At 57.1% G+C, this 461,373-nt stretch carries 314 protein-coding genes, 10 tRNA genes, 3 rRNA genes and 7 pseudogenes (1 of these 334 only partly in view); 203 read left to right on the forward strand and 131 right to left on the reverse strand.

The features are described 5' to 3' along the window. A protein-coding gene (locus tag M5R41_16920; protein MCZ7558086.1) for a VWA domain-containing protein crosses the window boundary here: on the reverse strand, positions 1-509 show its beginning. It extends 2,506 nt beyond the left edge of the window; 509 of the gene's 3,015 nt are visible here — the first part of the coding sequence; the start codon lies at positions 507-509; its stop codon lies off the left edge, out of view. Positions 510-868: 359 nt separating this feature from the next. Between M5R41_16920 and M5R41_16925 the strand changes: the two genes are divergently transcribed. Then, on the forward strand, positions 869-4,123 hold the full coding sequence (locus tag M5R41_16925) for a T9SS type A sorting domain-containing protein (protein MCZ7558087.1): 3,255 nt from the start codon (positions 869-871) through the stop codon (positions 4,121-4,123). A gap of 104 nt (positions 4,124-4,227) precedes the next feature. Here M5R41_16925 and M5R41_16930 read toward each other — a convergent pair whose 3' ends face one another. Both M5R41_16930 and M5R41_16935 read right to left on the reverse strand, forming a co-directional pair. Continuing rightward, positions 4,228-6,051, reverse strand: coding sequence for a DUF4153 domain-containing protein (locus M5R41_16930; protein ID MCZ7558088.1), 1,824 nt, complete (start codon positions 6,049-6,051; stop codon positions 4,228-4,230). 173 nt (positions 6,052-6,224) lie between these two features. After that, positions 6,225-6,929, reverse strand: a complete 705-nt coding sequence (locus M5R41_16935) for a hypothetical protein (protein ID MCZ7558089.1) — start codon at positions 6,927-6,929, stop codon at positions 6,225-6,227. A gap of 666 nt (positions 6,930-7,595) precedes the next feature. Between M5R41_16935 and M5R41_16940 the strand changes: the two genes are divergently transcribed. Further along, on the forward strand, positions 7,596-7,907 hold the full coding sequence (locus M5R41_16940; protein ID MCZ7558090.1) for a class I SAM-dependent methyltransferase: 312 nt from the start codon (positions 7,596-7,598) through the stop codon (positions 7,905-7,907). A 96-nt stretch (positions 7,908-8,003) separates the two neighbouring features. On the opposite strand, the gene M5R41_16945 is transcribed toward M5R41_16940, so the two are convergent. The 6 genes from M5R41_16945 to M5R41_16970 form a co-directional block, all read right to left on the reverse strand. Beyond that, the gene (locus tag M5R41_16945) at positions 8,004-11,120 is read right to left on the reverse strand and encodes an efflux RND transporter permease subunit (GenBank protein MCZ7558091.1); all 3,117 of its coding nucleotides are present in this window, start codon (positions 11,118-11,120) and stop codon (positions 8,004-8,006) included. Positions 11,121-11,147: 27 nt separating this feature from the next. Next, the gene (locus M5R41_16950; GenBank protein MCZ7558092.1) at positions 11,148-12,662 is read right to left on the reverse strand and encodes an efflux RND transporter periplasmic adaptor subunit; all 1,515 of its coding nucleotides are present in this window, start codon (positions 12,660-12,662) and stop codon (positions 11,148-11,150) included. 19 nt (positions 12,663-12,681) lie between these two features. After that, positions 12,682-13,947 (reverse strand): TolC family protein, encoded by a 1,266-nt coding sequence (locus M5R41_16955; GenBank protein ID MCZ7558093.1) that lies wholly within the window; start codon positions 13,945-13,947, stop codon positions 12,682-12,684. An 88-nt stretch (positions 13,948-14,035) separates the two neighbouring features. After that, entirely contained in the window at positions 14,036-14,452 is a 417-nt protein-coding gene (locus tag M5R41_16960) for a hypothetical protein (protein MCZ7558094.1), read from the reverse strand. A gap of 421 nt (positions 14,453-14,873) precedes the next feature. Beyond that, positions 14,874-15,614, reverse strand: coding sequence for a hypothetical protein (locus tag M5R41_16965; GenBank protein ID MCZ7558095.1), 741 nt, complete (start codon positions 15,612-15,614; stop codon positions 14,874-14,876). A 112-nt stretch (positions 15,615-15,726) separates the two neighbouring features. Continuing rightward, a complete protein-coding gene (locus tag M5R41_16970) occupies positions 15,727-16,494 on the reverse strand; it encodes a L,D-transpeptidase family protein (GenBank protein MCZ7558096.1) in 768 nt (255 codons plus the stop codon). Positions 16,495-16,853: 359 nt separating this feature from the next. On the opposite strand from M5R41_16970, the gene M5R41_16975 reads away from it, so the two are divergent. The 6 genes from M5R41_16975 to M5R41_17000 are packed head-to-tail and all read left to right on the forward strand — an operon-like array spanning position 16,854 to position 24,780. Then, positions 16,854-17,528, forward strand: a complete 675-nt coding sequence (locus M5R41_16975; protein MCZ7558097.1) for a hypothetical protein — start codon at positions 16,854-16,856, stop codon at positions 17,526-17,528. Then, on the forward strand, positions 17,525-19,252 hold the full coding sequence (locus M5R41_16980; protein MCZ7558098.1) for an activator of (R)-2-hydroxyglutaryl-CoA dehydratase: 1,728 nt from the start codon (positions 17,525-17,527) through the stop codon (positions 19,250-19,252). The genes M5R41_16975 and M5R41_16980 overlap by 4 nt, the downstream gene beginning before the upstream one ends. Continuing rightward, on the forward strand, positions 19,249-22,560 hold the full coding sequence (locus tag M5R41_16985; protein ID MCZ7558099.1) for an acyl-CoA dehydratase activase-related protein: 3,312 nt from the start codon (positions 19,249-19,251) through the stop codon (positions 22,558-22,560). Before M5R41_16980 ends, M5R41_16985 begins: the two co-directional genes overlap by 4 nt. Beyond that, on the forward strand, positions 22,542-23,387 hold the full coding sequence (locus M5R41_16990) for an SDR family NAD(P)-dependent oxidoreductase (GenBank protein ID MCZ7558100.1): 846 nt from the start codon (positions 22,542-22,544) through the stop codon (positions 23,385-23,387). The genes M5R41_16985 and M5R41_16990 overlap by 19 nt, the downstream gene beginning before the upstream one ends. Continuing rightward, complete coding sequence (locus tag M5R41_16995; GenBank protein MCZ7558101.1) at positions 23,384-24,040, forward strand: ABC transporter ATP-binding protein; 657 nt, start codon at positions 23,384-23,386, stop codon at positions 24,038-24,040. The genes M5R41_16990 and M5R41_16995 overlap by 4 nt, the downstream gene beginning before the upstream one ends. Continuing rightward, entirely contained in the window at positions 24,019-24,780 is a 762-nt protein-coding gene (locus tag M5R41_17000; GenBank protein ID MCZ7558102.1) for an ABC transporter permease, read from the forward strand. Before M5R41_16995 ends, M5R41_17000 begins: the two co-directional genes overlap by 22 nt. 288 nt (positions 24,781-25,068) lie before the next feature. Here the strand turns inward: M5R41_17000 and M5R41_17005 are convergent, their stop codons facing one another. The 4 genes from M5R41_17005 to M5R41_17020 all read right to left on the reverse strand — a co-directional run bounded on the left by M5R41_17005 (position 25,069) and on the right by M5R41_17020 (position 32,414). After that, positions 25,069-26,949 (reverse strand): mechanosensitive ion channel family protein, encoded by a 1,881-nt coding sequence (locus M5R41_17005; protein MCZ7558103.1) that lies wholly within the window; start codon positions 26,947-26,949, stop codon positions 25,069-25,071. Positions 26,950-27,072: 123 nt separating this feature from the next. Then, positions 27,073-28,497 (reverse strand): MFS transporter, encoded by a 1,425-nt coding sequence (locus M5R41_17010; protein ID MCZ7558104.1) that lies wholly within the window; start codon positions 28,495-28,497, stop codon positions 27,073-27,075. Between the two features lie 141 nt (positions 28,498-28,638). After that, positions 28,639-31,281, reverse strand: coding sequence for a TonB-dependent receptor (locus tag M5R41_17015; GenBank protein ID MCZ7558105.1), 2,643 nt, complete (start codon positions 31,279-31,281; stop codon positions 28,639-28,641). Between the two features lie 47 nt (positions 31,282-31,328). Then, positions 31,329-32,414 (reverse strand): hypothetical protein, encoded by a 1,086-nt coding sequence (locus M5R41_17020; protein MCZ7558106.1) that lies wholly within the window; start codon positions 32,412-32,414, stop codon positions 31,329-31,331. 427 nt (positions 32,415-32,841) lie between these two features. Between M5R41_17020 and M5R41_17025 the strand changes: the two genes are divergently transcribed. The 3 genes from M5R41_17025 to M5R41_17035 all read left to right on the forward strand — a co-directional run bounded on the left by M5R41_17025 (position 32,842) and on the right by M5R41_17035 (position 35,826). Beyond that, positions 32,842-33,861, forward strand: coding sequence for a histidine kinase (locus M5R41_17025; protein MCZ7558107.1), 1,020 nt, complete (start codon positions 32,842-32,844; stop codon positions 33,859-33,861). Beyond that, the gene (locus tag M5R41_17030; protein MCZ7558108.1) at positions 33,858-34,559 is read left to right on the forward strand and encodes a response regulator transcription factor; all 702 of its coding nucleotides are present in this window, start codon (positions 33,858-33,860) and stop codon (positions 34,557-34,559) included. Before M5R41_17025 ends, M5R41_17030 begins: the two co-directional genes overlap by 4 nt. 118 nt (positions 34,560-34,677) lie before the next feature. Next, a complete protein-coding gene (locus M5R41_17035) occupies positions 34,678-35,826 on the forward strand; it encodes a T9SS type A sorting domain-containing protein (protein ID MCZ7558109.1) in 1,149 nt (382 codons plus the stop codon). A gap of 1,176 nt (positions 35,827-37,002) precedes the next feature. Here the strand turns inward: M5R41_17035 and M5R41_17040 are convergent. Next, a complete protein-coding gene (locus M5R41_17040) occupies positions 37,003-38,082 on the reverse strand; it encodes a T9SS type A sorting domain-containing protein (protein ID MCZ7558110.1) in 1,080 nt (359 codons plus the stop codon). A 10-nt stretch (positions 38,083-38,092) separates the two neighbouring features. After that, positions 38,093-43,135, reverse strand: coding sequence for a T9SS type A sorting domain-containing protein (locus tag M5R41_17045; GenBank protein MCZ7558111.1), 5,043 nt, complete (start codon positions 43,133-43,135; stop codon positions 38,093-38,095). 402 nt (positions 43,136-43,537) lie between these two features. Here M5R41_17045 and M5R41_17050 point away from each other — a divergent pair, with 402 nt between their 5' ends. From M5R41_17050 to M5R41_17095, 10 genes are all read left to right on the forward strand, one after another. Further along, complete coding sequence (locus tag M5R41_17050; GenBank protein MCZ7558112.1) at positions 43,538-44,239, forward strand: NAD(P)-binding domain-containing protein; 702 nt, start codon at positions 43,538-43,540, stop codon at positions 44,237-44,239. 230 nt (positions 44,240-44,469) lie between these two features. Further along, positions 44,470-45,381 carry a bifunctional molybdenum cofactor biosynthesis protein MoaC/MoaB gene (moaCB, locus tag M5R41_17055; GenBank protein ID MCZ7558113.1) on the forward strand — a complete coding sequence of 304 codons (912 nt, stop codon included), beginning with the start codon at positions 44,470-44,472 and terminating at the stop codon, positions 45,379-45,381. After that, positions 45,381-46,601, forward strand: a complete 1,221-nt coding sequence (locus tag M5R41_17060) for a molybdopterin molybdotransferase MoeA (protein MCZ7558114.1) — start codon at positions 45,381-45,383, stop codon at positions 46,599-46,601. Before moaCB ends, M5R41_17060 begins: the two co-directional genes overlap by 1 nt. Positions 46,602-46,652: 51 nt before the next feature. Then, positions 46,653-47,411 carry a sulfite exporter TauE/SafE family protein gene (locus M5R41_17065; protein MCZ7558115.1) on the forward strand — a complete coding sequence of 253 codons (759 nt, stop codon included), beginning with the start codon at positions 46,653-46,655 and terminating at the stop codon, positions 47,409-47,411. A gap of 3 nt (positions 47,412-47,414) precedes the next feature. Further along, positions 47,415-47,993, forward strand: a complete 579-nt coding sequence (locus M5R41_17070; GenBank protein MCZ7558116.1) for a molybdenum cofactor guanylyltransferase — start codon at positions 47,415-47,417, stop codon at positions 47,991-47,993. Positions 47,994-48,667: 674 nt separating this feature from the next. Further along, the gene (locus M5R41_17075; protein MCZ7558117.1) at positions 48,668-49,141 is read left to right on the forward strand and encodes an Lrp/AsnC family transcriptional regulator; all 474 of its coding nucleotides are present in this window, start codon (positions 48,668-48,670) and stop codon (positions 49,139-49,141) included. A gap of 55 nt (positions 49,142-49,196) precedes the next feature. Next, positions 49,197-50,585 (forward strand): type I glutamate--ammonia ligase, encoded by a 1,389-nt coding sequence (gene glnA / locus M5R41_17080; GenBank protein ID MCZ7558118.1) that lies wholly within the window; start codon positions 49,197-49,199, stop codon positions 50,583-50,585. A 1,160-nt stretch (positions 50,586-51,745) separates the two neighbouring features. Then, the gene (aqpZ, locus tag M5R41_17085; GenBank protein MCZ7558119.1) at positions 51,746-52,438 is read left to right on the forward strand and encodes an aquaporin Z; all 693 of its coding nucleotides are present in this window, start codon (positions 51,746-51,748) and stop codon (positions 52,436-52,438) included. 373 nt (positions 52,439-52,811) lie between these two features. After that, positions 52,812-53,213, forward strand: a complete 402-nt coding sequence (locus M5R41_17090) for a hypothetical protein (GenBank protein ID MCZ7558120.1) — start codon at positions 52,812-52,814, stop codon at positions 53,211-53,213. Between the two features lie 229 nt (positions 53,214-53,442). Continuing rightward, on the forward strand, positions 53,443-54,396 hold the full coding sequence (locus tag M5R41_17095; GenBank protein MCZ7558121.1) for a zinc dependent phospholipase C family protein: 954 nt from the start codon (positions 53,443-53,445) through the stop codon (positions 54,394-54,396). 74 nt (positions 54,397-54,470) lie between these two features. Here M5R41_17095 and M5R41_17100 read toward each other — a convergent pair whose 3' ends face one another. Together M5R41_17100 and M5R41_17105 are read right to left on the reverse strand one after the other, a co-directional pair. Next, the gene (locus M5R41_17100; protein MCZ7558122.1) at positions 54,471-54,935 is read right to left on the reverse strand and encodes a YbaK/EbsC family protein; all 465 of its coding nucleotides are present in this window, start codon (positions 54,933-54,935) and stop codon (positions 54,471-54,473) included. A gap of 379 nt (positions 54,936-55,314) precedes the next feature. Next, entirely contained in the window at positions 55,315-58,137 is a 2,823-nt protein-coding gene (locus M5R41_17105; protein ID MCZ7558123.1) for an outer membrane beta-barrel protein, read from the reverse strand. Positions 58,138-58,600: 463 nt separating this feature from the next. On the opposite strand from M5R41_17105, the gene M5R41_17110 reads away from it, so the two are divergent. The 8 genes from M5R41_17110 (at position 58,601) to M5R41_17145 (ending at position 69,243) form a co-directional block, all read left to right on the forward strand. Beyond that, entirely contained in the window at positions 58,601-60,607 is a 2,007-nt protein-coding gene (locus tag M5R41_17110) for a T9SS type A sorting domain-containing protein (GenBank protein ID MCZ7558124.1), read from the forward strand. A gap of 315 nt (positions 60,608-60,922) precedes the next feature. Continuing rightward, positions 60,923-62,575 (forward strand): sodium-dependent transporter, encoded by a 1,653-nt coding sequence (locus M5R41_17115; GenBank protein MCZ7558125.1) that lies wholly within the window; start codon positions 60,923-60,925, stop codon positions 62,573-62,575. A gap of 529 nt (positions 62,576-63,104) precedes the next feature. After that, positions 63,105-64,346 (forward strand): DUF438 domain-containing protein, encoded by a 1,242-nt coding sequence (locus tag M5R41_17120; GenBank protein MCZ7558126.1) that lies wholly within the window; start codon positions 63,105-63,107, stop codon positions 64,344-64,346. Beyond that, the gene (locus M5R41_17125) at positions 64,343-64,870 is read left to right on the forward strand and encodes a DUF1858 domain-containing protein (protein MCZ7558127.1); all 528 of its coding nucleotides are present in this window, start codon (positions 64,343-64,345) and stop codon (positions 64,868-64,870) included. The genes M5R41_17120 and M5R41_17125 overlap by 4 nt, the downstream gene beginning before the upstream one ends. Before the next feature lie 234 nt (positions 64,871-65,104). Further along, the gene (locus M5R41_17130; protein ID MCZ7558128.1) at positions 65,105-65,692 is read left to right on the forward strand and encodes a hypothetical protein; all 588 of its coding nucleotides are present in this window, start codon (positions 65,105-65,107) and stop codon (positions 65,690-65,692) included. A gap of 210 nt (positions 65,693-65,902) precedes the next feature. Beyond that, a complete protein-coding gene (locus M5R41_17135) occupies positions 65,903-67,300 on the forward strand; it encodes a GWxTD domain-containing protein (GenBank protein MCZ7558129.1) in 1,398 nt (465 codons plus the stop codon). A gap of 15 nt (positions 67,301-67,315) precedes the next feature. Further along, positions 67,316-68,230 (forward strand): lysophospholipid acyltransferase family protein, encoded by a 915-nt coding sequence (locus tag M5R41_17140; GenBank protein ID MCZ7558130.1) that lies wholly within the window; start codon positions 67,316-67,318, stop codon positions 68,228-68,230. Then, positions 68,230-69,243, forward strand: coding sequence for a glycosyltransferase family 9 protein (locus M5R41_17145; GenBank protein ID MCZ7558131.1), 1,014 nt, complete (start codon positions 68,230-68,232; stop codon positions 69,241-69,243). Before M5R41_17140 ends, M5R41_17145 begins: the two co-directional genes overlap by 1 nt. Before the next feature lie 252 nt (positions 69,244-69,495). On the opposite strand, the gene M5R41_17150 is transcribed toward M5R41_17145, so the two are convergent. From M5R41_17150 to M5R41_17200, 11 genes are all read right to left on the reverse strand, one after another. Continuing rightward, entirely contained in the window at positions 69,496-69,798 is a 303-nt protein-coding gene (locus M5R41_17150) for a zinc ribbon domain-containing protein (protein MCZ7558132.1), read from the reverse strand. Between the two features lie 73 nt (positions 69,799-69,871). Continuing rightward, a complete protein-coding gene (gene coaD, locus M5R41_17155; protein MCZ7558133.1) occupies positions 69,872-70,348 on the reverse strand; it encodes a pantetheine-phosphate adenylyltransferase in 477 nt (158 codons plus the stop codon). Beyond that, positions 70,345-70,902, reverse strand: coding sequence for a 16S rRNA (guanine(966)-N(2))-methyltransferase RsmD (gene rsmD, locus M5R41_17160; protein MCZ7558134.1), 558 nt, complete (start codon positions 70,900-70,902; stop codon positions 70,345-70,347). The genes coaD and rsmD overlap by 4 nt, the downstream gene beginning before the upstream one ends. Then, positions 70,899-71,813: a hypothetical protein gene (locus tag M5R41_17165; protein MCZ7558135.1), complete on the reverse strand. Its 915-nt coding sequence runs from the start codon at positions 71,811-71,813 to the stop codon at positions 70,899-70,901. The genes rsmD and M5R41_17165 overlap by 4 nt, the downstream gene beginning before the upstream one ends. Before the next feature lie 24 nt (positions 71,814-71,837). Further along, on the reverse strand, positions 71,838-72,302 hold the full coding sequence (locus tag M5R41_17170; GenBank protein ID MCZ7558136.1) for a hypothetical protein: 465 nt from the start codon (positions 72,300-72,302) through the stop codon (positions 71,838-71,840). A gap of 35 nt (positions 72,303-72,337) precedes the next feature. Continuing rightward, entirely contained in the window at positions 72,338-72,811 is a 474-nt protein-coding gene (locus tag M5R41_17175) for a ComEA family DNA-binding protein (GenBank protein MCZ7558137.1), read from the reverse strand. Positions 72,812-73,163: 352 nt separating this feature from the next. Continuing rightward, a complete protein-coding gene (gene dnaJ / locus M5R41_17180) occupies positions 73,164-74,318 on the reverse strand; it encodes a molecular chaperone DnaJ (protein MCZ7558138.1) in 1,155 nt (384 codons plus the stop codon). Continuing rightward, positions 74,315-74,911: a nucleotide exchange factor GrpE gene (locus tag M5R41_17185; protein ID MCZ7558139.1), complete on the reverse strand. Its 597-nt coding sequence runs from the start codon at positions 74,909-74,911 to the stop codon at positions 74,315-74,317. The genes dnaJ and M5R41_17185 overlap by 4 nt, the downstream gene beginning before the upstream one ends. A gap of 36 nt (positions 74,912-74,947) precedes the next feature. Continuing rightward, on the reverse strand, positions 74,948-75,997 hold the full coding sequence (hrcA, locus tag M5R41_17190; protein MCZ7558140.1) for a heat-inducible transcriptional repressor HrcA: 1,050 nt from the start codon (positions 75,995-75,997) through the stop codon (positions 74,948-74,950). Between the two features lie 257 nt (positions 75,998-76,254). Beyond that, on the reverse strand, positions 76,255-77,016 hold the full coding sequence (locus M5R41_17195; GenBank protein MCZ7558141.1) for a hypothetical protein: 762 nt from the start codon (positions 77,014-77,016) through the stop codon (positions 76,255-76,257). Between the two features lie 11 nt (positions 77,017-77,027). Further along, positions 77,028-77,504, reverse strand: a complete 477-nt coding sequence (locus M5R41_17200; protein MCZ7558142.1) for an NUDIX pyrophosphatase — start codon at positions 77,502-77,504, stop codon at positions 77,028-77,030. A 221-nt stretch (positions 77,505-77,725) separates the two neighbouring features. Between M5R41_17200 and lon the strand changes: the two genes are divergently transcribed. The 11 genes from lon (at position 77,726) to M5R41_17255 (ending at position 96,820) form a co-directional block, all read left to right on the forward strand. Further along, positions 77,726-80,143, forward strand: coding sequence for an endopeptidase La (lon, locus tag M5R41_17205; protein MCZ7558143.1), 2,418 nt, complete (start codon positions 77,726-77,728; stop codon positions 80,141-80,143). A gap of 42 nt (positions 80,144-80,185) precedes the next feature. Continuing rightward, positions 80,186-80,422: a hypothetical protein gene (locus tag M5R41_17210; protein ID MCZ7558144.1), complete on the forward strand. Its 237-nt coding sequence runs from the start codon at positions 80,186-80,188 to the stop codon at positions 80,420-80,422. Between the two features lie 391 nt (positions 80,423-80,813). Continuing rightward, the gene (locus M5R41_17215; protein MCZ7558145.1) at positions 80,814-85,988 is read left to right on the forward strand and encodes a hypothetical protein; all 5,175 of its coding nucleotides are present in this window, start codon (positions 80,814-80,816) and stop codon (positions 85,986-85,988) included. Between the two features lie 153 nt (positions 85,989-86,141). Next, the gene (locus M5R41_17220; protein ID MCZ7558146.1) at positions 86,142-88,739 is read left to right on the forward strand and encodes a YfhO family protein; all 2,598 of its coding nucleotides are present in this window, start codon (positions 86,142-86,144) and stop codon (positions 88,737-88,739) included. A 39-nt stretch (positions 88,740-88,778) separates the two neighbouring features. Beyond that, the gene (locus M5R41_17225; protein ID MCZ7558147.1) at positions 88,779-89,924 is read left to right on the forward strand and encodes a glycosyltransferase family 4 protein; all 1,146 of its coding nucleotides are present in this window, start codon (positions 88,779-88,781) and stop codon (positions 89,922-89,924) included. Next, positions 89,921-91,363 (forward strand): oligosaccharide flippase family protein, encoded by a 1,443-nt coding sequence (locus tag M5R41_17230; GenBank protein ID MCZ7558148.1) that lies wholly within the window; start codon positions 89,921-89,923, stop codon positions 91,361-91,363. The genes M5R41_17225 and M5R41_17230 overlap by 4 nt, the downstream gene beginning before the upstream one ends. Positions 91,364-91,376: 13 nt before the next feature. Then, positions 91,377-92,405: a glycosyltransferase gene (locus M5R41_17235; protein ID MCZ7558149.1), complete on the forward strand. Its 1,029-nt coding sequence runs from the start codon at positions 91,377-91,379 to the stop codon at positions 92,403-92,405. Between the two features lie 6 nt (positions 92,406-92,411). Continuing rightward, positions 92,412-93,581: a glycosyltransferase family 4 protein gene (locus M5R41_17240; protein ID MCZ7558150.1), complete on the forward strand. Its 1,170-nt coding sequence runs from the start codon at positions 92,412-92,414 to the stop codon at positions 93,579-93,581. Beyond that, entirely contained in the window at positions 93,578-94,702 is a 1,125-nt protein-coding gene (locus M5R41_17245) for a glycosyltransferase (GenBank protein MCZ7558151.1), read from the forward strand. The genes M5R41_17240 and M5R41_17245 overlap by 4 nt, the downstream gene beginning before the upstream one ends. Positions 94,703-94,992: 290 nt before the next feature. Next, positions 94,993-95,901 carry a proline dehydrogenase family protein gene (locus tag M5R41_17250; GenBank protein ID MCZ7558152.1) on the forward strand — a complete coding sequence of 303 codons (909 nt, stop codon included), beginning with the start codon at positions 94,993-94,995 and terminating at the stop codon, positions 95,899-95,901. A gap of 4 nt (positions 95,902-95,905) precedes the next feature. After that, positions 95,906-96,820, forward strand: a complete 915-nt coding sequence (locus M5R41_17255) for a cobalamin-binding protein (protein ID MCZ7558153.1) — start codon at positions 95,906-95,908, stop codon at positions 96,818-96,820. A gap of 866 nt (positions 96,821-97,686) precedes the next feature. Here M5R41_17255 and M5R41_17260 read toward each other — a convergent pair. The 3 genes from M5R41_17260 to M5R41_17270 form a co-directional block, all read right to left on the reverse strand. Continuing rightward, entirely contained in the window at positions 97,687-98,322 is a 636-nt protein-coding gene (locus tag M5R41_17260) for a hypothetical protein (protein ID MCZ7558154.1), read from the reverse strand. Between the two features lie 295 nt (positions 98,323-98,617). Continuing rightward, positions 98,618-100,810 carry a PBP1A family penicillin-binding protein gene (locus M5R41_17265; protein MCZ7558155.1) on the reverse strand — a complete coding sequence of 731 codons (2,193 nt, stop codon included), beginning with the start codon at positions 100,808-100,810 and terminating at the stop codon, positions 98,618-98,620. Then, positions 100,807-101,583 carry a UDP-2,3-diacylglucosamine diphosphatase gene (locus tag M5R41_17270; protein MCZ7558156.1) on the reverse strand — a complete coding sequence of 259 codons (777 nt, stop codon included), beginning with the start codon at positions 101,581-101,583 and terminating at the stop codon, positions 100,807-100,809. Before M5R41_17270 ends, M5R41_17265 begins: the two co-directional genes overlap by 4 nt. A 390-nt stretch (positions 101,584-101,973) precedes the next feature. Here M5R41_17270 and M5R41_17275 point away from each other — a divergent pair, with 390 nt between their 5' ends. After that, the gene (locus tag M5R41_17275) at positions 101,974-104,646 is read left to right on the forward strand and encodes a T9SS type A sorting domain-containing protein (protein ID MCZ7558157.1); all 2,673 of its coding nucleotides are present in this window, start codon (positions 101,974-101,976) and stop codon (positions 104,644-104,646) included. Between the two features lie 165 nt (positions 104,647-104,811). On the opposite strand, the gene M5R41_17280 is transcribed toward M5R41_17275, so the two are convergent. Next, positions 104,812-105,210, reverse strand: coding sequence for a hypothetical protein (locus M5R41_17280; protein ID MCZ7558158.1), 399 nt, complete (start codon positions 105,208-105,210; stop codon positions 104,812-104,814). 500 nt (positions 105,211-105,710) lie between these two features. Here M5R41_17280 and M5R41_17285 point away from each other — a divergent pair, with 500 nt between their 5' ends. The 6 genes from M5R41_17285 (at position 105,711) to M5R41_17310 (ending at position 109,244) form a co-directional block, all read left to right on the forward strand. Beyond that, on the forward strand, positions 105,711-106,025 hold the full coding sequence (locus M5R41_17285; GenBank protein ID MCZ7558159.1) for a helix-turn-helix domain-containing protein: 315 nt from the start codon (positions 105,711-105,713) through the stop codon (positions 106,023-106,025). 37 nt (positions 106,026-106,062) lie between these two features. Further along, complete coding sequence (locus M5R41_17290; GenBank protein MCZ7558160.1) at positions 106,063-106,296, forward strand: thioredoxin family protein; 234 nt, start codon at positions 106,063-106,065, stop codon at positions 106,294-106,296. A gap of 12 nt (positions 106,297-106,308) precedes the next feature. Further along, complete coding sequence (locus M5R41_17295; protein ID MCZ7558161.1) at positions 106,309-106,722, forward strand: nitrophenyl compound nitroreductase subunit ArsF family protein; 414 nt, start codon at positions 106,309-106,311, stop codon at positions 106,720-106,722. A gap of 6 nt (positions 106,723-106,728) precedes the next feature. Further along, positions 106,729-107,421: an aromatic aminobenezylarsenical efflux permease ArsG family transporter gene (locus M5R41_17300; GenBank protein MCZ7558162.1), complete on the forward strand. Its 693-nt coding sequence runs from the start codon at positions 106,729-106,731 to the stop codon at positions 107,419-107,421. Between the two features lie 105 nt (positions 107,422-107,526). Next, a complete protein-coding gene (locus M5R41_17305) occupies positions 107,527-108,822 on the forward strand; it encodes a permease (GenBank protein ID MCZ7558163.1) in 1,296 nt (431 codons plus the stop codon). Then, the gene (locus tag M5R41_17310; protein ID MCZ7558164.1) at positions 108,822-109,244 is read left to right on the forward strand and encodes a thioredoxin family protein; all 423 of its coding nucleotides are present in this window, start codon (positions 108,822-108,824) and stop codon (positions 109,242-109,244) included. Before M5R41_17305 ends, M5R41_17310 begins: the two co-directional genes overlap by 1 nt. A gap of 172 nt (positions 109,245-109,416) precedes the next feature. Here M5R41_17310 and rlmB read toward each other — a convergent pair whose 3' ends face one another. Together rlmB and recG are read right to left on the reverse strand one after the other, a co-directional pair. Beyond that, positions 109,417-110,139: a 23S rRNA (guanosine(2251)-2'-O)-methyltransferase RlmB gene (gene rlmB / locus M5R41_17315; GenBank protein ID MCZ7558165.1), complete on the reverse strand. Its 723-nt coding sequence runs from the start codon at positions 110,137-110,139 to the stop codon at positions 109,417-109,419. Between the two features lie 24 nt (positions 110,140-110,163). Beyond that, positions 110,164-112,320, reverse strand: coding sequence for an ATP-dependent DNA helicase RecG (gene recG / locus M5R41_17320; GenBank protein MCZ7558166.1), 2,157 nt, complete (start codon positions 112,318-112,320; stop codon positions 110,164-110,166). A gap of 307 nt (positions 112,321-112,627) precedes the next feature. On the opposite strand from recG, the gene M5R41_17325 reads away from it, so the two are divergent. From M5R41_17325 to truA, 4 genes are read left to right on the forward strand one after another with little or no spacing between them, the layout of a single operon-like run. Beyond that, positions 112,628-114,619, forward strand: coding sequence for a tetratricopeptide repeat protein (locus M5R41_17325; GenBank protein MCZ7558167.1), 1,992 nt, complete (start codon positions 112,628-112,630; stop codon positions 114,617-114,619). A gap of 6 nt (positions 114,620-114,625) precedes the next feature. After that, positions 114,626-116,341 (forward strand): family 10 glycosylhydrolase, encoded by a 1,716-nt coding sequence (locus tag M5R41_17330; GenBank protein ID MCZ7558168.1) that lies wholly within the window; start codon positions 114,626-114,628, stop codon positions 116,339-116,341. Between the two features lie 34 nt (positions 116,342-116,375). Then, a complete protein-coding gene (locus M5R41_17335) occupies positions 116,376-119,243 on the forward strand; it encodes a hypothetical protein (protein MCZ7558169.1) in 2,868 nt (955 codons plus the stop codon). Between the two features lie 7 nt (positions 119,244-119,250). Further along, complete coding sequence (gene truA, locus M5R41_17340; protein MCZ7558170.1) at positions 119,251-120,075, forward strand: tRNA pseudouridine(38-40) synthase TruA; 825 nt, start codon at positions 119,251-119,253, stop codon at positions 120,073-120,075. 15 nt (positions 120,076-120,090) lie between these two features. Here truA and M5R41_17345 read toward each other — a convergent pair whose 3' ends face one another. The 7 genes from M5R41_17345 to M5R41_17375 form a co-directional block, all read right to left on the reverse strand. Continuing rightward, positions 120,091-122,505, reverse strand: a complete 2,415-nt coding sequence (locus M5R41_17345) for a DNA internalization-related competence protein ComEC/Rec2 (protein ID MCZ7558171.1) — start codon at positions 122,503-122,505, stop codon at positions 120,091-120,093. A gap of 255 nt (positions 122,506-122,760) precedes the next feature. Beyond that, positions 122,761-124,125, reverse strand: coding sequence for a T9SS type A sorting domain-containing protein (locus tag M5R41_17350; GenBank protein ID MCZ7558172.1), 1,365 nt, complete (start codon positions 124,123-124,125; stop codon positions 122,761-122,763). Positions 124,126-124,280: 155 nt separating this feature from the next. After that, on the reverse strand, positions 124,281-125,306 hold the full coding sequence (locus M5R41_17355) for a T9SS type A sorting domain-containing protein (GenBank protein ID MCZ7558173.1): 1,026 nt from the start codon (positions 125,304-125,306) through the stop codon (positions 124,281-124,283). A 516-nt stretch (positions 125,307-125,822) separates the two neighbouring features. Next, positions 125,823-126,767: a peptidase gene (locus tag M5R41_17360; GenBank protein MCZ7558174.1), complete on the reverse strand. Its 945-nt coding sequence runs from the start codon at positions 126,765-126,767 to the stop codon at positions 125,823-125,825. Continuing rightward, entirely contained in the window at positions 126,745-127,221 is a 477-nt protein-coding gene (dtd, locus tag M5R41_17365) for a D-aminoacyl-tRNA deacylase (protein ID MCZ7558175.1), read from the reverse strand. Before dtd ends, M5R41_17360 begins: the two co-directional genes overlap by 23 nt. Positions 127,222-127,452: 231 nt before the next feature. Next, positions 127,453-128,070 (reverse strand): HD domain-containing protein, encoded by a 618-nt coding sequence (locus M5R41_17370; GenBank protein ID MCZ7558176.1) that lies wholly within the window; start codon positions 128,068-128,070, stop codon positions 127,453-127,455. A 61-nt stretch (positions 128,071-128,131) separates the two neighbouring features. Beyond that, positions 128,132-130,708, reverse strand: coding sequence for a hypothetical protein (locus M5R41_17375; GenBank protein ID MCZ7558177.1), 2,577 nt, complete (start codon positions 130,706-130,708; stop codon positions 128,132-128,134). A 345-nt stretch (positions 130,709-131,053) separates the two neighbouring features. Between M5R41_17375 and M5R41_17380 the strand changes: the two genes are divergently transcribed. The 12 genes from M5R41_17380 (at position 131,054) to M5R41_17435 (ending at position 144,269) form a co-directional block, all read left to right on the forward strand. Continuing rightward, positions 131,054-131,479: a hypothetical protein gene (locus M5R41_17380; protein MCZ7558178.1), complete on the forward strand. Its 426-nt coding sequence runs from the start codon at positions 131,054-131,056 to the stop codon at positions 131,477-131,479. Continuing rightward, positions 131,476-132,852 carry a tRNA lysidine(34) synthetase TilS gene (gene tilS / locus M5R41_17385; protein ID MCZ7558179.1) on the forward strand — a complete coding sequence of 459 codons (1,377 nt, stop codon included), beginning with the start codon at positions 131,476-131,478 and terminating at the stop codon, positions 132,850-132,852. The genes M5R41_17380 and tilS overlap by 4 nt, the downstream gene beginning before the upstream one ends. Then, positions 132,849-133,427 carry a hypoxanthine phosphoribosyltransferase gene (gene hpt / locus M5R41_17390; protein MCZ7558180.1) on the forward strand — a complete coding sequence of 193 codons (579 nt, stop codon included), beginning with the start codon at positions 132,849-132,851 and terminating at the stop codon, positions 133,425-133,427. Before tilS ends, hpt begins: the two co-directional genes overlap by 4 nt. Positions 133,428-133,453: 26 nt before the next feature. Beyond that, positions 133,454-135,628, forward strand: a complete 2,175-nt coding sequence (gene ftsH, locus M5R41_17395; protein ID MCZ7558181.1) for an ATP-dependent zinc metalloprotease FtsH — start codon at positions 133,454-133,456, stop codon at positions 135,626-135,628. After that, positions 135,625-136,308: a dolichol kinase gene (locus M5R41_17400; GenBank protein ID MCZ7558182.1), complete on the forward strand. Its 684-nt coding sequence runs from the start codon at positions 135,625-135,627 to the stop codon at positions 136,306-136,308. The genes ftsH and M5R41_17400 overlap by 4 nt, the downstream gene beginning before the upstream one ends. 1 nt (position 136,309) lies before the next feature. Continuing rightward, positions 136,310-137,371, forward strand: coding sequence for a DUF4837 family protein (locus M5R41_17405; protein ID MCZ7558183.1), 1,062 nt, complete (start codon positions 136,310-136,312; stop codon positions 137,369-137,371). A gap of 8 nt (positions 137,372-137,379) precedes the next feature. Continuing rightward, on the forward strand, positions 137,380-138,327 hold the full coding sequence (locus M5R41_17410; protein ID MCZ7558184.1) for a flippase-like domain-containing protein: 948 nt from the start codon (positions 137,380-137,382) through the stop codon (positions 138,325-138,327). Beyond that, complete coding sequence (locus M5R41_17415; protein MCZ7558185.1) at positions 138,327-139,457, forward strand: glycosyltransferase; 1,131 nt, start codon at positions 138,327-138,329, stop codon at positions 139,455-139,457. Before M5R41_17410 ends, M5R41_17415 begins: the two co-directional genes overlap by 1 nt. Further along, on the forward strand, positions 139,427-140,347 hold the full coding sequence (locus M5R41_17420) for a CPBP family intramembrane metalloprotease (GenBank protein MCZ7558186.1): 921 nt from the start codon (positions 139,427-139,429) through the stop codon (positions 140,345-140,347). The genes M5R41_17415 and M5R41_17420 overlap by 31 nt, the downstream gene beginning before the upstream one ends. Further along, a complete protein-coding gene (locus M5R41_17425) occupies positions 140,344-141,495 on the forward strand; it encodes a hypothetical protein (GenBank protein ID MCZ7558187.1) in 1,152 nt (383 codons plus the stop codon). Before M5R41_17420 ends, M5R41_17425 begins: the two co-directional genes overlap by 4 nt. Before the next feature lie 473 nt (positions 141,496-141,968). Continuing rightward, entirely contained in the window at positions 141,969-143,207 is a 1,239-nt protein-coding gene (gene kbl / locus M5R41_17430; protein ID MCZ7558188.1) for a glycine C-acetyltransferase, read from the forward strand. Between the two features lie 102 nt (positions 143,208-143,309). Then, a complete protein-coding gene (locus M5R41_17435; GenBank protein ID MCZ7558189.1) occupies positions 143,310-144,269 on the forward strand; it encodes an NAD-dependent epimerase/dehydratase family protein in 960 nt (319 codons plus the stop codon). A 229-nt stretch (positions 144,270-144,498) separates the two neighbouring features. Here the strand turns inward: M5R41_17435 and M5R41_17440 are convergent, their stop codons facing one another. From M5R41_17440 to M5R41_17455, 4 genes are all read right to left on the reverse strand, one after another. Then, entirely contained in the window at positions 144,499-145,530 is a 1,032-nt protein-coding gene (locus tag M5R41_17440) for a hypothetical protein (GenBank protein MCZ7558190.1), read from the reverse strand. 3 nt (positions 145,531-145,533) lie between these two features. After that, positions 145,534-146,208 carry a zf-HC2 domain-containing protein gene (locus M5R41_17445; GenBank protein MCZ7558191.1) on the reverse strand — a complete coding sequence of 225 codons (675 nt, stop codon included), beginning with the start codon at positions 146,206-146,208 and terminating at the stop codon, positions 145,534-145,536. A 1-nt stretch (position 146,209) separates the two neighbouring features. Then, entirely contained in the window at positions 146,210-146,773 is a 564-nt protein-coding gene (locus tag M5R41_17450) for an RNA polymerase sigma factor (GenBank protein ID MCZ7558192.1), read from the reverse strand. A 237-nt stretch (positions 146,774-147,010) separates the two neighbouring features. Next, positions 147,011-147,235 (reverse strand): hypothetical protein, encoded by a 225-nt coding sequence (locus M5R41_17455; protein ID MCZ7558193.1) that lies wholly within the window; start codon positions 147,233-147,235, stop codon positions 147,011-147,013. Positions 147,236-147,441: 206 nt separating this feature from the next. Between M5R41_17455 and M5R41_17460 the strand changes: the two genes are divergently transcribed. From M5R41_17460 to M5R41_17470, 3 genes are all read left to right on the forward strand, one after another. Beyond that, a complete protein-coding gene (locus M5R41_17460; GenBank protein ID MCZ7558194.1) occupies positions 147,442-147,846 on the forward strand; it encodes a hypothetical protein in 405 nt (134 codons plus the stop codon). 85 nt (positions 147,847-147,931) lie between these two features. Next, complete coding sequence (locus M5R41_17465) at positions 147,932-148,579, forward strand: leucine-rich repeat domain-containing protein (GenBank protein MCZ7558195.1); 648 nt, start codon at positions 147,932-147,934, stop codon at positions 148,577-148,579. A gap of 347 nt (positions 148,580-148,926) precedes the next feature. Then, positions 148,927-151,161: an RNA-binding transcriptional accessory protein gene (locus tag M5R41_17470; GenBank protein MCZ7558196.1), complete on the forward strand. Its 2,235-nt coding sequence runs from the start codon at positions 148,927-148,929 to the stop codon at positions 151,159-151,161. A 268-nt stretch (positions 151,162-151,429) separates the two neighbouring features. Here M5R41_17470 and M5R41_17475 read toward each other — a convergent pair whose 3' ends face one another. Beyond that, entirely contained in the window at positions 151,430-152,251 is an 822-nt protein-coding gene (locus tag M5R41_17475; protein ID MCZ7558197.1) for a hypothetical protein, read from the reverse strand. Positions 152,252-152,505: 254 nt separating this feature from the next. Beyond that, complete coding sequence (locus M5R41_17480; protein MCZ7558198.1) at positions 152,506-155,097, reverse strand: T9SS type A sorting domain-containing protein; 2,592 nt, start codon at positions 155,095-155,097, stop codon at positions 152,506-152,508. Between the two features lie 190 nt (positions 155,098-155,287). On the opposite strand from M5R41_17480, the gene M5R41_17485 reads away from it, so the two are divergent. Both M5R41_17485 and M5R41_17490 read left to right on the forward strand, forming a co-directional pair. Then, positions 155,288-156,025 (forward strand): hypothetical protein, encoded by a 738-nt coding sequence (locus M5R41_17485; GenBank protein MCZ7558199.1) that lies wholly within the window; start codon positions 155,288-155,290, stop codon positions 156,023-156,025. 84 nt (positions 156,026-156,109) lie between these two features. After that, positions 156,110-157,285, forward strand: coding sequence for a metallophosphoesterase (locus M5R41_17490; protein MCZ7558200.1), 1,176 nt, complete (start codon positions 156,110-156,112; stop codon positions 157,283-157,285). Positions 157,286-157,377: 92 nt separating this feature from the next. On the opposite strand, the gene M5R41_17495 is transcribed toward M5R41_17490, so the two are convergent. From M5R41_17495 to M5R41_17525, 7 genes are all read right to left on the reverse strand, one after another. Next, on the reverse strand, positions 157,378-161,235 hold the full coding sequence (locus M5R41_17495; protein MCZ7558201.1) for an ATP-binding protein: 3,858 nt from the start codon (positions 161,233-161,235) through the stop codon (positions 157,378-157,380). Positions 161,236-161,268: 33 nt separating this feature from the next. After that, entirely contained in the window at positions 161,269-161,724 is a 456-nt protein-coding gene (locus M5R41_17500; GenBank protein ID MCZ7558202.1) for a DUF4783 domain-containing protein, read from the reverse strand. Between the two features lie 122 nt (positions 161,725-161,846). Next, positions 161,847-164,213 carry a DUF4384 domain-containing protein gene (locus tag M5R41_17505; protein ID MCZ7558203.1) on the reverse strand — a complete coding sequence of 789 codons (2,367 nt, stop codon included), beginning with the start codon at positions 164,211-164,213 and terminating at the stop codon, positions 161,847-161,849. A 49-nt stretch (positions 164,214-164,262) separates the two neighbouring features. After that, a complete protein-coding gene (locus M5R41_17510) occupies positions 164,263-165,090 on the reverse strand; it encodes a hypothetical protein (protein ID MCZ7558204.1) in 828 nt (275 codons plus the stop codon). Positions 165,091-165,504: 414 nt separating this feature from the next. Then, entirely contained in the window at positions 165,505-166,203 is a 699-nt protein-coding gene (locus tag M5R41_17515; protein MCZ7558205.1) for a tetratricopeptide repeat protein, read from the reverse strand. A 37-nt stretch (positions 166,204-166,240) separates the two neighbouring features. Further along, positions 166,241-166,314, reverse strand: a tRNA-Arg gene (locus tag M5R41_17520). Between the two features lie 153 nt (positions 166,315-166,467). Continuing rightward, positions 166,468-167,112, reverse strand: coding sequence for an MBL fold metallo-hydrolase (locus M5R41_17525; protein ID MCZ7558206.1), 645 nt, complete (start codon positions 167,110-167,112; stop codon positions 166,468-166,470). Positions 167,113-167,465: 353 nt separating this feature from the next. On the opposite strand from M5R41_17525, the gene M5R41_17530 reads away from it, so the two are divergent. The 3 genes from M5R41_17530 (at position 167,466) to M5R41_17540 (ending at position 169,921) form a co-directional block, all read left to right on the forward strand. Then, positions 167,466-167,825: a cupin domain-containing protein gene (locus M5R41_17530; GenBank protein MCZ7558207.1), complete on the forward strand. Its 360-nt coding sequence runs from the start codon at positions 167,466-167,468 to the stop codon at positions 167,823-167,825. A gap of 85 nt (positions 167,826-167,910) precedes the next feature. Continuing rightward, complete coding sequence (locus M5R41_17535) at positions 167,911-168,591, forward strand: DJ-1/PfpI family protein (protein MCZ7558208.1); 681 nt, start codon at positions 167,911-167,913, stop codon at positions 168,589-168,591. Positions 168,592-169,054: 463 nt separating this feature from the next. After that, positions 169,055-169,921 (forward strand): FkbM family methyltransferase, encoded by an 867-nt coding sequence (locus M5R41_17540; protein ID MCZ7558209.1) that lies wholly within the window; start codon positions 169,055-169,057, stop codon positions 169,919-169,921. 75 nt (positions 169,922-169,996) lie between these two features. Here the strand turns inward: M5R41_17540 and M5R41_17545 are convergent. Further along, positions 169,997-170,068: transfer RNA gene (locus M5R41_17545), tRNA-Asn, on the reverse strand. A gap of 452 nt (positions 170,069-170,520) precedes the next feature. Between M5R41_17545 and M5R41_17550 the strand changes: the two genes are divergently transcribed. From M5R41_17550 to M5R41_17565, 4 genes are all read left to right on the forward strand, one after another. Further along, a complete protein-coding gene (locus M5R41_17550) occupies positions 170,521-171,246 on the forward strand; it encodes a DUF4397 domain-containing protein (GenBank protein ID MCZ7558210.1) in 726 nt (241 codons plus the stop codon). A gap of 125 nt (positions 171,247-171,371) precedes the next feature. Next, positions 171,372-174,398, forward strand: a complete 3,027-nt coding sequence (locus M5R41_17555) for a TonB-dependent receptor (GenBank protein ID MCZ7558211.1) — start codon at positions 171,372-171,374, stop codon at positions 174,396-174,398. 55 nt (positions 174,399-174,453) lie between these two features. Continuing rightward, positions 174,454-177,630, forward strand: coding sequence for a T9SS type A sorting domain-containing protein (locus M5R41_17560; GenBank protein ID MCZ7558212.1), 3,177 nt, complete (start codon positions 174,454-174,456; stop codon positions 177,628-177,630). Positions 177,631-177,696: 66 nt separating this feature from the next. Beyond that, positions 177,697-178,746, forward strand: coding sequence for a PorV/PorQ family protein (locus M5R41_17565; GenBank protein ID MCZ7558213.1), 1,050 nt, complete (start codon positions 177,697-177,699; stop codon positions 178,744-178,746). Between the two features lie 146 nt (positions 178,747-178,892). Here the strand turns inward: M5R41_17565 and M5R41_17570 are convergent, their stop codons facing one another. The 4 genes from M5R41_17570 to M5R41_17585 all read right to left on the reverse strand — a co-directional run bounded on the left by M5R41_17570 (position 178,893) and on the right by M5R41_17585 (position 180,940). After that, positions 178,893-179,825, reverse strand: a complete 933-nt coding sequence (locus tag M5R41_17570) for a hypothetical protein (GenBank protein MCZ7558214.1) — start codon at positions 179,823-179,825, stop codon at positions 178,893-178,895. A gap of 117 nt (positions 179,826-179,942) precedes the next feature. Then, positions 179,943-180,695, reverse strand: a complete 753-nt coding sequence (locus M5R41_17575) for a tetratricopeptide repeat protein (protein MCZ7558215.1) — start codon at positions 180,693-180,695, stop codon at positions 179,943-179,945. 71 nt (positions 180,696-180,766) lie between these two features. Then, positions 180,767-180,853: transfer RNA gene (locus tag M5R41_17580), tRNA-Leu, on the reverse strand. A 12-nt stretch (positions 180,854-180,865) separates the two neighbouring features. Continuing rightward, positions 180,866-180,940: transfer RNA gene (locus M5R41_17585), tRNA-Lys, on the reverse strand. A 120-nt stretch (positions 180,941-181,060) separates the two neighbouring features. On the opposite strand from M5R41_17585, the gene M5R41_17590 reads away from it, so the two are divergent. After that, positions 181,061-181,765, forward strand: coding sequence for an HAD-IA family hydrolase (locus M5R41_17590; GenBank protein MCZ7558216.1), 705 nt, complete (start codon positions 181,061-181,063; stop codon positions 181,763-181,765). Here M5R41_17590 and M5R41_17595 read toward each other — a convergent pair. Beyond that, positions 181,758-182,255 (reverse strand): porin family protein, encoded by a 498-nt coding sequence (locus M5R41_17595; protein MCZ7558217.1) that lies wholly within the window; start codon positions 182,253-182,255, stop codon positions 181,758-181,760. The two genes, M5R41_17590 and M5R41_17595, sit on opposite strands and share 8 nt — an antisense overlap. 79 nt (positions 182,256-182,334) lie before the next feature. On the opposite strand from M5R41_17595, the gene M5R41_17600 reads away from it, so the two are divergent. The 17 genes from M5R41_17600 (at position 182,335) to M5R41_17680 (ending at position 218,991) form a co-directional block, all read left to right on the forward strand. Then, on the forward strand, positions 182,335-182,835 hold the full coding sequence (locus M5R41_17600; GenBank protein ID MCZ7558218.1) for a GAF domain-containing protein: 501 nt from the start codon (positions 182,335-182,337) through the stop codon (positions 182,833-182,835). 205 nt (positions 182,836-183,040) lie between these two features. After that, on the forward strand, positions 183,041-184,306 hold the full coding sequence (locus M5R41_17605; GenBank protein ID MCZ7558219.1) for an oligosaccharide flippase family protein: 1,266 nt from the start codon (positions 183,041-183,043) through the stop codon (positions 184,304-184,306). Positions 184,307-184,397: 91 nt separating this feature from the next. After that, positions 184,398-188,396: a type IX secretion system sortase PorU gene (gene porU, locus M5R41_17610; GenBank protein ID MCZ7558220.1), complete on the forward strand. Its 3,999-nt coding sequence runs from the start codon at positions 184,398-184,400 to the stop codon at positions 188,394-188,396. Positions 188,397-188,463: 67 nt separating this feature from the next. Continuing rightward, positions 188,464-189,633 carry a type IX secretion system outer membrane channel protein PorV gene (gene porV, locus M5R41_17615; protein ID MCZ7558221.1) on the forward strand — a complete coding sequence of 390 codons (1,170 nt, stop codon included), beginning with the start codon at positions 188,464-188,466 and terminating at the stop codon, positions 189,631-189,633. Positions 189,634-189,847: 214 nt separating this feature from the next. Continuing rightward, a complete protein-coding gene (locus M5R41_17620; GenBank protein ID MCZ7558222.1) occupies positions 189,848-193,081 on the forward strand; it encodes an FG-GAP-like repeat-containing protein in 3,234 nt (1,077 codons plus the stop codon). A 166-nt stretch (positions 193,082-193,247) separates the two neighbouring features. Beyond that, positions 193,248-196,346, forward strand: a complete 3,099-nt coding sequence (locus M5R41_17625; protein ID MCZ7558223.1) for a DPP IV N-terminal domain-containing protein — start codon at positions 193,248-193,250, stop codon at positions 196,344-196,346. Positions 196,347-196,479: 133 nt separating this feature from the next. Next, positions 196,480-198,516 carry a CHASE2 domain-containing protein gene (locus M5R41_17630; protein MCZ7558224.1) on the forward strand — a complete coding sequence of 679 codons (2,037 nt, stop codon included), beginning with the start codon at positions 196,480-196,482 and terminating at the stop codon, positions 198,514-198,516. Further along, a complete protein-coding gene (locus M5R41_17635) occupies positions 198,513-199,457 on the forward strand; it encodes a hypothetical protein (GenBank protein MCZ7558225.1) in 945 nt (314 codons plus the stop codon). The genes M5R41_17630 and M5R41_17635 overlap by 4 nt, the downstream gene beginning before the upstream one ends. A 376-nt stretch (positions 199,458-199,833) precedes the next feature. Beyond that, positions 199,834-206,091, forward strand: coding sequence for a choice-of-anchor D domain-containing protein (locus tag M5R41_17640; GenBank protein ID MCZ7558226.1), 6,258 nt, complete (start codon positions 199,834-199,836; stop codon positions 206,089-206,091). 256 nt (positions 206,092-206,347) lie between these two features. Then, positions 206,348-206,599: a type II toxin-antitoxin system prevent-host-death family antitoxin gene (locus M5R41_17645; protein MCZ7558227.1), complete on the forward strand. Its 252-nt coding sequence runs from the start codon at positions 206,348-206,350 to the stop codon at positions 206,597-206,599. Beyond that, positions 206,596-206,850, forward strand: a complete 255-nt coding sequence (locus M5R41_17650; GenBank protein MCZ7558228.1) for a Txe/YoeB family addiction module toxin — start codon at positions 206,596-206,598, stop codon at positions 206,848-206,850. The genes M5R41_17645 and M5R41_17650 overlap by 4 nt, the downstream gene beginning before the upstream one ends. A gap of 661 nt (positions 206,851-207,511) precedes the next feature. After that, positions 207,512-209,401 carry a T9SS type A sorting domain-containing protein gene (locus M5R41_17655; protein ID MCZ7558229.1) on the forward strand — a complete coding sequence of 630 codons (1,890 nt, stop codon included), beginning with the start codon at positions 207,512-207,514 and terminating at the stop codon, positions 209,399-209,401. Positions 209,402-209,564: 163 nt separating this feature from the next. Beyond that, the gene (locus M5R41_17660) at positions 209,565-211,835 is read left to right on the forward strand and encodes a T9SS type A sorting domain-containing protein (GenBank protein MCZ7558230.1); all 2,271 of its coding nucleotides are present in this window, start codon (positions 209,565-209,567) and stop codon (positions 211,833-211,835) included. An 831-nt stretch (positions 211,836-212,666) separates the two neighbouring features. Beyond that, positions 212,667-215,924, forward strand: coding sequence for a right-handed parallel beta-helix repeat-containing protein (locus M5R41_17665; protein MCZ7558231.1), 3,258 nt, complete (start codon positions 212,667-212,669; stop codon positions 215,922-215,924). 290 nt (positions 215,925-216,214) lie between these two features. Continuing rightward, the gene (rpsT, locus tag M5R41_17670; protein ID MCZ7558232.1) at positions 216,215-216,469 is read left to right on the forward strand and encodes a 30S ribosomal protein S20; all 255 of its coding nucleotides are present in this window, start codon (positions 216,215-216,217) and stop codon (positions 216,467-216,469) included. 146 nt (positions 216,470-216,615) lie between these two features. Then, a complete protein-coding gene (locus M5R41_17675) occupies positions 216,616-217,968 on the forward strand; it encodes a hemolysin family protein (GenBank protein MCZ7558233.1) in 1,353 nt (450 codons plus the stop codon). A 63-nt stretch (positions 217,969-218,031) separates the two neighbouring features. Next, positions 218,032-218,991, forward strand: a complete 960-nt coding sequence (locus M5R41_17680; GenBank protein MCZ7558234.1) for a PrsW family intramembrane metalloprotease — start codon at positions 218,032-218,034, stop codon at positions 218,989-218,991. A 794-nt stretch (positions 218,992-219,785) separates the two neighbouring features. On the opposite strand, the gene M5R41_17685 is transcribed toward M5R41_17680, so the two are convergent. From M5R41_17685 to M5R41_17695, 3 genes are read right to left on the reverse strand one after another with little or no spacing between them, the layout of a single operon-like run. Continuing rightward, positions 219,786-219,980 (reverse strand): IS3 family transposase, encoded by a 195-nt coding sequence (locus M5R41_17685; GenBank protein MCZ7558235.1) that lies wholly within the window; start codon positions 219,978-219,980, stop codon positions 219,786-219,788. Further along, positions 219,977-220,666, reverse strand: coding sequence for an IS3 family transposase (locus M5R41_17690; protein ID MCZ7558236.1), 690 nt, complete (start codon positions 220,664-220,666; stop codon positions 219,977-219,979). Before M5R41_17690 ends, M5R41_17685 begins: the two co-directional genes overlap by 4 nt. Further along, positions 220,663-220,977: a transposase gene (locus M5R41_17695; GenBank protein ID MCZ7558237.1), complete on the reverse strand. Its 315-nt coding sequence runs from the start codon at positions 220,975-220,977 to the stop codon at positions 220,663-220,665. Before M5R41_17695 ends, M5R41_17690 begins: the two co-directional genes overlap by 4 nt. A gap of 448 nt (positions 220,978-221,425) precedes the next feature. Between M5R41_17695 and wecB the strand changes: the two genes are divergently transcribed. The 17 genes and pseudogenes from wecB to M5R41_17780 all read left to right on the forward strand — a co-directional run bounded on the left by wecB (position 221,426) and on the right by M5R41_17780 (position 238,677). Beyond that, positions 221,426-222,586: a UDP-N-acetylglucosamine 2-epimerase (non-hydrolyzing) gene (wecB, locus tag M5R41_17700; GenBank protein MCZ7558238.1), complete on the forward strand. Its 1,161-nt coding sequence runs from the start codon at positions 221,426-221,428 to the stop codon at positions 222,584-222,586. Continuing rightward, positions 222,579-223,727, forward strand: coding sequence for a glycosyltransferase family 4 protein (locus M5R41_17705; protein ID MCZ7558239.1), 1,149 nt, complete (start codon positions 222,579-222,581; stop codon positions 223,725-223,727). The genes wecB and M5R41_17705 overlap by 8 nt, the downstream gene beginning before the upstream one ends. Then, positions 223,724-224,755, forward strand: a complete 1,032-nt coding sequence (gene dusB / locus M5R41_17710; GenBank protein ID MCZ7558240.1) for a tRNA dihydrouridine synthase DusB — start codon at positions 223,724-223,726, stop codon at positions 224,753-224,755. The genes M5R41_17705 and dusB overlap by 4 nt, the downstream gene beginning before the upstream one ends. A gap of 159 nt (positions 224,756-224,914) precedes the next feature. Next, positions 224,915-225,196: a hypothetical protein gene (locus tag M5R41_17715; protein ID MCZ7558241.1), complete on the forward strand. Its 282-nt coding sequence runs from the start codon at positions 224,915-224,917 to the stop codon at positions 225,194-225,196. A 46-nt stretch (positions 225,197-225,242) separates the two neighbouring features. Further along, entirely contained in the window at positions 225,243-226,028 is a 786-nt protein-coding gene (locus M5R41_17720) for a LysM peptidoglycan-binding domain-containing protein (protein ID MCZ7558242.1), read from the forward strand. A gap of 144 nt (positions 226,029-226,172) precedes the next feature. After that, positions 226,173-227,129, forward strand: coding sequence for a PhoH family protein (locus tag M5R41_17725; GenBank protein ID MCZ7558243.1), 957 nt, complete (start codon positions 226,173-226,175; stop codon positions 227,127-227,129). A gap of 13 nt (positions 227,130-227,142) precedes the next feature. Then, positions 227,143-227,373 carry a hypothetical protein gene (locus M5R41_17730; protein MCZ7558244.1) on the forward strand — a complete coding sequence of 77 codons (231 nt, stop codon included), beginning with the start codon at positions 227,143-227,145 and terminating at the stop codon, positions 227,371-227,373. Beyond that, positions 227,366-228,485, forward strand: a protein-coding gene (gene prfB, locus M5R41_17735) for a peptide chain release factor 2 (protein ID MCZ7558245.1) whose coding sequence is annotated in 2 segments (ribosomal slippage) — positions 227,366-227,434 and positions 227,436-228,485 — 1,119 coding nt in all. Because the reading frame shifts where the segments join, the coding sequence is not laid out codon by codon here. Before M5R41_17730 ends, prfB begins: the two co-directional genes overlap by 8 nt. Before the next feature lie 18 nt (positions 228,486-228,503). Then, on the forward strand, positions 228,504-229,718 hold the full coding sequence (locus M5R41_17740; protein ID MCZ7558246.1) for an ABC transporter permease: 1,215 nt from the start codon (positions 228,504-228,506) through the stop codon (positions 229,716-229,718). Positions 229,719-229,720: 2 nt separating this feature from the next. Further along, the gene (locus M5R41_17745) at positions 229,721-230,938 is read left to right on the forward strand and encodes an ABC transporter permease (protein ID MCZ7558247.1); all 1,218 of its coding nucleotides are present in this window, start codon (positions 229,721-229,723) and stop codon (positions 230,936-230,938) included. 93 nt (positions 230,939-231,031) lie between these two features. Further along, positions 231,032-231,706: an ABC transporter ATP-binding protein gene (locus tag M5R41_17750; GenBank protein MCZ7558248.1), complete on the forward strand. Its 675-nt coding sequence runs from the start codon at positions 231,032-231,034 to the stop codon at positions 231,704-231,706. A gap of 156 nt (positions 231,707-231,862) precedes the next feature. Then, positions 231,863-232,705, forward strand: a complete 843-nt coding sequence (locus tag M5R41_17755; GenBank protein MCZ7558249.1) for a leucine-rich repeat domain-containing protein — start codon at positions 231,863-231,865, stop codon at positions 232,703-232,705. A 164-nt stretch (positions 232,706-232,869) separates the two neighbouring features. Beyond that, positions 232,870-234,138 (forward strand): IS701 family transposase, encoded by a 1,269-nt coding sequence (locus M5R41_17760; protein MCZ7558250.1) that lies wholly within the window; start codon positions 232,870-232,872, stop codon positions 234,136-234,138. A gap of 317 nt (positions 234,139-234,455) precedes the next feature. After that, a complete protein-coding gene (locus M5R41_17765) occupies positions 234,456-235,055 on the forward strand; it encodes a hypothetical protein (GenBank protein ID MCZ7558251.1) in 600 nt (199 codons plus the stop codon). Positions 235,056-235,132: 77 nt separating this feature from the next. After that, positions 235,133-236,506 (forward strand): hypothetical protein, encoded by a 1,374-nt coding sequence (locus tag M5R41_17770; protein MCZ7558252.1) that lies wholly within the window; start codon positions 235,133-235,135, stop codon positions 236,504-236,506. A 10-nt stretch (positions 236,507-236,516) separates the two neighbouring features. Continuing rightward, positions 236,517-237,347, forward strand: a complete 831-nt coding sequence (locus M5R41_17775; protein ID MCZ7558253.1) for an FkbM family methyltransferase — start codon at positions 236,517-236,519, stop codon at positions 237,345-237,347. Positions 237,348-237,408: 61 nt separating this feature from the next. After that, positions 237,409-238,677: pseudogene (locus M5R41_17780) on the forward strand (IS701 family transposase). Between the two features lie 512 nt (positions 238,678-239,189). On the opposite strand, the pseudogene M5R41_17785 reads toward M5R41_17780, so the two are convergent. After that, positions 239,190-239,366, reverse strand: a pseudogene (locus tag M5R41_17785) (transposase). A 235-nt stretch (positions 239,367-239,601) separates the two neighbouring features. Between M5R41_17785 and M5R41_17790 the strand changes: the two are divergent. The 3 genes from M5R41_17790 (at position 239,602) to M5R41_17800 (ending at position 243,764) form a co-directional block, all read left to right on the forward strand. Next, complete coding sequence (locus tag M5R41_17790) at positions 239,602-239,871, forward strand: hypothetical protein (GenBank protein MCZ7558254.1); 270 nt, start codon at positions 239,602-239,604, stop codon at positions 239,869-239,871. Between the two features lie 51 nt (positions 239,872-239,922). Then, positions 239,923-242,721 carry a DUF2723 domain-containing protein gene (locus M5R41_17795; protein ID MCZ7558255.1) on the forward strand — a complete coding sequence of 933 codons (2,799 nt, stop codon included), beginning with the start codon at positions 239,923-239,925 and terminating at the stop codon, positions 242,719-242,721. Between the two features lie 107 nt (positions 242,722-242,828). Beyond that, the gene (locus M5R41_17800; GenBank protein MCZ7558256.1) at positions 242,829-243,764 is read left to right on the forward strand and encodes an SDR family oxidoreductase; all 936 of its coding nucleotides are present in this window, start codon (positions 242,829-242,831) and stop codon (positions 243,762-243,764) included. Between the two features lie 240 nt (positions 243,765-244,004). On the opposite strand, the gene M5R41_17805 is transcribed toward M5R41_17800, so the two are convergent. After that, positions 244,005-245,288: a hypothetical protein gene (locus tag M5R41_17805; protein MCZ7558257.1), complete on the reverse strand. Its 1,284-nt coding sequence runs from the start codon at positions 245,286-245,288 to the stop codon at positions 244,005-244,007. Next, a complete protein-coding gene (locus M5R41_17810) occupies positions 245,285-245,986 on the reverse strand; it encodes a glycosyltransferase family 2 protein (protein MCZ7558258.1) in 702 nt (233 codons plus the stop codon). The genes M5R41_17805 and M5R41_17810 overlap by 4 nt, the downstream gene beginning before the upstream one ends. A 1,958-nt stretch (positions 245,987-247,944) precedes the next feature. Between M5R41_17810 and M5R41_17815 the strand changes: the two genes are divergently transcribed. From M5R41_17815 to M5R41_17935, 25 genes are all read left to right on the forward strand, one after another. Continuing rightward, positions 247,945-248,018 (forward strand) — tRNA-Cys (locus tag M5R41_17815). A 364-nt stretch (positions 248,019-248,382) separates the two neighbouring features. After that, complete coding sequence (locus M5R41_17820) at positions 248,383-248,799, forward strand: hypothetical protein (GenBank protein ID MCZ7558259.1); 417 nt, start codon at positions 248,383-248,385, stop codon at positions 248,797-248,799. A gap of 127 nt (positions 248,800-248,926) precedes the next feature. Beyond that, on the forward strand, positions 248,927-250,186 hold the full coding sequence (locus M5R41_17825) for a TolC family protein (GenBank protein ID MCZ7558260.1): 1,260 nt from the start codon (positions 248,927-248,929) through the stop codon (positions 250,184-250,186). A 31-nt stretch (positions 250,187-250,217) separates the two neighbouring features. Further along, positions 250,218-251,783, forward strand: coding sequence for an efflux RND transporter periplasmic adaptor subunit (locus tag M5R41_17830; protein ID MCZ7558261.1), 1,566 nt, complete (start codon positions 250,218-250,220; stop codon positions 251,781-251,783). Between the two features lie 37 nt (positions 251,784-251,820). Further along, the gene (locus M5R41_17835) at positions 251,821-255,159 is read left to right on the forward strand and encodes a CusA/CzcA family heavy metal efflux RND transporter (protein ID MCZ7558262.1); all 3,339 of its coding nucleotides are present in this window, start codon (positions 251,821-251,823) and stop codon (positions 255,157-255,159) included. Positions 255,160-255,383: 224 nt separating this feature from the next. Beyond that, entirely contained in the window at positions 255,384-255,965 is a 582-nt protein-coding gene (locus M5R41_17840) for a class I SAM-dependent methyltransferase (protein MCZ7558263.1), read from the forward strand. A 484-nt stretch (positions 255,966-256,449) separates the two neighbouring features. Beyond that, a tRNA-Leu gene (locus M5R41_17845) sits at positions 256,450-256,536 on the forward strand. A 43-nt stretch (positions 256,537-256,579) separates the two neighbouring features. Continuing rightward, entirely contained in the window at positions 256,580-258,217 is a 1,638-nt protein-coding gene (locus M5R41_17850; protein ID MCZ7558264.1) for an SLBB domain-containing protein, read from the forward strand. Between the two features lie 10 nt (positions 258,218-258,227). Then, positions 258,228-259,445: a Wzz/FepE/Etk N-terminal domain-containing protein gene (locus tag M5R41_17855; GenBank protein ID MCZ7558265.1), complete on the forward strand. Its 1,218-nt coding sequence runs from the start codon at positions 258,228-258,230 to the stop codon at positions 259,443-259,445. A 13-nt stretch (positions 259,446-259,458) separates the two neighbouring features. Continuing rightward, positions 259,459-260,901 (forward strand): flippase, encoded by a 1,443-nt coding sequence (locus M5R41_17860; protein MCZ7558266.1) that lies wholly within the window; start codon positions 259,459-259,461, stop codon positions 260,899-260,901. Then, positions 260,901-262,439 carry a hypothetical protein gene (locus tag M5R41_17865; protein MCZ7558267.1) on the forward strand — a complete coding sequence of 513 codons (1,539 nt, stop codon included), beginning with the start codon at positions 260,901-260,903 and terminating at the stop codon, positions 262,437-262,439. Before M5R41_17860 ends, M5R41_17865 begins: the two co-directional genes overlap by 1 nt. Next, positions 262,387-263,340 (forward strand): glycosyltransferase, encoded by a 954-nt coding sequence (locus M5R41_17870; protein ID MCZ7558268.1) that lies wholly within the window; start codon positions 262,387-262,389, stop codon positions 263,338-263,340. The genes M5R41_17865 and M5R41_17870 overlap by 53 nt, the downstream gene beginning before the upstream one ends. Next, on the forward strand, positions 263,337-264,506 hold the full coding sequence (locus M5R41_17875; protein ID MCZ7558269.1) for a glycosyltransferase: 1,170 nt from the start codon (positions 263,337-263,339) through the stop codon (positions 264,504-264,506). The genes M5R41_17870 and M5R41_17875 overlap by 4 nt, the downstream gene beginning before the upstream one ends. After that, entirely contained in the window at positions 264,496-265,662 is a 1,167-nt protein-coding gene (locus M5R41_17880; protein ID MCZ7558270.1) for a glycosyltransferase, read from the forward strand. The genes M5R41_17875 and M5R41_17880 overlap by 11 nt, the downstream gene beginning before the upstream one ends. After that, positions 265,662-267,641, forward strand: a complete 1,980-nt coding sequence (gene asnB, locus M5R41_17885) for an asparagine synthase (glutamine-hydrolyzing) (protein MCZ7558271.1) — start codon at positions 265,662-265,664, stop codon at positions 267,639-267,641. Before M5R41_17880 ends, asnB begins: the two co-directional genes overlap by 1 nt. Next, entirely contained in the window at positions 267,634-269,151 is a 1,518-nt protein-coding gene (locus M5R41_17890; protein MCZ7558272.1) for a hypothetical protein, read from the forward strand. Before asnB ends, M5R41_17890 begins: the two co-directional genes overlap by 8 nt. A 47-nt stretch (positions 269,152-269,198) precedes the next feature. Further along, positions 269,199-271,031: a heparinase II/III family protein gene (locus tag M5R41_17895; protein MCZ7558273.1), complete on the forward strand. Its 1,833-nt coding sequence runs from the start codon at positions 269,199-269,201 to the stop codon at positions 271,029-271,031. Positions 271,032-271,208: 177 nt separating this feature from the next. Then, on the forward strand, positions 271,209-272,456 hold the full coding sequence (locus tag M5R41_17900; GenBank protein MCZ7558274.1) for a glycosyltransferase family 4 protein: 1,248 nt from the start codon (positions 271,209-271,211) through the stop codon (positions 272,454-272,456). Beyond that, positions 272,453-277,741, forward strand: coding sequence for a C25 family cysteine peptidase (locus M5R41_17905; protein MCZ7558275.1), 5,289 nt, complete (start codon positions 272,453-272,455; stop codon positions 277,739-277,741). The genes M5R41_17900 and M5R41_17905 overlap by 4 nt, the downstream gene beginning before the upstream one ends. 1,271 nt (positions 277,742-279,012) lie before the next feature. After that, positions 279,013-281,100 carry an oligopeptide transporter, OPT family gene (locus M5R41_17910; GenBank protein ID MCZ7558276.1) on the forward strand — a complete coding sequence of 696 codons (2,088 nt, stop codon included), beginning with the start codon at positions 279,013-279,015 and terminating at the stop codon, positions 281,098-281,100. Positions 281,101-281,208: 108 nt separating this feature from the next. Further along, positions 281,209-281,577, forward strand: a complete 369-nt coding sequence (locus tag M5R41_17915) for a PqqD family protein (protein ID MCZ7558277.1) — start codon at positions 281,209-281,211, stop codon at positions 281,575-281,577. 59 nt (positions 281,578-281,636) lie between these two features. After that, positions 281,637-283,022 carry an MFS transporter gene (locus tag M5R41_17920; protein ID MCZ7558278.1) on the forward strand — a complete coding sequence of 462 codons (1,386 nt, stop codon included), beginning with the start codon at positions 281,637-281,639 and terminating at the stop codon, positions 283,020-283,022. 650 nt (positions 283,023-283,672) lie between these two features. Continuing rightward, positions 283,673-284,182, forward strand: a complete 510-nt coding sequence (locus tag M5R41_17925) for a hypothetical protein (protein MCZ7558279.1) — start codon at positions 283,673-283,675, stop codon at positions 284,180-284,182. A 30-nt stretch (positions 284,183-284,212) separates the two neighbouring features. Then, positions 284,213-285,394, forward strand: coding sequence for a hypothetical protein (locus tag M5R41_17930; protein MCZ7558280.1), 1,182 nt, complete (start codon positions 284,213-284,215; stop codon positions 285,392-285,394). 121 nt (positions 285,395-285,515) lie between these two features. Beyond that, complete coding sequence (locus M5R41_17935) at positions 285,516-287,678, forward strand: M43 family zinc metalloprotease (GenBank protein MCZ7558281.1); 2,163 nt, start codon at positions 285,516-285,518, stop codon at positions 287,676-287,678. Here the strand turns inward: M5R41_17935 and M5R41_17940 are convergent. From M5R41_17940 to M5R41_17955, 4 genes are all read right to left on the reverse strand, one after another. Next, entirely contained in the window at positions 287,647-289,377 is a 1,731-nt protein-coding gene (locus M5R41_17940; GenBank protein MCZ7558282.1) for a SpoIIE family protein phosphatase, read from the reverse strand. The two genes, M5R41_17935 and M5R41_17940, sit on opposite strands and share 32 nt — an antisense overlap. A gap of 323 nt (positions 289,378-289,700) precedes the next feature. Continuing rightward, entirely contained in the window at positions 289,701-290,153 is a 453-nt protein-coding gene (locus M5R41_17945) for an ATP-binding protein (GenBank protein MCZ7558283.1), read from the reverse strand. A 45-nt stretch (positions 290,154-290,198) separates the two neighbouring features. Next, positions 290,199-290,564, reverse strand: a complete 366-nt coding sequence (locus tag M5R41_17950) for an STAS domain-containing protein (GenBank protein MCZ7558284.1) — start codon at positions 290,562-290,564, stop codon at positions 290,199-290,201. Positions 290,565-290,627: 63 nt separating this feature from the next. Continuing rightward, the gene (locus M5R41_17955) at positions 290,628-292,754 is read right to left on the reverse strand and encodes a PP2C family protein-serine/threonine phosphatase (protein MCZ7558285.1); all 2,127 of its coding nucleotides are present in this window, start codon (positions 292,752-292,754) and stop codon (positions 290,628-290,630) included. Between the two features lie 523 nt (positions 292,755-293,277). On the opposite strand from M5R41_17955, the gene M5R41_17960 reads away from it, so the two are divergent. The 5 genes from M5R41_17960 to apaG are packed head-to-tail and all read left to right on the forward strand — an operon-like array spanning position 293,278 to position 297,670. Continuing rightward, entirely contained in the window at positions 293,278-294,333 is a 1,056-nt protein-coding gene (locus M5R41_17960; protein ID MCZ7558286.1) for an ATP-binding cassette domain-containing protein, read from the forward strand. Then, complete coding sequence (gene amrB, locus M5R41_17965; GenBank protein ID MCZ7558287.1) at positions 294,333-295,565, forward strand: AmmeMemoRadiSam system protein B; 1,233 nt, start codon at positions 294,333-294,335, stop codon at positions 295,563-295,565. Before M5R41_17960 ends, amrB begins: the two co-directional genes overlap by 1 nt. Before the next feature lie 42 nt (positions 295,566-295,607). Continuing rightward, on the forward strand, positions 295,608-296,399 hold the full coding sequence (locus M5R41_17970; GenBank protein ID MCZ7558288.1) for a TatD family hydrolase: 792 nt from the start codon (positions 295,608-295,610) through the stop codon (positions 296,397-296,399). A 40-nt stretch (positions 296,400-296,439) separates the two neighbouring features. Then, complete coding sequence (gene lptB, locus M5R41_17975; protein MCZ7558289.1) at positions 296,440-297,183, forward strand: LPS export ABC transporter ATP-binding protein; 744 nt, start codon at positions 296,440-296,442, stop codon at positions 297,181-297,183. A gap of 58 nt (positions 297,184-297,241) precedes the next feature. Continuing rightward, positions 297,242-297,670, forward strand: coding sequence for a Co2+/Mg2+ efflux protein ApaG (gene apaG / locus M5R41_17980; protein ID MCZ7558290.1), 429 nt, complete (start codon positions 297,242-297,244; stop codon positions 297,668-297,670). Positions 297,671-297,868: 198 nt separating this feature from the next. Here the strand turns inward: apaG and M5R41_17985 are convergent, their stop codons facing one another. From M5R41_17985 to M5R41_18020, 8 genes are all read right to left on the reverse strand, one after another. Beyond that, the gene (locus tag M5R41_17985) at positions 297,869-300,436 is read right to left on the reverse strand and encodes an ATP-dependent Clp protease ATP-binding subunit (GenBank protein ID MCZ7558291.1); all 2,568 of its coding nucleotides are present in this window, start codon (positions 300,434-300,436) and stop codon (positions 297,869-297,871) included. 183 nt (positions 300,437-300,619) lie between these two features. Then, a complete protein-coding gene (locus tag M5R41_17990; protein MCZ7558292.1) occupies positions 300,620-301,393 on the reverse strand; it encodes an ABC transporter permease in 774 nt (257 codons plus the stop codon). A gap of 74 nt (positions 301,394-301,467) precedes the next feature. Beyond that, positions 301,468-302,481 carry an SPASM domain-containing protein gene (locus M5R41_17995; GenBank protein MCZ7558293.1) on the reverse strand — a complete coding sequence of 338 codons (1,014 nt, stop codon included), beginning with the start codon at positions 302,479-302,481 and terminating at the stop codon, positions 301,468-301,470. Then, positions 302,478-303,311, reverse strand: coding sequence for a class I SAM-dependent methyltransferase (locus M5R41_18000; GenBank protein MCZ7558294.1), 834 nt, complete (start codon positions 303,309-303,311; stop codon positions 302,478-302,480). Before M5R41_18000 ends, M5R41_17995 begins: the two co-directional genes overlap by 4 nt. Before the next feature lie 6 nt (positions 303,312-303,317). Continuing rightward, on the reverse strand, positions 303,318-304,436 hold the full coding sequence (locus M5R41_18005) for a glycosyltransferase (protein MCZ7558295.1): 1,119 nt from the start codon (positions 304,434-304,436) through the stop codon (positions 303,318-303,320). Then, complete coding sequence (gene gatB / locus M5R41_18010; GenBank protein ID MCZ7558296.1) at positions 304,433-305,917, reverse strand: Asp-tRNA(Asn)/Glu-tRNA(Gln) amidotransferase subunit GatB; 1,485 nt, start codon at positions 305,915-305,917, stop codon at positions 304,433-304,435. The genes M5R41_18005 and gatB overlap by 4 nt, the downstream gene beginning before the upstream one ends. Beyond that, on the reverse strand, positions 305,914-307,275 hold the full coding sequence (locus tag M5R41_18015) for a hypothetical protein (protein ID MCZ7558297.1): 1,362 nt from the start codon (positions 307,273-307,275) through the stop codon (positions 305,914-305,916). The genes gatB and M5R41_18015 overlap by 4 nt, the downstream gene beginning before the upstream one ends. Positions 307,276-307,356: 81 nt before the next feature. Further along, a complete protein-coding gene (locus M5R41_18020) occupies positions 307,357-308,289 on the reverse strand; it encodes a serine/threonine-protein phosphatase (GenBank protein MCZ7558298.1) in 933 nt (310 codons plus the stop codon). Positions 308,290-308,697: 408 nt separating this feature from the next. Between M5R41_18020 and M5R41_18025 the strand changes: the two genes are divergently transcribed. Beyond that, positions 308,698-311,277, forward strand: coding sequence for a hypothetical protein (locus M5R41_18025; GenBank protein ID MCZ7558299.1), 2,580 nt, complete (start codon positions 308,698-308,700; stop codon positions 311,275-311,277). A 21-nt stretch (positions 311,278-311,298) separates the two neighbouring features. Beyond that, positions 311,299-311,859 (forward strand): hypothetical protein, encoded by a 561-nt coding sequence (locus M5R41_18030; GenBank protein MCZ7558300.1) that lies wholly within the window; start codon positions 311,299-311,301, stop codon positions 311,857-311,859. On the opposite strand, the gene M5R41_18035 is transcribed toward M5R41_18030, so the two are convergent. Continuing rightward, positions 311,849-312,067, reverse strand: coding sequence for a hypothetical protein (locus tag M5R41_18035; GenBank protein ID MCZ7558301.1), 219 nt, complete (start codon positions 312,065-312,067; stop codon positions 311,849-311,851). The two genes, M5R41_18030 and M5R41_18035, sit on opposite strands and share 11 nt — an antisense overlap. A gap of 460 nt (positions 312,068-312,527) precedes the next feature. Between M5R41_18035 and M5R41_18040 the strand changes: the two are divergent. The 3 genes and pseudogenes from M5R41_18040 (at position 312,528) to M5R41_18050 (ending at position 316,152) form a co-directional block, all read left to right on the forward strand. Beyond that, positions 312,528-312,738 (forward strand): annotated as a pseudogene (locus tag M5R41_18040) (DUF4143 domain-containing protein). Positions 312,739-313,137: 399 nt separating this feature from the next. Continuing rightward, on the forward strand, positions 313,138-313,653 hold the full coding sequence (locus tag M5R41_18045) for a glutathione peroxidase (protein MCZ7558302.1): 516 nt from the start codon (positions 313,138-313,140) through the stop codon (positions 313,651-313,653). Positions 313,654-314,007: 354 nt separating this feature from the next. Next, positions 314,008-316,152: a DUF4397 domain-containing protein gene (locus tag M5R41_18050; protein ID MCZ7558303.1), complete on the forward strand. Its 2,145-nt coding sequence runs from the start codon at positions 314,008-314,010 to the stop codon at positions 316,150-316,152. A gap of 894 nt (positions 316,153-317,046) precedes the next feature. On the opposite strand, the gene M5R41_18055 is transcribed toward M5R41_18050, so the two are convergent. Beyond that, complete coding sequence (locus tag M5R41_18055) at positions 317,047-319,260, reverse strand: T9SS type A sorting domain-containing protein (protein ID MCZ7558304.1); 2,214 nt, start codon at positions 319,258-319,260, stop codon at positions 317,047-317,049. Between the two features lie 730 nt (positions 319,261-319,990). On the opposite strand from M5R41_18055, the gene M5R41_18060 reads away from it, so the two are divergent. From M5R41_18060 to M5R41_18070, 3 genes are all read left to right on the forward strand, one after another. Beyond that, positions 319,991-321,613: a DUF1800 domain-containing protein gene (locus M5R41_18060; protein MCZ7558305.1), complete on the forward strand. Its 1,623-nt coding sequence runs from the start codon at positions 319,991-319,993 to the stop codon at positions 321,611-321,613. Positions 321,614-321,615: 2 nt separating this feature from the next. Next, complete coding sequence (locus M5R41_18065) at positions 321,616-323,205, forward strand: DUF1501 domain-containing protein (protein MCZ7558306.1); 1,590 nt, start codon at positions 321,616-321,618, stop codon at positions 323,203-323,205. Between the two features lie 2,397 nt (positions 323,206-325,602). Beyond that, complete coding sequence (locus M5R41_18070) at positions 325,603-325,917, forward strand: hypothetical protein (protein ID MCZ7558307.1); 315 nt, start codon at positions 325,603-325,605, stop codon at positions 325,915-325,917. Between the two features lie 213 nt (positions 325,918-326,130). Here the strand turns inward: M5R41_18070 and M5R41_18075 are convergent, their stop codons facing one another. The 6 genes from M5R41_18075 to M5R41_18100 all read right to left on the reverse strand — a co-directional run bounded on the left by M5R41_18075 (position 326,131) and on the right by M5R41_18100 (position 336,869). Further along, positions 326,131-326,292, reverse strand: a complete 162-nt coding sequence (locus M5R41_18075) for a hypothetical protein (protein MCZ7558308.1) — start codon at positions 326,290-326,292, stop codon at positions 326,131-326,133. Between the two features lie 448 nt (positions 326,293-326,740). Continuing rightward, entirely contained in the window at positions 326,741-328,855 is a 2,115-nt protein-coding gene (locus tag M5R41_18080) for a cation-translocating P-type ATPase (protein ID MCZ7558309.1), read from the reverse strand. 8 nt (positions 328,856-328,863) lie between these two features. Continuing rightward, positions 328,864-330,129, reverse strand: coding sequence for an efflux RND transporter periplasmic adaptor subunit (locus tag M5R41_18085; GenBank protein ID MCZ7558310.1), 1,266 nt, complete (start codon positions 330,127-330,129; stop codon positions 328,864-328,866). Beyond that, positions 330,129-334,505, reverse strand: a complete 4,377-nt coding sequence (locus M5R41_18090; GenBank protein ID MCZ7558311.1) for a CusA/CzcA family heavy metal efflux RND transporter — start codon at positions 334,503-334,505, stop codon at positions 330,129-330,131. Before M5R41_18090 ends, M5R41_18085 begins: the two co-directional genes overlap by 1 nt. 799 nt (positions 334,506-335,304) lie before the next feature. Beyond that, on the reverse strand, positions 335,305-336,504 hold the full coding sequence (locus M5R41_18095) for a transposase (GenBank protein MCZ7558312.1): 1,200 nt from the start codon (positions 336,502-336,504) through the stop codon (positions 335,305-335,307). Further along, entirely contained in the window at positions 336,501-336,869 is a 369-nt protein-coding gene (locus tag M5R41_18100) for a hypothetical protein (protein ID MCZ7558313.1), read from the reverse strand. Before M5R41_18100 ends, M5R41_18095 begins: the two co-directional genes overlap by 4 nt. A 240-nt stretch (positions 336,870-337,109) precedes the next feature. Here M5R41_18100 and M5R41_18105 point away from each other — a divergent pair. From M5R41_18105 to M5R41_18125, 5 genes are all read left to right on the forward strand, one after another. Then, positions 337,110-337,191, forward strand: a tRNA-Leu gene (locus tag M5R41_18105). Positions 337,192-337,227: 36 nt separating this feature from the next. Next, positions 337,228-338,658, forward strand: coding sequence for a trigger factor (tig, locus tag M5R41_18110; GenBank protein MCZ7558314.1), 1,431 nt, complete (start codon positions 337,228-337,230; stop codon positions 338,656-338,658). A 17-nt stretch (positions 338,659-338,675) separates the two neighbouring features. Beyond that, positions 338,676-339,326, forward strand: coding sequence for an ATP-dependent Clp endopeptidase proteolytic subunit ClpP (gene clpP / locus M5R41_18115; GenBank protein MCZ7558315.1), 651 nt, complete (start codon positions 338,676-338,678; stop codon positions 339,324-339,326). A 76-nt stretch (positions 339,327-339,402) separates the two neighbouring features. Further along, positions 339,403-341,775 carry an OmpA family protein gene (locus tag M5R41_18120; GenBank protein MCZ7558316.1) on the forward strand — a complete coding sequence of 791 codons (2,373 nt, stop codon included), beginning with the start codon at positions 339,403-339,405 and terminating at the stop codon, positions 341,773-341,775. 8 nt (positions 341,776-341,783) lie between these two features. Continuing rightward, positions 341,784-342,437 (forward strand): LPXTG cell wall anchor domain-containing protein, encoded by a 654-nt coding sequence (locus M5R41_18125; protein MCZ7558317.1) that lies wholly within the window; start codon positions 341,784-341,786, stop codon positions 342,435-342,437. A 532-nt stretch (positions 342,438-342,969) separates the two neighbouring features. On the opposite strand, the gene M5R41_18130 is transcribed toward M5R41_18125, so the two are convergent. From M5R41_18130 to plsY, 4 genes are all read right to left on the reverse strand, one after another. Next, a complete protein-coding gene (locus M5R41_18130) occupies positions 342,970-345,207 on the reverse strand; it encodes a T9SS type A sorting domain-containing protein (protein MCZ7558318.1) in 2,238 nt (745 codons plus the stop codon). A gap of 200 nt (positions 345,208-345,407) precedes the next feature. Then, positions 345,408-350,486: a sigma 54-interacting transcriptional regulator gene (locus tag M5R41_18135; protein ID MCZ7558319.1), complete on the reverse strand. Its 5,079-nt coding sequence runs from the start codon at positions 350,484-350,486 to the stop codon at positions 345,408-345,410. Beyond that, on the reverse strand, positions 350,486-351,490 hold the full coding sequence (locus M5R41_18140; GenBank protein ID MCZ7558320.1) for an NAD(P)-dependent glycerol-3-phosphate dehydrogenase: 1,005 nt from the start codon (positions 351,488-351,490) through the stop codon (positions 350,486-350,488). Before M5R41_18140 ends, M5R41_18135 begins: the two co-directional genes overlap by 1 nt. 62 nt (positions 351,491-351,552) lie before the next feature. Further along, complete coding sequence (gene plsY / locus M5R41_18145; GenBank protein ID MCZ7558321.1) at positions 351,553-352,254, reverse strand: glycerol-3-phosphate 1-O-acyltransferase PlsY; 702 nt, start codon at positions 352,252-352,254, stop codon at positions 351,553-351,555. Positions 352,255-352,483: 229 nt separating this feature from the next. On the opposite strand from plsY, the gene M5R41_18150 reads away from it, so the two are divergent. Together M5R41_18150 and M5R41_18155 are read left to right on the forward strand one after the other, a co-directional pair. Beyond that, positions 352,484-354,259: a glycosyltransferase family 39 protein gene (locus M5R41_18150; GenBank protein MCZ7558322.1), complete on the forward strand. Its 1,776-nt coding sequence runs from the start codon at positions 352,484-352,486 to the stop codon at positions 354,257-354,259. Positions 354,260-354,377: 118 nt separating this feature from the next. After that, on the forward strand, positions 354,378-356,630 hold the full coding sequence (locus tag M5R41_18155; protein ID MCZ7558323.1) for a hypothetical protein: 2,253 nt from the start codon (positions 354,378-354,380) through the stop codon (positions 356,628-356,630). Between the two features lie 195 nt (positions 356,631-356,825). Here M5R41_18155 and M5R41_18160 read toward each other — a convergent pair whose 3' ends face one another. From M5R41_18160 to M5R41_18200, 9 genes are all read right to left on the reverse strand, one after another. Continuing rightward, positions 356,826-357,857, reverse strand: coding sequence for a hypothetical protein (locus M5R41_18160; GenBank protein MCZ7558324.1), 1,032 nt, complete (start codon positions 357,855-357,857; stop codon positions 356,826-356,828). Between the two features lie 10 nt (positions 357,858-357,867). Next, positions 357,868-358,302 (reverse strand): DUF423 domain-containing protein, encoded by a 435-nt coding sequence (locus tag M5R41_18165; GenBank protein ID MCZ7558325.1) that lies wholly within the window; start codon positions 358,300-358,302, stop codon positions 357,868-357,870. Positions 358,303-358,332: 30 nt separating this feature from the next. Continuing rightward, a complete protein-coding gene (gene ispE, locus M5R41_18170) occupies positions 358,333-359,196 on the reverse strand; it encodes a 4-(cytidine 5'-diphospho)-2-C-methyl-D-erythritol kinase (GenBank protein MCZ7558326.1) in 864 nt (287 codons plus the stop codon). Positions 359,197-359,202: 6 nt separating this feature from the next. After that, the gene (locus tag M5R41_18175; GenBank protein MCZ7558327.1) at positions 359,203-359,961 is read right to left on the reverse strand and encodes a hypothetical protein; all 759 of its coding nucleotides are present in this window, start codon (positions 359,959-359,961) and stop codon (positions 359,203-359,205) included. A 71-nt stretch (positions 359,962-360,032) separates the two neighbouring features. After that, entirely contained in the window at positions 360,033-360,527 is a 495-nt protein-coding gene (locus M5R41_18180; GenBank protein MCZ7558328.1) for a phosphatidylglycerophosphatase A, read from the reverse strand. Beyond that, the gene (pgsA, locus tag M5R41_18185) at positions 360,524-361,135 is read right to left on the reverse strand and encodes a CDP-diacylglycerol--glycerol-3-phosphate 3-phosphatidyltransferase (protein MCZ7558329.1); all 612 of its coding nucleotides are present in this window, start codon (positions 361,133-361,135) and stop codon (positions 360,524-360,526) included. The genes M5R41_18180 and pgsA overlap by 4 nt, the downstream gene beginning before the upstream one ends. A 125-nt stretch (positions 361,136-361,260) precedes the next feature. Then, positions 361,261-361,479: a cold-shock protein gene (locus tag M5R41_18190; GenBank protein MCZ7558330.1), complete on the reverse strand. Its 219-nt coding sequence runs from the start codon at positions 361,477-361,479 to the stop codon at positions 361,261-361,263. 505 nt (positions 361,480-361,984) lie between these two features. After that, positions 361,985-362,800: an ABC transporter permease gene (locus tag M5R41_18195; GenBank protein ID MCZ7558331.1), complete on the reverse strand. Its 816-nt coding sequence runs from the start codon at positions 362,798-362,800 to the stop codon at positions 361,985-361,987. After that, a complete protein-coding gene (locus M5R41_18200; GenBank protein MCZ7558332.1) occupies positions 362,797-363,726 on the reverse strand; it encodes an ABC transporter ATP-binding protein in 930 nt (309 codons plus the stop codon). Before M5R41_18200 ends, M5R41_18195 begins: the two co-directional genes overlap by 4 nt. Positions 363,727-363,876: 150 nt before the next feature. Between M5R41_18200 and M5R41_18205 the strand changes: the two genes are divergently transcribed. From M5R41_18205 to M5R41_18235, 7 genes are all read left to right on the forward strand, one after another. Next, on the forward strand, positions 363,877-364,560 hold the full coding sequence (locus M5R41_18205; GenBank protein ID MCZ7558333.1) for a hypothetical protein: 684 nt from the start codon (positions 363,877-363,879) through the stop codon (positions 364,558-364,560). Between the two features lie 174 nt (positions 364,561-364,734). Beyond that, a tRNA-Glu gene (locus M5R41_18210) sits at positions 364,735-364,806 on the forward strand. Between the two features lie 173 nt (positions 364,807-364,979). Then, a complete protein-coding gene (locus M5R41_18215; protein ID MCZ7558334.1) occupies positions 364,980-366,503 on the forward strand; it encodes a 5'-nucleotidase C-terminal domain-containing protein in 1,524 nt (507 codons plus the stop codon). After that, positions 366,500-366,901 (forward strand): hypothetical protein, encoded by a 402-nt coding sequence (locus tag M5R41_18220; GenBank protein MCZ7558335.1) that lies wholly within the window; start codon positions 366,500-366,502, stop codon positions 366,899-366,901. The genes M5R41_18215 and M5R41_18220 overlap by 4 nt, the downstream gene beginning before the upstream one ends. 2 nt (positions 366,902-366,903) lie before the next feature. Then, complete coding sequence (locus M5R41_18225) at positions 366,904-367,707, forward strand: RNA methyltransferase (protein MCZ7558336.1); 804 nt, start codon at positions 366,904-366,906, stop codon at positions 367,705-367,707. A 65-nt stretch (positions 367,708-367,772) separates the two neighbouring features. Continuing rightward, on the forward strand, positions 367,773-370,319 hold the full coding sequence (locus M5R41_18230; protein MCZ7558337.1) for an OmpA family protein: 2,547 nt from the start codon (positions 367,773-367,775) through the stop codon (positions 370,317-370,319). Next, positions 370,316-371,815, forward strand: coding sequence for a hypothetical protein (locus M5R41_18235; GenBank protein ID MCZ7558338.1), 1,500 nt, complete (start codon positions 370,316-370,318; stop codon positions 371,813-371,815). The genes M5R41_18230 and M5R41_18235 overlap by 4 nt, the downstream gene beginning before the upstream one ends. 322 nt (positions 371,816-372,137) lie before the next feature. Here the strand turns inward: M5R41_18235 and M5R41_18240 are convergent, their stop codons facing one another. From M5R41_18240 to carA, 5 genes are all read right to left on the reverse strand, one after another. Further along, the gene (locus M5R41_18240; protein MCZ7558339.1) at positions 372,138-374,855 is read right to left on the reverse strand and encodes an HYR domain-containing protein; all 2,718 of its coding nucleotides are present in this window, start codon (positions 374,853-374,855) and stop codon (positions 372,138-372,140) included. Positions 374,856-375,438: 583 nt separating this feature from the next. Beyond that, entirely contained in the window at positions 375,439-376,188 is a 750-nt protein-coding gene (locus tag M5R41_18245; GenBank protein MCZ7558340.1) for a class I SAM-dependent methyltransferase, read from the reverse strand. A gap of 39 nt (positions 376,189-376,227) precedes the next feature. Beyond that, entirely contained in the window at positions 376,228-377,109 is an 882-nt protein-coding gene (locus M5R41_18250) for an ABC transporter permease (GenBank protein MCZ7558341.1), read from the reverse strand. A gap of 251 nt (positions 377,110-377,360) precedes the next feature. Beyond that, a complete protein-coding gene (gene carB / locus M5R41_18255; protein ID MCZ7558342.1) occupies positions 377,361-380,561 on the reverse strand; it encodes a carbamoyl-phosphate synthase large subunit in 3,201 nt (1,066 codons plus the stop codon). Continuing rightward, on the reverse strand, positions 380,548-381,645 hold the full coding sequence (gene carA, locus M5R41_18260) for a glutamine-hydrolyzing carbamoyl-phosphate synthase small subunit (protein MCZ7558343.1): 1,098 nt from the start codon (positions 381,643-381,645) through the stop codon (positions 380,548-380,550). The genes carB and carA overlap by 14 nt, the downstream gene beginning before the upstream one ends. A gap of 459 nt (positions 381,646-382,104) precedes the next feature. Here carA and M5R41_18265 point away from each other — a divergent pair, with 459 nt between their 5' ends. Beyond that, the gene (locus M5R41_18265) at positions 382,105-383,937 is read left to right on the forward strand and encodes a von Willebrand factor type A domain-containing protein (GenBank protein MCZ7558344.1); all 1,833 of its coding nucleotides are present in this window, start codon (positions 382,105-382,107) and stop codon (positions 383,935-383,937) included. A 325-nt stretch (positions 383,938-384,262) separates the two neighbouring features. After that, positions 384,263-385,699, forward strand: a complete 1,437-nt coding sequence (locus M5R41_18270; protein ID MCZ7558345.1) for a glycosyltransferase family 39 protein — start codon at positions 384,263-384,265, stop codon at positions 385,697-385,699. Positions 385,700-385,792: 93 nt separating this feature from the next. Here M5R41_18270 and M5R41_18275 read toward each other — a convergent pair whose 3' ends face one another. The 4 genes from M5R41_18275 to M5R41_18290 all read right to left on the reverse strand — a co-directional run bounded on the left by M5R41_18275 (position 385,793) and on the right by M5R41_18290 (position 390,155). Continuing rightward, positions 385,793-386,206 (reverse strand): acyl-CoA thioesterase, encoded by a 414-nt coding sequence (locus M5R41_18275; GenBank protein ID MCZ7558346.1) that lies wholly within the window; start codon positions 386,204-386,206, stop codon positions 385,793-385,795. A gap of 254 nt (positions 386,207-386,460) precedes the next feature. After that, a complete protein-coding gene (locus M5R41_18280) occupies positions 386,461-387,411 on the reverse strand; it encodes an acetyl-CoA carboxylase carboxyltransferase subunit alpha (protein ID MCZ7558347.1) in 951 nt (316 codons plus the stop codon). A gap of 2 nt (positions 387,412-387,413) precedes the next feature. Continuing rightward, positions 387,414-389,423 carry a glycosyltransferase gene (locus tag M5R41_18285; protein ID MCZ7558348.1) on the reverse strand — a complete coding sequence of 670 codons (2,010 nt, stop codon included), beginning with the start codon at positions 389,421-389,423 and terminating at the stop codon, positions 387,414-387,416. 78 nt (positions 389,424-389,501) lie between these two features. Then, entirely contained in the window at positions 389,502-390,155 is a 654-nt protein-coding gene (locus M5R41_18290; protein ID MCZ7558349.1) for a hypothetical protein, read from the reverse strand. Between the two features lie 455 nt (positions 390,156-390,610). Between M5R41_18290 and M5R41_18295 the strand changes: the two genes are divergently transcribed. Continuing rightward, complete coding sequence (locus tag M5R41_18295; protein ID MCZ7558350.1) at positions 390,611-391,423, forward strand: hypothetical protein; 813 nt, start codon at positions 390,611-390,613, stop codon at positions 391,421-391,423. 231 nt (positions 391,424-391,654) lie between these two features. Further along, positions 391,655-391,828, forward strand: coding sequence for a hypothetical protein (locus M5R41_18300; GenBank protein MCZ7558351.1), 174 nt, complete (start codon positions 391,655-391,657; stop codon positions 391,826-391,828). Positions 391,829-392,149: 321 nt separating this feature from the next. On the opposite strand, the gene M5R41_18305 is transcribed toward M5R41_18300, so the two are convergent. From M5R41_18305 to M5R41_18320, 4 genes are read right to left on the reverse strand one after another with little or no spacing between them, the layout of a single operon-like run. Next, a complete protein-coding gene (locus tag M5R41_18305) occupies positions 392,150-393,424 on the reverse strand; it encodes a dihydroorotase (protein ID MCZ7558352.1) in 1,275 nt (424 codons plus the stop codon). Positions 393,425-393,427: 3 nt separating this feature from the next. After that, a complete protein-coding gene (locus tag M5R41_18310; GenBank protein MCZ7558353.1) occupies positions 393,428-394,354 on the reverse strand; it encodes an aspartate carbamoyltransferase catalytic subunit in 927 nt (308 codons plus the stop codon). Between the two features lie 26 nt (positions 394,355-394,380). Next, positions 394,381-394,923 carry a bifunctional pyr operon transcriptional regulator/uracil phosphoribosyltransferase PyrR gene (gene pyrR, locus M5R41_18315; GenBank protein MCZ7558354.1) on the reverse strand — a complete coding sequence of 181 codons (543 nt, stop codon included), beginning with the start codon at positions 394,921-394,923 and terminating at the stop codon, positions 394,381-394,383. Between the two features lie 11 nt (positions 394,924-394,934). Next, the gene (locus M5R41_18320) at positions 394,935-396,188 is read right to left on the reverse strand and encodes a competence/damage-inducible protein A (protein ID MCZ7558355.1); all 1,254 of its coding nucleotides are present in this window, start codon (positions 396,186-396,188) and stop codon (positions 394,935-394,937) included. Positions 396,189-396,359: 171 nt separating this feature from the next. Here M5R41_18320 and fusA point away from each other — a divergent pair, with 171 nt between their 5' ends. The 8 genes from fusA (at position 396,360) to M5R41_18360 (ending at position 407,915) form a co-directional block, all read left to right on the forward strand. After that, positions 396,360-398,447 (forward strand): elongation factor G, encoded by a 2,088-nt coding sequence (gene fusA / locus M5R41_18325; GenBank protein MCZ7558356.1) that lies wholly within the window; start codon positions 396,360-396,362, stop codon positions 398,445-398,447. Beyond that, the gene (locus M5R41_18330; GenBank protein ID MCZ7558357.1) at positions 398,448-398,993 is read left to right on the forward strand and encodes an SLBB domain-containing protein; all 546 of its coding nucleotides are present in this window, start codon (positions 398,448-398,450) and stop codon (positions 398,991-398,993) included. A 61-nt stretch (positions 398,994-399,054) separates the two neighbouring features. Continuing rightward, on the forward strand, positions 399,055-401,466 hold the full coding sequence (locus M5R41_18335; protein ID MCZ7558358.1) for a polysaccharide biosynthesis tyrosine autokinase: 2,412 nt from the start codon (positions 399,055-399,057) through the stop codon (positions 401,464-401,466). A gap of 239 nt (positions 401,467-401,705) precedes the next feature. Further along, complete coding sequence (locus M5R41_18340; protein MCZ7558359.1) at positions 401,706-403,097, forward strand: tryptophanase; 1,392 nt, start codon at positions 401,706-401,708, stop codon at positions 403,095-403,097. Positions 403,098-403,269: 172 nt separating this feature from the next. Then, entirely contained in the window at positions 403,270-404,472 is a 1,203-nt protein-coding gene (locus tag M5R41_18345; GenBank protein ID MCZ7558360.1) for a glycosyltransferase family 4 protein, read from the forward strand. 72 nt (positions 404,473-404,544) lie between these two features. Continuing rightward, a complete protein-coding gene (locus M5R41_18350; protein MCZ7558361.1) occupies positions 404,545-405,921 on the forward strand; it encodes a hypothetical protein in 1,377 nt (458 codons plus the stop codon). 1 nt (position 405,922) lies between these two features. Continuing rightward, entirely contained in the window at positions 405,923-407,209 is a 1,287-nt protein-coding gene (gene larA / locus M5R41_18355) for a nickel-dependent lactate racemase (GenBank protein MCZ7558362.1), read from the forward strand. 76 nt (positions 407,210-407,285) lie between these two features. Continuing rightward, on the forward strand, positions 407,286-407,915 hold the full coding sequence (locus tag M5R41_18360; GenBank protein MCZ7558363.1) for a hypothetical protein: 630 nt from the start codon (positions 407,286-407,288) through the stop codon (positions 407,913-407,915). Positions 407,916-407,969: 54 nt separating this feature from the next. Here the strand turns inward: M5R41_18360 and M5R41_18365 are convergent, their stop codons facing one another. Next, positions 407,970-409,718, reverse strand: coding sequence for a DUF4397 domain-containing protein (locus tag M5R41_18365; GenBank protein ID MCZ7558364.1), 1,749 nt, complete (start codon positions 409,716-409,718; stop codon positions 407,970-407,972). Between the two features lie 307 nt (positions 409,719-410,025). Between M5R41_18365 and M5R41_18370 the strand changes: the two genes are divergently transcribed. After that, on the forward strand, positions 410,026-411,033 hold the full coding sequence (locus M5R41_18370; protein ID MCZ7558365.1) for a hypothetical protein: 1,008 nt from the start codon (positions 410,026-410,028) through the stop codon (positions 411,031-411,033). A 5-nt stretch (positions 411,034-411,038) separates the two neighbouring features. On the opposite strand, the gene M5R41_18375 is transcribed toward M5R41_18370, so the two are convergent. The 10 genes from M5R41_18375 to M5R41_18420 all read right to left on the reverse strand — a co-directional run bounded on the left by M5R41_18375 (position 411,039) and on the right by M5R41_18420 (position 421,619). After that, on the reverse strand, positions 411,039-412,418 hold the full coding sequence (locus M5R41_18375) for a class I SAM-dependent methyltransferase (protein MCZ7558366.1): 1,380 nt from the start codon (positions 412,416-412,418) through the stop codon (positions 411,039-411,041). Between the two features lie 5 nt (positions 412,419-412,423). After that, positions 412,424-413,515 carry a tryptophan 2,3-dioxygenase gene (locus M5R41_18380; protein ID MCZ7558367.1) on the reverse strand — a complete coding sequence of 364 codons (1,092 nt, stop codon included), beginning with the start codon at positions 413,513-413,515 and terminating at the stop codon, positions 412,424-412,426. Positions 413,516-413,531: 16 nt separating this feature from the next. Continuing rightward, on the reverse strand, positions 413,532-414,905 hold the full coding sequence (locus tag M5R41_18385) for an FAD-dependent monooxygenase (GenBank protein MCZ7558368.1): 1,374 nt from the start codon (positions 414,903-414,905) through the stop codon (positions 413,532-413,534). Then, a complete protein-coding gene (gene kynU / locus M5R41_18390; protein ID MCZ7558369.1) occupies positions 414,902-416,221 on the reverse strand; it encodes a kynureninase in 1,320 nt (439 codons plus the stop codon). Before kynU ends, M5R41_18385 begins: the two co-directional genes overlap by 4 nt. 20 nt (positions 416,222-416,241) lie before the next feature. Next, complete coding sequence (locus tag M5R41_18395; GenBank protein MCZ7558370.1) at positions 416,242-417,063, reverse strand: cyclase family protein; 822 nt, start codon at positions 417,061-417,063, stop codon at positions 416,242-416,244. Then, the gene (locus tag M5R41_18400; protein ID MCZ7558371.1) at positions 417,060-418,073 is read right to left on the reverse strand and encodes an amidohydrolase; all 1,014 of its coding nucleotides are present in this window, start codon (positions 418,071-418,073) and stop codon (positions 417,060-417,062) included. The genes M5R41_18395 and M5R41_18400 overlap by 4 nt, the downstream gene beginning before the upstream one ends. A gap of 15 nt (positions 418,074-418,088) precedes the next feature. After that, positions 418,089-418,613, reverse strand: a complete 525-nt coding sequence (locus M5R41_18405) for a 3-hydroxyanthranilate 3,4-dioxygenase (GenBank protein ID MCZ7558372.1) — start codon at positions 418,611-418,613, stop codon at positions 418,089-418,091. 9 nt (positions 418,614-418,622) lie between these two features. Continuing rightward, positions 418,623-419,045, reverse strand: coding sequence for a Rid family hydrolase (locus tag M5R41_18410; protein ID MCZ7558373.1), 423 nt, complete (start codon positions 419,043-419,045; stop codon positions 418,623-418,625). Further along, a complete protein-coding gene (locus tag M5R41_18415; GenBank protein MCZ7558374.1) occupies positions 419,042-420,496 on the reverse strand; it encodes an aldehyde dehydrogenase in 1,455 nt (484 codons plus the stop codon). The genes M5R41_18410 and M5R41_18415 overlap by 4 nt, the downstream gene beginning before the upstream one ends. 673 nt (positions 420,497-421,169) lie before the next feature. Continuing rightward, the gene (locus M5R41_18420) at positions 421,170-421,619 is read right to left on the reverse strand and encodes a DUF4870 domain-containing protein (protein ID MCZ7558375.1); all 450 of its coding nucleotides are present in this window, start codon (positions 421,617-421,619) and stop codon (positions 421,170-421,172) included. 260 nt (positions 421,620-421,879) lie between these two features. Here M5R41_18420 and M5R41_18425 point away from each other — a divergent pair, with 260 nt between their 5' ends. The 24 genes and pseudogenes from M5R41_18425 (at position 421,880) to M5R41_18540 (ending at position 449,687) form a co-directional block, all read left to right on the forward strand. After that, entirely contained in the window at positions 421,880-423,202 is a 1,323-nt protein-coding gene (locus tag M5R41_18425; protein MCZ7558376.1) for a pyridoxal phosphate-dependent aminotransferase, read from the forward strand. A gap of 60 nt (positions 423,203-423,262) precedes the next feature. Continuing rightward, positions 423,263-423,535 (forward strand): annotated as a pseudogene (locus M5R41_18430) (DNA damage-inducible protein D). 62 nt (positions 423,536-423,597) lie between these two features. Further along, positions 423,598-423,885 (forward strand): annotated as a pseudogene (locus M5R41_18435) (DNA damage-inducible protein D). Between the two features lie 62 nt (positions 423,886-423,947). Next, a pseudogene (dinD, locus tag M5R41_18440) lies at positions 423,948-424,797 on the forward strand (DNA damage-inducible protein D). Next, positions 424,787-425,017: a hypothetical protein gene (locus M5R41_18445; protein ID MCZ7558377.1), complete on the forward strand. Its 231-nt coding sequence runs from the start codon at positions 424,787-424,789 to the stop codon at positions 425,015-425,017. Before dinD ends, M5R41_18445 begins: the two are co-directional and overlap by 11 nt. Positions 425,018-425,253: 236 nt before the next feature. Beyond that, a complete protein-coding gene (locus M5R41_18450) occupies positions 425,254-425,739 on the forward strand; it encodes a VOC family protein (GenBank protein ID MCZ7558378.1) in 486 nt (161 codons plus the stop codon). A gap of 512 nt (positions 425,740-426,251) precedes the next feature. Next, the gene (locus M5R41_18455; GenBank protein MCZ7558379.1) at positions 426,252-426,530 is read left to right on the forward strand and encodes a type II toxin-antitoxin system RelE/ParE family toxin; all 279 of its coding nucleotides are present in this window, start codon (positions 426,252-426,254) and stop codon (positions 426,528-426,530) included. Next, positions 426,530-426,823, forward strand: coding sequence for a HigA family addiction module antitoxin (locus M5R41_18460; GenBank protein MCZ7558380.1), 294 nt, complete (start codon positions 426,530-426,532; stop codon positions 426,821-426,823). Before M5R41_18455 ends, M5R41_18460 begins: the two co-directional genes overlap by 1 nt. 75 nt (positions 426,824-426,898) lie before the next feature. After that, complete coding sequence (locus M5R41_18465) at positions 426,899-427,537, forward strand: dihydrofolate reductase family protein (protein ID MCZ7558381.1); 639 nt, start codon at positions 426,899-426,901, stop codon at positions 427,535-427,537. Between the two features lie 297 nt (positions 427,538-427,834). Next, a complete protein-coding gene (locus tag M5R41_18470) occupies positions 427,835-428,407 on the forward strand; it encodes a hypothetical protein (protein MCZ7558382.1) in 573 nt (190 codons plus the stop codon). Positions 428,408-429,731: 1,324 nt separating this feature from the next. Continuing rightward, positions 429,732-431,864 carry a T9SS type A sorting domain-containing protein gene (locus tag M5R41_18475; GenBank protein ID MCZ7558383.1) on the forward strand — a complete coding sequence of 711 codons (2,133 nt, stop codon included), beginning with the start codon at positions 429,732-429,734 and terminating at the stop codon, positions 431,862-431,864. Between the two features lie 403 nt (positions 431,865-432,267). Further along, entirely contained in the window at positions 432,268-433,023 is a 756-nt protein-coding gene (locus M5R41_18480) for a dienelactone hydrolase family protein (protein ID MCZ7558384.1), read from the forward strand. A gap of 36 nt (positions 433,024-433,059) precedes the next feature. Further along, entirely contained in the window at positions 433,060-434,061 is a 1,002-nt protein-coding gene (rfaE1, locus tag M5R41_18485) for a D-glycero-beta-D-manno-heptose-7-phosphate kinase (GenBank protein ID MCZ7558385.1), read from the forward strand. A gap of 59 nt (positions 434,062-434,120) precedes the next feature. Further along, positions 434,121-434,549 (forward strand): annotated as a pseudogene (gene rfaE2 / locus M5R41_18490) (D-glycero-beta-D-manno-heptose 1-phosphate adenylyltransferase). Next, positions 434,521-439,110: a translocation/assembly module TamB domain-containing protein gene (locus M5R41_18495; protein MCZ7558386.1), complete on the forward strand. Its 4,590-nt coding sequence runs from the start codon at positions 434,521-434,523 to the stop codon at positions 439,108-439,110. Before rfaE2 ends, M5R41_18495 begins: the two are co-directional and overlap by 29 nt. 11 nt (positions 439,111-439,121) lie before the next feature. Beyond that, complete coding sequence (rnr, locus tag M5R41_18500; protein ID MCZ7558387.1) at positions 439,122-441,170, forward strand: ribonuclease R; 2,049 nt, start codon at positions 439,122-439,124, stop codon at positions 441,168-441,170. After that, the gene (locus M5R41_18505) at positions 441,167-441,913 is read left to right on the forward strand and encodes a type III pantothenate kinase (GenBank protein MCZ7558388.1); all 747 of its coding nucleotides are present in this window, start codon (positions 441,167-441,169) and stop codon (positions 441,911-441,913) included. Before rnr ends, M5R41_18505 begins: the two co-directional genes overlap by 4 nt. Positions 441,914-442,135: 222 nt before the next feature. After that, a 16S ribosomal RNA gene (locus M5R41_18510) occupies positions 442,136-443,666 on the forward strand. Positions 443,667-443,752: 86 nt separating this feature from the next. Beyond that, positions 443,753-443,826: transfer RNA gene (locus M5R41_18515), tRNA-Ile, on the forward strand. A 16-nt stretch (positions 443,827-443,842) separates the two neighbouring features. Then, positions 443,843-443,915: transfer RNA gene (locus M5R41_18520), tRNA-Ala, on the forward strand. A gap of 214 nt (positions 443,916-444,129) precedes the next feature. Next, positions 444,130-447,136, forward strand: a 23S ribosomal RNA gene (locus M5R41_18525). Positions 447,137-447,218: 82 nt separating this feature from the next. Continuing rightward, positions 447,219-447,335: ribosomal RNA gene (gene rrf, locus M5R41_18530) — 5S ribosomal RNA — on the forward strand. Together the 16S, 23S and 5S rRNA genes with 2 tRNA genes alongside form the textbook arrangement of a ribosomal RNA operon. 128 nt (positions 447,336-447,463) lie before the next feature. Continuing rightward, positions 447,464-447,787, forward strand: coding sequence for a hypothetical protein (locus tag M5R41_18535; protein ID MCZ7558389.1), 324 nt, complete (start codon positions 447,464-447,466; stop codon positions 447,785-447,787). A gap of 205 nt (positions 447,788-447,992) precedes the next feature. Beyond that, positions 447,993-449,687 (forward strand): T9SS type A sorting domain-containing protein, encoded by a 1,695-nt coding sequence (locus M5R41_18540; protein ID MCZ7558390.1) that lies wholly within the window; start codon positions 447,993-447,995, stop codon positions 449,685-449,687. Positions 449,688-451,273: 1,586 nt separating this feature from the next. Here M5R41_18540 and M5R41_18545 read toward each other — a convergent pair. The 8 genes from M5R41_18545 to M5R41_18580 form a co-directional block, all read right to left on the reverse strand. Next, positions 451,274-451,633 (reverse strand): DUF86 domain-containing protein, encoded by a 360-nt coding sequence (locus M5R41_18545; GenBank protein ID MCZ7558391.1) that lies wholly within the window; start codon positions 451,631-451,633, stop codon positions 451,274-451,276. Continuing rightward, positions 451,626-451,916 (reverse strand): nucleotidyltransferase family protein, encoded by a 291-nt coding sequence (locus M5R41_18550; GenBank protein ID MCZ7558392.1) that lies wholly within the window; start codon positions 451,914-451,916, stop codon positions 451,626-451,628. Before M5R41_18550 ends, M5R41_18545 begins: the two co-directional genes overlap by 8 nt. Positions 451,917-452,791: 875 nt before the next feature. Then, positions 452,792-454,822: a urocanate hydratase gene (locus M5R41_18555; GenBank protein MCZ7558393.1), complete on the reverse strand. Its 2,031-nt coding sequence runs from the start codon at positions 454,820-454,822 to the stop codon at positions 452,792-452,794. A gap of 340 nt (positions 454,823-455,162) precedes the next feature. Beyond that, entirely contained in the window at positions 455,163-456,866 is a 1,704-nt protein-coding gene (locus M5R41_18560) for an NAD-binding protein (protein MCZ7558394.1), read from the reverse strand. Positions 456,867-457,023: 157 nt separating this feature from the next. After that, entirely contained in the window at positions 457,024-457,185 is a 162-nt protein-coding gene (locus M5R41_18565) for a hypothetical protein (GenBank protein ID MCZ7558395.1), read from the reverse strand. A gap of 14 nt (positions 457,186-457,199) precedes the next feature. Continuing rightward, on the reverse strand, positions 457,200-458,453 hold the full coding sequence (locus M5R41_18570) for an ABC transporter permease (GenBank protein MCZ7558396.1): 1,254 nt from the start codon (positions 458,451-458,453) through the stop codon (positions 457,200-457,202). Beyond that, on the reverse strand, positions 458,450-459,610 hold the full coding sequence (locus M5R41_18575) for an ATP-binding cassette domain-containing protein (GenBank protein MCZ7558397.1): 1,161 nt from the start codon (positions 459,608-459,610) through the stop codon (positions 458,450-458,452). Before M5R41_18575 ends, M5R41_18570 begins: the two co-directional genes overlap by 4 nt. A 69-nt stretch (positions 459,611-459,679) precedes the next feature. Beyond that, complete coding sequence (locus tag M5R41_18580; protein ID MCZ7558398.1) at positions 459,680-460,753, reverse strand: tRNA-dihydrouridine synthase; 1,074 nt, start codon at positions 460,751-460,753, stop codon at positions 459,680-459,682. Between the two features lie 123 nt (positions 460,754-460,876). Here M5R41_18580 and M5R41_18585 point away from each other — a divergent pair, with 123 nt between their 5' ends. After that, the gene (locus tag M5R41_18585; GenBank protein ID MCZ7558399.1) at positions 460,877-461,332 is read left to right on the forward strand and encodes a DUF2147 domain-containing protein; all 456 of its coding nucleotides are present in this window, start codon (positions 460,877-460,879) and stop codon (positions 461,330-461,332) included. Positions 461,333-461,373 lie beyond the last annotated feature (41 nt).

Here is a 461,373-nt window from a genome sequence, read left to right on the forward strand (position 1 = left end):
TCCCATGCCGCCGTGCTTCCCGTGGCGGGCAACACGTCAACGGCGGAGTGTAAAAGTGTCCTGTCGCGGGTCATCGATTGCATGAGGGTGACATCGGAATTGAACCAGAGCACGGCGGCTTCGTCGACCTTCCCGTCCAGAAGATCGACGAACGCGTGACCGGCTTGTTTCGAACCGAGGTTTCCGCTTCCCGCCATAGAGCCGGATGCGTCGAAAACCAAGGCCACCGATACGGCGCAGCGTACGTTCGGGTCGGGGCACCACAGGTCGGATGGGACCATCGGTACCCCGTTTTCAGTGATGCGAAATTGTTGCAACGTTGCGTCGTACACCGGCATGCCATCGCAAGTGAGCCGATAGAAGACCTCAACCTTCGGTCCGTTGACAATTAAGTTCCTGACGGTAAACCGTGGTTGTGCCTGAACCGTCGTTCCCGATACCAGAAACAGCAACAGAAATACAGGAAGCGAGAGGGGTTTGAAACGGAAATTGGGTGCTGTGCTTGTCATTCAATCCTCTCTCCGGTATGCACGAGATTGTGCAGCAACGTACGCTCCGCGATAATGGGAGGTGATTGCATCAATGGTGAAAACGGCAGTGTGACCGCACGTGCGCGTTGCATCACATCGTCTGCCAACACCGCGCTACAGAAGGATGGTGCTGAAGGTATCCTGTCCGTGGGGGCCGTGCGTATCATGAATAAACCATGAAGCCCCCGAAAGTTACACACGTTTGAAAAAATCTCTATACGGGTCCGCATTTTCCGTTGCGGGAAATATTTGCACTTGACAATGTCCGCGCAACATCGTAGGTTGATGGACAGAGGATAATACAGTCCATTAAGCCCAACATCGTGAGCGGAGGTTCCATGCGTCTGATCGTGCTTGTTTCCTGTTTCGTCTGTTTTTCAGCATTGTGCATCGGGCAGAACAAGGGAGTGCCGGCTGCGGATAAAACGCTCACGAATGATGCGTATGATTTCATCAGCAGCAATCGTGTGCATATGTGGTTCAGCAACAACGGATCGCTTTCCCGTAATCCGCTGACGGATGCTTCAGGATTCGAATGGCCCGCAGGCAGCGGGAAACACGTGGTTTTTACCGAGGGACTCATCATCGGTGGACTGCTCGACGGCGAACCGCATATCGCGGGTTCGACCTACCGGTATGGTCTGCAGGCAGGGGGTATTCGTCCCGACGGCACTGCGGATAATCCCGCGTCTCCGATGAACAGAATCTACCGGGCGCACCGCTATGACCCGGTATGGCTCAATCAGCTGTCTCCGCAGGACAGGACACGTATTCTTACCGACCTGCGCGACTGGCCGGTGCAGCTCGGAGCCCCGTGGGTGGATGCGAACGGCAATGGCATCTATGATCCGGATCCGGACGCCTGGGCAATGGGACAGCAAAGCGATACGCCGCTGTTGCCGGGCGACGAAGTGTTCTGGTTCGTGAGCAATGACCTGGATCCAAGCCGAAGCAGCAATCTCTATGGCACCATTCCGATGGGACTGGAATTCCAGACAATGATATGGGCGTCCTCGGGACATCCTCTGCTCGAGAATGTGATATTTCGTGAGCACACCATCATTCACAAGGGCAAATCGCGGGTCACGGACCTGCGCATCGGTGCGTGGGAAGATCCCGATCTCGGCGAGGCCTGGGACGATTTCTGCGGAGTCGACACCTCGCTCGGACTTACCATCGCATACAACGGTGATGCCCATGATTCGTACTACGGTACACCGCCATCGAGCGGTATTCTCTGGCTGCAGACGCCGGTGACACCGCAAGCGGGCGCCACTGCACACTACGGACTCGGTTTGCGTCAGGACTATGCCAATATTCCGCTCTCGGGCTATGTGCATTACATCAATGGTGACGCCGTCTACATGGATCCGTATCTGGGGCACCCCGTCGGAGCCATACAGATGATGAATTACATGAGCGGTCTCTTGCATACGGGTGATCCGATGATCGATCCGATTACGAAACTGCCGACGACCTTCACCCTTGCAGGAAACGCCGTGTTGGGAAGCGGCTGGGTGGATGGCATCGGAGCGCCGGCGGGAGACAGGCGGCAGCTGTCGAGTTGCGGGCCGTTTACCATGGCCGCGGGTGATACGCAGAAAGTGCTTCTCGCGCGGATTGTCGCGCAGGATGGCAACAATCTGCTGAGTACACGGGCGCTGCGCAATGCGGCACGGCAATTGCGCGATATCTTCCGCAACCTGCCCATGGGCGCGCAGGCACCGGTGTTCCAGTCGTCTCTCCGACATCCCTCGGCCGACAGCTATGAAGTGCGGGTCAGCGGTGGTCCATTTCCTTCGGGCACAACACAGGTGATCGCCGTGCTGCGGAGTGCCGACGGCGCTGAAGTGCAACGTGCGGCTCTTGCCGATGATGGTTCCACCGGAGACGAGACTGCGGGAGATGGTATCTACGGAGGAATTCTCGCGGGGAACGGCGCGGTGCGTGGCGCGGACCTTTTCCTCATCAGTACCGATGGCGCGGACGCGATGGAGTGGTTCGTGGAGAGCGAAATCGCCTTACCCGGACGTGCGCGTGTGCGCTTTACCGGTGTGCACTCCGACAGTCCGAATTTCGACGGCAAAGTCAATCCGGGTGACAATGTGCGCATCGGGCTGCGGCTGGAGAATCACAGCAGTGTTGACATGGGACCGTGGCATCTTTTTATTCGTGACGAAAACGCCGCACTCGCCGACAGGGGCACCATGCGCTTCCATACCACAGTGCCGGCGTCCGGAGCGGTGGAGCCGGTCTACGATCCGGATGACGCCGAAAGCTACATCGCATTTTCCATTCCGTCGAACGCCGTGCCGGGGAGCATGCTGACCTTTCCGGTAACGATGATATCCGAGCAGTACTGCCTCTTCCAGGATACACTGCGCCTCGAAGTCGAAGAGCAGGAATTGCCGCTGGCACACGGATTGCTCAGACATGTGCAGGGGCGTGCCCTGGGATCGCTCGGTTACAGCATCGTGGATCCGACCGCGCTCACGTTGTACGACTACAGAGTCAGCATCGAGGGTGCGGATCACGAATTCGAGAAAACCATTCATGTCGAAAACGTTACCCTTGGTACCACCATCTACAGAGGCTATGCCCTGCCGGAACGCTATCCGCACAGCGGAACCCTGATCGATGGCTGGCTTCTTACGATGGGGACCGCCAGTCATGATGTTCTCTACTGGTCGGACGGTTTCAAGCTTTGGAGTCCGACTCCTGTTTTCGGAGACTTCTCCGAGCCCACCCGCGAATGGTTCAGCATCTTCGAGGGCAATCTCTTGATTGGCGAGGATTTCACCTTCGGAAGCAATCTCAACGCCTATGATATACTCCCCGTGCAGCTCATTTTCGACAAGCAGAATGGACAGAAGGCCATGGGCTATTTGCGCGGTGGCAGTCCGAATTACGGATATCAGGGATACTTCGATATTCCTGTCCGTGCCTACGACGTCAGTGATCCCGCCAAACCGCGTCAGATCATGCTCGGCTTCAGCGAACAGCGCACCCGTCCATCCAACAACAATACCTGGATGCCGACGGCGGATCCGAACGACCGGGAAATCCTGTATGTGTTCGCGGATGATTACACCACAGAACCAGACGTAAAATTTCAGCGGCCGATAAACACGGAAGCGGTAAATCTGGATCTTCTGTACTGTGTCTGGGCGATGCGCGCGGATTCCCTGCCGGAATTCGAGGATGGTGATACCTACACGCTCAGTTCCTATGTTCCGGTAAGCCAGCGCGACGTGTACATCCTGTCAAAGCCGCGCACGCTCGCCGTCGAGCAACTCTCACCGCAGCCGGGCGCTTTCGCACTGCATGCGAACTATCCCAATCCCTTCGGGCCGGGCAGCGCAAGCGGCAGTACGCACACGACGATCAGCTTCGATCTGCCGGCCGAACAGAGTATTCGACTCTCGGTGTTCGATGTGCTCGGACGCGAAGTATCGGTACTCGCCCAGGGCCTGTATGCGGCAGGCCGATACAGTGTGCGTCTCGATGCCGCTTCGCTTTCGCATGGATTGTATTTCTATCGTCTCGAAAACGGATCCGCTTCGATCAGCAAACGTATGATGCTGCTCCGATAAACGAACCGGCCATCTTGCGGGTGGCGTTGCAGAGCAAGGCCGTTATAAAAAGACACGGGCGGGGAAATCCCCGCCCGTTCCTTTGCGCTGCGCTCCATGCATCATCAGGGTGTGTGACGGATCGCTCCGTACAGCACCGTGACGCGCATGTTCGTGCGTTTCCAGATGCCGTCTTCACGTTCAAGTCGCAGTACGGGGGTGTAGACCTTGACCTTGACCGTGTTTCCGCTCGCTTGCACCGCCGTGTATTCCAGGGGAACATCCACAGCACTCCTGTTTTCGTATCGTTTTTTCAGGCTGTCCAAAGCGGGGTCCAGCGCTATGCGCAAGGTATCGGCGGGCTGATCCGGCGGCGTGTACACAAAGGTCAGGGTGTCGAGCGTGCCGTTGACGCTGTAGCCGGCGTGATCCGACGTCGCGGAATTCTTCGGGGTGCGTGCGAAGTAATACATCCCGGGAAACATGCGGTCGTATCCCTGCACATCAATCGTTTCACCCTCACGGCTTTCATAGCGCAGTTCGTCGTCGGACTGCGCCGGCTGAGCCGCGATGTACTGAATGCCCAGGTCGGCGGCGATGGTGGATGCGTCTTTCCACTCCGAATACGTCACGGATGAATCAGCTCTGAGCGATGTGTCGAACCACGATTCTATTGCGGTATAACCGTGGATTTCATGCAGGTACTGCAGGACCGCGCTGATTTCGCGCGCGTCCTCCCGCGGTACCCCTTTTGTCGCTTTACGGATGCTGCCGTCGTCGAGCATGCTGTTTGCTTCGAGAAGGTGCTTCAACCGCTGTGCCTGGCTGCTCTCGGAGATAGAGAACGCTCCCCAGGGACCGAATGACACGAGGAGGGTGATGGCGCACAAGGTAAGCGGTATGGCTTTGATGCTTTTCGCTTTGCTGAAAACGAAGTAGAGTACCATTATCCCGAGCCACACACCGGTGACAACGGCGATGTAGCGGCTTTCCGTCATGCCATAGTCCGAAAGCCGGCGCAGGACGGCGAGAAAATACACCACGACAAAGGGCGCGAGCACGATGTAGAACCAGCGCGAGGCCAGAGCGATCCAGCGAGAACCCTCCCGTTCACGAATGGGATGCAGCAGCAGCAACGCGAACATGCCCGCGACGGAGAAACCGAGAATCAGCCGGGCAATCCAGCCGTGCGGCCAGGTCCAGCCGACCATGATTTTCCCGGTGTACGCGACAAGGATAACGAGATAGATGACGATCAGCGGGAGCAGCACGTACTGCGAGAAAATTTTCAGACCCTTCGGATAGTCATCCGACTGATCCAGCGCATCCAGATCTTCCGGCACTCCTGCCAGAAAGAACCAGGTGTTCAGCAACCCGAGAAGCATTATCCACAGCTGGAAATAGCGCTTTCCGTGTATCGTCACATCGAACAGATTCTCCACGGCCGCCAGCGCGATGGCGAGGCCGGCCCAGAGAACGACGGTGAACAATCCCGCCGTGAGCAGCCGGAGGAAGAGTGTTTTGTTGAAATGCCAGAACCCATTGACCTGCCCCCGCCGCAGCCAGGGTGCGATGGCAACGAAGAGATGCAGCGCCACCGCCAGCATGAAAAAGCGAATGATATGCAATTGCGGTGCAATCGGCAGATTGTCGGGCAGCGTCAGGGCGTAACCAGCCAACAGGATCAGGGCGCCGATCTGCGTTCCGCTCGATGTGCCCCGGCTCCAACGCTGTTTCTCCGCAAGCAGCGTGAGCCCTGTCAGGAACGGAACAGCGAGGACGGCGACGAGGAGCACGCGAAAGGCCCACAGCGGTTCGGGTTGAGCTTCGCTGTTGGCGAGCAGCAGCGCCATCACGGTGCCGGTCGACGCCGCCAGAAGAACGAAGGGGAAGCGCCGCAGTGTCCGCAGAGCTTCGTGCGTGATCTGTTCGAAAGAAGGAAATTTCATGATGGAATTCCGATGAGTCAGAATTCTGCAAAGTACGAAAACGGACGATGCGGAGTTACATGCAAAAATCGATCCCCTCTCACCGTCTCCCTCCGGACAGAATGAGACACACCGCCCGCGGATAGTGCGGGCGGTGCGCCCTCGTCCCTTTCCCTCTGCACTCTGTGTCGGGATCACTTGCCGGCGAAGTGTGCTTCCTGTACTTCAGCCGCCGGTGTGTCGTGAATAATCCATGTGCCGTCATCATCAAAGCTGTAGTGTTGCGGGATGCGCTTCACGATGGTCAGATAATCCTCCAGCGGCTTGAGCCTTCGGATGCTGTCGTCCAGTGCCTCTTCGGTCGCCCAGGGCTGCACATTTCTGCTGGCCTTGAGACGTTCGCGCATTTCGACTGGGATGTTGCCGGGAAGAATGACGAGTGTTATGCGCGGGACTTCCACCGCGGTCGGATCGCCTATCTGTTGATGAATGCGTTGCAAAAATGCATCATCGAGGGAAATGCTGTTGCGGTCGAGTGTCCGGCCTTTGACAGTGTATCGTTCGAATGTTCCGGGAATGGTCTCGAAGGTGAATCCGAGCTGTGTGCTGCCCTCATTGTCCGTCAAATGGAGAGGGAATATGCCTTCCGGAAGACGGCCGTCGCCAATGATGCTCGTTTTGCTCCCCGCAGGGAAGGTCCGCCAGATTTTGCCGTATTCCACCGCTTCGTAGCGGTCGAACTGATTCCGAATCATCAAAGTCGCTGCGCCGTCATATTTCCATACGACGATCAGTATGTCATTGGAGGAATCGTGTGTCCGGGCGGTTGAGGTAGAGTGAGAGAGGCCTCCTGCAAAGAGAACAAGAATTGCAGTGAGGATGATGCGATGGTTGTTCATGGAATACTCCGCTGGAAAACAATGATGAATTCAGTGAAATATGTCGCGATGAATCAACCGGGCTCCGTTTCTATGGCAGGATGCGATGTCATATGGTTACTTGCATATTTTGTGCCAAACTTGATAAATGTGATTGCCGGCCTGAAAAGCATAGTTACATTGCAGACCGTGAATATCGCTCACTTTGGCGTGAAATATCCGCGCGATACTGCCTATCCCCATTCCTCTTCCGCCGAGGTGGATTCGATACGCAGAAAACATCACACGGAACATTGCACAATCCGGCATCGTTTAATAAGGCTCTGTGCGCGTGGTATACACTTTGAAACACGAGAGTTCCGAGATAGACAGAAAAGTCAGTGATACCAGGTATGCATGGATAGAAAGTGATGCGCGTCGGTACGCGCATGAATCGGAGAGGTCGGAGGCACAGTACGGCGCGTTTCTCGGACATCGGAAACAGACTCCGTCTCCCGCGCGGATACTCGATGTGGGAGCGGGTCCGGGGTCGCTCACCGCGCGCATAGCGATGTGTTTTCCCTCGGCCGCTTTCACGGCGCTGAAAGTATCACCCGTAATGATGCAGTAGGGTAGAGACTATATCGCCCAGCGCGATTTACAGTGTCGCGTAGAGTATGTGCAGGTGGACGCGGGTCCGTGGGCGCGATGAATGATATCGGACGCTATGATCTTATCTGCAGTTGTTTTTCCATGCATGAGTGGAAAGACCCGCGCCGCGTCGTGATGCAGCTTCGCAGCATACTCGCTCCGGGAGGCAGCATGCTCCTGCGCGACCTTCGCCGGATTCCATGGCTGACGTGGCTTCCGCTGCGGCTTCCGATGCTCGAATCAATTCGTGCCTCCGACACCGTGGAGGAAGTGCGGAAGGAGTTGAGCCGATTGCCCGATTCAGATGTAACGGTGCAAGCGGATGCCCCCTTCATGCTGACAGTGAAAATCCGCGCGACGGGACTGTGACGCTTCGTCGCATCGAACAAGAGCACCGCCCGCACATTCGCGGGCGGTGTTGTTTACAGGAGGCGGTCCGCAAGAAATCCTGGCTCTGTGGGGAGGTTATCCGGAGTATGTGTCGCGGACGGTGCGCATCCCGAAACGGTAGAACAGCGCCGGTATGACGATCATGTTCAACGCCGTGGAGGTCAGCAGGCCGCCCAGAATGACGATGGCCATGGGCGCTTCGATTTCCTTGCCGGGTTCATCCATCCCGAAAGCGAGGGGCAGCAGCGCGAGCGCGGTGGTGAGCGCCGTCATGATGACCGGGCTGAGACGTTCGAGCGAACCGCGTTGCACCGCATCGCGAAGCGCACAACCTTCATCGAGCAATCGCTGATAATGCGCTATCATCAAAATTCCGTTCCGTGTCGCGATTCCGAATAAGGTGATGAAGCCCACCAGCGCGGCCACGTTGATCACGCCACCCATGAAGAGCACCGCCCATATCCCGCCGATCAGCGCCAGCGGCAGGTTTGCCATAATGAGAACGGAGAGTTTGAAGGAGCGGAATTCCATGAACAGAATGATGAAAATCGCGAAAATGGAAAGCACGCTCAGTCCTGTGATCACGCGCGTCGCGTTTGCTTCGCTTTCGAACTGTCCTCCGAGTTCATAAAAATATCCGCGCGGAAATTTCACATTCGCTTTCAGACGTTCCTGTATTTCGCTTACTGTCGAGTGCAGGTCGCGTCCATCCACATTAGCCTGGACGACCATTTTTCGCTGAACATTTTCACGACCGATGGAATGCGGACCGAACGCGTAGCGAATATCCGCAAGTTGTCTGAGCTGGACGCGTGCGCCCTGCGGTGTATCCACGAGGGCATTGCGTATCGCCTCGATGTCGCCCCGGGATTGGGCGTCGTAGCGCACGACAAGATCGTAGCTGACGTTGCCTTCCAGAATTTTGGACACCGCTTCGCCGGCAAACGCCGCATCGATCACATCAGCGAGCGTCGCGGAGGACACTCCGTAGCGGGCCATTGCGGACCGATCGAAGCGAATCGCAACCTGCGGCACGTTCATCTGTTGTTCGATGGCGAGATCCACAATCCCGTCGACGGATTCCATCTCAATACGGGCCGCTTCTGCGAGATGAGACAGCTCCGTCAGACCCGGACCGAACAATTTGAGAGCAATGTTCGCACGCGATCCGGAGAGCATGTGGTCGATGCGATGTCCGAGCGGCTGACCGATGGTCGCGTTCGTACCGGGTAGAGAGGCCAGGGCGTTGCGCACCGCTTTCAGAAAATCCTGTCTGGAACGATCACCTAGTGTATAACGGACGTCAAGCTCCGATACGTTGGAGCCCTGGGCATGCTCATCCAGTTCGGCGCGTCCGGTCCGTCGGGCTGTACCCTCCACCTCCGGCAGCGCGAGCAATTCCCGTTCGGCTCTGCGACCAATAGCGTCGGATTGATCGAGCGACGTACCCGGCATGGTGACCAGCGAAATGGTGAGTGATCCCTCGTTGAACTCCGGGAGAAAAGACCGTCCCAGAAAAGGTACGGTGCCCACCGCCGTCACAAGAAGTATGATCGCGGCACTGAATATCAAGCCGTGACGGGGCAGGGTGTACGTCAGCGTACGGTCGTACATGCGTTTCAGTATGCGAACGACTCGACTGTCTCCCGCGTCTGTAGCTTTCACCGATGCAGGCAACAGGTAAGAACTCAGCACCGGAGTAATGGTTACCGCGACGAGCAGGGATGCAAGTATGCTCGTGACGTATGCGATACCCATGGGCAGGAGCAGGCGACCCTCCAAACCGCTTAGGAAGAAGAGCGGCAGGAATACGATGATGATGATAAACGTGGCATGCACCATTGGGGACATGATTTCGAGCGATGCCTGTACGATCACCGATGACGCGGGCTCCCGCTGTTCCGTTTCCAGGGCGGCGTTGAGACGCAGGCGGCGATAGACGTTTTCCACGTACACGATCGCGTCGTCCACCAGAGCACCGATGGCGATTGCCATTCCGCCAAGCGTCATGGTGTTGATCGCAATGTCCAGTGCCTGGAACACGACGAAGGTGGCCAGCAGAGAGAGCGGTATCGCCAGCACGGACAGAATCGTGATGCGCACGTTTCCGAGGAAGAGGAGCAGAATGAGAATGACGAGTATCGCTCCGTCACGCAGCGCTGAAATCACGTTGTCTATCGCGCGCGTGATAAAATCCGCTTGCCGGAATACATGCGTGTCGATGGTAATGTCCGGAGGTAATTGGTCCGTCAGCCCCGCCACCGCAGCATCGATCTTTTCCGTCAGTTCGAGCGTGTTCGCGTTCGGCTGTTTTTGCACGATCAGCAGTACGGCGGGACGGCCGTCGATAGAGGCCGTGCCGAGGCGGGGTGCTTCGCCGATAGCGACGTCGGCGACCGAACGCAGAAGTATGGGAATGCCGTTGCGGGTGGCGACAACCGAGTTGCCGAGTTCCCCGATGTCGTGGATGCGGCCCATCCCGCGTATGAGATATTCTGTTCCGCGATCATTGTATATACCGCCCGACGAGGTTGCATTCGCGCCCTGGACGGCGCGGAGTACATCTTCAAGTGTAAGATCATAGGCGGAGAGTTTTTGCGGTGACACATGGACCTGATATTCCTTCTGTGCGCCGCCCATGGGAATGATCTGCGCAACACCGGGAATTGCAAGCAATCGGTGACGCACCAGACGCTCGGCGGCTTCGCGAATACGCATTTCGGCACCTTTGTCATCAGCCCGGCCTCCGCGATGGCGCATACCGACAAGCATGATTTCGCCCATGATCGATGTGACCGGAGCGAGCACGGGAGGATCGGCGCGGTCGGGAAGTACAGCCGTGACCAACTGCAATTTCTCGTTCACGATTTGCCTCGCAAGGAAGACGTCCATGTCCCAATCAAATTCCACCCACACGATGGATATGCCGGCCGCGCTCGACGAGCGGACGCGGCGGACACCGTTCGCGCCGTTCAGCGCCGTTTCGATAGGGAAGGAAATCAGAAGTTCCACTTCCTCCGCGGCCATGCCGTGCGCTTCGGTCAATACCGTGACCGTCGGTGCAGTGAGGTCCGGGAACACATCCACCGGCAGGCGTATCGCGATGATCGATCCGAAGATTATCGTCGCGACGGTTGTCAGTAGAACGAGCAGTTTATTTCGCAGCGAGAATTGCAACAATGCACTGAACATGATCACACCTGTATTTGAGCGAATGAGCTAGTGAGCATGACCGTGTTCCGGCACACTGCCGGAAAGCGATGCAAGCCGTACCAACTGAGCGCCTCTGTTTACGATACGCTCTCCTGCGTCAAGGCCGTCAAGAACCTCCACATAGACCTCGCCATAGCGTCCGGGCTTGACCCTCCTGCGCTCAAAGGCCTCGCCCTCTTTCTGCACATACACGATATGCACGCCGTCGCCTTCATCGATGATCGCCGAGCGCGGAACCGCAAGTACAGGCTGTGCGGAGCCGAATTCGATGCGGGTGTCGGCGTACAGACCAATGGAAAGCGCCTTTCCGGGATTGTCGAATTCGAATGCCACGTACAAGGTTCGGGTTGCCGGGTCAAGGACCTTGCCCGTGGACAGCAGGCGTCCGTTCAGAGCACTGACTCGATAGGGTGTATCAAATCCCTCGGCTTCGAACCACGCGTCCGAAATGTTGCCCGCAGCGGACGCATGCGGTGCCGGGAGACGGGCGCTGAGCACCAACCGCGAGGGATCGGCGAGAACGAATAATTGTTGTCCCGCAGTGATATGTTGGCCGGGACGCACGTTGATCCGTTCCACGATGCCGCTGATGGGCGCAGTAATACGGAGTGTGGCGTCGGCGCTGCCGGCTTCCCATGATGCGGATTTTTTCAACAAGTCATACCCCGCGCGTGCGGCATCGTAGCGGTGCCGCGCCGTCTCGAGGCGTTTCACGGAAACAGAACCGTCTGCATGCAGACGTTGGGCGCGTTCAAAATCGGCTTCCGCATCCAGGTACTCTGCACGCACCTGCGCCAGACCGCTTATATTGCCCGGATCAGGTGAGAGCGTGGCAAGCACACGGCCTTTATTGACCCAGGTTCCGTGTGTGGGAAGTTCGGAACCCGGCCGTACGAGCAGGATGCCGTTCACAGGAGCGGCGATGTCGACCATTTTTCCCGTCGGGGCGAGCAGCTCTCCGCTCACGGACACAGAGGGATTTACCGGATGCATGGCCGCCACTTCGGTGGAGAAGTCATCGTTCCATTGCTGCTCCTTCAGAAACGTGATCGTCGCACTCGCGTCGGCCTGGTGTTCTTCTCCCTCCCCATGGGCATGTTCCTTCTGAATACGGACAACCGGCAGTGCGCAGGTGTCGATGAATGCAGCATCGCGATACACGAGTTGCACTGTATGCGCTCCCTCGCGGGCAAAGCGATGACGGATGGAGTAGATGCCGGGGCGATGCGCGCGGGAGACCACGGTTTCGACAGTGCCGCCATCGGGTCCGGTGACGAGCAGCGCGACTTCGCCCTGTGAAATCGGAGACCAGTCCGAAATCCTGGTCAGATGCGTGAGAAAGACAATGTCGGCGGGGCCGTGCGGGACGGGATACTCGATGAAAATTTCCAGACTGTCCGTCCATCGGGTAACGACCACCGACTCTTCGTGCGCGTGGTGATCGTCATCATCATGTGTATGTGTTGTGCATGCCGCGAAACACAGCAGCGGCAGAACAAGAAAAAGCGATCTGAAGTACATGGGAATCTCCGTTGTCATATCAATTCGTTTCCTGAAGCTTAAAAATGGAGCCACCCGCCGCATATTCGAGCCTGAAGGCGGCGCGAAGCATGGATGCCCGCACAGCGGAGCGCAGTTCCGCGTTGTCGATATGTGCGCGTATTGCGTCGAGAAATTCGACAAGGGAAAATTCCCCCTCCCTGTACGCGGTGGTTGCGGCGGTTACAAACCGGGCCGCTTCGTCTTCGTCTGGGAAGCGGAGCTCGGCGGCCTGATCCTGTAGTTCCCGAATGGTCGCGACACCGCCCTGTATTTCGAGAGCGATACGCTGTTCGAGTTCCCGGATTTGTGCAAGCAGACGCGCTTCATCCGCCACGATAGCTCGCGAGCTGCCCTGATCGCGGTGAAACACCGCGAGCGGCAGCGAAACCGTAAACACCGGTCCCCGGAAATCATCCGATTGCCTCTTATAGCCTCCTCCAAGTCGTAGCTTATCCATCCACTGTGTCCCGATCCACGCACCTCGCCGGCGCAGTTCTTCCTGTTCGGCGCGCAACGCTTGCAGATCAGCACGTCGCTCCAGCGCTGTCGCTTGCAACGCGGCGAGCTCAGGAGCGCCGTTGAGGACCTGCGGAAGCATGAGCCGACGCGCTTCGAGGGCATTCAGGGGTAATGCCATCAGCAGAGCGAGTTCGGTTTCCGCTTCGCGGACAGAGGCGGACGCTTCGGTATGCCGCCAGCGCAGCCGTGATAGCTCGGTGCGGAGCCGCTGCTCCTCATACGCGGAGATATCACCCTCCCCGGAGCGTCGTGCTGTCGTGCGGTCGAGGGAGCGCAACACCGTCTCCATCTCGCGAAACGAATTCTGCATTTCCCGTGCCTCCCACAGGCGTATGAAACCGTCGCGAACATTGTATGCGAGTGCTTCAAGACTACGAGTACGGCGATGGGCCGCCGCGCGCACGGCGAAGTCGGCCGCGCCGATGCGCTTCCCTCTGGTCAGAAGGGAAAAAAACGGATAATCTACGGCCAGGGTCCACTCGGACAGAGAGGCACCCTTGTGATGTAGTTGCTCTATGGAAAAGCCGGCTTCCGGATTCGCATACAGGCCGGCCTGCTCTCGCTCGGCATGGGCTATGTCGAGAAGGGCATCCTGGCGGCTCGTCTCATAAGACGCACGCATCGCAACGTCAACCGCATCGCGAATTGTCATTGCTGTCGGTATGTCGGCCGATTGAGAAGTCGCGATCCCCGGCAGGATCAGAAAGTGTAGTATGAAAGCGCACAGCCGGATATGCTGATTCATTGCGGAAATCCTCCGTAATAGCATCACTGAAATGATCCGGAAGTGTAATCCCGGACAGTAGATTATGTGGGAAGGTGAGACCGGTTGATCAGGTAAGGGCGGGAGGAGGAAGATTTGCAGCGCGGCGTAGAAGTTCCTCACGCACGGCGCTTTGGGGAGGGGTAGTCGGGAAGGGAAGTATCTGCCGGACGAGGTCCGGGCGCGTATCGGCCAGAAGATTCAGGAGAAAGGTGTCGCAATACGCGGGATGGTCGGGTATTTCGGAAGTGCCGGATGAACGAGTGAGCGCAGTCGCGGTCATCTGCAGGAACAGATCGACGGGCTGATGATCGTGACTGTGGGGTTCGTCGGAGTGCTCGTGCGGATGCTCGTGCGGATGCGATGCGTGCTCGTGATGAACGGTTTCCAGATGCGCGTGATGCCGCTGCGCCATCAAACCCATCACGGGAACGATGACTGCGAGCAAAAGGCGGAGTATCCTGAAACTGAAGCTTGCACTGTGCATGAAAAAAAATACGCAGGATATTTTATTCAGACAAGTGAATTGCATCGTATATGAATCGATCTCCGGATTCGCATCCAACGAACACTTGCAATTCTTCGCAACGGTTTGGCGCGGGAAGACGGCTCACAGAGCAGAAGTACTATCGTTGTGTGGAAACGGAAAGGCGCAAAGTCGCTCTCGGCTCATTCACGGACGAGGTTCCGCCCTGGAAATTGACCGTGGCTCGATGGAGCGGCTCAGGAGACCGTCGTCCGGGATCCATGCTCCTCAGTATGCCGTCCCCAAACTGTTACAAAAGGCAGGAAGTCTCCTCGCGAAGGTCAGCGCGGTCTGTGTGGAGGCAACGCTTCGTCAGCGCCTCCAACGGAAGCGCTGACGCACGAATCGAAGAGAAAGGACGCATGTTCCGCCATAACAGTTTTCACACTTCGTCAAAGATCTCCGTGAACGGCGCATCGGGATACACCCGTCGAAGCAGGAGCATACGCTGCCGCGAAGGAAAGATCGCGAACGTGTACACCGGCGGCCAGTCGAGGTGGTATTCGTCGCGCATGAATTGCAAAGCGCGCTGGAAAAACAGGTGCATCGCGACCTGGCGGTCGAATGCTTGCTGTGAACAGGTCCACACCGGCAGCCAATCGTACCGCTCTACCTGCTCGTAGGGCGTCTGCTCCCACGGCAGAGCGCAGAGAAACTGTTTACCCGGCCCGAGAATAATCGCAGGATCGATGCTGATCGGGTCGCCGAGATCATTCCTTCCGTACCAGACCATCTGCGCGAATGCCTGCGGAAGTAAAGGAGAAAGCCTCATTTCCTCACGAATTGCGACGGCCTCTTCCATGGTGAGCATGCGGACGTCGTCCAGCGCATTGCCTTCCCGCAGCAGGAACGCGCGGCTCAGCAGCTGGCAGGCGAGTTGCGCTTCGGGATCGTTTATTCCGGCAAGAGAATTGTATACTTCCGTAGCACAGTCATACCATCCTTCGCGGAAGTAGGACAAAGCCAGATAGTACCGCACACGAAAATCCAGGGGATCGAGCCGAAGAAGCTCCTCGAACAGCGGAAGACTCGCACGATACGCTCCGACCTGAAACATGGTCGTTGCGTTGTGCATGGTGATATCGGCTTTGTCGGGTTTGGGGCGAAATGTGTGCTCGAACATGATGCACTCCTTTTTAGCTGTTGATGAATAGTGGCCGCAATAGGGAGCAAATCGCCACGGGAAAAAATGTTGCGCAGAGACGTTGCATGTACCGTCGCTACGCGGGGCAGGGTTATTCCTGCAGGGGTCTGATGTTATAGAGTCCGTCCGCTGTTGCCGTGTAGGAAGGGATGCGTTCTGTCGCACGCGAGCGAAGCAATACATTCCGCATGTTCTCGTAATGGGCGCGAAGCAGAAGGCGGGAGGCGGCACCAGTGGATCCGAATTCCTCCTCCGCTTCGAAGATCATCTGCTGATAGCGCGCCTCGTTGTCGAAGGGAAGGATGAGGACAGGGATGCGCTTGCGGGCGGCCGGACGCGTCGCGGCAAGGAGGTAGAGCTTTTCGATGAGGCTGTCGGTCATTGCGACGCAGCCGATGGAAACGCAACGACCGTGTATGAAAATGTCGCCGCCCTGTGACCAGCTCTGCCGCGTCAGGCGCATGTAACGCGCATGGCGTTTGTCGTCCACCGCGTTGGGGTAGTTGATTTTCATGGAGAGATGGTAGCGGCTGGCGGGATTGAGATGCACGATAGAATAGATACCGTCCGGCGTCATACCGTCGCCTTGCTGCGCCTTGAAGCCCGGTTCGAAGCCCATCGTGCAGACGGGGAAAGAGGCGAGGGTGTCTCCGCTGCCATCCTGACGGACAACGTGCAGCATCCTTGTCTGTTTGATGATGACGAAACCGATATCGGCGCGCTTCCAGGTGCTGTCGCCGAAGGCTTCTGTCCAGTATGCGTCGTGCCGCGTTTCGAGACGCCGCATCAGCGTCTGCGCCTGCGGGAGGGCGGCGGGCAGAAGAAGGAGGAAAATGAGAAGGCGGGGCAGGGTGTTCATCGCTGGGACTCCTTTTTAGCTGTTGTTTTCGTGGCCGCAATAGGGATCAAATCGCCACATACTGAAAATGATACAAGAATGTACCGATGAATTCAAGGCAAAATCCATGCCATGCAATAATCGGTCAATATGAACGGATTTCGCCACGGTACTGTGCGCCGGAGTCACAACGCTGTTGCGGTGGTTCACAGGCAGGAGATATGCCGTTGCAGAAACAGTCAGCCGGGATGGTGTCCATTCAATGACGAAACTCTGACAGTCTCGTGACATTATGATGCGCGAGAAAGATGAAGTTTACGGTAGATCAGCGACAGAAAGCGTCGCTGCGATACGAGGCCGAATACATCCCTGGAGGCAGCATGTCACTCTTTGCCGGAATACTCATCGGATTCATTCTCGCCCTTCCTCCGGGAGGGATAGTGCTTGTCGGAATGAATCTCGCGATGCAGGGCGGATTTCGCCGCGCGGTTCCGTACGCATGGGGGACCATGCTTGTGGATACCGCGTATGCATTGCTTGCGGTACTCGGTGCCGGTGTCGTCGTTCATGCCTACAAGAGCGTGGTGGCTTCCCTTCCCGTTCTGGTCATCGGCATGCAGGCGGTTATCATTACGGCTCTGCTCGGATACGGACTCTATCTTTTCCTTCGCAGGACCCCGACGCTCACACGCGATGCGAACGGCGGGTTTGACACAGGGAGGTTGCATACCCGAACCCGCGGCAAGGCACCCTTTCTGCTCGGCGTGGGGCTCAATATCTCGAATATTTTCAGTCCTACCTTCCTTGCGGCACTGGCGATTGTGGCAACGCAGGCGCACGCATTCGGCGTCAGACCGGGAAATACGTTGGACGCGGTTCTCTACGCAATCGGCTTCGGTATCGGCAACACGCTGTATATGCAGATCGGAATGAAGCTCGTCGAAAAATACACAAGCCGTCTGCAACCGCGCCATCTGCTCGGAGTTCAGAAAATCGCCGGCATCGCCTTCGCCGCTATCGGCGGCATGCTGTTCGTGTATGTGGTGCAGCAATGAAAGCACAGGAAATGGAATACCGATCCGACACGGCCTTCCCACGCGTGGATGGCATGAATGGAAGTCATCCGGCGTCCGCGCGTTGCCATCGGGAAGTGAAGAGCGAGCATTATCGTCAACCCCTGCAAACGCCGTTCACAAGGTCCGAGCGGGACCATGTGACGCTGCTCTTCGGAGGATTGACGTTCGCGCATGAGCGCCTGTTCAAGGCATTGCTCGAGAGCAGGGGATTCCGGGTCTGTGTACTTCCCACACCGGTGCTGGCGGATTATCAGACGGGTCGTCAATACGCAAATAACGGATTCTGCAATCCGCTGTACTTCACCGGCGGAAGTTTGATCGCCTACCTCCGGAACAAGGAGCGGGAGGGCCTGTCGCGTGAAGAAATCTGCCGGAGTTTCGTGTACGTGACGTCCCGGTCCTGCGGTCCGTGCCGGCTGGGGCTGTACGAGCAGGAATACCGCAATATTCTCCGCAACGCCGGCTATTCCGGTCTCAGGGTGTTCGCGTTTTCCGATACGGTATCGCTCCGAACGGGGAACAGCGACGAGGGGTTGCCCTTCGATGTGCATTTCTATACCAATCTGTTCAGCGCGGTGATGCTTGGCGACATCCTGAATGATCTCGCGAATCGCACGCGTCCCTTTGAGCGTGAACCGGGCGCTACGGACAGGGCATGGGAGGAGTCCATTCGATTTGCAGAGGAGCGCCTGCGTAACAGGCCGCGCTTGAACGTATGGATGGAACGACGATTGCCGTCGTGGCTGCGGGCACCGTTGGAGATCATCGGACGCGCCGTCTCCTGGGTGATGGACGCCCGATTTTTTGGTGTGATCCTGCATGCACGCAGACAATTCCTCGGTGTGCGCATCGATCCTTTCCGCGTGCGGCCGGCGGTAAAACTGATCGGGGAGTTCTGGGCACAGACGACGCTCGGCGACGGTAACTTCCGCGCGCATAGTTTTCTCGAACGCCACGGCGCCGAAGTCGTTGTCGAGCCGGTCACGACCTGGGTACTGTATTTGTTGTTCGAAGCCGATCAGAAGCTTCGATTGCAAAAGACACAGCTCCGCCATAATCGCGGTGAGGGTATACGGGCGGGTTTACGTTTTGTCGGTCGCATGCTGTTGCTGGGTACCAAGTCGATGCTCCCGCGTATAGCGGAAATGCTGGTGCGCGCGAAATACAATACGATTCGGCTTCTGTTCCGCGGTGTGCCTGATCCGCTGCCGGACATCTACGAACTCGCCCGGCTCGCCGGGGAATACTACAATCCGGCATTGCTGGGCGGCGAAAGCCACATGGAAGTGGGGAAAACCCTGTACTACACGCAGCGCAAACGGGCGCATATGATTGTGTCCCTGAAGCCGTTCGGATGTTTGCCCAGCGGCATGTCGGACGGCGTACAACCGCTGGTGCGGGCGCATCATCCCGACACGCTGTATCTGTCGATTGAAACATCCGGCGAGGGGAGCACGAACGCGCAGAGCCGCATGCTCATGGTTCTCAATACGGCGCGCGAACGCGCAGAGCGGGAGAATGACGCCGCACGAAACTCACTGCGCGAATCCCATGCACGTGCGTCGGAGCGCATCGATAATTACAGCCGCGACGCGCATGCATTGCTCCGCCTTCGGGCTCGGGGAGTGTACGCCTGCCGCGCCGCGAGCGAACTCGCTTCCCTGCGCCACGTAACGCCATCAGGCAGGAGTACCACACGATGAAAGCGCAATCCGTATTTATCGGCATAGACATCGGCAGCATTACCGTAAAGGTTGTCGCGTATGACACGGCCTCGCGTGTGCTGCTGTGGAACGGGTACAGACGGCATCACGCACGGCAGCTCGATACCGCCGTACAGCTTCTCGCCGATGTCCATGCGGCCCTGAGTTTACCGCCGCATACTCCTGTCGCGGTCACCGGTTCCGGGGCACAGCAAGCGGCCGGACAGGAAGATCTCCCGTATGTGCAGGAGGTGAACGCACTGATGCGGGCGGTGCGCACTCTGCATCCGCAAGCACGCAGCGTCATCGAACTGGGCGGGGAGGACGCCAAAATGGTGAGCATCGATCTTCTGGACAACGGCGAAACCGGAATGCTGCCGGTCATGAATGAAAAATGCGCGGCCGGTACGGGAAGCATGATCGATCGCATGATGGCGCGTATGGATCTCACTCCTGAGCAAGCTACGGGCATTGCGTACCGGCCCGGAGCGCGACATCCTATTGCCGCGAAATGCGGGGTGTTCGCCGAAACCGATGTCGTCGGATTGCTGAAAAGCGGTATTGCCCGCGAGGAACTCGTGTGCGCTCTCTTCGAGGCGATCGTGCAGCAGAATCTCGCGACGCTTGCACGAGGGCGCACTCCGCTGCCGCAGGTTCTGCTGCTCGGCGGTCCGCATCTGTACTATCCAGCGCTCGTGCAGTGCTGGAAGCACCGACTAAGCGACCTCTGGAGGGCACGTGGCATTGAGTACTCAGCCGAAAACGAATCTGCTGTGCTCGTGCCGGCTTATGCGCTTTTTCTGCCCGCCATTGGCGCGGTGCTGGAGCTGGAACGGCTCGGCAAGTGTAACGAGCAAACGGAAAGTATTGAAGAGCGGCTTCGGCGTGCAAGTATGCGTGATACCGGAAAGCTGCGATCCCGTATTGCATTTGCATCGGACAAGGAATACCGCGACTTCGCGCAACGCTACACACCCGAAGAGTTCCACGCGCCCGACCTGTCGCGGCAGGCGGTTGTCCGCGTGCATCTCGGAATTGACTGCGGTTCCACATCCATCAAGGGCGTGCTTCTTGACGAGAGCATGCAGGTGCTGCGGAAGGATTTCTCATTTGCGACACACGATCCCATCGAGGATGCCCGGCGCATGTTGTTCCGGTTGCGCGAGAGCGTTGAGGAACAGGGAGCGGGACTGGAAATTCTGTCTGTCGGCACGACCGGATACGCCAAAGACGTTCTTGCCGCTGTGCTGCACTCGGACATTTCCGTCGTAGAGACCATTGCGCACAAGGAAGCAGCGCATGCGTATTTCCCGGATGCGGATGTGATATGCGACGTCGGCGGTCAGGACATCAAGGTAATGTTGCTGCGGGAGGGAAGCGTGGCGGATTTCCGTCTGAACACGCAATGTTCTGCCGGGACGGGATACTTTCTGCAGACCGTCGCGGACCGCTTTGACACCAGCATCTATCGCTTCGCGGAAGAGGCGCTTGCTGTCGAATATGCTCCGGAATTCAGCGCGGGGTGTACGATTTTTCTCCAGTCGGATATCGTCAATTTCATGCGCGCCGGGTACACGGCGGGTGAGATCATGGCCGGAGTCACGCAGGTGCTTCCGGTTAATATCTGGGTGTATTCCGCGCGTATCTACGATCTGCCGTCGGCGGGGCGCGTGTATGTTTTGCAAGGTGGCACGCAGCGCAATCTCGCAGCGGTTCGTGCGCAGGTGCAATACATCAAGGATGCATTCAGCTACAGCGGTCTGGAGCCGGTCGTTCATGTGCACCCGCATCCCGCGGAAGCGGGAGCCATTGGTTGTGCCATGCTTGCAGCGGCGGAGGCAGCGGGAAGCGGCGGCAGCGGTTGGGTCGGCTTCGAGGCGCTCGGGACCTTGCACTGTGAAACCGAGCAGTCCGAGCGTACGCGATGCCGCGGTTGCGCAAACCGCTGTGCCCGCACGATCATACGCGTACACTCCGCGCAGGCCGGATGGGAGTGCGGTGGCGAAACGCTCATCATCGCACCCTGTGAGCGCGGCCGCACCGACGATGCCCTGGTAGCCAGGCGCATTCTGTTGCAGGAAAAAGAGAGAAACATTCAGGCACCGAATTTTGCCCGCGAAATGGAGGAGATGGTGTTTTCGCCAAAGTATATAGCGCAGGAATTGCGCCAGATGTATGGAAACAGCGATGCGGCGCCCGAAGACGGAGTCATTCCTCCCGGACTCTGCATCGGTATTCCCCGCGTCCTGAATTTTTATTCCTATGCGCCGCTGTTCATTGCATGGTTTCTCGCGCTGGGATTCCGGGAGGATCAGATTCGCATTTCCAGAAGCACGACGCGAAGAATGAGCAGCACGGGGACTGCCCGTGCGACAATGGATCCTTGCTTTCCGGCAAAGATCTGCTTTGCCCACATAGAGGAACTGCTCCGGGAAGGCGAGGCATGCGGCGGTGAATCATGGATATTCTTCCCCGCCATTCTACGTTTACCAGGTGCCATCGCCGATTCTGTGGACAGCATGACATGCACGGTTACCGCTGTGATGCCAGAAGCGGTCAACGCCGCGTACATGCTCGAAGGAAATGATTTCGCCAGACGGGGCGCACGGTATCTGCACCCATTTCTTTCCATGGAGTCGCTCAAAGCATTCAGCGCCACCATGGCTTCCAGCTTCGAGACCTTGCTCCCATTTTCGCGCGGCAGCTTCCGGCAGGCGGCGGAGCGCGCATGGGCCTTGCAGGAGCAGGTGATGCGAACGATACGAAGCCGGGCCCGCGCGACGCTGGAGTCGCTGGAGGCGGAACGGAAGGTGGGACTTGTCCTGCTGGGGCGGCCGTATCACGCCGATAACGGTCTTAACCACGGGGTCCTTGAAGCGCTGCATCGGATGGGCTTCCCGCTGTTCACGGCGGAGACCCTCCCGCGTGACGAAGAGATACTCGAGCGCTTGTTTGGCGGCCATGAGCAGTCGGTGCGTGACGTGTGGCCGAACCCGTACAGTGAAAACAGCAGCAGGAAAATGTGGGCGGCAAAATATGCGGCGCGTCATCCGAATCTGCTGGCCGTGGAACTGTCCAATTTCAAATGCGGGCATGACGCGCCGACGTACTCCGTGGTCCGTGACATTTTTCAGGCGGCGGGCAAGCCCTTCTTCTCCTTTCTCGATCTCGACGAAAACACACCGCGGAATACTCTGAACATCCGCATTGAAACGATACAGCATTTTCTCAAACAGTGGTGTGGGAAGCGGAATTTTCTTCCCCCGCAATTGAAGCAAAAGGAGGCGGTATGTGTGCAGCAGCAATGACGCAGCCCATGCCGGCATGGCGCCACGTCCTCATCACAGGCGCGGCGCAAGGTCTCGGCAGAGCGCTGTCCGAGCTCTGTGCCCGGGCCGGAATGACCGTGAGCATGCTCGATGTCAATGCCGAAGTGCTTGCCGCGGCATCGGACGCGCTTCGAAATGCCGGAGGACGTATACAGCCCGTTGTGTGCGATGTGCGGGACGGCGAATCCGTGCGGAGCGCTTTCGAAGCAGTGCAGATCAGCGCTCCGGCTCCCGACGCGCTCATTTGCTGCGCGGCCATCGGCGACAGTGAATGGAAGCGGAGCTTCAGCGCCGAAGTGCTGGAAGCGGTTCTCAACGTCAACGTCCTCGGCATCGCGCGCTGCATGGAGCACTGCCTGCCGTTGATGCATGCGGGCGGGGGTGGCGACGTTGTGCTGATCAGCAGTCTCCTCGATGCGCGGGGCTACCCTGGCACGGCCAGTTACTCGACGGCCAAGGCCGCCTTGCGCGCAATGGCCGACAGCGCCCGCGTGTTGCTGCGCTCGAGCGGAATCAGAGTGGTGCTCGTGCGGCCGGGTTTCATGCGCACGGCGATGACGGAAAAAAATGCGATCAGCATGCCCGGTATGCTTACACCCGAGCAGGCGGCGGAACGCATACTTCGAGGTGTTGCGAAGGCAAAGGCCGTCATTTCCTTCCCGCGTTGGCTGGCTATACTTGCTGAGCTTGCGCGGCTGCTTCCTCGAACTCTGTACGAACACATAGTCCGCATGGGCATGGTGAAGGACGGTGAAGCGGAGGATCTCCACTACTCTCCGGCCCGGACACACGGAGGTGTATCATGACTCCAGGAACCGTTCTACTTGCCGCAAACGGCATAAGTAAATCCTACGGAAAGCGACGCATACTGCACGATGTCAGTCTCGAAGTACGCGCGGGCAGCATCGTCGGGATATGCGGGGAAAACGGTGCCGGAAAATCCACGCTCCTGCGCATTCTCATGGGGCTGCTGCCGCCGGACACGGGTACGGTATCCTGCGGAGTGCGCACGGGATACTGTCCGCAACAGGTGCAGCTCTTCGACCAGCTCACAGTTGATGAGCACTTCCGCTACTATGCCTGTGCCTACGCCACGCGCGTAAATGGCAGGTCGTTGCGTTCCGCTACGGAACTGAAACGGCGCACGGATGAGCTGAAGGACATGCTCCAGCTTTTTCCCGCGAACGGACAGCAGGTACGCGCACTGAGCGGAGGGACACAGCAGAAGCTGAATCTTGCCCTGGCGTTACTGCACGATCCGCAACTGCTGATTCTCGACGAGCCGTATGCGGGTTTCGACTGGGAAACCTACCTGCGTTTCTGGGACATTGCCGGTGAGTTGAGCGCGGCGGGCAAAGGGATTCTTATCGTATCACATCTCGTATTCGATCACAAGCAATTCAACACACTGTGCACGCTTGCACACGGAGCACTGACATGTTCTTCCACAGAATACTGACAGGGGTGCGTATGACGGCGCGGGAAATCCTGCGTTCGCGCTATATTCTCGCATTGGTGGTCGCTATGCCGCTCATTTTCTACCTGATGATTTACGTCACATCAGCCGAACGTGATATACCGGTACTGTTCGGGATGGTGTCCGATGCGCGCGAGTATATGGTAAACGAGCGCGACGAATCGCTGTTGTTTTTCGGCACCGGGGCAATTGCGCTCATTGCGGCCTTCATCGCGCTGAAGCTGACGCAGCGGCATCACGACAGCAGTCGCAGGTTGATACTCTGCGGTTACGGAACGTCGGAAGTGCTGTTGTCCCGCGTCGGGACGCTGCTGCTTTCCCTGCTTCCGCTCGGCTGCTATGTGGGTTTGATGCTATTATTCTTTTTTCAGCCCGACAGACTGCCTGCGGTGATCGCTGGTTTTGTGCTTGCCGGCTTCGTGTATGCGGCGTTGGGTGCGCTGATAGGGGTGCTGTTTCACAATGAGATCGAGGGAGTGCTGGCGGTACTGCTTATCGCCAATATCGATGCGGTCTGGATGCAGAATCCCATCTACTACACAGCGACGGAACACAGGGAAATAATCCGTCTACTGCCTGCGTATTTCCCGACGCAAACGAGCATGATAGGCGCCTTCACGCAGGAATCGGTGCTGGCCGCCATGGCAATGAGTTTCCTGTATGGTTCGATTCTTCTCTTTCTCGCCCTGCTTATCTATCGCAGAAATATGCGGATTGTGTGAATGTGTGCATGGAGGAACAGTCGTCAGAGGACGGCATCCCGAAAAGCGACACAAAGGAATTAAAGATGGGAGAGAACTTGCGACCGGCCTGCCTACGTTGCCGGCAAGAACCAACATCACGGGATTAGGACGGTCCGAAGCAAGGAACAGCCCGCCGAAAGCACAGGGCGCGTTCTATGATTGCGGTGTCAGAGAACGAGGAAGAACCGCCACTGGTGCCGTGAATCCAACGCTGACTTCATTCTCCCGATCACGGGAGGAAACGATGTCAGAATCTCGCGCTCTGCGTCATATTTTCCGGGCACCGCCGCCCGGCCCCATGCTGCCGGGATCGTCAAAGGAAACCGCATGTTGCTGTCCCTCCCCCCAAATATCCCGAATCAGTTTCTCCGCTTGCTCTCTGCCATACAGAACCGCGTCGGCTACCATATCGCCCGTCAGCGATGCGCGATCAGCGGCTGATCGTGACCGCGGGTACGATTCGTCTTCGCTGTAATCATGCCGGGAGAGCGTGCGCGACTGTTCGTTGCCGGCAAGATGAATGGTTTGCGTCGGAAAGGCGAATTGTACGCCGAGCCTCTGTGCCAGGCGAAGGATGTCGGTGAACAACCTGTGCCGCTCGCGCAATTCCGTCGGCCAATCCGGTGTTTCATGAAAAACATAGAGAAGAATATTCAGGGAAAAATCCGCATACTCGTTGAAGTACACCATGTACATATCCTTGCGTGTATACGGATGCTGCCTGATGATCTCACGTATTCCTTCGCAAAATGCGTCAATGGTCTCCGGGGGGGTGTCGTACTGCACTCCCAGCTTTGTCGATACACGGCGATACCGCCTGCGTCCCATATTGTCCACAGGGATGCTGACGAGCCGGGAGTTGGGCATGGTGATCTGAGAATTGTAAAATGTGCGAATGCGCGTCGAGCGAAATCCCACATCCTCCACTGTGCCCTCCAGATCGCCCACCTTGATCCAGTCCCCGATCTCGAACGGTTTGTCGAACATGACGGTGAGAGACCCGAACAGATTCTCCACTGTATCCTTGGCCGCCAGCGCGAATGCAATACCGCCAATACCCAAACCGGCGAGAAGACTCGTGATGTCAATGTCGAAATTATCGGCGATGAACAGGAGGCCGAATGCGATGACAATGATTTTCATTGCTCGCCGCATCATCGGAACAAGCAAATCGTCGAATTTCGAATCCGTGCGCTTGGCCAGCTCGGCAAAATACGCGGATGCGAGATCGACGAGACGATACGCCGCCCAGACACCGCTGCCCGCTATCATCATTTGCGTAGCGAAAAACAGTATCGTCGTTGCCTGCAGCGGCAAGTCCAGTTGTGGCAAGAGCAGCGACCAGACCAGGGCCATGGCGAAAATTCCGATCGGCCGAATCAACTGTCTGTCCAGCTTGAAATCCTTTTGTCCGCCTCCACGCCTTATCAACCGCAACAGCCAGTTATTCAGCACCGTGATGACGATGCGCTCGACAAGCAAGCCGATAATGACGACAAGGATTATGGCAATCCATTGCCAATTTTCGAAATACACAGACCGACGAAGCAGCGGCGCCGATACCCGTTCGCGAATCCATCCGGCGAGACCGTCCGCGTCGATACTGACATCAACGCCCTCGACCACAGCCTGACCGCGGACGAGGTCCAGCAGTCGCGGCAGCGATTCAATGGTGCGCCGCGAAAACAGCCACAGACTGTCCTCGGTGCGAAACAATGAAATTTCAGCTTTGGCCGTTGGCTTGCGCCAGACAAAATAATCGTCGTCGAAGGAATCCGGTATTTCGTCAAGGTCTACCAGTTCGTAGCGATCAAGAAAAAATTTAAGATCGCGCGCGGCCTCTACTCCCTGTCCCTCGCGCAACGATGCGGGAATGCCGGCAAGATTCAGACACATGATGGCTGCTTTGATGGCCTGAAGGCTTCTCTCCTCATCTTCCGAAGTGGAATACTCGATCATTTGCAGCAAATAGCTGCGGAATGTTGCGCGGGGCGAATGCCGGTCAACCTCAGAAGGTGTTTCAGCATGTACGATGGGCGGGTACAGAGGCAACAACAGCCAAATGAGAAGCAGAGCCCGCGACAGCGTCCCTTTGACACGATGATGAATTGACCCGTCAAAGTGTTGTGGTGCCGTATTTTGTACCATCGTTCCATACTCATCGTTGCGAATAAGGGAAAGATAGGGTTTTCCTGCTACGCCGCACAGCGGGTGCCCTGGAATGCGAGGACGATGATCCGGTGACCTTTTATTGACGATAATGCCAAACAGCTAGAGTGCCTTTCCGTCAGGGACGATGGAGAGCTGGTCCAGCTCCGCATCGTTGCTGTGGGCCTCTTCCTCCGCGCGTGCGAACTTCACGCGAAGCAGCAGCACGAAACCGAGGATGAAATAGGCGGAGAGAGACAACACGGCAAGACGGTAGCTGCCGGTGTACTGCAGTGCGAGCCCGAAGAACAAAGGACTCAGCCAGCTCGTGCCGCGCTCACTGATTTCGTAAATGCCGAAGTACTCCGCCTCGTGTCCCGGCGGTATCATGCGCGAAAAAGCGGCGCGACTCAATGCCTGACTGCCGACGAGCACCAGCGCTGTAACGGTAGCCATGATGTAGAAATCCGCTTTACTCTGCAGCGGTCCGTAGGCATACAGCGTGATGAGTATGTACACGATCAATGAACACAGTATGCTGCGCTTCGTTCCCCATCGGCGGGCCAGACGCTCGAACAACCAGGCGCCGAGCACACCCACAAACTGCACCATCAGTATGATTTCCGCCAGATCCTGCATGCCCAATCCCACTTCCTGCTGTCCGAATTGAGTCGAAATGGACGTAACCGTCTGTATGCCGTCGCTGTACAGGAGAAAAGCGACAAGAAAGAGGAGTGTATGAGGGTATTTTCCTAAACTGCGGAGCGTGCCTTTCAGTTCTCTGAAGCCCGCAGTGAGCAATAACCCTCCCTCGGGTCTCCTGCGCTGCGTCCTGCGCGATGGGAGCAGCATCAATGCGCCACCGCCGAAGAGCAGCCACCAGATGCCGCAGCTGGCAAGAGCGATGCGCGTAGCGTCCATTATGCCGCAGCTGGCAAGAGCGATGCGCGTAGCGTCCATTTCGCCGATACCCATATCTCCGGCGCCGGCGAAGAAGACGTACTGAAAGACAAGCAATATCCCGCCACCGAGATAGCCCAGTCCCCAGCCCGCGGAAGATATCCGGTTTCTGTCCTCCGGCCTGCACACGTCCGGAAGGAAGGCGTTGTACAGCACATCCGACGCTCCGAAGCAGATATTGCCGATGAGAAAGAGCGCTCCGCCAAGCAGGTAGTCGGACGCGCCGACGGCAAGCATCGCGATGACGCTTGCACCGCCTCCGAGCATGCTCACTGTAAGCAGCGGTTTTTTCAGACGGGTGAAGTCCGCTATCGCTCCGATCAGCGGCAGCAGGCAAATCTGAAGAAAGACGGAGATGGAAATCAGATACGGATAATATGCGCCGGGATGCACGGCGATACCGAATGGATGCAGCATTCCCTCGGCACCCGCCGCCACCTCGGCGATGTCGGTGATGAAGGGACCGAAAAACACCGTCACAACCGATGTCGGGAAAACAGCGGCGCCGAAATCGTACACACACCATCCGACGGACTCCCGTCCAAGTCGAAAGATGCTTCCTCTTCGAAGAGCATTAACCGCACTCATCGTATCGCTCCTTACCTTTGCCGGATGTCATGCACGAAGTGGGTTTCCAGGTCCCGCCACCGGCAGACCATGCACCGCAGCACAGCGTGGAAGCATGATGTGGCTGCAGCGACATGGCCGCCGGAGGAGGACCTTCATACATCAGAATCGAAGCTGCACGCGTCCGCTGAGCAGTCTGCCCACTTCCGCCCCGCCGATGAACTCGACATGCCTGTGGTCAAGCAGATTTTTCACCGAAACCACGAAATCGGGTCGAAGCGGCAGCGGCAGCGGAATCTGCATTCCGAGGTCAATCAATCCGTACGGGCTGATCCTTCCTTCATACACACCGGACTTGATCCGATGGCCGTCCACAAAGCGATAGCGCGCCGTACCCTGTATGCCGCTGGAGGGTTCGGTATACTGCACGGAGAGCGAGGCCTTGTGCTGCGGGACGTTGAGAGAGAGCGGACCCATACCGTCCACATCGTCGAAATAGATGGTGTTGATAAAACTGTATGTACCGCTGAGCTGGAGATTGCGAAGCAGGCCGGCCCTGAAATGCAGGTCCGTACCCCAGTAGTTGATCTTTCCGTAGTTGATCGGAATCATCAGCAGCTCTGTTCTGTCCGACGCCTGCTCGGGCGTGACTGTACCGATCGGAACCTGGGCCATGCCCTGCGCGACGAGTGCTGCAAACTGCTGAGCGGCTTCTTCGCCGACGATCGGTGCCGCCTGAGCAAAGAGATACGCGGCTGTCTGTTCGCCGTCGAGGAAAACGTTGGGCGTGGCAACCCGGGCCGGGGTGACGAAGTTCTCGTACGCCGAGTGATATACATCCACACCTGCCTGCAGCTTCTCGGTGATCATTCCTTTGTAGCCGATTTCCCAGGAGCTGAGCATAGTGGGCTTGAGCCGTGCGATGTCCCGTACCTGTGAAGGGCTGATCAGATCAAAACCCTCCGTTTCGATGTTCAGCAGGGCAAGTGCGCCCCCGACCTGCGAGGCGTCCGGTGCGGGGAGCATCTGCAACAATTGGCGTGCTTCCTCGGGCATATCCGGTGAGAGCGAGACGGCCTGAACGACAGCGTCCCAGTATGCGGAGGCCTGTCCCACGCCCAGGCCCATCAACGGATCGGGATTGAGCTTCGAGTGAAACACGAGGTCGCCGTCGTTCCGTGCAAACGTATACCCCGTCTCGGGTACGCCCACGTTACGAAGGCCATACATCAGCGGAGGCAAGCCGAGACCGAATACATCGTCGGTAATGGACATATCCAGGAAGAGATCGCTGATAGCGGGTGTGAGAAATGCACGGTTGTAGGTGACGCGGAAACTGTGGTTCTCCGTCGGCGAGAAACGCAGGCCGGCCCTTGGTGAGAATACAGGATCTTCCAGTGCGCTGTGATAATCGAAGCGTCCGGCCAGCAGCAGAGTGAGCATATCCCCTGAAAGGCGTGTGTCGGATTGCACGTAGGCCCCGAACTCGTTGACGTCGTCCTTGTTTTCATTCCTGCCCATGATGGTGCCGTCGGTTTCGGGGCGCGTGAGGAACATCTCGACACCATAGGTGAAACGCTGCCAGTCGGCGATGACGCCCGCGTGCTGCACTTCCGCCACGATTTTTTTCGAGTTGTCTACGATTTTCTGATTACCGCGCAGCAGATACGTGTCGCCGGCGTCGTTCATGTTGAGGTACACCTGCGCGAAGAGGTTGCCGCTTGTAAAACGGCTTTGCACATGCGAATAGCTGAAATTCTGCGCCATGACGGCGCCGTTGTCGGTGAGATCCAATCCTCGCACGGCGTTGCTGTGTCCCGTGTTGAGTGTAAGTGTACTGGCTGTGCCGATGTTGTAATCCAGTCGCGCATCGACGGAGTAACGCTCCGATGTGCGGTCGTCGGGATAGGGCTCGCGAGCGTCGGTAAACTGCCAATCCTCGGCGCGCATATAGCCGGCGGATACCCTGTAGCCAAAATCGCTTCCGAGCGTGCCGGCATGCCTCCCCGAGGCGGACATCAGGGATTGGCTTCCGCCCATGAAGGACAACTCCGTGCCGCGCGATGCAAACGGCGACTTTGTAATGATGTTCATCACACCATTGGTCACATTCGGGCCGTAGAGCGCCGAGCCGGGACCGAGCACGACTTCGATGCGATCGATGTCCGCGTCGCTGAGACTTTGCAGGTAGGAGACATTGGCTCTGAGCGATGGAAGGTTGGTGATCCTGTTGTCGACCAGCGTGCGCATGGAGCCGTTGAAAACGTTGTTCAATCCGCGGGCGATGTACTCACGCTGCATGACACCTTTCTGCGCCACATCTACCCCCTGCACACCCTCCACGTGATCCATAGGCGATGTGCTGTTTCGTGCTGTGATGTCGCGTGACGAGATAACCGCCACCGATGCCGGAGCATCGAGCATTTTCTCCTTGCGTCGTGAGGCGCTGACAATCACCTCGCCCATGTTCAGCACTTCTTCTTCCAGTGCGATGCTGAGGTCAGTCGGCTGGCCGGCGCGAACGCGTATCGTGCGTGTATCGCTACGGCTGCCCAGGAAGGAGGTGATCATGGAATACTCGCCATCGGCGAGCGTAGTGATCCGGAAGCTGCCATCGGTAGCGCTGTAGGCGCCGGCGGCGAAGCTGTTGTCGCCCGGGTCGAACAGACGGATGTGTACTCCGGGCAGCGTGTTACCTGTCACCGCGTCGGTGACAGTACCCTGCACGATGCCATTTTGCGCATGCAGCGGGACCAGCAATCCGGCGAGCAGCAGCGCTGTGAGAAGGATGGATAGTCGTTTCATAGCAAACTCCGATGAAGTGTGGAATGGCTGTTGGTGTCCATATATCGTTACAAGTCTTTCCTGTAGACAGCGAAGCTTTTCCACGGAGACAGGCCGAAACGCAGAGCCATTCTCTCCGATGCGGTATTTCCCTCGGTAATCCATGTCGAGTACATTTCCCTGTAGCGGCCCGCTGTTTGCGCGAGATGCTTCGACAGCAGGAGGGAGGCCGCGGAGTTCTGATACTCCGGATGGATGCCGATGGCGAAGGTAATCAGAGTGCGCGATATGCGGGCGTACAGCGCTGCGGCAACGGTCGCCGGCACACGTCCCCATCGCCCGAAGCGGCGAAGCGCCGGGTTGATATCGGGGAAGCAGAGCAGCGCACCTACCGGACGGAGGCCGTCGCAGACAAGGGAGAAGCTCTCCGGCCTGAACGCCGGGAGCAGAAACTTCGCGTTATAGAAGTATTCGTCCGGCGACATGGGCTCCCGGCCCCAGCCCTGACTGAAGGCCGCCTCGAAAATATCGGCGAGGTCTTCGATTCCTGCTGCCAGGTCGCGCAGGCCGACCTGGCGGATATTGTAGCGTGAGCTGCGGTCGGGCAAGGATGTCGTGAGCGTTTCGGCACTGCGTTGCAGTGAGAGATTTCGCCACGTCCGTCCGCGTCGTTCGATGTGGTAACCCGCCGCTTCCAGCAACCGGGCGTAATACGGCGGCGAGCAGGCCTCATTCAACAGATTTTTCTCACCGAAATGGTCGAGTTGCACACCGGTGATACCGGAACGCGTCGGACTGAATGGACCGTGCAATGCGGATGCGCCATACTCCAGACACAGTTCCTCCGCTCGCCTCAGCAGCGCCGCCGCTGTGTTTGTATCGTTGATGCACTCAAAAAAGCCGAATATTGCGGTGCCGCCCGCTTCGCGTGAAGGAAGCAGCGAGCAGCGGCCAACCGCCTCGCCCTCGCGCAGCGCGAGCAGGAGGTGCAATGCACGGCCCTGGAAGGCCGGATTGCGCTGTACGTCAAGCAGGCGTCGAAGCTCATATCCCGGCAATGGCTGGGCGGGGGAGCGGTGGCTGTACAGCTGGTATTGCAGGTCTGTAAAGCGCCGCAGGTCCTTATCGCTTTCCACCGTGATGATGCTGGTCATGAGGATATCCATTCTGCTGATAACGTGCATTGCGTCGGTACGCATGGAAGTACGCAGAAAAAATACCCAGGGCCGTCCGGCCGCCTGTCACGAGAATATCATGGAGTTGTTAAGAATTCACCGACGGGGGTAATGGATAGCCGAACGACGCCGGGGAATCCGATGTAAACGTCCCGGCCGCTTTGAGCAGGTCGTGACGAGGTATGGTGCGCTCTGGGATGTCAGACACTCTGCGGCAGGGCAACTCTGTCTTGCGGCGATACGGGCGTGAAGTTATTCGGAAGAACGGCTTCCTGATTCCGTTTCGGCAGCAAACCCGGGTTCAAGGGGTATCTTTCGTGTTCTCACATCGCTTATTCACAGCAGATAATCCTGTGTTCCCTGCATTTCCCTTGCAGACTTCTCCCTCACCACGTACTATTGTCACATGAAACGTGCCCAAATCATCTCACTCCATATCTTCGCGTGGGTGTTTTTTGTGATCAACGTGCTGCTGACCTATCCGTCGCAGTACGTCGCACAATTCGGGCTGTTCGCACTGGGAGTGAAGACGGCGACGTTTTACCTGGTGATGTCGATTGGATTCTACACGAACTACCTCCTCCTGACGCCGAAGCTGTTGGCGGCGAAGCGCTATGTTCTCTTCATTCTTGCGGTTCTGCTTCTTCAGATGGCAATGGTGGGGGCTTTTCTGCTGCACGCTCTGTTCCTCGACTGGTATCTCGAGACGGGAAGCATGTTCATGAATGAGCGTCTTTCCGTCATCCCGTATCTGGCGTTTGAAGTCCTGTTTTTTCTTCTCATCAGCACCGGGGCAAGGTTTTCGGCGGACTGGTTTCGCATGCAGAAAATGCGCGAGGAACTCAGAAAGGAAAAGGAGCAGGCCGAACTCGCCCTGCTTCGACAACAGCTTAGCCCGCACTTCCTTTTCAACACACTGAATAACATTTACTCGCTCACCGTTCATCGTCCGGCCGAGGCGCCGGCAGCGATGCTGCGTTTGTCGGAACTGATGCGCTCGGTGCTCAGAAGTATCGAAAAGGATGAAGTAGATCTGGAAAACGAGGTGACACAGCTTTGCAGCTTTATCGATCTCAAGCGCCTGCGGTATCCTGAAGACGAACGCATCAGTTTCGAGGTGTTCGGGGATGTGCGCGGAGTACGTCTGCATCCCATGCTGTTGTTGCCGCTTGCGGAGAATGCGTTCAAACATGGCGATCTGTACTCTCCTGATACGTCGGTGAATATCACCCTCTCCGTGGATGAGCACCGGCTGGTCTTCACTGTCGAGAATACGCCTTCGGAAGGGAGCCGGGAAAGTACGAGCGGCATCGGCCTGCAGAATGTCAGGAGACGCCTGGAATTGCTGTACCCCGGTCGATTCGAATTGCACATTGATTCCACACCGCAGAAGTACGTTGTTGTCCTGCAACTGAGGTTGGCGTGAAATTCACCTGCATCGCCGTCGATGATGAAGTGCTCGCACTCGATGTCGTTCAGACCTACGTCGAACGCCTTCCCTGGCTTCAGCTCAAGGCACGCTGTCTTACCGCAACGGATGCCTTAGCGGTGCTACGGCAGGAAACCGTTGATATTCTGTTTCTGGATATACAGCTTCCGGATATCACAGGAATGGAGATGCTTCGTTCGCTGCACCGCCCTCCGCTGGTAATCTTCACAACAGCGTTCGAGCAATACGCGGTGGAGAGCTACACTGTTGATGCTGTTGATTACCTTGTGAAACCATTTTCCTTCGAACGTTTTCTGAACGCGGTGCATAAAGCGGAAGTACTGCTTGCCCCGTCCAGCAAGGTGATAGACGGAGGCGATACGCTCTTCATTCATACGGAGCAGGGTGATCTGCGCATCGCCGGCAGGGATGTGTTATATATCAAGTCGTTAAGCGAATACGCCATAGTACGTACCGTGACCAAGGAGTATCTCGTTCGTGAAAGTCTGCGCGAAATTGAAATGCGTATTGCCCGACTGGGTTTTCTGCGTGTCCACAAATCATACATCGTGAGTATCCCCAATGTATCAAAAGTGGAGAATAACGTAATCCGTGTGGGCGATGCTGTCATTCCGGTTGGAAAAACCTATCGCGACGCGGTTCGCCATTTCGTGGAACGATTCCGTATTGGGTAAGACGGATGATGTGATATACCTCCGACGGAGGATCCCGGCTCTTCAGAGCGGCCCGACGACGTGAATACCTGCTACCGGTGACCCTGTTGATGCACCTGTTTAAACATCCGGAGTATATATGAAACCTTGTCTCACCGTACTTCTTTTCTGCGCGCTCTTTCTGCCGTTACGAGTCACTGCGCAGTGCGGCTCCTCTTCCACAGTGTATCACTTCATTTACGACAGCAAATCCTACGAAGTGGTGAAGGAAAACGCCAACTGGGCGCAAGCCGCCGCCTGCGCCGTACAGCGGGGAGGCATGTTAGCGGAGATCAACAGCGCGGCTGAGCAGAACGCTCTGTTCACCCAACTGCTCGTAAACGCATCAATTGTGACTTCGAGAACGATCGCACCAGACGGCGGCGGGGCCGCATACGTGTGGCTCGGGGGGAATGACATTCAGACCGAAGGCAGCTGGATCTGGGATGGTGCGAATACCGGGAGTGGAACGCAGTTCTGGCAGGGTCTCTCCGCCGCAAACGGCGGGGGACCCGTGAATTCGCTCTATACCAACTGGGGAAACGAACCAGACAATTTCGGCACCGGCCAGGACGGCCTCGCCCTGGCGCTTACCAACTGGCCGCTCGGAACCGCTGGCCAGTGGAATGACATCAGCACTTCCAACTCGATCTATTACATCGTCGAACATCCGGGTATCATTCCGGTCGAGCTTCTGTTCTTCAGAGCGGAGCCCAGATCTGATGTGCTTCGCCTGCACTGGAGTACTGCGACGGAAACCAACAACTACGGATGGATGGTGGAACGGCGCGACAATGACCGAACGTGGATGGACATCGGATTCGTCCCGGGTTCGGGAACGACTTCGCTTACACGGTTCTACTCGTTTGACGATACAGGTCATCGTGTGTCTGGTCCCATCGAATATCGCATTCGCCAGATCGATTACGACGGAAGCACATCGTATTCCGATGTGCTGCGCATTGAAGCGGAGTCTCCACCTTCGCAGGTCGTTCTCGGGAAAAATTTCCCCAATCCCTTTACACATGGAACCACGATAGTCATTACTCTCGATACACCTCGGGAGGTCACGCTCGTCATAACGGATATGACAGGACGGGAAGTCAGGCGAATCGAGAATGTGTCCAACGGCAGAGCCGGAAAACATGAAATACCATTTACCGGTGGCGACCTGCCTGCGGGCATGTATGTGTACAGACTTGAGTCAGGAATGCTCATCCACAGAGGAGTGATGCTGCTGGTCCGCTAGCGCACATTTCGCTCCATCCACGACGATGGCCGCGCGGGGTTAACCCGGGCGGCCATCGTGTCGTATATGGGGTTTGTGCAGCAAAAGTGCCATGCCGCGTGGGCACCCTCACTATTTTACTTCTGATCCATTGCCAGGAAGACTATTCATTGCCGCCATCGGACGGCCTACGGTATGCAGGGAGCAACTGACGGTAGGCATGTAATGGGAGCGACGCGACAGATTTTGCCGAGCAAGAACATGAGAGATGCCAACAGTCGATGTACCTGGAAAGTCGCAGCGGAGGTTATTGGCGTATCACAACCGTAAAGTTTCCAGTTCTGCTTTTATATACAGTGCGGACGCAATAAGCACAGCGCTTAGGAGAATCGTCCCGCCGATGATCCAGCCCCAGGGCATCTCAATGCTGCGTTCTGGTGCTTTGAAATTCTCATTCATAACATAGGGTATTGTTTGACGGGCTGCAGTCCGCTCGGCGACGGCTTGCGACATCCCGTGTACACGCATACAGCTGTCTACTCGTTGTTGGAATGAGACACACGCACTTTCCAGTGCTTCGACCCTGTGATGTAGATCCTGTCGGCGCAATTCGTTTCCCGATTGCTCCGAAGGCATCGCAGCGAGTAACTCATCACGTTCTTTGCAAGGGTATCGCAGAACCTCGCTCTGTGATTCACGTGGTATCGTGGCACAGCTGGCCAGTATCATTGTACAGCAGAGGAGGAGGCTTATAACGGGAACACATCGACGCTGTATCATTGTATCGCCTCGGAGAATTGAGAGGATAATCACTGCCAGAGTTTCAAATGATTTGAGGAGACGTCACGCAATACGAGGGAAGCAGTTGGAGCGCGATACATCCAAAAAGCGAATCGTTTATGGAGATCCCGATATCTCGAAAATGTCAAATTCACCGGGGAATTCCAAGCGAGTGTTACTGTCAAACACCGTCCGCGAAAACCTGCGCGTCGGTACGCTGACTCAGGTGTACAAGGATGGTGTATCTGCTCTGAATAGAAAATGCAGACCGTAGGTATACAGATATGGCGTTATGCATTCAGGATACATTCGTTACCCCTCGAATATCCACAGCGCCCCGACATGCATCGGGGCGCTGTGCTTTCAATAGGGGGCGGCGGGCATCTTCGCCGCCGCCATTGGGCTGCAGTGATGCCGCTAGCGCAGCAGCAGCATCTGTTTCGTCAAAACGACACCGCCCGCGATAAGACGGTATTCGTAGAACCCGGGAGGCAGTTCCGCCGCATCGACGTGGAGGAGCTGCGATCCCGACGGGTAATCGGCTTCGAAGGTCCGGACCGTACGGCCCAAGGCATCGAGGACAAGTATGGTTGCGTGCATGCTCCTCGGGAGAGTAAAAGCGATACTGGTTGTCGCGGAGAATGGATTCGGGTAGTTCTGTTCCAACCGCAGATCAAGCGGGCGAGGCGTTTCACCGGTACCCACCACCATGACCATATTGACGGGAATATCCAGATAGACGGGATAATTCATGGTCGAAACCCTGATGTTGCCGGAGTACGTTCCCGCAGGCAGAAGCCGGGTGTTGACCGCGACAGGTATGACGAGTTCACCTTCTCCGCTCATCTGTCCGAAGTCCAGCCAGGTCATGTCGGGAGAGAGTATCCATGGAATACTCGGGTCGCCGACGGGACGAATGGTCAGGTTAATGGAAGGCAGGGGATCACGGTTGTTGACGTTGAAGGTCAGTTGGTCGGGAATGGCAACGAAACCCAACGGCGACATGTCCACGGAAAGTTCGACGGTAAACTGCCCCGTGGCGAACTGCGACACGATTTCCGTTTTCCCGGACATATCGGCGTCGTCGATCTTCAGTTTCGTGATGCGTCCCGGGAGCGGCGTAAACCAGGACATGGTGACGCCACTCGCGTTGATGCCGGCCTGATACGCGATGGTGTATTTCACAGAGAACAGATTATTCCCCGGAGTCGGCGGGCGATAATCCGTGAGTGAACCGGCGCCGAGTTGCGATGCACCGGGTGTGCTTATACACCGCGCATCGAATACCTCATTTGGCGGCTGTGGAGGCAGTTCGCCTTCGCCCATGTGCATATCAAGCGCGGACGAAGCGCCTTCGTACACACCGACAGCGAGCACCTGGCTTCTGCCCTGTCCGTTGGCGACAGTCAGTTCGAGCTGCACGCCACGCCATCCTTGCGCACCTGCCTGCATTGCCGCAATCAGCAGCAGTACGGTGATACTGATAAGGGTTCTCATGGCGTCCTCCTTACTTGACTATCGTGAGTATGCGGGAAACGACACCGGCCGATGTTTCGAGCCGATAGAGATAGATGCCGGCCGGAGCGGGAATCCCGCTCTCATCCCGTCCATCCCAGCTTGCGAGTTTGCTGCCCGCGCCCTGCCTGGAAGCGACAAGCGTGCGCAGCCGTCTGCCGAGAAGGTCGTACACCTGGAGACGCACGTCACTCTCGAAGGCCAGCGAATAGGGTATCCAGGTCTGTCCGCTCAGAGTGAACGGATTCGGATAATTACCGCCCAGCGCGAACTCTGTCGCGCGAGCTTGTACCGTAACGGTGAGGAACAGCTTCCTGCTTCCGGCAACCGGTACAACGATCTCTTCGCCCGCTGTGCCGCGCAGTACACCGAGCAACGTGCCGGACTCATCGCGTACCTCGATGCGCACGCGATCTGTCATCGCGAGGGAGAGACGAACAGAACCGTCACCCTGCAGCGACACGGTATTGTCGCCGTTGAAGACGAACAGCGCGTTCTCTGCCGTGCGCATGTCGAAAAGCGATGCCGGGGGCTTGGCGGGTATTGTCAGTATGTCACGAATTTCCGAAGAAGGCGTTGTGCCGCTGACGGAGAGGACGCGTGCGCCCTGACCGTCGTGCGTCGCTATCAACAGCGCGGCGATATCGAGCGCGTCAACGATCTTACTGTACAGAGCCGGATTACCGCCATTGACGGCGGAGGTCTCCATGCGGAGCTTGGTGCCCGGGTCAACGCGTACCCAATAGCCCTTTCCTGTTTCCACTGTCGTCGGGATAATGTAGCCGGCACTCGGATCCCAGCCGAAGATGGACTTCATCCCGGTTGAGGGAGTGACCTGAATACCGGAGACAGCCATGGACTTGCTCAATGCGCCGATCATGTTCCATCCGTAGCCGTAGGGTTCGCCGATACCGTTCAGGCTGTTCCATTCAAACAGATACCGGTTGATCCCGGTCAGAATATTGCTGTATCCTTCGCTCTTGAGCCAGTAGCCGCGGCCGAACGCCATACCGCCGACGCTCTCGTATGCACCGGTCGCCGTATTGAACTGGTAGAGCACCGCGGAAGGATCTGCAAAAACAACGGAGGCCTCCGCGTCCTTCATGTCCACCGGCAGAGATATCATCTGCCAACCGCCGGGGATTTTCCATGCGTAGCGTACGGGATCCTCATTCCCGTCGGGAATCGGAAGCGGGATGCGCAGACGTGTCGTGTCCTTCTCCTTGTCGGGATCATCGTCATCGTTGATCACATGGATCTCGCGATCACGGCCTGGTTTGTCCGGATCGAAGCAGAAGCGCACGATGAGCAGCGTGTCGAGCTGTTCGAAGGCAGAAAGTCTGGTGGGCTCGCCGCCTCCACCGTGAGTCGGTTCTTCAAAGCGCAGGTTGTACGGGTTGGCATAGGGACGGAGCTCACCGGTTTGGCGGTCGCGCAGCTCGAGTGCGAGGCGGACGCACGGCCACTCCTTCGTATCGATATCGACCGGTGTCACCACGATGTCGTTCTGGTTTGTGGGCTCGGGACAGGTCTTTTCTTTCACTTCGATGGTGAAAATATACGTGCCCTCATCAACGAAGGTGTAGTTCGATACCGTGCGCATGTCGATGCTTCCAGCCATGCCCTGGACTTTCAGCGTGAAGCTGGCGCTTGGTGAAACGGGCGGTGCAGGCCAGGTCATCTGTACAGGACTTGCCGAGCCGGTCTGTACGCGACCCTGATAGATATGCGAGGGTTTGATCGCGCGGTGATCGGTAACACTGCCCTGAGATCCGGTGATGTTGATCCACCGAATGTCAAAGGCCGTGGGCGGCGGTACTGGCGGCAAGTCAATCTGTCCGGCTTCGAGGCCGTCGCCGGCGCCTGCCTGCATTGCATATTCAAGAGCGACCTGATTGTTTTTGGAATTCACGAAGGCCAGATTGTGTCGCCATGCCTTCATTGGTTCCGGAACGCACGGCTTGGGACGGTAGTGGGCGATGAGTTTCTTGCTGCGCCACATGACGACATTCAGGGGATTCGTCGTCGTTGCCGTGTCACCACCCCATCCGACGAAAATGAAATCCGACGGCGGCGTTGCCTGTGCGATGAGCGTCGAACCTATCGCCGCGGTCTGACGATGGTCAAACGGTCCGGAGGGGCCTTCGGGATAAATGACCACCAACTCGGCCAGCTTGGGGTCGATCGGCTGAATTCGCGGATAAATCCGGTACACGCCCGGAAGCGTATTGGGCCCGAGCGGGATGTTGCTGGGATTGTTCGGCAAGTCGCCGAGATCCCCGCCGATACCGTGGAAGGTGAATCCGGGGGGAGTCTGATAGTATAGCTGGAAGGGCTGAAGATTCGGCCGTTTCAGACCCACGCGGAACAGGTCGGGATGAGGATGAGGCAGAGGAATGATCTCACCAGGGAAGGGACGGACCAGCAAAACGCGCACAAGGTCCGGACCCGGTAGATGTACAGACGGAGTCGAACTTATGCGCTCCACCTCAAGATCGTATTCGCCGAACGCGTAATGCCCGCCCCAGCGATCCACAAGGTCGTAGCTGATGGACTGCGAAATATCCGCTTCCACTTTTATCGTGTACTCGCCGTCGGTGTTGAGGGTGAGTTTCCACTCGCTTCCGACGCGCACAGCATTGATATAGGTTGATGTACCCGCGCGTTGCGCACGGAGTATGGGTACGAAATCCGACTGCGACTTCACCCGAAGGGTAATGCGTACGGCTTCGCCGAAAAACCCGCTGGAAAGATTGATAGCCGTGAGCCGGTATATATCAGCCTGTGGTATGAACCACGAGAACTCACCCGCAATGCCGGTGATCACCAGCGCGCCGTCGACGCGATACGGCAGCATGCCGGATCCCGACGAGGGCAGCACATGGGGATTCGTGCTGGTACTCGGTTCGCTTGGATCGTGGCAGTACACGGTATCCGCCGGGGTGGAGGGACGTGTCGTCACAGAGGCGATCTGCGAAGGCGTGCCGCGGTTCGTGTTGAAATACCCCACGATGCGGAAGCGGTACTCGCGATTGGCCTGAATCGGGTTCGCACCCGTCCCGCTCGTGCCCGGGACGGCGTATACGATAACGCCTGTCCACTGATTGATGCTCACGACAAACGGACTCAACGGGATATGTCCGCTGCCGAGCTCACGCCAATTGCCTGAGGATGCTTCGTACTCGATCTTCGTTTGCGCGTCGGACATGTTGTACTTGTTCCGCCAACGCAGCGCAATCGCGGGTGCCGGGCTAGCACTTGTTCCTCCGGGTGCGAGATTGGCGCGCAGCGTTGTATTGAGCGCGAAAATATCCGGAGGCGTACTCGTGTAGGTGGCCGTCACGCGGACGACGGGATTGGATTCGGTGGAACTGATACCGTAACTCGGCAGCTCGTTGGCGTAGTAATCGATATTGACTGTCGAGCCGTCAAGACGGCGCACAGCCCAGTAGTCGAAATAGTACGTTGTACTTCCGATGGTGCGCGACGCCGGCGCCACCACTTTGTGCCGATAGTAATAGCCCATCGGGATCGCGGTAGGTGTCGTTCTCGTGACGTTCGCGCGATTATCCTCATTCTTGAATTCCAGGGGAATACCGGACGGAACGCTGAGAAAGAGTCGGGAAGGGATGGCATCCGCGGCAAGCTGCACGGCGGTGAACACCGGTGTCGCGAGACTCGTCCCTCCGGTGTAATTCGACTTCATGATACCGTCCCAGCCATGCATCGTGTATCCCGGCTGTTTGTAGGCCGGGCGATCGGCCTGACAGTTCACGTTCTCGATGCCGCGATACGAGAATCCGCAATTGTCGGTCTTGTACTCGTCGGGACAACCCCAGAGATGCCCGATTTCATGCGCGACAACGCTCCGCATCGGGAGATCAAAGGGGGTGGAGCCGGCATAGCGCGTGTCCATGGTCCAGTACACGCCTTCTTTGTCCGTGCCGCTGTTCCACCAGACACTCGACGCGTGGGGCCAGATTGCCGCATCACCCGAGGGCTTGTAAGCGATGAAGCCCGTCACAGACTCATCCGCCCCGGTCAGCGCGCGGATCTTATTGTTGTACCACCAGCAATACTCGAGACCGTCGCCGGCCCAGGACCAGCTCGGTGGACTATCGGAACCACTCGGAGTATAGAAGCGCCTGACGATTTCGCGGATGAACACGTCCTCGCCGACCACTGTCGGCTCGCCGGTGACAAGCGCGTAGTCACCGTAGGGAGTATACAGTCGCCAAAACATCGTGACGACCTTTCCATAGGCCGATGCGAAAGTGACCCAGAAGTTCACGCCCGCGATGTAGTAGTTCCGGTAGTCGTTGTATACGGTGTTATCCCAGTTGTACGACCCTGTCCCGGTTTTGCTTTCCATGAAGAAACTCGTATGCGCGACGAGCCCCCGAAGGGCAGAGCGCCGAAGGATTTGCGGATCGCCTCCCCCGATCGTGGGCAAGCCCTGAAACACCTCGCGCGGTGACGGTTCCTCGGTAACGTATGCACGGACACAGTCCAATTCGGGCATTGCCTGCATACGCGCCCACTGTTCTTCGCCCGCAAGTCGGATGCGCTCTGCTTCCTGCTCTGAAATGGGGCGCTTGACGAAGTCGAGGTACTCGACGATAGCGCGATCAGCATCATTCTCCGCGGACTGAATAGTATTGCCGCTTTGATTGCTGCGGAACTCGGCGCTGTTGTAGGAAACCGCAAGCACTCCGATGCTGCCTGTCGCCGCGGCCAGGCGGGTATTCAGTACAGCCTCCGTGGCGGTGGGCGGAACCCATGCCAGCATGCGTTGCGGTGAGGTAATGATGGACACGAGTGCGCCTTTGCGTGTGAGCTCGTCACGCAGGAGAAGCGCCTCGTCGATGGATGATGCTGTTGTTTGGATGACGGCCAGGTGCTGATTGTGCGCCTCGAGGCCGAATTCCGCGACGCCGGGCGGGGTATAGACCGGCTGCTGCGCCTGCGCAAAGGCACAGAGCGGCAGCAGGACGGAGAACAGAACCGCACCGAGCATGTGCTTCCAGTGTTTCATGGAGGCTCCTCTCAGTTGGTTGATTGAAGCGGTGTCGAGTCGGATGAACGCGTCTGCCGCCGCCGACAGGCGACGGCGGAAATGGAATCATGCGCTATGCAAATGGGAATGCCGCGCAGACATCGTCTCGCCTTAAAAAAAGGACTGATAAGTATGAATACAACATACGCAATTCCCGCGATGATGTCAAGGGGTGCGGCGCGCGAGCATCCTTCCGCCGTTCCGATGCATGCCATGAGCTGTGCGTCATCAGGCGGCCTCCCGGTTCTCCGGCGGTCTCCCGGGTACGATGGTTGGAACCCCCGCCACGAATTCGTATGTTCGGGATGTGTCACGTCATACTCACATGTCCCGGCCCGCCCTCCGCGGCGGTCCGATCACATACAGCACAGGAGAAATCTCATGAACATCGCCGTTTTTGGTACGGGAATGGTCGCGCAGACCATTGGCCCCGCTTTCGCAGCGCAAGGGCATACCGTGGTGTACGGTACACGCAATCCTGCGGAAACGCTGGCCCGCAGTGAAGCCGGTCCTTTTGGAGCGCCACCGTTCGCGGAGTGGTTTAAGACGCAGCCGGATGCGCGTCTCGTTCCCTTCGCCGGGGCCGCTGAAGGTGCGGAGCTTATCGTGAACGCCACCTCCGGTCAGGGGTCGCTCCCCGCGCTCGAAAGTGCCGGTGCGCAACGACTCGAAGGGAAAATCCTTATAGACATTGCCAACCCGCTGGATTTCTCGAACGGATTTCCCCCGTCCCTCTCCGTGTGCAATACCGACTCTCTCGGTGAGCAGATTCAGCGCGCGTTTCCCGGACTCAAGGTCGTGAAAACGCTGAACACGCTCACCGCCGCGCTGATGGTCAATCCTGCGGCCCTGCCCGCCGATCATGTCATATTCATGAGCGGCGACAATGCGGAAGCAAAGACGCGGGTGGCATCGCTCCTGCAGGAGGCGTTCGGCTGGAAAGCGCAGAACATCATCAACCTTGGCGATATCACGACAGCGCGCGGAACGGAAATGGTGCTTCCCCTGTGGGTGCGGCTGTATGCGTCTCTCCAAACGCCGATGTTCAATTTCGGTATCGTCCGGCAGAGCGAGGCGCCGTAAGGCCGCGTACTCCTTCCGCGGTATGGCTGCCGTGTTCGGAACTGTTCAAACCACATTGCAACGGAACTCGAATTCCTGTATTATCCGGTGAGGACTTTGGCGGCTTTCCGAAATCGTTTCGTGAGCAGGTCCAATATCCGCTGTCTGTCATCCTCTCTCGCCGGATCGTATCCTGGTCAGAAAGGTTGCGGCGGCACAGCATCCTTCTCAATCAGTAACGGGTGGATCTTATGCTCGATGTTTCCGCGAAACCGCGAACCCTTCGCACCGCGACTGCCCGCGCCAGACTGCATCTCCATCCCGCGACCCTTGCGCGTGTGCATGCCGGAACCATTCCGAAGGGCAATCCCCTGGAGGTGGCCAAAGTCGCCGCCGTGCAGGCCGCCAAGCAGACCAGCGCCATCATTCCCTACTGTCATCCCCTCCCCATCGATTACGTCGGCGTGCAGTATGAATTCGGCGATGACTGGATAGATGCCATCGTTTCCGTCAAGGTCATGTACCGTACCGGAGTCGAGATGGAAGCCATGACCGCCGCCGCAGTCGCCGTGCTCACGCTGTACGACATGATGAAGATGCTCGATGCGGACATGTCCATCGGCAGTGTCGTGCTCGAAAAGAAGCGTGGCGGAAAAAACGACTTCCGTACTCCCTACGCCACACCTCTCCGAGCGGCCGTGCTCGTGATGTCGGATTCCATCTCCGCGGGGACCAAGTCCGACAGCTCCGGACGCATGATCGCGGATCGCCTCGGCGCCGAAGGTGTGTCTGTTGAGGACTACCGCATCATCCCGGATGACAAGGATGAGATTGTCCGAATGCTACGTTTGTACGCGGACGACACGAAGCTCGATCTGGTCATGACCACCGGAGGTACGGGTTTTAGCGCTCGCGACTGCACGCCCGAGGCCATGGCGGAGGTGATTGACCGGCACGCTCCCGGCATTTCCGAAGCGGCGCGTAGTTACGGGCAGGAGCGCACACCGTTTTCCATGCTCTCCCGCGCACAGGCGGGATTGCGCGGTCACACGTTGATCGTCAATCTGCCCGGCTCGAAGAAAGGCGTCGCCGATTCACTGGACGCCCTGTTTCCCGGGCTGCTGCATTCCTTCAAAATGATTCGCGGAGGAGGGCACGAATAATGCTCGACTTCTCCGACGCACTTGGATTAATCATTCGCGCTGCCAAGCCCCCGCCTCCCGTGGATGTCCCGCTCAAGTCCGCCGCCGGTCGCGTGCTCGCCGCGGACGTCAAGTCTGCGTCGCCACTGCCGCGCTTCGATGCTTCGGCCGTTGATGGCTACGCCCTTCGGGCGGCGGATACATCCGCAGCCAGTGAAAAGGGAGAGGTGCGACTCACGGTAACGGACACCATTTCCGCGGGGACAGGTTCGCACACAGCGCGCCCGGGTACGGCGCTTCGCATCTTCACAGGAGCGATGATGCCGAAAGGCGCCGACAGCGTGGTGATGCAGGAACATGTGCTGCGCGACGGCGATGCCATTCTGCTCGGGAAATCTGTGTCCCCCGGAGCGAACGTACGACTCAAAGGTGAAGAGTTTCAGAAAAATGCACTTGTCTTTCCCAAAGGTACGCTCGTCACACCGCCGGTAGTGGGCATGCTCGCGTCGCTCGGAAAAACGGAGTTGCGTGTGTATGATCTTCCCCGCGTCGAGGTGATCGTTACGGGAAATGAACTGCTCGAACCGGGCACCCCGCTGTCTCCCGGCAAAATCTACGATTCCAACGGCGTGACGATCTCCACCGCGCTGCGCGCCTTGGGCTTGTCTTCGGTGCGGGTCCATCGCGTGAAAGATAACCTTGCGTCCATCCGGCGTGCCTTGCGTACGGCGCTGCAGCGCGCTGATATCGTGGTCACAGCCGGAGGCGCATCCGTGGGGGATTTCGATTATATCAGGGAAGCGTGTGAAGCGGAGGGTGTGCGGTTGAAGTATCAGACACTTGCCATCAAGCCGGGGAAGCCCAACATGTTCGGCACACGGGATCGGGTGCTGTTTTTCGGACTGCCCGGTAATCCTGTAGCCGCGCTGCTTTCCTTGCATTTGCTGGTGCAACCCGCGGTCTGCGGATTGATGGGACTTCCGAACCGATACACAGGCGGATTTTCGGCCCGACTGACATGCGGCATCAAGAAAAAAGCGGGACGCCTCGAGTTTCTTCGAGGCGTCCTGCACGCCGACGGCAACGGGACCTACGTGGTAACCCCGGTGCTGGCTCAGGATTCCCACATGCTCAGCGGACTTGCGCAGGCGGATTGCCTCATCCATTTTCCGAAAGATGCCGGCAGCTTGGACGAAGGTGAATCCGTCACCGTCACATCCCTGCGATGGAGTCTTGCATGAGGAGCGGTGAAAGAAACGGAATGCTCCGGTATATCACATTCTTTTGGCTTCATGGCTGAGACGCTTTTCACACCCTGGATTCTCGGACTCTTTTTCCTCATCGCCGTACTGTACTCCAGCGTCGGCCACGGGGGTGCCACAGGGTATCTCGGTTTGTTCGCCTTTCTGGGCGCCGCAACCGCCGCCGTCGTACCGGTGGCTCTGGTTTTGAATATGCTCGTTGCCGGGACGGGGTTCTATATCTTCCGGCGAAAGGGATATTTTTCCTGGACGCTGCTGGCACCTTTCGTCGCGGCTTCCATTCCCGCGGCGTTTCTCGGGGGGATGCTTCGCTTGGAAGCGGATACGTTCCGGGCGATTCTCGGCGTGGTCCTGCTCGCAGCCGGATTACGGATGGCATTCATCCCACAAGTAACAATCTCTCGACTGGCTTCCTCCACACGCTACCGCGTCGCGCTCAGCGTGGGCATCGGGTTGACGCTCGGGATAATCAGTGGCATGGTGGGCATCGGCGGGGGAGTATTCCTGAGCCCCATCATCATGTTTCTGGGTTGGGCCGACGCGCGGCAAACAGCGGCCGTGTCCAGCGCTTTTATCGTGCTGAATTCCCTGAGCGGTCTGCTCGGACAGATCACCAAGGGGAATGTGGAAGTCGGCTCGATGTGGCTGCTCGCCGTCATCGTTTTTATCGGCGCACTCGTGGGCTCCTCCCTGGGCGCCAGGCAGACGCGCGTCCGGAGACTTCAGGTCGTGCTGGGAGTCGTGCTGCTCGGCGCGGGCGGGAAAATGATAGCGCAACTCTGGGTATGAACTATGATCCGTACCAGCGACACCACGGCGCTTATCCTCTCCGGCGGGAGAAGCAGCAGAATGGGAAGCGACAAGGCTTTTCTCACGATCCATGGTGTCACCTTCATTCAGCGACTGCTGACGCTCGCCTCCTCGATCTTTCCTTACACAGTGATAAGCGCAAAGGAAGTTGGGAAGTACGCGGATTTCGGTGTTCCGGTGATAGCGGATGACGTCACCGATGCAGGCCCTCTCGCCGGAATCCACGCCTGCATGATCCGTACGAATACACCTTTCCTCTTCGTTCTGACCTGCGACGTCCCCATGATATCCGGGGAAGTGCTTCGTCATGTGTTGCAACATGCGCATGAAGATGAAGTCACCCTCATCGGTACGGGACAGGATCGTCCCCTGCTCTGCGGCGTACTGCCGCGGTTAATGGAGCCCGCCCTCTCCGAGGCATTGCGCAGAGGAAAACACCGTGTGCTCTCCGTCCTCATGCGCGGGAAACACACGGTACTGAATTGTGCGGCGTATTCGGATTGTCTTGTCGGTGTGAACACCAGGGAGGAATACGAGCGCCTGCCCGGCAGTACGTGGTGAGCAGAGAGCAGAGAGAAGAGAGCAGAGAGAAGAGAGCAGAGAGCAGAGAGCAGACAGCAGAGAGAAGAGAGCAGAGAGCAGAGAGCAGAGAGCAGAGAGAAGAGAGCAGAGAGCACGTTTGTACAGTATTCCGCGATGCTGTACTGATTCCCGATTTCGACTGCGGGAGTACGAACAGGATCAGCGTGCTCCGCAATACTCGAAATGGTACAATTCCTTCCCGCTGCGCCTCTGGTACACGGCCCCTGAGCGTAGTCGAAGCCCGATCAGGGACCGCCCTTCGCCCGGTGGCTGAGCGAAGCCGAAGCCCGCTCAGGGACCAGCGCGAGGATGCTGAAACGCAAGGAACAGTGGCGTGACAGATGGAGCCGCTGCCTGCGTAAATGCTCTCGATTGAAACCTATCCATTCCGACACCGGGCCAAATCCCACAGCGAACCGATTAACGATTCTCTCCGCCTCTGGCGGACCGATAAACGATTAACGATTCCCGATTAACGATTCCCGATTAACGATTCCCGCCCAACGCTTCCCGCTTCACGCTTCCCGCTTCACGCTTCCCGCTTCCCGCTTCAGCGTGATGCAAAGACGTAATATCGTGGAGTGACTTGCAAATCCTAAAAAATTTCTGTAAAATGGAGAAATGAATTAAGAAAATAAGGCACAGGGGCGCAAATGCAGTCGTTGGATGAAGCGGATCTCGGAATTCTCGATACCTTGCAGCGTAACGGACGCATCAAGCGCAGTGAAATGGCCGAGCTGGTCGGTCTGTCGCTGCCGGCGGTGAGCGAGCGATTGCGCAAGCTGGAGGAACGAGGCTACATCACGGGCTACGCTGCAATTCTCGATGCCAGGAAATTCGGCAAGGACGTTACCGCTTTCGTGCAGGTTTCAGTCGACACCTCGCTGCATTACGATAACTTCCTCCATCACGCCGAGGCGCATCCGGATATTCTCGAATGTCACGCCATTACGGGCGACGGCTCCCATCTGCTGAAAATCCGAACCGACAATACCGCCACACTGGAGCGCGTGCTTTCCGAGATTCAAGCATGGAAGGAGGTCCAGAGTACACGGACCAGTGTGGTTCTCTCCACCCGAAAAGAGACATTGGCAATTTCCGTTCATCACACCACCACCAAATTATAAAGGTATCACCGTCATGAGCACTACGCGCGAAAACGCCATCGGCAACGTTTTCGACATGATCTCCTCACATAACGTGAAGATGATCGATTTCAAATTCATGGATTTCCCGGGGCAGTGGCAGCACCTCACCGTGCCGATCACACAGCTCAAGCCGGATTCCTTCAACGAGGGATACGGCTTTGACGGATCGAGTCTCCGCGGCTTCAAGAGCATTCACGAGAGCGACATGGTGATCATACCCGATCCCTCGACGGCGATTATCGATCCGTTTATCAAGGAAACCACGCTGAGCATGATTTGCGATATTCACGAACCGCTCACGCGTGAGAAGTACGAACGCTGTCCGCGCAATATCGCCCAGAAAGCCGAGCAGTATCTGCTCTCGACCGGCATCGCCGATACCGCCTATTTCGGTCCCGAGGCGGAATTTTTCATTTTCGACGATGTGCGCTACGCGTCGAAAGAGAACCATGCGTTCTATCAGCTCGACTCCATCGAAGGTACCTGGAATTCGGGGCGGGACGAGGGACCGAATCTCGGGTACAAACCGCGCTTCAAAGAGGGCTACTTCCCGGTACCGCCAACGGACCACTTCAACGATTTGCGCAACGAAATGGTGCGGGTCCTCATGGAATGCGGCCTCGACGTCGAGACGCAGCATCATGAAGTGGCGTCGGGCGGACAGTCGGAAATTGATCTGCGTTTCGCACCGCTCGTCAGCGCTGCCGATCAATTGTTGCTGTTCAAGTACGTGATAAAAAACACCGCCTTCCGCAACGGCAGAAGTGCCACCTTTATGCCCAAACCGATTTTCGGCGACAATGGCTCCGGTATGCATGTGCACATGAGTTTGTGGCGTGAAGGCAAGCCTTTGTTCTACGGCGAGCGCTATGCCGGCCTGAGCGACATGGCGCTGCACTTTATCGGAGGACTGCTCAAGCATGCGCCGGCGTTGTGCGCGATCACCAATCCGACCACCAACAGCTACAAGCGGCTCGTGCCGGGCTTCGAAGCCCCCGTCAATCTCGCATACTCTCAGCGGAACAGAAGCGCTTCCATACGCATCCCCATGTATTCCTCCAGTCCGAAAGCCAAGCGCGTGGAGTTCCGCACCCCCGATCCCTCCGGCAACCCGTATCTGGCTTTCAGCGCCATGCTGATGGCGGGTCTCGACGGTATCATCAATCGCATCGATCCCGGAGATCCGTTGGACAAGGATATTTACGATCTGGCGCCGGAGGAATTGCGCAACGTGCCGAGCACACCGGGCACGCTCGAGGAAGCGCTGCTCGCGCTGGAACGCGATCACGATTTTCTGTTGAAGGGTGGAGTGTTCACGGAAAGCGTGATCCATACCTGGATCGATCTGAAAATGAAGAGCGAAGCCAAACAGATCGCCCTGCGTCCGCATCCCTACGAATTCAGCCTCTATTACGACGTATAAGCGGATACAGCGTATAGTTATTAACGGATTCCGTTCGTACAGAGCGGAATCCGTTTCGTTTCCGGTCAGTTTGCACGAAAGAAAAATAGGTGGGAACACCTATGCAAAATGGGTGCTTCCCCCCATTTACTCCGCGTCCCGGATGTTGTTAATTGCATCCAGCAACACTACACAATCCCATGCTGCTTTCACCGCCGGTTAGTCTCGCAGCAGTAGTGGCCGAAGGTGGAAGACCGATTCGAAGATTGAGCGATAGCTCTGGAACAGTGAGAGAAACAGGATCATCAGTGAACAGGTAATGACGTTCCATTCGAGCATCGGAAGCAGAGGGCTTCTTCACACTTCAGCACAGGAGGTACAGAGATGAACACCTTGCAGCACCACGGAACACACAGTGCCCATATCGGCACGACGCTCCGCTGGTTTTTCTGGAGCGGAGTCCTGATCGGACTGCTCTACATGGCGATTGGATGAAACACCGAAGAGAGAGACAACTACTCGGATGTGGCGACAATACGCTGAGCACCATACTAGTTCACGAATGTTCCAACAACGACGGGAAAGGATGAGGCGATATCAATGATTGTGCACGAACCTGAATGAAACAGCGGAAGACAGATTGCTTCCGCTGTTTTTTTTTCAGCATGGTATTGCAGGCCTCCTGCTGGTGCGCACGAGAAGAGAAAGCGGGAGAGAGAGTACTGGCGGTGTTACATAAACCACCACAACGACAGCATTGCGGACAGTGGGCGTTTCATGAAACACCCCGCCCGAAATCGCAAATTCATGATTCCCGCCTCGGTGTGCATGAAAACAGGCAAACACCTCTTTCCTCCTTCCTGTTCTCTCCTTCCTGTAGAGCAATTTGCATTACTTCAAAAATATCTCTACACTCGTTTCATAGTATTTTCTGACTATTCCAGGAAACGCCAGGAACGGGCTGTCACCGGATCATTACGTTTTGTCCGAAATGCGTGCGTCCGTATGTCTCATAGGAGATTCAATGCCGTGGCTTTCGAAATATCAGTGGTCCCGCACACACGCAACCTGCTCCGGCTCGGTGGGATGAAGCGATGCACGGATATGTGAATGGTCTGCAGAGCCTGCTTCTCCGAACCGCTCTCCCCTGATACGTTGAACAATTGTTCCATGGAGGTCCTATGAAAAAGTATGGCGCGGAGTTTATCGGAACGTTCTGGCTCGTCCTCGGCGGCTGCGGAAGCGCCGTGCTGGCGGCCGCTTTCCCGGAAGTCGGTATAGGTCTGCATGGTGTGGCGTTGGCTTTCGGTCTTACAGTGCTCACCATGGCCTATGCAATCGGCCATATCTCTGGTTGTCACCTGAATCCGGCGGTGTCTTTCGGGCTTTGGGCCGGTGGACGTTTCCCCGCGCGTGACCTGGCACCGTACATCATTGCGCAAGTCCTCGGCGCGATTGCTGCGGGAGGCATTCTCTTTGTCATCGCCGACGGGAAGGCCGGCTTCGATGTCACGGCCGGCTTCGCATCCAATGGTTTTGGTGAACATTCACCCGGCGGCTACGATCTGCCCGCCGCGCTGCTGACGGAAATCGTGATGACTATGATGTTTCTCATCGTCATTCTTGGTGCCACGGATAAGAGAGTTCCGCAGGGCTTCGCTCCCATCGCCATCGGGCTCTGCCTGACACTGATTCATCTCATCAGCATACCCGTTACGAATACTTCCGTGAATCCCGCGCGCAGTACTGGTGTTGCGCTGTTCGCCGGCGGCTGGGCCCTCGCACAGCTGTGGCTGTTCTGGGTTGCTCCTGTCATCGGTGGTTTGCTCGGAGCGGCGGTGTATCGGTTCATTGGCAGCGAAGAGAAATTATAGCTTCCTGCTTCGTCGCGCGCGATCGAGGGGGGCGAACACCCAGCGGTGCCGACTCACATGTGCGTTTTTCTGCATTCTCCCGCGGAGAGTACGGTGCACGACGGAATAATCGCAGGCCCTGTTGCCCTGGCACACTGCTCAGCGAAGCAGAGGAGCAGACGGTTCCGATGCTCATCCGATACAGGTACTGTCTTGTCGGTTGGCCGTGGTGAAAAAAAAGATGAGGACTTGACGCATTTTTTCACCAAAGGGGATCAGTGGTCATATATATATACGGCGAAGGTAGCGCCGAAAGACCGTGCTGTGTCCTGCACACCCGGTCCAGTGTCTGCCTCCACCACGCACCTTACATTGTCACGGCTTACGAGGACCTATGGCTACGCTGCACCTTTCTTTCCAGGAACTCGCTGATCTTGTCCTGGGTCAACCGAATCTCCCACCGGGAATAAAAAATGTGTATCCGGACGGAGACGTACTCATTTTCAACGTACGGCCGCTGAGAATAGCACCAGCGGTACAGGTGTCACTACGCATCGGGGAATACCGCGAGGATAGCATTTTGCACTGTCCCCTTGTGATGCCGAAGCATATGAAGTGGCTCCTCCGCCATATCATCACCACCGAAGTTTCACATTTTCTTACGGTAAATGAGACGGGCCTGGATGTGAATGTCGGCGTCTATCTCAGGCATTGTTTCCCCGGGATCAAGGTGTCGGCGGTAGAGAAGACTGTCAACGGCATCACCCTCGTACTTTCTGTTGAACGCCGGAGTTGACGGCAGTGTGGTGTGGAAAGGGTTCCAGTCCGCATGGATGCACCGGACCCAGCGGATTTCATAATCGCACCGCTGCCATGTCGGATATACAGCATGTCGGCTTTCCGGTGCAACAGGGCAGCGCGATTGAATGCGTGTGGTTGAATGCGTATGGGGAGGATTCTGAAATTTGCCTGAAATTGCGGAAATTATTGGTCTGATACTTACAACAACGCGGATTCCTTTTTCTATGGCTGGACCTTATACACATCTTACCATCGCACATGGCGCCATGCTGGACGCACAACTTTCCCCGGAGCTGGTGGCACTTCTGCAAGTCAAAGCGAGCTACGTGTACGTTGGCGCCTTGTCGCCCGATATGCCGTATGCGTCTCTCGATACACACTACTCGGATATGTATCACCGCCGGGATACAGGGCGAGTCCTTCAGGCTGCTTTGGAGCTGCTTCGGCGCCGAAGGGCGAGCGGGGAGTACACCACCGGCGCACTCGATGCCATGGAAGCTTGGCTGTACGGCTACGCTTCGCATCTCGTGATCGACACCTTCCTGCATCCTATCAATCAAGCGACGGTTTCCGTTGGTGGCAGTGAAATGGATCCCCTCCGTCACAGAGAATGCGAAATGGCGCAGGATATCCTTCTCGTTTCCGACGTGCACGCAGACGATGTGGAAATCTGCACGGGCGCTTACGCATACACCCTGCGTATGGCGCTTGATTCGGATGAAATTAGTGACATCGCGGAGTTCTGGGAAAGCATTCACGATACTGTGTACGGAGATCTCGCTCCCGACACCGGACCACGACTTTGGATTCCCTCCTTCGTCGAAATTATCGAACTCATAGAGAAGGGACAGGCGGTACAGCATGTGACGCGCCACATCAACAACGACCTGGGCCAGAATGTTCAGTACGTCGCCGCGGACGAGTTGCGCAGTGATCGTCCTGACCTTGTGGCGGATTACTACGAACACGTGCATCTGCCCGACGGTACGAGCGCACATTTCCTGAACGATGTCTTTCCCGCCGCAGTCGACGCGGTACTTGGATTGTGGGATCTTATCGAAGGCGTACTCAACGCGCAAGATGACGAGCTCGAGGTACGCTTTGATTCCTGGGACCTCGACAGGGGCGTGGAGGTGAGCAGCGACGAGTTGGTCTTCTGGCGTGGGTCCGAAGCATAGTGCATCGAGTAAATGAGAAAGCGGCGGATACGTTGTGACGTAGCCGCCGCTTGTCGTTGAAAGAGGTCTTCCGCTTACTTCGCCGAGAACTTGAGAATGTTTGGACGCACCAAACGCTCGTAGTCTTTGTACTTCATGCGTACAAGTTCCCTGTGCGTACCGGCGTTGAAGGCAATATCTTCGTCCTCCGTCAGTGCGAGCGCGACATACACCGGCATGTTGTACAGATTGCCGAATGGAGGCATCGCACCCAATTCGCATTGCGGAAAAAGGTCCCGGAATTCGGCTTCCGTGGCCAACTCGATACGTTGCGCTCCGCTTACCTTCTCCATTTCATCAAAATCCACATGTCGCGATGCGGGTAATACGGCCATCGCAATTTTGCCGTCGATCTTCAGCATGACGGTCTTCGCCATCTCCTTCCCCGGGATGTGGGCGTTTGCGGCAATTTCCTGTGCCGTGAATGCGGGGGAGTGCGAGATGACGACATAGCGCACGCTTTCGCGGTCCAGAAATTCCTTGAGTCGTTGAACAGGCATTGCACCCTCCGTCGAATTATCGTTGGTGTGCGGTCGTGAGAAACAATACAGCACTCCGAAGTGATGGCACAGGGAGCGCCGACGGAAGCGTCTATGGTAAGGAATCGCTCGCGCATAGTACACATTCTTGCATAGAAAGGCAATACCTCCCTGGTGATCGCTGTGATGTCTTGCGGCGCAAGGTCCTCCCTTGGAGATGCTTACGGCGCGACCAGACAGTCCTGCTCTTAGTACTGACTGAAAATCTATCGTCCGGTGTGTGAATCCCTGAATGTTCCGGAACGGAGAAGCCCCGTATGGGAAGCTCTTCGACGAACGCTGCGATGGGCGCGGAGCGTGTTGAAGCTGCACGCCTCATGCAATCATGGAATGGCCTCCGTCACCGCCTCGGCCCAAAGCTCCGTATCGTGTAGCTGAACGTGAGCAGGGCGTAGCGTTGAAGCACGTTGGAACGTGTGTCTTCAATATAGGTTTCCGTGACGTTGCGGAGGATGTTCTGATTCTGCTTGAGCACATCGAACACCGTGAGCTTGAGTTCGGCCTGATCGTCCGCAAGGAATTTGTATCCGAAACTCAGGTTCCAGAGCAACACCTCATCATTGTACCCTTCGGCGAGACCGCTGTACTTGTTGTGCGCCAGATCGGATGTAAACACTAACCCACCGAGGAAGATCCAGTTCAAACGGAAACGTGTGGTCTGGTTGATATAGCGCTGATCGGCGTCGGCGCGCAGGCTGTTCTCCACCCAATTCACGTTGGTTTGCGAGGACAAGGTGAAGTCGAAGTCCTCGGAAATGTTGCTGGCAAGGACTACGCCCACACCCAGCATGGGCTGATACGCGTAATTCATCTGCTCGTTGATCATGCTCGGCATGCGCGAGTAGCTGCCCATCAGGTTTAGATTCAGATTCGATTTGAGCCAGCTTACCGGCCGTCCGTACGTGATGAAACTGCGCACCGAATAATTTCCGCTGAGATTCACAGGACGCGTGAGCTGTGCTCCACGAAGCATCGGCACGCCGTAAATCGTCGTGTCGCTTCGGGCGAGAAAGGAACTGCTGCCTACATAGTCATCGGTAGCCGAAGCGGAAAAGAATGTGAACAGGTAGCCGCCACTCTCCGCATGTGTCGTGCTGAATCGCGTTCCGATGAAATGGGTGTAACTCTGATCCAATCCGGGATTTCCGATCGAGAGCTGAAGCGGATTCGAATTGTCCACGACGTCCTGCAGCTGGTCAACACTGGGAGAACTTGTCCGTGTACGGTAAAAAAGATGCCACTCTGAACTGCTCGACAGTTTCCATCGCATCATCGCGCGGGGCATTATCGTGGTGAACGTACGGTCGAGTGTGGACGTGTACGGATATTGCTGTTCGCTGCGCAGCGACGCCGTTTGCCAGGCCGCATCCACGTTGATGCGGAAATCCGCGTCCTCGTACCGCAAGCCCGCACCGGCCTGCTGCGTGAAGTAATTGCTCGCGAATTCGTTGCTGATCAACGGATCCAGAATGTCGTACAATCCGGAAAAGGTGTCGAGATTGTACGTTTTCTTGTCGGAGAAATTGTCGTTCCACGAATTTTCGTAGCGGACGAGTACCTGCATTTTGTCGGCGACGGGTTCGGTGTATTGAGCGTCCGCACCGATGGTAAACCCGCGCTTGTCCAGTTTGCCGCGCTGATCGAGCGAGTCGAGAGAAGCACCCTGGCCGAAGGTTTCGTATCGCGACAGCAGTGCGTTGTTGCCGTCATTGTTGGAAAGGTCATTGCTGACCCGAAGCGAAAACGTACGTCCCCGCGTTTCGAAACGTCTGCGGTACAGGAGTTCATTGCGCACACTCATGCCGGTCAGATCCGAGGAAAAAGAGGAGAAACCATTGTTGAGTCCCATGCCGGCAAACTGCGTGGCGGCCGAGGTCATGCTGTTTCCGTCATTCGCCTGCGCGGACAGGCGCGGCGTGTAGAGCAGCGAATTCAGCGAATCAATACTCCACTCAACGCGCAGGTTCATCCGGTGATTCATGTTTGTGCTTTCGGCCACTTCCAGCTCATCGTAGAGTTGACCGCTTTGTCCCGTCAGCACATACTCCCGGAGCACTGCGTTGCGCGCGTCGCTGTTCGAGTAATTGAAGAAGTAGCTCGCCGTCGCCTCTACATTCTCGCTCCATTTATCCATGTAGTTGATGCCGAACGCATGCGTCGTTGCGATTCCGTTGCTCGCGGTGACCATGAAGTCTCCCAGGCCGCCGCCGAATCCGCCGAAGCCGCCCGGTGGACGCATCCCTCCTGCGAGTCCGCCCAAACGGCTCATCATGGTGCGCATGGCCCCGCCGCGGGACGAACCGCCCATGACGCCGAGCAAGTCGTCGATGGAGAAGTTCTGCTCGTTCACGTTGTTTGTCATTGCCAGCAGGCTGATGCGTTGATCGCCATTGAAGAAATTCATGATGCCGCCCGCGCGGTACAGTTCATTCTCCCCGGCGCCACCGTACAGCTTTCCGAACGTGGCGTTGCGCATAAATTCGCGGGTTATGAGGTTGATGGTTTTCGTCTCATTTCCGTCGCTGAAACCGGTGAATCGGGATTGCTCGCTTTGCCTGTCGTACACCTGAATCTTCTCGATGACTTCCGCGGGAATGTTGCGCAGCACGGCGCGGGCGTCGTCGCCGAAAAATTCACGGTTGTCTACCATGACCTTTCTCACCTCCTCGCCCTGCGACTTGACCGTTCCGCTTTCCACGGTGATGCCCGGCATTTTCTCCACCAGATTTTCAGCGGAAGCGTCGCGGCTGATTTTGTATGCGCGCGCGTCGTACTCCAACGTGTCGTCCTTGATCACGGCAGCCGGCGCTTTGCCCGTCACCTCAACCTCTCCGAGACGAATGTCGTCTTCCTTGAGGGCGATGCGCCCGAGCATTACATCCTCGCGCCGTACGGTGATTTCGCGATTGATGGTTGCGAAACCGATATACGACACACGCACGACATAACTGCCTGGTTTGACACCGCTGAATTCGAAGCGTCCATTCGCATCCGTGACCATCCCACGGCTGCTGGAGTCGGGTAATTGAAACAGAACGACGTTTGCGCTGCGTAGCGGCACATTGTCGCTTTCGGAAACAGCGCGTCCACGGATGGAATAGCTTTGCGAAAAAAGTGAGCCCGAGACGGCGAAGAAGAGCAGAGAAGTGACGATGAAACGCATGGATGAGCTGAAAAATGATACATCTTGTGTTTGACACGCGGCCGGCTGTATGGTTTAGTCGGCTCCCGAACAATGTGTTGGATGCGGGACGGGGCAGGACGATCCGGTCGAGACCCGTGCGAATCCTTCCAGAACCGTAATGTACGACAGATCGGTTCATTTGTATGCAACCAATTTGTGCCGGGTCGCCCGGCGCGAATAGGAACGGCCTGATTTTCCCTGGTTCACACGACACCGTTGAAATCTGTTTGCGGGGCATCGTATCGTTTTGTAGTTTATCGCATTCGATTCTTGGGTTTCCCGATGTGGAAGCATCTGTTGTACGCCAGTCCACGGGCGCGCATTCCGCATGGAGCCGGGCTGCATGTGTCTGGGCATAGCGCTTCTTCCCGGCTGCATCAAGACGCTTCCCATCCCAACGACGCAGAAGAGACGCACCTTTCATTCAATAGGAGGACCTTGTATGAAGAACCTTGTTTCAGTCCCGCGTGGTCGTACGGCGTTCGCAGTTACGGCTCTGCTTTTCGGTTTTTTCGCCGTGCGCACTGCCATGGCACAGAACTACAGAGAAGTGCAGGATTTCGGCTGGGGCATCGGTGTCAACCGACCATCACCGGTCATCATTGATCTCGACGGCAACGGCAGACTGGACATGCTTGTCGGTACGGAATCCGGCGTCATCATGCGCTTCGAACAGACGGCGGTTAACGGACAGGAATTTCGCCTGCTCGACCGGCGTTTCATGAAACTGAGAAACGCCAGTCAAGCGGCGCTCACCGTCGCGGATATCGACAGCGACGGACGGCTCGATCTCCTGGTGGGGGAGAGCGGAGGGCGATTGGTGCACTATGTACAAACCGCACCGGGAGTAGCGGAATTCGAAATGGTGACGAACTATTTCGGTGCTATTACGACCCCGGCCTCTCCCAATCCGTTTTTCACAGACATTGAGGGAGACGGTTTGCTGGATCTCATTTACGGCTCCAGCAGCGGGAAAATTGAACGGTACACGCAGGATGCGCCACAGTCGACAAACTTCGTCAAGGCCTCCAATTTGAAATTCGACACCAATCTCGGCAGTTCCAACCGGCTTGGCGTATCGGATTTTGATGCTGACGGCGCACTGGACGTAGTAATGGGCAGTTGGGATGGCGACGTCATGCATTTCGAAGCGCATGAAACCGTCAAGGATTCGTTTCTACTCGTGGAAAAGCGTTGGAGTGGTATTCCGAAAAACACGCTCGGGGCTCCGTTTTTTATTGACGTGGACAACGACGGGCTGTTGGACTGCTTCATCGGATACGGAGCCGGTACGGTGGAGCACAGGGAACAGAGTGCGGCGAATTCCACACAATTCAGTAACGTGCTGCAACATGATGTGCTGAACGCCTGGGATTTCGGGCGGGAAACCATCTTTGCCGTCACGGATCTGGACCGTGACGGACGACTGGACATTCTGCGTAGCGACATCCCCATGGGCGAATCCTATATGCTTCGCCACCCCCTTATGCACATGACACAGACCGCTCCGGGCGCTCTGACTGTCACTGTGGTTTCCAATAATTTCAACGATATCCGTGTGCAGCAAAGCGGCTCACTCTCTTTTACCGATCTTAACGGCGACGGACGCCTGGATCTCTTTATTGCACGCTTGAACCAGGATACGATTTACCAGTATCAGCAGAAAGCCGATGCGCCGTTCGAATTCGAGATGGTGCCAGGCAGCTTTCTCGCCGGGCAGATCCAGACCAACGGGAACATTCAACCGCTGGTGTTCAGGGATCTTGACAACGACGGGCTGCTGGATCTGCTCGTGGCATGCGGGAGGATGGACCATTTCGAGCAGGACGCTCCCGGTTCCTCCTCGTTTGCTCTGAAACGTGAGAACGTAATATGGAGCAATCTCGTCAATCGGGGGAGAGGGTTTGCCGTGGAAGATCTGGACGGAGACGGTGTCCTGGAAATGCTCGTCGGCAATGGAGGGGTCCTTGCCCTTTTCAGACAAACACAGCTTCATGGGGAGGAATTCGTGAAAGTCGCCGATACACTGGCCGGTATTGACGTCTATTCCGGCGCTATCCCGTACGTGGCGGACGTCAACAACGACGGTCGTCTCGATATCATTGTCGGAGATGATGCCGGGGGACTGTGTCTGTTCCTCGAAACCGGTCCGAACGCCTCTGGTGAAGTAGCACATCTTCCTGCGAGCCCGAAGCTGCTCGACATCTCTCCGCACCCGGTCAATACGTACGCCTCGGTGCGCGTCGCTATGCCGGTGGACGAGCGGGCTACGGTAGCGCTATACGATCTCCTGGGTCGCGAGCGCCAAACCGTTGCGTCGCACCGTTTGTTGACGCAGGGCGTGACACCGTTGGAGATAGACGGACGCGGACTTCCTCCGGGTTGTTATTTGCTCGTTCTTGAGGCCGGCGGTATCAGGGTAAGCAAGCCCGTGATGATTATGCGATAGGTTCTGTCCGGGATGTCTGCTGGTACTGACACGCGCCCGTATCGTATGGATCGATGCGGGCGCGTCCCGTCTAAAGCGGATATTTTTCCATACCGGACGTCACCCCGGCACGGGATGAAAAAACCGTTTCGGGGATTTGTTTCTCATTGCACATACACGCATTTTTTCCCTACCAGTCCCTGAAAGAAATACCCGGAATCGCGCCGCGCCCGCGTGCCATATTCCGCCATCGTGGTATTTCGCCGGCAGGACGGCGAAAGAACGGGACGATCGTGTATCCATCGAAACTACATCACAGCAAGGAGCGGTCTGCTGATGAGTTCTCAACAAGAACACTGGGGTTCGCGCGTCGGACTCGTGCTCGCTGTCGCGGGTAATGCCGTAGGCCTCGGGAACTTCCTCCGTTTCCCGGCGCAGGCCGTGCAGAATGGCGGCGGCGCTTTCATCATTCCGTATCTCGTGTCTTTTGTGCTCATGGGTATTCCGTTGCTCTGGATCGAGTGGGCGATCGGCAGGCACGGGGGGCGATTCGGGCATCACTCCACACCCGGCGCCATGCACGCGATGGGGAAGGCCTGGTACTGGAAGTATATCGGCGTGTTCGGCATTTTTACGAACCTGACGGTGGCGGCGTATTACGCATACATCGAATCCTGGACGCTGGGGTATGTCTGGTACTCACTTATCGGCACTTTCGCGGACAAATCCCCGCAAGGTGTATCCGATTTCTTCAGTTGGTATCTCGGTTCCGATCAGGGCATCGTGAGTTTTTCCGGTCCCGCGGTGATATTCTTCCTCATCACCGTGATGCTGAATTTGTGGATACTTTCGCGTGGTTTGCAGAAGGGCGTCGAAATCGCGAGCAAGATCGGTATGCCCATACTCATCGTGTTCGCGATTTTCCTGACCATACGCTCGCTGACACTGGACGCCGGTGAGCAGGGCGCGGTGTTCGACGCGATGATGGGTCTGAATTTCCTTTGGACGCCGCAGTTCGATTCGCTGACCAATCCCAAAGTCTGGCTCGCGGCGGCGGGACAGATCTTTTTCACACTGTCCGTGGGCATGGGCTCCATACACTGCTATGCGTCGTATTTGCGCGAGAAAGACGACATCGCGCTCAACGCCTCCACCGCCGGGTGGATGAACGAGACCGTGGAGGTTGTGCTCGGCGGCACCATCATTGTTCCGATCGCGGCGGCGTATCTCGGTCTGGACTGGCTCAGCGCGCATGTGGGCTTCGAGATGGGCTTCCGCACCATGCCGACACTGTTTCAGCAATGGGGATCGGTGCTGTCGGTGCTGGCCGGGGTGGCGTGGTTCGGCCTGCTGTTTTTCGCGGGCATAACGAGTTCGCTGGCGATGGGGCAACCGGTCATGGCCTTCATGCAGGACGAATTCAAGATACCCCGAAAACGCGCGGTCATCATTTTCGGCATTATCCTGCTGATGCTCTCGCTGCCTTGCGTGATCCTGTACAACGGGGGCGCTTTCAATGAATTCGACTATTGGGCTGGCACCTTCGCGCTCGTGGTATTCGCGCTGGCGGAGATCATACTCTTCGCCTGGGTCTTCGGCATAGACAAGGGCTGGGCTGAAATCAACAAAGGTGCCGATCTTAAGGTCCCCGTCATTTTCAAGTACATCATGCGCTATGTTACACCGGTGTTCCTGCTCGCCGTGTTTGTGGGCGCGCTGGTCAAACCAGTCGGCGGCGACTGGGCGGCGGCCCTCGGTACGCTGTTCAGCGGAGGCGGCTGGCCATTGGAGACGGACAGCGTGATCGGCATGGTGCTGCATCTTGGCAACAACGACACGCGCTGGTTTATCGAGGGCGAACCGACGAAGGTTTTCATACTCGACATGACGCGCACACTATTGCTCTTTACGTTCACGGCCATCGGCGTGGCGGTATGGGCGGCATTCAGAAAGCGTGAACAGCAACACATGCATACGGAGGTGGTATGACGCGCGCAGGACTCATCACCATGCTCGTCACCTGGAGCATTGTTCTCGTCACCGTAATCACGCTGTTCATCCGCGTCCTGCGCATACCGCAGGATCCGCACGACGATGAGTAGAGACGTTGCATAAGCAGAGACGTTGCAGGAAAATTTTTGGGTGATGCTCGACATCCCAGCGCAACGTCTCTGCCGCGACGTCTCCCGTGTGATTCGAAAATCGGTCCGCCGGCGGAGGGAATCGGGAATTAGGAATTGATCGCTGCGACGTTGCCGGATAGTTTTCGGATAATCCTCGCCATCTGCTTATGACATCTTCCACGATGCACGTAGAGACGTTACATGCAACGTCTCTACGTGATGGGTCTCTACATGATGGGGGTGGTGGCTCGGATTCGCTTCCCATGACAATTTGTTGAAGAAGGACGAAACGGCTTGTCGACGCACGACGCCCGCTTGCAAAAATCGATAAAAGACTCTATGTTTATAATGAACATCGACAAAAAAGTCGATGAAATGAACGATTTGAGGACAATATGAGCGAACTGATCAATAATGCACAAAAACGCAAAGAGCTTCTCAAGCACCTTATTCTCCAGTTGCACAAAGGCGAGGCTCCCGAGCAGGTTCGGACACGGCTGGAGGAAATTCTCGGAAGCATCCCCTACGGCGAGGTCGTGGAAGTGGAGCAGGAACTGATCGCCGAAGGTCTCCCGCAGGAAGAAGTATTGGCATTCTGCGATATTCACACGCGCGTACTCGACGGCAAGATCGATCACAGCAATATTCGTCTCGTACCGCCGGGCCATCCCGCCGATACTTTTTCGAAGGAAAACCGCGAGTTACAGAAATTGACGCACGAAATCCGCGAACTCTGCGCCCCCGCCACGCAGTTACCCGCCGATGCCGTGGCGTCGCAGTTGCTCAAGATACGCGGACTGTTCAATCTCTTGTGGGATGTGGACAAGCATTATCGCCGTAAGGAGAATTTGCTTTTCCCGTTTCTCGAACAGAAGGGTATTACTGGGCCGCCCGCCGTTATGTGGGGTAAGCACGATCAGACACGCGAACTGCTCAAAGCCGCCCGCGAAGCGCTGGCCGTGGAGAGCGGCATGACACAGGAAGAATTCGCCGCAACGGCGGAATTGCTGCTGTTGCCCGCTACGCAGTCTGTGGATGACATGATTATGAAGGAGGAAGACATTCTTCTGCCCATGTGCCTCGATCAGCTCACCGATCTGGAATGGTATGAAATTTATCGGCAAACACCGGAAATCGGCTTCTGCCTCTACGATCCCCAGGTCGAGTGGCGTCCGAAGGACAGTGTTGAAGCCCCTGTTGAGGCGATGGAGGGCGACGCCGTACGCTTGCCCAGCGGACAGCTGACTCCCGCCGAGCTCACCGCCATTCTCAACACCGTGCCCTTCGACCTTACCTTCGTGGACAAGGACGACAAGGTAAAATACTTTACGCAGGGAACTGAACGCATTTTCGACCGCAACCGTGCTATTCTCGGTCGCGACGTGCGTCTCTGCCATCCGCCTTCCAGCGTCAACATTGTCGATACGATTCTCCTGGACTTCAAGAGCGGCAAGGAGAGCAGCGCACCGTTCTGGATTCAGCTTCACGGCAAGTTCATTCATATCGAGTATTTCGCCCTGCGCGACAAAGACGGCAGCTACCTCGGGACACTTGAAGTATCGCAGGATCTCACCGCCAAGCGCGCGCTGGAGGGCGAGCAGCGCCTGCTGTCCTATGCCGTGAAGGAGGACAAATGAAGCGCGACATCATCAACCCGCAAATGAAGGTCGGTGATTTGCTGGATCAGTATCCCGAGCTCGAGGAGACGCTTATTAGTATCGCGCCGGCCTTCAGCAAACTGAAAAATCCCGTCCTGCGCCGCACAATCGCCAGGGTGGCAACCCTGCAACAGGCCGCGCTCACCGGCAACGTCCCGGTCCATGAGGTGGTGAATACTCTGCGAACCGCTGCGGGGCAGACAAAGGATGACGACGCATCTCAAAGCCCAATCGCGGCGCGTGATGCAGAGTCCGTTCCGGCCTGGTTGAGCGGGGCGACGGAGCGCGTTGAGTTCGACGCGCGTCCCGTGCTCGCTTCAGGCGCACATCCGCTTCAGGAGGTGTTCGCGCGTCTGCAGCAGCTCCCGCAAGGCGCCGTACTCGATCTGATTACGCCGTTCTATCCCGCACCGCTGGTGGACGCCGTGCGCGGGAAGGGCTGGGATGCCATCCACACAGAACGAGGGAAGGACCTGTTCGTCACCACCATCGGGCGCCCCTGAACTCCCGAAGTCGTACGATGACCGAGCTTGCGGCACGAAACAGAAGGGCCCGAAACCGAAACCTGCGTCATCTGATGTCCTGCGTCCCAGGATCACAGATGACGCGTTCGTCTCCGTCTGCTCGGTTCCGATGTGCTTCACCGCCTCGGTTTGCATCTCCCTCGCACACGAACTAGATTTCCATGTTCACATCCGACCGTGCATAATTTTTTATCCAAACTGGAGAACTGAGGTATGAAACGGACAATACCATTTCTGCTCGCCGCTGCGGCGATAGTGCTCTGCGTCATGCTCGGCGCGTGCTCGGAAGACGAGAGCACCGTGCAACCTAAAGCGGATCCGGATTATTTCCCGTTTTCACGTTCCATGACGTGGACGTACAAAACCAACGTGCTCGCGGACTTCGGCTATCCGGAAACAACGCTGGACATGAAAATCGATACGCTCACGTCGGCAAAGGGTGTGCATCACTGGATATGGGTGCGCATCCCGGCGTTTCCGGATTGGGCGCCACTGTTCGCGGTACTCGACAGCGGTAACGTGGTGTACTCCATCGGTGACCATCCTCCCGAGGAAGCTATCGCGCTATTCCGGCACAGATACCAGGCGGGTGAAGCCGTGAGCGAAACGATAACCGTGCAGGGCAAATCCTACAACACTCTGCGCTACGAGCTCACGGTGGAACCCGAAGGGAAGGTCACCTGGTGGTTCGCCGACGGTATCGGACTTGTAAAAGAGTACAGTGAGGATGGAATCAGTATCTTCTCCGGCGACATGATCAGTGGTGTTGCGCTCACGGAACTGGTGTCATACAAGAAATGACGGCGCCTCCTTCCGTACCCGCCGCTGTCGCGGGAAAGCGAGAGTAAGACATCCTGGCATCCGCCCCGCATCGCGTTGTGCTACCCGCCACTGTGGACGACGGATAGTCCTGCAACGCCGAGAACGCGTGCAGGGATGCGGAAAGCGAATGGACTTGCTTTCCTCGCTGGGAATCGTACTTTAGCTGTAATGCACTTTATGGATACCGCCATGCCAGTACGATTGAATTTCACGAACAGAACCTTCTGTATCGCGGTAGTATTTGCCGTAGCAGTGCTGCCGGCAACTCTCTTGTCGCAACAGGACCAAAAACTCAGAATGGACGTGGATCTGGCGTCCTTCCGCTTCGGCGCGGATACCTCCTTCGTCGAGCTGTACTATGCCTTCCCGCGATCGGCGCTCACTTTCTCGTATGAGGAAGGTGTCTATCGCGGGGCCGCACTTATGCACGCGATACTGCGTTCGCAGGACAGGGACGAAGATCCCGTACTCAAGGCCTGGCGGGTGCCCGTGCAGTTGCAGGATACTGCCAATCTCGAGCAACGCTCGCTCATCGGACGCGTAAATTTTCTGCTGAAACCCGGGCGCTACAATATCACCGTGATCGGCAGGGATGAGCATCAGGCGGCGCTGTCGGACAGTGTTGCGATGTTGTATGAAGTCCGTGGCTTCGGACCGAAGAATCCGCTGTTCAGCGACATTGAGCTGGCCTCGTCCATCGAACGCGCCGAGGAGGACGCGGCGAATATTTTCTACAAGAACACGCTCGAAGTGATTCCCAACCCGGCTCTGCTCTACGGAAAGCAATTGCCGAACGTACTGTACTATGCGGAATTGTACAACGGCGACCTCGAACATTTCATGGTCAAAAGTGAAATCGTCAGCTCGTACGGCAAGACCATGATCAGCACCGCCAAGAAGCGCAGCGGCAAACATCCGTCCCGTGTCGAGGTCGGATCACTCAACACCAGTACGCTTCCGTCGGGGGTGTACACGTTGATTCTCTCCCTTGGTGATACTACAGGACAGATGAAGCTTTCGCAAAGCAAGATGTTCTATGTGTTCAATCCCGACATTCCGCTCGATACCGCCGCCGCGGTGGCTGTCGCCGATCTCATTGCCGCGGAATTTACCGCTATGAGCGAATCGGAGCTCGACGATCAGTTCGCCATGGCGACGTACATCTGCTCAAAAGATGAGCGGAACATCTGGAAATCCCTCTCCGGAGCGGAGCCGAAGAAGAAATTCCTGACCAAGTTCTGGCGTGATCGCGATCCCGACTACAGCACACCGAGCAACGAGGCCTACGATGTGTACAAGCAACTCATTGCGGCGGCGAACGAACAATTCCGTACCGCGTACCGCAAGGGTTGGAAGTCCGACCGCGGACGCGTCTTCATTCTGTACGGACCGCCCGATTATGTGGAGCGACGGTCGAATGAATCGGACATGAAGCCTCATGAGATCTGGCGGTATGACAACATTGAAGGGGGTGTGGAGTTCGTGTTCGTCGATCGGGGTGGCTTCAACGATTACGAGCTCGTGCATTCCACCAAACGCAATGAGATCAGCAATGAGGATTGGCAGCGCAACGCGTCCACACGCTGATCGGGAATTGTTTCCTTGAAATCTACCGTGGAGTATCTGTTTTTCGCGGGTGTGGCACGCCTCGTGCAAGCGCTTCCGTTGCACGCGGTGCGCGCCATCGCGGGCTGGCTGGGTGCGGGCTTGTTTCGTTTCTTTCCCATGAGGAAGGCTTTGACGCTCATGCAGTTGCGCACGGCTTTTCCGGAAAAAGACGAGGCGGAAATCCGGAGCATCGCGCGGGGAAGCTACGTGAATCTCATCACCACGATTTTCGAGCTGATGTGGACGCCGCGGCTGACCGAAGATATCATCGCCCGGGAAGTGCGTGTACGTGATGCGGAGCTCTTTGACCATGTTCTGCGAAGGGGTCAGGGTGTGGTCCTGATGTCGGGGCATTTCGGAAACTGGGAGTGGCTTTCTACCGGCACCGCGCGTGTGTTCGGACATCCCTATACCGTCGTCGTCCATCCCATCCACAATCCATCGGTGGACGCATTGGTGGAGCATTGGCGTACGATCCACGGCAATCGCGTCGTTCCGATGGGGGTCGCTATTCGTGAGATAGTACGGACGCTCAGGGAGCGGGGCGTCGTCGCGATGGTCGCGGACCAGAGTGGTCCCAGCGGTGCATACTATGTACGCTTGTTCGGCAGGTACGCCGCTACGTACGAAGGACCCGCTGTGTTTGCGTTGAAAACCGGCGCACCGATCATGATGGGATTCGCCTACCGGCAGGCGGACGGACATTATGAAGTGATGATCGAGGAGATCCCGACGCAGGATCTGAAAGGTGCAAGCGAGGAGAATCTGCGTGAACTCACCCGCCGTCATGTCCGGGTGCTTGAGCGCGAGATACGAGAGCACCCCGATCACTGGCTCTGGCAGCACAAGCGGTGGAAGCATACGCCGCATGAAGGAAGTATCCTCATAGAAGATCCGCCGGAGCTGTAATGGATGTGTTAATCATTCAGACCGCGTTCGCCGGCGACCTCGTGTTGACCACCCCATTAATGCAGGCCTGCGCCGACACACTGCCGGATGCCGTGATCGATGTGCTGTGCATCCCGTCTACCGCAGGGCTGTTGAAGAATCACCCTATGCTTCGCGAGGTCATTGCCTACGATAAACGTGGAGGCGAACGCATGGCTTCCGTGATGCGCATGCTGTCGCGGCGTTCCTACGACATCTGTCTCACACCGCACAGATCCATGCGCAGCGCCATACTTGCACGCTCCTCCCGCGCCCGGGTGCGCGTGAGTTTTGACAGGTCGGCGGGCGGCCCCCTGCATACCCATCGCGTGGTGTACGACAGAAAAGCGCATGAAGTCCGAAGGAATCTCTCCCTGCTTACCGCGCTCGGTATCTCCCCGCATCCGGACACCCCGCCAAGACTCTATCCATCCGAAGATGACGCGATGCAGGTGCGCGAGATCATCGGTCGTCTCGGTGGGCGACCTGTTGTCTGTCTCGCTCCTGGCTCGGTGTGGCCCACGAAGCGCTGGACCGAACATGGGTTCGCCGATCTCGCCTCGGCGTTGCTCTCCACACATTCGGTCGTCCTCCTCGGCGGTGCCGATGATCGCGTCCTCTGTAGCCGTATTGTCGCCCGCGTGGAAGACGCACGCTGCATTTCGCTGGCTGGTGAACTGTCGTATCTGGCCTCCGCCGCCTTGCTCCGCGAGGCGGATGCGCTTGTCAGCAACGACAGCGCTCCCGTGCACATCGCTTCAGCGGTATCCACTCCCGTCGTGGAAATATTCGGTGCCACCTCTCCCGCGTTCGGTTTCACGCCGTTTGCGGTACCTCACCGCATCGTCGAGCTGGAGGGACTTCCCTGCAAGCCCTGCGGCATTCATGGAAGCATCCGCTGCCCCGAAGGGCACTTCTCCTGCATGAAAGATCTTTCCGTCGAGAAGGTTTACGGAGCGCTGATGGAGTTGCTCCGGTCCACCCGCGAGCGGTAGGGGAGCAGAGAGCAGAAAGCAGAGAGCAGTGAGCATGCTCATACGGTACGAGCGTCCGTATAGCATGCTATATCCGCTGCCAGGCTCCTGTGTGTATCCCAGACCTCCCGCCTACTGAGCTGAGGCACTTGTACGATTATCGCACTACCGCACGGACATGCTCTCTGCTCTTGGCTCTCCCCGCCTGCGCCAAATCAAATTATTGAGATACCGAAGCGCTGTGGAATGGCTTCGGGGGGCAGGCGCGCTCCGCTACTCCGCAGCCTTGGCGGTGGGTGTCGGAGAGGTCGTGCTTGACGCGGCGGGTGGCGCGGTACTCGCGGAGGCGCTGTCCGAAGCGGTGGAGGTTGAGGACGCTGTGCTCGATCCGGTTTTTTTGTAATCAGTGAGATAGAAACCGCTGCCTTTGAAGACCAGTCCGGCACCCGCACCGATGAGCCGCTGCAGAGCGTCCACACCGCAGGAAGGGCAGGTCACGAGCGCGTCGTCGCGCATGGATTGAAAAGCTTCAAAACGATGATCGCAAGCTTTGCAGGCGTAATCATACGTTGGCATGGATATGAACCTCGGGTAAATGCTGAATGTGATGCATGGTTTGTTTGATGCCGCGAAGTCGGAAGCGTCGCCGTTAACCGAATTTTCTTTTCAGTTCGCGCACGACCACCGCCGGCACAAATTCTGAAACATCGGTATGGTGCCTGGCGAGTTCCCGAACGATCGAGGAATTCAGGTAGGTGAATTTTTCATGCGGCATGAGAAATACTGTCGCCAGATCGCTCGCAAGCTTGCGGTTCATCAACGCCATCTGGAACTCATACTCGAAATCGGAGACGGCACGCAAGCCGCGCACAAGTGCAACGGCACCCTTAGCGCGCGCATAGTCCACGATGAGACCGGTAAAAACGTCCACCTCCACTCCGTCGAGATGTGCGGCGGCTTCGCGAATCATTGCGACGCGCTCATCGGTGGTGAACAAAGGGGCTTTGGACGAATTAACCGCTACGGTGATGATGACGCGGTCGAACAAGCCCAGCGCCCGCTCGATGACGTCGAAATGTCCGAAGGTGATGGGATCGAAAGACCCCGGATAGACAGCGATTTTCATTCCATTTCTCCTGCATCTGCGCGTAGAAACGTGAGGGTGGTGCTTCCGTAATTGCGCGCCGTATCCATGGTGAGTCCGGAAACTCCCGGCAGCACAACATCACTCCGGTGTTCGATGACCGCCAACGCAGCCGGTCCGGAGAGAAGCTGCGAGATGCCCGAAAGGAGGGCAAAATACTTGTTGTAATCATACGGCGGATCGGCGAACACAAGATCAAAGCGCGCAACGGCACGGGAAAGCCAGGACTCTGCCGGAGCACAGACGACCTCGGTACATTTCTCGAGACCCAGCATCTGTAGGTTTTCCCGCAGGAGATCCGTATTGCGTCGGTCGCGTTCAACAAACACGGTATGTAACACCCCGCGGCTCAGCGCTTCGATGCCGAGACTGCCCGAGCCCGCGAACAGATCGCACACACGTAGCATACTCCAGTCCTGTCTGCTTTCCAGCATGGAAAACAACGCTTCGCGCACTCTGTCCGTCGTCGGGCGAAACGTGGCCTTGGCCGGTACGCGAAGCCGGCGCCCGCCCAGCTCGCCGGCGATAATTCTCATGCCAAACCCAGCACTGCGGCCGCCGCCGCGACATCGAATACGCTCGCATCGTCCGAGCGTGAATTTGCTCTGAAGATTTCCTCCGCACCGGGATCGGTGACCGGTACGCAACGCGATACCTGCGTGTGCAGCAAGCCGCCCATGGCGTCGCCGACGTGCGCCGAATAACCCGGTCCGAAGCAGTACACATTGTCCAGCGGTCCGACCGCGATGCTCTCGATAAGATGCAGCGCCTGCGCCGCGTACTGCTGCCTGTAGCTCACCGGTCCGATACGGAAACCATTGTACACCGACCCATGATAGACTCCGGCGCTGCAGTATGACGCGAACATCCCCAGCACCGCAAGACCGTCCGATGTGTACTTCGGATAGCGCAAACGGACGAGATTTTCCATGACGAAATGATCGATATCGATGGCCGCGATATCGAAGGTGAGATGCGAAAATACACTGTTAAGGAAATGCACCAGCGACTGCGGCAGAGCCACGACCAGCGCCGATGGGTGCGCTCCTTCGCGCCGTATGGGGTGCGATAACACACTCATCGCGGTGTCGTCGGCGAAGCCCATCAGGGTCCGGCATTCCCATTCCAGTTGCGCTGTTCGCTCCGCTTCCGGGACAGATACATCCAGAGGCAGTGTTGCGACCAGCGGGAGATCGGATGGGAGCACAAGCGACACCGCCGGCGCGTAGACGTTGCTCGCCGTCAAAGCCCGGACGAGATCCGAGATGAACATCTTCGCCAGCTCCCGGTCGAAAGGCAAATCGAAGATGCGGGTCGATGCGAAATCCGCTTCCGTCTCATACACATCAGCACGCAGGACCACCGTATGGTGGTCCTGCTTCTGGAGTTCGACGAGCCGAAAGCAATTTCCGGCGATCTCAAGACCGATATGGTGTGCGACATTCATGCCACGCTGCCGTACGCCTCGTTCTCACTGCTCCCATGAGGCTTTGTTGTGGTCATCCGGGTTGGTGATGGAACTGATGCTTCCGAAACCGTCGGGATCCACAATCTGATAACGCTTGATGGCGGAAGTGTCGTCAATGGAAATCTCATACGGCAGACGCTTGAGAGGCGAGAGCCGCAGGGAGTCGAAGGAGAAGGCCGAAATGTACAGCTTCGTGAAGAGACTGTCGCGCCGTCCCTCGGAGATATCATTCTGAATAAAGTGCATCAGCGTGTCGATATTGTTGGTATATCGCTGCTTCGCATTGAAAAACTCAATTTCAGCCGAACGAAGCGCTGACATGCGGGCACGGGATTCCCACTTCATGTCGTCCTTGAACCGGAGTTCCTGACCGGGGGACCAGATCACCCACCAGAGGGCGGCGGTCAGACCGACGATTACGACGACGAGGACGATGTCAACGATTCCAAATGGCTGTTTGTGTGCCATGCATGCCTCCAGAGTTGTGCAGTACTGCCTGCGTGTTATTCTACAGTAATCAGATGTCGCATTTTTTCGAACTTCTTTTCACCGATCGAGGGCACGTTCATGATGTCTTCGGGTCGGCTGAATCGTCCATGCGCTGTGCGCCAGGTGACAATTTTCGTCGCGGTGGCTTCTCCGACCCCGGGGAGGGACTGAAGCTCGGCCGCTCCGGCTGTGTTGATGTTCACAGTGCCGCCAGTGCGCTTCGTGCCGCTGTTCGCCACTGTGGTGCTTGTGCGATGCGGCGTTCTTGTGCTGTCCGTGGCGGCCATTTCCGGTAACGAGGCACGCTGCGCAAACAACGAGTCATGCTTCGCGAATTCAGCCCGATAATCAGGACCGGGCTGCGGCGGCTGCCGGAACGCGGACAGGGCAATGCCGAACAGTATCGCGGCGCCGAGAAACAGGGCGACTGCCGCTTCGTTTCGTGTGAAACCGGCGCGGTGTGCGAGAGATATCAGGGATTTCCACATGATGCTCACCCGCGGTCAGTTCACAGACTCTAAAATACGGAGAAGGGAATTCTCATAAAACTGCGTGCGTGTCACCCTGTGATCCAATCGGGTTGAGGGCAGTACGGGGGAGGGTGCGCTTCGCGCGTTCAGCGGGTGAGCGCGCAGGACTACGAAGACCCGCCGCTGTCTGCGCAGAGCATGCGCGGAGCACGCCCGAAAGCGTGGTGCCCCGTCGGGGTGGTCATCGAAATTCGTGTGTTTCATTTCAGGCTCCCAAGTATGAAACGGAATGACGTGAAGGCGGCCATGCGGCCGCATCGTATTGTGTTTACTCTGTCGTGCGGGCGGACCATGCCGCCCCGCGTCGGTGTCAGGAGAATGAATCGAAGAGTTTTCCGAAGAAGCTCTTCTTTTCATCTTTTCCTTCGGGCGAAAACCCGTTGAGTTCACCCATCTGTTGCAGTAATTCCTTTTCCTGCGGCGACAGCTTCTTCGGTACAAATACATGCACGCGCACAAGTTGATCCCCGCGTCCGCTGCTGTTGAGATGCGGAATACCTTTGTCCCTCATGCGCAACAATGTCCCCGAAGCCGTCCCCGCTTCGATTTTCAGCCGGGCTTTGCCGGTCAGCGTCGGGACCTCCGTATCCGTGCCGAGCACCGCCTCCGGATAGCTGATCACGAGGTTGTAGATCACATCGTCTTCATGCCGGTCGAAATGTTCATGGTCCTTCTCGCGAATGTAGACGATCAGATCTCCTGCGGGGCCGCCCTTACGGCCGGCGTCGCCCTGTCCGTGCAGCGGGATGTAGTTGCCCTCGCTGACACCGGCCGGCACCTTCACTTTGATGGTGCGTTCACCCTGCACGCGACCGTCGCCGTGGCAGCCGAGGCAAGGTTCCTTGATGACGCGTCCCTCGCCGCCGCAGTTGGTGCAGGCAACGACGTTGATGAACTGCCCGAAAAGCGAGCGCGACACCTGACGAAGCTCACCGCTGCCTTTGCAGACGGAGCAGGTCTCCAGAGAGGACCCGGATTTCGCACCGCTGCCGTTGCAGCTTTCACATGGCACCTGGCGCTTCACCTTCAGTGTTTTCTCCACCCCGGTGGCGATCTCTTCCAGCGTCAGATGCAACTGCACTTTGAGATCCGAACCCGGCTGCCCCTGCCGCGGACGCGAGCGCGAGCGGCCGCCGCCGAACACTTCCTCGAAAATGCCGCCGCCAAAACCGCCGCCGAATATGTCCCCGAAATGACTGAAGATATCGTTGATATCCGTGAATCCCGGTCCGGCGCTTCCGGCACGCAGCCCGTCATGGCCGAAGCGGTCGTATTTCTGCCGCTTGTCCGTATTGCTGAGCACCTCGTAGGCCTCGGCAGCTTCCTTGAAGTTCTCTTCGGCCTGTTTGTCCCCGGGATTGCGGTCGGGATGGTACTGCATCGCCAGCTTGCGGTACGCTGATTTTATTTCATCCGCGCCCGCGTTTTTCTCCACCCCGAGTACTTCGTAATAATCGCGCTTCATGCCTGCTCCCCTGCGCCAGTGTCCGGCGGCTCAATAGCGACGGTGACTTTGGCGTGGCGTATCACCTTGTCATGCAGCAAATATCCCTTCTCGGCGACGTCGAGCACGGTTCCGGGTTCTGCATCCGAGGTGGGAACCTGCAGCAAGGCGTCGTGAAAATCCACGTCGAACGGCTTGCCCTTCGCATCCATGGCGGTGAGTCCGCGTTGTTCGAGCGTACGAAGGAGTTTGCCGTAAATTATCTCGACGCCGGCGAAAAAGCTCGTGAAGTCCGGATGTGTTTTTCCGGCATCCAGCGAGCGCTCGAAATCGTCCAGTACGGGGAGCAATCCCAGGAGCAATCCTTCGTTGCCGTATTTGATGAGCACATCCTTTTCTTCCCGCGTGCGCCGCTTGAAGTTCTCGAACTCGGCAACCCGGCGGAGAAGCTGATCCCGTAAGGCGTCCCGTTCTGCGCGAAGAGCGGCGGCATCGTCGGCAGCGGGTGTGTTGCTCTGCCCGGCATCCGGCGTTGCGCGTTCCGTGGCATCGGTCTCTGTATTTTCATTCTGTCCGGCTGAGCCGTTCACTTCCGTGATGTCCTCTTCAGACATGGAATCCTCTGCGTCAACATTAGTGAAACATATGGTTCAGGTAGAAATCACCCTGGCAAGATAATCGACAATGGCGGCCATACGTGGGTAGTCCATGCGCTTGGGCCCGACAATGCTTACCGCTCCCATGAGTTGCCCGAGGCGGTACGGGCTGCTGATGATGCTGTAATCCGCCATTTTCTCATGTCGAAGTTCCTTGCCGATACGAATCGTCAGGGATTGACCCGTGCTGATATCCTCCAGCACGTGGACGATGATCTCCTGATTTTCAACGAGTTCGATGATGTTGCGCATACGTTCGGCATCCTCGAATTCCGGCTGCCGCGTAATGCCCTGCATCCCTTCGATGCAGAGAGAAGACGAGTCGATGCGCTCCGAAAACAGCTTATCCGACGAATCGATGAACAGGCGGATGATGTCGCGGTCGTGCTGATCGGAATCCCGCATACGATCGGTAAAGGTCTCGCGAATTTCGCGCAGAGTCAGTCCGCTCAAACGTTCGTTCAACAGCGTTCCGATGCTGTCGAGCTGATCGCGTGGCACTTCGGTGTGCACGTTCATGATGATCGTCTTCACAATGCCGCTGCGTATGGAGAGGATAACCATCACCTTGTCGCTTGCGACAGGAATCAGCTCGAGCCGCTGCAGCACACCGCTGGCCAGCGACGGGGCGGCGACGACAGCCAGCTGTCTCGATATACGGCTGAGGATGTGCGAACTCGCGCGGATCAAATCACCTATCGCGGAAGCGGATGCCTCATTCAACTGGCTGTCGATAAAGCTGCGATCTTCGGAGGAGAGGACCCACTCCCGCATCATCGCGTCCACATAATAGCGATAGCCCTGGTCGGTCGGCACTCGGCCCGCTGAGGTGTGCGGGTGTCCGATAAGACCGATTTCCTCCAGATCCGCCATCACATTGCGAATGGAGGCCGGGCTGAGCTGCAAATCGGTGAGCTTGGAAAGCGATCGCGATCCCACAGGTTGAGCTGTGGACACGTGCTGTTCTATCACATACAGCAGTACCTGACGTTCCCGATCGCTCAGGGTAGGAAAGGCCTCGGTATGTTCGCTTTCGTTGGTCATGTTCACGTGTCGAGAGTCGCTGTTTCCAGCCCGCGTTTCCGCAGGGCACAATGTAAAACATACAATGCGGCGGGGAAGAATGCAAGGTAGCACTCAGTGACCTGGAGTGCTAACCGGTTGATCCTGCATAACTTAGAGACTGTCACGAAAAGGGAAATTCTGCCCGGAACTCGGCTGCGCAGGAGAGTTGTCTCTGAAAAGGCGGCGGGAATGATCGCATACGCTGCCTCATTCCCGCCTGCCAGAAGTCGGAAGTTTTATTGTGCGGTGAATTCGAGGGTGTGCTCGACGGTGCCGTTATGGAGTATGTCTACGGAATATTTCCCCGGGGGGAGTCCGTCGTTCAGTGACAGGGAGAAGCCGATCCAACCGGGGCTGTCGAACGGGAGTCCGTATTCGCTGATGAGCATACGACCACCGCTTTTGTCATGCTGATACCAGATGGCGGTAAATACCGAACCTGCCGGCTGTCCTTCGACGAACACGGGGGCGAACAGACGGGCGATATTCGTCGGGAAGGACTCCACCACCGTCACCGGGTAATAATTATCATTGATTTCGGTCGCAAGTACCGCTTCCTTGATCACTGATTCACTGAACATGGGTTCGACGGTGAAAGGGACACTTTGCTTAATCTCGCCATTGATATAGAGATCGACAGCGTACTTCGCATACGGGAGTCCGCTTTCCGACAATGCGAGGGTGAAATCCACCCAAATGCTGGAGTTCACATCCACCTCGGTTGAATCAATGACGCCGCGTTCCTCGCCCTCGTCGAAACGCCACACCGCTTTCACTTTCGTTCCTTCAGGCGTGTTGGCCATTTCCACACAACAGTGCAGGAGATTTTCGTATTTGTGAAAAGTGGTGGTCTCTTCGATGGGTGCGTTGTCTTTGTCGACACTGCGGGCCATGACGGCGCGGTCGATGTTGGCGGTGCTGAATTGGCAGGCGCCAAGGAGCGCCAGACCGGAGATGAGCACCAACGCCAGGGCTGGGCGAAAGGCGTGAGTCTGCATTGTTGTTCTCCTCATGTTGCTGGTCGGTCTATCGAAGGGAGGAAGTGCGCGCTGTCATTGGCGGTGAGCCCATGATGCAGAATACGCAGACCCTCTTTGTGTCCGGGAAACACGAGCAACTCCATCGCGGTGTCGAAAGAGTACCATCCCATACGCTGATGTTCCCGAGAGAGTGTGATACTCTGCTCCGGCCGCGCTTCGGCGGCAAACACCGGCACCGAGTTGATGGAATCGTCTGACGCAAGGTAAAAGGTGGCGACGTATGGTACAAGAAAAATCTCACATCCCGCTATCCCTGTTTCTTCCTGCAATTCACGACGAGCGGCCTGTACGGCGTGCTCCCCCGGTTCTATTCCTCCTGTTACCATCTGCCATAAACCCGGATAGAGATCTTCGTCCTGCGCACGCTGAAGCAGAAGGTACTCTGGTACATCGTCAACACGGCGGTAGATGTGAATCTGTACGAAGCGACTTTGATGTTGAGGCATGTGATCGTGGTTTAGTGACGTTATGGCTGAGTTCTGAGTCTTTCCGGGACATATTGGCAGGTGTTCCGCAAGGATTGCTGACAAACGGTCAGGTGAGAGTCCTGAATCACTGATATATTGTTTCTGGCACGTTGTTTGTTTAAAATGCTTACCCGTCAGGCCTTCCATCTTTGGAATCGGGCGAAGGGAATGACGGTCAGCCAAACAAATGTGAGGAAGCTATGTCTGATCACGAACACGCGGTAGCACTCGAAAGCACTGACATCGCCGCGGCAAGTAAGGAAACGATGCCGGTTCTGCCATTACGGAATATGGTGTTTTTTCCGGGAATGATCATGCCGCTGTTTGTCGGTCGGCCGGGTTCCGTACGACTCGTGGAGGATGCGCATCGCACGCAGCAGTCCGTGTTGGTGCTCACGCAGAAGGACTCGAACATCGATGCGCCTCACGCCGGAGATTTGTACACCGTCGGAACCGTGGTCAGGATCATGAAGATCTATACTATGCCGGACGGATCGAAAAGTGTTGTCGTGCAGGGTCTCCGCAGGGCCGGCGTGCTTGGCATTTCGGCGGAAGATCCCTATCTCCACGCGGACGTGGAATCCTGGAGCGACACGGCGGTGTCATCGGGCGGCGACATGGAACTCGAAGCATTGCTCGGCAATCTCCGCACTCAGTTACGCCGTATGCAGGAATTGACGCCCGAGGCGAATCCCGAGCAGCTCAATCTCATCATGAATACACAGGAGTTGCCCGCCTTTGCGTTTCTGGTGGCCGCGCTGCTGAATGTGCCTGTTCCGGAAAAGCAGGAATTTCTGGAAACCCGCGATACGAGGGACATGCTGAACAAGCTCGTCGTTTCTCTCACGGGCCTGATTCAGCGGCAGGAGCTGAGTCGCAAAATTCAATCCGACGTGCAGGATTCGATTAACAAAAGTCAGCGGGAATATTTTCTGCGGGAGCAGCTACGGGCCATCAAAAAAGAATTGGGGGAAGAGAACGAACAGCTGGAAATTGATGAAATGCGGAGCAAGCTCTCTGAAATGACGTTGCCCGACGATGTGCGCAAAACCATCGAAAAAGAGCTCAACCGTCTGTCCGTGATGAGTCCAGCTTCGGCCGAGTACAGCGTCACGCGCAATTACATCGACTGGCTGCTGGAGATGCCCTGGGGCGCCTCTACCGAAGACAACCTGGACATCGCCGCGGTTCGGGAAAAACTCGAGGAGGATCACTACGGCCTTGAATCGGTAAAAAAACGCATACTTGAATATCTCGCGGTGCGCAAGCTGAAAAACGACATGCGGGGACCGATACTCTGCTTCGTCGGTCCTCCCGGCGTCGGCAAGACTTCACTCGGCCGCTCGATCGCCGATGCGATGGGGCGCAAGTATGTGCGCTTTTCTCTCGGCGGCGTACGCGACGAAGCGGAAATCCGCGGCCATCGCCGCACGTATGTCGGTGCGCTTCCGGGACGCATCATTCAGAACATCCGACGGGCGGGCACGAACAATCCCGTGCTGGTTCTGGATGAAATTGACAAGGTGGGAATGGATTTCCGGGGCGATCCGACCTCGGCGCTGCTGGAGGTGCTCGATCCCGAACAAAACGTCAATTTCAGCGACCACTACCTCGAGGTGGCGTTCGATCTTTCGCGCGTGCTCTTCATCGCCACCGCAAACACCATGGACACGATTCAGCCCGCTCTTCGGGACAGAATGGAGATCATCGAGATTCCGAGTTACATACTCGAAGAGAAGCTGCACATCGCCCGTCGTCATCTCTTGCCCAAACAATTACGCGAGCACGGACTGACGGAAGAGCAGTTGGAGCTGAACGACGAGCTCATCCGCGACGTCATTGACGTGTACACACGTGAAGCAGGTGTGCGCAACCTCGAACGCAAACTCGCGGATCTCTGCCGCGGTGCCGCGCGTCAAATCGCCGAAAGCGGCGTTGCAAAGGTCGTTATCGGCAAGGAACAGCTGGGTGAGTACATCACTTCCCGGAAATTTCATCCCGAGGCGGCTGAGCGCATCTGCCGGCCCGGCATAGCAACGGGGTTGGCATGGACGCCTGTCGGCGGTGACATTCTGTTCATCGAAGCCCAGCGCATGAAAGGCAAGGGCCAGCTCATCATCACCGGACAGGTGCGCGACGTGATGAAGGAAAGCGTGCAGGCCGCCTTGAGCTTCATCGCCGCGAACGCGGAGGAATTGGGAGTGGATGCCAATTTCCGGCAACACATGGACATACACGTGCACGTACCAGCCGGAGCGATTCCGAAAGACGGCCCCAGCGCGGGTGTGACCATGCTCGCCGCCTTGACCTCCATGCTCACCGACCGTGTCGTGCGCAACGATCTGGCCATGACCGGCGAAATCACGCTTCGCGGCGCGGTGCTCCCCGTCGGTGGCATCAAGGAAAAAGTGTTGGCCGCGCATCGGGCCGGGATAACACAGGTACTGCTGCCATCGAAGAATGAGGACGCGCTGAAGGAAATTCCGGAATCCGTACGTACCGCGATGACCTTCCATCTCGTGGACGAGATGCGTCAGGTCGTGGACATCGCCCTTCAAACCGGAGCGAAACCGCGCAGACGAAAAAAAACGGTTGAAATTCTTGCGAAAAATTCGTAAATTAAAAAGATACTGCCGGAATCCTGAACTTTTTGGTGAATAATGAAAACAACAGAGAAAGCGCCGCCGAAACCCGTCAAGGTCAAACAGACTGGAAAGGTGATCGGGATGGTCATCACAGAATGTCCCATGTGTAAAAACACCATCAGTTTCGACATTCAGACGGCAAAATACTGCCCGTACTGCAATGCCGAGGTGAGTGTGGATCTTGACAAGGTGGAGGTCGTTGTGCGCGCCACGCGTCCGCCGACGCAGAAGGGCCAGAAAAAGGTCGCCTGACGCGCATCCAAGTACCGAGCACTTCCGTTCCGACACGGACCCCCGACCCCGCCGCGAGGCGGGGTTTTTTTGTCGGAGTTGGCAATGCGGTCGAAGTTCCCTTCGTGCGTCGTTAAGATGACGGGAAATAGTTTCGGCCTCGCCTCCTCTAATTATCAGGAGATTGCGGAGACGCGGTTCTGCCGAATCACGTCGGGAATGCGCTTCGACAGTGAAAAAAAAATGAAAAATATCCGTATAGCTGTAACTTTTCTCCCGATGATGGTATATTTAGAAACGTGATGGTTGCCATGTCGCCCACAATGCTATTCTGTGCGAAGCACCCGTAGTCGCACCTGAGCCGCATCCGATTAGCAGTACCATCTGGCCGTTTCTAGTACAGGAGGGCACCATGAGGAGATTGAGCGCAGCGTCAGCCGCAGTGCTACTGTTGCTGGTGTTTTTGTGTCATGCCGGCACTTCGGTACAAGCGCAAGTTGTCAACGAGGGACTGCGGACCAACACAGGCCGCTGGATGGAGATCCCGGATAATCCGACTATCGCACTTCCGGTGTTTACCGCCGAAGCCTGGGTGAAATGTCTGTCGGGCGGGTTGATCGTCACCCGCGACCACCCCACGGGTACGCCGTCCGATTGGCAATTATGGTATCATGCGGCTCGTAACCGTCTGGCTTTCATCACCGCCACCTCTCCACCGGATTCCTATTTTTTTACCTCCGATAACAGTTTCCTTCCGGATCGTTGGTACCATATCGCTCTCGTGGTCAATGGTCCGGCGGGGAGGGCACGGTTGTACCTGAATGGGGTACAGGTCCTTTATCAGACCTTTTCGCCGCGCGATTTCAGCGCCTCGACCGGGCTGGCATGGGGAGGGTATTTCGGGAATTCCACCGGTGCCTATCTGAACGGGTTCTTCGACGAGGCGAAGTACTGGAATATTGAGCGGTCGCAGTCACAGATCGTTGCGACCAAGGACATTGCTCAACCGATGAATGACCGTAACGGGCTCATGGGGTATTGGCGTTTTTGCGGGAATTACGCTGATTCGTCCGGCAATGGCAATCACGGAATACCTCAAGGCAATCCAACGATTTCTCCTATCCCGGATCTTCCCTTCGGGATCAATTGTGTCCTGTGCACCACAGAGGCACCGGTTTCGATCATTCCGAGAAATGCAGGATTGTGTGATGGACAGTCGGTGGTGCTTTCCGCCTCTCCAGGCTTTGTGGAATATCGCTGGAGCAACGGTAGTACAACGCGTACAACGGTCGCTGCCGCGCCAGGGCGGTACCAGGTGACCGTACGCGATTCCAATGGATGCTACGGCGTTGATACCGTGACCGTGTACCTGTTACCGGGACCGGTCGCCGATGCCGGACCCGATACGATACTGTGTTCCTTGATCAATGGTGTCCGCATCGGGAGACCGGCGTATGCCGGTCAGCCACCGTATCGCTATGCGTGGGAGCCGGCAGGGAATCTCGATACGTCGGATATTGCGCAGCCCGTCGCGAGGCCAACCGCCTCAACGATATTCCGCGTACGGGTCACCGACGCCAACGGGTGTATCAGCGAAGATTCGGTGCTAGTGGGCATCGTTCCGGAACTCGTTGTAGCGATACCCGATACCGTTGAAATCTGTGAGGGGGATTCAGTTGTCGTTCCTGCATCACTAACCGGCGGAATGCCGCCGTATCGGTATCGCTGGACGCCATCCGATTATCTGGACAGCGACGGAGTCCTCCAGCCGATTGTCAGCCCTCCAGGCTCTCGTTGGTATTATGTGGAGATCAGGGACACTGTTGGCTGCAGTACTATGGACAGTGTATACATTCGTGTGTATCCTGCCATTCAGGCATTCGCAGATGGCGACACTGTTATCTGTGCGGGGGACTCGGTGCAACTCAACGCCCGAGTCATCGGTTGTAAAGCACCCTATACCTATCACTGGAGTCCGGCGGCGGGTCTGAGTTCCACGAACATCGCGAATCCACTGGCTTCGCCGTCAGTGAGCACCCGCTACTTCCTGAGAGTCTCCGATGCGCTGCACAGTCTTGTGTGCATCGCAGACGCCGAAGTTACTGTGGGCGTGTCGCCACAGACAGTACCGCTGCTGCCGGATAGTTTGAGTTTTTGCGACAGCGACAGTATTCGTCTACCGCTTGAAGTGTCGGGTGGTCTCGGAGATTTGAAGTACGACTGGCAGCCGGGAACGGAACTTGATGATCCGGGTGCCCGCCAACCGAGATTGCGGAACAGGGCTACGGGATGGTTTCGCGTAAGCATCAGCGACAGCGCGGGGTGTACTGTCGAAGACTCGGTCTTCATCCACGCCGGGGCGGCGCCGGAACTGCTCCTCCCGGACACGGTCAGAGTTTGTAATGGGACGAGTGTTCAATTGCCGCTGAATGTGTTGAGCACAGCGGACCCCTTGACGTTCAGGTGGGAACCTCCGACGGATCTGTCCAGCGTCACGGAACGGCAGCCGATTGCCAGTCCGAAACAGAACAGGATGTACCGTGTTCGGGTAACTGATCGCTTCGGGTGTTGGAACGAGGACTCAATATTCGTTGACCTGTTGCCGCTTCCTTCGGTTGTACTTACGGCTGACGGCCCTACCAGATTTTGCGAGGACGACAGTGTGCGGCTTACAGCGACACCCGGATTCAGACAGTATCGCTGGATGCTGCCCTCGGGACAGGTCGTGTCCGGATCGAATCAGCGCGTCGTCTCGGAAGCGGGCACATACCGGGTCACAGTGACGGATTCAAACGGCTGCCAAGGGATATCGAATCAGATCATTGTCACCCGGCCACTGCCGTTTATCATTCAGATTATTGTTCATGGAAGCATTCCCCTTTGTGCCGGCGATTCCGTCACGCTGGAGGCACCGCCCGGGTATCGTCAATACAGCTGGAAAAATGCTGCCGGTGTGCCGCTCGGAAATGCACGGCTGCTTCGTGTAGGAGATGCCGGCAGATTTACGGTGAGCGTCCGCGACAGTCTGGGCTGCGAGGGTGTCGGTGAGATCCTCGTCACACAGGCGGAAAAGCCCAAGCCCACTATCGACGGTCCGCTGCTTGTGTGCATCAACAGTACGCATCGCTACGTTGCCATTCTGAAGGCCGGCAACAGTTATCGATGGCGCGTCGATGCGGGGGATATGCGCGATGCCGGAATGGCAAGCATTACCACGATTAACTGGAACGCCCTGGGCCTGCAGCGTCTCACACTGCGCATGACGCTCGATTCCAGCGGATGCTCGGACAGCATCACTGTACTTGTCCGTGTGGTGGACAAACTTGAGCCGGTGATCACGGCGAGTGGACCCCGCGTAATTTGCGAGGGCGATTCCGTCGTATTGCGGACGGCTGCCACTTACGCATCATGGACCTGGCTGGACAGCTCCGGGAGCGTGATCGCAACCAGTTCTCAAGCTCTCATCCGCCGCAGCGGCAGGTATGTCGTGCAAGTGACCTCCGCCGATGGCTGCAGCGGCAGCGACACGGTGTACGTAACCGTGCTCTCACGCCCAGCGGTCTCGATCATCGGACCGAGGGTGTTTTGCGCCGGGGACACTGCGGAGTATTCCGTTGCCGGCAGCGGGAGCAGACTGCGATGGACGTCAACGGGAGGGGAGATTCTCGGTTCCGACACTGCCTCGACGGTACGCGTATTCTGGCGGTTGCCGGGCAGCGGCACACTGCGCGTGCGCGTCGAGCTGGATGGGCAGCCAATCCCTTGCCCGGGTGAGGACGAAATCAACATCCGTATTGGCAGCGCGACACAGCCATGGGTTGTCGCGCAACCCGATAGCGTGCTCTGCGAGGGCGATTCCACCGACCTTCTCGCTCAACCCGGTTTCGCTGAATACCGGTGGCGGCGCGCGGACGGGACGGTGCTCGGCGACGGCGCGATCCTTCGCGTCGGAGAAAGCGGGCTGTATTACGTGACCGTCAGGGATTCGCTTGGCTGCGAGGCGAGTTCGGCGATGATTTCGATTCATGTCAAGGCTCGCCCGGCCACGGAGTTCACCGGGCCGAGGTCGGTGTGCGTGAACACCGTCGCGGAGTACTGTGTTACACGAACCCCCACCTCACGCTATCGCTGGGTGTGCGAAGGCGGCACGCCTGTCGGCGCTCTCGAAGGTCCGTGTGTGCGGATACAATGGACAGTGGCCGGTACGCACAAGCTGAAACTTATCATCAGTGATGATCCATGTGAGTGGGCCGACTCCGCCGAGGTGGTGGTGGGCGACAGTTTGAAACCCGATCTCAGCTCGCAGGGTCCTTTCGCGCGCTGTGAAGGCGATACCCTGCTTCTGGACGCAGGAGCCGGCTACACGAGTTACGAGTGGAGTACACCATACGGTACGACGAACACGCGCAGTATTCCGGCATTTCGGTCGGGCCGCTATGTCGTTCGCGTCACCGACGCCGCTGGCTGCGGAGGGAGTTCCGATCCCATCGAAGTGCTGTTCCATCCGGGTCCGGCACCGCTCATCGTTGGTCCCGAAGGTATGTGTCCGGGTGACACGGTGACGCTGCGAGTTGCAGGCAGCTACCGTAGTTATCGATGGTCCGATGGATCGAGCGGCCACAGTACGATCACAGGGGCGTCCGGTGTCTATCGGGTTGAGGTCATTGACAGCAATGGATGCACAGGGATTTCACCCCCGCATACCGTGTCGATGTATCCATTGCCGGAGAAACCGCGCATCTCGCGCCAATCCGACTCGCTTCGATCGACAGCAGCGGACCGCTATCAGTGGTATCATGAGGGAGTGGCGATCACAGGCGCGGATGCAATGCTGTGCCTGATACGGGGCGTGGGTGCATATACGGTCCGCACATGGAATGTATTTGGATGCCGGGCCGAGTCCGATCCATTCCTGGTGGAAGGTGTCTCGGTAATCGTGATGCTCCCTGAAGTAACCGTCAAACCGGGAGAGAGAGTAAGCATCCCGATGACGCTCATTCATGGTGGACAACTCGACGGCGTCAAGGCCGGCGCTTTCGATGCCACCATTCGTATGGATCGCATGCTCGTTCGCCTCGAATCAGATGCCCCGGTAACATTCGACGGTCGCGACATGCTGATCGACGTAACGGGAACGCACGAAGCAGGAGGTAACGAGCTGGCATCGCTCGATGTGACCGCCACGCTGGGCGACATTTCCTCGACGCCGCTTACGATAGAGTCCTTCCGCTGGCTGGATTCCGATATCAGTACACAACTCGTTCACGGCTCCCTTCGCATTGATATATGCGAAGAGGGCGGAGAGCGGTTGTTCTCCTCCAGCGGCAGACTGCGGTTGTATCAGAATCACCCAAATCCCTTCAATGCTCAAACGGTGATAAAGTATGAACTCATCGAGCTCGGTCAGTACTCGCTGTACGTCCTCGATGCGCTCGGAAGACGAGTCCTGCTTCTAGCGGAGGGACAAGCCTCACCCGGAGCGTATCAGGTGACCTTTGACGGGTCCGAATTGCCGGGCGGACTGTATTCCTGTGTGCTCAGGACAGCCACGCATGTGCTCCTTACGCGTATGCTGCTCATCAAGTGAAGCCCCACCAAATGAACCTGTACCCCCCGCAGCACTGCGAGGGGTACACGGAACAGCAACAATGGGAGGACAGGGAAATGCGTTGTTTCTTGGGGACATCGTCCATATTTTTCAGTTTCATCGTTTCGTACACCAATTATTACAGACGATTCAATGGCAAAAGGACGCACTCCCGCCCGCGGTTCGACACGAAATGCGGTACCCGATCTCTCGCAGCCCGAATTCCTCCAGAAACACGGCAGTAAAATCTACGCCGGCCTCATAGCGCTGCTGCTCATTGTCTTCTTTCACGAGGCATTTTTCAGCGGCAAGGTGTTTCATGTGCCGGACAATGCCTCTTCCATAGCGATCGAGCAAGGCTATCTGAAGGAAGCGGACGATGCGGGCGAAAATCCGTTCTGGAATCCCTATGTCTTTTCAGGTATGCCGACGTGGGGATCATCTTCTCCCGGGCATGGCATGTACCTGCACACCTTTCTCGATCCCCTGAAGCCGATGATTGTCATGCAGGCGTATGGCTGGGCGCAGGGTATCGTAAATGTGCTGCCCCTTCCAGCAATGTTCTGGGATATTTTCAATTACTTCCTCCTGGGTGTCTTCACCTACTTTTTCGGCATACGACGAAAATTCGAACCCTTTGCGGCCTTTCTGGTGGCGGTTTCCGTGGTGTTCTCCCTGTACTCGCTCAACTGGATCATGGCGGGACACAACACCAAGATCACCGTGTTCGCCTGGCTGCCGGCGGTACTGCTGCTCATAGACCTGCTGTTCGAGAAAAAGAGTGTGCTCCGCGTGGCGCTGCTCATCGCCGCGCTGCATTTCACCTTCAATTCCGGACACGTGCAGATGGTCTTCTACAATCTGATCGCCATCGGGATGTTCGTCCTCTACAAATGGTACAGCGGTGAACGCTTCGCGAATGTGGCCATCGTGTCGGCCATCGCGGTTGGTGCCGCGGCCTTCGCCTTCCTTATGTTGTCCGGGCCGTATTTCGCGACCTGGGAGTACAAAGACTTTTCCATACGCGGCGCCGGATCCGGCGGCAGCGGGCACGGGACGGCCGCAGGCGGACTGGATTACGACTATGCGACCAATTGGTCCTTTTCCATCCCTGAGATCGTGACCTTCTTTGTTCCCTCTTTCGTCGGTTTCGGCTCACCCACGTACTGGGGTACAATGACGTTCACCGAATCCCCGATTTATCTCGGCGTGGTGATCAGCTTTTTCGCACTGCTCGGCATCATCCTCCGGCCGAAGGACAAGTTCGTGCATCTCTGGATCGCTCTGGGTGTCTTGTCGCTGTTGGTGGCGCTGGGAAGGAATTTCAGTCTCGTATTCGATCTGTTTTTCCACCATGTACCGTTCTTCAATAATTTCCGCATCCCGTCCATGATTCTCTTTCTCATGGCCCTGTGTGTCGGCATGCTTGCGGGTGTGGGATTGACCGAAATCGTCCGCCGGATCAAGGAGAAAAATGCGCAGGCCACCGCCGCGCTCACGAAGGCGCTGTGGGTGCCCGTCGCCGTGGCCGCGCTCCTGGTGCTCATTCTTCTTGCCTCCGAGGGCGGCTACACCTCCACTGTCACCTCGATGATGGAAAAATATCAGCCGCAATCACTGCAATACATTCAGCAGGTGGAACAGGCGCTCGCAGCGGGGCAGCAAATCCCGGCGGAGTATCAGGGGTATACCAAGGCGGCGATTTACAAAGGAGCGCTCAATGATGCGCTGCTCGGACTTTTCCTCATGGCTTTGGCGGCGCTGTTGCTCTGGGCATTCATCAGGGCGAAGATAGGTCTTACGCTGCTGCAGGCAGGTTTGCTTGTCATTTTGGTGATGGACTGGTGGATCGTGGATTACAAGCCCATGAATATGGTGAGTCCGACGCAACAGGAACAGGCGATGCAGAGAACGGACGTCGTGGATTTCCTCAAGAACGACAAGTCGGTGTATCGTATTCTCCCGGCTTCCAATCACGGGAGCGACAACTGGTACGTGGCCTATACGATTCAGAGTGTGGCGGGCTACCATCCCGCCAAGCTGAAATTGTACGACGACGTCCGCAACAGCATGTTTTCGGCGTTCACGTTCCAGAATGCGCAACATCTGGAAAGCATCAATTGGGCGATGCTGAGTATGCTCAATACCAAGTACGTCGTCGTGCCCAACGACTGGCAGATCACCCGTCCCTGGCTGAAGCCGGTATTCCGGGGCGCCAGTGAATCGGTGTACGAGAATCAGTACGTGTTGCCGCGCGCGTTTTTCGTGGGCGCCTCGGAGGTCATCACCGACGACGAGGCGATGTTCAACAAAGTGGGAACGCTGCCCGGTTACACCCCCGATCGCGTGGCCTATTTGAGCGCGCCGTTGCCGACGCCGTTGCCGCAGGTCTCCGATTCGGTACTCGCGACAGCCAGGGCTGAGCTGAAGAACTTCGGCATCAACGGCTTCACCTATGAAGTCAGCACGCCGGTGGACGCGATACTGAAGCTGAGCGAAGTGTACTATCCGAGCGGCTGGACGGCGACGCTGGACGGCAAACCGGTAGACATTCTCCGCAGCGATTACGTACTGCGCGCCGTGGTAATCCCCGCTGGTACACATACTCTGGAGATGCGTTTCGAGCCGCAATCCTACACCGCCGGTTTCATTGTTACCACGGCGACGAATTACGCACTGGCGATTGTGCTGTTGATGTATTTCGGACTTTGGCTACGGAAACGGCTGTCCGCGAAAGGCGCGACGGCATAATCGCGCTACGCGCTCGAGACATCGCATGAGTTTCACACAGTGAGGGTCGTCATTTCAGTGGGCGGGCGCTTCCACGCCATTCAGCTTGCGGAGCAGCTGCATGCACGCGGTCGGCTCGAACGCATCATCACCACCAAGAGCTGGTACGTACGGACGTTGTTTCCGTCCAGGAAATGGACGGCGATCCCCGCTCCCGAGTATCTCGGCATGCTCGTGCGCGCCGTGCCGTTTCTCCGCCGGCGCGGATGGTATTCCTATGTCAAGGACAATCTGTTCGACGCTCTCGCGCGAAAGTACATTCCCGCTTGTGATGTGTTTCACGCGTGGGGGAATTATGCGCTGATTTCCATGCCCTATGCGCGAAGGCGCGGTGCGGTGGTGGTGATAGAGCGCGGCTCGACGCATCCGTATTATCAGGACGCCATACTGCGGGAGGAGTATGCGCGCTTCGGAATAGAGGCCGAGCGGGCGCATCCGCAGATTATTGAAAAAGGTCTGCGCGAAATAGAGCTTGCGGATCGCGTGATCATTCCTTCCGAATTCGTGCGTCGAACCTTTGTCGAACACGGTTTTCCCGACGAGAAGCTTGCCGTGATACCCTACGGCTTCAATCCTGCGCATTTTCACCCGGGAGAGAAGCGCGATGAGGTGTTTCGCGTCCTCTTTGTCGGGAATATCAGCGTGCAGAAGGGCGTGCACTATTTGCTTGAGGCCTGGGAACAGCTCGGTTTACGCAATGCGGAACTGGTATTTATAGGCACGGTGGAGCAGGAGTTGAAGCCTCTGCTCGAGCGTCACGCCTCTCGAATCACCCTGCGGGGGCATGTGAAACACGAAGAGCTGTACCGCGAGTATGCGCAGGCGTCGGTGTTCGTCCTGCCATCGTTGCAGGAGGGATCCGCGCTCGTCACGTACGAGGCCATGGCCTGCGGGCTTCCCTTGCTCGTATCGGAGAACACCGGCAGCATCGCGTTGGACGGGGAGCATGGCTTCGTCGTTCCCATACGCGATGCGGACGCGATCGCGGAAAAACTGCAATGGTCCCACGATCACCCCGCGGAGGCCCGCGCCATGGGACAGCAAGGCCGTGCGTATGCCCAGCAGTTCACCTGGGCACGCTATGCCGAACAGGTGATGCAGGTGTACCGCAGCGTGCTGGCGGAAAGAGGGGGTGGGGCGGAATGAGCATAGCAAAAAAGGCTATCCTCAGCACACTGTGGACTGGCGGACTCAATTATATCGCGATGGCGGTGGGGTTCGTATTCGGCATTTTGCGCGACCGCATTCTCATGCCCGAGGAGAACGGGATTTACATGTTCGGCGTTGCGGTGGTCGATCTGCTATTTATCATTGCCGCGGTTTCCTTCAATATCAGCGTTATTCAGGCGGATGAGGAAAAAGAGGACCTTTATTCCACAGCGTTTGTTCTGACGCTCATCCTCGCGATTGTCATGGTAGGGGCATCACTGCTCACCGCCTGGATACTACAGCTACGGGGAACGCTTGAAATCAAAGTAGAGGCGTTTCTCGTACTCGCCGCATTCAGCTCGCTGAACCTGTTCACGATATTGTTTTCTTCGTATCTCGAGAAGCAACTCGAGTACCGCATTTTGGCGCGGATCAACCTGTTGGCCGTTCTCGCGTTTCCACTCGTATCCTGGATCCTGGTTTCACGCGGCATGGGGGCCTGGGGAATGGTATTCGGTTATTGTTCCTCTTTTGTTGTATCATTTGTGGGGATGCTCTTTGTCAGCCGCTATCCCGTCGGTCTCCGCTTCAATGCCGGAACCGCACGCTGGTTTCTGTCCATGGGCTGGCGCTTGGTGTTCTCGCGCGGTATGGAGGTCATTTTCGTTCGCTACGGTACTCTCGTGACCGAGAGCGTGCTCGGGACGAATTTGCAGGGCAGTTATGGTCGTGCATTGAAGTATTGGGAACTTGCGCCGCAAACGGTAGCCCCTGCTGTCGTCACCGTCGCGTTACCGACGTATTCAAAAGTCAAGAATGACAACCAGCGACTATCGAAAGCGTTCTCGATGGTTGTGTATTTCCTTGTCAGAGCGCTCATGCCCTTCGTGCTTGTCTTCGGCGTGCTCTCAGAATCCTTCCTCCGGATCATTGGAGAACAGTGGCTCGATGCCGTGCCCGTGCTGAGAATCCTCGCGGTCGGTGCGCTGCTTTCTCCGCTATTCGAGAACATGAAGCAATTGCTCTATGCCCGCGGCAAACCTGGAGCTATCGTCCGTGTACGCATCGTCCAGCTTGCGGTGTTCGTTCCACTGATGTATTTCCTGGTGGTGTGGATGGGTATCGCGGGTGCCGCGCTCGCCGTGACCCTCAACTTCTGTATCGGTGTTGCCGGCGCGATCATTCTCCTGCGGAAGGAAGTGGATATCGTATGGACGAAAGCAATGGCGTTGCCGCTGGTCTTTGCAGCAATTGCGTGGGTGGCGGTCACGGTCGCACCGCTGCCCAACATGGAGGTTGGCGCAGTACTTCAGTTTGTCTTGGAAGCACTGTATCTCGTTGGTATCTTTACTGCACTTGAGCTGCTGGTGGAACGGCGCTCGATCAAGGACCATCTGGTTTATATCCGCACCGCCATGAAGGGCGAAGAATCCTGAAGCGCACACACCCATGACCATCCTCCTCGTTTGTGAATACTGGTACGGCACCGGTGGCTGGACGTACGTTCCGGCACTGCAGGAACTGGGCTGTACGGTGCACGTCTTCGACTATCGGAAAAAGGCCGAACGCGAACGGTCGGTACCGCTGCCGGGACCGATAGCGCGACGGCTGGACAGGCGTGCGATGAGTGCGGACTTCGTCCGCACCGTGTCGGAACTGCGTCCCGATGTCGTGTTTTTGCTCAAAGGCGAGTGGATAGCGGAACAGGCGCTGCGGGAGGTCAAGGAAAAATACCGGCCCGTGCTTCTGCAGTGGTATCCCGATGGTCCGTTCAACGTCGAGAATCGCAACGCAACGCGCGACAGCATCGCTTCCATTCCACTTTTCGACATATACTACATCTACGCGAAGTCTCTGATCGCTCCGCTGTACGCGGCGGGTGCGAAACGCGTCGAGTACCTGCCCTTTTGCTACGATCCGAACATGCTCCGCAAACCGGACGCGATCACGGAGGAGGACGTCAGGAAATATGCCACCGACGTGGTATTTGCCGGGACTTGGGAACCGATGCGCGAGTGGTGGCTGTCGCAGATCACGGAATTCGATCTCTCCGTCTGGGGAAATATGTGGGAGCGTGTTGCGGAGACGCACCCGCTTCGCGCGCGCTGGAAAGGGAATGCCGTGTACGGTGAAGAAATCTCGCGGCTGTTCGCGGTTTCGCGAATTCATCTCAATTTTCTCCGCGAGCAGAACAAGGATTCCCACAATGTGCGCACACTGGAAATTCCCGGCTTCGGGGGCTTTCTGCTGACGCAGCGCTCGAAAGAACAGGCGGAGGAACTCTTCATCGAGGGCCGCGAGATCGCCTGCTTCGAAACGGTGGAGGAACTGAAGGAGAAAATTCGCTACTACACCGAACACGAAGACGAGCGGCTTGCCATCGCCGCTGCGGGCCACGAACGGGCTGTGCGGGAGCATCAGGCCATACACCGTCTGCGGCGCGTGATGGATGACGTACGAACACTGACAGGGAACTGAACCGCGATGAATATTCTCTTGCTGACGTCCGATTTCCTCCCCAATGTTGGCGGCATGGCCACGCACGCGCTGGAACTCGCGCGTGCCCACGTGCGCAACGGTCATCATGTGCATCTCGTGCATCCGGTGTACGGACCGGGAGAGCGGCGCATCGAGGACATGGAGGGCTTCACCGTACACAAACTCTTCGTCAACAGTGATACACCCCGTGTCAAGCACCTCCTCTACATACGGACGGTGCGACGCTACATTCTCGCGCTGCATGCCAACATCCGCTTCGATGTGTTGCACTGGCATGATCTCACACCCAATTGCTGGACCACCTACACTCTGAAATCGCGGCTTCCGCTGGTCTGGACGAACCATACGTCGAATTATCTCGAGATGTACGAGACCCCGGGTGGACGCAGAAAGATTCGCCTCTTCCTGAGTCATGCCGATGCCATCATCAGTCCGAGCCGCGAGCTGTACGAAAAATCGCGCGCCACCGGCATCGCACCGGAGCGCAATGTGTACATTCCCAATGGAGTGGATGCCGAGAAGTTTCGTCCGGGTGGCGTCTTCGGCGTCATCGACAAGGATTATGGTATTGATCCTGCGCGACCGGTGATCATCTGCCCGCGACGCCTGGAGCCGAAGAACGGTGTTGAGTTTTTCATCCGCGCCATCCCGCTCGTACGAAAGGAAATTCCGGATGTACAATTCCTTATCGTGGGAGGCGGCTTTCCGGAAGAACGCAGCCGTTTCGAGAAAATGCTCGCCGATGCGGGAGAGGCGCATCGCGTGGTGTTTACCGGCAACGTCCCGAACACGTCCATGCCGTTGTTCTACGCACTGGCCACTATTGCCACGCTGCCGTCGCTGATGGAAGCGACCAGCATCTCCGGACTCGAGGCCATGGCCAGCGGACTGCCTCTTGTCGGCACCAACGTGGGCGGCATCCCCGAAATCATCGAAGATCGAATCAGTGGTCTGCTGGTTGAACCCCGTAATCCCGAACAACTCGCGGAAGCGTATCTCCGACTGCTGAAGGATGAACACCTGCGCCGTACACTCGGCGAAGGAGCGCGCCGCCGTGTCGAGGAGACCTTCGCCTGGCCGGAAATCGCGCGTCGCACCGTGGAAGTGTATGAGCGCGCTATCCGTCATCGCGAAGGTAACAAGGCGCACACATGAACGTCCTCGTCATCAGCCACACGTATATCACGCGCGTCGGCAGGGAGAAGTGGCGTGAACTCGTACGGCGGCATGATCTCCGTCTCAGGATCATCGTCCCGACGCAATGGAAGGACTATCTGTTCACCCTCAACTATGCAGACCACGAGGAGACCGAGCTCGACATGCACGCTCTGCCGGTGTGCTTCTCGGGTAAGGAGGCCGCGCACGTATACCGCTCGCTGTCGCCGGCCCTGCGCGGTTTCACACCGGACATCCTGCATGTGGAGGAGGGGACCGACGCATTTTCGTATTTCCAGGCACTGCTCTATCGCAAGCTGTACGCACCACGGGCACGCACGTTGTTTTTCACCTGGATGAACTTCGAGAAACGTTTGCGCTTCCCATTTACCTTTTTCGAGCGTTTCAACCTGCGCCACTCCGATGCGGCGATCTGTGGAAATTCCGACGCGCGGGAGATCTTGCGGAGCAAGGGTTTCGATAAACCCGTGCATGTCATGCCGCTCCTGGGAATTGATCCGCAATTGTTCAGCAAACGGGATGCGTCGGCCTTGCGCGAGGAACTCGGGCTTCGGGGCACCGTGATCGGCTTCATCGGACGATTTGTTCCGGAAAAGGGAGTACGCGAATTACTCACGCAGGCAGCGAAACTGCAGGGCGAGTACACCTTGCTGCTCATCGGCGGTGGTGCACTGGAACAGGAATTGCGCGACACCGCGAATGCCCTCGGACTTGCCGAGCGTGTACGCATCGTGCTTTCCATCCCGCACAGCGAGATACCGCGGCATATCAACTGCATGGATGTACTCGTGCTGCCGTCGTACACCGTCCCGCACTGGAAGGAGCAGTTCGGGCAGGTTCTCGTTCAGGCCATGGCGTCCGAAGTGCCGGTGCTGGGATCCACCCATGCCGAGATTCCCCGTGTCATTGGAGATGCAGGACTCACCTTCCCCGAACGGGATTGGGACGCCATGCTGACGCAACTGCAGCGCTATCTTGACTCGAAAACCCTTCGCGCGGAATACGCAGCGAAAGGACGCGCGCGCGTACTCGACCTGTACACCAACACGCGCATCGCCGACCGTACGTTCGAAGTGTATCGCGAGCTGCTGCATACCTGAACACAGAGCTCTTCTCCCATCGATTTTCCAATTTTTTCTTGCTGAATGCGTTCATTTTTTAGTCGAAAGGACGCAACTGACATACATTGCCCCGCACAATGCTTGTTTTTCGTGAAAAACTGCACTAATTTGGGACGGTGCGCCGATTCGCTCCTGCGTTATCACGATTAAGCGATACGTCGTCGTTTCCCGCGATCCCGGAACAGCAGTTGCGATATTCATCCGAGCGCGTTAGCGCACGAAGACGATCTTCCTGAAAACGGCTTTTTCACCATTCTTCAGAGCCATCCATGTCATTCATAAGCAAACTCATCGCAGCGTCCCTCCCCATGATCCCTAAATCCGTCGTCGGATTTTTTGCCAAGCCGTATATAGCAGGCGAATCACTTGCAGACGGCATCCGTGTGGTGAAGGAACTCAACGCCAAAGGTATCATGGCGACGATGGACGTTCTCGGGGAAAGTGTCAACTCCCGCGGGGAGAGCGTCGAAATGCGGAAACAGTGCGAGCAGGTGCTGCATGCTATCGAGGAACACAGGCTCGACGCCAACCTCAGCATCAAGCCGACGCAGATGGGTTTGAGTTTCGATGAGACGTTCTGTGAGGAGAATCTGCGCGTACTGCTTGATATCGCCAGACAATACGGGAATTTCGTGCGCATAGACATGGAGGATCATCCGTACACGGACTCGACCATCGCCATGTACAAACGCCTGCGCCGAGATTATCCCGCCAATGTCGGTGTTGTGCTGCAGTCGTATCTACGCAGGACGATGAACGATCTCGTAGAGCTCGTGGCCGACGGACCGACGAATATCCGTCTCTGTAAGGGGATTTACGTCGAGCCGGAAGCGATAGCGTTCAAGAAGCGCGAAGAAGTGCAGGACAGTTTTAAAGATCTGAACGAATACGGACTTTCGAACAATGTCTATATCGGTATTGCGACCCATGACGATGTTCTGATCGATCACGGTATCGAGCTGGTGCACAGACTGGGACTTAAGCGTGAGCAGTACGAGTTTCAGATGCTGCTCGGTGTGCGTCCCCAACGCCGCGATCAGATCGTTTCCCTGGGACATCGCTTGCGGGTGTATGTTCCCTTTGGTGACCAGTGGTACGCGTACTCGACGCGCCGTCTGAAGGAAAATCCCTCCATGGCCATGCACATTGTGAAGGCCATACTGGGATTCGGAAAGTAATTCCGTGGCGGGGACACTGCGAGCCGTCTCCGTGCTGCTGATCGTCGTTCTTGCAGCCGCCGGGTGTGGACGGGTCCAGCGTGAATCCCCAAGCGACGCACGGAGTATAACCGACGATCTGGGGAGGTCGCTGCGCCTCGACGGCGTCCCGCAACGTATCGTGAGTCTCGCGCCCAGTTTTACCGAAACGTTGTACGCGCTTGGAGCGGACAGTTTGCTCGTCGGGGTAACGCGATACTGCAATTATCCACCCGCCGCGAAATCCAAAACGAACATCGGAGATCTTCTCGCACCGGACATCGAGGGTATCCTTGCGCTCGACCCGGATGTCGTGCTTATTTCCATTGAAGGCAACTCCCAGCACACGTTTGCACGGCTACAGGAATTCGGGGTGCGTGTGTTCGTCTCCAACCCACGCGATCTCGACGGGGTACTGAAATCCATCACCGACATCGCCGAGATCACCGGAAGGACAAACACGGGCAAGAAGCTGACATCCACGTTGCGGGCCGTACGCGACAGCGTGCTTGCACATCCGCCCGTGAACAAGCCCGCCGTGCTCATGTTGCTGTCTCTTCAACCACTGATCGCAGCCGGATCGGGAACGTTTATCGGTGAACTCATTGAATCCGCGGGGGGACGGAACGCGGCGGGCGACCTCACCGCTTCCTATCCAGTCATGGACAGGGAAGATGTGCTGCTGCGCAATCCGGATATTCTCCTGCTATCCGATGACCTCAGCGCCGACCCAGAGGCCGTGCTGGAACGATTCCCTGAATGGAAACGCCTGACGGCTTTTCGCCGCGAAGCCATGCACCGCATCGAAGCGGACAAACTCATGCGACCGGGGCCCCGGCTCTTTGATATTCTTCGCGAATTTCACGAAATGTTCCTTCACACCGAAAGCGATCATCGGTGACGACTGCCCCCGTGCAGGGAAATGGCATTTTCGTGACCGCCCTGGCTCTCCGGTTCAACGATGAACTCCGGATGTAGGATGACTTTCGTATCGAAGATGGGCGATTCATGAAACAGCCGCTTCCGCGTTGAAGGTGGGCCATTCATGGAACACCCACATCTGCATCGAAAGTGGGCGATTCATGAAACACCCACATTTGCGTTGAAAGTGGGCGGTGCATGAAACACCCACATTTGCGTTGAAAGTGGGCGATTCATGAAACACCCACATTTGCGTTGAAAGTGGGCGATTCATGAAACACCCACATTTGCGTTGAAAGTGGGCGATTCATGAAACACCCACATCCGCGTTGAAAGTGGGCGATTCATGAAACACCCACATTTGCGTTGAAAGTGGGCGATTCATGAAACACCCACATTTGCACCGAAAGTGGGCGATTCATGAAACACCCACATTTGCACCGAAAGTGGGCGATTCATGAAACACCCACATTTGCACCGAAATTGGGTGTTTCACCGAACACGCCTCCGGTGTCGGCGACGGCTACCTTCGCTCCGCACCTTGCGGCTGTCTGTTTCCGGACGAGGATCAAGGCATTGTGGGTGTATTTGGAGCCACTGCCCCGCGAGTGATTCACTACAGCTCATGTCGCAACGATGAGACAAGGCAGGGCTTTTGTTGTCACGAGGCCGTTCCAGCTGCGTGTCGGTGTTGCGATGACGAAGGCAGTACACGAGTACGCAAAGGGCGGCCATCTGGCCGCCCTTTGCGCGAAAGATAAGTGGATGTGAGGGAACTCCGGATACTTCTGCTCCCGTTTTCCGGCATAAGCCCCGTGAAAACAGGTCGAAACAAGAATCCCGTTCTCAGGAGGCCGGCTCGGCCTTCTCCGTTGCGAGTTTTTTAAGATTCATGCCGGACGCTATACGTCGGGGTGAGCCTTCGGGTAAGCCGTCCGTGGTGATTTTTACGATATACCGATCGCCGACGAGCAGATTGGCTTCGGCATGCTGCGACTTGGAATTCCACGATTCGAACGCGGGCGAACCGGCAATTTCCACACTGCGTTCATAGCCCGTGGTGCTCTCCTTATTGAATTTCATTTTCAGAGCGATGGTATAGGGAGTGTACAGGACGCCGATGAAGGCGTAGTCAAAAATTTCTATTCTGACACGCTGAGGTCCGCCTTCGGCCCGGTACTCGGCATTTGCCTGTGAATATTGCCACTCGCCCATACTGGCTGATTCACCTTCCGGTTCACCCCGGGGCAAACCCTCCGCGGTCTCGGGAAGATAATTGAGCAGGACGCGAAAACTCACGGGCGGGACGGGTGTGCGTTCTTCCGATACGCTTTTGGACATCTCCTCCGCCGCGGTTTGCATGTTCTTCGCAGCGTCGGACAGTTTATCGAGAGTGCTCGGTTCATCACTTTTTCCGCAGCCCGTGAAGGCCAGCGGTGCGGCAACGAACAGTACGAGGGTGAGAATGGTTATCGCACGCATGATCGACTCCATGCAATGGTATTGAAAAAAGTAGTGCGTGAATCACCGTTGAAAATAGGCAGTTCTCGGATGAGGGGCAAACCGCGTTTCCATCTGCGCTTTGCGTCCTGTCCGCACGCGTTTCCGTATGAACGCCGGCGTTGTGGAAACGCACCCGTTCTTTCCGGATCACCCGTCATGAATCCCGTCCGGCGCGATTGATGACATCATGCCGAGACGATTACGCATATCATCAAGCGGATTGGGAAAACCTGCCTTCGAATCCTTATCTATTGGCCGATAGCCGAAAGCGCTTTCAGAATTCGGAAGGACCGTCGCTTCGTCCGGATGACGGCGAAGAATGCATGGTGCAGTAACCGGGGAAGTATTTTTTATTCACGAAATCCGTCACCACATGAGGACAGAAAGGAGTGGCGAGATTCTGCGATTCCACACACAGCCGCTCCTGTACGACGCCTTCAGGTTGAACGAAATCCCGGAGAGGGATGTTGACGCGTTTGTCGGAATACGCATATTTCATAAACCGTCCCCAGATTGGTGCCGCGGCCACGCTTCCCTGGCCGTAGGAACCCGTAAAGGTGACGCGTCTGTCGTCGAAGCCCGTCCAGACACCGGCGACCAGCGAGGGTGTGAAGCCGATAAACCATGCGTCGGCATAATCCTGCGTGGTACCCGTCTTCCCGCCGGCCGGACCGGTAAACCAGCGCCGGGTGGCGGCACCGGTACCACCGGTGACGACGCTGCGGAGCATGCTTGCCATGATAAAGGCGGTTTCCTTGCTCAACACTTCGCGGATCTCCGACGTGTTGTTTTCGATGACGCGGCCGTCACGATCCTCAATGCGTGTGATGGCGATGGGCCTGGCATAAATTCCCTCGTTCGCGAATGCCCCGTAGGCTGCGATGAGCTGCAGGGGAACCACCTCGGAAGTTCCGATGGCCAGGGATGGCACAGGACGCAGCGGTGTGTCGATACCCATGCGCTTGGCGTAGCGCACCACCTCATCCGGCGGAGCGAGTTCGAGAATGGCGCGTATGGCGACGAGGTTGACGGAATTCTGCAAACCACGCCGCAACGTGTACATGCCGCCCGTCTCTCCGCCGAAATTCTTCGGGCGCCACATCTTGCCGGAGCCGTCGGGCATGGAGATCGCGTCGTTGGACAACTGTTGCGCGGGAGAGTAACCATTGTCTATGGCGACGGTGTAGATGAATGGCTTGAACGTGGAACCCGGCTGTCGCGTGATCTGTGTTACATGATTGAGCCCGTAGCGGAAATTCAACTCCGCATTACCGACCATGGCGCGGATCTCACCTGATCGCGGATCGATTGCCGCAAATCCCACCTGGATGCGGGTAAGTGATCGACGCACAGAATCCACGAAGCGCGCATTTCGTCGCATGCGGATGGTGACGATATCGCGTTGGTCCTCGGTCCGGGCAGCTTTGAACTCCGGGGTCTGCCGAATCGCCAGCCGCAGCGCGGTTCCGAAAATGGCGCGGTTCCCCGGTGTGTCCCAGCTCCACCGGGCTTCGAACTGCTCCTGGAATGGGATGAGATGCTCGAGTACGGCGCGATTCGCGTGCTCCTGCAAGCGGCTGTCAATTGTGGTGTACACCGACAGACCGTCGCGGTACAGGTTGAAACCGTACTTCTCCGCTCTCTCACGGAGTTGCTGGCGCACGTATTCCACAAAATGCGGAGCAATACCCGCCGATTGCTCACGACTGCGCGTGACAATGGAATCCTGCCTGAACGCGGAGACTTCTCCTTCGGTCAGATAATCTTCCTCGAGCATGTTCTCAAGGACTGTGTTGCGACGGGCAACAGCGGCCTGATACTTGCGTCGCGGGTCGTAATGCGTGGGATTGGCGAGAGCCCCGACGAGAAAGGCGCATTCCGGGACGGTGAGGTCGGCAGGACGTTTCCCGAAGTATACTGCGGCGGCGGATTGCAACCCGTACGCGCCCCGGCCGAACGGCGCGACGTTCAGATACATGATGAGAATCTCGTCCTTGGTGTACCGGCGCTCGATCTGTACGGCGGTGACCATCTCGCGTACTTTACGGAGGACGCTGACTTCGCGCGTGAGATACAGAATACGTGCGAGCTGTTGCGTGAGCGTGCTTCCGCCGGGGCCGCGGATGGTGAGAGAGGTAATGCGTTGAAGGATGACGCGGAACACGGCACGAAGGTCCACACCCCAGTGACTGTAGAAGCGCTTGTCTTCCGTAGCCAGCAAGGCCTGGATAAACGGTCGGGGAATACTGTCGAGCGAGACGAGACGGGAACGGTTCTCCTCGAAAAATCGATCGATAATCAGCCCGTCCGCAGAATAGACACGTGTCGCGAACGGCGGTTTCGGATTCTCAAGTTCCTCGAAACTGGGCAGTCCCTCCGCGATCGCGGAGTAAAACCACCATCCACCACCGACAACGATAATGAGAGGAAGAGCGATGGACCAGAATTGTCGCGGTGTGATGCTCACGATGCCGCCGTCTCTGTTATGGGCATGTCGTTCTCCAAGGTACGCAGAGAAATGTCGCCGTGCTCGAACACTGCATAAGAAAAGTGGCGTAGCCAGTCGCCCAGGTTGATATAGGCGCCGTTTCCGATACGCTCAAACGCGGGAAGATGCCGATGTCCCATGACGACGTAGTCCGCACCAGCTGCGATACGGTTCTGTGCTTCAAGGCGCATGCCGTCGGTCTCGCCGTAGAATTTGCCGGAAGTGTAGTCGCGGCTGCCGTGAGAAAAACGCCGTGCAATCGCAAATCCGAGATCGGGGTGCAGCACGCGGAAAGCGATCTGCGCCCAACGCGCACGCAGCAATTTTTTCAGCAATCGGTAGCCGCCGTCCTTCGGTGCGAGCCCGTCTCCGTGGAACACATAGAAGCGCTTTCCGTCGCTGCTGAAATGCAGGTCGTCGCGCACGACAGTCACACCGAGGTCGTCGGAAAAAACCGAACCGATGGCGAAATCGTGATTACCGGCGAGATAGACCACCGGGCATTTTGCTTCGGTCAGTTGTCCCAACGCCGTGAGCACCTCGTGCGAACCGCGGGGAACCACATACCGGTATTCGTACCAGAAATCAAATAAATCCCCGACAATGACGAGAGAACCGCGCCCCTGCTGTACAGTGTTGGTCAACTCCACGAAGCGGCGGCGCTTGACGCGCTCCGCCTCCGCGCTTCCGACGCCGAGGTGAAGATCCGAAATGAAGTACACGGGGGATATGAGCACGGTGTCGCTGGACATAGCACTACAAGATGCCGAACACACGGAGGATTTGCAATACCGCCTCGAAAACGGTTCGGCGGCGGTTCGGCGAGCGAAAAAATGGTCCACACCCGTCACGTCGCGGTGAAGGACTCAAAATTCTTTTGTCTGAATTTCTATTGACATTCTGGCGGGATAGTGCTATTCTTGAGGAAGCAAAATGTACCCCTGCGTACCGGAGTCACCGGGAACATCACTGCCACCCTTTACTGAGCACGACCCGAACAGCGTCCCAACCGCTTCCCGTTAAGGAAGGAACCGACAGCGGCGCTTGCATTTACGCAGGGCAATTGGTAGTTTGCACACTAATCGTCCATTCAATAAAGACAATCAACCATATCATCATTCATAACCCCATCGGAGGAATCAATGAAAGTTGCTAGGCTATCATTCATGCTGGTGGCTCTCGCGTTCCTGGGATCTTTGACCACGAACGCTCAGGTCCGTGAGTTCGAATACTTCACAGACCCGAACGCCGCCATCGTGGATTTCAGCACCACGACCTCAGCAATCACCGTTCCAGACAATTTCACAATCAGCACGCTTGCCGTGATGGTGGATATTGATCATGCTGCGGCAAGCGATCTCGTGATCACGCTGTCCGGTCCTACCGGCACCTACACACTGTCCACACAGAACGGTATGGCTGGTGCAAACTACGAGAACACCATTTTCGACAGCAATCCCACAGGCGCCATACCTGGCGTGCCCATCAATTCACCGGGCAATGTCACCGCGTACTTCCGTGGTATTTACATCCCGGAAAGCAGTCTCCCGACCACCGGCAGCGCAGCCGGTACCTGGACGCTGAGCGTTGCGGATAACCTTCTCGGCGACAACGGTACGCTCGTGAAATGGGGATTGATTTTCAATCGCTACGACAACTATCGTGATATCCGTTGGGGTATGGATCTCAACAACATGGGCGTCACAACCCTTAACTCCTTCGGCCTCGTTGATGACGTGACGACCATCCCGCCCTACACTGTGCAGGGCTACCGTCCGTTGAACAACATCGTGACCGCCGTTGCAGTATTCCAGCTCAGCCAGGTCCCCGGTGTGCTGAATGCGACGATCGATCACAAATATCCCGGCGGCCCCACGAGCAATGTTGTGGAAGCGGATCTCTCCATCCCCGCCGTCGGCGCCTACGCACCCGCCGTCAATTTCGCGCTGAACAACAGCAAGGGTACGCACGAAGCGATGCTCGATCTGATGATGCGTACGGACCTCTGGATGAGCCGCAGCGACAACAACGTCAAGGTTCCTTTGGATGTGACTCCCGGTTCGCTCGCGTTTGACAATGGTGTCGCCCAGAACACGCTGATCCAGTGGGTCAACGAGTGCGACGCTCTCACCTATTCGATTTACTCGCCGCAAACCATCACCAGTGTTGATGTGTGGCAGGGCAGCGTTGTCGAGCTCGAACCGAATCCCTCGACCTCGCAGATGACCATCAACGTGTGGGATCAGAACACCAACGCGCTCGTCGCTACCACCGGTCCCGTGGCCTTCCCGCCGCAGGGTCAGAAGTGGGTGAGCTATCCCTTCACCCCGCCGGTAGCATTGCCCGCTGGTGCCTACCGTGTCGGCGTGTGCCTCAACGCACTCGATCCGGGCTCCTTCGGCGCTGGTATTGGTATGGACTGGGCCGGCAGCCCCTTCGAACCGCTCGGCAGCTTCGGCCGCTATGCGAGTCTCGGTCTGCAGTGGGTCTCCTTCGATGGTGGCAGCACGTGGAATCCCGAAAACTTCCGCGCGTTCAGCACGACCATGATTCGCCCGAACTTCGTGCAGCAGTCCGACGTCGGCGTTATCGCCATCAACCACAACAACGGTCCCGGCGGCATGAGCGTCAGTGTCACTTTCGGTGCCTACGCCCACTACAGCTGGCTTCCGAATCAGATGACCTTCGGCAAGGTGACCATCCTCAATGGCCTGGGCCAGACCGTCGGTTATGCCGAGAAGCGCGTGTATCTGCAGTCGACCCCGTACGTTGACACGCAGAACTTCAACTTCCCGACGTTGACCAGCGGCAACTACACGATCCGCGCCGAAATCGTCCGTCCGGACGACGAGAACCTGATCAACAACGTGTACGAGCGTACCATCAACATTCCGTTCGCTCCGATGATCGTCAGCACCCCCGGCGCCATTGCCGGCGAGCTGAAGAACCAGATCATCTCCACGTACGCGCAGCAGGGTATCCAGCTCGAATTCGTTGACCGCAATCTGGGCTTCGAATTCCCGGTCGAAGGCAAGATCCTCTGGGTCGGTAATCTTGATAAGTCCGCCGCCGCCCAGGCGCGTGAATTCGTGATGCAGGGTGGCGATTTCGCCGTCCTTCCCGATCTCAACGCCGGCAATCCGTTGACGGAAACCTTCAAGGCCGTCGCCACGCAGAAGGAAGTCGAGTCCATGAATCGCGCCCTCGCGCTGCCCTCCAGCGTCAACATGCGCAACGACGATGCCCGTAACTTCATCAGCATGATGGCCGACAACGATGCCGAACGCATGGTTATCGGTAAGCGCATCGAGGACTCCGACAGCCGCATCGCATCCTACTTCGCGAGTGTGAAGAACGCCAACGAGCTTGAAATCAGCCGTCGCAGCGCCAGCAATATCGTGTACGCCAATTCCGGCGACACGCGCGTCGAAGCTGTCCGCATGGGCGACCTCGCCATTGTGCAACTGCTCGTAAAGGATTCCAAGCCCGCGCGTCAGATCGAAGCGATCGCCAACGCCGCGCAGTTCGAAATCACGCAGAACTACCCGAATCCCTTCAACCCCACCACCAACATTGCGTACAACGTGCCCAGCGATGCCAACGTGACTGTGCGTGTGTATGACATGCTTGGTCGTGAAGTGTCGACGCTCGCCGCCGGTTTCCATACCGCCGGCAAGTACATCACCAGCTGGAACGCCACCAACTCCTACGGTCAGGTCATGGCCAGCGGTATCTACATGTACCGCCTGGAAGCCTCGCCCGTCGATGGTTCCGCTCCGTTCGTGATGGCGAAGAAGATGATTCTCTCCCGCTAAACGAAGAGACTGACGTTGAAAAGCCGCCCCGCGTTTCGCGGGGCGGTTTTTTTATACGGTAGTAGGGAAATCATGACGGACGAAAAAACACCCGTCCCGCGAAAGTTTCATCGGGACGGGTGTCGTTGCACGGAGGAATGTTTGTTACCGGGCCGGCACGCGAAATCACTTATTATCGGGGAGACGGAAGAAATTCAAGGAAAACGCCGGAGACGTTGGCAAGGAAGCGGAACGATCGAACCCGTAGGTGATCTTGTTCCTGTCCACAACCAGCAGCATCGTGCTCCCTCCCTCTTTGACCTCGATGTAGAGGCCTTCATCTGAGCGGGCATCGAGCGTGGCAAGGGCTCCGGTGGATGGATCGGCGAACAGGGCAATGCCGTCCTTGGGAATATCGGTACAACGGAAATCATGATCCGCAACACTGAATCCCTGATCCGTGATCGTGACGAGGCCGTCGGGTGTCGCACATTTCAAGGTAACTCCCTCTGGAAGATTCTGTGCGGTCATGCTCGAACCGGTGGAAATGAGTATCGCGGCTGCGAGAATAATTGTCCGTCTCATCGTTGCATCTCCTGCATATCATGGTGTGTATTCTGCGGCACCTTTCTCCGCACGGTCCTGTACATGTGAAAACCGTGCCAAACGGTTTTCACCCTCTGATTTGGGCAAAACCGTATGTTTATGGATGGGGCGATTTCTGTCCCTGTGAATCGTGGCGACACAACGTGAAGCCGTTTCACGATCGTGGGTAACGGCTGCACAACGCTGTAACCGTAACTCTCCATTGCGTTTCCCGGAAGCACGGGAGAATTTCTCGCACGGAATCACCGGCAGACTGTGGACGGAAGCGCAATTTCCTGACCGGAATGTGATGAACGTCATCCGGGAGCATGCGGAGGTTCTGCGCAAATGCTTCTCGACCATTGTTCGAAAGCACCCATATCACAGGCTGTGCCATCCCATTCACACGCTCTTGACATTCGCACGTGAGCTCCCTATTTTATATTTCGTATTTCTACGAAATACTAAACAATGTGGCCGTATGCAGAGCGAGAGCAACCATGATTGAGGTACTTCCCATCGTACAGCATGAAATCGGGGAAAAGCACGTACGATTCGCACGCTATGCCAAGGCGCTCGGACATCCCATCCGGATTTTCATCGTGGAGTTCTGCCTGCGACGGAACTGTTGCTACAGCGGCGATCTCGCCGAGCTTCTGCCCATCGCCCGCAGCACGCTTTCGCAGCATTTGAGCGAGCTCAAGAGCGCTGGTCTGATTCAGGGTGAAATCAATCCACCGAGAATCAAATACTGTATCAACCGCGAGGCGTGGGATGAGGCAAAGGCACTCTTCGGCGACCTCATTACACTGTAAATCAAACCTTCTGTTCATACATACTCCGGAGAACCTCATGGATGTGAAAATTCTCGGTACCGGCTGTCCGAAATGCCGCACGCTCGAACAGTCCGTACGAAGCGTAGTTGAAAAACATCATCTGGACGCCACCGTCTCCAAGGTCGAAGACATTGTCGACATCATGAATTACGGCGTGATGATGACGCCGGCTCTGGTGATAGACGGTACAGTGGTACTCAAGGGACGCCTGCCGAATGAAGACGAACTGACATCCCTCCTTACACGCTGAGGTACACCAGCCATGAACACTGCAATTCTCTCCCTGCTGCTCTGTTTCATCATGCTTTCACCCGACACCGTTGCGCAAACCGTACAGAAGAGCGCAGAAAAAGCCGAAGTAAAAGCTGTTCAGATTCTCTATTTTCACGGTGCGCGCCGCTGCAGCACATGCAAGGCCATCGAGAAAGTAGCGAAGAACACCGTCAAGGATCGGTATGCCGGCGATGCGCGCGTTGTGTTTCGTACTCTGAATCATGAAGACAAGAAGAACGCCGCACTCGTCGAGAAATACCAGATCGCCGGCTCCTCGTTGATCATCCAGGGAACGGGGAAAGCGTTCAAGGACCTTACTTCGGAATGCTTCCAGTACGCGAGAAATGACCCCGGCAAACTGCAGTCTCTGGTGATTTCAACCGTGGACGGATATCTGAAATAGCCACGCATGGAATACCTCCAGAACCTGCTTGATTCGACCCAGGTCCCGTTCCTCTCCGCGTTGCTGCTCGGGCTGATGACCGCCATCAGTCCTTGTCCTCTCGCCACCAACATCACGGCGATGGGATACATCAGCCGCGATATTGAGGATCGGAAGCGTGTGTTCCTCAACGGACTGGTGTACACGCTGGGCCGCGCGTTTTCCTACACCGCCCTCGGGATTGTCATATTTTTTGGAGCGAGCACATTTGACATTTCCCGCCTCTTTCAGGGTTGGGGCGAGCGTCTGCTCGGACCGATGCTTATACTCGTGGGTGTCGTCATGCTCGATATTCTGCCGTTGCGACTCCCTGGCGGCGGCACACTGACAGAGCGTGTCGGAGAAAAACTGAAGGGATTCGCGGGCGTCTTTCTCCTCGGTGCGCTGTTCGCCCTCGCATTCTGTCCCTACAGTGGTGTGCTGTACTTCGTCATGTTGATTCCGATGACGGTGGCGGGTGCGGATGGATTGTACCTGCCGGCGGTGTACGCTGCGGGAACCGGTCTTCCGGTGATCATCGCCGCATGGCTGCTCGCGTTTACCGTGCGCGGCATCGCCGGTTTCTACCAGAAAGTAAAAATGTTCGAATACTGGTTCCGTCGCGTCGTTGCCGTGCTCTTTATAGCCGCCGGCGTGTATTTCATCGTGCAGTTTCTGTAACCGTATGGTGGGCGCGCGGGCCGCGACGGGCCGGAGACGTTCTCCTGCGCTGCGCGCCGATCCGTAACGGGATCACGTGAGATAGAAAAAGGAAAAGAGACTCTCATGTCAATGAAACAGGAGTGGAAAGCCCTGGCCTGGATGTTGGGTGCCTTTCTCGCCGCGTACTTCCTGCCTGTCGGGCAAACGCGCTTCGATAATGCCGTGTATGAAGCGCTGGAATTGCTTCGCTGGTACGCACAGGAACATGTGCTGCTCTGTCTGGTACCGGCTTTCTTCATCGCGGGCGTGATCTCGGTGTTTGTGAGTCAGGCTTCGGTGATACGGTACTTTGGTGCGAACGCGGTCAAGTGGAAAGCATATTTGATCTCTTCCGTCTCGGGCACCGTGCTGGCGGTGTGCAGTTGCACGATATTGCCGCTGTTCTCGAGCATACACAAGCGCGGTGCGGGTCTCGGTCCGGCCATCGCTTTTCTCTATTCGGGTCCGGCTATCAACATCCTCGCTATCATTCTCACGGCGCGCATACTGGGCTGGGAACTCGGACTCGCCCGCGTTATCGGTGCGGTGCTGTTCAGTATCGTGATCGGCCTCCTGATGGCTGTTATGTACCGGAAAGAAGAGCGTGAAAAAGCCCAGGCACAAATGCATATCGAAACTCCGGCCGGGTTGCGACCGCTGTGGCAGACATCAATCCATTTCTTTGCGCTCGTCGGTGTACTGGTTTTTGCCAACTGGGGCAATCCCGGGGGCGAAGCGGGCTTTTTTACACTGATGTATGCATGGAAGTGGTGGATCACCGGCGCATTTGCGCTCGTTTCCGCATGGTCTCTGTATCGCATTGTCGGGATACGACCCGCGTGGGTACTCGCCGTCATGGCGCCGGTGATCGTGCTCGCTTTCGTCTTTCCGGAGCAACCGCTGATCTCATTCGTCGCGGGCACCATCGGTCTGACGCTGCTCACGGGCTTCACACCCGGCGAACCGCGCGAATGGCTGGAATCGAGTTGGGGCTTTGCGAAGCAGATCATGCCCCTGCTTGGTGCCGGTGTGCTTGTTGCCGGCTTGCTGCTCGGTAATGCCGGAGGCGAGGGGCTTATTCCCAACGACTGGATATCAATGCTCGTCGGCGGTAATTCTCTCGGCGCGAATCTCTTCGCCTCCGTGTTCGGTGCGTTCATGTATTTCGCCACGCTTACCGAAGTTCCCATTCTCCAGGGACTGCTCGCCAGCGGCATGGGCAAGGGTCCGGCTCTTGCGCTCCTCCTTGCCGGTCCGGCACTTTCTCTTCCAAACATGCTGGTCATCCGCAGTGTGATGGGAACGCAAAAAACCGTTGTCTTCGTCTCCCTCGTGATTGTGATGGCCACGCTCAGCGGTTTGATTTTTGGTGCAATGTAATGAGAACGATAGCATCGCTGACCATGACTCTTTTCGCTTCGGCACTTCTCCTCGCAACGGGCTGCGGGGAGAAGCGCGATGCGTCGGTCACACCGGAGGGATTGCCCGTGATCACTGCCTCCGCTATCGACAGTTTCGTCACCGCCGGCGGTATCTCGCTCATAGAGTTCGGCGGAAAGCATTGCGGTCCGTGCAAGAGCATGCGCGGCATTCTCGCATCATACACCGCCGCGCACCCCGAGTTGCGCGTTGCCTGTGTGTACTGGGAAGAGCATCCGGAGGCCTTCAAGCGCTTCAACGTCGGTGCGGTGCCGGCGCAACTCGTCTTCGATACCGACGGTAACGAGCGCCTTCGGAACATCGGCGTATGGGAGAAAGCCGATCTCATCGCCGCGCTCCGCACACTGTCCGGGGATTTCTGACGAAGTTCTGTGCCCTGTTCAGTGCGCTTCGAAACAGATTCTAACTCGACCAATGTGGAATTCGCCACCGGGCGCGAACTTATCTCGTGAGGCCCATAGCCGCCGATTCCCGATTCTCCCCTTGTAACGCGTAACTCTCACGGGTTACTCCGGACCCGCCGACGCTTCGCCCTCAAATCCGCTTTCTCCGGATTTCATACATCGCCAGCGCTGCGGCAACAGAGGCATTGAGCGAGTCAATGTGCCCCCACATGGGGATGCGCACAAGCGTATCACAGGTTCTCTTTGTGAGGTGACGCAATCCGTGGCCCTCGCTGCCTACAACGAGACACAGCGGACGGAAACCGTCGAGGTCGAGCAGATCCGTCTCGCCTTCCGCATCGAGGCCGGCGAGCCAGATACCTTCCTCTTTAAGTTGCTCCAACGCCTGATGCAGATTCCCGACGCGTGCGATAGCCATATGCGCAACGGCCCCGGCGGATGTTTTCACGACGGTATCGGTGATGGGGGAGGAGTCGCGTTGCGGAAGCAGTATTCCGTGAGCGCCGGCGCACTCGGCAGAACGGAGAATCGCACCGAGATTACGTGGATCCGTGACGCCATCCACGGCGACGAAAAAGGGCGGATCCTGTTCCCGGACATCGGCAAGCAAATCCCGGAGAGTAACGAGCCGCGCCTCCTCGATAAGTGCAACGATACCCTGTGAGTCAGTCGTGTTTCCGAGGCGGTCGAATTTCTGTCGCGGCAGTTCGACGACTTGCACGCCGTGCTCACGCGCGTGCCGCTTGACCTCCTCCACGGCGTTGCCATGCGTTCCGAAGCGGATGAATATCTTGGCCACTGTCGTATCGGAACGCAGGGCTTCAATGACAGGGTTCCGTCCGTATATGTACATAAGCGCTCCTTGTGTTTCGTGGTATCAGGATACCGTCAGCATGGTGATGGAAGTACGGAGTTTCGGACCGAGTTGCGTGCGCAAGGTTGTGTGTTCGTCCAGTCGGAGTTGCGGATCGCGCTCGACGATATCGAATGCGGCCGCACGGGCGCGCTGCAAAATGCTTCCGTGTTCAAGCAGGTTCGCGAGGCGGAATACGGGGAAACCGCTCTGCTGTGTGCCCCAGAGATCACCGGGACCGCGAATTTCCATGTCCACCTCCGCAATGCGGAAACCATCCGTCGTCTGTTGCATGGTGTCGAGGCGTCTCCGCACGTCCGAAACCTGCCGTGTATCGCCGTTGAGGGTGGTACCCGCAAAATAGCTGCGCTTGTCCGTCATCAATATGCAATATGCCTGTTTTTCGCTTCTGCCGACGCGACCCCGGAGCTGGTGCAATTGCGCGAGACCGAAGCGCTCCGCATGCTCGATGAGCATGACCGTCGCATCGGGGACGTCCACACCCACCTCGATAACCGTGGTGGAGACGAGTATGTCCAGCTCACGGCGTTTGAAGCACATCATCACGTCGTCCTTTTCATCGGTTTTCATCTGGCCATGGAGCAGACCGAGCCGCAGATCCGCGAACACACCTCCGCGCAGACGTTCGTATTCCTCATTCGCCGCTTTAAGGTCCAACTTCTCGGATTCACTCACGAGCGGGAAGACGATATAGGCCTGATTCCCTCGCCCGACCTCTTCGCGTATGAATTGCTCGACCGTGTCGCGGTCATTTTCGAAGCGTATCGCCGTGCGCACCGGCTTGCGATGGGCCGGCAGTTCATCGATGACTGACACATCCAGATCGCCGTACAAGGTCATGGAAAGTGTGCGGGGAATCGGTGTGGCGGTCATCACCAACGCATCCGGCGTGGCGCCTTTCATGCGCAGCGACGCCCGCTGTGCCACGCCGAAGCGGTGCTGCTCATCAATCACCACGAGACCCAATGCGTTGAATTCCACTCCGTCCTGAATCAGCGCATGTGTGCCCACCACGATGTCCACCCCGCCTCCGGCGATGAGTCCAAAGATTTCACTGCGTTCACGCATGGATTGCTGGCCCGTTAATAAACGGATGCGGATGTTGAGGTCATCCACCATGGAGGTGATAGTCCTGTAGTGCTGTTCCGCGAGAATTTCCGTGGGTACCATTAGTGCACACTGATGACCACTGTCCACCGCTACCAGCATAGCAAGCAGCGCAACGACGGTTTTTCCGGAACCGACGTCGCCTTGAAGCAGGCGGTTCATGGGATGCGGATTGCGCATATCGGACACGATTTCGCGTAACACGCGGCGCTGGGCTCTTGTGAGTTCAAATGGGAGCCGCTGCACCAGACGACGCGCCGAAGGACTTTCACCCGAAAAGGCGATACCCGGTGCGGAGGTGGATTGCATGCGCCTGCGCAGAGCGAGCTGCATCGAAAGCAAGAAGAACTCGTCGTAGATCAGCCGCTCCCTCGCCTTGTTCAGGGTCTGCATATTCTGCGGTCGGTGGATGTTTTCGAGGGCGCTACGCAGAGGTTGGAGTTGTTCGCTCTGCAGCAGAGACACCGGAGCCCAATCCCGTACGTCGTCCAGATGACGCTGCAGGGCTGTATGCAGGAGTTTGCGGAAGCCCCCGTGTCTGTTCAGTCCGACTTTTTCCAGGTCCGCTCCGGACGGGTACACGGGCACGATACCGCCGGTGTTGATGAAGTCCAGGGACTCCTCATCCTGCAGCCGGTCGATGTCCGGATGTACCATGCTGGCGTTGCGCCCGAACAACTGAATGGTACCTGAAACGGCAAGAGTCTCACCCTCGGTGAACGCTGTCTGCCAGTAATTCAGTCCCTGAAAAAAAACCGCTTCCATGTTTTTTCTGCCGTCGGCAATCGTGACGACGAAGCGTTTGCGCTTGCTCGTCAGCGTCGCCGCGCGCGCCACCACACCAACCACAGTTACCACCTCACCCACATATTTGTACAACTCTGAAATGCGGACGATGGTGGAGCGGTCCAGATAGCGGCGCGGAAAATGGTAGAGCAGATCGGCGACCGTGCGGATGCCGATAGTCTCCAGCGCACGCGCACGATGCGAGCCGACGCCGGGCAGAGAGGTTACCGAAAGTGTGTCGAGTATGGATGGTTGCGTGGTAGACAATGGATTTCGTTCCCCGTGACGAAAATCAAAGTTACTCAGCAGCGCATCCATGAGCAAGGCACATTCGCGTACAAATCGGAGGGCGGAATACGTACGCGGATTTTCACGAACACGCCCGGAATTTCATGGAGGAAATGTACCGGGGAGGAAAGCGCGCTATCTCCGACCCAGAACTTCAACAAAAATCTCCACACGATCAGCATACACTTTCCGGAAGTGACGCGGCGAACAAAGACCGTATGCTCGGTTGCTATGGATTTGCTATATTTTTTGATTGGAAAGTTGTAAAGCACACCATGGTCGACGAATGAAGAAGCACAAGAACAAATCCCGGATCGCGGAAACACCTGAGCATCCCCCACAGAAGCGCATTCTGCTGTCTGTGGGTTTGGTGAAACTCTTCGGCGCAGCCATCCCCTTGCTCGCATTGATTTCAGGATCGCTGTACTGGTATCTGATGCGGGATACGCTGGGACAAACCGGCCTGCCCTTTGACGAAAGTTGGATTCCGCTGACATTCGCGAAGAACCTGCTTGCGCACGGCAGTTACGCCTATCACTCCGCTGGCATGGTAACCTCAGGCGCGGCGGCACCGTTGCAGGTGCTGTTGCTCGCGTTGCTGGGAATCCCTTTCGGCACCGGTGTCACGGCCACATTCATTCTTGGTCTCATCTCTTTCGCCCTTTCCGGTTATGTCCTGTTCCGCTTAGCATTGCTTCTCTTCGAGGACGATCAACGCTTCGCGCCCGCAGTGGGATTGCTTTTTGTCGCATCACCGCTTTCCGTGAGTGCCGCGCTGTCGGGACTGCCGAGCATGCTGTTTACCGCGTTCATTCTGTTTTCGGCGTTGTTCTATTTGAAGCGCAAACCGTTATGGTTCTTTGTTTTCGCTGGGCTATCGGTCTGGGTCCGCCCCGAAGGTCTCATTTTCATCATAGCCGCCCTGCTGCATCTGCTGTATAATCACGCCATAGCGAGAGCTTCGCAACGTGCAGGGAATGCCCCCGCACCGGCGTCGAGACGCGAAACGGCCATCGGCGCGGGCGTAGCGGTGCTGCTCATCGCCGGTTATGCGTTGTTCAATCTGACCCTTGGCGAGGGCGTTTTCCCGAACTTTGTGTCCGCGAAGCTCAAGTACTACTCCGCCGCCTCCAGCGATTTCTGGGGTGACGTACTGCGCTTCTACTCGAGCTCGGCGCATATTGCGCTCATCGTCTTCGCGGGGCTCGGTGTTCTCACCATGCTCTGGAATGTTCTGCACAGACGTCAGCAATCGCTGTTGATGTCCGCTGCATTCATTGCCGGAACCATTGTCGCTTCCTGGTTGATTTTTCCCTTCATCCTGTCCATGCACAGCCTCATCGCGACACTCCCATTTTTCCTGCTCCTGAGCGTATGGGGCATGCGATCTCCCTGGACGGGAGACGGCGGAATTGTCCGACTGACATCATCCGCAGTCCCCATCATCATCGGATCCATCGCGATCGTCGTTGCGCTGATTCTTTCCATCGCCGATTGGGAGGATATGCGGCAGGTACATGTGCGCATGGTGCGTGAACAATTGGAGCGGCCCGTCGCCGCCGCGAACTGGATTGCGCATAATACATCTGCGGAGGACGCGATCGCGACGCACTTCCCGGGCGTGATGGGGTATCACACCGAGTGTCGGATTGTGGATATGACCGGTGTCGTGTCACCGGAAATCATTCCGGCCATAGGAAATTTGCCGGCCTTGAAGGAGATACTGGAACGCGAACGCGTGGAAATGATTGCCGCCCAGAGAGATCATTTCGAAGTGGTGAATGTCACGCCGTTCTGGACATCGAACCGTAACGCTCCGCCTGTCATGGAAATTCATCCATACCTCGTCGGTACGACGCGCATCATGTCGCAGCGGGCGAGTTCCTGGAATGCGCAAGCTGCCGCACTCATGCAGGATGCCCGGCACGAGGAAGCGCGGGACCTGTTGAAGAAATCCTATGATGAGGATCCCCACTCATCGCGTACCAATACGTTGCTGGGATTGGTTCTCCTCGAACTGAAGGATACCGTGGAGGCGGAGAAGTACCTGCGTGAGGCGGTGCGTCTCGATCCCGACTATGCACCCGCGATGGTACCGCTTGGTGATATCCTCGTCGCACGAAAAGACTACTGGGCCGGTATCCCCATACTCGAAAAAGCGCACCTGCTCAATCCATCGTCGGTACGCGCGCGCGCGTCCTGGCGCAACGCTCTGCGAGCGCAACGCGAGGATTCGCTGGCAGCCAAAGGTATTTACACCTTTACCATCACGCAGTAATCCGACATGATACGGCTGCTGCTTCCGCTTCTGCTCCTGCTCGCTATTCCTTTTGCCGGGAGAGGCATGGCGCAACAGTATGGGGGAACGGATCAGCGCGAGTTACGAGGCGTGTGGCTTACAACGCTGCTTGGTCTCGACTGGCCGCAAGCGTCGCTACGCGGCAACATCGAGGCGCAGAAAAAAGCACTGCGCACCATACTCGATGATGTGCGTCGCAAAAATTTTAACACCGTGTTTTTTCAGGTGCGTTCTCGCGGCAACGCGCTGTACCGTTCCACGCTGGAACCCTGGTGTTCCGAACTGACCGGTACGCTGGGCAAAGATCCCGGCTGGGATCCACTGGCGTTCGCGATCACGGAAGCGCGGGAGCGCGGTCTTGAGCTGCACGCATGGTTCAACGTCTTCCGTGTCTGGAGCGCAGGTGCGCCGCCACAAAGCAGCCCGCCCCATCTGGCTCTTGCGTATCCCTCGTGGGTACGCCGTTTCGGTGATGATCTCTGGATGGATCCCGGCATCCCGGAAGCGCGTGAGTATACGTTGCGTGTCATGGAAGAGCTTGTCCGCAACTACGATATCGACGGCATTCACCTGGACTATTGCCGTTATGCGGACCGGGGCTTCGACGATGAAGCCACCTGGCGTCGTTACGGAGAAAACGGGATGACGAAAGACGACTGGCGGCGAAACAATGTCAACGCACTGGTGGAAGCCGCCTACAAGCGTCTCAGCGCGATACGGCCCTCCCTGATCGTCGGTTCTGCCCCCATCGGCATATACCAGAATTTACCTACCGCCCGCGGCTGGGAAGGACGCAACGCAATTTCTCAAGACTCACGCGCATGGCTCGCCGGCGGGTATCACGACTATGTGGTTCCGCAAATGTATTGGGGCCTGTCGCGAAACGGAAGCCGCATCGATTTCGAGGCCCTTGTCGCCGATTGGAGCCGGAATGCGTCCGGACGTCATGTCCACGCCGGTGTGGCTGCCTACAAGGAGGATATCCATCCGCATCTGGCTGAACATGTGGATGCGGCACGCGCGCAGGGAGCCAGCGGAGTGGTGTTTTTCCGTTATGAGCATATTCGCGATGCGGGATTTTCCGGACGGTTCGACAGAAAAATGCTGCCTCCGCCACTGACATGGAAGGACGCGATTCCACCCAATCCCGTGCGCAACCTTCGCCGAAGTCCCGATGAACATGGCACGCGATGGAGCTGGGACGCACCTCTCGCCGCCCCGGATGGGGAATCCGCGCGGTGGTATGCGGTCATGGAGCGCAGAGACGGCGGCAGGAGGGTGTTGCGTGAACTTCTACCCGCACATACGACGCATTTCGTTGCAGGCGAGGCAACGGCGGAGATACGCATACTCGCAGTGGACCGCGCCAGGAATCTGAGCAGGGATGACGAAGAAACGCTGGTTGCCACGACGAAGCCGGTTGCGCACGGACGTTCGCCCGAGGCGCGAGCGGCTCGGGCGGTATTCGTCGCCGACGACCTGATGCTGCTTGGCTACGAACTTCCGCGTCCCGCGCATGTGCGATTGCGTCTTTTGGATGAAGACTCTGCGGAGCTTGCGTTGCTGTACGACGGCTACGCGGATGCCGGTGTGCATGTGCTCGGTGTGGAACTGGATAAACTCGATGGCGAAGCCGCGCACACAGTCTTTGAATCTGGTGAGCTGCGTGTTGTATTGCCGGTTGTTTCGTACCAGCCATAGCCCAATCTCAGGTAAAAGCGCGTAACTTGCTCTTGTGATTCCGAGAAGTCATACGGAAAAGCGCGTACTTTCGGCACTTGCACAGGCAGCGCCGCCGGATGCCGTGCTTCGTCGCTGTGCGGATGCCGCGCATGGGACGGCATTGTATCGGTCGTTGCTCGTTCGCGCGACACTGGCGCGTGAGAATGGAGCGACGATTTTCGCGAAACTGCTCGACGAGGGTTTGTATGCCATTCCGGATCCCGAGCGCGCACTCCTGCACCTCGAGCGCGTCGTAGACGCAGCGTTCAATGTTGCCTCTGTCGTTGAGATGCTCACGACGCATCCGCGCATCTTCGGGGCGTTGCTGCGTCTGCTCGCGGCCTCGGAATGGATTGCCGATACTCTGGTGCGCGACGCCGAACTGCTGCGCTGGCTTCTTCTCGAAGCCGGAAACGAGGAACGAAGCATCGCGGCCATGAATACCGAGGCTGTCGTCATCGCCGGTCGATTCAACACCGTTGCAGGTCAACTGCGTGCGCTGCGTCGTTTCCAGCGACGCGAGCTTCTGCGTATCGTCTCCTCCGATGTCCTCGGTATGCGTGAAATGACATCAGTACTGCGGGAGCTTTCCGCGCTCGCCGATACCATCGTCGGAAGAGCATGGATGATGGCCGCGGCAACCGTTGAACAGTGGCACCAGATCCACATCGCTGTTCCCGTCGTGATTCTTGCGCTCGGTAAACTCGGCGGGGGAGAGCTGAATTACAGCTCCGACGTTGACCTTATGATCGTGTACGACGCAGCCGGGCATCCCGATGCGATAGTCATGCATGATGTGATCACCGCAGCTGTGGCGGAGATGGTCCGATTGCTCTCTGAACAAACGGCGGAAGGACAGCTGTATCGTACCGATCTCCGTCTCAGACCGGATGGCGCCGCGGGTCCGCTGGCAATTTCGCGGCAGGCCGCATTGAATTACTATGAACAACGGGGAGCCGACTGGGAACGGCAGATGTTGCTGCGCGCCCGCGTATGCGCCGGTGATGCGGATCTGGGCCGTTCCTTCCTCCGCGAGCTCTATCCGTTCATTTTCCCGCGCACCTTTCGTCGTCTGCCGTCGGAAATTTTTTCAGAGACCATGGCGCGGCTCGCCGAGCGCTGGGCGAATGAGGACAACGTCAAACACATGCGCGGCGGCATTCGCCACATAGAATTCACGCTCCAGGCCTTGCAGCGCGTTCACGGTGCCAACGATGGCACGGTGCTCACACCATCCACCCTTGCTTCGCTCGACGCCTTGTCCGAACGCGGATATCTGACCTTCGAAGAGCATGCACTGCTGCGCCGTGCGTATCTGTTTCTCCGCAGGGTAGAGCACGCCATCATGGTCGATCGCTTCGAGCAGACGCATGAACTTGAGGAGGGCGAAGACCAGCGGAACCGCATCGCCTGGCTGTTGGGATTCGAGCATGGCGAGGAGCTGGACAGGCAACTCCAGGAAGTGCGGAATGATGTTGACCGTATTTGCTCCGATCTCATGATGGTGCGCGAGCAGCAAGGCCACGCCGCTGAGCGGAGTGACGGAGCTTCCTCTTCGTCCTGTGTCCTGCCGGGACCCTTGCTTCGCGATTTGACGGACGGACGCAGCGAAAAGGGAAGGGATTCTATCCATCGTGATCGCCTGCATGCGCTTCTTCCGCAGTTGCGTCAGGAAATTACTTCCGAGCGCCTTCCGCTGACCTGTCTCACGGCGCTGGAGAACCTGATGCACAGAAGCACCTATCCGGGCGAGATTATCACTCTGCTGGAACAACACCACGCTCGGAGTATCCTGCTTCGCCTTGCCTCCCTCGCTCCGGTCCTTTTGCGCATGTTCGAAAATGATCCCTTCCTGCTGGAACTCATGTTCAGCGGCTGGAGCACCGATCTCGGACACGAGCGGCTGAAGCGCGTCAGTGAGACTGCGGCAATCGCTCATTTACTTATGGACGAAACCGACATCGCGCACTGCGGTGAGAAATTGACGCAGGTGGTGGATCACATTCTTGGCGATTGTATCACTAGCACTTCCGCCCGTCAATCAGTGTGTGTGATCGCGTTGGGGAAATATGGCAGCCGCGAGCTCATACCCGGCTCCGACCTGGATGTCGTTTTCGTGCACGACCACGAGTCTGTCGGGACGGAAGAAGCACAATCGTCGGTCCGCTCCATCATTCACCGGATGCAGCAGGCCGGATATACGGTGGACGCGAGGTTGCGCCCTGAAGGCGCCAGTGCGCCGCTCTCTGTTTCCCTCGCTGCCTGGGTGGACTATATGCACAGGCGTGCCTCACTCTGGGAAAAGCAGTCTCTGTTGCGGGCTCGCGTCCTGGGGCCGCCCGTGCTTCGGAAGCAGGTGAACGAACGCATAGACAACGTCCTCGGCTCGTTCCGCTGTACGCGCGGTGATCTGGAGGCGATCGACGCCATGCGCAGGAAAATGGAACCCGAGAATCGCTTTCGGCGGGAGGATTTCATCGACATCAAGCGCTCACCAGGTGGCTTGGTTGATGTGGAGTTCGCCTGGCAGATGTACTGTCTCACGCTTGCCGTTGCGGACCGCCTGAAAGCACGGGCCGCAACGATCAATCCGGAAGGGATGCCACACGACCTTCGTGCGCCTTTCGATCGCATGCTCCCGCGTTACCACGATCTTCGTGTGCTGCAGTTGCGCCTGCGCCTTCTTGTTGAAACGCCGTCGAACCTCTACCCGTCCGATGAGACGCATCGCGCCCTTCTCGCTTCTGCCCAGTCGTTCCCGCATTGGAGGCAGCATCTCGATTGGTTGAAGACAGTAATGCGGGAAATCCGGGAGGATTATCATCGTATCAGAATGGCTCTTCAGTCACGTTTGGAAAAGCAGTCGGAACAATCGGAGTAGCTAGCACATGGGCGACACGGAAGGACAACGCTTCGCTATGCGTATCGAGTACGACGGTACGGACTTCGTCGGCTGGCAGATTCAGAACAACGGGCGCTCGGTGCAGGGCGAACTTGAACGGGCTCTCGAACAAATCTGTGGTGGAAATCCCCGCGTGCATGGTTCGGGAAGAACCGATACCGGCGTCCACGCGGAAGGACAGATGGCACATGTGGATCTCGCCACGCGTCTTTCACCCGTACAACTGCGAAACGCGCTCAATGCCGAACTCGCTGAAGACGTCACCGTTCACGACGTATCCATCGCAGCAGCGGATTTTCATGCCCGACATTCCGCTTCCTCGCGCTCGTACACCTACGCGATTGCACACAGACGTATCTCCATCGACCGTCGCAGGCAATGGATGCTGTATGCGGGTTTCGATCACGATGCCGTGCGTGCTGCGATTCCGCTCCTGCTGGGCGCGCATGACTTCACCACGTTTTCGAAATACGCCCCGGAGCAGAAGCATCACTACTGTTATATATTCGACGCGCGATGGGAAAGCGACGGATTGCGATCTCTTTTCCATATCACCGCAAACCGTTTTCTCCATGGTATGGTGCGCTGTATCGTCGGCGAACTCGCCCGCATCGGAAGAGGGAAATGTTCCCCCGAAGACCTCGCGCATCTCCTCGCCGCTCGCGACCGTACGCTGGCACCCATGCTCGCGCCCGCGCAAGGGCTGGTGCTGCGGGAGGTACGTTATGATGCGGGGGAACGCGCGCTCGTGACCGCCGTGATGAACGAGCTTCGCGGGTCGGACGCACCGGACACCGAATCAGATTCGTGAGTCGGTGCAGGCGTATCACCAGCGTCGTTTCCATATCTTCCGACCGTCGCTTTCGAATATCACCGCTCCCTCGATGTCGGTTCTGTGAATCCGGATACCCGCATCCTGTAAACGCTTCAGCACGTCGTATTTCGGATGCTTGAAGTGATTGAGCCGCCCGGCGCAGATGATTGCATGCCTCGGGCGCACGACGCGCACCAATTCCTGCGATGTGCTCGTGGTGCTGCCGTGATGTCCGACCTTGAGCACGTCCGCCCGAAGCAAGGTGTCGTAGCGCTGAAGCATGCGGCTCTCCGCTTCGACGTCGGCGTCGCCGGTGAACAGCCACCGTGTCCGGCCGTATTGCAGCATGGCGACGATCGAAGTGTGATTCCCCGCCTCGCAGGCAACGCTGTCAGCTGGCGAGAGTACGTACAGCCGCGCTGCGCCGCCGAGCTCGATCACATCGCCCTCGCGCGCGTCCCGCAGTAACGCCCGCTCTTTGCGAATTGCTCGCAGCAAATCCTGCGCCTCGTCGCGCTCCGGCCAGGCGCAGGTGATCAGCACCTGTTTCACCGCCACGGCCTCCAGCACCGCCGCGGCTCCGCCGATATGATCGTTGTCGGGATGCGTGAGCACCATCACATCGATGGTGTCGATACCGAGCCGCCGAAGATACGGGACGATGACGGTTGTGCCGCTGTTCGACGATTGCGATGAGGGACCGGTGTCGATGAGGATGGTGACATCGCCGGGGAGTTGCACAAGAGTAGCGTCTCCCTGTCCGACGTCGAGAAAGGTGATGACGGCGACGTCCTTCTCAGGCGGGCGAAGCGCATTGTTCAGGAAAAGTATGCCGAGCAGACACAGAAGCAGCAGCGCGAGCTTCTGCCGCAGCCTGCCCTCCCGATGCGCAAGCCAGACGACGGACGAGGCGTACACGAGGAGAAACCACCATGGCAGCGTCCCCGCGCGAAGCACCGCCCAGGGTTGCTCCGCGCTCCATTTTGAAACGAGCAGAATCACATCGAGGCAACCGGCCGCCGTGTGCGAAAGCATCGAGGCGATCCACGGCCATAGCGAGGCGAGCATGGCGGCGAGCATGCCGCAGCAGACGACCACAAAGACCAGAGGCACGGCGACGAGATTCACCGCGAAACCCACAATACTGAACTCCCCGAACAGCGGCAGCGTGAGCGGCACCGTACACACCTGTGCCGAGGCCGTGAGTGCGAGCAGCGAAACCGTCGTCTCGACCGCGCCCTTTCTCCAGCGCTTCGGGAGCAGTTTCAACACGGACCGCTTTATGCGCTCCTGAAACAACAGAATCCCGAACACCGCACCGAACGAAAGCTGAAAGCTCAGCCCGAACAAGGCGAACGGATCTATGAGCAGTATCATCGTACCGGCTACCGCCAGGGAGTTGATGGTCGTATTGCCCCGCTGCACGATGCGGCCCACGACGAAGAGACTGCTCATCATCGCGGCCCGCTGCACTGGCGGCGCGAAGCCCGTCATTCCGGCGAATATCCACACCGCCGCTATGGCGAGCACTCCGCGTATGCCGAAGCGCAGCCTCTCGAGCGGGATCAGCACCATGGTCACGATGATGCCGGCGTGCAGTCCCGATACGGCGAGAATGTGCATAATGCCCGACGCCCGGAAATCATCCAGTACATCGCGCTCGATGTCGCCCCTGTCCCCGAGCAGCAGGCCCCGCATCAGAGCCAGATGCTTGTCGGCGAATAGAATTTCGAGCTGCTCGTTGATCCAGTTCCGAAGCCCGTGCAGAGTTTCCTGTACGAACCCCGGAGTTTCGTAGGCCGTCACCGAAAGATCGCTGCCCTTCGATACTCCAAAGGTCGCTGTCATCCCTTCCTGCAGCAGCATATCCCGCGCATTGAAGGCCCACGGATTGCGTGCCGGACGCGGGCTCCGCAGCTTGCCTTCCGCTCGTATGCGGTCTCCGGGACGCAGGGGCAGCAGCGTATCGCCGGCGACTAAGCTGCTCCGCGTGTAATACAGCATGACCGCCTCACCGGGAGACAGAATACCGGTATCCGTTATCAACGTATCGCAGCGGAAACGGAAGGACTGACCGGACGGCGTGCTCCGCGGCGAAGCAAGCACCACGCCGGCGACAGCGACCTTGGGGCGTTTGTCCGCCGCCTCGAGCATGCCGCGCGGCAGTGATTCCAGGCGTGTGGACGCAAGGCACATACCGCTCACAATCAGCAGCATCCCGAGCGCGAGATCGCGCAGCGGCGCAAGGGACAGGTAGCGCAGCGCCGCGGCCCAGAGCAGCACAGCGGCGAAGAGCACACCCGCCGCGGGCGGCAGCAGCAGCACCGAGGGTACCGGCTGTTGATGGATGAATACTATGCCGAGCGCCAGCGCGGCGAAAAATCTTACCGCGGGATATCCCGCAATGATGCGAGGCGAAAGAAGCATGACCGGACTCCCTGCGGTCGGTGGCAAAAACATCTACGGAAAGTACGCATCAAACGATACCGATGCGAGAGCAAAAATCATGACCTGCGAGGTGAGGAACTATCTGAACCGGAATGAAGCTCCCACCAATTTGCCGATCCTCTTTCGAGAGCCTCGGCTGAGGTCCACTCATCCGGAAGATCAGTTTTACCACGGTCCGACGTGGAGCAGAAACAATACGTCAAGAATGAAATATGCCACTGAAATATCCGCAACTCACTTTGTGCCCAGCAACACCACGCGTTCCGTGATCGTACCTGCTGCCGTATGTGCGTTGATGAAATAGACGCCTGGCGGCAGCATTGCCGTGGAGATGGCAATTGGTCCATTCATGGATTGTGCGCCGTGAAATACCACCTTTCCAAGCACATCGGTCATATCGATGTGGGCGTCGCGCACATCGCAATCCACCGTGATATTGCTGGTACCGGAGGGATTGGGCCAGACGCGCAGTCGAGGACTTTCCGGCGGATCGTAGCTCGCCTGCAGCGAGGTCGTGTTGCTATCCGGAATATAGGACGAAAGGCCTTCGTCTCGACCAATAAATATCTTGTCGCCGAGAGTAGCATATGATACGACTGCGACGTTTGAGGAAGTTGGCTTTTGACAGCGCAGCGTCAAATCTGGGTTATAGATCAGAAAATTATCCCAGAGGGCGGAAAAGATCACCGACGAAACACCAAATGCCGGAGGTTGACCGGTCGTTAGCGGATGCGTCTTGTTCAAGGATGGCTCGAATCCACGGGGTGTTCTAAGCAATACATACCAGGTACTATTTTCGAAATATATATTACCAAAGCGGTAATGCACTGAACGAAGGCGCTCAGGACGAAAATCAGCAGCGATGGGAACGGTACTCACGAACCTTATCTTGCCGGATGCCTCGATGTGATAAAACTGCAATTCATTAGCGATTCTTGACCCAACGACAATGGTATCGCCGTAGCAATCAACAGGACCGACACCTCTGTTCCAGGACTCGATCAAGTTGAGAGAGTCAACGAGTACTACATCATCATACACATGCTTGAAACTGTATATCGCTGCACCGTTACTGATGATAAAAACACTGTCATTGACCTGTCCGATCCGGTGTGTCTCGCATGCCCAACGTATGTCGCTGTATTTCAACAGTGGTATGCTGTCCAGAACAGTCTGACGCTCGGAGACCGTCCCGGTAAAATCGAGTTTCAGGAAGCGAATGGTCTCGCCGCAATACCAACTGACGACAATGAGTGAATCGAGCAGGAGGGCGTCGGTAATGTGTGCATTCGCGATGTGCGGGTTGAGAAAGAATGGATCACTACGGAATCCAAACAGGATTTCTCCGGTCCTGAAATTAAAGTGATACATGTAGCTGAACCATTGGGAGAGGCAGGTACTGTCCGAGGTTGGTTTCACGAAGCCGTTTCCAGGGCCGTGATCGCTCGTGCGATAATAACACGTCTGGGCCACAACATCTGTCGCTATTGTCAAATGCGCAAAAATGACGGAGACGAATAGTAGCGCAAGACAGCGGGTAGTACACGAAATGTCGGTGCCCGCTCTAAGACCCGTCTTTTTCCTGACAGCATTCTCCACCATCATCTCGTGCCGACACGCGCGATGCCGAGTTTCCGTCGAAGTTCGTTTGCGGCAATTGTACCTGAGAGAGGGCATTGCTATCTCCGTGCGATGAGTATTTTGAGAAAATGACGCATCCGTATTAAAAAGGGCTCAACTGAAATATCCGCAACTCACTTAGTGCCTAGCAACACCACCCGTTCCGTGATCGTACCTTCTTCCGTATGTGCGTTGATGAAATAGATGCCTGGCGGCAGGAAGGCGGTGGGGATAATAGTTACGCCGGTACCTGCTTGCCATGCTCGAAAGACGATGCGTCCAGTCTCATCATAAAGGTCGAGGGCTGTGGTGGTCTGATCGCTGCGTACTGTGATCATACCGCTGGACGAGGGATTGGGCCATACTTCTATCCAAGAGCGGCGAGTTGAGAGAGAAGGCGAGGCAATGGATGTGGTGGTCGTGTCACGTATCCATGTCGAAATGCCTCCCGAGTTGGCTGTGAACACCTTGTCGCCAAAAATACCGCTCGCCAGAGCACCTGGTGAGACAACCGGGCTTTGGTTGCAGAGCAGGTTCAATTCCTGATCATAAACCCAAAACTCATCATTTACGCAACCGACTATGATTACCAGATTTTTCCCGAACAGCGGTTTCGTCTCCCGTAAGGTCCAATCCTCGGCAATGCCGGGTGCGAGTTTGAACCTTTCGGGAGTTCTCAGTAGAACATACCAAAATGCTCCATCGGTCCAATAAAGGTTACCGTGACGCAAGAATACATCATAAACAGATGATACAGCTCTATCGATTTCGATCGTTGCAGATTGGGAAATCCTCCCTACCCCGTCGACATAATAGAAACGGGCATCATGAGACTCAGATGATACCACGACGATGGTATCTCGATACAAATCCAGAGCCGACCACGATCCTTGAATTGCCATTGAGTCTACGCAAACAACAGAATCAAAACTGTGGAGGAAACTATAGATTCTCCCTCCTCTTCCGCTAATCAGAAAAACGCTGTCATTCACGGCAGATAATTTATAATACGGACCACCGAAAGGATTTCCGGAGTTCTTGAGCATCGGGATCTGATCCAATGCGGAGGGTATCTCGGATACAACATCAAGATAGTCCATTTTGAGTACACGATACATTGCGCCCTCGTCCCAGCTCACGACGAACAGAGAATCAAGCATGAGAACCTCCGAAACTGAGGCGATAACATTATCAGGGTAGGGAAGAAGCGCCTCGGTGTTGAAACTGAAAAGAGTATCACCCGTTCTGTAATTGTAATAGAGTAGCGTGTCGAACCACTGTCCGAAACATGTCGAATCCGTCATTGGTTTGACAAAAAAATTTCCCCAGACGTGTTCGTCGGTTTTTCGGTAACATGGTTGCCCTTCTACAACACAAGCGAGACACATCGTGGAAAGGAGAATTACGATGAGGAGTCTGGATGAACGCATTCGAATGCTTCGTGTATAATTATTGAAATAGCATGACTAAATCCGATAAAAGAAATCACCTCAAAACACAAGCATCACGAGAAGTACCGCGTATTTGGAGAACCTAGTCAGAAAGTTGTTGAAAATCAAGAATCGAGTGCGTTCCCGTCATGGACACCTTAAAGTCCTACATCTGAAATCAGTCCCACCCGCCTGATCCCTTACCAATTTCATTCCCCTGATCAGGTCCGATCCAGATGCGTTCCCTCAACACTGCACGTATCTGCATATCTCCGGCACGAGATCCGTCAGCGATTGCATGGCAGCGAAATCGAAACCCTTCCGATTGCCGAAAGCGAACAGCGGTACAGGATTGCGCGTGTGCGTCTTGATGCTCAGCTCTTCCATATTGCCGTGGTCGCTGGTGACGAGCACAAGCGTGCGACGGAGGTCCACTGTCTCGTACACGCCCCGCAGCAGTCCGTCGAATTGTTCGAGACAGTGCTTCGCGCGTTCGAAGCTCTGCTCATGCCCGGCCTTGTCCGTCATGAAATATTCGAACAGCGTAAACGCGTGCTCGTCGGCCACGCGCGCAAGTACGGCGCCCGCCTCGCGTGGAGTAATTACCGGCGCATCGGGGTGACCAATATGAGGCCAGCGTTCGGCAGTGATGTCCGTGGAGACGGAGGTGCCCGCTTTGAGCGAGCGGATATCGCGGAAGGGAATATCCGAAGTGAGCGCCGCGTACATCCCGGCCACCATGCGCTTGCGGGGCCCCTCGAGATAATCGAAAAAGCGCTGCGGAAAAGCGTTCGCAAGCGCGGCCGGTCGCTGCGGCATCGCGTTGCGCAGTCGCGCAAAGATGCTGTGCTGCGCGACCACCGGTTTCAGGGTCGAGTAGATGTAGGGACCAAAATGCTGCCCGATCATGCGGGCTGTGTTCAGTCCCGTGTACAGGGCCGATTGACCGGTTCCGCTTTGAGGCAATCCCTTTACACCGAGTCGGGCGTTCAGCGGCAGGTAAAGCGCGTCGCTTCCTTCATAATCCCTGCTGCGCAGCGAAGGCAGATTGCCGTCAAGCAGCTCCTGGAGAAATAGGGGAGGAGAAGCGAAGAGCGGATTGCGCGAAGCGTCGCGCACCCCGATGCCGACACCGTCTAAGAATATCAGCAGAACGCGGGGCGATGTGTCAATCGTCGCCGGCCGCGTCATGATACTCGTTCTTGCTTTTCAGCATGACGGTGACGGGACCATCGTTGACCAACTCCACATCCATCATTGCGGCGAATTCCCCGGTCCCTATTCTTTCCACGCCGAGAAGCCGCCGCAGTTCATGGACGTAATGATCGTACAGGCGCTCCGCTAGGATGGGCTCGGCCGCATGCCCGTAGCTCGGCCGGTTGCCCTTGCGCGTGTCCGCGTGCAGCGTGAACTGCGACACGACAAGAATCTCCCCGCCGATGTCCTGCACCGAGAGATTCATCTTTCCTTCGCCGTCATTGAAAATGCGCAGTTGCGCCGTCCGCGACGCCAGGTACGCAGCCTCGGCCTCTCCGTCTCCATGCCTTACCCCCGCCAGCACGAGCAGTCCTCTGCCGATTGACCCTGTGATCCGGCCGTCAACCGTTACTTTCGCTTGCGATACGCGTTGTATGAGGAGGCGCATTTTTTTTTGCTGGTAGAGGGTGAAGGGTAAAGGGGTGAAGAGGAGGATCGTGAAAAGGTAAAAAGGTGAAAAGGAAAAAAGGTAAGATGGTAGGATATTATGACGTTGTATTTTTATCAACTCATCGGTTCGGCACGAATCGAAAGGTAAGGGCGTCTTACCCCGCCACGGCGAGTCTTCGACTTTTCACCGTTTCACCTTTTTTCCTTTTCACGATTCACGATTCCCGATTCACGAAAACAACTTTCGTTTAATCATATCCATCTCCGTGACGATGCGCAGGAGAAGCAGATTTTGCTCCTGTTGTGCCATGGGATAGTAGTACTGTTCGGTTTCCTCGATGTAACGGAAGGGATTGCGCTTGACGCCGAATTCCAGGCAGCGATAGTTGTCCAGGCGTTCGGCGAATTTGATAATTTTACAGTCGAGACTGCTGAAACGCAGTCGTTCTATATACCGTGTGTCCTCCTCTTCCCGTTGCGCACCGGTGAGGCGAAGGTTTTTCGTCAGTACTTCCACGATGTAGGAAATGTACGGGCTGAAATTGAATTTGAGTACTTCTGCAGTGATGATGTCCGAATCTTCGAGTACATCGTGCAGCAGCGCGGCGGAGATGACATCGGCATTGATATACTCGAGCTCACGGATGATGATACGGGCGACGCGTGACAAATGCCAGAAATAGTGCGCACCGTCGTTACGCACCTGAAAAGCATGCACATGCGTGGCCATTTCGAACGCGCCGAGAATGGTAGTCAGCTCCACGGGATCCACGCGGGTACTGACGTCCTCTATCAACTCCTCGCGGGTGTACTGGGTTTGGTTATAGTGTGGTAATGCTTCCTGCATTCGCAATACAGTAAAAAAAACGGGACACCGCGTCGCGGTGCCCCGTTGTACCTTTGGGGAATCAGTATTTTTTCATCCGGGCGAAGACGTCTTCGATCACCATTTTGTCGCCCGTAATGGTAATGCGGCGCCAATCATCGGGGAAGGTTTCGGATCCCTCCCAGGTGCCCTGGCCTCCGCTGTTGGAGAACTTGTACAACAGCTCGCCTTCGTCGATCTCGGTGATCAGCGTCCAGACGTTGTCGCCGAACTGCTTGTCGCCGTTTTCGCCGTTATCCCACATGCGTACCGTATTGGGCTCGAGATTCGCGAGTTCCTTGCGGTTGCCCGCGATGTTCACAGAGGTAATGGCCTCGCGATCCACAAGCTTACACAGGAAGGTCACCTGAACGCGTTTGCGGGGGGTGGACCACTCGGGTGAGAAATCCGCCGGATTGACGAAGGAAGCGACCTGGGGTACACTGGCGCCGGCGATCTGCCCGGCATGTGAGAGATTCGCTGTGAAAGCCTGCTCGAAGGGCTTGGGATTCATCTTCAACAACGACTGCTTATTGAAGGCCTCAAACCATTGCGGGCTGGTCGCGCCGTAGAAGAAGTTGAACGCGGCACCCTTGAAATTCTCCAGGTAATTCGGTGACACATCCGGTGTCGCGCCGGTAAGAGCGGATCGTGTATTGCGCAGAGCATCCCACGCGGCGTTCATTTCGTCGCTGCCGATCCATGTGCTGAGCTTGCCTTCGAAACGTGAACCAGCGGCGAGCGTGTTCAGCTTCTCGAAATCCGCGGCTTTGTGTGCGGGCACACCGCGCAGACGATTGCCGTGGATGTACTCGGACATGGTTACGGATACGAGAGTGCGATTCTCGAACAGTTTGTTCAGCTTGCGATAGATGCCGTTGATAATGCCCTTGCCGTCGATGTCGCGCTCGTAGTGCATCCACGCATCATCCCCGTCAATAACCACGGTGACGAGCGCTTCTTTCTTGTCGTTGTTCGGTGCCATGGAGAGCACGGTGCGGATGAAATCGTCCGCCGAGTTCTCCGCGTAATAGTGACGATACATCCAGTTTACGCGGTTGCTCAAAAGCGTGTTCGTGAACGCCCCGAATACGGTTTTCCCGTCAACGGTCACAGAGTAGGGTATAGTGCTCGGAAGGTTTTTCGGTTCGCTGCGGCGCAGTACCTGTTCGTCGGAAGTGAACCACTCGAAACCATTATCCTTGAGAAGCGGGATCACCGCCGGAGACATGGCGCCATACGGCGGGACGTAGCCGGTGGGCGTGATATTCATGTAACGCTTGTAGGCCTCAATGGCCATTTTGAGCTGTGCGTCAACATCACCGGGATGCTGATAGGCAGCGGGCAGCGTGATATTCGGATCGGCCTCTTTTGCTACGTCGGAGTTGATCAGCAGCGGCAGCACGGCATCGGAGTAGGACGTCGCGGCCATTTCGAGCTGTCCGATCATGGCGGTGGGATTGTAGCGAGCCTTTTCGAACGCAGGCAGGATACTGGCCATGATGTACCACGAAGACGCGACGGCGCGTGCGCAGTCCTCTTCGGTAATCGCACGCTTCAGATAATATTTCCCGTCGCTGCGGAAGGAGACAAGATCACGCAGGTCGAGGGAACGGTAGATGCGCGTACCCGTCTGAATCAGGGGCACGCGGCGCTCGTAAAATTCGGTATCAAAGTTTGCAAAAATGGCGAAAAACTTCAGCAGTCGCAGTTCGTCCACCGTGTAGTTCGGATTGCCGTTGGCGTCCTGCCATTTGTCATACAACTCCATCATTTCGGGGAAGCGACGCAGACGCACCGGGCTCATGGTAAAGGCGTTCCACTCGTTCTTGTAGAGATAGGCTTTGTCCTGCTCGGTCAGGCGTTCGGCCGGCGTCAGGCAGATGTCTATCCATGGATCGGTCTTCCCTTTCATCCGGGCGAGAAAACCCGCTGCATCCATCTCCGCCGGTTTTGTCCTTGCACTGGGACGGAAGGGCTTGACGAAGGGCTCGAGCCGCTTGACGTACACTTCCTGAATCTGCCACAGCAGCGTCGGTGATAACACCGCTGTAGCATGAACGTTCGGGTAACGCTGGATCACATCAGCCAGCTCGAAATAATCGCGGCATGCGTGCTGACGCACAAAGGGTGCTTCAATCTGATCGGATGCGGGATTGTAGAAAAGGGGAACATGATGCTTGAATACCAGATTCAGATACACCGTTCCGCCTGTTTTGCTGTAACTGTCGTCGAGATTGCGGCGCACGGGATAGCCCTGCACGAGCAGCTTTCCGTCGTCTCCGAGCGAGACCAGCGTATTCAGACGCTTGCCGTCGAGTGACTCGAAGGTGAGGGGATTGGCCGGATCATGTTCGATACGGGTACCATCAATGGAAAACGCGTACTGGTAGGTGCCGGGGAGCAGGTCCACCGTTACGGTCCACTCGCCGCCTGCCGATTTGCTCATCGGGTTGGACGTCGTTGACCAGCCATTGAAATCACCGACAAGTGACACGGTCTTTGCGCCATCGTTCTTGTAGGTGAATGTGACCCCATCGGGAGATTTTGTCGGCTGAGCGATGACAAGAAGGGGGAACAGCAGGAAGGCAAATAGCAGAGGGAGGGATCTGCGTCTCATAACACTCCGCGAAACTATGGTGAGTACGGACTTCTTATGTCGGATTGTGCGAGATGGCATACCATCAATAGACTTCAAACTACTTTAAGAACGCCAGAAATGCAACAAAATCGCAGCCGATGTCACCGGGATTTCGTGCCGGCGTTCTGATTATCCGGGAATTCGCTGAAATTCTGTACCGTCACGTGTATCGTCACCGCGAGGGCCGTCTCCAGTATCGAACGCTTTCCGGGACTGCGATGAACTTTGCGTATATTTATTTGTGTTGTTCTTTGTTCCACAGCAGGCGCGGATACGTCCCGGTTCCCGCGTTGCACACCTCTGTACGAATCCTCACGAAGCACCATGATCATAAGTGACGCCGTCCGGAACATCGTTGAAATGCTGCACACGCACAGCGGAAAGCGTCCCGCGGATGTAGCGGTGCTTTCCATGATTCTGCAGCACGCAGGCGACGCCGGCCTGGCCGGGGACCTCGGCGCACTGTGCTTCCGCGCCAAGCATGTGAGCAGGGTGTTCGATACACTGTCGCGCCATACGCCGGAGACGGAATTGCACACGAAGTTGCAGGAAGAGTTTTCCGTGTCGATTCGTGAGTTTCATGTGATGCTCGACTCCTTTATTTCCGAGGCGCCCGAAGAGCTTCGCACGAACATCACTTCGCGGCATCTTGCCGTGACACCCGATGGACTGCGGCAGTTGATGTCGCTGGCGCGCGATCTGGAACTCCTGAAAAATTGGGAACTCGATATGACGCAGCAGATCCCGTGAGCACGAACACGCTCCTCTCGATGTGTGTACGCGCACTGGGTTCCCAGGGCGTACTCAAGCGCGGTGCTTCCTTCGTCGTCGCCGCCAGCGGCGGGATGGACTCGACAGTGCTCTGTCATATCATGCGGCAAGCCGCACGCCGATGGAAGCTCCGCCTCTGCTTCGCCTACATTCATCACGGTCTGCGCACCGAGGCCGATGGGGAGGCGGATTTCGTCCGTCAATTAGCCGAACGCATGGATGCGGAATTCCGCTGCGCGCACATTGATGTGCGGCGTGAAATGGAGCAATCGGGCGCGTCTCTGCAGGATGTCGCTCGCCGGCTTCGCTACGACGCACTCGAGAAAATCCGTTCCGATATCGGTGCAATCGCTGTGCTGACGGCACATCATGCGGATGATCAGGCCGAAACTCTGTTGGCGCATTTTCTGCGGGGCAGCGGCGTCCGCGGACTCGTGGGCATCAGACCGCTCCTCGGCACCGTGGCGCGCCCTCTGCTCGGGGCTGCCCGCGGCGATGTACTGGCCTATGCGCGGGAGCATGAGCTGACATGGATGGATGATGCATCCAACGCCAAGGACACGTACCGGCGTAATGCCATCCGCCACCATGTGATTCCGCAAATCGAGCAGCACGTCAATCCCGGCCTCCGTCATACTCTGGGAGATACAGCCCACGTTTTTTCTGCATTGGATGCTTACCTACATGCACAGGCGGAGGCACTGCACCGACGATCCGTGACGACGGACGCGTACGGAGACGTTTCCCTTGCGGTTCCAGTACTGAAAGGGTATTTTGAATTTGAGCGTATGCTGCTTTTTCGGGTGCTGATTGCAGAAATGCGCGGAAGCGAGCCCTCCTTCGACGAGGTACGCGCCGTGGAGAATGTTCTGAAGGCCACCGCGGGTCGGTTTGTGGACCTCGGGAAGGAATGCAGGATCATTCGTGAAAGCGACAGCGTGGTGTTTTCCCGTAAGACGTCGCTCCCCGCTGCCATTGCAGTCGTCCCGGGCCAACGCGTACGATATGGACCTTTTATCCTGTCGTCACAGACGCACGCTTACCCGCCCGCTCTGTCGGCGGAGACATCACGCGAGGTCATCGATCTCGATCGTACGGGGCGAGAGTGGCAACTAGGCCCCTGGAGGGATGAAGATACATTCACTCCCTTCGGAACAGCAGAAAGCAGACGCGTGAGCGATTTTCTCGCATCCGCGGGATACTCCCTCCGGGAACGCCGCCGCATCCCCGTGTTACGCGGCGCCAATGGCATTATCTGGATTTGCGGGGTGCGACTTGACGCGCATGCAGCGCTGACTCCCCACACATCCACCACAGCAATTGTTGAGTACTTTCCGGAACTTCTGCAATGAACTTTCTCCAGGAACACACCGCCGACAGCGTAATCATTCGGGACGAGACCTTTGTCCCGTTGATCCCCGCGCAGGTGATACAGAACCGGATCAGAGAACTGGCGGAGGAAATTTCCGTTGAGTTGAACGGCGAAGGCGGGGTGTTCATCTGTGTGCTCAATGGCGCATTCATGTTTTTCTCCGATCTGGTCCGGCATCTGGGAATCGACTGCGAGGTGGACTTCATCAAACTGTCGAGTTACGGTGAGAGCAGGATTTCATCCGGAAACGTCCGTCTTATCAAGGACATAAACTGCGAAATCCATGGTCGAAGGGTGTTTATAGTCGAGGATATCGTTGATACCGGTGCTTCCATCGATTTTATGTTGCGTCACCTGGAGAAAAAGAACCCTGCGTCAGTGAAAATTGTTACCTTACTGCATAAGCCGGCCAGCACGCGTTTCAATGTCGCGCTTGATTATGTCGGTTTCGAGATTCAGCCACGCTTTGTCGTGGGCTATGGTCTGGATTATGCGCAGCAGGGGCGCAATCTTCCTGCGATCTACGTTCTCGATGACGAGAAAAAACACATTTAGTTACTCAGTGACAACAAAGCAGATACATGCGTAACCCATTTTCCCCCTCCTGGCACATGGCCGCACCTGACGATCAGGGAAACCGACCTCCCGCACGTCGCGATGGACCGCAATCCGGAAAAAATCCGGACGAGAATCCCTGGGCGCGCTATTCCAAGGTCGTTCTCACCTGGCTTGCGGTGATTCTTATCGCATTCGTCGTGATGACCTTCCTCGACTCCAAACCGGAGGCGCCTTCGATTACCTATTCGCAATACCAGCGTATCCTGAACGGCGAGATCAAGAATCTCGACGACTCCATGGTCAAAATCGTCAAAGCCACGGTGTACAAATCCGGCCTGAACGATTATGTGATGGAAGGTGCGCTCAATCAGACCATACCTTTGAAAACAGAGGACGGACGCACCGTGGACGCCTCCACGTTTTCCGTCAATCTCGGCGCGGTTGATTCCGAGGCGCAGCAGGTCTGGATCAGTCAGGGGATCGATGTGACCTTTAAGGAAAAGGACAATATCTGGACGAACACGCTGATCACCCTGCTCCCGTGGGTGCTCATCATTGGTGTGTGGCTGTTTTTCATGAGGCGCATGCAGGCGGGTGCAGCGGGAGGGCCCAAGGGGCTGTTCTCCTTCGGGAAGAGCCGCGCCAAGATGATCAATGAAAATTCGATCCGCATCAATTTTTCCGATGTCGCCGGAGCTGACGAGGCCAAGGTGGAATTGCAGGAAGTAATCGAGTTTCTCAAGGAACCGGGAAAATTTCAGCGTCTCGGAGGAAAAATCCCCAGGGGTGTTTTGCTCCTCGGCCCTCCGGGAACCGGAAAAACGCTGCTTGCGCGCGCCGTCGCGGGAGAAGCGGGGGTTCCCTTCTTCTCCATTTCGGGCGCGGAATTTGTCGAGATGTTTGTCGGCGTCGGAGCCAGCCGCGTACGCGATTTGTTCGAGAACGCAAAAAAGAACTCCCCCTGCATCGTCTTCATCGACGAAATTGACGCTGTCGGGCGTCAGCGCGGCGCAGGTCTCGGCGGCGGACACGACGAGCGCGAACAGACGCTGAACCAGCTTCTTGTGGAAATGGATGGCTTCGAGCAGGGGAGCACTGTCATCATTATCGCCGCAACGAACCGGCCCGACGTGCTCGATCCCGCCTTGCTGCGTCCCGGACGCTTCGACCGCCAGATCGTGGTGGATCGCCCGGACGTCAAAGGCCGTCTCGGAATCCTGAAAGTGCATGTGCGGAATATTCCGCTCGATCCCGACGTGGATCTCGAAACGCTCGCGAAGGGGACGCCGGGCCTCGCCGGTGCGGAGCTGGCCAACCTGGTCAACGAAGCCGCGCTCTACGCCGCCCGACGGAACAAGAAATCCGTTACCATGCTCGATTTCGAGGAAGCCAAAGATAAGGTTATGATGGGCCTCGAACGCAAGAGCCTCATCATATCCGAGGACGAAAAGCGGATGACCGCCTATCATGAAGCAGGCCATGTACTTGTCGCGAAAATGATACCCGAGGCGGACCCGGTGCACAAAGTCACCATCATTCCTCGCGGGCGTGCACTCGGTGTGACAACGTATCTTCCCATTGACGAAAAACACACCTATTCGAAGCAATATCTCGAAGCCATGATCGCGTACGCCATGGGTGGCCGCGCCGCAGAACTACTGATCTTCAACCAATTTACTACCGGCGCCGGAAACGATATCGAGCGGGCCACGACACTTGCGAGGAAGATGGTGTGCGAGTGGGGCATGAGCAATCTGGGGCCGCTGACGTTCGGGTCGAAGCAGGAAGAAATCTTCCTCGGACGCGAAATATCGCAGCACCGCGATTACAGCGAAAAAACGGCAATGGCTATCGACGAGGAAGTGCGGATGATCGTCACAAAAGGTATGGACCTTGCTTCGTCGCTGCTGAATGAGCACAAGGAAGTGCTTGATCGTCTTGCCATGGCGCTGCTCGAACGCGAAATATTAGACAGCGACGAAATCGATCTGATCCTCCGCAATGAACCTCTGCCACCAAAGAAAATCTCCGACAACGGCATACAGGACCCGGTGAAAAAAACGGGCGAAGATATGCTGAAAATCGATCAGGAACGCGCGGAGAAAATTCGCAAGGCCGTAGAAGAAATTCAGCGACAGGAATCGGTCCAGAATCCACCGCAGCAGAGCGAGGGCCAGACACGGGAAGGTAAGGAATGACGGCGGATTCGTCCGCAAGCGGTGTATCCGGCGGCGAATCCGTGTCTTTTCGGTCGGAGCTGCTCCGCAAGAGTATTCACATGACCTCGCTGTCCATCCCGGTGGCCTATGCGATGATCAGCAAAGACCTCGCGCTGCTGATACTCATTCCGATGACGGCGGCCTTTCTCATCGCGGACGTCCTCCGGACCTTTCATGCACCGAGCTTCCGGCTCTATGAGCGTATTTTCGGGCACATGCTGCGGGCGCATGAAAAAACACAGGAAAAAAAGACGCTCAACGGCGCCACATGGGTACTCATTTCAGCGACCTTCTGTGTGCTCGTCTTCCCCAAGCTGATTACCATTACGGCGTTCGCCATTCTGATCATTTCGGATACCGTCGCCGCACTCATAGGCCGGCGTTTCGGGACGAAAAAATACCGCGGGAAAACATTGGAAGGCTCGTCGGCGTTCGTGCTTTCGGCCATCATCGTCATTCTTTTCACGCCCAAACTGACGCACTCGCCCGGTGAATATGCCATAGCGATCGTCTCCGCTGTCATCGGCGCCATCGCCGAGGTGTTTTCCTTCGACATCATTGATGATAACTTCGCCATTCCCGTCGCCATTGGTTCGGCGCTTTGGCTGTTGTACCTTGTGGTATTCCCTGAACTGAACGTCTATTCTCTGGACGGCTGACATGAAATATTCGCTTCTCGCAACGACACTCGGCGTTGCCATTTTGCTCTCCGCCTGCGGTCTCGAGAGTAAAGACACAGCGCTGGGTGAGTATGACGTGATCACCATCGTCTGCGACAGTGCCGATTACAACGAGCTGGAAGACGTGATAGAAAACGCTTTCGCGTCGCCGATATTCACCCCGCAGCCGGAGCGCTGGTTCCGCTTGCAGCGGCTCGATTTGGGTGATCTGCTGGACCGCAAACGGGAGCGCAACATCGTGATCATTGCGCCGATGGACGCAAAGAATTCCACCGGGGATTACATGCGCAGCGCACTCGACTCCGCGGTGCGCGGTCTGGTCAAAGAGGGGAAGGAAAACGTCTTCGTCCAGAAAGATTTATGGTACCGCGGTCAAACCGTCATGCATCTCACCGCGCGCACGATGACGGAACTGCGGGATTTCATGGCCGCCAATGCCAGCCGTCTCGAGTACTATTTCAAATCCGCCTGGGACGATTTCGAGCGCAAGCGCATGTTGGGGTTGTCGCGCGAGGAGACGATCGAGGAGCAGCTTCTTGAAGAGCATGCGTTCTCCCTTGCCGTTATTCAGGACTGGTTTGTCGCGAAAGACAGCAGCGACATCGGCTGCGTGTTGCTCCGGCGGCAGTCTCCTGTGGATACCGAACGCTGGCTGCTTGTGCACTGGATAGATACCGACAACACCGCGCTTCTGACGAATGATTTCGCCTTCGCAACGAGAAATCGTCTGACGGAAATACTCTACCGTACCTACAACGATTCCGCCTGGGTCGTCATCGACAGTGCGAATTATCTGCAGTTCGACGAAGTGAATTTTCAGGGTCGTTTTGCCATACGGATGAAGGGTCTGTGGCGGATGAACGATTATTCCATGGGCGGACCTTTCACGAGTTACCTCTTTTATGAAGAGACGCAGAAACGCATCTACTTCATCGATGGCGCTGCCTTCGCTCCGAAATACGAGAAGAAGAAGCTTATACAGGACCTGGACGTCATGATCTCCACTTTCAAGCCCGGGTCCGCATCCTCCGGGCCGGCGTAACAACCGCGATGGGAGAGCGCGGGCGTCACTTGCTGCTATGGGCGGGAAAATGTGTTCTCGCCTCACTGTTGTTGTATCTGCTGATACACAATGTTGACGCAGCCGCTATTGCACGTGCCTGGTCGGGCGCAAACCCCTGGTATATCGCTGCCGCGCTACTGCTGCTTCCGCTGAATTTGTGGTTGCAGTATCGGAAGTGGGCAGTGATGCTGCGCCGGGTCTATCCCGATATTCCCGTTGGCGACGTTCGGGGTTCGCTGCTCATCGGCTTCACCTTCGGTCTCGTTACACCGGCGCGCATCGGCGAGTTCGGCGGTCGTGCTGTTGCGGTACGTGGCGCCAAACCGTCGGTTCTTATGGGTTTGACGGCAGCGGACAAGCTGTCGACGATGGCGGTGACGGTGGGTGTCGGGTTGCCGGGTGTACTGTTGTACGGCTTGCTGTACCCCTTCATGGACAGGGTGCTGCTGCTTGCCGTGTTCTCCGGTACAGTCGCGATGGGGCTTCTTGTCATCGGCATCCTGGTACAACTGCGCGGCAGGATCCGGAATGCGGAGCACTGGGTCGGCCGGACCTACCGGCGCATAACAATGGTGGTGCAGGCATTGGATGCATCCACGGTCAGGATCATGCTGTGGCTGTCTGTCCTGTTCTATCTCACTTTTCTCGCGCAGTTTTTTCTGCTGCTCTCAGCGTTTGGTCCGGTGAGCCTGTTCTCCGCCCTTGCCGGAATAAGCACGATCATGCTCATCAAAACCATCGTTCCTCCCATCACTCTGGGCGAACTCGGCATACGCGAGGGCACCGCGGTGCTTGTACTTGCACCCATCGGTGTACTGGCCGCAGCCGCTTTCAACGCGTCGCTGCTGTTGTTCGTGGTCAATCTTCTCATACCCGCACTAATCGGTGTGCCGCTGCTTGTGCGCACCCGGCGGACCGCACAACGCTCCTCTTGATGCTTTTCGCATTCTATTCCTTTCTTTTTCTGCTGACCGGCGTCTACGCCCTGCTTTTGCTACGCCTCCGGTCGGGATTGCGCAATCTTGCAGAGGAGGAGACGCGCGACGTACCATCCACACTCTCCGTCAGCATTGTGGTGCCGCTGCGTAACGAGCTTGCGGCGCTGCCCGAGTTATTGCGCTCTCTCAGTGGTCAGCACTATCCATCGGGGACGCATGAGGTACTGCTCGTCGATGATCATTCGGAGGATGGCAGCGCGGAGGAACTGCGTCGTATCACTCATGGCCAACCCTCGTATCGCGTTCTGAGCGTACCTGATGGAATGATGGGAAAGAAGGACGCGATAGCATTTGGTGTGCAGCATGCGAAGGGCGAGGTCATACTCACGACGGATGCGGATTGCACGCATCCGCCGGGCTGGCTGGCTGCCATGAGCGACACGTTTACGCCTGGCGTGGATGTCGTTGCGGGCCCCGTGGTGTATGCGGATCGCGGAAGTTTGTTCAAGCGTTTGCAGGCGCTTGAATTTCTGGGCTTGGTGGGTGTCGGTGCGGGATTTTTCGGCATCGGCTACCCGCGCATCTGCAACGGGGCAAATTTCGCCTACCGTCGTGAGGCCTTTCTGCGTGCAGGCGGGTATGCGGGCAACCGGGGCATTCACAGCGGGGATGACGAATTTCTCTTGCAGGACATCGTGTATCGTCAGGGCGGCGGTGCGCGATTCACGATTTCTCCCGATTCCGTTGTCACTGCGCAGCCCGCACCGGATTTCCTGAGTTTCATGCGGCAGCGCATTCGCTGGGTGTCGAAAAGCAGACATGGCAGTGATTCCCGCTTTGTCTCCTTTCTGGTGCTGCTGTTTGTCTATTTTGTTCTGCTCTCGTTGATGCCACTGGCTGTGCTGTATGCCCCGTACACGGTGCCGCTTGCGGTGGTGATCGCGGTCGCGAAGCTTGCGCTGGATACGAGCGTGCTGCTGCCTTCCGCCGCGCTGCTGCGCATGCCGGTACGGATACCCGATATTATCATTGCGGAGCTTCTGCATCCATTCTATCTTGTGATTGCGTCGATTATTGGCAGTACAGGAGCATTTACATGGAAAGGCCGGCGGCTGAGGAATCATTGATTCCGGAGCGAAATCTCTGGATATACGATGGAGAGGTCCGCATTGTGTGGAAGCTCTCGGCCTATGTCGGGGTGTTCCTCTTTTTCAGCTTCCTGCTCCTGCTCGTTTCTTTGCTGCTTCATCAATCCACGACCCTCGTATACAGCATAGCACTCACCCTCGCTGCGTTTGCGGCTACGGTATTCTGCATGCTGCTGATAGAAAAACGCTCCGTTGTTGATATCGGTTTGTGGTTCCGGGCCCCGGCGCACCGGGCGTTCTGGATTGGCAACGGTTTGGCTGCCGGAATGATACTGCTGGTTTTCGCGGCGGAACTCTCCACCGGTTTGGCGCGTACCATGCTTCTGTGCCTCGAAATCGACAAAGCATTACACATCGTGGCGTTCGGGTTTGTGCAGTTTGGTTTCGTGGCGGTGGGCGAAGAAGTATTGACACGCGGTTATCCCTTTTACGCCCTGCAACGCAGGTTCAACGATCTCACAGCCATTATTCTCACATCACTCGTGTTCAGCATCATGCACGCGACAAATCCCTCCGTAAGCATCTTCGCACTCGTCAATATTTTCCTGGCGGGCGTATGGCTTGGAGTTGCGCGCGTGCTCTCCGGCGGGCTGTGGCTGCCTATCGGCATGCATCTCTCATGGAACCTCGTCATGGGCAGTATTCTGGGCTTTCCGGTGAGCGGGATCGTGGGTGAAGGCGTTATGAAGACGGAAGCCTTCGGCCCTTCATGGATCACAGGCGCGTATTTCGGGCCGGAAGGCGGCGTGCTAGTCACCGGCATACTCCTTGCCGGCACAGTGGCGCTGCTGCATCCGGCGTTGCGAGGACGCTACGCTTTCGCGCAGAGCATGGAGACAGAGCAAAGATCACCAGAGGAATCATCATGAAAACATACACGCTTGCATACGCCTTTCTGCTTGTGCTCGTATCCGGCACGGTGCACGCTCAGTGGATCGAGGATGCGGAAATAAACGAACTGGTGAATCAGGGCATACGCGACACCTACAATCTTCGCTTCGAGGAGGCCGATGCCGCCTTCACGAAAGTCGTGAAAGCCCATCCGGATCATCCCACCGGACATTTCCTTCTTGCCATGGTCGAGTGGTGGCGTATTCTTATCGACATCGAGAATGAGTCGCGCGACGACAGATTCTATGATATGCTGGACGACGTCATAGACTTGTGTGATACGCGCCTGAAGAAAAATGAAAAGGATCTGGCGGGTCTGTTCTTCAAGGGCGGGTCTATCGGATTCAAGGGGCGCTTGCTCGCAAACCGCAAGAGCTGGGTCAAGGCGGCCACGACTGGTAAGCAGGCCTTGCCGGTTGTTATGGATGCCGCCGAGGTGGCGCCTGACAATGCGGACCTCGCCTTCGGAACCGGCATTTACGATTACTACGCCGCCGTGTTGCCCGAGAAATATTCCGTTCTGAAGCCTCTCATGATGTTTCTTCCCGAGGGAAACCGATCACGCGGTCTGAAGGAACTCAAATTGGCTGCGGACAAGGGACGCTATGCGAATTGGGAGGCAAAGTACTTCCTCATGCAGACCTGGTACAGCATCGAAAACAAACCCTCCACTGCGCTGACCTATGCGCGCGAGCTCCACGAGGAGTTTCCGGCCAATCCCGTGTTCCACCGCTATCTCGGACGCATCAGCGTCAAGATGGGGAATTGGGAAGGTGCGACGAAAATATTCACCGACATCGCAACCTCGGCACGCAGCGGCAAGCGCGGCTACACCAAAGCTATGCATCGCGAAGCGCAGTATTATCTCGGCTATGGCGCCATGTTGCGCAAGGAGTATGGAACAGCGATGAAGCATCTCGTCGAATGCGACAAAATGTCCCGCGGCATCGATGAGGATCCCTCCGGCTTCATGATCATGGCCAACCTGCGCATGGGCATGCTGCATGACGTGATGAACGAGCGCAACTACGCGGTGAAGCAATACGACAAAGTGCTCAAACTGCCCGAGTTCAACGGCTCGCGCGATCTTGCGAAGAAGTACAAAAAGTCGCCGTATTCGTTTTAAAGTGAAATGCTCGCCTGCAGGGTGGATCGGAGAAGCAGAGGTGTTGCGGATGTTCTCATGCCGATCTGTCGCGATCTTCTCCTCCCGCACCGCAATATTCTTCCCGTCACAGGTATTCTGATATCGCGGGATCGGTAACGGTCAGCACCCAGCCCCCGAACATCTGAAACATTACGAACGTGAGTACACACACCGCGGTCCCCGGAGCAATTCGTGGACCGCGATGCTTTTCTCGGCAAGCTTCGGTCCCATCATGCCTGCGAAAATCGATAAAAAACGATTGGAGGCGGTCATGCGTGAATTTTTTATCGAATTGTATCGGAAATTCACCTTGCAGCGCATATATTAGATTCTGGCATTGTCCGTTTTTCCCTCGCTGGCATGCGTTGAGAAAGAAGGAGAGAGAAAAACGCTTGCTGCTCAGTCTCCATACCGCGTCTCCACGTACCAAATTTTCATAAAGGAGCAGACATATGTACGGGAAAATGAAGGAGTTCCTCGCCGGGGAGCTTCAGTCGCTGAGAGATCAGAAACTTTACAAAAACGAACGCATCATCGAAAGCGAGCAGGGAGCCGAAATCCTCGTCCGCGGGCAGAAAGTGCTGAACTTCTGCGCGAACAACTACCTTGGCCTTTCCTCGCATCCCGACCTCATCAAGGCGGCGCATGAGAGCATCGACGCACGCGGTTTCGGCCTGTCGTCCGTGCGTTTCATCTGCGGCACGCAGGACATTCACAAGGAACTCGAAAAGAAAGTCTCCGAATTTCTCGGTACCGAAGACACGATTCTCTTCTCTTCGTGCTTCGACGCCAACGGCGCCGTGTTCGAACCGCTGTTCGGCGAGCAGGATGCCATCATTACCGATTCGCTCAACCATGCCTCCATCATCGACGGTATCCGCCTGAGCAAAGCCCAGCGTTGGATTTATAATCACGGACACCTCGGCGATACCGAAACTGAAGATCCGGGCACGGGCAAAATGGCGAAAGGTCTCGAGCGCTGCCTGATTGAAGCAAAGGACTGCCGCTTCAAAGTTATCGTTACCGACGGCGCGTTCTCGATGGACGGAGAGATCGCCAAGCTGGATCTCATCTGCGATCTGGCCGAAAAATATGACGCCCTCGTCCTTCACGATGAAAGCCATTGCTCGGGCTTCCTCGGCAAAACCGGCCGCGGCACGCATGAATACTGCGGCGTGATGGGTCGAACCGACATCATCACCACCACCTTCGGCAAAGCCCTGGGCGGCGCGTCCGGCGGTTGCGTTTCCGGAAAGAAAGAGATCATCGAATGGCTGCGGAACAAGGGTCGCCCGTATTTGTTCTCCAACACGGTTCCTCCCGGCGTCGTCGGTGCAACGCTGAAAGCGCTCGAACTGCTGACCGCCTCCACCGAACTGCGCGACAAGCTTGAAGCCAACACGAAGAAATTCCGCACGGAAATGACTGCCGCGGGCTTCGACATCATCCCCGGTGACCACCCGATCGTTCCGATCATGTTCGGCAAGTACGAGAACTGCTCCGCTCTCGCGGTGGAATTCGCCGATCGTCTGTTGGCCGAAGGCATTTACGTCATTGCGTTCAGCTTCCCGGTCGTGCCGCGGGGCAAGGACCGCATCCGCGTTCAGCTCAGCGCAGCGCATTCCACCGAGCATGTGGACCGCGCCATCGCCGCCTTCACCAAGGTCGGTAAAGAACTGAACATGATCTGATAACGTGCGAGGCGTTCCGGATCAAAACGGTCCGGAACGTCTTCCATTTCCTCACACACACACAACGCCATCGAGCACATTTCAGGAAGCTACATGAAAGAGATCAAAAAAATCCTGGTCACCGGCGCTGTCGGTCAGATCGGTTCGGAACTTACCCTCGCACTGCGCGACAAGTACGGCGCGGAAAACGTCATCGCTACAGGACGCAAGACACCTCCCAGCAAGGAGCTCGAGGAGTCGGGTCCTTTCCACTACATCGACGTCAACAGCGTCGAGAGCGTGGAAGAGATCATCGAGAAATACTCCATCGACACCGTCGTGCACATGGCCGCGATCCTCTCCGCCGTCGGCGAAAAGAATCCCACGCTGTGCTGGGACGTGAACATGAACGGCACACTCAACATCCTCAACCTCGGCCTCAAGTACGACATGGCGCGGGTCATCATCCCCAGCTCCATCGCTGTGTGGGGACCCGGCACGCCCGCGATCGCTCCGCAGGAAATCGCCCTGCATCCCACGACCATGTACGGCGTCACCAAGGTATGCGGCGAAGTGCTGGCCGATTATTACGTGCGCAAGAAAGGCCTCGACAGCCGCGGCCTCCGTTACCCGGGCATCATCTCCTCGGAGACCCTTCCCGGCGGCGGCACCACCGATTACGCCGTGGCGATCTATTATGAAGCCGTCAAGAACAAGCATTACACCTGCTTCGTGCGCGAGGATACGCGTCTGCCCATGATGTACATGCCCGACTGCATCAAGGCCACCATGGACCTGATGGAAGCCCCCTTCGCAAACCTGAAGCGCTACAACGACTACAACGTCGGTTCGATGAGCTTCACCGTGAAGGAACTTGCCGATTCCATCAAGAAAATCATCCCCGACTTCACCGTGGACTACGCGCCCGATTTCCGTCAGGACATCGCCGACTCGTGGCCCGATGCGGTGGACGACACGGCCGCCCGCGAGGACTGGGGCTGGAACCCCTCGTACGATCTCGACAGCATGACCAAGGACATGCTCGAGAAACTTTCCGCGCGTCATGCGGCAGGGTTGCTCTGAGCGAAGAGCTTAGAGCAAAGAGCTTAGAGCGAAGAGTCGCTTACCGACGCTGACTCCGGCAGATTGAAACTTGAGAGGGATGAGTTGTTAAGCTCATCCCTCTTCTATTCTGACGTATACCCGCCGCGTAGCTTCGATTTACGTTCCTTGCTTCCCGCTTCCCAATTAACGACCGTAATTCCGCTCACTACGCACACCGCTCTCGGCTCTCCGCTATTCGCTCTCCGCTCTACGCTCTCCTCCGCAGCGCGTAACGCAGCAGTACGCCGAGAGCGGCGAGGGCGAGCAAAGCGCACAGAATCACGAAACTCCAGTTCAGGCTGCGTGATTCCGCGCGCATGGAGTAATCGCCGATCATGATGGAGCCGATAAAATCCTTCCATTCGCACATCGAGCCTTTCACGATGCGGGAGTTCGTTGATTGCAGCATCCCGGGCATGCGCAGCCGCGTTGTATACGAATGCTCCATGATACTTTTGAGGTAAAACTTCTTTTCGTCAAACTTGCGGAGTTCATCCTCATTCGCGGCCAGCGCGGCTCTCGCCGCGGGCGTGGCGAGCAGGCCGCCGACGTTGTCCGGCAGAGTGGCTGACTGGCTTTCTTCCAAGGCGTCGATGCATTGCACGAAAAGCGTTTCTTTCATTGCGCGCAATCGCTCGATCGTTAGCTCCGGATATGTCACACGGCGAATACCTTTCTCCAATATGAGATAGAAGCTCTCGAAGAGATTGCGTTGCCGCCATAATTCGAAGTGATTCTCCGCATTTTCCAACATGAGACTGTCACTTCGACCGTGCTTGGCATCATCGTCGGTATCGGTGCGTTGCAACGCGTCGATTTCCTCCGGAGTCAGGAAGTCGCTAAGGGGAACGGCATTGAACGGATCGAAGCGCTTCCACGTCTCTTCATAGCTGTGAATGGTATAGAACCAGTCAAAACGATTTTCGTAACGTGCATGGACTTCCAGCCTGTTTCCACGCCCGCGCAGTTTCTTATTCATGGCATCGGCGTTTGCGAAGCGCTTTTCGGCGCGTACTCGCTCGCGCCCGTCCCCAAGCGCTTTCCTGCTGATTTTCCAACTCTCATCGAAATGGAAAGGGAACGGACCAGTCCTCACTTTCGTAGAGTCTCCGGTCATGCTGATTGCACGGACAAGCGATCCATCTTCATACGCGATGGTTGAAGTGGTGACTTCCAGGCAGCCACTGAACAGTGCGGTACAGCCAAGGCATAATGCAATGGCGAAGAGGCGGTGTAGCATGGTTTATGCTCCTTGGTGTTGAATGCGTAGCGTGAGCATCGGAGTGATATCGACGTCGGAGGATACACGATCAAAAATCACGTCTTCGATCTGTCGGCGGCATCGCGGATGCATTGCGGCGAAGCGGAGCAGCGATTCGGCTTCCACCCGTGAGATCTGCCGGCGTTGATCGAGCATCGTTGCTGTACCGGACGGGAGGCACAGACTGTCCAGCGAGGCGAGTTGGGCTGTCGTCGGATGGAGTTCGTAGCTGATGTCCACAGTGACAGGCGGCATGGCCGCGTCTGCGAGCGAGCGTGCCAACACCTCCACCCTGTTGTGAACAGTGATGAACTGCAACAGAAATCCTCCAGCGATGAGCACGAGGAGCATAGCGGCAGCGTAGGGCAGAAACATGGATTGTGCTGTTGAATAGTGCGTGCGCTCGCGGGCTCTGCGTTGCTCCTGCTGAGTGATGCGCGCCAGAACCGAGCGTACAATAGCATCCTCCGAGTCCGCATTTGGCAGCGCCTGGCGAACGGTATTCAACAGCGAATCATACTCCGACATCCCTCCTGTGGCGCTCTCACGGCAGGAAGGGCAACCGCGCAAATGGCGGGCGAGACGGCGCTCCTGTCGATCGGTGCGTTCGCCATTTCTGTGCAGATGCAGCAATTGTTGAGCGGTGTTGCAGCGCATGTTACTTCCTTTCCTTTTCATGCATCGCCTGCAGGAGCGCACGGATGTTGCGGCGCGCGTTGCAGAGATGTGTCTTGATCGTATTCGCATTCATTCCGCTTATCTCCCGTACCTCCTCGACCGAAAGATCCTGCAGGTCGCGAAGGGTAAATACCAGGCGCTGGGCCTCGGTGAGTCGGCTCGACAGAGATCTGATCAGGTTGAGCAATTGCTCATTATCGTGACGTGCTTCGATATCCAGCGAATCAGGAAGCTCATCTACGGGGTACGGGACAAACAGCGCACGACTGCGTTTGCGGGCTCGCAAGGTATCGAGACAAATGTTCGTGACAATCGTGTACAGCCAGGTGGTGAATTTCACGCCTTCGTCGAAGCGCGGAAGATGCTGCCACACGCGGACGAAGGCCTCCTGTGTTGCCTCGCGCGCTTCCTCCTCGTCAAGCAGCAACCGGAGCGCAAGCGTCTGCGCATATTGCTGATGCATGCGGATCAGCCCGGCAAATGCGGTGCTGTCTCCCAGTTTGCTGCGCTCGATAAGGTGGTGAAGATCCGTCGGTTCTGGCATTGGCTCTGTATTGCGTGCGTGCTTCGGTTGCCAATGATACGACGAAGAATTTGAAAGGTAAACAGGCGGGGAGCGAAGAGCGGAGAGCGGAGAGCGGAGAGCAGAGAGCGAAGAGCCGAGAGCGTAGTGCGTAGCGCTTCCGGTATGCTGACGTAGGAGCATTAAATCAGATTAACGATTCCCGAATAATTTTCGAAATGCACTTGCTCTGCTCTCCGCTCTCTGCTCTCCGCTCTCCTACTCGAACTGCTTCTCGATTTTGTGCAGCGCGTCCTTGCCGACGGGCGGCAGTGTGTCCTCTCCCAGATAGTGCAGCACGATGGCCAGCGCGATGATGACGATGGCGATGCTCACGGCGAACTTCAGCAGCTTTTTCACGATCGCGATGATGAGCGACACTACAAGTGCCACGGCGATCATTGCGAGTATGGGATTTTCGAGTAGGGTGGTCAATATTTGCATGAACGTACCGCAACTGAGTGACATAGCTGCCAGCATTCAATGTAGAACATCCGGGCCGGAATTTCCAAGCGTCACTCACGCGCAGGAGGCAGGCTGCAATGCGCTCTGCGGTTCCCGCTTGCTGGCTCATTTCCGTGCTGCACTCGCCAAGCGCCCAGCCCTACGCGCTACGCGGCTTTTCACCGTGTCATTGCGTATTTTTGAACATGACAGATCCAATAGACGACATCAGCATACCGTTTCACAACGAAATCTATGAAGGGCTGGGAGAGATTCACGGCCGCTTGCGCCTTGGCCATGGCAACCTCGTGATCGAATACATGGCGAAGGATGCGGTGTTCGGTTTGCTGCGCGGGCGCGTGCGCGAGCTGCGGATTCCGTTGATCGATATCGAGGATATTGAGCTCCACAATGGATGGTTCCGAAAACGGATTACTATTCGCTCGAACAGCATCACGAGCTTTGCGGACTTTCCCGGTGCGGAGAGCGGGGTGCTCGTGCTCCGGATCAAACGCCGGGATATCGCCCGCGCACAGGTCGGTGTATCGCGGCTGCGTCTGCTGCAATCCGAGCAGAAGCTGAAGGCGCTGGATGAATGGGGAGAGAGTTAAGGATGGAACAAAGGCTTCGCTCTCATGACAATAGGTTGTCGCCATTCTACACGAGAGTTCTGTTCGCATATATCAGTGAGTATTCATGATGAGAATGTACTTGTTTGTGCTTGCCATGGTATGTACCTGCTGCATATTTGGCTGCAGTGAAGGCCATACCTCCACGCCCATCGTGCCTCTGAAATTATACGAATCACTTGATGAAGCACTAAAGGAACCGTCCCAGGTTAAGAAACTCAGTCTGAAAGACATCGGCGACAGTCTTTCCCCGGAGATAGGAAAACTTGTGAACCTGGAGTCTCTATTGATCGAACATAGCAGTGTCAAATACCTGCCGGACAGCTTCGTGAATCTCGTCCGATTGAATGCCTTGTATATCCGCGATTGCGGGTTCGAAAGTATTCCAAAGCAATTATTCGGACTTAAGAATCTACGTTCACTAAGCATTACCATGTGCAATATTGAAAGTATTCCTCCTGAATTAGCTTCGCTGCAAAATCTTTGGGTGTTCTCTTTGCGGGCGAACAGATTGAAGGAGTTCCCGAGAGGTCGCGTACAGACGCGGGGCCTCAGTACGCTTTCTCTTGAATCGAACCTGCTTACTACGTTCGATTATACAAAAGAAGATTTTCCGGTGCTGACGTATCTTTCGTTGTCGTTCAACCCGCTTCCGGATTCGCTCAAGAAACGGCTCCGGCAGGAGTTTTCGTATGTGACCGTCCTGGGATTGTAGGAAATCGGGTACGGACAATCACTTCCCTCATCACACCAATTCGCATCTGCGAACACCGTCGGTGCGATCAGCTCGAAACCGCTTGCAAAAGCGTCCCGGGCTGGCACAGGGACGGTCTGTTGGGAGAACCCACACCGACGTGTCACATCGCTGCCCCGATTGAACGGCTATTCGAATATCCCGCTGGAAGCTGGTACATCCTTCGTTGACCAAAGCGATGGAAAACGTCGTCGCATACGATTCATTCAACGTCTGTCCTTCAGCGACAATCGTGAAATGCAAATTGCCCCGCAGCGAACGGGCATGTATATTTTAAGGCTGTACGGATATTTCACACGGGAACCCCCATGCTCGACATCACCGCAACTCTTATAGCCGAATTTTCGCTTCAACCCTGGCAGGTGCAGAACACGCTTGCTCTGCAGGCCGAAGGCGCCACCGTGCCGTTTATCGCACGCTACCGCAAGGAAAGAACGGGAGAGCTGAACGAAATCCAGCTTCGCGATCTGTTTGAACGCTTCGCCTACCTCACGGAACTGGAAGAGCGCAAAGTCGCCATACTGCAATCCATCGAGGAGCAGGGCAAGCTCACCGACGAACTCCGCATGCGCATCGAGGCCTGCATGCAGAAGACGGAGCTTGAGGATCTGTATCTGCCGTTCAAACCCCGCAAGCGCACACGCGCCACCATCGCGCGCGAGAAGGGCCTCGAACCCCTCGCCGACCTTATCACCGGCTGGAACTCCCCCGAAACGCACGACGCGGATCTGCTGGAAGCCGCCCGCGCCTTCATCAACGAGGAATTGGGCGTCGCGACAGCCGAGGAAGCCCTCGCGGGCGCATCTGACATCCTCGCTGAGCAGGTAGCAGAGAATGCCGACCTGCGTGCCTGGGTGCGTAAGCATTTCACCGAAACGGGGATGTTTCGATCGAAAATCAAGCCCGAATTTCCGGAAGGCAGCACCAAGTACGAAATGTACCGCGACTACACGGCCAACGTCCGCGACATTGCCCCGCACAACATGCTCGCCATGCGCCGCGGCGAGACCGAGGGCGTGCTGTCCTTCGATCTGCTGTACGAAGAAACACCTGTGCTCACGCATATCGAGCAGAAGACGATGTTCAGCGGCGCCGAGAGCGTGCGCAGCTTCTGGCGCCCGATGTGCAAGGACGCCTTCGACCGCCTGATGAAGCACACCCTCATCGGCGAAGTGCGCTACGAAAAGAAAAATGAAGCCGATCTCGCATCCATCCGCACCTTCGGCGACAATCTCCGTGAGTTGCTCCTCGCCTCTCCCGCGGGTATGACCCCGACGCTGGGCATCGATCCGGGCTTCCGTACGGGCTGCAAGGTGGTGGCCATCGACAGGACGGGCAAGTTTCTGGAATACCGGACACTATTCCCTCATACCGGGGCGGGCGGACGCGCCGAAGCGGCGAAACACCTGCTCGACATGCTGCACCGGCATTCCATCGAACTCATCGCCATCGGAAACGGTACCGCAGGGCGTGAAACCGATGCTTTCGTGACGGAAGCGCTTGCGGGCACGGATATCCGGCCCGCGAAAGTTATGGTCAACGAATCCGGCGCATCGATTTACTCCGCCAGTGAGGTGGCCATCGAGGAATTTCCCGATCTTGACCTAACCGTCCGCGGCGCCATTTCCATCGGCCGCCGATTGCAGGATCCACTCGCCGAACTTGTGAAAATCGATCCCAAATCCATCGGTGTCGGACAGTATCAGCACGATGTGGATCAGCGGCTGCTGAAGAAGAAGCTCGACGAGACGGTAGAAAGCTGCGTGAATTACGTGGGCGTGGATCTGAACCTCGCATCGAAGGAACTCCTCAGCTATGTGTCCGGACTCACACCGTCGCTAGCGCGTAACATCATACAGTACCGCAACGAGAACGGAGCGTTTCGCAGCAGGAAGGAGTTGCTCAAGGTACCGCGCTTCGGACCCAAGGCCTTCGAACAATGCGCCGGCTTTCTCCGCATCCGCGCGGGTGAGAATCCCCTCGACAATACCGGCGTCCATCCCGAAAGCTATCATGTGGTGGAGACCATCGCCGGCGACTTGCAGCTCTCCGCCGATCGCATCGCCGAAATCTCGGCGCGCGTGAAGGAACTCGACATCCGTCGCTACGTCACGGATTCCATCGGCGAACCGACGCTGCGCGACATCCTGCGCGAACTCGAGAAGCCCGGACGCGATCCCCGTGAGAGTTTCAGCTACGCGAAATTCCGCGACGGCATAAACGAAATCACGGATCTCACGCCTGGCATGGAGCTCGAAGGTGTGGTAACCAACGTCGCCAACTTCGGCGCCTTCGTCGACATCGGCGTGCATCAGGACGGTCTCGTGCACATTTCCCAGCTTGCCGATCGCTTCGTGGACGATCCGCGCAAAGTCGTGAAAGTAGGGCAGATCGTTCACGTGCGCGTCGTTGAGGTCAATGTTCAGCTCAAACGGATTGCGTTGAGCATGAAGAAGGAAGCAGGTGCGTCACGACCACAGCAGAAAAAAGCCGAGCCGTCGTATTCGCTGGATGATTTGAAGGCGAAATTCGGGTCGAGGTGATGTGCATCGGCTGTAAGCCGGAGCGCTTGCTTGATCCCGGGAACATGGAAATCGATTCATGAATCGAAATCCAGGCTTCCACATCCCGAAAAACTTCGCTTCTCACCCACCCCAGACCAAAATCTACCTCCCAAACCCCCACTCTCTCCCGACACTCCACATCGAAGTCCCCCTCTCACCACGCTCCGCCTCTCCGCTCAGACCTCGCCGGCCCCGGAGTACACTCCGCTCTTACCAACCATCACGGGAAAAAAAACAAGGCTCCCCGTCAATATGCGTCCGAATCCCGCGGAAATATCCGACCGGGACCCACCGACCATATCAGAGGTACACGCGTGCGACCTCCCGGCGCACTCTCTCCGCTTCCGAATATTCCGGTCAGAGGACGCAGTAACGAATTGTTCAGAAACAGCACTTTGCCCATCAACATCGTGTCGCATGGCAACTCCACAGATGCCGACATCGGCACCACCACCTCGCCGCCGAACAGCGCGCCGAACACCGACCGCAACCCGCCCTTCATGGCCGATGAAAAGCTTTGCACCGGCGCCATCGATTCCGAACCGACCTCGGATCGCAGCGAGAAGCGCACGCGTCTGAACCGTACATCCAGACGCGCGCATACACGCTCGATTTCCCGCTGATCTGTGAGTACGCGATCCTTGTACCCAAGTGTCCAGAAATGTTTTCCACTCGCATTACGCGCGGTGTTGATGCGCCGGCCGCTGTTCATTTTCACATATCCCGCGAACGCGGATATCGTCATCTGTCGACGATAAAGCCACCGGTCAAAAACTTTGGTGAAACACGAAATGAACGGCTTCCTTAATGATGTGATGGTAACGACAAATTCGACGCAGCGCGGACGAATGTCCATCGCATCGATGCGCAGACAGGTGAAAACCTGCAGTGCCACACCGAGCACGCCGAGCAGCATCTCACCCAAAACGTTGAGCGTCATTACTCCGCCGCACATCGTGCCGAGCGTTGCGCCATGTTTGCCAACGTCGAAGCGCAAATGATACGTCCCCGGCTCCGAGTAATCGTGATCCGATAGACGCTTCTGATTGATTTGTCCTGTGCTGTCCATGTAAGGCTCCCAGATTGAACATGGTCAGGTGATGGAAAAAGCTGGTTGCGGGCTGCAACCGGATAATTTCAAGAGCTATGCGTATCGCACTTCCTGTTTTTCCTGTGTATATGTGTACGAGCAGCTTTCAATGAGCGTGCACTGCTGCGCGCTTCGACAATTTCCGTGCGCAGGCGCGAATGTATGCTCGGATCTCTCCGTCTGGGCCCCGATACCCCTCAAATGCTGCTCGTGTATCTCTTTCGTTCCGGGAGCTATTTCAACACCGCGAACTTCTTCGTCATTCGCTCTCCACCGCTCTCGAGCACGGCAAAATAGCTACCCGCGCGAAGTGCGCCAGTGCTGAATCGCATCGAGTGCCGACCTGACGGATAACGATTGTCGGCTGCAGTGGAGACGAGGCGCCCCGCAGCATCGTATATGCTGATGCGTACAGTACCCGGAACGGCCAGATCAAAATTGAACTGCGTAGAACCCTCAAGCACGGGATTTGGTGCGATGTCAAGCGTTGCGAAAGCGCTTATGGCGGAAGCGGGGGGACGCACGGACGTGACAGTGACGTCGGTAGACCAAATGCCACGTCCGAAGGTGCCCACGACAAGGGTGTTGAGTGGCGTAAGCTTCATGTCATAGCACACCACGTTCGGCAGACCGTTGCCAAACTGCTTCCAGTTGGTGCCGCCGTTTGTGGTATACCATACACCAAGATCGGTGGCCAGGAAAATGGTGTTGGCTTCAGTTCTGGACGGGATGATTGCGTTGGCAGGGATGTCGGGCAGATCACCGCTGATATTTTCCCAACTGGCGCCGAGATTCGTCGTTCGCCACGCGTGACCGACTCCATAGCCTGAGAAGCAAACATAGAGCGTCTGGCTGTCGGTCCAGTCCAGGTGGAGGTCTGTGATCCAACGTTTCGGGAGGTTTCCGCTGATATTCACCCACTCCACATCGAGCGCGATCAGATTGTCCGTCGTGTATACATCGCCCGTGCTTGATGCAGTATACAATTTTCTGACCTGTCCGGGCACGATCTCGATGTCCGTGATAATGCCGTTATTGGAGGCGAGTACGCCGTCAATCTTGCGCCAGGTCCTCCCGGTTTCAGGGTCGGTCAGATAATTGATTTGATTCGAGGCGGTGTAGAGGCGCTTGCCGTCGGCTGAGAGCGCCATCGGTCGGATCCAGTTAAAACGCTGATTTTGCAGTCCCTCACCGATGTACTCGTAGGTCGTCCCGCCGTCGAAAGTCCTGAAGGGCGTACTGTTCATGTTGAAGTAGAAATAGTCCGAACGTGACGGATCCACCGCAATGCGACCACCGTCACCGCCGCCGACGAAGAGCCATTCCTTTTGACCGGGAAGAGATTGTCGCAAATTGCTGTTGTCCTGCGTCCCTCCGTAGAGAAGGCGTGGATTGGAGGGCGCATAGGTGATGCTGTAGAATTGCGTCGTAGCCAGATTACCTGTACGCTCTGTCCAGTTATTTCCTCCGTCGCTGCTGATGAATACGCCGCCGTCGTTCCCGACAATGACGACATTTGGTTCATCTGGTTTGAAAGTGATATGATGCTGGTCGGCGTGCACATACGCCGGATTACTTCCGTCGCTTGTTCGTAATTCCCATCGCGATACTTTCGCGAAACCATCACCACCGTTACTGCTGCGGTACATGTCGATGCCGCCAAGCAGTACGTCGTTGGCATTAGCAGGGGATGCGGCAATACAAAGATCGTAATAGGCCTGTCCGCGGGTGAAGTTGTTGGGAACAGCGGAGCCTTTGCGCAGCCAGCTATCACCGCTGTTTGTCGAGACGAAAACGCCTTTGAAATCGGCGTCGCCTGATGCCAACAGCGCACGGTTGAGTGCAACCGCAGCATAGATTCGATTCGGATCCGCTTCGGTCACAGCAAGGACAATACGTCCGCAGGAGTCTCCCGGAGCGAAGTTTACGTCAAGCTTTCTCCAGGAAAAACGGTCCCCTCCGCTGGTTGACACGTAAATTCCGTTAGCGCTTCCGCCGTTATTGCTTCCCACGGCTGCATAGACCGTGGATGGATCACCGGGCTTGTATTGGACATCGGTGATAACACCGGAGAGAACGTTTACCCAGTTCTGACCGCCGTTCGTACTTTTAAACAGACGGTCTATCGTGGCGACAAGAATTGTGTCGGATGAAACGGGATTCAACGCGATGCGATGCACGGCGCTCGACGATGATGGCCAGGGCAGAAGTGTCCAGGATTGACCACCGTCGCCACTGCGGATGACCCCGACACCATCATAGAAGGGCGAGCCGTTGGATCGTCCAAAGCTGACGGAAATCGGTTCACCGGTTCCGGCATACAGGACATCAGGATTGTTCTTGTCAATAGCGATCGCGCCAACGGACAGCCGTGGTTGATTGTCCGAGAGTGGCATCCAGGTTCGGCCCAGGTCGCCACTTCTCCACACACCTCCCGAGGCCCCGCCGGCAATGAGCGTGTTCGTTTCCGTCGGATGTACCGCGACAGCGCGCATCCTCCCTCCGACGTTGATGGGGCCTTCCAGTACCCAGGTGTTCGATGCCGCGAAGGGCTTATACATTGCGCTCTGTGGCGAGGATGCGACAGATGCGTGTGCTTCCCACAGTTTCCTGTCGACGTTTATTCCCGCATTGCCTGAACTGCGTTGGAGGTAGTAGTACTCCAGCATCGCGGCGGCTTTTCGATATGGTTTTGATTCCTGAATGGGCGGTCCTGTCGGCGGCGCCATGAAACCCGGACGGGGATTGACCGTAAACAAAACGATCACCAGAGTGGTGAACAATAGTGTCAGGCTGAATGCGGGAACGCGGTGCAAAAGGTGCATGAGTTCTCTCCGGAACGAAAGCGGTGCGTCAGACAGTACCCGCACATGACGGGATAGTATCACAAGTTCCGAAATCCTGACGCGTGAAACAATGCCATTCGCACTGACCCGTCCCTCGGCGTGCCCTTTTGCACAATGAATGGAACCGTTACAAATTTGTTATAACAGAGTACATCAATCGGAGAATGCAATGACTCGTTTACGTGTCCGTATCACCGCACTTGGTTTCGTGTTTGCGGTCTGTCTTTCCACCGCCGTTGCGCAGGAAGAGTACACCATCGGGCAATTCCAGGGAGGATTGAATTTCATGCTAGGATTTCCGCAGGGTGAGTTCGATGAAAACGTCGATCAGGTCGGCTTCGGAATTAATGCTGATCTCGGCTACGTTTTCCCCAACCTGCCCGTCGTCGCGGGACTGACGGGCGGTGTCGCGACCTATGGCGACCGTACCTACAGAGTACCGTTCAACTCTCAGATTCAGACAGTGTTCGTCGAGATGAACACGTCAAACAACATCGCTTTTGGACATCTCTTCCTGCGCTTTCAACCGCAGGTGGGTGCATTCAGACCGTACTTCGAGGGATTGCTCGGCCTGAATTATCTCTGGACCGAATCCACTGTCAAGGATGAACGCTATACGGACAAGGAAATCGCGGGCTCGACCAATCTCGGCGATGTCGCTTTCAGTTATGGAGCGGGCGGTGGCATCATGTATCGTGTGTACAGAGGTCAAACCGACCAACCGGGGAAAGGTGTCGAGGTGTTTATTGATTTCCGGCTGCGTTACCTCTACGGTGGGGAAGCCAAATACTTCACCAAGGATTCCATTCGTGAGATCAATGGTGCTTTGGTGCTCGATGAGCGCTATGCGGACAAATCCGCCACCGACATGCTGCTCGGTATGCTTGGCGTATCTGTCCGCTTGTAATTGGCGAACTCTGGAGCGGATTTTTCTGTTGTAAAAGCGGGCATGTTCTCATGCCCGCTTTTCATTATTACCTGTCGGAAGCCCATGAGTGAGTCAAGCATATTCCTTCTTGTTCGAGTCTCGTTGCTGGTACTGGTGAGTGCTTTCCAATATGTCGTCTGGTTGCGCATACGCGAGAGGTTTTTACAGCGCGGAACAACGCGTCACCGTCTGGCGGCGGGAGTTGGCCTCCTCATGGTAATCCCTTCGTTGCATATTGCCCTCTTCGGAACACTCCCATTGCCAGGGTGGGTGGTGAATCTTCTTGCGTGGGCTTTCCTGATCTGGAATAGCGGATTGCTTATCCTGCTCCTCTCTACTCTCAGCTTCAAGGCGCGGTCAAATCCGGGGAGTACGCCTGCTGTTACTGATGTTGTACCCGTCGATACAGGGCGCCGGGCGATGCTTAAGGGCGGAGCGGCAGGTTTCACCATCCTGGTGTTCACGAATCCGATCGGTAACGTAACGCGCGACGACGAATTCGAAGTTGTGTACAAATCCGTCTCTATTCGCAATCTGCCCGAAAAACTGAAGGGATTTCGCATCGCGTTGATTTCGGATATTCATTCCGGTCCATTCATGGCGAAAGAAGATATTGAACCATACGTAAAGCGTATCAATGCGCTGAAGCCCGATGTTATTCTGCTCCCGGGTGATTTCATTCAGAACAGGGATGAGGAGATCGAGGTCGTTTGTGATACGTTCAGGCATTTGCGTGCCCCTTTCGGAGTGTACGGAAGCACCGGCAACCATGATTATTTTGCGGATGCGGATCACGTATCGAAGGAATTACAGCTCGCTGGTGTGCAGATGCTGCGCAATGAACACCGTATAATCGATCCAAATGGAGAAAACCTCGCCCTTATCGGACTTGATGATATACGCTCCGGCTTTCCGTTCCATTCGTTGTTCCGACAAGCCTCCCGCGGTCTCGATCCTTCCATACCCAATATCCTGCTCTGTCACAAACCGTATTATCTGGACGAAGCGGCGGAACTGGGACTGGATCTCATGGTAAGCGGCCATACGCATGGAGGACAAATTGTTCTCGCGCGTGTCTTTAATACCGTCGTGACTCCTGCCGCGCTGATTTCAGGGTATATCGAGGGACTGTACCAGCTGGACGCCACGCAGATGTACATCACGCGCGGTATTGGCATGGTCGGGATCCCGGTACGCATCAACTGTCCGCCCGAGATCTCTATCCTGACCCTGACCTAGCTGTGAAATGAACCACGCATCGGTGGTGTCCAGAAGGAGCATTGCCTGTTGCACCGTTGCGTAACACAAGTGCGTATGGCGGTGCAGCAGTGTCATTGCGCTTCCCGAATCCCGCTAGTCGTATCCGGCACTTCGGGTGCAGGCGGAAGATCAACAACGACACGGGTACCATGACCGGGTTCGCTTTGAATGTGTATGGACCCTCCCGTATCATCAAGAATTTTCTTGACGATAGCCAGACCAAGGCCCATCCCTTCTGTTTTCGTGCTGAAGTTCGGCTCGAAAATCCGCGGGAGGAGATCCGGAGGAATGCCACAACCATCGTCCTCAATGACAATACGAACGAGATCGTCCGCGATGCTGACATGAATCCTGATCTCCCCTTCCGAAGCGATGGCCTGGACGGCATTTCGCAGCAGGTTGGTCACCGCGCGTGCGAGTTCTTCGCGGTCTCCAAGCACGATCGGCAGCGCGGGTGCGATGTTCAGATCGAAATGAATGTTTTCATGTGTACGGAATAAGCCAACGGCTTCCTCAAGCAGGCGGGAGATATCCACTTCACCCATCGTCCGACGAGGCATACGGCCGAACCGGGAGAACTCGTCGCTGATACGTGATAGACTGTCAATTTGATCGATGAGTGTTCGTGTTACCTTCTCGATGATACTCCCGATTTGCGGCGCTTTGTCACGCCATGCACGCTGCAGGTGCTGGGCGGAAAGTTTCATCGGGGTCAGTGGATTGCGGATTTCATGTGCCACTTGTCGTGCCATTTCCTTCCATGCGAGTTCGCGCTCCGCAGCCGCAAGCTCCTCCTTGCTTTGACGTAGTCTGTCCGTCATCGTATTGAACGCCGTCATCAAATCCACGAACTCCGCCGAGCCACTCACCCGCACCTTGCGCGCGAGATTGCCGGCCGTGATGTCCCGGGTTGCATGAAGGAACTCGTCCAGTGGGCGGGATATCTGACGGGACATGGCTGTACTGACCAATAGGACAATCACACCCATCAGCGTTATCCATAACAGCACCGCGGCTGAAGCGCGCACGTAGACCTCCTCGGCTCTGTTGCGTTCGAACAATGTGGGTGTCGAAATTATCGCGGACAACGCACCGCGGCTGTCGCGTAAGGCCCGATACCCGACGTTGTACGGAAACTCACCTATCTGTTCGCGTGTGAGATGAAGGTCTCTGTTCCCGATGACAAGGGCTTCCCAGGCTTCCGGATTCAATCTGTTGTTCAGCAGCCCTGTATGGTAGAGTTCGGGTTTGCTTGTGCCGACCAGTGTGGCACCGCGGAAGACATTGATGTCCTTCCCCGTGCGCAGACGGATATCCTGACAAAGCTGATCAGTGAGCAGATCGGGAACGTTGTCCCGCTTGATACTGTCGGGAAGGTGCTGAAGGATGTTCGAGCGCAGGATCTCAAGATTCTCCGTCACCTGCTGCTCCATATCACGCGTGGTTGTGTCGAGGACAAAACCTCTTCCCGCAATCCAGATCAATAACAGGGGGATAGCGGCGACGGCGAGCAACGAGAGCTGCAACTTCCGCGCGAACGTGCCACGCGTGTGAGGCACTGATCTCCGTGCTGTCAGCATCAGCAGTGTCACTGCTCCGAAGCTCAGTATGGCGAAGAAAAAGCCGATACGCAGCCAGCGATACAGAGACAGCAGAATGTCAGGGCTGCCTCGTGAAATGCTGAGTACAGCATCCTCGTCGGGAAGCGGGATGAAAAAGGTATGCAGCAGGGTTGATCCACTCTGGAGAACACCCCATTGGCCTTGCTGATGAAGCGTAAGATTTTCTGCAATTTCGCGTGGAAGAGGCATACCGCGCCGCATCAGCGGATCCGTGGTCTGTACCAGACGATTCGCTGAGAACCGGCTGACTACGAAATGATCCTCGGGCGCGAGACTTCTCGCGGATGTTGTGTTCCGGAGGAGATCTACAGCATTGTGCGAGATTTGCATCGGATCGAGTGCTTCCAGCACCACCACGGCCTGGAAGCGGCCACTATCCGATGGCACATCTGTATAGCCCTTGTAGTAGCGTTTCTCACGGTCGTCAAAACGGCGATATGCGGATTGAACGATGCCCTCGGTTTTCTCTATCGTGGTGGACAGGGTGTGCATGGAAAGGAGGAAGGGATCGTTCCCCACGGCGAAACGCGACACCGGCTGTCCGCTGGAATCTATGAGCAACAATGCTGAATTGTTCTGCAAGCGGCTCAAGGGCGAAGCGGACCATACGCGGAACGCTGTTTCATATGCGGGCCGGACGTCACCGAAGGTGGTGCGTTGCACGTGAATATGACCGATTTCCTGAAGTGTTTGCTCCAATAAAACGTGCGACCAGGCATCTACCGGGCGGGACAAATCGCTTGCTATCGCCTCGATTTCTGCGGAGCGCTTCGCCTCCATCGCATCGCGAAATGCGACCACGGTGAGCATCGATCCGAACATGGCGGCAAGGATAAAGGGTGCGGAAAGGGAGGACAGCAACACCCGACGCTGTGTCAAAGGGATGTACCCGAAGAGGAGAAAGACCACCGCACAGAAGACGAAAACCCACCAGGGAAATATCATATCGCCGCTGACCAGCAGGAAGACGACGATCGAGGTTGCCAGCGGAACGATAAGAAAAATATGCCGGATGGCTCCTGTCAACGGCCGCAATGCCCTTCGCATCCAGAGGGACATGGCGAGGAAGAGAAATGCCCAGGACAGTGTCAGCAACCACGCGTGACATATCATCAGCACATGCAAGGGATCATCGAACAGCGCACCGACGTCGTCGAAATTGAATGAGGAGTCGATGACGAAACTACGCAGGACTGCGGCGGCTGCGCGCAAAACAACCGGAAACGATGCGGCGACAGCGATGAACCAAGCAAACGAAGCGAGAATGCCTATGGGACGTTCGTTGTCCCGTAATGATCGCACGTAGAAAAACGTCGTGTTCGCAAGGAGCGCGAAGGCGGAGAAAAGTACATCGCCCGCCGATGCGGCAATGCCGAATCCGAAAGAGGAGGCGAATGCGGACGGATCCAAGGCGATGCTTGGCAGCAGCAGCGCGGGTGCGTCGGCCACCTGCAGAACGTATCGAAGTCCCCAGCAGTGGATGGTCGCGGCAAGCATGGAGAGTGGAGCCCAGGGGATGCGCAACTCCAATCTGAAGAGAGGAACGGAGATCGTAAGCAGCAAGACAAGCAGCAGGAACACCGCCGTACGGTTAAACCATGCAGCCACTTCGGCGGTATAGACGCTTGAAATCGCACCTTCGAATGACAATACTGCAAGCGTCCTGCCTCCCGGTGAAAATGCCACGTACACCCGCTCCGAAGGACGACGCGTGAGAGGAAGAGGTTCCGGACGCAGATCAAGCTCAAATTCCTGCGCAAGAGTTTCGACAAGTCCCTCCGCATTAAGAAACCGTCGATTCACTGGCACGGTAACCCTGAACGGCAGGCCGAGTCGTAATGATCCGATCAATGAGCCGGATGCATCGTGAAGTGCGCGCTCGTGCACAAGCATGGCGAATGGTGTCGCATCGATCAGAGACAATCCGCCGTCTTGTGGCTGCTCGAAAGGAGGTAATGCATGGCCGGAATATCGCAGCAGGACCCCCTGGCTGTCTCGAAGCTCGAAGGAAATACGCTGCTCGGTGCTCCCATGCAGATGCTCAACGATGCCGATACCGTGATGTTCCATTCCGTTCGCCAGTGTAGCGGCGGCTTTCGCGCCGGCATCGGCGAGTTGCAGCAGCGATCGTGCGGCGTCGTCGAGCCGCTGTCCGATTACTGCAGCTTCCGTGCTGTCCACCGCTGTCTTTCGTTCATCCCAGTGTGTGGTGATGTGATGAAGGAAAAAGCCGCGAACTGCCAACGTTACAAATAGCAGAAGCGCGGTGATCAGTGTCACGTACAGCCAGCGTCGTTCAACGATCATGGTGCTTTTCGTCTCCGGCATTGCTTGCGTATGTCAGCGAGCGGAAACGGTGATCTGACTGATGGACCAGCGATCACCCGCGCGAGTGAGTGAAAGAAAAAGTTCGGCCATGCCCCGGCGCCCGCGTCTTTCGAAATTCAACGGTCCGAAGCCATAGGGATTGGCGATGGAAAAATTCCTGCTGCTGAAAGAAAAACTGATAGGCCTCCATGATTCGAAAAATGAGACAAGAATGATGTACGCTTGCTCCCGACTGTAGTAGCCGTTGGTACCGTTGAGGAGATTCAGGTATACCCTGGTGGCCAGATGCGTACGAAGATACCCGACGTTTCCCGAAGACAATGCGTCTTTTGCCCCCATGAGAATGGCACGGGCTTCTTCCTCTCGTCCTGTACCGCGTTCATGACCGAGCGGAGGCAGCGGCGCCGCGTGAAGAGTTGCGGTTCCGGTGTGAAGAAGCAGAATCAGAAAAAAGATAAGTGTGCGCATGATGCCCAACATACAGGAAGGGCGCCCGGAAATCAACCGGGCGCCGAAATGCGTGTATCAGTCAGAAAGAGCCGCCGTGAGGCGGTTGCCTGGCGTCGCTTGCTGCGGCGCTGTCATGCACGCTACCGCGCGCGACTGCGTCCATCATCGGAACGGCGTGGCGATGAAGGAGCGCGACCGGGGATGGCGGCGTTTCCCTGAGACCTCTCCGACCTCCCGCTACTCCGATCAACCGACGGATTACTGGACCGAGATGCGTCGGTCGATCGGCTCCTCATCCCTGCGTTCCCATCATCCAACAATTGCTCCCTGCCCCGCATAGTCATTGTCGGTGTTGCGGCTCCGTTCGCACGGTCCTGGACGGGAGCCGTGTAACGCATGCGGGCGGCCTCCGCCTCGCGTCGCTGGCTGGCTTCGGTCTCGCGCTGCCGCGCAGCGTCCGCTTCACGTCGCTGGCTGGCTTCGGCTTCGCGTTGCCGCGCAGCTTCCGCTTCACGTCGCTGGCTGGCTTCGGCTTCGCGCTGCCGGGCAGCGTCCGCTTCGCGTCGCTGACTGGCTTCGGCTTCGCGTTGCCGCGCAGCGTCTGCTTCGCGTCGCTGGCTGGCTTCGGCTCTGCGTTGCCGCGCAGCTTCCGCCTCGCGTCGCTGGCTGGCTTCGGCTTCGCGTTGCCGCGCAGCTTCCGCCTCGCGTCGCTGGCTGGCCTCGGCCGCGCGCTGCCGCGCAGTTTCCGCCTCGCGTCGCTGGCTGGCTTCGGCTTCGCGCTGCCGCGCAGCTTCCGCCTCGCGTCGCTGGCTGGCTTCGGCTTCGCGTTGCCGCGCAGCGTCTGCTTCACGTCGCTGGCTGGCTTCAGCTGCGCGCTGCCGCGCAGCTTCCGCCTCGCGTCGCTGGCTGGCTTCGGCTTCGCGTTGCCGCGCAGCGTCTGCTTCACGTCGCTGACTGGCCTCGGCCGCGCGCTGCCGCGCAGTTTCCGCCTCGCGTCGCTGGCTGGCTTCGGCTTCGCGTTGCCGCAGTTCCTCAGCTGCGCGTCTCTGTGCTGTCTCGGCATTCTGCGTCTGCCGTATCTGTGCGTCGCGTTCCTGCACCGGGGGGGATAAGCGACCGTCGTCACGAACCTCATTTGCAGGCCGTGTGCTCTGGACAGCGCGTTCTCGCGTTGACGTGGTGGAACGGTTGTGTTCCGCTTCGCTCTCACGGTTCTGTATCGGCGGGGTGAGGCGATCGGGCGATGTGCGTTCGCGATCCCGACGCGTATCGGTCGTCGGTTTCACATCCGGGAACACGTCGCGGCTGGTCTCTCTGTTGCGTTCACGCGATACGCCGGATGCTGCGGAGGAGTTGACACCGCTCGACGGAGTGTCGGTGGTTCTGCCGCGATCGCGGATGTCGCTCGCTGCGTCTCTCGATCTGGTGTTCCCGCGATCAGTGCCGATTCTATCCCGCTCACTGTCTACTCTGCTGCGTCCTCCCGAAGAGGATATTCCGCGTATGGCGGTTCCGTCGCTCCTTGACACAGTGTAGTCACGGCTGCGATACTCCATGCGCGGATCCCGCGTCCGCCTGTCCCAGGTGTCGTTCGATCGAACGCGCGTGTAACTGCGCTCCCAGGATTTGTAGGTGCTGATGCGCCCGGGCCGATACACCACTCTATGATGCGGACGGTGAATGGGCCGCAGCGGAATGTAGTTCCAGTGACCATACGCGAAGTCCACATAGCGGTAATGCGGTCTTCTGTGTGGCGGATGCGTTCGAATGGTGAATTTCCAGAACGGCCCGCCGAACACGAAATGCGTACGCACTGGGTGATAGTTGTATGCCCACCAGTAATCATAATGTGTCGCGATGCTCACGGTGTACCGGCTGCAGGAAAGATCGTAGGGATCGAAGCGCGGCGACCGGGCGTGGCAGTCGTAGCAGGCATAGCGAGGATACCAAACGCGGCCTCCGACGAAATACGATACCGTGGCGGTAGCCGCAATGTGCTGTACGCTAATGAGACGTCCGTTTATCGCGTTGATGGCGAGGAAGGGGTCGCCCACGACAGGTGAGATTCCCGTACGCCATCTGCCCCGATGTGAGGTGTAGAGAAACGCGCCCGGATCGCGCGTCGCCACCGCGTGCAGATACTCGACACCCCGGGGACCAGCAATGCGCAAACGCATCCCGCTGTAATATTCCGGCAGTTTGTACGTCACCCCGCCGTAGACGAAACCATCATCGGGAAACTCCGGGAAGATGATGCTGACATCACCCTCGGTGCCGATGGAGTAAATCGTGATGAAACAGTCGTCGCTTGCCCGAAAATACACGGCGATGGGATCACCGGGGTAATAGACCTCATTCTGCCCCCGGTCCGTCCACAAATCCACGGCGATGCCGTAGTCTCCCGCGCGGAGAGGACCGATGCTGCTGACGGAACCGATAGCCGCACCCGCGAAAAGTGTTGGGAGCAATGCGAGAGCTGTTGCGAGTGTGATGATGATGCGTTTCATGATGCACCTCCTGGAGTGCTGGTACTCAGTGCTTCGAGAGTCTGATTTCTTATCGTGTTGAGCCGCTGTGCCGCGAACCCGCGCGAACACGTTTCTTCATGGACGAGTCGCGTGCGACGATCAGTTCGGGATTGCCGCGGTCGATCTGGTACGCCCAATCAAACACGACGGCATTCGGGGTGACGTCGATGATTCGTAGTTTGGCGAAGTGATTGTCAAAGGTTTTGATTACATAGGTATGCCCGCGAACCGCCAGCGCATCGCCTGTGGGATTCCATCCTTCGATCGGTGCCCGCGAGATCTCATCGAGATTTTTCGTGAAACCCATGTCCTGAATATCGCTGTCGTCCCAGACCACAAGCCAGGGGACTCCACTATCCGAAATCTCGAAAAAGAAATCCGTCTCGTCTGTGTCATAATGCACGCTGCGGAAACGTGAAAAATCATAGCCGGCTCTGTCGGGCGCAATGAATCGGTCGAGCAACTGCACGTCCCGTCCCTCGGGTCTCGGTGTATCGTACACGACATCCTTGCTGAGTTCGCTCTCGTTTCCCGTGAAATCATACGCGGACACAGCATAGTAGTAGGTCCTGCCGTTCACTGCACCGTAATCGATGAACCGGGAACTTCTGCTGTTCCCGATATACGAGTAGCGGCCATCATAGCGATCACTCACGTAGATGTTGTACCCGTCGAGGTCGCGTTCCTGATTCTCAATCCACACCAGTTCAACGGCATTGTCGAGCGAGATGGAAATTATGCCGACTGGAGGAAGAGGTGCGACAACATCGTCGTACAGAACACGGTCGTGGTTGTCGTCGCAGGCAATGGTGAGGAGCGCGGCCGCGAAGAAGAGGAGAAAGTAACGGTGTGTCATGGCAGTATCCTTGCTGTTTCTCCAGGTGTACATCAAACCCTGTGCCAAATTTGCGGTTGGTCAAAAACGGGGCCATGGAGGGCCTTTTCCCTGAATTGTTGTCACTTTTCAGCAACAGGTGTTGTCTTGATTGGACGTCCCCGTTTGATGATTCTGCGGATGAAGCGGGCAGAGCTGCGGCAGGCTGATCTGAACGAATCAGTAGTGAAACGGTCAGTGGTGATTGCCCGACCGCCGCATTTCACGACGGCCCGGGTGTTGTTCTGATCACTGTGTGATGAATGAATGCGTGTGATATGAACAGGCGGTTCCCAGTCAAGAGGCAAGCATCGCAAGGGGCCGGGCGCGATGGACGATTCTCTATAACGAAAAAGCCCGCCGGAAGGCGGGCTTTCGCAGAGATTCGCAAGCGGCTTACTCGCCGATGAGCTCGAACTGGGCGAGCAGCTTGTCCGCTTCTTGATGATAACGGGTGGATTTCGCTTCCTTAACGAGTTCCAGCATCTTTTTCGCCATCTCCTTATCGCCGGACAGACCGTAGGCACGACCCGCGGAAAGCTGATGCCCGCTGCGGAGCAGGTCATTCTCAACCGCATTGGCGGCCTTTTCGAATAGCGGGGCTGCATCTTTGTAATTCTTCTTCGCTTCGTAGACTGCGGCCTTGCCGGCAAGCGCGGCGGCATTCAGGATATCAGAATCCGGTGAGGCGTCGTCGAACGTTTCGTATGCCTTGTCCAACTCGTCGGTGTACAGGTAGGCGTTGGCGAGATAAATTGTTGCGGCCTGACCGGTCGGGGTGCCGCCGTATTTCTCGACGATGGTTTTGAGCCCGGGGATATTCTGGTTGGGATCGCCGGTGATTGCCAGCTTATACTGCTGTTGTCCGTACAGTGGCATGACTTGGCGGAGCATGCGGTTGGCTTCCACATCATCTGCAGCTTTGCCGCTGGAGTAGAAATACCAGACGACGATGATAGCGACGAGACCGATGACAACGCCTCCGACGATTTTGCCGTTTTGCTTCAGCCACTCCTGCGCATCATAAAAAAAATTCGCGGAGGCGGATTTTGGCACCGCCTCGCGGACGGAAATCTTTTTTTTCGCGGTTAACACAGATATCTCCGGTTTTCGATGTTATGAGTCTTCTTCGCGCGCCTGGAGGGATTCGAACCCGCAACCTTTGGCTCCGGAGGCCAACGCTCTATCCGATTGAGCTACAGGCGCACAATGCACCCATAAAGATGCAAACGATAATATAGTACCTCTCCCGGTCAGGACCAAACCCCAAAAAGCCAGGTACGGGCTCAACCCGAATATCGATGCAAACCGTCTTCGCATCTCCTGTCTCTGTACGAAGGGGACTGCATGCGATGTGCGTCAGAAGTGATCGAGGTAGTCCAGAATGAACGGATTATGTGCACGTTCGAAACCGATGGTGGTGTGGGGACCGTGCCCGGGATACACCACTGTTTCGTCCGGTAAGGTGAGCAGACGCTCCGTGATCGAGCGCATCAGTGCTTCGTAGTCACCACCCGGCAGATCTGTCCGTCCAATACTGCTGTGAAACAAAACGTCTCCCGAGAAGAGAACGCCCTCGGTTTGCTCATACAGCGCGACATGCCCGGGTGTGTGCCCGGGTACATGGAGAACGCGCAGGTTGAGAGACCCGCATGGGACATTCTCCTCATCAGAAAGAAATCGGGTCGCACGCAGCCCGTCAACAACGACATCAAGTGAAGCAAACATCGCCATGGGGCGCTCGAGCAGCGCGGCATCGTGACTGTGTATGAGCACCGGGACGCCGAGAGTTTCCGAGAGCGCCCGAACTTCCCCGACGTGGTCGAAATGACCATGGGTAAGCAGGATCATTTGAACCGACAGCGCATACTCGCGGATCAAGCCGAGCATGCGCTCCCTGGAATCCAATGGCACATCCACGATAAACGCGTTGCCTGCGCTGTCGCTTGCTATGTAGCCCATCGTCTGAAACGGGCCCGCTTCCAATGCTCGTATGTTCATCATGACGGAACCAATACTGTTGTAGACAAGAATAGGTCCGGTGAAGGGAAAATGCAATTTCCACTCCGCATACAATTGCCTGGACATTCGATCCCGCTCCGTACGGAGAGGGATCACCACGCGGAGCGCAGGCGGGGGGCGACGGATAATCCCGGGAAGGCAAACGGACTCCCGAAGTCCAGTCATGCTGATCCGGGTGCGGCCGCAGACACGGCGAACAGGTTCATCGGAAGCAACTGGTGGCACCGGGGAGCATGGCGACCAGTCTGGAGATTCACACCCTTACGGTCGCTTGATGACTACCGCGGGTGTGCGTATTATCATTTCGCAAGTTGCGCTATTTGACAGGTACGATTATGCACGTTGTGAATCTCCTTGAAAAACTCGCTCTCTTCTCCGATCACTGGAATCCGCGTATAGTAGGAGAGCTCAATGGTCAGCAAGTCAAACTCGCCAAGTTCCGGGGCGAGTTTGTCTGGCATCGTCATGAGGCGGAAGATGAACTGTTTCTGGTGATCCGCGGCAGCTTCATTATGGAATTCAGAGACAGCAGCACTGTCGTGCGCGAGGGAGAATTCCTGATCGTACCCCGGGGAGTGGAACATCGTCCCGTGGCAGAGAACGAGGTGGCGGTGCTTCTGTTCGAGCCCGTCGGCACGGTGAATACCGGTGATGCCGACGATGACCGCAAACGAAACACATTGGAGGCGATCTGAATACCAGGCAGGAAGCGACGGTGTGGAAATCTTTACCGTCTCGCCCTCTCCTCACCGACATACAGTTCCTGGAGATTTTTCCACTATGATGAAAAAAATGCAATTGACCGTACTCCTGCTCCTCGCCGCAGTGCTGCCGGGTGTGGCGCAGAACACGGCGCAGCAAAACACGAAGGATGGAGAAATGAGAACGGTGGCCGTGCTGATTTTTGAAGGCGTTGAGCTTCTCGATGTCGCCGGACCTGCAGAAGTCTTCATTATCGCCAAGGAGGGAAAGGCCTTCCGTGTCATAACTGTGGCAGCCTCGACGGCACCGATCAAGACCATGGGTGGGGTGACGATCACACCCGATTACGACTATCAGAGCTGTCCAGAGGCAGACATCCTCGTACTGCCCGGCGGGGACATGCGCAATGTCGGCGACGACGGGATTGCATGGATCAGATCAGCATCGCACGACGCCGAGATTTTGCTCTCCGTCTGCATGGGGGCCTTTCTGCTCGCGCGGGCGGACTTGCTGGATGGGGTGAGGGCGACCACGCACAGCTGGGGACTGGAACGGCTGAAAACCGCGGCTCCCGGTTGCACGGTGGTCGAGGGAGTCCGCTTCGTGGATAACGGAAAGATCATCACCACAGCGGGAGTTACTGCCGGCATTGACGGCGCACTGCACATCGTTGCACGGCTCCTGGGTGCTGAGGCCGCGCGTTGGGCTGCGGATGAGTGGATGGAGTATGACAGACCGAATGTTCAGAAGTCAGAGTGATTCACACTTCGTGACGGTTGCGCTGATCGCTGTCCGGACCTTTCTGGAACACAGTTCGCCTGTCACTCACCGAATGAGGATCTTTCCGTCTTCGGGTCAGGTTCAGTGCAAAATTCAGTCGGTGTTCAGCGTGTCGCCGGATCGCGCTCCGTCAGTTCCGATCTGAATCGCAGCGTGAAGAAAACTGGAAGTAGGAATGAAATTTTCCGTCGAGGTGGGAGCAGGAAAGGACGGAGGCTCAGGAATGCATGAAAAATCCACCCCGAACCGCTAAGTTGTTCTCGGGGGTCGGGACAACAGGCGGGTGAACAGTTGTCAGCGCCGGGGTTCTTCCGACACTTTCCCGGACTACCTCAATTCTGGAAGAAGCGTCCGAAATCTATCCCCCATACGAGAAATACCCGAACCCGGCATTGTGCGGCTTTTCATCATCATGTACTGCGACGTAGTTAATGAGGTCTGAATGAAACACACGGTCAAGCGCTTCATCGAGATGATACTCGGTCGACGGCTCATGTGGCTTATCGGGAAATCGATGTACCTGCACGCGCGCAGGGATGTTATCAACGAAGCGTCGGTCAACGGGGAGGAGGAACTTCAGCGTCAGTTGCTCCACGAGTTTTCACGAAATGGCGAACGACTCGTCGCCTTCGATGTCGGGGCGAATGTCGGCGATTGGACCATGTTTCTGCTTGATCATGCAACAGCGGAGCTGCGACAGCGCATGGACGTACACAGCTTCGAACCGGTGCCGCCAACCTTCGAAGTGCTTTCAAGGCGAGTAGGCGGACATGATCACTGCCAATGTGCGCATCTGGTTCCGCAGGCGATCTCGGACACACCCGGGCAGATTGAAATGTTCATTTCCGAAGGGGCTGCGGGGACGAACTCGATTCATCGAGATGCGTTCATGAGTGACCAGCAGCGCATCCAGATTACGGCGACGACTCTTGAACGCTACGTCTCGGAAGCTGGTCTTTCTGTTGTACATTTTATCAAATGCGATACGGAAGGTCACGATTTGACTGTAATCCGCGGTGCCGCCGGGCTGTTTGCCCGCGAGTGCATCATGGCGCTTCAATTTGAGTACAACATCAGGTGGGTGTATTCGAGAACGTACCTGAAAGACGTGTTCGATCTGCTGGAGCCCACGCTATACCAGATCGGGAAGGTAACCCCGAAGCATATCGAGCTTTACCCACGCTGGCATCCGGAGCTCGAGCGTTACTGGGAAGGGAATTTCATCATCATCCATCCCCGCGCTCTGCATTGTTTCCGGTCGGTTCGAGGTGATTTTGACGGGCAATTCATTTATCGGGAGGGTTTTTGAGGGAGGCAACATCTGAAATGAGGCAGCAGAGACGAGGCGCAAAAAAAAAGGCCGCTCTCGCGGCCTTGTTTTTCGCTCCCCGGGCAAGACTCGAACTTGCAACCCTGCGGTTAACAGCCGCATGCTCTACCATTGAGCTACCGAGGAATATTTAGATAACCAATATACGATCAGTCTCCTGTAATTGTCAAGGATTTTTCACCTTCTGTCGGAGAAAAAACGTTGATGGAGCCCGGACCAGGGAGAGAAAAAAAGTCACGGTTGGGGGCTCTCAGGGCGGGGATTGAGATTGAATTATCGTATATTTGACGGAGTGCTTCCTACTTGCACGATCAACCGGGGCACCCCCCCCCGTGGAAGCGCTTACTTTTATTTTGTCAATGGTTGCATTTTATACATTGCAGTGTTATGTTCAGCGGTACTGATTGACCGCGTGATTCACATGATCGTGGGCTCGAGATTTACTGAGACCGGTTGCTCTTCTCCCCTCCGCCCCCGGCGGTGGATGGATTTTTTTTCCAATCGCAGAGATCATTTCCAGAAAGACACTCTTTAACTATTCCATCATTCCTATACCATCAACCTTCACAGGAGGACCTATGCACCAAAAGCTGCTAAGACAAGCCGGGTTGCTTGCCGTCGTTCTGCTGACCACGGGCTTCGTGCTCACGGGATGCATCGACGAACCGAACCCGCCTGTGCTGGATCGTATCACCTCGGAAATCCGCTTTATCCACGCATCCCCCGACGCTCCGAGCGTTGACGTGTATGTCGATGAGATTAAAGTCGTTTCGAGCGTCGGGTACAAAGGATTCTCGAATTATCTCGAGGTCAAATCCGGCAACAGGTTTCTGCGGCTCGTCCCCGCGGGAGGCGATACGTCTCAGGCCGTATTCCGCCGTCAGGTGAGTGTCCGCTCGTTCACCAAAATCACCATGGCGTTCCACGGTTCTGCGACCGATGTGCAGTTGCTCGCAACGCAGGAGCGTTTTACGTATGCAGATGAGACCAGCAAGCTGGTTGACAGCTGCGACGTCAAGCTCATCAACATCAACAGCGGCGGTGACGCCGTAAAACTGGCGGTGAAAGAAGGCGAAACCGGCGCGCGGGATATCATCCCGTCGGTGAATATGGCATCGCTCTCCTCATACCGCCGTGTTCTGTCCGAAAGCAACGAGTACTACCTCATCAACGCCAATAACCAGCGTGTCGTGACCATCCCCTTCGAATTCAAGAAGCCGGGATACCGTTACAGTGTGCTCTTTATCGGTACATCACTTTCCCGTGAGGCATTGGTACTGCAGGACGAGCCGTATCAAAAATAACCGACGGTGAGCGGGGCAGGATTGGTGGAAGAATTCGCCCCCGCATTCCCGTGTGAACCTACGCTCATCCTACAGTTCCGGTCCTGAGTTAATTCACGGCCTTTCACGTTCTGACGGAGGATATTATGCATAAACGGATCCTGATTACAGTGCTCTGTATGCTGTTTCCGGTGCTGGCGCATGCCCAGACGGGCAAGCTGGCCGGAAAGGTAACAGATCGCGAGACAGGAGAGCCTTTGATCGGAGCCAATGTTGTTATTGACGGCACCGACCGCGGTGCGGCCACCAATATCAACGGCGAATACGTCATCCTTAACGTACCGATCGGCAAAATCACTGTCGTATCGAGCTACATCGGCTATCAGGCGATCACCATTCGCGACGTGCTCGTGCGAAGCAACGAGACCGCAACGGTGGATTTCCAGCTCCCCAGCGATGCATTCAAAGTCGGCGAGGTTGAGATTGTGGCGGAGAAACCCCTCGTTGACAAAAACGTGACCAACGCGAAATCCACGGTCACACAGGAAGAAATAGAAAACCTGCCGGTGCGCGGCGTGGAGAGCATCGTCGCTCTGCAGGCCGGTATCGTTCAGCAGGGCGGTACGATATACGTACGCGGCAGCCGTGGCGACGCCACTGGCTATGTGGTTGATGGTGTAGCGGCAAACGACCCCGTCTATGGCGGCCGCAACATTTCCGTCATCAACAATGCCATTGCCGAGGTGAGCTTCCAGGCCGGCGGCTACTCGGCGGAGTTCGGTGGCGCGAGCGGCGGACTTATCGCGACGACCACCCGTACCGGTGGCCGGAAAATCCAGGTGGGCTTTGAAGCGTATACCGACAGCTGGTCGGGAGTCGGGGAAGAAAACTTCCTTGGATCCTATAATTATGGAAACAGCTTGTACGCTCTGACCGCCGGCGGACCACTTTTCGGTCCCGTCAAGTTCTTCGTCGCAGGCCAGAATACCTTCCTGCGCACACCGATCCGCTATCGTGAAGGATACGACCTTGCGAATGCGTATGACAGGCTGCTGCGGCAGACCGAGGCGCATGCGCTCCTCTCTCCCGCGGAACAGGCCAAGGTCGGTATTTTCGATCCGCGTCTCGGCCCCGATGCCAAGAAGGTGGACTTCACCTATCCGGCGGGCTTTATTCACAACAATGCGACGGAAGGATACGTCCTTCAGGGAAATCTGACCTTCGATCTCAACCCGATCAATGTCCGCGTAGGCGGTAGCTACGGGTATAATTCCGGTCGCAATGGCGCAGGCATTCTTTCCGCCTATCAGACAGGTCGCACGGCATCGCTTGAGAACGACGTCTATACCCTCAACGAGGGGAACGTCAGTTTCGCCAATCAGAATCGTGCATTGCTGAATCAAAACGAGAACTATGGCCTGAATCTGAAAATGACCCATCTCCTCAATCAGAACACTTTCTATGAAGTGTTCCTGGGTTACACGGGCTACTACAATCTGCAGATGGATAATGACCATCAGCATGACTTGTTCGCGTACGGAGATTCCGCAGCCAATGCGGCGTTCGGGTACATGTTCGATGGCGACGGAAACGGTCCTGATCCTTTAGTGGTGTTTGGACAGCGCTTCCAGCCCTTTGGCTTCCCGGAAGAGGGTTACGCGTATCAGAAGGACCGCTACAGCTCCGTCAACGGAAAGATCAATTTCGTGCACCAGATCGGCCGCACGCATGAGGTGAAGGTCGGTGCCGAGGCAGCGATGTACAGCATCCGTCAGTACGACGTGATTCCGTACGCGCTGAAGAGCTTCCTGCGGAACAACCCCGACGCGAACCCGACACAGCAGGCGGTGAATTCACGCACGAATTATATCGGATACGATATGTGGGGTGTGGAATCGGATGATGCTCTCACTGGTCCGAAATCTCCCGTCTTCGCTTCGGCCTACGCTCTTGATAAAATCGAGCTCGAAGACCTCGTGATCAACGTCGGTCTGCGCTGGGATTACATTGACACCGATTCGAAAAAATTCGTCGATCCTTCGAATGTGAAATTCGACGACAACGGCATGATTCTGGACGATCCGAGCAATCTCGAAGAAGTGGATCCCACTTCCGCATTCAGCCCGCGACTCGGTTTTTCCTTCCCGGTAACGGATCAGACCGTGTTCTATGCTCAGTACGGCAAATTCGTGCAGCAGTCTCGTCTGCGCGATGTCTACCTGGGCTATGCGATGTCCGCGAGCAATATTCGCGGCGGCTACGCCATCGAGAATCCCGTCGGTTTCGGTCTCAAGCCGGAAACGACGATTCAGTATGACTTCGGTTTCCGCCAGCAGATCGGTGACTTCCTGGCCTTCGATATCGGTGCCTTTTACAAGGATATCCGCGATCAGATCCAGGTGCGTCAGATCGTCGCCACGCCGGGTGCGCAGCATCAGGCCTACGATGCGTGGGTGAACGGCGATTTCGCGACAACCACCGGTGTGTCGATGAAAATCGATCTCCGCCGTGTCGAACGCATCCAGGCATCAATCGACTACACGTATTCCGATGCACGCGGAACCGGCTCGTCTCCCTCGACCGCTTTCCGTACCATCTGGCTGTCGCCGACGGAAACGCCGTATCTTCCGAAATACACCACCCCGCTCGCGTTTGACCAGACGCATCGCGGCGCAGTGAACATCGATTACCGTTTCAGCGCGGACGACGGTCCCGAATTCGGCGGAGTGCATCCGCTGGAGAATCTCGGGCTGAACATGCTGTTCACCTTCAACAGCGGCCATCCGTTCACCCTTGTTGACGACAATTCCTACGACAATCGCCGCCAGCCGGTGGAAGTGCTGAACGAATCGCGTACACCATGGATTTTCCAGGTAGACGCGCGTCTCGACAAGACGGTGAACATCGCCGGTCTCAACGTCAACTTCTACATCTGGGTCATCAACCTGCTCGACACGAGAAATGTCGAGGACGTCTTCATTCAGACAGGCAGCGCCTCCGATAACGGCTACCTCTCGACCGATCAGGGCCGGCAGGAGCTCCTCACCTATTCCGCATACGGGAAGGTGTATGAGGATCTGTACCGCGATTTCTACTACCAGTACAACATTCAGAACGCCAACTTCTTCGGGCCGCCCCGTCAGGTGCGTCTCGGTTTGCGTCTGGATTTCTGAGCTGGTGGAGGCAGGATTCATGAACGAAGATAGAAGCAATACAAGGAGACTGAGCATGAAGCTGATCGGAACATTGCTCCTGTTATTCGCTCTGCTGTGCCCCACCACCGCCGTTCAGGCAGGCGGGCATGTCAAGGGTGATAAGGACAAGAGCAGCATACAAAAGACGTCGAGTAACGACCTCTACGATTTCATCTCTATCAACCAGATCCTGATGTGGATTTCCAATAACGGGTCCACATCATACAATCCGTTTACCAAGGCCTCGGGGCTCGAATGGCCGCAAGGCAGCGGCAAGTACGCCATTTTCCAGGACGGTCTCGTCTGGGGTGGTAAAGTCGGCGGTGAAATCCGCATCGGCGGTTCCACCTACAGGCAGGGTCTGCAAGCGGGAAACATCAATCCCGACGGCTCTGCGGCAAACGCTGCCGATCCTATCCATCGCATTTTCAAGGTGCGTAAGGTAACGCGTACGCAATACAACCTGATGGCCGCAACGGATCAGGCGCGTCTGAAAAAGGACTTTGAGGAATGGCCCGATGAATTCGGTGCCCCGTACACCGATGCCGATAACAACGGTCAGTATAACGTGGATTTTGAAGCGTGGCTCGACGGCGGAGCGGTCGACACGCCCTGGTTCATCGGCGACGAGGTGCTTTGGTTCGTATCCAACGATCTCGATCCCTCACGCACGAGCAACCTCTACGGTTCACCTCCCATCGGTGTGGAAGTGCACACACTGGTTTGGGGATACAATCAGACCGGACCTCTGGGCAACATGGTGTTCGCGAAATACACCGTAATCAACAAGGGCACGGACGATCTCGAGGACGCGTACTTCGCCCAGTGGTCCGATCCGGATCTTGGCGACGCGGCTGACGATTTTGTCGGCATTGACACGAACCTCGTGCTCGGATTTTGCTACAACGGTCTGGCGGTGGACGGCGTGTACGGCGTCCCCCCCGCCGCGGGCTACGACTTCTTCCAGGGCCCGGTTGTACCCGGCGCACCGGAAGATGTAGCGCACTACAATTTCGGTTTGTTGCAGGGTTGGAAAAACCTCGGTGTTTCTGGCTTTGCCTACTACATCAACAGCGATGCCGTGTATCAGGACCCCGATCTCGGTACTCCGGCAGGCGGCGAGCAGATGTACAACTATCTGCAATCCCGCTTGTATGACGGCGGACCGTTCATCGATCCCACCACCAACCTCGAGGTGAAAGTCGCCCTTGCCGGTGATCCCATCACCAAAACCGGCTGGATAGACGGTATCGTGAATGCGCCGGATGACCGCCGCATGATGATGGTCACAGGTCCTTTCACGCTCAACAAGGACAATGACATTCCCAACGGCAAGATCAACCGTCAGGAAGTCGTGGTCGCGCGCATCGTGGGACGCGGTTCCGACCGCATCTCCAGTTTGCAGGTGCTCAAGTACTACGACCGCTACGCACAGCTTGCATTTGACAATAACTTCGATCTGCCCGACGCTCCTCCCGCACCGAAGGTGACGGTCTCCATCAAGCCGAACACGGTGATGCTGAGCTGGGGCGAGCAGGCCGGCGTGAAAGCCACGGAAATGCACGAGGACGCTGGTTACGTGTTTGAAGGATATAACGTGTACCAGTTCCCGACGCGGAGTTCTTCCCTGCAGGATGCCAAGAGACTCGCGACGTATGATGTCATCAACAATGTTGCGACGATTTTCGACGAAGTTGTCGATGAGAAAACCGGTGCCGTCGTCGTGCTGCCTGTGCAGTTCGGCGGTGACACGGGAATTCAGCGACTGATCACCATCACCAATGACGCCATCACGGATCGTCCGCTGGTGAATAATCAACCCTATTACTTCGCCGTTACCGCGTATGCCTACAACGACGATCCGGAAGCGGCACCGCGTCAGCTTGAATCCGCTCCGCAAGTCCTTGAAGTGTATCCTCAGACGGTGAATCCGGGATATCGCTTCGGCGCGGACTACGACGAGCTGATGCAGGTCATGCATACCCGTGGCAGCTCGACAGGGTACCCTGTCGTGAAGACCATTGACCCGGTGCTTCTCACAGGTGATTCCTACGAGGTGACCTTCCGCTCCGTCGGCAAGGTTGAAGTCGATTTCCACGGAGAGGAATTACTCGAACTCGACAGTTACGCATGGACGCTGAAGAACGTCACGAAGAACACCACACTCGTTGCTGACGCGCTCGAGTATGGTGGTGTCGCGGACGGATCTTCTACCGGCTATCTTGCCGACGGTTTCCAGATCGGTATGGTCGGACAGGGCCATTACGAAGTCGGACACGAATTGCTGGAAGTGCGCTGGGAAGGCGGACCGCAGCAGTACGGTTCCTACGCGGATGTGTATTTCATCCCCGGTTACGATTTCTTTGGAAGCACGATCAAATCCTACGATGTGAAAAAGACTGTCGAAGTGCGCTTCGACAAGACGAAACCATCAAAGGGTTACGTCTTTTTCCGCGGTTCCACACCCAATTACCAGTGTCAGGGATATCACGAATCCCCGATCAGCATCTGGGATGTGACGGACAAGGCCAATCCGCGGCAGCTTTCCTGGACGCTTGTCGAGCAGGTGAACGGTCCGGCCCAGGACTTCCAGTTCACACCGACAGCGGCGCAGTCGGATCGCGAGTATCTGTTCATTCTCGATCATCCGTACAGCGACACGCCCAATCCGACATGGACGGATCCGACCTTCTCCCTCCTTAATCAGGCGGGTGAGATGCCCATTCTCTATGCCTGGTGGCCGATAAAGACTGCCACAGCAGGACCGGGCAAGTTCCCCTGGCAGGATGGAGACAAACTGGTTTGGGTTCCGAACATACCGTTCGACCAGAACGATGTGTACACGTTCACGACAGCAGCACCGAAGTTTACGGTGGAGGCGGCACGCGAGGATATCAACGATATCCAGGTGTTCCCCAATCCGTACCTTGGCGCCAGCGCACTGGAGTTAAACAAGTACCAGCGCTTCGTCACAATCAACCATCTCCCCGAGCGTGCAAAATTCCGGATCTACACTGTGTCCGGAACTCTCGTGCGTTCGTTCGAGAAGAACGATGCGACGCAGCTCGCTACCTGGGATCTCCAGAATGACAACGGCTTGCCCGTTGCCAGCGGCATGTACCTCATCCACATCGACATGCCCGACCTCGGTGTCGAGAAAGTGCTGAAACTCGGTGTCGTCACCGAAGCGCAGTATCTCGACCGCATCTAGCATGTGCGACGGATCGATGCAAAACCGTTTTGTTGTGAATCAGATACATCATCAAGGAGATACACCATGCGTACTACGCTTTCATCGTTCCTGGCGATTCTGACGGCGCTCGCGCTGATCAGTGCCACGGCGACAGCGGGAGGCGGCGGCCGGACCGGCACCAATGCCGGAGACCAGCTCCTCATCCCCGTGGGCGCACGCGGCATAGCGCTGGGAAGCTCATACAGCGCCGGTATCACCGGGCTCAATGCCATCTACTACAATCCCGCCGGTCTGTCGGCCAGCCGGGCCAGTGCCGAGGCAATGTTCTCGCACATGTCCAGCTTCGGCGACGTCGGTGTGGATTACGCCGCGGTCGGCGCGCAATTCGGCGGCTTCGGCCATCTGGCCTTTACGCTGAAATCGCTGTCCTTCGGCGATATTGAAAAAACCACCGAACGCAATCCCGACGGTACGGGTGCGACGTACTCACCAAATTTCGTCGCGCTGGGTCTGACCTACTCGCGTGCGCTCACGGACCGCATCCGCGCCGGCGTCACGGTGCAGTTGCTCAGTGAGACGATCGACAGGACCTCCGCTTCCAATGTCGCTTTTGACATCGGCGTGCAGTACCAGGGTCTTGCGGGGCTTCGCGGTCTCGCGTTGGGTGTAACGCTGCGCCATCTCGGCGGTAACATGCAGTACACCGGAGCGGGTCTCACGCGTCTGGTGGACGAAGTTGACGGCAAGCGCGATCCGCAGCTGCTGCGTATCGAAGCTGCCGGTTTCGGTCTTCCTACCTCCCTGGAACTCTCGATGGCCTACACCCACACGTTGACAGACCTGCATAACGTCACTGTCGCGGGCGCTTTCGAGAACAACAACTTCCAGCTCGATCAGTACCGCATTGGATTGGAATATTCCTTCCGGAATTTCTTCTTCCTTCGCGGATCCTTCAACCTGGCAGGCGACGAGCCGAACAACAACTTCGACGAAGGGGTGTTCGAGTACGGCCCGGCCTTCGGTGCCGGTGTGAACTTCGATACCGGTGATCTTGCCATCGGCGTGGACTATGCCTACCGAACCATGCAGCAGTTCGACGGCAATCATGTATTCACCGTCAATCTCGGATTCTGAGACTGACCGACGGCATTGTCGAAAGGGCCCCGCAACAGCGGGGCCTTTTCAGTTACCGTCGGAATCCGTTGGTATCTCCAGGTTCGGATCCAGCGGTGCTGCCGGAGTGCAGAAGCGCCAATACCTGAGAAAGGGACATCGGACGGCTATTCTCTGAAACGACCGTGAACGGATGCGTACGCATTTCTGTCCGCATCGGTAACGATGATGACGATCAGGGTTTCACCGGGAGCGATACTGTGAACGGTACCTTCATGCATGTCCCAATGGAGTTTGCGTGCGAAATTCGCCTCCCACGCGAGCTTCGTACTCCTCCTTCTGTCGTTGCGAAGCTTTACCGTATACGTGCATCCGGCTTCCATGCTGTTGAGCAGTATCGTGGTACTGTCGGCGGTGACCGTGGTCGAGTCGAACAGTCGCGCCGAGAACATGGCGCCACGTTCCAATGGAAGCCTGAGGAGCGCGTCGTGTGATGAATGGGAGTGTACGGTGTGCTGTACGAGTTTACGGAACTCGGTGCGAAGATTCGCCCGAAATCGGTCGGCTCCCGGTGCGATGTACAGCCAGGCGCCATCAAGAGCGTCGCCCGCATTCGACGAACCGTCAACAAAGGTGACGGTATTGAACGAAAAATCCGCCGAGAGCCCCGTTCCGGTATTGCGATTGAGCTTGTAACTGACCGCACGCCGGGGAGACAGCGAAATGCTGTCGAGGAGATCGAGGTTCAGCTCGAACAGCGGCAGACCGTCCTGTCCATACGACCACTCATACTGCCACCAGAAACCCGGCTGCGAAGGCAGGAGGCGCCCGAGGGGATTCCAGCCCAAGGCCACGGCTTCGTTTGCTCTGTCGCGGGTTGGGCCCGCGCCGCTCACCGCATAGGCGTGCAGACCGAACAGCCCTCGTCCGGAAAACGACGCGCCAGGCCAGGATTCCCGTTCAGGAAGCACCGAGAGTCGCAGTGGTGTGAAGCCGCGAAGACTCGCCGATGAATCCGCTGCGGAGGCATTCAGAAAGCGTTGCTGAGCGCGGAGGGAAGTCGCGGAAAACAGTATGCAGACGAAAATGAGAGTGCGCATGGCGTTACGATTGAATGAGAGGGGTGATGCGGCGCGCGTGCTTGGAGCTTCAATGCACGTCTGCATGATAAAAAAAATCCCGCGCGAAGCGGGATTCAGTTCCGGGAGCGAGAGGAATTACTTGAGCATCTTGAGTTCATAGTCCGCATTGCGGGCGTAGGTCGGATCCTTCTTGGCGTTGGTGAAAGCGTCCTTCGCTTTCGCCGTGTTGCCGAGGTTCCTGTACGCAAGGCCCATTTCGAAATACGCGGCTCCTTTCGGACCCTTGATATGCTTCAGGGCTTCGGTGGCTGCGGAGATGGCCTCATTGTACTTGCCGTCCTTGTTATAGGCCTGCGCCATGATGATATGCGCTTTGTCGAAATTGGGATCGTTCTCCAGAGCTCTTTTCGTCAACCCGAGCGCACCTTCGGTTTCACCGTTATTGACGAGTTCCGCTGCACGAGCAACCAGCGCGGCGGCGAGTCCCTTCTTCGCGGGGCCAAGCGTAGGCGTTTCCTTGATTGCTTTCTCGTAATTGTCTATCGCTTTCTGATACTCATTCTTGCTGAACCAGGAGCCTGCGAGCGCGACATACCCCGCGGCGAATTTCGGATTGATCTTCAACGCTTCGTCGAACGAGGTTATGGATTCATCCACCTTGCGGGCCCGACGTTCGGCCAGACCCCGCTGGTAAAAATAGAATTCATGCTTTTCCAGCTTCAGTGCAGCATTATATTTGCCGATCGCGCCGTCATAATCGCCCGATTTCAGCAAGGCGTTGCCTTCGTTGTAGAGCTTCTTGGCTTCGTTGTTGCTTTGCGCGTTGAGGACAGATGTGCTGACAACGAAGGAGAGCAGCAGGAGGAGGGACAGGTTCTTGAACATCATAGTTCTCCTTGCACCGTGGGTGTCGGTGGAACAGTGAAGAATTGTGATCGGCGTGAAAACGCGGGGCTTTCTGGTGCGGAAGGCGGGACTTGAACCCGCATGCCCTTTCGAGCGCCACCCCCTCAAGATGGTGTGTCTGCCAATTTCACCACTTCCGCAGGGACTTTTTTTGGTGAGGCTGGATGGGTTCGAACCATCGACCCTCTGCTTAAAAGGCAGATGCTCTACCACTGAGCTACAGCCCCCCACAAAAAGTGGTCTTTAAAGCTAGGTATTTTTTTGTCCCGGTGCAAGTGCGGCCGATCACACTTCGTTATTTTTTTTCGCGCACCTTCACCGAGAGCACATCATACAGTAACTTGCAAGTGGAAAAACTTGTTCCCCTGACGTCCGACTGTATGCGCTATGATTTGCTTGTGTTCGATCTCGACGGGACGCTCGTCGATTCGTTTGCGGATATTCATTCCTCGATAAACGAACTGCTTCGGGAGTGCGGCGGGAGAGAACTTCCGGAATGCACCGTTCGCGACGGTATCGGACGAGGTGTGAGACATCTTGTGCGCAGCTGCCTCGCGGCCGCCGGTCTCACCGCATGTGATCTCGAGGACTGTTTGTCGACTTACGGGGAGATATATCAGCGAAATTGCCTTGGGCGCACCGAGTTATATGCCGGCGTGTCCGCCACGCTCCCGGCTTTCGCGCCCGTGCCGCTGGCGGTAGTAAGCAACAAGCCGGAGCACGCCTGCCGCGCCATCCTTCGCGGCTTGGGTGTGGAAGACTATTTTGTCCGTATTGCGGGAGGAGACAGTTACCCGGAGCTCAAACCCTCGCCGCTTCCGTTATTGCGTATCGCGATGGAGCTTGGTGTCGCTGTCGACCGTGTGCTCATGGTGGGCGATTCCGTGTATGATCTGGCGGCCGCCCACGCCGCGGGCTGTCATGCCTGCGCCGTGACGTGGGGTTTTCAGGACGCGGAAACATTGAAGGCGCTCAACCCTGAATATATGGTGAGCGCCTTCGAAGACATTCTCGGAATCGCCGGCAGAGCCGCCACGTCCCCCGTTAGTTGAACAGGTAACTGATTCCGACCTGCGGAAGAGGAAGGATGATGCCGTCCGTAAACCAGGTTACACCCAGCTCGGCGGAAAAGATAACCGTTTTCGAGATATCCCAATCATAGCCCGCGCCGAAGCCCGCACGGAATGGTCCTTTCAGCTCGTCCGGGTCATCCTTGCCGTTCTGATAAAAGCCAAGACCGACAAAGCCATAGAAGCGGTTTCGCCCCGACCAGTCAAAATCGTACTGCGCTTCGGCACCGAAGGATGCGAGCAGATTGTCGCCGCCCTTCCAGGCACCGGCGTTCAGTTCGAAGCCGTAGCGGGTGTGCGGATGAAAGCGCACGCTCACGCCCATTCCGCTTAACAGGCCAGCCTGAAGACCGACGCCCCAATGGGATTTCGTGAGATAATAATCGTCATGTTCCGTCAACTGCGCCTGCGCCGGAGAAACAACGCAAAGCGTCAGCATCAGTGTCAATGCCAAGATTCCGAATGCTCGCATAATTGTGCCCTCAATGTTGTTCGTATGCGTCAAGCTAGGTATTTTTCTCTGAATCGGCAACTCCCAGGAAGGACAGATCATGAGTGATGTGACCATACGACCCGATGCGACGCCCGAGGATATTATTCCTCAACTGCACGCCCTGTTGGACGAAAGCGATCCGCCGCTCACGGTCATGGCGAACGTCGCTTCGCTCTTGTACTGGTCGCTGGACGGAATCAATTGGATTGGATTTTATCTGCTCGACGGCGATACGCTGCGTCTTGGTCCCTTCCACGGCAAACCCGCGTGTTCCGAAATCGCGCGCGGACGCGGCGTGTGCGGCACCGCGGTCGAGAAAAGCAGCATGCTCAATGTTCCGGATGTAGAGAGCTTCCCGGGGCACATTGCCTGCGATGCCGCGTCGCGCTCCGAATTGGTCATACCGTTGCTCGTGCATGGCGTGGTCCGGGGGGTACTCGATGTGGACAGTCCGGTTCATAACCGCTTCGGTTTAGCGGAGGAGAAGTTGTTTCAGCGTGCTGCGGAGCTCATCGCGGAGCACATCGTGAAGTGGGATGGGCGGCTTTTTCCGTCTTGACAGGCGACCATGGAATCATTACATTGAATTTTCATATCCCACACAACCCGGAGCGGTGTATAGATATCTCGATACTGACTGAATTTCCAAATTCCCGGAATCCCCGTATCAGATGTCATCCCCGCGCAGAATTTCCTCGCTGTTTCCGCGACAAGGTAACCGCTGCTTCCCGGCATTCCAGCCTGTTTCAGGTATGTCTCCGGAAATGACGGCATCTCCCCCTCTGTCCGCTTTGCGTGCGGCCTGGTCGTCTCCACTTGCACGCAAGACGGTGTTGTATTCCACCGCGATGGCAACGAATGCGCTGCTGGGCGTCTTCGTGTACAGTGTGCTCACGCGGAGGCTTCCGGTCGAGGATTTCGGTACGTACTCCTTCGTGATCGCTTTTTTTCTGTTTACCGGCATGTTCTTTGATTTCGGTATCGCTCCCGCCGGGATGCGCCTGATGGCGACTACGAAAGACGACACGGAGCGAGCGTCCACACGCGGTGCATTATTTGTTCTCTCTTCCGGTTTGGGACTGTTGTATATGCTGGCCGTCGTTGTTGGATCATTTGTCGTGGAGCGCTTCGTTCATCCCGGTGCAGGACAGGTCTTGCTGATCATGGCGCCGCTGGCCGCGGTGTATCCATTACAGGAAATGGTATTCTCTGTCGCGCAGGGGGAGAGCCGCATGGCGCTGCTCTCTGCGGCCACCGTGATGCCCCGCATACTGCTCGCCGTGGTGCTGCTTCTGTTTACCGGAGCTGCAATGACGCTTACGGGAGCGGTGTTTCTCACGTTGCTCGGTATGATGCTGTCCACCGCGTTCGCCATCATGTTGCTGCGGCCGGGTTTTTCGGACCTTCGCGCTTCCATCGCCGCGGTGCTGCAGGAGGTCAGAGAGTACGGACGTGATATCTATGCCGGGCGGCTCGTGGACGGACTAACAGTGGGATTGGATAAAATGTTGCTGAGCCTGTTCCACGGCATGAGCATCACCGCATACTATTCCATCGCGATGACGATGAGCACGCCGATTGCCATGGGCAGCAAGGCAGTGTCGCACAGCGCATACAAGGATTTCGCAAGCGAACAACGCATTCCGTCCCGTATTCTGATGGTGAGTTTTGGCTGGAGCGCCTTCATCGGTTTGTGTATCGGTCTTGGCGGTTTTGTGCTTGTCCCGCTATTCTTCACCGATTCTTATGCGGAGGCGCTGTCGGTACTTCCGCTGCTCGCTCTGGGCGGTATACTGCTCGGTGCCAACCATCCCTTTCACGCGTTCCTTGCGGCGCGGCGGCAGGGGAGAGCAATCCGCATCATGTCCATCACAACATCATGCCTCAACGTGGTTCTGAATATCACGCTGATCCCGCTGATTGGGATGACCGGAGCCGCTTTGGCGTTCATTACGACGTATGCGGTCAATATCGGAATGAATCTGTGGTTTTATCGAAAGGTGGTCAACCCGGAGGCAACCGGTCTGTGAAACCCATGGTGCACCAGAAATTGAATTGTTTTCGACACGGCGTCTCACAAGTTTACACGTTGTATTTGTCGTTTTCCCGGAGATCCGAAACATGCGTCCATTAATTCCGGCGATTTTGCTGCTGATTCTCATGTGCGCGCCCTTCGCGGCTGCGCAGGAACTTCGCGTGCTGTCATCGGATGCGGGCGGTTGTGTGGTCGAGTACACACCGGCCGTTCAGAAAGTCTACGTCGGGAACGGCGAGTCACGCTTCGAAATCGAGCGAGGTGTCAGCTTCTATTCCATCGGAGCGCCTCATCTGTTTGTCCGGACAGAATTGCTCGGACTTCCCTCGACGACGGGGAATGCCGTGACGGTGCTCGAAATGGATTATCGCGACGAGAGCGGTATCCGATTAGCCATGGTGCGGGAAGGACGTGAAAGCGACGATCAATGGCAGCCCGAGCGCAGCGTGCTCTATTCCGAGAACGGTTTTCTGCCGGCGGAAAGCGCCATGCTGCGCAATATCGGCGTCGCACGGGACCGCATTCTCGGAGATCTGCTGCTCGTACCCGTGCAGTGGAATCCGGCCACACACGTTGCACGCATCGTTACACGGATGCGCGTGCGCATTGATTACGGCGGCGCAACGCAACGATTCGATCCGGGTGCCGGCGATGCGACGGCGAATGCGCTTCTCAACGCGGAACAGGCACAGAAGTGGGTGCTCGCACGTCCGACGCGCTTGAATAAAGCCACCGGCGCGACAATGGAGAGCGGGAATTGGTATCGTCTCGCCGTACCGCAAACTGGTATGTATCGCTTGACACGGTCCTGGTTCGCCTCCGCGGGTATAGACGTCACGACGCTGGATCCTCGCACGATCAAAATGTATGGTGGTGGTGGCCGCGAGTTGCCCCGTGATGTGGATGTCGCACGGGCGCAGCCGTTGATGGAAATCGCCATCGAGGTTGTGGGCGGAGAAGACGGCCGTTTTGACGAAGGGGATTATGTGCAGTTTCACGGGATGGGTACCTCCGGCTTTACCTACAATCCCGCTTCGAAGACGTACTCACATTACATCAATCGCTATACTTCCGAGAACGCCTATCTCCTGACCTTCGGAGGAAGTGCGGGGAAGCGCATGGCGCGCGAGGCCTCCCTTTCGGAACCGGACGCCTTCCGTCCGGCGTGGTTTCGCGGACGTGAGTTTGAGGAGGAGGAAGTCAACAGTATGCTCAACTCGGGCCTGATGTGGTTCGGGAAACGGCTGGTCGCGAACGCCGGAAGCGCGGCTGCCATCACCTTTACGCGGAAACTGCACGGTCTGGTGAAGACGGAGCCGGTGTTGTACCGCATACAGGTTGCCGGAAGCTCGGAGGTTGATCATGGCTTTAAAGTGCGGGACAGCGAACGCGAAATAGGTACCATCTCTCTCGGTATCGTCAATTTCAATTCCGATACGGACGATGTGGGAAAAATATCCGGAGCCCGGGAATTCACCGGAACCGCACAGCTCGCCGATGATCGTTCCACGATAACCCTCACCTACTCGTCGGCAAATGCGGACCGCACACGCGGCGGCTATGTGGACTGGGTGGAGTGGCAGTACGCACGGCGTTTCGAGCCGTTGAACGACGAATTATTGTTCTCCGCGCCGGACACCAACGCGGTGGTGGAGTTCGTTCTGAATGGCTTCACCATGAGTGATATTCACGTCTATGATGTGACGGACCATACCAATGTCCTCAAGATGGACGGAGTGACCGTGAGCGGCGGTACCGTGCGATTTCAGGCGCGAAACGACGCAGGTCGGCCGCGACAGTTCCTCGCCGTGGCAAGTCCGGCGATGAAAGCTCCGGGTCAGGTTCGCACACTGCCGAATTCCGGTCTCATCGCGTCGACCGGAGCGGAATATCTCATCATAACGCACGACGATCTGGCTTCTGCGGCGCAACGGCTTAAGGCGCACAGGGAGCGAGCGGGCGAGGACCAGATCAGCAGCATGGTGGTGCGCACGAGCGAAATCTTCAATGAATTCGCGAGTACCCTGCCCGACCATACAGCCATACGGGACTTTCTTGCCTGGTCGCTCGCGAATTGGCAAACACCGCCCCGATACGTGCTCTTTCTCGGAGATGGTCATTTCGACTATCGAAACATCACCACGAACGAAACCATACTCGTACCGGTGGCCCAGTCCGAGAACTCCATCAACAAAATAGATTCCTATGTTTCCGACGACTACTACGTCAAGCTTCGTGGTATAGGCAGGAACGACGAGCGCGTGGATGTCGCAAGCGGACGCATCCCGGTACAGACGCTTGAGGAAGCAAACGCTGTTGTGGATAAAATAATCGGTTATGAGACAGCTGCGACCTTCGATCCCTGGAAAAACCGTATTACGCTCGTCGCCGATGACGGGTGGACGTCGTTCAAGGACACCGATTTCATCGAACATACCTGGCAGTCCGAACGCATGGCGGGGGTGCTTCCGCCGGAGATGGAACAGAAGAAAATCTACATCGTCTCGTACCGGACAGAGAATACCGCTTCGGGGCGACGCAAACCGGAAGCGGCCAGCGACATCATCGATCAGATAAACAGAGGGACGTTGCTGGTGAATTATACCGGTCACGGTTCTCACGACGTATGGGCGCACGAGCGCATCTTCATCAATGATGTGACCATACCCCTGCTTCGGAATGCACATCGCCTTCCGTTCATCAGTGCGGCGACGTGTACCTTCGGACTATACGATGCCCCCGGGGTACGCAGCGGAACCGAGCAGCTTCTGCTCAAACCCGACGGCGGCAGTATCGGCGGACTGTCCGCCCCGCGCGTGGTCTTTTCCCATGAGAACAGTGCTTTCAATCGGGAATTTCTGGATCAGTTGCTGTTGAAAGGCCGCGAAAGCGACGGACGCGCAAAACGCATAGGCGAAGCCCTGTACACCGCCAAGCAGCGGTATAACAATTCTCCCGGCTATGAGAAATTCCATCTCTTCGGCGATCCCGCGCTGCGCATCGCCCTGCCGCGCTACACAGCCGCCCTGGAACGGGTACAAATCAATGGACAGCAGGCCTCCGCCGACACCGTGCAACTCCGCGCGTTGAGCAAAGTCACTCTCGAGGGAAGTGTGCGGAAATCCGACGGCAGCGTGTGGGAGGATTTCAACGGTGTGACACAGGTCAGTCTTTTCGACGCGCAGCGCGCAGTAGTTGTCGACGAGGCGGGATGGAACAACTTTACCTATCCACTCGACGGGGGATTGCTGTATCGCGGGAAGGCGACGATCAGCGGCGGGCGTTTCGCGGTCAACTTTATCATCCCCAAGGATATTTCCTACGAAAACGCCACCGGCCGCATCTCGCTGTACTTCGACAACAACGCGGTGGACGGTGCGGGATATTTCACCAGTCTGCGTATCGGCGGATCGGACAGCGCCGCTGTACCTGACGACAAGGGGCCCGTCATCGCGTTGTACATGGATACGCGCAACTTCCAGCCGGGAGATCTCGTCAACAGCGACGCTTTGCTCATCGCGGATTTATTCGATGAAAGCGGAATCAACACCACGGGCCTCGGCATCGGACATGACATAGAGGCGTGGCTGGACGGTTCCGGCACAAGCATCATTCTGAACGAATTCTACACCGGAGATGTTGATTCCTATCAAAAGGGCACAGTCGAATACCGATTCCGCGGTTTACAGCCCGGCACACATACGCTGCGATTGCGCGCGTATGACATATTCAACAACTCCAGCACTGCCGAGACGTATTTCACCGTCGCCGGCAGTTCGCAACTCACGTTACAGGACGTGTACAATTACCCCAATCCCATGAAGGAGCAGACAGCTTTTACCTTCCGACACAATCTGGGCGATCCGGTGAATGTGGACATCAAGGTGTACACCTTGAGCGGACGACAGGTACGTACCATTTCGGCGATGCATGTCGCCGAGCGTTTTGTGATGGTACCTTGGGACGGGACGGACGAGGATGGCGATAAACTCGCAAACGGGGTGTATTTGTACAAAGTCATCTGTCGAACGGTGGACGGCGGCATGGGCAGCGAAGTGCTCGGGCGTCTGTCTCTCCTTCGCTGAAATGGTTGCGAAAACAAAACGATTACAATAACTTACTGTTCTGTCACTGTTCATACGAGGAAATTCAATGAATTGGAAAAGCACTCACGTCGTCAGCGCGATCGCAATCGCGGTGCTTCTGATCGGCCAGGCGCAGGATGTCGCGGCGCAGACCAGCACGGCGGTTCCGTTTTTGCTGATATCGCCGAGTTCGCGCAACAGCGCGATGGGCGAATCCGGCGTTGCCATCGCCGATGACGTGTCCGCGATTTTCTGGAATCCTGCCGGTCTCGGGTTTCAGAAGGGCATGGAGCTGAGCCTGAATCACTCCAACTGGCTGCCGCAGTTTCAGCAGAGTGATCTGTTTTTCGAATATGCCGGATATCGTATGGATATCCCCTCCATCGGAGGAACCATCGGTACCGCGCTCACTTTTCTGAATCTTGGTGAATTCGAGCGTCGCGACGAAGGAAACAATTCGCTCGGCACTTTCAAGAGCTTCGAAATCGCCTTCACCGGAAGTTACGGTACGCAACTCGACGAAGACCTCGGTGTGGGTCTGGGATTGCGCATCATTCACAGCAGCTTGTCTCAGGTCGGCACGGCGCGTGAGCAGGGTTCGGGCACGGCGACGGCGGTTGCGGGTGACGTCGGTATTCTCTATCGCCCGTCGAAATTCGTCATTCCGTTTACCAATACGGACATTGGCAATCGCTTCGCCATCGGCGCGTCCATCACCAACATCGGTCCATCCATCAGCTACATCGATGAGGATCAGGCGGATCCGTTGCCGACGGCCTTGCGCCTTGGCTACCGCTACGACCTGGTGCGCGAGAAGTACAACACCCTGACCTGGACCACCGACGTCACGAAGCTGCTCGTCAGTCGTACCGACAAGAAAGCCGACCCCTTCTACGAGGCGGTATTCAAGAGTTGGGATACACCCGGCAACGTATTCAATACCTTCACGCTCGGCACTGGCATCGAATACTGGTATTCGCAGCTCGTGGCGCTGCGTTTCGGTTTCTTCCACGAGGATCCGAGCCAGGGCAACCGCCGCTTCCTGACCTTCGGTGCGGGCGTGCGTTACGACATTTACGGCTTCGATTTCAGCTACATCAGCACAGCCATTTCCGACGACGACACGGTCAGCCCGCTGTCCGAGACCTTGCGCTTTACCTTGACGGTCAACTGGGACCGCGGCTCCGGTCCGGCCGACGACGGCACACGCATCCCCGCGGACGACGCCGCGAATTGATGCGTATCGGTGGATCTGCGGACAGCGCAGTTTCTCCGCTACCACGGCGCGATACGGAAAACGATTACGGAAATCATGTCCCGCAGGGCGATCCCCTGCGGGACCCGTTTCGGTGCAGCCCGGTGGCCTGCAGCTACGGGACTACGCGCCGAACGAAGCACGGTGGTGAACACCTGACCATGTCCTTCTTAATTTTCAGCACGGAGCGGCCCACATGCAGCGCGCAGGGATTCTCGCGATACTGGTACTACTGACCACAACCTGTCTTCAGGCACAGACGCCGTCACGTTCCGGGGCATTACTCCCCAAACTCTCACATGCGTTTGCTCCGCATGCCGGAGATGATGCCGTGCGTGCTCTGCCGGATACCGTGCGGCTGCTCGCGGTGATGGTGGATTTCCCCGAGGACACGGATAACCGTACCAGCGGCACGGGGAAGTTCGGATCCATCTATGAGTATGATTACGGCACCGAGATACTCGATCCCATGCCCCATAACCGCGCGCATTTTCAGCAACATCTGCAATTTCTCGAGAACTATGTCCGGAAGGTGTCGGGACGAAGGACCATCCTCAAGGGCGAGGTGCTCGACGGAATCGTAACGGTGGACGGGCCGATCAGTGATTATTCTTTCAGGAAAAACGAGTCCGAAGCGCCGGTGGCGAAGCTGGCCGTGGAAGCGTGGGAGAAAGCGGTCCAACAGTTCAGTACAGTGGATTTTTCGCGTTACCACATGTTTGTTGTCTTTCATGCGGGACGCGGGCGCGACATTGATTTGGTGAGCATACAGGGCTTCGATCCCACTCCATTTGACCTTCCGTCGTTATCATTCACCCATACAGCGTTTCGCCGACTGCTCGGAAACGATTTTCAGGGCGTCGATGCGGGCGGCGGATTTCGGATCACCAATTGCGCCGTATTGCCCACCACCAACAATCGCGAGATTTCCAACATCGACGGATCACGGAGTCTCCTGGAGTTGACCATCAATGGTTTGCTCGCCGCCAGCTTCGGTACCTGGGCGGGTCTGCCAGATCTGTTCGATACCAGGACCGGAAAAACCGGAATCGGGCGCTTCGGCCTGATGGATGGTGAAGGCATTTTCGCCTACGGCGGAATATGTCCGCCCGCGCCATCCGCATGGGAGAAACAGCGGCTTGGCTGGACGAGCCCGCGCATTGCCGCTTCCGGTACGCGGAATTATCTCATCACCGCTGGCGACTCACTCTCCACCGCGGATGTGATACGTGTGCCGATCACCGACATCGAATATTGGCTGGTGGAGAATCGTCAGCGCGATCTCGGCGGCAACGGTCAGCTCGTCACCTTCGTCTCCGGCGGACAAGTACAGCAGTTGCGCTTCCCGAAGGACACCCTGGGTTTCGACAACGGCAATGTATCGCAGCTCAAGGGCGTGGTGATCGACGTGGAGGATATCGACTGGAGCCTGCCGGGCGGACGCGTGCTCGTAGACGACAAGGAAACCCGCATCAATGGCGGTATTCTCATCTGGCATATTGATGAAACAGCACTGACGGAGCGCATCGCGCTCAACACCGTCAACGTAACCATGCCGGGGGTGTCCCGTGCAGTGGATCTGGAGCAGGCTGGTGGGCCGCAGGACATTGGCGTGGATATTCAGACAGTTTTCGGCACGCAGACAGGGAGCGGATCCGCCATCGATTACTGGACAAAGGACAACATCTCGCCTGTGTACACCAATATGTTCGATCTGCGCAGTTCTCCGAACAGCAGAGCCAATTCGGGCGCCGACGCGCGTGTGGCGATGAAGAATTTTTCCGTCAGCGGACCGATCATGACATTGGATATTGCCGTGGGCGATGATGGCTATGCACCGCTTGCGGGTTTCCCGGTGGACTTCGGCGAACAGCTGCAAAGCGGACAGACGTTGCGCTACATCCGCTCCGCGGATTTGGATGGCGACGGTGTGGACGAGTTGCTGGCGGCCGCAAGCGGAGTGCAGCACGGTTTTCGCCTGCTCGTCAGCCGTCTCGATGGAACACCGTATCTTCCGACAGGCTACGTCGCAGGAGCGGAGAATTGGGAACTGTCGGACGCACCGGCTGTCGGCGACGTGGATGGCGATGGCAAGGCTGAGACGGCGGTTATCCTTGAGCAAGGGACTGCACGTGAGGTATACGTCCTCCGTGCAGCCGACAGCGATGCCGATGGAATGCTGGACGTACTGTACCGGCAGCGCTTCGAGGGATCGGGCGGCTATCCTGCCCTCGCAAGCACGCTGCCGCAGATTATTCATGGTGCGTTGCTGCTGTACGTACGCGGCTCCGCCGCCGACAGCATCATTGCAGTCGGCAGCACCGTGCGGAGTTTTTCTGTAGGAACGCCGGGCTTTGAGCCATACGCCGATGTGCGCTTCCTGCCTCTGGACGAAGCGGGGATGGTCTACGCGCATACCCCGCAGAGCGGCCTCGCTTTTTCGCTCTCCGGCATGGTACAGCCGCTCCATTTTACATCAATCGTCACAGCTCCCATTTCTGACGGTACGGCTGCTTTGTCCGCCTCCGCCGACGTTGACGGCGATGGAAAGCGGGAGCTGATAGTCTCCCGCGTCGACGCGACTTCTTCCGGGACCTCGCAGATCCTGGTCGCTTCTTACGCGCTGGGAGAGGGGACCGATGCGGACGTACGGCCTATCGCGGAGCGGCTGCCGGGGGATCCGGTGATCACTTCCGGTGCGGTGGCGTGTGCGGACGTGGACGGAGACGGACGTGCGGAAATTCTGTTGCGGAGCGGCGACGGTCTGCTCATGGCATATAACCACACGCTTGCCCCCGTGGATAACTATCCCGTGTATGCCCGTGCGAAAAAACTGCGCTCGTATCGCGGCGATGCAACGGGAGACGTGGTCGTCTCTTCGGGGTTCGAAACGCTGCGCTTTCTTCAGGACAAGGCAGGTACGCGGGAAGGATTTCCGGTCGCTTTCCCGACCGTCAACGACCAGGCGTTGTTGCGCACCGACCGCGGCCGGCTTGGCATTGCCGCTGTATCGGATCGTGCGCTGTTCGTCTTCGAGCATGCTGTGAATATCGCTATCGGAGATCTGCTGTGGTCAACCGCGAACGCGGACAGTCGCAACAGCGGACAGACACCCTTGCCGACGCAGAATGTGAGCCCGGGTACCGAGTTTTTCCCGCAGCAGCTCTGTTATAACTGGCCGAATCCCGCTTATGACGGAGTCACCCGCATTCGCTTTTTCGTGTCCGACGATGCGGATGTGACGGTGAAGATTTACGACCTGGCCGGCGACAAGGTGGATGAGCTCAGTACGCGTGCACGCGGCGGTGTGGACAACGAGATCGTCTGGGATGTCAGCGGCATTCAGAGTGATGTGTACCTCGCGAAGGTCGAGGCAATCGCTCCGGGTAAAAAAGGCGAGAAAATCATAAAAATCGCCGTGGTGCGCTAGGGGCGGCGTGTTGCGGAAAGCAGGCGCGGTCGAAGCCGTTTGTTCACTGATGGATCAGGGAACACAAAAGATGCACCCGGGCACCGTTCTGCGATCCCCGAGGCATCAGGAATTCTGTCATAAGCGACGAGCATTCTTTCATCTCACTCTATCGGAAAATCGTATCATGATGATGACGATGCGTGCCATACCGGCGCTCCTTCTGCTTTTCGTGTTTGGATCTGTTCTTCATGCGCAGCCGGACAGCTATTCCGCTCCGGAGAAGGATTGGTTTACCATTACCACGAAGCATTTTCACGTGCATTATCATGAAGGCGCGGAGCGTACAGCGCGTGTGGTGGCAAAGATCGCCGAAGATGTGTACGGTCCGATCACCTCGCTGTACGATCACGAGCCCGATCAGCGCATCAGTTTTGTGATCAAGGACATCTCGGACTACGCGAACGGCGCGGCGTATTTTTTCAACAACAAGATCGAGATTTGGGCCTCGCCTCTGGATTTCGAACTGCGCGGAACGCACAACTGGCTGCGTAATGTGATCACGCATGAGTTCACGCACGTGATTCAGATCCAGGCCGCGATGAAATTCGGACGTGGCATTCCCGCGCTGACATTTCAGTGGTTCGGGTATGAAAAGGAACGCCGCCGCGACGTGTTGTACGGATATCCCAACACACTGGTGTCGTATCCCTTTCCCGGCGTGGTGGTACCGCCCTGGTTCGCCGAAGGCACGGCGCAGTTCCAACGCGACAGACTCGGGTATGAGAACTGGGATGCGCATCGGGACATGATATTGCGTAGTTACGTGCTTGCCGATTCCATGCTCAGTTGGGGTGAGATGAGCGCGTTCGGAAAAACCAGCCTCGGCAACGAGAGCGTGTACAATTCCGGCTACAATCTCACGCGCTATATCGCGCGGAAGTACGGCGAGGACAAGCTGGCGGATATCACCCGCGCTTTGAGCAAGCCGTTCACATTCACGATTGACGCCGCCGTCAAAGATGTACTCGGCATCAGCGGCCGTGCCCTGTACGCAGAATGGGCCTCAGCCCTCAAGGACGAGTATGCGGCACGCACCGCGCCCATACGAAAAAATCGCATCGAGGGTGATATTATCGCGGGTGTCGGTTTCGCCAATTTCTATCCGCGCTATTCACCGGACGGAAAATGGATCGCCTATGTCTCGAACAAGACCTCCGATTACATGGGGCAATCCGCGCTGTACATTCGGCGGGCGGACAGCACCGCAGAGCGCATGGCCGTTCCCGGTGTGCGTTCCGCCATTTCCTGGTCACCGGACGGCAAGAAAATCGTGTACTCGAAGTACAACACACCGACCGTGCAGGGCCATATCTACTACGATCTGTACGTGTATGATGTGGAAAAAGAAGAGGAGAAGCGTCTGACCCGCGGATTACGCGCGTTCAATCCCGCCTGGTCTCCCGACGGATCACGCATCGCGTTCGTGCACGGCGCGGACGGAACGATCAATCTTTCCACTGTGGACGCACAGGGAGGGAACCGGGTACAGCTCACCAAGTATGCGCATGGTGAGCAGGTGTTCACCCCAACCTGGTCTCCCGATGGTGCCTGGATTGCGTTCGCCTTTGCTCCGCGCACGCATCGTGGGCTGGCGCGCATCCGGCCCGACGGCAGCGGGTTCGAGACCATTCTCCATGAGCCCGCGAATGATTGTCGCGATCCGCGCTACACTTCCGACGGAAAACATCTCCTCTATTCCAGCGATCGGACGGGCATTTTCAATATCTATCGTCTCGATCCCGGATCCGGTACACGGACGCAGCTCACCAACGTTTTGGGTGGTGCTTTCATGCCTGATCAGGATGCAGCCGGGAATCTCGTCTATGCCGCATACACTGCGGGCGGATATAAAATTGCGCGGCTCGCCACCGGCGGGACGGTTGAGCCCGGGATGTACGATTACCTGCCTCCCGTGCAATATTCCTCGCCCATCGCTTCGGCGGATGCGGAATGGGATTGGGACGCGTTGAACAATTTCGATGACACACGTATCGAGGAGAGCACACCGTCCGTGTACGAACGCCTGTTCATGAGCATGATGTATTTCCCGACGATACGCGTTGACGGCTTCAATCCCGACAACAGCGGTCTCGAGCTGCTCAAACCCGGTTTGATGATGTACTCGTCCGATATGCTGTCGCGCCTGGAGTTCCTGGCCAGCGCGTCGATCAACATCAAGGCCGAGCGCGATCTGTATCTGAATGTGACGTATCGCGACAAGCTGCCTATTTTCAGTAGTCTCGGCCTGTTTCCCGACCTGTCCCTCGAGGTGTTCAATGTGACCCGCGGCACTTCGACCAGCATACCGCTGCCGCTCGATACGGTGGGAGTGGATGTGGATTTCAATCTGCTGGAATTCGCCGTGCGTCTGGGGCATAACATCGCCAACGATCACATGCGTCTGGAGGTGGGGTATTCCCACAGCCGGTACACGTCGACGCTCGGGAGTTTCCGAAATCCGGACAATGATATGCTGATACCCGCGCGGGACAACCTGTATCTCGTCGGCAATGACCTCAGTGTGGTATTCCGGTACAGGAACATCGTCCCGACCCGCGATCATGAAATCAGTCCGATCGGTACGCGCTTCACCCTCCGGTATGATCATGAATTCAACAATTACAATCCCGACGGCGATTTTGAAATTGACCGCAACAGCGGTCTGCTCATTCCCCTGTACCGGGATTTCAATTTCCACCGATTTGATGCGCATCTCAGCATCGGTGCGCGGTTGCCGTGGCTCGAGCATGCTCTGAGCGTGCGCTTGCGCGGCGCGACAATCCTTGGCGAGCCCGTGGACGATTTTTTCAATTTCTATGCGGGCGGCATCACCGGCATGCAGGGGTACACGTATTACTCGCTCGGAGGCAATGAACTCGCCGCGGCACAGATCACGTATCGTTTCCCGATCATTTCCAGCATGGATTTCCGCCTCGGACATGTACTGTTCGACAAGCTCTACGGGGGCGTGTTCATGGACATCGGCGACGCTGTGATGGATCCGGAGCAGTTCACGGTAGGGAATTTGAAGAAGAACGTGGGTTTCGAATTACGGCTGGAGACATTCTCCTTTTCCATGTATCCGACCCGGATATTCTTCAGCGGCGCGTACGGATTGGATGAGTTCACCCGGACGTTTCAGTTCACCGATGTGACCTACGGCAAAGAGTGGCGCTGGTATTTCGGTATGCTTTTCGGCTTCGATCTGAGCGACGGATTTTAGCGCAACGCGCAGACAAGAGCATTTTCCCCAAAGCTGCATGGCGCTGTCGGTTCCGACGCGCCATTTGTTTTTCCAGCGGTGAAATTCTATACTTCGTCGCTGTTTCGACACAACCATAGCTTGATGCTGACGCATGCGCACCAGTCTGCTCAGGTATCTTTTCCGTCTTGAATACGTCCTTGCCTCGGCACTCGTGCTGGTGCTGGTGTGGTGTATGATCGTCATTTCGGACAATCTTCCCGAGACGGACGATACGTCCTTCCTCAATCCCATCTTTGACCGTATCGATTTTCTGAACATCGCCGACGTCAGTCTGGACGCCGTATTCGCCGTCCGCGACGCCGAGTTTCCCGATCCGAGGATAAAGGTGGTGAACCTGGGGGAAGTAGCTCCTACGCCCGATGGCAAAATCGCCATGCTGTTGTATAAACTGCACGCCAGCGGGGCCAGAGTTATCGGTCTCGATGTGTTTCTCGATGCGCTGCACGTGGAGCGCTTTCCGGAGGAGCGCCTGTCGGAGTTCGATGCGCTGGTCCAGGCCCTGCGGGATGTTCCCAACGTCGTTGTGGTATCCGGTTTCGACAAGGAGAGCATGGAGCCTGAGATTGAATTGCATCCTCTCGTGCTGGAGGCCGATCCCGCGCAGGGATTCGCAAATCTGTGGCCCGATGCCGACGGTGTGGTGCGCCGCTTCCTCCCCCGCGCGACGGTGGCTGGAGAGGAATGGTATGGACTGCCGGTACGCATGCTGCAGTTGTATGACAGCGGACTCGTCAGCAAGCTGCTGCGTTTACCCGCGGAACCACAGATCATTTACTACACAGGGACGTATCACCAGTTCGAGTCCGTCCCCATTGATGATGTCGTGTTTGGCACGATGTACGATGACGAGTATTTCCGGGACGCGATCGTTCTTATCGGTTTTGTGAACGAAGGAGGATTGTTCTATCTCGGCGACACACACAAGACGCCGATGGGGAAAAAGATTGAGGTGGAGGGGCCGGACATGCCCGGTGTGCTCATCCATGCGAATGTAATCAACATGCTGTTGCGCGACCGCTTCATCGTCCCCGTTCCGGAATGGGTGGATTGGTTGTTGGTATTCGTCCTGTCATACCTCAGTCTCGCTCTCTACAGAGTGTTGCGCACAAAGGCGCGGAACAGATTTCATGTCGGGCTGCTCATCAGCACGATGCTGCTGACAGAGGCAGTCATGGTGTTTTTCCTGCCGTTGATCGCATTTTTCTATTTCGATTTGAAGATCAGTTACAACCTGATGGCGACGGGCGCACTGTTGTTCATCCCCGCCGGCGCCGCGGTGACGAAGATGCAGTACCATCTGGAGCGGCGCAGGTTTGCGCGCAGTATTGGTATCGGGAAGGAGGGAATGCCCGCCGTGCTTCGCGAGGCCTTCGCCGACGACGAGCCGTTTGTGTCCAACATCCGCCTGCTGCATGCCTGTCTGTGTGGTGTACAGTTTGCCTGGGCATGCGAAAACTTGCGGCGTATTCAGGCGGATGGAACAGCACCGGCGACCATGCTCCCCGGGCTCGAAGCGTGGCGCGAGGCGATTCCCGCAGTCCGTAGCGTGTTTACCGGGAGAGATTCGCGGTCGCTGTCGCGACAGTATTTCTTCCGATATCTGGCCGGAAAGAAGGAAGAGTATCTTCGGGAGAGCTATGTCAAGCAGCTGTTTTTCACCACGGAGCTTTCCACATTCAATCCCTTTCTCGCGTTCGAGGAATGGGAATTGCTCCTCCCCCACGCGCGGCGGTTGATGCTCGTCCAATTACACGAGGTGCTGCAACAGCCGCTGTACGCTGTAACAGCACAGGGCGTGCTTCACGTGCAGGGCCGGAAGATTCCGGAAAGTGAACAGGGCAAAATTCGGGAACTTCCGGAAGGACTGTATTGTACGATGCAGTCGGACGCAGCATCCTTCATTTCATTGTCGCCGTTGTGCGAATGGACCGAGTGCAAAGTGCATCGGAAGGCGGAACTCTTTATCTTCGCCGCTCTGGTACCGCGGCAGCGGATGCTCGCGACCTTGCCGGTGTATTACGGCTTCGGCCCTGCATGCGAACCTGTCCTTGCGGAACCGACGATGGTGAAACTGAGAGAACTGGAACAGCGATTACATTTACACACAACTGACAGAGATCGATCATGACACACATACGAGCTATTGTTCTGGCAACCTGCCTCTTGCTGTTGCCTGCTGTGTTGACGGCGCAGAGTTTTACGGTGATGAGTCTCAAGGGCAAGGTGGAGGTCAAGATGGGAGGGAAGAAGAAAGCCGCGTGGAAAGCGGTGAGCATCGGTGACCAGCTCACCGGAGAGGATGTGCTTCGTACCTCTTTCGCCAGTTACGCCAAACTGATGATGGATCAGAAACGCCTCGTGAGTATTGACGAAAACAGCAGCATGAAGCTGAAGGAGTTCGTGCAGAAGGGCGCTACCCCAGCCGCAGGTGCGTCCGGCAAGTTGCTGCAGTATGCCGCGGCGCAGATGCGGAAGTCGCGCGACAATAAACAGGAAAATGTGTTCGGCGCCGTGCGTGGCGACATGGACGTGGTGAGTGCCGCATTTCCGAAGCAGCACCTGATGACCACCAAACCACTGTTTCGCTGGGTTGATCCCGCACAGCACGGGAAATACGAGCTTGTCCTGCTCGACGATTCCTTTACTGTTATCGCCCGCATGCAAACCGAACATCAGTCGCTGCAGTATCTGGCGGAAACGGCCATCCTGCTCGAGAATGACCGCGAGTACCATTGGCGGGTTCGCAGAATGACGGACGGACTGGAGAGCGGTGTGGAATCGTTTCGCATCCTCCCCCGCGACACCATCGATGCCATTCGCAAGGAACTCGAACGTCTCGATACCGAACTCCGCGGCATGAATGCCGACGACGTGACGCTGCATCTCATCCGTGGCATCTATTTCGAACAGAAAGGTCTGTATACCGATGCCTTCAACGAATACAGCGAAACGGTGCGTCTCGCGCCGGACGTGGCCGAATACCGCGACATGCTTCGTTCGCTGCTCTTCCAGATGAAGCTGTACAATGAGGAGGAGCAATTGGTCCCTCCCGGGCCCGAGAATAAATAGGCTCGCAATCGTACCCGCAGCGCTTCCTGATGGCTCGTTGAGGTCAGGCGATGCGCTGCTCTGCCGCCGTCGTACAGGCCACGGCATGACGTCCCCGGGTGCAGAAAAAGATTGCAGCAAGCGGCTCGCACTGGGATAGCGCCGGTGTTCGCTCGCTTTCTCTTTCCGCTGCACGTTCCACATGCCCTCGCTCCATCATTTCTCGGCGTGGGTCAGTGATCTCTCCGATGATCCGGACCCGCTGTCGGTCGATTTTTCACATTTGCCTTTGAGCTCGAAATCCGCTATCATTTTAGTTGAATCTGAAGCAAAACCGGATGTAGCGTATCGCAATTTGATAAGGACGTTGCTCATACCCTTCGTCGCTGTAATGTCGATGGTGTACATTGCGAGCGCACAGAACACCGGGACCACAGGTTCCGGTACGACGTCCGGCGGCCCGGGCACGACGCCGCGGATACAGAATGTCGGCAAATGGGTGGAGCAGGAGACGGAGGTCCCGGTACGCGGGCTCATGGGTATTGCGATGGCGGATACCGGAAACGGGTACGCCGTGGGCGACGTGGACGTGATTTTCGGACGCACCGGTGTACTTCGCAAGCGCGCGGGCGATCCACTGTGGCGCCCTATCCCCCCCTCCGCGTTTTCTCCCCCTCTCAATATTGCGCTCACTTCCTGGGCGCAGGACGTGTACGCGATTCCGAACTCCGGTGTGGCCTTCATTTCCTGGCGTGACGACTACCGCAGTCTGATTTACAAGACAGTCAATTACGGTCAGTCCTGGTTCAACGTCTCCCCGCTCAATCCGATACTGTACGGTACACGATTCGCCATCTCCTTCCGGGATAACCGCGAAGGTATGATCGTCGGCGAGGGACCCGGCAGGGCGCATCGCACGCTCGATGGCGGCATTGTCTGGACCAATCACTCCATCGCCTCGAACGAGCCATTCACGGACGTAAAATTTTCCGGCACATATTGGAACGTGATCGGCGGCGAGAACACATATTTCCGCTACAACGTCATCAGCGACAAGTGGTTCGATTTTTCATTCAAGAATGCGCAGGAATTTTTTCCGACGCATCTCAAATTCACCTTTATCGACGACGACCACGCGTACGCGTCGGGATATAACAACAAATCCTCGAATCACATTCTCGGCACGACCGACGGAGGACGAAGCTGGCACCCCATTCCCCAGCAGCCGCCGTTCGGAACGAATGCGGAAGGACACAAAGGAATATATTTCTTCGACAGGGCCAAGGGTTGGGCTGCGAGTAACCACAATGAGTTCGCGTACACTGCGGACGGCGGCTATTCGTGGACGATGTATCCTCCCCAATTGCTCGGCGGGAAGACCTACCGCCCGGTCAACAAGATGATTTTTCTGAATGAAGCGGTGGGATGGGCTGTCGGCGGAGTGCAGCGTACCTCCGGCTATCTCAGTGTGTCCGACGGCTGGATCTTCAAATGGGAAGGCACGATGTATCCCGACATCTCCACCACAGCGGCGGATGTGTTTTTTGATACACTGTCCTGCGGGGATTTTGTCGATCTGGAAATACCGATTATCAACTCCGGTTCCGGTACGCTTACCATACCACCGGCCGGGGCGACGTTGAGTCACCCGGAGTTCAGCGTCGTGCAGCCGACATTGCCGTTGATCATCCCTCCCGGGATGTCGAAAAGCATCACCATCCGTTGGCAGCCGGTGCCGGGATATTTCGGTCCGACGCCCGCCGGCGCGGAATTACAGCTTCGCTCGAACGACGATCCGCACTCCCCGTGGCGCATCAAACTCAATGGCCTTCGCCGCGTTTCGCATCTTGTGCATCCTTTCGCACTGACCTTCCCGCGATCCTGCACGGGCGATCTGAGTGTTGCCGTACTCAAGACCAGCACGAACGGCAATTTCCCGTCCGTGATACGCGACTTACAGGTCTATTCGGATAGAGGAGAACTCGTGCTCGTCAATCACGCGATAGGCGATACGCTGCGCAGCCCCGATTCTCTGGTGTTTCACTACAGGAGCACGAAAAGCGGGGCGTTCAGCGGAGGGATCACCATTGAAAGCGGCTTCGCGACCTGTCCGGAAAAAACGAATCTCTCCTTCAGCGGTCAGGCCGTTTCCAGCGAATTGAAACCGCAACCTTCCGTCCTCGTCATCGGGGATGTCTGCGTGGGTGCGAGCGTCACGCAGCATGTGGGATTGGAAAACGTCGGAACGGAGAAGGCGCATATCGTTTCCGTCGAGAGGGTCTCCGGAAGTACAGACATCACGCTGTCGGCCGACAGCGGGCTTACGGCAATCGTCGGCGGTCAAATCGTCGCGCCGGTGCGCTTCACCCCGTCGCAGCCGGATACCGCAATCATCAGCACCGTATTTCGCGTGATTTCGGGTCCTTGCCTCGATACCGCAGAGGTGATAGTGCGCGCGCGCGGCGTATCCACCGTGGTGCGCATGCAACCAGACTCGCTGCTGCGTATCGGCGTCGTGCCGCTGGGCAAACCGGCGTCGACATCGTTCCTCCTGGAGAATCTCGCCGCAATGGATGCCGAGGTGACCTCGATTACGGTCGTCCCGCCTGTCCCGGGCCTGTCGCTGTCGCTGCCCTCTTTCCCGCTCGAAATCGCGTCACTCGGGAAGTTGTCCGTACCGGTCACCTGGACGCCGACCTCCTCCGATTCACTGCTCGCCCGCATTCGCATCATCACCGCGCAACCGTGTCCGGACACACTCACACTGCTCCTGGAACTCGTGAGCGATGAAATGCCGCTGATTGTCGTGCAGGACGCGCTGATCTTCCCGACACAAACCTGCGACGACGCGGTGCTCGATTCCCTGCGGGTGGGGAACGAAGGGCATCAGCCGTTGCGTATCGATCGGCTGGATCTGGCCGGCAGCAACCCTGCGGATTTCCGTGTTGTTGGTCCGCCATTGCCATTGATTATCCCGCCAGGCGGACATGCGTACATCTATCTTTCCTACAAGGCGGACAGGAATACGGTGGCGAGCGCGCTGCTGCGTATCGGACACAACGACATCAGTAAGGGCAGGGAGAGCGTCGTCCAACTCAACGCTCGTCGGAAAGTCCAGACCCTGACGGTGGAAGGGGACACGCTGTCTCCCGTTACCGGTTGCGTCGGTACCGTACCGGTGCGGCGATTGGTGTTGAAGAACCTGAACTCGGACGCACTGCAGCTCCTGCGCATCGAGCAGCTTGCCGGATCGCCGGCCGCTACGCTGTCGCATCCTCCGGTACCGCGTTCCATCGAACCCTATGACTCCGTAATTGTGGAAATCCGCGCCGCGGCAGCAAACAAGGATTTGTACGACGTTGTGTTGCGCATTACCACCGACCCCTGTTTTGAACAGCGGACACTGACGCTGAAAGCGGGCGTGTGGACACCGCGTCTGCGCATCGATCCCGACCCGGTAGCGTTTGGTATACGGTCGCAGCTCGATGCGAGTGCCTTGCCGGTAACCTTCCACAACGACGATACCGTCGCGATGCTCATCTCAGCCGTGCAGCTGAACGTCCCGAACGCGAGCATGTCACTCCGTCACAGCGTGAGTTACCCCTTCCTCCTCGCAGCGGACTCATCGTTCCAGGTATCCGTGGAACTCAACAGCGTGAAAGACACCGGCCGCGTGCTCGCGTCGCTTTGCGCGATACTGAGCGCGCCTTGCGCCGATACTGTGTGCGCGGCCGTCACCGCGGAGTTCCGGCCCGGATCCCTGCTGCTTTCACCTTCGCCGCTGCAGTGCGTTCTCGCACATTGCGATACGGTTCGTTGTGATACCATCATCGTACACAATCCCCTGACGGTACCGCAACGGGTCAAGGCTTCGGTTTCGCCGGTGGATGTATTTTCGATTCCGGTCGGCATGGAGGAATTCACATTGCTCCCGGGAGCATCCGTCGCGTTGAGCGTCTGCGCGCGTCTCGAAGGGGTGGATCTGGCGAGCGGTTTACTTGCGCTGGATGCCAGTGAGGGCTATGCTACGGTGCCGCTCAACGCGGTGCGCGACGCCGGCACACTTGCGCTCAGCGACACGCTGGATGGAGGAAATATCCCGTACTGTGAGACGACGCGCGTTGTTGAACTCAGTGTTGCCAATCCCGGGCTGCTCTCGATTAGCATCAGCGCGGCAGCCGTTTCCGCTGGGACCTGGACCTTGCTCACGCCGCTGCCGGTGACGGTGCTTCCCGGCGCGAGCCGCGAGCTTCGCCTGCGCTTTACACCTGTACGCAGAGGGGAAGCCGATGCCGCCACGCTGCGTCTGACGGTGCGGAGCAGAACCTGCGTGCGCGAACAGGTGGTACAGCTGCGTGGCCGGCATGGCAGCGCCTACCTCGAGACGGTGCCGACATCCCTGGTTTTCGCCAACGTCAACCTCGGTACGCAGCAGACACGACAGCTGCAATTGCTGAATCTGAATATGGGCGGCTTGCGTCTGCGGGATATACGCAGCAACAACGACAGGTTCACCGTAAGCATGTCGCTGCCGCGCAACGTGGACAGCGCCGGCAGTGTGTCGCTGCCTGTGACTTTCGCGCCGATCGCTCTGGGCAACGCATTCGCCACGCTCTGTCTCATCTTCGACCGACCCTGTCCCGACACGCTTTGCGTGCATCTGGAGGGGACCTCCGTTGAAGGCGTGCTGCGCTTCGATCCCCTGAGCATGGGTTTCGACACATTGCTGCAATGTCAGAGCGACACCACCATCGCCAGAATGAGCAATACCGGCACGGTACCCATCACCCTGCGCAGCAGCAATATCGCCGGACCGGGCGCGGGCGCATACAGTGTGCTCAATCCCATTTCATCCGATGAAATTCTCCAGCCGGGATTGGCGCGCGAATTCCGCATCCGCTTTGCGCCGGCTTCCGAAGCCGACGGCACTGTGGAAGCGACCTTGTTCATCGCCAGCGACGCGCCGCTGCAGCCGGTTACCGAATTGCGCCTGAGCGGTGAGCGCCGGACGCAGATGACGTCCGGGTCCGTTTCTCTCGACCTCGGCCAGGTGATACAAGGCGCGGCGATCACACGCACGGTGACCGTTGGCAACACGGGGTCTGCGACGGTGCGTATCGGTGGTGCGGCCGGCCCGGCGGGGTGGAGTCTGAGCACCGCTGTACCGTACCTGATCCCGGCGGGGCAGAACGGCGCTGTGGACCTTCGCATCGTTCCCCAGCAGGGCGGGAGCATGCGCGACACCATTCGGCTGTTGCTCGGGCCCTGCGGCGGCGTGTACGAAGTGATTGTCACCGGCAACGCCGTGCAGCGTTTTATCGTCACCGACCTGCATCTGGGTACGTTGCCTTTCTGCCGCAGTGCCGAGGGCCTGGTGACGCTGCGCAACAACAGCGGTGCGCCGGCACGCATCGATTCACTGCGTATCACCGGGTCGCATGCCTCCCGTTTCAGCATTCTTTCCGCTCCCGCGCTGCCGCTGTGGCTGGCGCCTGCGTCGGAGCAGCAGCTCACCCTGCGCTGTACCCCGCTTGCGGACGACCGCGGCGGCATTTTCGCGACCCTGGAAGTGCACGCGGAGGTGGAAGGCGCGGGCGTGCAATTCGCTTCCACAGTGCAAGCCGAGATTCTGTCCTCGACACTCGATGCACCAAACGTCGTGGATGCCGGCGCTGCGCCGCTTGGTGACGCCACCCTGCCACAGGCCCTCGTTCTGCGCAACAACACCGCCTGGCCGCATCGCTTCGACGGTATCGCCCATGCGACTGCGCGTTTGCGCATAGACGGCGCGCTTGCCGTTACCGCGCAGCCCGGCGACAGTATCGTGCTTCAGCTCCGCGCATACCCCGATATGCCGGGCGTGCTGTACGACACTTTGATTTTGCGCTACATCGAGCCATGCGCTGCGCTGGATACCATCATCGTCCGCAGTGAGGGAACGGGCGACGTACTGCCGCTGCGCTTCAGCATCGGTACGTACAGCGGCGCGCCGGGCGACACCGTTGCTATTGCCCTGGTCATGGATCGCGACATCAGCGGTTTCCCGGTGGGAGATTGGACGGCGGGCATCGGCTTCAATCCCAGCATGCTCTATCCTCTGGATCTTGTGACCACTGGCACGATATCCTCCACGATGACGACGAGCTTCGACTGGCAGCGCGGCGAGGGCGTGGTGTCCATGCATGCAACCGGCGCACCGTCCGCGTCCGCAGGTAACATCCTGATTATCGTGCGCTGCCTTGTGCTCATCGGCAATGATATACAGACGCCGCTGGAGCCACGTTCGGTGGATTTCGCGCATCCCGTGTTGCAGGCGAGGGATATCGGCATAGGCGGTTTCACACTCGACGGCTACTGTCTCGACGAAGGACGCAGACTCGTTCGCGAGCGGGCGGGTTTCTGGCTGGGGCAGAGCGCACCGAATCCCGCTTCGAGTTCGGTGCTGCTGCCGTTTAATCTCGACACCGAAGCACAGACCACACTGAAGCTCTACGACGCCAACGGCAGGGAAGCGGGCGTCGTTGTTGAAGGAATACTCCCGGCCGGTCGCCACGAATACCGCTTCGATGTGCGCGCGTTGCCCGCGGGTTACTACCGCTGCGTCCTCACCTCCGGTGCGCATATGCTCAGCCGCGGCCTCTCCATTGTGAAATAGGTCTTTTACCGCAGAGAACGCACAAAGAGCAGAGAAGCAGGGCAGGGGATGGATATACCGTAATTTCCGCAATCCGCTAGCCGTAATTCACATCGAACGTTCACGTTATCAGATTTGACCGTAGAGAACGCAGAGAAGAATGAAAGAGGATGGATCTATCGGAATTCACGCGATCGTAAATCGTACGTCGTAAATCGTCAGTTGATTACCGTCGGTCGATGCCGTACATTATGCTGTACATGTACAGGATATCGTCATGAAAGCCATATCATATACCGCCGCAAGGCAAAACCTCGCGAAAGTGATGGAGGGCGTGTGCGGCGACAAGCAGCCGGTCATCGTTACGCGGACGAACAATCCGAGTGTGGTTGTTCTTTCGCTTGAGGAATACGAAGCGCTCGAGGAAACCGCGCATCTGCTTCGTTCGCCGAAAAACGCGCGGCGATTGCTAGAAGCAATGCTCGAACTCGAAGAGGGCCGTGGTGTGTCGCGGGAGCTGTCGGAGTGAAGCGTATCTTTGCCGAGCAGGCCTGGGAGGATTACCTGCATTGGCAGAAACATGACGACGCCATCCTCCGCCGTATCAATGATCTCATTCGCGATATACAGCGGACGCCGTTCACAGGCCTGGGCAAACCCGAGCGACTCCGGCATGCCCTGAGCGGATACTGGTCCCGCCGCATCACCGAAGAACACCGCATCGTGTATACCGTGCGCGAGGATACCGTGCTGATCGCACAGTTGCGGTATCATTATTGAGGGCGCGGTCACGGGGAAGCGTGGGACACAAAATGGGTAAGCCGGACACCGCTCGGGCCGGAAACAAGTTCCTGACTGTGCGTGTCAAAGCGTGTAGCGACGTTGCATGTTAGCGACGTTGCAATCATCGTCTGTTGCGTCTGATAAGCTGATTCCGTACCTTCCCTTTAAGATATTTATACCGCTTTGGAGGTATTTACGCATGTGGCATCCGATACAGCGCTGCTCCGCGGTTCATTCCCCTGAACTTCCCCACCGAGCAAAGCCAGATTCTGAGCGCAGCATGAGATATTTCATCCTGGTGTTGCTGTGCCTGTTGTGCCAACCGCTTGACGCCCAGCAATGGGAGCGCTTGCTGCTGAATGGCGGGCAACTCGATGGCTTTGCTCAAAATCCATATAACGAAAAGGAGATACTGGCGTATGCAAGATGGTATCATATGTATCTCTCACACGATGGCGGCTTGACTTGGAAAGCCATAAAACATGAGAATCTGCCTTTCGACATTGATTTTAATGATATCACTTTCGATCGGCTGTCTAGGATCTACGTAATCACGAAGAATGGAGTCTGGCGATCGGCCGATCAGGGGAGGAGTTGGAGCCTCCTCGATGCTCCAAATGGAAACAGATATTTTCCCAGTAGTCGGGTGAGAATCAGTATGGATGGCACGATCGTGATCTCGAATACGATCAATTACTCACTCCTCGTTTCCAGAGACGACGGCACCTCATGGCAGGATATTCGTCCTCCAGGTAAATCGTATGTATACACATTGTATCTCCATAGCACCAATCCTGAGATTATTTTACTTCAAAAGCTGAATTCCACGGTTCGGTCACTTGACGGGGGTAAAACCTGGTCCGAATTTGACGTTCCGGCGGCAAGTCGGTCATCATATATATCCTCCATTAGAGACGACAAACTGTTGTTTCGCATCTTCACTGGAAGAGAGAACGTGCTTCTCTACGAGAGTACGGACACAGCGCGGACATGGCACGCTGTTACCATCGATACGGTCAAGGTTCACGGCTACGATTGCGAGAGATTCGGCATCGAAGGGAAAATTTTCTGCTTCCGGGATTCAATTATCTTCATGCAGCCGTGTTACGTCCCTCTGCGATCCACGGATACCGGGAAGACGTTTATTCAGCTTTCGGAAATACAGTTTATCGATATCGTGCAAGTGGGAGAGGAACTCGTCGCTCTGCATCCGATGCACGGTGTTCAGCGGTCGTTGGATTATGGCGACACGTGGATGCCTGTGCCCGGTCAACCGGATCTGTTGCGTTTCGGCGATATCGAATATGCTCATGCCAGAGGCGATACGATGTTCGCGCTGGTGTCGGACAGGTTGGGTGAAAGCGACAGAACGAGCTATGTTTTGGAAAGCGACGACGGCGGATATACATGGTACACATTGTTCGAAACGGAATCCGCGTACGATTTGCAGGTCGATGCCGGCAGTCCCGCGCGATACTACCTGCATGCGCAGACGACGGACGGTACGTACGCCCTGATTTCGGGCGTGGCTGGCCAGACAGCGCCGGATACACTGCTCCTGACGAGATCGGTACCTCGACCAACGGACCTTTTTCCTCCCAGAACCTTCCGTTGCATCCCCTCTGAGCGCTTTCCAGGTTGGATCTATGCATCGAAGCATACGTCGTCCTTCGGGTGGTCGTCCGATCGCGGCGTCACCTGGCAGTGGCGGTCGTTGCCGATCAGCATCTCCGGCGTCGCTCCCTGGCCGTCGCAAATCGATCCGCAGCGCATCCTGATTGCGGCCAAGGAAGCGGACCCGCTCACCGTCGGGTACGCGGGACTCTATCTCACGGAGGATGGCGGCGCAACATTCCAATACGTGAACGCCGATGAAGCGTTGGGTGCGTATTGCCACCGGCAGTTGTTCGTCACAGAGACGGACCGCATCTTTCATCGCTATCCTCCCGATACCAGCTCAACGGATTACGGACGCAGTTGGTCGGCGTTCAGGGATGGATTTCTTGATCCGCCAACGACGATGCAGAAATTCCAGACGCATGGCAACGTCCTGGCGGAAACCGATGTGGGTATGTATATCGTCGACGGCGAGCGCTGGCGCCTTCTTCGCGATCCGAGTGGCGCATCCGTTTGGAACAGGGAGATGCATGAGATGACAACATCAAAAAAGATATATGTGGATCTCGATGGACGGCATCTGTACGTGCTCATCCCCGTCCATGGCCTCTACCGCTGCGAGATTGATCAAACGACGGGAATAGGAAGTGATGAGCATCCCGTCACACGCGACTTCGTTCTCGGCGTATATCCCAATCCGGCGAGGGACAATGTTAGCTTCCGATGGCGGGATGCTTCATCAGTCCCGGGCGTATTGCACGTGTACGATCTTCTTGGCAGGATGGTATGGCAATACCAACCGATGACGGGACTCAACATGGCAACGTGGAATCTGAAGGACCTCGGGCATACGCGTGTACCACCGGGTGTGTATCTCGTACGAACGAAATCGAACAAGTCCACGTCGTCGCGAATGTTTATTGTGCGCTAAGCACGCAACGTCTCTTGGCCTTGTCAAGACAATTCCGTATCTTTTCTTTAAGATATTTATACCGGCTTGGAGGTATTTACGCATGTGGCATCCGATACAGCGCTGCTCCGCGGTTCATTCGCCCGAACTCCCTCTCCGAGCAAAGCCAGACTGTGAACGTACCATGAGATATTTCATCCTGGTGTTGCTTTGCCTGTTGTGCCAACCCCTTGCCGCGCAGCAATGGGAGCGCTTGCCGTTGAATGGGGGGCAATTCGATAAATTGGTCCAGAATCCTTACAACGAAAAGGACATCATCGGGTATAACCGACAAGGGAATTTCTTCCGATCAAAGGACGGAGGAAATAGCTGGACTCGCATGCGGAACGAGACCTTCCGCTTCGATCAAAGCTTTGTGAATTTTACGTTTGATCCGCAAGGGCGCATATACGCGACCTCGTTGAATGGATTATGGCGATCAGATGCTGACGGTGTCGTATGGGACTCTCTGCCCGTGCCGGGGAGCGACCACTATTTCGGAGTGAGCCAAACGAAGGTGACGGAGGATGGATCGATCTTCACCTGGGACAGCGACACCGAGTCCTTGTACACGTCAACGGATGATGGCAACACATGGCGGGAAGTAGGACCCAAGGATGACGATTTCCACTATGATTTCTACGTTGATGCTAACGACAGTAAACTTATTTTGGTTTTGAAAGAGGATTCCATCGTCGTGACAAACAATGGTGGAACAGAGTGGATCCCCTATCCCATCCCGGGATCGGTGCGTTCTTCTATTCATTCGATCAGACAGGGCGGCGTACTGGTATTTCGTTTGTCGACTGGTATCGATAGTCTGGAGGTATTCGAATCATGCGATACCGGTAAAACTTGGCAACAGTGGACTCGACAAACGGTACGTATTGTGGGTGGCAGTTGTAGCACGCCGTTCGGTAATGGAAAGCACTTTCATGTCAGTAATTCAGTGGATATTATCCAGCCCTGCAAATCGTTGTTGCGGTCTACGGATTCGGGAAAAACCTTTCAGCAACTCACAAGCTTTCTTGTTCTGGATGCCGTTCTTGTGGATACGGTTCTTATCGTAACGATCCCGATCCGTGGGGTTCTTCGATCCACGGATTATGGGGATACCTGGTCCGAGGTGGCTGCCCCCCCTGTGTTCTTTAATTTCGGAAGCATTGAATTCGCGCATGCCCAAGACGATACAATGTTCGTACTTATTTCGGACGGAGGAAGACTGCAAAGCAACTACGCCTTACTGGAGAGCAACGATGGCGGAATGACATGGGATAGCCTTTTTACCTCCCGAGCGGTCTATGAACTCTTTGTGGACGCCGGCAGGCCATCGCGATATTATCTTCATGCTCAACTACCTGATGGACGCTATACATTGATATCGGGGGTAGCGGGTCAACATGTACCGGATACGCTTCTGATCACAACATCCATTCCTCGACCTCACCCCGCCGATGTCGGTACGCGCACATTCAGATGTATCCCTTCCGAGCGCTTCCCGGGATGGATCTATGTATCCAAACACACCTCGACAATCGGATGGTCTTCGAATTTTGGAGCTACATGGCAATGGTTTGGCATTCCGGCCAGTGTCTCCGCGGTAACGCCATGGCCGTCGCAACTCGATCCCCTGAGAATTTTAATCGTTGCGATGGAATACGACCCAATGCAAGACGACTACGGAGGTTTTTTCTATACACCCGATGGAGGATTTTCGTTTTCTTGTATCAGCAGTAACGAGAGCAATAATAATCAAACGTACAATCTGTACACAACGCGGACGGATCGTTATTTCCTCAGCTACACGGGGGATTCCTGCTCCACCGACTATGGTTGTTCATGGAAGAGGATGCCATCTGGGTTCAGTGATCACGTTCAGCACATACAAAACTTCCAGTCTCACGGAGAAGTCATACTTGAAACAGATACGGGGATGTACATTTTTCATAATGACCGTTGGCGATTATTGCGCGATCAGGAGGGGAATTCGATATGGACGACGGAGATGCACAATTTGAGTAGAGGATGGACCATTCATGTCGATAAAACCGACATGTACATCTATGTTCTGAGACCGATTTTTGGCTTGTATCGCATCAAATATGCTTCGATGACGGATCGGATAGAACCAGGTAATATTCATCAACGGAATCCTCGACTGCGAATCTACCCTAATCCTTCGAGCAACGAAATTCGCATACATTATTACGATGTGGGCGAACAAAATCCGAGTTCGTTGATCGTATTTGATGTTCTTGGTCGAATAGTCTGGAGATCCACTATCGCGCAACGAACCGGTGTTGCATACTGGTCTTTAGCCACGCCCGACGGCGCCAGAATTCCTCCCGGATTGTATTTCGTGAAATTGCAGAGCGGCGTAGACGCAATAATCGAGAAGGCCCTGGTATTATACTGAAATATAGAACTTGTTATCCAGAGGTACACGATGAAATTTTCCATGAGAACAGTGCATGTGTATACCGGGATGTTACTGCTTTGTGCCGTCTTCTGTTTCGGCAATGCGGTAGCTCAAACTCCGCCACCCTCGGAGCTACTACCATCCCTGAATTTTCAAAGTCAAGTACCACCGGTGTACCAGGACTCGAAAAATTTGGCCATTCTCGATCGCGTTTCCGTAAATACATTTACGGATCGATTCGAATACTTCTCATTTGACAACATGAACATTCTTGTGGTCAAGGAGATAATAAATAGCGATACTTCAGGTTTTGTGTTCTATAATGCCACCGATCCATCGCATCCGATCAGAATGGGTAGAATCAATCTTCTTCCTAATTACGCTCCTAATGACATGGAAGTCGTGAACTATAATGACACAATAAGGTTGTTTTTATACGCGCCACGAAAGAACACAACCGTTGCAATGAATCTCTTCCTGGACGTGCGAATATCTCCCACATTGATCGCCGCATTAAAGAATGACCCGGATGGTATAGACTCGCTCGATTATTATACATCTTGGATCACTGTTCGCCACGACATCCCTACCGGAAATATTCACGAGATGATTTATTACCACGATGGCAGGTTGTTTTTCGCTACAAACTTGGATTTTCTGCGTTACTTTGATGTTTCTACGCCAAGCACCTGGATCGCTGAATCTGACATCAGTTTATTTCCGGACACAACGGGTACATTGCACAATCGGGTCAAAAACCACGAAGTTAAAGCGTTTACGAGGGCAAACGGAGACAGAGTCGTAGGGGTTGGCGCCGTACGAAGCGGTATGAGATTGCTCACGTTCGATCAGAGCTGGACTCTCGATAGCACTGTTGCGCAGTACTATGACCATGACCGTACGCTTTTACCAAGTACGATTATCAATCCCAACAAAATACTCTTCGACTCTACCGTGCATCAGCCGGTAACAGATGTACGCAACAACAAATGGGACCATCGCGTGTGCCACAGCGTGCTGCCGTATGATCACAATGGGAGGAATTACGTACTCACTGTCGATGAATTTACCAAGAGCGATGCCGCACAGAACGAAAATGGAGCCTGGATCCCAGAGATTTGGGAAGGCATAGATTTTTTCGAACCAAACGCTGTCGACACAACTACGGAGCAGCTTTACTATGCCTATTACAACGGAATGCCGCTGTATTGGGAGGATGGTTCGCCGCAGTACAGGATGGGATGGAGCGGTTTCCTTGAAGTCGATACGCTTCGTTTGAACTTCAACCACCGAAACCACCCCAAGCATCGCGGTGTCGATCCAATGCGAATTCAGGGAGCATTCCTGAGAATCTGGGACAGAGACAGCCTCGGAAATAATACCCTCCAGGTAAATCAACGTAGTCTCCTGCTCAACGCATACGACGTGCAGGAGAGTGATACGCACCCTGAAGGCTATATCGGTCTCGCGAATATCCCGGAAGTGGCAGATGTCCCTACCGGTCTCCACGAACCGTATCTTGTTGGGAACACACTTTACCTTGCGGGTTACAACACCGGCCCCAGAATCTTGCACTTGAACGGAGATAGCATTGCCGTCCGCGCCTATTGCCGCACCGAATCCTTTCTGAGCAATGATCCGGGCAGCGCCAATTTTTACAATCGCCCGGACATCATCATGTACGCAAAGGGCATATACCGCCTTGTGCCCGACACGAACAGGCCCGGCATCGTCTACGGCAGCGATTTGTACAATGGGATGTGGATTTTCCGCTACTATGACAGCACCCTGACCGACACGCTTCGGCATATTCCATTTCAGGAGAGTATTCGCATCGGCACAGTGGAGGCGGGGAAGCCGCTGCACTTTACCATAGGCCCCGGTGGCGCGGTGATAGACGACTCGGCGAAGGTCGAGTTTGTCGACAACACCAGCTTTTCCTGGGCTACGGCGGATTCGTTGGTTGTACGCGGTGAACTGAGCGTCGGCGCGGTTTTCTTCGACACATCGCAGTACGCGGTGCCGCGAAACACCTTGTACTGCGCTCCGGGCGGCGTCATTTACCTCGGCGGCATGGAAAAGGTGATTTCCGGCAGACTCAATGTTCACGTCGCCGATGGAGGCCGTCTCATCGTCAGGGACGGCACTATCCTGCAGCTCCTGGACTCCTCCCATTTTCTTGTCGAGGGCGATCTCACTCTGGAATCGTGTACCGTCACCGACGGCTGCCGCTTCATCGCGAGGGATTCGGGACGCATTACCTTCGATACAGCGGCCGAGGTTAGCGGCCTGAAACACATGCTGATAGCGGATGGCGCTTCCCGACTGAAATTCAGCGACTCCAGTGTTGTTCGCATGCAGCGCGAGGGGAGCATCGTCTGTCATGGGATAGTCGAGACGCCGGTGAGCGGTGAGGGCGGTTCATCCTGGGCGCGCATACAGTCCATGTACTACGCGACAAACCAGCGCTGTCAACCTGCTGATGCGTGGTACGGTCTGCTGCTCCACGGAAATTGGCGCGGCTCGCAACTCAGAAATATGTTCATCCATCACGGCGATCCCGGTATATGGATATACAGAGGCAATCCGACGGTTGAAGATTGCGAAATCTCGTATAATGATGTGGGATGCAGAATCACCGAGGGGCGACCCGTCTTTCGCCGCAATCACATTAACAACAATCAATACATCGGGTTGGATGTACAGAACCATACATCGACCGCAATCGAGAGCAACAGGATTTCGCACAATGATTATATCGGGCTTCGCACGTATGCGTGCAACGAAACCTGGTATGACAACAGAATCGACAGCAACCGGATCGGTGCCGAAGCTACCGAGTACTCCAAGATCTATTTCAACAAATGGAACGGGATATTTGCCCCGTCAATGTGCGACACCTCGCGCGGGAACGGATTCCGTTTCAACTGGAGCAATGGTGTGATTGTGCGTGAATACAACACTGCGGAATTTCACTGTGACAACAGCGTGTATAAAACTTCCTTGCTTGGCCCGGGCCTTGTTGACCTCGGTGTGGGACCGTACGCCCGAGTGATCGGCTGGGGAAATTATCCCGACAGCATACCCGGCGTCTCAGCCGATACGCTCTCCTTTTCGGTTTCGAATCACGGCATTTTCCAATGGGATGATCCTACAGATTCCATTCCGACTCCCGGCAGCGATCCTGTGCTGCTGAAAACCCAGGGGCCGAATCTCTTCAGGGCCGCTCTCGACAGAGCGGAACGCTTCACCAGGTCGGGACTGTATTCGGCGGCGCAAAGCGATTATGCGCTTGCGGTAACCGAAGCTGTCAGTATCCCGGAGTTTCTGCAAGGCATTCTCGCATGGCAGGAAATGGTTGCGATGACCGTAACAGACACGATTGGAGCGCAACCCGGGAACAGAGGCCCCTTCTGGACCGTGTTCCACAACACTCTCGAAAGCATGGCCATGTATAGCGACAGCGCATGGAAGCGATGGATAGCGACCGATGTGCTGTCGATTGAGCAAATCCGGAACCGCGACACTGTGGCGGCCGAGCAGACGATGAACAACGCGATGCTGCGATCCGCATCGGCTGCGCACACGCGAGGAATGCTGCTCCGACTCGTGTACATGCATGCCTGTGTCAGGCTGGATCATTCACGGGCGTACGATTTCTACAATACTCTGAACGGTGCCTATCCGGGCAGTCGCGAGAACACCTACGCGAAAATCCTGCTTCGCATCCCACCCGACAGTACCGATTGGGCTGCGTTCGCCAAGAACAGCAGAGATACGGACGAACAATTCGATGTTGGCGGCGGCGCTTCACCCCAATGGCTTTCCGTTGAAGGTCCATGGCCGGAACCTGTATCGGGAACAGCCCATCTGAGCGTGCGCGTCGAGCATGATTGCGTGGTGGATATTTCTCTCTACGACATCTCCGGAAAGAGGCGCCGGGTGCAGAGCGGAAGATCTCTCCAAAGCGGATGGAACACCCTGCTGCTCGACTGCACGCAGCTCGCGTCCGGCTCCTACATCGTGGTATTCCAACAACAGGAGCGTCGACATTGGATCCTGCTGCGCGTGCTGCACGACAAATAGGCACAGCGGCCACAGAAGTGTACAGGGCTCGCAGCGATACGGTGCGTCTGGCGGCGCGGGGGACCTCCGACTACGCCTGGGTCTTCGCTTCCCGCCTGCACGCCGGGTGGACGGTGCGCCATCCCTGAGCATCGAACGCCGTGCACATGGGAGCGGGATCAACCGCGGGTAGACTGATGATCACCGTGACGATGCCGGCTGCTGCTACGATTCCATGATTCCAATCCCCACTTGCCATTTATGCTGGACGTGCATATATTTGAGTTCGTGCATTTTGAACAAGGAGTGTCATGCCTCAACATAAGTCCGCAGCCAAGAGAGTCCGTACGTCGGCGCGCCGCCGTTTGTACAACCGGATGAACAAGTCCATGATGAAAACCGCGATCAAGGATTTGCGCGCGTCCACGGACAAAGTAGTTGCCGAGACGAAGTACAAGAAGGTTTCCGCCTTGCTGGATCGTCTTTCCACCAGAGGAATTGTCCACAAGAACTTCGCGGCGAACAAGAAATCCAAGCTCGCCCGTTTCATTCAGAAGCTGGGATAATTCGCTCTTCTGCGGCGCTTCCGCGTGGTTGCGCATGAATCCAGGCATGCTCGGCATGCCTGTTTCGCAGGCAGTGAGCACATTATGGAGCCTCCGAGTACCACCCCGCCTTCACGCCCGTACCGGTCAGCAGGAGCGCGACTCCGATGACCGAAATACCCGCGCTTGATATCGCATTATTCTTTTTCGCCCTCCTCGCCGCGATGGTGCTCGCCATTGCGGATACCGCCATCACCTCCGCGTCTCGCAGCCGACTCGATGATTTAGCCGACAAGGGCCTTTCATCCGCCCACGCTGCGTTGCGGCTCAAGGACAGCGACGAGGAACGCAAGGGCACCGTTCTTTTAGCGACATTTTTCCTGTTGACCGCCGCAAGTATGTTTGTTTCGCCGTACATCGGGCAGTGGGCACACGGCCTTGCCCGTTACTCGCAGCAGGCATGGCTGGACAAACTGCTTATTCCGACCGGCGTCGCGTTGTTTGCCATTCTCATCTCCAGCGTCTTTCTCGTGCTGGCCACACTCTCCGGCAGGGCCATCGGTGTACGCTTCGCCGAAAGTCTCGTGCTGGCCCTGGCGGGCTGGATGTACGGACTCTCGCGACTGCTATCGCTGCCGCGGCGTATGCTCACGGCGATTTCCGCCGGACTGTTCCGTCCGCTGCGCATCACGCCCTCCTTTCACATCGCCGTCACCTCTGAAGAGAATCTCAAAGATATTCTCGAGGACGGAGCGAAAACCGGCCTGCTCGACCGCACGGAGCACGAGCTGATTGAAAGCATCCTTCAGTTCACCGATACCACCGCACGGGAGGTGATGATTCCCCGCACGGACATCGTCGCCGTGGAAATGGGAATGAGCGCCGATACGATTCTGGAGAAATTTCTCGAGGAGGGTTTCACGCGCATGCCGGTGTACGTTGAATCCCTCGACAATATCGTGGGTGTGGTGTACGCCAAGGATGTGATCAGCCTCGTGCAGCACAAGGATTTGATTATCCTGCAGGACATCATACGGCCCGCGTTCATCGTTCCGGAAACGAAGTCCATTTCCCAACTGCTCCGGGAATTTCAGCTCAGAAGTCTGCACATGGCCATCGTGGTGGATGAATTCGGCGGCACCGAAGGCATTATCACGATGGAGGATATTCTCGAGGAAATCGTCGGAGATATCCGCGATGAATACGACGAGGAGGAAAGTCCCTACACGAAATTGCCGGACGGCTCCATCGAGGTCGAGGCGGTGATCAACATCACCGACTTCAACGGCTATGACGTGTTGCACATTCCCGAGAGCGAGGATTACGACACCATCGGCGGATTCGTGACCATGCTGTTCGGACGCATTCCCGAGTCGGGAGAGAGCATTACCCACGAAAGCATCACCATCGACGTGATCGAAGCGGAGGAGCGGCGCGTCAAACGCGTGCGGATCTCGCGCACCGACGAAACGCGCACCGACGAAACGCGCGGTGACGAGAGCAACGCTTCCGATATTTGACCCGCTCTGCGTATCTTGCATCGGTTGAAGCAGGTCTCTTCCGATCAGGATAAGGATAGCGCTATGCTGGCATTGGCGTCACTGATATTCGCCATAGTACCCATGGGCATGTACCTGTGGGCGATATGGGTCATGGATCGTTATGATCGCGAGCCCATCGGACTTCTCTTTCTCAATTTCGCCTGGGGAGCATTGGGTGCGATCATTTTCGGCATTCTGTTCAGCGTTATCGCATCGGCGGCTCTCGCGTCATCGGCCTTTCACGACGCGATATTCGTCGCACCCATCACCGAGGAGATCACGAAGGGCGTCTTTCTCTTCTGGACGGTGCGCGACCGGCGTTTCGACAACATTACCGACGGCGTGGTCTACGGCATGGCCATCGGGCTGGGATTCGGAATGACGGAGAATTTTCTCTATTTCCTCGGAGCGTCGACCGCGGGAGAGTGGGTGGGTATGGTTGTGATACGCACGCTGTTCACCACCGTGATGCACGCCATGGCGACGGGGATATTCGGGGCCTTCATCGGTTACACGAAGTTCGGGCGTCCCGGCGTAAAGGTGCCGCTCCGATTGCTTGGCTTGTTTCTCGCTATCTTCATGCATTTTTTCTGGAATTTCTCCGTCTCGATCAACAATCCCGCGGCGGCCGGACTGGGCCTCATTTTCATCGTACTGAGTCTCGTGGTTATCATCGTCGTGATGCAGCTCTCCCTGCTTGCCGAAAACCGCCTCATCATCCGCGAGCTGTCCGAGGAAGCCGAGCAGGGGCTCATCCCAGCGCTGCATTTGCAATACCTCCCGTACACGAGCAAGCGCAAACTGCTCGGTTGGCTGTCGCCGGTGGTGAACCGCAAGGAATACGTACAGCTCGCCACGCGCCTCGCCTTCCGCAAACATCAGAGCCGGAACTGCCATGAAAACGAGCGCGAACATTACGCCGGCGAGGCGGAGACCCTGCGAAGCTCCATCACCTCGGTGTTGTCGGTAGATTCCGCTTCGGAGGCGGGGAAGCTGTATTAGGGGAGCGGGGAGCGGAGAGCGGGGGAGCGAGAGCGGGGAGCGGAGGGCGGGGAGCGGAGAGTGGAGGGCGGAGAGCGGAGAGCGGAGAGCTTAGCGCGTGCATGTCGCCGGCTATGCGCGGTATTCATGCAGGATGCCTGCGCTAAGCGCTACGTTCTCTGCGCTGCACCTTCCTTTCACATTTCATTTTTCGCATCTCAAGGCGAAGTGTCGCCCTTCGGGCTTATTCCGCCTGTGCTGTGGTCGTGTGTGCCCCCACACTCACGTGTGGGATTAGAGGAAGTGTCGCCCTTCGGGCTTGTCTTCTTTGTTGCGATCATGCGTGCCCCCACACTCACGTGTGGGTCGGAGACTCGCCGCGGCGAGGTTAGAGGAAGTGTCGTCAGCCTCAGGCTGAGCTCAGGACGTCGTGGCTGGGCGCGTGCGACTCCCAACTGACGTTGGGGGTCAGAGGAAGTGTCGTCAGCCTCAGGCTGAGCTTGGTCCAGCCTGTGCTGTGTGCGCGAGCGACCCCGGGCTGAAGCCCGGGGTTAGAGGAACTATCGCCCTTCAGGCTTGGGACGCGTTCAGTTTTCATTTGGCGGTAGAAACGCAGGCACGGTGGAGTGTACCGCAAAAAATGGACAGTGAGTTCCCCCCGGATTGAAATGACAGTGTGCTTGTAGTGGTCGCGTTCGCAGTCGCGCAGAGGAACCGCGGGGTGGCGCCGGGGCGGCCCTGAGCTCTCTTGGGGGCTCCAGTCGCCCCGACTGCCAGCGCGGTTCGCTGCGCGCCTTGCTCTCGCTCATATCGTTTCATGCCGCCTGCTCCATGTCATTGCCGAGACGTTTCTTCGACCAATACAGATTCTCGTGTTCCTGCGGCGTATGATAGCCCAGCGTGCTGTGCAGACGCTGATTATTGTATTCAAGTTCAATGTACTCGAAGAGGTATCGCCGGGCATCCGTCACCGACGCGAAGAGAAGTCCTTCCGGCATTTCCTTCTTCAACGTGGCAAAAAATGACTCGGCGACGGCGTTATCCCAGCAATCACCTTCCTGCTCATGCTCTGAATGCTGCCGTAAGGGCGCAGGGCACTGCGGAATCCCTCGCAGCAGTATTGCACACCGCGATCAGAATGCACGATAAGCCCCGCACGTATGCTTCGCGTCCAAGCCGCGCGTTTGAACGCGGTCACAACCATTGTATGGCGCAACGATGTGCTGACCTCCCAGCCGACGATCTTCCGGGAAAACAGGTCGATAAACACGCACAAGTACAACCATCCGGAGGTGCTGCGCAAATACGTGATATCACTCACCCACACCGTATCAGGTGCATCGACCGAAAACTGGCGTTCGAGCATATTTGGCGAGACAGTATACGAATGCTTCGAATCTGTCGTGGTAATGAAACGGCGACGATGCTTGACCTTCAATCCCTGCCGACGCATGCTGGCCGCCACGCGGCTCCGCCCGCACGCGAAACCGCGCTTGCGTAATGCTTTGACGAGACGACGTACGCCGTAGCTGGATTTCCTGCGCAGGAATTCCTCCCGGACCGCCATATCGAAGGCTGCGGTGCGCTCGGCGCGTGCATGCTCGCCACGACGACGCCATGCATAATAGCCTGAGCACGATACGTTGAGCACGCTGGCCATCCTTTCGATGCTAAACTCGTTCCGATATGCGTTCATAAACCGGAACCGGGCTTCGTGGGTAGCGAGAAGATGGCCACTGCTTTTTTTAATATTTCGCGCTCCTGACGGAGAATCTCGTTCTCTCGACGAAGACGATGCAGTTCAGAATCACTGGCGGGAAGATTTCCGTTGCCGGGAAAGGCCTCTGACTTCTGTGTCAGAAGCTGACGGCGCCAGGTGCGTATCGCACCATCATAGAGGTCGAACTCCTCCTCAAGCGCGGAGTCGGGTCGATCGGTGCTGTCAGCCAACTCGATCACGGATCGTTTGAATGCAGCATCATATTTCTTGTGGGTTCGTTTTACCATGACAGAGTCTCCGGTGATTTTTGAAAAGGTAACCGGGGGGAACTCTCTGTGCAATTTCTTCGGGACACTCCACGGCCCGCCGCGCCTCCCGATTCCCGATTCCCGATTCCCGATTCCCGATTCCCGATTATCGATTTCGAATATCGATGTACGTTCGCAACGCGGGCACGGCCCGCCGTGCCCCTACCGCGATTTCCGATTCCCGATAATCGATTCCCGATAATCGATTCCCGATTCATTCCCGGGACGCACACGCTAGGCTCTCTGCTCTCTGCTCTCTGCTCTCCGCTCTCTGCTCTCTGCTCTCTGCTCTCCGCAATCCGCAATCCGCAATCCGCAATCCGCAATCCGCAATCCTTTCACTGTTCACGAAACATGACGATATTAAAGGTTACGCGCGGTGAGGATTCTGCGCGGCAGGACGACACGAACAACACGAGTACTGCACATGCTTCATGTACTGTTCACCTTCGGCACACGGCCGGAAGCCATCAAACTGGCGCCCGTTATCACGCATATGCTGGGGAGGCCGGAGGAATTCCGCGTGTCCGTTTGCCTGACCTCGCAGCACAAGGAAATGCTGCGGCAGGTGACGGACTTCTTCAGTATTCGCGAGGATGTGGACCTGGATATCATGCTGCCGAATCAGACGCTGGAGCATATCACCTCGGCGGTGCTGCTGAACATGCGCGGCGTGCTCGAAGAGCTGCGCCCAGACGTTCTGCTTGTGCAGGGCGATACGACGACGGTGTTCGCCTCGTCGCTTGCGGCGTTTTATGCGAAAATTCCCGTGGGACATGTGGAAGCCGGTCTGCGCACCTTCAACAAATACAGTCCCTTCCCCGAAGAAATCAACCGCACCCTCACGGCCTCCATCGCCGAGTATCACTTCGCGCCGACTACGACGGCTGCGGACAACCTGCGCAGGGAAGGTCGCGCGGAGGCGGGCATTCACATCACGGGCAACACGGTGGTGGATGCGCTGCTGCTGGGCAAGTCGCTGCTCGAGCGCTGGGAGCCCGCGCAGCGCAGGGGACTGCTGCTCGAGGCGGGTTTGCGCGAAGATGCCACGGACAGACTGCTGAGCGGCGTGTCCCGCTTCATTACCGTCACCGCGCATCGGCGCGAAAGCTTCGGTGAGCCTTTCGAGCAGATGCTGCAGGCCATGCTCGAAATCGTTGCCGGGCACGGCGATGTGGAAATCGTCTACCCCGTGCACCGCAATCCGAATGTGCGCGAGCCGGTGGAGCGCCTGCTCAGCGGCAACGCGCGCATTCACCTGCTTGATCCGCTGCGCTACGAACAACTGCTCTTCCTCATGGATCACAGTACACTGCTGCTGACGGACTCAGGAGGAATTCAGGAAGAGGGTCCCTCGCTGCGCAAACCCGTGCTCGTCATGCGCGAGGTGACCGAACGCCCCGAAGGCATTGATGCCGGCGTGTCGCGTCTCGTGGGTACCGATCGCGCCCGCATCGTCGATACCGTGCGCAGTCTGCTGACCGACAAGGCGCAGTACGAGGCCATGGCTACGGGCATCAATCCCTACGGCGACGGCGAAGCGAGCAGAAGAATAGCGGACATACTTCTCGGCGGTGGACGTGGCTGACACTCCCTTGCGCGTCGTGTTCGATGCGCATGCGATCACTCCGCGGCGCTCGGGCATCGGCGAATACAGCGCGAAGCTGCTCGCCGCGATGTGCGAAACGCCCGATTCAGGCATAGAATTGTCGCTGTACGCGAACGGCCGCATCACACCCTTGCGCAGCGCAGATGAAATTCCCGCGATTACCGAAGGCATTCCCGACGGCTCGCTGTACGCCCTGAGGCATCAGTGGGAATTGCCGCTGCTGCTGCGTCGTGAGCGCTGCGACCTCTTCCACATGCCCGATTTTCTGGCTCCACTGCTTCTTCCCGTACCCTTCGTCTGCACCATCTACGATCTGATTCCTCTGGCAAAGCCGGAGTACATCGCGCGCTCGCTGAAGGTGCGTCTGCTGCCGCTGTACCGCACCATCGTGCGTCGCTCGACCCGCCGCGCCGCGCGTGTGCTGACCATCTCCGAGCACAGCCGCCGCGATATCGTGCGCATGCTCGGCATCGACGCAGCGCGCATCGACGTCACCCCGCTCGCGCCGACAGTGGAAGTGAGCAACGCCGCCTGGCCGCAGTCTCTCGCGGGACGGCTGCAGCGGGGACGCTATCTGCTCTACGTCGGGCGCCACGATCCGTACAAGGGACTCGGTTTTTTGCTCGACGCCTTCGCTGCCGTGTCGGGAGATCCCGCACTCGATGGAGTGACGCTCGCCATTGCCGGTGCGCTGGACAATCGCTACGGCTACGCGGACAAGGTGGCTGCGCTGGGACTCGGCGACCGTGTCGTATTTCTCGACTATGTGAGCGAAGAGCAGCTTTCGCCGCTGTATGCGAATGCGCTGGCCTTCGTGTTTCCATCGCTGTACGAGGGCTTCGGGCTGCCGCCGCTGGACGCCATGCGTCACGGCGTGCCCGTGCTTTGCAGCAACCGTACATCGCTCCCGGAGGTGACGGGCGACGCCGCCTTGCTCTTCGATCCGGAGGAAAGTGGTGCATTTGCTTCGGCATTGCGCGAAATATGCGGAAACGCTAGCTTGAGAGATAAGCTCATCCGGAGCGGCATTCAGCGGCAGGAAGGATTTTCGTGGACTATCACCGCCGCATTGACTATCGAGGCATACAAACGCGCCGCGAAGGTGCACACACAAGAATGAACGCGCATCTGCTGGAACAACTCGGAGTATCAAACGGCCTTCTCCTCGCCCCGATGGAGGACGTCACCGACATGTCCTTCCGCCAGATCTGCAAGGAATTCGGCGCGGATATCGTCTACACCGAGTTCGTCAACGCCGATGGCCTGGTCCGCAGCAAGAAGCCCACGAAATCGCGCAGAAAAATGCTTATCCGCGAGGAAGAGCGTCCCGTCGGCATACAGATCTACGGCGGCAATCTCGACACCATGCTCGAAGCGGCCTCGATAGTCGAGCAGGAGGAGCCGGACATCGTGGACATCAACGCCGGATGCTGGGTGAAAAAAGTCGCCGGACGCGGCGCGGGCGCCGGCCTGCTCAAAGATCTTCCATACATGGTCGAGATGGCGAAAGCCATCGTCAACAGAGTGAAGCGGCCAGTCACGCTCAAGACACGTCTCGGTTGGGATCACGACTCGATACAGATCGTGGAACTTGCCCGCATGCTGGAGGATGTGGGGATTCAGGCACTGACGGTACACTGTCGTACACGGCAGCAGGGGCACAGCGGCGACCCGGACTGGAGCTGGATACCGCGAATTAAGGCGGCCGTGAACATTCCTGTCATTCTGAACGGTGGAGTCAACACACCGGAGGACGTGCGACGCGCATTTTCGGAAACCGGCTGCGACGGCGTCATGATAGCGCGCGGCGCCATTGCGAATCCGTGGATTTTTCGCGAAGCAAAGCATTTTTTAGCCACAGGAGAAATCCCCGCGCCCCCGAGCTTCGCCGAGCGCATAGACACCGCGCTCAGGCATCTTCGCATGGCCGTGCAGGTCAAAGGCGAACGCACTGCGGTGCTCGAAATGCGCAAGCATTACATCGCGTATCTCAAATACGTGCCCAACAGCAGACAGATGCGCAACATTCTCATGAAACCGGTCACACTTGCCGAAGTGGAAGACGTGCTGCACAGTCTGTTATTTTTTGAAGAAATCGGAGAATTTGTCGCCGAACCGGGAACTTTTTACGCGGACCTGCGGTGTTAATTGATTGTGGCTCACAACAATCGCAAGAAAATCATGAATTTCGGAGATCAGTTTTCCATTACCTTGACATCTTGCGTCATTTTCTTTATTATTGAAATAGTTGAATTTAGGTTTTGAGTCTAACCTGTTACTTTAACTAACCACACCAAGGAGAAGCATATGAGAAAACTCCGTAAGTCTGTGGTGCTTATTTGCGCTGCTGCGATTCTCGGTGGCGGAGCTATGATTTCCGGATGCACATCGTACGCAACACCGGAGCAGTTGGCCCGCATTTCCGAACTTGAGCGTGAAATCAGCGCCCTGGAATCAGCGATTCAGAGCAAGCAGTCCCAGATCGGTACGCTGGACCGCCAGATCTCGGCTCAGGAAGCCAAACTCGAACAGTGCGCCAAGGACAAGGAGCTGGTCAAGCAGCGTCTGGCGAACTGGAAGGGTCAGTAATTCACCGGTGCACAAGAATTCAATTCGAAAAGCGAGGAAAAGAATCATGAAATGGAATAGCATAGCCATTCTGACCGTCGCGCTGGGATTGTTCTTCGTTACCGGGAACAACGCCTTCGCACAGGACAAGATGACAGAGGAAGAAGCTGCGCAAAAAATCCAGAACCTGGAAAAGCGCGTCTCCGACCTCAAACGCCAGCAGTCGTCGCTGGATCAACAATTGACCGAGAAGAACCGCGTGCTCAAGAGCAAGCAGGACGATTACGAGAAATGTATCGATGAACTCTACGCCCTCGTGGGTGCCACCCGTCAGGACGTGGATGCCTACGAAGCGCGCCTGAAGCGCCTCGAGAACAAAATCAGCGATTTGCTGCGTCTTTCGCCGATGGATCTGCTTGCCCGCAAGGCGGAAGTAGACGAAGCGGAAGCCGAGTACAACAATCTCGCCGGCAACAAGATCAGTCTCCTCCCCGCGTTCTATGATCGCGTGCAGCGAGTCGCCGAAAACATCCGCACTCTGCGTGAGACTCTCTCCCGTGCTGAGAAATCCTACACCGTCGGCACCTGGGCGAAAGACCGCGACTGTCTCTGGAACATCGCCAAGAAGCCCGATATTTACGGCGACGCCTTCAAATGGCCGAAAATCTGGCAGAAGAACCGCGATCAGATCAAGAATCCCGATCTGATTTACCCGGGCCAGGTCCTGAAGATTCCGGCTCCCGCTCCTCTCACTCCTGAAGAGGAAAGCGCCGCGCGGAAATACTACCGCCAGAAGCGCGAAGCCGAACTGGCGGCTCCCACAGGTACTTCTCCGGAAAACGTTAACAAGTAACGGAGACCGCGCCGCGCAACCCGCGCGGCATGAAACAGTGACCTGAAGATCTCCCGAAAAACCCTTACATTTGTTGATGTAAGGGTTTTTCCTTTTTTCACAAATGAAGGATAGTCCCCCTGCCGGCAGGCGGACACGCAATGCATGCAAATAGAACGACGCATACGTATCAACGGCACCAATCCCGTCATCCTCTTCGGCTTCAATGACGCGAATATTCGCATCATCGAAGAGCGTTTCGACGCGGCCATTATCGCCCGCGGCGACAGCGTACTCATTCGCGGCGAGGATACCGTCGTGGACATGGTCGAAAAGGTGCTCAAAGAGCTGATGTTCATCGTCAACAAAACGGATTCGCTCACCGAGCGCGACGTGAACACCGTGCTCGACGTGCTCGCCAGCGGGCAGGCGCCGGAGATCGCACCCGAGGAAGTGGATAACATCATCCTCTACGCGAAAAAGGATTACATCAAGGCGCGGACGCCCGGCCAGATCAATTACCTGCGCGCTATTCGGCAGAATGATATCGTTTTCGCCATCGGACCGGCCGGTACAGGAAAAACCTACATGGCCGTTGCCGCAGCCGTCGCCGCGCTGAACCGCCACGACGTGCTGCGCATCGTGCTTGCGCGTCCCGCGGTGGAAGCGGGAGAAAGTCTGGGTTTTCTCCCCGGTGATTTGCGGGAAAAGGTGGATCCCTATCTGCGGCCGTTGTACGACGCCCTGGATGACATGCTGCCCGCTGAAAAGCTCAAGGCGTATCTCGAGCGCAGGACCATAGAAATCGTTCCGCTGGCCTACATGCGCGGCCGCACGCTGAACAACGCCTTCATCATTCTCGACGAGGCGCAGAACGCCACGACGATGCAGATGAAAATGTTTCTCACGCGCCTCGGCGCCAACGCGCGCGCCATCGTCACCGGCGATATAACGCAAATCGATCTCGCCACGCGCGGGCAAAGCGGTCTGGTGGAAATTCAGGATGTGCTGTCCGGTGTGGACGGGGTGTCCTTCGTGTATTTCGACAAGCGCGACGTGGTGCGGCACCGGCTGGTGAAGGACATTATCGACGCATACGAGCGCTATCACGGTGATCAGTGATGCCGGAGTGCCCGTGGCGACGATGCTGAGAAAAACCCTGTTCGTCTTTTTTCTCGTGATCATGCTCTCCTTCGATCCGGTGCATATCACGCCCGCGGCGCGGCAGACCCGCGCGGTGGTGGAGTACGTGATGCCCGTGCGCAGAGGGACGAGATACGGACGCTTCCGCGGCAGGCGGTACAAATCGCCGGCGCTTCCGATTGAGAATACAACATTCAGTTACCAAGGATATCAGTATGTTTGAAGACCATCTTTCCAAGGCACAGGACATCCGCCGACGCGTCGACGATCTTCGGGGGTTTCTTTGACGTAGACAGGAAGAAACAGGAAATAGCCGAACTCGAAGCGCGCACGCATCAGCCGGAGTTCTGGAACGACAACATCCAGGCGCAAAAGGTGATGCAGGAAATCGCCATGCGCAAGGAGTGGGTCGAACTCTGGGAACAGGTGCACGCGAAGACCGGAGATTTCATTGTTCTCATCGAACTCGCGGAAGAGAGCGCCGACGCTGAAATGGAAGGCGAGCTGGACGCGGAACTCGCGACGCTCGAAAAGCTGCTCGGCGAACTGGAATTCAAGAACATGCTTTCCGGTGAAGACGACAAGCGCAACGCCATTCTCACCATTCACTCCGGCGCGGGCGGTACCGAGTCGCAGGACTGGGCGGAAATGCTGTACCGCATGTACCTGCGCTACTGCGATCGCATGGGCTTCTCCGTCGCGCTGGTGGACGAACTCGAGGGCGAAGGCGCGGGCATCAAAAGCGTGACGCTGGAAATCACCGGACCCTTTGCCTTCGGCTACCTGAAAAGTGAAATCGGTGTCCATCGTCTCGTGCGTATTTCGCCGTTCGACGCGGCAAAGCGCCGTCACACCAGCTTCGCCTCGGTGTTCGTGTATCCCGAAATCGACGACGACATCGAGATTGAGATCAATCCCTCCGACCTGAAAGTCGATACCTTCCGCAGCGGCGGCAAGGGCGGCCAGAACGTGAACAAGGTGGAGACGGCCGTGCGCATCACGCATATACCCAGCGGTGTGGTCGTGGCCTGCCAGCAGGAGCGTTCGCAGTTACAGAACAGGCAGACCGCTCTCAAGCTGCTGCAGTCGCGTCTGTACCAGATCGAGCGCGAGAAGGAAGCGGCGCGGCTTTCATCCATCGAGGACAGCAAGAAAAAAATCGAATGGGGCAGCCAGATCCGTTCCTACACGTTCCAGCCGTATACGCTGGTGAAGGATCACCGGACCGGACACGAGAACTACGATGTGCAATCCGTGATGGACGGCAATCTCGAAGGATTCGCGCAGGCCTATCTTCTCCAATTCGGCAACGCCGTCGCGGCGATGCCCACGTAACGGCAATTCCGGGCGCGCATGTCTTTCGAGCGCTTTATCGCTTTCCGCTATTTGCGCACGCGCAACCTGTCGCGCTTTCTGTCGTTCATGACGGCGGTGGCGGCGGGCAGCGTGGCCGTTGGCACCGCCGCGCTCATCATCACCTACACCATACTCGACGGTTTCGAGAGGGAACTGCGCAGCAATCTGATCGGCTTCTCGGCGCATATACAGGTGTCCGTGTTTCGCGACGATGTTGTCCGTTTCGACGAGCAGGCGCTTGCCACGCTGTCCGGCATGGCGAATGTGGACGCGGCCGGACCCTTTCTGTCGCGAGAGGCCATAGCGCTTACGCGCGACGATATCGAAGGGATACGCGTGAAGGGGATAGACTCGCTGCGGGATCTGTCGCGCATACGCGAAAAAATCGTCGCCGGGAGTTTCAACCTGTTGCCGGTGGACGGGCGGCATTCCATTCTCATAGGCAAGCGGCTTGCGGACAAACTGAACCTGAATGTGGGCGACCGCATGCTGTTGCTGGGTGTCACCGATTTCAGCGATGTGTACAACGCACCCAAGCTGCAATGCACGATACGCGGTTTGTATGAAACGGGCATGGCCGAGTATCTGGACGACGTGTACGTGTTCACTGGTCTCGAAACGGCGCAGCGTGTATTCAACCTCGACGACAGAATCAGCGGCTTCGATGTGTTGTGCGAAGATGTGGACGCGGTAGATGCGACAGTGGACAACATTCAGGCCCGCCTGGGGTATCCCTACGATCCGCGGTCCGTTTTCTCGCTGTACCGGCATCTGTTCGTGTGGATTGATTTGCAGCAGCAACTTATCCCCGTTGTGGTCGGTTCACTGATCGTGATATCCGTGTTCAACGTCATCGCCACACTGCTGCTGTTCGTGATCGAGAAAACGCAGTACATCGGCATATTGCAGGCATTGGGGGCATCGCGCAAGCGCATACGGAGGATTTTCATGCTGCAAGGTCTGCTCATAGGTGTGGTCGGATCGGCGGCGGGCGCGGTGCTGGCCTTCGCTTTCTGTTTCGCGCAGCAGGAGTTTCGCTTTTTCAGCTTGCCGCAGGACGTGTACTTCATGACGACGGTGCCGATACACATGCGCCCCGAGATCTTCGGCGCGGTGATGCTTACAGGCATATGCCTCGCTTTCTTTTCTTCGTTCATCCCGGCCTGGCTTGCGTCGCGGCTCGATCCTGTGCGGTCCATCAGATTCCATTGAGCATGAGCATCGAACGCTACATAGCGCGGCGGTACCTGTTCGGCAGGAAGCGATTCAGCTTCATCAACATTATTTCCCTGCTGGCCACCATGGGCATTATGTTCGGCGTGGCCAGTCTGATCGTGGTGATGTCCGTGTTCAACGGTTTCAATGGTCTCGTGACCTCGATACTGCAGGATTTCGATCCGCATTTGAAAGTGGAACGCATCCCGCGGAGCGAGGGCAAGGGCGACGGCGATGTTCGCACGATACTTGCGTCGCGCGATGATGTCACGGGATTGTCTCCTTTCATACAGCGCAAGGCCATGGTCATGAGCAGGGGCGCCGCAAACTTCGTGTGGGTGAAAGGAGTGGCGCCGGACAGCGTGCGGAGTACTTCACGCGTGGATCAAAAAATCGTGCTCGGCGATTTTACCCTGCGCGAGCGCAACGGCATCGTACTCGGCATTGCTCTGGCGGATAAAATGCGCGCGATGGTTGGAGACACGGTTGTGCTGTACAGTCCTGCAGGCATGGAGAGCATGCTCACGCAGTACGTGACGCCCACGGTGCTGCGTTGCCGCGTGACCGGCATTTACGAATCGCAGAACAAATTGTACGATGGCGCATACGCCTTTCTGGCGTTGGACGATGCGCGGCGTTTGTTCCGCATGTCCGGCGGCATCAGCGGCTATGAGCTGCGACTAGACGACATCGGCGACAGCGAGGATGTGCGAGACGAGCTGCGCGCCTCCATCGGCGAGGGCTGGAATGTGCTCACGTGGTACGATCTGCACCGCGACCTGTACTCGGTCATGACCATCGAGCGATGGAGCGCGTTCATTCTGCTCGCCATCATCATCGCGGTGGCGGTGTTCAACATTCTCGCATCGCTGACCATGCTGGTGCTGGAAAAAAAGCGCGACATCGGCATCATGCGCACGATGGGTTTGTCCTCGCGTCGCATTCAGCGGATATTCCTGCTGCAGGGCGTGTGGACGGGCCTCATCGGCGTGCTGGCGGGCATGTTCATCGGATTGCTGCTGACCTGGCTGCAGGCGGAGTTCGGTCTCGTTGCGCTGGATGCCGCGTTCATTATTCCGGCCATTCCCGTCGAACTGAAGCTGTCGGACATCGTACTGATTGCCGTGGCGACTTTCGGACTGACCTTGCTTGCGGCGTGGTTTCCCGCCCGACGCGCGGGCAGGGTGGAGATCATCGACGCGGTGCGGTGGGAATAAAGTAGGAACATTCATGCAAACATTTCGTCAAAACACAATTCTTGGCGTCGGTTCTCCGGAACCGCGCCGCGCCGCAACAGAAGGGGACGGACTATGAGCAGCGATATCGTCATCGTTCAGGACGTGCACAAATCCTACGCTTCCGGCAGCACGACGCATCATGTACTGCGCGGTGCATCGCTCAACGTCCCCGAAGGAAGCGTCGCGGCCATTGTCGGCGCTTCGGGTGCCGGCAAGAGCACGCTGCTGCACATCATCGGAGCTCTGGACAGGCCTTCAAGCGGCGGAGTGCTGCTCGACGGAGAGAACATGTTCGCGCTTGACGATGCGTCGCTCGCCGCGTTCCGCAACAGGAGCATGGGCTTCGTGTTTCAGTTTCATCATCTGCTGCCCGAGTTCAGCGCACGCGAAAATATCGCCATTCCCTGCATGATCGCCGGTATGGCTCAATCCGCCGCTCTCAAACGCGCGGACGAACTGCTGGAAACCGTGCATGTTGCGCATCGCAAGGAGGCGCGGCCCTCGGAGCTTTCCGGAGGCGAGCAGCAGCGCGTGGCGGTGGCCCGGGCGCTTGCCAACAAGCCGCGCGTGATTCTCGCGGACGAACCATCCGGCAATCTCGACGAGGAAAACGCCGACATGCTGCATGAATTGCTGTGGACGCTGGCCCGCGAGCAGGGTCAGACCTTTGTTATCGTGACGCACGACAGCGGACTGGCCGCCAGGGCCGACGCGACGTGGCGGTTGCATGAGGGGCGGTTGTTGTGAGGGCGGCTGTAGCAGCTTGACATTTGACAATCGAGAAAGAACGAACTACTTTTGCTGCATCGAGTGTTCCTTGCCGTCCATTTTGCCAGCGTTTTCACCAAGAGCGCAGTATTTCCAGAACTGGCCGGAAAGGTGGCAACATTCTGGAGGTGATTCATGATGTATGCACGTTTGTTGAGTATTCTCCTGACTTTGATTTTTGCTTCTGGTTGCGAACATCACCCTTCGGCATTTGAACCTTACTACGGGGGGTATACAACTTTGGAGTCTGCACTGGAGAACGCCTCATCAGCACAAGAGCTTAAGCTAAGTGCAATCGGCGACTCTCTTTCACCCGAGATCGGGCGATTGCAAAAGCTCTGGTATCTTGAAATTCGAGATAGTCCGATTCGGTTTTTGCCGGAAGCGATCAGCATGATGAACTCGTTAACCCATTTTGAGATGCATAACACCCAACTGGAAAGTTTTCCACCTCAAATTTGGAGGAATAAAAATATACTCAATTTGTACATAGATTCGTGCGGGATTTCCTTTATTCCGGATAGCCTGGAAAGTTCCAGTATTACCTGGTTAGCTCTTCATGATTGCAATATTGATTCGATTCCCGCTTGGATGATGCATTGGGAGCAACTCCATAAATTGGGGTTAAGCTCGAACAATATTAAAAACTTCAATGTGGATGAATTTTCTTATAACGACCTTTCTCAATTGAGTCTACAGTACAATCAACTTAGGGCATTCGAAACTGCATCGAACAGCTTCAAGTCATTGTATTCCTTGGATCTTGGAAATAATGAGTTGGAGGAGTTTAATGTCGCATCCGGATCGCTGTCAGAACTGAAATACTTATCCCTTCACTACAACAACCTTACAGACTTCCGTGTAACCGCAAGCGCCCTTCCAAAATTAGTACATCTTGGACTTGTCGGAAATCCAATCCCGCCCTCGTCGAGAGACAGAATCCGGCTATCCTTCCCAAATGCGGTGGTTTCTTTTTAGATTTACTGTGATGTACGACTCACAACCATAATTATGAGGCATGATTGAGAAAACATCTTCTTTTCGATTGCGTGGATCTGGGCACAACACGAGCATAGCATAATTCTACTGTGTTATAAAAATATTTCGTATATTGCGGCATCGAGAATACTCACGGTGCTCCGATGCCTTCACCTTCGACACCCGAACAACGCTTTGATGCGTACATGAACCTGCTCACCGGAGTCATCGGACATGCGGATCGAGCGATTCCGTTGCGAAATTATTGCAGCGGGTTGCTCTTGCCCGGCGAACGCAAGAGCGTCGAGCCGATGGCAGCGCGCATTGATCCGGAACATGTACCCCACCAACACCAGTCGATGCACCATTTTATCGCCGAAGCCCCATGGAGCGATGACGCCGTCATGGAGGCGGTCCGAGACTATACTCTTCCAGCCATCGAGACGATGGAGCCGATTCAGGCATGGATCGTCGACGACACCGGACTGTCGAAAAAAGGCAAGTACTCGGTGGGTGTCGCCAGACAGTACTGCGGGCGGCTTGGCAAGCAGGACAACTGTCAGGTCTTGGTAACCGTGTCCGTCGCGCACTCGCAAGCGAGCCTTCCGGTCGCGTTTCGTCTGTATTTGCCGGATTCCTGGGCGAGTGATCCTGAGCGACGACTCAAGTGCGGCGTCCCGGAAGAGCTTTGGTTTCAGACGAAACCGACGATCGCGATGAGTTTGCTTGAAAAACTTGTCGATACCGACATTCCGCGCGGCGTGCTGCTCGCCGACGCCGGCTACGGAAACGATAGTCTGTTTCGTTATCAGCTCAGTGCGTTGGGTCTGCGCTACGCGGTGGGCGTTCAGTCGTCGACGACGGTATCGGTGCGCGGTACGGCCAACGACCTCGGGCAAGGCATGCGAGACGTGGTTGTATCGGTTCTGGATCTGGCGGTTTCCGTCGGGGAAAGCGCTTTTGAGGAAGTACGTTGGCGTGAAGGCAGTTCGGCCGTGCTCGCATCGCGGTTCTGGGCGGTACGCGTCGTCAGCGCGCACCACGTTCTAGAGCGCGGAGGGCCGGCAGCGGAGGAATGGCTCCTTGTCGAATGGCCGGACGGCGCCGTCGAGCCGACGAAATTCTGGTTGGCGACGCTTCCCGAGGGCAGCACCTTGCGGCAATTGGTCCATATTGTGATGATGCGATGGCGTATCGAACGGGATTATGAGGAATTGAAAAGCGAGATCGGACTCAACCATTTCGAAGGGAGGGGGTGGCGGGGGTTCCACCATCACGCGACCATGTGTATCGCGGCATACGCGTTTCTGGTCGCTGAACGCGGCCTTTTCCCCCCAGAAGAAGAATCCCGATGGAATCCGTTCCGGGCGCCTGTCCTACCCGCAAATTACCGACCACGGGGAGCCGCCCGTACAGTGGTAGCGACACGTTGAATCTTCCATCGCGACAATGCGGGCAAGGATTATCGCGGTGCTTGTGCAGCGGCTCCCATGCTGTCCGGTGTGCAAGCGAAGAAAAGATCGCCACGCCGATGGCTCTCATGTACATGGACCATGATGTATGTAACATAGTAGGAATAAGAGATTGAAATAAAATGTTTCAGTCTGCGGTTATCCTATTGAAAGAGAGCCGGAAAATTGCTATTATGGGCTTTTATGAACGTCAGTACCAGCGTGTTGAGTCGCTGAAGTTATCCTTCAAACTAAATGAAATTGATCAATTTTCGTGATACAACTCTGAAGGTGATGGTATGAACGATTTAGAAAATCCCAACTGCTGTGGTCCAAGCATAATCACAAGTTGGTACGATTTGCAAAAAATGAGTCCCGTTGATCCATTGGGGATTCTTGAAAATGCCATTTTGGATTCGACTGTGGGGCAGTTCGAATTCAGTACAACTTATATCGAACCAGGTACATGGACGCCAACCCCACTCACCATCTCGAATGAGCCTTTAGTTACAGCACTGGAATCGGACAATCAACTTAAGGTCGCCGATGCGAATATGTGGATGTTTAATCATAAACGATGGAATTCAAGCTCCGCGCTTGCAATTCCTTTGCGAAAAATACTCTTCCTGAGAGGAGTGCATGAGTGGCGGAATCGTTTGTATATCGATTTCGGAGGTACGCCTATCACAGCTGTCCAATTGTCGCTAATCACGAATGCCGCGACAAGGGGAGATCGACAAGGGACTACACCAGTGATTAGCTGGGCGGGCCTAAGTCTAACGGATGAACATACAATTGATCTTGTCTTCAGAACCTTTGGACAATTTGATATAGGAATATGGACATACGATGGAACGAATCATTCTATCTTCGAGTTGAAAATTATTGTTATGCCTTGATGCATCAATATGCATAATGACATGGAGGATGAGAATTCTTGCATAGTATGATTAAATAAATACTCAGAGCGAGCAAAATGGCAGCTATAAAGTGCTATAAGATAGGTACAGAACGTGAATGTACAAAGTGGATATATGAAACTGAATTCGCTACAGTGTTGACGGATCCTAAGCGGAAATTTGGTGTTTATCCGCCCATATACTGTTTAAAAGGAATCGATGGTGATGCCTCTGAGGAGGAAGTTATTCTAAACATTAAACGTTTGAAAAGCTTAGGATTCTCATACGTAGGCTTGGGATTAGAAGAATATTATGATTATAATCGAAACACCGTAACGAGTCTGGGTAAAGCATTAGAAAAGGCTGGGTATGAGACCGAGAATCTACAGCTTCACACTCATTGTGGTTCGCACGATATACGCGAAATTTGGAAAGTAAAAGGTGCCGTAAATATTCTACCACCTGGTCGACATTTTGATAGTATCTATATTGATGAACCATTGCGAAATAAAAACCAATGTAACCTAGATATTGTAGCAGTGCGAGCATTCGCAAATGAAGTATATAAGCTCGGTGAGAAATTTATTACGAGCGATTTTTATCTAGGTATCGGATCTGATCCCACTAATTTTGATGATCTTTCCAGCTTTTCAGATGGCCTTGCATATTCTAGATATACCAGAAATTGGGGATCCGAGGAACTGACGTCGGACTTTGCTAGATTATTGATTAATCCATTGAGCCTTCCTGGTACATTATTGTATCGCTTTTGCTATTCGAATCCAAAGGCATGTCTCCAGATTCATGATTGGTATCAATGGAGGGCGGATTTCAAAGATAAGAATCTAACAGGATGGATTAATGTCGCTTGTCACCCAGATCACTATACATGGCATACGCCTTGTAACAAGGATTATTTTGATACCTTGCTCTGTGAGGCACGTAAAATAGGTTTGGACAACGTTATGTTGTTTGGGGCTTATGATATTGACGTAGAGATTGCGCACCAGATTAGAAGCATGTTTCTACCTAGGCCAATTGGATCGTTCCCCGATCCTGAGATAAGTAAGTATTTACCTGAAATTCTAGTTTGCCTCCAAAAATTGAAAATGACACCTTGGGGATTGCTTGATGAATTCGCAGATGGAGTTTATAATGCCAACGTATTGCACGACAATTGCAGTGCATATAGGAAGCTGATTTGTGACGTATTTTGGAGAAGAGCCCAACAATATTCCGCAGCAGCTACTAGATGTGGATGGATTAAATCTACTTCTATCTCAACGGGAAAGGTAATAAAAACGTTGTATTGCATAAGCAGTGGCGGAGAAATTACTAACGGTAAAGAGATTATTGACTGTGCAAACTGCACTGAATGGTCCGAAATGAAGCCGAATATCACTGTTTGCGGCGTTTCTAAAAGGAAACCTGAAATAAACGACAAAGAATAGGTAATAAATTATGTTTAAATTATCGACAAGAAAAAAAATTTATATTGCATATTGCGTATATAAGATTCTGAGATTGTTTGGGGTCAAAAGACATAGAATTAAAGCAGTCAATGGTGTAAGATACAGTCTGGATTTGGCTGAAGGGATTGATTTATCGATATTCCTTTTTGGTGCTTTCCAGAAACATGTGTTGATAAATTCACTTGAGAGAGATGAAGAGCCGACATCGATAATTGACATTGGGGCTAATTCCGGAACAGTTAGTTTGTACTACGCCAACGAATATAATAATGCACGTATATATTCTTTTGAACCATCGACGTACGCACTGCAAAAATTTTCGAGGAACTTGGAATTAAATCCATCGCTGTCGAACCGCATCGTAGTTATCAAGGCTTTCGTTGGGGAAAATCAACAAAATGACTCCGGTTTTATCAGTTATGCTAGCTGGCCAGTTGATAGATTGGGTGGGAATCGACATCCCATACATATGGGGCAATCGTCTGAGGCTACAGATGATTATACCTCGATAGACAAATATTGTTCAGATAACTTAGTAACTAATACTCGCCTAATCAAAATCGATACCGACGGTTATGAGTATGAGGTTATCAGAGGAGCGTTAAATACAATAAAGGAAAATCGTCCAGTCATTATTTTCGAACTGTCGCTCTACGAACTTGAACGTCGAAATATAGATTTCAATGCACTTGTTGAGCCGCTGAAATCGCTGAATTACACTCTTGTAGATGCAAAAACAAGAAAGGAAATAAACAACGAGAATGTCAAGGGGTATGTCTCCAAGGGCGGTACAATTGATGTTTTAGCAACACCCATCTAATTCTACTGTGTTATAAAAATATTTCGTATATTGCGGCATCGAGAATACTCACGGAGCTCCGATGCCTTCACCTTCGACGCCCGAACAACGCTTTGATGCGTACATGAACCTGCTCACAGGAGTTATCGGACATGCGGATCGAGCGATTCCGTTGCGAAATTATTGCAGCGGATTGGTCTTGCCCGGCGAACGCAAGAGCGTCGAGCCGATGGCAGCCCGTATCGATCCGGAACATGTACCCCACCAACACCAGTCGATGCACCATTTTATCGCCGACGCCCCATGGAGCGATGACGCCGTCATGGAGGCGGTCCGAGACTATACTCTTCCAGCCATCGAGACGATGGAGCCGATTCAGGCATGGATCGTCGACGACACCGGGCTGCCGAAAAAAGGGAAGTACTCGGTAGATGTCGCCCGCCAGTACTGCGGGCGGCTTGGCAAGCAGGACAACTGTCAGGTCCTGGTAGCCGTGTCCGTCGCGCACTCGCAAGCGAGCCTTCCTGTCGCGTTTCGTCTGTATTTGCCGGAGTCCTGAGCGAGTGATCCTGAGCGACGACTCAAGTGCGGCGTCCCGGAACAGCTTTGGTTTCAGACGAAACCGACGATCGCGATGAGTTTGCTTGAAAAACTTGTCGATACCGACATCCCGCGCGGCGTGCTGCTCGCCGACGCCGGCTACGGAAACGATAGTCTGTTTCGCTATCAACTCAGTGCATTGGGTCTGCGCTACGCGGTGGGCGTTCAGTCGACGACGACGGTATCGGTGCGCGGTACAGCGAACGACCTCTGGCAAGGCATGCGAGACGTGGTTGTATCGGTTCTGGATCTGGCGGTTTCCGTCGGGGAACGTGCTTTTGAGGAAGTACGCTGGCGTGAAGGCAGTTCGGCCGTGCTGACATCGCGGTTCTGGGCGGTACGCGTCGTCAGTGCGCACCACGTTCCAGAGCGCGGAGGGCCGGCAGCGGAGGAATGGCTCCTTGTCGAATGGCCGGACGGCGCCGTCGAGCCGACGAAATTCTGGTTGGCGACGCTTCCCGAGGGCAGCACCTTGCGGCAATTGGTCCATATTGTGATGATGCGATGGCGTATCGAACGGGATTATGAGGAGTTGAAAAGCGAGATCGGACTCAACCATTTCGAAGGGAGGGGGTGGCGGGGGTTCCACCATCACGCGACCATGTGCATCGCGGCATACGCGTTTCTGGTCGCTGAACGCGGCCTTTTCCCCCCAGAAGAAGAATCCCGATGGAATCCGTTCCGGGCACCTGTCCTACCCGCAAATTACCGACCACGGGGAGCCGCCCGTACAGTGGTAGCGACACGTTGAATCTTCCATCGCGACAATGCGGGCAAGGATTATCGCGGTGCTTGTGCAGCGGCTCCCATGCTGTCCGGTGTGCAAGCGAAGAAAAGATCGCCACGCCGTTGACTCTCATGTGCATGGACCATGATGTTTATAACGCAGTAGAATTAACCGGCACAGCTATGAGTCTGCCCCTCAGGGCTGCTGTTAACGAATCAACGTGTGGCTCACACAGTACGGGAGGATCTCCGTTGCCCGTAGCTTTCGGGTTGGAAAGGTGCCTGGAATAAACTCCGTCGGGTTTCTTCGAGCGGGAGGATTATCCACAATCGGCGTCCATGGAGCATTATTCCGGTTCTCTCACGCGTGTCGCGGGATCCCGCTGTGCGCCGACGAATCATATCGACCACAAGCGCGACCACAATATCGCGCAACTACCTTCTTGCCAGCGTACTCCCTCGAATGAGTTTTCTCCCACGCCCTCGCCCGTCCCAGAACGGAGAAGACGTCTCACGCATCACTCCCATCGTTTCTCCTTACTCGCCGCGCAGACGAACCACTGTCGAAGATTCAGTGCCGACTACGTTTGGCATGCCCAAGGCGCTGAGTTGATGTTGGAGCATGCTATCGTCACCACAACCCGCATCGGCAAGCACAACGCCATGCGGGACGTTGGTATCGACGAGCGTGTCCAACAAGCTCATCGATTGCTTTGGAAGGGTCTGAAACCAGAGTTACTCGTATTCACCACAATTGCGCCGCCCTTCCGGACAACCCCAAGAATCGGTACGTGCAGACGAAACGCGACAGGATGACTCGCAAGGGTCATTTCCTGCGAGAAATTTCTTGTTGTACCATTGTTCCGGGACGTGTAGCGCGATATGTCCTGATTTTCGTAATATTCATGTTTGATTCTTTGTACCAACAACAATAAGTCGAGTGCATCGCATGGCCAAAGTACAGCAGAGGAAGCGCAAGGCGGCACAGCGGAAGAGCGTGTCCGAGGCAGAGCTTCCGCAGCGCATCAATTACATCATCCTGATCGCCGGCATCGGGATCAACATTCTCGGCATACTGATCATGATGTCGGGAGACGCCCTCAGCGCGAGCGCCGTCACCGTGGCGCCGGTCATTCTCTTCATCGGCTATTGCATTATCATTCCGCTTGGCATCATTTACAAGCAGAAGAGCCGACCGACCGACGAAACGGCGGCCTGACCGGGCGCCCAGGAATCCCACGAAGCATTCTTCATCAGCAATCGAAACAATATGAATTTCAATTTGTGGAATCGCGTCTTCGCCGGCATCGTGTTTCTGGCGTCGACCATCGTGTTTTTAATGACGGTCGCCCCGACGATTTCCTTCTGGGATTGCGGCGAGTTCATCACGGCGGCCGTCACCATGGGCGTGCCGCACCCTCCCGGCGCTCCGTTTTTCCAGCTTGTCGGCCGCATGTTCTCCCTGCTTCCGTTTTCGGATGATATGGGGTTCCGCGTAAATCTGCTGTCGGTGTTTTCGAGCTCGCTCTCGGTGCTCTTCACCTATCTGGTGTCGATCCGCCTGCTGCGTCAGTGGAAAGGCGAGCCCGCGACGGCGATTTCGGCGGTCACAATGATGTTGTCGGCGGCCATCGGCGCCCTCATCCTTTCCTGGAGCGATACGTTCTGGTTCAATGCTTCGGAAGCGGAAGTGTACGGCATCGGCATGTTCTTCATCACCGCGGTGGTGTGGATCGCGACCGAGTGGTATTTCAAGGCCGGCGTGTTCGACTCCGAGCGGTCACTGCTGCTCATCGCCTATCTGCTGGGTTTGAGCATCGGTGTGCACCTTTTGTCCCTGCTGGCGGTATTCTACGTTTTCGTCCTGATTTTCTTCCGCGACAGGCACAGCGACGATATAACCGCCCGCAGCATCGGTTTGGCGATGCTGGCCGCGGTCGGCGGCTTCGCCGTCATGTATCCCGGCATCGTAAAGTACATTCCGGCCATGCTGGGTGACGATTTCGCCCGCTATCTCTTCCTTCTCCTCGTCGCCGCATTGATTTTCATCGTCGCGGCGAAGAAACTGCATCCGCAGCTGCGCATGGTTGCGCTGGGTGCGCTGCTGGTCACGCTGGGATATTCCACGTACACCATCGTTCCGATACGCGCAGGCCAGCAACCCGCACTGAACGAGAACGCGCCTGAAACGCTGCAAGGTCTGTACAGCTATCTCAATCGCGAGCAGTACGGATCGTATCCGTTGATGAGCGGCTTCAACTATGACGACCGTTTGCGCAGCATCAATACCGATCAGAAAAAGTTTCTTCCGCGCCGCTGGAACCCCGAGTCTGTTTCACGCTACGCCAACTACAGTTCGGATTTTGAGTACTTCCTGAAATTCCAGCTCGGGCACATTTACATTCGGTACTTCCTCTGGAATTTCGTTGGCCGCGCGGGAGATATTCAGGAGGCGCCGGTCATCTGGTTCAGCGACCAGGGGGATTGGTCGGAAAGTCCCGGGTATCCCAACAAGTACTACGCCATCCCCTTCATCCTTGGCCTGCTCGGATTGTATTATCATTTCCGCAAGGACCTGCGCACCGGCATCGCGATGGGGACGCTGTTCTTCGTCATGGGTATCGGTCTCGTGCTCTACTTCAACATGTCCGAACCACAGGTGCGCGAGCGCGATTACTTCTTCGTGGGGTCCTTCCAGGTGTTCGCGCTCTGGGCGGGGCTGGGGGTGTACAGTATCGTGGAGTTCATACGGGAAAAAGCGACACGCAGCGAAGCCGTCGGGCTCGCGGTCGCGGTGCTGCTGCTGGTGGCCGCGCCGGTGAACATGCTGGCGAACAATTATCAGACGCATGACCGCAGTCTGAACTATGTGGCGTTCGACTACGCGTACAATCTGCTGCAGAGTTGCGATCAGGACGCCATCCTCTTCACCGGCGGCGACAACGATACCTTCCCGGTGTGGTATCTGCAGTACACTGCCGGTATCCGCCGCGATGTCCGTGTGGTGAATCTCAGCCTGCTCAACACCGCCTGGTACAGCAAACAGCTCAAGAACGAACGACCATACGGCGCGAAGACGGTGAACATCAGCTACTCCGACCAGGAGCTGGAAGCGATGATGCCGGTGCAATGGGACGGCCGCCAGATGACGGTGCCTATCGATCCGCAGCGCATCAACATCGAGTCGCTCAAAGAGATCCCCTTCGTCGCGCAAGGAGTGGAAATCCCGACGAGCATGAGCTTCTTCGTGCAACCCACGTATACCGACCCGCGCGGCGCAAAGGGGTTGCGTAATCAGGACATGCTTATCCTCGACATCCTGAACAACAACATCAACGAGCGCCCGATTTATTTCGCCACCAGTGTTGGCGGCAGTGATCAGATCGGTTTGGAAGAGCATCTCGTCGTGGAGGGCCTGGCCCGTCGCGTCGTGCCCTTCAAGTTCCCGTACCGGCAGGACCGCTATTACAGCGCGATGAATGCACCGCTGGTGAAGCGCCATCTCACCGAGATCCGCACAGAGCCCGTCGCCACGCGCGCCATCGGCTTCATGTTCCGCGAACTCAACAATCCGCATATCAACCTCGACGAGGCCAGCACGAAGATGACCTACTCGTTCCGCGTACTGTTCATGGCGTTGGGACAGGTGCTCATTCAGGATCATCGCGACAATGCCGGCGCGAAAGAAGTGCTCGCGAAGATGGACGAGGTGATTCCCGAGAAATATCATGAGTTCGAAGCCAGTCTGCGTACCGACCTTTCGAACATGTACCTGCTCATGCAGGACACCGCGGGCTACCTCCGCAACGCCGCGCCGCTCGAGGAATACTATCTGAATCTGCTCAAGGACAATCCGACCGGTCAGGGATTGCCGCGTTCGCCGCATCGCTTCCTGCTCGATCTGTATGAGTACGGCGGGCAGTATCAGAAGGGCATAGACTTCCTGCGCGAGACGCAGAAGCACATGAACGACCCCAGCCTCGAGCAGTACATCCGGATGTTCGAGGAGTTGAAAGCCAACGGTGGCCGCAGGCGACAAGCGGATACCACCGTCGCGATACAGCCGTAGGATCACAGAGATCACAGAGGGGTACAGAGAACACAGAGAAGATCTTTGTGTTCTCTGTGTTCCCTCTCCGCGTAATTGAGTGAGTTGATTATCACAAGGGGCTGAACATGCCACGCACACTGATTACCGGCGGAGCCGGCTTTTTGGGGAGTCACCTTTGCGAGCGCATGCTGGCGGAGGGACATGAAGTACTTTGCATGGACAATCTCATCACCGGGGATCTGGCGAATATTGATCATCTCTTCGGCAACCCCGGATTCCGCTTCGTCAAGTACGATGTGACGGAATTCGTGTACGTGGAGGGTGGCCTGGATTACATTCTCCACTTCGCATCGCCCGCCAGTCCGATCGACTATCTAAAGCTTCCGATACAGACGCTGAAGGTCGGCTCGTTGGGGACGCACAAGGCGCTCGGACTTGCGAAGGCCAAGAACGCGCGTTTCCTGCTGGCCTCCACCTCCGAGGTTTACGGCGATCCCGAAATTCATCCGCAGGTGGAGTCCTACTGGGGCAACGTCAACCCTGTGGGACCACGCGGCGTGTACGACGAGGCCAAGCGCTTTGCCGAGGCGATGACCATGGCTTATCACCGCTATCATGGAGTGGAGACGCGTATCGTCCGCATTTTCAATACCTACGGCGAGCGCATGCGCGTCAACGACGGCCGGGCGATTCCCGCCTTCATGTCACAGGCCATCCGCGGCGAGGATGTCACCGTGTTCGGCGACGGTATGCAGACACGCAGCGTATGCTACGTGTCGGATCTTGTGGAGGGGATATACCGCCTCCTCATGTCCGATTATTCCGATCCAGTCAACATCGGCAATCCCGACGAACTGACCATGCTGGATCTCGCGAAAGAGGTCATCGAAATCCTCGGCAGCCCCGTCAATATTGTGCATCGCGAACTTCCCGAGGACGACCCCAAAGTTCGTCAGCCGGACATCACGCTTGCGCGCACCTTGCTCGGCTGGGAGCCGGTGGTTGCGCGTCGCGAGGGATTGACGCGAACTGCGGAGTATTTCAGGAGGAAGCTGGGGTAGGGGATAGGGGTGAAAGGGTAGGATCGTAAAAAGGTGAAAAGGAAAAAAGGTAAAAAGGTAGAACCGAAGAGTAAAGAGGTTCCGGGCTTCTTGTTTGGCGGAGAAAATTAATAAAGAGGGTGGAGCCTGAAAACTCCGCCCTCGTTTCGCCTATACTGGATTTCTGCATCACATCGTAGGGGCCCGCAGCGGGAATTGAACCGGAAACGGTCGCGAAAATATCCTTACTGCGTATTCTGTTTATTCTGTGTGTTCTGCGTTCCGCTCCCACAGCGACACCGCGAGCGTCAGCGCTACGGGAAGAATCATGGTGAAGTACGATCCCCAGGCGACGAAGAAGGCGAAGGCCGCGACGATGTAGGCGAGCAGGACGATGAGCGCCATGTGCTCACGGGTGATGCTGCGGCGCTTGATAGCCTGAAAAGAGAACAGCGTTAGAACGAGGAGCAATGGAAGGTTCAGAATTCCGGACACAACGGCTTTGGAATATGAGCTGTCCCAGGGCGCAAAGAAGGCCAATGAACCGATGGCAAGGCGCTGAGGGATGCGCCAGGGACGCGCGAGCATGTCCTTCTTCGCCTCTTCCCACAGCACCGCATCGGCACGGGGATCCACCGCGCCGTAATACATCTCCTCGAATTCCTTGCCGGTCGCGCGGCGGTAGACGTCCGCCATCGGATAGTCGCCTCCGAAATATACGGCCTCGCCCTTCCAGTAATGATAGCCGTTGCCGGTGACGACGGGTATGGCCATGTCGAAGGTCCGCATGTTGCGCAGCGTCCACGGAGCGACGACAGTGGCGGTTATGACTACGAGCAGCAGGATGGCGAGCAGCCGTGTACGGAGCCGCAACGTGCGGAAGGACGCGGTAAGCGGCGCGATGAGCAGCGGCAGCAGCAAAAAAATGCCGTGCGTCAGCGCTCCGACGCCGCAGAGCAGTCCCGTCAGTGATGCCTGCGCGATAGGCCGGCGACGTATGCGCAACGCGGCAAGCGCGACGGCCACGAGCAGCAGCGCGGCCAGATTGATGAAGGTCGTCGTTTTACTGATGAAGATCAGATAGGGATGGAAGCCCGCCAGCAGCAGGGCGATGCGCTCCGCGCGCCGCGAGAGCCCCAGCTCACGGCCCAAGGTGCGCACGCCCAACAGCATGAGCAATGAGAGCAGCGCCGAGCCGAACATCCATACCATGTACCAATGCGAAGGCAGCCAGGCACCGAACAGCAGCAGCAGCAGCGCCTGTGCGGGGGGACGGTTATGCACGGGCGGAGCACCGGGATGAAACGCGTATTCGCCGGAAATCAGCAGCGTGCGGGCGATTTGAATGTAGCCGTCCGCGCCCGCCTCATACCAGGTTTCGCCTGCGACGGGCACATTCTCGGGCGGCGCGTTGACGAACAGTGCCCAGCCGATGCCGAAGAGGAGGCGCAATACCACGGCCACGGTTATGATGCGGACAGCCGGGAAGCGGTCTATCACATCGAAGAGTTTTTCGCGCAAAATCGCAGCAGTTGGATGTTTCATACGCGTGAGGAAAAACGATATCTGATCAGCGTCCAGATGGCTTCTACGCCATCGCGCCAGCGGATTTTCTTTCCTTCATGCTTTTTCCTCGGGAAGTAATCGATAGGCACTTCGATTATTGGGATGCCGCGGCGCAGCACCTTGGCGGTGACTTCGGGACAGAATTCGAAACGTGTGCAGACGAGCGGAATGCTCTTCAGCAGCGAAGCATCGAACACCTTGTAGCAGGTGGGTTCATCGGTGATGGCCGAGCCGTAGAGCAGATTGGTCAGCGAAGAGAGGAACTTGCCACCGGCGTAATATGCGACACCGGAGTGCGTGCGATTATTGCTGTTGCGTTCGCGTGAGCCGTACACGACCCGTGCCCTGCCGTCGAGAATCGGGGCGATCAGATCGGCGTAATTGTCCGGATTGTATTCCAGATCGGCGTCCTGAATGATGATGATGTCGCCGGTAGCCGCTGCGAGTCCCTTGCGGATGGCCGCGCCCTTGCCCTCGTTGCGTTCCGAGAGGATGACAGTGTGCTCCGCGGCATGCACGCGCAGGAGCTCGCGCGTGCCGTCGGTGGAGCCATCATCCACGATGACGATCTGTTTTTCCACTGCGCCGATATCAGCCGTTTCCACGCGCCGCAGCAGTTCGACGAGGGTGCCTTCTTCGTTGAAGCAGGGAATGATGATGGAGAGGCGGTGTGGCATGAACTGTTGTCGTGAACTGGAAAAACAATAAGATACGAACGTAACGGTAAAGGTGAAGCAACTCGAGAATCGTTAATCGGGAATCGAGAATCGGGAATCGGTCCGAGGCGGCGGGCATCGTTCATCGCTCGATATCTACACCCTTCAACCTTCACATTCAGTTTCACCATCACGTCGCTGTCACTCCCGAACCTCTTTACCCTTTACTCTTCACCCTTTACCTCCTCAGGTGTCGCCCTTCGGGCTCTTTTGCTATGACGAGTCACGCGTGCGACCCCCAACTTACGTTGGGGGTTAGAGGAAGTGTCGCCCTTCGGGCTCTTTTGCTATGACGAGTCACGCGTGTCGTCCCCCAACTTACGTTGGGGGTTAGAGGAAGTGTCGCCCTTCGGGCTCTTTTGCTATGACGAGTCACGCGTGTCGTCCCCCAACTTACGTTGGAGGTTAGAGGAAGTGTCGCCCTTCGGGCTCTTTTGCTATGACGAGTCACGCGTGCGACCCCCAACTTACGTTGGGGGTTAGAGGAAGTGTCGCCCTTCGGGCTCTTCTGCTATGACGAGTCACGCGTGCGACCCCCAACTGACGTTGGGGGTTAGAGGAAGTGTCGCCCTGCGGGCTCTTTTGCTATGACGAGTCACGCGTGTCGTCCCCCAACTTACGTTGGGGGTTAGAGGAAGTGTCGTCAGCCTCCGGCTGAGCTGGAGGTCGTGGCTAGGCGCGTGTCGTCCCCCAACTGACGTTGGGGGTTAGAGGAAGTGTCGTCAGCCTCCGGCTGAGCTGGAGGTCGTGGCTGGGCGCGTGTCGTCCCCCAACTTACGTTGGGGGTTAGAGGAAATGTCGCCCTTCGGGCTCTTTTGCTATGACGAGTCACGCGTGTCGTCCCCCAACTTACGTTGGGGGTTAGAGGAAGTGTCGCCCTTCGGGCTCTTTTGCTATGACGAGTCACGCGTGCGACCCCCAACTTACGTTGGGGGTTAGAGGAAGTGTCGCCCTTCGGGCTCTTCTGCTATGACGAGTCACGCGTGCGACCCCCAACTGACGTTGGGGGTTAGAGGAAGTGTCGCCCTTCGGGCTCTTTTGCTATGACGAGTCACGCGTGTCGTCCCCCAACTTACGTTGGGGGTTAGAGGAAGTGTCGTCAGCCTCAGGCTGAGCTGGGGGAGGTCGTGGCTAGGCGCGTGTCGTCCCCCAACTTACGTGTGGGAGTTAGAGGAAGTGTCGCCCTTCGGGCTCTTCTGCTATGACGAGTCACGCGTGCGACCCCCAACTGACGTTGGGGGTTAGAGGAAGTGTCGCCCTTCGAGCTCTTTTGCTATGACGAGTCACGCGTGCGACCCCCAGCTTACGTTGGGGTCGGAGGAAGTGTCGTCAGCCCCCGGCTGAGCTGGGGGAGGTCGTGGCTAGGCGCGTGTCGTCCCCCAACTGACGTTGGGGGTTAGAGGAAGTGTCGTCAGCCTCCGGCTGAGCTGGAGGTCGTGGCTGGGCGCGTGTCGTCCCCCAACTTACGTTGGGGGTTAGAGGAAGTGTCGCCCTTCGGGCTCTTTTGCTATGACGAGTCACGCGTGCGACCCCCAACTTACGTTGGGGGTTAGAGGAAGTGTCGCCCTTCGGGCTCTTTTGCTATGACGAGTCACGCGTGCGACCCCCAACTTACGTTGGGGTCGGAGGAAGTGTCGTCAGCCCCCGGCTGAGCTGGGGGAGGTCGTGGCTAGGCGCGTGTCGTCCCCCAACTGACGTTGGGGGTTAGAGGAAGTGTCGCCCTTCGGGCTCTTCACTCTTCACTCTTCACTTTTTACTCTTTACGATTCACGATTCACGATTCACGATTTACGATTCACGATTCACGATTCACGATTCACGATTCGCGATTCACGATTCGCGATTCACGATTCGCGATTCGCGATTCGCGATTCACGATTGCATTTTCTCCACGCCGGTGCTATCTTAAACATTCCATTGGCGACGTACCCAAGTGGATTAAGGGGACGCTCTGCAAAAGCGTTATTCATCGGTTCGAATCCGATCGTCGCCTCGAAGCGGCCGCATACTGTGCGGCCTTTTTTTTGAGGAGTTAAACGTTAAACGTGAAACGTTAAACGAGATGTGCTCTGCAGTGTCGATGTATCATGCGGAGATGTTGTGCCGGACAAATGGAGGTGTCGTCAGCCCTAGGCTGAGCTGTGCTCCGGATTTCCTGTCTCTTTTCGCTTTACTTTTCACCCTTTACCTTTCCAGTGTCGCCTTTCGGACTGAAAACGTCAATAGTGCCTCGTCCCGCCTTCGCTCTCATGCACCGACGGTTGTGCCATAGACCTGTGATACTTCGGCCGGCGGGCGATTCGGCGGGCAGCCAATCGTGCCTTGACTGGTCTTGACTTCAGACATATCTTATCCAGATGAAGCGCATCAGACATATCGCAGTCCGCTTGCTGGTATTGCCGCTGCTGGTTGTGGCGACGACGGGCGTACCGATGAGTTGGCATCTCTGCTCGATGAGCGGTACGGTGACGGTATCGTCGGACTGCGATATGCATGCCGCGAAAGCTACAGCGTGCTGCAACGGCACTGCGGCCGACGAAAGGCCATCGGTAGCGCGCACGGCCTGCTGCGTCGAATTCGACAAGACGGTACAGCTTTCCGACGAGTACACCGTCCCGATATTTGTCCCCACTGCCGATCTTGCGATACTCCCCGTTGATGTTGCTGACGACGGCGCGGCGGATCTTTTCCGTAGCTTTACTTCCTTCGCCCGCGAGATACCACCGGGCGATCCGCCTCCCTCCTGGCTGCTTACCGGCTCCTTCCTGTCCTGAGATAATCTTTCGCGGGTGATTGCCCGCGTGTATTGAGAACCCCCGGCGCTTACCGCCGCGGGTTATCGCGTTGTACCTCATCGCGATGTTTTTCAAATCGATACCGGATCATTTCAGGAAAAGCAATATGAGTACCCACGTCATACGCCTTTCGCTGTTCGCAATGCTGTTGCTGTGTGCTGAACACAGCTCCGCACAGACCACGCGCAGCAGACAGGACTTCATCGATGCCGCATTGAACAACAGCGCCGCGCTCCGTGCCGCATCCGCCCGGGTGCGATCCGCTGAAGCATCACGCAGGCGGGCTTCCGCCTGGGAGGCGCCGACAGTTGCCTTTGAATTTTACGCTACACCCGTCACCTCGCTCAATCCTCTCCGCGACGGGCTCGAAAACGATTACTCCATTCAGCAGATGATCATGTTTCCCGGCAAAATCGGACGCATGGAAGACATGGCCGATGCCGGTATTCGCATGCGCCGCGAGAATGTGGAGACGGCGAAGCGTGCGATTATCGCCGAGGTGAAGTCCGCCTACGCCATGCTGACGGCTGCGCGAAACAGACGGAACGTCAATCGCGACAACATTACGCTGCTGGAGCAGATCGCCACGAGCAGCGAAGCCGCCTACGCCGTTGGCCGTGGCGGCAATGCCGATATTCAGCGCCTCCGCTCGGAACTGGGACTACTCCGCAATGAAGGCGACGCCATCCTGGCTGAAGAGCAGCGCGCACTGGCAATGCTCGCCGCGCTGACGGGAGAAGCCGTGCATCGCGTGATCGGGGAGACCGAAGTGATCGCCCTCTCGCCGCTGCGTTGGAACGCCGATTCGCTGGCGGACGCCGCTGTCACGGCGCGTCCCGATCTTCGCGCAATGCGCCAGGACATCGAAATGCAGGATGCGCGGGCGCGCCTGGCCCGGAGGCAGTGGCTGCCGGACCTCATGGTGCGCGCCATGTACAAGGAAATGACCATGGGTATGCCGGATCACTGGTCGCTGATGTTCGGCGTCAGCGTGCCGATTGCACCGTGGTCCAGCGGCGGTTACGCGGGAGCGGTGGAGGAAGCCGAAGCCGACGCGCGTGCGGCTCAGGAACAGCTCGAAGACATGCGTCGCATGGCGGAATACGAAGTGCGCGACGCCTGGGCTGTCGCGAATGGTCTGTGGGAGCGCCTGACGCGTTTCCGCGAGAGCATCATTCCGCACGCCGAACAAGCACTGCAGGCAGCCATGACTTCCTACGCCACAGGCGGAGGCGATTTCGCGACACTGCTGGACGCGGCGCGCATGTTGGCGATGTTCCGCATGGATGCGGAAATGCTGGAGGGCGACTATCACGTTGCCCTCGCGCGGCTCGAACGCGCAGTCGGAACGGACCTTGGAATCTAGAACGATGAAAATCAGAATAACGGAGACTGTCATGCGATTCAAGAATAGATTACTCCCGCTGCTCACCGCCGTGCTCGTTATCAGCATGCTCCCCGCCTGCGGCGGTGGCGATACCGACCATGCCCACGAGGCCGCGGCCGAAACCTGGACCTGCCCGATGCATCCTTCCGTGATTTCCGACCGGCCCGGGGCCTGTCCGGTGTGCCACATGGATCTCGTAAAAAAAGCCGAGTCCGCCGATATGTCCGCCGAAGACGAGGCGATGCTGCAATCGGTGAGTCTCTCGCCGGCGCAGCGCATTCTCGCAAATGTGACCACGGTTCCCGTATTGAAGCAGCGTATCGAGCGCAGCATCACGGCGGTGGGTGTGGTGGATTTTGCCGAGCCGCTGCAGTCCGTGGTCAGCGCGCGCTTTCGCGGACGCGTCGAGAAACTGCATATCAACTTCACAGGAGCTTCGGTGCGGAAAGGACAGGCGTTGTTCGATCTCTACAGCCCCGAACTGATCACGGCGCAGCAGGACTACCTGATCGCCTTCAACGCGCGCCGCAAGGCGGTGGAAGCCGGCAACGCGGCGGCCGCGGAAATACAGTCCGGCATGATCGAAGCGATACGCGGCAGACTGCTTATGCACTACGGATTGCCCGAAGAGAAAATCGAACAGCTCGAACGGGCAGGGAAAGCCGTGCACACCGTCACGTATCCATCGCCGCGTTCGGGCACGGTGACGGTGAAAAATGTGCGGGAGGGCGGCTACGTGGACGACGGCACCGCCGTATACGAAATCGCGGATTTCTCCCGTGTGTGGGTGTACATCGAAGTCCCGGAGCAGGATATCCGTTACATCCGCAACGGACAGACGGTGCGATTGACGAGCGCCGCCTGGCCGGGTGAGGAATTCAGCGGACGGGTTACCTTCATTGATCCGGTGATGAACGCGCAGACGCGTACGGTCCGCGTGCGCGTCGAGACCGCCAATCCGGGAGGGAAACTCAAGCCCGGCATGTACGTCAGTGGCGGCATCGCGCTAAAGGGTGCGGAGATTCTGGCTGTTCCCGTATCGTCGGTGATTCGCACGGGCCGCAGGGACGTGGTGTGGGTGGAAGCGGAAGAAAACCGCTTCGAACCCCGCACGGTACGGCTTGGCGCGAAAGCCGGTGCTTTTTACGAAGTGCTGAGTGGCATTGATGAAGGCAGCATGGTCGCCGAGAGCGGCGGTTATCTTCTGGACTCCGAGAGCACGCTGCTCCATCCCGACCGCGTGAAGGAATCCTCCGCCGAAGTGACGGAAAGCGCCGGTGTCGGGGAGATGACGGGTGCGGAAAGCAAAGCCGGACCACGGGAGATCAAGATCACGGTGGACTTCGGCTACTCCCCCGAAGTTGTCCGCGTCAAAGCGGGCGAGAAGGTGCGGCTGCTGTTCCATCGCGTGGAGGATTCCCGCTGCACGGACGAGGTCGTTTTCCCCGACTTCGACATACGAAAGAAGCTGCCGGCGTTCAAAACGACGGTGGTGGAATTCACCCCGAAGAAGAAAGGCACCTTCACTTACAGCTGCGGCATGGACATGCTGCACGGCAAACTCATCGTCGAATAACTCGGCTCCGCATCATCGCGAAGAAGGAAATGACATCATGATAGAACGCATCATCACATTCAGCGCGCGGAACCGTTTTCTCGTTCTCCTGACCTACGCTCTCGTCATCGGCGCGGGTGTGTGGGCGGTGTGGACGACGCCGGTGGACGCGATACCCGACCTGTCGGAAAATCAGGTCATCGTTTTTGTCGAATGGATGGGCCGCTCGCCGCAGCTCGTCGAGGATCAGGTCACTTTTCCACTGGTGACCGCCTTGCAGGGCGTACCCGATGTCGAGGCGGTACGCGCACAGTCCATGTTCGGCATGTCATTCATCTATATCATATTCGACGAACGCACCGACCTGTACTGGGCACGCAGCCGTGTGCTGGAGAAGCTCTCCACCGTGCAGTCTTCCCTGCCTGGCGGTGCGAAGGTGCAACTCGGTCCCGACGGGACGGGCGTAGGCCATGTGTATTGGTACACGCTCGAAGGACCGCAGGATCTGGGCGAGCTTCGCGCGATTCAGGATTGGTATGTGAAGCTGAACCTGCAGGGCGTCGAGGGAGTGGCCGAGGTCGCCTCTATCGGCGGCTATGTCCGGCAGTATCAGATCGACATCGATCCCGCGAAGATGCGGGCCTTCAATGTGACCATCCCGCAGCTGCGGAATGCAGTGATCCGTTCCAACAGTGATGTGGGAGGCAAGCTGCTTGAAGTGGCCGGAGCCGAATCCATCATCCGTGGCCAGGGCTATATTCGTTCCGCGGAGGATATCGAGTCCATCGCCGTGTCGACAGGCGCCGGCGGTACTCCTGTGCGCATCAGCGATGTGGCGGTCGTGCAGATGGGTGGAGACATACGCCGCGGCTCGCTGGAGAAGGATGGGAAAGGTCAGGTGGTTGGCGGCGTTGTCGTCATGCGGCAGAACGAGAATGCCATGGATGTGATCGAGCGCGTCAAGGAGCGGCTCGAGGAGCTTCGTCCCGGTCTGCCGGCCGGTGTGGAAATCCACACCGCTTACGACCGTACCGATCTCATCGGTTCAGCAATTGATTCGCTCAGAGATACGCTGATCAAGGAATCCATTGTGGTCAGTCTCATCGTACTGCTGTTTCTGCTGCATGTGCGCAGCGTACTGCGCGTCATCATCGAGCTGCCCGTGGCGGTACTGATCGCATTCATACTGATGAAGCTGTTCGGCATCACGTCCAACATCATGTCGTTGGGCGGCATCGCCATCGCCATCGGGGTTATTGTGGACGCCAGCATCGTGATGGTAGAGAACGCCTATCGCAACGTTGCATTGGCGACGGAGCAAAAGGGGCGGTTGGAGAAACGGGATTACGTCGAGATTTCCATCGCTTCGGCGCGGCAGGTGGGGCCGGCGATATTTTACTCTGTGGCCATCATGGTGATATCCTTTCTCCCTGTGTTTTTCCTTGAAGGACAGGAGGGGAAGCTGTTCCGTCCTCTGGCATTCACCAAGACCTTTGTCATGATCGGTTCGGCCTTCATCGCCATCACGCTGGTACCGGTGCTCATGACGATGCTGACACGCGGGAAATTCAGGAACGAGAGCGCGAATCCCGTCACCCGTTTCCTCAATTTTCTGTACGAGCCGGTAATACGCTACGCGTTGCGCTTCAGGAAAACCGCCATGGTCCTGAACATCGTGGCGCTGCTGCTGGCGGTGCCGATGGTGATGGACAGCGGCTCCGAGTTCATGCCGTCGCTGGACGAAGGTAGTCTGCTGTTCATGCCCGTCACGCTGCCGTCGGCATCCATGACAGAGGTGAACCGTATCATGCAGGTGCAGGACGCCATCATCCGCTCGGTCCCCGAGGTGGAAACGGTACTCGGTAAAGCCGGACGGGCCGAAACGGCCACCGATCCCGCGCCGGTGAGCATGATCGAGAGCATCATTCTGCTCATACCGCGGGAGCAATGGCGACCGGGCGTCACCCAGAACGACATTATCTCCGAACTGGACGCAAAGCTCCAGATACCCGGTGTGCGCAACGGGTGGACACAGCCCATCATCAACCGCATCAACATGCTCGCGACCGGTGTGCGCACCGATCTCGGCGTGAAAATTTTCGGACCAGATCTCGACACGCTGGAGCGGCTCGCCATCGAAGCGGAGCAATTGCTGCGCGGTGTGGATGGTGCCGCGGATCTGTACGCCGAGCGTACGCAGGGTGGTCTGTTCCTGGACATCACCATCGACCGGGCCGCTGTGGCCCGCTACGGGGTGAGTCTCGGCGACGTTCAGGACGTCATCGAAATTGCGATCGGCGGTGAGAATCTCGGGACGATAATAGAGGGACGGCAGCGTTTCCCGATTCGCGTGCGCTTCGACCGCGAGAGCCGCGACGACATCGAGAAGCTGCGCCGTCTTCCGGTTCCGGTCAACGTCACACCTACGTCGGGGGGAGAGAGCATGGCAAGCACTGTTTCGGCGTCGTCTGCTGACAACTCGATGCCAGGCATGAGCGGCATGAGCGGCACCGGCGGAAGCGAGCAGGCGACGACGGCCCCGGTGGTGTCATCCGGAGGTGATCGTCGCATGAGTCTTTCTTCGGGGGCGTATGTACCGCTTGGAGAATTGGCCCGCATCGAACTCGTACCCGGTCCTCCTATGATCGCCAGCGAAGACGCGCAGCTTCGTTCCATTGTATTTCTCAATGTGCGGGGTCGCGACATGGGCGGCTTCGTGGAGGAGGCCAAGTCTGTGCTGGAAAAGGGGTTGACCCTGCCGCAGGGGTATTCTCTGAAATGGAGCGGACAATACGAGAACCAGCTCAGGGCCCGGGCACGGCTGCAGATACTTCTGCCTGTGGTGGTGATGATCATATTCGTCATGCTGTACCTTGCGACCAAGGACGCGAAGGAGTCGCTGGTGGTGATGTTCTCCGTGCCGTTCGCACTTGTCGGGGGCGTGTATTTGATATGGTTCCTGGGTTACAACTTCTCCGTCGCCGTCTGGGTAGGTTTCATCGCGTTGTTCGGGCTCGCCGTGGAGACCGGAGTCGTCATGGTGGTGTATCTCCATGAGGCGCTCGATCGAAGACTGCTCGCGCATCGACGCGGGGAGCGCGGACCAATCACCGTTGAGGATATCCGCGAAGCGACGCACGAAGGTTCCGTGCTGCGTCTCAGACCGAAAATCATGACCGTGGGCACAACGCTCATCGCTCTTCTGCCCATCATGTGGAGCAGCGGCGTCGGCACCGACGTCATGCGACCTCTCGCCGCACCCATGATCGGCGGCCTGATCACCTCCGCCATACACGTGCTCGTCATCACTCCCGTACTTTTCTCCTGGATGAAAGAGCGTGCGTTGCGCAAAGGTACCCTGGAGGTGTCGCGCATGGCGGGGTGGATGAAGGAATGACGTCGGATTTTCGGATTTCACATTGCGGATTGCAGAGTCCGGATTTCGGATTTATCTTGATGGAATACCATGGTGAAAAGGTGAAAAGGAAAAAAGGTAAAATGGTGAAAAGGTAAGATGCTACGCGAGAAGCTCTCCTGCCTTTTCACCTTTTCACCTTTTCACCTTTTCACCCTTTCACCTTTTCACCCTTTCACGATTCTCCACCTTTTGAAGTTTACCCTATGAAAGGCAGGGAAAGCGGGATGCCGGAGGAGGAGTACTGGAATACCTTCTTCGATGCGGATTGTCTCACGGGCAGATTGTTCGCGGCATTGCCGGATGACGGTGCTGTCGTTGAGTTCGGCTCCGGGTACGGGACCTTTTTCCTGAGCGCTGCAAGGCGTACGTCGGGAGCCGTTTTCGGTTTCGAGATCGAGCCGGAACTGGTCGCCCTGGTGAACGGGCGCTGTGCGGCTGCCGGTCTCACGAATGCGAAGGTCGTGCGGCGGGATTTCATGACGGAGGGCACGGGACTTCAGGTGAGGAGTGTCGATCATGCGATGGTGTATAATATTCTCCACATCGAGGATCCCGTCCGACTGCTGGCCGAGGCCTTACGCGTGCTCAAGCCCGGCGCCGCTGTATCCATCATACACTGGCGGAGCGATATACCGACGCCGCGCGGTCCGTCCCTGCATATCAGACCCTCGGTGACGCAGTGCATCGCGTGGGCAGAAGCGGCCGGGTTCAGCGATCCGGAAATCTTCGACGTCGCAGATTGCTGCCCGTATCATTACGCTGTGGTGATGAAACGGCCGGGGTGAGGCTGCTCACCGTCAGTGTCATCGCTTATAGATTCCCAGGCGATTTCCCAGGTTCACGGGACAGGCATGCGAGGGGAGACACTTGCCGTAATCACTCAGGCATCCGAAAAAAATCCCATCGAGTCGTAACCCGATGGGGGCCAGTGGGCATTAGCCCATCCGGGGTAGAATTACATTTGATTGATACGAATCGTTGATAACTTGTCAATATGGGTACGGATTATCCCGGTGAAGATATTGCTTTCCGCAGTGTGATAGTGTTTTGCGGCTGATGCTGTGCGGAGGGTGCTGCTTCAGCTTCCTTGATTCTCAAATGGGGTGTCGGTACATTAATAATCAGGTTTTTTCGATATTTCCGATGTAAACCTGGCGCACAGAGCGGCGGTCTCCGGGCCACGGGTCACTCGCGGGCATGGATAATTCCGCACTCTGCATCCCGAACATGCTATGCGCACATCGAAGTTGAAAAGCTGAATGTTCCCCTGCCGGGGTGGCGGAATTGGTAGACGCGAAGGACTTAAAATCCTTTGGATCCGAAAGGTCCGTGCGGGTTCGAGTCCCGCCCTCGGTACAGTATCTCTGAAGCAGGTTTCCATAAACCAAGGCGACAGCCCATGGCTCACACCGCACGCGCGTGCCCGGCGCTCCTGTTCTCCATCCTCGCGGTTCTTCTTCTCACGTCTCCCGTCATTCCGCTTGCCGCACAGCAACTCGGGACTGTTCCCGACAGGAAAAAGGAGGATGAGAAGATCTCCGCACGGGAAATGCAGCAGCAACAGGCCCTTCCGACCGTCGAAGTACCGGTCAATGACACGACGTACATCGTCGGTCCGGGCGACGAGCTGAGCATCAACATTTTCGGAACGCAGTTCTATTCGCTCAAGTCAGTCGTCAACAGTGACGGATCGCTGATCATACCCGAACTCGGACGCGTGTTTGTGCGCAACGCGTCGCTGCTCGACGTCCGCGAGAAGGTCCGCATGCTGCTGCGCGACGAGATCCGGCGCGCGGAGATCGTCGTGAGTCTCGGAAGGGCGCGACAGGTGAAAGTGACCGTGGCAGGTGCTGTCCAGCGGCCGGGTATCGTTGTCCTGCCCGCCACCGCGCGGGTTTCAGAAGCCCTCGAGATGTCCGGCGGCGGCATCAAGGACACGACAGCATTGCGCAACATTATCGTGCGCCGTGGTGACGGAGCTATCGTGAGAGCCGATCTCCTTCGCTATTTCCGTATCGGGGACCTCGACGCCAATCCCTTTGTCAGCGGCGGAGACAGGATATACTTCCCGCCGAAGGACAGAATCGTCAGCGTCTACGGCGCGGTGGGGATCGAAGGACGCGTGGATTATGTGGAGGGCGAACGGCTGTTCGATCTTGTCGAGGCCTGTCAAAGTTTTCGTGCGCCGGCGTTTCTTGACAGTATAGAGGTCGTGCGTTTCGAAGCCGATCACCGGAGCACGAAGCGTTTTTTCCTCGATCTGCGAGGATATCCGCACGATGAGAGTAAAAATATCGCACTGGAGGCGGGTGATCTGATACTCGTGCGCGCCATGCCGCGCTATCGCATGCATCAGCTCGTGCTGGTTACCGGCGAGGTGCGCTACGAGGGCAGTTACAGCATCATTCAGGGAGAGAGTACACTGCGCGACATTATCACGCAGGCGGGCGGATTCACCCCCAACGCGTCACTCGAAGAGGCCGTGTTGATCCGCAAACCGCCGGAGTCGGAGAAAGACATCGAATTCGAGCGTTTGCAGAAAATTCCCGCCGCGGATATGCGTGAAGACGAGTACGAATATTTCAAGGCTCGTTCGCGCGAAAAAATCGGTATGATGGTCGTGGATTTCAAGAAGCTGTTTCTGCAGGGAGATTTGTCCCAGGACATCCTCCTCCGCGAGGGCGACGTCATCGAAGTGCCGAAACTGAAGAATTACATCCGCATCATCGGCCGCGTGAACAATCCCGGCAACGTCATTTTCAATCCCGATTGGACGTACATGAACTATCTGAACGCGGTCGGAGGCTTCGGCTGGCGGGCGGATGACGGCGACGTCCGCGTCGTGAAGGCGCGCACTGGCGAGCTGGTGGATGCGGAGAATTATAGCGATTACGAACTCGAGCCCGGCGACACAATCTGGGTGCCGGAAGTACCGGAGGTGAAATTCTGGGAAATCGCCTTCGAAGCGCTCGGCGTCATTTCGCAGATTGCCGGTATTGTCGGTATCGTCATCGCAATTTCACAGATCAACAAGTGAGTTGACGCCCATGCGCGAAGCAGCATCGAACAGCGATTTAGACGGCTGGCTCTCCCTGTACCGGAGCGTCCGCGCGAAGTGGAAGGCTGTACTGGGCATGATGGGAGCGATCACGGCCGTGATGCTCGTCTATGTGCTCATCATGCCGCAGAAGTTCACATCCACGGTGACGCTGTTACCTCCACAGAAGGAAAGCAATGCGATGGGGCTCGGCTCGTTACTGCAGGGTGCCTCGTCCTTGCCCATGTTCGATATCGGCTCCTCCCTCGGCTTCGGTGGCAGGCCGAGCGACATTTTCGGCGAGATACTCAAAAGTCAATCCGTGGCGGAGAGTCTCATCGTCGGACACAGGCTCGACGCGTATTTCGGTGTGCCCGCCGGGAAATCGCACCGGCACGCCATAGAGCCGCTGCGTGAAGCCAGCGAGATCGAAATCAACAAGAACGGGCTGATCCGCGTATCCGTTACGCTCGGTACCGGATTCTTTCCTTCGTCTTCCGAGATTGACTCGATCAAGGCGCTCGCCGCCAACGTCGCGAACGATTATGTGCTGTGGCTGGACCGCATCAACCGCGACAAGCTGATCTCGAGCGCGCGGAATTCCCGGCAGTTCATCGAGCAGGAACTGCAACGGACGCAGGATGAACTTGACAGCGCCTACGCCAAGCTGGTCAGTTTTCAGCGTGCCAATAAGTCCGTGTTTCTGGACAAGCAAATGGAAGCCGCGTTGAGCGGCGCAACGGACATCAGGGAGAAATTGATGCAGGCGCGGGTGGAACTGGGCGTGCGGAAGCGTGATTTCGCGGAGCACAGCCGTGTGATCGCGCAATTGCAGTCGCAGATCGATGAATTGTCACGCCAGTATCAGTCCATGAGTTCGGGCGCCGGCGGGGAGGACTATGCGGTGCCCTTCCAGCGTGTTCCCGAAGTCGCCCGCGACATGGCGGGTCTGATGCGCGATGTAAAGATTCTCGAGCAGGTGATCCTGTATTTGAGTCAGCAGTATTATGAGGATCGCGTGCAGGAAGCGCGCGACACGCCCACGGTGCAGGTGCTGGATGCGGCGGTGCCGGCGATACAGCGCACGTCGCCGAAGCGTGCCGCATGGATGTTGATGACGGTATTTCTCGCTTTTGTGGGATCGGTCGGTTTCATCATGGTACGCGCATTCCTCGACGCACGTCGCGGAGCTGTGCCGGCGCATCCATCGGATTCGAGACGCTCCTGAGCGGGCGCAGAGCATGGCGGCGCCAACCGTTCAGCGTTTTGCCCTGAATTTCTGGACGCTCACCGTCTCGAGAATTCTGTATCGTGCCGTGAGTGTCGGCGTGGCGATGTACCTCGCGCGTTCATTGGGCGCGGCGGTGCTGGGGGAATACGCAACGGTACTGAATGTGCTCACGTTATATCTCGCCTTCGCCGATCTTGGGGTGACCAATCTCGTGATACGGGACGTGAGCAGGGATACCTCGCTTTCCGCCGATTACCTCGACAATTTTTTCGGTCTGCAGCTGCTCGTGGGTGTGGCGCTGGTTTTCCTTATTCTCGGAACGGGCTGGATTTCGGGCTACAGCGAACTTCTCATCATTGCGCTGTTCATCGGAAGTTTCGGACCGCTGTTCAGCGGACTCTCGAACGCGTATCAGGGCCTGATGAACGCGCAGCAGTTGTTCTATCCCTTCGCCGTCATCGAAATCGTGTGCATGCTTGTCTTCCTTGCCGGGAATGTGCTTGTGGTGCTCCTGGGAGGAGCGCTGCTGGAGCTGGTAGCAGTGACTTCGGTGGTGTCGCTTGTGAAATACGCGTTGGGCGCGATGTGGGCGCGGCGTTTCGGCATGCGTGTACGCAGGAGATGGGATGCGGAGCTCATCCGCGGCATGATGACTGCGGGACTCCCGTTTCTGCTGATCAACGGAGCGCATTTCGCCATACAGCGGATGGACGTACTCTTCTTGTCGTGGACGGTGAGCGAAGACCGCGTCGGCATGTATGCCGCGGCGTCCCGTTTGATCTTCGCCTCGTTGTTTCTGGTCTCCAGTGTCGGCGCGATGCTGTATCCCCAGTTCAGCAAGGCGTTGCAGGAGCATCGTGAACGGGCGGCGGAATTGTATGCCCGGAGCACGGTGTATCTCACCATCGCCGGCGGCGTGACGGGCCTGCTGTTCTGGCAGCTTGCTCCGCACATCACGGCGATACTGTACGGAGAGGCTTTCGCGGAATCCGCCCGCATATTGCAGATACTGGGGTTGTTTATTCCGTTGTTCTCTCTCGGGCTTGCCGCCAGCAATGTGCTGATGGTCAGTGACGCCGTAAGGCACGCCGTATACGCGAGCGTGATAGGGCTGCTGGCCGGAGCCGCCGCATCTCCATACCTGATCGCCCTCTACGAGATACAGGGTGCGGCCTATGCCGTTCTCATCGCGGAAGCAGTCGCCGCAGTCCTGTACATCGGTTACACGCGCAGGCAGCTCGGATTCGCCCTGCCGTGGAGGAAGCTCGCAGCCGCGGCACTGTCCTGTGCGCTTCCGCCGATGTTGCTCTCGCTCGCGGGCGGGGAGACGGGGTGGCTGCAGGCAGGGGCGGGTATCGCGGCGTGCATGCTGCTGTTGTTCGCAACGCGCGTGCTGACTCGTACCGATGTGAAGCATGTGGCTGCCCTGGCGGGCTTCCGGAGGGTCTCGTGATGCAACGGTTGCTGCAGTTGCCGCTGTTTCGCAAAGAGGGGACGCAGTACGCTTTTGTCGTCGTGCTGACTGTCATCATCCTCACCGGTATGGGTGAGACCTTGCTGTCCTCGCCTGCGCACTTCGCGGGATTACTGGTGGCGGCGGCCGCGGCAGTGCTCGCGATAGCGAACTATCGGCTCGCTTTGCTGTTGTTCACGGCGTTTCTGTTCGCCTATGAGGAATTCAATCTCGTCAGTCAGGAGGCGTTCGTCGAGGAGAACATCAGCAACACCGTGCTGGCCGTGAAGGTACTCGGCTTCGCGTTGATGGACGTGCTGTCGCTGCTGCTGCTTATCCCTGTTCTCCTTCGTGAATGGCGATGGTCCGTTGCCCACGGACGGGTGCGTATTCTCCGCGCGGACACGTGGCTGCTGCCATTGATACTGGTGTGGGTGTTCGGCATGATGACGGGATGGTTTTCCATGATGTCGTTCAGCGCCTATACCTGGGACCTCCGCATGCTCGGGCATGTGCTGGTGTTTTACTACATCTACTCTCGCACCTTCACCGAGCGAAGGGACTACACAGCGGCTATAGTGCTCGGGGCGGTGGTGTTCGTGCTGAAGCAAAGCGTGTTTCTCTGGCGCTACGTCGCAGGCACGGGTTTGGACATGGGGGGCATTCGGCGCGTCCTGCTTGGCAGCGACCTGCCCCTCACGGCGGTGTTCCTCTGTCTGAGCGTCGCCGCGTACTTCATTTACAGACACGAAACCGGTTGGAAGCGTCCTGCGGCGCTCGCCTTTTCCATCTATTTCACTGTGATGCTGATAGCGGGACTGGGTAAGCTCACGTATCTGCAGGCGACATATTCGCTGCTGATGATTTTCCTGCTTCACCGGGGGGAAATCAGCATGAAGAGCGTCGGCAAAGTCGTTCTCACTGCGGGAGCGGCGTCGCTGTTGGTGTACATGGTACTTCTGCCGCCCGGTGTACGCGAAACCGTTTCCTACGCATTGAGCAGCGCATTCAACTGGGTGGACGCGCTGAAGCTCTACGGTGATCTGTCCTTCGGTACGCGTCTTCTGGAAATCATCAATGTATGGGCGGTGCTGCAGCGGGAAAGCGCCGTACTGTGGGGACTCGGCTGGGGTGCGCCGTGGAGCGAAATCGCCGTACATATGCCATTCGACGGCGGCGCGTTTGCGGTGGAGGAGCAATACAGCGGTGTGCATGTGCAGACGCATATTGACGCAATCACCATCATGCTCAAGGTGGGCATATTCGGTGCACTGATCATCTACGCCACCATGCTTCGCTTCTGGACAGCATCGCTGCGCCAATACCGGCGTATCGAGTCACCGGCAGAGCGCTGGACGCTGATGGCGTTGCTGCTGCTGCTGGTGATTGTCATTCCGAATTTTCTCTATTTTATTCGTCTGAAGTATCTGCTGGGCTTCGCCCTCGCGGGTGCGGCGGCATTTTCCATCAACCACGGCGCGACGCATGCGGGCCAGACGCACAATACCGGTAACGCTCATACTGACGACGCTGAATGAAGAAGCGGGTATCCCGCTCTTTTTTCAGGGCGTGCGCGCATCCACCGTGTTGCCCGCGGACATTGTCATCTGTGATGGCGGATCCACAGACGCTACTGTCGAGGCCATCCGTCATGAAGCGGGTATGCTGCCGGTGACCTTGGTGATCGAAGCGGGAGCGAACATTGCACGCGGACGTAACGCCGCCGTGGCGCGGGCGACACAGGACATCCTTGCCATCACCGATGCCGGGTGCCGCATCGAGCCCTTGTGGCTGGAGCTTCTCACAGAGCCGTTGTTGAACGATGTATCAATTGATGCCGTCGGCGGCGGGTATGCGCTCGAGGGCGAGACCTGGGTGCAGCGCTGCACAGAAGCGGCGACACTGCCGTTGGAAGCGCAGGACCCGGAGAATTTCCTGCCGTCGTCGCGGTCTTTCGCGGTGCGGAGGGACGCGTTCCTGCGGGCGGGCGGTTATCCCGAAGAGCTGACGTTCGCCGGCGAAGACACCGCGCTGTGCCTGCGCATGCGCGCGCTGGGAATGCGTTTCGTCACCCGTTGGGATGCCGTGGTACACTGGGAAACACGCCGCACGCTGAAGTCTTTCTTGTGGCAGTACTATCTGTACGGACTGGGTGACGGCGAGGCGCGGTCTCTGGGTTGGCGTTACCGGCGCATCGCCCTGAAATGGGGTGCGATGCTCCTCCTCTTGCTGTGTTCACCGCTGCTGCCCTGGCTGCTCGTGCCCGCCGCACTCGGTGTTGCCGCGTATGCGGCGCATTTATACCGCGTGTTCCGATGGAAGAGACTTTCGCCGCTACGTGCCGCCGGGGGGTTCCTGTTCGTGCTGCTGAAAGAGGCGGCGATGTTTGCGGGCTATATCGCGGGCCGCGTCTTTTCACCGAAGCGTCTCCGAACATGACCACACGGCCACGCATAGCGCATGTCGCCTTCAATCAGGCGCTCAAGCTCCCGGTGCTGATTGCCGAGCTGCGTTCGTTACGCAACGAGATGGACATCGAACTCGTCGTCCCGTCCTACGATCAACGTCCGGCGGAACTCGAAGCATTGCTTGACGGTGTGCGTGTGCGCTTCGTGCGACTGCTCTCCCGCGAATGGTCCGCGAGGCAAACGGCACCACTCAAACTTCTGCGCTTCCTCGAATTCACCGTGAAGGCATGGTGGACGCTCGTCACCGGACGTAGCGATCTGTACGTCGGGCACGATATGCCGGGCATGCTGCCGCTGCTGCCGTATGTGCTGTTTTCACCACGCAGCGTCGTTTTCGCCGCACATGAACTGTGGACGGAAGCGGCAGAAGACAACGCGCCCGCGCGTCCGTTGTGGCGCATGCTCGAACGCTGGATCGTTCGCCGCGCGGGTCTGGTGATCGTGCCGGAAGAAAACCGCGCGCGTATCATTTTTGAAGAGTACGGATCGAAAGCCGCGCCTGCCGTCGTGCGCAACATCCCCGAGGAGGTCGTTGACGTACCCCGGGGATCCCTGTTGCGCGATCTGCTCGGTATCTCCGCTGACGCCGTCATCGTGCTGTATCAGGGTCTCGTGTCCGACACGCGCTGCCTGCGTGAGCTTGCCCAATCCCTTGCCTCGCTGCCGCCGCACGTTCACATCGTCATCGTCGGCGAAGGCGACACGCGGCTTCGGTCCGACCTCGAAGACATCGCCGCGGACACACGCGGCAGGCTGCGGCTTCTTCCCTGGATGCCGCCGGACGAGCTGCGCGCCTTCACCGCATCGGCGGACGTCGGCGTGCTGCTGTACCGCAACAACGGACGGAACAACTATTTCGCGGCGCCCAACAAACTCTACGAATATCTCTTCGCCGGGCTGCCTCTCGTATCGAGCGCATTTCCCGGGCTGCAGGCCATCATTGAAGGCAGCGGCTTCGGTGTGTGCGCCAATCCGGACGATCCGGGTGACATCGCGCGCGCGATTCTTGAGGCATCCACCATCCCGGCTGGCGAGAGCATCGCTTCGGCGGCGCGCCAGCGCTTTCGCTGGACGGATGAGGCCGCAGTGCTCAGAAGTATCTACGCTGAACTGCTGGAGGCGCGCCATGCAGGCTGACGGAATCGTCTGTTTTGCCGGCAACGACTGGTGGGTGCACAACCCGATGACGGAAAAACATTGGATGCGCGCGCTCGCCAGGCGTGGATGGACGGTGCTCTTCATCAACAGCATCGGCGTGGGTATGCCCTCGGCAGAATCGCCACGGGTGATGCGGCGCCTGCTGCGGAAGCTGCGGAGCATGCTGCGCTTTTTGAAAAAAGATGAAGGGGTCTGGGTTCTCACTCCCGTGCTGTTGCCGTTGTGGTCCTTCGCACCGGCGCGCTCCTTTAATGTGTTCTTGCTCACCATGCAGGTCCGCTGGGCCATGAAGCGGAGCGGAATGAGCGCGGCATTGTTCTGGGCAGGCATACCCACGGCGGCGTTGTTGCTTCGCCACATCACACACACGGCGTCGGTGTACTATGTGCAGGACAACTATCCCGCGTACTACGACGCGATGCATTTTACCCGCATTGAGGAAGACCACGACACTTTGCTGCGCGAAGCCGACGCGGTGATCTGCGCCTCAATCGGACTCTATGAGCGCATTGCCGCGGAACGAAGCACTGTGCATTACATTCCGCACGGCGTACATCCCGCGTTTCTCGGGGCACCGCTTGCGCCCTCCACCGAAGCTCCGGCGTTGATCAGGGATATACCGCATCCGATCATCGGGTACTGGGGATCGCTCGAGGCGTTGCAGGACCTCGATCTTGTGTACGAGCTTGCGTCCGCGCATCCGGAGTGGTCCTTTGTGTTTATCGGCCGTGTGATGGCCGATGTCGCTGCCGTCGCGGCACTGCCGAATGTCCACTATCCGGGGCCCGTGCCCCTTGAGGAAGTACCATGCTACGGTGTGCATTTCGATGTCGGCTTCATGAGTTTCGTACAGACGGAATGGATCCGTTTTTCCTGTCCCATCAAGTTCCGTGAGTATCTTGCGATGGGCCTCCCGGTGGTCGCGCCGCCTATTATCGAGGTGGAGCGCGCCTATGGAGGAGAAGGGCGCATCGCCTCTACGGCGGAGGCGTTTGCAGAACAGATTCGCCTGGCACTGCAGAGCGACACCCCCGCGGAGCGAATGCGCCGCCGCGCGCTGGTGGCCGGCGAGACCTGGGAAGCTTCGGCCGGGCGTGTCGCGTCGATTCTGAGTACCATGGGAGGGAGGCGCTGATGTGCGGCATTGCGGGCATGTTCGGACGTAGCGACGAACGGCAGTTGCGTGTGATGACGCAAATGCTGCGGCATCGCGGACCCGACGGTGGAGCGGTGTGGTTTGGCGACGACGTGGGATTCGGGCACCGGCGTCTGAAAATAATAGACCTCAGCGAAGCGGCGGCACAACCGATGCTGTCGGCGGATGGCCGCTGCGCGCTCACGTTCAATGGCGAGATTTTCAATTACCGGGAACTGCGTACACAGTTGCGTGGGCTCGGGTATGCCTTCCGTACGGAAAGCGACAGCGAGGTACTGCTCGCGGCATGCATGCACTGGGGACAACGCGTCGTGGAACACCTCGTCGGGCAGTTCGCCTTCGCCTATGCGGATGCCGGGTCCGGACTGCGCATGCTGGTGCGCGACCACCTCGGTGTCAAGCCATTGTACTACGCCGAGAACGGTGATACGCTGTATTTTGCTTCCGAGGCGAAGGCGATACTGGCGGTGCTGCCCGGGACGCGCGAACCCGATTGGAGACATTTTCCGAAGTACCTGACTTTTCTCTGGGTACCCGGGGAGGATACGCTGTTCCGCGATGTGCGAAAATTGTCACCCGGCAGCATGCTCATCGAGCGCGCGGGGCGGTGGACCGTCCGTAGTTACTGGAATCCCGTAGAGACGTGGCTGGGTGCGGAGCAGAGCACGGCAACGGAAGCGGAGCGCGACGAACAGCTCCGCGTACTGCTGGGCGAGGCCGTACAGTCGCAGCTCGTCAGCGATGTGCCGCTCGGACTGCTGTTGAGCGGCGGATTGGATTCCACCATACTGCTGTCCGCCATGGCCGGGCGTGGGCGTACTCCCGAGGCGATCACGGCAACGTACTCGTCCGAAAGTCGGGCACGCGACGTGTTCGATGACGATCTGCCGTATGCGCGTTCGGCCGCAGGGGCGTTCGGCGCGGATCTGCGCGAAGCCCTGATTGACGCCGATGTCGTTTCGCTGTTACCGGAGGTGTTGTGGCAGCTCGACGAACCCCTCGCCGATCCGACCGTGATCACGAACTTCATCCTTACCCGGCAGGCGAAAGCCACACATACGGTTCTGCTGACGGGGATGGGCGCGGACGAAATCTTTGCGGGCTATCCCCGTTATGCCGCCACCATGCTCGGCGAGATGCTCCGCACCGTGCCACCGGGAATGACGCGTTTTGCCGCGCGCGCGGTCCGCTGGCTCGTGGACAAAGGTGTCGTGCCTTTGGAACAGGCGCGGCGTCCCATGCAGCTGCTCGATCAGTTGGACAAGCCATTTGAGGAGCGATATATCGGCTATTCGTCCTACGCGACTTCCGACACGTTGCGGTCGCTGCTTTCCGCGCAAGCGCGACATCCGGGAGAATGCGGTATCGTGTTCGATCAGCACAGGGAACTGCTCCGCAAGAGCGCGAAACTCAGTCCGCTCTCCCGTATGCTGGCGACGGATCTGATGACCTTCCTTCCGAAGCTGAATCTCGAGAATATGGATAAAACCAGCATGGCGCATGCTGTGGAAATGCGCGTGCCCTTCCTCGACCACCGCCTGGTGGAATTTGCCATGACGCTGCCGGACAGTGATAAGCTCGGCGCGAAGGGCGAGAGAAAGGCCATTTTACGCCGGGCATTCGCGAATGCGATCCCCGATGCCATTCTGCGTCGTCCTAAAACCGGCTATAGTCCGCCCGTGCGCGGTTGGATGCGCGACAGTCTTCGGGAATTCACCGAAGACATGCTGTGCTCAGAGGATGCGTGCAGCAAGGACCTTTTCCAGCCCGCGGAACTCCGCCGGATAATGGAGGAGAACCGTACCGGCAAACGCGATCATTCCCTGCAACTCTGGGCCATACTCACGTTTGAGGTCTGGCTCCGGTCGGTCGCGCAGCGGCAAGACTGGACGCCGCCCGTAGATCCGAAGCTACTCCCCGTGATACAGCAACCTACGAGGAACGAAACCCATGAATGACAATGCCACCTCCGGGTCCGCCACAGAACTGCTGCAGCGCTTCCTGACCATTCTGCTCCTTTCGCTCCTGCTCATCGGAAGCGTGGCGCAGCTGCATGTGGGACTGGCGGACAACGGTGATTTCTCGCGGCTCTCGCCATGGCTGACCTCCATGCCGGAAGGATACACCGAGAACTGGCCCGCGGAAGCAAGTACGCAATACCACGAGCGTTTCTACAACAACGTGATCGCCTTTTGGAAACTCGATATGCCGCTGACGTCACGCTGGGTGAGCTCCATACTGCTGGTCTGGCTGCCGGGCGCCCTGCTCAATACGTTGTTGTTTTCCACGGACACGTTGTATCTGCCGCTGCTTTCCTTTGCGCCGCGCGTCATTCTGTTACTGTTCGTATGGCTTGTTCTGCGCTGGCTGCGGCGCGAAACGGCATCTGCTGCCGCGCTGTACTCGGTGCTTCTGGGCGTGCCCCTGGTGTTCTTCGGTTTCAATACCGATTATGTGGCATATTTCACGAGCATGTATCAGGAACCCGCATCGCTGATCGGTGTCATTCTCGTGGTCCTGACACTTGCGCGATTTGCGGGACGCGGTGATTCACCCTGGCGTCCATGGATAGCCGGTGCCGCGTTGCTTTTCCTGACGGGAGCCAAGATCAGCAATGTGCATTGGGCTTTCGTCGGCGCCCTGGTGCTCATACCCTGGAGCGCATTGCTGCGCAAACCCCGCCGCCTGGCGCTGTATCTGATGCTGGTTCTGATCCTCCCCGCGGCGCTTCCCATTGCACAGGCGAGTCTGTACGGTACGCGGAAGGTGAACGCATATCAGAGCATTTTTTGCGGAACGCTGCTGTTCAGCGATGCTCCCTGGCAGCACTTGTCGCGGCATGATATGCGGCCCGCCACAAAGTACATCGGGCATCACGCCTACGGAGTTGAAGGCCGTGAATGTCTGGACCTGTACAGTGATAAACTCAGCCACGCGGCAGTCGCGGAGATGATCGCGCACGAGCCGGTGATCGCCTGGCGTATGCTGCTTTTTGCGGCGGACAGCATGCAGCAAGCGGAACTGACACATCTGAGCAAGCATGTGCTGTACAACACGCCCGGAGCCGCAAAGCACTGGTCGCGTTGGCTGCCGGCGACCGCAGCCATTGATACGCCACTGAATGCGTGGACACGGCTGAAGCTCGCAGTCTTTCCCACAGGAGCTACACTACTTGCCGTATTCGCTCTCGCACTGCTGCTCTTCGCCGCGGGACTGCGGAGCCGCGACCGAGTGCTGCTCACTATCGCCCTTGTCGGAGTCCTGCTCGCTCTCGCCGCACCGCTGGACATGTGGATGCAGATTTTCGGCGATGGGCAGCGCGACCTGATCAAGCATCTGTATCTCGCGAACATCTGTTTCGACGGCATCGCCATACTCTTGCCGGCTTATGTTCTGCGCGTGTTGCAATTGCTCTTTTCCGGAGGCCGAAGCGGCTACTGGATGGAGGATTGGAAACGATTGAGCTGACTTTACCCGAACCTTGAGGCTACTGTTTTTCACCGTAACTTTTGAATATGCTTCATCAAGTCTTCATAACAGCCTGGTCGCTCTGGTATCTCAAACCGTCCATGATTTTCTGGCGCGTGTACAGAACGATCAAGGGCGCAATCATCCGCATTGTCGAACGAGCAGGTTTGGCGGAACGATTCTTCCGTAGAGCGGAAGGCCGTATCGATTGCTCCTCGTTTCCTGTACTCAGTGGCCGCTATCATTGCGAAAAAATCGATCTCGCAGCCCGCAACGTCAGTTTCCTGAACGACGAGCTCACGCTTCCGGCAGACCCTACCACGTGGCGAGCGGCTGCGGAAACCAAGCCCCTGCTCTGGCAATTCCATTTCGGCTATCACGATTATCTGCTCGCGCTGCTCTCGCGCGACGATGCCGACGACGCAATACTTGACACGGCGATACGCTTCGCACTGGACTGGGATGAAGCGTTCGCTCTGCATCTCCCCGGAGCGCGGCGCAGCGCCTGGCATCCTTACGTGCTGTCCATACGCACCGAGAGCTGGGTGCGTCTGCATGGTATTGTGATTGCACACGGCTGGTCCGGGGACGACGCGCGCTTGTCGGCCCTCCCCGGCGGGGTGGAGCAGATGACCGCTGTGCTCCTTCGCAACCTCGAGAAGGGAACCATGGCGAATCATCTGCTGCGCAACATCAAGGCGTTGGTCTTCGCAGGTCTCTTTCTCGACACCGACACGGGTGCTTCCGCGCGGCGCATCGGCATGAGACTGCTCGAACGCGAGCTGCGCGAGCAAATCCTTGACGACGGCTGCCATTTCGAGCGCAGCCCGATGTATCATGTATCCATGTTGAACGATGTGCTCGACATGGCCGAGGCCATGCTGCTCTCCGGAAGCACCGTGCCGGAGTCGCTGGCGTCCGCAATTCTGCGCATGACGGACTTCCTGCGGCGCATGCGGCATCCCGACGGCGAGATACCGATGTTCAACGATTCGACCCGCAGTTTCTTTCTCCGCACCGATGAAGTGCTTGCGCGCGGAACGGCGCTGTGTGCGGAGCTTGAAGTGGAAGCCCCGCGTCCTGCGGCATCCGACAGCGATCCGCGGCGCATCTCCGGTCTGCTTATCGCCGAGACCCCGCGCCTCTGGCTGGTTTTCGATGCCGGACTCGTCGGTCCTGATTATCAGCCGGGGCATGCGCATTGCGATACCCTGAGTTTCGAGCTGTCGGTGGACGGTCGGAGATTCATATCGGATACCGGCGTCTTTCATTATAAAGAGTCGCCCGAGCGGACCTACTCCCGCAGTACCGCCGCGCATTCCACCATCGAGATAGACGGGCGGGAGCAGTCCGAGGTCTGGAAAAGCTTCCGTGTCGGTCGCCGCGCGAAGATCCGTCACATGAGCAGGACTGTGCAGGATGGGTTGATCATCCTGCGCGGGATGCACGACGGCTATACGCGCTATGGAAAAGGGCTGCTGCACGAGCGTGCCGTAGTTGTCGGCACGGACTGGATACTCGTCGCCGACTGGCTGCACGGATCGGGCTGTCACCGATGGAGCAGCCGTGTGCATCTGCATCCGGGAGTGGAAGCCTCGGCAGCGGAAGCGGGACTGCGCCTTCGGAATGGCGAAACCACCGCATGCGTCACGACATTCGGCAACACTGCTTTGCGCGTGGAAGAAACAGACATGTATCCGGCGTTCGGGGAGAGAGCGGCCCGAAACAGTATTGTCCTGGAGGGGGCTGGTGATTTCCCGATGCTGACAGGATTCATGCTCTCTTTTGGCGAGGATGTCCCGGTCCTCACCTTCCCGGAATCCGCGACAGGTGAACTGCGTATCGGTCCATTGACGGTGAAATCTGTTCTCCACCGATGATGACGGGATGAATTGCCGTTGAGTCACACTCCAAAACGCTCTGCTTCATAGGCAATAATCGACTGAGGCGAGGGTGTGCATCACTTTGGCTGACAAGACTTCCTCATGCGGGGTCATCATGTTCACGCTTTCATGATGTCCAGCCCAAGGGCCCCGTGTAACATCGCTTGAGCCCATGTGTCCCTTGACTATATTGTGATCATGGGTTTACCACCGTTGCATATCCTCTACATCTGCCAGTATTTCCCTCCCGAAATGGGGGCTCCCGCCGCGCGGGCGTATGAGTTCAGCACGCGCTGGGTCAAGGCCGGGCACCGCGTGACGGTAATCTGCGGGATACCCAATCATCCCACAGGCGTTGTGCAGCCGGGGTACCGTCGGCAGTGGCGGAAAAAAGAAATCATCGACGGGGTGGAAGTGCATCGCATGTGGGTGTATGTCACCCCGAACAGCGGTACACTCAAACGCAGTCTCAACTATCTGTCCTTCGGTGTGACGGCCGTTCTCGGCGCTTTGCGTCTGCGCCATGTGGATGTCTGCATCGCCAGCACACCGCAATTCTTCGCCGGCCTCGCGGGCACCGTCCTGCGCACGCTCAAGCGCCTTCCGCTGCTGCTCGAGGTGCGCGACCTCTGGCCGGACTCCATCGAGGCGGTGCAGGTGCACAAGGGGGGAGTGGTGATTTCCCTTCTGCGGCGCGTCGAGCGCTTCATGTATCGCAGCGCGGACCGCATCGTCGTGGTGAGCCCCGCATTTCGCGCACACATCGAGGGGACGAATATTCCGCCGGAGAGCATCCGTGTCGTGCCGAATGGCGTGAATACCGCCCTCTTCGCGCCGGCGCAGCGCGGGGATCGTCGGGTGCTTCACGATCTCGACGGACGTTTCATCGTCGCCTACATCGGGACGCACGGACTTGCCCATGCGCTGGAAACCGCGGTCGATGCCGCCACACTGCTGCAGGATCAATCGGATATTCATTTCCTCTTCGCCGGTGAAGGCGCGCGAAAAGCGGCGCTCAAGGAGTACGCCGGCGACGCACAGAATATCACGTTTCTCGACCAGTTGCCGCGCAGCGAGATCGCCGTACTACTCGGTGAGATCGATGTCGCTCTGGTGTTGCTCCGCGATACTCCGCTTTTCGCCACCGTCATCCCTTCGAAGATGTTCGAAATCATGGGCACGGGGGTGCCGATGATTCTCGGCGTTCGCGGACAGGCGTGCGATATCCTTCACGAGGCGGGAGCGGGAATCGCGATTGAACCGGAAAATGCGCGCCAGCTCGCCGACGCGGTACTCCGTCTGCGCGACGATCCCGCCTTCGCCGCACAGTGCGGAAAAAATGCCTTTCTCCATGTACGCAAACAGTACGATCTTGATCAATTAGCGCGAAACTATCTCGACATTATCGCCTCGATGCCATGAAACGCTGTACCTCGACAACAACTCTGCTGCTTGTTTTCGTACTTGTCGCGTCGGCACGGCTGCACGCGCAGCACATCTCCGGGTCGCCCTTCCGTATCGAGCGCGTTTCCGCCTCGCTCTGGCGCGTCACCGCGCAGCACGAGGGCCCGCGTATCGTGCGCATGCCGGGAGAGCCGGCATATTCCGCCGTGCTCATGCCGGGTTACGAGCAACGCGTCCTGCCAGGATTGCCCGCCCTGCCGGTGGCTTTTCTGTCCTTCGCCCTGCCGCCGGATGGCGCACTTGCGGTCAAGGTGCTGTCGGTGCAGGAGGAGCAGTTGACCACGTCGCTCGCTCCCTTTGGCGGAATGGAATACGCCTCCCGCCCGCAGACGGAATGGGTGGAGACTGTTCCTGTCACCGAACGGAATGAGTATCGAAACGGGGGCATACGTTTTTCGCCGGTGCGTGTTGTTGCCGGTGGTTTACGCTGGGCGCGCAGCATTACGCTGGAGATACGTATCGACGGGGCGGAAAGCGCTCTTGCTGCTACCGCGCGGTCAGCGGATCGATCCTTTGTGAATGCGGACGACGCGGGAGGGTGGCGCATCGCCGCCGCACGTTCCGTCGCCACCGTCACGCCCTTTTCCGCGAAGCGCGCCGGAGAACGCTATGTGGTGCTGCGAACGCCCGCGCAAGGTATGTACCGCATCACCGCGGCCGATCTGACGGCTCTCGGAGTCGGTGTATCCGCTATCGATCCGCGGAACTTCCGGCTGCTTTCACGCGGTGTCGAAATTCCCGTGCGCGTGCGCGGGGAGGAAGACGGCAGCTTCGACGGCGGCGATGCCCTGGAGTTTTATGCCGCACGCAAGCAGGGAGACGAAGGAGAATACTTCGATGAATGGTCCGACGACAATGTCTTCCTTCTGGAATGGGGAGATGTGCGCGGACTGCGCGGCGGAAGCGAGGATGTTGCCCCCGCCACATGGCCGCAGGCTCAGCTCATAGACGCGCTCCCCGCGATACTGCGGTTGGAAGAGGACCGGGAGTATCACCGCGGCGATTTCGAGTACACCGACATGCAGTACAGTGATCGGGTTCCGGGCGAGACCTGGATGTGGACGTATTTACTGAAAAAGGATAGTCTCCGTATTCCCTTTTCTCTGCAGCAACCCGGTGCGGACAACGCCGCGCTCGAGTTTCGCGTAAAAGGCGCCTCGCGCGATCCCTCGCTGCTGCGCCTGCTTCTGAATGACGTCGTCGTTTTTGAAGACACGCTGGGGAGCTATGATACGACACGCCAGCGCGTTTCACTTCCCGGTGGCGTGTTGCGCGACGGCGCGAACACCCTCGTGTTTCTGAACGTCGGACTGGTGGATTGCCCGCCGGAAAATCCCGCCTGTTCCATCGAACGCATCTATGTGGATTGGGCCGAACTGCGCTATCAGCGTTCGGTCACCCCGCTGGACGGCGTTCTGGATGTCGACGCATCTCTCGGTACGGGACCGGCGCTGCCCGTGCGCGCATTGCTCCGTGTACGGGCGGCATCACTCCGCGGCGTCAACATCGATACGGGCGACGAACTGAACGGCATAGACGTTTCCGCGGGGGTCGCCGCGATGGCGATAAGCGGAGAATCGCGATATCATCTCTTCACCGGCGAAGCGAACACTCCGCAGCTGGAACTGCGTGAGTACAAAGATCTTGCCGATCCGCTCCGGCAGGCGGACTATATCGTGATCACACATCCAGCCTTTGCCGCACAGGCGCGGCGCCTCGCCGACTACCGCGCGCAAAGCGACGGCTACAGCACTATCGTGGCGGACGTGAACGACATTTACGCGGAGTTCAATGACGGGCACAAGCATCCTTCGGCGATCAAGGCCTTCCTGCGCAACGCGTACGACGCCTGGAGCGAGCCGCGTCCGCGCTTCGTTTTGCTCATGGGTGATGCAAGCTGGGACGCGAAGTTCCGCAAAGCAAGCTCCACCAGGGCCGATTACATCCCCACGTACGGTAATCCGGCAAGTGATAATTACTTTGTCCGCTTCGCAGACCGGAGCTTCGATCCGACGCCGTTCATCCCTATCGGACGCATCCCCGCGGAAACGCCCTCCGATGCCGATGCGGTGATAGACAAAATCATCGAGTACGAGGCCCTGCCGCCGCAACCGCATGACAACCGCTATCTGTTCTCTGTCGGCGGGGAAAGCGCCTTCGAGCAGGACCTGCAGCTCAAACCCATTGCGGAAGCGCTCATCCTGAATTACGTCGAGCCCTTCTGCCTCGAGCCGCGCCGCATCTACAAGCGCACCCTGACCACGGTGAGCTACGATGATCTTGATACGCTCATTCACGAAGTGAATCAGGGTGTGACGTGGTTTCTCTTCGCGGGCCACGGCGGCACGCGCGTCATTGACGTCGGCATCGAACGGCCGGACATTTTCTCGAACAAGGGGAAGTACCCGTTCTTCGCGACTATTTCCTGCAATACGGCGCATTTCGCCGAGCCCTTTGAAACCGGTCTCAACGAGCGTTTCGTGCTTGCGAAAGAGCACGGCTCCATTGCCTCCTTCGGAACAGCGGGGCTGGGCATCATCAACTACGGCTATATCATGAGCAGGGCGATGTTCCGCGCGATGACGGACAGCGGCGTACGCACCTTCGGCGAGCTTGTGCACAAGGGAAAACTCGGCCTCATCGCACACTACGGCCCCGGCGACATCAACACCATTCACAGCGCGGATCAGCACTGCCTGCTGGGCGATCCGGCCACCCGCGTCCCGCTCGCCCGGGGACCTGAGCTTCTCGTTCAGACCTCGGACATCCTGACCGACCCGGAGATTATCACCGAGCAGCAGCGCACGCGCATCACCACCACCGTCCGCAACGCGGGCATGTGCATGGCGGACAGCGTCACTGTGCGTCTGCGCGTCATAGCGGGCGGACAGGAGCAGCACTCCGCGACCCGGCGCATCGAGGCCTTCGCCGTGAGCGCCGTGCTGGATTGGGAATATGACTTCGCCGGCGTGGACGGCGAGGTGAGCATTGAAGTGACGGTGGACGCCGACAACGAGATAGCGGAGCTTCGCGAGGACAACAATACCGCCACGCTGAAAAAATCCGTGTTACCCCGCGGTATCGCGCAAATCTTTCCGCTGGACAATGCGGTGCTCGCCCCCGGAACGGACGTGACCTTTATGCTGGCGAATCCGTCGTATGTGCCGACAGCGGGGGATCCGGCTGTGGAGCTGGAAATATCCTCCTCATCGGATTTCTCGACGGATATGCGGCGCTTCTCCACTCCCGTGGACGAAGTGTACACTTCGCTCAATGCCTCCGGGCTGAGTGCTGATCGTGTGCTCTACTGGCGCGCACGCATGAGCACCGCGGGCGCTGCGGATGTCTGGTCCGCCACGCGCAGCTTCCGCCTCGAGACGCCCCCGGCACCCGAAACCTGGAGGCAGGACGCACCGGCGCAGTTGGCTACCAATGCGGTGGACGCGCTGCGGCGTGACGGTGATGGAAGCTATCAGCTCGGCAGTCGTCCCGTGCAGTTGGAGGTCACTTCCGGTGGTTTCAACGGACCCTTCCGTTTCGCCATACTCCGCGTGGACGACGTGGATCACAGCCCCAACCAGCGCGGCTTCAACTGCGCGGTGGTGGAGCCGCGCTTCGGCGATGTGATCGCAGCCGAAAACTTCGATACGTATCTGAATACCGGTGAAACGCAGCGCATGATCGACTTTGTGCGCACCGTGCCCGACGATCACATTCTGATGATCGCGGTGCTGGACGACGCCAACGGTTGGCCGCCTGTGTCACCGAACGGCAGCAACATTCTGCCCGAACTCAAAGCCGAGTTGAAGCGCTTCGGCGCGTCGCTCATAGACAGCGTGAGCTACCGGGATTCCTACGGATTCATCGGCAGCCGCGCGCGTCCGTCGGAAGCCCGGGAAATGCACTTCGTGCTGGGGACCGTCTTGTTTGCGGACACGCTCGTGGTACAGGCGCGTGAGGGACGTTTCACGACACAGCGCATCGGACCGGCGAATATCGCTACCGCACTTGGCTGGCGCGGGGAGTTGCCGCACGACAGCGCCCGCGTGGACCTGACGTTGCTGGGCCGCTCCTCCGACGGCAGGGACACCGTCTTCGCGGCCTTGAAAAACGTACAGCCGGGAACACCGCTGGATCTGGGAGTACTGGATTGCACCGCCGCTCCCTTCCTGCGCGTCGAGGGCCGTATGCAGGATCTCAACGGAGCGGGGAGTCCGGTGTTTCGCGGACTGGAAGTACGCTACGTTTCGGAGTTTCCGGAAATCGGGGTAACCTCGCAGGTGGTGCGTCTGGACGCGGATTCCGTGCTGGAAGGGGGCAGCATCGCGGTGGATGTGCGCGTGCGCAATTCGGGACGCGCGTCGGCCGGTCCCTTCGACGTCGGTTTGCGCGCAGCGGGAGGAGCGGCGGCGGTACCTGTGCGGGTGGCGGCGATCGCGCCCGGCGGAGCAGCCGATGTGGAACTGCAGTTGCCGACCACGGGATTGCGCGGGCGGCACAGCTATGAACTGACGGTGGATGCGGGGAATGCCGTTACGGAATATTACCGCGCCAATAACGCGTATTCCGGGACCTTCGTTTCCGGCCGCGACGGCAAATCGCCTGTGCTCGACGTGCTCTTCGACGGCGCGCCCATCGTCAACAATGACTATGTGCGTCCTCGGCCGGAAATCAGCATCGTGTTACGCGACGCTTCGCCGTTGCCGGTCACGGACACCACGGCCATGCAGGTGTTTCTCGATGGCCGTCGCGTCTGGCTGTTGAGCGATCCCGCCGTGCGTTACACGGCTCCGACCAACGGAGAGGAAAAGGTGCAGGTGCTGTACACCCCGGAGCTGAAAGACGGCTTGCATTTCCTCGCCGTGTCGGGAAAGGACGCCACGGGCAACGCGGCGGACACGATTCCGTACCAGGTACGTTTTTACGTATCCAGCACCGCGCGTATCGATCAGGTGCTGCCCTGGCCCAGCCCTACACGCGGGCCGGTGGATTTCACCTACCGTTGCGCCGGCACTGACGCACCCGAAGCCGCCGAGGTGCGCATTTACACGGTGGCGGGTCGCCTCATTCGCCGCATCGAAGCCGAGTCCGGCGATCTGCGTATCGGCTTCAACCGCATCGCATGGGATGGCCGCGATCAGGACGGTGACGCCATCGCCAACGGTGTGTATTTCTACAAGCTCAGCGTCACGCAGCAGGGCGCTGCCTCCGAACACGTAGGCAGATTCAGTGTGCTGCGGTGAGGGAAGCACGGGCGGATGGGACAGACACGAGTGCTGCGGAAGTTCGGACAGACAGGGGATGAGCAAAGAGGAGACCGGAGGGATGCGCCAGCTCCCGATGCGTGGCATTTCCGTCCAGACGGACGCCGATGTATGGCGCTGGCAGGCACATTCAGCATGTCACCCCGCGCGAAGTCGAAGGGCCTGTCCTGAGTGAGGTTTCGGCTACGCTCAACCACCGTCGAAGGGTCCGGCGCGTGGATGGATGGATTCTGCGACTCCGCTTCGCTCCGCGCAGAATGACAATGGAGGCGCTTCGCTCCGCGCAGAATGACAATGGAGGCGCTTCGCTCCGCGCAGAATGACAATGGAGGCGCTTCGCTCCGCGCAGAATGACAATGGAGGCGCTTCGCTCCGCGCAGAATGACCGTTGTCTGTCACCCCGCGCGAAGTCGAAGGGCCTTTCCTGAGTGAGGTTTCGGCTACGCTCAACCACCGTCGAAGGGTCCGGCGCGTGGGTGGATGGATTCTGCGACTCCGCTTCGCTCCGCGCAGAATGACAATGGAGGCGCTTCGCTCCGCGCAGAATGACAATGGAGGCGCTTCGCTCCGCGAAGAATGACAATGGAGGCGCTTCGCTCCGCGCAGAATGACCGTTGTCTGTCACCCCGCGCGAAGTCGAAGGGCCTGTCCTGAGTGAGGTTTCGGCTACGCTCAACCACCGTCGAAGGGTCCGGCGCGTGGATGGATGGATTCTGCGACTCCGCTTCGCTCCGCGCAGAATGACAATGGAGGCGCTTCGCTCCGCGCAGAATGACAATGGAGGCGCTTCGCTCCGCGCAGAATGACAATGGAGGCGCTTCGCTCCGCGCAGAATGACAATGGAGGCGCTTCGCTCCGCGAAGAATGACAATGAAGGCGCTTCGCTCCGCGCAGAATGACAATGGAGGCGCTTCGCTCCGCGCAGAATGACAATGGAGGCGCTTCGCTCCGCGCAGAATGACAATGGAGGCGCTTCGCTCCGTGAAGAATGACAATTTGCCCTTCCCGCCTGTTTTCCTTGTGTTTCACCGCAGTCCTGTGTAATTTCATGTGTTCCGCAGGATCCGGATAATCGGATCGTGCAATTGGGCCGCTGCACGCAATCCATCTGACGCAAAGCCACCACCGGCGGTATTCGCCGCGGAATCGGCGGAGCCGCAGGCGGCATCATCTCCGGCATGGACCGGCACCCGATGCAAACATCGCGCATGAATCCATTTTCATATTCTCTTTTCATTTAGGAGACTTGTATGGCTGAGACGAAACATATTCCGTTCGTCCCCGCGGACACGGATATGAAGGAGTTCACTCTCCGTGCCCTGCTCATTGGTCTCGTTCTTGCCGTCGTGCTGGGCGCGGCGAACGCATATCTGGGTCTAAAGGCCGGTATGACGATCGCGGCAACCTACCCGGCGGCGGTCATCGGCATGGCCTTGCTCAAGGCCGTGAAAGGAACGATTCTCGAGGAGAACATGGCTCGTACCGTTGGCTCCATCGGAGAATCCGTGGCGGCCGGCGCGATATTCACGCTGCCTGCGTTCTTCGTTGCCGGTATCTGGCCGGATTTCTTCACCACGTCGAATTACATCACCTCCACGTTGATTCTGATCTCCGGTGGTGTGCTTGGCATCATGTTCGTGGCGCTTCTGCGTCGGGTGATGGTCGAGGATCCAGACCTGCCGTATCCCGAATCCGTTGCGGCGGCGGAAATCCACAAGGCCGGACGCGGTAGCGGCGGCGGATCGAAATTCCTCTTCGGAGCGATGATCGGCGGCGCGCTCGTCAAAGCCCTCGGCGAATTCAAGCTCTTCCTCCCGTTGTGGGAAAAATTCGTCGCGTTCAGTAAAACCGGCATCACCGGTCTCGACAAAGTGCCCCTCGCCTCCGGTGGTACGGGCGTTGCCGGCACGGGCGGCATGGTGCTGACCTCATTCAAGATCAGCCCGGCCTACGTCGGCGTCGGCTACATCATTGGACCGAAGCTCGCGTCGCTCAACTTCTCCGGCGGCATCATGGCCTGGGGATTGTTGACGCCGATTATTCTGTACTTCATCGCGCCCTATCTGAATATCGACGGAATGGTCGCAGCGATTCTCGCCGCCGACCCGGGTATGTCGCAGAGCGCGGCAACGGAAAAGGCCTGGATCGATTCGGCCTATTCCGTGTGGAAGTTCATCGTGCGTCCCATCGCCATCGGCGGTATGCTCGTGGGCGCCAGCTACACGTTGTTCAGAATGCGTAAGAGTCTGGCTGCCGGCATCGCCCGCTCCATCGGTGACGTGAAGAAGGCCGCTTCCGGTCACGCGAGCGATATCCCGCGCACGGAAAAGGACATTCCCTTTACCTGGACGCTGATCGGTATTTTCGGTGTGGCGGTTGCGACCTTCCTCATCACGTATTTCCTCTTCGCGACGACCTTCCTCGTGGCCTTCGTTGCAGCGACGGTCATGATCATCCTCGCGTTCTTCTTCGCAGCCGTGTCCGGTTATCTCGTCGGCATCATGGGTTCGTCGAACAACCCGATCAGCGGTTTGACACTCACCGCGCTGGTGGTGACGGCACTGATCATGGTGGTGCTCGGCGTCGAAGAGGCGCATGGTGTGGCCGCGGTGCTCGGCGTTGCGGCGATTGTCTGCGTCTCGGCCGCGGTTGCGGGCGAGATGCTGCAGGATCTCAAGGCCGGTCACATCCTCGGTGGTACGCCGTGGAAGATGCAGGTCGGTGATATCATCGGCGTCGTGCTTGCCGGCATCGTGATGTTCGGCGTGCTGGTCTTTCTCAACAACGGCGACATCGCGAACGGCATGAGGGAAGGGTACACCGGCGGCTTCGGCAGCCGCGAGCTCCCCGCACCACAAGCCAGTCTCATGGCCATTCTTTCGCGCGGCATCGTCGAGCAGCACATGGCCTGGCCGCTGATCATCGTTGGCATGCTAATGGGCGCGGCCTTCATTCTCATGCAGGTCAAGAGCCCGATGCTCGTCAGCGTCGGTATGTACCTCCCGCTTGAAACAACCTTCGCCATTTTCGTCGGCGGCCTCATGAAGGGTCTGGTTGACATGGTCAAGGCGAAGCGCAAGCTCAACGAGGCGCAGGACGCCCGCGTCGAAAATACCGGGGTGTTGCTCGCTTCGGGCCTCATTGCCGGCGAGGCGCTGGTGGGACTCATCTTCGCGGGCTTCGCGGCCTTCGAGATGTTCCCGGGCGCGGTATTCTCGTCGCCGTCCTTCCTCGTCAGTCTCGTCGTCATGGGTATCATCGGTTGGGTGCTCGTACGTCTTCCGATTTCCAACGCCGGAAATCCCGACGAACCCGCACCACCGAAAGCGGCGCACTGATCGGAATATGTTCTTGCAGCAAGGAATCTCTCGCAGCCGCGGGAGATTCCTTGTTGTGAGGCAGTCCCTCGCCCGGCATCGTCCCATACAGTCACCATCGGACCTTCCATGTTCGCAAAAAAAGCCAAAGTCACGCATAATCTGCTCGAGCTCGTGCCCCGGCGCCTGCGCGACTACGATGTGGACGACGAAGGGATAGTCACCGTCCGCGTACCGCGATTCAAGTACCAGTGGATGGCGACGCGCTTCCTGCCGAAATGGAAGAATCCGAACATCCTTACCCGTCTCGACGCCATCGGCAGCCAGGTATGGTTGAATATCGATGGTCAGCGCACCGTCGCCGCCATCGCCGCGCTTGCCGACGAACGCTTCGGGGAGGCGATGCATCCGCTGCATGACCGGCTTTCGGTGTTTCTGCACTCCCTGCTGCGTCGCGGTTTTATCTCCCTGCACAAACCGGACGGGACGCAGGTGTAACACGGCAGTATTCCGCGACAGATAATCTTTTTTTGAGAAACCTCTAACACCAAGTCCTTATGGAACACATCAAGACCGCGCTCAACGAATCGAAAGCCGCACGGTGGACGGCGCTCTTTCTCATCGCCTTCTCGATGCTTGCGGCCTATTTTTTCGTGGACATGCTGGCACCCTTGCAGCAGTTGCTGGAAGTAAGCTACAAATGGAATCCCGAGGTGTACGGCACCTTTTCCGGTTCGGAGTACTACCTCAACATGTTCGGCTTTTTGCTGATTTCGGGCATTATTCTCGACAAGCTCGGCATCCGCTTCACCGGCGTGCTTTCGACCTTCCTCATGCTGGGCGGCGGTCTGCTCAAGCTCTACGCCCTCACGGATTATTTCAACGCCGGCGGTTTCGGGTATGATTTCTTCAACTCGTTTATGACGTGGATGCCCGCATCGGCCAAACTCGCCTCCGTCGGCTACGCTGTTTTCGGCATCGGCGTGGAGATGTGCGGTATCACCGCGTCCAAGACCATTGTGAAATGGTTCAAGGGTAAGGAACTGGCGCTGGCCATGGGCATGGAAATGGCGACGGCGCGCATGGGCGCCTCGGGCGCGTTCTTCTTTTCGGCGATGATTGCGGGCAACGAGCCCAGCCGTTCCGTGGTGGTCGGCTGTGCGCTGCTGTTCATCGGCATGCTCACCTTCCTCACCTATGTGATCACGCTGGACAAGAAATTCGACAAGGAGATGGGCATAGAGAAGAGCGGCGGGGGAGAGGACGAGTTCAAACTCAGCGATCTCGGCAAAATCGTCACCAACAAGGCGTTCTGGTACATTTCCCTGCTGTGCGTGTTGTTTTACTCGGCCGTGTTTCCCTTCCTGAAATACGCCGTGAACATGATGCAGAACAAGCTTGACGTCGCGGCCGAGACGGGCGGATTGATTTCCGGCTTGCTGCCTGTAGGCACCATTTTGCTCACGCCCATCATCGGCAATTACATCGACAAAAAGGGCAAGGCGGCGTCCACGATGATGCTCGGCGCCACACTGCTATTCATCTCGCATCTCATTTTCGCCGTGGCGCCTCCGAGTATGCCGCTGTATATATTCGCGATACTGTTGCTCGGTGTGGCCTTCTCGCTGGTGCCCGCGTCGCTCTGGCCGTCGGTGCCCAAGGTGGTGGAGGAGCGCTATCTCGGTTCGGCGTACGCTGTCGTGTTCCTGATACAGAACTGGGGGCTCGGACTTATTCCCGCGTTTATCGGCATCATCCTGACCGCGGTGAATCCCGGCGTGGCCGAGGCTCTTGCCGGTGGCGACACGAGCGCGCGCTATGACTACACGGTGCCCATGCTCGTATTCGCCTCCCTGGGTGTGCTGGCTCTGGTTTTCGGCTTCCTGCTCAAAGCCGAAGACAAAAAGAAACAGTACGGCCTGGAAGCCCCGAATGTGAAATAGCCGCAGCGGTTTCGGCCCCGCGCGAACAGCAACCTTCATAAACGCGCCGCTGAATGGACAGTCCCCCTGTCTGTTCAGCGGCGCGGTGTTATGCGTTTGCTCCGTCGCCGCGATCCGAGTGCGCTCTCACTCCACCCTTTTGGCGACGAGCATGGGTGACGGGGGAGGCAGGCGGCGGGCGTGGATCGGCCTCCAGCGTGCGTCGCCGAAGCGGACGGGCACACCCGGGCGCGGCCGGGATGACGCGACGCCGCCACGACACCGCGATAACGGGAGCGGAGACCCCGCGGTGTTGTACAGTACCATGGTCGATAGGCGGTTGTGCTTCGAACCAGGATGGCACGCAAAAAAAACGATAAAAAAATATGATAAATATTCCGGAGTACTTGACACGTATGCCGGAAAACGTTACTTTGCCGATTCAAAGCCGTGATAGTATCAGGAGGAAGGACATGTCCCAGCCCAGCCCAGCCCAGCCCAGCCCAGCCCAGCCCAGCCCGTAAAAAGGATAAACGGATACGTAAAACTATTACGGAATTCAGTGCCGTGCGGCCCGGAATGCGCCTCCGCCCCATTCTCGACTCCCGGGATCGCGCACCTGAACAGAGGCGACGAATCACGCAACCGCCACGCATATCGGCGAGGTGGCGATGAGTAACAGCATCGGAGTACTGTATGTCGGTGATGTGCTTCACAGGGCCCTGCTGCGCTGCGATGCCTTTTCCCACGATTGTTTGCGCCGCGTTGTGCGGGCGGATTGCCGCGCCGTCGTGTCCAACGGCGCGCACAACGGCATTGCGCTGTATGCGACCTTCCGGCGGATGCACGAAGGTATTGTGCGGGACGAGTTCCTCCGCCCCGTGATCGGCCATCTGATCTGCAACATCGGAGGCTGCCTGTTCTTTCATGAAGACGGAGAAGAGGAGTGGCTGTCGGGCACTTTCCGGCAGATCGGTTGCGAAGCCGCGACAAGCGCGTTGCTCGTCGTCTGCTCCTCGCAATCGCAACTGCGCGAAGCGCTTGCCTGCGCCGGGCCGTGGTTTCAACCGGCACCGGAAGCGACTCAAACCGAACCGCGCGGGACTCCCCGACGATGGAGTTGCCTGTTGATCGCGAACGGCCGCGGCCGGCCCGATGCGCCCCGATGCGCGGACACATAATGGTTACACACACACCCTGGAGATAGCCCCATGACAACCCATGTACCCCACTCGCGAAATAGTCTGCGCAGCGGACGCTGGCTGCGGCGCCAGGCGCTGGTTTTGCCGCTGCTGCCCGCGCTGCTGCTCGCGCTCGCCTCCTGCGACGAGCCGGTGGAGCCCGTGCCGCCGCCGCCGCATGTACAGCAGGACACCACCAGCCACGAGATAGAATGGACGGTGTACCGCTTCGGGCCCGGCATACCTTCCAGCTCGTTGCGGGATATAATCGCATTCAGCGATACCAACGTCTGGGCGGTGGGTGGTGTGTACCCCGACACGCCGGATACGGGAGCGCTGGGGAAAAAACCCTACACCGTGCTGCACTGGAACGGCAGGGAGTGGAAGAAATTCAAGGTGCCGATGCAACGTTGTACCTCGCAGAACACGTTTTTCTCGCCGTTTGAAGCAATAGCGGGTAATGCTAATGATTTATGGCTGGGTTCTAGTGCGGGAGAAGGTGCAAGATGGGATGGAGTGAACTTCTATCCTGCCTGTATCATGGCTGATTCCTCCCTTTCATGGGGGGCCGCCTGTAAAGACATACTGCATTACTCGGAGAATGAAGTGTATTTTGCCGGTGATTTGTTGGGAATTGGCGAAATTACCAAATATACAAACGGGAGGTATTCGCGTATTTCCACCTTCCCCTACTCCCCGGTCACTTCCCTTGCCGGCGACGGGAAGGGGAATCTGTGGGCGGGGGGGTATGATTACAACACGGGGAAGGGCAGTTTCGTCTGGCGCACGCCGGATGGGACGGTAAGGGATATCCGAAAGCGGGAGCGTATTGATAAAAAGTGGGAGTTCGGCGGGGCACTGGCCTTGTGGATAAGCCACGACTCACTATACGCCAGTGTAGCGGGGTACCTGTACATTCAGTCGTTGTATGATACCACGCATTATCGTTATCTCCGCATCGCGGAAGCTGATCCAACCAGGGGAGCCAAGGTGTGCATAGCGGGTCTCGCGGACAACGATGTATTTTTGGCTGGGAGTTTTTGCACCGTGGTACATTATAACGGGAAGAGCCTGCGCTCATACCCCGAACTTACCGCTGAATTCGACGGAGGTCGATTCTATCAGGTGAGTCTGACCCGGGACCACGTCTATTTATGCGGTTACGACGACCAGACACGCGCAATCGCAGTTATTGGGAAAAGAAGGCATTAATCCTGTATAATGATCAACGGAGGTTCACGCTCGATTCTGGCAACACATTGTTCTTCAACCCGTTTACCACAACCAGATCATCATGCACCAATTATTCTATTATTCTCATTGGAGATGTCTTATGTCAAAATTTGCATTCGTCGCCATCGCGCTGTTGTGCGCGATGGGACTTCCGCCCGACAGTCACGCGCAGGAATACCACGGTGGCCCATTGGAAGGTTCGTATGTCCAATACCCCGGCGGTGGTCCGCTGTCAATTGATCCCGGCTGCCTCGTCGGGCTGAACGTCGTCCTTCACATCCTTCGGGGTCCGCAGGGAGAGGGAGGAATCACCACCAACGAGGCGCTCGCATCGTTCGAGTACCTCAACGACGTATTTTCGGCGTACAACATCACTTTCGTGCATCTGGACGATCAAAATCCGGTGCGTGTACACAATCTGCCAAACTACTCGTATTGGCCTCTTCCCGAGTACGCCGGCCTGACAGTGTCGGGATGGTATCGGGAGGCCAACGCTATCAACATTTACTATGTCGATGGAGCCAGCAATGAAGGGTGGCTGGGATTCACCACGAGCAGATCCGCCGCCGATATGTTTATTCGTACGGGATACCAGACGCTCTATCCGATGATTCACGAAATGGGTCATTGCTTCGGGCTGAGGCACACCCACGGCGATCCCTCGAGTCACGATGAGCTCGTCACCCGCGGTCCCGGAGCGAATTGCGCCACGGCCGGGGATATGCTCTGCGATACACCGGCCGAACCCTGGAACAATGATGGCGGTATCCGCACCTATGTAAATATGAGTTGCGAGTACACTGGCACATTCAAGGATGCGAATGACGAATACTACACGCCGGATACGCACAACTACATGAGCTACACGAATATTCACGATTGCTACACACACTTCTCTGCCGGTCAGGTTGCTCTGATGCGGTCGTATATCGCGAATGACCAGTTTCTGATATTTCAGACTATTGCCGGACAAAGGGTCCGCTTCGCGAATATCGTCGGAGGGCAGGAGCATGCTTCGGGCGACATTCGGATCTATGATACATACGACAACGCGTTCCACACCGGTACGTCGCCGTTCGAAATTGACCTGCCTGCCTGCATTTCATACAGCGCGCATACTCTCTCGGAGCGTCTGTTGTCTCAGGCTTCGGTGTATGAAAAACACCAATCCTGGAATGAGGACTTCGGAACATTCAAACTGAAGAAAACGCTGTCGATTCCGATGAGCCAAACTGTATGGGATGAACAGGCGTGGTTCCGTCCCATGTCCCCCCTCACACTCACCGTCGAGAGCGACGGAGGGACGTTGGCGCCGAACATCCTCTTCAAAGATCCATGGTTCATGGAAACGGACGGCTCGCAGCCGGTGAGCTTCCTGTCCTTCGCCGCTCCCCACAGCCCGACGGGCGCAAGGGCCGAGCAAACGGGAGGGGTGTTTGAGCACCTCAATAATCCCGACTTTCCGAAATACCTCTACCAAGCCAACAGATATCTCGACGGGAATCTCGACGCGAAGCAATTGCCTCTCGACGTGGGGGACTGGGTGTGCACCGGTATGTACAGCAGCGACGCGAACGCGGCCGAGGTGCTGGAAAGCGCGGAGTATCCCGACCTCGTCTCCACACGCTTCGCTCCGACGCTGACCCGCATCGTGCAGGTTAATCAGGACAATGCCGAAGTGCGCGCAGAGTACAAGGCGCATCGCTGCTCGGTGAACAACGAAAGGCCCAGCGCCGGCAACTCGCAACGGCGTATCGTGTTCGACAAGCTCGACGCCTCGCTGCAACAGTCGGACCGGCATTACGCAGTCTACGAAAGCGATGGGCGTATCTACCTCATCATGAGCGAAGACGCCGGAAGCAGTTGGTCCGCCGAGGCGCTTGTCACCGATCCCTCCGCGACCTGCAAGCGTCCCTCGCTCGCCATCGCCGATTATGACGAGGCCCCCGGGCTGCTGTATCTCGTGTATGTGGACGTGGACAACAGCGAGGTGGTGCTGAAGAAACGGGAATCGTGGTCGTCGCTCTCCTGGACGGAGATCGACCGCATCGCCGTGACCGACCCCGAACAATGCCATCCGTCCGTCTCCGCGCTGGTGATATCCGGTGGCGTCCCCGCCGTGGCGACGGCGTGGGAGGATGTCGGCGTGGTCATACCCCCGAGCCAGACCGCGACGAACGGGACCAAACCCTGCTCAACGAAAATGACAGGATTTATTGATCACTCCGCCCTCACTCCACCCTTTTGGCAACGAGCATGGTGATGTCGTCACTTTGGGGGGCGCCGCGGGTGTAGGCTACTATTTCGTCGCGGATTTTGGAAATGGCGCCGTCGGCTCCCTGGCTGCGGCATTGATGTACAAGGTCGAGAAAGCGCTCGTCGCCGAACTCCACCATGTCCGCGGACATCGCTTCATTGACGCCGTCGGTGTAACCTATGAGCACGTCGCCGGGATGCAGCTGTATGCTGCCGGCGCTGTACGGCGGCGGCGTTTCCAGGATGCCGAGTATGAGGCCACCGTCGCTCAGTTTTTCCACTATGCCATCGCCGCGGAGTACATAGGGAGGATTGTGACCGGCATTGACGTACTCGAAGGTATGCGCGCGCGTGTCGAGCACGCCCCAGAAAAACGTGATGAACTTGTCTATATCGGTATTGCTGTAAATCAGACTGTTAATGCGCGCGGTGGCTTCGGGCAGCGGCAGGCGCAGCGGCGCGATGGTGCGTAACGCCGCCTGCACATTGGCCATCAGCAGCGCTGCGGGTATGCCCTTGCCCGCCACATCGCCTATGGCGAGCACATACTCGTGCTCGGACAGGGTAATGATGTCGTAGTAATCGCCGCCCACCTGCTGCGAACTCTCGTTGATCGCGCCGATGTCGTAAAAAGGTATCGCGGGGATACGCTTCGGGAGCAGACCCTGCTGAATGGATTTCGCAAGACTGAGCTCTTTTTCGATACGCTGCTTTTCCAGCATCTCACCGAACAGCCGCGCATTCTCGATTTCGGAAATGGTCATTTTCGCGAGAGCGCTGAGGTACTCGAGTTCGCTGCGATCGAAACTCTCGCCTCCGACGCGGTCGCCCAGGCACAGCACCCCGCGAAGTTCGTTTTGCGAGAGCATGGGCACGATGCAATGCACGCCCTGCGCCTGCAGCCATTGTTCGACCGGAACCTCCGCGGGGCGTCGCGCAGAGAACTGGATGGTTTCACGGAGCGACATCATTGCCTCACCCATGTCGTCGCGGTCCGCGAAATCCGGCATGCGGACGCTGACAGGCCGGAGACGTGTGCCGTCCCAGCAATACACCACGTAGCGCAGCACACGCAGCTGGCCCATCAGCGCGTAGCCGAGAATGCGGAGAATGGTGCTCATGTCGAAGGTGGTGTTCATCTCGCGGCTCAGCTCGAACAGGGTGTTCATTTCCTGCACCTTCTTGTCGAGCCGGCGATTGACCAGACGCAGTTCCTCGATGGTGACGGCGCTGCGCACCGCGGTGGCCGCCACGGCCGCGACGGACTCCAGGAACGTGATATCCGAAGATTCGAAGGGCTTGCCGGTGATCTTTCCGCTGAAGGCGAGTATGCCCACCATGCGCTCCTCGAGTCGCATCGGGATGACGATTTCGAGTGCGCAGTCCGCGCAGCACCGGGCGAAATCGCGCACCTGCTGATTGTCGTCTTCAAGCAAGGATGCGACGGAGCGCAGGTGCTCCCACTGTACGGGAATGTCGAATTGCTTGTCCGCGTCGAAGCCATGGATGCCTTTGGTCTCGCGCAGGCGGTAGCTGCGCTCCCCGCTTTCCACGAACACGGCGCTCCGCGTCACCAGCAATTTCCCCATGGACGAGAGCAGCACATTGCCGAGGATGAAATCCAGGTCCGTCGAGGCATTGAGCACATTGCTCAGTTCCAGCAATGCGCCGCTGTCCGAGATGATGTCGCGTGCGGTGGTATCCATGGGAGATTCGGGCAACAGAACTTCCTTTGACGACTTACGATGTACGACTTACGACTACGACTTACGATTTGACCGTTAGGGCGGGCTTCTGCGCTGCGAAAAAACGCATCCATCGCCTGTTGTCATTGCGAAACCGCACGCCATACTGCGCGAGCGCTTAACGGATCCCCCATCGTAATCAGAAAATCGTACGTCTCTATGCGTGCTTCGTCGTTCGCGAAATCGTAAATCTGAAATCTGAAATCGTCCCGCCCGCGCTCTCCTGTACTGACGGTTGTGCAATGGTCCTACGATGCATCGGCGGGCAGGCAATCGTACATCGCTTATGCCGGGAGATATTTCACGAGTCGTATCGTGTTTCGATGGCCGGGGGTTTGTTTGTACTCGACCTCGTCCATCAGTTTTTTCATAAGTACTATGCCGAGTCCGCCGTGACGCAGTTTGCGAAAATACTCCTTCATGTCGGGTGTGCTGTACTTGCTGCTGTCGAAAGAGATCCCGCTGTCTGCGATTTCAATGACGAACTGCGGGGAGGCGTTCGCGTCGCGACGGCTGCTGATGCTGATTTCTATGATACCGTCGGGATTGTAGCGGTAGGCATGTTTGATGATGTTGGTACAGGCTTCATCAATGGCAAGTTCTATTTTCCCTACATCCGTTTCATCGAAACCAAACACCCTCGCGGCATCCGAGACGAAACTGCGGATCTCGGACAGGAGCTCCGTTCTGCTCTGAATGCGGAGCGATCTGGTCGTATGGTCGGTTGATGCTGCCACGTCTGCTTGTTGTTTGTTCCCGGTGGCGGGTTTCAGCTCTCTCTGTTACGAAAGATTTGCGGATTTGTTCAGAAATTTTCCCACAGCGTCGTCTTCTTCCGGAAAAATTTCGTAAAGCATGGGAAAACCGAGCAGATCAAAGACGTTGAACACTCGTGGCGACATGTTGCTCAGCTTGATGTCGCCTTCGTTTTTTCTGACGTCCTCGATGAACTGCATCAGCACGCCCAGACCGGCGCTGCTGATGTACGCCAGATCCCGGAAGTTCACCACGATACTGTAGCAGCGATCCTCCAGTTGCTTCTGGAAGGCGCGTTCGAGTTCCGGGGCGGTATGGGCATCGAGGTATCCCTTGAGGTCGAAGACCGCAACCTGTTCTCTCTGTCTGATACCTACCGAAAATTCACTCATGGAATAATCCTCACAACCAGAATAAAAACTGACTGGATAATTTACTTCGAAACGCGTCCTGTATCAAACGCCGCGCCAACGCAGAACCACGCCTGTCATGTCATCCTCCGCATGCGCGGTCCCGCGATGATTGCGCACCACGTTGAACACCGCATCGAGTATGCTCTGCGCATCGCGTTCACCGTGGGTCCGCAGCACGTCCGCGAGTCGTTCGTATTCGAATTCCGTCCCGTCCGCGTCATGTGCTTCCGTGACGCCGTCGGTAAACATCATCAACACATCTCCCGGTTGGAGATGCAGCTCGGATTCTTCCAGCACGTCCGCGAAACGCTCCGATCCCTCCAATCCCAAGGCCATGCCTCCGGGCTGCAAGTACCGGCACTCCTGCCCGCGGAGAAACAGGAGGGGACAATGTCCCGCCCGCGCGAACGTCGCACTGCCGCGCGTATGATCCACGATACAGTACAGCAGGCTGATGAACGATTTACGCTCCATGCTTCTCCAGAGAGCCGTATTCAGCCGCAGCAGAAAATCACGTGGACCGAGGTCATTCTGCCCGATGGATTGCGATGCGCCCTTGAGCTGCGCCATATACAAGGCCGCCGAAACGCCCTTGCCGCTAACGTCGCCGACGGTGATTCCGATCTTGCCTTCGTCCAGTTGACGCACATCGTAGTAGTCTCCGCCGACTTCGTATGCGGGGACCGAGCGCGCGGCGATTTCGAATGACGGCAACGCGGGAAGCGTTTGCGGGAGCAGACTTTGCTGCATCTGCTTGGCGACGAGCAGTTCCTGCTCCATGCGTTCCTTCACGAAGGATTCGCGAATGAGGCGGCTGTTTTCTATCGCCACCGATGCGATATCGGCAAACGCGTACAGTACATTCAGGACGTCGCGGTCGTATTCGTACGGTGTGCGTTTCCCGACGCACAGAAGTCCGATAATATCGCCCCGACTGATCAGAGGGAGCATGGCCAGCGTACCAAGATGTGCGGTGCCACGGGTGGATGCATGTACGCGGCGGTCGCTTTCGAGGTCCTGAATCAGAACCGGTTTCTCGGTTTCGATAGCCAGATGCTGCAGCCTGCTCCCGTCGGACAGGTGCAGGCTTTCCACCTGTGCGCTGGTGATGTTGCGAAGACTGTTGTCGACGATACGCGTTGTCGACTGATTTGATCGTCCTTTTCCCGGCGTCGTGCCATGCACGTCCGCAAGTTCCAGCCATGCGCTGTCGCTCTCGCTCACTTCGAGCGCGAGTTGTGAGGTGGTCGCCACCAGCTCGTCGAAATCGAACACCTGTGTGGTGAGTCGGCTCAGGTTTTGCAGCGATGAGATTTCCGTCTTTTTTCTGTCGAATTCCTTCGCGGTCGGCAAATGCAGGAGCGTACTGGTGAAGCCGACGCCGGTGTAAACGGTTCCGAACAGGAAGGTCAGTGAAACGAAGTTCTCAACGAGCGGATGATACAGCTCCAGCGAAAGGGCGAGATTGTCGTTGTCGCCGGAATAAATGGTGAGAATGAGGAAGAACAGAAAGCCGAATAAAGTTACAATGAGGTGGAGGAATTTTTCACGCCGACTGAGGAGCAGAATCCAGGAGAAGCGGAAGGCATTCACCACGACCGCCGCGATAGCCAGCGCGTAAGCAATGGATGCTACGGTGTCCAGCGAAGTCATGCCCGCACCGTTGGGACTGGCGAGCCAGCCGAACAGCACAAAGAGGGAGGACAGAACGCACATCACGATGAAGTTCCTCTTCGTCGTCCGTCTGCGCTTGACAAACAGGAGTCGTGAAATGCCGAGAAAGATGAAAGCGGAAGCCGCCAGCATGACCATGGCGAGCAACGTGGAAGTCACCAGCGACGCGTAGGACGTGGCGGACACCACTCCTTCACGTACTCCGAAGTTCAGCAAGCCGGTAACCTGCAGCAAGCCGACGAGCAGGAGGCAGAACGTTGCCGTCATCATGACGCGCCAGACCGCCTGCATGGGCTTCAGTTCCTCATCTTCCCGCAGAGTACGCCAGATGGCGAGAAAGGTCGCCACCGTTGTAATAAGAACAAGCAGTGTATGCGGTATGTCGCCCCCGGGCACCCCGCTGCCGTTCAGGGAGCGAAGCATCGCGAGGTAGAAAAAATCCGCCGTGGCGGCCAGTAAGGCTGCGGTCAGATACATGTTGCGATACAGTCTCATTCCGTAAAGCGCCGCTGATGACAAGTGAGTGCTCCGGCGGCAAAGACCAGAGTATACGGATTGTCAAGCAATCAGTTGCATAATATACGCCACGGGGGGGACAGAGTACACAGAGGCGAATCGGTCCGCCCGGACGTAGTGAATCGGGAATCGTTAATCGTTCAACGTTAAACGTGAACCACATTAAAGGTTCATCGTGCATCGAGTCATTCGGATAGAGGTGATTGAGAAACGGATGACCTGATGCTCGATAACACCCGGAGCATGTGCGTCAAATCGTACATCGATTGTGCCATGGTCCCATAATGCTTCGGCGGGCAGGGAATCGTGAACGCAGAATTCGCAGAAAAAACAGAACACGCAGAAAAGTCAGCACCGACGGATGAGCTGCCACAGGGGAATGCTCCGGGGGGCAAGCTTTAAATCTTCAAATCGTAAATCGTAATTTATAAATCGTAAATCGTAATTCGTAATTCGTACATCGCTCATTGTCCTTTGCCGCGCTTCTCGCTATTTTTCATGAATGGCAGAGATTACGAATCCACCGCTTGCAACAACACCGATCGTCGATGTGCGGGACCTGAAGAAGTGGTTCCCGGTACGGCGCGGGTTATTCTCGCGCTCCTTGGGTTTTATTCGCGCGGTGGACGGTGTGACGTTCAGCATCGCCCGCGGTGAGGTGCTCGGGCTTGTCGGCGAGTCCGGCTGCGGCAAGAGTACGCTCGGGCATCTGATCCTCCACTTGCAGACACCGACGGATGGTGTCGTTTACATGGATGGCGTCGATGTCACGAGAACCCCGCGCCAGGATCTCAAGCGTTTCCGCCAGCGCGCACAGCTGGTGTTTCAGGATCCCTACTCGTCGCTTAATCCACGCCTCACAGTGGGCTCCGCGTTGCGTGAGGTGTTGCTGGTGCATGACATCGTCCCGAAAGCCGAGGTGAACGAGCGCGTGGGGGCCTTGCTGCGCATGGTAGGACTGAATGAATTCCATGCCCGGCGCTACCCGCATGAGTTCAGCAGCGGGCAGCGCCAACGCATAGGAATAGCCCGCGCACTGGCGCTTGGACCGTCGTTTCTCGTGTGCGACGAACCCGTGTCCGCTCTCGACGTCTCCATACAGGCGCAGATACTGAATCTTCTGACCGATCTGCGCTCGCAGCTGCATCTGACCTATCTGTTCATTTCGCATGATCTAACCGTCGTGCAGCATGTGTCGGATCGCATCGCCATCATGTATCTTGGTCGCATCGTGGAAATCGGTCCTTCGGAGGACATCATCAATCGTCCGCTGCATCCGTATACGCAAATCCTGTTGGCCTCCATCCCTGTTGCTGACCCGGCCGTCCTGCGGAAGCCGCCGGAATTGCGGCGTGAAATGCCGAATCCCCTGCATCTGCCTTCCGGGTGCAGTTTCCACACGCGTTGCCCGCAGGCCATGGAGCATTGCCGCACCGTCACGCCCGAACTTCGTGCGTCAACTCCGGGACACGCGGTGAGTTGTCTGCTCTACGATGCTTCCTGGCCCGAGGATGATGTCCGACCCGTTGTACCACGTCCTGTTGAGGATATTGCCTGATGGAGCCCTACGCATCACCTGACGCCCCTGTAGCCGCACTCCGCGGAGATTTGGATATTCAGCTCATTCGGGACAATGGCGAAGAAATGCTGCTGTTGCGGGACCCCGCAGGATATTCCGGGGAAATGCTCGTGTTCAAACCGCAGGCCTGGGCTCTGTTGTCGCTGTTCGATGGTGTACGCAGTGTGCATTCCTTGCAGCAGGAAATATTTGAAGCGACGAAAACCCATGTGGATGCGGAGCAGCTCATCGGTATCGTCCGGGCGCTGGACACCTATCTCTTTCTTGACAACGAGCGCTTTGCGGAGGCGAAAGCACAAAGCGATGAACAGTACCGGAAAGCCGGACTGCGGCCCGCAGTGCATGCGGGCGCCTCGTATCCCGAAGACGCGGAGGAGCTGCGCGCGTTTCTCACGGCGCTGTTCAAAGAGCAGGCGCCGGCGCAGGACGCAGGGCGTGTCGTCGGCGTGCTCGCGCCGCATATCGATCTGCAAATAGGACCTGATGTGTACGTCCCCGCCTTCGAAGCGCTGTGCTCCACCGATGCGGACACCATTGTCGTGCTGGGCACGAGCCATTATTCCGACGAGGATGTATTCATCCTCACCTCCAAGCACTACGAGACTCCGCTGGGCGTTCTCCCCACCGATCAGGAATTCGTCGCCGTGCTGCGCGAGAAAAGCGGGGGAATATTCACGACGTCGGATCTGGCGCATCGCATGGAACACAGCATCGAGTTCCCCGTGCTGTTTCTGCAGCATTTGTTCGGCAACGAAGGTCCGCGCATCGTGCCGATACTCGTGACATCCTTCGAGGAATATCTCGTTGAAGGGCGCGAGATTTCCGAGGACGAGCGCTATGCCGCTTTCATTCGGGCATTTCATGAGACGGTAGAAGCATTGGGCCGCAAGGTGGTGTTCGTACTGAGCGTGGACTGGTCGCATGTCGGCCGGAAATTCGGGGACGGTGTGGATGCCGCCGAAGTACTCGATGCGGTGCGCGTATCGGACATACAGCAGCTCGAAGCGCTCGAGCGGTGCGCGTACGGGGAATTTCGCGAACTCCTCCGTGCGGGTGCCAACGCCACGCGTATCGATGGATTTTCCTGCATCACCACATTTTTCGATCTTGCAACACCACGGCGCGGTGCGCTGCTCGGGTATCGGCAATGGCACGAAGAGGAACGCGCATCGGCGGTGTCATTCGCGAGCATGGCCTTCTATGCGAAATGATCGCGTACGCGTGAGAACGAACGAACAGAAAGGCGGGACGCTTTGGATTTTATCGATACGCATTGTCATCTCTACTGGGCTGATTTTTCGAATGATCTTCCCGATGTATTCCAGCGTGCGCGCGCCGCGGGTGTGCGTCGCTTCATCATTCCTGCCACGGACCTGAACACCTTCGAAGCCGCGGCGGAGATAGCCGCGACGGAGCCGGATGTCTGGATCACCGCGGGCGTGCATCCGCACGATGCCGCCAATGTCGGCGACGACATCATCGAGCACCTGAGGCAAGCCGCCAGGCATCCCAAGGTCGTCGCCATCGGCGAAATAGGTCTGGATTATTACTATGACTTTGCAACGCCGCAGGTGCAGCAGCAGCTATTGCACGCGGAGCTCGAACTGGCCAAAGAACTCGATCTCCCCGTCATCATTCACAATCGCGATTCGGATGAAGATCTTATCGCCATCGTGAAAGAACATCAGAACGGGACGCTCCGCGGACAGTTTCACTGCTTCAGCTCCAGCGCGGCGTACGCAACACGCGTGCTCGACACGGGTTTCCACATATCCTTCACGGGCAATGTGACGTACAAAAAATCCACATTGGATCCCGTGCTCTCCCTGATTCCGGACAACAGATTACTTATGGAAACCGACGCACCGTTCATGGCGCCAGGCAAATTGCGGGGTAAAAGAAACGAGCCGTCGTATATTCCTCAAATCGCGGAGTATTTTGCCTGGATGCGGCATCAAACCGTGCAGCATATCGCGACCATCACCACCACCAACGCGGAGCGCCTGTTTCGCCTCGACACAAGGGGAGCCACCCGTGACCATTGAATCCTCGCAGCTCAGCACAGCGGCAGCATCGCCATCCGACATTCGCGAGGGCAACCGCGTCCTCAGATCAGAAGGTCTGAAGAAACGCTACAAAAAACGCTTTGTCGTAAAAGGAGCGACAGTGTCGGTGCGACAGGGCGAGATCGTGGGACTCCTGGGCCCCAACGGCGCGGGGAAAACCACGACATTCTATATGATCACCGGAATGATACGACCGACGGAAGGGCGAGTGTTTATTGACGGCACCGACATTACCCGTCTGCCCATGTACCGCCGCGCCCGACTCGGGGTTGGCTACCTGCCGCAGGAAGCGTCCATTTTCCGGCAGCTCAGCGTGGAAGAAAATCTTCTCGCGACCCTGGAAGTTATGGGCTACAACAGAAAGCAACGGGCGGAACGGGCGGAAGAGTTGCTCCGGGATTTCAATATCGAGCATATCCGTAAAAGCAAGGGATACATGCTCTCCGGCGGTGAGCGACGCCGCACGGAAATTGCGCGCGCGCTCACCACCAATCCCAGCTTCATCCTGCTTGACGAGCCCTTCGCCGGCGTCGATCCCATTGCCGTCGAAGACATCATGCGCATCGTGAAAGCGCTCAAGGCCCGGAATATTGGCGTGCTCATCACCGATCACAACGTGCATGAAACGCTGTCCATCGTGGACCGCGCCTATCTGCTTTTCGACGGCAGCATACTGATGGAGGGCGATTCCGAAATGCTCGCGAACGACGCCGAGGCGAGAAAAATCTATCTCGGTGAAAGCTTCAAGCTCGACCGCTACTGAGAGCACACCAACCCGGCACCCGGCACTGTGAACTCTTCGACGAACGAGGGTGTTATCCATGCAGCACATTTTCCATCGCATTGCCCGCACGCAAGGACGTCACATGCTGCTCTATACAAAAACGACAAGTGGAGTGACCATCTCCGTCCAGAACCAGTTTCTGGAGGAGCGGTCGAATATTCTCCAACAGACATTTTTTTTCGTGTATTTCATCAGCATCACAAACAACGGGGAGCAGCCGGTGCAACTGTTGCGACGACGCTGGTTCATTCACGATCCCGCCGGTACGGACTATGAAGTTGCCGGCGATGGCGTTGTTGGCGAGCAGCCGATCATCGCTCCGGGAGCGACGTATCAGTACAACAGTTTCTGTGTGCTGAAATCCTTTGAAGGCGAGATGGAAGGGGAGTACACCATGCAGCGAGAGGATGGGTCCACCTTCGAGGTGGAGATCCCCCGATTCTTTCTTCGTGCCAGGACGAATTGACCCGCATCAGGGGCATGGGTTCGGGCAGCGGCTGAAGCTCCATCGTCATTACGGTCATTCAGGGACGTCCCGCCGTGTGCTGTAGTGCGCTCGCAGGACGCGGTGACGCAGCGTAGTGCGCACCTGCAACAGGATATCGAACTCTTCTAAAAAGAAAAAAGCGGCATGAGCCGCTTTTTTCTTTTCGTTGTGACATGTTCAATCCTGACGGGGCGATACGCCGTTATCCTCTACGATGGGATGTTCTTCCTCGGGTGAGTCCTTGACGTCGGCGGGGGCGTCGCCGATGGAGCCGGGTTCGAAGCTGAACCCCGTCTTCTCCTCGTTCAATTCCACGAGCACCGCACTGCCGTTCTGGAAACGTCCCTTGAGAATTTCCTCCGCGAGGGGATCCTCCACGTAATTCTGCAGGGCACGGCGCAGCGGACGTGCACCGTAATTGGCGTCGAAGCCCTTGTCCGCGAGGAAGTCCTTGGCCTCGGTCGTGAAAGTCAGCGACAAGCCCATGTGTCCGAGGCGATCGAACAGCTTCCGCGTGGAGATATCGATAATCTGCTTGATATGCTCCTTGGTGAGGGAATGGAAGACGATGCTCTCGTCGATGCGGTTCAGGAATTCCGGATTGAAGAGCTTCTTCATCGAGTCTTCCAGAATTTTCTTCATGTCGCGATAGGCGTTTTTCTCCATCGGCTCTTCACCGAAGCCGAAATGCCCGTCCTTGCGGATTTCACGCGCGCCGATATTCGACGTCATGATGAGTATCGTGTTCTTGAAATCCACACGGCGGCCGAGTCCGTCGGTGATGATGCCGTCGTCGAGCACCTGCAGCAGGATGTTGAACACGTCCGGATGTGCTTTTTCTATTTCATCCAGCAGCACCACGGAGTAGGGCTTGCGACGGATTTTCTCGGTGAGCTGACCACCTTCCTCGTAGCCGACGTAGCCCGGAGGCGCGCCGACGAGGCGGGAGACGGAGAATTTCTCCATGTACTCGCTCATGTCAATGCGTACCAGCGCATCCTCGCTGTCGAAGAGATAGCGCGCGAGCACCTTTGCGAGTTCCGTCTTGCCGACGCCGGTGGGGCCCAGGAAGATGAAACTGCCGATCGGGCGCGAGGGATCTTTGAGACCGGCGCGGGTACGGCGGATGGCCTTGGCGAGACTGTCGATGGCTTCGTCCTGTCCGACGATCTCCTGCTTGAGTTCTTCGGCCATACGCAACAGTTTTTGCGATTCGGACTGGGCGATGCGATTCACGGGGATACCCGTCATCATGGATACGACATCGGCGATGACGGAGTCGTCCACTTCGTGAATGATAGCCTGGGATTCGACCTCCCATTCGCGCTTGGCTTCGTCGAGATCGTGCAGGAGGCGCTTTTCGATATCGCGCAGGCGTGCGGCTTCTTCGAAGTTCTGATTGCGCACGACGGAATTCTTTTCGGATTTGATCTTTTCGATCTCTTCCTCCATCGCGACGATGTTTTTCGGAACGACGATGTTCTGCAGATGGACGCGCGCGCCGGCTTCATCCATGACGTCGATGGCTTTGTCCGGAAGGAAGCGGTCGGTGATATATCGGTCGCTGAGCCGCACACATTCCTGTATGGCTTTCGGCGTGAAGCGCACGTTGTGATGCTCTTCGTACTTGTGCTTGATGTTGTCGAGAATCTGCATGGTCTCTTCGACCGAGGTGGGATCGACCATGATTTTCTGGAAGCGGCGGTCGAGAGCTCCGTCCTTCTCGATGTTCTGCCGGTACTCGTCGAGCGTCGTGGCGCCGATGCACTGAATGTCTCCGCGGGCGAGGGCGGGCTTGAACATATTGGACGCGTCGAGTGAACCCGAAGCGCCGCCTGCGCCCACGATGGTGTGCAACTCGTCAATGAAGAGAATGATGTCGCGCGCCTTTTCAAGCTCGTTCATGACGGCTTTCATGCGCTCTTCGAACTGGCCGCGGTATTTGGTGCCGGCCACGAGTGCTGCGAGGTCAAGTGTTACCACGCGCTTGTTATGCAGCACGCGGGAGACCTTTTTCTCGATGATGCGCAATGCGAGACCCTCGGCGATGGCGGTTTTTCCTACTCCGGGTTCGCCGATGAGTACGGGGTTGTTTTTCTTCCGGCGGGAGAGCACCTGCGCGACGCGTTCGATTTCCTTGTCGCGGCCGATAATCGGATCGAGCTTATCCTCGATAGCCATTTTGGTGAGGTCCCGGCCGAAATTATCGAGCACCGGAGTCTTGACACGCTCTTGCCGTTTTTCGCCCTGACCGGGCTCGTTCCGTTCGGCACCGGGCTTCGGATCGCCTGACGAGGGAGAGGAGGGCCGTCCGCTGATGATATTGTCCAATTCGTTACGGACGACATCGTACTGCACGTTGAACTGATTCAGGATCTGGGCGGCGATATTGTCATCGTCGCGCAGGAGGGAAAGGAGCAGGTGCTCGGTACCGATCACTTCCGATTTATAGAGCTTGGCTTCGAGGTAGGTGATTTTCAATACTTTCTCGGCCTGCTTGGTCAGCGGAATATTGCCGATCGTGATCGTGCCGCCGGACGAGCGCACCGTATCCTCGATGCTCTTCTTGAGCTGATACAGATCGCAGCCCAGGTTACGGAGGATTTTGACAGCGATGCCCTCACCCTCGCGAATGATACCGAGCAACAGATGCTCGGTGCCGATGTAGTCATGGCCGAGACGGAGAGCTTCTTCACGGCTCAGCCGAATGACCTCCTGGACTCTGTTTGAAAAGTTGCCTTCCATTGTATTTCCGTCGCTTTTACGCGTGTGAGGATTGAGTTGAGTTTCAGGCCATGTGTTGCATAGACACGCCCGGGGACACATCAGTTACAACCATTTAAGATACAGTGAGGGTTCCCCTCGAACAAGGTGCTTCGCAATGCCCGTTGACGGGAAGCCCGTTGACGGGAGCGCGGTGCATCAGACTCAGAAAATAATGGTCCAGAGTGCGTAGTCGAGAATGAGGATCATGGCCGAGCTCAGCACGAAGGCGCGAATCGTTGCTTTCCCCACCCCCTCGGCTCCTCCGGCGGTACGGAAACCGATATGGCAACCCAGCAACGCCGTCACACCGCCGAAAGCCACAGATTTCACGAGTCCGGATACGATGTCCTTCGTTTCAAAAAAGCGTTCGACACTCCCGAAGAACACTTGTGGCGTGAGATCGAGAAAAAAATTGGCTACGAGAAATGCTCCGCCGAGCGCGATGGCATTGGCGAAAATCACCAGAATGGGCATCATTGCGACGGCGCCGAGGAAGCGTGGCATGGCGAGGTAACGGACGGGATTGATGGCCATGCTCTCGAGCGCGTCGATCTGTTCGGTCACTTTCATGGTCCCGATCTCGGCGGCGATAGAGGCCCCGACGCGCCCGGCGATGACGATGGCTGTGAGTACCGGTCCGAGCTCGATAAAAATTGCGCGACTGACTGCGCCGCCGATAAGGGAAAAACTGATCATGCCCTTGAATTGATACGCCGCCTGCCACGAGGAAACCATACCCGTGAAGAGCCCGATGATGAGCACGAGAGGCAGCGAGCCCACACCGATATGCGCCATCTGTTCGATCAGGAGGTGTCTGTCGCGGTACAATCGATGCGTGCTGCGCATGATTCTTGCGAGCAGACGCGCAATTTCCCCAATTTCCGAGAGGAAGGAGATGGTGCGCCGGCCGAGTCTGTCGATTCCAAAAGTGAGCATAGGGAAATGTAGCATAATCCGCGCGCAGGGGAAAGAGCGCGAGCGCTTGAAACCGCTGTCGAAAAATACGGAGCTTATCGGTAAATCCGGAGTCCTTCGGTGCAGTTTCTGCACATCTCCACGTTCCGACGTCCGCGGAGAATGCGATGGCGAAAATCGTGATAGGGCCCGGACTGCCAAATCTCTTTGAAGGACATATCGTCCAACGAGCCGAGCGGATACTCCGCATCCTTGTCGAAGCAACAGGGCACGACCGTTCCGTCCCAGGTGATGACGCTGCGCTCCCACAGCCGTACACAGCGGTTGTGCATTTTTCCCCGTATGCGCAACGCTCCGTTTACGATATCGTATCTGCGCCACTTGGCAGCATCGGGAAGAAAGCGCTCCGCTCCGTCGATGCCGTATACCTGCATCGTCTTCAACTCGGTCTCGGCATGCACGGAGCGCGCGAAATCCTTCAGGCGCGGGATATGCGCTTCGCTCTGCTTTGTCACCAGCATCTGCAAAACAAGTTCGGTGTGGCAGGCGCGACCGCGTTTCCTCCGCTCCGCATCGACGCTGCGCACCGCATCGAGCGCGCGCTCGAGTGATCCTCCCACGCGGTACTCCTCGTACACCTCCTGCGTCATCCCGTCAATGGAGACGATGAGCCGGTCGAGGCCGGCATCGAGAAGTTGCCCGATGACTTCAGGACGCAGATAGTGCGCATTTGTACTCACCGCCGTGTACATGCGTCTTTCGTGCGCATGCCGCAGCATATCGGCGAGACGATTGTTGATGAAGGGCTCTCCCTGGAAAAACAGTTGGAGATAAAACACCTCACCCGCAACCTCTTCCACGATTGCCGAAAAGCGATCCATGCTCAGTAAGCCCTGCGGACGCGTCATGGCGCCATTGCCGGAGGGACATTCCGGACATTTCAGATTGCAGCGGTTGGTCGGCTCTATGGTCAAGGTGTACGGCAGGCCCCACACGATGCTGCGGGACGTCCATGCAGACAGACGAAACGAGACGAAAATCCTGAGAAGATTCCAGACGCGTCTTGCCGTGACGCAGCGCAAGAGATTCCTTGCCGTGCGCAGCGTCATGACGGGAGCTTTCTGCAAAGGAGATACCAGGTGGGATTGATCCGGCGGTTGAAGAAACCGGGCTCGTCGTTCACCATGCCGAGAGCCGCGCGGTACATCCCGCTGCGACGGAGAAATGCCACAGCCCGCACATGCCAGGTACTCCAGACCAGTGCGTCCGGCTGCTCGAAGAGGGCCTTCGCAACGCGCGTATTGATGAAGCGGAACGAAAATCCACTGTGCTGCAGCGCATCCGAGAACGCAGCGAGCGAGAAGAGCTCCGCCAAATCGTCGCGCTCCGCCTCCGAGGGGCGCTTTGCGCGCAGGAGTGTACGGAGCTCGGCGCGCTTTTTCGTCGCCGCAAACGGCAACCCGAAATGCGGATCGGCGACGAGATTCAGCACCGAATCCCTGTTCGGCGTGCTCATGTACAGCAGCCCGTCGTCGCACAGAACACGATGCATTTCGCGCAATACCCCGAGGGCATCGGTGACATGCTCGATCACGTCCTGCAGTATGATCAGGTGAAAGGACTTATCGGGATAGGGCAGCGACGCTATGTCGGCGTGTTCGATTTCCAGGGAGGGACAGGTGGCGGAAAGTTCTCCCAGCCGTGCTGGATCGCGATCCACCGCAATGACGTCCGCACCGCGCTCGCAGAGCGCGATGCTGGTGCCGCCGTATCCGCAGCCGGCATCGAGTGCGACTGCTTCGGAGAAATTGACCTCGGGGGACAGCAGATCGCAGATCATGCGTCCGCGGAGTACGGCCCTTTCTCTTGCGCGCCCCCAGCGCTGTGCGTCCGAAGGATGCGCGTCGTGTTTTTGTATGGTGATGATTGCTTCGTTCATGAACGGTTACCAGCGTTGAGGCCTGAAGAATGAGGCAATACCGGCAAGAGCCGAAAATACGACATGAAAGCATTCGAGGCCAGCAAGTGACGTTCGGCGTGCTTCCATTCCCAGCAAGCGTGTGACCGGCATCATGAATCCTGCGTTGTAATGCAGCATCCACAGGAGGCCGATTTGTGGGAGCGCCGCCGCCATGAATTGCCCGTGCAGCAGGAAGAGTATGGTCAGGATGATTGCCAGAGGAAAGACCGACACCTGTGATGCCACAATGATGCCAAGCAAGAGGGCGGCCTTGCCGCTGTACGCGCCCGACACGCGATAATGCCGCATTTTTTGTCGGACAAGACTCGAGAATTCACCCGGCGCATCGGAGCGCACGAAAGCATTCGCCTCCGTGCATGCGGCAATCCGCGCTCCCGAAGCGGCGAATTGCTGGAGCAGAAGGTCGTCGTCCCCACCAAGCCATCTTCCCACAGCGGGCAGGCCATCGCAGCGGGTGTACAGCGATTTTCTGTAACCCCAGTTACGACCGCTGGCCATGTACGGAACGCCGTGTGCCGTGGCGGCTATCATGAAGGCGGCGGTGCGGCATGCTTCATAGGCGGAATAGCGCTCCGTGAAACCTTTACCGCCTTCCAGGGGTGCGGGTGCGACCACGACCTCGGCACCTGCCGCAAATACGCGGTGCAAGCCGGCAATCCAACCGGGTTCGGGACGGCAGTCCGCATCGGTGAACAGCAAGATATCCGTGTGCGCCGCATGAATGGCGAGATGCAGGGCATGTTTTTTTGGTGACAGGCCTTCCGGCGTGCTGTCGATGCGCAGAATATCCAACCGAAGATCGCCGGCGTGGGCGCGGGCGATCTCCGCCGTGCCGTCGCTGCTGCGATCGTCGGCGATGATGACGCGTATACGATCCGCCGGGTAATCCTGTGCGCGGATAGCGTCGAGAACACGGACGATATTCGATCGCTCATTATGCGCCGCGATAATGATTGTGACATCTTCCGCTTCAGCCGACGGCAGCATGACACGCAATGCGCGGAACCACCCATTGGACACGAGGGCAAAACTCAGTGAGGAAAGAAGCAGCAAACAGACAAAGAGGACGATCAATGTTGTCATGAGCGCATGCCGTCCTTTGATTCCGTATCGTCGGCCGCGTGGAGGTACAGCGTGAGACGCTGCGCCGTGAGACGGGGGTTGAGTCGTCCCTCGCCCAGGCGCATAATCTCACCCATGAGCGCGGTAAACACCTTCGTGCGGCCTGCGCGCCAGGCCGTCACCAGAGTGTCGTGCTGTCTCATCCCTTCGAGGATACAGCGGTCCACAAAATTTTCATCTGATATCTGCATCGCACCGAGTCGTGTTGCCGCCACTTCGGCGGGCGCGCCTGTGGTCAGCATTTCGTGGACAACCCGTTTTGCCGCAGTATCACTGAGCCGCTCGTGGAGAATCAGGAGCAGGAGATCGGCGAAGGCTGCCGGCCGTAATGCGAAGGTCTGCCAGCCGCCTCCGTACGCATCACGTTTCGTTGTCAATTCGCCCTGCATCCATCGGGCCGTCAGCGCCGCCCGCTCCGGGGACGCGGCGTCAAACGCCGCGAGGGTTTCCTCAAAGTACTCCGCCGCATCCGGCTCGGCGCAGAGAAATGCCGCCTGCCCTGGTGGAAGTGCGTACTGTTGCCGGAATCGCGTTTCGAGATCCAGAGGGAGTTCGCACAGCCCGTCACGACAATGCGCCAGCATCTCTTCAGTGATGGTAATGGGGGGGAGGTCCGGTTCAGGCGCATAGCGGTACTCGTACTCCCGTTCCTTCGTGCGCATGATCGTACCGGAGGCGCTCCCTTCATCCCAATGTATGGTTCGGGCAGCGCGAGGATCCATCCGCATGGCGTTCGCAAGCCGATGTCCCTCCCAATTGATGGCGTCACGGATCGCCGCGAAAGAATTGAGATTTTTTATCTCGCTTCGTCCCGTGTCTGTATCTACTCCGTATGACACGTTCACATCGCAGCGAAACGAACCGGCTTCCATTTTACCGTCGCAGACGCCCAGAAAAAGCAGAATACGTCGCAATTCGCGTGCTGCGGCCACGGCATCGTCCGCGCATTTCAGGTCCGGTGCGGTAACGATTTCCAGCAGCGGGATACCGCAGCGGTTGTAATCCACGATGGCCTCGCCGTCGCGATGGGTGAGCTTCGCCGCATCCTCTTCGACATGGAGCCTCCAGAGTCGGAGTTCACGCACAGCGCCGTGCGCGACTCTGAAACGCAATACCCCCCCTGTGAAAAGAGGGTGTTCAAACTGCGTAATCTGGTACCCTTTGGGAAGATCCGGATAGGAGTAGAGCTTGCGGGAAAACGCTACGCTGCGGTGTACATCGGCATCGAGCGCCATGCCCGCGAGCAGGGCCACTTCGATCATACGACGATTCACCACCGGGAGTGTGCCGGGCAGCCCCAGACAGACAGGACAGACGTTGGTATTCGATGCTACGGTCACATCATTTGCACAGGTGCAGAATGCCTTGCTGCGGGTGCGCAGACGCGCGTGTATTTCGAGACCGATGCGGAGACCTTTTTCCGCGGAGGCGGGTGTGTTCATGCCGCCTCCGGAGTTCTGGCGGTCTGTTCATTTTGTGCGGCTGCGGCAATGCGCGCACGGTTTACCGGCCCCAGCAGAAAAAGATTCGCACCCATGCGTCCCGTGAGCAGCGCAATGGAGGCCGCAATCGCCCCGATTGCATCGAAGTGCACAATGGCGGTATAAAGCACGATCAGAATCAGGACGACCTCGACAATGGTCGCTGTCGTCATAGTGCCGGTACGCTTGCTCACGACGAGTATCGCACGCTGGAATGAGAGCAGTACCGATGTTGCGGGCATAATCACGAGCAACTGCGTCGGCAGCAGGGCGAAGAGCGCAAGATCCTCGTTCAAACCGGAAAGCTGACGAAACCACAGATGCGCCACGGGTGTGAAGGCAACCAATGCCAGTCCCGCAGCCGCGGCCAGACTCAACCCGAGAGCAAAATTCCGTACAGGCAAGTAGTGTCGAAGCTTCGATCCGAGTTGTGACACCGCCACTTCCTGATACGAGAGACCGAAGCTGCGAAAAATGAATACCAGGGAATTGATGACGGGCATGACGGCGAGTGATTCCAGCGGCATGCGGCTCTGGCCGAGGAAGAACGCCACCATGGGATGCACCCCCAGCGCAAGGATGGATGTCAGTGCCAGGGGATAATAAAAACGCACAATGCCGGGATACTCCGGCACATCGGATGTATCCTCATCACTGTCACGCAACATCCTGATCGTTCCGTGAACCATGAAGCGTGAGGCGACCGCTTCAAACACCACTCCCACGGAAAGTGCGGCTGTGGCGACCACCGCGCCGGGGAGCGACGTTGAGAGCGCGAGAAGAAGCGCCGTCGCGCTCATCGCCACGAGGCGGATCATCGTGCCCCAGGCCACGCGCCGCGTTAAGTTGGAGCGGATCAGCAAGCCCTGATAGAAGCGACGAAATCCAATGGCTGCGGGCCAGGGCAGCAATAATGCCGTGGCGGTGTGCGTAATGCGCGCCACTTCCGTCGGCAGCTTCATCAGATCTTCCGTCACGACACGGAACACCGGCGGAAGTACCAGCACCACCATGAGCACCGTGATGCCGATGTTCAGCACGGCGGTGAAATTGCGCAACCGCACATAGGAGAGCTTCCCTTTGACCAGGGCTGTCGACGCCGTCATCATCATGATGATGGGAGACTCGATGATGAGAGCGAGACTGAACGCCACGCCATAGGCCGCAAGATTGTACTTGGCCTCGGCCATGCGCGCGATTACGGCCGCAAGGAAGGGGCCCTCGACGGACATCATCTGCCAGGTGGCGAGCAGAGGCAGCCAGAAGGTCAGAATCCGCCGTGGCGTTGGTATCTGTACCGTTGAATCGTGCGAGCGCATGGTGAGGAGGGATAGAAAGGAGAATCGTTCAGTGCTTCCCGGCTGATCTGCGGCAACCGGGGCGTTGTGGAGGCGTCGGTGTCATTGACGCTCCACAACGAGAAATGTGACATCGTCATCAATGAGGCGCATGTCCTGGAAGGATGCCACCGCCTGATAGAGCTGTCCGGCGATGTCCTGCGCCGAACCCCGCGCAGCAGCGAAGGACGCGCTCAACCGTCCGAGCCCATACTCGTTGCCGTCCGCATTCCCGGCCTCAATGATTCCGTCCGTACAGAGGAGCAGCACATCCTCTTGCCTGAAATCGAGGCGGGACGCCTGATACGTCGAATGCGTGAACACGCCCAGGGGACGTCCCGCCGCCGGGGCGGCAGTGATGTGGCCATCACCTCGTCGATGCAGCAGTGCCGGATGCGCGGCGGAGACATACTGCACCCCCTCAGGTCCGAAATCCAGCAGTACTCCGGTCGCGTAGAGCACGTCCTCGCGCGATTGCAATATGCCGCAGAGCAGGCGGTTCAGCTCGGAAAAGCGGCGGGAAATGTCCTTCTCATCCCTCAGCTCCGTCATTATAACGCTGAGCAGCGCCGCGAGCAGACCTGCATGCAGTCCGTGACCGGACATATCCATCAGCCACAGGTGCATACCCCCGTCGTCCGAATCTTCCCACCCAAAAAGATCCCCACTCAAATGACAAAAGGATTCCAGCACCGCGGTCACTCGGAAATGCTCCGATCGTGGTGCGTGTTTCGGGAGCAGCGCATGCTGCAGCTGATGCGCCCGCTCCAACAGAGGATCCATTTCGGGGAAGGTGTGCGGTTGATAGAAAAAATATTGCGCGGGGCCGGCAAGACTCTTTCGGGATCGTTCCATCGAATCCGGAGGGCACCACTGTGGTTCATTCGCGACGTCTATCTGTTCGAGAAGTTCATGCAATGCCTCGCCCACCGTGGCACGCGACAGTCGGTAATCGAGGTTCATGAACGTTGAAGCGGTATGGAGGAGACGGAGCATGTCAGGAGCAATGAGTGATATGGCCTCTTGGAAAATGGATAATTGCCATGAGAAAACGAAAAAGCGGATGCTGGCGGCAGGCTGAGCAGCAAGAGGCTGATCATTGTGACGGGTTTCGGTTCTTCCAGGATGACGCGATGTCGCCTGCGAAATCGACCGGTGTTCGCCTTGGCGGATGATGGATACACTCGGCTGACGCCGTTGTCTGTCTTTTCTTGAGGTTCCACCGGATGTCTGTACCAGGCGTGCGTGGTGACGTGTGCATGCGGTAATGCGGTCTCGGCCGAACGCGACATTTTTCTTGCATCATATCCCCCGGCGTGCTAATATCAGATATAACATATCCTAAATATCGGTCACGACACCAACGTACAGGGCCACTCTTCTCAACAAAGAACGGAGGTTGCCATGCGACTTCATCACAACGCGCAACAGCAATGGGGATACTGCGTACGGAAGCTCTTCACGAAAGGACGCCGTGCGCGCGCGTTCGTCGGTGTGTTCGTTTGCCTCATGAGCGGCCTCAGCGTGACCCTCTCCGCTCAGGGCTCGTACGAAAAGCATTTCCATTCGTTCATGTTCACTATGCAATCCGAAATCACCATATCGGATCAGGATTCGGAATCCCGCATCGGCGTGCGTCTGCGGGATATTGCACTGCATTACGACGAAGCGGAGGATGCGTATCTCGGAGAGGGTGATCTCGAACATACGTTGTTTGAACTCAGTCTCTCACCTGACTGCGAGATCAAGGAACCACTCTATCGCAGCGACCGATTCTATGTGCGTGTCGAGGTCGAGGAATACCACGATGCTGCTCCGACGGTCCGCTTGTTTCTGCGCATGCGCGGAGATGATGTCAGCACCATGGCAGGTGAGGGTGCAATTATCGAATGCCAGACATCCAACGGACCACGCACCTTTCGCTTCGATCCCGTGCCGTACTGGGCCGCCGGATGGTTTGTTGTCCGCGGAGACCTCGGTGAGGATCCCGCAGCCCCGCACGGTTGGCCCATTCGCGATCTCGTCGTGGAAGGTTGGCAGATCACCGGCATCGAGGATGAAAAATTCCGCATCAGAAAAGTACTCGACCATACCGCCGTTGACACCAGTGGCGCGGAGATCCGGGAAGTGGCGACATATGAATTGTTGCCCTGTCTCGAATACAGCACCGGCTTTGAGATGCCGTACGATGCATACGCCTTTGCCAACGAGGAAGCCATCGTATGGCCGGAAAGCTATTGGACAACCTTTCGCTATGAACTCGAGGACGAGATTTTCCGTGAGCTGACAGGAAATCCGCCGAGGTCCCGATATCCGGATTGGTACAGCTTCGAACGCGCCTTCGGTGAAGCGCAAGTGCTGCGCAGCAACGTGCCCAGAGTATTCAATCCCGCCGCCCTCCTTCGATGGAAGCATATTGCCATGGACACATTTCGCGGCGCCTGTTATGGCTTCGTCTACTCGAGTCTGCTGCATTACACCGGACTGCGGAATGTGTTTCCGCGGCCGATCGCGGGACTGACGATTGACGATGCCGTCCGTGATGAGATCATTTCCAAACATCTGTATCAGATCAGCCGGGAGGGCGCACTCGCCGACGCCGCGGAACGGAATACGCGGCCACGCCAGCTGATAGAAAAATTGATCGCCAATTTTCGAGAGGATGGCAGACGGAATCGCGGTCTCGCAGTGTTCATTGCCGGTAACGCGCATTCCATGGTGCCCATGCGTATTCGACGCTGCGTACAGGGCGACGGCAGCGACATCATGAGCGAAATTGATGTCTGGGACAATTACGAGCCGACGAAACACCGCACGGTCACAGTCAATGAAACGCAGAATCGCATCATCGGCTCGGGTAGCGAACTTTCGCGCGGTTTCTATCCCGATGCGCAAGCGGACGTGTACACCAATCCCTATCCCACCATGCCGAAATCCGGAGTCGCGAGCTATCCCGCACTGATGGGCGGAGATTGGACGGAAGTGTATCACCGGGGCGACGGGACAGCGCAGCTTGTCGCGGGTGAACGCGGTCCGGCGGATATTCACGCCATTGACTACGAGGCCTCTCCCGATTTTTTCAACTTGCAGATAAAAACCGGTACCGTGCCGTTTATCCCCGGCTGTTTCGTCGCGAATACGTTGGCGGATCGTCTGATACTGGACCTTGAAGCCGCAGGGAAGGAGTCCATTACCGTATTACGCGACGGGTATAGCTTCGATATGGACTTTGAGGCCGATCCGGGCACGTCGCTGCGTGCACAATTTCAGACGGACGCCGGGACTCTGGCGATAGCGACGGATGGAGCCATGCGTGATATCGTGCTCTTCCTCGCCCGCACTGCGGGCAACACGGATGAAGCGATCCGATTGATTGCAAAGGAGTTCGCAGCGGCTGATTCATTGCACTGTCATGTCGGTGCCGGCGAAACCTATGCAGTCATTACGAATCCCGGTACAGAGAAAACCGTGACTCTGGAGCTGCTGCGCTTCGGGGACGTCTTTACCCGCAGCGGACGCTTTCCCGACATCACTCTTGAGACCGGCGCGACGGTGCAACTCGTCACGGGAAACAACGACAGTCTCGCGACGACGCGTATCGCCCTCCGGGTCGACAGCAACGGTGACGGACAGATGGACGAAGAGCGTCTCCTGCGTGATTACCTTGCGACATCCGTGGACGCTCACACCATGCCCATCGCGGAGATGGGATTTTGGCCGTCACCCTGGGACGCCAGGCAACCCGTGCGTATGCACTACACGTTCAGGAATCCCACGTCCGCCCGACTTGTCGTGTACGATATTTTGCAGCGCGTCGTCGTCGAACTTGTGCCGCCGACCTGGCATCATGCGGGCGCCCGGTACGAGACATTCTGGGACGGACGTGATGCCCGTGGATATCCCGTCCCCGCCGGAATCTATCTGTACTCTCTTGAAAGCAACGATGGGTCCCGTCTGACCGGTAAAATCCCGGTATTTCGGTAACGGAACAGAACAGGAGCTAACATGGCAAGATCGCTCACACTATACACAGGAATGCTGCTCTGCGGCATGATGATCGTAACAACCGGCGTGGAATTGCACGCGCGTGCGCTTCTCTCCGAGCCCGGGCAGGATATGCTTGCTGCGGTGGTGCGTTTATGGAAGCTTGCTCCGAAGAAGTACGCGCCGCTTGTCTCTGAGAAATCCTGGGATACGGGCTCGCGGTACACCGTTTCGAAAAAGGGTGTGAAAAAGAACACATTGAATTATGATATACCCGAGTTCGACAAAGAAGATGCGCGAGTGTCGCGAATCGCCGGTCAGCAGCCCGACTATGTCGTTTCCGCGACAAAGGAGTTTTCTTCCGATGCCGCGTGCCTGACCTATTATAACGCGTTACTCGATCGTTTCAGCGAGCTGTTGCAACCGGATGGTGCTATTCGGTCCGATCACCGCGACCACGTTTTCTTCAAACAGAAAAGCGCATCGTGGGAGCGCAAATTGTATGTGAAGCATTATGTGAAGCAGAAAGCGGGTCGCAAGCCCCGCGTTGTGGTGTCGGTACGTGTGAGCTTTACGGAATGATCTTCGGGCTGTCCGCACGGTAGTTGCCGGCGTGCGCGGTGGCATGGCATTTTTTTGGGAGAGCATTCCGCACGTCCGGCACACCCTCCGCACCGAGCATGGAGAGCGCTACGAGTGCACGCGAACTTCGAAGGAATTCGAACGCCGGTGAGGCTTCGCTGTGTCCTTCCCACGTCCTTACGGGAGTCAGGCTACGCAGCGGATACATGCTGTATCCTCTCAGGTCCGACATCAATCAGTACGCCGACGGCCTGGGGCACGTCCTCGCGCGAATGGAGGAGACCGCCGGCAACGCTGTGACTCTTCACCGGGAGACTCTTGCCGGCTGCACATGTTTCGCTCCGAGCATCAGCCCTCGATTCCTTCGACACGGCGCGTTGACTCATAAATAATCTTACCGAAGGGTTTCATCATAGCATTCGTTGCCTCAAAATTGGACCTTACCCAATTGGAGGCACACTATGACCCTTGGCAGTCGGAAAGAATACATGGAAATAATGCGAGAACGCCACCAAGTATCAAGCAGAGCCGATCGCACCGTTCTTCTCAATGTAGTCTGTCGCACCTGTTCGTATTCGCGCAAATGCGCCATATCGCAGCTCTCGCCTTCATGATCGCCGCATCCGAAAGAAAGCCCGTCATCGCCATGTGCACGAGGACGCCCGCGACGGTCCGCCCGTCTGGTGAATATGTCGGAGATCGCCGCGCCATTTCAGCTCAGTCGACCGCCATACGCGAGTACACGACACTGCTGTCGCGGATTTTTCCGCTCGATGAATTGCCGCCCTGCACAGCGATAAAATGAATCGCCTCGTCAAGACACCGAAGCTGCATCAGAGTGATACAGGCCTGCGTTGTGCACTCCTCGGTTTGAATGCAGGGGATCTGTTTCCGGGAATACGTTAACGAGGTGCTACCCCATCGGAGAGCATTACGCAAATCCTGATCACGCGCTGTTCCGGGAGGGGTACAGCATCGGTGCTATCCGAACATCGCGGAAGCTACAAAGGGAGACCGAAACGATAGATGACGGAGCGGTATGTTGAACGATATGACCGGGATCTCACATTATTCCGGGTGCGAACCCGACCGCGGTGCTTCTGAGTTCCCGGGATCGCATGCGCGGCACGGTATTTTTTCAGGATGGAACTTGCGTTGCCGCGTCTCCTGTTATATCGCACAGACAGTAAAGCCCTTACACGATACGAGCTTTGGAGTGAGCGCAACGATGGTCAGAAATGAGACAGTGAACGGATATTTTCGATGCGGAGGTGTGCAGTGAGAAGTGTATTCCATGAGTTCGTCGCGAGGGATTTGCAGGGCCGAGAGCTTCGTATGGCGGAATTCGCCGGCAAGATTGTGCTTGTGGTGAACACCGCCAGTGCCTGCGGATTCACTCCGCAATATGAAGGTCTCGAGCGCCTGTACCGAAAATACCGCGACCATGGCCTCGTCATTCTCGGTTTCCCCTGCAACCAGTTCGGCGGTCAGGAACCGGGGGACGAACGCAGCATCGCCGCGACGTGCCTGTTGAATTACGGCGTGAGTTTTCCGATGTTCGAGAAAACAATGGTGAATGGAAAACAAGCGCATCCGATGTTCCAATATTTGCAAAATGCGCTGCCGGGAGTTGCCGGAGGACGCATCAAGTGGAATTTCACGAAGTTCCTTCTTGACGTCCACGGAAACCCTGTGCGCCGTTTTGCCCCGGTGACGCCACCAGACCGCATTGAACCGGCCATCGTGAAACTGATCGAGGACAATAGGGTACGGTCGTACGACATAGCCTGCTGATCCGCCGGGGCGCAGATCTACAGATCACATCGGACGACGAAGCTCCTCCCGTACCTCTGCCACACAGCTCACGCGACACTTCTTCTTTTCTCCTGCCTGCCGTAGCGATGCATGCCCTGCCGCGCGCTCCGCAATCCCGGGGGCGATAATGGGAGATATGGGAGAATAAAAGGTCATACGCTGTTAGTACGTGCAAGTACACCGCATGCACGGGCAGGGAAAAATCGAACGGTGCGGGAACTCCCAGGAAGCAGACAGGGTTTTACTAACGCAACGCAGCGATCATATACAAGACATTAAGCGATACTCATAGCAAGATCTCCGTTACCATCTTATAACCAAGGAAAGGTCCCTATGCGATACATACATTCCCTCGTAGCAGCAGTGCTTCTTTTCACTGCATCCCCGCTGATTGCGCAGCAGGCACGCCTGCAGGTCATTCACAATGCCGCCGACCCCGCGGCGTCGGTTGTCGACATCTATGTCAATGGGGCACTGTTCCTTGACAACTTCGCATTTCGCGCCGCGACGCCGTTTGTGAACGTGCCGGCCGGTGTACCCTTGTCCATAGGTATCGCGCCGGGCAGCAGCAGCAGCGTGCTCGACGCCATCGCAACTTTCACTCCGACCTTCGATGCGAACAAAACCTATGTTGCCGTCGCGAACGGTGTGCTTTCACCACCTTCCTTCGCGGCCAATCCTGACAGCCGCAGTACGGCGTTCACCCTGTTCGTGACGGACATGGGTCGCGAGACCGGCAGCAGTCCCACAAATGTCGATATCAACGTTCTGCATGGCGCGACCGACGCTCCCACGGTGGATGTGATGGTACGCGGTAACGGAGTGCTTGTCAACAATGCGGCGTACGGTGACATGACCGGCTACCTATCCGTGCCCGCAGCGAATTACACGCTCGATGTCACTCCCGGCAATGACAACAACACCATCGTGGCCTATTACCAGGCCGATCTCTCCACGCTGGGCGGTGGTGCCGCGGTGGTGTTCGCGTCCGGCTTCCTGACGCCCTCCACGAATCAGAACGGCGCTGCCTTCGGTCTCTATGCCGCTTTGCCCAATGGCACGGTGATCGCTCTCCCGCAAGCAGCCGCACCGACTGCGCGCTTGCAGGTCATTCATAACGCGGCCGATCCTGCCGCGTCGCTTGTCGACATTTACGTTAATGGATCCTTATTTCTGGATAATTTCGCCTTCCGTGCAGCGACGCCGTTCGTGACCGTACCGGCGGGTGTGCAGCTTTCCATCGGAGTGGCTCCCGGCAACAGCACCGGCCCGGGCGACATTATCGCGAGTATTCCTGTGACGCTCGGTGCCGCGAAAACCTATGTCGCCGTTGCGAACGGTGTACTTGCGCCGCCTTCCTTCGCTTTCAATCCCGACAGCCGCAGCACAGCGTTCACACTCTTCGTCACCGACATGGGCCGCGAAGCCGGCAATAGTCTCTCAAGCGTCGACCTCAACGTACTGCACGGTTCGACCGATGCACCGACGGTAGACGTCATTGCCCGTGGTGTCGGGACAATCGTGAACAACGCCGCGTATGGTGATTTCACCGGTTACCTGTCCGTGCCCGCCGGTCGCTACGTGCTCGATATCACGCCGGGTTCGAATAGCAGCGTTATTGTGGCGTCCTACGTCGCCGATGTTTCTTCGCTTGGCGGCGGCGCGGCCGTTGTGTTTGCCAGCGGTTTCCTTGCTCCGGCCTCCAATCAGAATGGTCCGCGTTTCGGTCTTTTCGCCGCACTTGCCAACGGCACGGTCATCCAACTTCCCGTCAATGCTCCGCTGGATATTCTTCCTGGCGGCTGCCCGAACCCCTTCAACCTGCGCGCGCGCGGAGCCCTGCCCGTAGCCCTGGCCGGAAGTTCGTGGTTCAACGTCACGAGCGTGGATGCATCCACGGTGCGTCTCAACGGCGTCGCTCCGAACGGAAATCCGTCGCCGGGTAATGTGACCGCTCCGTTTCCGGGCGTCCCTGCAAACTGTGGCGACTGCTATTCCGGCTCTGCGGACGGCATGACCGACTGGACGTTTCTTTTCGATCGTCAGAGCATCCGTTCGACGCTCGGCATGGTGAGCAATAATGCCTGCGTCGTTGTTACCGTGACGGGACAGCTCAACGACGGTACGCCGTTCGTTGGTACGGATGTGCTGCGCATCCTCGGCGCCGGCAATCCGAAAGCGGATGGTGGCATGAGCGAACTCGATGTCAGCCTCGCGCAGAACGCGCCGAACCCGGTTGTGTCCGGCACGACGTTCCAATACTCGTTGCCTGAGGAATCCTATGTGACGCTGGAGATTTTCAATGCTCTCGGTCAGCGGGTTGCGTCGGTGTTCAATGGCGTGCGTGCTGCCGGTTCGTACAGTGCGAGCTGGAATGGCATTGGAGATAACGGTGTGTCACTTCAGCCCGGCAGTTACATCTACCGCCTGAAGGCCGGCGAGCAGGTTCTCTCGCGTATGCTCGTTATCACCCGTTGATCATTGCGCTCTCCCCGAATGCATTTCTCACCCTCGACGCGCTCGATCACGATGGCGGCTCCCCGACGGGAGCCGCCGTTTTATCTGTGGACAATTTGAGCAGTCGCGCGTCAGGATGCAGGAGGTCAAACGGCATTCCCCGTTGAGCAGGTCCGGAGGTGAAGCGTCCGTTAAACAAGGATGCGTCGGTCCTGTACCACTATGCTCAACCACATACTGAGGAGGAACAACGGGGTGCCAGATTCTCAGCCGGAGGTTGCTTCTCCCGTTTCCCTCCACCACAGGCTCTGTCCGGAAACACGTGATATGGCGGAAAGAGTAGTTTTGCCAGCCTGAACACAACGAGATATGTTCCTGCGTCAGGCAGCTGAACACCTGATCGATACACACACGGCTTTCATAAGAATCGCCTCGCTGCTGTTCGATTATGTCATTCGTGGATAACATTCGCGTCAGGTGGAGGTGATCGTCGTAGATATGGACGGGACAAGGAGTCGAGGAGACACGATGTGTAGATCAGGCAGCAAATGGATCGGGCGCCGACATGAGCACAGACACGTGAGATACCCGTGCACCGCCGTTCCATCGCATATAGATTTCATCCGTTGCCGATTTCGTGCCGATTTCGCTTCCTTTGTCTCACACATGAGAATCCCGTTCTTTACTTTGATTCGCCCAATCCCGCAAGCAGGTTTGGGCAGACCCCGCGCGAATGTGGCGAAATTGGCATATACGCCAGATTTGGGAAATAGCCCATATTATGCTTTTATAGAGTAATTACAGGCGCGAATGTCACAATCCGGCTCGGGCTTCAGTGTGAGTCCCTGAGAACTTGACTACGAAGGCGCAGGTTAGTCGAGACAATTTCGACCTGGAACGGAAAACGGACAGTGGTTATTTCATCAAGGTCAGTTTTCTGGTCAGCACAGTATTGTTCACCATCAACCGGCAGAAATACAGACCATTGGGCAGACCGGTCGCATTCCAGCGTGTCACATGAGTGCCGGGATCCAGACTGGAACGAACGAGGGTTGCGACTTTTTCCCCGACAATGTTATGGATGGTGAGCGAGACGAACGCCCGCACAGGGATGTGAAATTGAACGGCGGTTTGCGTGTGAACGGGATTCGGATAGGTCTGCAGAAGAGAAGGATCGGAAGAAGTTGCCGTAGCGTCTGCTTCCACAGCGGTTATGTCCGAGAGCGGACGCCGCCATACACCAGATGAACGGGTGCCTGCGAATAGATACGGCCCTGCGATCGCAAGTGACTCGACCGCCTCAGCTGCCAACCCTTCGGAAATACTATTCCATGTTTCTCCGAGGTCATGAGATACGAATACTCCTTTTCGCTGTGTTGCGGCAAAGACCTGCACACGCCCGTCAAGTTCACGGATCAGTACTGCATACACGTCTTTATCGGTCAAACCCACGTTACTGCTGCGCCAGGTGGTTCCGCCATCGGTCGTGACCCCGACTCCACCACGTCCTGTGCCCGCGAAGATGTATGAACGACCCTGAATATTGGTAACAGCCAAGGAAAGGACAGGGTAATTACCGGGAGGTGAGGCTTTAGTCCAGCTTTCCCCATCGTCGATGGACCAGAGAAAGTCGAAGGCACCGCCGGCGTACAGCGTGTCTCCGATGTAGGCGAAAGCGTTCGTATGGCGGACCGGTGCCGAAGCTCCGAGGTCTCGCCAGTTGTCTCCGTAGTTTGGTGAAACGAATGCCACCTCCCCATAGAGGCCGGCAAACAGATATTCACCCAGCTTGTCATTTCTTGGTTTTAATAGCATGGTCAGCACGGGCCGATGCCCCATTCCGGCACTTGTATTCTGCCATGACAGACCGCTGTCTTCGGAACGGAAGACACCCCGGTCCGCCGATCCTGCAAACAGCAGCAGTGGATGGGGTGGCGTCGCGATTACGGATGAATACAAAGCCAGTGCATCCTTCGTTGTATAGCCAAAGTTGGAGTGATGCCATGTATCGCCGTAATCCGTTGTGCGGCTGACACCGATATCGATCGACGCCGTCAGGAGCAACTCTGGAACACCATCCTGCGCGGGGAGCACCGTCATCGCTCTAGTATTGGACCAGACATTATACATCCCCGAAGAGGATTCCGTCCAACTGCTCCCGTTGTCGGTGCTGGCGTAGCAACCGACGGCTGTCACAGCGAACACGCGTTGTTTGCTGCTGACGATATGTGTGACGTCGGGATTTTGTATCCCGTTGCTCGCGAGATGCCAGGAAGCGCCATCATCAACTGATCGAAATACGCCCTCGGACGAATTCAACATCAACGTATCTCGGCCAGTGCGTGAGGAGCGGATGACAGATCGAAGAATATTCAGTGTCGAACCGACATTCACGGGGGACCAGGTAAAACCGAGATCGGTAGAAACATGCAGCACACCGATATCGCCGACATACACACGAGCATTGCCAACAGCCGCCGGATCTGGGATGAGCGTGATGCTTGGATACCGTGATGTGCACTGCAATCCATCCAGTCTGGTCCATGCATCCCCCTCGTTGGTGGAATGATAAATCCCTTCTGTCGTTCCTGCGAAAACATATCGACTCGTATCCGGTGCTGTTGCGATCGTGGAGAGATGCAAATCCTCCAATCCCTCATTCACGGCCTCCCAATGCACCCCGTTGTCCGATGATCGGTACACCCCCTTCTCATGCGTGCCGAGGTAGATGTACCCGTTGTCGTAATGACTGAATGCGGTGGCGTAGACTGTTCCGTATTCCAGGCTTCCCGCCATTTCCTGCCAGTCATCACCACCGTTCGTACTCCGCCAAAAGTTGGTGGACATCCAGGCGAATACCATTACTCCGTTCGCGCACACATGTCGGACCATGTGATTCGGGTAACCGGGATGGGAAAGATCCCAATGCACACCGTAGTCTTTTGACGAGTATATCTGAATGGCGTTGCCAATGAGAACGGTGGTCCCCGCTTCTTCTGATTCGACAACCGCCATCGTGGTGATCGAGCCACCTCCGGGCCCCGAAGTCTGTTGCCACTGTGCAACGAGAGCTGTCGGTAACAGAACAGTCATCAACACCTGAATGAACAGCCAACGGCGGAAACTCATGATAGTACCCCCCAAGAGGTGAAATAACACGACTTGTCCGGAAGAATATCCTCACCGAGAAGATACCGTGGATACGCGGTAATAGCAATCCAACAGCTGTCAGACGATTCAACATAAGATAGTTCTACATCGGCTGATCGTATGCGATGCGGTCCTTGTTAGCGATGCGGTCCTTGTTAGCGATGCGGTCCTTGTTAGCGATGCGGTCATATTTGTCCCCACCAGAAAATCCCGTATTTTACCTTAATTTGCCCAATCCTGCATTCGGGATTGGCCATGCCCTGCGAATGTGGCGAAATTGGCATACGCGCCAGACTTGGGAAATAACCCGCTTTTATGCTATTATTGAATATTTTCAAGCACTTGCACTGGATTCCGTCTCGGGAATCGGCGTGATTCACAATGAACTTGACGAAAGGGGAGCAGGTTGGTCAACATGCGATTGTTGAATTCATGTGCCGTGACATTTATTCGCCCGCATCCATCTGTGCCGCACACGCGATGGAAACGTACCTTCGATTGATCGAGTCACGCATTCGGAAACATCATGATACGTGTTCGGCTCCGTGGAGGCGTGTATGATCAGCTTTTCCAGGACACGTTGGGCTCTATGCAAGGGCGTAGCCCCAGTCGCTGCTGCAGGACCATTCACGACAGCAGGTAGCGTGTAACCCACGCAGCATTTGCGCTGTCATTCCATTCTTTGTGCTTCCACGGAGTTTATCGAGCCATGTCGTATCTGGAAAAATTCACTGGGGATTGGAATTCTGCCCAAGCCAGGCATTTGCTGCGCAGAACGACGTTCGGTCCGTTGCAGGCGGATGTGGTAAGCGCCGTGCAACTTGGACTCGACGGTACACTCGATGCGCTTTTCGCGGCAGTTAATAACCCTGATCCGCCAGTAAAGTATCTCCCGGACGGATCGGGATCGAATGCGCTCAATGATCCCGGCGCGAAGCAGGGCGAAACCTGGATTCATGCCGATCCTTTCCCCAGTGTCAATCCACCCATGCTGCGCAATCGCGTCATCCGCGCGCGCAGCAAGTCTCTCTATGCCTGGACCATCCTGCAGATGCACTATTCGGATATGTCTATTCGTGAGAAGCTCACGCTCTTCTGGCACAATCATTTTGTGACAACATCCATTGTACCACATCGCGAGTACATCTATCACATGCTGCTGCGTTCACATTCGCTGGGGAATTTCCGACAGCTTACCAAGGATATCACGATCGATACCAGTATGCTGCAGTACCTGAGTGGTGCGGAGAATACGAGTGCGGCACCGAATGAGAATTACTCACGCGAATTGCTGGAGCTTTTCACGGTTGGAAAGGGACCACTCATCGGACCGGGTGACTATTCGAACTATACCGAGCGAGATGTCATCGAGATGGCGAAAGTACTCACGGGCTGGAGCGTGTCACATGTTTCGGATCCCGCTACGCTCACTGCATCGTTCGACAGCCGGCGGCATTCAACCGGCGTCAAACAGCTCTCGAAGCATTTCGGGGGTGCTGTCATCGGTGAGAACGGTGAGGATGAATACGAGGACCTTGTCGATGTGATTTTTCAGCAGGAGGTTTGCTCGCGGTTCATCATGCGAAAGCTATACCGCTGGTTCGTTCATTCGAATATCACACCCGAGGTTGAACAACAGGTCATCGAACCGCTTGCACTGCAGATGCGTACCGACGATTACGACATTGCTCCGGCTTTGAAAACGCTTTTCGCATCTGACCATTTTTTTCGATCGACGGCATGCATGATCAAGAGTCCGATTGACCTTCTGTTCTCCGCATCGCGGGCGTTGGGAGCAAAACCACCAAAGTCCGGGGTGCAGGAGGAATATGAATATGCCTTTAATCTGTATGCTATGGCCGCTGAACTGGAGCAGGCGATGTTCAATCATCCCGATGTCGCCGGTTGGAAAGCCTATTATCAGGAGCCAGGCCTGGACCGGAACTGGTTGAACAATCTGCTGCTTCCAAAGCGCCACGAGCTTTGCAGGGCCATCGTCGAAGGTGGGACGATTACAATCGACGGTGACAATTACAGAATTGCTCCGATGGTACCCGTGCTCGACCTGGCAGCGGGAGTCCCGAATGCCGGCGATATCAGTGCCCTTGTGATGGGGCTGGCGGAACGGATGTTCAATTATTCGATCTCGAGCGGGCAGCTGACCGCACTGAAGAACATCGTGCTGCAGGGGTTACCTGATTACGAATGGACGGTCGAGTACGGTGAGTATGTTGCGGATCCGGGTAATGATGCGCTCCGCGTTCCAGTGGAAAACAATCTCCGCAGACTGCTTTCCGTAATGATGGGCATGTCAGAATTTCAGGTGATGTGATCATGAAGAACAAATTTTCTATCTCCCGCAGGGATTTCCTTCGTCTGACCACCATCGCCTCTGTACCGTTGGTTCTTGGTCGCTTTCCATTGTCCGCTCATGCCGCGCCACTCATTTCGAGAGGACTGGCGGAGAGTGACAGGGTGCTCGTGCTTGTGCAGCTTCAGGGGGGCAACGACGGACTCAACACCCTCATCGACCTGAACCAGTATGACGCTTTGCAGAGTGTACGCGGAAACCTGCTCATACCGGAGCCAAGTGTGCTCAATCTCAATCATGATAGCTTTGGATTTCATCCGTCAATGGCCGGAATGAAGGAGATGTGGGAACGTGGCACTCTCGGCGTGATTCAAAACGTCGGGTACCCCGATCAAAACCGCTCGCATTTCCGCTCCACCGATATCTGGAACAGCGGTTCTCCTGCGGATGAATATCTTGAGACTGGTTGGATGGGTCGATATTACGACCTGGATTTTGCCGGCTATCCGACCGGCTATCCCACACTCCAGTACCCGCATCCATTTGCGCTTACTATTGGAAAAAGCGTCTCGGAGACCTGCCAGGGTGTGACGGCCAACTACTCGCTGGCAATGGAGGATCCATTCAAGCCGGGCACGGCGCTGGTTGGTGCGCTAGGCGATATCCCCGCGGACTGTTACGGTGATGTGTTAACATATGTCAACAGCACCGTCACGCAGACCAACGCCTATGCGGAGGCTATCCGGAAGGCTGCGGAGGCGGGGAACAATCTCTCCACGAAGTACGAGGAGGCCGGTAATACTCCCCTCGGGACTGCGCTCAAGCATGTGGCACGGTTGATTTCGGGGGGGCTGAAAACACGACTCTATATTGTTCAGCTCGGGGGATTCGACACGCACGACAACCAGGTGGTCAGCGGCGCGCCAGAGACCGGGAAGCATGCCGAGCTGCTCAAGGAACTCTCGGATGCAATCGCTGCCTTCCAGGACGATGTCGAGCTGTTAGGCATCAGTGGGCGAGTCATGGGATTGACATACTCTGAGTTCGGTCGTCGCATACGCTCCAATGCCGGACTCGGCAGTGACCATGGTACCGCGGCTCCGCATTTCCTTTTCGGCTCCTGCGCAAAAAAACAAATTCTCGGCGACGCGCCGGTGATCGACAGGCAGGTAGGCATTGAAGACGGCGTGCCGATGCAATATGATTTCCGGAATATGTTCGGAACACTTCTGCATCACTGGCTTGGTGCGAGCGTGGCAGAAGTCTCGAGCCTGTTGTTGTCGGGCTACGCCGCATTGCCAATCATTCGCGAGAGCTGCATCAGCTCTGTCGATGTAGAGCAGCAAAAAGAGGCAATTCTCGGCGATTTCCACATCTACCCGAATCCCGCTCACGATCAATTATTTATCGACGTGACAGGGACCGGACGGCACGTAACCCTGCGTATGTTCGATGGGCTCGGTGCCGTCGTACAGGAGATTGCGTCCCGGACATTCATGCCCGGTGAATACTCTGTCAGACTCAATCTCAACAGTCTTCCCACAGGAACGTATTGGGTACACTATGAATCCATGAGTCGCAGCATGATCAGAAGATTCACGAAGCTACGTTGACGATTTATAGTCCCCGCTTCTGAAGATTAGCCGTGAGACAGGGTCCGTGCACTTCTGATAGGCAAAACGCGGAATCAATCGCAGCGTCGGTCCATACTGCCATCCGCACGACCACCGCAATCGCCACACACAATCATTTCGATTAGCCGCTGCAAGTCGGTTTCATTCGACTGTTATTTCTGGTTACTGGTAGCCGACGTGACTTCCTTCTTTGGCTTGATGGTGGTGGACCTCGAGGTTCTTTGTCTGCACCCGAAAATCCCGTATTTTACTTTGATTCGCCCAATCCTGCATTCGGGATTGGCCATGCCCTGCGAATGTGGCGAAATTGGCATACGCGCCAGACTTAGGAAAGTGCAGAAATGAACTAATTTCTATTTGAATTGCGGTTTTCTGTTTGAATGGTACCAAAGTGGTACCATTTTTCGAACCCCCTTGGTACCACCTCAATTCGTTTTTCTGGCGCCAATTGGGGGCTGAGGGAGAGGAGAACTCTCCGATCGAGCGTGGAGTTGCAGGCGACCGAAATGGGGTGAGGCAATCACTCAGGACGCTGGCATCGCAGGTGCGCATCGGGCTGACGAGCTGAGACCGTGACTTCTCTTGAGGCCAGGCATGGCGGTGATTCGTGTCACCAGGTCCGTTCGTTCTGTAAGGTGATACGGTCGTGGGTAGGATCGAGGTAGATCATCTCCACGATGGACTCAAGATGGAGGAATTACCGACATTTCTATCGAGCTCCTACGCTGAAATTTCTGCTGAAGTGCAACACCGTCGATCCTTCCCACGCAGAATAATTCGTATCCTCGAATCGTATCGATAGTTTTACAGCAACGAATCGGAATGTCTCAGAACCGGTGAGGTGCTTCCATGAAACGATCGACAGTGGTGCACCATTTTTCAAAGATGGTGAAGCTACGTCCGTTGCAAATGTTGTCGCTCGCTGCGTGGCGAGGTCACATGATTGCTTTGTGAGAGGTGTTTTATACTGATCCTTATGCCATGCCGACCAACCTAGACTGATTAGCGTAGATGCTCTCGGTCACACTGTGTTGCCCTGCTGTTCATGACGTATATGAAGGCGCTTCAAAATGGCAGAGACGAAACAATTCGCGTTTTGTGCGCTTCAATCCTATAATCATTGGGCAGCTTTTCACGTCGTTGCTATCGCGTGACTAAATTAGTTCAATTCGAGATCACTGATGAAACTTCCAGAAACACGCGTTGGTGAACGTCTCAGAGTAAATAGAAAACTGATTCCCTACAGTTTCTGGCCGACGAAAGTTAGTAGAAAGGGAAATACAAGACATCAAACGCTCTTGTTTTCTTTTGACCCTTGGGTGATCATTGGTCGAGCAATCAAGACATCATGTCTAACTACTGCCAGACGTGAGGATGTAGCCTGTGTTGCCCAGGCACATGACTTCTACGAGAGTGCAATTGATGCACATGGAATCGCTGCGTGGCCGTTGGCCCCCTACTACTACTTTATGAATCTTGTCAAGGCGTTCTGCTTGACACGAGTCACAAAATCAACTTTTGACAAGACGCAGCACGGACTGGCGTAGAGGCTTCGCGCTCCTTCAGACCGCGAACTAACGGATGTCTTTCTGAGAGTATATCCTAGTCCAGACGCAAGCAATACTCCGCAGAATATCGCTGAGTTTATATATGCACTCACGGGTGTCAGCATACCAGCGCAAACGGATTACGATGTTCCGATTTTGTTTCCGCAGATATTGCCGGGGAATCGACTGTGGTCATAGGCAGCAAATACGGTATTCAAGCTTACTACCTGCAACCTGGTAGAACGTAATGCGGTGAGAATTACAACCGTCGCGACTTGATCTTTGAGAATATGTGCAGTGAGGGGAATTGGCAGCAAATGAGGAAAAAGCTGAGGACCATTCTACGGCAATTCGGCCTTCGTCTGCTCACAGGTGATGAAATACAGATGAATGAGTTATCAATATGCGAGGTGAACTGAGAAGCAAACGAGTTGCGAGGAAAGCGAACTCAGACGTTCCAAAACATGGATGTACGATCATCGTAAAAAAAATCATCCCGGTCGTCAAGCGCGAACATGAAAGAGAAGCAACGGAAAGATCAATCTACAGAAGGTAGATGACATATGAGTTTCACAAAAGTCGTTGTGGCTATTCAAGGAAATCAAGACGGGGTTGGCAATCTACTCCTAGATATATTTACGACTGAATATCAAGTCAGTGCCGCGGAGGAGGGAGGCCATCTGTCGAATATGATGGAGGAAGAGTGTGAGATGACGCATGAAAACCTGATTATAGCCAGAAACAGTCATATAGGGTGTTGAAGCCAAGATTCAGTGATGGAATGTGCTGTCGTGCCAGAATACGATATCGCGAGACGGAAGCCGTCGTCTTGGATGTGTTCTCACCTCGAGACCGCCATATCAATTACGACCTTCTTGAGCTTTCAGCGAAATATGAAGACTCGCTTATCGACTATTGGGAGTCTGACAACGAAGGAGTCACACTATACGGCCAGATTCTTGCTGGCACTGAACTGTATCGAATCGAGGCCTTCTATTCCAACGAGAAGAAGCAAGAAGCGCTCGGGAAATCCATCCGCGCACGCGTAGCTCCTCAGATGACACAGGTAATTGAGGCGCGTACGAATCCAAAGAGGGATCTCGCCGAGGAGTTCCAGGATGCGGAAGTCCCAATTGCACTCTGAACTGAAGCCGCGCCGTGCATCGTAGGCGTTCCAGCTCTGAATGGCGTTCCTTTAATCTAAATGGGTATGACCCAACTTCTTGCTTCACGCTGGATCGGAGCACCTATGAGATCCTTTGACGAATCGCGGATTCCGTAATCGAATGAGCGAGATTGTGAGGGTGTCTCTAGACTCAATCGATCTTCGTAAGAACTCTAGGTGCTCAACGGCCCGCTAGATGTATTCAGTGAGGTCTCGATCTTGCGCCGATAATGCGACGGAAGCGTAGAACATCATCTGAAGATTATCGAGGGCGTCAACTGCGGCAGCAAGATGGATCAGCTCCTTCTCGCCGGCGATCCTGCTGATTGTGAGTGCATTTCCTGTGGTGTTCATGTTACCACCATATGCGGTTGAAGGCACCTCTGTAACTATCTCCGTGGCGGATCATCGTGTCAAGTGACAGAATATGGAGCCGGTGCCATATTTGGAGCGCACGAAACTCAACTGAGCCCTTCTAATGTACAAAGCCTTCTACGTGTGATGAGTATAGATACAATTCTGGCACGATTAGGATGGACGCGCATGTGTTCACAATTCTGCCGAGGTTATGGTCATTCGGAAATGTGGATGTCGCATCCTGCTTGGGTGAAGGGTGAGGTGAACCTCATGAGGTGCGGGATGACCTGACTTGCACGCAAACCCAACATTGACTGTGAGGAGGACAAAAATACTGTTTGCGGAAAGGATATTGCTGTATCCGAGCCGTGCATCAGCGCTAGAAACCAGACACGTTGAAGTCCTCTCTGTTCAAGAAGAAGCCGTGAAGGATGCACAGCTATTATCATCCGCGTAGCAAGCGAAGTCCATTGAGGATGACGATGAATTCACTCGCTTCATGCGCGACCACTGCGATCGGCAGGGTCGCCCCGAAGAAAGAGGCTGTGATCAACGCTGTAATCACTGCCATTGAGAGCACCAGATTCTGACGAACAACACGGCGGGCCTTTCTTGCCAGCAGAAGAGACTGAGAAATCTTCGACAGATCATCAGCCAGAAGCGCAACATCCGCGGTTTCCAAAGCGACATCGCTGCCAGCCGCCCCCATAGCTATGCCGACGGTCGCACTCGCCAGCGCTGGCGCGTCATTCACACCATCACCGATCATAGCAGTGGCGCCGTAGGTCCTTTGCAGGTTAGCAATCACCGCCATTTTACCTTCAGGGGACAGATTAGCATGGAATTCTCGAATCCCAGTCACATGAGCAATAGCACTGGCAGCATCAAAATGATCTCCAGTAAGCAGAGCAGTATGCGTGATGCCGCAGCGATTGAGGTTCTTGATTGTCTCAGCGGCATTCGGTCGAACTTCGTCTCCAATGAGAATCGCTCCCAGCAGGGCAGCCCTCGTGGCAATGTAGACTACTGAATCCTCCTCATGACCCGGTTGCGACACAGAACTAGATATCGCATCAATGCTCGTTTCACATGATGCAGCCACCCATTCCTTCTTTCCGATGAACACTTCCAAATCACGGTATCGCGCGAAAATCCCGTTCCCGGTGATTGACGTCGCATCTCGCACAGTCCCTGGAATGATCCCACGGAGTTGCCCTTCATTGACAATTGCCTCTGCGAGCGGATGTTTTGAAAAACGCTCGACCGAGGCAGCAATTTCTATCAAGAGATCTTCAGAGGTGCCGTCAACGGAAATGACGCGGGTGACTTTCGGTTTGCCGACTGTGAGAGTGCCGGTTTTGTCGAAAGCGAGTGCACGCACTCCCGCAAGCTGTTCGAGAACGTTCCCGCCCTTCAATAATATTCCCATCCGCGCCCCAGTACCAATCGCCGCCACCATCGTGATTGGAATCGAAATGATCAAAGCGCAGGGTGAGGCTGAAACGATAAACACCATTGCTCTTGCGGTCCATTCACTCCAGTCCCCAGTTAACAGTCCCGGAATGGCAGCGAGAAGTAATCCGGCGAGGAGAACACCCGGACTATACCAACGCCCGAATCGGCGAATCATCAGTTCTGAATTCGCCTTTTTTTCCTGAGCATCCTCGACCAGCTTGATGATTCTACTCAGGGTATTGTCGCTTGTCGTACGAGTCGCCTTGATCGAAAGCATGCCCTCGACATTGTTCGTGCCTGCAAAAACAGGATCACCGATAGTTTTTAATACAGGCCGAGACTCTCCAGTGAGTGTGGCTTCATTCACATGCGAGGTTCCATCAACTATCACACCGTCGGTCGGAATCGATTGGCCGGATCGTAGTAGAAAAACATCACCAACTGCCAATTGCTCGACAGGGATGTCAACCTCGACAGAATCCCGTAGCACGGTTGCCATGCCTGGCGCCAGGTTCATCAATGCACGAACGGCATTTCGTGTTTTGTCGACTGTGTAACCCTCAAGAGCCTCCGAAATTGAGTACAGGAACACCAAAATCAATGCTTGAACATGCTGTCCCAGCAAAAATGCCCCGATGGCGGCCACCATCATAAGCATCTCTATCCCGACAATTCTCTCACGGACAAAGTCGGTGATTGCCTGGCGAAAGAAATACCAACCACCGAGCAGCATGCCACTGCCGTAAAGAACCGTAGAGAGCAGTGATGGGGGCAGTACAATCGACTCAAGGAGGTAGGTAACACCCAAAAGCACACCTGAACCGGCCGAGACAATCACCTTGTTGTTTCGCCACACGGGAGGGGACACAGGCGCCGCTCCCTCATGCAGAATCGGAAAGCCCAGCTCTGATAGTGTTTCCTTGATCGATTCAAGTTCGGGGGCGCCAGTGCCCAGGATGAACGAGACCTTGGCCGTTTGTGGATACACCAATAGTTCAGAGAGTCCGGGAAATGCAGAGAGCCTCTTCTCAATGGTACGCGCCTCATTCTCGCAGTCGAGATTGGCAACGCGCCATGTGATCCTATCGCTCAATTTCGTTGTCATTCGCTACCTCATCCGCATGTCATTTCGCCCGCATTCCTTTTCGCGGACAGGAGTGCGTATGCGCCCTTGATGACAAGTTTCGCTTGTTGGAGATCGACCTCTTCAAGCGGAGATATCTCAATCATACCTTCGCGGGAGGCGCCTGCACGGATTTTGATGAACCGGTATTCTGTGAACGGTTTTCCATTCTCACTTTTCTGCCGTTCGAATACCAGTACGTACGAAACGTCGTTGAAAGAGACGACGCTTTCCTTTGGTACGACGTAGGCCTGGCGGTCACCGCGCTCGATTCGCGCATTCACATACATGCCGGGGAGGAGGTTTGGACATGGGGGGCGCACCGTAGCATAGACCAAATAGGTTCGGGATGCGGTGATTGAACTGCCGACCTGATACACAGTAGCGGAGTGTTCATGCTTCTCGTTGTTGACAGTGAAATGCACAGACGACCCAGACGCGATTGTACGCGCGTCATTTTCGAACAGGGTGAGCTCAAGGATGAGCTGCTCCGAACCGACAATCGTGAAGAGTACGTCGGTCGGCGAGACGTACTTACCGAGGTTGACGTTCACGCCCGAAACGTGGCCGCTGATAGGTGATCGAACGGGCAACACGGCCGTGATGTTGTCTTCATTCAGCGTTGCCGGATTGATCCCGAGCACGGCGAGTTTCTGCTCGAGCCCTCGCAGTTGTGCTTTCAGCGATTGATATTCCGAAGCTGTCTGCTGTACACTTTTCTGTGAGTAGACGTCCTCCTTGAATAACTCCTGATGCCGCTTAAATTCGCCTTCGGCATATCCGAGGCGGTGCCTGACATCCAGATAGTTCTGCTGAAGGTCGACAAACTCAGTGTTCACTATGGTTGCAAGCACCTGGCCCTTGCGCACGGACGTACCGGGCAGTAGCGATGTCGACTTGATGAAGCCGCCGAAGGGCATGCTCACAGACGCGGTACCCTGAGGTGTCGACCGTACGGTTCCTGTGACCCGCAGAGCGTCGCCAATGGTACGCTTTTCAGCTGTACCATACGAGATGCCTGCAAGTGCGATCTGATCCTGCGAAAGTTCAACGATGTTCTCAGCGAGTTCTTCATGCTCCTCCACATCAGTAGTAACAGGATGTTCGGAGAGTCCAGAGGTGGGAGCCGAAGTCTTCATTTCTGCCGGATTGTTGTGCGCATTGTCTGACCCGCTCCGTTCGCCGCAACCTGACGCGACGAGAACTACGGTCATGCAGGCGAAAAATGTCTTCGCGGATTCCATTAATCGATTCATTACTCTATTCCTTCAAGATATTCTAGGGTGATGACTGACATAAGATGATCAAGCGACGCTCGCAAGGCACTACGACGGATCTCGTTTACACGGGTGATGGACTGTACGTACTCGAGATAGTCCATCGCACCGGAACTGTACCCCTTCACGGCCTGTTGCTCGATCTGCTGTGCCTCGGGAAGCGCCTGCTCTTCGTAGTACATCCGGCTATTCCGGTATTTCGTGACGTCATCGCGCAGATTCCTGATTTGGACGTCAAGCGAGCGTAAGCGGTACTCCGAGCGCGCGCGTGCGGCCTCGGCCCGGATGCCGGCGGCCTCCACTTTCGCGACTTGGGGGAGGAACCAAATCGGAACAGCGACGCCTATTCGCACGCCCGTGAAGCGCTGGCCGGAGGGATAGAGGCGTCCACTGTTCGGATCCGCCACTCCGTTCATCGTCTGTGTGGTCAGCCCAAGACTGATGTCGGGAAGCATGCGGTGCAGCTCTACTGTGGCCTCCTTCTCCGCTATCTCGCTATCTAAAATAGGGAGTAGGCGATGGGGACTACCGGTCGCTCCGTCCTTGATGGAAGAAACTTCCGTGGCTGCGGGCAGCGTGGTATCGAGGGGCCGGACTGCTTGCTCGACGTTAAGAAGCACTTGCAGAGTGCGTCCCGCAGTCGCTTGGTCGATCTCTATTTCGCGAAGTTGGTTCCGCACTTCCATTTGATGCGATCGTGCCGTCATCGCCTCGAGCTTTGTCGTTTCACCGACCTTCGCGCGAAGTTCAGCTGCATGCAGGAAGCCGCTGTAGAGGCTGTCCTGAGATGACAGCAGTTGGCGCATCGCGCTCTGATACACGATTTGCCAGTACAACCGCTTGACCTGTGTTGCGATTTCAAGCCGTGTGCCCGATCGCAGCACACCTGCGCGATCAGCAACCGCCCCCGCCAGGCGGCGCTGCGAAAGATACAGTGTTGGGAAGGAGAAGGTCTGTGCGAGGGTCAAGGCGTTGTCGTTCATTGGCGAGTTTAGTTGCCCATACTCGAAGTCGATGCTGGTCTTGCCCACATCCCACGCGGCACCGCGTGCGGCGTCCGCCGCCTCATACTCCCTCTCCGCGGCGGTCACTTCGAGGTTGGTGCGGATCGCACGCGAGATAGCTTGGTCCAGCGTGAGTCCGGTCGGAATCGCCTCTTGCGCCTGGGTGGGAGCAGCCGAGCACAGGAAGAGTGCAATAGCGGCGGTCACGGCGGTACGGTGCCCCCGGAGGCGGAACCATCCACGCCGGAACCACCCTCCACGCGTCACGAGTACATACAGAACAGGAAGCACAACCAGTGTCAGAATCGTCGAAGTCAGGATACCGCCTATGACCACGGTGGCAAGAGGGCGCTGTACCTCCGCACCCGCTGACGTCGAGATAGCCATCGGAAGGAAGCCGAGCGATGCTACAGCGGCGGTCATGACTACAGGGCGCAAGCGTGTTTTCAGGCCCCTCCGCACGCGTTCCTCGATATCTGTCACGCCGTCGCGCTCGAGCGCGTTGAATTCGGAGATGAGCACGATACCGTTGAGCACTGCGACGCCGAACAACGCGATGAATCCCACCCCCGCCGAGATCGAGAAGTGCATCGAGCGTACGAGGAGCGCTAACACACCGCCGACCGCTGCCAGCGGTACTGCCGAGAAGATGAGCAACGTCTGCTTCATCGAATGGAACGTGAAGTACAAAAGCAGCACGATCAGGAGCAGGGCTACGGGAACTGTTATGGCCAGCCGGTTTCGCGCAGCGGTCAGATTTTCGAACTCCCCGCCATAGGCGAGGTAATACCCGGCAGGAAGACGCAGCTTCGCACCGAGTACACGTTGTACATCTTCTACCACGGACTGGATGTCACGACCGCGGACATTGAAACCCACGGTCAGCCGGCGGGCCGCTTTCTCACGTGACACTTGCGCCGGTCCTGACTGAATGCCAATGCGCGCTACCTGCTCAAGTGGAATCTGCGTTCCATCGTGAAGTGTCAATGGCAACGAGGCGATGTCGTCGATATCGGTGCGGAAGTGAGGATCCAACCGGACAACCATATCGAAGCGCCGACCCTCCTCGAAGACGACACCAGTCTCCGTGCCGGCGAAACCTGCCCTCAGCACCCGGTTTGCCTCTTCGATCGGAATCCCGAACTGAGCGAGTCGTGCACGATCGTACTCGACCACGATCTGTGCAAGCCCTGTCACACGTTCGATGTTTCGATCCTCCACGCCGGGAATGCCGCCGATGAGCTCGTTGATTGCTTCCGCACGCTCAGCCAGTGTGTCGAGATTGTCACCAAACAGCTTCACCGCGACATCCTGCCGCGACCCCGTCATCAGCTCATTGAAGCGAAGCTGGATCGGTTGCTGGAATTCGAACTTCACACCCGGAATCACTGCGAGCTTCTCCTCCATTAATTCGACGAGTTCCTCGCGCGATTTCGCACTCGACCATTCACTCTTGTCCTTCAGCGTGATGATATAGTCGCCTGTCTCCATCGGTGTGGGATCGGTCGGGATCTCGCCCGGTCCGATCTTGCATATTAAGTGCTTCACCTCGGGGAAGTTCTTCCGCAGGATCTCATTGGCGGTGCGCACCACCTCAACCGTATGCGAGGGCGAACTTCCCTGCAGAGTGATCACCAGTGCGGCGAGGTCACCCTCCTCGAGTTCAGGAATGAACTCCCCGCCCAAGCGTCCGAATAACAGCGCGCCGACGAGCAGCAGTGCTAAAGCACAACCAACCACGATACGCTTTCTCCGGAGGGCAAATCCTATCACGGGCTCAAACGCCCGATGGAGCGCATCCATTATTTTATCGGAAACATTCTGCCGCCCTGAGTGACGCACGCGAAAGATGACAGCCGAGATCATTGGGACCCATGTCAGCGACAACAGGAAGGCTCCGAGAATCGCGAAACCAACCACCTGGGCCATGGGACGAAACATTTTACCCTCGATCCCAACGAGAGCAAGAATCGGGAGATACACAATAACGATGATGATTTCTCCAAACGCGGCAGCTTTGCGGATTCGACTTGATGCAGCGAACACCTCTTGATCGATGCGCTCCTGCCCTTGTGTGAAGATGTCAGGATGCTTTACGAATCGGTGTACAATGCTCTCGACGATGATCACGGCCCCGTCGACGATGAGGCCGAAATCGATCGCACCGAGACTCATCAGATTGCCAGTCACGCCGAATAGACGCATCATGATAATCGCAAACAGCATCGACAACGGTATGACCGACGCGACGATCAGACCAGCCCTAAGATTGCCGAGCAGCAGTACGAGCACCAGGATCACGATCAGCGCGCCTTCGATGAGGTTGCGCGATACTGTGCTGATAGCTCGTCCGACAAGGTCCGAACGGTCGAGAAATGGTGTAATGCGCACGTCTGCGGGCAACGATTTCTGGATAGCCTCCAACCGCTCTTTGACATTAGCGATCACGAGATTGGCGTTCTCTCCCTTGAGCATCATCACCACGCCGCCGACTGTTTCCGAGGTATCGGAGATGAGCGCCCCGTATCTCGTCGCGTGCCCGTACCGGACCGAGGCGACATCTCGGATTAACACAGGTAGATTGTTCACTCGAGCGATGGGAACATTTTCGATGTCTTCAAGCGTGCGCACGAGGCCAACACCGCGGATGAAGTAGGCCGACGGTTTGCGATCGATGTAGGCGCTGCCGGTATTCTGATTGTTCTTCTCGAGAGCATCGAAGATATCGGTCATTGAGATGCCCAGTGCCCGAAGCCTTTCAGGGTTCACTGCAACCTCGTACTGTTTGACGAAGCCACCATAACTGTTGACATCGGCGACACCTTTTGTGCCCAGCAACTGGCGACGGACGATCCAGTCCTGCATCGTGCGCAGATCCTCAAGCGAATACTTGCCGCGTTGCGCCGGATCTATCTCGAGGGTGTACTGAAAAATCTCGCCAAGTCCGGTGGAGACCGGAGCGAGTTCGATTTCCGCGAGTCCGGTGGGGATGTGTGCTTCGGCTTCACGCAGCCGCTCGCCGATCTGCTGGCGTGCCCAGTAGATGTCTGCTCCTTCCTCGAAAACGACCGTTACGACCGAGAGTCCGAGTCGTGAGATCGACCGCAGCTCAATCACGCGCGGGATATTCGTGACGGAAAATTCGATAGGCGCCGTTATGAAATTTTCCACTTCCTGTACCGCGAGCGAGGGAGCGCGTGATATGATCTGGACCTGATTGTTGGTGATGTCGGGAACAGCGTCGATCGGAAGTCCGAGCATCGCGAAAATGCCACCCGTCAGGAGGGCAAGAGTGAACAGGCTCACCATGAGCTTGTTGCGTATTGAAAAACGAATGATACCTTCGATCATATGGAGGATCCTCCTGGTGCCATGCATGTGTTCCAGGCACGGGCTGTGAATGGAGACTGTTGCCGAATCAGCGCAGCGGCGAATCCGTACGGAAAGCGTTGAGCAGACGCTGGAACCGTACGGCACTGCTTCAGTGCAGCGTAACGTCCTGATCGGCGCGGAATTGCGCGTTCAGGCGCGACTTCAGATCAGAACAGGAGGATGAAAGATATCTGGGAGGGTGCCTGGGCAGGCGTTGAGACTAGCGTAGATGTGGGTTGGTGCAACGATAGCCGTACCACGCAATGCGAGGTATTCACCTGTCAGAAAGGGTATGTGACATGGACATGTGCATATGTCTGTGTGACGCTCACGAGTACGCTCGGGGTGTAATTCACCTGTACTCCCTGTCGTTTGATTGTACGTGGTTTCAGACCTTGTCTGGCCGGATATGCCGAATAGCATCTCGCTGCACGGGATGGTCATCGAACTTGAGAAAGAAATCAGTATGACAAGAAGGATTACCTTTGAGTACATGAAGCTAATCTATCACGAATCCACTTTCAATGCAAGTCACAACGACCAGCGATTTCGGCAGCCATGGGGAAACGCCGATCCCACAAGGAGTTGCGGCCCTGTTTGCGCGTTGTATTCACGCAAGTCGCTGTTGTCGAGGTGTCGGAGGCCGATGCCAGCATAGCATGTGGGAGGTTTTCGAGCGCAGCGAGAATTGCCTCCCTCCCATCAGATCGGGATCGGATGGCGGTGTGTCCGTCGGCAAGATACAGTTCAGGTGGGTCGTTGCGGACCGTTCCCCTTGTTATCCAGGCGCCCTGCCCCAATACCAGTGGCGTGGCTCCAGGGACGCCCACAAGGCATTCCACAACGTGATGCTCTCCATGATGGGATGCGTCCCGCGATGGAGATAGCGGATGCGGTAGAGTCGCTCGATGTTGATGGCCAGGAACGTCAGCAACCACTGCACCATCATGCTGTTTCCCTGATGATGTCGATTGACCGCGAAGTGGTACTGATTCTTGGTGACGTTGAAGCCTTCGTTCTCGATCTCCCAGCGTGCCTTTGCCGCCCGTACCAGATTGCGGCTGCCCATGGTGCGCTTGGCAATATTGGTCAGCCACATCGCTTCGATCACCGTCCCGTCGGGCTTGGTTTGCCGGTAGCGCAACACGCGCACCGATGTCCAATCGAGGGCGTCCCATGGAGGGAAGCGTTCATCCCAAAGTTCGAAGGTGTCCTCCCCCTCCTTGTAGCGATCACACGGAGGATCGAGGTGAAAGCGCTGTTCGGCCTGCTGGAGAATGGAGGGGAGATTCCCTTTCAATCGTGCGATGATCGGCATGTGCAGTGCCGTGGCCGCATGCAGGAACGGAGCGGTGGGAAAGCCCCCGTCCACCACCAGATAATCGGCGAAGCCGCGGCCGAGAAGATCGTTGGCCCGTCGCAGCAAGCGCTGCGCGGCTCCGTACTCGCTGTCGGCCGGACCGTAGGGCTCCATATCGAGCAAAAGCGGAAGACCGACCCCGGCAATGCTCAAAGCCGTCAGTTTATGGGTGTATCCGAGGACCGTGCCCGCGCTGTTGCGCACGGGCAGGCACCACGGACAGCAGCACTTGGTCAGTTTTCCGACTCCGGTTCCGTCGATCGCCAATCCGATGTGGGCAGTGTTCTCTAAGACCTTCATGCGTTTGATGCGCCGCGCCAGCCCATAGAGTGTCCGTCGCAGGGCATCGACGCTCAGGCGTTCGGTGAAGTAGTGCAGCGTATCATCGCCAAAGGTGTGTACGAGTCCGGTGCTCCGCTGCGAGGCATTCGTCAGGGTGCGCGCCGCACCCAGGGCGCTGCCGATGCGCAGAAGGGTGCTGGCCAGCAAGGCCCAGATCAGATCGCGCGCGGTGATCTCCATCGCCACGCGTCCATCCCCCGGGGAGTCGAGCCACGCGCCGAGCCCGAGAGACCGGCGCATGTAGTGCTTGATTCCACCGAGGGTGGCATGGGTCATTGTTGTTTGGGTTTGGCGCGACGGGGCCGTTGAGCGCGTTCGAGGGCGAGGAGTTCCGCGTTGGCGGTGAGCACCTCACGGAGGGCATCCTGGAGACGGCGTCCGGTGTCGACCCGACGCTGGATTTCCTCGACCCATTCGTTGGGGATGCGGATAACGCGTTTGACGCCGTCGGACATGAAGGTCAGGGACCAGGCGGGATGCCCCTGGTCGTGAGCGCAATGACAGTTGGGGTTGCCGCATCGCGTGTGGCTCATCGACAGGGATCCGGGCAACGCGGTATCCGGGATGTCGAGGATTTTGAGGGCGGAGTACTTTCGCTTCCGCCACGCGGCGGCGATGGGTCCGACAGGGCGCTGCTTCATATTGTTGTAAATATACTACAAGAATGATAAAAACGCAAGCATTTCCGCAATGTGCGAAAACAGAATGTCACTGAGTTCGACTAAATGTCGCACTCAGTGGCTTGCAAATAAAGACCCATCCGGGAATCGGATCAGATGCGTTCCGAAATCGCCGGATTCCTTTGTCTAGTCGTGAAAATCCCGTATTTTGCTTAGCTAGGATTGACCTGTTGCATCGAATGTTCAACAGGATCGTACGCCGCGAATGTGGCGAAATTGGCATACGCGCCAGACTTAGGATCTGGTGGGGCAACCCGTGGGGGTTCGAGTCCCCCCATTCGCACAACCGGAGTTTCACGTACACCCCCGAGGAGCCGCTTTGGAAGTTCTCATCAATTCGAAAACCGACGTCAATCACGAAATCGAAATCATCGTTCCGTATGAGGAATTGCGCCCGCTGTTCGAGAAGGCCTACAGGGATGAAGCGAAGGACATTACTGTCCCGGGCTTCCGTCGCGGCAAGGCACCTCTGCAGATGATCAAGAAGCGCTTCGGACAAGCCATCGAGTATCAGATTATCGAAAAGCTGTCCAATACCTATTTTCGCGAGGCGTTGGAGGAGCGCGACATCCATCCCATCGGGCAGCCGGTGTTGCACACGCTGGATTACGAACCCGGTGGTACGCTCACCATCAAGGTTGACTACGAAACCTACCCCGATGTGACGGTGGGGGATTACCAGGGCATTCAACTCGAGAAACTGCAGCATGTGATCACCGATGAGGAAGTCGAGGAGGAAGTGCTGCGGCTGCGCAAATCGCAGCGCATCCTCACGCCCGCCGAGATGCCGACGGATGAAAACTTCCTCGTCACCATAGACATTCAAATGCTCGACGCCAACGGTGAGCCGATCCCCGATCGCCGCAATGAGAACATGAAGGTGGACATGGATGACGAGCAGATGAACCGCGATCTGATCTCGGAACTCTACAACATGAAGGCCGGCGAGGAAAAAGACGTGGAATTCTCGCACGAGCACGAAGATCATGAACATGTGGAACGTGCCCGCATACTCGTGAAAACCGTCGAGGCCGTTTCGCTGCCGGAACTGACGGACGAGTTCGCCGCTACGGTCTCCCACGAGCAGGCGAAAACGGTGGCGGAGATGTATGCGTTCATCCGTGCACGGCTCGAGGAACTCTGGACCGATCGCTACAAGCGGCAGTTGGAAGAAGACCTCGTTTCGGAGCTGGTCAAACGCAATCCGATCGCCGTACCGACGAGCGTCGTCAATTCGATTCTTGACGATATGCTCAAGGATTTGAAGCAGCGTATGCCGGACAAGACCGTGCCGGCCGATTTCAATGAGGAGGAATTCCGAAAGCTCAGAACTCCGCAGGCGGAATTCACCGCGAAGTGGATGTTCGTCCGTGACGCCATTATCGAAGCCGAGGGCATCACCGTCACCGACGAGGATCTGGAAGCAAAGGCCGAAACCGACAGTGCGCAGTTCGGGATGGACAAGGAGCGGCTGCTGGAATTCTACAAAAAACTTCCGCAGTACACGCAGGATTTGCTCGTCGCGAAACTCATGGACCGTCTCTTTACGTTCTGTGATATCAAGGAGGTCGACGACAACGACATCTCCAAAACGGGCCTTGCGCCGCTGGATTTGAGTGGCCTCGCGGGGCATGATCACGACCACGATCACGATCACGATCACGATCACGACCACGATCACGACCACGATCACGCACCGGCCTCCACCGGTGACGCGGAAAGCACCGCCGCCCCGGAAGAAACGAAGTAAGAACAGAAGGATATACCATGCATCCATTTGCCATGCAATTCTCCAGCCAGGCCACAGCGCCGACGGATCAGCTCGTACCCATCGTGGTGGAAACCACCGGACGCGGCGAACGCAGTTGGGACATCTTTTCGCGGCTGCTCCGGGAGCGCATCGTGTTTCTCGGGACGGCGATCGACGATCACATCGCCAGCCTCATCGTTGCGCAGCTGCTCTTTCTGGAATCAGAAGATCCTGAAAAGGACATTTTTCTCTACATAAACAGTCCAGGCGGCAGTGTCTCTGCGGGACTGGCCATATACGACACCATGCAATACATACGCGCGGACGTATCCACGATTTGCGTCGGTATGGCCGCGAGCATGGGCGCTATTCTGCTGGCCGGTGGCGCGGCCAAAAAGCGCATCGCGCTGCCGCATTCCCGTATCATGATCCATCAGCCCATGGGCGGAACGCAGGGCCAGGCCACCGACATCGAAATTTACACGCGCGAGATGATACGTACCCGCGACGAGCTGTATCGCATCATTTCCACGCATACCGGAAAGAGCGTGGAGCAGATCACCCAGGACTCGGACCGCGACAAGTACATGACCGCAGCCGAGGCTGTGGAGTACGGTATCATTGATTCCGTGCTCGAACGCAAGCAGAAACCCTCCGCCGAAGCGTAAGGGTTTCGCTACACGGCCTTCCTGTCGTATATTCGGTGGACATGCGCATGTCCACCGTTTTTATTCGAGAGCTTCCATGAGCCGAATATTTTTTGCCATTATACCTTTCGCTCTGTGCCTCGCGGCATGCTCCTCCTCTCCTCCCGCGGAGGAAATCCGGACGTACCCGGTAGAGATTTCCAATCTCGGTGCCGCGGTGAATTCGGCGCTGGATGAATTCTCTCCCACCATCACGGCGAACGGCAGACGGCTCATGTTTACCAGGGGAAATCCCACCGCGCCGTTCGAGCGCGATTTCTGGCAGAGCACCCTGGACGGGGATTTCTGGACAAGCGCTGCGCGACTCTCAGACCGCATCAATCGCGAAACCAACGAGGGATCGCCGTCACTTTCCGCTGATGGCCAGATTCTGTTCTTTGCCGCCGCCGACAGGCCCGACGGTCTCGGGAAATCCGACCTGTACCTTTCACAGCTCGATGGACGCGAATGGGCGGAAGCAGGCAACATGGGGTTTCCGGTGAACACGGAGCATTGGGAATCGCAGCCTTCAGCCAGCGCGGACGGTCGGACGGTGTATTTCGTGTCCGATCGGCCGGGCGGCATGGGTGGGCTCGATATCTGGATGACTTCTCAGGATCAGGATGGAAAATGGAAAGTCCCGGTGAATCCAGGAGCACCGATCAATACGCCGCGGGATGAGGTGTCCCCCTTCATCGCAAAAGACGGCAGCACACTCTATTTCGCTTCCGACGGTCATCCGGGCCTCGGAGGAACCGACATGTTTGTCAGCCGCCACATCCGCGGTTCCTGGTCACAACCGACGAATGTCGGACGGCCATTGAATTCCGAAGGGAACGACGAATTTTTCAGTCTGTCCGCAGAGGGCATGGTCGTCTTCTTTTCCTCGCGCCGCGACGGTGGCTTTGGCAGCTACGATGTGTATCGCGCGGAGCCGAATCCTTTTCCCCCCGGCGCTGTCATTGTCCTTTCAGGTACCGTCCGGGATGCGCGCACACGAGCGCCGCTGGAAGCCACGCTGCGCGTTACCGAGAGCGCTTCCGGGAGGGAATACAGTGTGCAACAGAGCAATGCCTACACCGGCGAGTACGTCATCGTATTACCCGCGGGCGCGGTGTACGATGTCGCAGCCGATGGAGGCGATCCGTACTTGCCGGCAAGCGAGCGCTTCGATTTTCTCAATCACACGGTGTACGACGAAGTCACACACGATTTTCTGCTTCGTAAGGACGAACCGTTGCCTCGGCTCGAAGCTTCCGTCACTGCGGACGTGCTGGATTTCTCGCTTCTTCATGGCGCATCCTCGACGGGCGGACTTACCATCGAGGAGGAAACCCGACGGGAAACGCTCCCGCTGCTGAATTACGTGTTTTTCCCTGAAAACAGTGCAGAGATTCCGGCTCGATACGCGATGCTTACGCCGGAACAAGCCGCAACGTTTTCTGTTTCCTCCCTCCCCGATGCAACCCTTGACCGTTATCATCATCTGCTGAACATATACGGGTATCGCATGCGGCTTGAGTCTTCCTTCCGCATGACACTTACAGGCACCACTGATGGCAGTGAGGCGTCGGCAGTCGCCCGACAGCGTGCCGAAGCGGTAGCGCGTTACCTGACGGAAGTCTGGGGCATCGGAGCGGATCGCATCGCGGTTCAATCCCGCGGTCTGCCCGAGAAACCGTCCGGTTCCAAAACCCCTGAGGGACGGGAAGAGAACCGTCGTGTGGAAATCACCTCCAACAATCCGGCATTATTGGCACCACTGCAGATCGAAGAGGTTCAGCAGGTACTCAAACCGCCCTTTGTGCGATTCCATCCCTCAATTACCGCGACTGCAGGTCTGAACCGCTGGCGCTTCGAAGTACGCCATGGCAACACCATTCTCCGCGAGAACGAGGGGCTGAGCAGCTATCCTGATTCGATCACCTGGAACTGGCGGGGATTGGACGGTGCTTTACCGGTTGTTGAATCGCCTTTGCGCTTTACATTGTACGCCCGGGATACGGACGGCTCTGAGGTGACGACAGCGCCGCAGGAAATACCGGTTTCCCTGGTGACGCTGGAGCGCAAGCAACTCGAACAACTCCCCGACAGAACAATTGAGAAAATCAGCCTCATACTATTCGATTTTGATCGTTCGGATCTCGGTTCGCAAAATCTCCAGCTTCTCGATCTCGCCGCCGAGCGTTTGACGGAACGATCGTCGGTCCTGATACGGGGGTACACAGACCGTATGGGTGCGGACGACTACAACCTCGCACTCTCGCAACGACGGTCGTCTGCGGTACGCGATGCGCTGTCTCCCAGGCTCCAGGGCCGTTCGATTCGCGCTGAAGGAGTCGGTGAAACGTCGTTGCTGTATGATAACGACCTGCCGGAAGGGCGTTTTTACTGCCGTACTGTTCAAATTCTTGTTGAAACCATCAAGTGAGTGTGACAATGGCGCGTTGTATCGGTTGGGCTGCTTTGTTTGTTCTGCTTCTGCCAGGCTGTCTCAATTATGAGCAGCACACCGTCTTGTCGGAGGACGGATCCGGGAAGCTCACTATTCATTACTCGATCGCTGAAAATGTGATGAGCTGGTTGGAGGACGGCAATCTCGCGTTCACCGAAGACAAGGTGCGGGAGCAGTACAGCGGGGAGGGTGTGGACATACACGTTCTCAGTGTCACTACCGAAGCGAAGGACTCGTCACGGCACGTACGCGTGGAGCTGGAGTTCGACAACATCGAGAAACTTTCGGATCTTCGTGGTTTCAAGGATATGCAGTTTCGCTGGTTGCGGGAAGGGGATCAATTTCGACTGACGCACACCCTCGGCGCGGCGAGTTCATCCGGTGATGCCTCGCTCGACGCGTTCTCGGTACGGTATAGCTACGAATTTCCGGGTGATATTCTGGAGAGCAATGCCGACAGTACATCAGGACGAACCGCTTTCTGGAAGTTTCAGCTTTCCGAACTCAACGCCGATCATGTCATCAGCGCGCGTATTTCGGCGACTGCGGGGAGCAGCACGGTATACGTCCTTGCGGTGATCGGCGTCGTTGTGCTCTTGATTGCGATATTTGCGTTTCGTCGTCGGAAAAAGGAATGAGCTGTCTTGTCGTTCCTGAGGTCCTCCTGACACATGAGTCGTGCGGGTGAAGTGTTCCGAGGAGATAATCGTCCTCAAACCCCGTCAACCCCATAGACCTTCCTCATCTTGGTAACAGTAGTGGGCGATACATGAATCGCCCATTTTTTTGTTGGCCGTGAGCGCCCGCAATTTTTCCTCGAAACAGTTTAGAAAAATGCGGGTGATCCGCATTGATCCGCCTCTGTCGCGCCGCTCTCCCGCAAAGTGGGCGATACATGAATCGCCCATTTTTGCTTTCGGGCAGGTTCGAATATTGGCCGAACCGGTACGCAGAGGCGGGAAGTATCGTCATCAATCCGTGAAGATCCTTACAGCTGTCCTTCGGAAAATGGGCGATACCTGTATCGCCCACTTCCATTGTCCGCGCGCGGAGGCACTCGCCTTTTCCCCCATGAATGACGGTCCGAAGCTCCGCGTCGGCTCATTGTGTTGCATGCACAAAAAAAAAGAGCCGCCATTGGCGACTCACATACATGTCCTGATGCCCGGATCACTTGGTCAGCATCATGCTGCGTCCAAGCGTCTTACCGTCGGAAAGGAGCTGATAGAAATACACACCGCTGGGATTGTTTCCCGCACTGAAGGTCACAGCGTGCGATCCCGCGTCGGCAACTCCTTCATGAAGAACGGCGACGACCTCACCGAGCGTGTTGATGACGCGAAGTGTGACATGAGCGCGCTGCGGGAGGGAGAAGCGGATTTCCGTCGTAGGATTGAACGGGTTCGGGTAGTTCTGATGCAGGACGATGCTCGACGGAGTAACCGGTGCCTCGACATCCGTCGTCTGCAGATCGGTTATCAGGAAGTCGACATCCAGGATACGGTTACGGTCGTCCGCCGATATGTAGGTTACGGGGACGGGCATCGTTCTGCTCGGTATGGCGGCCGTGTAGCGCGCAGCGTAGGAGTACTCGGGATGGTCGGCGTACACGAGATAATTATCCGGATCCAGCCCGGTGATGGAGTACCAGCCGGTGCTGTCGGTGATGGAGTATCCTGCGATACTGCCGTCCCGTTCGCGCTCGGCAATGACCAGCGTACCGGAGAGCGGTGTGCGGCTTTGTCCGCTATCCACTTCCACCTTTCCGAAACAGGAACCCAGACCGCTGCGCGTGGTGCTCTTCAGCTCGAAATCGATATTCTGAACCGTGCCGAGCGGGGTGAGTTCCTCGCTTTCACGGAAGTTCATGCGTCCGCCCGAAGAATGATAGTACTGCGGAGCGAGGCGGGCATCCATGGGGATTGCCAGCAACGCTGATGGCGGTGAATCGGGCAGATTGTCGAGAATGAACACGCCGTTGGTGTCCGTAACAACGGAGCGATACTTGCGATAGGTGTGCGTGCCGCCGGCGCCGCGCTTCAGCTCGCTGTCTATCAGCACGACCGTCGCCTGTTTGCTGACACCGGTTACCTGGCTGAGAACCTTGCCGATCAGTTTGTTACTGGTCGTATTGACGGCCGGAATCGTATAGCTCAACGAGAGATTGTTCTCAACGCGAATCGCGCGGGCTTCCATGGCGTTCGTCTGCTCACCGAGGAAAGAACGGAGATGCCCTTCCTTTTCCACTACCGTGTAGTAATCCTGACCAACGGGGAGATGTGCGACAAATCTCCCGTCGAGGCCCGTCGTGAGGGCCGTATCAACAATAGATTCACGCCAGTTCAGAGCCGTTCCCTGCCAGGAATTGACCTGCGTCGTATCGCCGATTTGAATAAAATGCTCTTTACGGATAAAGGACACTTTCGCTCCGGCAACCGCTTCATCATTCAGATCAACCACGCGGCCACTCACCGGTGCCGGCGTGCCATCCTTGGCAAGGAGGTAGAAGGGATAATCCAGCGTTTCACCCGCCTTGAGCGGTCGCTGCATGGCGTCATTGATCGTGTTCGCGTTGATATAAAATCGTGCGGCGTATGCCCCGGTTGGCTCCGACGCGAACGCAATGAGTTGCCCCTGCTGCACATCTTCCAGGAGGAAGTTGCCGTCGTCATCCGTGGTGGTCTCATACTTGAGATAATACCCGGGGCTTGTGCTCCAGACGCGGACAGTGGAATTCGGAAGCGGATCGCCGATGGTGTTCTTGACCCAGCCCTGCACCGTGCCGGGTTTGTCGGCGACGGTTATGGTGAATTCCTGATAGGCCTGAGCGCCGGTGGCCTGGTCGGTGGCCTGCACCGTGATATTGTATTGGCCGACTTTGTTCGGAACCCAATGTATCCAACTCGTTCCGTCGAACAGCCGCTCGGCACGCATACCGTCAGGTACCGCGCCAACGAGCATAATGCTGATATCGCGGCGGTCAGGAACATTTGTCTCGGTGATGTAAAAATAATCCTTGCCTACGACCGCTGTCGCACGGGGAACGGAAACGAAGCGCAGATAACTGGGGGGCGGCACGACCTTAATGGACGTATATGCCGGCGCATAATTATCCTTGGAGTACACAGCCACAACCGCGTATTTGTAGGTGTCACCCGGCTTGACGCGATAGTCTGTAAACAGCTCTGTTGGTCCGTGAATCTGCGCGAGGACCATGTCCGGAACGATGTACCCACGCCAGATCTGGTACTCCGAAGGAATGAACCCAGCCGGCGTCTGCCACTGCAACACCACATGGCCGTCTGAATTCACCGATGCCGTCAGGTTCTCGGGTGCGCCATTCTGCGCCTGCGCCGAAACGGCGAGGAGCAGCAAGACGACGAGAAAGTATGACGACAGGGTTTTCACAAATGGCTCTCTACTATGGCTTGAATAAAAATACGCCTCACAACGATGGAATGCAACGATGTCAAGATTAAAGTTACATTAATGTTGTATGCCAAAGTTGTGCCAAAAAATACCCGTTGAAGCAGGGTAAATGCGGGCTATTTCACGAGAGGTGACGGAATGTTGACGCCAAATTGAGAGGAGACGACAGCATCCCGACGCTACATCATCCCGAGTTTTTTCATTTTTTCCACAAGCGTCGTGCGCTTCAGCCCGAGGATTTTTGCGGCTTCCGTCTTGTTCCCATCGCAATGTTTCAGAACGAAGGTGATGTGTTCTTTCTCGACGTCGACAAGTGTGGTCAGGCGTTTCGGGGCACGTAACGAGACCGATAATTCCGATTTTGTGTCGCTGTCCGGGCCGCGGCTCATCGTACCGTACTCTTGCGGCATCATTTTCGTCGTGAGCAAAGCTTCGGATGCCTGCGCGATCATGCGGTTGATGAGATTCTCCAGTTCGCGGACGTTGCCTTTCCACTGCTGCTGTTGCAACTGTGCAATCAACTCGGCCGATGCGCCGGTGACAGCGCTCGGATGCAGGGCGTTGTACTTCACGATAAAGTGTTGCACCAGCTCCGGAATGTCGGCGAGACGTTCGCGCAAAGGGGGGACGGTGATGGGAATGACGTTGAGCCGGTAGAACAAATCCTGCCGGAATGCGTTGTTCGCGATGGCATCCTGCAGGTTGGTGTTGGTGGCGCAGATGACGCGCACATTTACCATTCGTGTATTGGGATCGCCCACGCGCCTGAACTCGCCTTCCTGCAATACGCGTAATAATTTCGCCTGAAATGCGAGCGAGGTATTCGAAATCTCGTCCAGGAACAAGGTGCCGTTATGGGCTTCCTCGAAGAGACCAGCCTTATCCGCCACCGCGCCCGTGAAGGCTCCCCGTTTGTATCCGAACAACTCGCTCTCGAGCAATGTGTCGGGAAGCGCGCCGCAATCCACCGCGACGAAATGCTTCTCCTTGCGGGGGCCATTGTAATGGATCGCCTTTGCGATCAGTTCCTTGCCCGTGCCGCTCTCACCGTAAATGAGTACGCTGCCTTCGCTGTTGATGGCGACTTGCGTCTCGGAAAAGAGTTTTTGCATTGGGCCGCTGGACCCGATGATGCTCTCGAATCCGAAGCGTTGCTGTACTTCGCGTCGCAGGTACAGATTTTCCTGTTGGAGTGACCGATGCAACCGCGCGTTCTCGATGGCGATGGTCGCGAGATTGGCGAAGGCCTCGAGAAATTCGGCATCGATTTCGGAAAACGACATCGCCGACACGGCATCCGAACGCGAATCCACGTATACCGTGCCTGTAATCGTATCCTTCGACCGCATGGGGACACAAATCAGGGAGTGAATGTTGAAATTCACCACCGAATCCCGCCGGCTGAAAGATTCGTCCAGCGATGTGTTGGATACGATGATCGGTTTGCCTCCGTGCAGCACGTCGCGGAGGATGCTCAGACTGATCTCGGTTGCATCGCGAATGGTTTCCTTCTCCACATTCCGTGAGGCTTTCAGCGTGAGCTGCTCGTCTTCGATGAGGAATATCATTCCCCGTTCGCCGTTCATTGCCTCCAACGCGCTGTCCATGATGCTGTCAAGGAGCGTGTCGAGGTCGAGCACGGAATTGATTTTCTTCGCCACCTCATACAGTGTGCGAAGGTTTTGCTCGCGAACAGCGGTGAGCGATCCGGGCGAGTCGCTTCTGTGTCGCAGCGCCTGTTCCCGGATGATCGCAGCGTTGGTACGCACGTCGTCCAGAAAACTTCGGTACATCTGCGGGTCGGAAATGCTGTCGGCGCTGCGCATCAGCTCGGTGTATGCGCGCTCGATCAGTTCCATCGACTCGCTTTGCGCTCTGTTCGCCCGCAGTATAAGAGCGTGGTTAAAAAGAATATCGTGCGCGCCGCCGTAAAGTGGCCCCCGCTCGTCGAGCATCTGCATGGCGTCACCGGAGAGATCCAGGGCGACGGATGCACGGCCGAGACGGAGATTCACCAGCCCTGCGTAGGAGCGGGAGAGAATCGAATAGGAATCGAAGCCCTGACGGTCGGCGATGTCTGCCAGGTGATTAAAGGCCTCCAGGGCCTTTTCCATGTCCCCATCAGCGGAGCGTGCGATATGGAGTATGCCATACCGGTAGTGGAGCATGGCGGTGACGTTGAAATACTCGACGTTCGAGAGCAGTGCTTCTGCTTTCGCAAGCAACTTCTGTGCGCCGTCGAAATCCCTGCGCTCGATAAGGCAGCCCGCGATATCGATATGGCAGCTCGCCGCGGAGACGACGTCGCCCGATGCCTCCGCAAGCGACAAGGCCTCCTGTAACGAGGCGACCGCTCGGTCGTAAGCGCCGAGCGTCATGTAGACGTTGCCAAGATTCTCGAGGCATTTCCCCTTGAGGTAACTGTCGTCGAGTTCACCGGCGATGCGCAATTCCTCCTGCAGGTGCAGCAGGGCGGGGGAGTAGCGGCAAAGAGCGATTTCGCACTGCCCCATGGATCCGCAGGAAATGGCGATCAGGCGTCGATCGCCGGACTGTTTGGCCAATTCGTTTGCGCGCGAATGACAGCGCAGCGCTTCCTCATAGTTTCCGAGCGCATAGAATTGCGTCCCCATGTTTCCGAAGACGCGCGTGAGTCCCCTGGGATTGGCGCAGGCCTCGAAGATGGCCTCTGCGAGACGAAAATGTTCGAAGGCCCTTTCGGCATCCTCGAGCATGGAACTGTACACCAGGCCAATGTCCACGAGAATATTTCCTTCGTCCACGGCTGCGCCGGCTGTTGCGTACAGGTCACGAGCGCGTTCGTAACGCCGCAGTACCGTTTCTCCCGGCTGGGTGCGGTATTCGATCACGCCGAGTTTCTGATGGCAGAACGCCTGCCCTAAAATGTCATCAGCTTCGGTGCAATATCCGAGCGCCTTTTCGGCGCTCCGCCGGGCGCGGTCATACTCTCCGGTCGCGAGATAATACTCGGTCTGATTTCTGTACACGCTCGCAAGTTTATCGGGAGATTGTGACTGGGCCGCGAGCAGCAACATTTCCTCGATGAATTCCTGTTCGTCTTCGCGTTTCCCGAGAATGTTACTGAGCCGGGTGAGCCTGTCGAGAATGTCGAAACGCAGTGCGGCGTCGTGCTGCGCCAGAGTGAGAGCATTACGCAAAAGCGCAGCGGCTCCGGCGTAATCGAAGCGCAGTTCCCGTTCTCTCGCGGCGGAGAGCAGCAAAGGACGAGCCTCGTCGCGCAAATCCGCAGCCAGGGCGTGATGCGCCAGCACGGCTTCACGGTCGAACAGGGGAGGATGGGAGAGGAAGAAGGAATACAGCGCACGGTGGATGCTCGTCGCCGGTGTATCCATCGCTTCGCGCACGGCCGCATGTGCCGGATAGAACCCATTGTCCGCTGCGTCGAGCAGATGTTCCTGAACGAGTACTGCGAGTCCCTTTCGGATGGTTTCAGCGGGCAGTTCCGTCGCGTACTGCAACGCGTCCGGAGATAACGGGAGTGCGGCTGCGACGACCGCGGAAAGGATGCCGCGTTCCTCGTCGCTGAGGCGCTTCAGTATGCGTTCGTAGCGCTGAACGAGTGTCGCGGGAAACACAGCGCCAAGATTATCGCGTTCGTGGACGAGCCAGCCGTGCTCGGTGGCAACGAGGATCCCCTCGCCCTCGCAGAAGTTCAGCAGTTCCTCGAGTTTTCCCGGAACGCCTCCGCTCTGCCGGTGCATGACGTCGATAAAGGAGGGTGAGACCTCACCCAGCAATTCGCGGAGGGCATGGGCGGTTGTGCTTCGCGGCAGCGCTTCGAGTACCATGAGCTGCCAGAGTGGCGAGGCGCTGACATCGGCGAGCGCGGCAAGATCCGTATCGGTGCTTCCGAGCGCCAACAGGAATGCGGATGTTCCGGAGGCCTCCAGATAGGAAGCGAAAAAGGCCAGGAAATCACGTGTAAACGTATCCGCTTTGTCTGCGTTGTCGAATATCAGGGCGCAGCTCTCTTCTCCGGGCGTCAGAATTTCCGCTGCTGCATGAAACACACGGAGCTGCTCTCCGTCACCGCTCAACGCGGGGAGTTCCGCGGGTCGCACACCGGGCAGCGCACCCGGAAAGGTCGCGGCAAGGGTGGCAAAGCGTCTGTCGCCTTCGTCCGCACCCGGCGCGAGGGCGGCTATGATACGTAGTATCGGAGAAAATACTCCCATGTCGAGACCGCCGCTGGCGCGATGGACACGGACGCCGTCCAGTTGAAGATCGGCGGCGAGCGATCGGAGCATACGCGACGTGCCGGCACCTTCAGGACCGACAACGCACAGCACGACCGGACGCAACAAGGCCTCGTTTCGCAGCTCGGTGAGTCGCGCGTGTTCCTGCTCTCTTTCGATTTCCGGTAGCCGAATGCGCCGCAAGTCCCCCGACGCCGCAATGCCGGGCGCGCGCCCAAGAAACTCCGACACAGCCTTATGGAGTTGAAAAGCGCTCCGATAGCGCAACCGTGCTTCTTTGTCCATGAGCGTCCGAATCCAGGCTGCCAGGGCGGCGGGAATATCATCCGGAAGCGCGGGTATTGCCTCATACAAATGTTTCCGGAGCAGAGTCGCCGGTGCATCGGCTTCATACGGAACACGGCCGGTCGCGACGGTAAAGAGCAAGCAGCCGAGGGCATACAGGTCGGTACCGGCGTTGGGGGCTTCGCCGCGAATGATTTCCGGCGCCATGTACTCCAGTGTTCCGCTGATACCGGATCCGTTCCGTACTCCGCTCAGACCAAAATCCATCAGACGCACGACACGCCTGCCACGCTCTTCCGTTACCGTGATGTTTTCCGGTTTCAGGTCACCATGGAAAATATGCTGTGAATGGATGTAGGCAAGCGCTGCGGAAAGGTCGGCGGTGAGCTCCGCAAAGAGAACGGCATCGAAGCCTCCATCGGCGCCTCGCACATGCGCCGGTGCGAGCGTCGCTCCCTCTACCCAGTCCATGATGAACCATGCACGACCGTCGTCGAAATACCCGAATTCGTGGACGCGCACAAGACTCGGATGGTCGAGCGTACTGAGTATGCGAAATTCCGATTGCAGATGCGTTAGCTGTTCCGCGTTGACGGTGTTGAGGATTTTCAGGGCGAATTCCACGCCGTCCTGCGTTCGCGCGACGCGATACACCGTCCCGTTTCCGCCGGTGCCGACGCGGGCGAGTACCGAGTACCCGGGAATAACGGGGTGTGCATCCTCCACAGGAACCATTACGACCACACTTCGTTTTTCGCCTGTCGCGTCATCAATTCCTGCGTGGCGAGAATGGGATCTTTGCCGTTGAAGAGGATTTCATACATCTGCGCCACTATGGGCATTTCCACACCGTGACGTACAGCGAGATCGTGCGCGGAGCGCGCTGTGTCCACGCCTTCGGCGATCATTCGCATCTCCTGCAGAATGTCGGGAAGTTTCCGCCCTTTGCCGATCTGTTCACCCACGTAGCGGTTCCTGCTGTGACGGCTCATTGTTGTGACGATAAGATCGCCAAGACCGGAGAGACCTGCAAACGTATGCGGATCCGACCCAAGGTGCACCCCGAGGCGGCGGATCTCGGCGATGCCGCGGGTGATGAGCGCGGCCTTGGTGTTGTCGCCGAAATTAGAACCGTCACATATACCTGCACCGATCGCGATCACGTTTTTCAGCGCTCCGCCAAGCTCCACGCCGACCACGTCGTCGCTGCCATAGACGCGGAATGTGTCGGTCATGAACACCTGTGCGGTCAGTGCGGTTGTCCGTGGGTTTATCGACGCGGCTACGACGGTGGTGGGTCGCTGCTGGGCGACTTCCTCCGCATGGCTGGGCCCGGACAGAATGGCATAGCGATGCGGATCGAAACCGGGGACAACATCGGCGATGACTTGTGAGACGCGCAGAAGGCTGTCCTTTTCGATGCCCTTCGCCACATTGACAAGGATGGGGTCACGCAACAGATCAACAGGGATTCCCGTGAGTACGGCGCGAATATGTTGCGTGGGTGTAGAGACGACGAGGAGGTCGGCGTCAGTACACGTTTGCGTGATATCACAGCTGATCCGGAGTGCGGCAGGGAGCGGCAAGTCGGGCAGATACACCGTGTTACGGCCGGATGCGCGCATGGTCTCCGCATCCTCTGCGGACCAGGACCAGAGCGTCACGTTGTGGTTGTTATTCGAGAGAAGGACGGCGAGCGTGGTACCCCAGCTCCCCGCCCCAAGGACGCCGATTTTCATACCTGCCCTGTACGATCGTAGTGAAAAGCCCCGGTGCGCCGGGCCCCGAAGCCGCTACGGCTTCAGAAGAGGAACGTTTTCATCGTGGAACCGAGGTTCCTGCCGAGAATCCGGAATTTGTTGAAGCGATTCTCCTGTCCGGCCAGCAAGCGTTTGATGTTTGACCGATGTGCGTAAAACAGTAACAACGTCGTGGCGATGCTGAAGAGGATCAGCGTGTGATAGCTCGGGATATCGACGTGGAAAATATTGTAGCGAATGAACAGTGTCGAAGGGAAGGCTGTTGCGGCGCTCAACGATCCAAGCGAAACATACCCGGTGGTGAACAGCACCAGCGCGAACACGATGAGCGCGATCGAGATGTCGATCGGCGCTATGCCGACGAGCATGCCTGCGGCGGTGTTGATGCCCTTGCCGCCCTTGAAATTGAGGAAGACGCTGAAAATGTGACCAAGTACCGCGGCCAATCCCGCGATGATCTGCACGATGGTGATGTCGTCGAACGGTGTACGGTTGTTGAATGGGAAATCTCCGTAATGGAGGCGGGCGATTACCAGTACCGCGAACAGCCCCTTGAGCACATCACCGGCCTGCACGAGCAAACCGAGCTTCCAGCCGAGCATGCGCATCACGTTGGTGCTGCCGATATTTCCGCTGCCATGCTTGCGAATATCAATACCTTTGAAATGGCGCGATACGAGCAATCCCGTGGGGATGGAACCAACGATGTAGCTGAGGATGATGATGAGGCTGAGGAGGTACATGGAAACTCATTCCAATGTTCACATAATCATAACAAATTATCCTCCCCGTACGTCAAAATCAACGTAATAATTCATCGCCATACGTTTTTTTACCGCGTCGCCGCCGGGAGCTCTCCCGGCAACGCCCGTCGTGCGCGGAGCGGACCTGCATGCCGGCTCCCGCCGAACGCGTCCGCATGCCCGACGGTTGCTTCTGTGCGTGATTTCGCTGATGTTGCATACTGCTGTCATGACGCGACTCACGTATATCAATACCGACAAGTACCGCCGCACGTACAGTGGGAATTGGCGCCGTACCGTGGACGCCCGGCTTCGTGCGTCTGCTCCCTGGATGATTGCCTTCGCTGCGCTCTGGCGTTTTCCCGGTCTCGCGCTGGGTGAAATGCAGCAATGGGATGAGGCGATCTATGCGCTGCGCGTGCAGGTGATACTGCGCTTCGGAGAAGTATGGGACCAGAGTGTGAACATGCTTGCCGGGAGTTATTACAGCGCCCATCCACCGTTGTATGTCTGGTTTTCCACCTTCTGGTCGCTGCTGCTCGGTGAAGCGGTGTGGACGCATCGGCTGACATCGGCTCTGGCAGGTGCCGGACTGGTACTGCTGACGTACCGTATCGGACGAAGAATGGTACCGCGCACGCTGGCAACTCTGGCCGCGTTGTTTGTGGGGTTCGCGCCATTGCTTGTCCGGTATTCACGACTCGGGCAATTGGACGCGCTGCTCGCGTTGTTGATGCTGGCGGCGCTTTGGGCCGGGATCGTCTATGTACGTGAAGAGCGGAAGCGTCATCTGCTGGCAGGTGCGTTGTTTCTCGGTGCGGCGTTGATGACGAAAATGCTCTTCGCGCTTTCCGTGCCGGCGGGCATATTCTGCGCCGGCTTGCTGCTCAATGGCGCGGAGCGTCGTCGTGCGCTAACGTTCGCCATAACCGCAACAGCACTGTCATTACCCCTCTGGCTTCCCTGGTTGCTTTCCTTTTCGCTTCGGCACGGCGACGGAAATCTGCTGTACATTTTTTCCTCCGCAGTACCTCTCGGCGCGACGCTCGGAGGTCAGGAGGGGACGATGAAGGAAACCGGTCTGCTGTACTACTTCAATCAGCTTAGCGTCCACGTCTCCGCCATACTGCCTTTCGCCCTTTTCGCCATGTACCGCACGTTGCGCAGCAGGCGGTCCGTGGGATTTCTCGTGCTCGTCGTCTGGTTTGTTCTTCAGTTCACGGCACTGCTGGCAACCGGGAGCAGTTTCGAGGTCTATCTGCTTCCTATGTTCGCTCCGCTGGCGCTGTTCGCGATGCGCGGGGTGCAGCTTGCGCGCAGAACCGCGCTGCCGGTAAGAAAATTTCTGCTGACCACCTCCGCGTTATGCTTCGTTTGGTCGCTCTCGCTGGATTGGCGCATTGCCGTCAAGAGTGTCATTGGCATCGCATCTTCCGCGGGGGTCACCGGTGACACACTGCTTATCGCGTTGATATTCACTGTCGTCACACTTTGTGCGGTGATTCTCGCTTTGATCTGCGCAGCGAACATTCCTGCGGCGAGTCTTTTCAGCAGCAGTTCGCTCTGGGCACTGGTTGTTGTGATTTTCGCTGTCAGCGCATATCGCTACTACCACGCTGAACCGAAAAATATGCTTGACGGCGCCGATGCGGTATCCGGATTCATTCGGGAATCCCAACCGACGGCGCTGGCCCTCATCGGTAATGGAGAAAATCCTCAACTCACGTGGTATCTCGATGGTGCGGACATTGGCTGGCACACCGATGCACCACGCACCGAACGACTCGAGCCCCGGCATCGCGGCATCGAGGCTGTGCAGAGTCGTCTGCACGCGCTGGCGGAGCGCTATTCCCTCCTCGCCGTGGTGGAACTCGATGATGGCGTGCATGATGCGCATCGCGAACCCGGCGATGTGCTCCCGCGGGATTTCCGCATTGTACTGCGCACGCAGGGATACCTGGTGGCGCGTTCCACGGGTGCTTCGCCGGCGAAAGAGGCACGCTAAATCGTAACGGAGGGAAGCAGAGCTGATGATACGAGAAAGAGCATCGCTTCAGGCAGAAACAGGAGAGGCCGCGCACTTCCCCGGGATGTGTGTTCAAGGGCTGCTGCGGATTATCCGCATGCCTGTGATGCTCGGAACCGGAGCCGTCTGGCTGCTCCTGGCCCTCGTATGCACACAGATTCCTTTGCTTCAGGTTTTGGGGTATGAGTATGCGCTGTGTATTGGGCTTGTAGCCGGCTGGTCTTCCGCAGGCGTATCCCTGCTCGTGTTACGGAAACTTGAGCGCCTGCGGGGGAGGACGGCGCTTGCGTCGGTGCTGCGCGACGGGCTGCTGCTTTCATCCGCGTTTCTGCTTCTTCTTTTGCCGCCCGCCGCGGTCATGGTTTTCAACGCGTTGTTCGTGCGTAACTGTGCGCCATTCGAGGGGATGCTGCTGTACCTGCTGATTCCGGGGATGACCGTCTTATTCAGTACGTCGCTGGCGATACTACTTCGCGCGCTGTTTTCACGAAGAGCATGGCTCGCACTCCTGATCGTGCTGCTTGTACTGCTCGTCCAGCCGCTCCTCGAGATTCTCACACGCCCGCAATTGTACTCGTACAATCACGTTTTCGGCATGTTCATCGGATTGTCGTGGGACCAGCATGCGCCCCCGCTCGCAACACTCGCGGTGTATCGCATACTGACAGTCGCATTTGCACTCATGATGCTGTCCGCAGCCGCGGCGCTTCGGGCGATCCGGCGCGAGGGACGATTGACAGCGGGACAGCGCATGGCTATCGCAGCGATCTTTTTACCTTCGATGGCGGCGGCTGTATTTCTGACTGCGCGGAGTGACGCATTCGGATATTCCAATTCTTTCGCGAACATTCGGCAGCATCTGCACGGGGAATACCACAGCGCACATTTCACCCTGCTGTATGATACCGCTGCGGTAGACGAAGAGGATGTCGAATTTATAGGGGAAGAGCACGAATTTCGTTTGCATCAAGTGTGCACCGAGTTAGGCGTAGAGGTGCCGCGGGGATTGATTTCCGTTCTCTATCCCGACAGACAAACGCGGGGGTGTTTGCTGGGCACCTTTTCTTCCGAAGTTGCGCGCCCCTGGAAGAATGAAATCCACCTGTCCATGGAAGGGTGGTCGCAGTCGCTGAAGCACGAGCTCGTGCATGTCCTGGGCAGGGAGTTCGGACCGAATTTCATCGGAGTGCCGTTCATCCGTGTACTCGGACTGACGGAGGGGCTGGCAATGGCGATAGAGTGGGACTTCGGTAATCGCAGTTTGCATGACTATGCTGCAGGCATGTTGCGTTATGGCATCCTTCCCCCGGTCCGGCGCGTCATGTCCACATCCGGATTCATGTCCGGCTCGTCGTCGGTCGGATACGTGGCCGGGGGCTCATTCACACGCTGGTTGATTGACACGTACGGGCTCGATCGCATGAAACAAGCCTACGCCGCTGATGACATCGAGGGCGTGTACGTCCGTTCGTATGATGATCTCGAACGCGCCTGGCATCGCTTTCTTCGTTCCACGCCGGGTTCTTCTGTGGACAGTCTCGCGATTGCGTATCTATTCAGGCGCCCGTCCCTGTTCACCGCAATGTGTCCGCGCACAGTTGGTGACCGCAGTCGTCGAGCCTCGGAACTCCTGCGGCAGGGAGCTTCGGATCGTGCTCTCGGCGAGTACCGCGCTCTCGAGCGCATGGCGCCGTCGGCATCATCCGCTTTTGGAATCGTCCAGTCGCTGTATCAAGACGAACGCATGAAAGAGGTCCAGGAAGAGACAATCCTTCTTCTGAACGACAGCACCCGCGCATACTCCGTTCTCCCCCTGTTGCTCTGGCAGGGTGCGTCCTTCTGGGCGCTCGGGGATTCGGTGCGGGCAGACACCGCCTTTTCGCGTCTTGTCTCGATAGACCTCCCCGGCTGGACGACGGATCGCGCAGGTCGCTTTCTCCGTCTCCTGCGCGAAAATTATCGGGACGACAGCGTCAGAGTCCTGATGCTTGGGTCTCTCCGCATATCCGCCAATGCCGACAGCGCACGCGAGCACATAGCGCGTACCTTGCTTGCGCTTCAACGCAAGCGACCGGACCGTCCAGCCCTGTTCGACGAGACCATGCAGCGTGCCGGGATGGAAAAGCAATTTCGGGACGAGGTATTCGACAGACTGAGCGCTATTCCCGAATCGGCGAGAAGTGCTGAGCAGCACGCGCTGCTCGGTCGGCTGCAGTATCGCCGCGGCAACATCGCCGACGCACAACACTGCTTCGAACTTGCGCAGCGCCGTAAGAATGATAAAAAAGAGCTGCAAGTATGGATTGAGCGGTGTGTCTGGAAAGGCGGTCAGGTCAATGACCCACGGTGACGAGAGAGCGCACAATCATGGAAAAACCGCACTTCGCATGCAGGTCAGCTCCCGCGGCTGACTTGTGCAACGGTCCATGCGTCCGGAAGCGCCGAAGCGATGGTATCCGCCGAAGGCCGTCCTCTGCGCAGACATCCATCGAGGAGGACTGGGATATCCCGGATGCGGTTCGGGACATGCCCGATGCAGCGGGATTCAGAAGAAGCGCAGGATGCGGAGCGAATCCGTCCGGGTATTGAGTCGTTCCACTGTGGCAATGCCGGCACCGTCGGCGCTGAATCTGGGCATCAGGTTCTGCGGAGCGATGCGGCTGAGCGGAAGGCCTGCGACCGACGACAGCCACACGTCCCCGGTTTTGGTCTCATACACCAGAGCATTTCTTTCGTCCGATACATCCATGTCAATCACCTGGCCCGTGACAAGAACCGATTTCGCACCGGAAGAAAGGTCCAGAGTCGAAAGAGCGTCTTTCTCCATGACATACAGGAGCGGACTGCCGAACTGCCGCTGGAAATACACCATCCGCTGATGCCAGGCATTGATTGTCGTGTACGAGTCGGTCGTGAACGAATGCAGCAGCGTGCCGTCGAAAGAGTACGCACGTACAACGCCATTTTCGAAGCGTAGCGCGAGTCCATCGCGACCAATAGGCGTGAGGGCGACCAACGGAGCAGGTGCAGGAGCGCTCATCAGTAACGAGTCGTCAATCACGCTCCAGGTTGTCGGGTCGAAGAGCAATCGGCGCACCTCCAGTTGCGTGGTGCCGCTGGCGCACAGAACGACATTACCGGCACCCTCCACGAAACGAGCGAAGACGTGCTGCGGAGCACCCGGCACATTATAGCTCCCGCGAAGCGTACCGTTGAGGTCCACCAGGGAGAGGCGGCCATCTTGTGCAAGGAGGAGGACCGTGCCGGAAGGATCAAACTCGTACAGAGCGTGCTGCGTACGCAACGGTGCCAGATCGATGATGCGTTTGCTGCGCGTATTGACAGTCAGTATCGCAAGTTCCGTACCGGGATGCGCGGGTGAACCGGGGCCGGTCACCTCTCCTCCGGCCATAGCGGTTCCACGTACATACGCGGCGACAACCGTCGAACCATCGGGCGACCATTGCGGATTAAAATGATGTTCGATCAAATCCGAGTCGTCATCCGAGCATGCGGAAAACACCAGGGTGATGGCAATGGAAAGAAGCGGAAGGATGCGTGACGTCGGAACTTTCATAATCAATCCGTCAAGAGACGTGAGGCGATGAAGAGGGATAAGGTACAGAGAAAACAAGCAATGCCCAACCGCTGAGGAAAGCAACTCCGCCGAAAGGCGTCACCGCCCCGAGCCAGCGAATACCCGTCGCCGAAAGCAGATACAAACTGCCGCAGAACAAAACGATACCGATCAGGAAGAACCATGCGGCAAGGTGTACCCGGGCAGGACGCGCATGCTGAAGAAGGACGGCACAACCGAGTACCGCCAGGGAATGGATCGCATGATAGAGGACTGCGGTTTGGTAGGTTTTTACGGCTGTATCGCTCAGGAGATCGCGCAGAGTATGCGCACCGAAAGCGCCCAGAGCGACAACAAGAAAGCCGTTCACGGCGCCAGTGCGCAACAGGAAGAGGAAACGTGAAGATTGCCTCTGCGAAACAGCCGGTTTGATTTTTTCTTCCATCTAAAGAAAAACACAATTTGTGTCGAAAAGTTACAGGGATGCCGGAATCGGAACAGGGGAAAAATTCGGCGCAGTGAGTGAACACACGGTTTGGCCCGGCAGAGCCTCCCGCGCCGCGATCGCTTCATCCTGGCGGGCATACAATCCGAATACGGACGACCCGCTTCCGCTCATGGCCGCCGCAAGCGCTCCCGTGGTCTCCATGCTGTACAGCAGCTCGTGGATGGCCGGGTATGCCGTGGTGACGATATGCTGGAAATCGTTATGCAAAACGTCCCTGAGCAACGCCTGATCCGAACCCGCGCGGAGCAGCGCGTCCGCTGCGTGCACTGCGCTATGTCTGTGCTGCACGCCGAGCGAGGCATAGGCCCAGGAGGTAGATACATGGACGTCCGGTGTGGCTGTGAGTATCCACCACGGATTACGAAATGGCAGCGGTGTGAGTACTTCTCCGCGCCCACGCCCTTCGGCGCAACCATCCATCAGAAAGAATGGGACATCCGATCCCAACTCCAGCGCCATGTGCCGCAGCTCTTCTTCGGGGATGTGCACTCCGAGCAACGCAGGGAGGAAACGGAGCACGGCACCGGCGTTGGAACTCCCGCCGCCCAGACCCGCACCCATCGGAATGTTTTTCTCCAGCGTCATATACACACCACCGGATCGCGCATGACGGAGGACGGCGTTCGCTGCCCGAATACAGAGATTGCTCTCGTCGCAGGGCACATCCGGGTGATTGCATTCCATCGCGGCGCCACTGTTCGCGTGGTGGAACGTCAATACATCGTACAGGTCAATATGGTGAAACACCGTCACCAGATTGCGGTAGCCATCTGCCCGTCTGTCCAGTATTTGCAGGCCGAGGTTGATCTTTGCGTAGGCGCGGACTTCCACGGATCGCTATTCTCCCAGAAATAATCCGAAGGTGAGACTAGCGCGAATGAACATTCCGCTCATTTCGAAGGCCGGCATATTCAGCATCGTAAAATTGTCGTCGAGCTTCCACTCGTCACCCGCGGTGCCGAAATATCCGGCTGTCACCCCCGCGACAATGAAGGGATGCAACTCGTACTCCACGGTCAACGTGGGCTGAAAGGCAAAGAAGCTGTTGACAAGCTCATGCCGGCTGTCCGCCGCCGAAGTCGGCGAGGAGGGGAAGAGGGAGCCCCAGGTCTTCGAAACATTGTCGCTTTCGGTAAGCGTCAAGGTATAGGATCCGCCGCCGAGGAGGCCGCCGACGGCAAAGTGCAGCCGGCCGAAAGCCAGCACGTACTCCAGTGTCACGCCGCCGGTACTGACATCGAGCCGGGAACTCTGATACCGTCCGTCAAGATCGCGCCGTGTTTCCAGCGACCCACCGTATCCCATCCCTCCGATGCGGAGATTCGGGATGAATACGACGTACGCATAGCCGTGACCGCCGAACATGAACATGCCGTCCTCGTTGAGTTGCGGCAGTCCTTTTTCCTGTAGCGCTCCGTTCAGCTTCGTCATATTCAGAAAATTCCATGTGGGTGCTATGCCGCCACCGCCGCCGATGATACCGCCGCGTCTGTCGCGTTTGCTCGGACGGTAGTCGTCGTCGTCATACTCCTCTTGTGCGGTGAGCGAGGACGTCAATAGAAGCGAGAACAGCAGCAGCGAGAGTCCGTATTTCATGTATGCACCCTTGATGATTTCAACCTGTGGGAAAAAATGGCGAGGAAATCCGCGTGAAGCAAACAACAATGTCACAGGAAGAGAAGCAGGAGCTGTGTGGCGATATTCGCGTATATGCCGGCGATCACGTCGTCGAGCATGATACCCGCTCCGCCGCGCATGCGGTCGAGCTGACGCGCCGGCGCTGGTTTGATAATGTCGAAAAGGCGGAAGAAGAGGAATGCCGCGAGGAGCGCCACCCAGGTCTTCGGCAGGAAGACGAGTGCCAGCCACATGCCGGCCACCTCGTCAATCACGACGAGGGAGGGATCGTCGCCATGATGCTTTTCCAGCAGCGTGGCTGCCGGGACGCCTGTGAGCAATACCGCGCAGGCGAGAAGAAAAAGTATGACGCCATTGCCGCTGAACGGCAGGAACCAGTACACCAGCGCTGCCGCAAGAGAACCGACAGTACCGGAAGCGACGGGTGCGTACCCCGTAAAAAAGAAGCTCCCCCACACGCGCGCTGCCCAGAGCAGAGCGCCGCGGGTTTCGGGGAGTGCGGCTGCCGCATTGCTTTGCTTCATACCACCTGCCTCGCACCACTCAGCAGACGAGCGATAAAGCGTCGGTTGTCGACAAGATACTGTACGCCTGTATAGAGAGTGAGCAGTGTCACCGCCAGCATCATCATATAGACGACGCCCGTATCGAGGAGGGAGGGGATGAGGGCGCCAAGTACGTCCCGAACCCAACCGACGTCCCGTCCCACAATGAGCAGCAACAGGTAGTACAGGACGGCCATCTGAATAAAGGTTTTCCACTGTGCTGTTTTGCTCGTGACGATATGCTCGTTGCGGATTTCCGCCAGTGAGCGCAGTACGGTGACGAGTATGTCGCGCACAATGATCACCACCACCATCCACCAGTGGACGTAACCCAGCACCGCGAAACCGGCGAAGGCCGCGGAGGTGAGGAACTTGTCCGCAAGCGGATCGAGGAATTTGCCGAGATTGGTAACCGAGCCATAGCGGCGGGCGATTTCACCGTCATACCAGTCCGTCAGCGCGGCCACCATGAACACGAGGATGGAAACTTGCTTTTGTACCGGATCATTCGCGATGATCAGAAGAAAGAACACCGGCGAGAGCAGCAGGCGGGCGAATGTCAGAGTATTTGGAAGCGTCGAGGGCATGAAAGCAGTGAAGGGTGATAATGTCGCCGCAAGGAAAAAGTGGATACCGTACGTCGGAAAATGCCATATTTACGGCGAAAAAAAAACCTCTCCCGATGAGGAGAGGCACATAATTCGCGACGGAGTCAGGACGCATCCTCCGGGGCATGCCTGCGGACGACGACTGCCTGCATACCTTTAGGACCTTCCTGGGCCTCATAATCCACAAGCTCGCCGCCTTTGAGCTTCTTGTAGCCCTCCCCTTCGATGACTTTATAGTGGACGAACACATCTCCGCCATCTTCCGGTTTTATGAAACCGAATCCCTTGGCGTTGTTGAACCACTTGACGACACCCTGTTCCATGCGGCCTCCTTGTACAAACGGTGGTTGGACTGACAGAAATCCACGGGCACACACGTGCGGCGCCTTTTGAAGACGCATGCGGCGCAATGTGATCCGCGCGTTACGAAGCGGGCTGGGATGATCTCCTGATGGGGACGGATTTTTGACCTAAAATAACCCGCGAAATGACTTGACGCAAGTACTTTCAGGTGTTCGGGAAAGAAAAACTCGATCTATCGTGTCACGATACTCGGTCCAATGGTTTGTGTACACAGCCGTCAACGAAGGAGGAGGGCCGACGAAGCGTACACAGACGGCAATCCTTTGTGAGGTCCCCGGCACACAGGATTGGTAAGGGATACAGCGGTCCTGATTACTCAGCACGGTGGTGTTTCACACCCCAGCAGGATAGGGAATCTTTGGTTTCACCCTGCTCCGTGCGCGAAGGAAGGACGTCGCAGTACCGCAAACAGCCCGCAGTCGCGGATACGCGCGGTGAGACGTTGCGGCAAGACGAAAGACGCTCTCAGAAATCCTTTTTACTGAACATCCACCAGGCGAGCGCGAACATCGCGCAGGCGAACAGCCCGCTCGTCCACAGCGGCTCCCAGGGGATGTCGAGATGCAGCACCATGGACGTCGAGACTTTGGAGATGGCGTCGGGCTTGGGGAGAGGATAGTAGAAAAAATCCATCACGGTCTTGACGGTGTCGTTGCCGGTGAGCTCCGCGAGTGTCCGGCGGTTCTCGAGTACGGGATCGACGAGAAAGACATGCGCGTAAATGACGATCATGCTCAAAGCGGAGCTGCGCGTGGCGATGCTGAGCACCATCATCGCGGAATACAGCACGAGAAACATGTATGTAATGGGCAGCACTGCGCCGAGGAAGCCCCAATTCCAGTACCCGGACCACAGCCCCACGATAATCCATGATCCGCCGATGTAATACCCCACATTGGCGAACACGATGAGCACGGCGCCGAGCGTGGTGCCAAGGAGAATGTTGCCTCTGCTGACGGGCTTGGAGAGCAGAAGATCTATGGCTCCTTTTTCCATGACGCGCGGCAGTATGCTCGCCGTGGCGAATACCGCGAGTATGGTTGCGACGAAGGTGATAAGGCCCAGGGCCACGGCCTGTATCTGGCCGATCACCTCCTGTGAGCCGGAGATGTTCACCTGCTGCGATGCTCCCTCGCCTCCGACATTGATGGTGTCCGGCATGAGCAGGGCGAGAAGCACCTGCGCGAGCAGGGCCAGTGTTGAAATTGTCGCGAACGCGATGATGGTTTTACGCGCCAATCCTTCGCGAAACGTGTATCCTATGATCGCCCGCAGTTTCATTCCGCCTTCTCCCCTGAAATGACTTCGATGAACATATCTTCCAGACTCTGTCGTTGCTGTCGCAACGAGGTGATTAGAACGTTCGCTTCCCGGAGTTGATCTATCACGCTGTTGAGCCGCGTGACATCGTCGCAGCGGAGGTGCAGTTCGCCATCCTGGAGCCGGGCGTCCATGCGTGTCGCCTCCCAGTGCACGAGCAGATTGTCGGGGAGTGTGCCGTGAATACCAATGCTGTAACTTTCCTGCCTGGTCGTGAGTTCTTCGACGGATCCGAGACGGACCAGCTTCCCTTTGTCAAGAATTGCGACTCTGTCGCAGATCAGTTCCACCTCGCTGAGGAGATGGGAGTTGACGAAAACGGATTTCCCCTCGTTCCGCAAACGCACGAGCACGTCCCGTATGGCTTTTCTGCCGATGGGATCGACGCCGTCCGTGGGCTCGTCGAGTATGACCAGGCGGGGATTGTTGATGAGCGCCTGGGCAAGGCCGATGCGCTGGAGCATGCCCTTCGAATACTTCCGGATTTTGGTTTTTCTCCACTGCGTCATGTCCACAAGCGCAAGGACCTCGTCGATACGCTTCCCCAGCGTCTCTGCTGCGAGACCGCTGAGTTTCCCGAAATAGGAAAGCACCTGTTCGCCCGTCAGGAAGTCGGGATAGCGATGATTCTCGGGCAGGTAGCCCACCTCGGACTTCGCATCGGTATGTCCTATGGGCTTACCGAGCAACGTCGCACTCCCGGAGGTGGGGAAGACGATTTCGAGAAGCACCTTGATGAATGTGGTTTTTCCTGCGCCGTTCGGCCCCAACAGCCCAAAGATCTCTCCGTCATGCACATCGAGTGACAAGCAGTCCAGCGCCGTCACGGCGCCTTTGCGCTTCCCCTCGTACACTTTGGTGAGCTTGTCCGCATGTATGATTGTCATAGTTCACCCTGAAAGTAATCCGGAAAGATAGGACGGCCGGACACGTACTCCAAGTGAGGCTCACGGAATTTCACCGTTACAGGAATTTCACCGTAACAGATCAATAAGCGGGTCGGGAACCATCATTCTACAGTCCGGGGTTACGTCTGTATGCGCCATATTTTCCAAACCTCGCGTTCCGCCTTCAACTCCCGCGATACAATCACGCGCGAGCAACTCCTTCGTAACGCTTTTTTCCTTAGTGTCATTACGATTGCCTACAATGTGGCCGAAGGAGTCATCTCCGTGTATTTCGGCCAGAGCGACGAGACGCTCGCGTTGTTCGGCTTCGGTGTGGACAGTTTTGTGGAAGTGCTTTCCGGTATTGGCATAGCGCACATGATCCGGCGATTGCGGAGTCAGGGCGAAGAGAAGCGGGACAATTTCGAACGTACGGCATTGCGCATCACCGGCATCGCCTTTTACCTGCTTGCCGTGGGACTTACGGCCGGTGCGGTCATCAATGTCGTCGTCGGAACCGTTCCGGAAACGACATTACCCGGGATAGTCATTTCGGCGGTGTCGCTGGCGACGATGTACCTTCTGTTTCGCGCCAAGTTGCGCGTGGGCCGACAGCTTCGTTCCGATGCCATCATCGCCGATGCGAACTGCACGAAAACCTGCTTTTATCTCTCCATGATACTCCTTGCGTCCAGCGCATCCTACGAGATGTTCGGGTGGGGATGGTTTGATGTTCTGGGTTCGCTGGGTATCGCTTACTTTGCCTGGCGGGAAGGGCGTGAAGCCCTCACCAAGGCACGGACAGGAGTACTCGCGTGCGGTTGTGATCACTGAACGTACAGCACCCGCCGCACATTGCGTGATGGCGGGAAGCAGGAATCGGTCCGCCGGTGGCGGAGTGAAACGTGAAACGTGAATCGTGAATCGTGAATCGGAGGTCGTCAATCGCGTACGTCGTAATTCGTTTGCGAGTAACCCATGAAAACCCTATATTATATGTTCCGCTTCGGCGCGTTCGTCTAGCGGCTAGGACGTGGCCCTCTCAAGGCCAAAACACGGGTTCGATTCCCGTACGCGCTACTTGCAAACCCGGACACCGATCCGGGTTTTTTCTTATTGTTGTGGCTTGTAGATTTCACTCCTGTTCCGACCGCCCAAGCGCTGCATCGTCCCGACGCGGGACGCAGCATCGCTTGCATGTGTCGACAGCACGAGATACAACCTGTCAGATGCCGAGGTTACTATTGCCCGTGATGCATAGACTGCTTCTTGTTATTCTGCTCGGTCTGGTGACCGTTCTCCCTTCCGCTGCGCAGCAGACGGCGGGTCTCACCATTGTTCACTATAATGATTTTCACGCGCAGAACGTCCCGGTCACGATGATGATTGATGACGGGGAGGGCGGAAAGACGAAGGTGCAGGTGGGTGGCTCCGCTACCCTGAAGGCCTACGTGGACGGTATTCGGGCGGAGAACGAAAACGTCATTTTGCTCCATGCCGGAGATGATGTACAGGGCACACCGATCTCCTCGCTCACCAATGGTCGGTCTCAGTTCGAGTTGCTGGAGTTAATACAGCCGGACGCGATGACGCTGGGGAATCATGAGTTCGACCATGGTACCGACAATCTCCGTCAATTACTGACGACGGTAAGCTTCCCCATCATCTCGGCGAATCTTTGGGATAAAGTTCGTGGTGCGCCGTTCGTCCCGCGCTACCGCATACTCCGGCTTCGGGGTCTGTCCGTCGGCGTCATTGGGCTCGCACCACCGGATCTTCCGGTGCTGACCATGCGCGAAAACGTACGCGATCTCGACGTCCTCGATCCCGTCGCTGCCGTTCGGCAGACGATGGGCGAGTTGGAACGGAATCACAACGTAACGTGCGTCATCGTTCTCAGTCACATGGGATTTGAGGCGGATTCATTGCTCGCCGAGCAGGTTGGTGGCATTGATGTGATCATTGGAGGACATTCCCACACCGCTCTCGAAATTCCCCGGCGCGTCAATGGTGCCATCATAGCGCAAGCCGGCGAACGCGGGAAGTGGCTCGGGCGCATCGACGCCACGGTCGAAACAAACTCCGGCATCATCCGATCCTATCACGGGCGGCTGATACCGACGCGCACGGATGCTGTGACACCGAATTCCATCATCGCGGCAAAAGTTGCCGAACTGGAGGCACAGGTCGCCGAGGGTCTGGGTGAGCAGATCGCCGTATTGGAGAAGGACTGGATACGGGTATTTGACGGTGAATGCACTATCGGCAACTGGCAGGCGGACGTGATGCGCGATTTCGCAAACGCGGATGTCGCATTCCAGAATATCGGCGGCATACGGAAGGACATGCCGGCGGGACCGCTGACTCTCCGGGATATGTGGGAAATCAGTCCGTTCGACAATGAATTCGTTACCTTCACGGTTAGCGGCGCGCAACTTCTGGACATGCTGCGTCATCAGGCCCGGAGTTCGAAGGAATTCTGCCAGGTCAGTGGGGTACGCTACGTCTACGATTTCACCGCAGTTCCGGAGGAGGCACTTCGGGCAGACGTCGCCGGGCGCCCCGTCGATGCGGCAGCAACCTACCGCATCGTAACGAACAGCTATGTCGGAGGCCACCTCTATGACGTGTTCGGACTTCCCGAACGTGATATTGTGCTCAGTCCGGCACTGCCGGCTGCGGTGGGCAGGGATGTCTTTATCGAGTATGCGCGCCGACAGGGCCGCATCACCGGAGACATTGAAGGAAGAATCACCATTATCGGAAAAGGCAAATGAAGCGTTTCAGCATCACCATCACTCTGCTGTTCCTTCCCGTACTGACCGGCTTCTACCTGGTCGCGTGTAGCGACGATGGTGTCCGCCCCGGCGACGAAATCGTGTTTCCGGAGAAGGATGTCAGTTATGCCGCGCACGTGCAGCCGTTCTTCACCCTGCGCTGCGCGAACTACGGCTGTCATGAAGATCAAACGCGTGCCGGCAACCTGAGTCTCACGTCGTACGTCGCACTCACGGAGCGTCCTGGCATTGTGATCGCCGGTAACAGCGACGCCAGTTATCTCATGCAGAAGCTTGACGGACGACTGCCGCATCCCATAGAGGTTCCGGTGATCATCAACCAGAATCAGCTCAACGGCATCAGGACCTGGATAAACGAGGGTGCGAAGCATAATTGAGCATGATTATACAGCACGCAACCGCCCGACTTATCGCGCACGCGTCACGTCTCAAGCTTAAAAAAAACAGGGATGCAGAAGGGTTGTTTCTGCTCGAGGGAGAACGACTCGTCCGGGATGCGCTGGAGGAGCACATTTCGATCAGCCACCTCATCGTCAGCGATGCGCGTCTCTACCATTATAATTCGCTGATCACAGCTTGCGAAGAGGCAAACATTCAGGTGTATGTCAGCACCGCGAAGCAATTTCTGAAGCTTACGGACACCCGGCAGCCACAGGGTATCGCGGCTGTGGCACCGATCCCTTCGCCAGCCGGTGTGGACGATGCGGCGCTCAGCTCGGAAGTCCCCGTCGTCGCGCTTCATGGCATAGCGGATCCGGGAAATCTCGGTACCATCATTCGCGCGATGGATTGGTTTGGGATCCCGCTTCTGCTCTTGTCCTCGGGTAGTGTCGAGCCCTGGAACCCGAAGGTTGTGCGCTCGGCGATGGGATCGATGTTCCGAGTCCGAATATGCCACTACGATACGGAGGAGGAATTGCTGCGCATCGCACACACTGCCGGGCGAACACTCCTTGCCGCCGTCGCGGAGGGAGGGCAGGCCTTGCCGCGTTTGCACGTGCCGCCACGACCATTACTGGTGTTGGGTTCCGAAGCACATGGCCTTCCGGCGCCGTTGCTCGATAGTGCGCACAATGCGGTGACCATCCCCGGCAGCGGAGCGGCGGAATCCCTGAATCTGGCCATGTCGGCAACGATTTTACTGTATGCGTTTCATGTGGCCGGATGGTCGTTGACGGACTAGGGTAATAATCCGGAATTCCGTATTTTTCTCCTACGAAACGCACATTTCACAACACGCAGGAACAGGTGTTTCCTACGATCCTTCGCACCAGCGCGGCCGTGCTGGTCACCATCCCAACGATTACACTGCTACGCCGTGGCATGCTGCTCATGGTGCTGGCAATTCTCTTCCTGTCTTCCCGGTCCACGGCGCAGGACGGCATGCTCGACCATGTCTTCCGCTCACGATATTCCGAAGGCCTGCTGGCGATCCGTTTCGGAGGAGGGATTAACAGATACATCGGTGAATTCACGCCTGTGGACGATGCGCGCTTAATGTCGCTGAGCGCAATGTACTCCATCCGGCCTTTTCTTTCCGCCGGTTTGCGTGTGGATTATGGCATGGCGTCGTATCGTCGTGCGATCACGATGGTGGATCCGGAATTATACGAATTCCAGTTTGGTCTCGAGGAGAGCGAGCGCTCCACAGAGTTTTCCGCCTTCCATCTCGCCCTGCAGGTCACCCCGATACAGTGGTCGGTGTTTGATCTGTACGGCTTTATCGGGGCGGGAGTTGCCGTGTACGATGCGGAAGATCACGGTAGTGATTTCGCCCGTGTACGACCAAAAGCAGACATGCCGGGTACGATTTCCGTACCCCTCGGAGCCGGCTTCGATGTGCATATCACCGAAAGTATCGCGTTCAGCGCCGAAGTCCAGTATAAATTATTCTTTATCGGGGACTTTGATTCGTACGATGAAAAACTCATCAACATCGAGTATATCAAAGCGGGTGGCCGACGTCCGTACAATCCGGAACAGGTCAACGACAATCTGTTTTCCATGAGTATCGGGCTGAAGCTTTTTCTTTTTCAGAACGAAGATTACGACGGGGACCTGATCCGCAATCGCGACGAGGAAGTACTGGGAAGTGACCCGTACGATATCGACAGCGATGGAGATGGTTTGTCCGACTATCAGGAAGTGCATATTCACAAGACCAAACCGTTGTCACGCGACAGCGACAGTGACGGTCTCACTGATTATGAAGAGGTTACGGTGTTCAGAACGAATCCCATCGTTCGCGATACCGATGGCGACGGATTGTTTGATTTCGACGAGATCTACCGTCACGGCACCAATCCCCTGATGGCCGATACGGACGGAGATGGATTGAGCGATCGGGAGGAACTTGAAGTAGGGACCTATCCCACACATATCGACACCGATCTCGATGGCCTGACGGATGCGGACGAGGTTCGGATTTATCGTACGAATCCGCTGAAACCGGACAGCGACGGAGATGGCGTTTTCGATTACAATGAGGTCATGACCTACGGAACCAATCCGCTCAAGGATGATACGGACGGCGATGGATTGACGGATTATGAGGAAATTGCGTTCCATCGAACCAATCCCGTGAAGGCCGATACGGATGGCGACGGGCTGCGCGATGATCATGAGATCGAAGTCACGCGAACGAATCCCATTGATCGCGATACGGACGGCGATGGCATATGGGACGGCGTGGACCAGTGTCCGCTCGTACCGGAAAATTACAACGGTATTGCGGACAGCGACGGCTGCCCTGACGGCATCGGCTTCCCTGCACCACCGATCGCTTCGCGGGACGATTCCGGTCAGGGTACCGGTCCGGGCACCGGAACGGGCGGTGATCGTGGCGCAGGCACGGGTCCCGGAACGGGTGAAGGGGGTGCAGGCACAGGACCCGGAACGGGAACGGGCGGTGATCGTGGTGCAGGCACGGGTCCCGGAACGGGTGAAGGCGGTGCAGGCACGGGCCCCGGCACCGGAACAGGCGGTGATCGCGGCGCAGGCACAGGACCCGGAACAGGTGAAGGGGGTGAGGGTGCCAAGCCGGGGACAGGCACGGGTGGTGATTCCGGCGAAGGAGCAGCGCCCGGTACAGGCGAAGGCGGTGACGGCGGAGCTGGAACTGCGCCAGGGAGCGGCTATGGCACTGGGGACAGACGACGCAGTCCGAAACCGGGAGAGGGTGATACGGGTCGTGGCACGGAGGTCGGCACCGGTGAAGGCGGTGTGTGGAACAGAAATCGAAGCACCGTCTACGGTCCACAACCACGTCCTCTGCTCGCTCGCTACTATGATTACGACCCGCGTTATGTGCAGCACATCGTACCATACTCATCTATAGACACGAGTTGGAGTAGTGCGGCAACCCAGTACGACTTCAGCACGTTTGTGATTCCAAAACCACTGCCCGAATTCTCCATGGATGGACTGGAAGACGGCAAGACGTTCATGCTCGGAGACATCCATTTCGAATTCGACCGCGATGTGCTTCCGAAGGAATACCTTGCCGAGCTCATGTCGAAAGTGCAAATCTTCAAGACGTACCCGGACCTCGTGGTGGAGATCCGCGGACACACGGACAACGAAGGGACGGAGGAATACAACAACAATTTGTCGATGCGCAGAGCGCTGGCGGTGAAGAACTTCTTTGTTCGCCAGGGGGTCGCGTCACGTCGGCTCGAGGCAAAGGGCTTCGGTAAAAGTCGTCCATTGACCGATAATGAGAGTGAAATCGGCAAGGCGATAAACCGCCGTGTCGAAATGCATATTCTGAAACTCGGGAGCAGGATAGGCCAATGATTCGAACGCGTCTCCATCAGTTCATGATGCCGGAATCCGGGATCACGTCCATTTTCCTCGTTACGATCACTCTGCTCACCGCTTCCGTCGAAGTGCTTGCACAGGACATCATCTATCCCGGCCGCCCGCGTTACTCGGAGGGACAACTTGCCATCACGGCGGGCGGAGGCATCGCCAAATACAACGGTGAGTTCTCTGACGGAAAGGTGGACGCGAATTACTGGGCCTCCGCATCGTGGACAATAGGGCCGTATCTCCGTTTCGGTTTGCAGGCGGAAAAGGGTCTGCTTTCCTATAACAGGCGCTGGCGTAGAAATACGCAGTCGGCGTTTGAGGTACAATTCGGCCACGACGGAAATCAGGTGGATCGCAGTACCGAGTTTCAGTCCTTCTCCGGGCTTTTCTATCTCGATTTACTCCCCGCGCGATATTTCAATGTGTATTTTCTCGGTGGCGCCGGACGAATGTGGTACACTCCTGAAGATTATAAAGTGGGGGGGCTGTATCTGATGCCCGAGGAAGCCGAGCAACAGACATGGATCTTCCCTGCAGGCCTGGGCTTCGAAGCGTCTATCAGTCGTCGCCTTGCCTTTGCCGCCGAAGTGCGTACCAATCTTTCCCTGACAGGAGATCTCGACGCCTTCCCATCCGACGAAGTGCGCGATACCTATGCCGTACGCACGGGCGCTCCAAGAAATCCGAATGCGGCGGAAACCGCAAACGATTTCCATTTCTCCCTGACCGCCGGTCTGCGTATCTATCTTTTTCCGGATACCGATATTGATGGCGACGGGTTGACGAATGATGAAGAAGCCCGGCACAACACCAATCCCTACGACCAGGATACCGACGGGGACGGGCTCAGTGACTGGTATGAGCTCACGCAGCTCAAGAGCAGTCCCTTTCTCATCGATACGGACAACGACGGTCTGACAGATTATGAAGAGGTGGTCAAATACCACACGCGCTCCGACACGCTGGACACCGATCGTGATAATCTGAGCGATGCCAATGAAGTGCAGACGTTCTTCACGAATCCGCTCATGTCCGATACCGACCACGACGGCCTGCCGGATGGTGAGGAGATTCTTCTGGGTACAAATCCGAATATGGTTGATACCGATGGCGACGGGATTCCGGACGGGAAGGAAATCGAATACGGTACAAGCCCGTTGCTGCCGGATACGGATGGTGACGGGCTATCGGATGATTACGAGTTGTTCACAGCGCAAACCGATGCGCTGAAGGCCGATACGGACGCGGATGGGCTTACGGATTTCGAAGAAGTGATGATAGAACGGACAAATCCGCTGAAAGCCGACACCGATGGCGACACCTTGAACGATTTCCATGAGTTGCGGGTGATCTTCACGAACCCGTTGAGCCAGGACACCGACGGAGATGGTTTCCGTGACGATGTGGACAAATGCCCCAGGCTGCCAGAAGCATTCAACGGCTTTCAGGACAGCGATGGGTGTCCGGATAAGAGGGAGTGACGGTCTCGCGATTCGCTGCTGTGTGTAGGTCTTTCGATGCAGGTGGGGCGGGGCTCTTTTAGAGCATCCGTCGAATCACGCCACGCTTATGCGGCTGCGCCGATCTCCGGTACGGGGACCTCTCGTCCGGCTGCCGTGAAATATCATACCCTCACCTCCCAATGATGGTTTTCCTGTACCACCCGGCCCGGTGCGCTGTTCTGTGTCCGCACTGCACAGAGCGCGCTACCGTATTCATCACGATCTCGCTGATACCGTTAAAAAAAATGCGGGGTGGACAGTAGCATCCACCCCGCGCAATCTGATCCTCTCGGATCTCGTGTTATTTCATCAACATCATCTGCTTGACAGCGGTGAATTCCTCACCGGTCTCGACGGAGAACGCCGTCATCGTGTACGTGTACATACCCGATCCGATACGTGAGCCGTCGAAGGTCACCTCGAAACGACCGGCGTCATGGTGTTTACCAGGTACCAGTGTCCCCACTTCACGACCAAGAAGATCGAATACCCGCAACGTCACAATGGAAGCGACAGGGAGACTGTAGCTGATTGTCGTTGACGGGTTGAAGGGATTGGGATGGTTCTGATCGAGACCGAAATGACTCGGGAGCACATCGCCCAGGGCACCGGCCTTCTCCATGCTGAACGGCACGGTCACGGTCGCCGAAGCTGTCGCGGTATTACTGTGCGCATCGGTCGCCGTATACGTGGCGGTGTAGATGCGTCCCGTGCCCAGACCCGAACGCTCCGACCGCACACGGAACATGAGATCGGGGGTGTTGTAATCGGCATTCTGAACGTCATTCGGTGTATCTCCGTCACCCAGGCCGTTGTCCGCCTCATTGCTCACGATGGAGGTGAGAGCGTAGGTCACGCCGGGACAATTATCCGCCGCAACCACAGTGGCGGTGATGTTGCGCATAGTGTGATTCGGCGGCCAGAGCGAGGTCGGATTCACCGACACCGAGATTGTCGGTGGCTCGTTGTCGATCACTGTGACGGTGAAGGAGCACTGGGTGCTGTTGTTGTGCGCGTCCGTGGCAGTGACGGTTACCGTGGTGACGCCCACGGGGAATGCCGTACCGGAGGGAATGTCGTAGTCGATGGTGACGCCCGGACAATTATCGGAGGCGCTGGCCGCGTAGGTAACGACAGCTGAACACATACCGGGATCGTTGTTGACCGTGATATTCTCCGGGCAAGTGACCGAAGGCGGTTGTGTGTCGTTCACGGTGATGGTAAAGCTGCAATTTTCTTCCGATGTCGTCATCACGTTGACAACGGTCACACCCACAGGGAAAAAGCTCCCCGATGCCGGAGTGCTGGTCACGGTACCGCACGTTGCGCTCGTTGTTGGAGCAGGATAATTCACCACGGCGCCGCACATGTCCGGATCATTGGATACGGAGATGTTGGACGGGCAGGTCAGGACGCACGGATCGGTAGACTGAATCGCGGCGCGAATGCTCGGGCGCGGCCCGATGTTTTCGGAAAGCGGATTGGCCCCGGCCTGTTGTGGCGAACCAGTGGCGATAAGCAAACTGCGCATGGCGGCGGGCGTCATGACGTTGTTGTTGATTTCCTCCTGCATGCTTCCGATGAGGGCGACGGCGCCGGTGACGATCGGAGAGGCGCTCGACGTGCCACCGAAAGTACTGCGGTAATCGAGATTGTTGTTCGGACCTTCGGAATAGTACGTTCCATACCCCGTGGTCATCACGCCTTCACCCCAGCCCTGAACGTTGACCCGCGCACCGAAGCAGGAGAAGCCCAGTCGGGAACGGTCTGTGGTGGAGCCGCCGGGTCGCGCACCGGCGCCGACGATGATGGCGCCCGAATTTTTGGATCCATTGAAGGGGTAGTGTCCACCGTTCCCGGCGCTGTACTCCGCTCCATCGAGGTCCTGGCTGCCGTTTCCGGCTGCCTCGACAACGTGAATCCCGTTACCAACTGCGGTGACGATGGCATTGTACACCGACTCCTGCCATTCGGACGGGACGAGACCGAACTGGCTGGTGTTGTCGATATAGTTCGGTCCTTGTGTCTGCTGCTCGATAAGCAGGATGTCACCCGCCGAAAGGGAGGCGGCTGCGTTGGTGAGCGCGGCAGCAAGATTGTAGCCGTTATCCCAGCTCACAGGCGCCACAAAGATCTCCGCGTCATGCGCGATACCGGTCGTCCCCCAGCCGTTATTCAGGCTCACGAGCTCACCGAGCACCGCGGTGCCATGGTCCGTGTCATTAAAGGGATCGACGGCGGTGCGACCACCCGGGATAAGCGTGGTGATACCCGAGGGCAGATCCTGATGGTTGAGGTTCCAGGAGTACTCGAGGTCGACGATTCGGACGTTTGCGCCTGTTCCTCCGGCGATGGCCCAGGCGTAGCTGCTGGCATCGATACCGCCGGTGGCCTCCTCGAGGTACCCTTGCAGAGGCTGGAAGTCATCCGGCAGGGGCTGCGGGGCGGGAAGCGGTACCGGCTGGGCGATTTCTACATCCTCCAGTTCGTTGAGCAAATCCAGCCAGAGCTCCGTGTCCACGTTTTCAGGCACGGTCAGGATGAAATAGCTGTTCATATCCGCCACTTCCTTGCCGAGTTTGCGCTGCGCGTTTCCGCGCATTTCATCCATCTTTTCCTCCTCGACGGTGATCATGCGATGCCACACGCCGCCGTCGCGCGCGATGGCGGAGAGCAGTTCACGGGCACCTTCGCTGCGAAGTCCGCGCTGAGGACGTTCGAGAAGCATACCCCGGGGATTCACCGAAAAGCGTAGTCCATCCACGAACTTCACTTCGATGCGGGACCTGTCGGAGCCCTTCGTAACCCGATTGCGCTGTGATTTATCGGCGAGCTTTCGCGGAGCAAGTTCCTGGTCCTTGCCGTTGTTGGATTTCCCGCTCTCTCCCGAGGGTTTTTGTGTCAGCTCGGCGCTCCTGCTGTTGGACTGCGCCGAGACGTGCAAGGTGAGCACGCAGGCCAGACAAATCGTCAGTGTGACGATGCCGGCGCTGCGAAGAATCGTGTGTATTGTGTGCATGGTATCTCCAGAAAAAATGGTACATGGTAGTGGTGAGAAGGCGATGCGTAAACGTTGCAGCCATCGGTACGGTCGTCGCTCCGTGTCAGGCGGGAGAATCCCATTCCGTTCTCCTCGTGCGAGAGCAGGCGACTCGTGCAACATGGGCCTCAACTCGTGCCAAGCAGGACGATCTCCGGGGTTCTCCGGAAATGGCGGTGGATGAGCGCGAGTGAACGTATCCGAGGACGGATTCGTTTTTCGCTGACCAGTACCAATGCACACGCCGTGGGAGATCCAGCACCGACCACGCAGTCCGAAGGACGGAGACGTCGCACAGGACGCGGGGTGCACCTTGGCAATGGAAAAACATTCATGCGGACGCGTGGGTCCGAGGTATTGCGCTTTCGCGTTGTTTGTGGATGTTGTACAGAGAAGATACAGGATTAATCAAAAAATGTCAATAAGATTTTTCTGATTACGCTGTACGCGGAAAAGCAGGCATAGGACATGCCCGCGGTGCTCCCCGGAAGCAGTTCGTTATTCCCTGGTTCCCTTCGCACTCTCCTGCGAAAGTCCCCGCATCGGCAGGAGAAGCCCGCGCTCAGCCCGCGTGCTTTGCAACGATGCTCATGTACCCCATGTACCGCTTTCCGCCGTGTTTGTGATACACGTCGATTTCGTGCTTGTAATGCTTGACCAGCGCCTTGAGATGTTTCAACCCTTCAAACTTCTCCCGCGCGATGCTCTGCGCGGCGTCGCGAAACTGCGCGTAGAAGCCGCCCAGCACCCGGGATTGATCCACTGTGGCGATGATGTCGAAACCGCGGTCGCGAAACAGTGCGACGGTTTCGTCGAAATGGAGGATTTTATGTTCCCGTGATTCCCACACCTGGCGGGCAAACACCGGCACGTCTGGTTCAAGCCAGCAGGAATCGGAGAACAGCAGCATCCCCGTATCCGAAAGCAGGCGCTTGGCCTCTTTGAGCACTTTCCCCGCCGGATAGCTTGAAAACGCGCCTTCGAGTATAATCACATCAAACTGTCCGGGCTGAAAACGCGTGGCGAGCGGCGACATCATCATGATGCTGACGCGTTCCGCCATTCCCGCCTGCGCTATAGCCATTTTGCCGTACAGAACGGCTTCAGAGTCTTCCTCAATACCGGTGATTCGTCCGGCAAAATGGTAGGGGAGCGTGATGAGATGCTCTCCGAAGCGACAGCCCACAAGCAGCAGTTGCGCATCCTCGCGTCGCAGGAGTTCCGGGGGACATTGGAGCAGCAAGTCGCGGCTGAGAGGAGGTCCGCCGGGTGTGAGATGAACAGGGTAGAGTTCCGATTGCGAATACGCCATGGCGATGTGGGTGATGGATGTTGGAGTACGTATACCCGGTCAGGCTTGTACCAGCGCTTCTTTGAGAAAGCGCCCGATGGAGATGAGACTGCCGAGAAAGCCCAGAACGCCTCCCGAAATAATGAGCAGGAGGTAGAAACCGAAGCCGACGCCGATCTGCAGCAGGAGGTCTTCGGAAAGGGGTTGCAGGAAAAAAGTGACGACGATGTCAATGAGTACCGACGCGATGACACCGCCGACGACGCCGTGAAACACACCTTCGATCAGGAATGGCGCGCGGATGAACAGCGTCGTTGCGCCCACCAGCTTCATCGTCCGTATGAGATGGCGCTTCGCGTAAATCGTGAGGCGAATGGTGTTGGCGACAAGGATGACTGCTGAAGCGGCGAGCATGATGCCTATGAAAAACGCGGCGACACCGAAAGCCCGTGCACGCCTGTCGAGAAGCTGGAGCAGAGATTTGCGATAGTACACGTTGTCGACGAGGCGCAGTTTTTCGATTTTCCCGGCGAGGAGCGCAACGCTGTCGCTGTTGTTATAGCCGTCGCTGATACTGAGACGGAAGGATTGCGGGAGAGGGTTCTCGTCGAGGATGTCCGCAAAACTCTCGCCGAAGTCCTGCTTGAAGATCTCGGCGGCATCATCCTTGGATACGAACGTGACATCGGAAACACCAGGAAGACCACGCAGGATGGCCTCCATTTCCTCCTGCTGCCGCTGATTGATCTCCGCCGAGAGAAAAACCTCGACATCGACACGGGATCGGATGCTGTCAACAAAGGTGGTGACGTTCGATGTGATGAGCGTGAATACACCAAGCAGCAGAAGGGCGATGCTGACGGTAAACACCGTGATCAGCGTCGCCGATCTGTTTCTCCGGAATCCGGCGAAACTTTCCTTGAGTGTGTATGCGATGCTCATAAAGTCACAGCTTGCCAGCTTTCAAGCTATGAGTTTCGCGCGGCAATCGCAAAACCAGCCGAGAGCACAGCGCGTTGCGCCGGCTTTTCGGCTGTGCGAAGGTGTGGTGCTTGAGATTGTATTCGACCTGCTGGCAGCACAGCGCGTAGTGCCGAGCGCCTGCTCTTCAGAAAGCCGTTTGTGGGTTCGTAACATTCGAGATGTAAGCGCCCTGCGCCCCGCGCTACGCGCCCCGCACTCTGCGCCCTGCGCTACGCGCCCCGCTCCTCGTGTGCCGCGAAAATCTCCTGCAGGCTTCGCACGTCGAGTGGCCCCATGAGCAGCCGGCGGATGCCGCGCACGGCGGCACGGGCGCCGGACAGAGTGGTAACGACAGGTACGCGGTGACGTATGGCCGCGCGGCCGATTTCGTACTCGTCCTCGCGCGCCGTCGCACCCAATGGCGTATTGATCACCAGATGGATATTGCCGTTCTTTATCGCATCCACCACATGGGGACGACCCTCAACAACTTTGTTGATATCATGTACCGCAATGCCGTTCTGCCGCAGTACCGCGGCGGTACCTCTGGTAGCGAACAGATGGAAGGGTAACTCCGTCAGATCGCGTGCGATGGCCAGCAGGGCCTCCTTGTCGTGGTCGTTGACAGAAACGAAGACGTTGCCCGAGGTCGGGAGTTTGTTTCCCGCGCCCGCCTCCGCTTTCGCGAAGGCTGCACCCCAGCCGGTATCGAGGCCGATGACTTCCCCGGTGGATTTCATTTCCGGGGACAGAAACACGCTCTGTCGCGGAAATTTGTTGAACGGGAACACCGGTTTCTTGACGGCGATGAGTCCGTCGCTGCGATTTGCGTCGAGCTGCAGGTCGCGCAGCTTTTTACCAGCGGCGAGCTGGGCGGCGTAACGCGCGAGCGGAAGATCTATGACCTTGCTCACAAACGGTACCGTGCGGCTCGCGCGCGGATTGACCTCCAGCACGTATACCACGCCGCCTTTCATGGCGAACTGAATGTTGATCAATCCGACAGTCTGCAGCTCTACGGCGAGCTGCCGCGTGTAGGTCTCGATCTTTTCTCGTGCTTCGGGAAGCAAGTGATAGGGAGGAATGGCACAGGCCGAATCCCCGGAGTGTATGCCGGCTTCCTCGATATGCTGCATGATACCGCCGATGAAAACATCCTCGCCATCGCATAAGGCGTCCACATCGAATTCAAAGGCATCTTCGAGAAACGCGTCAATGAGTATGGGCTGGTCTTCGGAGATGATGGCGGCCTGGCGAACATAGCTTCTCAACGCGTCGCTGGTGTACACGATCTCCATACCGCGTCCGCCCAGCACGTACGAAGGACGCACGAGGACCGGATAACCGATACGCTCGGCGATGGCGGCGGCTTCGTCCTCGCTGAATGCGGTGCCGTAATCCGGCCGCGGTATGGCGAGGGTGTCGAGAATGCGGCCAAATTTCTCGCGGTTTTCCGACAGGTCGATGGCCTCGGGCGAGGTGCCGATAATGGGGACTCCGGCCTGTTTGAGGCGCATGGCGATATTCAGCGGAGTTTGCCCTCCGAATTGCACGAGGACGCCGTCGGGTTTCTCGAAATGCACGATGGCCATGACATGCTCGAAGGTGAGCGGCTCGAAATACAGGCGGTCGGAGATGTCAAAATCCGTGGAAACGGTTTCGGGGTTGCAGTTCACCATGATGGTCCGGTACCCAAGATCGCCGAGACCCAGCACCGCCTGCACGCAACAGTAATCAAATTCGATACCCTGCCCGATACGGTTGGGCCCGCCACCGAGAATCATCACCTTTTTCCCGACCAGCGGAGTAATATCGTGCTCCAGCTCGTAGGTGCTGTAACAGTAAGCGGTTTTCGCTTCGAACTCCGCCGCGCAGGTGTCCACCTCCTTGAACACCGGAAGAATCCCTGCCCGCGTTCGCTGGTCATGGACCTCCGCTTCTGTCAGGCCGAAACGTTGCGCAATCTGTGCGTCGCTGAAGCCCTCGCGCTTGAAGCGGCGCACTGCATCGTCGTTCAGAACCCCATGCCGCTCCAGTGCCAGCGAACGGATATGCTCGAGGAACCAGGGATCGATGCGGGTGATGTCGAAGAGCTCCTCCACAGTGGAACCCTGCTCGAAAGATTTCCAGACCTTGAGCAGGCGAAACGCGGTCGGGTAGCGCATTTTTCGCATGTCCAACTGACGCCCTTCGCCGGGTTTGGGCTCGAGCCCGTGCAGCCCGACCTCAAGGGATCGGAATGCTTTCTGAATGCTTTCCCGGAACGTGCGGCCGATGGCCATGACCTCGCCGACGCTCTGCATCTGTACGCCGAGCACACCTTCGGACGTAGGGAATTTCTCGAAATCGAAGCGCGGGATTTTTGTCACCACGTAATCGATACTGGGCTCGAACGCCGCCACCGTCGTACCGGTGATATCGTTGGTCAGCTCGTCCAGCGTGTAGCCCACGGCGAGGCGCGCGGCCACTTTCGCTATCGGAAAACCCGTCGCTTTTGACGCCAGAGCCGAACTGCGACTGACGCGGGGGTTCATCTCGATAATCACCATGCGCCCCGTGTCGGGATGCACGGCGAACTGTACGTTGGAACCGCCGGTGTCCACACCCACCGTCCGCAGACAGGTCATGGACCAGTCGCGCATCTTCTGATATTCTTTATCCGTCAGTGTTTGCGCCGGCGCGACAGTGATGGAATCACCCGTATGCACGCCCATAGGATCCACATTTTCTATGGCGCACACGATGATCGCGTTATCCGCGCGGTCGCGCACGACTTCCATTTCAAATTCCTTCCAGCCGAGAAGCGATTCCTCCACGAGCACCTCGTGGATAGGACTGGCGTCCATGCCGGCTTTCACAAGCTCGCTGTACTCATCCACATTGTAAGCGATGGAGCCGCCGGTGCCCCCCAGGGTGAAGGATGGACGAATAATGGCAGGGAAACCAGTGTGCTCGATGAGTTCCATGGCCTGTTCGTGATTGCGCGCGAAGCCGCCCCGTGCCGTGTCGATACCCACTCCGTCCATTGCCGCCTTGAAGAGACTGCGGTCCTCGGCGAGGCGGATGGCATTGATGTCCGCGCCGATCAATTGCACGTTGAATTTTTCCAGCACACCGCGTGTGTGCAGAGCCATGGCGGTATCGAGTGCCGTTTGTCCACCCACCGTGGGAAGCAGCGCGTCCGGTCGCTCCTTCTCGATGATGGATGCCACGATGTCCGGCGTCACTGGCTCGAGATAGGTCGCATCGGCGATGCTGCGGTCGGTCATGATGGTCGCGGGATTGGAATTGACCAGAATGACGCGGTAGCCCTCCGCGCGCAGGGCGCGACAGGCCTGCGTGCCGGAATAGTCGAACTCACAGGCCTGTCCGATAACGATAGGACCGGCCCCGATAATGAGAATGCTGGATATGTCGTTACGCTTTGGCATGCTGTTCCATAAGGGATATGAACTCTCGGAAGAGGTAGCGGGAGTCATGCGGGCCGGGGGCCGCTTCAGGATGATACTGTACGGAGAATGCGGGAATGTCGTCGCAGCGGAATCCTTCGAGCGTGTTGTCGTTGAGGTTCCAGTGCGTCGCTGTCACGGAAGTCGGGAGTGATTCGGCCTCCACCGCGAATCCATGATTCTGGCTGGTGATTTCCACCGCCCCGGTGAGCAGATTCCGTACGGGATGATTGGATCCTCTGTGTCCGAATCCGAGTTTGTAGGTCTTTGCGCCGAGAGCAAGCGCCAACAATTGGTGACCCAGGCAGATGCCGAACACCGGCACCCTGCCAAGGAGCGCTCGTACCGTCTCGATAGCGTAGTCCACCGCCTCCGGGTCGCCGGGGCCGTTGGAGAGAAACACGCCGTCCGGCGAGGTGCCCAGGATTTCCTCGGCGGTGGTGCGCGCGGGATACACCGTTACGTCGCAGCCGTGCGCCGCGAGCAAGCGGAGAATGTTACGCTTGATGCCGAAATCCAGTGCGGCCACGCGGTAGACCTTCGCGGCGTCGTTGGAGGGCCAATGGTACGGCGCTGAGCAGGTCACCGCGCCGGTGAGGTCCTGTCCGTTCATCGGAGGCAGGGCGCGCGCCTGCTCGATCAGCTCCTCCACCCGTCGGGTCCCGGTACTGATGATGCCGTTCATGGCGCCGAAGGTGCGGAGACGGCGGGTCAGCGCACGCGTGTCTATATCCTGAATACCGACCACGCCATTGCGTTTCATCCATTCCGCCAAGGAGAGCGTTGCGCGATGGTTGGAAGGGATTTCGCATCCCTCGCGCACGATGAGTCCGGCCGCCTGTATGCGCGCACTTTCCACGTCCTCATCGTTCACGCCGTAGTTCCCGATATGCGGATACGTCATCGTGACGATTTGGCCGCTGTATGAGGGATCGGTGAGAATTTCCTGATACCCGGTCATCCCGGTGTTGAAGCAGACCTCGCCCGAGGTCTCGCCTACGTGCCCGAAGGCCGTGCCGTGGTACACTGTTCCGTCCCGCAGGACAAGGACAGCAGGTTGTGTCATTAGGATCGCCGAAAAGGATGAAAAAAATCTACATCGAATAAATATACGGAGGAAGTGGCGGAATCGGAAAAATCTGGAATGAAGCAGCCGGGCATGAAACAGCCAGGCATACGATGGCTGTCCCGGTGGTCTGCCAGAGGAGTTCGGTTCGCGCGCGGTGTATTTGTGGAGATAGTACGAGATTGGGTCGAGCAGGAGAAGCGCGGCGACCTACGGACGTCGGTGGCGAAGCGCAGGCCGGGGTGGCGGTTGCCGGAAGACCGAAGACGAGCAGCGGGCACGATAAAAGCAGAAACAGATTAAATATCTCTATACTTGCCCTTTATTGCGGTATTACGTACATTGCTGCGAAAATCGACGAACGCAGCCATAACGATGTGTCCCACGATCAGCCTGGAGATTCAGCATTCGTCGATACTGCCCGTCCATTTCGTGTAAAAATATTCTTGCGAGGGTCCCATGCGTTACGTCATCGTCCCTGCTGTTTTCGTGCTGTGCGCGATGCAGGCGCTTGCGCAATATGGTTCGGTCAGAGGCCGAATTACCGATGGTGAAACCGGCGAACCCCTTATCGGTGCGAATGTGATCTTCGTCGATCTGAACAAGGGGGCCGCCACCAACGTCGACGGCCGGTACGAAGTCGTGAAAATTCCGCCGGGCATCTACGAAATCGTCGTCTCCTACATTGGGTACAAAAAATGGAACAGCGGCAAGATCGAAATACACGCGGATTCCGTTATCACCATGAATGTACAGCTCGCTTCCGAGTCCTACAGCACAAGTGAGGTGTTAATTGTCGCCCATAGCGTCGCCGCCAACCAGAACAGAACAGGCAGCGGGAGCACGGCGGGCGGCGCATCAGCGTTTGGGACTGACGAGGAATATGCTTCGTTCGTGGAGAATGATTTCCGGAATGCGCTTTTATCGCCCAGATCCACGTTCGGCATCGACGTGGATGTGGCATCGTACACAAATGTCAGACGCGTTCTCAACAGCGGCGGCATGCCTCCCGCGAGCGCGGTACGCACCGAGGAAATGCTGAATTATTTTCGCTATGACTACCCGAAACCTGCTGGCGAACATCCCTACACGCTGACGGCCGAACTGGGCCGATGTCCTTGGCAACCATCGCATCGACTCCTGCACATCGGACTGCAGGGGAAGGAACTTGACATGTCCGCATTGCCGCCGCAAAATCTTGTGTTCCTGCTCGATGTTTCGGGATCGATGTCGCCGGACAACAAACTGCCGCTGCTTCGGGAAGCCTTTCTCGTGTTTCTCCGCCAACTGCGCCCCCAGGACAGAGTCGCCATTGTCACCTATGCCGGCGAGGCGCAGGTATTGCTGCCATCCACGAGCTGTGATAGCATGCATCTGATCAGGGATGTCATCAGCGGACTCACGGCGGGAGGTTCGACCGCAGGTGGTGCGGGCATATTGTTGGCATACGCCACCGCGAAGGAGAACTTCATCGAGAAGGGCAATAACAGGATTATTCTTGCTACGGACGGAGATTTCAACGTCGGCGTTTCGGGGACGGACGACCTGGTTGCGCTTATCGAGAAGCAGCGCGAGGGGGGCGTGTACTTGTCCATTCTGGGGTTTGGGTACGGAAATTTGAAGGATGAAAAGCTGGAAAAACTGGCCGATAAGGGCAACGGGATGTACGGGTATATCGACACTTTTCAGGAAGCGCTTCGAATGTTCGGTTCGCAGCTCACCGGAACGCTGATAACCATTGCGAAGGATGTGAAAATCCGTGTCGAGTTCAATCCGTCTCTGGTCCGTGAGTATCGCCTGATTGGCTACGAAAACCGGTTGCTCGCCGATGCGGATTTTCGCGACGACACGAAAGATGCAGGTGAGATGGGTGCCGGTCATTCGGTTACGGCCTTGTACGAAATCGTCCCGCTCGATGCGCCGCTTGATCTGCGAAGTACCGATCCATACAAGTACACCGAGAACCGGGTACGCCCGGAGGCGATGGAGAGTGGCGAGATGCTGACGATCAGCACACGCTACAAACATCCGGAAAGCGGTGTGGTACGGGAAATCGAATGTGTCATCTCCGACGAAGCGGACCGACCTCCGACGCCGAACTTTCTCCACGCTTCCGCTGTGGCGGAATTCGCCATGTTGCTTCGTAATTCGCCCTACAAGGCGAACGCCTCTTTCGACCAGGTCATTGACCGTGCTTCGAGAGCAAAAGGGGTGGATGCCGACGGTGCGCGCGCGGAGTTCCTTCGTCTGGTGGAAATGGCGAAAGCCCTGCATTCGGCTGCGCGTCCGTAGAAACGGAGGGCGCACAGCGGGCATTGTTCGCGGATATGCCGGCGTTTCGTTCTCCAAGTTGTTTTGAGTGCTCGCGGGGATGGGAGGCGGTACCGCGGCGAGATCATCGTTGGGGGTGCGGCCGGCCATCGAGCGCAAGCTCCGCCGAACCGTAGCGGCGGATTGGGACGTCGCAGACACAGCGCACGCCGCCGGCGCGCGCAGGAAAAGGCATGTTACATGCGTTTCAGAGCGCCAGGAAAATGTCTACCTTACAAAATCGCACCTGTTGGAGGGATACTGCGATCACCGTCTGTTTCATTGTATTAAGAGCTGCGAGGGTGTAATGTTCGGAATCGTTGAGCGGAGAGGGTACAGCACGTATGGCATCTTGTTATTCGTGGCGCTTGCCGTATCCTTCCTGCTGCGATTCTACCTGATCGACTCCACCGTCATCGGCTGGCATTCGTGGCGTCAGTCCGACACCGCCGCGATAGCCCGGAACTTCCATCAGGTATCCATGAACATTCTGCAACCACGCGCGGACTGGGGCGGGGGGCTTCCGGTGGAGGCCGAATTCCAGCTGTTTCCGTATTTGATAGCACTGCTGTACCGGATCCTTGGCGAAAGCATCGTCATCGCTCGATTACTTCCGTCAGTTTTCATGCTGGCGGCCGCATGGGGGATATTCCGCCTTGGTGGCAGATGGTACAACGAACGCGTCGGAGTGATGGCCGCGTCTCTCTATGCGCTGTTGCCGCTCAATCTGTTTTACGGCCGCGCCGTTATGCCGGAAGCGATGATGCTGTGCTGCATCGTGTATGGGCTGCTGTATTTCGACCGGTGGCTGGAGACGAAGAAGTGGTCCGACGCTGTGCTTGCGTATTTGAGTGTCAGCGTTGCGGTACTGCTGAAGCTGCCCACGCTGTGGATAGGACTTCCGTTGCTTGTCCTGATCATTGCGCGCGGAGGCATGGGCTCTGTGCTGCGTCCTGCTCAGGTACTTTTCGCTGTGGCCGTGTTGCTGCCGGTTGCGGCATGGTACTGGCACGCGCACGGCATATTTCTGGAGACCGGTAACACCTTCGGAATCTGGACCGGTGAGACGAACAAGTGGGGCGAGCTCTCCTCGCTCCTCTCGCTCAAATACTACAATGACATTTTTTTCAAAAGCATTGCCGAACGCCATTTGACCTATCCGGTGTTCCTGCTCATGCTTTACGGCCTGTATCGGTTGTTGCGTGAAAAGCGAAACCACATCACGCTTTTCTGGATGCTGGCTGTCATCGTTTTCTTCTTCGTTGTGCGTAAAGGCAATCAGGTGCATGAGTACTATCAGCTTCCGTTCACGCAGCCGGCGGTACTCATCGCCGCCGTCGGGATTGACGATCTGCTCACCCGCGTCGCGAGAGCGAAACTCCTGCGTGCTGTTCTTATTGCAGCGGGCTGTCTCGTGCTGGCGCTGTCGGGGTTTCGTTATGCAGCACTTCTGCAGGGAGAGCGCAATACGCAATACATTAACGACGCCCAATATCTGCGGTCGGAACTGGCGGGCCCGTCCAGAATTGCCATTATTACCGATGGAAATCCTGTACTCCTGTATGTCTTGGGAAAACACGGTTGGATTGTCAATTGCGCTGCACCCGACGTACCGGACGCGGCGCACTTCATCGTCGTCGAGAATGCAACGCACGAGGAGCATTGTGCGTCCGGGATACTCGACGTCGGCGGGTATGTCCCCCAGTATGTCACACCCACAATAACCGTTTTCCGGAAGCAGTAACGCGGTGCAACCACCGAGAGGGAGCTATATTGACGCACGGATCGTCACCCGACGACCGCACATCTGTTCATGGATGCGGGGAGCGGAATCGAATCAGAGGATACCCATGGCTGCAAGAAAATCCGCAGGGGGGCGCACGGGCCGTTGCGACGCGATGTCCAGGAAGGCATGCACGGTGTAGCCGCGTGCGAGCAATTCTCCGCTTTCCTTGCGAAAAATGCTATAGTCGATACGGAGGGTAGAGCGGGGGATTTCGAGTACGGAACTCTCGATAGTGATCAGGTCGTCATAGCGCGCAGGCAAATGAAAACGACACTGCGCCTCAATGAGGGGCAGGCGCGTTCCGCGACGTTCCATTTCGGCGTAGGGTAAACCCAGTGAGCGGATAAGCTCGGTGCGGCCGACTTCGAAATACTCGAAATATTTTCCGTTATAGACGATCTGCATCTGGTCCGTGTCGGCGTAGCGGACGCGAATATCGTGGCGGAAGGAGGCGAGAGGTGGCATGACTGATATACGATTAATCTGTCTCAGGCGGAACGATTGACGATTTACGATTTGGGTGGTACGATGTGTGGTTGTTTAGTAAAGATCCTTCGTGCGGCGGAAGGAGTACAGTGTGGGACAGGCTGCGACCCGACTTGACCCATGCGTTCCTTCGCATGTGGGTACTCCGCTCCCCTTCGATGAATCCTGCGTCGATGCGGATGTTTCATCACCAGAGAACCGTAAGTCGTAACTCGTAACTCGTCAATCGTCCGTTACCCCGAATACTCACCCATTTGCGAGAATTTTTTGATGCGGTTCTTTTTGAGAGTGTCTGGTTTGATGGTTTTGAGCCGCTTGAGTTCCTCGATGAGGGCGGTTTTCAGGAGGAGTGCGGCTTCGGAGTGATTGCGATGCGCGCCGCCGAGGGGTTCGGGAATGATGCGGTCGATAATGCCTTGTTGAAGAAGATCGGGCGCGGTGAGGCGCAGGGCCTCTGCGGCCTGCTCCTTGTACTCCCAACTCCTCCACAGGATGCTCGAACAGGATTCGGGTGCGATCACGTTGTACCAGGTGTTTTCAAGCATGAGAATGCGGTCGCCGATACCTATGCCGAGTGCGCCCCCTGACGCTCCCTCGCCGATAATCACCACGACAATGGGTACGGGGAGACGGCTCATTTCGAAGAGATTGCGGGCGATGGCTTCTGCCTGTCCGCGCTCCTCAGCTTCGATGCCCGGGTATGCTCCCGGAGTGTCAATGAGCGTTACCACCGGCTTGTTGAATTTGGCGGCCAATTCCATCAACCGCAGCGCCTTACGGTAGCCCTCGGGATTCGCCATACCGAAATTGCGGAAGAGATTGCTCTTGGTGTCGCGACCTTTCTGATGACCGATAAGCATGACGGTTTCATCATCTACTTTACAGAAACCTCCGACGATGGCGTGATCGTCACCGAATCTGCGATCTCCATGCAATTCGATGAAATCCGTTGTCATGAGTTTAATGTAGTCGAGCGTGTAGGGACGGTCCGGATGGCGGGCCAATTGCACCTTCTGCCAACGTGTGAGACTACCGTATACCGAGCGCCGTAAGTCCTCCACGCGCCGTTCCAAAGCGTCGATTTCGTCGTTGAAGGTCAGATCCTGTACCACCTCGCGCATCTCGCTGATCTTCTTCTCCAGCTCGATGATCGGTTTTTCAAATTCCAGGACGGTCTTGGCCATGTCTATTTCCTTGCTTGTTTGTTCATCATTGCGCGCAGGACGGTGCGTACGAGAAGTTCGATGTCCAGAAACACGGAATAGTTTCTCACGTATTGCAGCAGTGCTCCGAGTGTTTGCTCCTGCGAAAGGCTGTCGCCGCCCCTCAGCTGCGCCAGACCGGTGAGTCCGGGTTTGCCCGGCCAGGCTGCAGGCAGGATCGTCGCGCTACTCTCGTCATGTCCGACCAGACTCCTGCGGCCCGCAAGCACCGAAGGCATGCCGCGCAGCAACTGCCTGATGGGGCCGTCATTTTCCGTCTTCGTGAACAGCGAGAGGAAAGGGTAAAGTAGCACACTCATCGGTAACGATACAAGGACGTCCAGGAGCCGTTTCAGAAAGCGATTGCCCGGTCGCATCAGAGCGTACTCGACATCCAGAAGGGGAACAGCACTGAGTTTATCCACGCTGCTTTTGCCGACAATGAACTCCATAGTCCGGGGAACAATGCGGTAGTGCACGTCCATTCCGCGTGTGCGGCCGATCATCGACAGGATTTCACCATAACTGAGCACATCGGGACCGAGAATGATATCCGTGATACGTTTTTCCTGTATGATTTTTCCGATGTTTTCCACGGTACCCACAATCGGGACGCCCTGCAGGACTTCTCCGATTCTTCTGCGGTTCAGATCAATCAACCCCTGCACGTCGTAGCTTCGCTCTTCGCTCTTTCGAAGCCGTTCCAATACGTCGAGACTTTGCTCGTTGAGTCCCACCAGCAAGGTCCGTCTGCCGGTGACGGGATTGATGCGTTCCTGCGGATTCATGAGCGCGTGCAACGTGCGGCGTCCGGGGATGAGCAGGAGGGCCAGGGCGGTGGAAATCAGATTGATTGCGCGGCTGAATCCCCAGTCCTTGAAGAAAAACGTCAGCGTGGAAATGACAAAGAAGCTCAGCAGCACACCCAGAGCGGATCGAACGATACCGTAGCTGTTCTTTGTGTAGCTTCCGGACGCCCAGACGCTAAGCACGAGCATGGTTACCGCAACGATGTACACTGTCGGATAAGCGTAGGCGGGCAGTTGGAAAAAGCCGCCGAAGCGCAACAGCTCCGCGCCAACGAGCGCAGCGGTCATTGTGGCGGCATCGGCTGCCGGATCTTTAAGAGTATGGAGGAGATACCGCGAGCGTGACAGTGCGAGACGCAGGGTGATGCCGAGGGAAATCGTCCCGAGCGAGAAGCGGGACAGTTTCAGGTTTTTGCGGGCGAAGACCTGCATGGCGCGGTAGAACTCCGCCGTCGCATCGATGCTGCTTCGCTTGGTGCTTTCTCCACCGTAGTGAATGATGCGCGTGCTGTGCACATAAAACAGCTTCCATCCGGCCTTTTGCGTACGAAAACACCAATCCAGATCCTCTCCGTACATGAAATAGGATTCGTCGAGTCCTCCGATAGTGTCGTACACCTCCCGTTTCAGCATCATGAACGAGCCGGAAATGGCATCCACTTCGTAGCTCTCGTCCTCGCTGAGATAGGTAAGATTGTAGCGCGCGAAGAGGGGAGAGCGGGGGAAGAGAGTACTCAGGCCTGTGAGTTTGGTAAACGACGCCCATGGAGAGGGAAAGCTGCGGCGGCAGGCGGGTTCGAACGAACCGTCGGGTCTGATGATTCTGCAGCCGGCCATGCCGACATCGTCGTTCTCTTCAAAAAACCGGAGCATGATCTGCAGTGTGTCTTCCTGCACCAGGGTGTCGGGATTCAGGAGCAGCAGATAGCGTCCCTGCGCGTGTTGCAGCGCAAGGTTGTTGGCTTTGGCAAAACCGACATTCGCGGTATTCGCCATGAGTTTGACGGAAGGAAAGCGCTGGCGCACCATGTCCACGGAAGCGTCGTCGGAATCGTTGTCCACGACAAAGATTTCGCCATGCAGCCCCGCAAGTGCCGAATAGACCGAGTGGAGGCAATTCTCCAGCAGGTCACGCACGTTGTAGCTCACGATGATGATAGAAATGTCCGGACGCGTAGCCGTCACGATCAGCAGATCTCCAGGTGCCGAATAAAGAAGGGCAGGACGCCTGCCTGCCCTTGCAAATATAAGAAAGATCGTCGGTTAAATCGGTTGGTTGAGTTTCACCAGTTCATCCAGGGTGATCATCGGCAGGGTGAAGCGGGCGGCGTACTTTTTCTCATTCGGTATATCCAGTCCCTCGTTGTCTATGCCGATGACCACAACCTCCATTTCACCCACGCCGTCGGTCAGCTTGCGTTGCATACCGAGATTGGTGGTAGATGCCGCGGTCTTTAACAGGCGCAGGGTCCCTTCCACGGCCCCAGTCTGCTTCATTACCTCCGTCTTGCCTTTCATGCCGAAAATCCAGAATGCGGCATTCATTTCTCCCGCAGCGTATTCGATGCTCGTACCCTCCGCGAAGCGCGGAAATTCCATCGCAAGTAACTCCGTCGCACCGTCACCGGTTTGCGTGCGCACGAGAAGCACGGTGCTCGTTCCTTTCGAGATGCGCAGCGCGTCCTTTATGCTGTACACGGCCGAAGATTGGTCCCCGGAAATGCGTGCGTTTTCGACGATATAGCCCATGTCGCTGCCGATGACTTCAGCGGAAACGGTACCCGCGGATGTGCCTGTCTGCGCTCCGTGTGAGGTCATTTCACTCTGCGCGGTCTGCGTACCGTCCGCGCCTTCCTGCCTGCTTCCGCATGCGGTGAGAAGCACGGCGGAAAAGAGAATAATAAACGTGCTCTTCATGAACGCCACCTCTGATATGTTGTGAGTGTACTGTGTCGATAATGGAACGGAAACGCCAGCCGTCAGGAGCGGTGAACGTGTCTGTCTGAAAATCATATGCGTGATGTCACGACGCAAGTTATAAAGCATTTGCCACACATTCAATACACGCAGCAGCCGGCGTCCGGGAGCCAGCGTCAGACGGCACACAACCGCAACGAAGTCCTTGACAAGGTCTGCGTGACGCATTGATGATCGTGGCGGAGGGAACGCGCGCCATGCGCACCTTGAGACTGCGGCCGTGCCGCGAGAGAGGGAACCAAGCACTTCAACAGACGCAGTATGTAAGAATTCGGCGCGTTGGAAGCCCTCCCCCGAAGCTGCGATGCGCGTGAGATACTGCTTTCTGCCTTGAATCCGGATCAGCCGGCTGCATATTTTAAAATTCGTGTTTTTCACAGCTTAGGGAGCAATTAGTGAAACGACTCAAGGAACTCAGTACCCGCCGCGTGCGGGAGCACGATTATTCCGAACCCGGGAAGCATCTGATCGTCTTCAAAACCAAAGGCGAAGCCGAGATTCTTGGAAGCACGGAAAACGGCATCACCACGCTCAGCGACGCAGGGCGGGTGTTTCTCGATGTGCTTGGACAGGCGCTGCAGAATTTTCCGTGCATCCGTATCCACGGGTTGACCATTCGTCCATCCGAAGTGGAACTGGCGCTGGAGATCACCGACATACGGATGCTGCGGGAAATGCCTCCGGAAGACAGCGACGAGTGGGTGTATTTTCGTCGCGTTATGACGCTGCCGATGTTCATGGGGTATTTAAAGATGAACAGCGCTCATCGCATCAACACACTGTTCGGCAAGGGAGGCGGCGAGGTGTGGGCGCGGCGCTACGCGACGTGCATACTCAATGACGAAGTGGTTTTCGATCGTGTATGCGCGGAGCTGGAAGAGGAATGGAGCCGTGTGGTGGTCGCCGTGACGCCACGGACGAAGAAAGAGAAGCGTGTATTCTCGTTTGATGATGTGCTGGCCAAGGAATTCGGTGGCGCGGGAGCGGCTGGTGTTCGCAGAAGCTCCCGGCGCGGGAAGTCGTCACAGCTTGGCGAGGCCATGTTTCTTGGTCGCGTGCTGCTGCTGACGGGTGCGCGGCGGGATGCGGCTGTGAATACATCGACGCAAAAGGGCGTTACCCGCGGAGGAGGTTCAGGCGGTAAAGCACGAGTGCGCAATACGGTGATCCGGGATGTGGGACCGGATCGGATTTTTCTGAGCGAGTAATCTGGATCGGACGCGCGGAATTTCCTTGCGGCTGATGGTAGGGGACACTCCGGGACGGGAAGCGTCTTGCGGGGAGGGTAAGGTATGCGTTGTACCTTGGATTTCGTGTTGCCGGGTGAGGTATGTGGGTGTGGAAGGGTGGGAAGGTGGTTGGGTTTTGGTGAAATGCGGGCGCGGGTACTGCTCCGTCGGGGCGCAGTCCAGTTTGCCTGGATGAAGCTGCGGCGATACATGAATCGCCCACTTCTGCTTCTGGCGGTGGTGCTGCGGCGATACATGAATCGCCCACTTCCTCTTCTGGCCCTGGTGCTGCGGCGATACATGAATCGCCCACTTCCGCTTCTGGTCGTGGTGCTGCGGCGATACATGAATCGCCCACTTCCGCTTCTGGTCGTGGTCGATTGAAAATGAGCGCGTCAACCAACACCGCGCACGCAGCTGATCTGCTATCCCCGCAATGCGCGCTTGTCAGCCTCCGATTCGGCTTCGCTGCCCAAAACCGACGATGGAAAAAGCAGAACGTATTCTCAAAGGCGCACAGACGCCGCAGCGCGGAAGGATAGGGATCCGATAAAAAACGCCAATAGTGTGACTCCCTAACGGCGAAAAAAGACGGTAATTGAGGTTGTTGAAGTCTGAAAACACTATTTTGATCTGGCTCAGGATCATGTGAAAAAAAACGGAGGGCTCGGCGCCCTCCGCGAGTGGAACTCATATGCTCCGGATTCAATTGTTCAATATCAACTGTCCGTTGTTAAATATACCCAGCGGTTTCCCGGTGAGCACCCGGCCGTGGAACGGACTGTTGCGCGATTTCGACCGGAAATCATTGACATCCACGGTCCATTGTGCAGCAAGATCGAGTAAACTGAAGTTCGCGGGCTGCCCCTCTTCTATACGGATCACAGGCAACCCCAGAATGCGTCTGGGATTGGTGGACAGCTTCTCGATCAGCTGGGGAAGCGTCAGCCAGCCGTCGAGCAATAGCTCGGTAACGGACAGTCCGAAGGCTGTTTCGAGTCCGATGATGCCGAACGGCGCGTAGACGAACTCCACTTCCTTTTCATGAATTGCATGCGGTGCGTGATCGGTGGCGATGGCGTCGGCGGTGCCGTCCCGAAGGGCTTCCTTCATGGCGAGCACATCCTCGGCGGTGCGCAGCGGTGGATTCATTTTGTAATTCGAGTCGTAGCTGCGCAGTGCCTCGTCTGTGAGTGAGAAGTGATGCGGGGCCACCTCGCTCGTTACCTTGAGGCCGCGCTGTTTTGCATCACGGACGGCTTCTGCCGCACCCGCTGTACTCATATGCGCCAGATGATAGCGTCCGTCCACGTAGGCGGTGAAGGCAATGTCACGGACCACCACCGTGTCCTCGGAAAGGCGCGAGATCGGAGGCAGGCCGATTTGCGTAGAGACAAGGCTCTCATTCATGGCGCCGCCCTTGAAAAGATGCGGATCCTCGGCATGCTGAATGACGGGAACATCGAGCATGGACGCGTATTCGAGCGCCGTGCGGAGAACCTTCGTGTTGTATACCGGCGAACCATCGTCGGAAAACGCCACACACCCGCTTTCGCGGAGCTCGATCATCGGTGCGATGGATTCGCCTTTGCGTCCCTTGGTGACGGCGCCGATGGGATAGACGTCCACGGCGAGGCCTTCTGCACGTTTGAGGATCAGCGTGGCCACCGCCGCGTTGTCTATGGGCGGATCGGTGTTGGGCATGCAGGCGACCGCGGTGAAACCGCCGGCCGCGGCCGATGCTGCGCCGCTGAGAATGTCTTCTTTGTATTCCTGTCCCGGCTCACGAAAATGGACATGCATATCGCAAAATCCCGGAGCTATCGTCTTCCCCGTGAAATCGAGTGTCTGTGCATCCGAAGCGCTGAGATTTTCACCGATGCGATCGATGATGCCATTCACCACCAGTACGTCGCGATCTCCATCGAGACCGGTGACGGGATCAACGACGCGTGCGTTTTTGAAAAAATACGATGCCATGGGTTACTCCGCCTTGGTTCCGATGTGATACAGCACAGCCATGCGGATCGCGACGCCGTTTGTGACCTCGGGAAGAATCACAGAATACGGCCCGTCCGCTACCTCCGATTCGATTTCCACGCCGCGATTGATGGGGCCCGGATGCAGAACCGTGATGTCCTTTCCTGCGGCTTCCAGACGCTTGCGTGTGATTCCGAAGCTGTTATGATACTCGCGCAGACTTGGGAAATCAGCTCCTGCGTCACGTTCGAGCTGTATGCGCAGCACGTTGATCACATCGCTGAAACGCAGCGCTTCGTCAACGTTCGTGAATACGCGCACACCGAGTTTCTCGAGTTGCCAGGGAATCATGCTGGCCGGACCACACACGGCCACCTCCGCTCCCATGGTCTTGAGTCCGTAGATATTCGAAAGCGACACACGGGAGTGCGCGATGTCGCCGATGATGCAGACGCGGAGCCCTTCGAGCGAACCATGCTTCTGCCGTATGGAATACATGTCCAGCAGTGCCTGTGTGGGATGCTCGTGCGTGCCGTCGCCGGCATTGATGAATTTGCTCGTACAGCGCGTGCTGAGGAAATGTCCCGCACCCGCTGCGGCGTGGCGCATGACGACGATGTCCACTTTCATGGCTTCGATATTACGCGCCGTATCGAGCAGCGTTTCACCTTTGCTGACACTGCTTGTGGAGGCCGAGAAATTCACCACATCCGCGGAGAGACGCCGCTCGGCGAGCTCGAAGGAGATGCGCGTTCGCGTGCTGTTTTCAAAGAACAGATTTACAACGGTTTTGCCTTGCAGCGTAGGCACCTTTTTGATCGGCCGGTCGAGAACCTCGAGAAAGGTGTCGGCCGAATCGAGCAGCAGCTGAATATCTTCCCGCGGTACTCCGTCGAGGCCGAGAAGATGCTGAATCGATAACGATGACATAAATTTCCGGTCTATTGTGTGATAAATTACGCTTCTATGGAGACGAGGTCGATGCCGTCACGACCATCCACTTCCCGGAGTCGCACGCGTACTTCCTCGCCGCGGGAGGTGGTAATGTTTTTCCCGATGAAATCGGCGCGGATGGGCAATTCTCTGTGCCCCCGGTCCACGAGTACGACAAGCTGTATCGATCGGGCACGGCCAAGGTCCATCAACGCGCCGAGCGCCGAGCGGACGGTCCTGCCGGTGAACAACACATCATCTACCAGGATCACGTCGCGATCACTGATGTCGAACATGATATCCGTAGCCTTGATTTCAGGCTGTCGTAAATGATTGCGCAGGTCGTCGCGGTACAGCGTCACGTCGAGAACCCCGAGGGGAGGCGCGGTGCCTTCGATGGAAGCAATTTTTGCGGTGAGCCGCTGCGCCACGAATTCACCGCGCGTCCGGAGCCCGATGATGACGAGGTTGCCGACACCGAGGTTGCGCTCGAGTATTTCGTGCGCAAGGCGGGAAATCATACGCTCGAAACCGCTTTCGTCGATGATGTGATGGAGGATGGTCATGTGGTATGTCTTTACAGTGAAGAAACGGGTGGAAGAGAAAGAAGATGGCGGCGCAGTGTGTCGAGGGCGCTCTGCGCCGCTCGCTGCTTGGTGCGCAGCCGGTCGTTGCCAAAGCGGAAGGCATGCGCGAAACTGCCGTCGGGCGTGCTCAATCCGATCCAAACCAGACCAACGGGCTTTTCGGCCGTGCCGCCATCCGGCCCCGCGATACCTGTGGTGGAAAGACCGTAATCGCTGTTGGCCAAACGCCGAATGCCCGCCGCCATGGCGAGGCACACCTCCCGGCTCACCGCGCCGAAGCGCTCGATGACGTGCGGGTCCACTCCAAGCATGTCCGTCTTTGATTGATTGCTGTACACGACAGCGCCCCTGTCGAACCACCGGGAACTGCCGGGTATGTTTGTGACGCGGTCGGTGATCAGTCCGCCCGTGCAGGATTCAGCCACGGAGAGCGTCTTCGAATCGCGAACAAGTATCGTACCCAGGTGCGCTTCGAGTGTCTCATTGTCTGTTCCGAATATCCACTCTCCGGCACGGTCCCGGACCATGGTCTCGAGTTCGTCAACCGCGGTGGTGGCGTCCGTGTCGCTTTCTGCGACGCATGTGAGGCGGATACGCACGCCGAGAGGCGACGGAAGAAATGCGACCGAGGTATCGGACCGAAGCGTATCGATACCGGCAAGGACATCCGCGAGCGTGGATTCGGGTATGCCGGTTGTCAGGATGGTGCGCACCGCCCGCCGTTTTGCTTGCAGAGAAGCGAGGAAGGGGAGGATGTCTTGTTCCACCATGGCTTTCATTTCGTACGGGACGCCCGGCAGCACGAAAAGGTGTTTTTCGCCCTCGGTGAAATGATACCCCGGGGCTGTCCCGTGATAATTCCGGATTACCCGCGCCGAAGCGGGCACCATCGCCTGATCGCGATTGCGCTCCGACACGGTCCTTCCGCGGTCATGGAGAAAACGTTTGATGTCCGCCAGAACATCGCCGTTCACGATAAGTGATGTTTCGAAAAACGCGAGCAGCGCTTCGCGGGTCCTGTCGTCATGGGTGGGTCCAAGACCTCCCGTACTCACGACGATATCGTTCTCCTCCCAGGCCCTCCGGTACGCCGCCACAATACCGTCCAGATCATCGCCGACGACGGTGACGCGTCGTACATGCAGACCCGCCATACTCAAATGCTCGCCCAACCAGGATGCGTTGCTGTTGACCACCTGGCCGATAAGGAGTTCGTCACCGATAGAAATGAGTTCAGCGTTCATACGGCTCGCCACATTCGAAGAAATATAGGGCCCGAAGGGTGGAAAAACAATGTATAAGTCCAAGAAAATCAAGCCGTTTGCAACTTTTCGCGGCCGGGGCTACATTACGTGAATGTACTGGTATCTCCAGCGTTGACGTTCATTCCACGCCTTTGTCCAAGGAGGCCTCTTTTGAAAGACTACACCCCTGAAACCATCAGAAATGTGGCCATCATCGGCCACGGAAGCTCCGGAAAAACCATCCTCGCGGACGCCATGCTGCTCACCTCCGGAGCCACAACGCGCATAGGGCGCATCGAGGATGGGAGCACCACGTCAGACTATCATAACGATGAGATCGAGCGTCAGATTTCCATCAACAGCACGCTCATCGCCATGGAGTATCGTGGCCACAAAATCAACATTATTGATACTCCCGGCTACTCCGATTTTCAGGGAGATGTGATCTCGAGCCTGCGCATTGTGGATACCGCACTGTTGGTGCTCAAAGCCGTCGAGGGCGTTGAAGTAGGCACGGAACTCGTCTGGAATTATGCCGCGAATGCGGCGACGCCTGTCATCCTCGCCATCAACAAGATGGATAACGAACACGCGGATTTCGACAATGTGCTCGAGCAAGCCCGTGCCCGTTTGAGTTCCGATGTCGTCGTCGCGCAATACCCGATCAACAAGGGGCCTGCATTCAACACGTGTCTCGACATCGTTCGACGTAAGCTGATGGTATTCAGCACCGATGGCAGCGGGAAGTACGAGGAGAAGGATGTGCCCGAGGAACATAAGGACAAACTGGAGGAACTGCATCAGGCGTTGCTTGAGAAGGTGGCCGAGTCCTCCGAAGATCTTCTGAACGAGTTTTTTGAAAACGGAACGCTCACCGACGAGCAGCTGGCCAGTGGCCTCAAGATCGCCATCCGGGAAAGGAAAATCTTTCCGGTGTTCTGCATGGCGGCGCTCAGCAACATCGGTGTCGGCAGAGTGATGGAATTTTTCATTAACTATTGCCCCGATCCTGTTACCGGACGCACCTACACGGTGAAAAAGACGAATGGAGATGAAGCGACCCTCACGCCGAATGCCTCGGGTGAAGTCACCGCCTTCGTTTTCAAAACGATCTCTGAAGCGCATGTCGGTGAATTGTCGCTGTTCCGCGTGTACAGCGGGACGGTCACACCTGGCATTGATTTGGTCAACCAGAGCAATGGCAAGAACGAGCGCCTCAATCAGATTTTCACCATGCGCGGCCGCGAGCGCACCGATGTGCCCAAGATCCCTGTCGGAGATATCGGCGCGGTGGTGAAGCTGAAAGACACGCACACCAATGACACCCTGGCTACCAAGGGCTCCGCACTGATTATCCCGTCCATTGCCTTCCCCGATCCCGTGATGTCCGCCGCTGTAAAAGCGCGAAACAAGGGCGACGAGGAAAAAATCGGCATGGGACTCAACACCATGCACGAGGAGGATCCGAGCTTCCAGATCAAAATCGATCAGGAAACCGGCGAAACCATCATCCTCGGTCAGGGCGAAATCCATATCGATGTCATGGTCAAGCGCCTCAAGCAGCGCTTCGGCGTGGACGTGGATCTCAAGGCGCCGCGTATCCCCTTCCGTGAGACGATACGCAAGCATGCCGATGTATCCTACAAGCACAAGAAACAGACCGGCGGCGCCGGACAGTACGCCGAAGTATACATCAAGGTGGATCCTCAACCCCGTGGCACCGGTTACGAATTTGTGGACGCTATTGTCGGCGGCGTGATTTCCGGACGCTTCGTCCCGGCTGTGGACAAAGGTATTCAGGAACAGATGGCACGCGGCGTTGTTGCCGGTTACAAGATGGTGGACGTTAAAATTACGCTGTACGACGGAAGCCAGCACACCGTCGACTCAAACGAAATGGCCTTCAAAACCGCCTCGCAGATGGCGTTCAAGAAAGCCGTCGCCGATGCCGACCCCATCCTCCTCGAGCCGATCTATATTCTCGAAGTCAAAGTCCCCGACGAATTCATGGGCGACGTGATGGGCGACATCTCCAGCCATCGCGGAAAAATTCAAGGTATGGATGCCGAAGGACCCTTTCAGGTTATTCGTGCCAAGGTTCCGCTCGCCGAATTGTACCAGTATGCGACGCGCCTGCGCTCCATGACGCAGGGACGCGGTATTTTCAAACGCAGTTTCTCGCACTACGAGGAAGTGCCCTTCGAAGTACAGCAAAAGATCGTCGAAGAGGCAAAAGCCGCACGCGAAGAGGAAGCCTGATTGCGTACAGTTCTCGCTTTCATACTGTCATGCCTCATCTTCGGATTTGCGCCGCGTTCCGCGGCGCAAATCCTGGATGACGGCAATAGCGGTGCCCCCGCAACCTTCGCCAATCAAGGCGGTTCCTACTACAACTTTACCGGGGGAACCGGCTGCGACCTGAAAGTCAGTGTGTGGGGGTATGTCAGCAATCCGGGACGCTATCGCGTACCGTGTGAGACCAACTTGATCGATCTGTTGTCCTTTTGCGGTGGACCACTCGATCGCGGCGCGGAATCTTTTCTGTACCGCATCAAAATTGTTCGCCGCGGTGGTGTGGACAATGAAAATGAGATCGCCCGGGTGTTTGAGGTCGACGTAGACAAATATCTGCAGTTGAAGGATTTTCCGATGTCTACGAAGGAGTTGGATCTTTACCCGGGTGATCTGATCATCGTTGACGGAAAAGAATCTCGTGGCGACACCATTCTCCGCATCGCGCAGATCGTGGTGGCCATTACGTCCATCATTACCAGCACCATCGCCGTTATCAATTTGACCAAGTAACGCGCTTGCGCAGCGGACGGGACAGGGCGACCGCAAACATTTATCATACGATCAGGATGACATGACCGCCAGAGACGATTTCAATAAGCAGGTGCAGGAGTATCTCCGTATCGCCTTCGAAGGCAAGTGGGTGATACTCGCGATCTTTGTCGTCGTGGTGTCGGCAACCTGGCTGTATACGATGCAACAGGATGATATCTACCAGTCGAGTTCCAGCGTGCGCCTCAAGCGCGCCAAGGATATCCTCAGCGGCCAGGGACCTGGGCAGGGATTCGAGGATCTCGGCTGGGGCGGGGAGCGCATCCTCGCGAATGAAATTCTGATCATCCAGAGTGCCGACATGGCAACGCGCGTCGCGACCATGCTGATGCGTCAGGTGGACGACAATCCGGAACTCGCCGCTGGTCTTCCGATCATCCGTATGAAGCAGCGCCCTTCCACCATGCGCAAAATGGCGAGAACGCTTGGGGTCGAGGATTTTCTTACCGAGATGGGCATGGCGCGTCTGGATACCTCCACACGTATCGCGGAAATCCCCGCGATCGCAGGGCGCATCAGAGGGCAGATGAGTGCGGAACCCATCCGCGGTGTGGATTTCATTCAAATCAATGTGCAAAGTATTTCTCCGTTCGAAGCTGCCACCATCGCCAATCTGATTGCGGACGCCTATCAATTGCGGAATCTCGAGTCCGCCAGAGAGAATGTGACGACAGCGCGCAGTTTTCTGGAGGAGCAACTCGACTCGAAGAAGGATTCTCTCACCGCGGTGGAGAACCTTGTCCGTGGTTTCCAGCAGTCGCAGGGTATTATCAGCCTCGATGCCGAGACTCAAAATCTCATCGCACAGCTCAGTACCTTCGAAGCGCAGCGCGAGCAGGCGAAAATCACGCTCCAGAGTGCGGAGCGGATCCGGAGCGAGTTGCTTGCACAGATTCAGAAAGTCGAACCGACGCTCACGCAACAGCTCAAGGAGGGTGTAGATCCGCAACTCAGACAGCTGCTTGCGCAAAAGGCGCAGAAGGAAGATCAGATCCAGAAGGCGGAGTTCAACCGCAAGTACGGCCTGCGGAATCGTCCGGAGCTCGAACCTTTCGCGGATAAGGAAATTTCCCGTTTGAAGCGTGAGTATCAGGAGATTCTCAATCAAATCGAGGCTGCAGGCGTCAACCTGCAGAAAGTCGGCGGTGTGACGGGAACACCCATCGAGTATGGACGCGAACTACGGCAGCGTTTGATCGATCAGGAAGTCGAGATAGAAGCCACGAAAGCGAAAATCAAAAGCCTCGACGAAACGATAGCGCAATTCAGTCGGCAATTCGACGGCATTCCATCGCAGTCCATTTCCTTTGCGCGTCTCGAGAGGCGCAGACAGAGCTATGACAAGCTCTTTGCTCTCCTGGATGAAAAGTATCAGGAAGCCCTGATCAACGAACAGACCACCATGGGGAATGTGGAAATAGTTGATCGAGCCGGAGTGCCCGGAACGCCCATCAAACCGAACCGTCCGATGAATCTCATCCTCGGTATCCTTATCGGTCTCGGTCTCGGTTTCGGTATCGCCATATTGCTTCGTTATCTGGACACAACCATTCGGAGTCCGGAGGATGTCGAAAAACTGGGAATGCCGGTTCTCGCCTTTATCCCGGAATTCGGTTCGGTCGGCTCCGATCTCGATCGCGATCAAACCCTGGTCACCATTACCGCACCGCAGTCGCCGCCCAGCGAGAGCTATCGCACAATGCGGACGGCCATAGAGAACTCTCTGCGCGACCGCGGAAAATCTCTGGCGGTGCTTTTCTCCAGTCCGGCTCCCAAGGAAGGGAAATCCACCGCGATCGCGAACCTCGCCGTAAGTGCCGCGAACAGCGGCCGGAAGGTCCTGCTGGTGGATGCCGACCTCCGCCGCCCGGTGCAGCACCAGATTTTCCAGGTGGAGCGCGAACCGGGCCTGTCGAATGCGCTTGTCGGAGAGGTGCCGATCAATCAGGCGATCAAGAAAACGATGGTGCAGGGATTGCATATCATTCCCTGTGGCAACATCCCCAGTCACCCGGCGGAACTCCTCGGTTCGAGCAAAATGGAGAAATTCGTCCGCCTGGTGCATCAGTACTACGATCTTGTGCTCTTTGATGCGCCGCCGATCATCGCCATGGCGGATACCCTCGTCCTCGCCAAATACACTGATGGTGTAGTCATCATTGTTTCCGCCGATCAAACCAAATCCCTGGGACTGGAAAAAGCGCGCGAAATGCTGGAAGCGAACAACGCAAACCTCGTCGGGGTTGTTGTCAATCGTTTCAACGCCAACAAGGTGTATTACTCCTATTATCGTTACTACTACCAGAATTATTATTACTATTCCGTTGACGGTGAGAAGAAAAAACGCCGTTCCCTGAAGAAGAAATCCACGAAGCAGGACGCCGAAGCCGTCGTACCGCAAAACGGCAAGAGCAACGGTACCGGGCAAGCGTAACATGTCCCTTCCGCCTCGGGAAGCATACGCAGCAATGCGCGCATCCTGATGCAGCAGCAGTGCCGCTACCGCCGGCACATCTCCCCTGGCGTCCGTCCCGCACCCTCCGGAGCGCCGATCCGTCACGACGCGACATTTGAATTTCAGACCGTTCGGGGCTATTTTACAGATTGTGTCTGTCCGATACCGGGCAGCAGTCGTTCGCATTCAATATCCATCACACAGCACATAGCATCCGCATGATCAGAGACAGCTACATCAAAACGGTGATCGAACCGTTCAAAATCAAAACGGTCGAACCGATCAAATTCACGAGCTACGAAGAGCGCGTCCGCATCCTCGGGAAGGCGGGCTTCAATACCTTTCTCATTGACGCGGAAGACGTCCTGATCGATCTGTTGACGGACAGTGGTACGTCTGCGATGAGTTCGAAACAATGGGCGGGCATGCTCGATGGCGACGAATCCTATGCGGGATCACGCAGCTTCTATCGCATGGAAAGCATCGTCCGAAAGATCACCGGACTGAAGAACATCATCCCGACGCATCAGGGCCGCGCTGCGGAGAAGATCCTGTTTACCGTCGTCGGGGGAAAAGGCAAGGTCATACCCAACAACACGCATTTCGACACGACGCGCGCCAATGTGGAATATAGCGGCGCTCTCGCCGTGGACTGCCTCAACGAGATCGGGAAGCACCCTGAGATCGTCGCGGACTTCAAAGGCAATATGGATATCGCAAAGCTCGAAGAGACGATACAGACCTATGGTGTCGAGAATATTCCGCTGGTCATGATCACCGTCACCAATAACTCCGGAGGCGGTCAACCGGTATCCATGCAGAACATCCGCGATACGCGGGCAGTGTGCGACAAGTATGGCTTTCCGCTGTTCATGGATGCGTGCAGGTTCGCGGAAAACGCGTTCTTCATTAAAATGCGTGAACCCGGCTACGCGGATAAAACGCCGATCGAAATTGCCCAGGAAATGTTCTCCTACGTGGACGGCGCTACCATGTCGGCCAAGAAGGACGCGCTTGTCAACATCGGCGGCTTCCTTGCCATCAACGACGACGCACTGGCCGTGAAGTGCAGGAATCTGCTGATTGTCACGGAAGGATTTCCGACATATGGCGGTCTTGCGGGGCGCGATCTGGAAGCGATCGCACAGGGTCTTGAGGAAATCCTTGATGAAGATTATCTGAATTACCGTATCAAGAGCACGGAGTATCTCGGTAAAAAACTGACCGAACTCGGCGTGCCAATTCTGTTGCCGCCCGGTGGTCATGCGATTTACCTCGATGGCACGCGTTTCTGTCCGCACATCCCCGCCGAACGCTTCCCCGCGCAGAGCGTGACCTGCGCACTGTACGAGGACGGCGGCATACGGGCGGTGGAAATCGGCAGTGTCATGTTCGGCCGTACGGAAAATGGTGCATTTGTCGCCCCTCCGATGGAACTTGTCCGTCTCGCGATTCCCCGTCGTGTGTACACGCAAAGTCATATCGACTACGTCATCGAGGTTGTGGCGCATGTGTTTGCCCGCCGAAACGAACTGAAAGGACTGCGGCTGACGTATGAAGCGCCGATGCTTCGGCACTTCACCGCCCGCTTTGAATACGTGGACGCGTAGAGGCGATAGCTCGGTTGGAGTATCCCCGCCATGGCGCGGGCTTTCCTTGATGGTTGAACATTCTGCGGACCGCGGCTGCCGGGAGTGACCACCGGCAGTCGTGTTCTGTTGACGCGGGATCCGGTGTGCCCGCGGCATGGGCTTTTTCATTGCAGCAGCGGCACGAAGCAAGATGACAAGAATTCTGTACGTGCATCACGGCAAGGGAATCGGCGGGGCGCCGCTGAGTCTGCTGTACCTGATCCGGGGACTGGATCGGACGGAATTCATGCCTACCGTACTGTGCCTGCACGAAAGTGAAGCCGCGCAGCTTTTCCGGGATAACGGTATTGAAACCATTGTGGACCAGCGTCTGCATGATTTCAGCCATACGAATGTGCTCTGGTACCCTTGGTGGCAGTTCCCGAAGACGCTGCTGCGCCTGCTCCAGTTTCCCTGGACGTATCTGCGCGCGCGTCGCTTTTTCGCGACGCACCGCTTCGATCTGCTCCACCTCAATACATCCACGCTTACCGCTTTTGGCCTTGCCGCACATCACGAAGATCTCCCTGTTGTCTGGCATATCCGCGAGCCGTTGCACGCGGGCTATTTCGGACTCCGACGTGCGCTGATACGACGAATCATTCACCGCTGCGCGAGCATCATCATCCCGATCTGTCACTACGACGCCGATCAGCTGCTACCGACCGACCGCATACACGTCGTGTATAATTTCGTCGATTTTACCCGCTTTGATCACTCCATCAGCGGAGCGGCTGTGCGCGCGGAGCTGGACATCGAAGAGACCGCGCCCGTGGCGCTCATGCTTGGCGGAGTGAACCCGGTCAAAGGAACGCTGGAATTTGTTTCCGCTGCCGTGCGCGTACTCGAGGCGGTGCCGGATGCGGTGTTTCTCATTGCCGGCCCGCAGGACGGCGGCGGTTTCAGAAACACAATCAGCGGACGCGCAGTATACGGGGAACGTGTGCGTTCGATAATTCCGCAGCGATTCGAAAACCGGATCCGTTTCTTGGGTATCCGAAACGACATCCCCGAACTACTGGCAAGTTCCGATGTACTCTGCTTCCCCTCAACCGTACCGCATTTCGCCCGGCCCGTCATTGAAGCGTCGGCGATGGGTGTCGCGGTGGTGGCCTCGGATCTCGGAGGCCCGCGCGAGTTGGTGCGCGACGGTGAAACGGGTGTGCTTGTTCCGGCCAGGGATGTGCACGCGCTCGCCGCTGCCCTGGTTCAGATCCTGTCCGATCCCGGGTATCGGGAGCGTCTCGGTGATGCCGGCAGGCATTTCGCCCTTGAGGAATTCGACTCCGGAAAGAACACAGCACGAATCGTCGCTTTGTATCGGACACTCATCGAAAGCACTTTATCTGCATAAGCCGATGAATTTTTTGTGCAAATGCCCATGATTGCACTATTTTAAGAAGCCTACACATTACCAGGAGAGAAAATGCGTTTCATTACTCCACTCTTGATCGGTCTGTTCTGCGCCGCGTCTGCGATTGCACAGGAAAACACCGCGCTTACCGTCTGGCTTCAGGATGATTTCCAGCAGGGGCTGCAGCCAGGTTGGACGCAGGTTGCGGGCACCTGGAGCGCGGAAGCCGGGACGCTCACCGGTCGCGGAGGCGCCGAGCATCTCGCGATGTTGCACAGCACGTATATCATGTCGAGAAAGCAGGCCATTCTGACACTCACCGTGCAGTCCTTCGGCGGGGGTATGATTTTCAATGCCGAGCATCCGAATTCCATCAATAACAGCCAGGTTGTCAAACTGCTGCAGGGCGGATTGGCGCTGGGCTATTTTGATTACACCGGGACGTATTTCGAAACCCGCATCGTGAACCTGCAGGACATCAAACCGCCTGTCACGATGTCCATCTACACCGACCCGGGAAAGAGCAATTACTCCGTGGTGCTTGACGACAGAAACGTCGCACTCGAGGAAATGCGCTTCAACTCGGGATTCGCCGGTCCGTACGCAACGGGCAGCGGCGTGCGTTTTGGTGCTTTCAACGTATCGGGTAGCGGGATTTTCGATCTCCCGCAATATTTCGTGAAATCGAATAAGCGTCAGTTGGATGACCTTTCCTACATGACGGTGAAGGAAGATGGCTTGCTCATCGTGAACCCGCTGCTGAATATTGTCCAGCGCATAACCAGCGTGGGCACGTATGTCAGCGAAATTCAGGTGAATGAGGAGAATGTCCGACTCCGCGGTGTCACCACGGATGAAGCGAATCGCACTTTCGTCGTTGATGCCGGCAACAACGCTCTCCGCGTGTATGACAGCAAAGACGCTGCGGAACGCGTCATTACACAGGGCCTCGATGATCCCCGCGATGTCGCGTATGACAACGGAAAAATTTACGTGCTCGACAAAGGTGGGATAGCGGTGTTCGACGCCAAGTCCCTTACCGCACAAGGGCGCAAGGCGGGGGGGCTGTTCAAAGATCCCAAGGGCATCTGTGCCGTTGGCGGAAAAATTTACGTCGCCGATTTCGGGAACGGTCAGGTGCAGGTCCTCACCGCCTCGGATTTTTCGGTTGATCTGATTCTTAAAGACGATCTCGTGAAGCCGTGGGGTGTGACTGTTGACGGCAAAAGCGGTGAAATCTACGTCGCCGATCCGGGTGCCGTCGCCGTGTTCCATTTCGACGGCAAAGGCAACTTTATCGAGCGCATCGATCCCATCACCATTCGCGGATTCATTTCTCCACGCGCGGTGCTGCTGCGCGGCGACATGTTGTACGTAGCGGATCTGGATCGCATTCTCGGCTTCAAGAAGGGTGTACTCACCATTCGCCCGACCTTGCGCATCAATTGATATGACGGACTCCCGCAGCCGGAACCTCTCCCTCCGCTTCGGAGCCGGCGTGCAGGAGGCGCTGCTTCCACATCACTGGAACATGTTCATGCCCGGAAATGCCGCGCCTCCGGCGCGGCGATCCGGGCATGACATTATTCAGGAGGCCTTGCGAGAACCGATCGGAGCTCCTCCGCTACGGAACGTGATTCGTGGTGGGAATATCGTCGTTCTCGTGCCCGACAAAACCCGTCGTGCGGCCAGCGATCTCGTGCTTCCTCTGCTGCTCGATGAACTTACCGCCGCTGGCGTTCGCGACGAGCAGGTATCCATTCTTTTTGCCACAGGCACGCATGCCGGTCAATCGCCGGAGGAACGCGCCGCGCTACTTGGGGAGGGGATCATGCGGCGCTACCGCGTCGTCGAACACGATTCCCGGGATACCGAAGCGTCCGTGTATGTGGGACGTACGAAGTACGGTACTCCCATCCTCCTCAATCGTCTCGTCGTGGAGGCCGATCTGGTGCTCATCGCCGGCACGGTCGTGCACCACTACTTCGCCGGCTTCGGCGGGGGACCGAAAATGTTTCTCCCCGGCGTCGCTGCCTATGAGAGCGCCGTCGCCAATCATCGCCGAACGATAACGGAGCAGGGTACGTTTCATCCTGCCTGCCGCGACGGAAATCTCGTCGGCAACCCGGTTGCCGAAGATATCGCAGATGCCGTACGCTTTTTCCCGCCCAGCTGGTATTTCGCGGCGATACTCGATGAGCATGAACACGTCGCTGCCGCTGTCTGTGGGGATCTTATGCAGGCGCATGCTTCCGCATGCGCTTCTGTGCACGATCTGTACTCCGTATCGCTTCACCGGCGCTATCCGCTATGCATCGCATCTGCCGGAGGGTATCCGAAGGATGTGAATCTCATCCAGGCCCACAAGGCGCTGCATCACGCGGCCTACACCGTCGAGGATGGCGGAGCGCTGATTTGCCTTGCGGAATGCCCGGACGGCATCGGCAACAGCAGCTTTCTCGAATGGTTCCGCTACGCAAACGCGGAGGACTTCAGGCAGGCGCTGCTCCATCGCTACACTATGAACGCGCATACCGCCCTTGCACTGAAGGAAAAGACGTCGCGGCTGCGCGTCATCCTCGTGACCGCATTGGATGCGGATGTTGTTGCCGCGATGGGCATGGAGTATGCGGCCACGCTCGCGGATGCGCTCGAATTGCTTACTCCGATGAATGATCTGACCTTGGACATCTGCGTCCTGCGGAACGCCTCTCTGACGGTGCCTGTGTGGTCGTGAAGAGAGCGGACAGAGCGGAGGCGTGTGACGGAGGGAAACGCCGGTCCGCGCACCCAGCTCCTGGGAGGCGATCGTCATGACACATGCGACGCTCTCCGACCACGTGCTGCTGCTGGTACTCTGGATTTCCTGGTGCGTTATCCACAGTCTGCTCATCTCGGAAGCATGCATGCGTATGATGCGCAGACTGCCCGCGTCCGTCGCATCGTGGCATCGGCTGCTGTACGTCATGATCAGTGTGGTGACGCTTGTTTCCATACTGCTTTTTCAGTGGCGGATGGATGCGGTCATGTTGTGGGAATGGCGATGGCCATGGTCGGTTCTGCAATGGCTCGGGCTTATCACTGCAGCGCTGCTGTTCGCGTCTGCGGCACGTGTATACGACCATTCCCTCTTTTTTGGATTTCGGCAACTGCGCGAGCAGCGGCTCGAGCCGGCGCTGGGCAGTGGAGTGTTTTTCAGCAAGGGAATACTCGCGCATATCCGCCACCCGTATTACACCGCGGGCATCCTCGTCCTGCTGTTCTGGGGCCAGGGAGATTCTGCAATGCTGATCATGCGCACGGTGGGTATAGCGTATCTGTATGCCGGCACAGTGCTCGAAGAACGGAAACTCATCAAGGCGTTCGGCGACGCCTACCGGCAATACCAGCGCGATGTTCCGATGTTTTTCCCGCGCCTTTTCCGAAATCCGGGACGGTCATAAAAAAACGCGCCCCTTTGGGAGGGGCGCGCGGTGTGCTTCAACTCGCGGATGAGACTAGCGCACGACGGCGAGAGAGGAAACCGTCGCTCCACGCGAGGTGAATAGAACCACCCTGTACATCCCGGGAAGCAGATTCGCGGCATTGAGTGCAATGTTGTGCGTGCCGGCCTGATAGTCCTGCTGCTGCATGCTGAGGACCTGACGACCGGTGATGTCGAAAATCTTGAGCACAGCATAGTCGCTGCGTTCGAGAGAGAAAGATACCGTTGCTTGATCCCTTACCGGATTCGGATATGCAGCGAGGAAGGTTGACGGTTGAGCATCCGTCAATCGCTCGACGGAAGTCACGCTGGAAAGGGGAATCACACGACCGTCGGGCAGGGCGGCGAAGAGACCGAAGGCCTCGCCGTTCTGATTCGCGGACGGTGTGAGGAAGCCGGAAGCGAAGACCATGGCGGCGCCGCCGCCGAGCGCACTGAGATCAGCGGTGAAAGAAGCGACCACTGTGGTGTTGTCATTGCCCGGCGTGATGTCGAGCGTGTAGGAGCCGGCGGGCACGCCAAGATACGGCGTCTGATCGCCATAGGCGGCGTCATCAACAAGGGTGGCAACGCCGCGGGCGATCACATCCACGGTGGGAGCGTCGGTGGCGCCGTGCAGCACTTTGATGTCCACTTCGCCGGGATTCATGGCGCTTTCACGGCCCATGTCGGTGACGAACAGCGTGAAGCCCGTGGACTTCATGTCGGGATTGGCGGCGAAGGCGGAAGGATCGAGGACGCCGTTCGCGGTGACGATGTAGGTCTTCCCTTCGTCGAAGGTGACGGGGAAGGATGCGAGCGCGTCGCCGACGGAACTGCTGCTGCCGGGAGCGACGGCCACATTGAGCAGCACGCCCGCGGGCACGTCAATGAACGGCGTGGCGGCGCGGAAAGCGAAATCGTCGAGCAGGAGACTGCCGTTGACGTAGATGTCCACCGAAGCGGCTGCCGGATCGGCGGCATTGTGAATCACTTGCAGTCGTGCGGTGGCTTCCGCTGCGGCGGGAAGCGCGATAACCGTGCCGTCGGGCAGGGCGGCGAAGAGACCGAAGGCCTCGCCGTTCTGATTCGCGGACGGTGTGAGGAAGCCGGAAGCGAAGACCATGGCGGCGCCGCCGCCGAGCGCACTGAGATCAGCGGTGAAAGAAGCCACCACTGTGGTGTTGTCATTGCCCGGCGTGATGTCGAGCGTGTAGGAGCCGGCGGGTACGCCAAGATACGGCGTCTGATCGCCATAGGCGGCGTCATCAACAAGGGTGGCAACGCCGCGGGCGATCACATCCACGGTGGGAGCGTCGGTGGCGCCGTGCAGCACTTTGATGTCCACTTCGCCGGGATTCATGGCGCTTTCACGGCCCATGTCGGTGACGAACAGCGTGAAGCCCGTAGACTTCATGTCGGGATTGGAGGCGAAGGCGGACGGATCGAGGACGCCGTTCGCTGCCGCAATGTATGTTTTACCTGCATCGAGTGTGAGCGGGAAGGTGGCGATCGCGTCGCCGACGGAGCTGCTGCTGCCGGGAGCGACGGCCACATTGAGCAGTACGCCCGCGGGCACGTCAATGAACGGCGTGGCGGCGCGGAAAGCGAAATCGTCGAGCAGGAGACTGCCGTTGACGTAGATGTCCACCGAAGCGGCTGCCGGATCGGCGGCATTGTGAATCACTTGCAGTCGTGCGGTGAGTTGTGCCCACACGGAACCGACCGGGAGACCGGCGGTGACCAGTGCGGCGAAAATCCAAACGAATATATTTTTACGCATAAGTATTCCTTTACACCTTGTGGTGAAGTTTACCCGTGCGGGCATGCGTGTCGCCCGCAGGAAGATTTACTCTGTATGGTGAGGACTCTGGCAGCGGGGGATGCTGCGTGCTGCGAGTCCGTTGGGTTCGTTTGTCAGACAGTGTTACAACATGCTTCGTGCGGCGCGGAGTTCCCGCGGCACGAAAAAATGTATGAACGGGTCAGGACCTCGCGCCACGGATGTTTTTTTTTCGGATGATTTCTTCTTATATACATGCTATGCGATGCCGCATGGCGCATATGCTGAAAACACGTTCCGCGACACGATGAAACGCATCCTCGTCATACGAAAACACAACCATCTCGGCGACATGCTGTGCTCCCTGCCGCTGTACGCGGCCGTGAAGCAGCGATGGCCAGAGTGCGCGATCACGCTCCTCGCCGCTCCGACCAGCTACCAGGTACCTCTCCGGCGTATCAATCCCTTCATAGACGAATTGCTCTACTTCGATAAACGGAGTGTATTTACCGTGCTGCGACTGTTGCTCCATCTGCGGCGGCGGCGATATGATCTCGTGCTCGTGCCTTCGACAATACGGCTGTCGGCGACATCGCACATCACGGCGCGATTGACTGCTGCGCCGGTGCGCACAGGCGTGCGGAGTATTGACGGCAAGAAGAACGAGCACGCGAAATGGTTGACGCAGGCCATAGACGTGCGTTGGGAGAGCGATCGTGTGCATCAGGTGCATCGCAATCTCCAGATTGCGGCCGCTGTCGGCTGCAGCACCGCCATCGATCCGGAAAGCGCATTGCGTATCGCAATAACGGAGCCGGAACGTGGGCTTGCGAGGTCGGCGTTCGATGGGCTGCCATCGGATGCTCTGCGTATCGGCGTGCATCCCGGTGCGGGAAAAAGGGAAAACGTGTGGCCGGCCGAACAATTCACGGAGGTCATCAGAGCCATGCGAACGGAAGGGAATGTGTCGGTACTGGTGACAGCCGGGACGCCTGACGCGGATGTAGTCTCGCGTTTCGGCGCACAACTCGAAGCGGAGCGCATCCCTTTCGCCATTCTTCGGGATGCGGATATCCCCGTGCTCGCGAGCGCTGCGGCGCAGACGGATGTGTTTCTTTCGAATGATACCGGCACGATGCATGTCGCTGCCTTCGGTGGTGCGCGCGTGGTGTCGCTGTTCGGTCCTACGCCCGCCTGGGAGTGGGCACCATTGCACGCGCATTGCGTCGCGATTCAGTCGCGGGATGGGAGCATGAACGGTATCACCACCGAAGAAGTGACGGCGGCATGCAGGAAATTACGAAGGGAAAGGTGAGGCGCTTATCTGCGGCGGCGCAGACGCGCGATGAAGAAGCCGTCGGAATCCAGCAGCGCGGGATCGAGCGTGAGCATGCTCTGATCCGGATCGGAAAGTACGGATTTCTGCAGCATCCCGGTGAGCGCTTCCGCGAGTGGTGCGGGGGTGAAATCATCCGCATGACGGAGGAAGCGTTCGACGACGTGCTCGTTCTCCGTCGGAAGCAGCGAGCAGGTCGCATACAGCAGCACACCACCGGGTTTGACCAGCGCTGCATTACGGAGCAGAATGTCGAATTGCTTCTCCGCAAGTTTGTTCAGGGATTTAGGCTGCAGCTTCCACTTGACAAGAGGATTGCGTCGCGCGGTGCCGAATCCCGAACACGGCGCGTCCACCACCACGGCGTCGAATTGTCTCCTCTGAAATATCTCCGCCAGATCACCCTTCGGCGGGACGGCACGGATCTCCAGGTCCTTCTGTCCCAGCCGTTCCGCGCGTAAACGCAGCGCGGTCAGTCGCATCCTCTCCACATCCGCCGCTGTGATACTTCCGCTGCCGCTGAGCGCGTCCGTAAGCTGCAGCGTTTTGCCGCCCGCACCGGCGCAGGCATCGAGCACATCCCAGCCCCGAAGCGGTGCCAGCGCGTGTCCTATGAGCTGACTTCCGGCATCCTGAATTTCTATCAGTCCTTTCGCCTCCCACTCGCTGCCCAGCAACTGTTCCCGCCGGTCGAGAACGAGTGCGTGCGGGAGTAGCGGGTGCGCCCGTGCCTGTATTCCGGCGTCGAGAAGCGATGTAAGCACCTCCTCGCTTCTCGCGCGTGCGGTGTTGACCCGTAACGTCAGCGGCGCCGGATGAAGCAGCCCGGAAGCGAGCGCTTCGGGACGGGGATAGGTCGTGCGTACGCGTTGTTCACGCAGCCACATTTCCATGATCCATCCGGGCACGGAACGGAACAGCGCCCAATGCAGGCCGTCTCTCCCCGGATGCAGCGTCGCAAGCTCTTCCATGCGCGTTCGCAGATCCGTGATGTCGAGTCCGGCCTCTTGTACTACTGCTTCTGCAATCCCATGCAGCGCATCGTCGAGGGCGGCTCCGTCATACACCGCCCGCACAACATCCAGGTACAGCGCGGCGGCGGTGCAGGCGCTCGCTGTGCGGGTGTCCAGTGATCGTATCTCGCCGGTACCTCCATCCGCCAGATAGCGCGCGAGCCGGAGATGCCGCAGTGTGTGGAAGGCGAGTGACGAAATGGCCGCCTTCGCATCCGGCGTCAGTTTCTTTTTGTCGTGCAGGTACTGCGAGGTGAGCAGCCGCGGAGGTTGCGGGGATTTCAGGAGAAGCCGGACGAGTTCGGCCGCATGGCGAAGCAATTGCGGCGGCGAAAGAAGTGAAGCGGACACGAGTCTCAGATGTTATGGACGAAGCCCAGACGGTCGCGCAGGCTCCCCGGAAGTTCCGGCAGCGCATGACGCGGAATAAGAAAGGTAGAGAGATTCGTCAGATCGGCAAACACTTTGTGCTTGTCGGCGGTGGCCTTCAGATAATGGTAGCCAGAGGAGCCGCCGGTGCCGATTTTCGTGCCAATCATGCGATGCACCATCAACGCGTGGCGATACCGCCAGGTGGTGAGCAATTCGTCCATGTCCACCAGCCCCGCGATGAGGCGGTACGGCATGGCAAGAATGGGCTGGTCGCGGTACAGCGAAATGAACAGCGCCGCCTGCGTGGCCCGGTACGACAGACGCCATTTCCCCTCTTCGCGCAGTACCGAAAGATGCTTTTCGTCGAAAACGCTTTCGAAGTGATGCAGCGTGCTGTCGAGTTCGGTCAGTTGCTGAATTTTCTCGTTTTCGCTCAGCGTGGGATTCGCTTCGATGACCGTCCTGTCTTTCTCCAGCATGCTGATCACGGCAGTGCGATACGCGCGCCAGAACGTGAAGTCCTCGCTTTCGAGAAACGGTATGCGTTCGAGCCAGCTTTCCAGTGCATCGTGGAGGTTGGGTTGCCCTTCCGCCTGGAGCAGGAGTTCCTGATGCTCCGGCGATACGCGGTGGTGATACGCTGTCTGATTATAGCGGAGCCGCGCATCGGATTGCAGGCCCAGGCGGATTTCCACAAGACGGAATTGAATGCTCTGAAAGCCCGAGGCGGGGAAAAGGAAATCCCGGAAATCCAGAAAATCCAGCGGTGTCATGGTTTCGAGAATGCGGAGCTGGTCTATCAGCACTTTCTGTATCTCGATCACGCGCTGCACGCGTGCGACACACACGCCGACACTCGTCTCCTCCACGCGCTCGGCGGACAGTATGGAAATGACGGAATCCAGTTCGAACAGAATCTGCTTGAACCAGAGTTCATAGGCCTGATGCACGATGATGAAAAGCATCTCGTCATGCGCGGGCATGCCGTGCTTCTCACTCATGCGGTCCTGGCTCTGAAGAATGCGGTCCAACTGCAGGTAGTCGGAATAGTACACGGGAGGGTAGGGCTTATCCATCAGACGGTCCTTTTCTTCAGGTGGTCGCATCCTCGGCCCAAGGCCGCAGTGCGGAAGTGATGAGGCGTTCGGCGTGGTCCATATCGATGTCTTCGATGCGCGACACGCCGCGGGTCAGTGTCTCGAGTATCTGCTGTTGAAGCGCGCCCCGTCGTTGCGCGACGGCATAGGGGAGCAGGGTGAAGGATACCATGGAGTACTTCGGGATGAAGTAATCGGGGAAGCGTTTCTCCAGAGCGAGTCCGGCTTCCTTCATGAACAGGAATACCGGATCCGCAACCCGGTCGCGCATCTCGATAAAATTCTCCAACGCCATGTCGGCGATAGCGTCCGCATTGGGCTTGCGGCGTTCGGCGCAAAGGGCAAACGTGGCGGCCCAATCGCCGCCGCACGCGTCAATGCAGCGATCGAGTTCCACCACGTCCTCAAAGGCACAGTTCATCCCCTGACCGAAGAACGGCACGATCGCGTGTGCGGCGTCTCCGAGCAGCAATGCGGTGCCCCCGCTGTTCCACGGTGCACAGCGCACCGTGCCCAACGCGCCCGTCGGATTCGCGAAGAAGTCGTCGAGCAGCGTCGGCATTAGCGGGAGTGCGTCGGGAAATTGTTCGCGGAAAAACGCGAGTACGCGCCCGGGCGTGTCAAGAACAGCGAAGGAAGGGTCGCCCTCGTGCTGAAGGAAGAGCGTGCAGGTGAACGTCCTGTCAGGATTCGGCAGCGCGATCATCATGTACGAATGACGCGGCCAGATATGCAGCGCGTCGGGATCGAGCCGAAAATCTCCATCGTTCGTGGGAGGGATCAGCAGTTCCTTGTAGCCGTGCTCGAGGAAATCCTGCGTCATAGCAAAGCCGGGCTGTCGCTCCATGGCCTCCCGCACGGCGGAACCGGCGCCGTCCGTGGCGATCAGTGCCGTCGCGCTGTCCGTGATCCGCGCACCGGAAGCGTCGTCCACAAAGGTGGCTTCGCCCGTGGCAAGGTCCATGTCCGTACAGCGATGGGAAAAATGGATGCGGACGTTCTCCTGCGCTTCCGCGGCATCCATCAGCCGTTTGTTCAACTCGCCGCGCGACACGGAATGTATCACATCATGCGGCTGCGATCCGTAACGCTGGAACGTCGTCGTCCCGTCCAACGCGTGCATCATGCGTCCGCGCATCGGCAAGGCCAGCGAGAGTATGGTGTCGTCCATGCCCACCTGCCGCAGCGCGTTGATCCCTCGTACCGAGAGCGCGAGATTGATGGAACGGCCGGCGCTCATGTCCATTCGTCGCATGTCGGCGCGACGCTCGTACACATCCACCGCATACCCCTTACGGGCCAGTGTCGCTGCCAGCAACGAGCCTGCGAGTCCCGCACCGACAATAATGAGTCGTTCGTCCTTTTTCATGAAATCTGATCCCCGGCTGGTGAAAGAGCGTCGTGTCGTCGCCCGTGATGTCCATCTCCCGGATACGCATGGAAACATTCTGCAAGGCGCTCGACGTCGGCGAAGGTGTTGTACAACGGAACCGGCGCCATGCGAATCACATCCGGCTCCCGCCAGTCGCAGACAATGCCGTGCGCATGCAGCCACTGGAACATCCCGCGTCCGTGCTCCCGAAAACGGACGGACAGTTGGCAGCCGCGGGCTTCCGGCGACGACGGCGTGATGATGCGCCATTCCTCGCTTGCCTGTGCGAGCAGCAGATGCTCGAGATACGCGGTGAGACGGACGCTTTTTTCTCGAAGCGCCTCCATGCCCGCTTGGTCGAAGAGCTGCAGCGAGGCCCGCAGCGCTGCCATGGGGAGAATGGACGGATTGCTGAGCTGCCAGCCGTCCGCTCCCGGCGACGCTACGAAATCATGCGGCATGGCGAAACGCGTGGATTTGTCGTGGCCCCACCATCCGGCGAAACGCGGAAGGTCGGCATTGCTCGCATGACGCTTGTGCACAAAAGCGCCGGCGGTGCTGCCTGGGCCGGCATTCATGTATTTGTAGGAACACCACGCCGCGAAATCCACATCCCAGTCATGCAACCGCAGCGGCACATTGCCGGCCGCATGCGCAAGATCCACGCCGACCTGCATCCCCGCGGCATGCGCCGCTTGGGTAAGACGCGGGATGTCGAAGTACTGGCCGTTGTAGTAATTCACGCCGCCCAGGAGCAGCAGTGCCGCCTCGTCGCGCAGCGAATGCAGCAATTCCGTGGCAGTATCGGTGTCGAACAGACCATCCGCGCCAAGCGGGATTTCCACGAGATCGCGCGCGGGATCCGCGCCGTGAAAGCGCAGTTGAGATGCCACTGCGTACTGATCGGACGGAAAGGCTTTTTCCTCGATCACGATCTTGCGCTTCTTCCCCTGTGGACGGTAGAAGGACACCATCAGCAGATGCAGATTCACCGACAGGGTGTTCATGGCGACGACTTCGTCAGGTCTCGCGCCGACAATGCGCGCCAGAGGCTCCGCAAGCTCCTCGTGATACGTCATCCACGGATGCGCGCCGCTGAAATGGCCGTCCACCGCCAGTTCCGCCCACGAGGCGAGTTCGATTTCAATGGCTTCGCGTGCGGCTATCGGCTGCAGTCCGAGCGAGTTGCCGCAAAAATACGCGATGTCGTTCCCGTCCTTTGCGCGCGGGATGTGAAAACGCTCACGGAAATGTGCGAGCGAGTCGCGGGAATCGGGGATGGTCGTGTGTCGGGAGGTGATGTCGGAAAGCACGGATGGGCCTCGCAGGTGCGTCAGGGGCGTGGTGAAACAGGAAAGAGAATGGGCCGGCTTGGCGCGGCGTCGGAAACGAAGGGCGCGATCTGCAGACTCAACAGGTAATGCCCGTCGTGAATATGATCGGGTACGAAAATCATTTCCGTCACGGTACTAAAGACGGCGGAATCCTCGGTGATGTCGGTTCCGCCTTCCGGCAGCTGCCAGAACACACGATGCGACGCCAGCAAACCTTCGTCGTCCGCACGATCGAGCGAGGGTATGTCAACGAGGAGGTGGCGTACACCCAGAGCCACGATTTCTTCCATCGCGTCGAGCGTGAAAAAGGCGCCGGGGCGATCCGCGTACTGTTGCGTGAGTTTGTCGACGGAATTCGGGAGCGTTCGGATGATGAGGGCTTCCAGAAATCCCGGAGAGCACGCCCGCAGACACTGCAGCAATGCGGTCCGGGTGATCACGGCGTCGTTCGCGTGAAACGGACAACTGTAGCGCTCGGTCACCGTTTCACCCGGTATGACGGGAACGGAGAGCAGGGTGGCCGGGAGCAGGCCGCCCGGGAGCAGGCGTTGAACGCTGATCCGCTCCTTCGTCAAATGCCCGATGCACTCCGTATGTGTACCATTGCAATGCGCATTCAGCGTGACAGTCTCGAAATTGCAGCTGCCGCCCCGCCGCGTGTCGCCGATGAATCCGCCACCCTCGAAAGCTGCGGCGGAAGCGGCAGGAATACCATATGCGGTGGGTTGGGGACCGTAGAAATCCAGGGGAATCGCGATGCTCAACCCGGAGTCGAGATCCACGTCATAGCGCGCCGTACCGATTGTGACTGTGCAAATCATCGTTCAAATCTCTCCCGCTGTATTCCGAGCCAGGTTAATGCGTTGTCGCCGAGGAGCTTCCTTTTTACGGTATCGGGAAATTCGTCCATGGATTCTATTAACGCTCCGGGAACCGTTTCGCCGAGTGGGAAGGGATAGTCCGATCCGAGCGTCACCATGTCCTCGCCCACGAGATCCACGATGTAGTTGAGCATGACACGGTCGTGTACGAGAGAATCAAGATAAAAGCGTCCGAGATATGCGCGGGGGTGTACCGCGTTGTCTACCGCAACCAGATCCGGACGCACGTTGAATCCGTGCTCGATGCGTCCGATGGTGGCGGGAAAGGAACCCCCGCCATGCGCGAAGTTCACGCGCAGCCGCGGCAGGCGCTCCAGCACACCGCCGAAAATCATCGAACAAATCGCCAGCGACGTTTCCGCGGGCATGGCCACCAGCCAGGGCAGCCAGTAGCGCTGCATGCGGTCGCGGCCCATCATGTCCCAGGGATGCACGAAGACGGCCGCACCGAGCTCTTCCGCCGCCTGAAAGAACGGGAACAGTGCCGGTTCGTTGAGATTCCAGTCGTTGACATGCGTTCCGATTTCTACGCCGGGCAGTCCCAACTCCTTCACCGCACGCTCCATCTCCCGAATGGCGAGTTCCGGCGCCTGCATCGGAACCGTCGCGAGCCCGACGAAGCGCGAAGGATGCGCAGCGGCGGTTTCAGCGATGTGATCGTTGAGGTAGCGCGAAAGATCGAGGCAATCCGCGGGCTTGGCCCAGTAGCTGAACATCACCGGTACCGTTGACAGCACCTGCACATGCACCCCGGTGCCGTCGCAATCCCTGATGCGGCTGTGCGCGTCCCAGCTGTTGGGTTGAAAGGTGCGGAAATGCCGGCAGTCAATGAACATGTCGCCCGCTCCGTCCTCCCGCGCTTTCATCACGGGGAAGCCGGTGTAGCCGTAGCGTTTTTCCAGGTCCGGCCAGGATGGCGGGAGAATGTGCGTGTGGACGTCAACTTTCAGCATGAGCGCCTTGTGTTATTGAGCCGGCACGGGGGGGTGCATCACCGCGCCACAGGAGGTGCAGGTCCGGTGTTCTTCGGAAGTATAGAATCGCTGCATGAGCGGCGGAAGCTGCGAGACGATGTTTTCCAGAGGGATGTACTCTTCGTACAATTTCCCGCCGCATTGCTCGCAGAACCAGAGAAAGCCGTCCAACTCGCCGGCATGGCGCTTGCGCTCCACCACGAGACCCACCGTCCCCGCCGGGCGTTGCGGCGAATGCGGGACGCGCGCGGGGAGAAGAAAGATTTCCCCTTCGCGCAGGGGTATATCGCGGGGTATGCCGTTGTCCATGATTTTGACGGTGATGTCGCCCTCGAGCTGATAGAAAAATTCCTCTCCCTCGTTGTAATGGTAATCCTTCCGCGCGTTCGGTCCGCCCACCACCATGATGATGAACTCGGCGTTTTCGAACACCTGCTGATTGCCGACGGGCGGCTTGAGCAGATGACGATGCTCGTCAATCCACTGCTTGAAATTGATACCGTGCAATGTATACATGACTGTTCTTTATAACGTGGCGATGCATTTGAGTTCGATGGCGATAGGCGTCGGGAGCGAGGATATCTCCACCGTGGTTCTGCACGGCTGATTGTCCCGGAAATACTCCGCATACAGCGTATTGTACACGGCGAAATCGCGCTTCATATTCGTGAGAAACACGGTCACATCCACGAGCTTGCTCCAGTCCGACCCCGCTTCTTCCAGCACCGCGCGCACGTTGCGAAACACGCTGTGGCACTGCGCCTCGAAATCATACGCGGCGACGCTGCCGTCTTCCGCCAGCGTCACACCCGGGATGTCCCTGCTCCCGCGCTCGCGCGGTCCGATGCCCGAAAGAAAAAGCAGATTCCCGACGCGGCGCGCATGCGGATACAGGCCCACGGGCTCCGGTGCTCTGGTGGAGTGGAAGGCGTCGGACACGTCGCTCATGATTGACTCTCGAGATTGATACATACGTTTTTCGCTTCGGTGAAAAAGCGCAGCGCGTCCCACCCGCCCTCGCGCCCCACACCGCTGTGCTTGACGCCGCCGAAGGGCGTGCGCAAATCGCGCAGCATCCAGCAGTTCACCCACACGATGCCGCTCTCCAGCTTCGCGGCCACGCGATGCGCGCGCGTGAGATCGCGTGTCCATACCGATGCGGCCAAGCCGTACGGCGTGCTGTTGGCCATTGCAAGCACTTGCTCTTCGGTATCGAAGGGGATGACGGTGACCACGGGACCGAAAATTTCTTCCTGATTCGTGCGGCAGGAGAAGGGGAGATCGGCGATGATCGTCGGTTCGAGGAAGTAGCCTTCGGCGCAGCGTCCTTCAGGACGCACGCGGTTGCCGCCGCAGAGCACGGTGCCGCCCTCCTCGCGGGCCAGCGCGATGTAGGACAGCACTTTCCCGAGATGCTGCGCCGACACCAGCGCACCCTGCTCGGTGTCGTCGTTCATCGGGTCGCCTACTCGCAGCGCGGCGACGCGCGCGACGAAGTCCTGTACGAAATCATCGTACACGGCGCGCTGAATGAAAATACGCGAACCGCAGAGGCAGATCTCGCCCTGATTCGAAAATGCCGACCGCACGATGGTGGGCATGGCGTCGGTCAGATCCGCGTCCTCGAAAATGATGGTGGGATTTTTTCCGCCCAGTTCCAGCGACAGTTTTTTGAACATCGGAGCGGCAACGCGCGCGATGTCCGCGCCGGTTTTCGTTCCGCCGGTAAAGGAGATGGCCACGATATCCGGATGCGCTGTGATGGCGGCGCCGACCTGGGGTCCCGTTCCGTGCACGATATTCAGCACGCCACGCGGCAGACCCGCTTCGATGCAGAGTTCGGCCAGACGACCCGCCGTCATGGGGGTGATTTCGCTGGGTTTGGCGACGACGCAATTGCCGGCTGCGAGCGCGGGAGCGATTTTCCAGGTGAACAAATACAGCGGCAGATTCCATGGCGAGATGCATCCCGCGACACCTATGGGCTGCCGCAGCGTGAAGTTCAACGCCGCACCGTCGCTTTGATGCGCTTCGCTGCTGCTGTGCAGAATGGCGGTGGCGAAGAAACGGAAATTCTTCGATGCGCGGGGAATGTCCACGCTGCGCGCAAGGCGCAGGGGCTTGCCGTTGTCGCGCGATTCGAGCGCGGCGAGTTCGTCGAGATGTTCGTCTATGAGCGAGGCGATGCGCAGCAGCAAACGCGAACGCTCCTCCGCCGGTGTGGCGGACCAGTGCGGAAACGCGGCACGCGCGGCGTGGACGGCATCGTCCACATCGGCGCCCGCCGAATCGGCAAGCATGGCGACGACATCGCCTGTCGCGGGTTCGTACACCGGCATCCATGAGCCGGTGAGCGGTTCACGAAGTTGGCCGTCAATATAATTGGGAATGTACAGCAACGCAGGCCCTGAGTATGGCGACGTGGGAGCAGGGCTTCCCGTCTTGTGGAACAATACCAAATGGTTTCAAGCGGAAAGATACATCCCTTCGCTGAAATCACAAACTGCCGGCGGAGATTGATGCGTAAGCACGAATTTTTACAGGTATCATCAGCCAGAGCGTATCCACCAGCGCCGGCCACCGGTCCATTTCGCGGGTGACATCGCTGCGCCAGCAAACCTCGTCATGCTGAGGGCTGCGACAGCACGGATGTTGCTTAGAAATCCGATGTCAGCAGAGCAGTTCCGCTACTGCGGAAAAGCATGATTCTCTCCGTAACGTAATCAGAGCCCCACTTCCATCAGATGTCATTAACAGCGGAACGCTGCGTTGTGTCCTGAGATCGAAGCAAAAAGACTCCGCTCCTTGTAGGATGACCGTTGTCTGTCATCCTGCGCGAGGTTTCGGCTACGCTCAACCACCGTCGAAGGGTCAGGCGTGTGTATGAATGGATTCTGCGACTCCGCTTCGCTCTGCGCAGAATGACAATGGAGGTTCTTCACTCCGCGCAGAATGACAACGGAGGCGCTTCACTCCGCGCAGAATGACAATGGAGGCGCTTCACTCCGCGCAGAATGACCGCTGTCTGTCACCCTGCGTATGGTAACCGCTCCGCTTCCTCCCGCGGTATCCTCAGCTAATGAAACGAATGCTCAACGGGTAGCGGTATGATTCCCTGCGTGAGGCCCGCACCGTCGCGACAATGACGAAAATCAGCTCCAGTACCGCAATGAGCAGGAAGCCGAGAATCCAGGCACCGGTGAACAGCAGCACCTCCACATCGGGATCGCCCGTCACCGATTGCGCCGCCGAACCGAGCAGTGCCGCGATGACCACGACAACTCCGACAATGGAGTACAGCGTTATGCTGATCTGGAAATTCAGCGATTCCTTGCCGTGCTCCATGACCTCGGGAATGCTGTCACGTTTCATCAGCCACACCGTGAGCGGACCGAAAATATTTCCGAAAGGGACGAGAAATCCGGCGAACACCGCCAGATGACAGAGCATGCCCCAGGTCTTCGCATCATCCGCGCGCCGTCGCGCCTCTGCTTCTTCATAACTGATCGTCGGTCGATCCATCGCTGCTCCGGGTAGAAAAGTTCATAGCACACCATTCCCCGAAATCTACCGCAATGCACGAGCAATGGCAATGCCGCGGAGGTTCGAGGAACGCGTAGCGCGTAGCGCAGAGTGGAGAGCGAGAGCAGTGAGAGGAGAGGCGCAAGTCGTCGCTCATACATAGTCAATCCCAAATTTTTCTTCTCTCCGCCGGATTGCGTAGTTTACGAAAGGTCTTCAGGGATCTGCCAATCTTCCCGCAATAGTTACACAGGCGCCGTATGAAACCCACCCCGATCGCCACGTCCATCGTCGAGGAAAAAATCGCACAGAGTGGTCTGAAAAATGTAGGCCGCGCATCCATCCGTGAAATCCGTACGCTGATCAACGAGATCGAGCAGGCGAGCGGTACGAAATTCATCCGCATGGAAATGGGCATTCCCGGACTGCCCGCCGCGAAAATCGGCATCGATGCGGAGAAAGCCGCGCTGGACGGCGGCTGCGCATCCTTTTATCCGAGCATCGAGGGCATCCCCGAGCTGAAAGTCGAGATATCGAGATTTGTCAAACTGTTCGTCGATCTCGACCTTTCACCCCGCGGCTGCATCCCCTGCACAGGCTCCACCAGCGGCAGCTTCGTGTCCTTCCTCGTCGCGGGACGCATGAATCCGGACAAGGATACGGTGCTCTTTCTCGATCCCGGCTTCCCGGTGCACAAGCAGCAGCTCAACGTGCTGGGCATAAAGCACAAAAGTCTCGACGTGTACGAGTATCGCGGAGAGAAGCTGCGCGAGCCGCTCGAAGCCCTGCTGCGCGAAGGCAACGTCTCCAGCATTCTCTATTCCAATCCCAACAACCCGAGTTGGATCTGTTTCACCGATACCGAACTGCGCATCATCGGCGAACTGGCCACGAAGTACGACGTGGTGGTGATGGAGGATCTGGCGTATTTCACCATGGATTTCCGCAAGGATTACTCCATTCCCGGACAGCCGCCCTTTCAGCCCTCGGTGGGCAAGTACACGGACAATTACATTCTGCTCATCTCCAGCTCCAAGGCCTTCAGTTACGCCGGGCAGCGCGTGGGCATGATCGCCATTTCCGACGCGCTGTTCGAGCGCGAGATCCCCACGCTCAACCGTTATTACACGCAGAGCAAATTCGGCCTCGCCATGATTTACGGCGCCGCATATGCCGTGTCCGCGGGCGTGACGCATTCCGCGCAGTACGGCCTCGCCGCCTTGCTCAAGGCCACCAACGACGGCCTGTACCGCTTTATCGACGAAGTGAAGATTTACGGCGAGCGCGCGAAGATCATGAAAAAGGACTTCCTCGACAACGGCTTCTCCATCGTGTACGACAAGGACGAAGACAATCCCATCGCCGACGGATTTTACTTCACCGTGGCCTATCCCAATCTCTCCGGCGAGGAACTCATCGCCGCGCTCATGCCCTACGGCATCAGCGCCATTTCGCTGTCCAACACCGGCAGCAAACGCCTCGAAGGCATTCGCGCCTGCGTGTCGCTGGTATCGGAAGAGCAGATACCGGAATTGCGCGCACGGCTGCAGTTGTTCCATGAGAACCATCCGTTGCCGGAGTAGTTGGGGGGCAAACCATCGCTAATACGGTCACGGGGGGGTTAGAGACGTGAAAAGGAACTCATCGAAACCTTAACCTCCACCTTTGAGGCTCACGCCCAGCAAGCCGAAAACGGAATTGAATACTGGCTCCCACGCGACCTCCAGCACTTGCCGGGATATTCGGAGTGGCGAAACTTCAGTAGCAGTGCAATTTCGAAGGCGAGAACGGCTTGCGAAGTCTCGGGGCATCCTGTCCCGGACCATTTTGTTGGCGTCGACAAAATGGTGGCTCTCGGTTCCGGCAGCCAGCGGGAAATCGAAGACATCATGCTCGCCCGCTATGCCTGCTATCTGAACACCCAGGCGCGGGAACTGAAGCAGACGATTGCCAACAACGTGGCGGAGATTTTGCAAACATGGAAACGGAACTCGTCCACACAGTGACCGCAACATTCGAGGGACACGCGCAGCAAACGGAAAGCGGTGTGGAATACTGGCTGGCGCGGGATCTTCAGCACTTGCCGGGATATTCGGAGTGGCGAAACTTCAGTAGCAGTGCAATTTCGAAGGCGAGAACGGCTTGCGAAGTCTCGGGGCATCCTGTCCCGGACCATTTTGTTGGCGTCGACAAAATGGTGGCTCTCGGTTCCGGCAGCCAGCGGGAAATCGAAGACATCATGCTCGCCCGCTATGCCTGCTATCTGAACACCCAGGCGCGGGAACTGAAGCAGACGATTGCCAACAACGTGGCGGAGATTTTGCAAACATGGAAACGGAACTCGTCCGCACAGTGACCGCAACATTCGAGGGACACGCGCAGCAAACGGAAAGCGGTGTGGAATACTGGCTGGCGCGGGATCTTCAGCATTTGCTGGGATATTCGGAGTGGCGGAACTTTCATAACACGGCGATTATCAAGGCAAAAACGGCCTGCGAGGTCTCCGGGCATTCGGCATCGGATCATTTTGTTGACGTCAACAAAACGATTCAAATGCCCAAGGGTGCGGAAAAGGACGTTCCGGACCTGATGCTCACCCGCTATGCCTGCTACCTGATTGCCCAGAACGGTGACCCGCGCAAATCTGAGATCGCCTTTGCTCAAACGTACTTCGCTGTGCAAACCCGGCGTGCGGAGCTGATAGAACAGCGGCTGCTTGAGGCCGAGCGGGTCTCTGCGCGCAAGAAACTCGGCGCTACCGAGAAAGAGCTTTTCGCCGTCATATTCGAACAGACTGGCGGCAATCAGGATTTCGCGCTCATCCGCAGTAAGGGCGATCAGGCGCTGTTCAACAAAAGCACGCAGGCAATGAAGGCGCAGTCGAAGGTTCCGGACAATCGGCCTCTGGCGGACTTCGCGCCCACGATCATCCTCAAGGCGGAGGATTTCGCCACCGAGATCACCATGCCCGCCAACACGGCATGAACAGCGAGTCGGCCATCTCGCGGGAACATGTTACGAACAACCAGGCCGTGCGCAACACCTTGCTCGAACGCGGTATCCGTCCCGAGTCGCTGCCCGCCGACGAAGACGTGAAAAAGTCGAACGACGCCTCGCGTCCGAGGAAAAGAAGTCGCTGAAAAATCCGGAACGCCTGGGCCCGGAGGATGCATCATGAGCAGATGTGTGCAAAGCACCCGGGCGCGGCGGAGGGAACACACCATCGGGACGAGTGTGGCGATGATTCCGCATCACCCGCAGCGGGCCCGTTCCTCCCGTATCGCGCCGAAGACGGGCGGGTGAAGATCGAGTTGCGTTTGGAACTTGAAACCGTCTGGCTGACCCAACAGCACATTGCCGCGCTCTTTCAGACGGCGCAGCAGAACATCCACCGGTAGCACGTTGTAGAGCCGGGCCCATTTTCCGGAACATCCCCGTGGCGGAAGCGTATTGTCTGGTTGGTGTATTGAAACCGAGCTATAAACGCTGTACTTTCGTATATTATTTCCACGCAGCTTTCCCGTCGCTCCCCACATCGGCGTGAGCGCCGTGCCTCCCGTACCGCCACGCATCGCAGCACCTGCCGCACTCCCCTACGGGGTGTTCCTCACCGCACAATAGTATGGAGAATACGATGGCAACCATCGCAAAAAATACAGTGTGTCTCTGGTATGACGGAGATGCCGAAGAGGCGGCAAGCTTTTACGCGGCGACCTTCCCGGACTCCTCCGTGGACGCCGTCTATCGCGCGCCGGGAGACTACCCGTCCGGAAAGCAGGGGGATGTACTGACGGTGCAGTTCACCGTACTCGGTATTCCCTGTCTCGGACTCAACGGCGGACCGATTTTCAGACATAACGAGGCTTTTTCCTTTCAGGTCGCCACCGACGATCAGGCCGAAACGGATCGTTATTGGAACGCAATCGTCGGCAACGGCGGCGAGGAGAGCGCTTGCGGCTGGTGCAAGGACAAATGGGGCCTTTCCTGGCAGATCACACCCACCGCGCTGACCGAAGCGATTGCCGATCCCGATCCCGCCGCCGCGAAGCGCGCGTTCGACGCCATGCTGACCATGCGCAAAATAGACATCGCAACCATCGAAGCGGCGAGGCGGGGGTGAGCCCAGGACGATCCATTCGATCATCTTACCGAAGAATGTGTTGCGGGCACCGTATGCACGACGATGTATCGCACAGACAGGTCATACGAGAGTATGCCGGGAATCTGACAGCAACGCCATTGCAGCACGGCGAATTTACAATATTCGGTACAAGAGGCGACAGGATGCGCACGCTTTTTCTTCGCAGAACAGGAACTATGCTGCCGTGAACATTTCGGTGCCCGGATCGTTACTCGATCACTCGTTTGGCATCACCTGTTTGAGTCAGCATCAGGTGGAGCATCCGATTCGGACTAAACAGGTGACTGCGGTGAGGACGCCTGGAAGGGCGTTTTCTCCCGGAAGACAATGCTGTACATTTCCATCAATCCTGTGTCTACTTGTGATACACGGCGTTTACGCGAAGCTCGCGGAAGGAATCAAATCCGGCGTCTATGACTGCAACGTGTACCACCGATGATATTACGTGTCAGTTTGTTTGTTGCGTGATGCGCAACATTGTATATTATCCAATGATCAAGTCGTTTCGACACAAAGGTCTACGCCGTTTCTTTGAAACGGGCGACACTTCGGGCGTTCAGACCACACATGTCAAGCGGCTCCGTTTACAGATGGCTGCCTTGGATACCGCCCGTACCATTGACGACATGGATATCCCCGGCTTTCGCCTGCATCCCCTCAAAGGTGAATTGCACGGTCGGTGGTCGATCACGGTCAGCAGCAATTGGCGGATCACGTTCGAGTTTCAGAATGGAGACGCCTATATCGTGGACTATGAGGATTATCACTAATGGCTATGCATAACCCTCCCCATCCCGGGGAATTCATCACAGAGATCTACCTCGCGCCCAATGGGATTAGCGGTCGCGAGTTGGCGGAGAAGCTGGACGTAGCGGCATCCACGCTCAGTCGCATCCTCAAGTGTACCAGCCGTGTTACGCCTGAAATGGCCCTCCGTCTATCCAAGGCACTTGGCCGTACTCCCGAAAGTTGGCTCGCCATGCAGAATGCCTATGATCTATGGGTTGCAAGGAAGCATATCAATCTGAAACGGATAGGAAAACTCAAGCTGGCCGAATCTTAACGAGGGTGGCGAGCGAACCTTGCCACATCGTTTCAACGCTGGCCGGACTGACAGTAATCTCACGAAAGGAAAGCGATGAGCAGCGTATTCGTCAACATCGGACTCAGCCTCGACGGCTCTATGGCGCCGGAAGGAATGAGTGTGGAGCATTGGCCCGAGCCCGGTTATAAAAACTGGGGCGGGAAATGGGGTGCGCTTATGGGCTGGGCGTTACAACTGCAGTACTTTCGCGAGCTCCTGAAATTCGGACCCGGAGGAGACACCGGTCCGGTCAATGATCTGTTCCGTTTTACGGCGGAGCGTAGCGGCGCCAACATCATGGGCAAGCGCATGTTTGACCAGGGCGAGATCAGTTGGCCGGAAGAGGCGCCGTTTCACACACCTGTCTACGTCCTTACCCACGAGAAGCGCGAACCCTGGGAGCGTCCCGGCGGCACGACTTTCCATTTCATCAACGACGGTCCGGCGCGTGCCCTCGCGCTGGCCCGTGAGGCCGCCGGCGACAAAGACATCCGCATCTCCGGCGGTGCGGAAGTGATACAGCAATACCTCAATCTCGGCGTCGTAGACGAGCTGGAAATCGCCCTCGCGCCCGTACTCCTCGGCGGCGGCCGGCGCCTCTTCGAGAACCTGCGCGAACCCGCCCCCGCCTTCCGTATCGACAGAGTGCTCGATTCACCCGCCGCGACCCACCTGCGCTACGTGCGCGCGTGATGCGCGAAGAGTGTTCGCGGCGTCCTCTCTGTTGTACGATATGACGAAGAATAGTACTGTTGGAGGTGCTGGTGCGCAGGTCCTGATTCGTTCACACCACACTGGTCTGTTTCGATCTTGACGATGAGCCGTTCATCATCGAACACATCAGGCATCGGAGCGAATCGTACAGAGAAAGGAGAGACGGAAATGCCAACCATTCATGCGTAAATAAGAAGGAAGGACGGGAAAAAGGAATATTCCGTCCTGCGATTTTCCGAGTTCGTTACAATCCAGGAAGCTTGAATACAGGAAGGTATGCTCACCCATCTCATGGAGAGTATTCCCGCCTTGCCCATGACCGTATCATTGTCTGATTTCGTGCCGTTTTTGCTGATCCCCTTCATAGGGTGGGGAGTCAGACACTATCTCCGCCGGAGAAACGACTGGGTCCCTCTCAAGAGGTGGACATTCTCCATCGGCATCTCGGCGTACTTCTTGACGGAGACTGCCCGGAGTTTTTATCGACCGTTCATCTATGCGAACGGTATCAACGACTTTCACATTGCCGATACCATCGGAAACTCCGCCGGGACCGTCACTGCCATTTTCATGATCATCACCCTGTCGAATACGGGTAAGGTGAAACCGTATCAACTGATGCTGATGACGTTTGCGGGCCTGATCGGGTATGAGTTGTTGAGCGCATCCGCGAATCATCCGGTCGATGTATGGGATCTCCTGGCGACGGCGCTCTTCAGTATCCTCTCCTGGGTCGTCTACTACGGCATTCTTGAACCGAGCTTCGCTCAGGGGCCGACGCAGGGGGGAAGGGAATTCAACGCAAAGGCGCCGAGGCGCAAAGACGCAGAGGAAAATTTTTCGGTCTGATGCGGCGGGGTTCATTCCTTCTCCCTTTCTGCGTGTTCTGTTTTTTCTGCGTGTTCTGCGTTTGCGCTTGCGCTTCCCGCTGTCGTGCCTCTCGGTGTGCGAATTCCGCTGGGCAGGGGAAATTAACGCAACCCTTCGGCTTCGCTCAGGGGCCGACGCAGGGGGGAGGGGAATTGAACGCAAAGGCGCCGAGGCGCAAAGACGTAGAGGAAATTTTTCGGTCTGATGCGGCAAGCGGCGAGTTTCATTCCTCTCCCTTTCTGCGTGTTCTGTTTTTTCTGCATGTTCTGCGTTTGCGCTTGCGCTTCCCGCTGTCGTGCCTCTCGGTGTGCGTATTCCGCTGGGCAGGGGAAATTAACGCAGCCCTTCGACTTCGCTCAGGGGCCGACGCAAAGGTGCAGAGACGCAGAGGAAATATTTTCGGTCTGATGCGGCGGGGTTCACTCCTTCTCCCTTTCTGCGAATTCTGCTTTTTCTGCGTGTTCTGCGTTTGCGCTTTCCGCTGTCGTGCCTCTCGGTGTGCGAATTCCGCTGGGCAGGGGAAATTAACGCAGCCCTTCGGCTTCGCTCAGGGGCCAACGCAGGGGGGAAGGGAATTCAACGCAAAGGCGCCGAGGCGCAAAGACGCAGAGGAAACTTTTTCGGTCTGATGCGGCGGGGTTCACTCCTTCTCCCTTTCTGCGAATTCTGCTTTTTCTGCGTGTTCTGCGTTTGCGCTTGCGCTTCCCGCTGTCGTGCCTCTCGGTGTGCGTATTCCGCTGGGCAGGGGAAATTAACGCAACCCTTCGGCTTCGCTCAGGGGCCGACGCAGGGGGGAGGGGAATTCAACGCAAAGGCGCCAAGGCGCAAAGACGCAGAGGAAAATTTTTCGGTCTGATGCGGCGGGGTTCACTCCCTCTCCCTTTCTGCGAATTCTGCTTTTTCTGTGTGTTCTGCGTTTGCGCTTTCCGCTGTCGTGCCTCTCGGTGTGCGTATTCCGCTGGGCAGGGGAAATTAACGCAACCCTTCGGCTTCGCTCAGGGGCCGACGCAGGGGGGAGGGGAATTCAACGCAAAGGCGCCAAGGCGCAAAGACGCAGAGGAAACTTTTTCGGTCTGATGCGGCGGGGTTCACTCCTTCTCCCTTTCTGCGAATTCTGTTTATTCTGTGTGTTCTGCGTTTGCGCTTTTCCAAAAAAAATCCAATCTTGCCGCCAGATACACGTCCATACTCCCTCCCGCCGGCGGCCATCGCCGTCGTAAGGATCGAGCGACCTCTTGCAGGATAATCCGTCCCGCGCCAAGAACGCGCGGGTTTACGATACAATCAGTCGCAGAGGTGTGCCATGCAATCCCGGCAGGTGCAGTTCCCTGAGCGTCCCTGTGTTTCTTTGCGCAGCCATGGAAACAGAATACGGGTGGCGCTCACAGTACTCTTTTCTCTTTTCATCGCCGCGTATGGCGCCTCACCCTTGTCAGGCGCGGCCTTTCTCGTCAACAGTAACGCCGACGCCACCACGGCACCTACGCTCCGCGCAGCGATACTCGCCGCGAATCTCAATCCGGGACCCGATACGATACTGTTCGCGCTTCCCGGCATCGGTACACACACCATCTTTATACTCTCGCAACTCCCGCAGCTCACCGATCCTGCGGGTGTTCTCATAGACGGCTTCTCGCAACCGGGCAGCATCCCCGGAATCTCCCCGCCGTCCACGCTCAGCTTGCGCATCATCATTGACGGCAGCAATGCCGGCGCCGCGCACGGCTTCTGGATAGTTTCACCGCATAACACCATCCGGGGCCTGGTCGTGCAGAATTTCCAACAGGATGGCATACGCATTCAGGCCACGCTCCCCGGCACGCATTCGAACCTGATCTTCGGCAACATCATCGGCGTGGATGTGGGCGGCACCATCGCAAGGGGCAATGGTAAGAGCATGTCCGCTCCCTGGGGCGGTGTCAACATCCTTGTCAATCCGCAAATGCTCGGCACCGTGTTCAACAACACAGTCCGCTGCTGCCTGATCTCGTCCAATTACAGCGAGGGTGTGAGCATCTCGAGCTGTCCGCCGGGCGACTGCTATTTCAACCGCGTGGACAGCAACTATATCGGTACCACAATATCCGGTATGGCCGCTCTCGGAAACAGATGCAACGGCGTGTACATCGGCGAGGCCGCGCATGACAATCAGGTGTGGGACAATCTGATCTCGGGCAACGATACTAACGGCGTGTGCATCATCGGCTATGTGGACGCTACCACGCAATGGTTTACCGACCGCAACATCATCGGGCGCAACGTCATCGGACTCGCGGCGAACCGCACATCGCCCCTGCCCAACGGCTGGTACGGCGTGAGCATCGGGCGCTACGGCATGGTCTGGCGGCTGGGCCATGCGCGGGAGAATGTCGTGGTCAACGATACCATCGCCTACAACGGCCGCAGCGGCGTGATGGTACTCGAACATCTTTCCAACAACGCCAACGCCGACAGGAACAGGATCACACAGAACGCCATCTACGCGAACGGCGGTCTCGGCATTGACCTGGACGATGACGGCGTGACCCCGAACGACCCCTCCGATCCGGACCTGGGCGCGAACGAAGATGTGAATTTCCCCGTCATCAATATCGCGAATTGGGCTGCGGGAGTGACGACGGTGTCGGGTACGGTTGATCTCGGACCCGGACCCATGGTCGCCACGGTTGAGGTGTTCAAAGCCGTCGTCGATCCCACCGGCTATGGAGAAGGCGCGGTGTACCTCGGATCGGCCACGCCCGGCCCGGGAGGCGCGTGGAGCTGCCTCGTTACGGGACTCATTCCCGGAGACAACGTCACCGCCACCGTCGTGGATGGCGCGGGTAACAGCTCAGAATTCGCGCAGCTTCCGGGTCCCGTCGTACCGGTGCAATGGACCTCCGTGCACGCCGCGTATTACAAGGGCGTCGTGACGCTGCGCTGGATCACGGCGGCGGAGCTCAACAACGCCTTGTTCGAGATCGAGCGGAAGGACAGCGAGACGCACTGGCGTTGCATCGGTTCTGTGCCGGGCTCCGGCAGCACCAGCGCTGAAAGCCGCTATGTATTCACCGATCCGTTACGGGATATCATCGCGGGCGGCGTGGTGCGGTACCGTCTGGTGCAAGTGGATTACGACGGCACGCGGGATTATTCGCCGGAGGCGCTCGTAGAGTTGAGCCCGGCACCGACGCTTCCCGTCTTCGCTCCGGTCTGGCCCAATCCCGCTTCGGATCAGATTTTCCTGCGCTACACCCTCCCCGAGGAAAGCGAAGTGCATATCACACTCTCCGACATGAGCGGCAGGGAAGTGCTTCGGATACCGTCGTCGGCGCTACGGTCATCGGGCGGCAACACAGTGCGCATCGACACGGAGAGCCTGTCCGCCGGGTGTTACGAGCTCATCTGTCGTGCGGGTGCTCACTGCGAAGTGCAGTGGGTGAGAATCGTGCGGTGAATTCGAGGGGAGGCGCAGGGGGGATAGTACCGCAAAGACGCCCCTTCGACTACGCTCAGGAGACGCAGAGGCGCAAATGAGAGACGCAGGGGGAAGGTAAGGCAGCCCTTCGGCTTCGCTCAGTGGCCGACGCAAAGGCGCACACGGATTTTTGTGGTCTGTTTCCTCGGAATGCAATTCGCATTGAACCGGAGTGCGTGAGCTTCCGGCGATCCACGGGGATTCGCTCGCACGCGGGGAGGAGTCTGGGGAGCCCAGTTTGCGTCTTAGCGCCTTGGCGTCTTTGCGTTACACTCCCCTCGGGGTTGCGGGAGAGCGTCATCATACCTCAACAGCCCTCCGATAAAACCCTGAATTTTCGTAACTTGCATCGCCACGGCAATACCGTGGCGATTTCATTGCAATGAAACCGGTAACGCGCTTCATATCGACTCTCGCGCCGGCCATGGTCGTGCTATGCCTGCTCGCCCAGCATGCCGCAGATGCGCGCGACCCCCGCACGGGCACGCGCACGCTGCGCCTGGGCAGGGACTCCGTGCTTGTGCATTACGCCGTACCCGATTCCGTCGGGAAGCGGCCCGCGGTGCTCGTGCTGCACGACCGCTTCGGCATGCATACGCATGTGCAATCGGTGCTGCGTGTGCTCGCCACCGTGGGCTACCGGGCCTTCGCGCTTCCGTTGTTGTCCGCCCAGGAACGTCCGATACTAGGGACGCCACCCGCCGCGCTCGACAGCGCCGACATCAGCCGCGTCGCGCAGGCCGCGGTGGAACTGCTCAATGAGGAAGAATGCACCGGCAGAATCGGTCTGCTGGGCTTCGATGTGGGCGCGGCCGTCGCAGCGGAGACCTTGGCGCGTCTGCCCTTTTTCAAAGCGGCGGTGTTGTTCTATCCCTCCGGCGGTACCGCCACACTCGCGCGTCTGCCCTTTTCACCGACCCCGATTCTGCTCTGCATCGCCTACGACGACATCGAATGCTCCATCAACGATGTGGGTGTCGTGCGCGAGGTGTTCATAGACCAGGGACGCCGGCTGGAAGTGCAGCATTACAAAGACACCAAACGATTCTTTTTCAATCCCGAACACGAACAGTACAGCGTCCCTGCGATGAAGGCGGCCTGGAAAGAACTCATCCGTTTCTTCAACCGCCGGCTGTGAGCGCGTGTCAAACATCTTTTTCAGAGAACAGTACACATGTTTCTTCAGGAAAGCAGACTTCTCGACATTTTCTCGAATATTCACAACAAATTCGTCGCCGTCATCGGCGACGTGATGCTCGACCGCTATATCTGGGGCAAGGTCACGCGCATTTCACCCGAAGCCCCGGTGCCGGTGGTGGACGTGCTGCGCCGCAGCAATCACCTCGGCGGCGCGTCCAACGTCGCGCTCAATATCAAAAGCCTTGGAGCGGTGCCCGTGCTCTTCGGCGTCGTGGGACGCGACACCAACGCGACCGAACTCCGGAGCATTTTCCACGATACGAATGTCATCACCGACTTCCTTATCGAGGACCCCGACCGTCCCACCACGGTGAAAACCCGGGTCATTGCCGGGAGTCAGCACGTGGTGCGCATTGATTACGAAGACAGACAATTGATCAGCGAGACCACCGCGCAGCGTTTGCTGGACCGCCTCGAAGGGCATCTGGGTTCGATTCAATCCATCATCCTGCAGGATTACAACAAAGGCGTGATCGGACCGGAACTCATCCGCTCTGCCATCGAACTGGCGCGTTCCCGCGACATCCCGGTGCTCGTGGATCCGAAGTATTCCAACTTTTTCGAGTACAAGAACGTCACCGTATTCAAACCCAACCGCAAGGAAAGCGAGGATGCACTGAAGCTTCGTCTGAGCGACGAGGCCAGTTTCGAAGCGGCGGCAAGGGATCTGCAGCAACGGCTCGAATGCGAGCATGTGCTGCTCACACTCGGCGAGCTCGGTATGCTGCTCCTGCAGGCGGACGGCAGCGTGACGCGCATACCGACCAAGGCGCGCAAGGTGGCCGATGTGTCCGGCGCCGGCGATACCGTTATCGCCACCATGGCCGTGGCCGTCGCGGGCGGCGCCTCGATGACCGAAGCCGCGCTTATAGCGAATTTCGCCGGCGGACTCGTGTGCGAGGAGGTCGGTATAGTCCCCGTGGACCGCGATGCCCTGACCGACGCCGCCTGCGGCAGACTCGGAGTGCTGGACTGATGGGGCGCGTACTGTCCCTGGAAGAAATGCGCCTCGAGCGTGGGCGCCTTCGCGGAGAAGGGCAGGCGCTGGTGTTTACAAACGGTGTGTTCGACATACTGCATCGAGGCCATTGCGACTACCTCGCGGACGCCCGGTCGCTCGGCGACGCTATGATCGTGGGCCTGAACAGCGACGCGAGCGTGCGGCGTATCAAAGGCGAGAAAAAGCCGATCGTTCCCGAGGCGGACCGCGCCGCAGTGCTGGCCTCACTGGCCTGCGTTGATTATGTGGTGCTCTTCGAAGAGGACACACCGCAACGATTGATAGCAACCCTGCTGCCCGATGTGCTGGTCAAAGGAGGCGATTACGCCCTCGACGACATCGTCGGTCGCGGGGAAGTCGAAGCCGCCGGGGGCAGGGTGCTGACCATCCCGCTCACCGAGGGCCGGTCTTCCACGAACATCATCGCGACGATACTTGAACGATACTGCGAACACAGCACCTGACACCGGACTCACTCCGCGCCGGCGTTCGCTGCCCGCGCGGCTCATCCGTGCCGCAGTGTACCTGGGTCTGGGCTTCATTGTGTTCATTCTGCTCCTCGCGGGCTTCACCGAAACCTCCACATTCAAAACCTTCCTCCGCGATGTCATCGTGGAGGCCGCCGACTCGTCGCTCAACGCGCGCCTCAGCATTGAGAACATCGACGGCAATCTGATCTCCGGCTGGTCGCTGCAGGGCGTGCGATTGCGCGACGACAACGGGCCCATTGCCTCCATCGACAATATCATTCTCCGTTACGACCTCCTCGGTGTGCTGTGGAAGCGCATCACCATTCGGGAAATCACCCTGGATCATCCGGATATCGCCATCACGAAAGGCGACGGGCGGGACTGGAATATCAATACGCTGTTCAAGCCGAGCGACGACGACGATACGACAAGCACACCGTTCGACTGGAGTATCGTGCTGCAGAACCTGCGTATCGTGGGTGGTCACGTTCTTATCTATGACTCCACCATCGCCGGCGACGTCCCACGAAACCGCATGGACTACGACCGCCTCGAATTGCGCGATCTCACCCTGGCGATGAGTGCCGAGTACAGACCCTCCCTGAAGAAAATTTCCATCAACCAATTTTCTTTTCTGAATGCGCTCGGAGACGTAAGCGTGCGCAATATCGCCGGGGATATCGTCGTGCGTCCCACCGGTGCGGATGTGCAGGGACTGTCGCTGCAGACGGATCGCTCGGCCATCATTGTCTCCGCCGCCATTGACAGCGTGGATGTCCTGGGCGGCTTCGACACGGACGCCATGCAGGACTATCCCATGGCCGTGCATGCCCGCGCGCCGCAGTTCGACGTCCGCGACTTGCAGTACTTCCTGCCAGCACTGGACTTCCTCGCCGGCACGGCCGCGCTGGAAGTGCGCGCGCGGGGGAGTTTGCGACAGCTCGAGGTGCGCAAAGTGATGCTGGAGGCCTTCGACAGCCGCGTGGAATTCAGCGGCGTGCTGCGCGACATCCTCAAGGGCTCGGAAATGTGGATGGACGTGTCCGGTAAAGACGTGCGCATCAACGGAGCGGACTATCCGCGCATGCTGCCGGGCATTCCCATACTCGATCTGAGCGGCGCGGGTACGGCCGAGTTCCGCACGCTGCGCTACACCGGCCAGCCGCTGACCTTCACGGGCGAGGTAGACATGATCACCGATGCCGGAGAGGCGGCGGGCAAGGTGGCCTTCGATTTTTCGGGCGAGGAAATGAGTTACGATGGAGTGCTTCGCACGCGCGGCGCGGACCTCTCGAAGCTGTTGAACAAACCGGACCTCTCCACGTCCGTCACCGGCGAAACGCGCATTCAGGGCCGCGGCAATTCCATCGGCGTGATGCAGGCGCAGCTCAGCGTACGTCTGGATTCCTCGCGCTATCGCGGCCTTGGCGTTCGTCGCCTGGTTATGGATGTGAACGTGCGTCCCGACAGTCTGGAACTCGATCTCGACTTCGACAGTCCTGCGGGGCAGCTCGCCATAGATGGCGCAATGGGATTTTTGCCGGACAGTGTCACCGGATTTCGCTTCACCTCGAAGGGGCGTTCGCTGGATCTGCAGCCGCTCCTCGAGAAGGAAGACCTCGACAGCGATTTGACATTCCAGCTTCGGGCGCACGGCGACGGCATCGATCTTTCCACCATGTCAGCCGACATGGAAGTAGCGCTGGAGCCCTCGCGCTTCGGCAGTGTGACCATAGATCGCGACACCTTCCGCGTGCAGCTGCGGCAGCACGCCGGAGCGCCGGAGCATCTGCTGATCGAGACGCAGTACGCCGATCTGCGCGTGGACGGCCTCTTCGATTTTCCGCGCTTCGTGGAGTACCTTTCCGTGCAGTCCGACTCTCTCAACGCCGCGTTGCGTGCATGGGCGGTACTTCCCGACACGCTTGCGCCGGAACCTCCGGTCGTCACTGCGCCCCGGAAGACACGTGCCGCCGCCAGAGCGCCGCTCCCGCCTCCGCCCGACACTGCCCGTTTCATGGATGCGGAGTATGCCTTGACGCTCAAGCGGCCCGAGCGCATAGCGCGGTACTTCGACGCTTCCACCTTTATTGTGCGCGGCAATTACACCGGGCGTATCGCCGGGGGCTATAACGGCTTCGACATTCAGGGACAGGCGCGGGTGAGCGACTTCTATTTTGTGGACAGCGCACGCACCTGGCTGGCCGCCGGCGTGCGCTTCAATTATGACGTGCGCAATCTGCGCCTTGAGCGTCCTCTGGAGCAGGTCACGGTGCGGGCTCTTCTGTCCGCGAGCGACGCGAATTTCAACGGACTGCGGCTCAACCGCTGCGAGGCCACGCTGAGCTACACCGATGGCGAGCCGCGTATGCGGCTGCGCGGCAGTCTCGACACCTTGCTCGACGCCGACATTGACTGCAAGGGACGCTTCGGTGGGGGAGTGCTTGATTTCGAATTCCCTGTCGTCAAACTCTCCTGGCTGGGTGAGCAGTTCGTGAACGACGGTCCCGCGCTTGTGCGTATCGATTCCTCCGGCATTGGTATCGAGCGCTTCGATCTGCTTCATGACAGAATCAGTTTTTCTCTCAAAGGCAAGCGCGACGCGGCAGGGAACAATGCCTTTTCCCTCTATGTCGACAGTCTCGACGTCGGTCTGCTGGAGTATGCCGTCAGCGGCAACGGAGCGGCACGCCGGGGTGAGAGCTTCTCGGGCATCGGCTTCATCGAAGCGAACCTCTCCGGCTCGGATGACGAACCGCAGTTCGCCGCCGCTGTGTATGTGGACAGTCTGGGTTATCGCGGATCGCTCTTCGGCGAACTCAACATGGAGGCCCGCTACGCGGATCGCAACCTCGAATTGTACTCCGAACTCGATTACAGCGACGGCAAAGGTGCGTCGGAAAAAGTGTTCTTTCTCTCAGGCATGATTCCCATAGTCATCACCTTCGGTGAGCAGAAAGAAAGCAGCACTTCCCAGGCCAATCTGCGGGCGCAGATGAAACAATTCCCGCTCGCGCTCATCGAGGAGTTCGTTGGGTTGTTCTCGCCGCTGGAGGGCCACGCGAACGGAGATCTGACCATCACCGGAACAGCGGAGGCGCCGTCCTTCACCGGAACCATCACCGTGGACGACGGCAAGGGACGCTTCCTCTTCAATAACATGGACTACGCACTGACGCTGCGCATCGAGGCGGAAAAGCAGGACATTCGCATCGCACAGGCCGCCATACGAAACGTCCCGTCCGACTGGTCCGAAGGCGCCATCACCGCGGAAGGAACGATTTCCACGGAGTCCTTCGCCATATCCAACTTCGATCTCGCGATGCGGGGTCGCCTCAAGGTACTGCGGCCCGCATCCCGCGCTGCGACGCGCTCGCTGTACGGCGATCTCTTCATCTCGACCGGAGGGCGTGACCTCACCTACCGCGGACGCCTGGATCGCTCCTTGCTCATCGGCGACATCATCATCGAAGAAGGAGCGCTCGTTTTTCCCTATGAGCAAAAAGGCGGCCCGGTGGCGAAATACTCCGATTTCACCTACGTCATTGTGGATGATACCACCACGCAACTCACCACCTCGCTTTCGGGAGGCCGCATGGGAGGGCGCGGAATGCTCCAGGCGGACAATGGCCAGAACGGGGAAGCGCCGCAGGTGCCTGAGAGATCGGTGCTGGACGGGCTGTCCTACGATATGAAAATCGCTACGAGCGGACGCCTCAAAGTGGAGATTCCCATCACCATGATGCAGGCGGAACTGAACGCCATACTGAACTTCGACAATCTGAAGGTGAGCAATTTCGGCGGACGCGAGGGAAGTTTTGTAGGCGAGGTGCAGCTCGCACAGGAATCGGACGTGCTCTTCCTCGGCAAGCGTATGACCGCGTCCGGATCCCTGCGCTTCACGCGCGACCCGCAGAATCCCGACCTCGATCTGACGGCGGTGTATTCGGACTATTACACCAATCCTGCCACGGATGTCCGCCGCCAGATTTTCGTCAAAGTGTTTATCACGGGCACCAAGGAGAAACCCGAACTGAAGTACGATATGCGCTGGGATGAGCCCGACGGCACACCGGTGTCGCAGGGCGGCGATATCGAGTCAGACGCGTTTTCCTTCGTCCTTTTTGGTGTGTTCGCCAAAGACCTCACGGAATCGGGACAGGCCCGCAGCGCGGCAATCGATATGGCACCGGATCTCGCGAGCAAGGTCGGTTCCGCGCTCGCGTCCACAGCCGCCACGCAATTTCTCGCCGACGCGGGTCTGCAGGATGTCATCAACCGCCTCGATTTTGCCGATCTGGGCACACAGGATTCCCGTGTGAAGTTCACCAGTTCCATTGGCCGCGCTCTCATTACCTACGACGGAAAGATGAGCAATCTCGGCAGCTCCAATGTGACGGTGGATTTCCCCCTCAGCCGAATACTCGGTTTACCTTGGGGTAATTTTGTCGTGCAGGTCGCACGCCGGACGATCGATCAGACTGCGGAGAGCGCGACGCAGATTCAGGAATATTCCATTTTCGAACTGAAAATTCTCCAGCGCTTCTCATTCTAGCAAGGAGCATCATGAAGGATGCAATTTTGGCCGTTCTCGGGAACGATCCCGGCAGGGCCTGGAAAACCAAGGAACTGGCCAAGGCCGCGCAGATCCCGAAGCAGGGACCGCTGTACGTGCAACTCAAGGCGTTGCTGCGGGATTTGCAGGATCAGGGCGCCATCGAGCGTCGTTCCGGCAGCCGCTGGGCGCTGGCCCGGCCCGACACGGGGGAGGAGGAGCCTGAACACAGCGAGCGTCTCATCGTGGGATCGGTCAAGGAAGTGCGCCACACCTTCTTCCTGGAATCCGACGACAGGGAATACCGCGAGGACGTCGCCATCCGTACACGCAATCTCAACGGCGCCAAAGACGGAGACAAAGTCGTGGTGCGTCTGCTGCCGCCCGCGCGCAAGCATGAGTTGCCTGAAGGCGAGGTCGTGGAAATTCTCGGACGACGCGGTCGGGCGGATGTGGAATTGCTTGCTCTGGCGCGACGGCATGGTCTGTCTCTCGAATTTCCCGACGATGTCAACGAACACGCTATGCGCATCCCCGCCGCCATCCCACGCGCGGAAATTGCGAAGCGGCTCGACCTGCGGGATATCGAGTGTTTTACCATCGATCCGGAAAATGCGAAGGATTTCGACGACGCGGTTTCGCTGAAGGAAACCGAGGACGGGTATGAACTGGGTGTGCACATTGCCGACGTCAGCCATTACGTGACCGAGGGAAGCCCCATGGACCGCGAGGCGCTGCGCCGCGGCACGAGCGTGTATCTGGTGGATGGTGTGTTTCCCATGCTGCCAGAACGGCTCTCCAATCACATCTGCAGTTTACAGGAAGGCAAGGACAGACTCACCTACTCCGTGATCATCCGTCTGACGACGCGCGGTGCGGTACAGGGCTTCGACGTGCGAAAATCAATCATCCGGTCGCAGAAGCGCTTTACCTATGAAGAAGTTCAGCGCATACTGGACGCTGGCGAGGGACAGCATGTGCGCACACTGCGCGCCATGGAGCGTCTTGCCGCAACGCTCATGAAAAAACGCTTCCGCGAAGGCTCGGTGGATTTCGCGCTTCCCGAGGTGGCGTTTAAACTCGACGAAAGCGGGTATCCGCTCGAAATCGTCCCCAAGCCCCGCCTTATGAGCATGCGCATGATAGAGGAATTCATGCTGCTCGCGAATCGCACCGTGGCGCAGAGCGTGGCGCAGCACAAGCCCGTGAGGAATTTCGTCTATCGCGTGCACGATCTGCCCGATCCGGAAAAGGTGGCCGAGCTTATCGAATTCATGCGTCACCTCGGGATAAGAACACAGCTCGACGCTTCCTCTTCGCGCTCCTTTCAGACCATGCTCGAACAGATACGCGGCCGTCCCGAGGAGAATGTTGTGCAGGACGTCACCATTCGCTCCATGGCCAAGGCGGTGTACAGCGAACGCAACATCGGGCATTTCGGACTGGGCTTCCGCTACTACACGCATTTCACCTCGCCCATTCGGCGCTACCCCGATCTGCTGGTGCATCGTCTCTGCGCAGCATACTTTGGTGAGACGGAAGAGCCGCAGCGCGTCCCGACGCTTCAGCGTCTTGCGGATATGGCGAAGCAGAGTTCCATGCGCGAGAGGCTGGCCGTCGAAGCCGAGCGCGAATCCATACGCATCAAGCAGGTGGAGTACATGAAGCGGCACGAAGGGGATGAATTCACCGCCGTCATCGACGGAGTGACCTCGTACGGACTGTTCGTCGAGCTGGAGGACACCTTGGTGGAGGGGCTGGTGCACGTGCGCAGCCTCGGCGATGATTACTATCGCTACGACAAGCGGGGCCGGCAGCTCATCGGTGAGCGTCACGGCAGGCGCTACCGCCTGGGCGACACCGTGCGCGTGCAGGTTGCGCGTGTGGACAGCGTTGAGCGGCAAATAGATTTTGTGATTCTGAATGATGCGCCCGTGCGGCGAAGCTCCGGGACCCACGAAAAGGACAATACCATCCGCAAACAAAAGGCAGCGGAGGATGCTCCCCGTCGGGGGACGCGCGGCAGCGGCGGAAAGCGTCGGGGAGGGAAGAAGAAGTGAGACGCTTCGCGCTCGCGGTGGGCAACAGTACGGTGAAGCTCGGTGTGTTCGACGGGCAGTCGTTGCAGGCGCAGAGGCAGTGGCCGCATGCGGAACTCGAGGCTGCGGATGCCGTGCGCGTCGCACTCGCGGATGCCGGCGTACAGGCCGGAAGTCTGGTGGGCGTATGCAGCGTTGTGCCGCTGCTGGCCGCCCGCATCGCGGAGGCGCTCGCCGCGCTTGGCGCCGACACGGAGATTGTGGACGTTTTGCGTGGCCCCCTCCCGTTGCGCTATCGCACACCCGGGACGTTGGGAGCGGACCGATATTGTGTGGCGGTGGCGGCGCGGGCGATGTTCGGCGCGCCGGTGCTCGTGGTGGATTGCGGTACGGCGTTGACCATCAACGTGGTGGATACGGAAGGGTATTTTGCGGGTGGTTCGATTGCGCCCGGGATAGGGACGGCGTTTCGCGTGATGCACGAGGGCACGGCGCAGCTGCCGATGCTGGACGTGGCGGATGCGCCGCTGGTAGGCGGCGACACGGAGGAGAGCATGCGTTCGGGCGTCCTGCATCTGTATCGTCACGGAGTGGCGGGCATGCTGCATGCCATGAAAAGGCAAACAGGACTTCATACTCCGGTAGTGCTGACGGGGGGCGACGCGGCGCTGCTGGCGGAGGGCGGGGTGGAGCATACGGCGTGCGATGCAAATATTCTTTTACGCGGAATCATTTTTTACTTGCTTTTCGTGCGGGGGGAGTAGTATATTACTTTCCCCCTTCGATGAGGGCCTGCTTTTACCGGAAACGGGTACTGAAAAAAAAAGTGCAGCAGGGACTTGACAAAGGGTTAGAAAAGAGTTAAATTGAAAGACCGTTTTAGAAACGGTTGTCGCGAAAGCGGCAAGTTCTTTGAAAAGAGCGTGCATAGTCAGTGACTTTGAGAGTCAAACAACCCAACTCGACATTGAATTATGAAAATAATTACAACGGAGAGTTTGATCCTGGCTCAGGACGAACGCTGGCGGCGTGCTTAACACATGCAAGTCAAGGAGAAGTTCTGCTTCGGTGGAACGGATACTGGCGCACGGGTGAGTAACGCGTATGCAATCTACCCCAGGTCCGGGGATAACACTTCCAACGAGGTGCTAATACCCGATGATGCAGCGGCACCGCATGGTGACAGTTGTTAAAGTTTCGATGACCTGGGATGAGCATGCGTCCCATTAGGTAGTTGGTGAGGTAACGGCTCACCAAGCCCGCGATGGGTAGCTGGTCTGAGAGGATGATCAGCCACACTGGGACTGAGACACGGCCCAGACTCCTACGGGAGGCAGCAGTGAGGAATATTGCGCAATGGAGGAAACTCTGACGCAGCAACGCCGCGTGCGGGATGAAGGCCCTTTGGGTCGTAAACCGCTGTAGCAGGGAAAAAATTTCCGTCTCGGACGGATTGATGGTACCCTGAAAGTAAGCCTCGGCTAACTACGTGCCAGCAGCCGCGGTAATACGTAGGAGGCAAGCGTTGTCCGGATTTACTGGGTGTAAAGGGTCCGCAGGCGGGCGACTAAGTCGGTGGTGAAATCCTACAGCTTAACTGTAGAACTGCCTCCGATACTGGTCGTCTTGAATACGGGAGAGGGTGACGGAATTCCAGGTGTAGCGGTGAAATGCTTAGATATCTGGAAGAACACCGGTCGCGAAGGCTGTTGCCTGGCCCGTTATTGACGCTCAGGGACGAAAGCGTGGGGATCAAACAGGATTAGATACCCTGGTAGTCCACGCCGTAAACGATGGATACTCGGTGTCGGCCCGTATGGGTCGGTGCCTAAGCTAACGCAGTAAGTATCCCACCTGGGAAGTACGATCGCAAGGTTGAAACTCAAAGGAATTGACGGGGGCCCGCACAAGCAGTGGAGCATGTGGTTTAATTCGATGCAACGCGAAGAACCTTACCTGGGCTCGAAAGACTGGATTATCCTTCGGTGAAAGTCGGAGGCGCTTCGGCAATCCAGACAGGTGCTGCATGGCTGTCGTCAGCTCGTGCCGTGAGGTGTTGGGTTAAGTCCCGCAACGAGCGCAACCCTTGTCCTTAGTTGCCATCAGGTAAAGCTGGGAACTCTAAGGAGACTGCCTACGCAAGTAGTGAGGAAGGTGGGGATGACGTCAAGTCCTCATGGCCCTTACGCCCAGGGCTACACACGTGCTACAATGGCGACAACAAAGGGATGCAATACCGCGAGGTGGAGCAAATCCCAAAAATGTCGTCTCAGTCCGGATCGAAGTCTGCAACTCGACTTCGTGAAGCTGGAATTGCTAGTAATCGCAGATCAGCATGCTGCGGTGAATACGTTCCCGGGCCTTGTACACACCGCCCGTCAAGCCATGGAAGCTGGGGGCGCCCGACGTCAGTGTGCCAACCCGCAAGGGAGGCAGCTGCCTAAGGCGAAACTGGTGACTGGGGCTAAGTCGTAACAAGGTAGCCGTACCGGAAGGTGTGGCTGGATCACCTCCTTTCTAAAGAGTTTGTGGCGCAAGCCGCAACGACTCCTCAAAGAATCTCCTATGCACGTCTCTTTTCAATTATTTTTTTGTCGCCTGTCGGGCTCGTAGCTCAGGTGGTTAGAGCGCACGCCTGATAAGCGTGAGGTCGGTAGTTCAACTCTACCCGGGCCCACTCTGGTCCCACACAGGGGCCTGTAGCTCAGCTGGGAGAGCGCCTGATTTGCATTCAGGAGGTCGTCGGTTCGATCCCGGTCAGGTCCACAAAGGTTCAAGACGTTTCAGCGGGAACATGATAGGTGACGCTGGAAGGGTCTCGCATGGTTCGAGTCCATACCAACCGCAAGAATCGCGAAACTGCGATATTCGTTCTTTGATGTAGAAGAAGATTGACTGAAGTAATACTCAGTGATTGATCAATCCTTATGTTTTTAACAAGTTCACTGATCACACACCTGTGTGAGAATAAAATTAATTCGGTGAAGTTACTAAGGGCATACGGTGGATGCCTTGGCACCATAAGGCGATGAAGGACGTGGATACCTGCGATAAGCTTCGGAGAGGTGGAAAACAACCTGAGACCCGAAGATTTCCGAATGGGAAAACCCTCCAAGGGTCATGCCTTGGAATTGCATACTGAATAAAATAGGTATGCAAGGCAAACGGGGGGAACTGAAACATCTAAGTACCCCCAGGAAGAGAAAACAATAGTGATTCCCTGAGTAGTGGCGAGCGAAACGGGAAGAGCCTAAACCGAGCAACATGTAAGGAGACGACCGTTGTGTTGCCGGTGTTGCGGGATCAGCTGGCCAATTCGTTTTGCGGCCAAAGAGTTACAAAATGCAAACATAGTCAAAGCGTTTGGAAAGACGCGCCATAGAAGGTGAAAGCCCTGTAGGCGAAATGTTCTGCATCTCTTGCTGCGATCCCAAGTACCACGGAGTAAGTGGAATTCTGTGGGAATCTGCCAGAACCATCTGGTAAGGCTAAATACTCTATGGTGACCGATAGTGCACAAGTACCGTGAGGGAAAGGTGAAAAGAACCCTTTAGAAGGGAGTGAAAAGAATCTGAAACCGTATGCTTACAAACGGTAGGAGGAAGTAGTAGTCTTCGGACTGCTACGACTGACTGCGTGCCTTTTGCTTAATGAGCCTACGAGTTACTCGTATGATGCAAGGTTAAGGACCTCAGGTCCGCAGCCGTAGCGAAAGCAAGTCTGAAATGGGCGAGAAGTATCATGCGGTAGACGCGAACCCGTGTGATCTACCGATGGGCAGGATGAAGTGGGAGTAAAATCTCATGGAGGTCCGAACCAGTGTGGGTTGAAAACCGCTTGGATGACCTGTCGGTAGGAGTGAAAGGCCAATCAAACTCGGAAATAGCTCGTACTCCCCGAAATGTTTTTAGGAACAGCCTCGTGTATAGTGTACCGGAGGTAGAGCACTGATTGGGCTAGGGCCCTCACAAGGGTACCAAACCCAGACAAACTCCGAATTCCGGATACATGTTTCACGGGAGTGAGGCGGCGAGGGATAAGCCCCGTTGCCGAGAGGGAAACAACCCAGACCATCAGCTAAGGTCCCTAAGGGTATGTTAACAGACAAAGGATGTCAGATTGCTCCGACAACTAGGATGTTGGCTTAGAAGCAGCCATTCATTTAAAGAGTGCGTAATAGCTCACTAGTCAAGCGATCAGGCGTCGATAATTTGCGGGACTAAACATACTACCGAAGCTATGGATCCCGACTTGTCGGGATGGTAGGGGAGCATTCTGTAGGCATTGAAGGTGCGTCGTAAGGCGTGCTGGAGCGTACAGAAAAGAAAATGTAGGCATAAGTAACGATAAACACTGTGAAAAACAGTGTCACCGAAAACCTAAGGGTTCCTGAGCAACGTTAATCGACTCAGGGTTAGTCGGCCCCTAAGCCGAGGCCGAAAGGCGTAGGTGATGGGAAACAGGTTGAATATTCCTGTACCCGTAAGTATTCGTCTGACCGTAAGGGGGGACGCAGAAGTGAAAGGTCGGCCAGCTGTCGGAATAGCTGGTTTAAGCATGTAGGTCGGCGGCGTAGGCAAATCCGCGCTGTCAAACCGAGATGTGAATAGGGCGCCCGTATGGGCCACAACCGACCCTAAGCAGGCTGCCGAGAAAATCCTCGTACGGGAGAATGCTTGCGGACCGTACCGTAAACCGACACAGGTAGGTGAGGAGAGTATCCTAAGGTGCTCGAGTGAGCCGTGGTTAAGGAACTCGGCAAAATGACTCCGTAACTTCGGGATAAGGAGTGCCCCTAGTAGGTGACATGACAAGTGAAGCTGAATGGGGTCGCAGAGAATCGGCCCAGGCGACTGTTTAACAAAAACACATGACTATGCAAACTCAATTGAGAGGAAGTATATAGTCTGACACCTGCCCGGTGCCGGAAGGTTAAGAGGAGAGGTTATCCTTCGGGAGAAGCTTTGAATCGAAGCCCCGGTAAACGGCGGCCGTAACTATAACGGTCCTAAGGTAGCGAAATTCCTTGTCGGGTAAGTTCCGACCTGCACGAATGGTGTAACGATCTGGGCGCTGTCTCAACCACGGGCTCGGTGAACTTGAGGTACCGGTGAAGACACCGGTTACCCGCATATGGACGGAAAGACCCCGTGCACCTTTACTGCACCCTAGCATTGGGTTTGGGTAAAGTATGTGTAGGATAGGTGGGAGACTGCGAAGCTGGCGCGCTAGCGTCGGTGGAGTCAACCTTGAAATACCACCCTTATTTTATCTGAATTCTAACCCACCGCCGTGAATCCGGTGGGGGGACAGTGTTAGGCGGGTAGTTTGACTGGGGCGGTCGCCTCCTAAAATGTAACGGAGGCTCTCAAAGGTACCCTCAGCATGGTTGGTAATCATGCGTTGAGTGCATACGCAAAAGGGTGCTTGACTGCGAGACTGACAGGTCGAGCAGGTGCGAAAGCAGGAGTAAGTGATCCGACGGTTGAGAGTGGAATTGCCGTCGCTCAAAGGATAAAAGGTACGCCGGGGATAACAGGCTGATCTCCCCCAAGAGTTCACATCGACGGGGAGGTTTGGCACCTCGATGTCGGCTCATCGCATCCTGGGGCTGAAGAAGGTCCCAAGGGTTTGGCTGTTCGCCAATTAAAGCGGTACGTGAGCTGGGTTCAGAACGTCGTGAGACAGTTCGGTCCCTATCCTATGCGGGCGCAGGATGATTGAGAAGATTTGCTCTTAGTACGAGAGGACCGGAGTGAACGAACCTCTAGTGTACCAGTTGTCGCGCCAGCGGCATGGCTGGGTAGCTACGTTCGGAAGGGATAAGCGCTGAAAGCATCTAAGCACGAAGCCCACTTCAAGATGATTCATCCCTCCGCCTTTGGCGGACTAAAGACTCCTGGAAGATGACCAGGTGATAGGCAGCAGGTGTACGCACAGCAATGTGTTTAGCCGAGCTGTACTAATAAGTCGTGCGACTTCCCATTAATTTTATTCTTGCACAGTGTGTCAGTGAACTTGTTAAAATCATGACGATTGATCAATCAATCTTCTTCTGCTGATCTTGTCCATGGCGACGATAGCAAGGGTGTCCCACCTCTTCCCATTCCGAACAGAGCAGTTAAGCCCCTTTACGCCGATGGTACTCGGAGGGTGACCTCCCGGGAGAGTAGGTAGTCGCCAGGACTTATTTTTTAGAGCTCATTGCTTCGCAGTGAGCTCTTTTTTTTTAAGCAGAGAGCAGAGAGCAGAACGTAGTGACAACGTCGTGATGTCCATGGCCCCCATTATCCATTATCCATTATCAATTCACCATGACCGCGCCTCTCACCAAAATGCTATTGCTGGCGATTGCGGTCTTCGCCCTCAATATCCCTTTCGGATATTGGCGGGAGGGAACGCGGAAATTTTCGCTGCCCTCGGTGCTGGCGATCCACCTGCCGGTGCCCATAGTTATCGCACTCCGGTATTATTCCGGCCTGGGCTTTCAGCTCCATTCCTATCCCGTGCTTATCGGCGCGTTTTTTCTGGGACAGTATGTGGGCGTGAGGTTACGGAGACGGATGATGACGCGGTGGGAAGGTAGCACGAGCGGCTGCCTTGTGATGGATATGTGGAGGAATCGAGCAGGACGCTGAGTTTCTGCTGACGATGCATTTCCCCCGGAGCACATCATCGCTCCTTTTCAAACATTCGCCTTCTCATCCCGATTTCTTTGTCCATGCCTTTTTCCACTTGAGGTGATGAACAGGCGTTTTTCGTAACTTGCACGTGCTCAACAATCGTTTGTCGCCGCGGCCTGGTGTCGGTTCCAGTATTCTTCTACGCTAACCACTTCCGCCCATGAAACCAAACGCCTGTTTCTTCTCCATCGCGGTGTTGATCGCTGTCATGTCGCTTCAGTCCACCATCGCGCAGGACAGTGCGGGGAGCGGGAGTGCAATCGGCACCGATCCGCGAAATCGAGTGTCAACCGCGAGTGTCGAGGTAGATACAACCGTGCAGTATCAAACCATAGAGGGCTGGGGAGCGTCCTCGAATTTTTATGAAGAGAATCTCGTGCGTTTCAACGCCACCGTCCGTACGGAGCTGTTCGACAAGGTGTATCGCGACCTTGGCGCGAACATCATGTGCATACGACTGTATTCGGGGTTCCAGACGTCGAAGGGTGGTCCGTACAACTGGGGAGTGATGTCGGCGCAGCGCATGATACTGAACGAGGCGTTGTCGCGCGGAAAAATCAACACGATTTGGCTCAAGGTGTCGTCGCCGCCGGGCTGGATGAAGGACAATGGCAGCGAGAGGAATGGCGGACACGTGAAGCCCGAGCACTATCAGGATTATGCGGACTATCTGTCGTATTACATACGCCACATGCGCAGCAATTACGGGGTGCGCATCAACGCGGTGAGCATGTTCAACGAGCCGGGATTCGCTCCCGCATACGAGAGCACCAGCACCACGCCGGAAGAATACCGCGACATCCTGAAAGTCGTCTCGGCGACGTTCAAACGAGACACGCTGGATGATGTGGACTTGATCGGACCCGAGGCCGGAAAAATTTCCGAAGGGTGGAGCTACTACAATGCGATTCTGAACGATCCCGACGCGGCCACGGCCTTGTCACGCATCACTACGCATCAGTACGGCGATCAGCGGCTGCTGTATGGAACGGGACCGGCGGATGATTGGAACGGGCTGCGGGATCTCGCCGCGCTGCACGGAAAACGGGTGTGGGAAACGGAGATGTTTATCGGCGGACCGGGCATGGCGACGAGAGACATTGACGAAGCGCTTCGGGCCGCACTTCTCGTCTGGACGGCGATTACGCAGGGGAATGTCACAGCGTGGCATTACTGGCAGTTCCATCAGCCTGCCGAAGAGGGATCTTCTCCGGGCATTATTTCGCTGAATCCCGACAATGCGAGCATCGGTGTGTTCCCGCGCTATTACGCGCTCATGCAGTGGATGAAACACATCCCGCCGGGCTCGGTGCGAGTGAAGGCGGACTGCGACAATCCCGAACTGTATGTCGCGGCATTCGTGCATGGTGGTAATCTGATCGTCGTTGCATTCAATCGCAGCGACACCGACATCAGCACCGGATTCCGTTTCCCCCAGAACACCGGAAGCGCGCGGCATTACCGGACCTCGGCCGCCGAAAACCACGCGGACGCTCCCGAACCGATGCCCGGCGACGTGACGACCTTTCTCACCGTGAAGGCACGATCCATCAGTACGCTCGTCATGCCGCTGCTCGCGACGGGAGTGGAATCCGTACAACGCGACGAAATCGGCTTCGATGTGTTCCCGAATCCGGCGTGGACGCATGCGGAACTCCGCCTTGCAGCGGGTGCCGGCACCGCCTCGATATCCGTTGCGGACGCTCTTGGCCGGATCGTCGAGCATCGCGTTGTCGACGATTTCTCGAACGGATATTCGATGCAGATCGATCTCTCGCGTTTCGCGGCAGGCTCGTATCGTATCACCGTCTCGACGGGTAAGAGCATATCGACGCGCATGTTCGTCAAGTTGTGAGCAATCCCTGTCGCCGTCTTGGAATACGCACACGGACAATCGAGGATGATATGAGGGTTTAATAGCGCGTAGCCAAGAACGTCACCCCGCCGCGGCGAGTCCGGTTTTCGACCGGAGTGTGCCCACCAGTCCGCCCAGACGGACACCGGTTTATATCGAGGGTGACATCTGAGGCGATTTTAATAAACACTGTCACCCTGCGCGTAGTGTCCGCAGTAAGATCACCACGACGAGGTACAGTGTTAAACGGACACGGAGTCGCAGGGCCCAAATTCAGATTTTCACGGTTTTTAAAAGTCCCGATCCCGGCATGTCATGAGCAGCGAGTTTCGGCTACGCTCAATTACCAGAAGCGGTACCTGAGCGAAGTCGAAGGGCCGCTCAACCACCGTCGAAAGGGCTACGTCAAGGCTATTACACCGTTCCCAAGTACCGACCTGAACATGTCATAAGCCGTGGCAGCGTAAGCAGTTCGGCATAGTCTTGCAGCGTGCGCGGTTGCGATCCGCGTGCGGTGTGGGAACTGCCGCTGGCGTTGAGGTTCGGCTTCAGGGACCCCGGGATGCCGCAGCCGGGATTGAGATGGTTAGATGTCGAATGATCGGTATCCCGGCTGCTCTATCCCGGGTTGTAATGTTGAATCCCTCCGGGATGGTGCATCGAGTGTTGAGGACGGAGGCGAGAGGTGTGAGGTGACCTGAGCACCGATGTTATAAGAGGAGCCGCAGTGCTACGAACTCAAATCGATGCTCTAATGTTGTTCGGTGGAGTGTCTGACGACAACTATATTTTAACATCAGCGACAATTAAAAATTAACATCTGTCGACCGGAATGCACGAAGTTACAGGCAGTCCCCCAACAATGGAGCTGCCGATGTCGATCACCAACGAGCAGATGAGGTTGCTGATGAAAGCAATGGAGAAAGACCCTCACATCGAGAGAGCGGCAGCAAAGGCAGGTATATGTCGCTAAACAGTATCAAAATTTCTGAAGGCGGGTAAAATACCTTCGGATATGAAGACGCCCCATGACTGGCAAACGCGTTCGGATCCATTCGCTGAGGTCTGGGGTGCGGTTGAGGAGAAGTTGGATGCCGCTCCAGAACTGGAGGCAAAGACGGTATTCGACTGGCTGTGTCGGGAGCATGAAGGGATGCTCCAGGAAGGGCAGCTTCGAACCTTGCAACGGCGTATCCACACCTGTCGTGCATTGCGGGGACCGGAACGCGAGGTTAATTTTCCGCAGGTGCACCATCCAGGGCAGACCATGCAGCTGGATTTCACATCGATGAGCGGGTTGAGCTGGCCCTTGATGAACTCCTTGGAGGTATCGGGTGGCAAGAGGCCCCGAGCTGTTCACTGAGCATTTCAGATCGTTTAACGAGCAGTATGTCCTGATAGGAGGTGCCGCCTGCGATGTGGCGTTCGGAGAATCGGGCATCGATTTTCGCGTTACGCGCTACCTTGATCGTGACGATCACTCTCGTTGCGGAGATGGGGTACGAGGTAATGTGAATATGAGCGATGCTGATTACCGTGTGGCAACACTCCATGCAGAGGAGTTCATGTGATATGGCGGGTGGGTGTCAACTCTCGGCGCTGTCCTGCCCGTAGCTGCTCGAAAGTAATTTTTGGCAAGCAAGCTCCAGAGCAGCCAGCTTATTCTCCACAATATCCCAGATAATAACGACATCCACTCCAAAGTACTCGTGAGCAAGGAGGTTTCGGAGACCCTTGATCTTACGCCATTCGATCTGTGTTGTATCCTTCACAATCTCTTCTGGGAGTTTCCCGGCCGCCTCTCCAATGATTTCCAGGTTGCGCAACACAGCATCCTGTGTTTTGAGATCGGCCACGAACTCATCGAACGTCATGCCCAAGACAAAATCCCGGATCCGCGAAATTGATTCGAGCATGTCGTCGAGGTAAAGGCGGATTTCACGCAAACACGACCTCGCGGGAGATAATCGGCTTGAGTCGCGGTTTGACACTATTCATCAACACCAGATCCACATCGCTTCCAAGGACCTGCTCAAGATGAAATTTCAAATCCATATAATTGTCGAACGTCGAAAGCTCGAAATCCACCAGGATATCGATATCGCTTCCGGCATGTTCCTCGCCGCGGGTGACCGAGCCGAAGAGACCGATTTGACGGACGGAAAAACGTCGCGCGAACTCTTCTTTATTTGACCGAAGCAGGTCCAGTATCTGTTTCTTGTTCAGCATAACTACGTTCGGATAGCTGTAATAGTGCTTCGCTGTAACATACGAAAAATTCAGGTCTTAGGGGTAGGATTGAAGACATGCCGTCTGCCAGAAAATATCACGACTACGGACGGGTGCTGATTGAAAGCCTGCACTGGTGGCCTCGATCTCACCCTTTTGAATCCGTCCGCATCCGAGCTATGTGGTGTAACTGCCCAGTGAAGGATGTGATCGCACTGTTCGAAGTGCTGGGCGAGGAGGATAATGTGATAGGCCACGCAAAGCCTGCTTCACTCAGCATTATACCGGGTCTGTGATACGATCTTCCCGACCTTTCAGCAAGGATGAGCATCGGGGTGGAGACGATGGGAAAACAGAGGTGCGGAGGTGCAGAGACGCTGTAAAAGAAATGAAACGCGGATGAATCCACCATTAATTCTGACGGACGGTGTTCACAAACCCGGACCTATGACGTTTTGAACAGCGCGACGCGACGCTGAAGGCGCTGGAGGTGTCCAGTCTTCTCAATGCTCAATCAAGTCCATACCTGAGCTTCTTGTGCGCTTTCCCACTTGGTGAACCCAGCGGACCCTTCGCGAACCTGAGCCAATCGTGTGCTGAGTACTTCACCATGCCAGCCCGGGGAAGGGATCTCATCTTCGTTTCGCAAAAGATCGTTCCAGATCTCCTACATCAATTGGAGCTTCTGCCCGGTCGTCATTTTGCTGAGATGTATCGCGGATTCCATCGTTGTCGCTCCTTTCTACAGACGGATCGAAACATAACGCACCACTCCGACGCTTTTCGCGGCGATGCGAAATCCCGCTCCTGCTCATGGCAAGCGGAAGCGATGATGTACATCGCTGATCCCTGAGTGGTGAGAGAGCTACCGCGTATTACGCACCACCCCCAAACGCATCCTCCACCACCTTGTCCACCAGCTCAGTATCCGCGAGGTAGGGCAGTGTGATGTGGCCGGCGCCGCGGTGCTTGTCGTTCCACTCCTTAACGGTGGCGAGGGCGTTGTCGTTGCGGGCCCAGTTGCGACGGGCTACGCCGCCCATCACATCCCAGCTCAGGGCGGAGCGCACGATGTCGTCCATGCGGGTGGAGCCGTCGAGCACGATGCCGTTGCCGCCATTGCTGGAGCGGCCGATGCCCACACCGCCGCCGTTGGAGAGCACAACCAGCGTCATGCCGCGCGCCACATTGCCCGCGAAGCACTGCACGCTCATGTCGGCGGTGACGCTGGAGCCGTCGTAAATGTTGGCGGTTTCGCGGAAGGGCGAATCCGTACCGCTCACATCGTGATGATCGCGGCCCAGGAATACCGGACCGATCTCTCCGTTACGCACCATCTCGTTGAACCTCAGCGCGATGCGCACGCGGCCTTCCTCATCCGAGTACAGGATGCGCGCCTTGGTGCCGACCACGAGTTTGTTCTGCTCCGCCGTGGCAATCCAGTGATGGTTGTCGCGGTCCATGGAGCTGCGTGTGGGATCGATGCACGCCATGGCGGCCTGATCGGTTTTGCGCAAATCTTCGTCCTTGCCGCTCAGGCACACCCAGCGGAAGGGGCCAAAGCCGTAGTCGAAACACATGGGGCCCATGATGTCCTCCACATACGATGGCCAGATGAAACCCTCGGTGGTATCGCGTCCGTTTTTCGCTATTGATTTTTCACCGGCATCGAAAATCGAAGCCATGAAACTGTTGCCGTAATCCCAGAATTTCGAACCCTTCTTCGTCATTCGTCTGATCACATGGAAGTGGCGGCGCAGGGATTCGTCCACTATTTGCCTGAAGCGCGCGGGATCGTTTTTCATGATCTCGCGTCCTTCGTCGAAGCTGACACCGGCGGGAGTGTAGCCGCCTTCGTACACCACGTGGCAGGAGGTCTGATCGGAAATCAACTCCACGTGAATGTCCTGTGCGTCGAGGTATTCCAGAAGATCCACCACGTTGCCGTGATAGGCGATGGAAACGGACTCGCCCTTCTCCTTGTATTCACGCATCCACGCGGCGATCTGATCGAGATCGTCCGACACCAGGCTGACCCAGCCCTGGCTGCGGCGCGTTTCGATGCGGCTGAAGTCCACCTCCGCTATCACGCCGATGCCGCCCGCGATTTCCACCGCCTTGGGCTGTGCGCCCGACATGCCGCCGAGACCCGACGTCACGAAATACACGCCTTTCAGGTCGCCGTCCGCGGGGATGCCGAGATATTTGCGTCCCGCGTTGAGCAGCGTGATGAAGGTGCCATGAACAATACCCTGGGGTCCGATATACATCCAGCCGCCCGCGGTCATTTGTCCGTAATTCGTCACGCCCATGGCGGCGAGACGGCGGAACTGCTCCGTGTTGTCCCATTGACCGATGAGCAGGCCGTTGGTGGAAATCACGCGGGGCGCATCGGGTTTGGACGGGAACAGGCCAAGCGGATGGCCGGAACTCACGACCAGCGTCTGCTCCTCGGTCATTTCTTCGAGATAGCGCTTGATGAGCTGATACTGCATCCAGTTCTGGCACACCTGTCCGGTTTCGCCGTAGGTGACCAGCTCGTAGGGATACAGCGCGATGGCGAAGTCCAGGTTGTTGTCGATGTTGACCTGCAGGGCGCGGGCGGCGAGAATGCCCTTGTATTCGTCCACGGGTTTCCCGGTGATGTTGCCTTCGGGGCGGAAGCGGTAGCCGTAGATGCGGCCCATGGTTTTCAGCTCTTCGAGGAATTCCGGCGCCAGCGTTTCGTGCAGCTCTTCGGGCACGTAGCGCAGGGCGTTTTTCAGTGCGGTGCGGATTTCGTGCTTCGACAGGGGCAACCCGCGATTGGGCGCACGGCGTATGCCGGGCTGAAACGCTTTTTTCTCCGGCAGGTCGGCCGGCAGCTTGATGGTCATTGCATTGCTGATGTCGGTATTGGAAAGCATGGTCACGATCCGGAGAAGTGAAAATATGTCCAACACATAAAATACCGATTTACGCGTTATGACGTACGGCTCTCGTGACTGAAAGAATGCGTGCGTTGCACTGTTCCGTGCGGAATCCCGGTACTGGGAGCAGGGAGCGCTTTTGGAGCGTATCTCGCAGGCTCTGGCTCCGATTTGAACGGAGCGAAAATTAATCCGATGAATAGTATGTATTGGGGATATACAACTGAATCCGAGCAGCGCTGAAAATACATCGCCCCGCTCTCCTCACACAGATTCCGCTCTGAACCCGCAACCACCTCTTGGCATTCGTCAATCGTAGAACATAGATCCCAACGCGTCAATCCCCATTGAGGCCGATCTCGAATTTCTCGAGGAAGGATCGCTCGGCATCTACGGTTCCGATGAGTATCATTTCCATACCATCACGCAGCACCGTATCAGGATCTGGATTCGTGCGCGTTTGGTCATTGTCCCTGATCGCTATGACGCTGCAGCCGGTGCGCTGACGTATGCCAGAGGATCGCAAGGAACTGCCGGCGAGAGAATGTGGGACGGGTACACGAATAATGTCGAGCCCTTCCGCCAGCATCATCACGCGGCTGTTCTGCAGGAAGTTGAGAATGGTGTTGGACCCGAGCGATGCATACGAAATGACGAGATCCGCCCCCGCGCGATGGAGCGTGGAGATGTTTCTCTCCAGTGTCGCACGGCTGATGATGTGTACGTCGGGACGCAACCGTCGGCAGTAAATGGTGAGGTAAATGTTGGTATCGTCGTTTTGTGTCGTGATGACCACAGTGGACGCGCGTTCGATGCCGGCCTTTCGGAGCGTCTCCAGGTCGGCCGCGGAACCCACGACATACTCCTCGGCATTACGCACAACAGCCGGATCGCGCTCGACGATGCGGAATTCCAGTCCGCGGTCGCGTACACCCTCCGCAACCGCACGCCCGACTCGGCCGCCACCGAAAATGAGAACGAAGGCGTCGTGCGGATTGTAAATACACATGAACTCGTCATAGCGGGCGAGTTGCTCTTCAGATCCGGCCAGCACGAGAACGGTGGAATTGTTGATGAGCGTATCCGGACCGGCAATCTGGAACAGACCCCGTTCCCAGACACCTGCGACGGTGATGCCGATGTTCTGCCGAAGTTTGCACTCGCTGAGTGTCTGTCCGACGAGGGGGGTGCCGTTCACCGGTGCCTCGGCGATCACCAGTTCGTCGAAACGACCGATGATGTTCGAGCGCGCATCGCCGCCGACGGTGCGCCGCGCCAGGGCCTTGCCGAGCATGTCCGCGAGCTGCAACACCTGCGAACTGCCCGCGAGCGTAAGTATATCCACCGAATCGGGAGAGTCCGCCGTTGAAATGATGGGCACGGTAGGACTGAGCTCACGGACGGTGTATACGATATTCGTGTTGTGTTCATCCTTGCCGTTCGCAACGACCAGTGCTGCCTGTGCCACGCGCAGTCGCTTGTAGGTCTCCGGATCGTCGCGTTCACCCAGTACCACGCGTATTCCCTGATCGTTGAGATCGAGTGCGCGTTGCAAGTCCTCGACCAGCAGTACGTAGGGCGTGGCGTACTGCGTGAGCTTCTGGATCAAACTCACACTCACCGGATCGAACGTGGTGAGCAGCACATGTCCCCTGAGCGACGCGGGCAGTTCTCTCGGCGCCCGTGCTTTCGATTGCGCCTCGAGCCACGGAGCATAGAAAAACTGTATGAAGGTAAACGGAAGCAGTATCAGCAGGAAAACCACACCTGAAAATAAGACCATAATTGAAAACACCCGGCCGAGATCGCTGTGAAAAGTGATGTCTCCGAAACCAAGTGTCGTCATGACGGTGAGCGTCCAGTACAATCCCGTGATCCAACTGTGCTCATGTCCCTCCGCCGCCATGATGTAATGAAACAACACACTGTACGCAACCACCATCAGCAGCAGGGTGCCGATGAAGCGCGACAGCGTGCGTATATTCCTTCGTGCCGTACCGGTTTGAAGAAAATACATCAATTGCGACGGGATGAATTTCATGGCGCTGTGTGAAGGGGCGACGCGATGAATATGGGGAGTTCAGGGTAAGTAAAGGGTAAAGGGTGAAGGGTGAAGAGTGAAGAGCGTGGCAGATTGCTTGCGTACTACGACACTCTTCTTCTGTCATGACCCTCAACCGTTGCCGCTTTCTTTATCCTTAACCGTTGTCGCTCTTTTTGCCGATGAGCATGCGCGCACCGATGTAGATTGCTCCGGCGATCAGCGCGAACAACACGATCTTGCCAAGTGCCCAGAAGAACACTTTCAGCGCAATGAAGGCGGCGATCAGCAGCCCGAGAATGAAGAGTACATGTTTCATGGAACGCTCCTGTGTCAGTTGCGAAGCCAGCGCAGTATTTCGTCCAGGCCGGGGCGCTTTCCGGTGAGGAGAATGCCCACGCGGAAGATCTTCGCCGCAGCCCAGGTGATGGCAATAATCGAAAGAACGAGAATTCCCAGACTCAACGCAATTTCCCACGCGGGCGGGGTCATGATGGGGAGGCGTATGAACATCATTTGGGGCGTGAGGAAAGGAATCATCGTCAGAAATACGAGTATCGGATTGTTCGGACTCTGGGACGCGATGAATGCGATGACGATGGGCAGCATGATCACCATCGAGAGGTAACCGGTCATCTGCTGTGCCTCCTGCTCGGTGGAGGTCAGACAGCCGAAGGCCACGAACAAGGCCGAATAGAGCAGGAAGCCGAGTACGAAATACACCAGCATCAGCCACAGATTTTCCAGCGGCAAATTCCCGATATCCGCGAGCAGGAGCAGTGTCACACCCATCAGGGCCCAGACGATGATGGGAGCGAAGGCCAGCATGCCCATACCCAGGATTTTCCCGAACATGAGATCCATCGGGGAACAGGAAGAAACCAGCACCTCCACGATGCGATTGCTTTTTTCCTCCACCATGCTGCGCACCAGCATCTGCCCCGATGTGAGCACCATGATCATGGTCAGAATGATGAACACGTACGACAATCCGAAACTCTCCAGGAAACCGGTTTCCGTTTCACCCTTTTCCGTTACGCGTACCGTACGCATCTCGGTCGAACGGTCGAGTTGATCTATCACATCGGGATCGAGCCCGGCCCGCGTCATGCGATGCCGCGTGATGATATCGGAGATGGTATTCTCGAAGCCACTGATGCCTTCGATGTCCGAAACGTTGAGTGCGCGGTACTCCACGCTGTGGGAGTCGATTGCCTCGGCGGGAATATATATCGTTGCGCTCACCGTGCCGTCGAGCAGCAGGCTGTCGAGTGACGCGCGCAGCATCGCCGCCTGCTGACCCATGTTCGCGTGACGACGGATGTCGTATTTTGGTGTGCCGTTGGCCAGCGTCGGCGCCGTTTCGTATGCCGCGCGCAGGCTGTCGAACACCACCCCCGTCTCATCGCTCACCACGACGACGAGGGCTTCGCTTTCCTCCAGGGAATCGCTGAGCAGCGCCGGCCCGGCCGAAAAAGCGGCCATGATCAGCGGCAGGAGAAAGAGGCCGATTATAAAACTTTTCGTCTTGACCCTCTCGATGAACTCCCACCAGGCCACGGTCAGGGTTTTGTTCGTGAGTATCATGCCTGCGCCTCCTTCGTCTCAATATCATCGAGAAGCGCTTTTTTTCTCTTGTGCAATTGCAGCAATCCCCATGCTCCGCGGACGGCGAACAGCAGCGCCAGTGCGGCCTGCCACAGGTTTTCGCCGCTCGCGGCGATTGCCGCGAACACAAGCATAGCAGCGAACGATGCCAGCGCGGTAAAAAAATGTTTGCGGGCGGTCCTGTCCTTGAGCACCGCTGTCCGCACCATGACCTCGGCATGCGCCGGAGCGGTCTCCGCTTCGGGTGGCGGTTGACCCGCGATGTCGATGAAGATCGACTGCAGCGACGGTTCGACCCGTGAGACGGAGGAGACGTCGAGCAGCGGAAGCATGGCCGCGATCACATCATTGGTGCGCGTGTCGGGCGCGAGTTCCAGCTCTGCGAAGCGCTGTGCGATATCTGCGCGAAGCACGCCGGGGATATCGCGAAGGCAGGTGCCGTCGCCCTGAAATTCCACCTGCAGCGCGTTGCGGCCGTAGGCGGCTTTGATCGAGGTCGGCGCACCATGCAGGACCGTCTGTCCGTGGTTGATCATGAGCAGTTCGTCGCAGAGCTTCTCGGCTTGTTCCATCTGATGCGTGGAAAAAATGATGGCGCGTCCATCCTTCCGTAGTTCGATGAGTGCCTCCTTCATGAGCACCTGATTTACCGGATCGAGCCCGGAGAACAGCTCATCGAGCACGAGCAGCGAGGGCTTGTGCAAAATGGAAATGATGAACTGCACCTTTTGCTGGTTTCCTTTGGAGAGCTCCTCCACGTTCCGCTTCAGATACGGCAGCAGGGAAAAGCGTTCGAGCAGCGGCATGGCAGCGACGCGCACGTCGCGGGCGCTCATCCCTTTCAGCATGCCGAAGTAGGTGATCACGTTCAGGAGCTTGTTTTTTCGGTATAACCCGCGCTCCTCGGGCAGATAGCCCACAAGATGCATGGCGCGTGCGCTCATCGCCTGTCCCTGTATGGTGACGCTTCCGGCATCGGGCTGGATAATATCCATGATCATCCGTATCGTCGTCGTCTTTCCGGCACCATTCGGTCCGATGAGGCCGAAGATCTGTCCCGGAGACACCGCGAAGGATACATCGTCTACGGCGAGGACGGTGGAGAATTGTTTTCGGAGCTTCGATACGACAAGCATGCTGGCGATGACTCGTTTCCCGTGGTACAGAATAATGGATACGGCAGGACGATGCCTGAGTTGCGGTGATCAGCCCTCTGTCTGCACGCTTTCCGTCGTCCAGAACAGCACGCGCTTGCGGAAGGCCGTCTCTATGCGCCGCGCCTGCTCCGAGGCGGGGTCCAGGAGCCGGGGAGTGGCATGGAAAAACGCGGCGACGGTTTCCAGAATCAGTTCGACATCCTCCACGGAAAAAATGCGCCGGCGGAGCACATCCCATTCCTCGAAAAACCGTGCATACCACATTGCATGCTTTCTGATTCTGGGTGTTGCGCGCACGTCTCCGAATTCCTGCAGCAGCATGCGCAGATGGCGGTTGATCAGCGCGCTGTGCGCTTCCCGCTCCGGCAGGCATTCAAGAATACCGACATCCGTGCCCGCCTCCACACCGGCAAATATCCAGGGCGAGCCCAAACAGCCGCGGGCGATCATCACGGCGTGACAACCGGTGTCGCGCATCATGCGCAGCGCATCGGCCGGCGAAAGCACATCGCCGTTGCCGATCACCGGAATGCGTACGGCGGCGACCGCAGTTGCGAGCGCTTCCCAATCGGCGGGAGTCTCGTACGGCGTATTTTTGGCGCGCGAATGCACTATGACACAGGCGGCACCGCTCTGCTCGGCGACGCGCACGATGTCCGTCACCTGCCGGTGTTTGCTGCTTCCGCGCATGCGCACCTTCACGCTGACCGGCACGGGTGATGCTTTCACGGCCGCCTCCACGACGGCACCGAGCCGCGGGAGGTCGTCCAGAAGATTCGCGCCCGCCCCGGCTTCACAGATACGTTCGTTCGGACAGCCGCAGTTGAGATCGAAGGCGTCGGGGTGCAGGCGGGAGAGTTCGCGTACGGCGAGCGAGACGTCGTCGCGTTTTGCCGCCACCAATTGCACACTCACGGGCCGTTCAGCGTCCGTGAACATCGCGTTGCGGAAAGACCGTGACAGCGAGCGTACGATGCCCGCCGCACTCACCATCTCCGTGAATGTCATTGCCGCTCCCTGCTCGCGGCATATCGTCCGGAACGGAATATCGGTCGTCGCAAGCATGGGAGCGAGCAGCGCTTTACCCTTCACGGCGTCGTAGATATTTCCGGTTCCGTTCATCTTCTAATATGCATTGCGCCCCGCTGCTTTACAACGATGCCGCTTTGGTCGTGCCCAGGGCTTTACAGCTTCCCGAAAATTTCTATATTTGTGTCATCTATTCACGGACTCCGGAGAATTTCGATGAAGCGCAGCATCGCCCTTATTCTTTTCGCCTGCATCTTTCTGCCGCTCACCGCTTGTTTTGCACAGTCCTCCGAGGCCGATGCCATCGTGGGCACCTGGCTGGTGCAGGACAAAAAGGCCAAGGTGGAAATCTTTAAACGGGGAGAGAAGTATTTCGGAAAGATCATCTGGCTCAAGGAGCCCAACGATGAGAGCGGCAAGGCGAAGACGGACAAGGAGAATCCCGACAAGGCGCTGCGCTCCAAACCCATACTCGGTCTGGAAATGCTGCGTGATTTTGTCTACGACGAGGATTTCGAATGGGACGATGGCGAAATCTACGATCCCAAAAACGGGAAAACCTACTCCTGCACTATGACCCTGAGCAAAGACCGCAATACCCTCGACGTCCGCGGCTACATCGGCATTTCCCTCATCGGCCGCACGCAGCTCTGGACGAGAACAAAGGATTGACGATGTACAGCGTACGATTGTCTGTCCGCCGGAGCATCACA

This window comes from Bacteroidia bacterium, from assembly GCA_027493955.1.
In the GTDB taxonomy this organism is placed as follows: Bacteria; Bacteroidota; Ignavibacteria; order SZUA-365; family SZUA-365; genus JAOSJT01.

Bases quoted from the DNA above. Each gene is read 5' to 3' on its own strand.
- M5R41_17070 (MCZ7558116.1), top strand. From the start codon at position 47,415: ATGATCCGTACCAGCGACACCACGGCGCTTATCCTCTCCGGCGGGAGA.
- M5R41_17835 (MCZ7558262.1), top strand. From the start codon at position 251,821: ATGATAGAACGCATCATCACATTCAGCGCGCGGAACCGTTTTCTCGTT.
- M5R41_16935 (MCZ7558089.1), bottom strand. From the start codon at position 6,929: ATGAACAACCATCGCATCATCCTCACTGCAATTCTTGTTCTCTTTGCA.
- M5R41_17050 (MCZ7558112.1), top strand. From the start codon at position 43,538: ATGAACATCGCCGTTTTTGGTACGGGAATGGTCGCGCAGACCATTGGC.
- M5R41_18150 (MCZ7558322.1), top strand. From the start codon at position 352,484: ATGACGCGACTCACGTATATCAATACCGACAAGTACCGCCGCACGTAC.
- M5R41_17500 (MCZ7558202.1), bottom strand. From the start codon at position 161,724: ATGCGCACACTTATCTTTTTTCTGATTCTGCTTCTTCACACCGGAACC.
- M5R41_17135 (MCZ7558129.1), top strand. From the start codon at position 65,903: ATGCCAGTACGATTGAATTTCACGAACAGAACCTTCTGTATCGCGGTA.
- M5R41_18455 (MCZ7558379.1), top strand. From the start codon at position 426,252: ATGATCAAGTCGTTTCGACACAAAGGTCTACGCCGTTTCTTTGAAACG.
- M5R41_17810 (MCZ7558258.1), bottom strand. From the start codon at position 245,986: ATGCCACACCGCCTCTCCATCATCATTCCCTGCTTCAACGAAGAAGGC.
- M5R41_17450 (MCZ7558192.1), bottom strand. From the start codon at position 146,773: ATGCCAGAACCGACGGATCTTCACCACCTTATCGAGCGCAGCAAACTG.
- M5R41_18290 (MCZ7558349.1), bottom strand. From the start codon at position 390,155: ATGAAGAGCACGTTTATTATTCTCTTTTCCGCCGTGCTTCTCACCGCA.
- M5R41_17330 (MCZ7558168.1), top strand. From the start codon at position 114,626: ATGATACGGCTGCTGCTTCCGCTTCTGCTCCTGCTCGCTATTCCTTTT.
- M5R41_17115 (MCZ7558125.1), top strand. From the start codon at position 60,923: ATGAGTTCTCAACAAGAACACTGGGGTTCGCGCGTCGGACTCGTGCTC.
- M5R41_17415 (MCZ7558185.1), top strand. From the start codon at position 138,327: ATGCTTTTCGCATTCTATTCCTTTCTTTTTCTGCTGACCGGCGTCTAC.
- ftsH (MCZ7558181.1), top strand. From the start codon at position 133,454: ATGCGTAACCCATTTTCCCCCTCCTGGCACATGGCCGCACCTGACGAT.
- M5R41_18065 (MCZ7558306.1), top strand. From the start codon at position 321,616: ATGAAGAACAAATTTTCTATCTCCCGCAGGGATTTCCTTCGTCTGACC.
- moaCB (MCZ7558113.1), top strand. From the start codon at position 44,470: ATGCTCGATGTTTCCGCGAAACCGCGAACCCTTCGCACCGCGACTGCC.
- carB (MCZ7558342.1), bottom strand. From the start codon at position 380,561: ATGCCAAAGCGTAACGACATATCCAGCATTCTCATTATCGGGGCCGGT.
- porU (MCZ7558220.1), top strand. From the start codon at position 184,398: ATGCGTCCATTAATTCCGGCGATTTTGCTGCTGATTCTCATGTGCGCG.
- M5R41_18310 (MCZ7558353.1), bottom strand. From the start codon at position 394,354: ATGTCATCGTTATCGATTCAGCATCTTCTCGGCCTCGACGGAGTACCG.
- M5R41_17260 (MCZ7558154.1), bottom strand. From the start codon at position 98,322: ATGCGTGCGATAACCATTCTCACCCTCGTACTGTTCGTTGCCGCACCG.
- M5R41_18140 (MCZ7558320.1), bottom strand. From the start codon at position 351,490: ATGAAAATCGGCGTCCTTGGGGCGGGGAGCTGGGGTACCACGCTCGCC.
- M5R41_17570 (MCZ7558214.1), bottom strand. From the start codon at position 179,825: ATGCGCACTCTCATTTTCGTCTGCATACTGTTTTCCGCGACTTCCCTC.
- M5R41_17215 (MCZ7558145.1), top strand. From the start codon at position 80,814: ATGAGGAGATTGAGCGCAGCGTCAGCCGCAGTGCTACTGTTGCTGGTG.
- M5R41_17250 (MCZ7558152.1), top strand. From the start codon at position 94,993: ATGTCATTCATAAGCAAACTCATCGCAGCGTCCCTCCCCATGATCCCT.
- M5R41_17110 (MCZ7558124.1), top strand. From the start codon at position 58,601: ATGAAGAACCTTGTTTCAGTCCCGCGTGGTCGTACGGCGTTCGCAGTT.
- M5R41_18160 (MCZ7558324.1), bottom strand. From the start codon at position 357,857: ATGAAAGTTCCGACGTCACGCATCCTTCCGCTTCTTTCCATTGCCATC.
- M5R41_18265 (MCZ7558344.1), top strand. From the start codon at position 382,105: ATGCGTTACGTCATCGTCCCTGCTGTTTTCGTGCTGTGCGCGATGCAG.
- M5R41_17995 (MCZ7558293.1), bottom strand. From the start codon at position 302,481: ATGACGCTGCGCACGGCAAGGAATCTCTTGCGCTGCGTCACGGCAAGA.
- M5R41_17775 (MCZ7558253.1), top strand. From the start codon at position 236,517: ATGTTTAAATTATCGACAAGAAAAAAAATTTATATTGCATATTGCGTA.
- M5R41_17850 (MCZ7558264.1), top strand. From the start codon at position 256,580: ATGGCTCACACCGCACGCGCGTGCCCGGCGCTCCTGTTCTCCATCCTC.
- M5R41_17200 (MCZ7558142.1), bottom strand. From the start codon at position 77,504: ATGCCTCAACATCAAAGTCGCTTCGTACAGATTCACATCTACCGCCGT.
- pgsA (MCZ7558329.1), bottom strand. From the start codon at position 361,135: ATGCCCTCGACGCTTCCAAATACTCTGACATTCGCCCGCCTGCTGCTC.
- coaD (MCZ7558133.1), bottom strand. From the start codon at position 70,348: ATGAAAATCGCTGTCTATCCGGGGTCTTTCGATCCCATCACCTTCGGA.
- M5R41_18380 (MCZ7558367.1), bottom strand. From the start codon at position 413,515: ATGGATAAGCCCTACCCTCCCGTGTACTATTCCGACTACCTGCAGTTG.
- M5R41_17285 (MCZ7558159.1), top strand. From the start codon at position 105,711: ATGATTGAGGTACTTCCCATCGTACAGCATGAAATCGGGGAAAAGCAC.
- M5R41_17800 (MCZ7558256.1), top strand. From the start codon at position 242,829: ATGCCACGCACACTGATTACCGGCGGAGCCGGCTTTTTGGGGAGTCAC.
- M5R41_17600 (MCZ7558218.1), top strand. From the start codon at position 182,335: ATGAGTGATGTGACCATACGACCCGATGCGACGCCCGAGGATATTATT.
- M5R41_17770 (MCZ7558252.1), top strand. From the start codon at position 235,133: ATGGCAGCTATAAAGTGCTATAAGATAGGTACAGAACGTGAATGTACA.
- M5R41_18165 (MCZ7558325.1), bottom strand. From the start codon at position 358,302: ATGGAAGAAAAAATCAAACCGGCTGTTTCGCAGAGGCAATCTTCACGT.
- M5R41_18535 (MCZ7558389.1), top strand. From the start codon at position 447,464: ATGACCGCGCCTCTCACCAAAATGCTATTGCTGGCGATTGCGGTCTTC.
- rnr (MCZ7558387.1), top strand. From the start codon at position 439,122: ATGAAGGATGCAATTTTGGCCGTTCTCGGGAACGATCCCGGCAGGGCC.
- M5R41_18090 (MCZ7558311.1), bottom strand. From the start codon at position 334,505: ATGATCGAAGGTATCATTCGTTTTTCAATACGCAACAAGCTCATGGTG.
- M5R41_17930 (MCZ7558280.1), top strand. From the start codon at position 284,213: ATGACAACCCATGTACCCCACTCGCGAAATAGTCTGCGCAGCGGACGC.
- M5R41_17840 (MCZ7558263.1), top strand. From the start codon at position 255,384: ATGAAAGGCAGGGAAAGCGGGATGCCGGAGGAGGAGTACTGGAATACC.
- M5R41_17210 (MCZ7558144.1), top strand. From the start codon at position 80,186: ATGAAAACAACAGAGAAAGCGCCGCCGAAACCCGTCAAGGTCAAACAG.
- M5R41_17955 (MCZ7558285.1), bottom strand. From the start codon at position 292,754: ATGAGACTGTATCGCAACATGTATCTGACCGCAGCCTTACTGGCCGCC.
- pyrR (MCZ7558354.1), bottom strand. From the start codon at position 394,923: ATGACCATCCTCCATCACATCATCGACGAAAGCGGTTTCGAGCGTATG.
- M5R41_18200 (MCZ7558332.1), bottom strand. From the start codon at position 363,726: ATGACAATCATACATGCGGACAAGCTCACCAAAGTGTACGAGGGGAAG.
- M5R41_17130 (MCZ7558128.1), top strand. From the start codon at position 65,105: ATGAAACGGACAATACCATTTCTGCTCGCCGCTGCGGCGATAGTGCTC.
- M5R41_17695 (MCZ7558237.1), bottom strand. From the start codon at position 220,977: ATGGTAAAACGAACCCACAAGAAATATGATGCTGCATTCAAACGATCC.
- M5R41_18365 (MCZ7558364.1), bottom strand. From the start codon at position 409,718: ATGCGTAAAAATATATTCGTTTGGATTTTCGCCGCACTGGTCACCGCC.
- M5R41_17550 (MCZ7558210.1), top strand. From the start codon at position 170,521: ATGCACCAAAAGCTGCTAAGACAAGCCGGGTTGCTTGCCGTCGTTCTG.
- gatB (MCZ7558296.1), bottom strand. From the start codon at position 305,917: ATGAACACACCCGCCTCCGCGGAAAAAGGTCTCCGCATCGGTCTCGAA.
- M5R41_18480 (MCZ7558384.1), top strand. From the start codon at position 432,268: ATGAAACCGGTAACGCGCTTCATATCGACTCTCGCGCCGGCCATGGTC.
- M5R41_18035 (MCZ7558301.1), bottom strand. From the start codon at position 312,067: ATGTATCCGCTGCGTAGCCTGACTCCCGTAAGGACGTGGGAAGGACAC.
- M5R41_18385 (MCZ7558368.1), bottom strand. From the start codon at position 414,905: ATGAAAAAGGACGAACGACTCATTATTGTCGGTGCGGGACTCGCAGGC.
- M5R41_18000 (MCZ7558294.1), bottom strand. From the start codon at position 303,311: ATGAACGAAGCAATCATCACCATACAAAAACACGACGCGCATCCTTCG.
- M5R41_16970 (MCZ7558096.1), bottom strand. From the start codon at position 16,494: ATGAACACCCTGCCCCGCCTTCTCATTTTCCTCCTTCTTCTGCCCGCC.
- M5R41_17605 (MCZ7558219.1), top strand. From the start codon at position 183,041: ATGACGGCATCTCCCCCTCTGTCCGCTTTGCGTGCGGCCTGGTCGTCT.
- M5R41_18350 (MCZ7558361.1), top strand. From the start codon at position 404,545: ATGCGTTTCATTACTCCACTCTTGATCGGTCTGTTCTGCGCCGCGTCT.
- M5R41_17675 (MCZ7558233.1), top strand. From the start codon at position 216,616: ATGACCGAAATACCCGCGCTTGATATCGCATTATTCTTTTTCGCCCTC.
- M5R41_18155 (MCZ7558323.1), top strand. From the start codon at position 354,378: ATGCCTGTGATGCTCGGAACCGGAGCCGTCTGGCTGCTCCTGGCCCTC.
- M5R41_17920 (MCZ7558278.1), top strand. From the start codon at position 281,637: ATGGAACACATCAAGACCGCGCTCAACGAATCGAAAGCCGCACGGTGG.
- M5R41_17410 (MCZ7558184.1), top strand. From the start codon at position 137,380: ATGGGAGAGCGCGGGCGTCACTTGCTGCTATGGGCGGGAAAATGTGTT.
- M5R41_18100 (MCZ7558313.1), bottom strand. From the start codon at position 336,869: ATGAAGCAGCGCCCTGTCGGACCCATCGCCGCCGCGTGGCGGAAGCGA.
- M5R41_18555 (MCZ7558393.1), bottom strand. From the start codon at position 454,822: ATGCTTTCCAATACCGACATCAGCAATGCAATGACCATCAAGCTGCCG.
- M5R41_17625 (MCZ7558223.1), top strand. From the start codon at position 193,248: ATGATGATGACGATGCGTGCCATACCGGCGCTCCTTCTGCTTTTCGTG.
- kbl (MCZ7558188.1), top strand. From the start codon at position 141,969: ATGTACGGGAAAATGAAGGAGTTCCTCGCCGGGGAGCTTCAGTCGCTG.
- M5R41_17870 (MCZ7558268.1), top strand. From the start codon at position 262,387: ATGCGGGCCAGACGCACAATACCGGTAACGCTCATACTGACGACGCTG.
- M5R41_16925 (MCZ7558087.1), top strand. From the start codon at position 869: ATGCGTCTGATCGTGCTTGTTTCCTGTTTCGTCTGTTTTTCAGCATTG.
- M5R41_17715 (MCZ7558241.1), top strand. From the start codon at position 224,915: ATGAGAAAACTCCGTAAGTCTGTGGTGCTTATTTGCGCTGCTGCGATT.
- larA (MCZ7558362.1), top strand. From the start codon at position 405,923: ATGACGGACTCCCGCAGCCGGAACCTCTCCCTCCGCTTCGGAGCCGGC.
- M5R41_17825 (MCZ7558260.1), top strand. From the start codon at position 248,927: ATGAGTACCCACGTCATACGCCTTTCGCTGTTCGCAATGCTGTTGCTG.
- M5R41_16990 (MCZ7558100.1), top strand. From the start codon at position 22,542: ATGTGTGCAGCAGCAATGACGCAGCCCATGCCGGCATGGCGCCACGTC.
- M5R41_17665 (MCZ7558231.1), top strand. From the start codon at position 212,667: ATGAGATTGCTCACGTTCGATCAGAGCTGGACTCTCGATAGCACTGTT.
- aqpZ (MCZ7558119.1), top strand. From the start codon at position 51,746: ATGAAAAAGTATGGCGCGGAGTTTATCGGAACGTTCTGGCTCGTCCTC.
- rpsT (MCZ7558232.1), top strand. From the start codon at position 216,215: ATGCCTCAACATAAGTCCGCAGCCAAGAGAGTCCGTACGTCGGCGCGC.
- M5R41_16975 (MCZ7558097.1), top strand. From the start codon at position 16,854: ATGTCACTCTTTGCCGGAATACTCATCGGATTCATTCTCGCCCTTCCT.
- M5R41_18565 (MCZ7558395.1), bottom strand. From the start codon at position 457,185: ATGAAACATGTACTCTTCATTCTCGGGCTGCTGATCGCCGCCTTCATT.
- M5R41_18475 (MCZ7558383.1), top strand. From the start codon at position 429,732: ATGCAATCCCGGCAGGTGCAGTTCCCTGAGCGTCCCTGTGTTTCTTTG.
- M5R41_18370 (MCZ7558365.1), top strand. From the start codon at position 410,026: ATGAAACGCATCCTCGTCATACGAAAACACAACCATCTCGGCGACATG.
- M5R41_18410 (MCZ7558373.1), bottom strand. From the start codon at position 419,045: ATGAGCGACGTGTCCGACGCCTTCCACTCCACCAGAGCACCGGAGCCC.
- M5R41_17525 (MCZ7558206.1), bottom strand. From the start codon at position 167,112: ATGATGAACATACGAGCATTGGAAGCGGGCCCGTTTCAGACGATGGGC.
- M5R41_17355 (MCZ7558173.1), bottom strand. From the start codon at position 125,306: ATGCTTGATTCTCTGTTCGTCGTGAGCTGGGACGAGGGCGCAATGTAT.
- M5R41_18125 (MCZ7558317.1), top strand. From the start codon at position 341,784: ATGGCGCGTTGTATCGGTTGGGCTGCTTTGTTTGTTCTGCTTCTGCCA.
- M5R41_18270 (MCZ7558345.1), top strand. From the start codon at position 384,263: ATGTTCGGAATCGTTGAGCGGAGAGGGTACAGCACGTATGGCATCTTG.
- M5R41_18175 (MCZ7558327.1), bottom strand. From the start codon at position 359,961: ATGAAATACGGACTCTCGCTGCTGCTGTTCTCGCTTCTATTGACGTCC.
- M5R41_17040 (MCZ7558110.1), bottom strand. From the start codon at position 38,082: ATGAGAACCCTTATCAGTATCACCGTACTGCTGCTGATTGCGGCAATG.
- M5R41_18360 (MCZ7558363.1), top strand. From the start codon at position 407,286: ATGACACATGCGACGCTCTCCGACCACGTGCTGCTGCTGGTACTCTGG.
- clpP (MCZ7558315.1), top strand. From the start codon at position 338,676: ATGCATCCATTTGCCATGCAATTCTCCAGCCAGGCCACAGCGCCGACG.
- M5R41_18085 (MCZ7558310.1), bottom strand. From the start codon at position 330,129: ATGAATCGATTAATGGAATCCGCGAAGACATTTTTCGCCTGCATGACC.
- M5R41_17830 (MCZ7558261.1), top strand. From the start codon at position 250,218: ATGCGATTCAAGAATAGATTACTCCCGCTGCTCACCGCCGTGCTCGTT.
- M5R41_17440 (MCZ7558190.1), bottom strand. From the start codon at position 145,530: ATGCTACACCGCCTCTTCGCCATTGCATTATGCCTTGGCTGTACCGCA.
- M5R41_17185 (MCZ7558139.1), bottom strand. From the start codon at position 74,911: ATGTCTGAAGAGGACATCACGGAAGTGAACGGCTCAGCCGGACAGAAT.
- M5R41_17635 (MCZ7558225.1), top strand. From the start codon at position 198,513: ATGACACACATACGAGCTATTGTTCTGGCAACCTGCCTCTTGCTGTTG.
- M5R41_18465 (MCZ7558381.1), top strand. From the start codon at position 426,899: ATGAGCAGCGTATTCGTCAACATCGGACTCAGCCTCGACGGCTCTATG.
- M5R41_17460 (MCZ7558194.1), top strand. From the start codon at position 147,442: ATGACAGATCCAATAGACGACATCAGCATACCGTTTCACAACGAAATC.
- M5R41_18120 (MCZ7558316.1), top strand. From the start codon at position 339,403: ATGAGCCGAATATTTTTTGCCATTATACCTTTCGCTCTGTGCCTCGCG.
- M5R41_17540 (MCZ7558209.1), top strand. From the start codon at position 169,055: ATGAAACACACGGTCAAGCGCTTCATCGAGATGATACTCGGTCGACGG.
- M5R41_17120 (MCZ7558126.1), top strand. From the start codon at position 63,105: ATGAGCGAACTGATCAATAATGCACAAAAACGCAAAGAGCTTCTCAAG.
- M5R41_17360 (MCZ7558174.1), bottom strand. From the start codon at position 126,767: ATGACGCGGCCGGCGACGATTGACACATCGCCCCGCGTTCTGCTGATA.
- M5R41_17150 (MCZ7558132.1), bottom strand. From the start codon at position 69,798: ATGCCAACGTATGATTACGCCTGCAAAGCTTGCGATCATCGTTTTGAA.
- M5R41_18225 (MCZ7558336.1), top strand. From the start codon at position 366,904: ATGATTATACAGCACGCAACCGCCCGACTTATCGCGCACGCGTCACGT.
- M5R41_17655 (MCZ7558229.1), top strand. From the start codon at position 207,512: ATGGATGGCACGATCGTGATCTCGAATACGATCAATTACTCACTCCTC.
- M5R41_18220 (MCZ7558335.1), top strand. From the start codon at position 366,500: ATGAAGCGTTTCAGCATCACCATCACTCTGCTGTTCCTTCCCGTACTG.
- M5R41_17755 (MCZ7558249.1), top strand. From the start codon at position 231,863: ATGATGTATGCACGTTTGTTGAGTATTCTCCTGACTTTGATTTTTGCT.
- M5R41_17680 (MCZ7558234.1), top strand. From the start codon at position 218,032: ATGCTGGCATTGGCGTCACTGATATTCGCCATAGTACCCATGGGCATG.
- M5R41_18340 (MCZ7558359.1), top strand. From the start codon at position 401,706: ATGATCAGAGACAGCTACATCAAAACGGTGATCGAACCGTTCAAAATC.
- M5R41_17380 (MCZ7558178.1), top strand. From the start codon at position 131,054: ATGATCATAAGTGACGCCGTCCGGAACATCGTTGAAATGCTGCACACG.
- M5R41_17045 (MCZ7558111.1), bottom strand. From the start codon at position 43,135: ATGAAACACTGGAAGCACATGCTCGGTGCGGTTCTGTTCTCCGTCCTG.
- M5R41_17960 (MCZ7558286.1), top strand. From the start codon at position 293,278: ATGGCAGAGATTACGAATCCACCGCTTGCAACAACACCGATCGTCGAT.
- M5R41_18275 (MCZ7558346.1), bottom strand. From the start codon at position 386,206: ATGCCACCTCTCGCCTCCTTCCGCCACGATATTCGCGTCCGCTACGCC.
- M5R41_17940 (MCZ7558282.1), bottom strand. From the start codon at position 289,377: ATGGATACCACCGCACGCGACATCATCTCGGACAGCGGCGCATTGCTG.
- M5R41_17505 (MCZ7558203.1), bottom strand. From the start codon at position 164,213: ATGAAACGCATCATCATCACACTCGCAACAGCTCTCGCATTGCTCCCA.
- M5R41_17325 (MCZ7558167.1), top strand. From the start codon at position 112,628: ATGAAGAAGCACAAGAACAAATCCCGGATCGCGGAAACACCTGAGCAT.
- M5R41_18575 (MCZ7558397.1), bottom strand. From the start codon at position 459,610: ATGCTTGTCGTATCGAAGCTCCGAAAACAATTCTCCACCGTCCTCGCC.
- M5R41_17235 (MCZ7558149.1), top strand. From the start codon at position 91,377: ATGACCATCCTCCTCGTTTGTGAATACTGGTACGGCACCGGTGGCTGG.
- M5R41_18205 (MCZ7558333.1), top strand. From the start codon at position 363,877: ATGCGCCATATTTTCCAAACCTCGCGTTCCGCCTTCAACTCCCGCGAT.
- M5R41_18470 (MCZ7558382.1), top strand. From the start codon at position 427,835: ATGCTCACCCATCTCATGGAGAGTATTCCCGCCTTGCCCATGACCGTA.
- M5R41_17935 (MCZ7558281.1), top strand. From the start codon at position 285,516: ATGTCAAAATTTGCATTCGTCGCCATCGCGCTGTTGTGCGCGATGGGA.
- M5R41_17495 (MCZ7558201.1), bottom strand. From the start codon at position 161,235: ATGATCGTTGAACGACGCTGGCTGTACGTGACACTGATCACCGCGCTT.
- asnB (MCZ7558271.1), top strand. From the start codon at position 265,662: ATGTGCGGCATTGCGGGCATGTTCGGACGTAGCGACGAACGGCAGTTG.
- M5R41_17820 (MCZ7558259.1), top strand. From the start codon at position 248,383: ATGAAGCGCATCAGACATATCGCAGTCCGCTTGCTGGTATTGCCGCTG.
- M5R41_17660 (MCZ7558230.1), top strand. From the start codon at position 209,565: ATGAGATATTTCATCCTGGTGTTGCTTTGCCTGTTGTGCCAACCCCTT.
- M5R41_18570 (MCZ7558396.1), bottom strand. From the start codon at position 458,453: ATGATACTCACGAACAAAACCCTGACCGTGGCCTGGTGGGAGTTCATC.
- M5R41_17805 (MCZ7558257.1), bottom strand. From the start codon at position 245,288: ATGAAACATCCAACTGCTGCGATTTTGCGCGAAAAACTCTTCGATGTG.
- M5R41_17010 (MCZ7558104.1), bottom strand. From the start codon at position 28,497: ATGAGTGCGGTTAATGCTCTTCGAAGAGGAAGCATCTTTCGACTTGGA.
- M5R41_18245 (MCZ7558340.1), bottom strand. From the start codon at position 376,188: ATGGCGTATTCGCAATCGGAACTCTACCCTGTTCATCTCACACCCGGC.
- M5R41_17105 (MCZ7558123.1), bottom strand. From the start codon at position 58,137: ATGCGTTTCATCGTCACTTCTCTGCTCTTCTTCGCCGTCTCGGGCTCA.
- M5R41_17880 (MCZ7558270.1), top strand. From the start codon at position 264,496: ATGCAGGCTGACGGAATCGTCTGTTTTGCCGGCAACGACTGGTGGGTG.
- M5R41_18050 (MCZ7558303.1), top strand. From the start codon at position 314,008: ATGCGATACATACATTCCCTCGTAGCAGCAGTGCTTCTTTTCACTGCA.
- M5R41_17100 (MCZ7558122.1), bottom strand. From the start codon at position 54,935: ATGCCTGTTCAACGACTCAAGGAATTTCTGGACCGCGAAAGCGTGCGC.
- M5R41_17170 (MCZ7558136.1), bottom strand. From the start codon at position 72,302: ATGGCACACAAACAGCCATTTGGAATCGTTGACATCGTCCTCGTCGTC.
- M5R41_17890 (MCZ7558272.1), top strand. From the start codon at position 267,634: ATGAATGACAATGCCACCTCCGGGTCCGCCACAGAACTGCTGCAGCGC.
- M5R41_17370 (MCZ7558176.1), bottom strand. From the start codon at position 128,070: ATGCAGGAAGCATTACCACACTATAACCAAACCCAGTACACCCGCGAG.
- M5R41_17990 (MCZ7558292.1), bottom strand. From the start codon at position 301,393: ATGCTCACTTTTGGAATCGACAGACTCGGCCGGCGCACCATCTCCTTC.
- M5R41_17245 (MCZ7558151.1), top strand. From the start codon at position 93,578: ATGAACGTCCTCGTCATCAGCCACACGTATATCACGCGCGTCGGCAGG.
- M5R41_17630 (MCZ7558224.1), top strand. From the start codon at position 196,480: ATGCGCACCAGTCTGCTCAGGTATCTTTTCCGTCTTGAATACGTCCTT.
- M5R41_17145 (MCZ7558131.1), top strand. From the start codon at position 68,230: ATGGATGTGTTAATCATTCAGACCGCGTTCGCCGGCGACCTCGTGTTG.
- M5R41_18240 (MCZ7558339.1), bottom strand. From the start codon at position 374,855: ATGCACACAATACACACGATTCTTCGCAGCGCCGGCATCGTCACACTG.
- M5R41_17865 (MCZ7558267.1), top strand. From the start codon at position 260,901: ATGCAACGGTTGCTGCAGTTGCCGCTGTTTCGCAAAGAGGGGACGCAG.
- M5R41_17915 (MCZ7558277.1), top strand. From the start codon at position 281,209: ATGTTCGCAAAAAAAGCCAAAGTCACGCATAATCTGCTCGAGCTCGTG.
- M5R41_17985 (MCZ7558291.1), bottom strand. From the start codon at position 300,436: ATGGAAGGCAACTTTTCAAACAGAGTCCAGGAGGTCATTCGGCTGAGC.
- M5R41_16930 (MCZ7558088.1), bottom strand. From the start codon at position 6,051: ATGAAATTTCCTTCTTTCGAACAGATCACGCACGAAGCTCTGCGGACA.
- M5R41_17195 (MCZ7558141.1), bottom strand. From the start codon at position 77,016: ATGCAGACTCACGCCTTTCGCCCAGCCCTGGCGTTGGTGCTCATCTCC.
- M5R41_17375 (MCZ7558177.1), bottom strand. From the start codon at position 130,708: ATGAGACGCAGATCCCTCCCTCTGCTATTTGCCTTCCTGCTGTTCCCC.
- M5R41_18180 (MCZ7558328.1), bottom strand. From the start codon at position 360,527: ATGAAGCAAAGCAATGCGGCAGCCGCACTCCCCGAAACCCGCGGCGCT.
- M5R41_17595 (MCZ7558217.1), bottom strand. From the start codon at position 182,255: ATGCGAGCATTCGGAATCTTGGCATTGACACTGATGCTGACGCTTTGC.
- M5R41_18585 (MCZ7558399.1), top strand. From the start codon at position 460,877: ATGAAGCGCAGCATCGCCCTTATTCTTTTCGCCTGCATCTTTCTGCCG.
- M5R41_18450 (MCZ7558378.1), top strand. From the start codon at position 425,254: ATGGCAACCATCGCAAAAAATACAGTGTGTCTCTGGTATGACGGAGAT.
- M5R41_17855 (MCZ7558265.1), top strand. From the start codon at position 258,228: ATGCGCGAAGCAGCATCGAACAGCGATTTAGACGGCTGGCTCTCCCTG.
- M5R41_17065 (MCZ7558115.1), top strand. From the start codon at position 46,653: ATGGCTGAGACGCTTTTCACACCCTGGATTCTCGGACTCTTTTTCCTC.
- M5R41_16985 (MCZ7558099.1), top strand. From the start codon at position 19,249: ATGAAAGCGCAATCCGTATTTATCGGCATAGACATCGGCAGCATTACC.
- apaG (MCZ7558290.1), top strand. From the start codon at position 297,242: ATGCAGCACATTTTCCATCGCATTGCCCGCACGCAAGGACGTCACATG.
- M5R41_17405 (MCZ7558183.1), top strand. From the start codon at position 136,310: ATGAAATATTCGCTTCTCGCAACGACACTCGGCGTTGCCATTTTGCTC.
- M5R41_18195 (MCZ7558331.1), bottom strand. From the start codon at position 362,800: ATGAAACTGCGGGCGATCATAGGATACACGTTTCGCGAAGGATTGGCG.
- M5R41_17020 (MCZ7558106.1), bottom strand. From the start codon at position 32,414: ATGACCAGCATCATCACGGTGGAAAGCGATAAGGACCTGCGGCGCTTT.
- M5R41_18420 (MCZ7558375.1), bottom strand. From the start codon at position 421,619: ATGGATCGACCGACGATCAGTTATGAAGAAGCAGAGGCGCGACGGCGC.
- M5R41_18215 (MCZ7558334.1), top strand. From the start codon at position 364,980: ATGCATAGACTGCTTCTTGTTATTCTGCTCGGTCTGGTGACCGTTCTC.
- M5R41_17765 (MCZ7558251.1), top strand. From the start codon at position 234,456: ATGAACGATTTAGAAAATCCCAACTGCTGTGGTCCAAGCATAATCACA.
- M5R41_18580 (MCZ7558398.1), bottom strand. From the start codon at position 460,753: ATGAACGGAACCGGAAATATCTACGACGCCGTGAAGGGTAAAGCGCTG.
- M5R41_17530 (MCZ7558207.1), top strand. From the start codon at position 167,466: ATGCACGTTGTGAATCTCCTTGAAAAACTCGCTCTCTTCTCCGATCAC.
- M5R41_17860 (MCZ7558266.1), top strand. From the start codon at position 259,459: ATGGCGGCGCCAACCGTTCAGCGTTTTGCCCTGAATTTCTGGACGCTC.
- M5R41_17420 (MCZ7558186.1), top strand. From the start codon at position 139,427: ATGGAAAGGCCGGCGGCTGAGGAATCATTGATTCCGGAGCGAAATCTC.
- M5R41_17745 (MCZ7558247.1), top strand. From the start codon at position 229,721: ATGAGCATCGAACGCTACATAGCGCGGCGGTACCTGTTCGGCAGGAAG.
- M5R41_18075 (MCZ7558308.1), bottom strand. From the start codon at position 326,292: ATGAACACCACAGGAAATGCACTCACAATCAGCAGGATCGCCGGCGAG.
- M5R41_17015 (MCZ7558105.1), bottom strand. From the start codon at position 31,281: ATGAAACGACTATCCATCCTTCTCACAGCGCTGCTGCTCGCCGGATTG.
- M5R41_17060 (MCZ7558114.1), top strand. From the start codon at position 45,381: ATGCTCGACTTCTCCGACGCACTTGGATTAATCATTCGCGCTGCCAAG.
- M5R41_17270 (MCZ7558156.1), bottom strand. From the start codon at position 101,583: ATGTCCAGCGACACCGTGCTCATATCCCCCGTGTACTTCATTTCGGAT.
- rfaE1 (MCZ7558385.1), top strand. From the start codon at position 433,060: ATGTTTCTTCAGGAAAGCAGACTTCTCGACATTTTCTCGAATATTCAC.
- M5R41_18395 (MCZ7558370.1), bottom strand. From the start codon at position 417,063: ATGATTTGCACAGTCACAATCGGTACGGCGCGCTATGACGTGGATCTC.
- M5R41_16940 (MCZ7558090.1), top strand. From the start codon at position 7,596: ATGAATGATATCGGACGCTATGATCTTATCTGCAGTTGTTTTTCCATG.
- M5R41_17095 (MCZ7558121.1), top strand. From the start codon at position 53,443: ATGGCTGGACCTTATACACATCTTACCATCGCACATGGCGCCATGCTG.
- M5R41_17280 (MCZ7558158.1), bottom strand. From the start codon at position 105,210: ATGAGACGGACAATTATTCTCGCAGCCGCGATACTCATTTCCACCGGT.
- M5R41_18425 (MCZ7558376.1), top strand. From the start codon at position 421,880: ATGAAACCCACCCCGATCGCCACGTCCATCGTCGAGGAAAAAATCGCA.
- M5R41_17910 (MCZ7558276.1), top strand. From the start codon at position 279,013: ATGGCTGAGACGAAACATATTCCGTTCGTCCCCGCGGACACGGATATG.
- rsmD (MCZ7558134.1), bottom strand. From the start codon at position 70,902: ATGAGAATTATCGCCGGCGAGCTGGGCGGGCGCCGGCTTCGCGTACCG.
- M5R41_17220 (MCZ7558146.1), top strand. From the start codon at position 86,142: ATGGCAAAAGGACGCACTCCCGCCCGCGGTTCGACACGAAATGCGGTA.
- M5R41_16955 (MCZ7558093.1), bottom strand. From the start codon at position 13,947: ATGAATCAGCATATCCGGCTGTGCGCTTTCATACTACACTTTCTGATC.
- M5R41_17075 (MCZ7558117.1), top strand. From the start codon at position 48,668: ATGCAGTCGTTGGATGAAGCGGATCTCGGAATTCTCGATACCTTGCAG.
- M5R41_17760 (MCZ7558250.1), top strand. From the start codon at position 232,870: ATGCCTTCACCTTCGACACCCGAACAACGCTTTGATGCGTACATGAAC.
- M5R41_18320 (MCZ7558355.1), bottom strand. From the start codon at position 396,188: ATGAACGCTGAACTCATTTCTATCGGTGACGAACTCCTTATCGGCCAG.
- M5R41_18095 (MCZ7558312.1), bottom strand. From the start codon at position 336,504: ATGACCCATGCCACCCTCGGTGGAATCAAGCACTACATGCGCCGGTCT.
- M5R41_18020 (MCZ7558298.1), bottom strand. From the start codon at position 308,289: ATGCTCCGTCTCCTCCATACCGCTTCAACGTTCATGAACCTCGATTAC.
- M5R41_17465 (MCZ7558195.1), top strand. From the start codon at position 147,932: ATGATGAGAATGTACTTGTTTGTGCTTGCCATGGTATGTACCTGCTGC.
- M5R41_18060 (MCZ7558305.1), top strand. From the start codon at position 319,991: ATGTCGTATCTGGAAAAATTCACTGGGGATTGGAATTCTGCCCAAGCC.
- M5R41_18550 (MCZ7558392.1), bottom strand. From the start codon at position 451,916: ATGCTGAACAAGAAACAGATACTGGACCTGCTTCGGTCAAATAAAGAA.
- M5R41_18030 (MCZ7558300.1), top strand. From the start codon at position 311,299: ATGGCAAGATCGCTCACACTATACACAGGAATGCTGCTCTGCGGCATG.
- M5R41_18460 (MCZ7558380.1), top strand. From the start codon at position 426,530: ATGGCTATGCATAACCCTCCCCATCCCGGGGAATTCATCACAGAGATC.
- M5R41_16960 (MCZ7558094.1), bottom strand. From the start codon at position 14,452: ATGCACAGTGCAAGCTTCAGTTTCAGGATACTCCGCCTTTTGCTCGCA.
- M5R41_17165 (MCZ7558135.1), bottom strand. From the start codon at position 71,813: ATGAATGTCGCACACCATATCGGTCTTGAGATCGCCGGAAATTGCTTT.
- M5R41_18025 (MCZ7558299.1), top strand. From the start codon at position 308,698: ATGCGACTTCATCACAACGCGCAACAGCAATGGGGATACTGCGTACGG.
- truA (MCZ7558170.1), top strand. From the start codon at position 119,251: ATGGGCGACACGGAAGGACAACGCTTCGCTATGCGTATCGAGTACGAC.
- M5R41_17875 (MCZ7558269.1), top strand. From the start codon at position 263,337: ATGACCACACGGCCACGCATAGCGCATGTCGCCTTCAATCAGGCGCTC.
- M5R41_18015 (MCZ7558297.1), bottom strand. From the start codon at position 307,275: ATGCGCTCGCACGATTCAACGGTACAGATACCAACGCCACGGCGGATT.
- M5R41_18560 (MCZ7558394.1), bottom strand. From the start codon at position 456,866: ATGAAATTCATCCCGTCGCAATTGATGTATTTTCTTCAAACCGGTACG.
- M5R41_17645 (MCZ7558227.1), top strand. From the start codon at position 206,348: ATGAAAGCCATATCATATACCGCCGCAAGGCAAAACCTCGCGAAAGTG.
- M5R41_17000 (MCZ7558102.1), top strand. From the start codon at position 24,019: ATGTTCTTCCACAGAATACTGACAGGGGTGCGTATGACGGCGCGGGAA.
- M5R41_18005 (MCZ7558295.1), bottom strand. From the start codon at position 304,436: ATGACAACATTGATCGTCCTCTTTGTCTGTTTGCTGCTTCTTTCCTCA.
- M5R41_17575 (MCZ7558215.1), bottom strand. From the start codon at position 180,695: ATGATGTTCAAGAACCTGTCCCTCCTCCTGCTGCTCTCCTTCGTTGTC.
- M5R41_17790 (MCZ7558254.1), top strand. From the start codon at position 239,602: ATGGCCAAAGTACAGCAGAGGAAGCGCAAGGCGGCACAGCGGAAGAGC.
- M5R41_17640 (MCZ7558226.1), top strand. From the start codon at position 199,834: ATGGTGTACATTGCGAGCGCACAGAACACCGGGACCACAGGTTCCGGT.
- rlmB (MCZ7558165.1), bottom strand. From the start codon at position 110,139: ATGTACATATACGGACGGAACCCTGTCATTGAAGCCCTGCGTTCCGAT.
- M5R41_17310 (MCZ7558164.1), top strand. From the start codon at position 108,822: ATGAGAACGATAGCATCGCTGACCATGACTCTTTTCGCTTCGGCACTT.
- M5R41_18135 (MCZ7558319.1), bottom strand. From the start codon at position 350,486: ATGGTTCCTGTGGAGGATGCACACCCCGTTATTCCCGGGTACTCGGTA.
- carA (MCZ7558343.1), bottom strand. From the start codon at position 381,645: ATGACACAACCTGCTGTCCTTGTCCTGCGGGACGGAACAGTGTACCAC.
- M5R41_17720 (MCZ7558242.1), top strand. From the start codon at position 225,243: ATGAAATGGAATAGCATAGCCATTCTGACCGTCGCGCTGGGATTGTTC.
- dnaJ (MCZ7558138.1), bottom strand. From the start codon at position 74,318: ATGAAGCGCGATTATTACGAAGTACTCGGGGTGGAGAAAAACGCGGGC.
- M5R41_18445 (MCZ7558377.1), top strand. From the start codon at position 424,787: ATGCATCATGAGCAGATGTGTGCAAAGCACCCGGGCGCGGCGGAGGGA.
- M5R41_17475 (MCZ7558197.1), bottom strand. From the start codon at position 152,251: ATGGACAGCACAGGACAAATCAATCAGAAGCGTCTATCGGATCACGAT.
- M5R41_17950 (MCZ7558284.1), bottom strand. From the start codon at position 290,564: ATGAGTGAATTTTCGGTAGGTATCAGACAGAGAGAACAGGTTGCGGTC.
- M5R41_17485 (MCZ7558199.1), top strand. From the start codon at position 155,288: ATGACTCGTTTACGTGTCCGTATCACCGCACTTGGTTTCGTGTTTGCG.
- M5R41_17740 (MCZ7558246.1), top strand. From the start codon at position 228,504: ATGTCTTTCGAGCGCTTTATCGCTTTCCGCTATTTGCGCACGCGCAAC.
- M5R41_18335 (MCZ7558358.1), top strand. From the start codon at position 399,055: ATGACCGCCAGAGACGATTTCAATAAGCAGGTGCAGGAGTATCTCCGT.
- M5R41_18250 (MCZ7558341.1), bottom strand. From the start codon at position 377,109: ATGAGCATCGCATACACACTCAAGGAAAGTTTCGCCGGATTCCGGAGA.
- M5R41_17305 (MCZ7558163.1), top strand. From the start codon at position 107,527: ATGTCAATGAAACAGGAGTGGAAAGCCCTGGCCTGGATGTTGGGTGCC.
- M5R41_17535 (MCZ7558208.1), top strand. From the start codon at position 167,911: ATGATGAAAAAAATGCAATTGACCGTACTCCTGCTCCTCGCCGCAGTG.
- M5R41_17750 (MCZ7558248.1), top strand. From the start codon at position 231,032: ATGAGCAGCGATATCGTCATCGTTCAGGACGTGCACAAATCCTACGCT.
- M5R41_17455 (MCZ7558193.1), bottom strand. From the start codon at position 147,235: ATGCAAATATTGACCACCCTACTCGAAAATCCCATACTCGCAATGATC.
- M5R41_17905 (MCZ7558275.1), top strand. From the start codon at position 272,453: ATGAAACGCTGTACCTCGACAACAACTCTGCTGCTTGTTTTCGTACTT.
- M5R41_18345 (MCZ7558360.1), top strand. From the start codon at position 403,270: ATGACAAGAATTCTGTACGTGCATCACGGCAAGGGAATCGGCGGGGCG.
- M5R41_16950 (MCZ7558092.1), bottom strand. From the start codon at position 12,662: ATGTACTTCAGATCGCTTTTTCTTGTTCTGCCGCTGCTGTGTTTCGCG.
- M5R41_17795 (MCZ7558255.1), top strand. From the start codon at position 239,923: ATGAATTTCAATTTGTGGAATCGCGTCTTCGCCGGCATCGTGTTTCTG.
- M5R41_16945 (MCZ7558091.1), bottom strand. From the start codon at position 11,120: ATGTTCAGTGCATTGTTGCAATTCTCGCTGCGAAATAAACTGCTCGTT.
- dusB (MCZ7558240.1), top strand. From the start codon at position 223,724: ATGAACGCGCATCTGCTGGAACAACTCGGAGTATCAAACGGCCTTCTC.
- M5R41_17925 (MCZ7558279.1), top strand. From the start codon at position 283,673: ATGAGTAACAGCATCGGAGTACTGTATGTCGGTGATGTGCTTCACAGG.
- M5R41_17470 (MCZ7558196.1), top strand. From the start codon at position 148,927: ATGCTCGACATCACCGCAACTCTTATAGCCGAATTTTCGCTTCAACCC.
- glnA (MCZ7558118.1), top strand. From the start codon at position 49,197: ATGATCTCCTCACATAACGTGAAGATGATCGATTTCAAATTCATGGAT.
- amrB (MCZ7558287.1), top strand. From the start codon at position 294,333: ATGGAGCCCTACGCATCACCTGACGCCCCTGTAGCCGCACTCCGCGGA.
- M5R41_18080 (MCZ7558309.1), bottom strand. From the start codon at position 328,855: ATGACAACGAAATTGAGCGATAGGATCACATGGCGCGTTGCCAATCTC.
- M5R41_17295 (MCZ7558161.1), top strand. From the start codon at position 106,309: ATGAACACTGCAATTCTCTCCCTGCTGCTCTGTTTCATCATGCTTTCA.
- plsY (MCZ7558321.1), bottom strand. From the start codon at position 352,254: ATGTACCTCCTCAGCCTCATCATCATCCTCAGCTACATCGTTGGTTCC.
- M5R41_18235 (MCZ7558338.1), top strand. From the start codon at position 370,316: ATGATTCGAACGCGTCTCCATCAGTTCATGATGCCGGAATCCGGGATC.
- M5R41_17400 (MCZ7558182.1), top strand. From the start codon at position 135,625: ATGACGGCGGATTCGTCCGCAAGCGGTGTATCCGGCGGCGAATCCGTG.
- M5R41_16980 (MCZ7558098.1), top strand. From the start codon at position 17,525: ATGAAAGCACAGGAAATGGAATACCGATCCGACACGGCCTTCCCACGC.
- hrcA (MCZ7558140.1), bottom strand. From the start codon at position 75,997: ATGACCAACGAAAGCGAACATACCGAGGCCTTTCCTACCCTGAGCGAT.
- M5R41_18190 (MCZ7558330.1), bottom strand. From the start codon at position 361,479: ATGGAACAGGGTGTCGTCAAGTGGTTCAACAACGCCAAGGGATTCGGT.
- M5R41_18055 (MCZ7558304.1), bottom strand. From the start codon at position 319,260: ATGAGTTTCCGCCGTTGGCTGTTCATTCAGGTGTTGATGACTGTTCTG.
- M5R41_17090 (MCZ7558120.1), top strand. From the start codon at position 52,812: ATGGCTACGCTGCACCTTTCTTTCCAGGAACTCGCTGATCTTGTCCTG.
- lon (MCZ7558143.1), top strand. From the start codon at position 77,726: ATGTCTGATCACGAACACGCGGTAGCACTCGAAAGCACTGACATCGCC.
- M5R41_17125 (MCZ7558127.1), top strand. From the start codon at position 64,343: ATGAAGCGCGACATCATCAACCCGCAAATGAAGGTCGGTGATTTGCTG.
- porV (MCZ7558221.1), top strand. From the start codon at position 188,464: ATGAATTGGAAAAGCACTCACGTCGTCAGCGCGATCGCAATCGCGGTG.
- M5R41_17895 (MCZ7558273.1), top strand. From the start codon at position 269,199: ATGCTTCATCAAGTCTTCATAACAGCCTGGTCGCTCTGGTATCTCAAA.
- M5R41_17690 (MCZ7558236.1), bottom strand. From the start codon at position 220,666: ATGAACGCATATCGGAACGAGTTTAGCATCGAAAGGATGGCCAGCGTG.
- M5R41_17510 (MCZ7558204.1), bottom strand. From the start codon at position 165,090: ATGACACACCGTTACTTTCTCCTCTTCTTCGCGGCCGCGCTCCTCACC.
- M5R41_17345 (MCZ7558171.1), bottom strand. From the start codon at position 122,505: ATGCTTCTTTCGCCTCGCATCATTGCGGGATATCCCGCGGTAAGATTT.
- M5R41_17555 (MCZ7558211.1), top strand. From the start codon at position 171,372: ATGCATAAACGGATCCTGATTACAGTGCTCTGTATGCTGTTTCCGGTG.
- M5R41_17035 (MCZ7558109.1), top strand. From the start codon at position 34,678: ATGAAACCTTGTCTCACCGTACTTCTTTTCTGCGCGCTCTTTCTGCCG.
- M5R41_18305 (MCZ7558352.1), bottom strand. From the start codon at position 393,424: ATGGCATCGTATTTTTTCAAAAACGCACGCGTCGTTGATCCCGTCACC.
- M5R41_16995 (MCZ7558101.1), top strand. From the start codon at position 23,384: ATGACTCCAGGAACCGTTCTACTTGCCGCAAACGGCATAAGTAAATCC.
- M5R41_17445 (MCZ7558191.1), bottom strand. From the start codon at position 146,208: ATGCGCTGCAACACCGCTCAACAATTGCTGCATCTGCACAGAAATGGC.
- M5R41_17290 (MCZ7558160.1), top strand. From the start codon at position 106,063: ATGGATGTGAAAATTCTCGGTACCGGCTGTCCGAAATGCCGCACGCTC.
- M5R41_17725 (MCZ7558243.1), top strand. From the start codon at position 226,173: ATGCAAATAGAACGACGCATACGTATCAACGGCACCAATCCCGTCATC.
- M5R41_17175 (MCZ7558137.1), bottom strand. From the start codon at position 72,811: ATGTGGAAATCCCTGATATCTCTCGCACACCGCGCCGGTTTCACACGA.
- M5R41_17425 (MCZ7558187.1), top strand. From the start codon at position 140,344: ATGAAAACATACACGCTTGCATACGCCTTTCTGCTTGTGCTCGTATCC.
- M5R41_18405 (MCZ7558372.1), bottom strand. From the start codon at position 418,613: ATGTATACATTGCACGGTATCAATTTCAAGCAGTGGATTGACGAGCAT.
- M5R41_17480 (MCZ7558198.1), bottom strand. From the start codon at position 155,097: ATGCACCTTTTGCACCGCGTTCCCGCATTCAGCCTGACACTATTGTTC.
- M5R41_17560 (MCZ7558212.1), top strand. From the start codon at position 174,454: ATGAAGCTGATCGGAACATTGCTCCTGTTATTCGCTCTGCTGTGCCCC.
- M5R41_17490 (MCZ7558200.1), top strand. From the start codon at position 156,110: ATGAGTGAGTCAAGCATATTCCTTCTTGTTCGAGTCTCGTTGCTGGTA.
- dtd (MCZ7558175.1), bottom strand. From the start codon at position 127,221: ATGCGCCTCCTCATACAACGCGTATCGCAAGCGAAAGTAACGGTTGAC.
- hpt (MCZ7558180.1), top strand. From the start codon at position 132,849: ATGAACTTTCTCCAGGAACACACCGCCGACAGCGTAATCATTCGGGAC.
- M5R41_17005 (MCZ7558103.1), bottom strand. From the start codon at position 26,949: ATGGTACAAAATACGGCACCACAACACTTTGACGGGTCAATTCATCAT.
- M5R41_17275 (MCZ7558157.1), top strand. From the start codon at position 101,974: ATGAAAGTTGCTAGGCTATCATTCATGCTGGTGGCTCTCGCGTTCCTG.
- M5R41_18280 (MCZ7558347.1), bottom strand. From the start codon at position 387,411: ATGGCCAAGACCGTCCTGGAATTTGAAAAACCGATCATCGAGCTGGAG.
- M5R41_17565 (MCZ7558213.1), top strand. From the start codon at position 177,697: ATGCGTACTACGCTTTCATCGTTCCTGGCGATTCTGACGGCGCTCGCG.
- M5R41_17300 (MCZ7558162.1), top strand. From the start codon at position 106,729: ATGGAATACCTCCAGAACCTGCTTGATTCGACCCAGGTCCCGTTCCTC.
- wecB (MCZ7558238.1), top strand. From the start codon at position 221,426: ATGCTTCATGTACTGTTCACCTTCGGCACACGGCCGGAAGCCATCAAA.
- M5R41_17230 (MCZ7558148.1), top strand. From the start codon at position 89,921: ATGAGCATAGCAAAAAAGGCTATCCTCAGCACACTGTGGACTGGCGGA.
- M5R41_17620 (MCZ7558222.1), top strand. From the start codon at position 189,848: ATGCAGCGCGCAGGGATTCTCGCGATACTGGTACTACTGACCACAACC.
- M5R41_17025 (MCZ7558107.1), top strand. From the start codon at position 32,842: ATGAAACGTGCCCAAATCATCTCACTCCATATCTTCGCGTGGGTGTTT.
- M5R41_18300 (MCZ7558351.1), top strand. From the start codon at position 391,655: ATGAATCGCCCACTTCTGCTTCTGGCGGTGGTGCTGCGGCGATACATG.
- M5R41_17240 (MCZ7558150.1), top strand. From the start codon at position 92,412: ATGAATATTCTCTTGCTGACGTCCGATTTCCTCCCCAATGTTGGCGGC.
- M5R41_18540 (MCZ7558390.1), top strand. From the start codon at position 447,993: ATGAAACCAAACGCCTGTTTCTTCTCCATCGCGGTGTTGATCGCTGTC.
- M5R41_16965 (MCZ7558095.1), bottom strand. From the start codon at position 15,614: ATGTTCGAGCACACATTTCGCCCCAAACCCGACAAAGCCGATATCACC.